Origin of the sequence: Bacillus sp. PS217, assembly GCF_037963535.1 — a bacterium.
Lineage (GTDB): Bacteria > Bacillota > Bacilli > Bacillales > Bacillaceae > Bacillus > Bacillus subtilis.
The window spans coordinates 2,754,899-3,130,000 of record NZ_CP150157.1 but is presented as its reverse complement, the minus strand read 5'-3'; the positions used below and the strand labels follow the sequence as shown (position 1 = coordinate 3,130,000).

The 375,102-nt window shown below is 44.1% G+C and carries 375 protein-coding genes, 11 tRNA genes, 3 pseudogenes, 2 riboswitches and 5 other annotated features (2 of these 396 only partly in view); of the genes and pseudogenes, 314 read left to right on the top strand and 75 right to left on the bottom strand.

Annotated features, from left to right (window positions below):
- The 15 genes from NSQ83_RS16305 to glgP form a co-directional block, all read left to right on the top strand.
- Positions 1–70 (top strand) — tRNA-Ser (locus NSQ83_RS16305) (it extends 23 nt beyond the left edge of the window).
- Between the two features lie 17 nt (positions 71–87).
- A tRNA-Met gene (locus tag NSQ83_RS16300) sits at positions 88–164 on the top strand.
- Positions 165–175: 11 nt separating this feature from the next.
- Positions 176–252 (top strand) — tRNA-Asp (locus NSQ83_RS16295).
- Positions 253–264: 12 nt separating this feature from the next.
- Positions 265–340: transfer RNA gene (locus NSQ83_RS16290), tRNA-Phe, on the top strand.
- 17 nt (positions 341–357) lie between these two features.
- Positions 358–433, top strand: a tRNA-His gene (locus NSQ83_RS16285).
- Between the two features lie 10 nt (positions 434–443).
- A tRNA-Gly gene (locus NSQ83_RS16280) sits at positions 444–517 on the top strand.
- 15 nt (positions 518–532) lie between these two features.
- Positions 533–609 (top strand) — tRNA-Ile (locus NSQ83_RS16275).
- Positions 610–619: 10 nt separating this feature from the next.
- Positions 620–694 (top strand) — tRNA-Asn (locus NSQ83_RS16270).
- Between the two features lie 3 nt (positions 695–697).
- Positions 698–788 (top strand) — tRNA-Ser (locus NSQ83_RS16265).
- A gap of 25 nt (positions 789–813) precedes the next feature.
- Positions 814–885, top strand: a tRNA-Glu gene (locus NSQ83_RS16260).
- A 231-nt stretch (positions 886–1,116) separates the two neighbouring features.
- Positions 1,117–3,000: a 1,4-alpha-glucan branching enzyme gene (glgB, locus tag NSQ83_RS16255; RefSeq protein ID WP_068947633.1), complete on the top strand. Its 1,884-nt coding sequence runs from the start codon at positions 1,117–1,119 to the stop codon at positions 2,998–3,000.
- Positions 2,997–4,139 carry a glucose-1-phosphate adenylyltransferase gene (locus NSQ83_RS16250; protein WP_153912378.1) on the top strand — a complete coding sequence of 381 codons (1,143 nt, stop codon included), beginning with the start codon at positions 2,997–2,999 and terminating at the stop codon, positions 4,137–4,139. Before glgB ends, NSQ83_RS16250 begins: the two co-directional genes overlap by 4 nt.
- A 23-nt stretch (positions 4,140–4,162) precedes the next feature.
- Complete coding sequence (gene glgD / locus NSQ83_RS16245; protein ID WP_015251371.1) at positions 4,163–5,194, top strand: glucose-1-phosphate adenylyltransferase subunit GlgD; 1,032 nt, start codon at positions 4,163–4,165, stop codon at positions 5,192–5,194.
- Positions 5,191–6,645, top strand: a complete 1,455-nt coding sequence (glgA, locus tag NSQ83_RS16240; protein ID WP_204551357.1) for a glycogen synthase GlgA — start codon at positions 5,191–5,193, stop codon at positions 6,643–6,645. The genes glgD and glgA overlap by 4 nt, the downstream gene beginning before the upstream one ends.
- Positions 6,632–9,028, top strand: coding sequence for a glycogen/starch/alpha-glucan phosphorylase (glgP, locus tag NSQ83_RS16235; RefSeq protein ID WP_204551356.1), 2,397 nt, complete (start codon positions 6,632–6,634; stop codon positions 9,026–9,028). Before glgA ends, glgP begins: the two co-directional genes overlap by 14 nt.
- A 30-nt stretch (positions 9,029–9,058) precedes the next feature.
- On the opposite strand, the gene NSQ83_RS16230 is transcribed toward glgP, so the two are convergent.
- Together NSQ83_RS16230 and cotI are read right to left on the bottom strand one after the other, a co-directional pair.
- Positions 9,059–9,526 (bottom strand): TspO/MBR family protein, encoded by a 468-nt coding sequence (locus tag NSQ83_RS16230; RefSeq protein ID WP_204551355.1) that lies wholly within the window; start codon positions 9,524–9,526, stop codon positions 9,059–9,061.
- Positions 9,527–9,605: 79 nt separating this feature from the next.
- The gene (gene cotI, locus NSQ83_RS16225) at positions 9,606–10,679 is read right to left on the bottom strand and encodes a spore coat kinase CotI (RefSeq protein ID WP_204551354.1); all 1,074 of its coding nucleotides are present in this window, start codon (positions 10,677–10,679) and stop codon (positions 9,606–9,608) included.
- A gap of 189 nt (positions 10,680–10,868) precedes the next feature.
- Between cotI and cotSA the strand changes: the two genes are divergently transcribed.
- The 3 genes from cotSA to NSQ83_RS16210 are packed head-to-tail and all read left to right on the top strand — an operon-like array spanning position 10,869 to position 13,505.
- Entirely contained in the window at positions 10,869–12,002 is a 1,134-nt protein-coding gene (gene cotSA, locus NSQ83_RS16220) for a spore coat protein CotSA (protein ID WP_003229028.1), read from the top strand.
- A 14-nt stretch (positions 12,003–12,016) separates the two neighbouring features.
- On the top strand, positions 12,017–13,072 hold the full coding sequence (gene cotS, locus NSQ83_RS16215) for a spore coat putative kinase CotS (protein WP_174223197.1): 1,056 nt from the start codon (positions 12,017–12,019) through the stop codon (positions 13,070–13,072).
- A 1-nt stretch (position 13,073) separates the two neighbouring features.
- Positions 13,074–13,505 carry a hypothetical protein gene (locus NSQ83_RS16210; RefSeq protein WP_033884542.1) on the top strand — a complete coding sequence of 144 codons (432 nt, stop codon included), beginning with the start codon at positions 13,074–13,076 and terminating at the stop codon, positions 13,503–13,505.
- A gap of 73 nt (positions 13,506–13,578) precedes the next feature.
- On the opposite strand, the gene NSQ83_RS16205 is transcribed toward NSQ83_RS16210, so the two are convergent.
- The 3 genes from NSQ83_RS16205 to NSQ83_RS16195 are packed head-to-tail and all read right to left on the bottom strand — an operon-like array spanning position 13,579 to position 17,038.
- On the bottom strand, positions 13,579–14,802 hold the full coding sequence (locus NSQ83_RS16205; RefSeq protein ID WP_204551353.1) for a glycosyltransferase family 4 protein: 1,224 nt from the start codon (positions 14,800–14,802) through the stop codon (positions 13,579–13,581).
- A 2-nt stretch (positions 14,803–14,804) separates the two neighbouring features.
- Positions 14,805–15,755: an NAD-dependent epimerase/dehydratase family protein gene (locus NSQ83_RS16200; RefSeq protein ID WP_153912376.1), complete on the bottom strand. Its 951-nt coding sequence runs from the start codon at positions 15,753–15,755 to the stop codon at positions 14,805–14,807.
- The gene (locus tag NSQ83_RS16195) at positions 15,752–17,038 is read right to left on the bottom strand and encodes a UDP-glucose/GDP-mannose dehydrogenase family protein (RefSeq protein ID WP_004398478.1); all 1,287 of its coding nucleotides are present in this window, start codon (positions 17,036–17,038) and stop codon (positions 15,752–15,754) included. The genes NSQ83_RS16200 and NSQ83_RS16195 overlap by 4 nt, the downstream gene beginning before the upstream one ends.
- Positions 17,039–17,209: 171 nt before the next feature.
- Here NSQ83_RS16195 and NSQ83_RS16190 point away from each other — a divergent pair, with 171 nt between their 5' ends.
- A complete protein-coding gene (locus tag NSQ83_RS16190; RefSeq protein ID WP_088467354.1) occupies positions 17,210–18,028 on the top strand; it encodes a UTP--glucose-1-phosphate uridylyltransferase in 819 nt (272 codons plus the stop codon).
- Positions 18,029–18,036: 8 nt separating this feature from the next.
- Here the strand turns inward: NSQ83_RS16190 and NSQ83_RS16185 are convergent, their stop codons facing one another.
- A complete protein-coding gene (locus tag NSQ83_RS16185; RefSeq protein ID WP_033884539.1) occupies positions 18,037–18,756 on the bottom strand; it encodes a yteA family sporulation protein in 720 nt (239 codons plus the stop codon).
- Between the two features lie 289 nt (positions 18,757–19,045).
- Here NSQ83_RS16185 and NSQ83_RS16180 point away from each other — a divergent pair, with 289 nt between their 5' ends.
- The 10 genes from NSQ83_RS16180 (at position 19,046) to mntD (ending at position 30,686) form a co-directional block, all read left to right on the top strand.
- On the top strand, positions 19,046–20,461 hold the full coding sequence (locus tag NSQ83_RS16180; RefSeq protein WP_088467352.1) for an isochorismate synthase MenF: 1,416 nt from the start codon (positions 19,046–19,048) through the stop codon (positions 20,459–20,461).
- Positions 20,458–22,200, top strand: a complete 1,743-nt coding sequence (gene menD / locus NSQ83_RS16175; RefSeq protein WP_003229050.1) for a 2-succinyl-5-enolpyruvyl-6-hydroxy-3-cyclohexene-1-carboxylic-acid synthase — start codon at positions 20,458–20,460, stop codon at positions 22,198–22,200. The genes NSQ83_RS16180 and menD overlap by 4 nt, the downstream gene beginning before the upstream one ends.
- Positions 22,188–23,012, top strand: coding sequence for a 2-succinyl-6-hydroxy-2,4-cyclohexadiene-1-carboxylate synthase (gene menH, locus NSQ83_RS16170; RefSeq protein ID WP_004398592.1), 825 nt, complete (start codon positions 22,188–22,190; stop codon positions 23,010–23,012). The genes menD and menH overlap by 13 nt, the downstream gene beginning before the upstream one ends.
- A 34-nt stretch (positions 23,013–23,046) precedes the next feature.
- Positions 23,047–23,862, top strand: a complete 816-nt coding sequence (gene menB / locus NSQ83_RS16165; RefSeq protein ID WP_003229054.1) for a 1,4-dihydroxy-2-naphthoyl-CoA synthase — start codon at positions 23,047–23,049, stop codon at positions 23,860–23,862.
- A gap of 90 nt (positions 23,863–23,952) precedes the next feature.
- Positions 23,953–25,413 (top strand): o-succinylbenzoate--CoA ligase, encoded by a 1,461-nt coding sequence (locus NSQ83_RS16160; protein ID WP_160221770.1) that lies wholly within the window; start codon positions 23,953–23,955, stop codon positions 25,411–25,413.
- Positions 25,410–26,525: an o-succinylbenzoate synthase gene (menC, locus tag NSQ83_RS16155; protein ID WP_072175879.1), complete on the top strand. Its 1,116-nt coding sequence runs from the start codon at positions 25,410–25,412 to the stop codon at positions 26,523–26,525. Before NSQ83_RS16160 ends, menC begins: the two co-directional genes overlap by 4 nt.
- A 279-nt stretch (positions 26,526–26,804) precedes the next feature.
- Positions 26,805–27,725 carry a manganese ABC transporter substrate-binding protein/adhesin MntA gene (gene mntA, locus NSQ83_RS16150; RefSeq protein WP_198878553.1) on the top strand — a complete coding sequence of 307 codons (921 nt, stop codon included), beginning with the start codon at positions 26,805–26,807 and terminating at the stop codon, positions 27,723–27,725.
- 18 nt (positions 27,726–27,743) lie between these two features.
- On the top strand, positions 27,744–28,496 hold the full coding sequence (mntB, locus tag NSQ83_RS16145; protein WP_088467349.1) for a manganese ABC transporter ATP-binding protein MntB: 753 nt from the start codon (positions 27,744–27,746) through the stop codon (positions 28,494–28,496).
- A 5-nt stretch (positions 28,497–28,501) separates the two neighbouring features.
- Positions 28,502–29,809: a manganese ABC transporter permease MntC gene (mntC, locus tag NSQ83_RS16140; RefSeq protein WP_088467348.1), complete on the top strand. Its 1,308-nt coding sequence runs from the start codon at positions 28,502–28,504 to the stop codon at positions 29,807–29,809.
- Positions 29,799–30,686 (top strand): manganese ABC transporter permease MntD, encoded by an 888-nt coding sequence (gene mntD, locus NSQ83_RS16135; protein WP_088467347.1) that lies wholly within the window; start codon positions 29,799–29,801, stop codon positions 30,684–30,686. The genes mntC and mntD overlap by 11 nt, the downstream gene beginning before the upstream one ends.
- A gap of 18 nt (positions 30,687–30,704) precedes the next feature.
- On the opposite strand, the gene NSQ83_RS16130 is transcribed toward mntD, so the two are convergent.
- Genes NSQ83_RS16130 through NSQ83_RS16120 form a run of 3 tightly spaced genes read right to left on the bottom strand, consistent with a single transcriptional unit; the run spans position 30,705 to position 33,332 of the window.
- Positions 30,705–30,863: a DUF1540 domain-containing protein gene (locus tag NSQ83_RS16130; RefSeq protein WP_003229069.1), complete on the bottom strand. Its 159-nt coding sequence runs from the start codon at positions 30,861–30,863 to the stop codon at positions 30,705–30,707.
- 53 nt (positions 30,864–30,916) lie between these two features.
- Positions 30,917–31,957 carry a cytochrome d ubiquinol oxidase subunit II gene (locus NSQ83_RS16125; RefSeq protein ID WP_046381291.1) on the bottom strand — a complete coding sequence of 347 codons (1,041 nt, stop codon included), beginning with the start codon at positions 31,955–31,957 and terminating at the stop codon, positions 30,917–30,919.
- A 43-nt stretch (positions 31,958–32,000) separates the two neighbouring features.
- Positions 32,001–33,332 (bottom strand): cytochrome ubiquinol oxidase subunit I, encoded by a 1,332-nt coding sequence (locus NSQ83_RS16120; RefSeq protein WP_003229073.1) that lies wholly within the window; start codon positions 33,330–33,332, stop codon positions 32,001–32,003.
- Between the two features lie 205 nt (positions 33,333–33,537).
- Here NSQ83_RS16120 and NSQ83_RS16115 point away from each other — a divergent pair, with 205 nt between their 5' ends.
- On the top strand, positions 33,538–33,786 hold the full coding sequence (locus tag NSQ83_RS16115) for a type B 50S ribosomal protein L31 (protein ID WP_003219346.1): 249 nt from the start codon (positions 33,538–33,540) through the stop codon (positions 33,784–33,786).
- A gap of 93 nt (positions 33,787–33,879) precedes the next feature.
- Entirely contained in the window at positions 33,880–34,443 is a 564-nt protein-coding gene (locus NSQ83_RS16110) for a carbonic anhydrase (RefSeq protein ID WP_003229074.1), read from the top strand.
- Here NSQ83_RS16110 and yidD read toward each other — a convergent pair.
- Positions 34,440–34,667: a membrane protein insertion efficiency factor YidD gene (gene yidD, locus NSQ83_RS16105; RefSeq protein WP_003229076.1), complete on the bottom strand. Its 228-nt coding sequence runs from the start codon at positions 34,665–34,667 to the stop codon at positions 34,440–34,442. The two genes, NSQ83_RS16110 and yidD, sit on opposite strands and share 4 nt — an antisense overlap.
- Positions 34,668–34,795: 128 nt before the next feature.
- Between yidD and NSQ83_RS16100 the strand changes: the two genes are divergently transcribed.
- Both NSQ83_RS16100 and NSQ83_RS16095 read left to right on the top strand, forming a co-directional pair.
- Positions 34,796–35,269 carry an S-ribosylhomocysteine lyase gene (locus NSQ83_RS16100; protein ID WP_003219361.1) on the top strand — a complete coding sequence of 158 codons (474 nt, stop codon included), beginning with the start codon at positions 34,796–34,798 and terminating at the stop codon, positions 35,267–35,269.
- A 119-nt stretch (positions 35,270–35,388) separates the two neighbouring features.
- On the top strand, positions 35,389–35,826 hold the full coding sequence (locus NSQ83_RS16095; protein ID WP_014480629.1) for a FixH family protein: 438 nt from the start codon (positions 35,389–35,391) through the stop codon (positions 35,824–35,826).
- On the opposite strand, the gene ytzI is transcribed toward NSQ83_RS16095, so the two are convergent.
- Complete coding sequence (ytzI, locus tag NSQ83_RS16090; protein WP_003229081.1) at positions 35,820–35,960, bottom strand: YtzI protein; 141 nt, start codon at positions 35,958–35,960, stop codon at positions 35,820–35,822. The genes NSQ83_RS16095 and ytzI overlap by 7 nt on opposite strands.
- A 128-nt stretch (positions 35,961–36,088) precedes the next feature.
- Between ytzI and NSQ83_RS16085 the strand changes: the two genes are divergently transcribed.
- From NSQ83_RS16085 to ytkD, 3 genes are all read left to right on the top strand, one after another.
- Positions 36,089–36,526, top strand: coding sequence for a Dps family protein (locus NSQ83_RS16085; RefSeq protein ID WP_003229083.1), 438 nt, complete (start codon positions 36,089–36,091; stop codon positions 36,524–36,526).
- 165 nt (positions 36,527–36,691) lie between these two features.
- Complete coding sequence (locus NSQ83_RS16080) at positions 36,692–37,096, top strand: holin family protein (protein ID WP_003229085.1); 405 nt, start codon at positions 36,692–36,694, stop codon at positions 37,094–37,096.
- Between the two features lie 206 nt (positions 37,097–37,302).
- A complete protein-coding gene (gene ytkD, locus NSQ83_RS16075; protein WP_003229087.1) occupies positions 37,303–37,779 on the top strand; it encodes an RNA deprotection pyrophosphohydrolase in 477 nt (158 codons plus the stop codon).
- Positions 37,780–37,805: 26 nt separating this feature from the next.
- Here ytkD and NSQ83_RS16070 read toward each other — a convergent pair whose 3' ends face one another.
- The 3 genes from NSQ83_RS16070 to NSQ83_RS16060 are packed head-to-tail and all read right to left on the bottom strand — an operon-like array spanning position 37,806 to position 40,392.
- Entirely contained in the window at positions 37,806–38,618 is an 813-nt protein-coding gene (locus tag NSQ83_RS16070) for an ABC transporter permease (RefSeq protein WP_014477740.1), read from the bottom strand.
- Positions 38,593–39,375, bottom strand: coding sequence for an ABC transporter ATP-binding protein (locus NSQ83_RS16065; protein ID WP_198878554.1), 783 nt, complete (start codon positions 39,373–39,375; stop codon positions 38,593–38,595). Before NSQ83_RS16065 ends, NSQ83_RS16070 begins: the two co-directional genes overlap by 26 nt.
- 12 nt (positions 39,376–39,387) lie before the next feature.
- Positions 39,388–40,392, bottom strand: coding sequence for an ABC transporter substrate-binding protein (locus tag NSQ83_RS16060; RefSeq protein WP_047183069.1), 1,005 nt, complete (start codon positions 40,390–40,392; stop codon positions 39,388–39,390).
- 150 nt (positions 40,393–40,542) lie between these two features.
- Between NSQ83_RS16060 and NSQ83_RS16055 the strand changes: the two genes are divergently transcribed.
- Both NSQ83_RS16055 and NSQ83_RS16050 read left to right on the top strand, forming a co-directional pair.
- The gene (locus NSQ83_RS16055; RefSeq protein WP_003246204.1) at positions 40,543–41,316 is read left to right on the top strand and encodes a prolyl oligopeptidase family serine peptidase; all 774 of its coding nucleotides are present in this window, start codon (positions 40,543–40,545) and stop codon (positions 41,314–41,316) included.
- A gap of 51 nt (positions 41,317–41,367) precedes the next feature.
- Positions 41,368–41,610, top strand: a complete 243-nt coding sequence (locus NSQ83_RS16050) for a DUF2584 domain-containing protein (RefSeq protein WP_004398611.1) — start codon at positions 41,368–41,370, stop codon at positions 41,608–41,610.
- A 38-nt stretch (positions 41,611–41,648) separates the two neighbouring features.
- Here the strand turns inward: NSQ83_RS16050 and pckA are convergent, their stop codons facing one another.
- On the bottom strand, positions 41,649–43,232 hold the full coding sequence (pckA, locus tag NSQ83_RS16045; RefSeq protein WP_185183610.1) for a phosphoenolpyruvate carboxykinase (ATP): 1,584 nt from the start codon (positions 43,230–43,232) through the stop codon (positions 41,649–41,651).
- Between the two features lie 196 nt (positions 43,233–43,428).
- Positions 43,429–43,567: riboswitch (SAM riboswitch) on the top strand.
- A 167-nt stretch (positions 43,568–43,734) separates the two neighbouring features.
- Here pckA and metK point away from each other — a divergent pair.
- From metK to alaP, 3 genes are all read left to right on the top strand, one after another.
- Complete coding sequence (metK, locus tag NSQ83_RS16040; RefSeq protein ID WP_003229102.1) at positions 43,735–44,937, top strand: methionine adenosyltransferase; 1,203 nt, start codon at positions 43,735–43,737, stop codon at positions 44,935–44,937.
- Positions 44,938–45,086: 149 nt separating this feature from the next.
- Positions 45,087–46,985: an asparagine synthase (glutamine-hydrolyzing) gene (gene asnB, locus NSQ83_RS16035; protein WP_003229103.1), complete on the top strand. Its 1,899-nt coding sequence runs from the start codon at positions 45,087–45,089 to the stop codon at positions 46,983–46,985.
- 135 nt (positions 46,986–47,120) lie between these two features.
- Positions 47,121–48,512, top strand: a complete 1,392-nt coding sequence (alaP, locus tag NSQ83_RS16030; protein ID WP_024571819.1) for an alanine permease AlaP — start codon at positions 47,121–47,123, stop codon at positions 48,510–48,512.
- Between the two features lie 245 nt (positions 48,513–48,757).
- Here the strand turns inward: alaP and NSQ83_RS16025 are convergent, their stop codons facing one another.
- Positions 48,758–49,273 (bottom strand): gamma carbonic anhydrase family protein, encoded by a 516-nt coding sequence (locus tag NSQ83_RS16025; RefSeq protein WP_032726461.1) that lies wholly within the window; start codon positions 49,271–49,273, stop codon positions 48,758–48,760.
- Between the two features lie 48 nt (positions 49,274–49,321).
- Between NSQ83_RS16025 and ytpA the strand changes: the two genes are divergently transcribed.
- A complete protein-coding gene (ytpA, locus tag NSQ83_RS16020; protein WP_003229109.1) occupies positions 49,322–50,101 on the top strand; it encodes a phospholipase YtpA in 780 nt (259 codons plus the stop codon).
- 20 nt (positions 50,102–50,121) lie between these two features.
- Complete coding sequence (tbcS, locus tag NSQ83_RS16015; protein ID WP_134991441.1) at positions 50,122–51,225, top strand: tetraprenyl-beta-curcumene synthase; 1,104 nt, start codon at positions 50,122–50,124, stop codon at positions 51,223–51,225.
- Here the strand turns inward: tbcS and NSQ83_RS16010 are convergent.
- Together NSQ83_RS16010 and NSQ83_RS16005 are read right to left on the bottom strand one after the other, a co-directional pair.
- Positions 51,215–51,799 carry a class I SAM-dependent methyltransferase gene (locus NSQ83_RS16010; RefSeq protein WP_198878555.1) on the bottom strand — a complete coding sequence of 195 codons (585 nt, stop codon included), beginning with the start codon at positions 51,797–51,799 and terminating at the stop codon, positions 51,215–51,217. The two genes, tbcS and NSQ83_RS16010, sit on opposite strands and share 11 nt — an antisense overlap.
- A complete protein-coding gene (locus tag NSQ83_RS16005) occupies positions 51,796–52,764 on the bottom strand; it encodes a TIGR01212 family radical SAM protein (protein WP_024572829.1) in 969 nt (322 codons plus the stop codon). The genes NSQ83_RS16010 and NSQ83_RS16005 overlap by 4 nt, the downstream gene beginning before the upstream one ends.
- A 161-nt stretch (positions 52,765–52,925) precedes the next feature.
- Here NSQ83_RS16005 and NSQ83_RS16000 point away from each other — a divergent pair, with 161 nt between their 5' ends.
- From NSQ83_RS16000 to bceB, 12 genes are all read left to right on the top strand, one after another.
- Positions 52,926–53,198: a YtzC family protein gene (locus NSQ83_RS16000; RefSeq protein ID WP_003229117.1), complete on the top strand. Its 273-nt coding sequence runs from the start codon at positions 52,926–52,928 to the stop codon at positions 53,196–53,198.
- A 157-nt stretch (positions 53,199–53,355) separates the two neighbouring features.
- A complete protein-coding gene (locus NSQ83_RS15995) occupies positions 53,356–53,493 on the top strand; it encodes a hypothetical protein (protein WP_003229119.1) in 138 nt (45 codons plus the stop codon).
- Positions 53,494–53,526: 33 nt separating this feature from the next.
- Positions 53,527–53,919: a GntR family transcriptional regulator YtrA gene (gene ytrA / locus NSQ83_RS15990; RefSeq protein ID WP_003229121.1), complete on the top strand. Its 393-nt coding sequence runs from the start codon at positions 53,527–53,529 to the stop codon at positions 53,917–53,919.
- Positions 53,912–54,790 (top strand): ABC transporter ATP-binding protein YtrB, encoded by an 879-nt coding sequence (gene ytrB / locus NSQ83_RS15985; RefSeq protein ID WP_003229123.1) that lies wholly within the window; start codon positions 53,912–53,914, stop codon positions 54,788–54,790. Before ytrA ends, ytrB begins: the two co-directional genes overlap by 8 nt.
- Entirely contained in the window at positions 54,784–55,770 is a 987-nt protein-coding gene (gene ytrC, locus NSQ83_RS15980; RefSeq protein ID WP_029726914.1) for an ABC transporter permease YtrC, read from the top strand. Before ytrB ends, ytrC begins: the two co-directional genes overlap by 7 nt.
- A gap of 29 nt (positions 55,771–55,799) precedes the next feature.
- Positions 55,800–56,777 carry an ABC transporter permease YtrD gene (gene ytrD / locus NSQ83_RS15975; protein ID WP_029726913.1) on the top strand — a complete coding sequence of 326 codons (978 nt, stop codon included), beginning with the start codon at positions 55,800–55,802 and terminating at the stop codon, positions 56,775–56,777.
- A 14-nt stretch (positions 56,778–56,791) separates the two neighbouring features.
- Positions 56,792–57,487 carry an ABC transporter ATP-binding protein YtrE gene (gene ytrE / locus NSQ83_RS15970; RefSeq protein ID WP_003229129.1) on the top strand — a complete coding sequence of 232 codons (696 nt, stop codon included), beginning with the start codon at positions 56,792–56,794 and terminating at the stop codon, positions 57,485–57,487.
- Positions 57,477–58,787, top strand: a complete 1,311-nt coding sequence (gene ytrF, locus NSQ83_RS15965; protein ID WP_198878556.1) for an ABC transporter permease YtrF — start codon at positions 57,477–57,479, stop codon at positions 58,785–58,787. The genes ytrE and ytrF overlap by 11 nt, the downstream gene beginning before the upstream one ends.
- Positions 58,788–58,883: 96 nt before the next feature.
- The gene (bceR, locus tag NSQ83_RS15960; protein ID WP_088326791.1) at positions 58,884–59,579 is read left to right on the top strand and encodes a two-component response regulator BceR; all 696 of its coding nucleotides are present in this window, start codon (positions 58,884–58,886) and stop codon (positions 59,577–59,579) included.
- A complete protein-coding gene (bceS, locus tag NSQ83_RS15955; protein ID WP_004398652.1) occupies positions 59,572–60,576 on the top strand; it encodes a two-component sensor histidine kinase BceS in 1,005 nt (334 codons plus the stop codon). The genes bceR and bceS overlap by 8 nt, the downstream gene beginning before the upstream one ends.
- A gap of 101 nt (positions 60,577–60,677) precedes the next feature.
- Positions 60,678–61,439, top strand: a complete 762-nt coding sequence (gene bceA, locus NSQ83_RS15950; protein WP_003229137.1) for a bacitracin ABC transporter ATP-binding protein BceA — start codon at positions 60,678–60,680, stop codon at positions 61,437–61,439.
- Complete coding sequence (bceB, locus tag NSQ83_RS15945) at positions 61,429–63,369, top strand: bacitracin ABC transporter permease BceB (protein ID WP_003229139.1); 1,941 nt, start codon at positions 61,429–61,431, stop codon at positions 63,367–63,369. The genes bceA and bceB overlap by 11 nt, the downstream gene beginning before the upstream one ends.
- Before the next feature lie 36 nt (positions 63,370–63,405).
- On the opposite strand, the gene NSQ83_RS15940 is transcribed toward bceB, so the two are convergent.
- A complete protein-coding gene (locus tag NSQ83_RS15940; RefSeq protein WP_014480618.1) occupies positions 63,406–64,152 on the bottom strand; it encodes an LMBR1 domain-containing protein in 747 nt (248 codons plus the stop codon).
- 188 nt (positions 64,153–64,340) lie between these two features.
- Between NSQ83_RS15940 and NSQ83_RS15935 the strand changes: the two genes are divergently transcribed.
- The gene (locus tag NSQ83_RS15935; protein ID WP_042977570.1) at positions 64,341–65,534 is read left to right on the top strand and encodes an MFS transporter; all 1,194 of its coding nucleotides are present in this window, start codon (positions 64,341–64,343) and stop codon (positions 65,532–65,534) included.
- 236 nt (positions 65,535–65,770) lie between these two features.
- Here the strand turns inward: NSQ83_RS15935 and NSQ83_RS15930 are convergent, their stop codons facing one another.
- Positions 65,771–66,556: a blue-light photoreceptor gene (locus tag NSQ83_RS15930; protein ID WP_033884846.1), complete on the bottom strand. Its 786-nt coding sequence runs from the start codon at positions 66,554–66,556 to the stop codon at positions 65,771–65,773.
- A gap of 404 nt (positions 66,557–66,960) precedes the next feature.
- Between NSQ83_RS15930 and NSQ83_RS15925 the strand changes: the two genes are divergently transcribed.
- The 3 genes from NSQ83_RS15925 (at position 66,961) to NSQ83_RS15915 (ending at position 70,562) form a co-directional block, all read left to right on the top strand.
- A complete protein-coding gene (locus NSQ83_RS15925; RefSeq protein ID WP_198878557.1) occupies positions 66,961–67,296 on the top strand; it encodes a DUF4257 domain-containing protein in 336 nt (111 codons plus the stop codon).
- 102 nt (positions 67,297–67,398) lie between these two features.
- Positions 67,399–67,613: a binding site (T-box leader), on the top strand.
- 107 nt (positions 67,614–67,720) lie between these two features.
- Entirely contained in the window at positions 67,721–70,135 is a 2,415-nt protein-coding gene (leuS, locus tag NSQ83_RS15920; RefSeq protein ID WP_003246072.1) for a leucine--tRNA ligase, read from the top strand.
- Between the two features lie 115 nt (positions 70,136–70,250).
- Positions 70,251–70,562: a rhodanese-like domain-containing protein gene (locus NSQ83_RS15915; RefSeq protein ID WP_004398993.1), complete on the top strand. Its 312-nt coding sequence runs from the start codon at positions 70,251–70,253 to the stop codon at positions 70,560–70,562.
- A gap of 21 nt (positions 70,563–70,583) precedes the next feature.
- Here NSQ83_RS15915 and melA read toward each other — a convergent pair whose 3' ends face one another.
- The 5 genes from melA to NSQ83_RS15890 are packed head-to-tail and all read right to left on the bottom strand — an operon-like array spanning position 70,584 to position 75,981.
- Entirely contained in the window at positions 70,584–71,882 is a 1,299-nt protein-coding gene (gene melA / locus NSQ83_RS15910; protein WP_003229179.1) for an alpha-galactosidase MelA, read from the bottom strand.
- Between the two features lie 19 nt (positions 71,883–71,901).
- On the bottom strand, positions 71,902–72,732 hold the full coding sequence (locus tag NSQ83_RS15905; protein ID WP_029318281.1) for a carbohydrate ABC transporter permease: 831 nt from the start codon (positions 72,730–72,732) through the stop codon (positions 71,902–71,904).
- Positions 72,729–73,640 carry a sugar ABC transporter permease gene (locus NSQ83_RS15900; protein ID WP_015251409.1) on the bottom strand — a complete coding sequence of 304 codons (912 nt, stop codon included), beginning with the start codon at positions 73,638–73,640 and terminating at the stop codon, positions 72,729–72,731. Before NSQ83_RS15900 ends, NSQ83_RS15905 begins: the two co-directional genes overlap by 4 nt.
- Entirely contained in the window at positions 73,633–74,913 is a 1,281-nt protein-coding gene (locus NSQ83_RS15895; protein ID WP_122895735.1) for an ABC transporter substrate-binding protein, read from the bottom strand. The genes NSQ83_RS15900 and NSQ83_RS15895 overlap by 8 nt, the downstream gene beginning before the upstream one ends.
- Positions 74,914–74,946: 33 nt before the next feature.
- Positions 74,947–75,981, bottom strand: coding sequence for a LacI family DNA-binding transcriptional regulator (locus tag NSQ83_RS15890; protein WP_033884841.1), 1,035 nt, complete (start codon positions 75,979–75,981; stop codon positions 74,947–74,949).
- Positions 75,982–76,198: 217 nt separating this feature from the next.
- On the opposite strand from NSQ83_RS15890, the gene NSQ83_RS15885 reads away from it, so the two are divergent.
- The 10 genes from NSQ83_RS15885 to NSQ83_RS15840 all read left to right on the top strand — a co-directional run bounded on the left by NSQ83_RS15885 (position 76,199) and on the right by NSQ83_RS15840 (position 86,964).
- Positions 76,199–77,098, top strand: coding sequence for an alpha/beta hydrolase (locus NSQ83_RS15885; RefSeq protein WP_153912370.1), 900 nt, complete (start codon positions 76,199–76,201; stop codon positions 77,096–77,098).
- Between the two features lie 209 nt (positions 77,099–77,307).
- Positions 77,308–78,084 (top strand): 6-carboxyhexanoate--CoA ligase, encoded by a 777-nt coding sequence (gene bioW / locus NSQ83_RS15880; RefSeq protein ID WP_038429488.1) that lies wholly within the window; start codon positions 77,308–77,310, stop codon positions 78,082–78,084.
- Entirely contained in the window at positions 78,074–79,420 is a 1,347-nt protein-coding gene (gene bioA, locus NSQ83_RS15875) for an adenosylmethionine--8-amino-7-oxononanoate transaminase (protein WP_038429487.1), read from the top strand. The genes bioW and bioA overlap by 11 nt, the downstream gene beginning before the upstream one ends.
- Positions 79,410–80,579, top strand: coding sequence for an 8-amino-7-oxononanoate synthase (gene bioF, locus NSQ83_RS15870; protein ID WP_038429486.1), 1,170 nt, complete (start codon positions 79,410–79,412; stop codon positions 80,577–80,579). Before bioA ends, bioF begins: the two co-directional genes overlap by 11 nt.
- Positions 80,576–81,271, top strand: a complete 696-nt coding sequence (gene bioD / locus NSQ83_RS15865) for a dethiobiotin synthase (RefSeq protein WP_015714549.1) — start codon at positions 80,576–80,578, stop codon at positions 81,269–81,271. Before bioF ends, bioD begins: the two co-directional genes overlap by 4 nt.
- A gap of 2 nt (positions 81,272–81,273) precedes the next feature.
- A complete protein-coding gene (gene bioB / locus NSQ83_RS15860; protein WP_017695470.1) occupies positions 81,274–82,281 on the top strand; it encodes a biotin synthase BioB in 1,008 nt (335 codons plus the stop codon).
- Between the two features lie 68 nt (positions 82,282–82,349).
- Positions 82,350–83,537 carry a biotin biosynthesis cytochrome P450 gene (bioI, locus tag NSQ83_RS15855; RefSeq protein ID WP_128471898.1) on the top strand — a complete coding sequence of 396 codons (1,188 nt, stop codon included), beginning with the start codon at positions 82,350–82,352 and terminating at the stop codon, positions 83,535–83,537.
- Between the two features lie 76 nt (positions 83,538–83,613).
- Positions 83,614–84,375 carry an NAD(P)-dependent oxidoreductase gene (locus tag NSQ83_RS15850; RefSeq protein WP_069703819.1) on the top strand — a complete coding sequence of 254 codons (762 nt, stop codon included), beginning with the start codon at positions 83,614–83,616 and terminating at the stop codon, positions 84,373–84,375.
- Between the two features lie 207 nt (positions 84,376–84,582).
- Complete coding sequence (locus NSQ83_RS15845; protein WP_010886597.1) at positions 84,583–85,443, top strand: carbohydrate ABC transporter permease; 861 nt, start codon at positions 84,583–84,585, stop codon at positions 85,441–85,443.
- 24 nt (positions 85,444–85,467) lie between these two features.
- Complete coding sequence (locus NSQ83_RS15840) at positions 85,468–86,964, top strand: extracellular solute-binding protein (RefSeq protein ID WP_198878558.1); 1,497 nt, start codon at positions 85,468–85,470, stop codon at positions 86,962–86,964.
- Between the two features lie 40 nt (positions 86,965–87,004).
- On the opposite strand, the gene NSQ83_RS15835 is transcribed toward NSQ83_RS15840, so the two are convergent.
- A complete protein-coding gene (locus tag NSQ83_RS15835; RefSeq protein ID WP_204551352.1) occupies positions 87,005–89,323 on the bottom strand; it encodes a helix-turn-helix domain-containing protein in 2,319 nt (772 codons plus the stop codon).
- A gap of 215 nt (positions 89,324–89,538) precedes the next feature.
- Between NSQ83_RS15835 and rmgP the strand changes: the two genes are divergently transcribed.
- From rmgP to NSQ83_RS15805, 6 genes are all read left to right on the top strand, one after another.
- A complete protein-coding gene (rmgP, locus tag NSQ83_RS15830; RefSeq protein WP_015251423.1) occupies positions 89,539–90,504 on the top strand; it encodes a polygalacturonan/rhamnogalacturonan ABC transporter permease in 966 nt (321 codons plus the stop codon).
- 7 nt (positions 90,505–90,511) lie between these two features.
- On the top strand, positions 90,512–91,633 hold the full coding sequence (gene rmgQ / locus NSQ83_RS15825) for a glycoside hydrolase family 105 protein (RefSeq protein WP_204551515.1): 1,122 nt from the start codon (positions 90,512–90,514) through the stop codon (positions 91,631–91,633).
- A complete protein-coding gene (gene rmgS, locus NSQ83_RS15820; protein WP_106073688.1) occupies positions 91,630–92,133 on the top strand; it encodes a rhamnogalaturonan transport/degradation protein RmgS in 504 nt (167 codons plus the stop codon). Before rmgQ ends, rmgS begins: the two co-directional genes overlap by 4 nt.
- A gap of 11 nt (positions 92,134–92,144) precedes the next feature.
- Positions 92,145–93,431, top strand: coding sequence for a Gfo/Idh/MocA family oxidoreductase (locus tag NSQ83_RS15815; protein WP_204551351.1), 1,287 nt, complete (start codon positions 92,145–92,147; stop codon positions 93,429–93,431).
- Between the two features lie 22 nt (positions 93,432–93,453).
- Positions 93,454–94,122 (top strand): YesL family protein, encoded by a 669-nt coding sequence (locus tag NSQ83_RS15810; RefSeq protein WP_103803272.1) that lies wholly within the window; start codon positions 93,454–93,456, stop codon positions 94,120–94,122.
- Between the two features lie 67 nt (positions 94,123–94,189).
- Positions 94,190–94,372, top strand: coding sequence for a sporulation protein Cse60 (locus NSQ83_RS15805; RefSeq protein ID WP_003223398.1), 183 nt, complete (start codon positions 94,190–94,192; stop codon positions 94,370–94,372).
- A gap of 36 nt (positions 94,373–94,408) precedes the next feature.
- On the opposite strand, the gene opuD is transcribed toward NSQ83_RS15805, so the two are convergent.
- Positions 94,409–95,947 (bottom strand): glycine betaine transporter OpuD, encoded by a 1,539-nt coding sequence (gene opuD / locus NSQ83_RS15800; RefSeq protein WP_015384403.1) that lies wholly within the window; start codon positions 95,945–95,947, stop codon positions 94,409–94,411.
- A gap of 187 nt (positions 95,948–96,134) precedes the next feature.
- Positions 96,135–97,397 carry an NAD(P)/FAD-dependent oxidoreductase gene (locus NSQ83_RS15795; RefSeq protein WP_204551514.1) on the bottom strand — a complete coding sequence of 421 codons (1,263 nt, stop codon included), beginning with the start codon at positions 97,395–97,397 and terminating at the stop codon, positions 96,135–96,137.
- 202 nt (positions 97,398–97,599) lie between these two features.
- On the opposite strand from NSQ83_RS15795, the gene murJ reads away from it, so the two are divergent.
- Together murJ and NSQ83_RS15785 are read left to right on the top strand one after the other, a co-directional pair.
- A complete protein-coding gene (murJ, locus tag NSQ83_RS15790; RefSeq protein WP_088467337.1) occupies positions 97,600–99,234 on the top strand; it encodes a lipid II flippase MurJ in 1,635 nt (544 codons plus the stop codon).
- Between the two features lie 68 nt (positions 99,235–99,302).
- On the top strand, positions 99,303–100,022 hold the full coding sequence (locus tag NSQ83_RS15785; RefSeq protein ID WP_017695479.1) for a pseudouridine synthase: 720 nt from the start codon (positions 99,303–99,305) through the stop codon (positions 100,020–100,022).
- A 121-nt stretch (positions 100,023–100,143) separates the two neighbouring features.
- On the opposite strand, the gene NSQ83_RS15780 is transcribed toward NSQ83_RS15785, so the two are convergent.
- Positions 100,144–100,365, bottom strand: coding sequence for a DeoR family transcriptional regulator (locus NSQ83_RS15780; RefSeq protein ID WP_003152337.1), 222 nt, complete (start codon positions 100,363–100,365; stop codon positions 100,144–100,146).
- Between the two features lie 289 nt (positions 100,366–100,654).
- On the opposite strand from NSQ83_RS15780, the gene NSQ83_RS15775 reads away from it, so the two are divergent.
- Positions 100,655–101,365, top strand: coding sequence for an ABC transporter ATP-binding protein (locus tag NSQ83_RS15775; protein WP_015714539.1), 711 nt, complete (start codon positions 100,655–100,657; stop codon positions 101,363–101,365).
- Positions 101,362–102,519: an ABC transporter permease gene (locus NSQ83_RS15770; protein WP_204551350.1), complete on the top strand. Its 1,158-nt coding sequence runs from the start codon at positions 101,362–101,364 to the stop codon at positions 102,517–102,519. Before NSQ83_RS15775 ends, NSQ83_RS15770 begins: the two co-directional genes overlap by 4 nt.
- A 39-nt stretch (positions 102,520–102,558) precedes the next feature.
- Here NSQ83_RS15770 and pbuO read toward each other — a convergent pair whose 3' ends face one another.
- Positions 102,559–103,857 (bottom strand): hypoxanthine/guanine permease PbuO, encoded by a 1,299-nt coding sequence (gene pbuO / locus NSQ83_RS15765; protein WP_003229234.1) that lies wholly within the window; start codon positions 103,855–103,857, stop codon positions 102,559–102,561.
- A gap of 96 nt (positions 103,858–103,953) precedes the next feature.
- Between pbuO and pepV the strand changes: the two genes are divergently transcribed.
- A complete protein-coding gene (gene pepV, locus NSQ83_RS15760) occupies positions 103,954–105,345 on the top strand; it encodes a dipeptidase PepV (RefSeq protein ID WP_004399126.1) in 1,392 nt (463 codons plus the stop codon).
- Between the two features lie 33 nt (positions 105,346–105,378).
- Here the strand turns inward: pepV and cysK are convergent, their stop codons facing one another.
- On the bottom strand, positions 105,379–106,314 hold the full coding sequence (cysK, locus tag NSQ83_RS15755) for a cysteine synthase A (protein ID WP_003229237.1): 936 nt from the start codon (positions 106,312–106,314) through the stop codon (positions 105,379–105,381).
- 148 nt (positions 106,315–106,462) lie between these two features.
- Between cysK and thpR the strand changes: the two genes are divergently transcribed.
- The 5 genes from thpR (at position 106,463) to NSQ83_RS15730 (ending at position 112,091) form a co-directional block, all read left to right on the top strand.
- Positions 106,463–107,014 (top strand): RNA 2',3'-cyclic phosphodiesterase, encoded by a 552-nt coding sequence (thpR, locus tag NSQ83_RS15750; protein ID WP_160245741.1) that lies wholly within the window; start codon positions 106,463–106,465, stop codon positions 107,012–107,014.
- Positions 107,015–107,039: 25 nt separating this feature from the next.
- Positions 107,040–107,954: a hypothetical protein gene (locus tag NSQ83_RS15745; protein ID WP_029726421.1), complete on the top strand. Its 915-nt coding sequence runs from the start codon at positions 107,040–107,042 to the stop codon at positions 107,952–107,954.
- 48 nt (positions 107,955–108,002) lie between these two features.
- On the top strand, positions 108,003–108,932 hold the full coding sequence (locus NSQ83_RS15740; protein ID WP_003229243.1) for a diacylglycerol kinase family lipid kinase: 930 nt from the start codon (positions 108,003–108,005) through the stop codon (positions 108,930–108,932).
- A gap of 25 nt (positions 108,933–108,957) precedes the next feature.
- Positions 108,958–111,114: a type I pullulanase gene (pulA, locus tag NSQ83_RS15735; RefSeq protein ID WP_339238657.1), complete on the top strand. Its 2,157-nt coding sequence runs from the start codon at positions 108,958–108,960 to the stop codon at positions 111,112–111,114.
- Between the two features lie 179 nt (positions 111,115–111,293).
- Entirely contained in the window at positions 111,294–112,091 is a 798-nt protein-coding gene (locus NSQ83_RS15730; RefSeq protein ID WP_009967993.1) for a phosphotransferase family protein, read from the top strand.
- Here the strand turns inward: NSQ83_RS15730 and NSQ83_RS15725 are convergent, their stop codons facing one another.
- Positions 112,092–112,370 carry a YtzH-like family protein gene (locus tag NSQ83_RS15725; RefSeq protein WP_003237926.1) on the bottom strand — a complete coding sequence of 93 codons (279 nt, stop codon included), beginning with the start codon at positions 112,368–112,370 and terminating at the stop codon, positions 112,092–112,094. It lies immediately after the preceding gene.
- A 206-nt stretch (positions 112,371–112,576) separates the two neighbouring features.
- Between NSQ83_RS15725 and trmB the strand changes: the two genes are divergently transcribed.
- From trmB to NSQ83_RS15710, 3 genes are all read left to right on the top strand, one after another.
- Complete coding sequence (gene trmB / locus NSQ83_RS15720; RefSeq protein WP_004398646.1) at positions 112,577–113,218, top strand: tRNA (guanosine(46)-N7)-methyltransferase TrmB; 642 nt, start codon at positions 112,577–112,579, stop codon at positions 113,216–113,218.
- Between the two features lie 70 nt (positions 113,219–113,288).
- Positions 113,289–114,134 carry an MBL fold metallo-hydrolase gene (locus tag NSQ83_RS15715; protein ID WP_038427838.1) on the top strand — a complete coding sequence of 282 codons (846 nt, stop codon included), beginning with the start codon at positions 113,289–113,291 and terminating at the stop codon, positions 114,132–114,134.
- An 82-nt stretch (positions 114,135–114,216) separates the two neighbouring features.
- Complete coding sequence (locus tag NSQ83_RS15710) at positions 114,217–115,917, top strand: NAD-dependent malic enzyme (protein WP_128471895.1); 1,701 nt, start codon at positions 114,217–114,219, stop codon at positions 115,915–115,917.
- 52 nt (positions 115,918–115,969) lie between these two features.
- Here NSQ83_RS15710 and NSQ83_RS15705 read toward each other — a convergent pair whose 3' ends face one another.
- Positions 115,970–116,287, bottom strand: a complete 318-nt coding sequence (locus NSQ83_RS15705; RefSeq protein ID WP_014480575.1) for a PepSY domain-containing protein — start codon at positions 116,285–116,287, stop codon at positions 115,970–115,972.
- A gap of 158 nt (positions 116,288–116,445) precedes the next feature.
- On the opposite strand from NSQ83_RS15705, the gene NSQ83_RS15700 reads away from it, so the two are divergent.
- Positions 116,446–117,519, top strand: coding sequence for a M42 family metallopeptidase (locus NSQ83_RS15700; protein ID WP_198878561.1), 1,074 nt, complete (start codon positions 116,446–116,448; stop codon positions 117,517–117,519).
- 54 nt (positions 117,520–117,573) lie between these two features.
- On the opposite strand, the gene NSQ83_RS15695 is transcribed toward NSQ83_RS15700, so the two are convergent.
- Complete coding sequence (locus NSQ83_RS15695; protein ID WP_198878562.1) at positions 117,574–118,020, bottom strand: YtoQ family protein; 447 nt, start codon at positions 118,018–118,020, stop codon at positions 117,574–117,576.
- Positions 118,021–118,098: 78 nt separating this feature from the next.
- Here NSQ83_RS15695 and NSQ83_RS15690 point away from each other — a divergent pair, with 78 nt between their 5' ends.
- The 13 genes from NSQ83_RS15690 (at position 118,099) to motS (ending at position 130,198) form a co-directional block, all read left to right on the top strand.
- Positions 118,099–118,215 (top strand): hypothetical protein, encoded by a 117-nt coding sequence (locus NSQ83_RS15690; RefSeq protein ID WP_004399150.1) that lies wholly within the window; start codon positions 118,099–118,101, stop codon positions 118,213–118,215.
- Positions 118,216–118,253: 38 nt separating this feature from the next.
- Positions 118,254–118,577 carry a thioredoxin family protein gene (locus NSQ83_RS15685; RefSeq protein WP_003229265.1) on the top strand — a complete coding sequence of 108 codons (324 nt, stop codon included), beginning with the start codon at positions 118,254–118,256 and terminating at the stop codon, positions 118,575–118,577.
- Between the two features lie 14 nt (positions 118,578–118,591).
- Positions 118,592–119,401, top strand: coding sequence for a DUF1444 domain-containing protein (locus NSQ83_RS15680; protein ID WP_009967991.1), 810 nt, complete (start codon positions 118,592–118,594; stop codon positions 119,399–119,401).
- 15 nt (positions 119,402–119,416) lie between these two features.
- Positions 119,417–120,022 carry a YtpR family tRNA-binding protein gene (gene ytpR, locus NSQ83_RS15675; protein WP_198878563.1) on the top strand — a complete coding sequence of 202 codons (606 nt, stop codon included), beginning with the start codon at positions 119,417–119,419 and terminating at the stop codon, positions 120,020–120,022.
- Between the two features lie 159 nt (positions 120,023–120,181).
- Positions 120,182–123,040, top strand: a complete 2,859-nt coding sequence (gene sftA / locus NSQ83_RS15670) for a DNA translocase SftA (RefSeq protein ID WP_198878564.1) — start codon at positions 120,182–120,184, stop codon at positions 123,038–123,040.
- 249 nt (positions 123,041–123,289) lie between these two features.
- Positions 123,290–124,588 carry a UDP-N-acetylmuramate--L-alanine ligase gene (gene murC, locus NSQ83_RS15665; protein WP_003229274.1) on the top strand — a complete coding sequence of 433 codons (1,299 nt, stop codon included), beginning with the start codon at positions 123,290–123,292 and terminating at the stop codon, positions 124,586–124,588.
- Positions 124,589–124,748: 160 nt separating this feature from the next.
- Positions 124,749–125,171: a DUF948 domain-containing protein gene (locus tag NSQ83_RS15660; protein WP_003229276.1), complete on the top strand. Its 423-nt coding sequence runs from the start codon at positions 124,749–124,751 to the stop codon at positions 125,169–125,171.
- Between the two features lie 30 nt (positions 125,172–125,201).
- Entirely contained in the window at positions 125,202–125,657 is a 456-nt protein-coding gene (locus NSQ83_RS15655; protein WP_004398549.1) for a YtxH domain-containing protein, read from the top strand.
- A gap of 23 nt (positions 125,658–125,680) precedes the next feature.
- On the top strand, positions 125,681–126,007 hold the full coding sequence (ytxJ, locus tag NSQ83_RS15650) for a bacillithiol system redox-active protein YtxJ (protein WP_015714529.1): 327 nt from the start codon (positions 125,681–125,683) through the stop codon (positions 126,005–126,007).
- 235 nt (positions 126,008–126,242) lie between these two features.
- On the top strand, positions 126,243–127,319 hold the full coding sequence (locus tag NSQ83_RS15645) for a bifunctional 3-deoxy-7-phosphoheptulonate synthase/chorismate mutase (protein WP_003223454.1): 1,077 nt from the start codon (positions 126,243–126,245) through the stop codon (positions 127,317–127,319).
- Between the two features lie 275 nt (positions 127,320–127,594).
- Complete coding sequence (gene ccpA, locus NSQ83_RS15640) at positions 127,595–128,599, top strand: catabolite control protein A (RefSeq protein ID WP_003229285.1); 1,005 nt, start codon at positions 127,595–127,597, stop codon at positions 128,597–128,599.
- A gap of 62 nt (positions 128,600–128,661) precedes the next feature.
- Positions 128,662–129,480: a flagellar motor protein MotP gene (motP, locus tag NSQ83_RS15635; RefSeq protein ID WP_014477672.1), complete on the top strand. Its 819-nt coding sequence runs from the start codon at positions 128,662–128,664 to the stop codon at positions 129,478–129,480.
- Positions 129,470–130,198, top strand: coding sequence for a flagellar motor protein MotS (gene motS, locus NSQ83_RS15630; RefSeq protein ID WP_003229290.1), 729 nt, complete (start codon positions 129,470–129,472; stop codon positions 130,196–130,198). The genes motP and motS overlap by 11 nt, the downstream gene beginning before the upstream one ends.
- Positions 130,199–130,208: 10 nt before the next feature.
- On the opposite strand, the gene NSQ83_RS15625 is transcribed toward motS, so the two are convergent.
- Genes NSQ83_RS15625 through acuA form a run of 3 tightly spaced genes read right to left on the bottom strand, consistent with a single transcriptional unit; the run spans position 130,209 to position 132,672 of the window.
- Entirely contained in the window at positions 130,209–131,372 is a 1,164-nt protein-coding gene (locus tag NSQ83_RS15625) for an acetoin utilization protein AcuC (RefSeq protein WP_015251447.1), read from the bottom strand.
- A complete protein-coding gene (locus tag NSQ83_RS15620; protein WP_003229294.1) occupies positions 131,369–132,013 on the bottom strand; it encodes an acetoin utilization AcuB family protein in 645 nt (214 codons plus the stop codon). Before NSQ83_RS15620 ends, NSQ83_RS15625 begins: the two co-directional genes overlap by 4 nt.
- A gap of 26 nt (positions 132,014–132,039) precedes the next feature.
- Entirely contained in the window at positions 132,040–132,672 is a 633-nt protein-coding gene (gene acuA / locus NSQ83_RS15615; protein WP_029726417.1) for an acetoin utilization protein acetyltransferase AcuA, read from the bottom strand.
- A 159-nt stretch (positions 132,673–132,831) separates the two neighbouring features.
- Between acuA and acsA the strand changes: the two genes are divergently transcribed.
- From acsA to NSQ83_RS15600, 3 genes are all read left to right on the top strand, one after another.
- The gene (gene acsA / locus NSQ83_RS15610) at positions 132,832–134,550 is read left to right on the top strand and encodes an acetate--CoA ligase (protein ID WP_195727746.1); all 1,719 of its coding nucleotides are present in this window, start codon (positions 132,832–132,834) and stop codon (positions 134,548–134,550) included.
- A 54-nt stretch (positions 134,551–134,604) separates the two neighbouring features.
- Positions 134,605–134,841, top strand: a binding site (T-box leader).
- 50 nt (positions 134,842–134,891) lie between these two features.
- Positions 134,892–136,160: a tyrosine--tRNA ligase gene (gene tyrS, locus NSQ83_RS15605; protein WP_014480566.1), complete on the top strand. Its 1,269-nt coding sequence runs from the start codon at positions 134,892–134,894 to the stop codon at positions 136,158–136,160.
- Positions 136,161–136,289: 129 nt separating this feature from the next.
- Positions 136,290–136,418 carry a hypothetical protein gene (locus tag NSQ83_RS15600; protein WP_256682934.1) on the top strand — a complete coding sequence of 43 codons (129 nt, stop codon included), beginning with the start codon at positions 136,290–136,292 and terminating at the stop codon, positions 136,416–136,418.
- Positions 136,419–136,533: 115 nt separating this feature from the next.
- On the opposite strand, the gene NSQ83_RS15595 is transcribed toward NSQ83_RS15600, so the two are convergent.
- The 3 genes from NSQ83_RS15595 to NSQ83_RS15585 all read right to left on the bottom strand — a co-directional run bounded on the left by NSQ83_RS15595 (position 136,534) and on the right by NSQ83_RS15585 (position 138,832).
- Positions 136,534–137,679 (bottom strand): tyrosine-type recombinase/integrase, encoded by a 1,146-nt coding sequence (locus NSQ83_RS15595; RefSeq protein ID WP_213383109.1) that lies wholly within the window; start codon positions 137,677–137,679, stop codon positions 136,534–136,536.
- A 68-nt stretch (positions 137,680–137,747) separates the two neighbouring features.
- On the bottom strand, positions 137,748–138,212 hold the full coding sequence (locus NSQ83_RS15590) for an ImmA/IrrE family metallo-endopeptidase (protein WP_213383107.1): 465 nt from the start codon (positions 138,210–138,212) through the stop codon (positions 137,748–137,750).
- A 14-nt stretch (positions 138,213–138,226) separates the two neighbouring features.
- Entirely contained in the window at positions 138,227–138,832 is a 606-nt protein-coding gene (locus NSQ83_RS15585; protein ID WP_339238650.1) for a helix-turn-helix transcriptional regulator, read from the bottom strand.
- 114 nt (positions 138,833–138,946) lie between these two features.
- On the opposite strand from NSQ83_RS15585, the gene NSQ83_RS15580 reads away from it, so the two are divergent.
- The 37 genes from NSQ83_RS15580 to NSQ83_RS15400 all read left to right on the top strand — a co-directional run bounded on the left by NSQ83_RS15580 (position 138,947) and on the right by NSQ83_RS15400 (position 168,796).
- Entirely contained in the window at positions 138,947–139,168 is a 222-nt protein-coding gene (locus NSQ83_RS15580) for a helix-turn-helix transcriptional regulator (RefSeq protein ID WP_213383103.1), read from the top strand.
- Between the two features lie 132 nt (positions 139,169–139,300).
- A complete protein-coding gene (locus tag NSQ83_RS15575) occupies positions 139,301–139,573 on the top strand; it encodes a hypothetical protein (protein WP_213383102.1) in 273 nt (90 codons plus the stop codon).
- Positions 139,574–139,642: 69 nt separating this feature from the next.
- Entirely contained in the window at positions 139,643–139,945 is a 303-nt protein-coding gene (locus NSQ83_RS15570; protein WP_327839358.1) for a hypothetical protein, read from the top strand.
- Complete coding sequence (locus tag NSQ83_RS15565; RefSeq protein WP_142396772.1) at positions 139,945–140,196, top strand: hypothetical protein; 252 nt, start codon at positions 139,945–139,947, stop codon at positions 140,194–140,196. Before NSQ83_RS15570 ends, NSQ83_RS15565 begins: the two co-directional genes overlap by 1 nt.
- A 216-nt stretch (positions 140,197–140,412) precedes the next feature.
- Positions 140,413–141,066, top strand: a complete 654-nt coding sequence (locus NSQ83_RS15560) for a Rha family transcriptional regulator (RefSeq protein ID WP_339238647.1) — start codon at positions 140,413–140,415, stop codon at positions 141,064–141,066.
- 12 nt (positions 141,067–141,078) lie between these two features.
- Positions 141,079–141,927 carry a hypothetical protein gene (locus NSQ83_RS15555; protein ID WP_327839356.1) on the top strand — a complete coding sequence of 283 codons (849 nt, stop codon included), beginning with the start codon at positions 141,079–141,081 and terminating at the stop codon, positions 141,925–141,927.
- 128 nt (positions 141,928–142,055) lie between these two features.
- Positions 142,056–142,460: a DUF6809 family protein gene (locus tag NSQ83_RS15550; RefSeq protein ID WP_327839355.1), complete on the top strand. Its 405-nt coding sequence runs from the start codon at positions 142,056–142,058 to the stop codon at positions 142,458–142,460.
- Positions 142,461–142,472: 12 nt separating this feature from the next.
- Entirely contained in the window at positions 142,473–143,246 is a 774-nt protein-coding gene (locus NSQ83_RS15545) for a Replication protein O (protein ID WP_327839354.1), read from the top strand.
- On the top strand, positions 143,239–143,595 hold the full coding sequence (locus NSQ83_RS15540) for a replicative helicase loader/inhibitor (protein WP_019712247.1): 357 nt from the start codon (positions 143,239–143,241) through the stop codon (positions 143,593–143,595). The genes NSQ83_RS15545 and NSQ83_RS15540 overlap by 8 nt, the downstream gene beginning before the upstream one ends.
- Positions 143,596–144,924 (top strand): replicative DNA helicase, encoded by a 1,329-nt coding sequence (dnaB, locus tag NSQ83_RS15535; RefSeq protein WP_327839353.1) that lies wholly within the window; start codon positions 143,596–143,598, stop codon positions 144,922–144,924. It abuts the gene before it with no gap.
- The gene (locus NSQ83_RS15530; protein WP_041345541.1) at positions 144,914–145,126 is read left to right on the top strand and encodes a hypothetical protein; all 213 of its coding nucleotides are present in this window, start codon (positions 144,914–144,916) and stop codon (positions 145,124–145,126) included. The genes dnaB (NSQ83_RS15535) and NSQ83_RS15530 overlap by 11 nt, the downstream gene beginning before the upstream one ends.
- Positions 145,123–145,323 carry an XtrA/YqaO family protein gene (locus tag NSQ83_RS15525; protein ID WP_014471604.1) on the top strand — a complete coding sequence of 67 codons (201 nt, stop codon included), beginning with the start codon at positions 145,123–145,125 and terminating at the stop codon, positions 145,321–145,323. The genes NSQ83_RS15530 and NSQ83_RS15525 overlap by 4 nt, the downstream gene beginning before the upstream one ends.
- A 98-nt stretch (positions 145,324–145,421) precedes the next feature.
- A complete protein-coding gene (locus NSQ83_RS15520; protein ID WP_327839352.1) occupies positions 145,422–145,880 on the top strand; it encodes an ArpU family phage packaging/lysis transcriptional regulator in 459 nt (152 codons plus the stop codon).
- 766 nt (positions 145,881–146,646) lie between these two features.
- Positions 146,647–147,381: a hypothetical protein gene (locus NSQ83_RS15515; RefSeq protein WP_327839351.1), complete on the top strand. Its 735-nt coding sequence runs from the start codon at positions 146,647–146,649 to the stop codon at positions 147,379–147,381.
- Positions 147,382–147,383: 2 nt separating this feature from the next.
- On the top strand, positions 147,384–147,611 hold the full coding sequence (locus tag NSQ83_RS15510) for a hypothetical protein (RefSeq protein WP_327839350.1): 228 nt from the start codon (positions 147,384–147,386) through the stop codon (positions 147,609–147,611).
- Positions 147,612–147,750: 139 nt separating this feature from the next.
- Complete coding sequence (locus NSQ83_RS15505) at positions 147,751–147,966, top strand: hypothetical protein (RefSeq protein ID WP_327839349.1); 216 nt, start codon at positions 147,751–147,753, stop codon at positions 147,964–147,966.
- The gene (locus NSQ83_RS15500) at positions 147,963–148,331 is read left to right on the top strand and encodes an HNH endonuclease signature motif containing protein (protein ID WP_327839348.1); all 369 of its coding nucleotides are present in this window, start codon (positions 147,963–147,965) and stop codon (positions 148,329–148,331) included. Before NSQ83_RS15505 ends, NSQ83_RS15500 begins: the two co-directional genes overlap by 4 nt.
- Positions 148,332–148,400: 69 nt before the next feature.
- A complete protein-coding gene (locus tag NSQ83_RS15495) occupies positions 148,401–148,814 on the top strand; it encodes a P27 family phage terminase small subunit (protein ID WP_017695862.1) in 414 nt (137 codons plus the stop codon).
- Entirely contained in the window at positions 148,811–150,544 is a 1,734-nt protein-coding gene (locus tag NSQ83_RS15490) for a terminase TerL endonuclease subunit (RefSeq protein WP_042975083.1), read from the top strand. Before NSQ83_RS15495 ends, NSQ83_RS15490 begins: the two co-directional genes overlap by 4 nt.
- 11 nt (positions 150,545–150,555) lie before the next feature.
- Complete coding sequence (locus tag NSQ83_RS15485) at positions 150,556–151,722, top strand: phage portal protein (RefSeq protein ID WP_017695864.1); 1,167 nt, start codon at positions 150,556–150,558, stop codon at positions 151,720–151,722.
- On the top strand, positions 151,712–152,305 hold the full coding sequence (locus NSQ83_RS15480; protein ID WP_026113656.1) for an HK97 family phage prohead protease: 594 nt from the start codon (positions 151,712–151,714) through the stop codon (positions 152,303–152,305). Before NSQ83_RS15485 ends, NSQ83_RS15480 begins: the two co-directional genes overlap by 11 nt.
- On the top strand, positions 152,302–153,597 hold the full coding sequence (locus NSQ83_RS15475) for a phage major capsid protein (protein ID WP_042975084.1): 1,296 nt from the start codon (positions 152,302–152,304) through the stop codon (positions 153,595–153,597). Before NSQ83_RS15480 ends, NSQ83_RS15475 begins: the two co-directional genes overlap by 4 nt.
- Complete coding sequence (locus tag NSQ83_RS15470; RefSeq protein WP_042975085.1) at positions 153,578–153,871, top strand: head-tail connector protein; 294 nt, start codon at positions 153,578–153,580, stop codon at positions 153,869–153,871. The genes NSQ83_RS15475 and NSQ83_RS15470 overlap by 20 nt, the downstream gene beginning before the upstream one ends.
- On the top strand, positions 153,834–154,178 hold the full coding sequence (locus NSQ83_RS15465; protein WP_063177491.1) for a phage head closure protein: 345 nt from the start codon (positions 153,834–153,836) through the stop codon (positions 154,176–154,178). Before NSQ83_RS15470 ends, NSQ83_RS15465 begins: the two co-directional genes overlap by 38 nt.
- Entirely contained in the window at positions 154,162–154,572 is a 411-nt protein-coding gene (locus tag NSQ83_RS15460) for an HK97-gp10 family putative phage morphogenesis protein (RefSeq protein ID WP_042975091.1), read from the top strand. The genes NSQ83_RS15465 and NSQ83_RS15460 overlap by 17 nt, the downstream gene beginning before the upstream one ends.
- 4 nt (positions 154,573–154,576) lie before the next feature.
- On the top strand, positions 154,577–154,960 hold the full coding sequence (locus NSQ83_RS15455) for a DUF3168 domain-containing protein (protein ID WP_042975092.1): 384 nt from the start codon (positions 154,577–154,579) through the stop codon (positions 154,958–154,960).
- Positions 154,957–155,586, top strand: coding sequence for a major tail protein (locus tag NSQ83_RS15450; protein WP_042975094.1), 630 nt, complete (start codon positions 154,957–154,959; stop codon positions 155,584–155,586). Before NSQ83_RS15455 ends, NSQ83_RS15450 begins: the two co-directional genes overlap by 4 nt.
- Positions 155,586–155,969: a hypothetical protein gene (locus NSQ83_RS15445; protein ID WP_042975096.1), complete on the top strand. Its 384-nt coding sequence runs from the start codon at positions 155,586–155,588 to the stop codon at positions 155,967–155,969. The genes NSQ83_RS15450 and NSQ83_RS15445 overlap by 1 nt, the downstream gene beginning before the upstream one ends.
- Positions 155,970–156,171: 202 nt before the next feature.
- Complete coding sequence (locus NSQ83_RS15440; protein WP_052476538.1) at positions 156,172–160,467, top strand: phage tail tape measure protein; 4,296 nt, start codon at positions 156,172–156,174, stop codon at positions 160,465–160,467.
- Between the two features lie 4 nt (positions 160,468–160,471).
- Positions 160,472–161,302 carry a phage tail domain-containing protein gene (locus NSQ83_RS15435; protein ID WP_327839347.1) on the top strand — a complete coding sequence of 277 codons (831 nt, stop codon included), beginning with the start codon at positions 160,472–160,474 and terminating at the stop codon, positions 161,300–161,302.
- Positions 161,303–161,323: 21 nt separating this feature from the next.
- Positions 161,324–163,201, top strand: coding sequence for a prophage endopeptidase tail family protein (locus NSQ83_RS15430; protein ID WP_327839367.1), 1,878 nt, complete (start codon positions 161,324–161,326; stop codon positions 163,199–163,201).
- A gap of 5 nt (positions 163,202–163,206) precedes the next feature.
- The gene (locus tag NSQ83_RS15425; RefSeq protein WP_052476539.1) at positions 163,207–165,102 is read left to right on the top strand and encodes a teichoic acid biosynthesis protein; all 1,896 of its coding nucleotides are present in this window, start codon (positions 163,207–163,209) and stop codon (positions 165,100–165,102) included.
- A gap of 11 nt (positions 165,103–165,113) precedes the next feature.
- The gene (locus tag NSQ83_RS15420; protein ID WP_327839346.1) at positions 165,114–166,886 is read left to right on the top strand and encodes a phage baseplate upper protein; all 1,773 of its coding nucleotides are present in this window, start codon (positions 165,114–165,116) and stop codon (positions 166,884–166,886) included.
- A gap of 11 nt (positions 166,887–166,897) precedes the next feature.
- Complete coding sequence (locus NSQ83_RS15415; protein ID WP_327839345.1) at positions 166,898–167,263, top strand: hypothetical protein; 366 nt, start codon at positions 166,898–166,900, stop codon at positions 167,261–167,263.
- Positions 167,264–167,449, top strand: a complete 186-nt coding sequence (locus NSQ83_RS15410; protein ID WP_041850135.1) for an XkdX family protein — start codon at positions 167,264–167,266, stop codon at positions 167,447–167,449.
- A 59-nt stretch (positions 167,450–167,508) separates the two neighbouring features.
- Positions 167,509–167,931 carry a holin family protein gene (locus NSQ83_RS15405; RefSeq protein WP_046663946.1) on the top strand — a complete coding sequence of 141 codons (423 nt, stop codon included), beginning with the start codon at positions 167,509–167,511 and terminating at the stop codon, positions 167,929–167,931.
- A gap of 43 nt (positions 167,932–167,974) precedes the next feature.
- Positions 167,975–168,796, top strand: coding sequence for an N-acetylmuramoyl-L-alanine amidase (locus NSQ83_RS15400; protein WP_327839344.1), 822 nt, complete (start codon positions 167,975–167,977; stop codon positions 168,794–168,796).
- A gap of 33 nt (positions 168,797–168,829) precedes the next feature.
- On the opposite strand, the gene NSQ83_RS15395 is transcribed toward NSQ83_RS15400, so the two are convergent.
- Both NSQ83_RS15395 and NSQ83_RS15390 read right to left on the bottom strand, forming a co-directional pair.
- Complete coding sequence (locus NSQ83_RS15395; RefSeq protein WP_043858636.1) at positions 168,830–169,246, bottom strand: immunity 70 family protein; 417 nt, start codon at positions 169,244–169,246, stop codon at positions 168,830–168,832.
- Positions 169,247–169,257: 11 nt separating this feature from the next.
- Positions 169,258–170,877, bottom strand: a complete 1,620-nt coding sequence (locus NSQ83_RS15390; RefSeq protein ID WP_327839343.1) for a T7SS effector LXG polymorphic toxin — start codon at positions 170,875–170,877, stop codon at positions 169,258–169,260.
- 338 nt (positions 170,878–171,215) lie between these two features.
- On the opposite strand from NSQ83_RS15390, the gene NSQ83_RS15385 reads away from it, so the two are divergent.
- The 3 genes from NSQ83_RS15385 (at position 171,216) to NSQ83_RS15375 (ending at position 173,115) form a co-directional block, all read left to right on the top strand.
- Positions 171,216–172,331, top strand: coding sequence for a Rap family tetratricopeptide repeat protein (locus tag NSQ83_RS15385; protein WP_327839342.1), 1,116 nt, complete (start codon positions 171,216–171,218; stop codon positions 172,329–172,331).
- Positions 172,328–172,480, top strand: coding sequence for a PhrK family phosphatase-inhibitory pheromone (locus NSQ83_RS15380; RefSeq protein WP_165882336.1), 153 nt, complete (start codon positions 172,328–172,330; stop codon positions 172,478–172,480). The genes NSQ83_RS15385 and NSQ83_RS15380 overlap by 4 nt, the downstream gene beginning before the upstream one ends.
- A gap of 188 nt (positions 172,481–172,668) precedes the next feature.
- The gene (locus NSQ83_RS15375; protein WP_192857960.1) at positions 172,669–173,115 is read left to right on the top strand and encodes a YfmQ family protein; all 447 of its coding nucleotides are present in this window, start codon (positions 172,669–172,671) and stop codon (positions 173,113–173,115) included.
- A gap of 249 nt (positions 173,116–173,364) precedes the next feature.
- On the opposite strand, the gene NSQ83_RS15370 is transcribed toward NSQ83_RS15375, so the two are convergent.
- Together NSQ83_RS15370 and rpsD are read right to left on the bottom strand one after the other, a co-directional pair.
- A complete protein-coding gene (locus NSQ83_RS15370; protein WP_181280876.1) occupies positions 173,365–173,517 on the bottom strand; it encodes a hypothetical protein in 153 nt (50 codons plus the stop codon).
- A 210-nt stretch (positions 173,518–173,727) separates the two neighbouring features.
- Positions 173,728–174,330, bottom strand: coding sequence for a 30S ribosomal protein S4 (gene rpsD, locus NSQ83_RS15365; RefSeq protein WP_003229304.1), 603 nt, complete (start codon positions 174,328–174,330; stop codon positions 173,728–173,730).
- A gap of 294 nt (positions 174,331–174,624) precedes the next feature.
- Between rpsD and NSQ83_RS15360 the strand changes: the two genes are divergently transcribed.
- The gene (locus tag NSQ83_RS15360; RefSeq protein WP_195727747.1) at positions 174,625–176,364 is read left to right on the top strand and encodes a diguanylate cyclase; all 1,740 of its coding nucleotides are present in this window, start codon (positions 174,625–174,627) and stop codon (positions 176,362–176,364) included.
- A gap of 37 nt (positions 176,365–176,401) precedes the next feature.
- Here NSQ83_RS15360 and NSQ83_RS15355 read toward each other — a convergent pair whose 3' ends face one another.
- Entirely contained in the window at positions 176,402–176,893 is a 492-nt protein-coding gene (locus NSQ83_RS15355; RefSeq protein ID WP_195727748.1) for a GAF domain-containing protein, read from the bottom strand.
- Positions 176,894–177,019: 126 nt separating this feature from the next.
- On the opposite strand from NSQ83_RS15355, the gene refZ reads away from it, so the two are divergent.
- Positions 177,020–177,643: a transcriptional regulator RefZ gene (gene refZ, locus NSQ83_RS15350; RefSeq protein ID WP_014477663.1), complete on the top strand. Its 624-nt coding sequence runs from the start codon at positions 177,020–177,022 to the stop codon at positions 177,641–177,643.
- Here the strand turns inward: refZ and hisJ are convergent.
- Positions 177,640–178,446, bottom strand: a complete 807-nt coding sequence (gene hisJ, locus NSQ83_RS15345) for a histidinol-phosphatase HisJ (protein WP_088467331.1) — start codon at positions 178,444–178,446, stop codon at positions 177,640–177,642. The genes refZ and hisJ overlap by 4 nt on opposite strands.
- A gap of 196 nt (positions 178,447–178,642) precedes the next feature.
- Between hisJ and ezrA the strand changes: the two genes are divergently transcribed.
- A complete protein-coding gene (ezrA, locus tag NSQ83_RS15340) occupies positions 178,643–180,331 on the top strand; it encodes a septation ring formation regulator EzrA (RefSeq protein WP_072173619.1) in 1,689 nt (562 codons plus the stop codon).
- Positions 180,332–180,426: 95 nt separating this feature from the next.
- Here the strand turns inward: ezrA and brnQ are convergent, their stop codons facing one another.
- On the bottom strand, positions 180,427–181,764 hold the full coding sequence (brnQ, locus tag NSQ83_RS15335) for a branched-chain amino acid transport system II carrier protein (RefSeq protein ID WP_003229322.1): 1,338 nt from the start codon (positions 181,762–181,764) through the stop codon (positions 180,427–180,429).
- A gap of 194 nt (positions 181,765–181,958) precedes the next feature.
- Here brnQ and NSQ83_RS15330 point away from each other — a divergent pair, with 194 nt between their 5' ends.
- The 5 genes from NSQ83_RS15330 (at position 181,959) to NSQ83_RS15310 (ending at position 187,993) form a co-directional block, all read left to right on the top strand.
- Positions 181,959–183,104 carry a cysteine desulfurase family protein gene (locus NSQ83_RS15330; RefSeq protein ID WP_017695727.1) on the top strand — a complete coding sequence of 382 codons (1,146 nt, stop codon included), beginning with the start codon at positions 181,959–181,961 and terminating at the stop codon, positions 183,102–183,104.
- Between the two features lie 3 nt (positions 183,105–183,107).
- Complete coding sequence (thiI, locus tag NSQ83_RS15325; protein ID WP_088467330.1) at positions 183,108–184,313, top strand: tRNA uracil 4-sulfurtransferase ThiI; 1,206 nt, start codon at positions 183,108–183,110, stop codon at positions 184,311–184,313.
- Between the two features lie 93 nt (positions 184,314–184,406).
- Positions 184,407–184,616 (top strand): alpha type acid-soluble spore protein SspA, encoded by a 210-nt coding sequence (gene sspA, locus NSQ83_RS15320; RefSeq protein ID WP_003223491.1) that lies wholly within the window; start codon positions 184,407–184,409, stop codon positions 184,614–184,616.
- Positions 184,617–184,794: 178 nt separating this feature from the next.
- A complete protein-coding gene (locus NSQ83_RS15315; protein ID WP_017695730.1) occupies positions 184,795–186,384 on the top strand; it encodes an acyl--CoA ligase in 1,590 nt (529 codons plus the stop codon).
- A 19-nt stretch (positions 186,385–186,403) separates the two neighbouring features.
- Positions 186,404–187,993, top strand: coding sequence for an amidohydrolase (locus NSQ83_RS15310; RefSeq protein WP_198878565.1), 1,590 nt, complete (start codon positions 186,404–186,406; stop codon positions 187,991–187,993).
- A 31-nt stretch (positions 187,994–188,024) separates the two neighbouring features.
- Here NSQ83_RS15310 and NSQ83_RS15305 read toward each other — a convergent pair whose 3' ends face one another.
- Entirely contained in the window at positions 188,025–188,828 is an 804-nt protein-coding gene (locus NSQ83_RS15305) for an NAD kinase (RefSeq protein WP_015714517.1), read from the bottom strand.
- A 185-nt stretch (positions 188,829–189,013) separates the two neighbouring features.
- Between NSQ83_RS15305 and sppA the strand changes: the two genes are divergently transcribed.
- The 14 genes from sppA to NSQ83_RS15235 all read left to right on the top strand — a co-directional run bounded on the left by sppA (position 189,014) and on the right by NSQ83_RS15235 (position 200,146).
- The gene (gene sppA / locus NSQ83_RS15300) at positions 189,014–190,021 is read left to right on the top strand and encodes a signal peptide peptidase SppA (protein ID WP_015714516.1); all 1,008 of its coding nucleotides are present in this window, start codon (positions 189,014–189,016) and stop codon (positions 190,019–190,021) included.
- 12 nt (positions 190,022–190,033) lie between these two features.
- The gene (locus NSQ83_RS15295) at positions 190,034–190,528 is read left to right on the top strand and encodes an RDD family protein (protein WP_014477652.1); all 495 of its coding nucleotides are present in this window, start codon (positions 190,034–190,036) and stop codon (positions 190,526–190,528) included.
- Between the two features lie 74 nt (positions 190,529–190,602).
- A complete protein-coding gene (locus NSQ83_RS15290; RefSeq protein ID WP_038427834.1) occupies positions 190,603–191,283 on the top strand; it encodes a DUF2953 domain-containing protein in 681 nt (226 codons plus the stop codon).
- Between the two features lie 13 nt (positions 191,284–191,296).
- Positions 191,297–191,752: a GerW family sporulation protein gene (gene ytfJ, locus NSQ83_RS15285; RefSeq protein ID WP_003223504.1), complete on the top strand. Its 456-nt coding sequence runs from the start codon at positions 191,297–191,299 to the stop codon at positions 191,750–191,752.
- A gap of 109 nt (positions 191,753–191,861) precedes the next feature.
- Positions 191,862–192,365, top strand: coding sequence for a thiol peroxidase (tpx, locus tag NSQ83_RS15280; RefSeq protein ID WP_003223506.1), 504 nt, complete (start codon positions 191,862–191,864; stop codon positions 192,363–192,365).
- 60 nt (positions 192,366–192,425) lie between these two features.
- The gene (locus NSQ83_RS15275; protein ID WP_003229346.1) at positions 192,426–193,415 is read left to right on the top strand and encodes an N-6 DNA methylase; all 990 of its coding nucleotides are present in this window, start codon (positions 192,426–192,428) and stop codon (positions 193,413–193,415) included.
- Positions 193,387–193,590: a hypothetical protein gene (locus NSQ83_RS15270; protein ID WP_123372909.1), complete on the top strand. Its 204-nt coding sequence runs from the start codon at positions 193,387–193,389 to the stop codon at positions 193,588–193,590. The genes NSQ83_RS15275 and NSQ83_RS15270 overlap by 29 nt, the downstream gene beginning before the upstream one ends.
- A gap of 172 nt (positions 193,591–193,762) precedes the next feature.
- Positions 193,763–194,950 carry an acetate kinase gene (locus NSQ83_RS15265; RefSeq protein WP_003223511.1) on the top strand — a complete coding sequence of 396 codons (1,188 nt, stop codon included), beginning with the start codon at positions 193,763–193,765 and terminating at the stop codon, positions 194,948–194,950.
- A gap of 84 nt (positions 194,951–195,034) precedes the next feature.
- Positions 195,035–195,547 (top strand): molybdenum cofactor biosynthesis protein B, encoded by a 513-nt coding sequence (locus NSQ83_RS15260; RefSeq protein WP_021480306.1) that lies wholly within the window; start codon positions 195,035–195,037, stop codon positions 195,545–195,547.
- A 169-nt stretch (positions 195,548–195,716) separates the two neighbouring features.
- The gene (locus tag NSQ83_RS15255; protein WP_003229357.1) at positions 195,717–196,928 is read left to right on the top strand and encodes an argininosuccinate synthase; all 1,212 of its coding nucleotides are present in this window, start codon (positions 195,717–195,719) and stop codon (positions 196,926–196,928) included.
- The gene (argH, locus tag NSQ83_RS15250; RefSeq protein WP_198878566.1) at positions 196,925–198,310 is read left to right on the top strand and encodes an argininosuccinate lyase; all 1,386 of its coding nucleotides are present in this window, start codon (positions 196,925–196,927) and stop codon (positions 198,308–198,310) included. The genes NSQ83_RS15255 and argH overlap by 4 nt, the downstream gene beginning before the upstream one ends.
- 61 nt (positions 198,311–198,371) lie before the next feature.
- On the top strand, positions 198,372–198,506 hold the full coding sequence (locus NSQ83_RS15245) for a hypothetical protein (RefSeq protein WP_004399018.1): 135 nt from the start codon (positions 198,372–198,374) through the stop codon (positions 198,504–198,506).
- A 126-nt stretch (positions 198,507–198,632) separates the two neighbouring features.
- Positions 198,633–199,400: an SDR family oxidoreductase gene (locus NSQ83_RS15240; protein ID WP_004398521.1), complete on the top strand. Its 768-nt coding sequence runs from the start codon at positions 198,633–198,635 to the stop codon at positions 199,398–199,400.
- A gap of 62 nt (positions 199,401–199,462) precedes the next feature.
- Complete coding sequence (locus tag NSQ83_RS15235; protein ID WP_038429463.1) at positions 199,463–200,146, top strand: metal-dependent hydrolase; 684 nt, start codon at positions 199,463–199,465, stop codon at positions 200,144–200,146.
- A gap of 50 nt (positions 200,147–200,196) precedes the next feature.
- On the opposite strand, the gene ytlI is transcribed toward NSQ83_RS15235, so the two are convergent.
- The gene (gene ytlI, locus NSQ83_RS15230; RefSeq protein ID WP_088467326.1) at positions 200,197–201,123 is read right to left on the bottom strand and encodes a LysR family transcriptional regulator YtlI; all 927 of its coding nucleotides are present in this window, start codon (positions 201,121–201,123) and stop codon (positions 200,197–200,199) included.
- A gap of 152 nt (positions 201,124–201,275) precedes the next feature.
- On the opposite strand from ytlI, the gene snaA reads away from it, so the two are divergent.
- The 13 genes from snaA (at position 201,276) to NSQ83_RS15165 (ending at position 212,759) form a co-directional block, all read left to right on the top strand.
- On the top strand, positions 201,276–201,812 hold the full coding sequence (gene snaA, locus NSQ83_RS15225; protein WP_088467325.1) for an N-acetyltransferase SnaA: 537 nt from the start codon (positions 201,276–201,278) through the stop codon (positions 201,810–201,812).
- A gap of 13 nt (positions 201,813–201,825) precedes the next feature.
- Positions 201,826–202,635: a sulfur-containing amino acid ABC transporter substrate-binding protein TcyJ gene (gene tcyJ / locus NSQ83_RS15220; RefSeq protein WP_088467324.1), complete on the top strand. Its 810-nt coding sequence runs from the start codon at positions 201,826–201,828 to the stop codon at positions 202,633–202,635.
- A 13-nt stretch (positions 202,636–202,648) separates the two neighbouring features.
- On the top strand, positions 202,649–203,461 hold the full coding sequence (gene tcyK, locus NSQ83_RS15215) for a sulfur-containing amino acid ABC transporter substrate-binding protein TcyK (RefSeq protein WP_088467323.1): 813 nt from the start codon (positions 202,649–202,651) through the stop codon (positions 203,459–203,461).
- A 21-nt stretch (positions 203,462–203,482) separates the two neighbouring features.
- Positions 203,483–204,202: a sulfur-containing amino acid ABC transporter permease TcyL gene (tcyL, locus tag NSQ83_RS15210; RefSeq protein WP_088467322.1), complete on the top strand. Its 720-nt coding sequence runs from the start codon at positions 203,483–203,485 to the stop codon at positions 204,200–204,202.
- A gap of 29 nt (positions 204,203–204,231) precedes the next feature.
- Positions 204,232–204,939: a sulfur-containing amino acid ABC transporter permease TcyM gene (gene tcyM / locus NSQ83_RS15205; RefSeq protein WP_088467321.1), complete on the top strand. Its 708-nt coding sequence runs from the start codon at positions 204,232–204,234 to the stop codon at positions 204,937–204,939.
- Complete coding sequence (gene tcyN, locus NSQ83_RS15200) at positions 204,936–205,715, top strand: sulfur-containing amino-acid ABC transporter ATP-binding protein TcyN (protein WP_003229383.1); 780 nt, start codon at positions 204,936–204,938, stop codon at positions 205,713–205,715. The genes tcyM and tcyN overlap by 4 nt, the downstream gene beginning before the upstream one ends.
- Positions 205,712–206,716: an LLM class flavin-dependent oxidoreductase gene (locus tag NSQ83_RS15195; protein ID WP_088326720.1), complete on the top strand. Its 1,005-nt coding sequence runs from the start codon at positions 205,712–205,714 to the stop codon at positions 206,714–206,716. Before tcyN ends, NSQ83_RS15195 begins: the two co-directional genes overlap by 4 nt.
- Positions 206,717–206,730: 14 nt before the next feature.
- A complete protein-coding gene (locus NSQ83_RS15190; protein WP_088467320.1) occupies positions 206,731–207,012 on the top strand; it encodes a glutaredoxin family protein in 282 nt (93 codons plus the stop codon).
- Positions 207,009–208,337, top strand: coding sequence for an LLM class flavin-dependent oxidoreductase (locus NSQ83_RS15185; protein ID WP_024572706.1), 1,329 nt, complete (start codon positions 207,009–207,011; stop codon positions 208,335–208,337). Before NSQ83_RS15190 ends, NSQ83_RS15185 begins: the two co-directional genes overlap by 4 nt.
- A gap of 46 nt (positions 208,338–208,383) precedes the next feature.
- A complete protein-coding gene (gene ribR / locus NSQ83_RS15180; protein ID WP_119899673.1) occupies positions 208,384–209,076 on the top strand; it encodes an RNA-binding riboflavin kinase RibR in 693 nt (230 codons plus the stop codon).
- A 17-nt stretch (positions 209,077–209,093) separates the two neighbouring features.
- Entirely contained in the window at positions 209,094–210,344 is a 1,251-nt protein-coding gene (gene sndA / locus NSQ83_RS15175) for an S-alkyl-N-acetyl-metabolite deacetylase SndA (RefSeq protein WP_088467318.1), read from the top strand.
- Positions 210,345–210,362: 18 nt separating this feature from the next.
- Positions 210,363–211,265, top strand: a complete 903-nt coding sequence (locus NSQ83_RS15170) for a sulfite exporter TauE/SafE family protein (RefSeq protein ID WP_033884130.1) — start codon at positions 210,363–210,365, stop codon at positions 211,263–211,265.
- 174 nt (positions 211,266–211,439) lie between these two features.
- Entirely contained in the window at positions 211,440–212,759 is a 1,320-nt protein-coding gene (locus NSQ83_RS15165) for a CBS domain-containing protein (protein ID WP_004398641.1), read from the top strand.
- 18 nt (positions 212,760–212,777) lie between these two features.
- Here NSQ83_RS15165 and NSQ83_RS15160 read toward each other — a convergent pair whose 3' ends face one another.
- A complete protein-coding gene (locus NSQ83_RS15160; protein ID WP_003229401.1) occupies positions 212,778–213,080 on the bottom strand; it encodes a YtpI family protein in 303 nt (100 codons plus the stop codon).
- 130 nt (positions 213,081–213,210) lie between these two features.
- Here NSQ83_RS15160 and nrnA point away from each other — a divergent pair, with 130 nt between their 5' ends.
- The gene (nrnA, locus tag NSQ83_RS15155) at positions 213,211–214,152 is read left to right on the top strand and encodes a bifunctional oligoribonuclease/PAP phosphatase NrnA (RefSeq protein WP_004398971.1); all 942 of its coding nucleotides are present in this window, start codon (positions 213,211–213,213) and stop codon (positions 214,150–214,152) included.
- Between the two features lie 17 nt (positions 214,153–214,169).
- Here nrnA and NSQ83_RS15150 read toward each other — a convergent pair whose 3' ends face one another.
- From NSQ83_RS15150 to ytrH, 3 genes are all read right to left on the bottom strand, one after another.
- A complete protein-coding gene (locus NSQ83_RS15150; RefSeq protein ID WP_003229407.1) occupies positions 214,170–214,361 on the bottom strand; it encodes a hypothetical protein in 192 nt (63 codons plus the stop codon).
- A 101-nt stretch (positions 214,362–214,462) separates the two neighbouring features.
- Positions 214,463–214,966: a sporulation membrane protein YtrI gene (ytrI, locus tag NSQ83_RS15145; protein WP_157678475.1), complete on the bottom strand. Its 504-nt coding sequence runs from the start codon at positions 214,964–214,966 to the stop codon at positions 214,463–214,465.
- A complete protein-coding gene (gene ytrH / locus NSQ83_RS15140; RefSeq protein WP_003229410.1) occupies positions 214,963–215,304 on the bottom strand; it encodes a sporulation membrane protein YtrH in 342 nt (113 codons plus the stop codon). The genes ytrI and ytrH overlap by 4 nt, the downstream gene beginning before the upstream one ends.
- Before the next feature lie 139 nt (positions 215,305–215,443).
- Here ytrH and dnaE point away from each other — a divergent pair, with 139 nt between their 5' ends.
- The 7 genes from dnaE (at position 215,444) to NSQ83_RS15105 (ending at position 225,748) form a co-directional block, all read left to right on the top strand.
- Positions 215,444–218,791, top strand: coding sequence for a DNA polymerase III subunit alpha (dnaE, locus tag NSQ83_RS15135; RefSeq protein ID WP_198878567.1), 3,348 nt, complete (start codon positions 215,444–215,446; stop codon positions 218,789–218,791).
- A gap of 136 nt (positions 218,792–218,927) precedes the next feature.
- A complete protein-coding gene (gene maeB / locus NSQ83_RS15130; protein WP_014664951.1) occupies positions 218,928–220,160 on the top strand; it encodes an NADP-dependent malic enzyme in 1,233 nt (410 codons plus the stop codon).
- Positions 220,161–220,494: 334 nt separating this feature from the next.
- Complete coding sequence (gene accD / locus NSQ83_RS15125) at positions 220,495–221,367, top strand: acetyl-CoA carboxylase, carboxyltransferase subunit beta (RefSeq protein WP_198878568.1); 873 nt, start codon at positions 220,495–220,497, stop codon at positions 221,365–221,367.
- Positions 221,352–222,329 (top strand): acetyl-CoA carboxylase carboxyl transferase subunit alpha, encoded by a 978-nt coding sequence (gene accA / locus NSQ83_RS15120; RefSeq protein WP_003229417.1) that lies wholly within the window; start codon positions 221,352–221,354, stop codon positions 222,327–222,329. Before accD ends, accA begins: the two co-directional genes overlap by 16 nt.
- Positions 222,330–222,512: 183 nt before the next feature.
- Positions 222,513–223,472, top strand: a complete 960-nt coding sequence (gene pfkA, locus NSQ83_RS15115) for a 6-phosphofructokinase (RefSeq protein WP_003229420.1) — start codon at positions 222,513–222,515, stop codon at positions 223,470–223,472.
- A gap of 42 nt (positions 223,473–223,514) precedes the next feature.
- Positions 223,515–225,272, top strand: a complete 1,758-nt coding sequence (pyk, locus tag NSQ83_RS15110) for a pyruvate kinase (RefSeq protein ID WP_004398560.1) — start codon at positions 223,515–223,517, stop codon at positions 225,270–225,272.
- Between the two features lie 92 nt (positions 225,273–225,364).
- Positions 225,365–225,748: an FxsA family protein gene (locus tag NSQ83_RS15105; protein WP_038429450.1), complete on the top strand. Its 384-nt coding sequence runs from the start codon at positions 225,365–225,367 to the stop codon at positions 225,746–225,748.
- 32 nt (positions 225,749–225,780) lie between these two features.
- On the opposite strand, the gene ytvI is transcribed toward NSQ83_RS15105, so the two are convergent.
- Complete coding sequence (gene ytvI, locus NSQ83_RS15100; protein ID WP_198878569.1) at positions 225,781–226,896, bottom strand: sporulation integral membrane protein YtvI; 1,116 nt, start codon at positions 226,894–226,896, stop codon at positions 225,781–225,783.
- A gap of 96 nt (positions 226,897–226,992) precedes the next feature.
- Here ytvI and NSQ83_RS15095 point away from each other — a divergent pair, with 96 nt between their 5' ends.
- The 10 genes and pseudogenes from NSQ83_RS15095 to coaE all read left to right on the top strand — a co-directional run bounded on the left by NSQ83_RS15095 (position 226,993) and on the right by coaE (position 239,141).
- Positions 226,993–227,457 (top strand): DUF441 domain-containing protein, encoded by a 465-nt coding sequence (locus NSQ83_RS15095; RefSeq protein ID WP_076458322.1) that lies wholly within the window; start codon positions 226,993–226,995, stop codon positions 227,455–227,457.
- A gap of 334 nt (positions 227,458–227,791) precedes the next feature.
- A complete protein-coding gene (gene citZ / locus NSQ83_RS15090; protein WP_004398810.1) occupies positions 227,792–228,910 on the top strand; it encodes a citrate synthase in 1,119 nt (372 codons plus the stop codon).
- A gap of 164 nt (positions 228,911–229,074) precedes the next feature.
- Positions 229,075–230,346 (top strand): NADP-dependent isocitrate dehydrogenase, encoded by a 1,272-nt coding sequence (gene icd / locus NSQ83_RS15085; RefSeq protein ID WP_003229433.1) that lies wholly within the window; start codon positions 229,075–229,077, stop codon positions 230,344–230,346.
- Positions 230,347–230,389: 43 nt separating this feature from the next.
- Positions 230,390–231,328, top strand: coding sequence for a malate dehydrogenase (mdh, locus tag NSQ83_RS15080; protein WP_003237775.1), 939 nt, complete (start codon positions 230,390–230,392; stop codon positions 231,326–231,328).
- A gap of 211 nt (positions 231,329–231,539) precedes the next feature.
- Positions 231,540–232,262 carry a two-component system response regulator PhoP gene (phoP, locus tag NSQ83_RS15075; protein ID WP_003229442.1) on the top strand — a complete coding sequence of 241 codons (723 nt, stop codon included), beginning with the start codon at positions 231,540–231,542 and terminating at the stop codon, positions 232,260–232,262.
- Positions 232,255–233,994 carry a sensory box histidine kinase PhoR gene (gene phoR / locus NSQ83_RS15070; protein WP_014480538.1) on the top strand — a complete coding sequence of 580 codons (1,740 nt, stop codon included), beginning with the start codon at positions 232,255–232,257 and terminating at the stop codon, positions 233,992–233,994. Before phoP ends, phoR begins: the two co-directional genes overlap by 8 nt.
- A gap of 243 nt (positions 233,995–234,237) precedes the next feature.
- Entirely contained in the window at positions 234,238–236,880 is a 2,643-nt protein-coding gene (gene polA / locus NSQ83_RS15065; RefSeq protein WP_038429446.1) for a DNA polymerase I, read from the top strand.
- A gap of 22 nt (positions 236,881–236,902) precedes the next feature.
- Positions 236,903–237,733 carry a DNA-formamidopyrimidine glycosylase gene (gene mutM / locus NSQ83_RS15060; protein WP_019712903.1) on the top strand — a complete coding sequence of 277 codons (831 nt, stop codon included), beginning with the start codon at positions 236,903–236,905 and terminating at the stop codon, positions 237,731–237,733.
- Between the two features lie 148 nt (positions 237,734–237,881).
- Positions 237,882–238,532: pseudogene (gene ytaF, locus NSQ83_RS15055) on the top strand (sporulation membrane protein YtaF); the annotation flags it as partial.
- A 15-nt stretch (positions 238,533–238,547) separates the two neighbouring features.
- Positions 238,548–239,141, top strand: a complete 594-nt coding sequence (coaE, locus tag NSQ83_RS15050; protein WP_004398928.1) for a dephospho-CoA kinase — start codon at positions 238,548–238,550, stop codon at positions 239,139–239,141.
- Positions 239,142–239,183: 42 nt separating this feature from the next.
- On the opposite strand, the gene ytbE is transcribed toward coaE, so the two are convergent.
- Both ytbE and NSQ83_RS15040 read right to left on the bottom strand, forming a co-directional pair.
- Positions 239,184–240,026 carry an aldo/keto reductase YtbE gene (ytbE, locus tag NSQ83_RS15045; RefSeq protein WP_003229455.1) on the bottom strand — a complete coding sequence of 281 codons (843 nt, stop codon included), beginning with the start codon at positions 240,024–240,026 and terminating at the stop codon, positions 239,184–239,186.
- Positions 240,027–240,049: 23 nt separating this feature from the next.
- Entirely contained in the window at positions 240,050–241,237 is a 1,188-nt protein-coding gene (locus NSQ83_RS15040) for an MFS transporter (RefSeq protein WP_198878571.1), read from the bottom strand.
- Between the two features lie 183 nt (positions 241,238–241,420).
- Here NSQ83_RS15040 and NSQ83_RS15035 point away from each other — a divergent pair, with 183 nt between their 5' ends.
- The 9 genes from NSQ83_RS15035 (at position 241,421) to thrS (ending at position 250,801) form a co-directional block, all read left to right on the top strand.
- Positions 241,421–241,801: a winged helix-turn-helix transcriptional regulator gene (locus tag NSQ83_RS15035; protein ID WP_003229458.1), complete on the top strand. Its 381-nt coding sequence runs from the start codon at positions 241,421–241,423 to the stop codon at positions 241,799–241,801.
- A 205-nt stretch (positions 241,802–242,006) separates the two neighbouring features.
- Positions 242,007–243,029 carry a glyceraldehyde-3-phosphate dehydrogenase gene (locus NSQ83_RS15030; protein WP_198878572.1) on the top strand — a complete coding sequence of 341 codons (1,023 nt, stop codon included), beginning with the start codon at positions 242,007–242,009 and terminating at the stop codon, positions 243,027–243,029.
- Positions 243,030–243,267: 238 nt separating this feature from the next.
- Entirely contained in the window at positions 243,268–243,648 is a 381-nt protein-coding gene (speD, locus tag NSQ83_RS15025; RefSeq protein ID WP_003223584.1) for an adenosylmethionine decarboxylase, read from the top strand.
- Between the two features lie 273 nt (positions 243,649–243,921).
- Positions 243,922–244,380, top strand: a complete 459-nt coding sequence (nrdR, locus tag NSQ83_RS15020; RefSeq protein WP_003223586.1) for a transcriptional regulator NrdR — start codon at positions 243,922–243,924, stop codon at positions 244,378–244,380.
- A gap of 114 nt (positions 244,381–244,494) precedes the next feature.
- The gene (dnaB, locus tag NSQ83_RS15015) at positions 244,495–245,913 is read left to right on the top strand and encodes a replication initiation membrane attachment protein DnaB (RefSeq protein ID WP_198878573.1); all 1,419 of its coding nucleotides are present in this window, start codon (positions 244,495–244,497) and stop codon (positions 245,911–245,913) included.
- A 27-nt stretch (positions 245,914–245,940) separates the two neighbouring features.
- Entirely contained in the window at positions 245,941–246,876 is a 936-nt protein-coding gene (gene dnaI, locus NSQ83_RS15010; protein WP_014480531.1) for a primosomal protein DnaI, read from the top strand.
- Positions 246,877–246,909: 33 nt separating this feature from the next.
- On the top strand, positions 246,910–247,551 hold the full coding sequence (locus NSQ83_RS15005) for a TVP38/TMEM64 family protein (protein ID WP_003229468.1): 642 nt from the start codon (positions 246,910–246,912) through the stop codon (positions 247,549–247,551).
- Positions 247,552–247,629: 78 nt separating this feature from the next.
- Positions 247,630–248,475: a putative sporulation protein YtxC gene (gene ytxC, locus NSQ83_RS15000; protein ID WP_198878574.1), complete on the top strand. Its 846-nt coding sequence runs from the start codon at positions 247,630–247,632 to the stop codon at positions 248,473–248,475.
- Between the two features lie 394 nt (positions 248,476–248,869).
- Complete coding sequence (gene thrS, locus NSQ83_RS14995; protein ID WP_198878575.1) at positions 248,870–250,801, top strand: threonine--tRNA ligase; 1,932 nt, start codon at positions 248,870–248,872, stop codon at positions 250,799–250,801.
- A gap of 39 nt (positions 250,802–250,840) precedes the next feature.
- Here the strand turns inward: thrS and NSQ83_RS14990 are convergent, their stop codons facing one another.
- Entirely contained in the window at positions 250,841–251,623 is a 783-nt protein-coding gene (locus tag NSQ83_RS14990) for an HAD family hydrolase (RefSeq protein ID WP_032726370.1), read from the bottom strand.
- 166 nt (positions 251,624–251,789) lie between these two features.
- On the opposite strand from NSQ83_RS14990, the gene lytS reads away from it, so the two are divergent.
- The 4 genes from lytS (at position 251,790) to lrgB (ending at position 255,565) form a co-directional block, all read left to right on the top strand.
- Positions 251,790–253,571 (top strand): two-component system sensor histidine kinase LytS, encoded by a 1,782-nt coding sequence (gene lytS, locus NSQ83_RS14985; protein WP_003229477.1) that lies wholly within the window; start codon positions 251,790–251,792, stop codon positions 253,569–253,571.
- On the top strand, positions 253,549–254,274 hold the full coding sequence (gene lytT / locus NSQ83_RS14980) for a two-component system response regulator LytT (protein ID WP_015251493.1): 726 nt from the start codon (positions 253,549–253,551) through the stop codon (positions 254,272–254,274). The genes lytS and lytT overlap by 23 nt, the downstream gene beginning before the upstream one ends.
- 133 nt (positions 254,275–254,407) lie before the next feature.
- A complete protein-coding gene (gene lrgA / locus NSQ83_RS14975; protein WP_014477620.1) occupies positions 254,408–254,848 on the top strand; it encodes an antiholin-like murein hydrolase modulator LrgA in 441 nt (146 codons plus the stop codon).
- A 21-nt stretch (positions 254,849–254,869) separates the two neighbouring features.
- Positions 254,870–255,565 (top strand): antiholin-like protein LrgB, encoded by a 696-nt coding sequence (gene lrgB, locus NSQ83_RS14970; RefSeq protein ID WP_003229482.1) that lies wholly within the window; start codon positions 254,870–254,872, stop codon positions 255,563–255,565.
- Positions 255,566–255,596: 31 nt separating this feature from the next.
- Here the strand turns inward: lrgB and NSQ83_RS14965 are convergent, their stop codons facing one another.
- A complete protein-coding gene (locus NSQ83_RS14965) occupies positions 255,597–256,259 on the bottom strand; it encodes a hypothetical protein (RefSeq protein ID WP_198878576.1) in 663 nt (220 codons plus the stop codon).
- Between the two features lie 256 nt (positions 256,260–256,515).
- Positions 256,516–256,646 (top strand) — a sequence feature (ribosomal protein L20 leader region).
- Between the two features lie 58 nt (positions 256,647–256,704).
- Here NSQ83_RS14965 and infC point away from each other — a divergent pair.
- The 4 genes from infC to NSQ83_RS14945 are packed head-to-tail and all read left to right on the top strand — an operon-like array spanning position 256,705 to position 258,156.
- Positions 256,705–257,226 (top strand): translation initiation factor IF-3, encoded by a 522-nt coding sequence (gene infC / locus NSQ83_RS14960; protein WP_010886591.1) that lies wholly within the window; start codon positions 256,705–256,707, stop codon positions 257,224–257,226.
- Positions 257,227–257,238: 12 nt separating this feature from the next.
- A complete protein-coding gene (gene rpmI / locus NSQ83_RS14955; protein WP_003222418.1) occupies positions 257,239–257,439 on the top strand; it encodes a 50S ribosomal protein L35 in 201 nt (66 codons plus the stop codon).
- A 31-nt stretch (positions 257,440–257,470) separates the two neighbouring features.
- Positions 257,471–257,830, top strand: a complete 360-nt coding sequence (gene rplT, locus NSQ83_RS14950; protein WP_003222420.1) for a 50S ribosomal protein L20 — start codon at positions 257,471–257,473, stop codon at positions 257,828–257,830.
- A gap of 56 nt (positions 257,831–257,886) precedes the next feature.
- Entirely contained in the window at positions 257,887–258,156 is a 270-nt protein-coding gene (locus tag NSQ83_RS14945; protein WP_003229490.1) for a DUF1294 domain-containing protein, read from the top strand.
- A 15-nt stretch (positions 258,157–258,171) separates the two neighbouring features.
- Here NSQ83_RS14945 and ysdB read toward each other — a convergent pair whose 3' ends face one another.
- Positions 258,172–258,564: a sigma W pathway protein YsdB gene (ysdB, locus tag NSQ83_RS14940; protein ID WP_003229493.1), complete on the bottom strand. Its 393-nt coding sequence runs from the start codon at positions 258,562–258,564 to the stop codon at positions 258,172–258,174.
- A gap of 183 nt (positions 258,565–258,747) precedes the next feature.
- Between ysdB and NSQ83_RS14935 the strand changes: the two genes are divergently transcribed.
- The 14 genes and pseudogenes from NSQ83_RS14935 to NSQ83_RS14870 all read left to right on the top strand — a co-directional run bounded on the left by NSQ83_RS14935 (position 258,748) and on the right by NSQ83_RS14870 (position 274,096).
- Positions 258,748–259,833: a M42 family metallopeptidase gene (locus NSQ83_RS14935; protein WP_048654952.1), complete on the top strand. Its 1,086-nt coding sequence runs from the start codon at positions 258,748–258,750 to the stop codon at positions 259,831–259,833.
- Between the two features lie 197 nt (positions 259,834–260,030).
- Entirely contained in the window at positions 260,031–261,002 is a 972-nt protein-coding gene (abnA, locus tag NSQ83_RS14930; protein ID WP_198878577.1) for an arabinan endo-1,5-alpha-L-arabinosidase AbnA, read from the top strand.
- Between the two features lie 177 nt (positions 261,003–261,179).
- Positions 261,180–262,670, top strand: coding sequence for an L-arabinose isomerase (gene araA, locus NSQ83_RS14925; RefSeq protein ID WP_014477615.1), 1,491 nt, complete (start codon positions 261,180–261,182; stop codon positions 262,668–262,670).
- A gap of 13 nt (positions 262,671–262,683) precedes the next feature.
- Positions 262,684–264,366: a ribulokinase gene (araB, locus tag NSQ83_RS14920; protein ID WP_076458241.1), complete on the top strand. Its 1,683-nt coding sequence runs from the start codon at positions 262,684–262,686 to the stop codon at positions 264,364–264,366.
- Between the two features lie 16 nt (positions 264,367–264,382).
- A complete protein-coding gene (gene araD, locus NSQ83_RS14915; RefSeq protein ID WP_015714493.1) occupies positions 264,383–265,072 on the top strand; it encodes an L-ribulose-5-phosphate 4-epimerase in 690 nt (229 codons plus the stop codon).
- A complete protein-coding gene (gene araL / locus NSQ83_RS14910) occupies positions 265,050–265,868 on the top strand; it encodes a sugar-phosphatase AraL (protein ID WP_015251501.1) in 819 nt (272 codons plus the stop codon). The genes araD and araL overlap by 23 nt, the downstream gene beginning before the upstream one ends.
- The gene (gene egsA / locus NSQ83_RS14905) at positions 265,865–267,049 is read left to right on the top strand and encodes a sn-glycerol-1-phosphate dehydrogenase (protein ID WP_198878578.1); all 1,185 of its coding nucleotides are present in this window, start codon (positions 265,865–265,867) and stop codon (positions 267,047–267,049) included. Before araL ends, egsA begins: the two co-directional genes overlap by 4 nt.
- Positions 267,050–267,079: 30 nt before the next feature.
- Positions 267,080–268,387 (top strand): ABC transporter substrate-binding protein, encoded by a 1,308-nt coding sequence (locus NSQ83_RS14900; RefSeq protein WP_198878579.1) that lies wholly within the window; start codon positions 267,080–267,082, stop codon positions 268,385–268,387.
- A 35-nt stretch (positions 268,388–268,422) separates the two neighbouring features.
- Positions 268,423–269,364 carry a sugar ABC transporter permease gene (locus NSQ83_RS14895; protein ID WP_014477609.1) on the top strand — a complete coding sequence of 314 codons (942 nt, stop codon included), beginning with the start codon at positions 268,423–268,425 and terminating at the stop codon, positions 269,362–269,364.
- Complete coding sequence (araQ, locus tag NSQ83_RS14890; protein WP_003229508.1) at positions 269,365–270,210, top strand: arabinose ABC transporter permease AraQ; 846 nt, start codon at positions 269,365–269,367, stop codon at positions 270,208–270,210.
- Positions 270,211–270,228: 18 nt separating this feature from the next.
- Positions 270,229–271,731, top strand: a complete 1,503-nt coding sequence (gene abfA / locus NSQ83_RS14885) for an alpha-L-arabinofuranosidase AbfA (protein ID WP_198878580.1) — start codon at positions 270,229–270,231, stop codon at positions 271,729–271,731.
- Positions 271,732–271,883: 152 nt separating this feature from the next.
- Positions 271,884–273,680, top strand: a complete 1,797-nt coding sequence (cstA, locus tag NSQ83_RS14880; RefSeq protein WP_014477607.1) for a carbon starvation protein CstA — start codon at positions 271,884–271,886, stop codon at positions 273,678–273,680.
- Positions 273,623–273,813 (top strand): annotated as a pseudogene (locus tag NSQ83_RS14875) (hypothetical protein). The gene cstA and the pseudogene NSQ83_RS14875 overlap by 58 nt, the downstream one beginning before the upstream one ends.
- Complete coding sequence (locus NSQ83_RS14870; RefSeq protein ID WP_250629431.1) at positions 273,728–274,096, top strand: VOC family protein; 369 nt, start codon at positions 273,728–273,730, stop codon at positions 274,094–274,096. The pseudogene NSQ83_RS14875 and the gene NSQ83_RS14870 overlap by 86 nt, the downstream one beginning before the upstream one ends.
- 38 nt (positions 274,097–274,134) lie before the next feature.
- On the opposite strand, the gene NSQ83_RS14865 is transcribed toward NSQ83_RS14870, so the two are convergent.
- The 4 genes from NSQ83_RS14865 to sspI all read right to left on the bottom strand — a co-directional run bounded on the left by NSQ83_RS14865 (position 274,135) and on the right by sspI (position 278,371).
- Entirely contained in the window at positions 274,135–275,469 is a 1,335-nt protein-coding gene (locus NSQ83_RS14865) for a (Fe-S)-binding protein (RefSeq protein ID WP_017696691.1), read from the bottom strand.
- A complete protein-coding gene (gene glcD / locus NSQ83_RS14860) occupies positions 275,466–276,878 on the bottom strand; it encodes a glycolate oxidase subunit GlcD (RefSeq protein WP_004398865.1) in 1,413 nt (470 codons plus the stop codon). The genes NSQ83_RS14865 and glcD overlap by 4 nt, the downstream gene beginning before the upstream one ends.
- Before the next feature lie 102 nt (positions 276,879–276,980).
- Positions 276,981–278,087, bottom strand: a complete 1,107-nt coding sequence (locus NSQ83_RS14855) for a CdaR family transcriptional regulator (protein ID WP_198878582.1) — start codon at positions 278,085–278,087, stop codon at positions 276,981–276,983.
- 68 nt (positions 278,088–278,155) lie between these two features.
- Positions 278,156–278,371: a small acid-soluble spore protein SspI gene (sspI, locus tag NSQ83_RS14850; RefSeq protein ID WP_021480275.1), complete on the bottom strand. Its 216-nt coding sequence runs from the start codon at positions 278,369–278,371 to the stop codon at positions 278,156–278,158.
- A gap of 118 nt (positions 278,372–278,489) precedes the next feature.
- Between sspI and NSQ83_RS14845 the strand changes: the two genes are divergently transcribed.
- A complete protein-coding gene (locus tag NSQ83_RS14845) occupies positions 278,490–279,236 on the top strand; it encodes an RNA methyltransferase (protein ID WP_198878583.1) in 747 nt (248 codons plus the stop codon).
- 66 nt (positions 279,237–279,302) lie between these two features.
- On the opposite strand, the gene NSQ83_RS14840 is transcribed toward NSQ83_RS14845, so the two are convergent.
- A complete protein-coding gene (locus tag NSQ83_RS14840) occupies positions 279,303–279,509 on the bottom strand; it encodes a hypothetical protein (protein WP_004398812.1) in 207 nt (68 codons plus the stop codon).
- Positions 279,510–279,590: 81 nt separating this feature from the next.
- Between NSQ83_RS14840 and pheS the strand changes: the two genes are divergently transcribed.
- Together pheS and pheT are read left to right on the top strand one after the other, a co-directional pair.
- Complete coding sequence (pheS, locus tag NSQ83_RS14835; protein WP_003229529.1) at positions 279,591–280,625, top strand: phenylalanine--tRNA ligase subunit alpha; 1,035 nt, start codon at positions 279,591–279,593, stop codon at positions 280,623–280,625.
- A 15-nt stretch (positions 280,626–280,640) separates the two neighbouring features.
- Complete coding sequence (pheT, locus tag NSQ83_RS14830) at positions 280,641–283,055, top strand: phenylalanine--tRNA ligase subunit beta (RefSeq protein ID WP_131227811.1); 2,415 nt, start codon at positions 280,641–280,643, stop codon at positions 283,053–283,055.
- A gap of 35 nt (positions 283,056–283,090) precedes the next feature.
- Here pheT and rnhC read toward each other — a convergent pair whose 3' ends face one another.
- Complete coding sequence (gene rnhC, locus NSQ83_RS14825; RefSeq protein WP_106073647.1) at positions 283,091–284,029, bottom strand: ribonuclease HIII; 939 nt, start codon at positions 284,027–284,029, stop codon at positions 283,091–283,093.
- Positions 284,030–284,162: 133 nt separating this feature from the next.
- Between rnhC and zapA the strand changes: the two genes are divergently transcribed.
- From zapA to NSQ83_RS14755, 14 genes are all read left to right on the top strand, one after another.
- Positions 284,163–284,420 (top strand): cell division protein ZapA, encoded by a 258-nt coding sequence (zapA, locus tag NSQ83_RS14820; protein ID WP_003229534.1) that lies wholly within the window; start codon positions 284,163–284,165, stop codon positions 284,418–284,420.
- A 6-nt stretch (positions 284,421–284,426) separates the two neighbouring features.
- Positions 284,427–284,960 carry a CvpA family protein gene (locus NSQ83_RS14815; RefSeq protein ID WP_014477597.1) on the top strand — a complete coding sequence of 178 codons (534 nt, stop codon included), beginning with the start codon at positions 284,427–284,429 and terminating at the stop codon, positions 284,958–284,960.
- A gap of 73 nt (positions 284,961–285,033) precedes the next feature.
- On the top strand, positions 285,034–286,746 hold the full coding sequence (gene polX / locus NSQ83_RS14810) for a DNA polymerase/3'-5' exonuclease PolX (RefSeq protein WP_106073646.1): 1,713 nt from the start codon (positions 285,034–285,036) through the stop codon (positions 286,744–286,746).
- Between the two features lie 20 nt (positions 286,747–286,766).
- Positions 286,767–289,124, top strand: coding sequence for an endonuclease MutS2 (locus tag NSQ83_RS14805; protein WP_021480271.1), 2,358 nt, complete (start codon positions 286,767–286,769; stop codon positions 289,122–289,124).
- 14 nt (positions 289,125–289,138) lie between these two features.
- Positions 289,139–289,543, top strand: coding sequence for a DUF350 domain-containing protein (locus tag NSQ83_RS14800; protein WP_003237674.1), 405 nt, complete (start codon positions 289,139–289,141; stop codon positions 289,541–289,543).
- Positions 289,544–289,731: 188 nt separating this feature from the next.
- Positions 289,732–291,414, top strand: a complete 1,683-nt coding sequence (gene lcfA / locus NSQ83_RS14795) for a long-chain-fatty-acid--CoA ligase LcfA (protein WP_046663878.1) — start codon at positions 289,732–289,734, stop codon at positions 291,412–291,414.
- A gap of 104 nt (positions 291,415–291,518) precedes the next feature.
- On the top strand, positions 291,519–292,103 hold the full coding sequence (gene fadR, locus NSQ83_RS14790; RefSeq protein WP_038429423.1) for a fatty acid metabolism transcriptional regulator FadR: 585 nt from the start codon (positions 291,519–291,521) through the stop codon (positions 292,101–292,103).
- A 14-nt stretch (positions 292,104–292,117) separates the two neighbouring features.
- Positions 292,118–292,894 carry an enoyl-CoA hydratase gene (locus NSQ83_RS14785; RefSeq protein WP_003229549.1) on the top strand — a complete coding sequence of 259 codons (777 nt, stop codon included), beginning with the start codon at positions 292,118–292,120 and terminating at the stop codon, positions 292,892–292,894.
- A 14-nt stretch (positions 292,895–292,908) separates the two neighbouring features.
- Positions 292,909–293,682, top strand: coding sequence for an electron transfer flavoprotein subunit beta (gene etfB / locus NSQ83_RS14780; RefSeq protein WP_014480500.1), 774 nt, complete (start codon positions 292,909–292,911; stop codon positions 293,680–293,682).
- Positions 293,683–293,717: 35 nt separating this feature from the next.
- Positions 293,718–294,695 (top strand): electron transfer flavoprotein subunit alpha, encoded by a 978-nt coding sequence (etfA, locus tag NSQ83_RS14775; protein WP_198878584.1) that lies wholly within the window; start codon positions 293,718–293,720, stop codon positions 294,693–294,695.
- A gap of 217 nt (positions 294,696–294,912) precedes the next feature.
- Positions 294,913–296,400 (top strand): alpha-L-arabinofuranosidase AbfB, encoded by a 1,488-nt coding sequence (gene abfB, locus NSQ83_RS14770; protein WP_088327483.1) that lies wholly within the window; start codon positions 294,913–294,915, stop codon positions 296,398–296,400.
- 322 nt (positions 296,401–296,722) lie between these two features.
- Complete coding sequence (trxA, locus tag NSQ83_RS14765; RefSeq protein WP_003222500.1) at positions 296,723–297,037, top strand: thioredoxin; 315 nt, start codon at positions 296,723–296,725, stop codon at positions 297,035–297,037.
- 135 nt (positions 297,038–297,172) lie between these two features.
- Positions 297,173–298,945: an excinuclease ABC subunit UvrC gene (uvrC, locus tag NSQ83_RS14760; RefSeq protein ID WP_123372947.1), complete on the top strand. Its 1,773-nt coding sequence runs from the start codon at positions 297,173–297,175 to the stop codon at positions 298,943–298,945.
- A gap of 64 nt (positions 298,946–299,009) precedes the next feature.
- A riboswitch (Lysine riboswitch) is annotated at positions 299,010–299,189 on the top strand.
- Positions 299,190–299,314: 125 nt separating this feature from the next.
- On the top strand, positions 299,315–300,541 hold the full coding sequence (locus NSQ83_RS14755; protein ID WP_198878585.1) for an aspartate kinase: 1,227 nt from the start codon (positions 299,315–299,317) through the stop codon (positions 300,539–300,541).
- A 43-nt stretch (positions 300,542–300,584) separates the two neighbouring features.
- Here the strand turns inward: NSQ83_RS14755 and NSQ83_RS14750 are convergent, their stop codons facing one another.
- Positions 300,585–301,031 carry a YslB family protein gene (locus NSQ83_RS14750; protein ID WP_003222508.1) on the bottom strand — a complete coding sequence of 149 codons (447 nt, stop codon included), beginning with the start codon at positions 301,029–301,031 and terminating at the stop codon, positions 300,585–300,587.
- 292 nt (positions 301,032–301,323) lie between these two features.
- Between NSQ83_RS14750 and sdhC the strand changes: the two genes are divergently transcribed.
- The 12 genes from sdhC (at position 301,324) to NSQ83_RS14690 (ending at position 310,246) form a co-directional block, all read left to right on the top strand.
- Complete coding sequence (sdhC, locus tag NSQ83_RS14745) at positions 301,324–301,932, top strand: succinate dehydrogenase cytochrome B558 (protein WP_003222512.1); 609 nt, start codon at positions 301,324–301,326, stop codon at positions 301,930–301,932.
- Between the two features lie 33 nt (positions 301,933–301,965).
- Entirely contained in the window at positions 301,966–303,726 is a 1,761-nt protein-coding gene (sdhA, locus tag NSQ83_RS14740; RefSeq protein WP_003229567.1) for a succinate dehydrogenase flavoprotein subunit, read from the top strand.
- 2 nt (positions 303,727–303,728) lie between these two features.
- On the top strand, positions 303,729–304,490 hold the full coding sequence (gene sdhB / locus NSQ83_RS14735; RefSeq protein ID WP_003229569.1) for a succinate dehydrogenase iron-sulfur subunit: 762 nt from the start codon (positions 303,729–303,731) through the stop codon (positions 304,488–304,490).
- 60 nt (positions 304,491–304,550) lie between these two features.
- Positions 304,551–304,994: a thioesterase family protein gene (locus NSQ83_RS14730; RefSeq protein ID WP_015251520.1), complete on the top strand. Its 444-nt coding sequence runs from the start codon at positions 304,551–304,553 to the stop codon at positions 304,992–304,994.
- Positions 304,995–305,109: 115 nt separating this feature from the next.
- Positions 305,110–305,334, top strand: coding sequence for a spore germination transcription factor GerE (gerE, locus tag NSQ83_RS14725; protein ID WP_003184172.1), 225 nt, complete (start codon positions 305,110–305,112; stop codon positions 305,332–305,334).
- Between the two features lie 243 nt (positions 305,335–305,577).
- Positions 305,578–306,018: a MarR family transcriptional regulator gene (locus NSQ83_RS14720; protein WP_003229573.1), complete on the top strand. Its 441-nt coding sequence runs from the start codon at positions 305,578–305,580 to the stop codon at positions 306,016–306,018.
- A 7-nt stretch (positions 306,019–306,025) separates the two neighbouring features.
- Positions 306,026–306,844, top strand: a complete 819-nt coding sequence (gene racE, locus NSQ83_RS14715) for a glutamate racemase (RefSeq protein ID WP_015251521.1) — start codon at positions 306,026–306,028, stop codon at positions 306,842–306,844.
- A 114-nt stretch (positions 306,845–306,958) separates the two neighbouring features.
- Positions 306,959–308,059, top strand: a complete 1,101-nt coding sequence (gene gerM / locus NSQ83_RS14710) for a spore germination protein GerM (protein ID WP_046160712.1) — start codon at positions 306,959–306,961, stop codon at positions 308,057–308,059.
- A 110-nt stretch (positions 308,060–308,169) separates the two neighbouring features.
- Positions 308,170–308,907: a ribonuclease PH gene (gene rph, locus NSQ83_RS14705; RefSeq protein ID WP_043856969.1), complete on the top strand. Its 738-nt coding sequence runs from the start codon at positions 308,170–308,172 to the stop codon at positions 308,905–308,907.
- A gap of 13 nt (positions 308,908–308,920) precedes the next feature.
- The gene (locus NSQ83_RS14700) at positions 308,921–309,517 is read left to right on the top strand and encodes an XTP/dITP diphosphatase (protein WP_015251523.1); all 597 of its coding nucleotides are present in this window, start codon (positions 308,921–308,923) and stop codon (positions 309,515–309,517) included.
- Between the two features lie 15 nt (positions 309,518–309,532).
- The gene (locus tag NSQ83_RS14695; protein ID WP_173614221.1) at positions 309,533–310,042 is read left to right on the top strand and encodes a metallophosphoesterase; all 510 of its coding nucleotides are present in this window, start codon (positions 309,533–309,535) and stop codon (positions 310,040–310,042) included.
- A 130-nt stretch (positions 310,043–310,172) separates the two neighbouring features.
- A tRNA-Arg gene (locus NSQ83_RS14690) sits at positions 310,173–310,246 on the top strand.
- Positions 310,247–310,309: 63 nt separating this feature from the next.
- On the opposite strand, the gene NSQ83_RS14685 is transcribed toward NSQ83_RS14690, so the two are convergent.
- From NSQ83_RS14685 to cotQ, 3 genes are all read right to left on the bottom strand, one after another.
- Positions 310,310–311,131 carry a YsnF/AvaK domain-containing protein gene (locus tag NSQ83_RS14685; protein WP_003229586.1) on the bottom strand — a complete coding sequence of 274 codons (822 nt, stop codon included), beginning with the start codon at positions 311,129–311,131 and terminating at the stop codon, positions 310,310–310,312.
- Positions 311,132–311,314: 183 nt separating this feature from the next.
- Complete coding sequence (locus NSQ83_RS14680) at positions 311,315–311,770, bottom strand: GNAT family N-acetyltransferase (protein ID WP_198878586.1); 456 nt, start codon at positions 311,768–311,770, stop codon at positions 311,315–311,317.
- Positions 311,771–311,933: 163 nt separating this feature from the next.
- Entirely contained in the window at positions 311,934–312,269 is a 336-nt protein-coding gene (gene cotQ, locus NSQ83_RS14675) for an inner spore coat protein CotQ (RefSeq protein ID WP_004398743.1), read from the bottom strand.
- A 447-nt stretch (positions 312,270–312,716) separates the two neighbouring features.
- Positions 312,717–312,963: a binding site (T-box leader), on the top strand.
- Between the two features lie 121 nt (positions 312,964–313,084).
- On the opposite strand from cotQ, the gene ilvB reads away from it, so the two are divergent.
- From ilvB to yihA, 13 genes are all read left to right on the top strand, one after another.
- Positions 313,085–314,809, top strand: coding sequence for an acetolactate synthase large subunit (gene ilvB, locus NSQ83_RS14670; protein WP_029726372.1), 1,725 nt, complete (start codon positions 313,085–313,087; stop codon positions 314,807–314,809).
- Positions 314,806–315,324: an acetolactate synthase small subunit gene (gene ilvN / locus NSQ83_RS14665; protein WP_004399096.1), complete on the top strand. Its 519-nt coding sequence runs from the start codon at positions 314,806–314,808 to the stop codon at positions 315,322–315,324. The genes ilvB and ilvN overlap by 4 nt, the downstream gene beginning before the upstream one ends.
- A 23-nt stretch (positions 315,325–315,347) precedes the next feature.
- Positions 315,348–316,376, top strand: coding sequence for a ketol-acid reductoisomerase (gene ilvC, locus NSQ83_RS14660; RefSeq protein ID WP_003222549.1), 1,029 nt, complete (start codon positions 315,348–315,350; stop codon positions 316,374–316,376).
- The gene (locus NSQ83_RS14655; RefSeq protein ID WP_009967929.1) at positions 316,363–317,919 is read left to right on the top strand and encodes a 2-isopropylmalate synthase; all 1,557 of its coding nucleotides are present in this window, start codon (positions 316,363–316,365) and stop codon (positions 317,917–317,919) included. The genes ilvC and NSQ83_RS14655 overlap by 14 nt, the downstream gene beginning before the upstream one ends.
- 20 nt (positions 317,920–317,939) lie before the next feature.
- Positions 317,940–319,037 carry a 3-isopropylmalate dehydrogenase gene (leuB, locus tag NSQ83_RS14650; RefSeq protein WP_015251530.1) on the top strand — a complete coding sequence of 366 codons (1,098 nt, stop codon included), beginning with the start codon at positions 317,940–317,942 and terminating at the stop codon, positions 319,035–319,037.
- A 49-nt stretch (positions 319,038–319,086) separates the two neighbouring features.
- Positions 319,087–320,505, top strand: coding sequence for a 3-isopropylmalate dehydratase large subunit (leuC, locus tag NSQ83_RS14645; protein ID WP_003229604.1), 1,419 nt, complete (start codon positions 319,087–319,089; stop codon positions 320,503–320,505).
- Between the two features lie 12 nt (positions 320,506–320,517).
- Positions 320,518–321,117 carry a 3-isopropylmalate dehydratase small subunit gene (leuD, locus tag NSQ83_RS14640; protein WP_038429409.1) on the top strand — a complete coding sequence of 200 codons (600 nt, stop codon included), beginning with the start codon at positions 320,518–320,520 and terminating at the stop codon, positions 321,115–321,117.
- Positions 321,118–321,235: 118 nt separating this feature from the next.
- Complete coding sequence (gene ddcA / locus NSQ83_RS14635; protein WP_003229609.1) at positions 321,236–322,240, top strand: DNA damage checkpoint antagonist DdcA; 1,005 nt, start codon at positions 321,236–321,238, stop codon at positions 322,238–322,240.
- Between the two features lie 227 nt (positions 322,241–322,467).
- The gene (tig, locus tag NSQ83_RS14630; protein ID WP_198878587.1) at positions 322,468–323,742 is read left to right on the top strand and encodes a trigger factor; all 1,275 of its coding nucleotides are present in this window, start codon (positions 322,468–322,470) and stop codon (positions 323,740–323,742) included.
- A 271-nt stretch (positions 323,743–324,013) separates the two neighbouring features.
- The gene (gene clpX, locus NSQ83_RS14625) at positions 324,014–325,276 is read left to right on the top strand and encodes an ATP-dependent protease ATP-binding subunit ClpX (RefSeq protein WP_003229613.1); all 1,263 of its coding nucleotides are present in this window, start codon (positions 324,014–324,016) and stop codon (positions 325,274–325,276) included.
- 151 nt (positions 325,277–325,427) lie between these two features.
- Positions 325,428–327,086, top strand: coding sequence for an ATP-dependent protease LonB (lonB, locus tag NSQ83_RS14620; RefSeq protein WP_131227799.1), 1,659 nt, complete (start codon positions 325,428–325,430; stop codon positions 327,084–327,086).
- A 180-nt stretch (positions 327,087–327,266) separates the two neighbouring features.
- A complete protein-coding gene (gene lon, locus NSQ83_RS14615; RefSeq protein WP_003229618.1) occupies positions 327,267–329,591 on the top strand; it encodes an endopeptidase La in 2,325 nt (774 codons plus the stop codon).
- Complete coding sequence (gene yihA, locus NSQ83_RS14610) at positions 329,588–330,175, top strand: ribosome biogenesis GTP-binding protein YihA/YsxC (RefSeq protein WP_014114673.1); 588 nt, start codon at positions 329,588–329,590, stop codon at positions 330,173–330,175. Before lon ends, yihA begins: the two co-directional genes overlap by 4 nt.
- A 21-nt stretch (positions 330,176–330,196) precedes the next feature.
- Here yihA and NSQ83_RS14605 read toward each other — a convergent pair whose 3' ends face one another.
- Positions 330,197–330,694 (bottom strand): hypothetical protein, encoded by a 498-nt coding sequence (locus NSQ83_RS14605; protein WP_003229624.1) that lies wholly within the window; start codon positions 330,692–330,694, stop codon positions 330,197–330,199.
- Positions 330,695–330,922: 228 nt separating this feature from the next.
- Here NSQ83_RS14605 and hemA point away from each other — a divergent pair, with 228 nt between their 5' ends.
- From hemA to cotN, 8 genes are all read left to right on the top strand, one after another.
- On the top strand, positions 330,923–332,290 hold the full coding sequence (gene hemA / locus NSQ83_RS14600; RefSeq protein WP_004399038.1) for a glutamyl-tRNA reductase: 1,368 nt from the start codon (positions 330,923–330,925) through the stop codon (positions 332,288–332,290).
- A gap of 7 nt (positions 332,291–332,297) precedes the next feature.
- Positions 332,298–333,128 (top strand): cytochrome c biogenesis protein, encoded by an 831-nt coding sequence (locus NSQ83_RS14595; protein ID WP_003222575.1) that lies wholly within the window; start codon positions 332,298–332,300, stop codon positions 333,126–333,128.
- 32 nt (positions 333,129–333,160) lie between these two features.
- Positions 333,161–334,105 (top strand): hydroxymethylbilane synthase, encoded by a 945-nt coding sequence (gene hemC / locus NSQ83_RS14590; protein ID WP_015251536.1) that lies wholly within the window; start codon positions 333,161–333,163, stop codon positions 334,103–334,105.
- On the top strand, positions 334,095–334,883 hold the full coding sequence (hemD, locus tag NSQ83_RS14585) for a uroporphyrinogen-III synthase (RefSeq protein ID WP_029727111.1): 789 nt from the start codon (positions 334,095–334,097) through the stop codon (positions 334,881–334,883). Before hemC ends, hemD begins: the two co-directional genes overlap by 11 nt.
- Positions 334,880–335,854, top strand: coding sequence for a porphobilinogen synthase (gene hemB, locus NSQ83_RS14580; RefSeq protein ID WP_198878588.1), 975 nt, complete (start codon positions 334,880–334,882; stop codon positions 335,852–335,854). The genes hemD and hemB overlap by 4 nt, the downstream gene beginning before the upstream one ends.
- A 29-nt stretch (positions 335,855–335,883) precedes the next feature.
- Entirely contained in the window at positions 335,884–337,176 is a 1,293-nt protein-coding gene (hemL, locus tag NSQ83_RS14575) for a glutamate-1-semialdehyde 2,1-aminomutase (RefSeq protein ID WP_198878589.1), read from the top strand.
- Between the two features lie 130 nt (positions 337,177–337,306).
- Entirely contained in the window at positions 337,307–339,034 is a 1,728-nt protein-coding gene (gene spoVID / locus NSQ83_RS14570; RefSeq protein ID WP_172480882.1) for a spore coat morphogenetic protein SpoVID, read from the top strand.
- Positions 339,035–339,066: 32 nt separating this feature from the next.
- Positions 339,067–340,092, top strand: a complete 1,026-nt coding sequence (gene cotN, locus NSQ83_RS14565; protein WP_088467306.1) for a spore coat protein CotN — start codon at positions 339,067–339,069, stop codon at positions 340,090–340,092.
- A gap of 18 nt (positions 340,093–340,110) precedes the next feature.
- On the opposite strand, the gene NSQ83_RS14560 is transcribed toward cotN, so the two are convergent.
- Positions 340,111–340,302: a hypothetical protein gene (locus NSQ83_RS14560; protein WP_003222590.1), complete on the bottom strand. Its 192-nt coding sequence runs from the start codon at positions 340,300–340,302 to the stop codon at positions 340,111–340,113.
- 165 nt (positions 340,303–340,467) lie between these two features.
- Positions 340,468–340,690: a binding site (T-box leader), on the top strand.
- A gap of 59 nt (positions 340,691–340,749) precedes the next feature.
- Between NSQ83_RS14560 and valS the strand changes: the two genes are divergently transcribed.
- The 6 genes and pseudogenes from valS to radC all read left to right on the top strand — a co-directional run.
- Entirely contained in the window at positions 340,750–343,392 is a 2,643-nt protein-coding gene (gene valS, locus NSQ83_RS14555; protein WP_085187377.1) for a valine--tRNA ligase, read from the top strand.
- Between the two features lie 59 nt (positions 343,393–343,451).
- On the top strand, positions 343,452–344,744 hold the full coding sequence (locus NSQ83_RS14550) for a folylpolyglutamate synthase/dihydrofolate synthase family protein (RefSeq protein WP_041339279.1): 1,293 nt from the start codon (positions 343,452–343,454) through the stop codon (positions 344,742–344,744).
- A gap of 139 nt (positions 344,745–344,883) precedes the next feature.
- Complete coding sequence (locus NSQ83_RS14545) at positions 344,884–345,630, top strand: A24 family peptidase (RefSeq protein ID WP_088467305.1); 747 nt, start codon at positions 344,884–344,886, stop codon at positions 345,628–345,630.
- A 133-nt stretch (positions 345,631–345,763) separates the two neighbouring features.
- Positions 345,764–346,762, top strand: coding sequence for a stage II sporulation protein SpoIIB (gene spoIIB, locus NSQ83_RS14540; protein ID WP_088467304.1), 999 nt, complete (start codon positions 345,764–345,766; stop codon positions 346,760–346,762).
- 152 nt (positions 346,763–346,914) lie between these two features.
- The gene (locus NSQ83_RS14535) at positions 346,915–347,484 is read left to right on the top strand and encodes a Maf family nucleotide pyrophosphatase (RefSeq protein ID WP_088467303.1); all 570 of its coding nucleotides are present in this window, start codon (positions 346,915–346,917) and stop codon (positions 347,482–347,484) included.
- Positions 347,485–347,520: 36 nt separating this feature from the next.
- A pseudogene (gene radC, locus NSQ83_RS14530) lies at positions 347,521–347,942 on the top strand (DNA repair protein RadC); the annotation flags it as partial.
- Here radC and NSQ83_RS14525 read toward each other — a convergent pair.
- The 3 genes from NSQ83_RS14525 to NSQ83_RS14515 are packed head-to-tail and all read right to left on the bottom strand — an operon-like array spanning position 347,941 to position 350,302.
- Complete coding sequence (locus NSQ83_RS14525; protein ID WP_213418944.1) at positions 347,941–349,359, bottom strand: recombinase family protein; 1,419 nt, start codon at positions 349,357–349,359, stop codon at positions 347,941–347,943. The pseudogene radC and the gene NSQ83_RS14525 sit on opposite strands and share 2 nt — an antisense overlap.
- Positions 349,360–349,407: 48 nt before the next feature.
- Complete coding sequence (locus NSQ83_RS14520; protein ID WP_041345305.1) at positions 349,408–349,854, bottom strand: ImmA/IrrE family metallo-endopeptidase; 447 nt, start codon at positions 349,852–349,854, stop codon at positions 349,408–349,410.
- A 13-nt stretch (positions 349,855–349,867) separates the two neighbouring features.
- A complete protein-coding gene (locus tag NSQ83_RS14515) occupies positions 349,868–350,302 on the bottom strand; it encodes a helix-turn-helix transcriptional regulator (protein ID WP_213418940.1) in 435 nt (144 codons plus the stop codon).
- Positions 350,303–350,568: 266 nt separating this feature from the next.
- Here NSQ83_RS14515 and NSQ83_RS14510 point away from each other — a divergent pair, with 266 nt between their 5' ends.
- The 14 genes from NSQ83_RS14510 to NSQ83_RS14445 all read left to right on the top strand — a co-directional run bounded on the left by NSQ83_RS14510 (position 350,569) and on the right by NSQ83_RS14445 (position 362,359).
- Complete coding sequence (locus NSQ83_RS14510) at positions 350,569–350,841, top strand: helix-turn-helix transcriptional regulator (RefSeq protein WP_042975064.1); 273 nt, start codon at positions 350,569–350,571, stop codon at positions 350,839–350,841.
- A gap of 68 nt (positions 350,842–350,909) precedes the next feature.
- Positions 350,910–351,062 carry a hypothetical protein gene (locus NSQ83_RS14505; RefSeq protein ID WP_162835497.1) on the top strand — a complete coding sequence of 51 codons (153 nt, stop codon included), beginning with the start codon at positions 350,910–350,912 and terminating at the stop codon, positions 351,060–351,062.
- A gap of 92 nt (positions 351,063–351,154) precedes the next feature.
- Entirely contained in the window at positions 351,155–351,556 is a 402-nt protein-coding gene (locus NSQ83_RS14500; protein ID WP_213418939.1) for a hypothetical protein, read from the top strand.
- A 12-nt stretch (positions 351,557–351,568) separates the two neighbouring features.
- A complete protein-coding gene (locus NSQ83_RS14495; protein ID WP_213418938.1) occupies positions 351,569–351,937 on the top strand; it encodes a hypothetical protein in 369 nt (122 codons plus the stop codon).
- Complete coding sequence (locus NSQ83_RS14490; protein ID WP_213418937.1) at positions 351,934–353,112, top strand: DUF2800 domain-containing protein; 1,179 nt, start codon at positions 351,934–351,936, stop codon at positions 353,110–353,112. Before NSQ83_RS14495 ends, NSQ83_RS14490 begins: the two co-directional genes overlap by 4 nt.
- Positions 353,113–353,141: 29 nt before the next feature.
- Entirely contained in the window at positions 353,142–353,708 is a 567-nt protein-coding gene (locus NSQ83_RS14485; protein WP_088613408.1) for a DUF2815 family protein, read from the top strand.
- A gap of 56 nt (positions 353,709–353,764) precedes the next feature.
- Entirely contained in the window at positions 353,765–354,307 is a 543-nt protein-coding gene (locus NSQ83_RS14480) for a hypothetical protein (protein ID WP_095374959.1), read from the top strand.
- Complete coding sequence (locus NSQ83_RS14475) at positions 354,304–356,250, top strand: DNA polymerase (RefSeq protein WP_095374960.1); 1,947 nt, start codon at positions 354,304–354,306, stop codon at positions 356,248–356,250. Before NSQ83_RS14480 ends, NSQ83_RS14475 begins: the two co-directional genes overlap by 4 nt.
- A 118-nt stretch (positions 356,251–356,368) precedes the next feature.
- A complete protein-coding gene (locus NSQ83_RS14470; protein ID WP_095374961.1) occupies positions 356,369–356,551 on the top strand; it encodes a hypothetical protein in 183 nt (60 codons plus the stop codon).
- Positions 356,552–356,570: 19 nt separating this feature from the next.
- Entirely contained in the window at positions 356,571–358,985 is a 2,415-nt protein-coding gene (locus NSQ83_RS14465; protein ID WP_213418943.1) for a virulence-associated E family protein, read from the top strand.
- A 281-nt stretch (positions 358,986–359,266) separates the two neighbouring features.
- Positions 359,267–359,599, top strand: a complete 333-nt coding sequence (locus NSQ83_RS14460) for a VRR-NUC domain-containing protein (protein ID WP_063124472.1) — start codon at positions 359,267–359,269, stop codon at positions 359,597–359,599.
- Entirely contained in the window at positions 359,541–360,896 is a 1,356-nt protein-coding gene (locus NSQ83_RS14455) for a DEAD/DEAH box helicase (protein ID WP_167568545.1), read from the top strand. Before NSQ83_RS14460 ends, NSQ83_RS14455 begins: the two co-directional genes overlap by 59 nt.
- A complete protein-coding gene (locus NSQ83_RS14450; RefSeq protein WP_167568547.1) occupies positions 360,893–361,273 on the top strand; it encodes an ArpU family phage packaging/lysis transcriptional regulator in 381 nt (126 codons plus the stop codon). Before NSQ83_RS14455 ends, NSQ83_RS14450 begins: the two co-directional genes overlap by 4 nt.
- A gap of 450 nt (positions 361,274–361,723) precedes the next feature.
- Entirely contained in the window at positions 361,724–362,359 is a 636-nt protein-coding gene (locus tag NSQ83_RS14445) for an SLATT domain-containing protein (protein WP_167568549.1), read from the top strand.
- 80 nt (positions 362,360–362,439) lie between these two features.
- Here the strand turns inward: NSQ83_RS14445 and NSQ83_RS14440 are convergent, their stop codons facing one another.
- On the bottom strand, positions 362,440–362,667 hold the full coding sequence (locus NSQ83_RS14440) for a hypothetical protein (RefSeq protein WP_167568551.1): 228 nt from the start codon (positions 362,665–362,667) through the stop codon (positions 362,440–362,442).
- Between the two features lie 801 nt (positions 362,668–363,468).
- On the opposite strand from NSQ83_RS14440, the gene NSQ83_RS14435 reads away from it, so the two are divergent.
- The 15 genes from NSQ83_RS14435 to NSQ83_RS14365 form a co-directional block, all read left to right on the top strand.
- A complete protein-coding gene (locus tag NSQ83_RS14435; RefSeq protein WP_043856938.1) occupies positions 363,469–363,963 on the top strand; it encodes a phage terminase small subunit P27 family in 495 nt (164 codons plus the stop codon).
- A gap of 82 nt (positions 363,964–364,045) precedes the next feature.
- Complete coding sequence (locus tag NSQ83_RS14430; RefSeq protein WP_250634741.1) at positions 364,046–365,662, top strand: terminase TerL endonuclease subunit; 1,617 nt, start codon at positions 364,046–364,048, stop codon at positions 365,660–365,662.
- 16 nt (positions 365,663–365,678) lie between these two features.
- Entirely contained in the window at positions 365,679–365,885 is a 207-nt protein-coding gene (locus tag NSQ83_RS14425; RefSeq protein ID WP_167568553.1) for a hypothetical protein, read from the top strand.
- A 4-nt stretch (positions 365,886–365,889) separates the two neighbouring features.
- Positions 365,890–367,116 carry a phage portal protein gene (locus tag NSQ83_RS14420; RefSeq protein WP_167568555.1) on the top strand — a complete coding sequence of 409 codons (1,227 nt, stop codon included), beginning with the start codon at positions 365,890–365,892 and terminating at the stop codon, positions 367,114–367,116.
- A complete protein-coding gene (locus tag NSQ83_RS14415; protein WP_069839638.1) occupies positions 367,109–367,705 on the top strand; it encodes an HK97 family phage prohead protease in 597 nt (198 codons plus the stop codon). Before NSQ83_RS14420 ends, NSQ83_RS14415 begins: the two co-directional genes overlap by 8 nt.
- 48 nt (positions 367,706–367,753) lie before the next feature.
- Positions 367,754–368,956, top strand: coding sequence for a phage major capsid protein (locus tag NSQ83_RS14410; RefSeq protein ID WP_167568557.1), 1,203 nt, complete (start codon positions 367,754–367,756; stop codon positions 368,954–368,956).
- A 26-nt stretch (positions 368,957–368,982) separates the two neighbouring features.
- A complete protein-coding gene (locus NSQ83_RS14405; RefSeq protein WP_095374967.1) occupies positions 368,983–369,375 on the top strand; it encodes a collagen-like protein in 393 nt (130 codons plus the stop codon).
- A gap of 54 nt (positions 369,376–369,429) precedes the next feature.
- Complete coding sequence (locus NSQ83_RS14400; protein ID WP_088326043.1) at positions 369,430–369,723, top strand: head-tail connector protein; 294 nt, start codon at positions 369,430–369,432, stop codon at positions 369,721–369,723.
- Positions 369,713–370,039, top strand: a complete 327-nt coding sequence (locus NSQ83_RS14395; protein ID WP_014479873.1) for a phage head closure protein — start codon at positions 369,713–369,715, stop codon at positions 370,037–370,039. The genes NSQ83_RS14400 and NSQ83_RS14395 overlap by 11 nt, the downstream gene beginning before the upstream one ends.
- Positions 370,039–370,431 carry an HK97-gp10 family putative phage morphogenesis protein gene (locus NSQ83_RS14390; RefSeq protein ID WP_031600548.1) on the top strand — a complete coding sequence of 131 codons (393 nt, stop codon included), beginning with the start codon at positions 370,039–370,041 and terminating at the stop codon, positions 370,429–370,431. Before NSQ83_RS14395 ends, NSQ83_RS14390 begins: the two co-directional genes overlap by 1 nt.
- Positions 370,428–370,847: a DUF3168 domain-containing protein gene (locus NSQ83_RS14385; RefSeq protein ID WP_046160692.1), complete on the top strand. Its 420-nt coding sequence runs from the start codon at positions 370,428–370,430 to the stop codon at positions 370,845–370,847. The genes NSQ83_RS14390 and NSQ83_RS14385 overlap by 4 nt, the downstream gene beginning before the upstream one ends.
- Positions 370,840–371,421: a major tail protein gene (locus NSQ83_RS14380; RefSeq protein ID WP_069839632.1), complete on the top strand. Its 582-nt coding sequence runs from the start codon at positions 370,840–370,842 to the stop codon at positions 371,419–371,421. Before NSQ83_RS14385 ends, NSQ83_RS14380 begins: the two co-directional genes overlap by 8 nt.
- A gap of 56 nt (positions 371,422–371,477) precedes the next feature.
- The gene (locus NSQ83_RS14375; protein ID WP_167568559.1) at positions 371,478–371,840 is read left to right on the top strand and encodes a hypothetical protein; all 363 of its coding nucleotides are present in this window, start codon (positions 371,478–371,480) and stop codon (positions 371,838–371,840) included.
- Positions 371,841–371,851: 11 nt separating this feature from the next.
- The gene (locus tag NSQ83_RS14370; protein ID WP_032731905.1) at positions 371,852–372,034 is read left to right on the top strand and encodes a hypothetical protein; all 183 of its coding nucleotides are present in this window, start codon (positions 371,852–371,854) and stop codon (positions 372,032–372,034) included.
- A 62-nt stretch (positions 372,035–372,096) separates the two neighbouring features.
- Positions 372,097–375,102, top strand: the 5' portion of a protein-coding gene (locus NSQ83_RS14365) for a phage tail tape measure protein (RefSeq protein ID WP_167568561.1). The gene runs 771 nt beyond the window's last position; 3,006 of the gene's 3,777 nt are visible here — the first part of the coding sequence; its start codon is at positions 372,097–372,099; its stop codon lies off the right edge, out of view.

The window sequence follows — 375,102 nt, the reverse complement described above, 5'->3', positions numbered from 1 at the left end:
AAGGGATCGGTCTTGAAAACCGACAGGGGTGTCAAAGCCCGCGGGGGTTCGAATCCCTCTTCCTCCGCCATACATATTCCTAATCATCGCGGGGTGGAGCAGTTCGGTAGCTCGTCGGGCTCATAACCCGAAGGTCGCAGGTTCAAATCCTGCCCCCGCAACCAAATTTTAAAATGGTCCGGTAGTTCAGTTGGTTAGAATGCCTGCCTGTCACGCAGGAGGTCGCGGGTTCGAGTCCCGTCCGGACCGCCATTTAAATACTTAGGCTCGGTAGCTCAGTTGGTAGAGCAACGGACTGAAAATCCGTGTGTCGGCGGTTCGATTCCGTCCCGAGCCACCATTTATCAATATATTTTGGCGGTTGTGGCGAAGTGGTTAACGCACCAGATTGTGGCTCTGGCATTCGTGGGTTCGATTCCCATCAATCGCCCCAAATAAAAATTGCGGGTGTAGTTTAGTGGTAAAACCTCAGCCTTCCAAGCTGATGTCGTGGGTTCGATTCCCATCACCCGCTCCATTTCTATATCGTCATGGGCCTGTAGCTCAGCTGGTTAGAGCGCACGCCTGATAAGCGTGAGGTCGATGGTTCGAGTCCATTCAGGCCCACCATGACTTTTGTTCCACAGTAGCTCAGTGGTAGAGCTATCGGCTGTTAACCGATCGGTCGCAGGTTCGAATCCTGCCTGTGGAGCCAAATGGAGAAGTACTCAAGTGGCTGAAGAGGCGCCCCTGCTAAGGGTGTAGGTCGTGTAAGCGGCGCGAGGGTTCAAATCCCTCCTTCTCCGCCATATGATTACAGATATAATAATTATCGGCCCGTTGGTCAAGCGGTTAAGACACCGCCCTTTCACGGCGGTAACACGGGTTCGAATCCCGTACGGGTCATCCAGAAGCCTTGCATATCCTGCAAGGTTTTTTTGTTTTCTAAATCATGATATGTCTTAGATTTTGTTCTTTATTTTAAAAACAGACTACAAAAATCTCCATATATTTCGTTTTTCTTCAGAAAATGAAGTTAATTGTCTATAAGTATAAGCGCTTTCAGGAAAGGGCTTTTTTTTATTTCTTCGAATAAATACTATAAATGAAAACTATGATGTCAGAAAGGATGATTACATGGCCGCTGCCAGCCCGACAGCACATGATGTTTATCTTTTTCACGAAGGCAGTCTGTTTAAAAGCTATCAGCTGTTTGGCTCGCATTACCGCGAGCTGAATGGCAAAAGCGGATATGAATTCTGTGTGTGGGCGCCTCATGCGTCGGAAGTACGAGTGGCTGGAGATTTTAACAGCTGGTCTGGAGAAGAGCATGTGATGCACAGAGTGAATGATAATGGCATTTGGACGTTATTTATTCCAGGTATAGGAGAAAAGGAACGATATAAATATGAAATCGTGACGAATAACGGTGAGATCAGGCTGAAGGCAGATCCATACGCTATTTATTCAGAAGTCAGACCAAACACAGCGTCACTTACTTACAATTTGGAAGGGTACAGCTGGCAAGATCAAAAATGGCAAAAGAAACAGAAGGCTAAGACGCTGTATGAAAAACCTGTTTTCATTTATGAACTGCATCTTGGGTCTTGGAAGAAGCATTCTGATGGCAGGCATTATTCCTATAAAGAATTAAGTCAGACGCTTATCCCTTATATCAAGGAGCATGGGTTTACCCATATTGAACTGCTTCCGGTGTATGAGCATCCATATGATCGTTCATGGGGGTACCAAGGAACGGGGTATTACAGTCCGACAAGCAGGTTTGGCCCGCCGCATGATCTGATGAAGTTTGTTGATGAATGTCATCAACAAAATATCGGAGTCATTTTGGATTGGGTCCCCGGACATTTTTGTAAAGATGCACATGGCCTTTATATGTTTGATGGAGAACCGCTTTATGAATACAAAGAAGAACGTGATCGGGAGAACTGGTTATGGGGCACGGCAAACTTTGACCTGGGGAAACCGGAAGTTCATAGTTTTTTAATTTCGAATGCGTTGTACTGGGCGGAATTCTATCATATAGATGGATTTAGGGTTGATGCAGTGGCTAATATCCTGTATTGGCCAAATCAGGATGAACGCCACACGAATCCATATGCTGTTGATTTTTTAAAAAAACTCAATCAAACCATGAGAGAGGCTTATCCACATGTGATGATGATTGCGGAAGATTCTACAGAATGGCCTCAAGTGACAGGTGCCGTTGAGGAAGGGGGGCTTGGTTTTCATTATAAATGGAATATGGGATGGATGAATGACGTACTGAAATACATGGAGACGCCGCCCGAAGAAAGGCGGCATTGTCATCAGCTTATCTCTTTTTCATTACTGTATGCGTTTAGTGAACATTTTGTATTGCCGTTTTCTCATGATGAAGTCGTATACGGAAAAAAATCACTTCTTAATAAAATGCCTGGCGACTACTGGCAGAAATTTGCCCAGTATCGGCTTTTGCTGGGCTATATGACAGTGCATCCCGGAAAGAAATTGATCTTTATGGGATCAGAGTTTGCCCAATTTGATGAATGGAAAGATACAGAACAGCTTGATTGGTTTTTGGACTCCTTCCCCATGCATCAGAAAGCCAGCGTTTTTACGCAAGATCTTCTCCGCTTTTACCAAAAAAGCAAAATCCTTTATGAGCATGACCATCGTGCACAATCGTTTGAATGGATTGATGTCCATAATGACGAACAATCAATCTTTTCTTTTATTCGTTATGGCAAAAAGCACGGTGAGGCGCTTGTCATCATTTGTAATTTTACACCCGTGGTCTATCATCAATATGATGTTGGAGTTCCTTTTTTTACTCAATACATTGAAGTGCTTAACAGTGACAGTGAAACATATGGAGGCTCAGGGCAAATCAACAAAAAGCCATTATCGGCCAAAAAGGGAGCACTTCATCATAAACCGTGTTATATCACGATGACCATCCCCCCTTACGGTATCTCGATTTTACGGGCGGTTAAAAAAAGAGGAGAGATAAAAAGATGAAAAAACAATGTGTAGCCATGCTCCTTGCCGGCGGGAAGGGCAGCCGTCTCAGCGGATTAACAAAAAATATGGCTAAACCGGCTGTATCTTTCGGGGGAAAATACAGGATTATTGATTTTACCCTAAGCAACTGTTCAAATTCAGGCATAGACACAGTCGGGATTTTAACGCAATATCAGCCGCTTGAGCTGAATTCCTATATTGGGATCGGCAGTGCATGGGACCTGGATAGATATAATGGCGGCGTGACGGTTTTACCCCCTTATGCCGAGTCATCAGAAGTCAAATGGTATAAAGGAACGGCAAGCGCCATTTATGAAAATCTCAATTATTTGAATCAGTATGATCCTGAGTATGTACTGATTTTATCAGGAGATCACATATACAAGATGGACTACGGCAAAATGCTTGATTATCACATTGAAAAGAAAGCAGATGTGACCATCTCTGTCATCGAAGTGGGCTGGGAGGAAGCAAGCCGGTTCGGCATCATGAAGGCCAATCCAGATGGGACGATCACACATTTTGATGAAAAGCCCAAATTCCCTAAGAGCAATCTTGCCTCAATGGGAATTTATATATTCAATTGGCCGCTTTTGAAACAGTATCTTGAGATGGACGATCAAAACCCTTATTCTAGCCACGACTTCGGCAAAGACATTATTCCTCTGCTTTTGGAAGAGAAAAAGAAGCTTTCTGCTTATCCGTTCAAGGGATATTGGAAGGATGTCGGAACGGTGCAGAGCTTGTGGGAAGCCAATATGGATTTGTTAAAAGAGGACTCGGAGCTGAAGCTATTTGAACGCAAATGGAAAATTTACTCCGTCAATCCAAATCAGCCTCCGCAATTTATTTCATCTGATGCGCAGGTTCAAGATTCGCTTGTGAACGAAGGTTGTGTTGTATATGGAAATGTGTCTCACTCCGTTCTTTTTCAAGGTGTGACTGTTGGTAAGCATACGACTGTTACATCATCCGTCATAATGCCGGATGTGACGATTGGGGAGCATGTAGTCATTGATAATGCCATCGTTCCTAATGGGATGGTGCTGCCGGATGGCGCAGTGATTCGCTCCGAAAAAGACATTGAAGAGGTGCTGCTCGTTTCAGAGGAATTTGTAGAAAAAGAATTGATTTAATTACTGAAGAGGGGGCAGAGTCAGTGTTCAATAATCAAATGTTAGGTGTTATAGATGAAACCACATATAAGCATTCTCTTCAGGATTTAACAGCACAGCGGTCGCTCGGGGCGATCCCTTTTGCCGGCAGGTACCGACTGATTGATTTTATGCTTTCCAACATGGTGAATGCGGATATTAGGAGTGTTGCAATTTTTCCGAAGTATCGTTACCGTTCGCTCATGGATCACCTTGGGGCGGGTAAGGAATGGGATTTGCACCGGAAAAAGGACGGCCTCTTTTTTTTCCCGTCTCCCCATCTTCATCACGAATACGATGAATTCGGTTCCTTTCGCCAGTTTTCGGACCATCTAGATTACTTCCACAGAAGCACTCAGCAGTATGCTGTAATCTCCAACAGCCATACCGTATGCAACATTCAATTTCAATATGTGCTGAAACGCCATCAGGAGGTTGGCTGCGACGTCACCGAGGTATTTCAGGACGGCCAGTCGCTGCAAATCTATATCATGTCAACAACGCTTTTAAAGGATCTGATCTACGGACATAGCGAAAAAGGCTATAAAACCATTCAGGAGGCTGTTGAAAAGGAATCTTCCGCCCTGACCATTTGCCCTTATGAATATTCAGGTTATGCCGCTGTCATTGATTCGGTGGAAAAATATTATACCCACAGTATGGAGCTCATTCAGCCTCGTTTTTGGCAGCAGGTGTTTTTGCCGCAGCAGCCGATCTATACAAAAGTGAAGGATGAGCCGCCTACGAAATACGGAAAGCACAGCACTGTCAAAAATTCTTTGGTGGCAAACGGCTGTGTGCTTGAAGGAGAGGTTGAAAACTGTATTTTGTTCAGGGCGGTCCATGTCGGAAAGGGAACGAAGCTGAAAAACTGTATTATTATGCAAAAAACGCAGATTGGAGAGGATTGTCTTCTTGAGCAGGTCATTTCGGATAAGGATGTTAAAATCGGCAAGGCGACGGAAGCTGTAGGAACAGCTGAGCAGCCGCTTGTATTAAGAAAAGGTTTGGTGCAAGGAGAGCTGATGAATTCTTGAAGATATTATTTGCTGTGTCAGAATGCACCCCATTTGTGAAATCAGGAGGTCTTGCTGATGTAGCAGGCGCTCTTCCGAAGACGCTTGCGCGATTAGGCAATGAAGTATATGTGATGCTGCCGAAGTACAGCCAAATACCTGAACCGTGGAAAAAGCGTATGAAAAAAAAGGCTGAGTGTACGGTAGCTGTCGGCTGGCGTCAGCAATATTGCGGAATTGAACATATGGCCGAAGACGATGTGAATTATTACTTCATCGACAATGAGTACTATTTCAACAGGGATTCGTTGTACGGGCATTATGATGACGGTGAGCGGTTTGCCTTTTTTTCAAGAGCTGTGCTGGAGGCTGCCAAAGTTGTGAATGTTCCAGCCGATATTGTTCATACTCACGATTGGCATACAGCGATGGTCAATTATTTGCTGAAAGAGGAGTACAGAAAACATCCTTTTTATGAACGGATGAAAAGCGTGCTCACGATCCACAACCTGCAGTTTCAAGGCATATTCCCTCCTGATGTCACACATGACTTGCTGGGTCTTGAGATGGATCATTTTCATTATGAAAGGTTAGAATGCAATGGTTTTGTTAATTTTATGAAGGCGGGCATCATTGCGGCTGATCATGTGACAACTGTGAGCCCCACTTACAGAAATGAAATATTGACTCCGTATTATGGTGAGCAGCTGGAACAGGTTTTGCAATATAGGGAAAATGATGTAACCGGCATATTAAATGGCATTGATGATACGTTCTATCAGCCGAAAAGCGATCCTTATATAGAGGCGCAATACGATTCAGGGGATCTTGCATGCAAGTTGGAAAACAAAACGAAGCTTCAGCGGCGAATGGGGCTTCCAGAGAAAAATGATATTCCGCTGATCAGTATGGTGACAAGGCTCACTAAACAAAAGGGGCTTGATCTTGTCCGCAGAATTATGCACGAACTTCTTGAGGAGCAAGACATACAGCTGGTTGTGCTGGGCACAGGAGAACGTGAATTTGAAGATTATTTCCGGTATGCAGAATTTGCTTTTCATGAGAAGTGCCGAGCTTATATCGGGTTTGATGAGCCGCTAGCCCATCGAATTTATGCGGGCTCTGATATGTTTTTGATGCCGTCGAAATTTGAGCCGTGCGGTTTGGGGCAGCTCATTGCTCTTCAATATGGCGCCATTCCGATTGTCAGGGAAACGGGCGGTCTTTACGACACTGTCCGTTCCTATCAGGAGGAAGAGGGAACGGGCAATGGTTTTACGTTTTCCGCCTTTAATGCGCATGATTTGAAATTTACGATTGAACGAGCGCTGGCGTTTTATCGCCAACAGGATGTATGGAAGAGCATCGTGAAGACCGCAATGAATGCAGATTACAGCTGGGGGAAGTCGGCTAAAGAGTATCAGCGTATTTTCGAGCAGGTGACAAGGAGTGGACGGGATGTTCTCGAGTAAAGAACGCTTTGCAGACTTATTTTTAAAGCGTCTGGAAATGACGTGCGGAAAAAGCTTTAAAGATTCTGCCAAGCTGGATCAATATAAAACGTTGGGCAATATGGTCAGAGAGTATATCAGCGCTGATTGGATCGAAACGAATGAAAAAAGCAGATCAAATTCCGGGAAGCAGATATATTATTTATCAATCGAATTTCTGCTCGGTCAGCTCCTTGAGCAAAACTTAATGAATCTTGGTGTTCGTGATGTTGTAGAAGCTGGTTTAAAGGAAATTGGCATCAATTTAGAGGAAATCCTTCAGATAGAGAACGATGCAGGTCTCGGCAACGGCGGGCTTGGCCGCTTGGCCGCTTGCTTTTTAGATTCTCTTGCTTCGTTGAACCTGCCGGGGCACGGGATGGGCATACGTTATAAGCATGGCTTGTTTGAGCAAAAAATTGTAGACGGACATCAGGTGGAGCTGCCTGAGCAATGGTTGAAAAACGGGAACGTATGGGAAGTAAGGAATGCAGATCAAGCAGTGGACGTGCCGTTTTGGGGCGAAGTCCATATGACAGAAAAAAGCGGGCGCCTGCATTTTCGCCACGAACAAGCGACAATTGTTACCGCTGTTCCTTATGATATCCCGATCATCGGCTATGAAACGGGCACTGTCAACACGTTAAGGCTTTGGAACGCCGAGCCCTATGCGCATTATCACGGCGGTAATATTTTGTCTTATAAGCGAGAAACAGAAGCGGTTTCTGAATTCTTATATCCCGATGACACCCATGATGAGGGGAAAATTTTACGGCTGAAGCAGCAGTATTTTTTAGTATGCGCAAGCTTAAAAAGCATTGTGAACAATTACCGAAAAACACATAAATCTTTATCCGGCCTGCATAAAAAAGTGAGCATTCATATTAATGACACTCACCCTGCGCTTGCGGTGCCTGAGCTGATGCGGATTTTGCTCGATGAAGAGAACATGAGCTGGGAAGAAGCTTGGCATATCACTGTACATACGATTTCTTATACAAATCATACAACATTGTCAGAAGCGCTCGAGAAATGGCCGATTCATTTGTTTAAGCCGCTGCTCCCGCGAATGTACATGATTATTGAAGAGATCAATGAGAGGTTTTGCCGCGCAGTTTGGGAAAAGTATCCGGGAGACTGGAAAAGGATAGAGGACATGGCGATTACAGCGCATGGTGTTGTCAAAATGGCTCATCTGGCCATAGTAGGCAGTTACAGTGTAAATGGCGTTGCAAAAATACATTCCGATATATTAATGGAAAGGGAGATGCGCGACTTTCACTTGCTGTTTCCGAATCGTTTTAACAATAAGACGAATGGAATTGCCCACAGGCGCTGGCTGTTAAAAGCGAATCCAGGCTTGTCTGCCATCATTACAGAGGCGATCGGCGATGAATGGGTCAAACAGCCGGAATCACTGATCCGTTTAGAACCGTACGCCACTGATCCTGCATTTATTGAACAGTTTCAAAACAACAAAAGCAAGAAAAAACAAGAGCTTGCCGATTTGATTTTTTGCACGGCCGGGGTGGTTGTGAACCCTGAGAGCATATTCGACGTACAGGTGAAACGGCTTCATGCATATAAACGGCAGCTGTTGAATGTTCTTCACATTATGTATCTGTATAACCGCCTCAAGGAGGATTCGGGGTTTTCAATCTACCCGCAAACCTTTATTTTCGGGGCAAAGGCTTCACCAAGCTATTATTATGCTAAGAAAATCATTAAGCTGATCCATTCTGTCGCAGAAAAAGTCAATTATGATCCGGCGGTCAAACAGCTGATCAAAGTTGTTTTTTTAGAAAATTATAGAGTTTCTATGGCTGAGCGAATTTTTCCGGCATCAGACGTAAGTGAGCAAATTTCAACTGCAAGCAAGGAAGCGTCTGGTACAGGAAATATGAAGTTTATGATGAACGGGGCTTTGACGATCGGCACGCATGACGGCGCAAATATCGAGATCTTTGAGCGGGTGGGCCCTGACTGTATTTACACGTTCGGCTTAAAGGCGGATGAGGTTCTATCGTATCAGGAAAACGGCGGCTATAGATCGAGGGAATATTATCAGCATGACAGGAGAATCAGGCAGGTAGCGGATCAGCTGATCAATGGTTTTTTTGAAGGAGAAGCAGATGAATTTGAATCGATCTTTGACTCGCTGCTTCCGCATAATGATGAGTATTTTGTGCTGAAGGATTTCAGCTCATATGCAGATGCGCAGGAGCGAATTCAAGCTGATTATCGAGAGCGAAGGAAATGGTCTGAGCGTTCGATTGTAAATATTGCTCATTCTGGATATTTCTCCAGCGACCGCACGATCCGGGAATATGCGAAGGACATTTGGGGCATCAAGCCGATGATGTGAAAAAGCCGCTGTATAAGCGGCTTTTTTTGTTCACAGATCCATTGAATTGATTGTAAAGGATAAGAACGTCGCAAATGCACTCCATAAAAAATAAGGCAAAAGAAGATAGCTTGCGGCTCTGCTGTATTTTTTGGCAATGATCAGTAATACGATTGCTGTGATGGCGACAAGCAGGCAGTCAAGCGATGCAGCCAGCAGATTTTTTTGCGTAAACTGGAAATAGCTGAAGGCTTGATTCAGCACGTAATTTATCAAAAGTGTAAACCAAAAGCTTTTCGCACCTTTAAATGAAAACGCAGCATATACAATGGCTGCTGAAAGGGAGATCAGGGCAAACAGGATGGCCCAAATGATGCCGATCGCAGTTCCGCTTGGCGTCCAGTCCGGTTTTTTCAATGAATTGTACCATTCTTGGTCCACAGGAAACAGGTAGCCTGCGGCTGAAAACAGCGCATATGTAATCACAAAAACGGCTAAAGCGCCGACAATCTTTTTCATATTTGCAACCTCCGCATGTATTTAATTACCCTTTATCTTATAAAGATCAAACCCCCGATATGCGGGGGAAATGATGGTCTTAAATAAGCTGCCGCAATGCGTTTGCTTTAATGCGTTCATATTCAAAAGCTGATTCTAATTCTTCCTTCGGTAAAGCAGACTTGCGGACGTATTTTTCGCGAATGACATCGTAAAGCTCGTAAGGAAACAGCATATCAATAAACATGACTTGTTTTTGTTCTTCAGTTAATGGGGCTCTGGATTCGTATGCGTTCAGCATGACATGAAATGTTTCTTCATCCCAAACGCCCGTCGTATCCAAAAGCGGAATAATCATTTTGCGCAAATCGCGAATAGGCAGATCAAATGAAACGGTATCTAAGTCAATGACCCAAATCTGTTCATTTTCCCCTAAGAGTGTATTTCCGGTTCCGTAATCCTGGTGGCAAAGGTTAGGGCTTTTTTTCAGCTGTTCAGTCCATGGAACATAGGTCGACTGCAAAAGCCGGTCTTTGATGCGCAGCCCGTCTTCAATAAAGCCATCTATCTCCTGAAGATAAAGCTGTGAGAAAGGATCTTCTTTTTCCGCCTCCGCCATCAGCTTCCACGTTTCCATCTGTTTGCATCGTTTCGTGTAGTGATTCGGCCAGCGACCTAATTTGGTAAATACGGGAACGCCATTTGGCGGCTGATATCCGACGGAAGCTGTATGAAAATCAGCAAGGCCTTTCATGATAAACTCCAAGTCCTGCTTTACAGTCAGCTCAAACGGCCTTCCTTCGATCCAGTCATATACGACAAATAGAAATGAGCCGTGCTTGGAATATAGGCTGCCTTTTTTGTTTGGGAGTATGCCAGGAACATTCATGCCTTTTTTTGCTAAATAGTCCTGCGCGAAAATGGAAAACAACGCTTTCTTTTCTGGCCTGTGTATTCGTTTTAGACAAACCGCGCCGGAGTCTGTGTGGACCTTCCAGACAAGCGCCATCTGGTTTCCCTGAATGACGTCTATTTTTTCAGCCTGCACATCCCATCCTTGAAGCACATTTTCAGCCAGTTCCGTTAATTTTTTTGCATCTTCTGCTGATAAAGGAAGCTCTGATGAATTCCCCTCCCCAATGACTTCATGGTTTTCTGCCATTAAAGGACACATCCTTACCTGTTTTACTCCTACCTTATGAATCAAAAGGAAAAAATGATTGAGTTATTTGACTATATTTAATAGATGAATCTGGTTGTTTACCCGTTTTGTTTTTAGGGCAGTCCCATTCCGCACAAGTTGGTTGTTCAGCCGTATCATGATTCTAACTAGTTAAAAATCATGCAGGAATGGAGGCTATGTATGAAAATAGCACTGATCGCCACAGAGAAGCTTCCTGTCCCATCGGTTCGAGGAGGCGCCATTCAAATCTACCTAGAAGCGGTTGCCCCTTTAATTGCCAAAAAACATGAGGTGACTGTGTTTTCTATTAAAGATCCGAATCTCGCTGATAGAGAGAAGGTAGACGGTGTCCATTATGTGCATTTGGATGAAGACCGTTATGAAGAAGCCGTTGGAGCAGAGCTGAAAAAGAGCCGTTTTGATCTTGTGCATGTTTGTAATCGCCCAAGCTGGGTTCCGAAATTGAAGAAACAGGCGCCGGATGCTGTTTTTATTTTAAGCGTTCACAATGAAATGTTCGCTTACGATAAAATCAGCCAGGCGGAAGGCGAGATTTGCATCGACTCCGTAGCGCAGATTGTTACGGTCAGCGATTATATCGGACAGACGATCACAAGCCGTTTTCCGTCAGCACGATCAAAAACAAAAACGGTGTATTCTGGTGTGGATTTAAAAACGTACCACCCTCGCTGGACGAATGAAGGGCAGCGGGCTCGCGAAGAGATGCGTAGCGAGCTGGGGCTTCACGGCAAAAAAATCGTCTTGTTTGTCGGCCGGCTTAGCAAAGTCAAAGGCCCGCACATATTATTGCAAGCTTTGCCGGACATCATTGAGGAGCACCCCGATGTCATGATGGTGTTTATCGGGTCAAAATGGTTCGGAGATAATGAATTAAATAACTATGTTAAACATCTTCATACCCTTGGTGCGATGCAAAAGGATCATGTCACATTTATTCAATTTGTGAAGCCAAAGGACATTCCGCGCCTTTATACCATGTCAGATGTATTTGTATGCTCTTCGCAATGGCAGGAGCCTTTAGCAAGGGTGCATTATGAAGCGATGGCTGCGGGACTTCCTATTATTACAAGCAATCGGGGAGGCAATCCAGAGGTCATAGAGGAAGGGAAAAACGGCTACATCATTCATGACTTTGAAAATCCTAAACAATATGCCGAACGTATCAATGATTTGCTGAGCAGCTCGGAAAAGCGGGAACGGCTTGGGAAATATAGCCGCCGTGAGGCAGAAAGCAATTTTGGTTGGCAGAGGGTGGCTGAAAATCTGCTCAGCGTCTATGAAAAGAACAGATAGAAGGGGTGAACAGAGTGTACCAAAAAGAGCATGAAGAACAGATTGTGTCCGAAATTCTCAGCTATTATCCGTTTCATATCGACCATGTGGCGCTGAAATCGAACAAAAGCGGGCGCAAAATCTGGGAAGTCGAAACTGATCATGGCCCAAAGCTGCTAAAAGAAGCGCAAATGAAACCGGAGCGGATGCTTTTTATCACTCAGGCACACGCCCATTTACAAGAGAAAGGGCTGCCGATAGCGCCGATTCATCAAACAAAAAATGGCGGGAGCTGCTTGGGCACGGATCAGGTTTCTTACAGCTTATATGACAAAGTGACAGGAAAAGAAATGATTTACTATGATGCAGAGCAAATGAAAAAAGTCATGTCATTTGCCGGCCATTTTCATCATGCCTCAAAAGGATATGTTTGCACAGATGAAAGCAAGAAGAGAAGCAGGCTGGGAAAATGGCACAAATTGTACCGATGGAAGCTGCAGGAACTTGAAGGGAATATGCAGATCGCGGCATCCTATGCTGATGACGTATTTTCGCAAACTTTCTTAAAACATGCTGATAAAATGCTGGCAAGAGGAAAAGAAGCTCTTCAGGCGCTTGATGACTCAGAATACGAAACCTGGACAAAAGAGACGCTCGAGCATGGCGGATTCTGTTTTCAGGATTTTACATTGGCACGTTTGACAGAGATCGAAGGGGAGCCTTTTTTAAAGGAGCTTCACTCGATTACCTACGATTTACCGTCAAGAGACCTTCGTATTCTGCTGAATAAAGTGATGGTTAAGCTTTCTGTATGGGATACTGATTTCATGGTTGCACTGCTTGCGTCCTACGACGCAGTGTATCCACTCACAGAAAAACAGTACGAGGTACTTTGGATTGATCTCGCGTTTCCGCATTTGTTCTGTGCAATCGGGCACAAATATTATTTGAAGCAAAAGAAAACGTGGTCAGATGAGAAATATAACTGGGCGCTGCAAAACATGATTTCTGTTGAAGAATCTAAAGATTCGTTTTTGGATAAACTGCCGGAACTGTATAAAAAGATAAAAGCGTATCGGGAGGCGAATTGACATGAGGTCATCGAGACAAAAAGCCTTTATTTCTAAACTAGATCTCGACCAATTCGTATTTACACCGCCTGGACCGATGGGATGGCAGGCTCATGACTCAATCTCAGCTGAGAAGGAAGAAGAGGAGAAGCATTTAGATGTGGGCAGCATTCGAGAGCTCCCTCACATCAATGCACCGAAAGAATATCAAGAAGAAACGAAGGAAAAGGAAACAGATCACAAAATCGTCGATGATGAAGAAGAAACGAAATTCGAAACCACTCTGGAGCCTGAGGAGGAGCGTGATTCGAAACGCTCAGTGTCCCCATATGAAGAAGAGGAGGAAGATGAAGAACCAGACTTAGCGGAAGAAGCTAAAGTGGAAATCATCATTCTTCCAAGTGAATCTAAACCAGCTCCATGGTTTTCTCAAACCGTAAAGCGCAAGGCATAAAGTCACATTTATGCCTTTTTTCATGTTTTCTGCAGCAAAAAAACAGCCCGTTTTGCAACACGAGCTGTAGGTTTTATGTTTTTGCTTTCACAAAAAGCTGATTGATAGATGATAAATCAAAATTTTGCGTCAGAAAAGGCGGCGGAAATTGTTTGTTTTTCGGGGTCAGAACGGATTGGTAAACAGTATTGAGCCTTTTGGCAGCATGGGTAAAGGTAAATAAAGCTTCTACATGCTTTCGGGCGTTTTTTGTCATTTTGCTCATTAATTCTTGATCTGTAAAGGCTCTGTCAATTGCTTTTGCAAATGAAGAAGGTTTGTTGTATCTGTCGATGACAAGGCCAGTGACTTCGTGTTTTACGACTTCACCGTTTCCGCCCCGGTTTGTGGTAATTAAGGGCGTGCCGGCCGCCATTGCTTCATAATTCACACGGGCGAGGGGTTCGTTCCACTGAGAGCTGCACACAAAAACATCTGCCATCAGAAATAGGTTTGGGATGTCGTCTGCGGGAATGAATTTTGTAAAGATTATGTGGTCTCTGTATGGCAGCGCCAGCGTGCGCAGATAGGTGACATATTGGTTTTCGCTGTCATCGCTGAACCACTTCCCGCCTGCTATGACCAGTACAGCATCAGGGTGCTGCTGCAAAATCCGTCTCATGCTGTGAATGAGAAGGTGAGGTCCTTTTGTCGGGCTTAAGCGGCCGGCGAATAAAATAACTTTTTTATCTTCAATACCGTATTTTTTCCGGTATGTTTTTCTGACAGCCGAGCCTTTCATCGTCCAGACGGGCGGATAAGAGTTTAAATCAACGCCGGAATACACAACTTTTGTGATGTCCTCGGCTTCAGGGAAACGTTCAATGACGGTTTGTTTAATAAATTCGCTCACAGTTGTGATCATGGAGACATTGTCGAGTACTTCTTTTCCTTGCGCGAAGGTCATCTTTTTTTCAGAAAACATTTCGTTATGCAGGCTCAGTACGATCTTGCTGTTTGGTGAGGCTTTTTTATATAAAGAGACATTTAAAGGTCTGTTGAACACATGAATGAGGTCAAATGAAGAGGCTCGCAGCTCTTCGGCTACCGCCTCGCGGTAATGTTCTTTTGGCAGATGGATATAATGTACGCCGTCTTTTGTTTCTCTTTTTGGGAGCGATGGATCTTCTATTGAAAAAATGGTCAGGTCGTACCTGCTGTTGAAATAGGGCGTGACACCGTCAATCATCATTTGAATAGCGCCGCCGCGTACTGCGGGCGCCGGCAGCTTTTCTGTACAGATAAAGGCAAGCTTCATTTTTATTCCCCCTGATACAGCGACGATAAATAGGTGATTTCGTTGGTCAAGCCATCCTTTAAGGATGTGGCGGGATTATAATGCAAGAGCTGTTTTGCTTTTGAAATATCCGCCCACGTGTTGCGCGGTTCCCCTGCTATTTTGTCCGAAAAGTGCAGTGTTGCTTTTCTCCCGGAAATATCCTCAATGAGGGAGACAACTTTTAAGACTGAGGCACGCTCTGCGCCGCCGATATTTACTGTTTCACCAATAAGGTGGGGTTTCCCAAGAACAGCGGTGATGCCTTTGACACAGTCGCTGATATAAGTGAAATCTCTTGACTGCTGCCCATCACCGAAGATGGTAAGCGGCTTTTGCTGAAGGTGCTGCTTAATGAGCCGGTGAAAAGCCATATCCGGCCGCTGTCTTGGCCCGTATACGGTAAAAAAACGGAGAATCACAATTGGAATGCCAAAGCTCTGTTTATACACATGGCAAAGCTTTTCTCCCGTAAGCTTTGTTACCCCGTACGGAGATAAAGGAGAAAGCGACGTGTTTTCGCTGACTTTTCCTTGTTTTTCGCCATAGACGGAAGAGGTGGATGCAAAGACGAACGTTTGAATAGAATGTTCCCGGCACGCCTCGAGGAGCCTTTGGAGCGCTTGGATATTATGTGCGGCATATGGGTGAAAATGATTGCCCCAGCTTGAGCGGACACCCGGTATGGCCGCCAAATGAAAGATGACGTCCACTCCTTCCAGTAAGGGAGCAAGATCGGCTGTCAGCAGATTTTCCTTTATGAACGTAAATCGCTTTTCCGGCAGCAGGTTTTTAAGGTTTTTTAATTTCAAGGAAAATGGAGTAGGACCGATAAAGTCATCGATTCCGATAACGTTATGTTTCTTATCTTTTAGTAATTCTTCGCAGAGGTGGGAGCCGATAAAGCCAGCTGCTCCTGTGACGAGTATTTTCATGGACGGCCAACTCCCGTACAGATCAGGCCGCAAGCCTCGATCAGTTCTTTTTTTAGTACGTTGCGTCCGTCAATCACAAGACGCCCTTTCATGATATCTGCAGCCTTTTTCCAATCAAACGCTAAAAACTCAGACCATTCTGTCGCCAAAAATAAAAAGTCACTCTCTTCGATCGCATCAAAAGCTTGAGAATGCTGAGTTACATGTTGCCGCAAATGTTCTGGAAGTACAGCTTCAGGATCATATGCATGAACATCACATCCCAGCTCCGCCAGCCTTTCCATCAGTCTGACAGCCTGAGAATTCCGGATGTCATCAGTATTCGGTTTGAAGGAAATGCCGAGTACAGCCGCTTTCTTGCCTTGAAGTGTTTCGAAGAATGACTGTATTTTTTTGATATACAGGCCAAGCTGGGTGTCATTAATGTGCTGCACGGCCCGGAGCAGGAAGGTCTCCGTGTTTTTTTCCTGGGCAGCAAATTGCAGCGCCTGCAGATCCTTTGGAAAACAAGAGCCTCCGTATCCGATGCCTGCCTGCAAAAAGTGCTTCCCGATCCTTGGGTCTAGACCGATAGCGCGGGAAATATCTGAGATATCTGATTGATAGGCTTCACATATGCGGGCCATTTCGTTAATAAACGAAATTTTGGCCGCTAAAAAGAAATTGTTGGCATATTTGATCAGCTCTGCTCCCGCTAAGCTTGTAACGATAAAAGGGGTATCAATGTGTTTGTAAATGGATTTGACGATGGCTGCCGATACGTGATCTTCTTCCTGAACACCGATGACTGTTTTGTCAGGATGCAGCATGTCATATAAGGCATTGCCTTCCCGCAGAAACTCCGGATTGGATACGATATTAAAGAGGTTTTTAGACACTCCGGAGGCAATCAGCTGTTTTGCTATGTTTTCATTTGTCCCGGGCGGAACAGTGCTTTTCGTAATAATGGTTTTATACGATCGGATTGCCTCGCTTAAATCACCGATGACGGACTGCAGGGCTTTCGTATCAGCTGATCCGTCCGAACGCGGCGGAGTTCCGACTGCGATAAAAATAACGGGACATTCCTCCATGCTCGATTTCACTTCAGAAGAAAACGAGAGATTGCCGCAACGAAGTATTGCATCTGAAAGCCCAGGCTCGTAAAAGGGAATGACTCCTTTTTTCAGCTGCCCGATTTTTTTGACGTCTTTGTCTGTGCATATCATGTCATGTCCGATGGATGCCAGTGCCGCTGATAGGGTTAAACCGACATACCCGGCGCCAACCACACAAATTTTCATCACCTGAGCTCCTTTACAAGATTACTGGTCATATATCAATATCCTATTAAAAAAGGGCTGGTTCGTGATTCCGCTTTCTGCCCAGTTGCTTCCGCCTAATTTCAGATGTACAAACATCGGGATGCGCTCTTGGAATATCATGTAATAAACATGAGCTGAGGGGAAAATACCATGATAAAAAAAGCGATTATTCCTGCAGGCGGATTCGGCACGAGAAATCTGCCGGTGACGAAGGTGATTCCGAAAGAAATGTTTCCGGTAGGATCTAAGCCTGTGATTCATTATCTTGTTGAAGAATTAAAGGAGTCAGGCATTGAGGACATTTTGATGGTTGTATCGAACCATAAAAATCTGATTGTCGACTATTTTGATTCCTCTTTGGCACTTGAGGCTTTTTTGGCCTCTAAGAATAAACTGCATTTGCTTAGTGAGCATCCCATTCCGAATATACGGATTCACTATGTGCGGCAGCCTTATGCAAAGGGTCTTGGCGACGCCATTTCTTTTGGAAAGCAATTTGCAGGCAAAGAGCCTTTTGCCGTCGTTTTGCCAGATGATCTGATTTTTTCCGCCAATCAGCCGGCTTTGGGGCAGCTGATTGAAGCGTATACGAAATATCAGTCCAGTGTGATCGGCTTAAAAGAAACAAAAACGGAGGATTTACATCATTACGGGGTGATAAAAGGGGAGCCTGTTGAAAAAGGGCTTTATCGCATACAGGATATTGTGGAAAAGCCTAAACAAAACCCTCCGTCTCATTTTGCCGCAGCAGGGCGTTATATTTTCACACCGGATATTTTTAATGAGCTGGAGGCATTAGAAGCTGATAGCGGAGGAGAAGTGCAGGTAACGGATGCGATAAAAGCTTCGCTCGGGGCATGTACCGTATACGGGAAATTGCTAGAGGGCGAGCGGTATGACATCGGCCTGCAAAAGGATTATCTGAAGCTGATTTACGATATGCTGAAAACGGAAAAGAACCCCCAATAATCGGGGGTTCAATCAGCGTGGAGATCGCCGAATGTGGTCATGATTCCCTCTTCGTCAAGTTCTTCTTCATAGCGCTCATGGGCTCTGCTTTGATAAACGGTAATTTCTTTTCCAGTGATATCTGTAGCGATGAAATTTTCGTAAGACTCCGTATTGCCGATATTCTCTTCGGCATTCATCGTCATATCATCATAGCTGAGCGGAGGGTTTTCCATATCCTGCGGCGTTTGTGAGTTCCCATATTTTTCGACATCCTGATAGGAATCCTCACTGTCATATGGCGCTCTGATTTCTTCATCATCATCAAATTCAAATTGCCCGAATGGTGTTTCTTCTTCAATCGGACGGTCTCTGGAAACCACGTCCTGTGACGAATACTCCGCGAGGGTTGTGGCAGTCGGAAGCGCTTCAAGTCGTTCGAAAGGGATTTCCTTTCCGCTGACTTCACAAATGCCATACGTACCGTTTTCTATCGCCTTTAATGAATGCTCAATGTCCCGAAGGTGCTCTCGCTCATGCAAGTCTAGAGCGATGTCTTTCTCACGCTCGTAAAGTTCTGTCGCCTGATCGCCGGGATGGTTGTCGTATGCCGAAAGCTCGCCCCACGAATCATAAGGAAAGGCTGAGTTAAGCTGAAAATGGTCATTGTCTTTGAAACGGTTTAAGATATCTTTTTTCGTTTGTTCCAGTTCATTTTTTAAATGCTGAAGCTGTTCTTTCGTAAGCAATGTGATCGCCTCGTTTCTCTGTGATGCATACCTTTAGTATGAACAGATCGCCTGAGAACTTTCATAAATGGCGGGTGGAGGAATATAGGAGGTTTTCCTTTTATGGTAAGCGGATACAACCTTTGCTATCAGTGGAGAAAGAAATTTAAGCTTTGTTTCTTTTTCATTTCTGCAATTAGGTTTATAATAGGTAAGGCAGGCCATTTGGACTGCATGATCTGTGTTTGACACAAAGGAGACACAGGTGTATGGTATTAAAAGCATTTTAAGGATTATGGAGGAATGTCTCATGGTGACAACGGTGCAGCGTACGTTCCGAAAGGAAGTTCTACATGCATTACATAAAGCCAAAGAAGTCAACCATGCTGTCTTAATAAGCTATTCGAGACAAATCGAGTCTCTTGACCCTCTATCATTTTTCAATTACGGAGCAAAAAAATATACAGGCAATCGATTTTTTTGGTCAGATCCTGAAAGTGAATTGACAATAGTCGGTCTTGGCAAAGAAGCGGTTTTCCAGACAAATCAAAAAAACAGCGAGCGGTATCGTGAGGTTTTTGAACAATGGGAGCGCTTTAAAAAGACGGCTTTTCATATTTATGAAGAAGAAAAGCTGCAGCATTCTGCAGTGGGACCTGTGTTATTCGGAGGATTTTCTTTTGACCCTTGCGAAGAAAGAGGTTCACAATGGGACCATTTCTCGGAAGGGGATTTCTTTGTGCCTGCGCTTATGCTGACGATGACTTCTGAAGGCCCGTTCTTAACAGTTAACAGATGGGTAAGCGGAGGAGAAGACGCAGAAGCTGTTTTAGAAGGTTTAAAAGCTTTTGCGGCGGAATTTATGGTTCCCGATTTCAAGCAAGAAGATCAGGCTGTGATTGCAGCAGCCGAAGAGCTGGATAAGGATGATTGGCTGAAAGCAATCGAAACGGCCACAAGCCAAATTAAAGAGAAACAATATGATAAGGTTGTTCTTGCCCGAGAGCTGCTGCTCACGTTTGACGGTCCAATCCAAATTGAACCGGTGCTTAAAACGCTTCTGGACGATCAGCAGACAAGCTATGTTTTTGCAATTGAACAAGAAGGCAAAACCTTTGTCGGCGCGTCTCCGGAAAGACTGATCAAAAGAGACGGCGGCACTGTCATGTCTTCCTGTCTGGCAGGCTCCATTAAACGAGGCGTGAATGAAGAAGACGACCGCCGGATAGGCCTTGAATTATTAAACGATGAGAAAAACCTGCTTGAGCATGATATTGTGGTAGGTATGATTCATAATGCTTTTGTATCAAGCTGTTCAGAGGTTGAAAAGCCTGATGGACCTGTTTTGTACAAAACAAAAAGCGTTCAGCACCTGTTTACGCCGATTGTCGGACAGCTGCGCGAGTCTGCATCGATTTTTGACTTAATTGAGAAGCTGCATCCCACTCCGGCGCTCGGGGGAGCACCTCAGGAAAAAGCTGTTGACGTGATCAGGGAGATTGAACCGATGTCTCGCGGCTGGTATGCGGCCCCTATCGGCTGGATTGACAGCCAGGATAACGGGGAATTCGCGGTCGCCATTCGTTCAGGGCTCATCGAAGGAAGCACAGCAAGGCTGTTTGCCGGGTGCGGTATTGTGGAAGACTCGGAACCAATCTCGGAATATGAAGAAACACAGATTAAATTGAAGCCGATGATCTCTGCATTAGGAGGTGAGAGGCGTTGACAGTCAACCCGATTACTCATTACATCGGAAGTTTTATTGATGAATTCGCCCTTTCCGGAATTACGGACGCCGTCGTTTGTCCGGGCTCAAGATCTACACCGCTGGCTGTTCTTTGTGCTGCGCATCCCGATATCAGCGTCCATGTCCAAATTGATGAAAGGTCTGCCGGATTTTTTGCATTAGGTTTGGCAAAAGCGAAGCAGCGTCCCGTACTATTGATCTGTACATCTGGAACAGCCGCGGCCAACTTTTATCCGGCTGTGGTTGAAGCCCATTATTCAAGGGTGCCTATTATTGTGTTAACTGCTGATCGGCCTCATGAGCTGCGCGAAGTAGGCGCACCGCAGGCTATTAATCAGCACTTCTTATTCGGTAACTTTGTTAAGTTTTTCACAGACTCTGCTCTTCCTGAAGAGTCTCCGCAAATGCTGAGATACATCCGAACGCTGGCAAGCCGCGCTGCCGGAGAAGCACAAAAGCGCCCGATGGGGCCTGTCCATGTGAATGTGCCGCTGCGCGAACCGCTGATGCCGGATCTTTCAGATGAGCCGTTTGGAAGAATGAGAACAGGCCGTCATGTGTCTGTGAAAACGGGTACGCAGTCTGTTGACCGAGAGTCCCTGTCTGATGTGGCTGAGATGCTCGCAGAGGCTGAAAAAGGAATGATCGTCTGCGGAGAGCTCCATAGTGATGCGGACAAGGAAAACATTATTGCGCTGTCAAAAGCGCTTCAGTATCCAATTTTAGCAGATCCGCTGTCTAATCTGCGGAATGGTGTTCATGATAAAAGCACTGTTATTGATGCGTATGATTCGTTTTTAAAAGATGATGAGCTGAAGCGGAAACTCCGTCCTGATGTTGTCATTCGGTTTGGACCGATGCCTGTTTCAAAACCGGTTTTCTTATGGCTTAAGGATGATCCGACGATTCAGCAAATCGTGATTGACGAGGATGGAGGGTGGAGAGACCCGACACAGGCAAGCGCGCATATGATTCATTGTAATGCGTCTGTTTTTGCTGAGGAGATCATGGCAGGCCTTACTGCTGCCACCAGATCCTCAGAGTGGCTGGAAAAGTGGCAGTTTGTCAATGGGCGGTTCCGCGAGCATCTGCAAACAATCAGCAGTGAAGATGTTTCGTTTGAAGGCAATCTCTATCGAATCCTTCAGCATCTTGTGCCTGAAAACAGCTCGCTGTTTGTGGGAAACAGCATGCCGATCAGGGATGTTGATACGTTTTTTGAAAAGCAGGACCGCCCTTTCCGGATTTATTCAAACCGGGGAGCAAACGGGATAGACGGTGTCGTCTCCTCTGCCATGGGGGTATGTGAAGGAACAAAAGCGCCTGTTACCCTTGTGATTGGAGATTTATCTTTTTATCATGATTTAAACGGCCTGCTGGCGGCCAAAAAGCTGGGTATTCCTCTTACTGTGATTCTTGTCAATAATGATGGAGGAGGGATTTTCTCCTTTTTGCCGCAGGCTTCTGAGAAGACACACTTTGAAGATTTGTTCGGCACACCGACAGGGCTCGATTTCAAGCATGCGGCTGCACTTTACGGCGGAACGTATTCATGCCCGGCTTCTTGGGATGAATTCAAAACAGCTTACGCGCCGCAGGCAGACAAGCCCGGACTCCATTTGATTGAAATCAAAACGGATCGCCAATCAAGAGTCCAGCTTCATCGCGATATGCTGAATGAGGCTGTGCGGGAAGTGAAAAAACAATGGGAACTGTAAACATAACGGTATCAGATGGTGTCCGATATGCAGTGGCAGACGAGGGACCGAATGCTTCCGAAGCCGTCGTCTGTCTGCATGGGTTTACCGGCAGCAAACAATCATGGACTTTTCTTGATGAAATGCTGCCTGATTCCCGTTTGATCAAAATTGATTGTTTAGGGCATGGGGAAACCGATGCCCCGCTGAATGGGAAAAGATACAGCACAACCCGGCAAGTTTCTGACCTTGCCGAGATTTTTGATCAATTAAAACTTCACAAAGTGAAATTGATTGGGTATTCTATGGGAGGAAGGCTTGCTTACTCTTTTGCGATGACATATCCCGAGCGGGTATCGGCACTTGTGCTTGAAAGCACGACGCCGGGGCTCAAAACACTTGGGGAACGGCGGGAACGAATCATGCGGGACCGGAAGCTTGCTGATTTTATTTTACGAGACGGGCTCGAAGCGTTTGTTGCGTATTGGGAGAATATCCCTTTGTTTTCATCTCAGCAGAGGCTGGCTGAAGATATTCGGTACAGGATACGATCGGGCCGTCTGCGGAACAATAAGATTGGGCTTGCGAACAGTTTAACCGGCATGGGCACCGGTTCACAGCCTTCCTTGTGGAGCCGTGTAGAGGAAATAGATGTTCCTGTGCTTCTGATCTGCGGGGAGTGGGACGAAAAATTTTGCGCCATCAATCAAGAGGTGCATAAGATGCTTCCTTCTAGTAGAATAGAGATTGTTCCAAAAGCAGGACATACGGTCCATGTGGAGCAGCCGCGATTGTTTGGTAAAATAGTGAGTGAGTTTTTGACAAGCATCTGACTCATTCACATAGAGAATAAAAGGAGGTCATCATATGGCTGAATGGAAAACAAAACGGACATACGATGAGATATTGTATGAAACGTATAATGGCATTGCAAAAATAACAATCAACCGACCTGAGGTACATAATGCGTTTACCCCTAAAACGGTTGCTGAAATGATTGATGCGTTTGCTGACGCAAGAGACGACCAAAACGTTGGGGTTATCGTGCTTGCCGGTGCAGGGGACAAAGCATTTTGTTCTGGCGGAGACCAAAAAGTGCGCGGCCACGGTGGATATGTAGGAGACGACCAGATCCCTCGTCTTAACGTATTGGATCTTCAGCGTTTAATCCGCGTCATCCCGAAACCGGTTGTTGCGATGGTGTCCGGCTATGCGATCGGCGGAGGCCATGTGCTTCACATCGTATGTGACTTGACAATTGCTGCGGACAACGCAATTTTCGGACAAACAGGCCCTAAAGTGGGAAGCTTCGATGCAGGTTACGGTTCTGGCTACCTGGCTCGAATTGTAGGACATAAAAAAGCACGTGAAATCTGGTACCTATGCCGTCAGTACAACGCACAGGAAGCACTGGACATGGGTCTTGTCAACACAGTCGTTCCTTTGGAACAGCTTGAAGAAGAAACGATTAAATGGTGTGAAGAAATGCTTGAAAAAAGCCCGACCGCACTGCGCTTTCTTAAAGCTGCGTTTAACGCGGACACAGACGGACTTGCTGGAATTCAGCAGTTTGCAGGGGATGCTACCCTTCTTTACTACACAACAGATGAAGCAAAAGAAGGCCGTGATTCCTTTAAGGAAAAACGCAAACCTGATTTCGGACAGTTCCCTCGTTTTCCGTGATCAGCAATACCTAGTAAACCAACAGCTTGAGACTTTGCGGTCCAAGCTGTTTTCTTTTCAATACAGACATTTTACCTCGGAGATGATGACATGCTGACAGAACAGCCCAACTGGCTCATGCAGCGGGCACAGCTGACACCTGAGAGAATCGCTCTCATCTATGAAGACCAAACCGTGACATTTGCAGAATTGTTTGCCGCGTCTAAGCGAATGGCGGAACAGCTTGCCGCTCATTCGGTTCGAAAAGGGGATACTGCGGCTATTTTGCTCCAAAACCGTGCGGAAATGGTATACGCCGTTCACGCTTGTTTTTTGCTTGGTGTTAAGGCGGTGCTTTTGAATACGAAGCTGTCAACACATGAAAGGCTGTTTCAGCTGGAGGATTCGGGATCCGGCTTTTTATTGACAGATTCAAGCTTTGAGAAGAAAGAATATGAACACATCGTTCAAACGATTGATGTGGATGAACTGATGAAAGAAGCAGCAGAGGAAATTGAGATCGAGGCTTATATGCAAATGGATGCAACGGCAACGCTGATGTATACGTCGGGTACGACAGGAAAGCCCAAGGGAGTTCAGCAAACGTTCGGAAACCATTATTTCAGTGCGGTGTCGTCCGCTCTTAATTTGGGTATAACAGAACAAGACCGCTGGCTTATCGCATTGCCGCTCTTTCATATCAGCGGATTGTCCGCATTATTTAAATCTGTGATCTATGGAATGACTGTCGTGCTTCACCAGCGTTTTTCCGTAAGCGATGTGCTGGATTCTATCAACAGGCATGAAGTGACAATGATATCTGCGGTGCAGACTATGCTGGCCAGTCTTTTGGAAGAAACAAACCGCTGCCCTGAATCCATCAGATGCATTCTTCTCGGCGGCGGTCCTGCACCGCTGCCATTGCTTGAGGAATGCCGTGAGAAAGGATTCCCTGTCTTTCAGTCATATGGAATGACAGAAACATGCTCGCAAATTGTTACCCTGTCGCCGGAATTCAGTATGGAAAAGCTCGGATCTGCGGGGAAACCGCTGTTTTCGTGTGAAATCAAAATAGAGCGGGACGGACAGGTATGTGAACCGTTTGAACACGGTGAAATCATGGTCAAAGGCCCGAATGTCATGAAAAGCTATTTTAACCGGGAGAGCGCAAACGTAGCCTCTTTTCAAAATGGCTGGCTGAAAACAGGTGATCTTGGTTATTTGGACAGCGAAGGCTTTTTATATGTATTAGACAGACGTTCAGATCTGATCATTTCTGGCGGAGAAAACATTTATCCGGCCGAAGTGGAGTCAGTGCTGCTTTCACACCCCGCTGTGGCCGAAGCCGGGGTTTCAGGGGCTGAAGACAAAAAATGGGGGAAAGTGCCTCATGCCTATCTTGTCCTTCACAAGCCTGTGAGCGCAGAAGAATTGACTGCCTACTGTAAAGAACGCTTGGCGAAGTATAAAATTCCGGCGAAATTCTTTGTGCTTGACCGCCTGCCGCGCAATGCGTCTAATAAGCTCTTGCGAAATCAGCTGAAGGATGCGCGTAAAGGAGAACTGCTATGATCGAAATAGAAAAAATCACGCTTTACCATTTGAGCATGAACTTAAAGAAACCGTTTAAAAACAGTATCGAAACGCTTCAAGAGCGTAAATTTCTGATCGTGGAAGCCATTGATACATCAGGTGTCACAGGCTGGGGAGAAGTTTCCGCTTTCTCTTCGCCTTGGTACACCGAGGAAACCATTGGAACATGTTTGCATATGCTAAAAGATTTTTTTATCCCAAATGTCGTCGGCCGTGAATTCAATCATCCTTCAGAAGTGCCGGACAGCCTGGCGCGTTATAAAGGAAACCGGATGGCAAAAGCGGGACTTGAATCGGCTGTATGGGATATCTATGCCAAAAAGAAGGGCGTATCCCTTGCTGAGGCATTGGGCGGAACAAGAGATAAAGTCCCTGCCGGCGTGGTAGTCGGACTGGCGCCTCTTGACGATATGCTGAAGGAAATAGAGAGCTATCAAAAAGAAGGTTATCAAAGAATAAAAATTAAAATTCAGCCTGGGCAGGATGTGGAATTGGTCAAGGCCATCCGCAGCCGATTCCCAAACATCCCGCTTATGGCCGATGCCAATTCCTCTTACGAACTGAAGGATATCAGCCGCTTAAAGGAGCTTGATGACTACCATTTAATGATGATTGAGCAGCCTCTTCAATCCGACGATATCGTTGACCACCGCCACCTGCAGAAACATTTGAAAACGGCCATTTGCCTTGATGAGAGCATTTGTTCAGTTGATGATGCGAGACGGGCGATTGAGCTAGGAAGCTGCAAAATTATTAATATAAAACCTTCTCGTGTCGGCGGCTTAACAGAAGCCTTAAAAATTCATGATTTATGCCAAGAGCATCATATGCAAGTTTGGTGCGGCGGAATGCTGGAAACAGGCATATCAAGAGCGCAGAACGTGGCGCTTGCTTCACTGCCTCAATTCACAATACCTGGCGATATATCTTCATCCTCACGCTATTGGGATGAAGATATTGTAACTCCTGATATTCGTATTGATAATGGATTTATTTCTGTGTCAAAACAGCCTGGTTTAGGAGTTGAGGTAAACCAAGACATTATGCGAAAATATGTGACCAAAATGGATGTTTTCACACAGCATGGTTAAGAAAAAAGCATTTTGCTATTTTGAATAAATGACACTGTGCTGTTACAGTAAAAGTGTTCGTTGAATACATCCCTTCTCGTTTGGACCGGCTGCTGACCCAGCCGGTTTTTTTATGTAAATTAGCTTGACAAAAATGGCCAAACGCGATAATTTTGCACAAGGGAAACTTTTTGTCCTGTGTAAATAAAACATGCTTTTGGCTAATTTAATGTCACATGTCTAAGAACTGACAACATAAGATAAAACAATCGGACATTGATGGCAAAGAGGAGGAGAAATATGAGACGAGGGCTGATGGCAGCAGTACTTTTTGTGACCTTTGCTTTAACGGGATGCGGAACGGATTCAGCCGGAAAAAGCGCTGATCAGCAATTACAAGTGACAGCGACAACATCTCAAATTGCCGATGCAGCAGAAAACATCGGAGGTAAGCATGTAAAAGTCACCTCTTTAATGGGACCGGGGGTTGATCCGCACCTTTACAAAGCTTCCCAAGGTGACACGAAAAAATTAATGTCTGCCGATGTTATTCTGTACAGCGGGTTGCATTTGGAAGGGAAAATGGAGGATGTCCTCCAAAAAATCGGCGAACAAAAACAATCGGCAGCAGTAGCTGAGGCCATTCCGAAAAATAAGCTTATTCCCGCGGGGGAAGGCAAGACGTTTGATCCCCACGTCTGGTTCAGCATTCCGTTATGGATCTATGCGGTGGATGAAATTGAAGCGCAATTCAGCAAAGCAATGCCTCAGCACGCAGATGCCTTTCGGAAAAATGCCAAAGAGTACAAAGAAGATTTGCAATATTTAGATAAGTGGTCGCGTAAGGAGATCGCACATATTCCGGAGAAAAGCCGTGTGCTTGTGACTGCTCATGATGCGTTTGCGTACTTTGGGAATGAGTATGGATTTAAGGTAAAAGGCCTGCAGGGACTCAGCACAGATTCGGACTATGGATTAAGGGATGTTCAGGAGCTGGTTGATCTTCTGACAGAAAAACAAATAAAAGCTGTGTTCGTAGAAAGCAGTGTATCTGAAAAATCAATCAATGCAGTGGTGGAAGGCGCTAAAGAAAAAGGCCATACAGTCACAATCGGCGGTCGGCTTTATTCGGATGCCATGGGTGAAAAGGGCACAAAAGAAGGCACATACGAAGGAATGTTCCGCCACAATATCAACACGATTACTAAAGCGCTTAAATAAAGAAAAGAGGTGGAGGATATGTTCCCTGTTGAGCTTGATAATGTGACGGTTGCTTATCATAAAAAGCCTGTACTGCAGGACATTTCGCTGCAGGTGCCTGAAGGAAAACTTATTGGCATTATCGGCCCAAACGGCGCGGGAAAATCAACCTTGATCAAAACGATTCTCGGTCTTGTGCCCCGAGCTTCCGGAGACATCTCTATTTACGGCAAAGACTATAAGGATCAGCGGACCAGAATCGGATATGTTCCGCAGCGCGGCTCGGTTGACTGGGATTTCCCCACAAGCGCGCTCGATGTCGTCCTAATGGGAAGATACGGGAGAATCGGTTTATTAAAGAGGACAAAGAAAGCGGATGTGGAGATGGCGAAGGCCGCATTAGCAAAAGTCGGGATGCTTGATTATGCGAAGAGGCAGATCAGCCACCTGTCAGGCGGCCAGCAGCAGCGGGTGTTTCTTGCCCGGGCACTCTGCCAGAACGCTGACATTTATTTTATGGATGAACCGTTTGCAGGTGTCGATGCAGCGACGGAGCGCGCGATTATGACGCTGTTGGCAGAACTCAAAGAAAAAGGAAAAACCGTGCTTGTCGTCCATCATGACCTGCAGACCGCCGAGGATTATTTCGATTGGATCTTACTGCTTCATTTAAGAAAAATCGCTTTCGGACCGGCGGAAAACGTTTTTACGATCGAAAACCTGCAAAAAACATATGGAGGAAGGCTTACGTTTTTAAAAGATAAAGTGCTGGCAGAAGGACATAAGGAGTGAGCGCGATGTTTGAAAGTTTGTGGCTGCAGCTCCAGCATCCGAATACACAGTGGGTGCTGGCCGGTACGCTTTTGCTCGGGATGGCAAGCGGTGTTTTGGGCAGCTTTGTGCTGCTGAGAAAGCAAAGTTTAATCGGCGATGCGATGGCCCATTCAGCTCTGCCGGGAGTGTGTCTCGCTTTTCTGTTCACCGGGCAAAAATCACTGCCTTTCTTTTTGCTGGGTGCGGCGCTCGCCGGACTGCTCGGAACGTTTTGTATTCAGCTGATTCCGCGGCTTTCAAAAACAAAGGAGGACTCGGCGATCGGGATTGTTCTTTCTGTGTTTTTTGGCGTCGGGATCATTCTGCTGACATATATTCAGCAACAGGGGGCGGGAAGCCAAAGCGGGCTTGACTCTTTTTTATTCGGCCAGGCTGCTTCATTGGTCAGGCAGGATATCATCCTTATTGCAGGAATATCCGCTGTTCTACTGCTCCTATGTATTGTTTTCTTTAAGGAATTTACATTGATTACTTTTGATCTCGCGTTTGCAAAGGGATTAGGAATCCCTGTACGTTTTTTAAACGGGCTTTTGGCTTGTCTGATTGTCTGTGCTGTCGTCATTGGGCTTCAGACTGTTGGTGTGATATTAATGGCGGCTATGCTGATTACACCTGCCATAGCTGCGAGATATTGGACCGAACGATTAACCGGGATGATCGTCATTGCCGGGATTACAGGCGGGGTCAGCGGCGCGGCCGGAACCCTGCTTAGCACCACGATGAAGGGAATGGCGACAGGGCCATTAATGATCTTATCTGCAACGCTGCTCTTTCTTGTTTCAATGATTTGCGCGCCTAAGCGGGGATTGGCTGCTAAAGCCATAAGGCTGATGAGGCTGCGGCGCAGAACAAGCAGGGAGCAAGTGCTTTTGGCGATTTATGAACAGTATGAAAAGAATAATCTTTGTGTAACTGTTGAAAGTGTAAGAAAGAAAAGACGCCTATCCCCTTCATTATGCCTTAAGGCATTAAATGACTTGGAACAAGAGAGTTGCATTGAGCGTATCGAAAATGGGATTTGGGAAATCACAAGCAAAGGGATAGAAAAAGGCTATCACACAGCTTTGAAGCAGCGAATGTATGAAGTGTATCTCATGCATGAAATGGAACTTGCCAATATAGAATCCGGTCAGGACTACTTTGACCCGGACCGTTTACCGAGAGAAACGAGAGAGCGGCTTTATTCACTCTTAAAGCTGTATGGACGGATGCCTGAGCGTCGAAAAGCGTCTCATGATGCCGAGAAGGGACAGATCGCAAATGAGTTTTGAAGCATGGATTATAGCTACCGGTGTATTAGTCGGTGTAAGCTGCGGATTGATCGGCACATTTCTTGTGCTGAGAAGCATGGCGATGCTGGCCGACGCAATCAGTCATACAGTGTTGCTTGGCATTGTCGGCGCTTTTCTAGTGACGGGAAGTCTCGATGGGATTTCTATGTTTATCGGCGCAGCCGCAACCGGTCTGTTAACGGCTTTCTTGGTTCAGCTTCTTCATAGCAAGGGGGTTCAATCAGATGCTGCCATAGGAGTTGTGTTTACATCTTTATTTGCAATCGGGGTTATTTTGCTTTCTGTCTATGGAGCGAATGTCCATCTCGATATTGAGCACTCGTTAATGGGAGAAATCGCTTTTGTGCCGTGGAATATGGTGACGGTATTCGGGGTTGATATTGGGCCGAAAGCGTTTTGGATGCTGGCATCTGTTCTGGTTTTAAACGTAGTGTTGATCAGTGTGTGCTATAAGGAGTTTAAAATCGCTTCGTTTGATCCTCAAATGGCTTTAGCCTTGGGAATACCGGTTTTGCTCATTCATTACGTGCAAATGGGCATGCTGTCCCTGACGACTGTTGCTTCCTTTGATTCGGTGGGTGCTGTATTGGTTGTGGCCATGCTGATTGTTCCGCCTGCTGCGGCACATTTGCTGACAGACCGGCTTCTTTATATGCTGATTCTCAGCGCGTTGATTGGCGGGCTGTCGGCGGTCATGGGCTATTTCTTCGCAACGTGGCTTAATGTTTCGATTTCAGGAGCGATGGCGGCCATGACAGGTGTATGTTATGCAAGCGCCTTTTTGTTTTCACCTGCAAACGGGGTCATGACTAAAAAGCTGAGAACACTCAACATGCAAAAAGAAAGAGCTGGCTGATGCAGCTCTTTCTTTTAATTATAAATCATGCGGCTTAAACGTTTTGCAGTCTGTTTCCCGGCTGTTTTCAGCCGTTTCACCAGTATGGCTGACAACATAAATGGCATCAGCGGTGCATTTGTTACCTTTGCCCCAATAAGAACAGTTGTTGACCTCACATAGAATTTTCTGCTCCATGCCATCCCCTCCTTATAAAGGTTCTGGATTAGTATAGCCGGCTGGCTTGCCCTCTATTCCTCCTGGCGGATATAGCGTTTATCTCGCATAAACATTTTCCAGAAGAAATAAAAGCCCGGAAATAGAATGATAAATGCAACGATATACGTTGCAAACAGCGCTCTGAACGTTGCTGGCTCTGTGAAGCCTGACATGACTGTCACATCGGGATAAATCATATACGGAAGATGCGCCCGCCCGTACGCGTAGCTTGCGAGAAAATACTGTATCCCAATCGCAACAAGTGCGAGACGCGGTTTTCCGATGTTTTGACCAAAGCTTTTGTTAGGCAGAAAAAGAGCGATTCCAGCAATGACAAATGTAATGAACGATGCAATAATCCAAGAAAAATCATTCATCATTCCGCTGTACAGCCAGTTTGCTTCATTCCGCATAGTTACCATAATGCATACAGCAAACAACAGTGAAATCGGGCCGGTAATCAGGGCGCTTTTTCTGTAGGCTCGGTACGCATCCTGTTCCTCTGCCACATTTGAAAAATCTGCAAGCAGCAGCGAGGACAAAAATAAGGTGCTTAAAATCGCAAACCCGATAAATGAATAGGCGTTGGGGCTTGAAAAGATTTTAGACATATTTAAGTTATAGATTCCATCCGTTTTTTCTATAAACCCTCCGTGTGTCACAGGAAGCACCAAAATTAAAATAGCAGGAATGATAAAGCCGGAGATGCCGGAAATATATCTTAGCGTTTTCCGCTCCTTTGCTGTATTTGAAAACACGAGAAATCCGCTTCGAATCGCTAAAAGCAGTAAAATCATGCTTCCGGGAATTAATAAAACGGTGCCGAGCACAAATGTCGCGCCGGGGAAAAAACTGAAAAGTGCCACGACGATGGCCACAATAAAGACGTTTGTGACCTCCCAAGTCGGGGACAAAAAGCGATTCGCAATATCGGTGGCCTTCATATGCTCCTTGTTTAAATAGATCATAGACCAAAATCCCGCTCCAAAATCCATTGTCGCCATGACGGCGTAAATAAACACAAAGCCCCAGATAATTGAGATGGCGATCAGAGCGTCAGTTGAAATCTCCATTTGTACGATCTTCCTTCCATTTGGTTTCCTGTTTGCGGAGCCATTACGACTCCGCTGTATTTAAATCTTCGTCAACCGGGTGCTTGCGGAAATAATACAGCAGCACGTAGACGACAGCTGCGCCTAACACGGCATAAACAAATGTGAAAAATAAGAACAGCACCCCGATCGAGCCAGTGGTTGTTACGACATCTGACGTTTTCAGCAAATGATAGATGACCCAAGGCTGCCTCCCCGTACATGCGAAAATCCAGCCGAATTCAATGCCGATGAGACTAAAAGGGCCTGCTGTCATGAAAATGACCAAAAGCCACGTTGGGAAACGGTCTTTCTTGAGCACCTTTCTCCAGACCACACCAATAATAGAATAAAGAATAAGCAGCATGCCTACACCGACCATCGCATTAAACAGCGTGTGAATGAAAAGCGGCGGCCATTCATCTCTCGGAAATGCATTTAATCCTTTTACAACAGTGTCAAAACGGTTCGCTGCCAAAAAGCTTAAAGCCCATGGAATCTCGATTGCCCATTTTACTTTTTCTTCATTCGGGTCGGTAAAACCGCCGATAGCGAGCGGGGCGTGGGATCTTGTTTCAAACAGGCCTTCCGCACCGGCTAATTTTTCGGGCTGGTATTCGTACAGCATCTGTGCAGATTCGTGTCCGTTCAAAGCGGTCAGCAATGAAAAAATACCGCCGATCGTCAGTGCGAGCAAAAGGGCTTTCCGGTGAAAGCGATAGACCTTTTCCTTTTTCCTCGTTCGGATCATTTTATACGCCGCAACAGAAGCCACGATAAACGCACCAGTCATAAACGCGGACAGCACGACATGGCCGGCAGTGATAAAAAAGCTAGGATTAAAAAACGCAGCCCACGGGTCAACATCTGTAATTTTTCCGTTTAAAATTTTAAAACCGGCGGGCGTACCTTCAAAAGCGTGAACATTCGTGATCAGAACAGCGGATGCTGCTGCCCCGACTAACACAAAGAAAACAGCAACAATCCTCATTGCAGGTGACAAACGGTCTGCAGCGTATACATAAATCGACATGAATAGGGCTTCAACAAAAAAAGCATAGATTTCAATTTGAAATGGCAGGGACATCACCCGGCCGATGACTTCCATAAATCCCGGCCATAAAAGCGCGAGCTGAGTGCCCGCGATCGTTCCGGTCGGTATGGCGACCCCCAGCAAAACGGCTTGTGCTTTCGTCCATCTTTTCGCCATGATCGCATAATGGTCATCTTTCGTTTTTTGATAGATCAATTCCGCCACTAAAATCATGAGCGGCAGACCGACTCCGAGTGTTGCGAAAATAATATGAAAGCCCATTGTCGTGCCAAAGAGGCTTCTGGCCAAAACTAAATCATCCACAATCGTAAACCACCTTTCTAAAAAGACGTTCTGTATGTATTTTGGGTTTATTATTTGCTTCCTCGGTTAGATTATTCTTCCTATTCTTAAATGCCATGAGGTTTACGATGCGAAAACAGAGGGAAGGATATAAGAAGATTGACAAAACGTTTGTAAGGTTATAAAATAAAACGTAATTATTACGATTTATTGAAAGGAGATTCACATGAAAGAAGGAATTCATCCGAAGAACCACAAAGTGATATTTCAGGATGTCAACAGCGGCTACCGTTTTCTCAGCACCTCTACGAAAACATCTAATGAAACAGCAGAGTGGGAAGACGGAAACACATATCCTGTCATTAAAGTAGAGGTAAGTTCTGACACGCATCCGTTTTATACAGGCCGCCAGAAATTCAATGAAAAAGGCGGACGAGTTGAGCAGTTCAAAAAACGCTATAACATGGGGAAATAAGGCAGGCCTGAGGGTTTGTCTTTTTTTATTATGACGAATAAACAAGGGTTGTGATATATTGAAGAGTAAAAAGAATAGAAAGGGACAACGAACATGAGTCTTCTAAATGATATTCTCGAATTTAACAAGACATTTACTGAACAAAGAGAGTATGAAAAGTATCAAACATCAAAATTTCCAGATAAAAAAATGGCGATTCTTTCTTGCATGGATACTCGTCTGGTTGAACTGCTGCCGCATGCGATGAATTTGCGAAACGGTGATGTGAAAATCATTAAAAGTGCCGGTGCGCTTGTGACACACCCATTCGGAAGCATCATGAGAAGTATACTCGTCGCAGTGTACGAGCTGAATGCAGATGAGGTGTGTGTGATCGGGCATCACGATTGCGGCATGAGCAAAATCAGCAGCAAAAGCATGCTTGAAAAAATCAAAGCAAGAGGGATTCCGGAAGAACGCATCGAAACAATAAAGTACTCCGGTGTAGACTTTGATCAATGGTTTAAAAGCTTTGATTCAGTGGAAGCGAGTGTGAAAGACAGCGTAGACGTTATTAAACATCACCCGCTGTTCCCGGAAAACGTTCCGGTCCATGGCTTAGTCATTGATCCTAAAACCGGAAAACTGGATCTTATCGTAAACGGTTATAACAATTAATGTTTTTGTTTCTTTTCAGGAACGGGATCGACTCCTCCCGGATGGAACGGGTGGCATTTCAAAATCCGTTTGATTGTCAGCCATCCGCCTTTTAAAGCGCCATGTGTTTTAATCGCTTCGATTCCATATTGGGAACAGGTCGGATAAAAGCGGCACGTTGGCGGTGTCAGGGGCGAGATGAATTTTTGATATCCTCTGATCAGAGCGATGAATAGGGTTTTCATGTTTCTTCAGCAACCTTTCTGATGCAAGTATAAGAAAAAAAACACAGATTGAAAAGTTAATCAATAATTCTTATCGGAAAAGTATGTTATAATGAAATTACATTTTTAAAAAAGGGGAGAGTGCCATTATGCCTTCAGTAGAAAGTTTTGAGCTTGATCATAATGCGGTTGTTGCTCCATATGTAAGACATTGCGGCGTGCATAAAGTGGGAACAGACGGCGTTGTAAATAAATTTGACATTCGTTTTTGCCAGCCAAATAAACAGGCGATGAAGCCTGACACCATTCACACACTCGAGCATTTGCTCGCGTTTACGATTCGTTCTCACGCTGAGAAATACGATCATTTTGATATCATTGATATTTCTCCAATGGGCTGCCAGACAGGCTATTATCTAGTTGTGAGCGGAGAGCCGACATCAGCGGAAATCGTTGATCTGCTTGAAGACACAATGAAGGAAGCGGTAGAGATTACAGAAATACCTGCTGCGAATGAAAAGCAGTGCGGCCAAGCGAAGCTTCATGATCTGGAAGGCGCTAAACGTTTAATGCGTTTCTGGCTTTCACAGGATAAAGAAGAATTGCTAAAAGTATTTGGCTAAAATAGAAAGGACCTTTTTGCGCATAAGCAAAAAGGTCTTTTTTGTGACGTCTCATATTTTGTGTACCATTTGCTGTAAGCGTTTGCTACTATTTAGGTAAACGATGAAAGGGTGATGGCATGAAAAAGATGTTGGTTGTTCTGCTTTTTTCTGCTTTTTTGCTTAACGGGTGCGGATCTGGTGAAAGCAAAGCAAATACAGCTGAGACGCCCGAGGTTTTGGATGTCAAGCTGACCGGGCCTGAAAAAGTAAATCCCGGAGAAAGCGCTGCTTATGAAGCAGCCGTATCATATGGTGATGAAGCTGTGACGGATGCCGATGAAGTAGAGTTTGAAGTATGGAAAGAAGGGGAAAAAGACGCAAGCCAAATGTTTAAGGCGAAACAAGAAAAAGGCGTATACCGATTGGAAACGACGTTTAAGGAAGATGGTGTATACACTGTCCAATCTCATGTCACAGCAAAAAAACAGCATAGCATGCCGACCTTAAAAGTCCAAGTCGGAGACGCCGATGCTGCCAGCAATCAGTCAGAAGAGGAGCATTCACATCATCATTGATTGTGTGAATCAGAGTGATTTTCTTGTGGTGGATCAATGGTATGCTTTACATTATAGGCTTTTACAGTCGTCCAAATGGTTACAAGCAAAACAGCCAGCACAATCAAAATACTTATCGTAATGAGAAGCGTCATGACATTCCACCTCCCGTTTTTTAACAATTGTAGCATAATAGAAGAAATCGTGACAGATAAGGGTAAAAAAGAGGTTTTAGCGTACGATATTAAGGGTATACATAGTCATATAACAAGGAGGAGATACCATGTCAGAACAATTGATTCAAGCAGTGAACAAACAAGTAGCCAACTGGACGGTCATGTATGTGAAACTACATAATTATCACTGGTATGTGAAAGGAAAAGATTTCTTCACTCTTCATGAAAAGTTTGAGGAGCTGTACAATGAAACGGCAACTTATATTGATGACTTAGCAGAACGTCTTTTGGCGCTGAACGGAAAACCGATTGCAACAATGAAGGAATCCTTAGAAACGGCTTCTGTCAAAGAAGCTGCTGGAAATGAAACAGCTGAACAAATGGTTCAAAGCGTATATGATGATTTCACAGTCATCGCGGAAGAGCTGAAAAACGGCATGGATTTAGCTGATGAAGTCGGTGACGAAACAACAGGGGACATGCTTCTTGCGATCCATCAAAATATTGAAAAACATAACTGGATGCTAAAAGCTTACCTAGGTTAAGTTCAAAAATAGAACGGCCGGATGTCTTAAAAAAGACGTCCGGCTTTTCTTTTTGTATCTTAAAAATAGGCGACAACCAGTCCATTTTTCTGAAAAATCCAATCCGTTCGGCTTGTTTACCATAGAATATTGTAAGGCCGTTTCTGTGAAAGGATGTTGGGATAAATGGATAGAGACTTTGGCATCTTTTCGTTTTTAGCAGTCAGCGTTTCAGCAGCGGGTTTTTTCTTTGGAGGTTTTCAGTATTCATTTCTGATTTTGCTCTCTCTTATGGCAATTGAATTTATCAGTACGACTTTGAAGGAAACGATTATTCACAAACTGTCATTTAAAAAGGTATTTGCCCGGCTTGTCAAAAAATTAGTCACGCTGGCTCTGATCTCTGTATGCCACTTTTTTGATCAGCTGCTGAATACACAGGGATCAATTCGTGACTTGGCTATTATGTTTTATATTCTTTATGAATCTGTGCAAATTGTTGTGACAGCCAGTTCTCTTGGCATACCGGTTCCTCAGATGCTTGTCGATCTTTTAGAAACGTTAAAAAATAAATTTAAGCGCAAACCGTAACTTTTCCCTGTTCGCGGGTCATAATAAAGCCCAGAGCGTCGGTCGCACTTTCCGGCAAAAGTATCGCAAAAAAACTGTACGAGCTAGTCTGCATGCAGAACCTGACGGCGTGCTGGGTCCCTTATTTTTTGATAAAAGGCTTCCGAAGAAACGTAACTGTGGTATGATGTATGGAAGATAGCTAGGAACGGATTTGAGGGATAAACATGTACGAGTTTAAAGATTATTATCAGAATACTGTTCAGCTTTCCTTTGACGATCAGCCTTTCTCGGACAGCCCGAAGCATGTCTGGGTGATTTGCCGTTTTGGCGGCAAATGGCTTTTAACAGAACATGAGGACAGAGGCTATGAGTTTCCAGGCGGGAAAGTAGAGCCGATGGAGTGCGCAGAAGAGGCTGCGCTCCGGGAAGTAAAGGAAGAGACGGGCGCGAGAGTCAAAAGCCTCAAGTATCTCGGACAGTATAAAGTTCTCGGAAAAGAAAAAGTGATTGTAAAAAATATATATTTTGCAGATATAGAAAAGCTTGAAAAGCAAGCTGATTACTTTGAAACGAAAGGCCCGGTTTTGTTTCACGAGCTTCCGGAGAACCTTTCCCGCAATAAAAAATTCAGCTTTATTATGAAGGATTCCGTACTTCCGATCAGTTTGAAAAAACTGAAAGAATCTGGATGGATTGAATAAAAAACCCGGCATATATGCCGGGTTTTTTATGTCCTCCCCTTCGTCCATTTCTTTTCCAGCAGCTCGACGCCCTGATACATCAGAGTGGCGAAGATGGCGATGATCAGCAGGCTTAAGAAGACGAGTGTAAAATTGAAGACTTGGAATCCGTAAATAATCATATATCCTAATCCGACCTTCGAAACGAGGAATTCCCCTACAATGACGCCAACCCATGATAAACCGACGTTCACTTTTAGTGTTGAAATAATCGCGGGGGAAGATGCAGGCAGTATGACTTCTTTAAAAATAACCCACTTTTTTGCGCCGAATGTTTTCATGACTTTCGTATAGTTTTCGTCGACCTCTTGGAAGGCGGTGTAGACAACGATGGTTGTGATAATGACGCTGATGATGGCTCCCATCGCAATGATGCTGATAAAACTGGGACCGAGCGCGACAATCAGGATCGGGCCTAGGGCCACTTTCGGCATTGCATTCAAAATCACAAGATACGGATCTAAAATTCTGGCAAGTCGGTTAGACCACCATAACAAAGCGGCGAGGCACGTGCCCATAAACGTCCCAAGCAAAAAGCCAAGCACCGTTTCAAATAAAGTGACGCCGATGTGTGACAGTAAAGAACCGTCACCAAGTTTCTCCAGCAATAATCGCCACACAGCTGAGGGAGAGCTGAAGATCAGCGGATCGATCCAGCCCTGCCTGCTGGAGGTTTCCCAGCCCGAGAAAAAGAGAATAAATATGGCAAGCTGAAAGGAATGAACCTTCCACTTTTCCTTTTTCTGTTTGAATTGATACTGCTCGTGAAGCAGATCAATGGTTTCTTTGCTGTTTCTCAAGAGAATTCAGCTCCTTCCATATCGTTTGAAACAGTGTCTGGAAGGAAGGTTCCTGACGGGCGTCAAAAGGCAACATCGCGGCCAATTCCTTAGGAATGGTAAAAATCTGATGGATGGTGCCCGGCTGATTTGAAAATAAAAAGATCTTATCGCTCATCGCTATCGCTTCCCCTATATCATGAGTGACAAGCACTGCTGTTTTTTGATATTCCTTTAATGTGCGGAATACCAGGTTTTCCAAAGACAGCTTTGTCTGAAAATCAAGCGCGGAAAATGGCTCATCCAGCAAAAGCAGACTAGGGTTAGGCGCAAGTGTTCTTGCAAGCGCAGCCCGCTGGCGCATCCCGCCTGACAGCTCTTTCGGATATTTTTTCTCCACATCTATGAGGCCGAACTCCGGCAATAGACCGAGTGCAGCGGCTTTGCTTTCTTCTGTCAGTGTGTCGGCGATTTTTAAACCGAGAAGCACATTTTCCTCGATAGATTTCCAGGGAAATAAGTAATCCTGCTGAAGCATATAGCCAATATTATGTTCTTTTTGATTCGGCTCACGGCCTTCAATCAGAACTCTGCCTTCTGATGGCTCAATCAAACCGGCAATAATGGAAAGCAGTGTTGTTTTTCCGCAGCCGCTTGGGCCGAGAAATGAGATGAAATCGCCTTTTTCGGCATCGAAATGAATATCCCGCACAGCCGTTGTTTTTTCTTTAATAGAAAAATAAGTATGGGTTACATGGTCGACATGTAAGAAAGACATAGATGGCGCCTCCTATTTCTCCGAGGTGACTTTTTCAGCAATTTCTTTATTTACAAGCTGATTGTATGGAATGTGCTTCGGCAGTTCTCCCGATTGATCCATAATGGTTTGGAGAAGCTCCCATTCTTTTTCGTTAAGCAGAGGGTCTGGCGAATATGAATGCTGTTTTTTATAGCGTTCAATGGATGTTTCGATGACGTCTGGGTCGGTATCATCAAATTCATCTTTAATGGCATCTGTGATGTCCTTCGCAGAATGATTTTCAACCCACTGCTGCGCCTTATAAATGGCCTTTGTAAACTTGACGGCTGTGTCTTCATTTTTCTTCAAATAGCTTTGTTTCGCCATAAAAGTCGTATAAGGAACCTCTCCTGATTCTTCTCCGAATGAAGCCACGATATGGCCGATGCCTTTTTTCTCAAAGAGAGAAGCCTGCGGTTCAAAGAGCTGTACATACTCACCGGTTCCAGAAGCAAACGCATTGGCAATATTGGCGAAGTCTATGTTCTGGATGAGGTCTATATCCTTATGCGGGTCAATCTTATGTTTGTTCAGTACATACTCGCCGACCATTTGCGGCATGCCGCCTTTTCGCTGACCGAGAAACGTTTTTCCTTTCAGCTGATCCCAGTCGAAGTGTTCAACATCTTCTCTCGCGACAAGAAACGTTCCGTCTGTCTGAGTCAGCTGGGCGAAATTAATGACGGGATCTTTAGCCCCTTGCGCTTCGACATAAATAGATGTTTCTGACCCGACAAGCGCGATGTCGGAGCCGTTGGAAAGAAGCGATGTCATCGTTTTATCTCCGCCCCAGGTCGTATTCACATCGACATCAAGCCCTTCTTCCTTAAAAAAACCTTTAGACTCAGCAACATATAAAGGTGCGTAAAAAATTGAATGGGTCACTTCAGCTACTTTGACTTTGGTGAGCGTTTCTTCCTGCTTGCAAGCCGCCAGGGCGAACATCAGAAAGATACTGCCGACACAGGCGAAGCCCAGCCTTAACCATCTGTTCACATAGACAACCTCCTTATTTCGCATCAAGTTAATATCCTTTTTTGCTTTACATATCGTATGATGGGTATAAAAATGTGTGAATGCCTAACCAGGTTCTCCGGATGTAATTTTGGAGTAAGGAAAGCATATAGAAAAAAGGAGGCGGCTGTTTTGATTGTAGAGAAAAGAAGATTTCCGTCGCCAAGCCAGCATGTGCGTTTGTATACGATCTGCTATCTGTCAAATGGATTACGGGTTAAGGGGCTTCTGGCTGAGCCGGCGGAACCGGGACAATATGACGGATTTTTATATTTGCGCGGCGGGATTAAAAGCGTGGGCATGGTTCGGCCGGGCCGGATTATCCAGTTTGCATCCCAAGGGTTTGTGGTGTTTGCTCCTTTTTACAGAGGCAATCAAGGAGGAGAAGGCAATGAGGATTTTGCCGGAGAAGACAGGGAGGATGCATTTTCTGCTTTTCGCCTGCTTCAGCAGCACCCAAATGTCAAGAAGGATAGAATCCATATCTTCGGTTTTTCCCGCGGCGGAATTATGGGAATGCTCACTGCGATCGAAATGGGCGGGCAGGCAGCTTCATTTGTTTCCTGGGGAGGCGTCAGTGATATGATTCTTACATACGAGGAGCGGCAGGATTTGCGGCGAATGATGAAAAGAGTCATCGGCGGAACACCGAAAAAGGTGCCTGAGGAATATCAATGGAGGACACCGTTTGACCAAGTAAACAAAATTCAGGCTCCCGTGCTGTTAATCCATGGAGAAAAAGACCAAAATGTTTCGATTCAGCATTCCTATTTATTAGAAGAGAAGCTAAAACAACTGCATAAGCCGGTGGAAACATGGTACTACAGTACATTCACACATTATTTCCCGCCAAAAGAAAACCGGCGTATCGTGCGGCAGCTCACACAATGGATGAAAAACCGCTGACAGTGAAATATGTTATGATAAAGAAAAAAGAGAACGAAAGGGGATTTCACTTTGGGAATGCCTGTTGAATTTAATACACTGATTGTGACAAAAGGAAAAGAAGTTCGCATAGATGAAAATATATTCACGTTAGAGAAGGACGGATACCGAGTATATCCGATGGAGATTCCAATGGATGTACGCAAAACAAAGTTTGGCGAAAAGTCAGGCACAGCTGAAGTGCAGAAGCTTCAATGGGAAGAAGGCCGGACCATCATTACATACAAGCTGACTTCTTTGCATTCCGTCAATTAAAACAAGCCAAGAGCATAATTGCTCTTGGCTTTTGTTTTTTATACGAGAGGGCCGCCTGCCTGGGCGATGGCATCGGTATGTGCGAACTTTTTAAAGTTCTCTTTGAATTCATTTGCAAGGTAGACTGCTTTTTCTTTGTATTCTTCCTTGTTGGCCCACGTGTTTTCAGGCTGAAGGATATGATCAGGAACGCCAGGAACATGGGCCGGAATGTGCAGGCCGAAAATATCGTCAGTTATCATTTCAGCATCCTCTAATTTACCTTCAATCGCTGCTTTGACCATTGCTCTAGTGTAAGAAAGCTTCATTCGTTCGCCTGTGCCGTAGCCGCCCCCGGTCCAGCCGGTATTGACTAAGAAAACGTCTGCGCCGTGTTCATCGATCTTTTTGCCGAGCATTTCAGCATAGACGTGAGCAGGAAGCGGCAGGAACGGTGAGCCGAAGCATGTAGAAAACGTCGTTTCAGGAGACGTGACACCACGTTCGGTTCCGGCAAGCTTACTCGTGTAACCGCTCAAGAAATGGTACATCGCCTGCTCCTTCGTTAGTTTGCTGATCGGCGGCAGGACTCCGAAGGCATCAGCCGTCAAAAATACAATTGCTGACGGATGGCCGGCCATGCTTGGAGTCACGATGTTGTCAATCATATGAATCGGGTAAGCTGCCCGTGTGTTTTCAGTATAGAAGGAATCATCATAATTGGCTTCGCGTGTATCTTCATCCACAACGACATTTTCGAGAACAGACCCGAAGCGGATCGCGTTAAAGATTTGCGGCTCCTTTTCCTCGCTTAAATGAATGCACTTAGCGTAGCACCCGCCTTCAATATTAAAGACGCCTGTATCAGACCAGCCATGTTCATCGTCACCGATCAGCTTGCGGTCAGCATCTGCCGACAGGGTGGTCTTGCCTGTTCCTGACAGTCCGAAGAAAAGGGCGACATCGCCTTTTTCACCGACATTGGCGGAGCAGTGCATAGATAAAATATCTCTTTCAGGCAGCAGGAAATTCATAATGGAGAAAATGGACTTCTTCATTTCACCGGCATACTCAGTTCCGCCGATTAAGATCGTCCGCTTTTCGAAAGAGACAATAATAAACGTTTCGGAATGAGTGCCGTCTGTTTTTGGATCCGCTTTGAAGTGCGGAGCAGAAAGAATGGTGAACGGCTGCTCAACTGTTTTCTTATCATTTCCTTCCGGACGGATAAACAGCTGCCGCGCAAATAAATTGTGCCATGCGAACTCATTTACGACAGTGATCGGCAGCCTGTATTTCTCGTCTGCTCCGGCAAATCCTTCGAAAACAAACAGTTCATCTCGCTCCTTTAAATAGCTGACAACTTTCGTGTACAGCCGCTCAAACGCTTCTTCTGAAATCGGCTGATTCACCGGGCCCCAATCGATCTTATTTTTCGTGCTTTCTTCCTCCACGATGAATTTATCTTTAGGTGAGCGTCCTGTGTAAGCGCCTGTTGTCGCGCGAACAGCACCTGTGGATGTTAAAATGCCTTCGTTTCGGGAGAGGACTTTTTCTGTTAGCTGTGCTGCAGATAAATTATGACGCACATTTGGACATGTTAATAAGGCTTGTAAATCAGCGGTCAAATCAACTGAGTTCATATGAAACCTTCCTTTATCGTTTTTTGTGTTTTGCTAATTGTGAATTAGTATAACATATATTTTCAAATAGTCTATACTATTTATTATTTTTTGTGTGTGCATTTCCATTGTTTTCCCTCAATATAGGTGCCTATTTCTTCTGAATCATATTGACATTGCAAACCCTTTTACGATAAGATATTTCATTGAGCGGATACTCTTATCCCGAGCTGGCGGAGGGACAGGCCCTATGAAGCCCAGCAACCGGTTTCTCTGTTATTTATTATGTTCAACTGAGTGAGACAACCAAGGTGCTAACCTGTTGCAAGGTTGTATGATTCCTTGAGCGATAAGAGTGAAAGGCACAAAGACCAAACCCTTTCCTCGATGGAAAAGGTTTTTTTATTTCATAAATATGCCAATTAACATTCTCTAATATAACTGTACATTGTATAAGAGGGAGCGAGTTCCGTATCATATATACAAGGTCTTTCGGGAGGCCTTGTGCAGGAGGAAGCAAATCATGAGTAAAAATCGTCGTTTATTTACATCAGAATCTGTTACGGAGGGGCATCCGGATAAAATCTGTGACCAGATTTCTGACAGCATTTTAGATGAAATTTTAAAGAAAGACCCTAACGCGCGTGTTGCTTGTGAAACATCTGTGACAACAGGTTTGGTTCTTGTAAGCGGAGAGATCACAACTTCTACGTATGTTGACATTCCGAAAACGGTTCGCCAAACCATTAAAGAAATCGGATACACACGTGCAAAATACGGATTTGATGCGGAAACTTGTGCGGTTTTAACATCAATTGATGAGCAGTCTGCTGATATCGCGATGGGCGTAGACCAAGCGCTTGAAGCCCGTGAAGGCACAATGAGCGACGAAGAAATTGAAGCGATTGGTGCGGGTGACCAAGGATTAATGTTCGGTTATGCGTGCAACGAAACGAAAGAGCTTATGCCTCTTCCAATTTCACTTGCCCATAAATTAGCCCGCCGCCTAAGTGAAGTCCGTAAAGAAGATATTCTTCCGTACCTTCGCCCTGACGGCAAAACACAGGTAACGGTTGAGTACGATGAAAATAACAAACCAGTCCGCATTGACGCGATTGTGATTTCAACTCAGCATCATCCTGAAATTACACTTGAGCAAATTCAGCGCAACATTAAAGAACATGTAATCAATCCGGTTGTTCCTGAAGAGCTGATTGATGAAGAAACAAAATATTTCATCAACCCTACAGGACGTTTCGTAATCGGAGGCCCTCAAGGGGATGCGGGACTTACAGGACGCAAAATCATCGTTGATACGTACGGCGGCTATGCACGCCACGGCGGAGGCGCGTTCTCAGGTAAGGACGCGACGAAGGTAGACCGTTCTGCAGCTTATGCGGCAAGATACGTTGCGAAAAACATCGTTGCGGCTGAGCTTGCTGATTCTTGCGAAGTACAGCTTGCTTACGCGATCGGTGTTGCACAGCCTGTGTCAATCTCAATCAACACATTCGGTTCAGGAAAAGCTTCTGAGGAAAAACTGATTGAAGTTGTTCGCAATAACTTTGATTTACGACCTGCCGGCATTATCAAAATGCTTGATTTGCGCCGTCCGATCTACAAACAAACTGCTGCGTACGGCCACTTTGGACGTCACGATGTTGACCTTCCATGGGAGCGCACAGACAAAGCGGAGCAGCTGCGTAAAGAAGCGTTAGGAGAATAATTTTATAGCCGCTTACTGGTTAAGCGGCTTTCCCTTTTTTATCGTTGTATTCATGTTTATTTTTTTACATAACTGTGAAACCAAATACTATTCACAGCGTCTATAAATAGGGGTTCAATGATGACAATTTTAATTATGGAGGCAATACTATGTGTGGATTTGTCGGGGTTTTTAACAAGCATCCGTTAGCTCAAACCGCTGATCAAGAAGAACTAATCAAACAAATGAACCAAATGATCGTTCACCGCGGTCCTGACAGTGATGGATATTTCCATGATGAGCACGTCGGCTTCGGATTCAGACGGCTCAGCATTATTGATGTAGAAAATGGCGGACAGCCTTTATCATATGAAGATGAAACATATTGGATTATCTTTAACGGAGAAATCTATAACTATATCGAACTGAGAGAAGAACTTGAAGCAAAGGGGTACACATTCAACACGGATTCGGACACAGAGGTTCTTCTTGCGACTTACCGTCACTATAAAGAAGAAGCGGCGTCCAAACTGCGCGGTATGTTTGCCTTTCTGATTTGGAATAAAAACGATCATGTGCTTTATGGGGCAAGAGATCCATTCGGCATTAAACCGTTGTACTACACAACGATCAATGATCAGGTTTATTTTGCCTCAGAGAGAAAAAGTTTAATGATTGCTCAGAATGATATTGAAATAGATAAAGAGGCATTGCAGCAGTACATGTCTTTCCAATTTGTTCCTGAACCAAGCACGCTTGATGCCCATGTGAAAAAAGTAGAGCCGGGTTCACAATTCACAATCCGCCCGGACGGCGATATCACATTCAAAACGTATTTCAAAGCGAACTTCAAGCCGGTTCAGACTGAAGAAGACAAGCTTGTGAAAGAAGTCCGAGACGCGATCTATGACTCTGTAAACGTTCATATGAGAAGTGACGTTCCTGTCGGTTCGTTCCTGTCTGGCGGGATTGATTCTTCCTTTATTGTGTCTGTTGCGAAGGAATTTCATCCAAGCTTAAAAACATTCTCTGTCGGCTTTGAACAGCAGGGCTTCAGTGAGGTTGATGTAGCGAAAGAAACGGCAGCGGCGCTGGGCATTGAAAATATCAGTAAAGTCATTTCGCCTGAGGAATACATGAATGAGCTTCCGAAGATCGTTTGGCATTTTGATGACCCGCTTGCTGATCCGGCAGCGATTCCGCTGTACTTTGTTGCAAAAGAAGCGAAAAAACATGTAACGGTTGCTTTATCAGGTGAAGGAGCGGATGAGCTCTTCGGCGGATATAACATTTACCGTGAACCGCTTTCGCTTAAACCGTTTGAACGGATTCCGTCCGGCTTGAAAAAGATGCTTCTGCACGTTGCTGCCGTTATGCCTGAAGGTATGAGAGGGAAGAGCCTGCTTGAGCGCGGCTGCACTCCGCTTCAGGATCGTTATATCGGTAACGCGAAAATCTTTGAAGAGTCTGTCAAAAAGCAGCTGTTGAAGCATTATAATCCGAACCTTTCATATCGCGATGTGACGAAGACTTACTTTACAGAAAGCAGCTCGTACAGCGATATCAACAAAATGCAGTATGTCGATATCCACACTTGGATGCGCGGCGACATTTTGTTAAAGGCGGATAAAATGACGATGGCGAATTCTTTGGAACTGCGTGTGCCGTTCTTGGATAAAGTCGTATTCGACGTCGCTTCAAAAATTCCTGATGAGCTGAAAACGAAGAACGGCACGACGAAGTATCTTCTTCGCAAAGCCGCTGAAGGAATTGTGCCTGAGCACGTATTAAACCGCAAAAAGCTTGGTTTCCCTGTACCGATCCGTCATTGGCTGAAAAACGAAATGAACGAATGGGTACGGAATATTATTCAAGAAAGCCAAACGGATGCTTATATCCATAAGGATTATGTCCTTCAGCTTCTTGAAGACCATTGTGCGGACAAGGCTGATAACAGCCGTAAAATTTGGACTGTGCTAATCTTTATGATCTGGCACAGCATCAATATTGAAAAACGGTATATGCCTGAAGAGCTGAGCCATCAGCCTAAAGAAGTCATCTTTGTGTAACAGACAACAAGGCTTTCGAGTAGTCGAAAGCCTTGTTGTTATCCTTTTATTTCTCCATCATCATTGATTTACCCAATCCGTACGGAATATTCAGAAAAATGATATAATGATATTTTTTTCTAGGGGAGAAGAAGCATGCAAAAACAAAAACAAGAGCTGCACCGCGGACTCGAAGAAAGGCATATTTCTTTAATGTCTTTAGGAGCTGCTATAGGAGTAGGGTTGTTCCTCGGCTCCGCATCAGCTATTCAATTAGCAGGGCCTGGTATTTTGGTAGCGTATGCCGCAAGCGGCCTGGTCATGTTTTTTATTATGAGAGCGCTTGGGGAAATGGCCATTCAAAAACCGGTCGCAGGCTCCTTCAGCAGGTATGCGCGTGACTATTTGGGACCGCTTGCAGGCTATTTAACAGGGTGGAACTACTGGTTTTTATGGGTTGTCACCTGTATGGCCGAAATTACTGCTGTCGGCATCTATATGGGGTTCTGGTTTCCTGACGTGCCAAACTGGATTTGGGCATTATCGGCGCTGGTCATTATGACGGGTGTTAATTTCCTGGCTGTCAAAGCTTACGGTGAGCTGGAATTTTGGTTCGCATTGATTAAAATTGTTGCGATCTTATCCATGATTGCTGTCGGTTTATTGATGATTATTGCAGGAGTCGGCAATGGGGGCATTGCAACTGGAATCAGCAATTTATGGAACAACGGTGGATTTTTCCCTCATGGAATAAAAGGGGTTTTATTGTCACTTCAAATGGTGATGTTCGCCTATTTAGGGATTGAAATGATCGGAGTGACGGCTGGCGAGGTGAAAAACCCGCAAAAATCGTTAGCCAAAGCAATTGATACAGTATTTTGGCGGATTTTGATTTTTTATGTAGGCGCTTTATTCGTCATTATGTCTATTTATCCGTGGCAGGAAATTGGCTCTCAGGGAAGCCCATTTGTTCTCACGTTCCAAAAAGTGGGCATTCCATCAGCTGCAGGCATCATTAACTTTGTCGTGTTGACAGCCGCGCTGTCTTCATGCAACAGCGGTATTTTCAGCACAGGGCGGATGCTGTTTAACTTGGCGGAACAGAAAGAGGCGCCACAAGCATATGGTCAGCTGACGAAAGGCGGCATCCCGGGTAAAGCTGTTCTGGCTTCAGCGGGGGCTTTATTAGTCGGAGTGCTCTTAAACTATGTTGTCCCTGCGAAGGTATTTACTTGGGTTACAAGTATTGCGACGTTCGGAGCGATTTGGACGTGGGCAATCATTTTGCTTTCTCAAATAAAATACAGGAAAAGTTTGAAGCCGGAAGAAAAGAAACAATTAAAGTACAAAATGCCTTTATTTCCGTTTACGTCTTATGTGTCATTGGCATTTCTAGCATTCGTCGTCATTCTTATGGCTTACAGCCCTGATACAAGAGTAGCCGTGATTATCGGGCCGATATGGTTTCTCATCTTGCTGGCTGTGTACTATGGAAAAGGGTTTCACAAAAAAAATGCGGCTGCTGCCAGCGAACGAAATATCAGCTGACAAAAAGAGCTCCCAGCGGGCTCTTTTTGTGTGTGCTCATAGAAAATAGAGAACAGGAAAGAATAGGTATGTGTGTTTGCAGAGGCTGTTTATAGTTTTGTGATAAGATAAAAGTCATACGTTTCATGCTATATGTGAACGTTTTATGGAAAAATTGAAACCCGAACTGTGATGACGTCCGGGTTAACGATGGTTATTGCTTTCAAATATAATTTGAAAAATGGTAAAGTAAGACGAAGCAGGTCTTATGTTTGTTGAAGAAATTTATAATATTGGCCCTTTTCTACATATTCTGACCGTATTCTTTGCATATCTTTTCGGTCTTCTTCCGTCAAAGGGCGGATGACTTTTGCAGGGCGGCCAAAGGCGAGATGGCCAGGCGGAATGGTTTTTCCAGGCGGGACAAGACTGCCGGCACCAATAAAAGCGCCTTCGCCAATTTCGGCTCCGTCTAAAATGATTGAGCCCATGCCGATTAAGGCGTTCTTGCGGATAACAGCGCTATGAAGTGTAACCTGATGGCCTATCGTGGCGTCATCTTCAATGAGCAGCGTCTGGTTCGGGCTTTGATGGAGGCAGCTTAAATCTTGGATATTGACTCTGTTTCCGATTCTGGTCGGCGCAACATCTCCCCTTATGACAACAGAAAACCAAATGCTGGACTGTTCTCCGATCACGACATCACCGGTAATTGTTGCATTATCAGCTATAAAGGCTGTTGGGTGGATATCTGGCTTGTGTTCCTTATAAGGGTAGATCATAAGATTCATCCTTCTTTCTCTATTTAAATTTCGTATGAGGTGAAGAGCATGTGGACCTGGAAAGCAGACAGACCTGTTGCCGTGATTGTAATTATTCACGGGGCAAGTGAATATCACGGACGATATAAATGGCTGATTGAAATGTGGCGGTCCTCGGGTTATCACGTTGTCATGGGCGATTTGCCTGGACAGGGAACAACGACAAGAGCGAGAGGGCATATTCGCTCGTTTCAAGAATACATTGATGAAGTAGATGCTTGGATAGATAAAGCGCGAACTTTTGATCTGCCGGTTTTTCTTCTAGGTCACAGCATGGGCGGTCTGGTCGCGATTGAATGGATTAAACAGCAAAGAAATCCCAAGATTACGGGAATTATTTTATCATCACCGTGTCTCGGACTGCAAATTAAAGTGAATAAAGCGCTTGATCTTGCATCAAAAGGCCTGAATGTCATCGCTCCGTCACTTAAGGTTGATTCGGGATTATCAATTGATATGGCGACGCGCAATGAGGACGTCATTGAGGCTGACCAAAATGATTCGTTATACGTCAGGAAAGTTTCTGTCAGATGGTACAGAGAGCTTTTAAAGACAATTGAATCGGCAATGGTGCCGACAGAGGCATTTTTGAAAGTTCCGCTTCTTGTGATGCAAGCCGGTGATGACAAGCTTGTTGACAAAACGATGGTCATCAAGTGGTTTAATGGTGTTGCTTCTCATAATAAAGCATACAGAGAGTGGGAAGGGCTTTACCATGAGATCTTCAATGAACCCGAGAGAGAAGATGTTTTTAAAGCAGCAAGAGCGTTTACTGATCAATATATTTGAACTAGTAGGGGGTGCATGTGTTGACAGTACCGGAACATCCTTTTGGATTGATGGCAAAGGTATATCGAGATATTTTTCCGCTCGTTCATCAAGAGCTGGACATATGGAAGCAAAAATCAGAATCGATTCATAACAGTGAATTGAAAGCACAGGCAACCGCAAGTATTCGGGACAAAACGTTTCACTGTGAAGGCGGCGGCATACTGGCCTTATTGTCAGGCAGCCAAAAACAGAAATGTGTCGAGTTTATCATCGCGTATCAAACGATTAGTGATTATTTGGACAATCTGTGTGACCGCAGCACCTCGCTGGACCCGCAGGATTTTCGGATGCTCCATGCCTCAATGCAGGATGCACTGACAGTTGGGGCGGAACTGCAAAACTATTATCAATTCAGGGAAGAACAGGATGACAGCGGATATCTGCACGAACTGGTCAAAACGTGCCAGCGTGTCCTTGGTTCCATTGAGCACTATGACATGATTAAACCTTATCTGCTTGAACTGTGCGGCTATTATTGCGATTTGCAGGTGCATAAGCACGTTATTGAGCATGAGCGTGTTCCGCGGCTTGAAAAGTGGTTTACTCAATATGAATCAGAGCTGCCTGAGATGGAATGGTATGAATTTTCAGCCTGTGCAGGCTCAACGTTAGGCATTTTCTGTCTGGTTGCGTATTCGTTCCAGCCTGATTTCACAGAAAGCACCGCTAAAAAAATCCGCGACAGTTATTTTCCTTACATACAGGGCCTTCATATTCTTCTTGATTATTTGATTGATCAAGAGGAGGACTTGCTGGAAGGAGACTTGAATTTCTGCTCGTATTATCAGTCTCATGAAGAGATGATGAATCGGCTTGAACACTTTATCTATAAAGCCGACGAGCATTTACAAGGCATTCCGCATGAAAACTTCCATCGTTTAATCAATCGCGGGTTGCTTGGTGTTTATTTGTCAGATGATAAAGTGGCAGGCCAAAAGGAAATGGGCCGGCTCGCAAAGAAGCTGATCAAAGCCAGCGGAAAAACCTCCCTTTTCTTTTATATCAACGGCAGAGCCTACCGGAAATTTCAAAAAATGTCCTGGATGAAAAACTCAAAGAAAAAAGCTCAAATCATTTGCTGATCTGAGCTTTTTTTTCGATGGCGACAATAAATGGCGGGTTATTTTGCTGATTGATAAATCCGTATGTTAATACACGGGCTGATTGCTGGTCCAAGTCCCGGCAAAACTCAAGCACGTCGTTTTTTTCAGCTTTGCCTTCCGGGTGGCCATGATAGACGACGAGAACAATCAGACCTTCGTCTTTCATGATGCTGAGAAGCTGTTCAATTGCTTTGATCGTAGAACTGCCGTTTGTCGTAATTGATTTGTCCCCGCCTGGCAAATAGCCGAGGTTAAATACCGCGGCCGCCACTTTGCCATGTGTTTCAGGCGGGAGGGATTCAGCGATTTTATCATGGCTTTTGTGAAATAACGTTGTTCGCGCTTGATACATGTCACCGAGCCGTTCCTTTGTATTGGCCACGGCTGATTCTTGGATGTCGAATGCGTATACATGGCCGTTTTCACCGACAAGCTCCGCTAAAAACTGTGTATCATGTCCGTTGCCCATTGTCGCATCTACGACAATATCTCCTTCTCCCGCGGCCATTTTCAGCAGTTCTTTGCTGTAAGGAAGAATTTTCTTCAAAATCATAGCGCTGATTCCTCCTCAAGGCGCTGAAAGAACTTTCCTTGATAGCTGCCTCGATTTTCTAGCTCTTTATTAATGGCGCCAAGCACTTCCCATTTGTTGACGCTCCACATTGGCCCGATCATCAACTCAATCGGTCCGTCACCTGTAATGCGGTGGACGATCATTTCAGGCGGAATGATCTCAAGCTGATCGCAGACGAGCTGCACATAATCATCTTGAGAAAGAAATTCCAGCTTTCCCTTTTCATATTGCTTGACCATCGGCGTGCCTTTCAGTAGGTGAAGCAGATGGATTTTAATGCCCTGGACGTCCAAATCTGCGACGGCCTTTGCCGTTTCCATCATCATGTCCCGGTCTTCCAAAGGCAGCCCGTTGATAATATGCGAGCAGACACGTATGCCGTGTTTTCTTAATTTATTGACGCCTTCCACATAGCAGTTAAAATCATGTGCGCGGTTGATCAGAAGTGCAGTCCGTTCATGAACTGTTTGAAGCCCAAGCTCCACCCACAAATACGTACGTTCATTCAGCTCTGCCAAGTAATCAACGACATCATCAGGCAGACAGTCCGGGCGTGTGGCGATCGAAATGCCGACCACATCATCTAAGGCGAGGACGGATTCGAATTTCTCACGAAGCACCTCAACCGGGGCGTGAGTGTTTGTGAAAGCCTGGAAATAAGCGATGTACTTACCGTCCTTCCATTTTTCGTGCATGCGGTTTTTGATGTCATGGAATTGCGTAATTAAATCATCGGCCCGGTTCCCGGCAAAATCGCCGGAGCCTGCTGCGCTGCAAAACGTACAGCCTCCGTGGGCTACGGTGCCGTCCCGATTCGGACAGTCAAAACCGCCGTCAAGCGCCACTTTAAACACCTTATGGCCGAAATGTTCTCTGAGATGATAATTCAATGTATGATAGCGTTTTTCCGTATTTGAATAAGGAAAAGGATTGTTCTGCATCACAATTCATGTGCCTCCTTGCGTACGATTGCATCCTAAAATTGTAGCACGCATTTCACAAGAGAACAAATGAATATCGACCATAAATTACTTTATTGAACAAAGTCAGATGAGGCTACAATATGAATGATGGATGATTTCCATTACCAAGAGGAGGGGTTACTGTGGCAACAAGACAATCAGTAGATGAACATCTCCAGCAATGTATGCAGGCCTATGATTATGCTGAAGAACAGCTGAAAATCGCTTCTAAACAAGAGCATTATAACGATCAAGAATATAGTGATGCACAAATGCAGCTAGAAGATGCGGTAAATGCCTTGAATAAACTATGGCTGTCGTCAAATGATCAGCAGAGAGAACAGCTGTACAGAATGAGGCTTCAGCTTCAATCTTTGCAAAATAATATGATCCTGCAGCACCCTCTTGATGTGTAGGAAAACGGACCCTTTTAAAAGGGTCCGTTTTTTTTTTGTAAAAAAAGGATTGACTTTGTGAGTCAAAGTATTTATTGTATTAAGTGTACTAATTGAAGTAATACACTATAGACACTGATATAAAATCATTTATATATTGACATTAAGGGAGGCAGTTATGAAACATAAAAAACGAAACAAACGTAACGTGCCAATGCTGATTGCGGCATCTGTGATCGCTTGTTCTTTTTTTCTTGTTCTTGTGATGATCGGTTTTGAATGGCAAAAAAGTATAATTGATCATTTTTATCTATAAAAGGTTCAGATCGTATAGAAAGTAGGGAAGTAAATGATTCAAATCGATCCAAGAAGCTCAACACCCATTTACGAACAAATTATTCAGCAAATGAAAGAGCTTTGTTTGAAAGGGATCATGAAGCCTGGTGATAAGCTTCCTTCTGTCAGAGAATTGGCAACGATCATTATTGCGAATCCGAACACTGTCAGCAAAGCGTATAAAGAACTTGAGCGAGAGGGGATTATTGAAACGCTGCGGGGCAGAGGGACCTATATATCGGAGAATGCAAAAACGACACTGGTTGAAGGGAAGATGACGATGATTAAAGAGCAACTCAAACAGCTCATCATCGATGCACACTATGCAGGGGTTGAGCTGGAAAAACTGCACGAATGGATAAAGGAAATCAGCGCTGATGTGAAGGGAGGCAAAAAAAATGATTGAACTACGGCAGCTGTCAAAAGCGATTGACGGCAATCAAGTATTAAAAGATGTTTCATTAACAATCGAAAAAGGAGAAATCTTTGGATTGCTTGGACGCAACGGATCAGGGAAAACGACGATGCTTCGCTTAATCCAGCAAATCATTTTCGCTGACAGCGGAACGATTTTATTTGACGGCGTAGAAATCAAAAAGCACCCGAAGGTCAAACAAAATATCATCTACATGCCTGTTCAAAATCCTTTTTACGACAAGTATACATACAAGCAGCTTGTTGATATCCTGAGAAGAATATATCCGAAATTTGATGTCACGTACGCGAATGAACTGATGAACAGATACGAAATTCCAGAAACGAAAAAATACCGTGAGCTGTCGACAGGCTTGAAAAAACAGCTGTCGCTCGTTCTGTCGTTTGCGGCGAGACCGGCGCTGATCCTCCTTGATGAGCCGACGGATGGTATTGATGCGGTAACTAGACATGATGTGCTGCAGCTGATGGTCGATGAAGTGGCAGAGCGTGATACGAGTATCCTGATTACGTCCCACCGGCTTGAAGACATAGAGCGGATGTGCAACCGAATTGGCTTTCTTGAAGATAACAGGCTGACCAACGTCATGGATCTTGATGAATTAAAAGAAGAATACATCAAAATACAAATGGCGTTTGACACAGATGTCAATCTGGCCATCAGAGAGCAAAACATTCCGATGCTCGATCAGGCTGGCGTGTTTTACACAGTGCTGATACCGAAAAGCGATGAGGAGAAAAAGAGCTTTTTGAGAGAGCTGAAGCCAAAAGTATGGAATGAGCTTCCTGTCAACCTGGAAGAAGTGTTCATTGCGAAGTTTGGAGGGAAGCGGAGATGGTAGACCGAGGTCTCCTCTATCGAGAGTGGAAGCAGAATCAAGTGGTGATTTTGTTAAGTATCGCGTTTTTAGTATTGGCAAATCCGCTTTCTATCGTTAATACGTATTTGTCTTATCAAGGGTGTCTGGCTCATCAAGATCCGCAATATTGTGAATTTATTGTGAATTATCATAGGAGCAATCTAATAGATATCAACTGGGTGCCGGGTGTCATTTTGGCGGTCTGCTTCCTCGGAATGGAGCGTTCGAAAGGCACGATGGATTTTATATTAAGCCTCCCATATAACAGAAGCCAAATTTTTCAGACGAAATTTTGGTTAGGCGGTTTTGTGATTGTGCTGTCGCAATTAATTGGCTTTTTATTTGCGTGGCTGCTGATTCTTGTCTATAACCCTGAACACGTCTACTTTTTTGAGCACAGCAGCGTTGGAGTAATTGTGATTAGTTTTATGGCTTATTGTTTGTTGATGGCTGCTGGTGCATTAACGGGGAATGTTTTTGCCCAGTTATTAACGGCATTTGCTGCTGCGGTATTGCCGTATTTAATTGTTGCATTGCCGGTTGGAAACTTTGAAGTTGTTTTTGGTGTGAATATATGGGAAATGTTCCCTTCCCCTGAGGCGTATTTCTCTCTGACGAGCAATTTATTATATCTTGTGCCCATTGGTTATGTTGCAAGTGACTGGCTTATCGATAGTAAATATATTTTAATGATTCCAGCTGCCATGAGCATTCTGTTTTACTTGATTGGTTTGATAAGCTTCAAAAAGCTTCCAAGTGAACGAAACGGACACTTTTTCTTATGGAACAGATTAGACCGTCCGGTGCAAATTCTGATTATGGCTTTTGGTATTCTTGGATTTGGTTTGTTTGGATACTCTGCCGGACAATCAATGATTGGTTATATTTTAGGAATGATCATTGGGGCAGTTGTTGGATTCTTTGTGAGCTACTTCGCTATTAATAAGAAAATGAAACATTAAGGAATACTTTCGGTTTGGAGGGAAGTGGTGTGCCAGATTCCGGGCTATTTTATAAAGAGTGGAAGCAAAATAAAGCTCTGCTAACCACGGTTTTTTTCGTACTTATGCTTAGCAATCCTTTTACCGTTTTAAATACGTACATCTCATATCAAGGCTGCGTTGATCATCAGAACGAGTGGGTCGGAAACTGCGTATTTTCGATTAACTATTTAAACGGTACATTTATCTCAGTGTTCTGGATTTGGGGTGTCGTTTTAGCGGTCAGCCAGCTAGGGATTGAACGAAGCAAGGGCTTTTTTGATTTTACATTAAGCCTTCCGTATACAAGAGGGCAGATATTTCATGCGAAGTTCCTTACTGGCGGAATGGTGATTGTGGTGCCGCAGCTCATCGGTTATGTTTTGTCTGTTTTGCTGATCATGCTTTTGAAGCCAGATCAGGCCGTTTATTTTCACAATTACAGCCTTGGGATGATCATTGTTAGCATGCTGGCTTATTCTTTGGTTATGGCCGGAGGAGCTTTGACAGGCAATAGTTTCGCACAGCTTCTAGTCTCATTTACCGTGGCCATTTCGCCATTTTTGCTCATCAGCCTGCCTGCAATCAACCTGGAGATCCTTTTTGGCGGATCAATAGATTTTATCCATGGTCCAGTACCTAAATGGGTGCAGTATTTCATTCCGATAATTTATGTAGACTCGAAATGGGCTGAGAATTCACCATATTATTTAGTCATTCCGGCTATCATGACTATCATTTTTTACATCATCGGCTATATTAGCTTTGTTAAAATGTCTAATGAAAGAAACGGATATTTCTTCTTATGGAAGCCGCTTAACCGCCCGGTGCAGATCATCGTTATTATCATAGGAATCATGGGCTTCGGCTATTTTGGATTTACTGCAAGCGAGAGCTTTGCCGGTTATCTCATTGGCATGGGTACAGGTGCGGTAATCGGTTTCTTGATTAGTTATTTTGCGATTTATAAAAAAATGAAACTTTTGTAAGGGAGAGAGAACATATGATTGATGTTCAGCATATCGACCATTCTTTCACGATCGGAAAAAAGGGCCGTGAGAATGAAGTTCCAGTATTGAAGGATGTTTCATTGAGCGTGGCGAAAGGGGAAATCGCCTGTATTGTCGGACGAAGCGGCTCAGGTAAATCAACGCTTTTGAATTTAATTTCCGGCTACATATCGCCGACAAAAGGGCGGATTGTTATTAATGGCACTGATGTTACGGGGTTTAATGAAAAGGAATGGGCGCAATTTCGGCTTGACCATTTCGGGTTTATTTTCCAGAGCTTTCAGCTCATCCCGGGTTTAACGACGTATGAGAATGTGGAAATGCCGCTGGCGTTAAAAGGGATCAAGCCCTCTGAGCGGAAGCAAAAGGTGCAGGACATGCTGAAACGCGTCGGTCTGGAAAACCACGCCGCTCATTATCCGAATGAACTGTCAGGCGGCCAGCAGCAGCGTGTCAGTATTGCTCGAGCATTGATTTTAAATCCTTCGATTATCTTAGCGGATGAGCCGACGGGAAGCCTTGATTCAGAAACGGAACATGAAGTGCTGGAATTGATCCAGCAGCTGAATCGTGAGCGTGGCATTACATTTGTGATCATTACTCACGATGATGAAGTCGCTTCTATCGGACATTCAAAATTTCAGCTTCATGATGGTGTGCTAAAAGGAGGAATTACCGTTGAGGTTTAAGGATCAGGTTCATTTTATCAGAAGAAATATGAAGAAAAACAGACTTCGCGTCTTTATGACGATTCTTGCAACAACGATGGCGTGTGCGTTTTTGGTTGTGCTGTCGTCCGTTGGATTTGGGATTCAAAAGACGATTACAGATATGACAATGAGCCAGCAGATTGTAACGAAAGTCAGCGTAATGGGCAAGGAAGGAGACAAGCCGATTAAAAAAGCTGATTTAGAGAAGTATGATCACGTAAGGTCAGTTGTAGAAAGAACGCAAGTGTATGAACCAAACAAAGCTACTTTAGGCAATCGTACAAATGAAAGCTCAAATCTCATTTTTACTAATATGAATGATGAATTAAAGGCCAATATGGAATTGGAAAAGGGAAGAGTCGCAAAGTCGGAAAATGAAATCGTAGTAGGATACGACTTCGCAAAGAGATTATTAACGAAAAAAGAATCGGAAGATTATAACAAAAAAATCGAGGAAGCAAAAGGAAATCCAGAAGATATAAAAGAACCAAAGGGCTATACGAAAGATATTCTAAATAAAACAATTGAACTAAGTGTATCGAAGACAGATTCTAAAACAGGGGATGTTACAAAAACAAAAACATATGACTTTAAAATTGTCGGTATTACAAAAAAACCATCTCAAGACTGGATGGAGGACTCAAACATTTTTATCAGTGATCAATTCAAAAAAGATTTTTCGGAATTCTTAGATTTCAAAGGCGGAAATGTTGAAACGAACATTGGTGTTTTTGCTGATAAGTTTGAGAATGTGGAACAGCTGACAAATGATCTAACAGATGACGGGTACTATGTCACATCAGTGACTACCGAACTTGAGGGAGCCAATACCTTCTTCATGGTCTTCAAAATCGGACTTATCTTTGTCGGATGTATCGCAGTTATCATTTCAGCGATCGGCATTTTTAACACGATGACGATGGCGGTGACAGAGAGAACGCAAGAGATCGGCATTATGAAAGCGATTGGGGCGAGCCCGTCAATCATTCGCCGAATGTTCTTGATGGAAAGCGCGTATATCGGGATTTTAGGCTGTGTGATTGGAATTATCATTTCCTACGGCGTGAGCTACCTTGTCAACCTGGCCGTTCCGATGATTCTTGCGGCGACAAGCGGTGGCGATGCGGGCGATTTGAATTACACATTCTCCTACATCCCGGCGAGCCTTGTGATCATTGCCGTTGTGATTTGCGGAGGGGTCGCAGTCATTTCCGGAATGAACCCGGCGAGAAAAGCAACAAAAACCAACGTGCTGACAGCGTTGAGAAGAGAACTATAATGTGAACGAGCCGGCTGAGACAGCCGGCTTTTTCTATAGCACATGCTGGCGTTTTGCTATACACTTGATAAAAAAGGAAAAAGTGCGGTGAATTGATTGTTTAAACTTTTGCTGATTGAAGATGATGAATCGCTGTTTCATGAAATCAAGGATCGTTTAACGGGATGGTCCTATGATGTATACGGCATTCAGGATTTCAGTCAGGTGCTGCAGGAATTTGCGGCGGTTAATCCTGATTGTGTCATTATTGATGTACAGCTGCCTAAATTTGACGGCTTTCATTGGTGCCGGCAGATCCGCTCCCGGTCAAATGTTCCGATTCTCTTTTTATCCTCCCGGGATCATCCTGCTGATATGGTGATGTCCATGCAGCTCGGGGCAGATGACTTTATCCAAAAGCCATTTCATTTTGATGTGCTGATTGCGAAAATCCAAGCGATGTTCCGGCGTGTGCACCATTATAATACGGAGCCGAGTACGATTAAAACGTGGTGCGGCGCTGCTGTAGACGCGGAGCAGAACCTCGTCAGCAATGACAAAGGATCTGTTGAACTGACCAAAAATGAGATGTTCATTCTTAAACAACTAATAGAGCAAAAAAACAAGATCGTCAGCCGGGAAGAGCTGATCAGAAGCTTGTGGAACGATGAGCGTTTTGTTAGTGATAATACGCTGACCGTCAATGTCAATCGCCTGCGAAAAAAACTGGACGCCCTGCAGCTTGGTGCATATATCGAGACAAAGGTGGGCCAGGGCTACATCGCGAAGGAAGAGGACAAGTTCTATGATTAAAGCATTCCTTATCGAAAGGCGGAGCTGGATTGCCGCGTTTTTGTTTCAGCAGGCTTTGATGCTGTTCATTGCTTTTGTCGATCCTTCCATATCATTTGGGAATGTACTTTATATGGTGTATTTGTGCATCTTGTTTTTTATCATATTCCTTTGGTTCCGCTATCGGAAAGAAACAGCGTTTTATAAAAGCTTGAAAACATGGGAGAACAATCTCGATGTGACAGCCATAAATGAACCGGAAACGCCGTTTGAAGCAATGGTTGAAAGAAGCATTGCCGGGCAAACAGAACACTTGAAGCAGACCGCAGCACGGCATCGCTTAGCATTGGAAAATGAAAAAGATGAGCTGATGGCATGGATCCATGAGGTCAAAACCCCATTAACAGCGATGCATTTAATCATTGATAGAATGGAAGAAAAAGCACTGAAATCCCAGCTGTCATATGAATGGCTGCGTATTCACCTGCTTCTTGATCAGCAGCTTCATCAAAAACGCATTTCATTTATTGAAAACGACCTGTCAGTAGAATTCATTCAGCTTCAGCCTTTGATCTTTAAAGAAATCAAAGATTTACAATCGTGGTGTATCCAAAAAGGGATCGGTTTTGACATACAGCTCGAGGCCAAAGAAGTGCTGAGCGATGCAAAATGGCTGGCGTTTATCATCAGGCAGCTGCTGACAAACGCGGTGAAATACAGCGAAGCCTCTGAAATCGAGATCAAAAGCTTTCAAAAAGGGGAACAGACGCAGCTCCAAGTGAAAGATTGTGGCAGGGGCATTGATCCAAAAGATGTACCGCGTATTTTTGATAAAGGGTTTACATCCACAACGGATCACCATGATCAAGCGTCAACTGGCATGGGGCTGTACTTGGCAAAAAAAGCAGCGGCGCCGTTATTGATCCATATTGATGTTGAGTCGGAGTTTGGTGCGGGAACAGTTTTTACATTAACCTTTCCAATACGGAATCAATTTGAACATGTCATAAGCGTGTGACGAAAATGTCACATGCTTTTCTTTTTTGTTCGCCGTATCGAAGGAAAAGCCCGGCATTCCTTTTTATAATGAGATTATCCAATATAAAGGAGACTGCGTAAATGGTGATTTTAGAAGCGAATAAAATTCGAAAAAGTTATGGAAACAAGCTGAATAAACAGGAAGTGCTGAAGGGCATCGATATTCACATTGAAAAGGGCGAATTCGTCAGTATTATGGGTGCTTCCGGGTCGGGAAAAACCACTTTGCTCAACGTTCTGTCCTCAATCGATCAGGTCAGTCACGGAACCATTCATATTAATGGAAATGACATGACGGCTATGAAGGAAAAGCAGCTGGCTGAATTTAGAAAACAGCATTTAGGTTTTATCTTTCAGGATTACAATTTGTTAGACACATTGACAGTGAAAGAGAATATCCTTCTGCCTTTATCGATCACGAAACTATCAAAAAAGGAAGCCAATCGCAAGTTTGAGGAAGTTGCCAAGGAACTGGGAATATATGAATTGCGGGATAAATACCCGAATGAAATTTCCGGCGGCCAGAAGCAGAGAACATCCGCTGGAAGAGCGTTTATTCATGACCCGAGCATTATTTTCGCTGATGAACCGACCGGCGCGCTCGATTCGAAATCGGCCTCCGATCTATTAAATAAGCTGAGCCAGCTCAATCAAAAACGCAACGCGACGATTATTATGGTTACCCATGATCCCGTCGCTGCCAGCTACTGCGGCAGAGTCATTTTTATTAAGGACGGGCAAATGTATACACAGCTGAATAAAGGGGGCCAGGACAGGCAAACGTTTTTCCAGGATATTATGAAAACGCAAGGCGTGTTAGGCGGGGTGCAGCATGAACATTAATCAGCTCATCCTGCGAAATTTGAAAAAGAATCTCCGGAATTACTATTTGTATGTGTTTGCGCTCATCTTTAGCGTGGCGCTTTATTTCGCCTTTGTCACGCTGCAGTATGATCCAGCAATTAACGAAGTGAAGGCTTCAATCAAGGGAGCCGCGGCTATTAAAACCGCTTCGATTTTGCTTGTGGCTGTAGTGGCGATCTTCATTTTATATGCCAATACGATTTTTATTAAGAGACGGAGTAAAGAAATCGGGCTGTTTCAATTAATTGGAATGACGAAGCATAAAATTTTTCGCATCTTAAGTGCAGAAAATGTCATGCTGTATTTCGGTTCATTAGCGATCGGGGTAGCGGCCGGGTTTTCGATATCGAAGCTTGTCTTGATGATTCTGTTCAAAATTGTCGATGTCAAAGCGGATGCGAAACTGCATTTTTCTGAGCAGGCCTTGGTCCAAACGGTCATTGTGTTCTGCGGCATTTACCTTTTGATCATGATCATGAATTATACGTTTATCAAAAAACAGAGTATTTTATCTTTGTTTAAAGTAACGTCCTCCACTGAAGACAAAGTGAAGAAAATATCATTTTTCCAAATGCTGATCGGCGCTTTAGGCATCGTGTTGATTTTGACAGGATACTATGTGTCTTCTGAGCTGTTTGGCGGAAAATTTAAGACCATTAATGAACTGTTTGTTGCGATGAGCTTCATTCTGGGGAGCGTCATTATCGGGACGTTTTTGTTTTATAAAGGATCAGTTACGTTTATCTCGAATATCATTCGAAAAAGCAAGGGCGGCTACTTAAATATTTCTGAGGTTCTGTCACTGTCATCGATCATGTTCAGAATGAAATCGAATGCGCTGCTGCTGACGATTATTACAACCGTTTCAGCGCTCGCCATCGGGCTGTTATCTCTTGCTTACATCTCGTATTACTCGTCGGAAAAGACCGCTGAACAAAATGTAGCGGCTGATTTTTCATTCATGAATGAGAAAGATGCCAAGTTATTTGAAAACAAATTGAGGGAAAGCAACATCTCGTTTGTAAAAAAGGCAACACCTGTCCTGCAAGCAAATGTTGACATTGCAAATATTATGGATGGAACTCCGAAAGAGATGCAGGGCGATCCCGGCAATATGCAGCTTGCTGTTGTTAGCGACAAAGATGTAAAAGGAGTCGATGTGGCGGCTGGAGAAGCCGTTTTCTCAGGATACACCGACTTGCTGCAAAAAATAATGGTTTTCAAGGACTCTGGTGTTATTAAAGTAAAAAGCAAGCACGAGACGCAGCCATTAAAATATAAAGGATTAAGAGAAGAGTTTCTTGTATCCTACACGTTTACAAGCGGGGGCATGCCCGCTGTCATTGTGGATGACAGTCTGTTTAAACAGCTGGACAAGGATAAAGACCCCCGCATTCAGCTGGCGCAATCTACATTTATCGGCGTCAATGTGAAACATGACGATCAAATGGAAAAAGCAAATGAGCTTTTTCAACAGGTGAACAAGAAAAACGAGCATTTATCAAGACTAGATACAAGCGCTGCGCAAAAATCACTGTTTGGTATGGTGATGTTCATCGTCGGCTTCTTAGGGTTAACGTTCCTGATTACATCAGGTTGTATCCTTTATTTTAAACAAATGGGTGAAAGTGAAGATGAAAAACCGAGCTATACAATTTTAAGAAAACTCGGCTTTACGCAGGGCGACCTGATAAAGGGGATACGCATCAAACAAATGTACAACTTCGGCATTCCGCTCGTTGTCGGCCTCTTCCACAGTTACTTTGCCGTCCAATCCGGCTGGTTCTTATTCGGATCAGAGGTATGGGCGCCTATGATTATGGTGATGGTGTTATATACTGCGCTCTACTCCATTTTTGGTTTTCTGTCAGTTCTTTATTATAAGAAGGTCATTAAATCGTCGTTGTGAAACAGAAAAAGCTCCAGACATTCTGGAGCTTTTTGTTTATCGTTTTGGCGCCCGATAACCGGCGGCTTCAGCTTCTTCAACTGAGCAAAACATTTCAGCCGGATCGGTTGTCCGGTCGTAGTATGTACTGCCTGGCGTGTGGTAGATGCCGTTTTTGCTTCCTTTGATATTACAGCCTTCTGCTTTGTCAGCTGTTTTGGTTTCATCACTTTTACTCGTATTGTTTGAAGAACTTCCAGTGTCTTCATGAGAACTGGCAGTTTGGCTTTCCGTCTCTTTTAATTGATTTTCAAGCTTTGTTTTATCTTGTCGGAGTGTTTCATTTTCAGCCTTTGCCGTTTTTGCATCTTCTTTGAGCTGCTTTTGATTTTCTTGAAGCTCTTTAATCTCAGCTTTTAATGATTTCTGAGTCTTTTTTAGATCGCTATTTTCGTTTTTAAGCTTTTCAAGCTTGTCTTGATCTTCTTTGTTGTCTTTTAATTTCTTTGCTTCGGAGCTGACAGATTTATATTCTTTCTCAAGTTCTTCGTGCTCTTTTGTGAGGTTTTTATATTCGGCGTTTAGCGCTGAATATTTTTTCTCGGCATTTGCTGCGGCAGTGTCAGGTTCTGCCAATGCTGCCCCGGTAAAGAGCAGCACAAGGCCTCCAATGAAAAGCGGCCAAAAAAGTCTCTTGGAGAAACGTTTTTCCTTTTTCAGTACATATCTGACAAGGTGATATAATCCATAGCCTAGTGCAATGAGACATGCCAGAAAACCTAAGAATGCTAATACCATTTCCATAATATGACCCCTTTTTCTATTTATTTTACATTTTTCAAACAATATTTGTTAGATTTTTTCACGCTCATCAGTTGAAAAATGTGAGAGAGACAGATAGAATGAATGTGCTATGATAACTGGATTCGTACGGAGCCGTTTTAGGTTTCGTTTTTTTCATGAGCTTTTTTAGGTAAGAAAGGGGGATGAGTATGCCGCGTGCTCTTAAAATTTTAGTCATTGGAATGTTTATCAATGTGACGGGTGCTTCTTTTTTATGGCCGCTGAATACGATTTATATCCATAATCATTTAGGAAAGTCGTTAACAGTAGCCGGACTTGTCCTGATGCTGAATTCCGGCGCCAGTGTGGCTGGCAATTTATGCGGAGGTTTTTTGTTTGATAAAATCGGCGGTTTTAAATCGATTATGCTTGGGATAGCCATTACGTTAGCAAGCCTGATGGGTCTTGTCTTTTTTCATGATTGGCCAGCCTATATTGTGCTGCTGACGATTGTGGGCTTTGGCTCCGGTGTTGTTTTTCCGGCCAGCTACGCAATGGCGGGATCGGTATGGCCTGAAGGGGGAAGGAAGGCATTTAATGCGATATATGTCGCGCAAAACGCGGGTGTGGCCGTCGGTTCAGCGCTTGGCGGTGTCGTGGCGTCTTTCTCGTTTTCATATGTATTTTTGGCGAATGCCGCGCTGTATCTGGTCTTTTTCTTTATTGTATATTTCGGATTTCGAAATATTCAGACGGGAGATGCCTCCCAAACGTCTGTGCTTGATTACGATGCTGTGAACAGCAAAGCAAAATTTGCCGCACTGATCATTTTAAGCGGAGGCTATGTACTCGGATGGCTGGCTTATTCTCAGTGGTCAACCACAATTGCTTCGTACACACAAAGCATTGGAATATCTCTTTCCTTATACAGCGTGCTGTGGACGGTTAACGGAATTCTCATTGTGCTCGGCCAGCCGCTCGTCAGTTTTGTGGTGAAAAAATGGGCCGAGTCGCTAAAAGCGCAAATGGTCATCGGCTTTATCATTTTTATTGTGTCTTTCAGCATGCTGCTGACTGCAAAGCAATTTCCGATGTTTCTCGCTGCGATGGTGATCCTGACTATTGGAGAAATGCTTGTTTGGCCTGCTGTGCCGACAATTGCCAATCAGCTTGCCCCTAAAGGGAAAGAAGGCTTTTATCAAGGCTTTGTCAACAGCGCGGCTACAGGCGGCAGAATGATTGGCCCTCTGTTCGGAGGAGTGCTTGTCGACCATTACGGCATTAAGGCTCTTGTTTTATCATTATTGGTATTGCTGCTGATCAGTATTGCCACAACGCTTCTATATGACAAACGGCTAAAATCAGCTAAAGAAACAAATAAGCAGGCATCAATCTCTTCATAATAAAAGATCCCGCCGGATGAGCGGGATCTTTCAGCGTGTCGACAAACCCTCGCATTCGTTGTCAGGCCTGCGCTTCGGTGCTCACGAATGAGAACATTCGCTCCGCTCCTATGCTCGTCCTTCCTAGACTTCAAGGGTTTTCAATCACGCTGAAAAGATGACAAAATCCTAAAATGAAATCCATTTTAGGATTTTGTCAACAATCTGAAAGATCCCGCCGGATGAGCGGGATCTTTTTACATAATCGGAAGCACTTTAACAGCATCCTTTACATTTGAATATGTTTTCAGCGACGAAAAATTGGCATCCAGTTTATTCATTTTCATGGCCAATTCAGGCTTAATGCCGGTAATGATTAACTCAGTTCCGGTCAATTTCAGCAAATGGCTCAGCTTGAAAATTTGGTCGGCCGTTTGTTCGTTCACTTGGGCCAATCCGGATAAATCAATGATCAAATAATCATCTTTGGATGTTGATAAGATATTCGTCAATGTGCAAACAATGGAATTAAATCGCTCCTCTGTCAGGTTTCCGACTAGCGGAAGAGCCGAAATGCCATTGCGAATCGGGACAATAGGAGTTGAAAGTGCAGTAATTTCCGTGAGGGAATCCTCGAGAAGCTTTTCATACTCTTTTTGCTTGGTGATGTCTTTCTGAATTCCGACAAAATACGTTTTATCCTCTATTTCCATTGGATCAATATTTAATTCATTCCAGAACATCGTTCCGTCTTTTTTGTAGTTTTGAATCTGAACGGTGACCGGTTCTTTATTTTGTAAAGCGGTTCTGATGTTGTCCACTTCTGCAGGATCTGTGTGTTTCCCCTGTAAGAAGCGGCAGTTCTTTCCTAAAATTTCCTCGGTTTCGTAGCCGGTCATTTGAACAAAGCCTTGATTGACGTAGACAATAGGATTATCTTCAAGTGCGGGATCTGTAATTACCACACCGACTCGCACGTGATCAAGCGCTTTTTTGATGACTTCCAGCTGTCCTGGTATCCCAAATGATTGAAAACTAGCCATATAAATCCCCCTTAGGCCGTCAGCTTGCTATGCGAAAGTCTGATATTCCCCTTTTTTAAAATGAATTCTACAGTAACCGTAGCACAACACATGTTCTGATTCAAGCAAGTGCAGTTTGTTGTTTGTCATTAGGGCTTGTCCTCGTATACACTAAAAATAAGAACAGAATTTGAACATATGAACGGAAAGGTTTTTTACATGCTAAATAGGTGACTAGGTCAATGTCACTGGGTGAAAAATGAATCCAATGCATCAAGCTTACCGATCATGTGTTCACATATAATGGAAGAAACAAGCTTTTTACAGATTTGCCGGTATGTAGATATCGAAAATCATCGGAATCGTTTAAGGGGGCTGGATGGCCTGAAGTCGCTTTACGAAATAAGGGCTTTAGGAAGGTGATGATGAAGATGCTGCATCAGGTACTCATTGCTTGTGTAATTGGAGGAATCATGGGGATTCTCGGTCATGTGAAAAAGAGAGGCAGGCTGGAGAAGCCCAGAATGACGAAGCGGTTTATCTACCTTGGATTTTTGGAAGATTGGTTTATCGGCATGACGGCTTCCATTTTACTTGTATTCTCCGCTGACCCCGATTCAGGAATTCAACTTGTCATCTTATCCATTATCTCAGGCTACGGCGGTGAAGCTGTTCTCAGAAGTTTTGACTTTGTGAGAGAACTGAACAGCGGCGGCGAACCGGCCGAGTCCAAACGTCAAACCAAAACTCCACCCGAATAATTGTCCTCAATCTCCGCCCGTTCAGGGTACATTCCCATTGTATACAAACCTGCTTGCACTTATGAACAGAATTCTATAAAATACAGTTAGATTACGGTTGCGATAAGAACAATGAAGAGGAGCAGTAAGAAACAGATATTGTTGCAGAGAGTTGACGGCTGGTGAAAGTCAATCAAGTTTGTTTCCGAACTCACCTCAGAGTTGCAGCGGTGAAAAGCCGCTGACGCATAACTGCGTTAAAAGTATCAAGTGAGTGCGGCGTATGCCGCGCTAACGAGGGTGGTACCGCGGGAAAACGAAAGTCTCTCGTCCCTTTTTGGGATGAGGGAGTTTTTTTTAGTTTGGGAATATTCTGAATAATCCTCTCCTTCCCGTCAATACTTGAACCATACACGCCGTATTCAATCAGAAGGAGGTTTTCACTTTGAGTTTTCAGCACAAAGAGATAGAAAAGAAATGGCAAACATATTGGCTTGAAAACAAAACATTTGCCACTCTTGATAATAATGAAAAACAAAAATTCTACGCGCTGGACATGTTTCCTTATCCGTCTGGAGCTGGGTTGCACGTCGGCCATCCTGAAGGATACACAGCTACGGATATTCTGTCCCGCATGAAGCGCATGCAGGGCTATGATGTCCTTCATCCAATGGGCTGGGACGCATTCGGCCTGCCAGCTGAACAATACGCGCTTGACACAGGGAACGACCCCGCTGTGTTTACGAAGCAGAATATTGATAACTTCCGCCGCCAAATTCAAGCGCTTGGCTTCTCATATGACTGGGATCGCGAAATCAATACGACTGACCCTGAATACTATAAATGGACGCAATGGATTTTCTTAAAGCTATACGAAAAAGGCCTTGCTTACGTTGACGAAGTGCCTGTAAACTGGTGCCCTGCGCTCGGTACTGTTCTTGCCAACGAAGAAGTCATTGACGGCAAGAGCGAACGCGGCGGCCATCCGGTAGAGAGACGCCCAATGAAGCAGTGGATGCTGAAAATCACCGCTTATGCGGACAGGCTCCTTGAGGACTTGGAAGAGCTTGATTGGCCGGAAAGCATTAAAGATATGCAGCGCAACTGGATCGGCCGTTCGGAAGGCGCTCACGTTCATTTTGCTATAGATGGACATGATGATTCCTTCACGGTGTTTACAACAAGACCAGATACGCTGTTTGGCGCTACATACACTGTTCTTGCCCCGGAACACGCATTGGTGGAAAACATCACAACGGCTGAGCAAAAAGAAGCTGTTGAAGCTTATATCAAAGAAATTCAATCAAAGAGTGACCTTGAACGCACAGATCTTGCGAAAACAAAGACAGGCGTATTCACAGGAGCGTATGCGATCAATCCTGTAAACGGAGAAAAACTGCCGATTTGGATTGCGGATTATGTTCTTGCATCATACGGAACAGGTGCTGTCATGGCAGTTCCAGGCCACGACGAGCGTGATTTTGAATTCGCCAAAACATTTGGCCTTCCGGTGAAGGAAGTCGTAAAAGGCGGGAACGTTGAGGAAGCAGCTTATACTGGCGACGGCGAGCACGTGAACTCTGATTTCCTGAACGGCCTTCACAAACAGGAAGCGATTGAGAAAGTGATCGCTTGGCTGGAAGAAACGAAAAACGGTGAGAAGAAAGTGACGTACCGTCTTCGTGACTGGCTCTTCAGCCGCCAGCGTTATTGGGGCGAGCCGATTCCGGTCATTCATTGGGAAGACGGAACGTCAACAGCTGTCCCTGAAGAGGAGCTGCCGCTGATTTTGCCGAAAACGGATGAAATCAAACCGAGCGGAACGGGCGAATCACCGCTTGCGAACATTAAAGAGTGGGTGGAAGTCACAGACCCTGAGACAGGGAAAAAAGGAAGAAGAGAAACGAATACAATGCCGCAATGGGCGGGAAGCTGCTGGTATTTCTTGCGCTATATTGATCCGCACAATCCGGATCAGCTGGCATCACCAGAAAAATTGGAAAAATGGCTTCCGGTCGATATGTATATCGGCGGTGCAGAGCATGCCGTGCTTCACCTTCTGTATGCCCGCTTCTGGCATAAGTTCCTTTATGATATCGGCGTAGTGCCGACGAAAGAACCGTTCCAAAAGCTGTACAACCAAGGAATGATTCTCGGTGAAAATAACGAAAAAATGAGTAAATCTAAAGGGAACGTTGTCAACCCTGACGAAATCGTGGCCTCTCACGGTGCTGATACGCTGAGATTGTACGAAATGTTCATGGGGCCTCTTGATGCTTCAATCGCCTGGTCTGAATCAGGATTAGACGGTGCGCGCCGTTTCCTTGACCGTGTATGGCGCCTATTTATTGAAGACAGCGGTGAGCTTAATGGAAAAATCGTTGAAGGCGCGGGTGAAACATTGGAGCGCGTCTATCATGAAACGGTCATGAAAGTCACAGACCATTATGAAGGCCTTCGTTTCAACACGGGTATTTCCCAGCTGATGGTCTTTATTAATGAAGCTTATAAAGCAACAGAACTGCCGAAAGAATATATGGAAGGCTTCGTGAAGCTTCTTTCTCCTGTCGCGCCACACTTAGCGGAAGAGCTATGGGAGAAGCTTGGCCATTCTGGCACAATTGCCTACGAAGCTTGGCCTGTATATGATGAAACAAAACTTGTGGATGATGAAGTTGAAATCGTTGTTCAGCTGAACGGAAAAGTAAAAGCGAAATTACAGGTTCCTGCCGATGCAACAAAAGAACAGCTGGAACAGCTTGCTCAAGCAGATGAAAAGGTCAAAGAGCAGCTTGAAGGCAAAACGATTCGGAAAATCATCGCGGTGCCTGGGAAGCTTGTCAATATTGTGGCAAACTAAGCCTAGAAAAAATCCCCTTTGCCAAAAGGGGATTTTTTTCATCAGTCTCAGAATAGCAATCGTTCAGCTGACTTTGATATACTGAACATGATCACTGTGAATAGGAGTGTTTTCTTTGGAAATAAAAGAAATCAGCACAGCCGCTTTGAAAGAAAAAATTGAGGCGGACGAAGAATTATATTTAATTGATGTCAGAGAAGATGAAGAGGTAGCGGAAGGCATGATCCCGCAAGCCGTTCATATTCGCATGGGGGATATTCCTGAAAAAATGGAAACCCTTGATAAAGACAAAGAGTACGTATTTATCTGCCGCTCAGGAATGCGCAGCATGAACGTCTGCAAGTACCTGGATGAGCAAGGCTTTAAAACAGTCAATGTTGAAGGCGGCATGATGGCCTGGGAAGGCGAAACAAAACCAAAAAACTAGGGGAGAGCAGTCCCCTAGTTTTTATTTGTATTCCGGAAGCCAATCGCCGTGTGCTGCAAATAAATCGTCGCACATGGAGATGATGTCCTTCATGGAAAGCTCCGCGCTTGTATGCGGATCAAGCATTGCAGCTTGGTAAACCGCTTCTTTTTTCCGTGTGACAGCCGCTTCGATTGTCATCAGCTGTGTATTAATATTCGTCCGGTTTAAGGCGGCAAGCTGCTCAGGCAGTTCTCCGGCGAAGCACGGTGTAATTTTTTTTCTGTCGGCGACGCATGTCACTTCCACAACCGCTTTTGAAGGAAGGTTGGTGATCAGCCCTGTATTCAAGACGTTTCCTCCGAAGGTGAATGGTTCGTTTGTTTCCATTGCTTCTATAATTCTTGAACCATATTCCTTTGAGCGTTCGTGCGTAAGGTTTTTATTATTGACGATATCATCCCGCATTTTCTCCCAATTTTCAATCTGCTTGACGCACCTTCTCGGATATTCGTCGAGCGGGATTTGCAGCTCGCTGATCAATTCAGGGTAATTCCGTTTAATAAAGTATGGGTGATACTCTGCGTTATGTTCGGACGATTCCGTGACATAATAGCCGAACTTATCCATTAATTCAAACCGCACCATATCATGATGCTTTGTTTTTTGTTTTTCTTTCGCTCTCCTTTTGATTTCTGGATATAAATCTGTGCCGTCTTTTTTGACTTCCAAAAGCCAAGCCATATGATTGATTCCTGCGATGCGTTCCTCAATTCCGTCATGCTCCATTCCGAGAGCTTTAAATAAATCCTTCGTGCACACTTGAACACTGTGGCAGAGCCCGATTGTTTTGATATTGGTATAGCGGAGCATGGCGCCTGTAAGAGTGGCCATTGGATTTGTATAGTTTAAGAACCATGCGTCAGGGCACATTTCCTCCATATCTTTTGCGATATCAATTAAGACCGGGATTGTTCTGAGAGATCTGAATATCCCGCCGATGCCGACTGTATCGGCGATCGTCTGGCGCAGCCCATACCGTTTAGGAATCTCGAAATCGATGACTGTGCTCGGTTTGTATCCTCCAACCTGAATCGCATTGATGACATAGCCTGCGTTTTGCAAGGCGAGTTTTCTGTCATCATAGCTGTTGATGGCCACACTTGGGTTATAACGGTCTCTTAGATTTTCGAGCATGAGCTGGGATTCCTGCAGGCGTTTGGGATCAATGTCGTAAAGAGCGAACTCAAATCCATTCAGTGCCTCTGTTAACAGGCAGTCTCCCAAAACATTTTTGGCGAAAATCGTGCTCCCTGCACCGATAAATGTAATCTTTTTCATATTGCTTCCTCCTTTAATGTTAACCCTTTACCGCTCCGGAAGACAGGCCGGCAATAAAGTATTTTTGCAGCGCCAAAAACAGAACAACCATCGGCAGCATTGCCATAAGTGCCGCTGCGGCAACTAAATGAAGGTTGTTTGCGTTTTCTCCGAAAAAACCTGCCATGGCTACTGTTAATGTCTGAACCTTTTGATCTTGTAAAAAGAAAATGGCAAATTGATAGTCGTTCCAAATAAAGACACAAGAAATGATACAGATGGTCGCAGTGATCGGCTTCAGCAGAGGAAACACAATCGTAAAAAAGATTTTCAGCATGCCTGCGCCGTCAATTCTTGCGGCTTCTTCAAGCTCTTTTGGAATGGTCGATCGGATAAAGCCTGAATATAAGAATACGGTTAACGGCATGTAAGCCGCTGTATTGATGAAAATGGCGATTGCGTGTGTATTGACCATTCCGGCGTCCACGACCATTCGGTACAAAGGAACCATGGACGTTAACGGAGGGATGATCATAATGGAAATCAACAAGACAAAAACAGCTTTATTCAGTTTCGTTTCCCGCCGGGCAAGCGGGTAGGCGGCGAGTGAGCCGAATATAATTAATAACAAGGCAGAAAAACCTGTGATGATCATGGTGTTTATAAAAGAGTTTCCTAGCGAAGCGCGCTCCCACGCCTCTGAAAAATTATGAAAGGAGATGTCGGATGGAAATATCCATTTCGAACTGTAGTCTCCTTTTGCTTTCAATGAAGTGGTCAGCAGGATATAAAAAGGAATAAAATGCGCACAGGCCACAATGGCTGCAAGAAGTGTAATGATCCGCATGCTTTTTGTACGGGCGGCTCTCATGACATTTCCGTCTCCTTTCTTTTAAAGTACGCAAGCGCGCAAAAGCTGATGATCAAAATGACAAATGCCATAAATATGCCTTGCGTTGCGGCATAGCCGGCATCCTGCCGTTTGAAATACAAATCATACATAAATGTGGACATGGATTGTGACGCATTTCCGGGGCCGCCTGCGGTGAGTGCAATGATGACGTCAAACAGCTTTAAGCCTCCGATAATGTTGATGACCATATTAATGGTAATGGAGGGCATTAACAGCGGCAGCGTGATGGTAAAAAACTGCTGGCCTTGTTTCGCGCCATCCATTTGCGCCGCTTCATAGTAGTCTTTCGGAATGCTTTGCAGACCGGCTAAGTAGACAACCATAGCGATCCCGACATATTGATAGGTGTTAATCATGACAATGATCCATGGATTGAGCGAGGGACTGGCGAGCGCATTAATAGGGCTGATGCCGAAGACCCCGAGCAAATCGTTGAGCGCACCTCCGTCATAGGAGAAGAAAAAGTACCAAATGTAGCCCATAATGAGCGGGCTGATCATCACCGGCAAATACACAATTGTTCTTGTTACCGCTTTCGTTTTAATGCTTTGATTTAAGAGCAGAGCGTACAGAAGCCCGACCACATTTTGAAAAAAGGTGCTGCCAAGTCCGTAAAGCAGAGTGTTTTTTAAGATATGCCAAGTGTCAGGATCAGAAAACAGCCTTTCATATTGCGCGAATCCAACCCATTGGTAAACTTGTGAAAAGCCGTTCCAGTTTGTAAAGGTAATCAATGTGCCTTTCACAAACGGATAAATCATAAAGACCAGAACGGAGAGCAAAGCAGGAATGTACATCCACCAAAGTGAGGACTGCTTTTTTGGCTTAACCTGTTTCACATGAACGTCCCTTGCGATCTCACTCATTGTTTTCAGCTCCCTGTGTTTCCGATTGCTCCCGGAGTCGTTTATATTCTCTTCCCAGCTTCTGCGAAATGTCTTGAGGCGCCAAAATGTCAGCCGCCAGCTCCTGCCCGACCGTGCCCAGGACATCCCACATTCCGTTTGGCAAGTATAAACGGTCGAAGTAAGGCTCGACTTTGATATCTTGATAATGCTCATAATCGTTTGCGTAGAAAATATCAGCTTTCACATTCGTCAGCCCTGAAGGAAGCGATGTGGCTTCAGCCATTTGTTTGGCATTGGCCGGGCGGGCCATAAATGCGATAAATTCTTTTGCCTCTTTTAATTGAGGCGAATCTTTCCATGCTGCAAGCGTGTAGCGTTCACCGCCGATCCATATCGGGTCATCACCGGGATGGATGGCAGGTGTCGGGATAATGCCGACCTTGACATTCGGATTGATCTGGGCAACGTCTTGGCCGAGTGTGCCGCCTTGCATTGTAAAGGCGATTTTGTTTTGGGCCATTAATTCAATGAGCTGTGATTTTTTTGCCGTGACGGCGTCGATATTGATCAATTTTTCTTTCTGCATTTGTTTGAGGATTTCTGATAAATAAGTGAATTTACTCCATTGAAAAGTGCCGTTGATGAGCTGTTTTTTTTCATTATGGGCAGGGTCTGTGATGAGAAGAGGTGTAGCGAATTGGTCGTAATATTGAGCGAATGAGCTTTTGTCATAGCCGGCAAACCAGAAGGGAACAATGCTTCCCTTGCTCTTTTCTTTAATCGTTCTCAGTGCTTTGATAAAGTCATCCATGGTTTCCGGCGGAGCAATGCCGTAACGGTCTAAAATATTGCGGTTATACGCCAGACCGTCTTTTGCCTGATTGATTGGATAGGCATACACCTTTCCGCTTTTATTTTTGAGGATGCTGTTTAAATTGGGATCAAGATCTTGAGTCCATTCCATATCCCGGAGATCCGCTGTATATTCTCCGTACCTGATTTTCCCCCAGCCATGTGTATCGAATAGATCTGGCAAATCATTGGCCGCCATTCTGACACGCATCATATTTTCATAGTCATTGCCTGGGAAATGAAGGCTGACATGTATGTCACTGTGTTCCTTTTCGAATGCTGCCGCCAGTTTTCTGAACGTATCTCTTTCACTGTCGGTTGACATTGTAGAATAAATGGTTAACGTCTTTTTTGCGGTATCTGCTGAGCTTTTCTCTGCTGAACACCCGGGCAGAACAAGCAGTATAAGAGAGAGAAATAAAACAAAAGTGTGTTTCATCTTTTCCTCCTTATCATCGTGATGAATCTTTGCTTATGTCACCTCCTTTGCTGTACATCCGCAGCTTTGTCTTACGATTAATGTTGTAGGCAGGGTGACATGGTGAGGAAGCGTTCGGCCATTGAGACGGTCAAGCAGCAGTTTTACGCCTGTCCGGCCCATTTCCTCTGTGTATACCTTCACCGTCGTTAAAGGCGTGCTGGCAAATTCAGCTTCCTCAATGCCGTTAAAGCTGACGATTGCGGTATCCCGCGGCACTTGCAGTCCGGCTTCCTGCAACGCTTTTAATGCGCCGATCGCCATAGAATCGCTGGCAATAAAGAATGCTTCCGGCAGATGGCCTTGATCGATTGCTTTCTTCATCAGGCGATAGCCCTCACGCATGCTGTATTCTCCGATCAGCACATGCTCAGGCTGGGGGGCGGCTGACTCCAAAAAAGCGGTCAGGCGTTTATCTTCAATCGTTCTGCGAATGCTTTGGCCGTCCTTCAGCGTATGCTCTTTTTCTTGTCCGCCAATGTAGCCTAACCGTTTGTAGCCTAAGTCGAAAAGGTGATCAATCGCTTGGCGTGAAGCCGATTCAAAATCGATTCCAATCGAATCGTATGCTTGCGGATCTGGTGAATGATTGATAAATACAGCATGCTCCAACCTTCCGCTGATATGCTTAACCGCTTCATCATGAACACGGCCGATGACAATGACACCATCCAATTCCCGAAAGATATGTTCCTGAAAGGAGCCGAGATGAATTGAATTTGTAATGAAAATTTCCTGTTCAAAGCATTCCTTTTCAATCCCTTTCCGAATGGAAGAAAAATAAGGGTCCTGCCTTTCCTGATCAGGGGACAGACAGCTCAGCACACCGATCAGCGGCTGGGCCCGCTGTTTTTGCCCGCGGGCTTTTCGGCGTTTGGCAACGGTTTGATAACCAAGCTCTTCAGCGATGTTGATGACTCTTTGTCTCGTTTCGCCCGCAACAGAAAGCGACTCATCTTCATTTAAAATTCTGGACACAGTTGCGCTGGAAACTTTAGCTTTCAAGGCGATATCTTTAATACGAACCATGGGTATCCCTCTCATCTATTTAGTAAAATATTAACTCATCTGTTTTTGATAAATTGATACTATCATATAAAAGTAAGCGGTTACAATAATTGTTTTCGAAATATTTCATAATATTTACTAAATATTTAGTAAATGATGTGATTTATGTTGGAAAAATAAAGGGGAACCCAGATCTGTCTCGTAAATGTGAAGTAAGCGAATAAGGAAGGGTGATGGGATGAGAGCCGAAAAAAGAAAGCAACTGTTTCGTTTGCTTGGTGATTTGCCTGATCGGAGGCCAATCAGTGTTGAGACATTACGTATTGAAGAAAGAGAAGAAAATATCGTTGAAACGCTCCTGCTCGATTTAAATGGACATGAAAAGGCGCCCGCTTATTTTGTGAAGCCGAAGAAAACAGAAGGACCGTGCCCAGCCGTATTGTTTCAGCATTCGCATGGGGGCCAGTATGATAGGGGAAAAAGTGAGCTGATTGAGGGAGCGGATTATTTGAGAACCCCTTCTTTTTCTGATGAGCTTACTTCACTCGGATACGGCGTTCTTGCAATTGATCATTGGGGATTTGGAGATCGGCGGGGAAAAGCGGAAAGCGAGATATTTAAAGAAATGCTTCTCACCGGAAAAGTGATGTGGGGGATGATGATTTATGACAGTTTAAGTGCGTTGGACTATATGCAGTCACGCTCTGATGTTCAGCCTGACAGGATCGGAACCATCGGCATGTCTATGGGAGGTTTGCTGGCGTGGTGGACAGCGGCGCTCGATGACCGGATTAAGGTGTGTGTGGATTTGTGCAGCCAGGTGGATCATCACGTGCTGATCAAAACACAGAATCTTGACAGGCACGGCTTTTATTATTACGTCCCATCGCTTGCAAAGCATTTTTCCGCATCGGAGATCCAACGCCTGATCGCGCCGCGCCCGCACCTTAGTCTTGTTGGTGTACACGACCGGTTAACGCCGGCCGAGGGCGTGGACAAAATCGAAAAAGAATTGACAGCTGTCTATGCTGGACAGGGAGCTGCTGATTGCTACCGAGTGGTCCGTTCTGCTTCGGGACATTTCGAAACAGCAGTTATGAGGCATGAAGCTGTCCGGTTTTTGCAAAAGTGGCTGTGACTGTTAAAAGAAATCGAAAAAGACCGTTTTATGTGAAAACGGTCTTTTTGTTTCCTTTTAACCAACTGCCATAAATCGATGCTTTCTTCTATTGACAGAAACAGGAGAGAATAATATATTCTAATTGTTAACCTTAAAATATAATTGGTTAACAATTAAGGTGAGAAGCACTACACGTTCTTCAGTTATCAGTGAAAGGGCGAGAAATGATGCAAGAAGAAACTTTTTATAGTGTCAGAATGAGGGCTTCTATGAATGGATCTCATGAAGACGGCGGAAAGCATATATCCGGCGGAGAACGGCTTATACCTTTCCATGAGATGAAGCATACAGTCAATGCTTTATTAGAAAAAGGGTTATCCCATTCAAGAGGAAAACCTGATTTTATGCAAATTCAATTTGAAGAGGTATATGAAACGATAAAAACCATTCAGCCATTGCCTGTGCATACGAATGAAGTGAGCTGCCCGGAAGAAGGGCAAAAGCTGGCCCGATTGTTATTGGAAAAAGAAGGCGTTTCACGAGACGTGATTGAAAAAGCATATGAACAAATCCCTGAATGGTCAGATATCAGGGGTGCGGTGTTGTTTGATATTCATACAGGAAAGCGAATGGATCAAACAAAAGAAAAAGGGGTGCGGGTCTCCAGAATGGATTGGCCGGACGCTAATTTTGAAAAATGGGCGCTTCACAGTCACGTGCCGGCTCATTCAAGAATAAAAGAGGCCCTTGCGCTCGCTTCAAAGGTAAGCTGGCACCCGGCAGCCGTTGCAGAATTATGCTGGTCGGACGATCCGGATTACATAACAGGCTATGTTGCGGGTAAGAAAATGGGCTATCAGCGTATTACAGCAATGAAAGAATACGGGACTGAAGAGGGCTGCCGAGTCTTTTTTATTGATGGATCCAATGATGTAAACACGTACATACATGATCTGGAGAAGCAGCCTATTTTAATAGAGTGGGAGGAAGATCATGACTCATGATTTGATAGAAAAAAGTAAAAAGCACCTCTGGCTGCCATTTACCCAAATGAAAGATTATGATGAAAACCCCTTAATCATCGAAAGCGGGACTGGAATCAAAGTCAAAGACATAAATGGCAAGGAATACTATGACGGTTTTTCATCAGTTTGGCTTAATGTCCACGGACACCGCAAAAAAGAACTAGATAATGCCATAAAAAAACAGCTCGGAAAAATTGCGCACTCCACGTTATTGGGCATGACCAATGTTCCAGCAACCCAGCTTGCCGAAACATTAATCGACATCAGCCCAAAAAAGCTCACGCGGGTCTTTTATTCAGACAGCGGCGCAGAGGCGATGGAAATAGCCCTAAAAATGGCGTTTCAGTATTGGAAGAACATCGGGAAGCCCGAGAAACAAAAATTTATCGCAATGAAAAACGGGTATCACGGTGATACGATTGGCGCCGTCAGTGTCGGTTCAATTGAGCTTTTTCACCACGTATACGGCCCGTTGATGTTCGAGAGTTACAAGGCCCCGATTCCTTATGTGTATCGTTCTGAAAGCGGTGATCCTGATGAGTGCCGTGATCAGTGCCTCCGAGAGCTTGCACAGCTGCTTGAGGAACATCATGAGGAAATTGCCGCGCTTTCCATTGAATCAATGGTACAAGGCGCGTCCGGTATGATCGTGATGCCGGAAGGATATTTGGCAGGCGTGCGCGAGCTATGTACAACATACGATGTCTTAATGATCGTTGATGAAGTCGCTACAGGCTTTGGCCGTACAGGAAAAATGTTTGCGTGCGAGCACGAGAATGTCCAGCCGGATCTGATGGCTGCCGGTAAAGGCATTACAGGAGGCTATTTGCCAATTGCCGTTACGTTTGCCACTGAAGACATCTATAAGGCATTCTATGATGATTATGAAAACCTAAAAACCTTTTTCCATGGCCATTCCTATACAGGCAATCAGCTTGGCTGTGCGGTTGCGCTTGAAAATCTGGCATTATTTGAATCTGAAAACATTGTGGAACAAGTAGCGGAAAAAAGTAAAAAGCTCCATTTTCTTCTTCAAGATCTGCACGCTCTTCCTCATGTTGGGGATATTCGGCAGCTTGGCTTTATGTGCGGTGCAGAGCTTGTACGATCAAAGGAAACTAAAGAACCTTACCCGGCTGATCGGCGGATTGGATATAAAGTTTCCTTAAAAATGAGAGAGTTAGGAATGCTGACAAGGCCGCTTGGGGACGTGATTGCATTTCTGCCTCCTCTTGCCAGCACAGCTGAAGAGCTCTCGGAAATGGTTGCCATTATGAAACAAGCGATCCATGAGGTTACGAGCCTTGAAGATTGATTCCTGGTTAAACGAGCGGTTAGACAGAATGAAAGAAGCCGGCGTACATCGTAACCTGCGGTCAATGGATGGAGCACCGGTTCCAGAGAGGAATATTGATGGCGAAAATCAAACGGTCTGGTCCTCAAACAATTATTTAGGGCTCGCAAGCGATAGACGTTTGATCGATGCAGCCCAAACAGCATTGCAGCAATTCGGGACAGGAAGCAGCGGTTCACGTTTAACGACAGGCAATTCGGTCTGGCATGAAAAGCTAGAAAAGAAGATTGCCAGCTTTAAACGGACAGAAGCGGCCCTGCTGTTTTCGAGCGGTTACTTGGCCAATGTCGGTGTCCTTTCATCCTTGCCAGAAAAGGAAGATGTCATTTTAAGTGACCAGCTCAATCATGCAAGTATGATCGACGGCTGCCGACTTTCTAAGGCTGATACAGTTGTTTATCGGCATATTGATATGAATGATCTTGAAAACAAGCTGAATGAAACACAGCGTTATCAGCGCCGTTTTATCGTAACAGACGGGGTATTCAGCATGGATGGCACAATCGCCCCTCTTGATCAGATCATCTCACTTGCGAAACGCTATCATGCCTTCGTGGTCGTTGATGATGCCCACGCAACAGGAGTTTTGGGTGATTCGGGACGAGGAACGAGTGAATACTTTGGTGTTTATCCTGACATTGTGATCGGCACCTTAAGCAAAGCTGTTGGTACGGAAGGAGGTTTTGCGGCAGGATCAGCGGTCTTCATCGACTTTTTGCTGAACCATGCCAGAACATTTATCTTTCAAACCGCTATTCCGCCAGCCAGCTGTGCGGCTGCTCATGAGGCTTTCAACATCATTGAAGCCAGCAGGGAAAAACGACAGCTTTTATTTTCTTATATCAGTATGATCAGAACCAGTCTGATGAATATGGGGTATGTGGTGAAAGGAGATCACACACCGATTATTCCTGTAGTCATTGGCGATGCCCATAAAACGGTCATATTTGCTGAAAAACTGCAGGGCAAGGGAATTTATGCTCCTGCCATTCGGCCGCCGACCGTTGCGCCGGGTGAAAGCCGTATTCGAATTACAATCACGTCTGACCACAGTATGGGTGATATTGATCATTTGCTGCAAACATTTCATTCAATCGGAAAGGAGCTGCACATCATTTGAGGGGTTTTTTTGTGACAGGAACTGATACAGAAGTGGGGAAAACGGTTATATCCAGCGGTCTTGCTGCCTTATTGAAAGAACATAATAGAGATGTCGGGGTGTATAAACCATTTTTAAGCGGGATATCGCGCCATCATCCAGATAGTGATACTAGTCTGCTGAAAGACATGTCGCAAACCGGTCTTTCTCATGAAGACATTACGCCTTTTGCCTTCAAAGCGCCGCTTGCACCATACGTTGCAGGGAAACTTGAGGGAAAGACTGTCACTATGGAAGAGGTTTTAAGCCATTGGGAGCGGATTAGAGAAAAACATGAATGCTTCATCGTAGAAGGTGCGGGCGGTATTTCTGTGCCATTGGGAGAGGACTATTTGGTCAGTCATGTCATAAAAGCGTTGCAGCTTCCCATGATTATTGTGGCACGTCCTCACCTTGGAACCATTAATCATACCTTTTTAACTGTCAAATATGCAGAAAGCATGGGGCTTCCAATTGCCGGAATTATCATCAATGGAATCAGTGACTCTCCTGATGAAGATGAAAAAACCAATCCTGAGATGATTGAGCGCTTATGCGGTGTTCCGATTTTAGGGGTTACGCCAAAGCTTGCCAACGTTACGAAAGAAACGGTTCTACATATGGTAAAAGACCATATCAATCTATCATTACTGATGAATCAAGTGGGGGTATGAGAATGAATCAATGGATGGAACTCGCAGACCGGGTGCTGGCTGGAGCAGAAGTGACTGACGAAGAGGCGCTTTCAATATTACATTGTCCTGATGAAGATATTTTGCTATTAATGCATGGAGCTTTTCATATCAGAAAACACTTTTATGGAAAAAAAGTAAAGCTCAATATGATTATGAATGCGAAATCCGGGCTCTGCCCGGAAAACTGCGGCTATTGTTCACAGTCTGCGATTTCGAAAGCGCCGATTGAGTCTTACCGGATGGTGAATAAGGAAACGCTGCTTGAAGGCGCGAAGCGGGCGCACGATCTGAATATCGGCACATATTGTATCGTGGCAAGCGGCAGAGGGCCGTCTAACAGAGAAGTGGATCAGGTCGTAGATGCGGTTCAGGAAATTAAAGAGACGTATGGACTGAAGATTTGTGCATGTCTTGGACTGTTGAAGCCAGAGCAGGCGAAGCGGCTCAAAGATGCCGGAGTAGACCGCTATAATCATAATTTGAATACGTCACAGAGAAACCATTCAAACATCACGACCTCACATACATACGATGACAGAGTCAATACGGTTGAAATCGCAAAAGAATCGGGGCTGTCTCCGTGTTCAGGCGCCATTATCGGGATGAAGGAGACGAAACAGGATGTCATTGACATTGCCAAAAGCTTGAAGGCTCTTGACGCGGATTCCATTCCGGTGAATTTTTTGCATGCAATTGATGGCACGCCGTTAGAAGGCGTCAACGAATTAAACCCGCTGTATTGTTTAAAAGTGCTGGCACTGTTCCGTTTTATCAATCCATCAAAAGAAATTCGCATTTCCGGAGGAAGAGAGGTCAATCTCCGCTCATTGCAGCCATTAGGGCTTTACGCCGCAAACTCCATTTTTGTCGGAGACTACTTAACAACTGCCGGGCAAGAGGAGACGGAGGATCATAAAATGCTGAGTGATTTAGGCTTTGAAGTTGAATCAGTCGAAGAAATGAAGGCCAGTTTAAGTGCGAAAAGCTGAAAGAATCAATAAAAGCAATCGGTATGATGTCGATTGCTTTTATTTTTGAACAGAAAGGAGAAAATCACGTGACAATTGCATCGTCAACTGCATCTTATGAGTTTTTGAAAAACCCATATTCTTTTTACGACACATTGCGAGCTGTTCATCCTATCTATAAAGGGAGTTTCTTAAAATATCCGGGCTGGTATGTCACAGGATATGAAGAAACGGCTGCTATTTTGAAAGATGCGAGATTCAAAGTCCGCACCCCGCTGCCTGAGAGCTCAACCAAATATCAGGACCTTTCACATGTGCAAAATCAAATGATGCTGTTTCAGAACCGGCCTGATCATAGACGATTGCGGACGCTTGCCAGCGGAGCGTTTACGCCGAGAACGACAGAGAGTTATCAGCCGTATATCATTGAAACTGTCCATCATTTGCTTGATCAAGTGCAAGGTAAAAAAAAGATGGAGGTCATTTCGGACTTTGCTTTTCCTTTAGCAAGTTTTGTCATAGCTAACATTATAGGTGTACCGGAGGAAGATAGGGAGCAATTAAAGGAGTGGGCTGCGAGTCTCATTCAAACGATTGATTTTACCCGCTCAAGAAAGGCATTAACAGAGGGCAATATTATGGCTGTGCAGGCTATGGCATATTTCAAAGAGCTGATTCAAAAGAGAAAACGCCACCCTCAACAGGATATGATCAGCATGCTCTTGAAGGGGAGAGAAAAGGATAAGCTGACGGAAGAGGAGGCGGCATCTACGTGCATATTGCTGGCGATCGCCGGACATGAGACAACGGTCAATCTCATCAGCAATTCAGTCCTTTGTCTGCTGCAGCATCCAGAACAGCTTTTGAAACTGAGAGAAAATCCAGATCTTATTGGTACCGCAGTCGAGGAATGTTTACGCTATGAAAGCCCCACGCAAATGACAGCCAGAGTTGCGTCAGAGGATATTGACATCTGCGGGGTGACGATCCGTCAAGGAGAACAAGTCTATCTTTTGTTAGGAGCGGCTAATCGAGACCCTAGCATATTCACGAACCCCGATGTCTTCGATATTACGAGAAGTCCTAATCCGCACCTTTCATTCGGTCATGGCCATCATGTTTGCTTAGGGTCCTCGCTGGCGCGATTAGAAGCGCAAATTGCGATTAACATTCTTCTGCAGCGGATGCCCAGCCTTAAGCTCGCGGATTTTGAATGGCGGTATCGGCCGCTTTTTGGATTTCGGGCGCTTGAGGAGCTGCCGGTGACTTTTGAATAAGCCTAAGAATGTGAGTGCCAAAAAAGTGTCAGCCCCGCCGAAAATGGGCAATCTATAAAAAAGGGGAGTGAACATCGTGAAAAAAGTGCTGATTGCCGGCGGAAATGGTGTGATTGGGAGACTGCTTGCTGAAGGGCTTATTTCAGACTATGAAGTGACAGTGCTTGATAAAGATCATTTCGATGGCAAAGCCTCTTCCATTCAGGCTGACGCGGCAAATTATGAGGAGCTGTTGAAGAAGATTCCAAAAGATACCGATGCCATCTTGAATTTACTCGCTGTTAAAATCAAATACGATATTATGGACATCGCTGAGTTTGAAAAAATGACGGATGTTTTCTATAGGGCAAGCTATTATCTGTGCCGTGCGGCAGCGGAGCTCGGCATTCAAAAGCTCGTGTTCGCCAGCAGCAATCATGTCACAGATGTATATGAAAAAGACGGGCGCTCGCTCTTAGGACGGGAAATCACAACAAGCGATTATCCGCTGTCAAAAAACTTGTACGGTGTATTAAAGCTGACCTCTGAACAGATCGGCCATTTGTTTTATTTGGAAAATAAGCTATCAGTAATCAACCTGCGAATCGGAACAGTCGTCACAGATGAAATGGATACGCTGCATGAAAAAGAACGGACGAAAAAGACACTGCTTTCTCACCCCGATCTGCTGTCGATTTTCAAAGCCGCTATTGAGACCAATATCCGGTACGGCACTTATTACGCCGTCTCTGATAATCCGGGCCGGCCATGGTCCATTGAACCTGCCGTGAATGAACTTGGGTTTTCGCCACAAATCAATACGGCCGAACTTCTGAACGAGGAGGAGAACGGAGCATAATCATTTTCTAAGATTATGCTCTTTTTCTTTTGTTATCGGTCTCAATTCGCGGCAGCCCCCGCCCCGGCCGGGGACTCTGTTCAAATGATTATAGACATGGCAATCACAGATTTGCTACATTTTAGACACGATATCGTCACATGCTGAGCTCGGTTTTTAAAAATATGATAACGCTTACAAAGAGAGGTGGGAGCTATCGCTCATTCACTGAAAAACCGTCTGTTTGATATGTTGATTTATGGTTTCTTGCTGATGTTCGCTTTAATATGCGTACTTCCGTTCATTCATGTCATCGCAGCATCCTTTGCCACAGTAGAAGAAGTCGTGTCGAAAAAATTTATTTTAATTCCGACCACTTTTTCGCTAGATGCTTATCGCTACATTTTTTCAACAGATATTATTTATAAGAGTTTGCTTGTTTCTGTGTTTGTGACAGTGATAGGCACTGCGGTCAGCATGTTTCTTTCTTCACTGATGGCTTACGGGTTATCCCGCCGTGATTTAATCGGCCGGCAGCCGCTCATGTTTCTCGTCGTATTTACGATGCTGTTTAGCGGCGGCATGATTCCGACTTTCCTTGTGGTCAAATCGCTTGGATTGCTCGATTCTTACTGGGCGCTTATTTTGCCGACAGCCATTAATGCCTTTAACCTGATCATTCTGAAAAACTTCTTTCAAAATATCCCGTCAAGCTTGGAAGAGTCCGCGAAAATTGACGGGTGCAATGATCTGGGCATATTCTTTAAAATTGTGCTGCCGCTGTCTCTTCCTGCGATCGCAACGATTTCACTATTTTATGCGGTCACGTATTGGAACACGTATATGACAGCGATCTTGTACTTAAATGATTCAGCAAAATGGCCGATTCAGGTGCTTCTGCGCCAAATCGTCATTGTATCAAGCGGTATGCAGGGGGATATGTCTGAAATGGGGTCGGGCAGCCCGCCGCCTGAGCAAACCATTAAAATGGCGGTCATAGTGGTGGCGACCATCCCGGTTCTGCTTGTCTATCCGTTTATACAAAAGCATTTTGCAAAAGGAGCTTTGCTGGGATCTGTCAAAGGATAAAGAAATATGAAACGGAGGGGTACGATGGGAAACAAATGGAGGGTGCTTTTGATTGTGCTTGTACTGGCACTCGGCGGAGTGCTGGCGGGCTGTAAAGGGGCTGATCAGTCTTCGGCTGAAGGCAAAGCTGGCCCGGATTCAAAGGTAAAGCTGTCTTGGATGGCGATTTTGTATCACCAGCAGCCGCCGAAAGACAGGGCGATTAAAGAAATTGAAAAGCTGACAAATACAGAACTCGACATCACCTGGGTTCCAGACGCGGTGAAAGAAGACAGGCTGAATGCGGCGCTTGCAGCGGGCAATCTTCCGCAAATCGTGACGATCCAGGATATTAAAAATTCTTCCGTCATGAATGCCTTCCGGTCAGGAATGTTCTGGGAAATCGGTGATTATATCAAGGATTATCCCAACTTAAACAAAATGAACAAACTCATTAATAAAAATGTGACAATTGACGGCAAGCTCTACGGGATATACAGAGAGCGCCCGCTTTCCAGACAGGGGATTGTCATTCGGAAGGACTGGCTGGACAATTTAAATCTGAAAACCCCGAAAACGTTGGATGAGCTTTATGAAGTGGCCAAAGCATTTACGGAGGACGACCCGGACAAAGATGGGAAAGATGATACATTCGGGCTGGCAGACCGTAATGACTTGATTTACGGCGCGTTTAAAACGATTGGCTCGTATGAAGGCATGCCTACAGATTGGAAGGAATCAGGCGGCAAATTCACGCCTGATTTCATGACACAGGAATACAAAGACACAATGAACTATATGAAGAAGCTGCGTGATAACGGGTATATGAATAAGGATTTTCCCGTCACAAGCAAAACCCAGCAGCAGGAGCTGTTTTCTCAAGGAAAAGCCGGAATTTATATTGGCAATATGGTAGATGCGGTCAATCTGCGCGACCATGCCTCTGATAAATCGATGAAGCTCGAGATCATTAACCGCATAAAAGGCCCAGATGGGAAAGAGCGGGTATGGGCATCAGGAGGCCATAACGGCGTGTTTGCTTTCCCGAAAACGAGTGTGAAAACGGAAGCTGAGCTTAAACGGATCTTGGCGTTTTTTGACCGAATTGCCGAAGAAGATGTCTATAGCCTGATGACTTATGGCATTGACGGCGTTCATTACAACAAAGGTGAGGACAAAACGTTCACACGCAAAGAAAGCCAGGTAAAAGACTGGCAGACTGATATTCAGCCGCTGTCCGCCTTAATTGCCATTGATAAAGCCTACTTAAAAAACACTGGAGATCCGCTTCGGACGGCGTACGAGGAGCTGACCGAGGACAATGAAAAGATTATCGTCTCAAACCCGGCTGAAAGCCTGTATTCCGCATCGGAGTCGGAACGGGGTGATGAACTGAAGAAAATCATTGATGACGCGACTTATAAATATATGATTGGAGACATCACAGAAAGCCAGTTCGATAAAGAAGTGGAAAAATGGGAGTCAAGCGGAGGAAAACAAATTATTCAGGAATACGAAGAAGCGTTTAAACAAGCAAAATAACATTGGAAAAACCCAAAACGCGCAAGCGGTTTTGGGTTTTTTACATGCTTCTTTTTTGCTGGCGGTAGTTTCCCGGTGTAATCCCCTCCAGCTTTTTAAAAGACCTGATAAAATTTTGCGAGTTTTTATATTTCAGCTTTTCGGCAATGTCCTTGACCGCCATGTCTGTTTCGGCAAGCCAGCTTTTCGCCATATGGTGTCGGTAGCTTGAGACATACTCGCTGAATGAAATTCCCATTTCTTTTTTGAAAATGCTGCTTAAATAATTTGGGTTGTAATGCAGCCTGCGCGCGATTTCGTCCAGTGTCAATTCGGATTCAAACTCATGATGGATGATATGAATGATGTTGTCGGAAATATTTTTGTACTGGGCATCCGCGCGGGTGTTCACTTTGTCTGTCATCGGATCAATAAACTCATTCTTTAGCCAGTTTTCGGTATCCTCGAACGTTTTCAGCTCAAAAATTTGGTCATACAGCATTTTGTTTTCTTCAAGCTCAAACAATTCGATCCCGAGCACATGCATCAGCTCAATCACATGGTTCAAAAAACGGGCGATGGCGATTTGAAATTGATACGGGTTGGTGTTCTGGGTGAAGATGGCTTGCAAAATCGCGTGCAGGCATTTATCCGCTTTCTCCTTGTCTCCTGCTTTAACGGCATCGAACAGCTCATGCTGAAGCTGCTTTGGAAAATGGGTTTTGAAGGTTTTTTTCTGGTCAAGGTCTTCGTAAAAGATGATCGACTTGTTTTCCGCTTTAAGCCGGTATTTCAACGCTTCTGAGCCTTCCGCATAGGCTGTTTTCGCTTTTGTCAGCACATCAAACGGCTGGCTGATGCCGATGCTGACAGACAGCTGCAGCTCAGCTTCCGCTTTTTCCTGAATCATCCTTGCAGTCTCATTCAGCTCAGCCATGAATTCTTCCTTTGTCCCGCTTTGGTTGATCAAAATCGTCGCCTGCTGTTTGTCAACTACGGCGGGGGCAAGATGTTTGTCCGTCGGGATGCTGCGCTCAATCAGGCTGTTGACGGCAAACAAAAGCAGATCCATATCTTTTTTCTCATAAGGCGTATGATTCAGTGTGTCAATTTGGAGCACAAGCAGGGCAAGGTGCCGCCAATTTTGCTTTAAGCCGAGGCTTTCAAAGCGGTTATCGACCTCCTCATCCGTCAGTTTTCCAAGCATAAGCCTGACCATAAAATATTGCTGCAGATGAGTGGCCTGCTGCTTCATCGTTTCCTCAAGGTCGTCATTTCGGTCCTTCAGCTGTTTAAAGCTCTGTTCAATTAACTCAAATTCATTTTGAGGAGTCTGTTGTTTCTCTTGTATGGCTCCATGTCTTGCGAATGATTCGTAAAGCACCCTGATCGGCTTGTAAAAATGGCGGGAGCCCAGCCAAGAGAACAATAATGAAAGCGTTAACAAAATAAGGCATACTGCAAAAGTGATCCAGCCGATTGATTTGGCTTCTTTTTTTAACTCAGGCAGGGAAACGAGAGAAAAATAAGTCCATGCATTATAGTCAGATTTTTGATAGGTGACTTTATAATGAATCCGGTCAATAACTGTTTCAAACTGTCCGCTATTGGCCGTTTGCGCCAGCACTTTTTGGACAAAGCCGTCGTTATGAAGAGATTCACCAACGTCAGACATATTGTTATGAAGGATGATGAGGCCTTTTTCATCGATGATAAACAGGTTGTTGGCGTTTGAATAGCCGGGCATATTTTTGACAAGCGAACAGCTCGGGATGCTTGCGGCGGCCAATCCCTTTGTATTTGTGCTGTTCAAAGGAAGCTGCTTAATTAAATTGATATTGTAGCGGCAGTTTTCTGCTGTGCCTTCTTTGGTTGAAATCAAATGATTGTTTTCCTCAAGCGTCCAATAGGAGCGGCTCGCTTTTTGTTTCGTGTACGCTGAGGCTGCTTCATGAAGAGTGTCTGTATTCAAACGGTACAAACCGGAATTGTTCATGTACCATTTTTTCGTATAACTGACTAACGTCATGTTGGACAGATCGGTATCAAAGCTTTGCAGATAATTGAGCTCTTGGTTCACTTGGTTATAGATTTGAAATTGGTCTGAGTGCAAAGGCTCGGACAATGTGCGAAGGAGAGGCGGCGAACTCACATAGTGGGTTAAAGAGTGATCGACGGTTTTCAATATATGCTCGATGCTTTGCTGGGTCTGCTGGAGTGTGTCGAATTTTTCCTCCGAAACGTTGGAAATAGCCGTTTTCTGAGAGTGCTCGTACGAAAATAATCCGACCAAAATAACCGGAATGGTGCTGAGCAGGCAGAAAAACGTGATCAGTTTGTAGTAAAACTTGTATTGGCTTCTTTTCATAAAACCCCCCATTTCATAACATCCACTTCACCTTAATACAATTAATCCAAAGATTGATAGATATTGTCAATAATCATTTTCTAATATCAGTGTCTTTTTTTCAGGTGGACCTGCTGAACCCTTGATTATAAAGGGATAAAACAGGATGTGATCATATGATTGTAGACGGACTTTTGCCTGCTGCGCTACAGTGAATGCAAGAACCCGTGAAAGGAGGCTAGGAAAAAATGAAAACAGCAGAAGCGCAAGCGCCGGCTGTTGATACAGTCATTTTTAAAAAAGAAAAAAGAAAGCGCTTACTAAGTAAGCTGATTCAGCAAAAATATTTGTACTTGATGATTTTGCCGGGGTGTATTTATTTTTTGCTTTTTAAGTATGTCCCGATGTGGGGAATTGTGATTGCGTTTCAGGATTATCAGCCGTTCCTCGGCATTTTGGGCAGTGAGTGGGTGGGGCTGAAGCATTTTATCAGGCTGTTTACTGAGCCTACATTTTTTCTCTTGTTAAAAAACACGCTCGTGTTATTTGCTTTGAACCTGGCCATATTTTTCCCGGTGCCGATACTGCTGGCGCTTCTATTGAACGAAGTGCGGATTGCTCTCTTTAAAAAATTTGTTCAGACGCTGATTTATATCCCGCATTTTATGTCTTGGGTCATTGTTGTATCGCTTTCGTTTGTGCTTTTAACGGTAGACGGAGGCTTGATTAATGAACTGATTGTGTTTTTTGGCGGTGAAAAAATCAATTTTCTGCTGAACGAAGAATGGTTCCGGCCCCTGTATATTCTTCAGGTTATCTGGAGGGAAGCGGGCTGGTCGACGATCATTTATCTGGCGGCTATTACAGCGGTTGACCCCCAGCTGTATGAAGCGGCGAAAATGGACGGAGCGGGACGGCTGCGGCAAATGTGGCATATTACGCTGCCCGCCATTAAAAGCGTTATTGTCGTTTTGCTGATTTTGAAAATCGGAGACACGCTGGAGCTTGGCTTCGAGCATGTGTATTTGCTGTTAAATGCGACAAACAGGGAAGTGGCGGAAATTTTTGATACGTACGTTTATACTGCAGGGCTGAAACAGGGCCAATTCAGCTACAGTACAGCAGTCGGCGTATTTAAAGCGGCGGTCGGGCTGATTTTGGTCATGCTTGCGAATCGTTTGGCGAAGAAATTTGGCGAGGAAGGAATTTATTAAGAAAGGGATGGGTTCAATGGATCAATCAATCGCTGTAAAATCGCCTCTTACGTACGCGGAGGCATTGGCAAAAACCATTATGAATACGTACGCAGTCGAGGAGCTGCCTCCTGCAAACCGCTGGCACTACCACCAGGGTGTTTTCTTATGCGGTGTATTGCGGCTGTGGGAAGCAACCGGGGAAAAGCGGTATTTTGAGTATGCGAAGGCTTATGCAGATCTCTTAATCGATGATTATGGCAATCTATTATTTAAAAGAGATGAACTGGATGCCATTCAAGCGGGTCTCATTCTTTTTCCATTATACGAGCAGACGAAGGATGAACGGTATCTCAAAGCGGCAAAAAGGCTGCGCGGCTTATATGGAACACTGAACCGGACGTCTGCGGGCGGTTTTTGGCACAAAGACGGTTATCCTTACCAAATGTGGCTTGATGGCTTATACATGGGGGGGCCGTTCGCACTGAAATATGCCAATCTGAAGCAGGAGCCGGAGCTGTTTGATCAGGTCGTGCTGCAGGAGTCATTGATGAGAAAGCATACGAAGGATGCAAAAACCGGACTCTTTTATCACGCCTGGGATGAAGCGAAAAAAATGCCTTGGGCCAATGAAGAGACAGGCTGTTCACCGGAATTTTGGGCACGTTCCATCGGCTGGTACGTCATGTCTCTTGCTGACATGATTGAAGAGCTGCCGAAGAAGCATCCAAACCGTCATGTGTGGAAAAACACGCTGCAGGACATGATGGAAAGCATCTGCCGCTATCAAGACAAGGAGACCGGGTTATGGTATCAGATCGTTGATAAGGGAGACAGGTCTGATAACTGGCTGGAAAGCTCAGGATCCTGCCTGTACATGTACGCATTTGCGAAGGGAATCAATAAAGGCTATTTAGACAGAGCTTACGAAACAACACTGCTAAAAGCGTATCAAGGCTTGATTCAGCATAAAACCGAAACATCAGAAGACGGAGCGTTTCTCGTCAAAGACATATGTGTCGGAACGTCAGCCGGTTTCTATGACTATTATGTCAGCCGCGAAAGAAGCACAAACGACCTGCACGGAGCCGGCGCGTTTATTTTAGCTATGACAGAGCTGGAGCCTCTTTTTAGGTCAGCGGGGAAATGACAAAAAAGATACGTACGGCTTTGTGTGTGATCGTCTCAGTGCTCTTTTTGGCATCATGCTCAAGCAGGACGGACGGAATGCATGTCATTCTCTTTTCTGATATGCAGGCTGGCGTACAGGAAAAAATAAAAAAGGCCGCCGAGCAGAATGCTGGGAAGGTCGATATCTTTCCAGCTTTTCAGGAAAAACTGCTGACTGAAATTACCGCCCATGAAGGAGATGTTTTCATCGTGCCTGAAGACATGTTTCAAGCTTACGATGATCCGGAAAATTTTCAGCCGTTAAACGGATTGCCTCCTGAAAAAACATCTCCTTATACAACTGTTAATAATAAAACAGGAGAAAAAACGATCTATGCCGTTCAGATCGAAAAAGGGAAAAAACAGCTGAACGGCTATTCTTTTCGATTGAATCGCGATATGGCGGCGTTTATCCCTGTGTATGCTGAAAAAACAGAGGAAGCGCTGCAGCTGATTTCTCAACTAACTGAAGCCCGATAGAGGTGAGGATATTGAAGAACATCGTCTTTTGCGGATTGAGCAGCAGAGCATTCAGTATGTTTATCAAACCGCTGTTGGAGCGGTTTTCAACTCATTATGAGATTACGGGATTGCTGGATGCCGATCCGAAACGTTTTGCCGTTTGCAAGAAGAAATTTCCCGAGCTGGCCCACGTGCCCGAGTTTAGCGAAGATGCTTTTGACGAGATGATGCGCGTCTCAAAGCCTGATATCGTCATTGTGGCAGGCAGGGACGATACGCATGTCACATATATTGTAAAAAGCCTTCAGTGGGATACAGATGTAATTACTGAAAAACCAATGGTGACAACAGTGCAGGATGCGAATCGGGTGCTTGAAGCGGAGGCCAAAAGCGAAGGAAAAGTCACCGTCGCGTTTAACTATCGCTACAGCCCGTTTCATCGGAAAATAAAAGAAATGATTCTGGACGGAAAAATAGGCAGGGTCACCTCCGTTGATTTAAATTGGTATATTGATACGTATCATGGCGCCAGCTATTTTAAACGCTGGAACAGGTCGAGACAGTTTTCCGGGGGCCTTTCTGTCCATAAATCAACACATCACTTTGATCTCGTCAATTGGTGGCTCGGGCAAAATCCGGAAGAGGTATTTGCTTATGGCGCCTTGAATTACTATGGGCCGGACAGTGAGTGGAACCCCTTGCCGGAAGAAGACGGGCGTTTTTGCAGGACGTGCCGGGTCAAAGAAAAATGCCACTACTATTCAAGGTGGCATCCCCGTTCCTCTAAAGCTTCTATAAAGGATGATCATCTCGAAGCAGGAGACCAGTCCAGCTTATATACGGCATACAGGCCTGACGCGTGTATTTTTGACGAGGAAGTTGACATAGAGGATACGTACGTTGCGGCAGTCAAATATGATGGCGGCGCACTGTTAAGCTACTCGATTATTTTTTCGGCCCCGTATGAAGGCTACCGGCTGACGATCAACGGCACAAAAGGGCGTATTGAATCAAATGAATTTCACGAACCTTCCAGAATTCCGTTTGCTTTTCCTGAGCAGACAATCGAATACTATCCGCTTTTTGAATCAAAGCAGACGATACAAGTAGTCAAAAATGAAGGGGGGCATGGCGGAGGTGATCCGCTTTTGCTTGAGGATCTTTTTTTAGGAAAAGACCCGCTGCGCCGCTATGATATTTTAGCCGGGGCTGAAGCTGGAGCCTACTCCATCGCGGTTGGTGAGGGAATGTGGCGCTCGGTTGCCGAAAAGAAGCCGATCGGCATGAAAGAGCTTTTTCAGATGCAGAATGTATAATGCAAAAAAAGGAGGGGGCACCATGGAACATGATGGCTCACTGGGACGGATGCTGCGTTTTTGCGAATGGATCATGAGATTTGCGTATACAAACTTGCTGTGGCTGTTTTTTACGTTGCTCGGTCTCGGTGTGTTTGGCATCATGCCCGCGACCGCGGCTTTATTCGCTGTCATGCGGAAGTGGATTCAGGGGCAGGACAACGTTCCGGTGCTCAAAACGTTTTGGCAGGAATACAAGGGTGAATTTTTTCGTTCAAATCTGCTCGGAGCTGTACTGGCGCTCATCGGAGTGATCATTTATATTGATTTGGCCTTCATTTATCCAAGTCATTTCCTTCTGCACATCCTGCGCTTCGCCATTATGATATTTGGCTTTTTGTTCGTATCCATGCTTTTTTATGTGTTTCCGCTGCTTGTCCATTTTGACTGGAAAAAACGTCTGTATGTGAAATTTTCGCTCTTGCTCAGTGTGGCGTATTTGCAATATACGCTTACTATGCTTGCGCTGACTGTTGCTCTCTTTTTCTTGCTTGCGTACCTGCCCGGCATTGTCCCTTTTTTCAGCGTCAGCCTGATCAGCTACTGCCATATGCGGATTGTTTATGCCTTGCTGCTGAAAGTGGAGCAGCAAGGCGGCGAGCCACAGAGGGAATCCCATATACGGAAAGCTTTTTATCCGGAAACGAGATAATCATCATTTCTCTATCATAAGGCTGTTCCAAACGGAATAGATTGATAGAGAAAGGAGAGCGGATAAAATGCTGAAGGTAGCGGTATTTGATGAAGAGCATGAAAAAGACTTACAGACGGAAATCAATTCATTTTTAAAAGGGATATCGGAGGAGCAGCTGATTGATATCAAATATACGGTTTCGGCCGCGTGCGACCCAGACGGCGAGCAGCTTTACTGTTTTTCCGCCCTTATTTTATATCGCAAATAAAAAGATCTTTCCGCAGGCGCGGAAAGATCTTTTTTGTTAATATGCTTTTTTCACTCTAGGACTTCTCGGTTTATCGAGTTTCTCCGCTTTTTTGATCTCTCTTCTTTCTTTTGAGAGCGATTGATAGAGAGAGGCAATCATCAGCAGGATAACGATAGAAAACGGCAGCGCTGCCAGAATCGCTGTGTTCTGCAAAGCGGCAAGCCCTCCGGAATATAGGAGCACAGCCGCCATGGCGGACTGAATGATACCCCAGCTGAGTTTCACAGAATTTGCCGGATTTAAAGAACCGTACGATGTCTGCATGCCCAGCACGAATGTAGCTGAATCAGCAGACGTGATAAAGAATACTGCGATCAGAATCAATGCAAGGATCGATGTCACCATTGTCAGCGGATAGTGATCAAGTGTTCCGAACAGCATCGTTTCAGTGGACAGCTTTGCTACATTGAACGTGCCTTTTTGCTGGAGATCCATGGCTGATACGCCGAAAATGGAGAACCATAGAAATGTCAAAATACAAGGTGTCACCAAGACGCCGATTAAAAATTCGCGGATCGTCCGGCCTCTGGATACACGGGCGATGAAAATGCCGACAAATGGAGACCAGGAAATCCACCATGCCCAATAGAAAATCGTCCAGCTATTAATCCATTCGCGTTTTTCAGGATCATTCGGTGTCAGTCTGAAGCTCATTTGAACGATATTTTGAATGTATTGTCCGATAGAATCTGTAAATGAATTCATGATCAGCACTGTAGGCCCGACAACGAGCATAAACAACATTAACAATCCGGCCAATACCATGTTTGTGTTGCTTAAATACTTAATTCCTTTTCCGAGTCCGCTCCACGCAGAAAGTAAAAAGAGCACTGTCACAATAATGATTAAAACCAATTGGACGATAAACGCATTCGGAATGCCGAACAGGTAATTCAAACCGCCGTTAATTTGGGTTGCGCCAAGACCAAGACTTGTTGACACCCCGACAACAGTGGCGAAAACTGCAATACAGTCAATGGCCTTTCCGATCGGTCCGTTTACTTTATCCCCGAGAATCGGTGACAGTGTGCTGCTGATTAACCCGGGCGCGCCTTTGCGGAATTGGAAATAGGCAATGCATAATGCCACAATGGCATAAATGGCCCAAGCGTGCAAACCCCAGTGGAAAAACGTATAGCGGAGTGCATCTCTGAAGGCTTGGGGGGTTTCTGTTTCACCTGATGGAGAGCTAATTGCGTAATGGCTGATCGGTTCAGCCGCACCGTAGAATACTAAGCCGATTCCCATGCCTGCGCTGAACAGCATGGCAAACCATGATAATAACCCGAATTCCGGTTTTTCATCAGGCTTTCCGAGTTTGATTTTTCCGATCGGGCTGAAAATCAAAAAGAGACAAAACCCGACAAACAAAGAGACAACTAAAAGATAATACCAACCAAATGAATCGGTAATAAATGCTTGTGCCGATTGAGACACATTTTGCAGGCTGTCAGGAGAAATAACACCCCATAATACAGCTGCAGCTGTGATTGCAATCACAATCCAAAATACACTAGATATATGTTTCAACATTTCTCACCCTCTAATTTTTTGTGTACGCCTATATCTTGCTCGCAGGCTTAGTATGGTCGTACGATGGCAGCTCATTCCTCTCTTAAAATTACCCCGCAATCAGGTGAAACAAAACAAGTCTCACCCTACATGAATGCGGGGAATGTTCAAATGTGAGTTTGGCGGCAAGAGATTTAAAGAGTAATGATTAAGAACGGGCGTATTGCCCGGCATTTAGCCCTGCAAGCCTGCCTGTGACAAGGGCGGAGGTAATATTGTATCCGCCTGTGTAGCCGTGGATATCCAGAATTTCACCGCAAAAATAAAGCCCCTCCATTTTTTTAGAAGCCATCTTTTTCGGGTCAATTTCTTTTACAGATACCCCGCCTCCCGTGACAAATGCCTTATCAAGCGACAGTGTGCCATTTGCGAGGACAGTAAACTGCTTGCAGTCCCTTACAAATTGTCTGAAAGGATCCTTCGGCAGCTCAGAAAACGATACGTTCGGAGAGATGCCGTTTTTTTCGAGCAGGAATAGGAGATAGCGCTCCTGCATCCAAGGCTTCAGCACGTTTTTAATGGTTTTTTTCGGTGCTTCCTTCAGTTCTTTATACATCTTTTGGAAAAGCGTTTCTTTATTGATATCCGGATACAAGTCGATTCTGATCGGCACTTGAGGCTGTTTTTTCAGCTCTTTTACGACAAATTGGCTGCATCTGAGAATGGCAGGTCCTGAGAGGCCGAAATGGGTAAACAGCATGTCCATTTTATGTGTGATAATCGGTTTGCCTTTTTTATTTAACACACTGACGGCTACATCTCTTAGTGATAAGCCCTGGAGTGTTTTTTGCTTAATGAACGGTTCGCCAGAAGTGACGGGAACCTCTGTCGGAAACAGCTCTGTTATGGTATGACCCGCGGCTTCAGCCCATTCATAGCCGTCTCCCGTGCTTCCGGTATGAGGCACGCTTTTACCGCCGACAGCGATAATGACTGCCTGGCTATGGATCATTTCGCCATTATTCGTCATAATCCCTGCTGCCTGTCCATCTTCATATAAAACAGATTTAATTTTCTCGTTCGTTCTGATTGTCACGCGGAGCTGCTTCAGCCTGTTTAACAGCGCGTCAACGACACTTTGGGCTTTGTCGGTCACAGGAAACATCCGGCCGTGATCCTCTTCCTTCAATTGAATGCCGAGGTTTTCAAAAAACTTGATAATGTCTTCATTATTAAATTCAGAAAACGCGCTGTATAAAAAACGCCCGTTGCCGGGGATGTGCTTGATAATTTCTTCCACAGGAAGGCGGTTCGTCACATTACAGCGGCCGCCCCCGGAAATCGCGAGTTTCCGTCCTAATTTATTTCCTCTATCTATCAGCAACACGCCAGCACCCTGTTCTCCTGCTGCAATCGCAGCCATCAAGCCTGAAGGGCCTCCGCCGATTACGATTACGTCATATTGTTTCATCTTTATCATCAACTTTCTTTTCATTTCGTGTGCGGACACCCCGTCCGCAGTACTATTATAGCGAAAGAAAGCCGCTCCTTAAACGTCTTTTGCCGCGGACATGAATGTTCACAGGATTGCTTTTGTATTTATTACCGTCTAAATGCCCAGTTGTGGTAAAATAGAAAAGTTGAATCTTCGTAGAAAATGGTGATGAAGAAACATGTCAAGCAAACTGTTAAGAGGCACGTTTGTATTAACGCTCGGTACATATATATCGCGGATTCTGGGGATGGTCTATTTAATTCCCTTCAGCATTATGGTCGGGGCGACAGGCGGTGCATTATTTCAATACGGATACAACCAATACACTTTATTTTTGAATATTGCTACGATGGGCTTTCCGGCCGCTGTTTCTAAATTTGTTTCCAAATATAATTCAAAAGGGGATTATGAGACAAGCAGGAAAATGCTCAAGGCGGGCATGTCGGTTATGCTCGTCACAGGAATGATAGCCTTTTTCATTCTGTATCTATCGGCTCCGATGTTTGCGGAAATATCGCTGGGAGGCAAGGATAATAACGGCTTGACAATTGATCATGTCGTTTATGTCATCCGCATGGTCAGCTTAGCGCTTTTGGTCGTACCGATTATGAGCCTTGTCCGCGGATTCTTTCAAGGGCACCAAATGATGGGGCCGACAGCTGTTTCCCAAGTCGTTGAACAGATTGTCCGCATCATCTTTCTATTGAGTGCGACATTCTTGATTTTGAAGGTTTTCAACGGCGGCCTTGTCATCGCTGTGGGCTATGCAACCTTCGCAGCGCTGATCGGTGCCTTCGGAGGGCTGGTCGTGCTTTATATTTATTGGAACAAACGGAAGGGCAGCCTGCTGGCGATGATGCCGAATACGGGTCCGACAGCAAACCTAAGCTACAAGAAAATGTTTTTCGAGCTGTTCAGCTATGCTGCTCCGTACGTTTTTGTCGGACTAGCCATCCCTTTGTATAACTATATTGATACAAATACGTTTAACAAAGCGATGATTGAAGCCGGTCATCAAGCCATCAGCCAAGACATGCTTGCGATTCTAACCCTGTATGTTCAGAAGCTCGTGATGATCCCGGTTTCCCTAGCAACTGCTTTCGGACTGACATTAATTCCAACGATTACTGAATCGTTTACAAGCGGAAACTATAAGCTGTTAAATCAGCAGATTAATCAAACGATGCAGACGATCCTGTTTTTAATTATTCCGGCTGTTGTTGGGATCTCTCTATTGTCAGGACCGACGTATACGTTCTTTTACGGGTCAGAGAGCCTTCACCCTGAACTGGGGGCAAACATTTTGCTATGGTATTCGCCAGTCGCGATTTTGTTCTCTTTGTTTACAGTCAACGCAGCTATTCTGCAGGGCATCAATAAGCAAAAATTTGCGGTTGTCAGCCTTGTGATCGGCGTCGTGATCAAGCTTGTGCTGAATGTTCCGCTGATCAAGCTGATGCAGGCTGACGGAGCGATTTTAGCGACGGCGCTTGGATATATCGCTTCCCTTTTATATGGGTTTATCATGATTAAGCGCCATGCAGGCTATTCGTATAAGATACTAGTTAAACGAACTGTTTTGATGTTTGTCTTATCAGCCATTATGGGTATTGCCGTGAAAATCGTGCAGTGGGTATTAGGCTTCTTTATTTCCTATCAGGATGGCCAGCTGCAAGCTGCGATTGTTGTGGTGATCGCGGCCGCTGTTGGCGGAGCTGTCTACCTGTATTGCGGCTACCGATTAGGATTTTTACAGAAAATTTTAGGCCGCCGTTTGCCAGGTTTCTTAAGGAAAGGCAGACATGCAGGCTGATGAACTAGATATGATGAAACTGAGGGCTCGCATGCTGCGGGCTTTCTTTTATAAAGGAGAGATTGGGAATGAGACTTGATAAGCTGCTTGCCAACAGCGGGTATGGTTCCAGAAAAGAAGTCAAAGCCGTTGTGAAGGCTGGAGCCGTGATGATCGACGGCAAACCTGCCAAAGATGTAAAGGCGCACGTTGATCCTGATACGCAGGAGGTGACCGTATACGGGGAACCGGTTGATTATCGAGAGTTCATTTATCTTATGATGAATAAACCGCAGGGCGTGCTGTCGGCGACTGAGGACAGCCGGCAGCAAACAGTGGTCGATCTGCTGACGCCGGAGGAGATGAGATTTGAGCCATTTCCAGCCGGCAGGCTTGATAAAGATACAGAGGGCTTTTTGCTGCTCACAAATGATGGCCAGCTCGCACATCGGCTCCTTTCTCCTAAAAAGCATGTTCCAAAAACGTATGAAGTCCATTTAAAATCACAGATTTCTCGGGAAGACATCTCCGATTTGGAAACGGGTGTCTACATAGAGGGCGGCTATAAAACAAAGCCGGCAAAAGCGGAAATCAAAACAAACGACAGTGGCAATACCGTGATATACCTGACAATTACAGAAGGAAAATACCATCAGGTCAAGCAAATGGCAAAGGCAGTCGGCAATGAAGTGGTTTATCTGAAGCGGCTTTCGATGGGACGCGTTTCCCTAGATCCCGCTCTGGCACCCGGAGAATACCGTGAGCTGACAGAGGAAGAGCTTCATTTGCTCAATGAGCCGCAAGCATGACAAAAACCCCGCATACCGAATGCGGGGTTTTATTTATAAGCACACAAAAACAAGGCTCAGTAGTTTCTTCGCCCTATTATCTATCGGGCCGCTCTCAGGCGGCCCTATGTAATTTTTCAATTTATGAGGTAATCTTTACTTTCTTTCTCGTTGTCTCCCACTTGCCACGGCTTGGACTATGAACAAGATCATTATATGCCAACACATTTAAGTCTCTTTGAATCGTTCTAGGTGTAATGCCGAATTCGTCAACCAGTTCCTGTGTTGTCACAAGACCTTTTTCTTGGATAAACATGTAAACTGATTTGATTCGAGTTAGCATACGGTTTGTTGAAGGTTTCAAAAAACCACTCCCTATCATAAGATCGGATGGACTTGACTAACCACAACTCACGACTATCAACTGCGTACGAAATAGCAACAAAGGCAGACATCTGTAACTGTTAAAATAATTCGCCCTCATTATACACGATATTGCAGTGATGAATCTAGGGATAACTCCTATTAATTTTTTCCAATTCGCGTTGGGCAGCCATCCTTGTTGGATTACTATGTATTTCGGCTCAATATTATTATGGTTAAAGAAACTTTTTTTATTCTGTTTCGTAGTAAATTTTGGAGGTGGGTGAGTTTTGACAAATTTGCTTGAAGCTTCAATAGAACAGGCCGGGTATACAAGCCGAAAAAAAGTGCTCACCGATGTTTTTCTGGAAGTCAGAAAAGGGGAGCTGGTTGGACTGATCGGAGCTAACGGCGCCGGAAAAAGCACCGCAATCAAGGCGATACTCGGCCTTTCAGAAGATTTTAAAGGGCATATTGCCTGGAACGACTGTTCATTTGCATATATTCCGGAGCATCCGTCCTTCTACGAAGAACTGACGCTGTGGGAGCATTTGGATCTGATCAGCACACTTCACGGCATTGAAGAGAGGGAATTTGCGCACCGGGCCCAAAGCCTGCTGCAGACGTTTTCGCTTGATCATGTCAAACATGAGCTGCCTGTCACCTTTTCGAAGGGCATGCAGCAAAAACTAATGCTTATCCAGGCCTTTCTCTCTAAGCCGGATATGTATGTGATTGATGAACCGTTTATCGGCCTTGATCCGATATCGACGAAACGCTTTGTGGACATGCTTAAGGCTGAAAAAGAACGTGGAGCCGGAATTCTTATGTGCACGCATGTACTCGATACCGCGGAAAAAATCTGTGACCGGTTTTATATGATTGAGAAAGGTTCATTATTTCTCCAAGGCACGTTAAAAGATATTCAGGACAAGACCGGATTAGAGGGGCAGTCATTGCTTGACTGTTTTTATAAGGCAGTTCAAGGTGATCGGCCATGAACGGGCGTACGCTCTTTTTTCGAAGGCTGTTTGACTATTACAAATATCAGTTTAAAGTATTGCATGCGGTCATTGACTGGACAGTCGCTCTCTATATCGTTTTGCCGGCGATTGCTTTTGTCATCTATCAGTATATTGATTTGATGAATGGAAGAGGCCTTCTTTATGAGTGGTCTGAAGTGGCGGAGTGGAGATGGCTGTACGCTGTGTGTGGGCTGATCATGTTTACAGGCTCGATTCGTACATTTTTAATGGAAGCGGACAAAGTGTTTTTGCTGCAAAAGAAGGAAATCATCTATCAGCTCAAACTGTACGCGCTTTTGTATTCTTTTCTGGTCACGCTGGCTAAATGGCTGCTTCTCTTTTTCATTGTCCTTCCCTTGATCAGTCATTCTGTTCTCATCACATTCGCAGAAAGCACTGCTCTATTGTGTTATTTGTTTGGCCTTCATATATTCTTTTTATCCTTAAAGCAAGACAGGATCAGAAAGCCGCGCTCCATTTCGAGATGGATTGGCGATACCCTTGTCAGAGCTATTCTTTTTGCTGGTTCTGCTATCCTGATTGTTTTTACTGAGCGGCACTTGCTTGCGCTTTTTGGCATTTTATTTTTGTTTTTCTCAGTTATCCGCAGTTTGAAAAAGACAGCCTCGTTCACGGCTTTTGAAGCTGAGGTGACTGAAGAGAAAAAAAGCAGGCTTGCCCTTGCAGGACTTGTGATGATGATGAGTCAGGAGGCGGGAATGCCAAAAGTAAAAGACAGGATGAGAAGAAAACCATTATTATACCGAAATTCAAAAAGGATATTTAAAAGACGAACGATCTGCACAGGCTATAAGGAGTTGTTTTTTAAAGTTATGCTGAGGAATGGCGAGTATGCAAGGCAGATGTACATGCTACTGTCAGCTTTCACTGTTCTCATATTTGTTTCCCCAATTTGGCTGAAGGTGATTGCGCTGCTGGTATACACAGGGGTTTGCCGTTATATCCTGACGCTTATTTTTGACAAGGTCATGGATGCCCCTTTTTTAATTGGCACCGATAAGGAAAGTGATGAATATTATCGGGCCAGAAAAAGCTGTATCAACATCCTGCACTATGCGTTTGCCGCCTGTTGTTTTTTAGCGGCCGCTGTCTCTTTATTGTTTACATAAAAAACCCAAACGGCGACGTTTGGGTTTTTTGGTCTATCCTTATAAAATAAACAGCTGGATGAAAAACAGAATGGCGAAAACGATGACGAGCGGATGAATCTCTCTCCATTTTCCCCGCGCCGCTTTTACAATTGGGTACGAAATAAAGCCAAGCGCGATTCCTGTAGAAATGCTCGAGGTCAAAGGCATGGCTAGAATGACGAGAAACGCAGGAAATGCCTCGTCCATCTCTTTCCAGTTCATATTGGAAACTGAGCCCATCATCAGGCTGCCGACGATAATCAAAGCAGGCGAGGTGATGGCGGCTATACCTGACAAGGCGCTGACAAGCGGACTGAAAAACATTGAAGCCGCAAACATCACCGCGACAGTCAAAGCCGTAAGCCCCGTTCTTCCCCCGGCTGCGACACCGGCGGAAGACTCGATAAATGCAGTCGTCGGACTTGTGCCGAAAACAGCTCCTACTGTCGTCGCGGTTGAATCAGCAAGCAGCGCTTTTCGCACGTTCGGCAGCTTGTTGTTTTTCATCAGCCCGGCTTGCTCGGCAACTCCGATCATCGTGCCTGTCGTATCAAAAATGGTGACTAATAGAAAAGAAAAGACGACAGCGTACAGGCCGTGATGAATGACATCGCCAAAAGCGGTAAATGGATTTGAGATCATCAATCCTTCCGGCAAATGAGGAAGCGACATAAATCCCTTTGAAAAATGGAGCTGACCGGTGAAAAAGGCGATCAAAGCGGTAGCTGCCATTCCGATAAATAAAGCGCCGCTTACATTCAGCACCATCAGGACCACGCTGATCAAAAGGCCGACCAGCGTTAAGATAACACCAGGTGAATGCAGATTGCCGAGAGTGACCAGGTTTGACTCATCAGCTGCCACAATTCCCGCTTGACGCAAACCGATAAAAGCAATAAACAGCCCGATCCCTGTTGTGATCCCGTATTTTAAATTGTTTGGAATCGCTTCTATAAGTTGTTTTCTTAAAGGCGTTAACGATAGAATAATGAAGAGAACCCCTGCTGTAAATACTGCGCTGAAAGCTGTTGCGTACGTGATGCCGCCATCGCTTGCGCTTACGACATGAAAGGCTAAATAAGCGTTCAAGCCCATGCCGGGCGCAATAGCAATCGGATAATTTGCTGCCAGGGCCATCCACAGCGTTCCGACAATGGAGGCAATAATCGTTGCGGTGAACACCTGGTCGAAAGGAACCCCGGCGTTAGCCAGAATGACCGGATTGACCACGACGATATAGACCATTGTGAAAAAGGTCGTCAGCCCTGCTATGATTTCTTGCTTTATGGATGTTTGCTGCTCTTTTAGATGAAACATAGTATCCTCCAATTACGAACGTTTTAACAAAACACCATTAATATTATTCGTTTTATTTGGTTTTTGCAAGTCATTTCTTGCGGAAAGGGGATCATTATGAACTGGGAAGTTGAAGTGATCAGAAAAAAAGAGGATTTAATTCGTGATACACAGGAATTTTTGAGAATCAACAGTGTCATGGACGAAACAACCGCCGGACCCGGTAAACCGTTTGGAGAAGGGGTAAATGCCAGCCTGACTTCATTGCTGGAGCTTGGAGAAAAAGAAGGCTTTACAACAAAAAATCTTGACGGCTTCGCAGGTCATATTGAATGGGGGGAGGGCGATGACATTATCGGCGTACTTTGCCATGTTGACGTCGTGCCGCCGGGAGATGGGTGGACGAGTGATCCATTTTCAGCTGAAATCCGCAACGGACGGATTTATGCAAGGGGCGCCATTGATGACAAAGGCCCGACAATGGCGGCATTCTACGCGCTGAAAATCGTGAAAGACATGAATTTGCCCCTGTCCAAGCGAGTCAGAATGATTATCGGAACAGATGAAGAAAGTGATTGGAGATGCGTAGAGCATTATTTCAAGCATGAAGAAATGCCAACAATGGGCTTTGCGCCTGACGCCGATTTTCCGATCATTAATGCGGAAAAAGGGATCATCGATGCTTCTTTACTTATTCCGCACCGCCCAAATCAAGCTGAACCAAAGGCAGTGCTTGTCTCGTTTCAATCAGGCCTTCGCTTAAACATGGTGCCCGACGCTGCGGAAGCTGTCATTGAAGGGCCGAAAAATGAAGAGATTCTGTCTTCATTTAAAGACATGCTCCGCACGACGGACCAAAAAGGGGAAGCTGCAATAGAGAACGGACAGCTCATTTTGCGTATGTACGGTCTTTCCTGCCATGCGATGGAACCGAACAATGGGATCAATGCCGGCATTTTATTGTGCGAATTTCTCCAGCAGACTGAGCTTGACGATGCAGGAAAGCGGTTTGTGCAAGTTGTGACAGATAAGTTCTCAGGTGATACAAGAGGAAAAAAACTGGACATCGACTGTGAGGATGAAATCAGCGGAGAGCTGACATTAAATGTCGGAACACTGCGCTATAAAGAAGGGCAAGGAGGCGAGCTCGGGATCAATATCCGCTATCCTGTGACAGCAGAAAGCAAAGTGATCCGCGATACATTCGAAAGCGCATCTGAATTTGAGCTGGGAGAATTCAAAGACAGCAAGCCGCATCACGTGTCCGCAGATCATCCGTTAGTCAAAACCCTGCAAAAGGTTTATGAAGGCCAGCTGGGTAAAAAAGCTGATTTAATCTCAATCGGCGGGGGGACTTATGCGAGATCCTTAAAAGCCGGTGTCGCGTTCGGCCCGCTGTTCCCCGGACGCCCTGACAGCGCACACCAAAAGGATGAATATATCGAAATTGATGACCTGCTGAGATCGACAGCGTTATATGCTCAGGCCATTTACGAGCTTGCAAAATAAAAGGACCGGCTTCTGCTGAAGCCAGTCCTTTTTTTAAATAAATGACCATAAATCAGTTGATAAGTACCGTTCTCCTGTATCAGCTGTCATGCAGACCACAACTTTGTCAGGAGAGAGGCGTTTCGCTGTTTCGATTGCCGCGAAGCAGGCAGCGCCTGATGAAGGACCGACAAGAATTCCTTCTTCAGCAGCAAGCCGTCTTGTCGTCGTATACGCGTCTTCATCAGAGATTTTGATAATTTCATCATAAACGTCTTCATTTAAAATCGGCGGTATAAAGCCTGGGCTCGTTCCTACAAGTTTATGAGCGCCAGGTTTTCCGCCGGATAATACAGGCGAACCCGCTGGCTCAACAACATGGACCGTGATATCCGGAAAAAGCTCTTTGAGCGCCTCACCTGTTCCGGTAATGGTTCCGCCCGTTCCAGAGGAGGCTACAAAAGCGCCGAGCGGTTTTCCGATTTCCTCTATTGCCCGGGCGATTTCAGGCGCTGTTGTTTTCCGGTGCGCATCAGGATTGGCAGTGTTATCGAACTGCATTGGAATATAGCTGTTCGGAATTTGTTCGGCAAGCTCCTTCGCTTTTTTGATGCTGCCCGGCATTCTTTCCTCTCCGGGAGTTAATACAACCTCTGCGCCGTAAGCTTTAAGCAGGTTGATCCGTTCCTTCGTCATTGTATCAGGCATAACTAAAATTGCTTTATATCCGCGTGCTGCCGCATTCATGGCGAGCCCGATGCCGGTATTTCCGCTTGTCGGCTCTATAATAACTGATCCCGGCTTGAGTAAACCGTTTTGTTCAGCTTCTATGATCATTTGATAAGCGGCTCTGTCTTTCACACTGCCGCTCGGATTGAAAAATTCAAGCTTTAAATAGACTTGTGCCGCATTTTCCGGCTGAAGCCGATTCAATCTCACTAGCGGTGTATCTCCTATCAGATCAGCTGTGTTTGCAACGATTTTCAACATTGTCATTCCTTTCTGAATAAAACAAGTGTCATATAATATCCTAACATAATAAACGTTTGTGCGAGAGTGTTTTCATACACTATTCCTCTATCCGCACAGCCTCTTTATTGATAAAATAATAGCTGTCAAAGAAGGGAGTGTCAGACGGATGCCAGATATACGGCCTCATTATTTCATCGGCGTTCCCATACCTGAGGGAATTGCAAATCCGATCTACCAGGCTGCGAAAAACGAACCGGTATTGGCGTTTCAAAAATGGGTGCACCCGCTTGACTATCATATCACGTTAATTTTTCTCGGAGCGGCGGATGAGACACAAATAAAGAAGCTTGAAGGTTCGCTAGCAGAGATTGCTTCAGAAATTGACCCATTTTCAATTGAGTTTGGCAAGATAGATGTATTCGGCGACCGCAGAAGGCCGCGCGTTTTACATCTGGAGCCAAAGAAAAACAAAACGCTTGATAGACTGCGGGAACATACGAAGCAGGCTGTCCTTCAGGCCGGCTTTCAAGTGGAAAAAAGACCGTATCATCCTCATATGACGCTGGCAAGAAAATGGACAGGCGAAGAAGGATTTCCAGCTCATGTTCCGTTTGAAAGCGGCGAGGTTTCGATGATGGCTGAGCGGTTTTCGCTCTTTCAAATACACTTGAACCAATCACCAAAATACGAGGAAATATTCAAATTTCAATTATCTTAATTCATTGCGGAGTGGAGAAACAAACATGGCACAAATCATCAAAATTCATGATTATATATCAAGATATGAGCTTGATCCGTACCATTATATCAACCAGTTTGTACGTCTGAAAAAAGAGCGCTGGCTTTCACTAGTAGAAGCAGCGGAACGCCAGCATGAAGAAAGGCAAGCCAGAGCTGAAGAACCGGAACCGGTGCAGAAACGAAAAAAATTTTCATTGAAAAGAAGAAAAGAAGAGATAAAAGCCGATATACAAGAAGAGAGACACCAATGGTTTGAGGACGAAGAAGATATTCATGTAAGGCTCCCGAAGAGCAGGGTGGCGCTTGCTTCTTTTTATAAAAGGCATTTATATGATTTTCAGCTCAAATGGGCAAGCTCTACTCTTTCAGAAATATCTCAACTCTCAAACCAGGTGAAGCAGGACCGCATTTTGCGTTATCTGACCCAGCAGCTGCCTGATTCTTATTTTATTATGTATAAGCCTGTGCTGAAAATTCAGCAGGCGGCGGTTGAATTAAGCATTGTGATTATTTCTCCTCTGGAAATTTATTGCGTTTCTTTTTTAGAGGCTGAGGAAGACAGTGTCTACATAGGGTCTAAAAATCGTTTTTGGGACAAGAAAACAGCCTCTCAGACTGCATCAGTGTTAAATCCAGGGCTTAGCCTGTTTCGTACGGACTCGGTTGTGTCAAAGATCGTAAAGGAAAAACAGGCTGAGATCCCGGTTCGAAAATTGCTTCTGAGCAGAACGTCGTACATCGATTACCCGGAGCCGCCATACGGCTTAGAAATAGCGGATAAGCGGAGCGCGGAAGAATGGATTGAGCGGCAGAAGAAAAACACTGCTCCGATCAAACATCATCAGGTAAAGGCTGCAAAGGCTCTATTGTCTTACTGCATGTCTGACTCCTATCGCAGACAGGAGTGGCTGGAGTAAAAGAGAACGATTTGAGCGGTTTTCTCATAACATAAGCAGGTGAGAAAGATGAGCCATTGGTTTTTTATTATTAATCCGACAGCAGGACATCGAAACGGCCTGCGTGTTTGGAAGTCCATTCAAAAAGAATTGATCAAACGAAAGGTTGAGCACCGTTCATTTTTAACTGAACATCCGGGACACGCAGAGGTGCTCGCCAGACAGATTTCAACGATACAGGAATATAAGCTGAAGCGCCTGATCGTCATTGGCGGAGACGGAACCATGCATGAAGTTGTCAACGGGCTGAAAGATGTTGACGATATTGAGCTGAGCTTTGTGCCGGCGGGCGCGTATAATGATTTTTCGCGAGGGTTCTCTATTAAAAAAATCGATCTGATACAGGAAATCAAGAAGGTAAAGCGCCCGTTAACAAGAACCTTTCATTTAGGGAGCGTCAATTTCCTTCAGGATAAATCACAGATTCTTTATTTTATGAATCATATCGGGATCGGGTTTGACGCATATGTCAATAAAAAGGCGATGGAATTTCCGTTGAGACGGGTTTTTCTTTTTCTCCGCCTTCGATTTCTTGTGTATCCGCTTTCTCATTTGCACGCTTCGGCAACCTTTAAGCCGTTTACGTTAGCTTGTACGACGGAAGACGAGACGCGCGAATTTCATGATGTCTGGTTTGCCGTTGTATCCAACCATCCGTTTTACGGGGGAGGCATGAAGGCGGCGCCCTTAGCAAATCCGCGCGAGAAGACATTTGATATCGTAATCGTTGAAAACCAGCCGTTTTTGAAAAAATATTGGCTTTTATGTCTCATGGCATTTGGAAAACATACAAAGATGGATGGCGTTACGATGTTTAAAGCGAAGGACATTACATTTTACACGAAGGACAAAATCCCGTTCCATGCTGACGGTGAAATCATGGGCACTACCCCGTTTCGTCTGGCATCTAGTCCTTCCCCCCTAAGAATCAAAACATAAACGTGTTTGGAGGAGAGAGCTTCCGATGGTCAGCATCCGCCGCAGCTTCGAAGCGTATGTCGATGACATGAATATCATTACTGTTCTGATTCCTGCTGAACAAAAGGAAATCATGACACCGCCGTTTCGGCTTGAGACAGAAATAACAGATTTTCCTCTGGCTGTCAGGGAGGAATACTCCCTTGAAGCAAAATACAAGTACGTCTGCGTATCCGACCATCCTGTGACATTTGGAAAAATCCATTGCGTCAGAGCATCCAGCGGCCACAAAACGGATCTCCAAATTGGCGCGGTCATCCGGACGGCAGCGTTTGATGACGAATTTTATTATGACGGAGAGCTGGGCGCCGTTTATACCGCGGATCATACCGTATTTAAAGTATGGGCGCCTGCTGCAACCTCAGCTGCTGTCAAGCTTTCACACCCCAATAAAAGCGGGCGCACATTCCAAATGACTCGGTTGGAAAAAGGCGTCTATGCCGTTACGGTCACAGGTGACCTTCACGGATATGAGTATTTGTTTTGCATCTGCAACAATTCAGAATGGATGGAAACAGTTGACCCGTATGCCAAGGCTGTGACTGTAAATGGAGAGAAGGGCGTCGTCTTGCGCCCGGATCAAATGAAATGGACTGCTCCTCTTAAACCATTCTCACACCCTGTGGATGCCGTCATCTATGAGACGCATCTTCGCGACTTCTCCATCCATGAAAACAGCGGCATGATAAACAAGGGAAAATACTTAGCGCTGACGGAAACTGATACACAAACCGCAAATGGCAGTTCTTCGGGATTAGCGTATGTAAAAGAGCTTGGTGTGACACATGTGGAGCTTCTGCCGGTGAATGATTTTGCCGGAGTTGATGAAGAGAAGCCGCTTGATGCATACAATTGGGGATATAACCCGCTTCATTTCTTTGCCCCGGAGGGAAGCTATGCCTCAAATCCTCATGATCCTCAAACGAGAAAAACAGAGCTGAAACAAATGATCAATACCCTGCATCAGCACGGTCTGCGAGTCATTCTGGATGTTGTTTTTAACCATGTGTATAAGAGGGAGAATTCCCCCTTTGAAAAGACAGTGCCAGGTTATTTTTTCCGGCACGACGAATGTGGGATGCCATCAAACGGCACCGGCGTTGGCAATGATATTGCATCAGAAAGAAGGATGGCAAGAAAATTCATTGCGGATTGCGTGGTCTATTGGCTTGAAGAATACAATGTTGACGGCTTCCGCTTTGATCTCCTCGGGATTTTAGATATTGACACCGTGCTTTATATGAAAGAGAAAGCAACTAAGGCAAAGCCCGGAATCCTGCTTTTTGGAGAAGGTTGGGATCTGGCTACACCGCTGCCGCATGAACAGAAAGCTGCTTTGGCGAACGCGCCAAGAATGCCGGGCATCGGCTTTTTTAATGATATGTTTCGTGACGCTGTAAAAGGGAACACCTTTCACCTTAAGGCAGCAGGGTTTGCGCTCGGCAGCAGTGAATCAGCACAAGCTGTGATGCATGGAATTGCCGGGTCTTCCGGATGGAAGGCATTAGCACCGATTGTTCCGGAACCAAGCCAGTCCATCAATTATGTCGAATCACACGACAATCACACCTTTTGGGATAAAATGAGCTTCGCGCTTCCTCAAGAAAATGACAGCCGAAAGCGAAGCAGGCAAAGGCTTGCAGCCGCGATTATTTTGCTTGCCCAAGGGGTGCCGTTTATTCACAGCGGCCAGGAATTTTTCCGGACGAAGCAGGGAGTGGAAAACAGCTATCAATCCAGTGACAGCATCAACCAGCTCGACTGGGATCGCCGTGGAACGTTCAAAGAAGATGTTCATTATATCTGCAAGCTGATCTCGCTGAGAAAAGCGCATCCTGCATTCCGTCTTAGGTCCGCTGCAGACATCCGGCGCCATCTTGAATGCTTGACGCTAGAAGAACACCTTATCGCATACAGGCTTTATGATCTTGACGAGGTTGACGAATGGAAAGATATCATTGTTATCCATCACGCGAGTCCAGACTCCGTCGAGTGGAGGCTGCCAAACGACATACCTTATCGGCTTTTAAGTGATACATCAGGATTTCAGAAAGACCCGGCAGAAATCAAGAAAACGGTTGCAGTAAACGGCATCGGAACGGTTATCTTATATTTAGCATCAGATCTTAAGAGTTTTGCTTGACGAAGTTTGTGCTATAGCGCTAAAATTTAAAGGACGGCTATTGATTAGCATATGAGACTCTCAATAGCTGTCTTTTTTATTTTTATACGATTCGTACGAAAAAGGCATTCGCTGGATAGACTAGAAACGATTAGCCTTAATTCTAAAATATTTTAAGAAATGATGGGTTGAACATTGATATGAACTGGTTGGGACAATTACTAGGTAGCGATTGGGAGATCTTCCCCGCCGGAGGAGCTACAGGAGATGCATATTATGCGAAACATAACGGGCAGCAGCTTTTTTTAAAACGTAATAGCTCACCTTTTTTAGCTGTTTTATCCGCCGAAGGCATTGTTCCGAAGCTGGTTTGGACAAAACGGATGGAAAATGGGGACGTCATTACGGCCCAGCACTGGATGACCGGCAGAGAGCTGAAGCCTAAAGACATGAGCGGACGGCCCGTTGCTGAATTGCTTCGTAAAATACACACATCAAAAGCCTTGCTGGACATGCTGAAGAGACTTGGAAAAGAACCGCTGAACCCGGGGGCTCTTTTGTCTCAGCTGAAGCAGGCTGTATTTGCTGTGCAGCAATCTTCGCCGCTGATTCAAGAAGGGATCAAGTATTTGGAAGAACACCTGCATGAAGTGCATTTCGGTGAGAAAGTCGTTTGCCATTGTGATGTCAATCATAATAACTGGCTATTGTCTGAAGACAACCAGCTGTATTTAATTGACTGGGACGGCGCCATGATCGCTGATCCGGCGATGGACCTCGGGCCTTTGCTGTACCACTACGTCGAAAAGCCAGCTTGGGAGAGCTGGCTGAGCATGTACGGCATAGAGCTGACAGAAAGCCTTCGGTTGCGAATGGCTTGGTATGTGTTATCTGAAACAATTACTTTCATTGCCTGGCATAAAGCAAAAGGCAATGATAAGGAATTTCATGATGCAATGGAAGAGCTGCATATCCTCATGAAACGAATTGTTGATTAATCAGGAATACGAATCCATTTGCTCTACCCATTGAGACAGGCTGTTCTGATGCTCTTGTATGTGTGAGTCGATGGATTTGGACGATATTCCTGATTGGCTGTAGCGGTAAACATCTTCAAGCACGTTTTTGAAATTTGAATCAAGCTCGGTGTTTGCCATCAGTGATTTAATCACACGCTCAAGCTGCTCGTACTCTGCGACTGTTCCGCAGCAGTCCAATTGATGGTCAGTCAATATATCCTTCAATAAATGAACTTGATGCTCATAATGTAAACCCATAACGGTACACATCCCTTCAGTATCATACGGGTTAAATTGTTCAAAACAGAGCGTTTTTATACATGTGAAAGGAGTGTTCCAGCAGACGGGACCCTCTTTTTTTATGCGCTCGGTCTTAAGAGAGATACACTGGAAAAACGAGCTTGCGGGTCTTTTTAATTCATGGTATGTTGTTAGTCGAAATAATAGATAGAGGTGTCAATCATATGAGAATGCGCCACAAGCCGTGGGCTGATGACTTTTTGGCTGAAAACGCAGATATTGCCATCAGCAATCCTGCTGATTATAAAGGGAAATGGAACACAGTGTTTGGCAACGACAATCCGATCCATATCGAGGTTGGTACAGGAAAAGGCCAATTTATTTCTGGTATGGCCAAACAAAATCCCGACATCAATTATATTGGTATTGAGTTATTTAAAAGCGTCATCGTGACAGCCGTCCAAAAAGTAAAAGACAGCGAAGCGCAGAATGTAAAGCTTCTGAATATAGATGCGGACACGCTGACGGATGTGTTTGAGCCGGGGGAAGTGAAACGGGTCTACTTGAACTTTTCTGATCCTTGGCCGAAGAAACGGCATGAAAAACGCCGCCTGACATATTCCCACTTCCTCAAAAAATATGAAGAAGTAATGGGCAAAGGCGGATCGATTCATTTTAAAACGGACAACCGAGGTTTATTTGAGTACTCTTTGAAGAGCTTCTCTGAGTACGGCCTCCTGCTGACATACGTCAGTCTCGATTTGCATAACAGCAATCTGGAAGGCAATATTATGACAGAATATGAAGAAAAATTCTCTGCACTCGGCCAGCCGATCTATCGGGCTGAGGTTGAATGGAGAACGTAAAGACAGACTCTGACAGGAGTCTGTTTTTTTTATGGGCCGTTTGCTACCATGATGACAGGGGGGGATGAAAATGGAAACAATGAAAATTGGAAACATCACGTTGACCTGGCTTGACGGAGGCGTGACGCATATGGACGGAGGCGCCATGTTCGGCGTTGTGCCAAAGCCGCTTTGGTCTAAAAAATATCCAGTCAATGAAAAAAACCAGATTGAACTAAGAACAGACCCTATTTTGATTCAAAAGGATGGGCTCAATATCATCGTTGACGCCGGAATTGGGTACGGCAAGCTGACTGATAAACAAAAACGAAACTATGGCGTGACACAAGAGTCGAATGTGAAACCCTCATTAGCTGCACTCGGATTAACGGTTGCCGATATAGATGTGATCGCAATGACACACCTTCATTTTGATCATGCATGCGGTTTAACGGAATATGAAGGTGAACGGCTCGTCTCTGTCTTTCCGAATGCAGTGATTTATACATCTGCTGTTGAATGGGACGAAATGCGCCATCCGAATATCAGGTCGAAAAATACGTATTGGAAAGAAAATTGGGAGGCTGTAGCTGGCCAAGTCAAAACCTTTGAAGACACCTTAACGATCACAGAGGGTATTACAATGCATCACACCGGAGGCCATAGCGACGGACACAGTGTCCTGATATGCGAGGATGCGGGTGAAACTGCCGTACATATGGCAGATCTGATGCCGACACATGCCCACCGCAATCCGCTATGGGTGCTGGCTTACGATGATTATCCGATGACCTCTATCCCGCAAAAGCAGAAATGGCAGGCGTTCGCAGCAGAAAAAGATGCTTGGTTTATTTTTTACCATGATGCCGAGTATCGCGCCCTTCAATGGGAGGAGGACGGAAGTATCAAAAAGTCAGTTAAGCGAATGAAGCGATAGCATATTTTTATGTTTACCCTGCATGTTTTCCGGCTAATAATGCAAACCTAGTACTAATTATGCTCAGAAAGGAAGAGGCAGGGTGAAACAATTCAGAGTAACAAACGAAGGAGACATTCAAACAACATTAAGAGGCCTTGAAGTGCTCTCTGTTCCTTTTTTGAACAAAGGTGTTGCTTTTACTGAGGAAGAAAGAAAAGAACTTGGTTTAAAAGGCTTTCTGCCGCCCAAGGTATTAACAATTGATGATCAGGCGAAAAGAGCGTATGAACAATATTCCGCACAGCCTGACGATTTGAGCAAAAATGTCTATTTAACGGCGCTGCACGATCGGAATGAAACGCTGTTTTACCGCCTGTTAAATGACCATTTAGGGGAAATGCTCCCGATTGTCTACACACCGACAGTCGGAACGGCAATTCAGAGATACAGCCATGAATACAGAAAACCACGAGGGCTCTATCTGTCAATCGATGACCCGGACGGTATGAAAGAAGCTTTTAAACAGTATAAAGATCAAAGCGATACGATCGATTTAATTGTTGCAACTGATGCGGAAGGAATTTTAGGAATCGGTGACTGGGGCGTCGGAGGAATCGCAATTTCTATTGGCAAGCTGGCGGTTTATACAGCGGCTGCGGGCATTGATCCGAGCAGAGTGCTGGCTGTTGTTTTAGATGCGGGGACAAATCAGGAGAGCCTCTTGAACGATCCGCTTTATGTCGGCAACCAGCATTCTAGAGTGCGCGGAGAACGCTATGACCAATTTATTGACGACTACGTTGCGCTTGCGAGAGAAACATTTCCGAATGCATTGCTGCATTGGGAGGATTTCGGGGCGAAAAACGCGCGAAGCATTTTGAAACGCTATAAAGATAAAGTGTGTACCTTCAATGATGATATCCAAGGAACTGGCGCTGTTTCTTTGGCCGCAGTCTTATCCTGTGCAAAAGCGTCTAAAGTTCCGCTGAGAGATCACAGAGTTGTTATATTCGGAGCGGGAACGGCAGGAATCGGAATTGCCGAACAGCTGCGGGAAGCATTGGTGCGCGAGGGACTGAGTGAAGAAGAATCATACAAGCGCTTCTGGTGCATAGACAGAAACGGACTGTTAACAGATGATATGGATCAGCTTCTTGATTTCCAAAAGCCGTATGCTCGTTCGGCTGATGAAGTGAAGGAATATCAGCGGAACGGAGACGGCGGAGGCATTGATCTTCTTGAAGTGGTCCGGCAGGCGAAACCAACGATCCTGATCGGCACATCTACGGTTTCCGGCGCTTTCACTGAAGAAATTGTAAAAGAAATGGCGTCACATGTGAAACGGCCGGCGATTTTGCCAATGTCAAATCCGACAACTCTTTCTGAAGCAAAACCGGAGGATTTAATCGAATGGACAGAAGGCCGTGCGCTGATCACGACAGGAAGCCCGTTCCCGCCAGTTGAATATAACGGAGTTACGTATCATATCGGGCAGGCAAACAACGCGCTTGTCTTCCCTGGTCTCGGTCTTGGAACGATTGTTACCAAATCAAAATTAATTACCGACGGCATGTTTGAAGCATGTGCCCGGGCAATCGCAGGTATGGTCAATGTCGGGGTGCCTGGCGCGCCGATGCTTCCAAAAGTTGAAGATTTGCGCACTGTTTCGGCAACCGTTGCTGTTGAAGTTGCAAAAACCGCAATGAAGGAAGGCGTCGCTACGGAAGAGCCTGAAGACATTATACAGGCAGTGCAGGATGCGATGTGGTATCCGGTATACAAACCAATTCGCGCGATATAATAAAAAAGAGCCGCTGCGTGGGCAGCGGCTTCTATTTTTTGCTTGTCCGGTGTTAAGAGGCGATTGTATCAATGACATCAACAATTTCTCCCGTTTTGGCATCCACCATCACTTCATACTGTTCTAATTCTCCGAAAGCTGATCGTGTAATGCCGGTTTTGTATACCTGTACCGTTTCTCCGTTAATATTGTAAGGCTCCGGCTGGGTGTAAATCCATGATCCGTCAATCGGGCCCCGCTGCTTAAAAGCAGACTTTACAATTCGAAGCGCTTTTTCTGAAGAAATATAAGGCTTCATCACATATTGTTTCACAACGACAGCCGCACAAATTCCAAGTCCTGCACCTAAAAGAAGATGACGCAATTTCAAAATAAAGCACCTCCTGGTTGATCGTACTTTTCATTATACAGAAACAGCCAAATCCTGTTAAGCAATACGCGGCTGATCGAGCAGATTCGGTCAGGGTGCTTGGAAAACTTCATTGTTTCTAATAAAATAAAAGGACTACATAGAAATGAGGGGAAAACATGAATCAAGAAACGAAAGCGCTTTTCCAAACACTGACGCAGCTTCCCGGCGCGCCGGGCAATGAGCATCAGGTTCGTGCTTTTATGAAGCAGGAGCTAGCCAAATATGCCGATGACATCGTTCAGGACAGACTGGGAAGTGTTTTCGGAGTCAGACGAGGCGCAGAGGACGCACCGAGAATTATGATAGCCGGGCACATGGACGAAGTCGGCTTCATGGTGACATCCATTACAGACAACGGGCTGCTCAGATTCCAGACGCTCGGAGGCTGGTGGAGCCAGGTTTTGCTTGCGCAGCGGGTTGAAATTCAAACAGATAACGGGCCGGTTCCGGGTGTGATTTCAAGCATACCGCCGCATTTATTGACAGATGCGCAGCGAAACCGACCGATGGATATCAAAAACATGATGATCGACATTGGAGCGGATGATAAGGAAGACGCCATCAAAATCGGCATTAGACCGGGACAGCAGATCGTGCCTGTTTGTCCGTTTACGACGATGGCGAATGAAAAGAAAATTTTATCAAAAGCATGGGATAACAGATATGGATGCGGCTTAAGCATTGAACTTCTGAAGGAATTACACGGTAAAGAGCTTCCGAATACACTCTATGCGGGTGCAACGGTTCAGGAAGAAGTAGGGCTAAGGGGCGCGCAGACGGCTTCTCATATGATTAAACCGGACTTGTTTTTCGCCCTTGACGCCAGCCCGGCAAACGATATGAGCGGAGACAAAAATGAATTCGGCCAGCTTGGAAAAGGCTTTTTGCTGCGCATTCTTGACAGAACGACAGTCATGCATCGCGGAATGAGGGAATTCGTTCTTGATATGGCTGAAACGCATGATATTCCATATCAATATTTTGTATCCGGCGGGGGAACAGACGCAGGCAAGGTTCATATTTCGAACAGCGGTGTGCCGTCAGCGGTTATCGGAATATGTTCCCGCTATATTCATACAAACGCTTCTATCATTCATATTGATGATTATGCTGCTGCTAAAGAAATGCTCATCAAACTTGTAACAGCCTGCGATAAGCAGACGGTGGATGCGATTAAAGAAAATATGTAGGTTTCATAAAAGCTTGTTGAACGAGCAGTAAGCCCGGATCGACAAGCTTTTTTCTTATTCTGTTTCAAATAGATAGGAAAGGGCCTTAATGGCTTGGTTAACGGTTTCAACCGTAATATTCGCTTTATTGGAAAGCTCTTTTAAAGGATGGTGGAGCGATTCCGGCCGGATGATAATCAGGGGTTTTCCTTTTGCGTTCGCATATGATGCATCCATTGCCGTGTTCCACTGTTTGTACTTTTCGCCAAACAGGGCGATCACAAAGTCTGCTTTATTCATCAGGACGGCGGTTCTGAAGTTGTTGATGTCAGAGGCTTTGTCATCCTTTAAAACGGCATTTGGCTGTACGCCCATAATTTCTTCACCAATATTGTCTGAGCGGTCATGATTCTCCATCGGGCCAACAAACGTAATCGGGAGCTTCAGTGATTTTGTTTTCTCTTTAATTTCCTCGCGCCAATTGCTGTGGATTTCTCCTGCTAAATAGACGATAAACTCCATATAAAAATCCCTCCTTATGTATGTCCATCTGTAAATTTTACCCTCATGTACACGATGTTAAACGAAACGAGCTTGATAATGCAAATAAAATATGATAATGATAATGGGAAAGCCAATCTTACATATTCATTCGTTGCATATAAGTGGTTTTGCCTCAAGCAGTTTGGTATGATCCAAATGGACGAGTATCGATAAAAAACATGTAAGAACATAAACAACTGGAGGGATATGAAATGAAAAAAATTGAATCAACTCAAGAGCTGGAAAAAGCGGTAAAGGATGATTGGTCTGTATTTATGTTTTCAGCCGATTGGTGCCCGGATTGCCGTTTTGTAGAGCCTTTCCTGCCTGAATTGGAAGCGAATTTCCCTGAATTCACCTACTACTACGTAGACCGTGACAAATTCATTGATACATGTGCAGAGTGGGAAATTTACGGAATCCCAAGCTTTGTGGTGTTTAATGAAGGAAAAGAAGTAAATCGTTTTGTGAGCAAAGACCGCAAAACAAAAGAAGAAATTGAACAGTTTTTAACAGACTCTCTCGCTAAAGCGTAAAGGAGGACATCGGTTTGAAAATGACCTCAAGGAAGCTGTCAGATATACTGAAGCAGCGCCTTCAGCACGAGAATCGCTCCTTTCTGTTTGACAGAGAAAAAGACACCCTCCGTGTTGAGGATCAAACGACTAAAAAAGGGATTACACTCGATTTGCCGCCGATTATTGCAAAATGGGAACTGAAAAAAGACGAAGCCATTGATGAGATCGTGTACTATGTCTCCGAAGCGATGACGGCAATGGAAGGGAAGGCTCAGGAAATGACCGGGAAAGAAACTCGCATTTATCCGGTCATCCGCTCGACTTCCTTCCCGGACAAGTCCAGCGAAGATATCCCGCTCATTTATGACGATCATACCGCAGAGACAAGAATTTATTACGCGCTAGATCTCGGGAAAACCTACCGTTTAATTGACCAGCGCATGCTTGAGAAAGAAAACTGGACAAAAGAGCGGATCAGAGAGACGGCCGCATTTAATCTCCGTTCCCTGCCGACGGTTGTCAAAGAGGATACGGTTGCCGGCAATTACTTTTATTTCTTCAGGGCAAACGACGGATACGATGCAAGCCGGATTTTGAACGAAGCGATCTTAAATGAGTATAAGCAGCATGCAGAAGGGGAGCTGGCGATCTCTGTTCCTCATCAGGACGTTTTGATTCTTGCTGACATCCGGAATGAATCGGGGTATGATATTCTAGGACAAATGTCGATGAGCTTCTTTGCAGGCGGCACCGTCCCGATTACCGCCCTTTCATTTTTGTACAATGAAGGAAAGCTGGAACCGGTGTTTATCCTGGCGAAAAGCCGTCCGAAAAAGGATTAGAAAGGATTTTTACTTATGAACGCTTTTTATAATAAAGAAGGTGTGGGAGACACGCTCTTGATCTCTCTTCAAGATGTGACACGCGAACAATTAGGCTATGAAAAACACGGCAACGTCGTCAAAATTTTCAATAACGAAACAAAAGAAACAACGGGCTTCAACATTTTCAACGCGTCTTCTTACTTGACCATTGATGAAAACGGCCCTGTTGCGCTCTCAGAAACATTCGTGCAAGATGTGAATGAGATTTTAAACAGAAACGGCGTTGAAGAAACATTAGTCGTTGATTTATCTCCGAAGTTTGTTGTGGGGTATGTAGAATCAAAAGAAAAACATCCGAATGCGGATAAATTAAGCGTATGTAAAGTCAACGTAGGAGAAGAAACGCTTCAGATCGTCTGCGGCGCGCCTAACGTTGACCAAGGCCAAAAAGTTGTCGTTGCCAAAGTCGGTGCTGTGATGCCTAGCGGACTTGTCATTAAGGATGCAGAGCTTCGCGGCGTTCCGTCAAGCGGGATGATCTGCTCAGCGAAAGAGCTTGATTTGCCGGATGCCCCTGCTGAAAAAGGAATCCTTGTGTTAGAAGGAGACTATGAGGCAGGAGACGCATTTCAGTTTTAGACTCCCATAAATCCGCCAAAAAAAACGAATCATGTGAAAAGCCGCTAAGCCCTTGTTTAGCGGCTTTGTTTCTGCTGATAGCTTAATCTTTTCTGGGCCGACCAGCAGTGGTATACTAAAAACCGTCCCAGAAAACTATAAGGGAGTTAGAGATAAATTATGAGTTGGCTTCATAAATTTTTTGATTTGTTTTTAGGCGAAAGCGAAGAGGATGCTGAACGGGAGACAAAACCCGCTCAAATTCCGCAGCAACAAGAAGTACCTCATCCTGAAGGACAATTAAAAAGATTGGAAGATCCTAAAATATATTATGAATATCCAAAAGGCAAATTCCGTTTTCCAGTCGTGCCTGACGGATACAAAAATCATGACCTGAGAAGGCGCCGCACACCATCGGACGAACCGAAATCCGCGCCTCGTCCAAGTGCTGCACCTTACAGAGAGCGTCCCAGAAATGAAGAAGAGCAGCATACATATCAAGCAGCAGAGCCGGCGAAGAAACCGTTTAAACCGACAAATATCCCTTCGCCTGTCTATGGATTTAATCAAAAACCATCCGTTAAAAAGGATGTGCCGAAAAAGCCTTCTGAAACATTGAACGAACTGGATAAATCGGTAAAAGAGAAGGTAACACTGCTGTCAGAAGAGATCGAACGTGAACGCGGCTATCCTGCTTCAGACACACAGGCGCATTCCAAAAAAGAAAGTCCTTTCTTCCTGGATACCCAATTTGAAAAACAGCCTTCTGGCGTTTTAAACAGAAAGGATACGGAGCATGATGAGGCGCTGGCGAAACGGCCAGCCGAGCCGTCAGGTAACAAAGTGCCATTTGAGTCAGGCGTTCAACAGCCGGAAAAAGAGGAGCCTTCCTTCCCAGCTGAACATGCCGAAGAGCAAACACCGCCTGAGATGCTCACAGATACGGCGGCTGAAGGGCTTTCAGACAGTGAAGTAGGCCGCGAAGAGCCTGCAACGGCTAAGGAAGAACAAAGGGAGCAGCAGTCAGAGAAATTTGAAGAGCCTGTTTTCTCCGCTGAACTTGATGAAGAGCAAACAGCTCCTGAATCTCAGACAGCGGCAGTATCTGAGGATGAAAAAGCAAAAGAGCCGTCAGACAGCCCAGTATACAATCATCATGAAAACGCGGCAGAAGGTGCTGAGTCCCCGTTCGTTCAAGAAGAACAAATGGACATTCGTCAGGAAGAGCCTTTATTGACTGATCATGAGTATTCATCAGAGGCTCTGGCTCAAGCAGAAACTGTGGCAAAAGAATCAGAAGAGCCATCAGAAAGCATAATAAATAATCATTATGACATCCTGGGAGAGGCTCAGGAAACGAAGATAGATGTTCAGCCAGACAGCCATACAGAGCTTGAGAAAACTGAACACATGGAGAAGGGTTCCAAATCGTCTACTGCACCTCTTGAAAATCGGCAGGGAATTCGCGCAGACAAACCTCGCGAAGCTTCAGAAGAGCCGAAAAAAAGGCCTGGTGTACAGGAGAAAAGGACTGAACAAAGCGCATCTTCTCAAAAAGGGCCATCCGTTCCTTTTAATGTGATGATGCTGAAAAGAGATACGCATAAACAGCAAAAAGCAGAGGAGCGCCGCGGCAGCTATGTATTTCCGAATGTTGCACTGCTTGATGTCCCGCCAGCGCAGGTTCAAGATGATACTGCGTGGATCGAAGAACAGCGTCAGCTTCTTGATTTAACCTTGAAAAACTTCAATGTCCGCGCCAATGTGGTCCATGTAACCCAGGGTCCGTCTGTCACGAGATTTGAAGTGCATCCTGAACCGGGTGTAAAGGTGAATAAAATCACCAACTTGTCCGATGATATTAAACTCAGTCTCTCAGCGAGAGATATTCGGATTGAAGCGCCGATTCCGGGGAAAAACACGATCGGAATTGAAGTGCCGAACCGCACGAGCAAGGTGGTTGATTTGCGCCAAATGATTCGCAGCTCAGCTTTCAGGACAAGCAAGTCACCGCTCACAGCTGCGCTGGGATTAGATATTTCAGGAAATCCTGTTGTTATCGACTTGAAGAAAATGCCGCATGGCTTGATTGCCGGCGCTACAGGCTCCGGAAAAAGCGTATGCATCAATACAATATTAGTCAGCCTGCTTTATAAAGCTGACCCGAGTGAGGTAAAGGTGCTGCTGATTGATCCGAAAATGGTAGAGCTGGCCCCTTACAATAAAATTCCTCACCTCGTCAGCCCGGTCATTACTGATGCTAAAGCGGCTACAGCTGCTTTGAAATGGGTCGTTGAGGAAATGGAGCGCCGCTATGAGCTTTTTGCCCATTCAGGTGTCCGCGACATTGACCGCTTTAATCAATTAACCGCTGAACACCAAATGGGTGAAAAGCTGCCATATTTAGTTGTCATTATTGATGAGCTTGCAGATTTGATGATGGTGGCTCCAAACGATGTGGAAGAAAGCATTGCGCGGATCGCCCAAAAAGCCAGAGCGTGCGGTATCCATCTTCTCGTCGCAACTCAGCGTCCGTCAGTCGATGTCATTACAGGTCTGATAAAGGCGAATATCCCAACGAGAATCGCCTTTTCTGTTTCAAGCCAGGTTGATTCCCGAACAATTATCGACATAGCCGGTGCAGAAAAGCTTCTCGGAAAAGGGGATATGCTCTTTTTGGAAAACGGCTCGGGAAAACCGGTTCGTCTGCAAGGTAACTTTGTGTCAGACCGGGAAATCAACCGCGTCGTTTCCCACGTCAGAAGCCAAATGCCGCCGACCTATTTATTTGAACAAGAAGAGCTCGTAAGACAAGGATCAGCCCTGAAAGAAGAGGACGAACTGTTTTACGAAGCGTGTGAGTTTGTTGTAGAGCAAAACAGTGCGAGCACTTCAAGCCTGCAAAGAAGATTCAGAATCGGTTACAATCGTGCGGCAAGGCTGATCGACATGATGGAAGCGGAAGGCATGATCTCTGAGGCAAAAGGAAGCAAGCCTCGGGAGGTGCTGATCACAGCAAGTGATTTAATAAACGAATAATATGGGTTCATTTTCACACCAAACATGGTATGATAGTGTTTAGAGCATTTAACAGCTATGCCGCTTTACAGCAGCTGTGCATAGACAAATCTTGATATCTGGGTTTAATCGGAAAGAAATAACCTGATACTAAACATAACAAAACATATAAAATACGCCGCTAAGGGAGGCTTTTCAGCCGCCGCGGTCGCAAATTGAAATGAGCGTCATATACTGGGGAACAGATAGACGTTTGTTGGAGGTACAATTATGACTGTTTATCATTTTGTTGGAATAAAAGGGACCGGTATGAGTCCGCTTGCCCAAATACTTCATGATAATGGATATACTGTCCAAGGATCGGATATCGAAAAATTTATTTTTACGCAAACAGCGCTTGAAAAAAGAAATATTACGATTCTTCCTTTTAGCGCGGAAAATATTAAACCCGGCATGACAGTCATCGCCGGAAACGCATTCCCAGACACGCATCCTGAAATAGAAAAAGCGATGTCTGAGGGAATTCCGGTGATACGTTATCATAAGTTTTTAGGCGACTACATGAAAAAATTCACGAGTGTTGCCGTTACGGGCGCACACGGCAAAACGTCGACTACGGGTCTGCTGGCTCACGTGATCCAAAACGCAAAACCGACGTCTTTCTTAATCGGAGACGGAACAGGCCAGGGAAATGAAAACAGCGAATACTTTGTGTTTGAAGCGTGCGAATACCGCCGCCATTTCTTAAGCTATCAGCCGGATTACGCGATTATGACGAATATTGATTTTGATCACCCTGATTACTTCTCAAGCATTGACGATGTATTTGACGCTTTCCAAGAGATGGCTCTTCAAGTCAACAAAGGCATTATTGCCTGCGGAGACGATGAGCATCTGCCGAAAATCCATGCAAACGTCCCGGTTGTGTATTACGGCACGGGGGAAGAAAATGATTTTCAAGCCAGAAACATCGTAAAAAGCACGGAAGGGACAACTTTTGATGTCTTTGTCCGCAATACGTTCTATGATACGTTTTATATTCCTGCGTACGGCCACCACAATGTATTAAACTCATTGGCGGTCATTGCGTTATGCCATTATGAAGAAATTGATTCCAGCATCATTAAGCATGCTCTCAAATCCTTTGGGGGCGTCAAACGCAGATTCAATGAGAAGCAGCTTGGGGATCAAGTGCTGATCGATGACTATGCTCATCATCCGACAGAAATAAAAGTGACAATCGAGGCGGCAAGACAGAAATATCCTGATCGGGAAATTGTCGCGGTATTCCAGCCTCATACATTTACACGGACGCAGCAGTTCCTTGACGAATTTGCAGAAAGCCTGAGCGGCGCCGACTGTGTGTATTTATGCGATATTTTCGGCTCAGCCCGTGAGAATGCCGGAAAGCTGACGATCGGCGATCTCCAGGGAAAAATTCATAATGCCAAGCTGATTGAAGAAGATGACACATCTGTTTTAAAAGCTCATGATAAAGCCGTTCTCATCTTCATGGGAGCAGGAGATATCCAAAAATATATGAGAGCCTACGAAAACGTCATGGCATAATAAAAAGCAGTGATCTCACTGCTTTTTATTTATCTGATGGAAAGCTTATTAAAGGATTTTCTTACATAACGGAGAATAGTATGTATACAGCCCAGTACACATGTTTATGATTGAAGAAAACGGGTAAACAGCAGTATATCCTGCAGCAAGGAGGTTTGAGATGATTATTATTCTTTATTTGAGCGTTGCACTCATCGCAGTTGCATTTCTCGTATTAGTGATCTACTTGTCTAAAACACTGAAGTCATTGCAGCTGACACTAAAAAACGTCGCATCCACTCTTGAAGGGCTGGAGGGACAAATGAAGGGCATCACAACTGAAACAGCCGAGCTTTTACATAAGACCAACCGCCTGGCTGAAGATATTCAGGAAAAATCAGAAAAGCTGAACACGGTCGTTCATGCTGTTCAAGGAGTGGGAGCTTCTGTACAGCAGTTCAATACATCCATGAAACAAGCGGCAGGGTCTGTATCGGCATCAGTTAGAGAAAATCAAGATAAGATCAATCAAGTTGTCACTTGGAGTCAAGCAGCAATGGAAATTTGGGAGAAATGGAAGCAAAAGAAAAAATCAGCCCTGTAAGAGAAAAAAATACTAAGAGGAGGAATAATGATGAGCAAAGATGGAATTAATAGTAAAGATTTTTTAATCGGAACTTTAATCGGGGGAATCATCGGTGCCACTACAGCTCTTTTTCTAGCACCTAAATCAGGCAAAGAACTTCGCGACGATCTCGGCAGCCAGGCTGTTGCCTTACGGGACAAAACTGATAAAATGACGGCAGATGCGAAGGAAAAAGGCACGCAATATGTCAGCATCGCAAAAGACAAAACTTCCAACATCACACAGCTTGTAGCCGATCAGTCTGGACAGATCATGAACAAGGTAAAGGATTTGAGAGACCGTTCCAAATCTGACAAAACGGATTCATCGACTGCAATGCAAGATATGAGGGAAGAAGCGATGCAGGCGGCTGATGAAACAAAAGATCAAGTCCTCCAGACGAAAGAAGATGTAAAAGACGAACTGAAAGATGCACAAAAACAGGCTGAGCAGTTGAATCGCTGAGCAGGGAAGGAAGAGCTTGAGTCATGGCTAAACAGCTTATTCAATCTGAGGAAGAATTTAAACGGATTGCAGAACAGGAAGGCGTTTTCGTCTTCTTTAAACACAGCACCACATGCCCAATCAGCCAGGCAGCATTTCATGAGTTTGATGCCTTTGCAAATCAGCATGAGGATGTGCCGGCTTACTATCTTCAAGTACAAGAAGCCCGGCCGCTGTCCAATTTCATTGCAGAAACATATGGGGTCAAGCATGAAAGCCCTCAGGTATTCATCATCCAGAACGGTGAAGTGAAATGGCATACCTCACATTCACAAATTACAGAAGCCGCTATTGAGCAGCATTTGTCATAGAAAAAAGCGTCCAGATATCATCTGGCGCTTTTTTTTGTAAAAAACCCTTGAACATTGCCCTCACATCATGTAGGATAGCTTCATAGATTACTTTATCACTTAAAAGCGTTTGGGTAATAAAGTAGAGTTTTTATAAAATTTTTTGTATTTCAGTATTTCCATTTGGAATTACTTATAGTAAGATGCATGATAACTACAAAATAAAAAATGAATGTGCAGGGAAAGGATGAAAAAAATGAGCAACACAGAGTTAGAGCTTTTAAGGCAGAAAGCAGACGAATTAAACCTACAAATTTTAAAACTAATCAACGAACGCGGAAATGTTGTAAAAGAGATCGGTAAAGCGAAGGAAGCACAGGGCGTCAACCGATTTGACCCTGTCAGAGAACGCACAATGTTAAACAATATCATTGAAAACAATGACGGGCCGTTCGAAAATTCAACCATCCAGCACATTTTTAAAGAGATATTCAAAGCCGGTTTAGAGCTTCAGGAAGAAGATCACAGCAAAGCGCTGCTTGTCTCCCGCAAGAAAAAACCTGAAGATACAATTGTTGATATCAAAGGCGAAAAAATCGGAGACGGCCAGCAAAGATTCATTGTCGGCCCATGTGCAGTAGAGAGCTATGAGCAGGTAGCTGAAGTCGCTGCAGCTGCGAAAAAACAAGGGATTAAAATTTTGCGCGGTGGAGCCTTTAAGCCTCGTACGAGCCCATACGATTTCCAAGGGCTTGGTGTTGAAGGCCTTCAAATTTTAAAACGTGTAGCGGATGAATTTGATCTGGCGGTTATCAGTGAAATCGTAACTCCGGCTCATATCGAAGAAGCGCTGGACTACATTGATGTCATTCAAATCGGAGCGCGCAACATGCAAAACTTCGAATTGCTGAAAGCGGCCGGCGCAGTGAAAAAGCCAGTGCTTCTGAAGCGCGGTCTTGCTGCAACGATCTCTGAATTTATCAATGCTGCTGAATACATCATGTCACAAGGAAATGACCAAATTATCCTTTGTGAGCGCGGAATCAGAACATATGAAACAGCAACGAGAAACACGCTGGATATTTCAGCTGTGCCGATTTTGAAACAAGAAACGCATTTGCCAGTCTTTGTTGATGTTACGCATTCAACAGGCCGCCGTGACCTCTTGCTTCCGACAGCTAAAGCCGCTTTAGCGATCGGTGCTGATGGCGTAATGGCTGAGGTTCACCCTGATCCGTCAGTCGCACTTTCTGACTCTGCTCAGCAAATGGCGATTCCTGAATTCGAAAAATGGCTGAATGAACTGAAGCCAATGGTGAAAGTCAACGCTTAATTGAACAATCCAAAAGGCCGCGCCTGCGGCCTTTTTTTATGCTTTCTCGTTTATTTAGTTATAAAAACCAAGTATACGTTTTCATCATCTATAAAAACGTGTATAATTTCATGAGAAGTAATTAAATTTGATGAATAATGAAAAATAATGTACACTACTGACTTACGCTTACAAATCATAAACGACATAAATTCGGACATTATGACATTTCTCTACATAAAGTGTTTATGCTATAGATAAGGATAAGTGTATCCAGTAAAAGGAGTGGTTTTAGGATGAGCAATATTACGATCTACGATGTAGCGAGAGAAGCTAATGTAAGCATGGCAACCGTTTCCCGTGTCGTGAACGGCAACCCGAATGTAAAACCGACAACGAGGAAAAAAGTCTTGGAAGCCATTGAACGTCTCGGTTACCGTCCAAACGCGGTGGCAAGAGGACTGGCAAGTAAAAAAACAACAACTGTAGGTGTCATCATTCCCGATATCTCAAGCATTTTCTATTCAGAGCTTGCACGCGGAATTGAAGATATCGCGACAATGTATAAATACAATATTATTTTGAGCAACTCTGACCAAAACATGGAGAAAGAGCTGCACTTGTTAAACACAATGCTCGGCAAACAAGTGGACGGCATCGTGTTTATGGGCGGAAACATTACGGACGAGCATGTGGCGGAATTTAAGCGTTCTCCAGTGCCGATTGTACTTGCCGCTTCTGTAGAAGAGCAGGAGGAAACACCGTCAGTCGCTATCGATTACGAACAGGCGATTTATGATGCCGTGAAGCTTTTGGTTGATAAAGGACATACAGACATCGCGTTCGTTTCCGGACCAATGGCAGAACCGATCAACCGTTCGAAAAAACTCCAAGGCTACAAACGTGCGCTTGAAGAAGCGAACCTTCCGTTTAATGAACAATTTGTAGCTGAAGGGGATTACACATATGATTCCGGACTCGAAGCACTGCAGCATCTGATGAGCCTGGATAAAAAACCGACAGCCATTCTTTCTGCAACTGATGAAATGGCACTCGGCATTATCCATGCCGCTCAGGATCAGGGCTTATCCATTCCGGAGGATCTCGACATTATCGGCTTTGATAATACAAGATTAAGCCTCATGGTTCGTCCTCAGCTTTCAACAGTTGTTCAGCCGACATATGATATCGGCGCCGTTGCGATGAGACTGCTGACGAAGCTCATGAATAAAGAGCCGGTTGAAGAGCATATCGTCGAACTGCCGCACCGTATAGAGCTTAGAAAGTCAACCAAGTCATAAGAAAAACAAAGAGCAAGCTTCACCTTTATGGTGAATTCTTGCTTTTTTCATGGGGAGAAATGATGAAACGTTTTGATTATCTTACACCTGTTGGATTTGTGTTAGGAACGATTATTATTGTTATCGGGATTATTTCAGGATCGGGAGTAAGCGGTTTCCGCTCTTTTCTTGATCTGACCTCTTTCTTCATCGTAACAGGGGGACTTTGCGCCGCTGTTTTTATCAGTTTTCCGCCAAGAGAGCTGAAAAAAGCGCCCTCTGTGTTAAAGCAGGCATTCATCCGCCAGGAAGACAATGTGAAAGATCTTGTGAAAACCTTTGTTTCCCTTTCCGATCACGCGCGAAAACACGGGCTTTTATCATTGGATGATCAGGCTCGGGAAATCAAAGATCCATTCTTGAAAAAAGGGCTGCTTTTAGCGATTGACGGCTGGGATGAAGAAACGATTCGGCTCGTCATGGATTCAGAAATCGCAGCAATGGAGGAACGGCACCGAAAAGGGCGGCGAGTTTTTGAAAAAGCGGGAGAATTCGCTCCGGCATGGGGAATGATCGGAACACTCGTCGGGCTTGTGCTGATGCTCAAAAACTTAAACGACCCGCATATGCTCGGACCAAACATGGCCATTGCGCTTCTGACGACTTTATATGGTTCATTACTGGCAAATATGGTCTTCAACCCGATCGCGGCTAAGCTTGAAGAGAAAACAGAAAGTGAAATTTTCATCAAGCAGGTAATGGTGGAAGGGATTATCGGTGTTCAATCCGGAAAAAACCCGCGCAACCTTGAAAGCCAGCTGGTCGTTTTCAGCTCACGGGAAGAATGGCAGAAGCAGCCAAAACAAGTAAAAACAAAAAAGGGATCTGTACATGAAGCTTAGAAGAGAACGTTTTGAAAGAAGGAATGGAAGCGGAAAAAACAGTCAATCTTCATCCAGCTGGATGGTAACCTTTACAGATTTGATCACCTTGATCCTTGTGTTCTTTATTTTACTCTTTTCGATGTCCCAAATCGATCTGCAAAAATTTAAAGCGGCAGTGGACTCGATCCAGAAGGAAGGCAACGGGCTTCAGCCGGACCAAACATCCATAGAAAAAAAGAATACATCCCCATCTGATACGAAGAAGCAAGAGGATCAGCAGGATCAGCTTCTCAAGAAAGTAAATACATATATAAAAGACAATCATTTGAAGGCCCAAATGACAGCCAAACGGGATGAACGCGGTGTCGTGCTCGTTCTTCAGGAGGCTGTGCTGTTTGATACAGGTGAGGCAAAGGTGCTGAAAAATGCCGAAACACTTCTTCACCAAATTGCCGTTCTTCTTCAAACAATTCCAAATGACATTCAGGTGGAGGGGCATACAGACAGCCGAAACATTTCGACATACCGATACCCGTCGAACTGGGAGCTATCAGCAGCACGGGCAAGTGGAGTGATTCAATACTTCACGTCTAAAGAGAAGCTTCCCTCCAAGCGCTTTATTGCTGTCGGTTATGCGGATACAAAGCCGGTGAAGGATAACAAGACAAATGAACACATGAAGGAAAATCGGCGTGTGGAAATAGTGATAAAAAAATCAAAAACGACCTCTTCGTAAAGGTCGTTTTTTACTTTGTTCTTTGCTGTTCAGAACGTATCGCATATAATGCTTTGCTGACAGTTTGGGCATTTTTTTCTGTGATTTCAGGCTTGCGGGGAATCGGAGGATATAAATCAGCCGGATCGCTCCAGCTCGACGGAAGGGCCACGGGGCATTGTTTTTGCCATTTAGCAATCCATTCCGGCGGGATCTCGTGTCCCGGGTCAATTCCCTTCATTTCAAGCCATATTCTGGCCCAGGCGCGAGGCACGACACGCCAAATATCATATCCTCCGCCTCCGACTGCAATCCATTTCCCTCCGCAATATTGATGAGCCAAAGTGTGTGCAAGACGGGGGATTTCTTCGTATATATTGATTGTTGCTGATAAATGCGTCAGCGGGTCGTAGTAATGGGCATCGGCGCCGTTTTGGCTGATAATGACATCAGGCTCGAAATACGCGGCGACTTCTGAAGCTGCTGTCCGGTAAGCCTCAAGAAAAGAATCATCCTCTGTAAAAGCGTCAAGCGGGATATTAAAGGAATAGCCATATCCTTTTCCGCTGCCTTTTTCTTGGATCTGACCGGTTCCAGGGAATAAATACCTTCCTGTTTCATGAATGGACAGCGTGCATACGTCAGGATTATCGTAAAATGTAAATTGCACACCGTCCCCGTGGTGGGCGTCCGTATCAATATAAAGCACTCTGGCGCTATATTTTTTCTGGATATATTGAATCGCCACAGCGCTGTCGTTGTATATGCAGAACCCTGATGCTCTCCCGCGAAAGCCATGATGAAGCCCTCCGCCAAGGTTTGCCGCATGCAGGGCTTGTCCTGACATGACCCAGTCTGCGGCCGTTAAAGTGCCGCCGACCAAGAGTGATGCCGCTTCGTGCATGCCGGCAAAGACGGGTGTGTCTTCAGTGCCGAGCCCGTAGCTTTCTCCTTCTTCAGCGGGAAGCTTTCCGGCGCCCGCAAGCTTTACGGCCTGAATATAATCGTCCGTGTGGACAAGGGAAAGCTCCTCTTCTGAAGCGAGTCTGGGGGTGACAATGTCTCCATCATCAAAGGCATTGATCGTCTTAAGCAAATCATATGTTAACAGAACCCGCTGCTGATTAAAGGGATGCTCCTGATGAAACATATAGGTTTGGTAGGATGGAGAATAAATAAATACACTGTCTCTCATAGCAGGTCCCTTTGCTCTGACGGCCATACGACGTGGTGTCCATTTCTTTGTAATGCCTGCAAAAACGGCAGCGGATTCATCGTTTTTACACGGAAGACAAGGACTTTTACACCGGGATCGTCATGCGGATAAACAAGCACGCTTAATATTTTCACTTGAAGGTCTTGGCAAAGACTGCTGATCTCAGCGAGGCTTTTGGTGATGTCGTTTACTTTTATCTCAATTTGCGATCCCGGCTGGTCAGCGCCTGTCAATTTGACAAACGTCCGCAGCAAATCGGTTTTTGTTAAAATGCCTATTAATTTTTGATGGTGCACCACTGGAAGGCAGCCGATGCCATGCTCGTAGAACACGGCTGATATTTCTTCGACAAAATCTAACGGGTGGGCGCAGACAACATCCTTTTTCATAATTGAATCTACGCTTCGTGTGAGAAATAGGCTTCGTTTGTTTTCTTCAAAAATACTCGGGCTGGCCTGTTTCATGTCTCTGTCTGTAATCATGCCGATCACGTGTCGTTCTTCATCTACAACAGGCAGATGTCTGATATGGAATTCCTTCAGTTTGCATATGGCTGTTTCAAGCGTATCTGTCTTCGTTAATGTAATGACATCTCTTTTCATGATTTGCTCAACAATCATTATTTTTTCCCCTTTGCCAGTGTCAGTTAATACATATAACGATGATAAAAACGGAGCCTGTCAAATTGCTCAATTGATTCTTGGCTGACGTTTTTTCCAATGCGGGCCATCAGACAGTTTGCAGGGTGGGAGCTGATCTCCGGCTCATCCGTTGCAAACCAGACCAATCCGCCTGCATTCATCATCTTTTCCATGATCTTTCTGTATTCCCACACATCTTTGTTCATCCCTTTTAAATCCCAATGCCAGTAATATTCTGTCGTCATCACAATGTAGTTTTCCATTTGTTCATCCATCATGCTGACGGTCAGGAGCGTCTTTCCGACAGCGCATCCCCGATAGTCCGGCGCTACTTCGATGGCTCCGAGCTCAATCAAATCCTCCATATTTCCTTCAGACCATCTTTCGAGCGGGTCAGGATATAAATACGTGACATAGCCGACAATGGTTCGGCCGTCTCTGGCAATAATAATGCGCCCTTCGGGAAGGCCTGCAATGTCGACTAGCGCTTCATGCTGCTCGCGAGGCGGGCGAAATGCGGTTAAATCTTTATGAAACTCATAACCTGCCAAATCCTCTGGAGAGACAGGCCCTTCTATCAGTATAGAGCCGGTTGCTGTTTTGATGTTTGCTGAATGGTATGTTTTATGATGTTCCACTAATTCACCGTCCCATCAATTCTTATAAAAATACATGCCTTCTTTAAGAATACCAAATTATAAAGCGTTTTCAAAATGGTTTATATTTTAAAAATTGAGAAGAATATGAATATATACTATAATAATTGTGACAACTTCAGCAAAGGGGGATGTTTGGGCATGAATTTGAAAGCGTTACCAGCAATAGAGGGGGATCATAACTTAAAAAACTATGAAGAAACGTACCGGCATTTTGATTGGGCCGAGGCGGAGAAACATTTCTCTTGGCATGAGACAGGGAAACTGAATGCGGCGTATGAAGCGATTGACCGCCATGCCGAATCGTTTCGAAAAAACAAAGTAGCGCTTTATTATAAAGACGCAAAAAGGGATGAAAAATACACGTTTAAAGAAATGAAGGAAGAATCAAACAGAGCCGGGAATGTGCTGAGACGGTATGGAAATGTGGAAAAAGGGGACCGCGTTTTTATTTTTATGCCGAGATCACCCGAGCTTTATTTTATTATGCTTGGCGCAATCAAAATTGGCGCCATCGCCGGGCCGCTGTTCGAAGCATTTATGGAGGGAGCGGTGAAAGACCGGCTTGAAAACAGTGAGGCAAAGGTTGTTGTCACAACACCTGAGCTGCTGGAGAGAATACCGGTAGACAAACTGCCTCACTTGCAGCATGTCTTCGTAGTCGGGGGAGAGGCTGAGAGCGGCACGAATATCATCAATTATGATGAAGCAGCGAAACAGGAAAGCACAAGACTGGATATCGAATGGATGGATAAAAAAGACGGCTTTCTGCTTCACTATACATCAGGTTCCACTGGTACGCCAAAGGGCGTGCTGCATGTCCATGAAGCGATGATTCAGCAATATCAAACAGGAAAGTGGGTCCTTGATTTAAAGGAAGAAGACATTTATTGGTGCACGGCTGATCCAGGCTGGGTGACAGGTACGGTATACGGCATTTTTGCACCGTGGCTGAACGGAGCGACAAATGTCATCGTCGGCGGACGTTTCAGCCCGGAAAGCTGGTATGGAACGATTGAACAGCTTGGCGTCAATGTCTGGTACAGCGCGCCGACAGCTTTTCGGATGCTGATGGGAGCGGGAGATGAAATGGCTGCGAAATATGATCTAACTTCACTCCGGCATGTGCTCAGTGTCGGTGAGCCGCTAAATCCGGAAGTCATCAGATGGGGACATAAAGTTTTTAACAAACGAATCCATGATACCTGGTGGATGACCGAAACGGGCAGTCAGCTCATCTGCAACTATCCTTGCATGGATATTAAACCGGGTTCAATGGGTAAGCCGATTCCAGGAGTGGAGGTAGCGATCGTTGACAATCAAGGCAACGAGCTTCCCCCGTACCGAATGGGCAATCTCGCCATCAAAAAGGGCTGGCCTTCCATGATGCATACCATTTGGAATAACCCTGAAAAGTATGAATCGTATTTCATGCCGGGCGGCTGGTATGTGTCTGGGGATTCTGCTTACATGGATGAAGAGGGATACTTTTGGTTCCAAGGCAGAGTTGATGACGTCATCATGACCTCCGGTGAGCGCGTCGGCCCATTTGAAGTGGAAAGCAAGCTTGTCGAACATCCGGCTATTGCAGAAGCAGGCGTAATCGGAAAGCCTGACCCGGTGCGTGGAGAAATCATTAAAGCCTTTATTGCACTCAGGGAAGGATTTGAGCCGTCTGATAAACTGAAAGAAGAGATCCGCCTATTTGTAAAGCAGGGTCTTGCAGCCCATGCGGCTCCGCGTGAGATCGAATTTAAAGATAAACTTCCGAAAACCCGAAGCGGAAAGATCATGAGGCGCGTGCTGAAGGCATGGGAGCTTAATCTGCCGGCTGGAGATCTGTCAACAATGGAGGATTAAAAGGCGGCGTTGACACAGGATTTTATTTATGTTAAAAATGATATAGCTTCATATGAAAAGGTAAAGATTGAGACAAGTAGAATATCCTTACGTTCCAGAGAGCTGATGGCCGGTGAAAATCAGCACAGACGGATATATCGAATACACTCATGAACCGCTTTTGCAAACAAAGCCGCCCAGGCTTTCAGTAGTGAAAGAACGGACCTGATCCGTTATCAGGCAAAGTGATAAGACGAATGTTTGCATTCTCTTATTAGTAGGGTGGTACCGCGATAATCAATCGTCCCTTCGTGTAAACGAAGGGGCGTTTTTTATTTTAATCAAAAAAGGAGCTTTATCTTATGACAAACTTACTTGAAGACTTATCCTTCCGCGGATTGATTCAGCAAATGACAGATGAAGAAGGGTTAAATAAACAGCTGAATGAAGAAAAAATACGCTTGTACTCAGGCTTTGACCCGACAGCAGACAGCTTGCATATCGGACACCTGCTGCCTATTTTAACACTTCGACGTTTTCAGCTTGCAGGGCATCATCCGATTGCGCTTGTGGGCGGCGCGACGGGCCTCATCGGTGATCCAAGCGGAAAAAAAGCAGAGCGTACATTAAACACCGCTGACATCGTATCCGAATGGTCCCAAAAAATCAAAAACCAGCTGTCCAGATTTCTAGATTTTGAAGCAGCAGAAAACCCAGCTGTCATCGCGAACAACTTTGACTGGATCGGCAAAATGAATGTGATCGATTTCCTTCGTGACGTTGGTAAAAATTTCGGCATCAATTACATGCTGGCAAAAGATACGGTCAGCTCAAGAATTGAATCCGGCATCTCGTACACGGAATTCAGCTACATGATTCTTCAATCTTATGATTTCTTAAATCTTTACAGAGACAAAAACTGTAAACTGCAAATCGGCGGAAGCGATCAGTGGGGCAATATCACAGCGGGTCTTGAACTGATTAGAAAATCAGAAGAAGAAGGAGCAAAAGCGTTCGGCCTAACGATTCCGCTTGTCACAAAAGCAGACGGCACGAAGTTCGGAAAAACGGAAGGCGGCGCGATCTGGCTTGATAAAGAAAAAACATCGCCATATGAATTCTATCAATTCTGGATCAACACAGACGACCGTGACGTTGTCAAATACTTGAAATACTTTACGTTCCTTTCAAAAGAGGAAATTGAAGCATACGCTGAAAAAACAGAAACGGCGCCAGAAAAACGTGAAGCACAAAAACGCCTGGCAGAAGAAGTGACATCACTTGTTCACGGACGCGAGGCGCTAGAGCAAGCCATCAACATCTCCCAAGCGCTGTTCAGCGGCAATATTAAAGAGCTTTCCGCTCAAGACGTAAAAGTAGGCTTTAAAGATGTTCCTTCTATGGAAGTTGACAGCACCCAAGAGCTTTCACTTGTAGATGTGTTGGTGCAATCTAAATTATCTCCTTCTAAACGCCAAGCGCGTGAAGACATCCAAAACGGAGCTGTTTACATTAACGGCGAACGCCAGACGGAAATAAATTATACCCTATCAGCAGAAGACCGTATTGAAAATCAATTTACTGTTCTGCGCCGCGGAAAGAAAAAATATTTCCTTGTGACGTATAAATAAGAAAAAGATCCTTTGCCACTGAAGGCAAAGGATCTTTTTGTTTACCGCATAGGAATGAAAGGAAAAGAGTATATTAGATAGGGCAAACACGACCAATCACCACCTTTTAAATGAAAGGAGCGCTAAAGTGTGAATCTCATGTGTACGATTGCAAAAGAACGGCTGCAGCGGGATTATTGGGATCAGCAGGCGCAAGATAGTGTTGGCCAGCAAGAGGCGAATGACGAAACAGACGATAAAAAAACCCCGACCGCATAGCGGCAGGGGTTTTTAAAACGATTAACGAGAGTAGAACTCAATAACGTTATAAACCCTAGTATTAATAGGTTTTAAAGGGCTTTTTTTAAAAACCTCCCCCAAAACCTCCCCCAATTTAAAAATTGAGTGCCTGGTCGAAAGCTAGTACAGATTGTTCCTCCAAGTCTTTGAAAGAATGTCCGTATATATCTAAAATCATTTGCGGAGTATTTCCAAGCCGATCCGCTATGACTTTTACAGGCGTTCGTTTACTAATTAATATTGTCGCGTGAGAATGTCTTAATCCATGCGGAGTTATCTTTTTTAAACCAGTTTCCTTTGAGAGACGTCGCATAGAATACATGATTGTATTATCAGTTACAGGTAGCCCGCTTTGAAAAGAGATGAAAATAAAATCCTCATCTGATAAATATAACCCGTAAGTGAACTTTATCTCTTTACACCATTTGCGGTATAATTTTAGCTGTTCAATCAGTTCCTCAGCAATTAAAATAGTGCGGTAGCTACGTTTAGTTTTTGGGGAACGAACTCCTTTATTATCTCTGGTCCTGTTAACGGTGAGAGTCTTATTATCAAAATCTAAATCCTCCCACTTTAAGCCTAATGCTTCACCTTTTCTCATGCCGGTATATGACAGCAAGAAAATGAGTGTATAATTAGTTATATTTTCATATTGCTTTGCAGCAGATAGAAACTGTTTCAATTCCGCGGCTGTGTAAAAGTTATCACTAACCTCATCACTTTCGATTGTTATTTTATTAAACCGATTCCGCGTTAAAATCTCATCATCTACTGCTGCATTTATTGCTACTTTAAAGAGCCGATGGAACAACAGGACCGTGCTAGGCTTGTATCTTTTTAACAGCTCATTAATGTAAACTCTTTTGTAAGTGCTCTTATCTAAATCAGCAAGTTTATATCTGCCTAACAAGGGTTTCATTTGATATTTAATTGCGTTCTGTCTTTGTAGCTGCGTTGTGATTTTCCACTGGTTTTTATAGGAATCAAACCAAGTATCAAGCCATTCAGCAACAGTTAAATTTGAGTTTTCAACTTTTTTTGTTTCACCTGATATGATCCCTGTCTTAACTTCTAATAAAGCTCTGTATGCTTCATTTTCCGTTTTAAAACCTTGCCGCGACTTTTCCTTACGCTTATTGTTTTTGTCATAATACCGGTGTCTATAACACCAACGTTTTTCTTTCTTTGCATTAAAGTAGTAAAATAATTCGTTATCTTTTTTTGACTTATATAATTTCATATTCTCGCCCTTCTTTTTGCGTGGACAGACGCTCATTTTGGGGCTGTTGAATAAAGATCATCACCTCCTTAAAATTCTTCAAACATTTCTATAACGCCAAGAGGTTGAAAACAGATTGTTAATCCGTCCACCTTTTTATATAACCCGTATTCTTCTTCATATCTCTTCAAGGCCTCTTCTAAAAAAGTCTCAGTTACATTTAAAAACTCGGCCAATTCATAACGGCTTTTTATTCCCGCTTTTTGAGCTTCAATAATTTTAGTCAGAGGGACTAATTTTTTATATGCCCAATTTCTGGCCCGCTTTTCTTGTTTGCGGTTTTCCAACTTACTCTGATCCAAAATATCTCCATAAGAGGTGAAATGATGTCCTAATTCTTCGGCAAGAGTGCAACCTTTTTCAATTCTCGATTGTTTTCTGTTAATCCAAACAATGCCGCTATTATAAAGGCCCTTTAATCTAGATGGCATAAATCGTTCAATAACTTCTATTTTGTGGCGGGAAGCCTCTAACAATAGATGATCATAAAGCAATACAAATACACCTCTTATTTGTTCTTTCTTTTTAAGCGTACGAATTCTTTAAATCGTTCTATTTCTTCTAGTTCTTCTTCCGTCCAGTCTTCACCATCATGGTGAGCTGCTATCGTGTAATTTTCTTTATGCTCGTTCACCAAGGTATCTTGTGGCCTGAAATTATATTCTGAATTGCTAATCTGAGGATTATATTTTTCTTTTATTTCAGACCAACTAACTGCTCCAAAAACATGTGCGATCTTATCAAGTAGTTCAGGATTAGCCGAGGACTCACGTTCGCATTTTGAAATTGTTCTTTGACTTACCTCAACTAATTCAGCTAGTTGACCTTGCGTCATGTTTCTTTTGTGTCTTTCCTTCTTAATGATTTGACCATCTAAATAATAGGGTCTTTTAAATTCTTCAGAAATATCTCTCCCGAGTAGATAATCAGTTGTCACCTCAAAAGCATCAGCTATTTGCATTAATATATCCCCCGGGGGCATAATTCTCCCGGCTTCATAATTCGCAATGCTAGACCTATTTAGGTTGAGTTTTTCAGCTAAATCAACTTGGGATAATTTATGCTTCTGCCTTAGTTCTCGTAATCGAGTACCTAGTGTTTGTCTATTAAACATAATTCAAAGTCCGCCTTTCTAACAAAAAAATATTATTTCTCTTGACGTTCTCTAAAATAACGTTTACTATAAGAACATAAAGTTATCTAAAATAACGAAAAGGAGTTTTGATTCATGTCTGTAGTAATTGAGAGACGTGAACAATTTCGTGAGCTTCGCAGGCAGATGAAATTGTCTCAACGTAAAGTTTCAATTGATTTAGGTATTAGTGAGAGCCATTTCCGCAATATAGAAAGTGGCCGTGGTAATCCTGATGCGGTTTTGCTATTCAAGCTTTCTAATTATTTTAAAACAAAACCGGAGGTGTTATTCCCGGATCTTGCTAGATCAGAATAATTGAAAAAAACACTGTTCTAATACCATAACCACATTATAAAGTGTTATTTTAACAAACGCAATAGAAAATAACGTTTTTATAATAAAATTGGTTAAAATTGTGCTTTTAGAAAAAGGGAAGGGGGTTAATATGTGCAAATAGCAGATGTAACAGTAAATGTTAACCAATCTGAGATAAGAAGCTATATCAATCAACAATTAGATCAGGCCATAACGGAGTCACTTTTCGTTTGGGATATTGAAACAATGTCTAAAAGAACGTGTATGAGTAAGTCGTTCTTAGAAAATGAATTCTTGCGTGACCCGAGAATGAAACTACTTGAGCGCCGAAAGGAAAAAGGCAAACGTTTTTGGTTCTACGAGGAATCTAAACAAGTTATGAAAGAAATTATGGATGAATGGTAAAAAAAAGCGTGGACAGACGCACACAATACATTGCAGTTTGTATGACTATAAATTGAAAGGGGTCAAACGATGAATCTCAATAAGATTAAAATAATAAATCCGGAACCGGACTTAGATATTGAAGCATCTTACAATTTCATTGATTTTTTGTTCAATAGTGGACCGCTTTTCGCGTTTTCAAAAAATCCAAGTGATAATTCAGGTTTGAAGTTTGAGGTGACAAAAAAGACACAGCCTGTAAAAGGCCGTGTGATGCTTGAGTTTGCCAGCGCAGGTAAAGAATACTGCGTACATATGTGTGAGGCGGAGGAACAAGAAATAATTGAAGTCCGACGCAGGGAATTAGAAAGAATGGGAGGAGGAAAGAAATAGTGAGAATTATGATAGGGAATCTCCATATTTTTGTAGATGAAAAAAGCTCTGACTGCTGTAAATTGGAAATAGCCAACAGCCAGAGTAGAAAGAAAATCGGCACGTTAACTTTAGAGGAAAAAGCACCAGGAGTGTTTATTTCAACAAACCATCAATTTTTTGAACGATCCGAATCTGATATTCTCCATCTTTTAGAACTCCTTCAAGAGAAAGAGAATAATCGCGGTAATCAGGAAAATCATACGACTTAAATATCGCTGTATGTCTCTTTTCCTTATGGAAGGAGTAGCAGCGATGAAAAAACCATTTAGTATCCGTTTCAAGCTCATTTTCTATAAATGACTCCATTTTAAATGCACAGGGACAATAATAATGGAAATCTTCTTCTGTTTTATAAATGTCTTTACTCAGCATAGTTTCACCCCCCTGTCTTATACAGGGACATTATACCAATAGGAGGATACAACATGAATAACACTTTAAATTTAATCGAATCAAACGGACAATTTCTTGCTGACAGTCGAGAAATAGCTGAATTGACTGGTAAACGACACTCTGATTTGATTAGAACGATTAAAAGTTATATTGATACGATAACAACCAACGCAAAATTGCGTTCGTTAGATTTCTTCATACCTTCAACTTATGAAGATGGAAAAGGAGAATTGAGACCACATTATTTATTAACAAAAAGAGGCTGTGAAATGGTTGCAAATAAAATGACAGGTGAAAAGGGTGTGTTATTCACAGCTGAATACGTTACAAGATTTAATGAAATGGAGCGCCACTTACAAACGGACTATTCACAGTTAAGCCCACAGCTTCAACATATGATCCGTCTTGAGCAAAAACAGAACGAACAAGACAAACGTTTAGGCAAACTTGAAAACAATTTGAGTATCGACTCCTTTCAACAAAATGTTATCCAAAAGCAAATTAAAAAGCGTGTGTATGAAATACGTGATAGATACGATGACAGCCCAGAGGGGACACGTCGCCTATTTTCAAGTATTTACCGAAATTTTAGAGACGCTTTCGCAGTGCCTTCATACAGGGATTTAAGAAAGTTAGATTTTGAGGATGCTAAGGCATGGATTAAAACATGGCGGCCGTTAATTTAGGAGGATGAGAATATGAATAAATTTGAGTTTTATAGTCGTGTAAAAGCTTTAAAAGTAGAAGTGGATCATGTAACGAAGGAATTTCATGCTTTCATCAATGACACATACAAAGCCTTTTGGCGTGGTGTTGATCGTATCGCGGAATCTAATTTGATGTATTTGTTTGTTGGCATGACTGAGGCGGATATTCCTGAAAAAGTGAGTGAAGACCTACGCAAATTTTTCAACGTAGATAAAATTATATCCGTTTCAAAATATAGTCCGTATAACAGCTTGGTGTGGATCAAACGATTACAGCGGGAAATGAATCGTGGAGAAATCACCGCTTCTAAATATCGCCAGCGGTTGCTGTCCATTTTAGCCGAGATTGAGGATTTAGAGGCAGCGAATGAATCTACAGGGAAAATGGGCGGAAATTCCATTGTTGATATTAAGCAAGAAATTGAAAAAGCAGTTAATTTAAGTCCCTCTTATCCGGAAAACCTTGAGAAGCATTTAGTCTTGTCAATGGATTTCTTGAAAATGAAAAAGAATGATTTTTTATCTCTTCTGTCTATAGATCATAGCAAAGAAAGAGCGGCTGAAATGAGAAGCACAATTGATAATATGCCAGATGAAATAGATTTTAATAGGTTCATGCTTGAGGTATTTGTGAAAAATATTGAGTCGCCAGATGATGATGTTTTCTTTGATATTTTCTATAGAGGTGTAATGGATCGAATCATAAGCGGGGAGATTGATACTTCAAAAATATTACATGAGGTTATTAAAGAACCGATTCAAGTGTATAAAGCTGAAAAAGACGAATATGGCCGCATCACCTCAATAGAGAAGGATCGGCCAAATCTCACATTACTCTAAGATGTAAGAGTCAAACATACGGTCAAGAAAGAGTGTTGCCGCACTTTTTCTTGATTTATTCAGATAGACAATACCACGACTTAACGAAAATATCAATCTAATAAATCAAATGCGAGGAGAGTTCAATTATGAAATTAATGGGTACGCCTACTAAAATAGCTGCTATTGGTGAACAGATCGGTGCGGATATAAATAACACGACTGTATGCGGTAAGTATTACGACGCCGGCATGGTTACTATGCTCAAATTGATAGCAACCAAGTCTCTGCATGAGAGGTTAGACAGTGATTTCGAAAAAATCGAATTGTCCCAAAAAACATGTAAGTCAAATGAACGAATGAATGAGCTTTATGCATTGTTAAGCGAGAAGCTGCCTACAGATTTAAAGCCGCTTTTGCAGGACTTTGACGAGGCTTATTCAACAAAAGCAGCATATGAAAGCGAGGATGCTTTTATTTCAGGATTTATAGCCGGTTTCCGTTATCTCATGGGAGAAGTGGCTTATAGCGATGAATTGAATTTTTACAAGTAAAAGGTGATTTTAATGATTGGTTGGATAAAGCTTCATAGAAAAATACAAGATCACTGGATTTATCAGGAGAAAAGAAAGTTCTCAAGATATGAGGCTTGGCTCGATCTCCTGATGTTGGCCAACCATAAAGACAATAAAGTCCTTTTGGGTAATGAGCTGTTGCTTGTTGAAAAAGGCAGTTTCATCACTTCGGAACTCAAATTGATGGAGCGTTGGTCCTGGGGAAAAGGGAAGCTGAGAAGTTTTTTAGAAATGCTAGAATCGGACGGAATGATTATTAGAAAAACGGACCGCAAAAAAACCACCATAACCATATGTAATTACAGCGTTTATCACGATTCCGAAGAAACAAACAGACCACAAGCGGACCACGAACGGACTATGAACGGACTGTCAGCGGACACAAACAAGAATGATAAGAATGTAAAGAATGAAAAGAATATAAATACTTCTCGTCTCAAATATGAAATTTGCGACATGGAGAATGCGGAATTTTTATTTAAAGAAATTCTTAAAAATAATCCTGAAGCTAAAAAGCCCAATCTGGAAAAGTGGGCTAATGAATTTAGGTTAATTCGAGAAAGAGACAAGCGGACAGATGATCAAATTAAATACTTAATCAAGTGGTCACAACAGGACAGCTTTTGGAAAACCAATATCCTAAGTCCATCCAGTCTTCGAAAACAGTTTGATAGACTTGTGACCAAGATTAAGAGCGATAAAGAACAGGAGACATCAAAGAGAACTGTTATACCTAAAGGAGAGGAGTTTAATTTGGATGATTAAAAAACAAACCTTCGAAATTATGTCTCTTATCAAGCAATACTTTGAACATTTTGAGATTACGCAAGACAAAATTGATTCTTGGCATGAGCTTTTGCAAGAAGCTGAATACGAGGAAGTACGCCGCAATCTAATCAACTTTTGCCGCTTGAATAAGTTTCCGCCGAAGGTTGCGGACTTGTTGAATGCAAAGCCTGCAACAGTTGACCGGATGAATGCAATTCCGTCTGTAGAGGAAACAAAAGAGTATCTTGCGAAAATGGCTGCTCCTAACGAGCTAACAGATCAAGAGCGGGCATCCATAGAAAAATCAAAAGCAGAAATCAGACGAATGCTTGGGATTGGTGATTAAATGGACACGAACCAATTTTTATACAACATAGATGCGGAGCAGTCCTTTCTAGGGGCGCTCCTTTTAGAGCCTGAACTAATAAAAGACAGTCGGATTAAGCCGCTACATTTATCACAGTTCAAACATAGAAATCTATTAGCTGCGATGATTGAACTAGATTCTAAAGGTATCCCGATAGATTTGGTTGCAATCGTGGAGCAAGTAGGACGTGACAACATCGGCAGCGTTGGCGGACACAAATATTTATCCGACTTAACCGAGTCTGTGCCGACTACCGCCAATATTTCTTTTTACGAAAAGCTTATATTTGAGTATTGGCAAAAAAGAGAAATGAGCAAGATTGCGGAAGAAATTAAGCAAAATGCCGCTCATGAAGATGTGTCCGCAACTATTCAAACTAGCATATCCAATTTAATGCGTTTAGAAGACGCCACAGGCGATGAAGAGGACGGGGCAATACAAAATGACCTATTAGACATTTACGAGGAGCTAGCGACCCCAAAAGGGGAAATTACCGGTATGCGAAGCGGCTTTGCAGAGCTTGACCGAATGACGTCAGGTTTTCAAAAGCAAGAATTGGTCATCATTGCCGCTCGGCCATCTGTCGGGAAAACTGCTTTTTGCTTAAACGTTGCGGCGAATTTTATGGGGAGTTCATTAAATCAATATAGCGGCGGCGCAGTAGGTATTTTCTCTCTTGAAATGTCACGTAAGCAGCTCTTAAAAAGAATGGCGTCCATTCTCGGAAATATCAATGCAGATGCAATGAGAACAGGAAATTTGACGGCTAATGATTGGAACAAGCTTTCACAAGCAAATGGTATTCTCGGTTCCGCTGATCTAAAAATATTTGACCGCCCGGGCGTCACAGTAAATGAGATATGGTCAAAGGCAAGGAAAATGAAACGGGAGTATGCCGGCAAAGATATCTTGATCATTATTGATTATTTGCAGCTGATTACAGGATCAGCAAAACATAGGGGGAACAGAACACAGGAAATAGGCGAAATAAGCCGCATGCTCAAGCATATGGCACGAGAGTTAGACATTTGTGTGATTGCTCTTAGTCAGCTTTCAAGGGGCGTTGAACAGCGGCAGGATAAGCGCCCAATGATGTCTGATATTAGGGAATCAGGGCAAATCGAACAGGACGCGGATGTCATTGGGTTTCTTTATCGGGACGATTATTATGACAAGGAAAGCGAAAGTAAAAACATAATTGAAATCATTATTGCAAAACAGAGAAACGGTCCTGTTGGTACTGTCTCACTGGCGTTCATTAAAGAATACGGCTTGTTCTTAAATTTGGAGCGCAGATTTGACAGTTAGAGATTGGTATCGAGAAGCGCTGCGGCATAATTATTATTCTCTCATTCTGCTGATAGAGTTTTTGGTTTATGAGAAGAAAACCATAAAACTGCAGGATCCGGAACAGGCGCTTAATTTTTATTTGCAGGAAAGATTTAAGGATAAAATGAACGCTTATTTGTTGGCATACGAGCAGCGGGTTAAAAGGAGTGAAACAGTTTGAGATTAATCAATTTAGATCATATAATTGAAAGAGATAAACTTGTAATAGACACGAAACAGCATGATTGTTTTGCGGTTATTCTATCCAATGGAGCTGCGAGGATGGTCCCGCTCCCCACATATGGGGAAACAAAGATCATTACAAATCAAGGCAAGGTTACCCGCGTTAAATGGGATGAGGGTGAGTTGTTTAATTGAATAAATGTCCAAGACGGAAAGCCTGCGGACACTGAACCTACAGCAATAGCGCTGTTTGTTCGGTGTCCTTTTTTATTTTGAATAATCAGGAGGTAAATATGAATCAAATGACATTAAACCTGCCTCAGATTGACGAAGAAGCCACTAAAGCAAAAGCAGAGCAGCTGCTTGATCAATACCGGTTATATCTCTTACAGGTGCCAGATGATTTTTTACCAAAGGTTACACCAACTTATAGTATTGTTCCTCCGAGTATTACGAATGAATTTCATTCATCGACAGAAGATGCAGCATTAAAACGCCTTGATTGGGAGATTCAGCGTGACAAATTCTTGAAAAGGATTCAAAGGGCTGTTAACCGGCTTACTCAAAGAGAACGGCAAATCATTGTCATGCTCTATATGCAGCCGGAAGAACTGTGTGATTATGAAGTTTATACGGAAATGAATATGAGTCATCGGAACTATTACCGAGTGAAGGCAAAAGCTTTCTACAGACTAGCGTTTGCTCTACGAGAAGAAGTGTACAAGAAGAGGCAGGAAAGTGCTTCTATTTGATAGAAATGAATGTTAGAAAATGGAGAAAATGATATTATCGTGTTACAGGAGGTGATCCGAATGAGTAGAGGTGCTGGATCAAAGAAAGAACAAAAAGGTATGGTTTGATGACTTTTACAATCACGTATTAGGAGGTGAACAGTTATGAGCAGAGGTGCAACAGGTTCACGTTTAGATCAAAAAGGCATGTATTGAGATTTGTAAAAAGGATGGTGTTTCTTTTGAGCAGAGGAATGACAGTAAAATAACTTTGGCACAAATTTGGCACTTTAACGGCACATCATTTTGTTTTAAATAAGGTATTATGGTAACAGGTAATAAAATAAAAGCACCCGCCCTGTTGGGAGAGTGCTTTTATTTTTTGATATGAGTTAAGCCTCCTAATGTTAACAGAGGATCAACATAGAGGGAGGCTTAATCTCAGTGGATTAGGTAGGTATTAAGCAGCGATATTTCTGCTTACATATAAGTATACACTCAAAATATGGTTTGAATCAATTTATAATCTGCACAATACAGAATAAATAAAGCCTCACGTTTGATGACAAGGGTCGGATGAACTCTCTCGAAACGTGAGGCTTTAACAAGAGCGAATGGATCAACGGTGGGTGCATTCACTCGTAGAAGGATTATTTCCATGAAAAGAAGGTTTTATTCATCTTGTAGAGTGCTTTTTTTAAGTGCGGTGGCGGTTTAGAAAGAATGTATCCAAGCGCTTTCCCAATCGGGAGGGCGTTTTTATTTTGCGGAAAGGGAGCGATATTGGATGGAATTGAAATTAGCGAACAGAAGTATTTTTGATTCACTTGAAGAAGCGCTATCAAAAAGAGAGCTGATTGTTACAAACAAAAGGCAAAGAAAGATTGGAAAAACAACAGCGTTAATGCTATTTGCTGAAAGAAAACGGCTGCCTGTAATTGTCCGGCAAATGCTCAAACGAGATTACTCAAAGAAATACCCAAATGTACAGATATTCGGGCATAAAGAGGTTGTTGATCGTGACGGACTACCTCTTACGGTTTTGTGTGATGAAGGAGTACCAAAAAAAACTATTGATTTCTTAAGGAGTAGGTGGATTGAGGTTTCAGGGTTTTTAAATGAATCATTCACAGAAGAAAAGTCTTTTTCTCCTGTTGAATGCGTTAGGGAAGCAGTTGAATATATTGGTGGCAAATATGCAACGCCTGTGATTGGCATTGGTACTGCTATTCCAGCAGGAGATGTCGAAAGCCTAGAACCACAGCCTTTAAAATCGGCAAAGAAAGCGCCTTTGCTGCAAATTGAGCTTGAGGATATTGATTCGGTACCGCGTGTTTTCTACAAAGGTGAGAAGATTACCAATCGTATTGCAATAGATTTCGAGTGGCGAACAAGGGGAGACGATAAGGCTGGTTCTACCTATATTCGTATCAAGCATGGCAACGATTCCGATAAGGGAATAGCAGTTGAGACGAAGGAACTGGCGGTTGGTGAAAAAGCTTTAGAAAAATGGGAGGAATAGAGATGAAATTATTATTAGTTCAAGCTGATGCTAGAAATTTAACAAAGGAAGCAAAAGAAGAAATAAAAAGCGAATTGGAAGAAGGTATCGCACAAGGTTTTTACGTTTATGATAAGAGCCTTGATATTTCTGTTGCTGAAATAGAGGATGTAGCGATTGGAAAGATTGAAGCACCGGATTCTGGTCTTTTCGAGGTTGGAAAACAAATGTATTGTCATGGTTCTCATTAACGGGCCGGTTGGGAGGAATTGAAGCATTGAAGCAGTCTACGAACACCCGTTTATGACAACGTGGTTTATATTCTGGTTTTTCTTATGTCTTGATGGAATAACAACCAAAATTAAAAAGGTGAATTGAGGAGGAATAACAATGACTAAACAAATTATCAACAAAACAGCTCACGGCGTAATGGTGTGGGATACCGAGGAAAAACGTTCATACCTGATGACAAACGATGAAGCAGCCAAGCTTGAGAAGGAGCAAGGCACAACGGAAGAACCTGCAGCAGATAAGGCAAAGGAAAAGCCAAAGCAGAAGAATACCAAAACAGAAACTAAGAAAGAAGAAACGACTGACGGCGAATGAGGTACTGCATTTCTAACGGCTGCACCTCGTTAGTCGAGGAAGGCACATACTATTGCGCTGACCATAAGCCAAGGAAAAGAAGGCGTGACGGTTTTCAGTCTGCTAATAAATCATTTTATAGAACAGATGAATGGAAAGACATGAGATCATATGTCTATCAACGTGATAAAGGCGTGTGTCAGTGTTGTGGCAAATTCGTATTTGGTCGAGATGCTCACGTTCATCACATTGAACCAATTTCAGAGCGTCCAGACTTAAAGCTAGATGAAGAGAATTTGATTCTGTATTGTCCGAAGTGTCACGCCGAAGAAGAAAACAAAATTAAAAAGAAATCCCCCCCTACCATTTTCCAAAAATACTTTTAGTTTGGGGATAGGATAGGGGGAGTCACGCGTGTATTCAAATGAAATTTTAAAGGGGGGTGCATAGGAAAAATGGAAAAAATGACAAAACAGCAGCGTGCAGCACATACCAGAAAATTGAATAAAATTCGCAAAGAAGAAGAGGAAAAAATCATTGGTTGGTTGAAAGAAATCGGCACCTATTCCCATACCTTAACACCCCTCATTGAAACATATTTAGATGCTCACCTTGTCTATACGGTAATGTATGAAGAATGGCGGAATGAAGGCTTTCCAGCTACTAAAGTTCATGTGAATAAAGCCAAAGCTAAAAACGAAATGAAGCATCCATTAGCGCAACAAGTCGCTGACTGGAATACCAAAATAAGCAAGCTTTTAGAGCAGCTGGGCCTGACGCCTAAAGTCGTAAAATTATTAGGCGGGGAGTCAAATAAAACAAGTGACGCTTTCCAGAAATTGCGCGATAAATGGAATGATGACAAGTGATAGAGAAGGGGAAGAACTACGCTCAAGAGTATGCAGAGAAGGTGCTGAAAAACAAAAAACTGCACTGTAAAACGGAAATAAAAGCGGTGGAGCGCTATCTTCGCTTGAAAAAGAAAAAGGGAATTCGGTTGGATGTTGATAGCGCAAATTGGGCTATGGATTTTATTGAAACTTTCTGCAGATATAAAGAGGGTGAGGTTGCCGGTCAAAACATCCGGCTCACAGATTGGGAAAAATTCAATCTTACTTGTATTTTCGGTTTTCTTAAAAAGAATCGATTTAATAAAGAGGTTCGATTGATTAGAACATCTTATATTCAGATTCCAAGGAAAAATGATAAAACCACGCTTGCGGGCGGCGTCGGCAATTATATGCTATTCGGTGACGGAGAGTTAGGAGCGGAATGTTTCTGTGCAGCTACTGAACGGGCACAAGCCGACATTGCAGCCTCCAAAATTATCTCGTCAATAGAAAACAGCCCAGATTTAAAAAGTCGGGCCACAATCTATAAGAATACAAATAAGGTGGTCTATTCTTATACAGTTGATGGCAAAAAGTTTGAGAATACATTTAAGCCTCTGTCGAAGAATACAACTGGCTTAGATGGATTTAACCCTCATTTTGTTTTGCTTGACGAAGTACATGCTCATGGAAATGCTGATATTTATGATGTATTAAAATCCGGAATGGGTTCAAGAGCGCAGCCTCTAATGTTCATAATCAGTACAGCTGGAAAAGGGACAACCTCTGTCGGACTGCAAATCTATGAATACGCAAAGCAGGTTTTAAGTGGGGCGCACGATGATGATTCATGGTGGGTTTATATTACCGAACCAGACAAAGGAGACAAGTGGGATGATCCTGCTGTTTGGAAAAAGGTAAACGTCAATTATAACGTTTCTGTTGATGCTGACTATTTGCATGAGCGTTTTAAAGAGGCGCAGCTGTCCGCAGAACGTAAAGACGAATTTATGGCCAAACATTTGAACGTTTTCGTTCGCAGCACCGGAACCTACTTTGACAAAGACATTGTTCAAAAAATGATTGAAGATGAAAACGGTGATCTTATAAAAGATTTAGGTGACTTATCAGGGGAACAGGCTATTATTGGTCTTGACCTTTCACGGACAACCGACCTGACTTGTGTGTCTATCAACATTCTTTCTCATAACGAGGAAGGGAAATCCATGCTAAAAGTTAAACAAATGTATTTCATTCCTGACCACAATCTTGAGGGCAGGGAGAAATTAGAGAACGTCCCTTATCGGCATATGGCTGAAAAGGGCTTTTTGACGTTGTGCCCCGGTAAAACAATAGACCATGACATGGTTGTCGACTATATTGTGGAATGCTCACGAATCTATAGCGTAGAACAAGTGAATTATGATCCGGCTTTGTCTCAGAAAGTAATAGAGGCGCTTGAGGCTGAGGGTTTTAACTGTGTAGAAGTCAAACAATATTCAAATGTGCTTAACGCTCCGTTCGATGATGCAGAGGTTTTAATGTTTGAAGAGCGGATCAAAACGGATAATCCCCTTTTTGTTTATTGCACTGAGAACGTTGTGGCAGATAAAAACTTTCAGGGATTGAAGCGGCCTTCGAAAAAGCAAAGTAAAGCAAAAATTGACGGCTTTGTAGCGTTCTTGAATGCTCATAAGGAATCTATGATGATGCTTGTTGACTATGATGGGGACGAATACGACGCAATGCTTGAAGAATTGTACAGGTAGGGGGTGAAAAAGTGGGGGTTATTCGGAGTGTTCTGGATTGGATGAGCAAACGGAGCTTTAATTGGGTAGGCAGTTCTTATTTTAATTATGGTTCATACCTAAATGATGAAAATATACTGAAATCAAGCGACACTTACAACTTGATGAAGCTGATCAGTGATCAAGTTGCCTTGGCAGAATTTGATGTTGAGGACATAGTGACGGGAAAGAAATCTAAAGACCCGCGGGCTGCTCATGCTTTGCGGGTTTTATCATGCCCAAATGATTATTTGACTAGCTTCGAATTCAAAAAGCTGCTCACAAACGTTTATTTGCTTCGTGGTGATGTTTACCCGTTTTATGACGGGAGCCAGCTGCACATTTTAAATAATGCTTATTCAGAGTTAACAAATTCAGGAGTAGAAAAAATTACAGTTGCCGGCGAAGTAGTGCCGGGGTACATGGTCAGGCATATAAAAAACATCGGGCTCAGCCATATAGAAGGCGTGGGCCTTTTAGAATTGGCGAGGGAAACGCTAGAAGGCGTGATGAACGCTGAAAAAGCGTTAACCGAAAAGTATAAAAAAGGCGGGCTCATGGCTTTCCTCCTTAAATTAGATGCTCACTTGTCACCAACAAACACAACTCAAAACAAAACAGTCAAAGCCATTTTGAAACAACTTGAAGATATTAAGGATTCAGGGAAAACAAAAATGATTCCTCTAGGTAAGGGATACAGCATAGAGGCTCTTGAATCACCCGTCGATGATGAGAAAACGCTCAAATACCTGAGCATCTATAAAAAGGATTTAGGGAAGTTTTTCGGGCTTGATAAGGACTTGCTGGACAAGCTCGAAGAGAAAGACATGGAACAAGCCATGATGAAACTTTATACAAGTTGCCTAAATCCTATCTTTCGCAATATAGAAGAACATTTGACCATCCTGCTGTTTGGCAAAAACAGCGGGCTGCGTCTCAAGCTGCGTCACAATCTTTTAGACTATGTCGGAATGAAAACGAAAACCGATATTGCTTACAACTTGGTTCGAACCTCTATTGCTGCTCCTGATGATGCTCGGGAAATGCTGGGCTTCAAACGGTTGGATACAGAAGAATCAAGCAAGCTTTATATCAGTAAGGACCTCGTTGGGCTTGATCGTCTTGGTGACAGCTTGAAAGGTGGTGAGGATGATGGATAAGGAGCAACGGACGTTTCATATTAGCGGGTTGGAAATCAGAAGTCTTGATGAACAGAAGGAAACACCACAAATAACAGGTTACGGTGCGGTATTCAATAGTCCGGCAAACATCGGAGGGATGTTTACTGAGGTTATTGCGCCGGGTGCCTTTTCAAGAGCCCTTGCAAATCAGTCAGATGTAAGGGCTTTGTTTAATCACAATTGGGATTATGTACTCGGTCGGACACGCAGCGGCACCTTAACGTTAGAAGAGGATGACAAGGGGCTTAAATTCACGGTTACGCCTCCCGCAACGTCATGGGCCAGCGATTTACGCAGCAGCATGGAACGCGGTGACATTAATCAGTGTTCTTTCGGTTTCAACGTCATTAAGGACGAATGGAACTATGAAACTGAGCCGGTGACACGGACGATTCAAGAGGTTGAGCTTTTTGAAATTAGCGTAGTGGCGTTCCCGGCTTATGAGGAAACTGAGGCGGTTCTCCGTTCCGGTGACATTTATAAACGAGCGAAAAAAGAACACGAATTACGGATGAAGAAACAGCAGATCATTAATAAAATTCAGGAGGCTACAAAAAAATGAAAAAGATTCTTATGAGACGTAAAGCGGCAATCGAAGCACGAATGAAAGAAATCCGGGCCGATTTGGAAGGCGATAAAACAGAAGCTTCAGCGGTGGAACAGCTACAAAAGGAAGTTGATGATTTAGCTGCAGAATTAGAAGAAATCAAAAAAGCGTTAGAGAATCCAGATGAAGACGAAGATCCGGAAGATGACCCGGCAAATGATCCAGCTGCAACAACTGGCGGCGGAGAAGGTCGAACGGCGAATGATCCTGACCCAAATGAGAATCGCAGTAGCATTGATCCAGAGAAAAGAAATGCTATTGTGAATAATATTATGCGTTCATTGTCATCTGAAAGCCGTACAAAGGCGAAAGAAGGTGAGCAGCGTAAAGCCTTTGCAAACTTACTTGTCGGCCGCATCAGCGAATCTGAAGCGCGTGCAATGGGTGTTGAAACATCAAACGGAAAAGTATTGATTCCAGAAACGCTGTCAAAGGAAATTATCACTTATGCGCAAGAAGAAAACTTGCTGCGTAAATATGGCTCTGTGGTAAAAACAAAAGGTACACAGGGGTATCCTATTCTTGTTAAAAAGGCTAAAGCGCAGCGAATTAAAACAGAAAGAACACAAGACAATCCTATTACTCAAACTGATATTGATTTTGATGAAGTGTTCTTGAACCCTTCTGAGGTCGATGCTCTTGTACTCGTTACGAAAAAATTACTTGCTATGACTGATATGCCTGTAGAACAAGCAGTCATTGAAGAACTAAAGAAATCTTATGTTGATGAAGAAGCGAACTATTTCTTTAATTCTACAGACAACCCGGGTTCTCTGATTCAAAAAGCCGTTGCATTTACACATTCTGATACAGACGTTTATAACAAACTTGTACGCTTGAAAAATACAGTACCAACATCAAAGCTGAAAAATGCACGCTGGATGATGAATAGATCAGCACTTACGGCAATTGAAACGTTGAAAGATAAAAACGGAAATCCACTTTTACGTGAATCCTATATTGAAGGATCGTTCGGATACAAAATCCTCAACTTTCCTGTGGATGTTACTGATTATGTAGACGCTGGCACGCCGGATGTACCACGTTTGTATTTTGGTGATTTTAGCTCATTCCACATTCAAGACGTTATTAATTCTATGGAAGTCAGCAAGCTTCTTGAAAAATACAGCGATACAAACCATGTGGGCTTTAAAATCTGGCATTTGAATGATGGTCAATTGGTCTATGGACCGTATGAGCCGACTGTATTCAAATTGGAGTTAACAGATGGCGCTACATCGGCTTAACGACAGGTTAATAGAGCACTTGAAACTAGATGACAGCGAAGAAGAGTCTTTGCTGTCTTTTTATTTGGAGTCGGCCACGAATTATATCAAAGCTGCTACAGGGTACGAGAATGATCATCTGATTATTTTGCTTGCCGGTATTTTTTATGAATACAGGGTGACAGAGAAAAGTATGGCCCTTGCTGTCGATGCTTTAACGCCGTTAATAATATCGGCGGAAATGAGAGGTGAGGACGGTGGGAGTGAATCCGGGGAATCTGAAACATCGAATTAGAATTGAGAAACGGGAGCCCGGGCAAGACCCGGTTACTCGAAAGCCGAAACATCTCTGGACTCTATTTGCAAAATCATGGGCTGAGATTATGCAGCCAAAGGATCGTTGGATCATCCAAGCAGCTGCAGAGCATCAAGAAAAAACAGTCTGGTTCCGGATAAGGCACCGAGAAGGCATAGAAGCTGGAGAAATGCGTGTCGTTTATAAAGGGCAGCCTTACAAAATAAAAGAAGTGATTCCGGATTTACAAAATAAAGGACTCATGACGCTCCAATGTGAGGGGTGGGACAATGAGAGTATCACTTGATATTGAGGGTTTAGACGATATGATCAGTCAGTTGGAGAGAAAGGGAAAGGACATGCAGAAAGTAACGCCCAAAGCCCTGAGAGCCGGCGGACGTGTCCTTGCTCAAGGCATGAAAGACGAGGTTCCTGTCTCAGACATTGATCATGTGCATATAAGGGATGACATTAAAGTCAGGCAGACGCCTAAAAAAGACCGGCCGATGCCTGATGTCATCACCTTTGATATTGGACCCGGTAAGGAAACAGCGTGGAGAGCGCGGTTTGTTCATGACGGATTCGTGGCTGCTAACGGCCGATTCGTCAGGGGTAATCCGTTTGCCGTCCGCGCTTTTCGTATTAAGAAAGAACAAATAGTGCAAGCCATTGCGCGAGAGTATCAAAAGGCAATGAGGTGATACCATGATCAACTATGAGCCGATCATTGCAACTGAACTATATGAAGATGAAACAATTAATCAATTAACGGGCGGCCGGGTATATGCGGGGGAGTTTCCGAGCGAATTTTCCAGTCAGTATCCTCACATTCTCGTTGCCGAAATGGACAACGTTGATGTGAGTTATACAGACAATAAGGCCCGAGCGTCAGAGATAGACATTCAGGTGAATATCTGGATTAAGGCTGACGATAACATTGGCCCATTACAAACGGCAGTTGATAACAAAATGAAGTCTCTTAATTGTAAGCGAATCACAGTTTCCTCTTTCAATGAGAGCGAAAGAGATGCGTTTAGAAAGGCTTTTTTATATAGAACCATAGTTAAATTAGAGGAGGAAAACAAATGAGCGTCATCGTGGGTTTAGAAAATGCAGTTTATGCAAAATTGATTAAAGACGAAAAAGGAAATATTCAATACGGTGAGGTCAAACCGTTTGCTCCGGCCATTCAGGCAGATGTAGATACAAGTTCCGAAAACACAACAGTTCACGCTGACAACGGACCTGTAATTGTCCTGTCTAATATTGGTGAAACGAAATTGAAATTCGGAACTACTGAGATTCCACAAGATGTTTTAGCTGATATTACAGGTCAAAAGCTTGTTAAGGGTGTCATTGTGTGGCGGCAAGATGCTGTCCCACCATATGTGGCATTCGGGTTTACGGGTACAAAAGAGGACGGAAATGTGCGGCATGTTTGGCTGACAAAAGGAAGATTCGGCATCCCGTCAACAAACTATAAGACAAAAGAAGATAAAGCAGACGCACAAACTGAAGAGATCGAAGGAACGTTTGTACAACGTGCGGATAAAGTTTTTAAAATTACTGGAGACAGCAGCGTGGAAGGTTTTGAAGAATATAGAGATACGTTCTTCAATGAAGTGTTCGACGTTAGCCAGTTAGATGAAACAGGAACATCTGCAACACTTGAAAAAACAGATGCGACTGCGGAAAATGCGGAGGTGGCTGAATAATGAGCAAGCCCTTAAAGATTAAACTTAGAATAGACGGCGAATTTCAAACATTTGTTCAGGAGTTTGTTCCTTTCAAGATAAAGAGAAAAGCGCTGGAAATTGAAAAGTACATCCAAGAAGAGAAACCAGATATTGAAGAAATCGAAAAAAGGCATCTTAATCTGATTGTTGAAATTTTCGATAGGAAGTTTACTCTAAAGCAGCTTGAAAACGGCTTGAATGCTATCGGCCATCAAGATGTCATTTATGACATTATTGGCGTTGGTATTTTGGGTTATAAATCACGAGAAGAGATTGAAAAAGAAAAAGAGGACCTTGACTTGGGAAAGCTTCTGGAAAAAATAATGGAGGAAAACCAAGAGTCACCCTCGACGAAGCAATAGCTCAACTTAAGGACACATATCTCGATCTATTAAAGCTAGGATGGACGCTGAATGAAATTGACAATAGCGACTATCCTTTTTATTTTGAGCTGCTTGAGCATCAGGCGAAGCAACAAAATGATCCAGTGGAGAAAAGAAAAGCAGAACGAAGAAAGAAAAAAGTTGTACCGATTGACCATGTATTCTAACGGGAGGTGAGGGAATGGCTACCGAAAATCTAGGAAATATGATTATGCGTCTCGGTGTCGATGATAACGGCGTATCGAGCAGCATGGAAAATATCACTGAGAAAATGAAGCTCGTACGAAGTGAAATGAAAGCCTCCGCCTCCCAATTTGGTCAGTTAGGTGATGCTTCTGATAAGTTACGTCAGAAACAAGACGGGCTTTCAAAACTGTATCAATTACAGGGTTCAAAGATTGAGCAACTCAAGAAAAAATATGATCAACTGGCGGCTGAGAAGGGTGATAACTCAAAAGCAGCCCTTGATCTTGCTGAGAAAATCAACAAAGAAGTCGCTAATTACAATCGACTTGGACAAGCCTTAGAGCGTACTACGGTTGAAATCAATACACAAAACTCTGCTTGGACAAAAGCCGGAAAGACTTTAAAGGAATACGGCGAGGATTTAGAAAAACAGGCCAATAGAATGAAAACTATCGGGACCGTTGGTTTTGCCGGAATTACGGCACCAATGGGGGCGCTGGGACTTATGGCAATTAAGTCAGCTTCAGACGTAAAAAAGGCGCAGGGATCAATTCAAGCGCAAATGGGGCTCACAAAACAAGAAGCTGAGGAAGCCACAAAAGCAGCAACAAATCTATGGAAAGAGGGTTTCGGCGAGGACGTTGGCGACGTTACAAACGTAATTAGCATCGTCCGCAGAAACATTGAATCATTGGGTGATGCATCGAGCGAGACTGTTCAAAGAGTGACGAAAGACACGATGACAATTGCTGAGTCGTTTGATCAGGAGGGCAATGACATCACAAAGTCAGTCAATGCCATGCAAAACTCTTTTGATAATCTGTCCGTTGATAAATCTATGGACCTGATTACCTCCGGTTTCCAGAAGGGCTTGAACTATTCTGACGAATTTCTAGATTCTATCAATGAATACTCGAATCAATTCTCATCTGCAGGCTTTTCAGTTGAGCAGATGTTTTCTATTTTCGAGGCTGGGGCAGAGTCAGGAGCATTTCAGCTAGATAAGGTTGGCGATTTAATCAAGGAAATGAATATTCGTTTGTCCGATGGGACGGCGGATGACGCCATGGGGAAACTGTCCAAACGCACACAAGAGTTGTACGCCGAATTTAAAAAGACCGGAAAAGGCGGCAATGAGGTTTTTTCTGCTGTTATGAAAGACATTGACGGCATGAAAAACAAAAGCGAAGCCTATGTGATCGGTCAGTCCATTATGGGTACTCAATTTGAGGACTTAGGACAAAAAGGCGTCTCTGCGCTTGCGAATGTAAAGAACAGTTTCGACAACGTAGACGGAGCCACGAAAAAGGCCAGTCAGTCATTAAAAGACAACTTCGGTGACCGTGTGACAAAGGACATGCGGGAGCTACAAACGAATTTGATTCCAGTTGGTGAGATTCTGCTGGATAAAATTGAACCGGCTTTGCAAAAGACCGGTGAAATGATTAGTGATTTTACTGAGTGGTTTCAAAATCTTTCACCTTCCATGCAAAACACCGTTGTTATAGCCGGTCTGGTGGCTGCGGCATTCCCTCCGGTTGTCATTGCATTAGGCGCGGTTGTTTCAAGCGTAAGCACCCTTGTAGGCGCTATGGGGCGGGGTGCGTCTGCGTTTGGCCGTTATCGTGCAGAGGCGGCATTAACACGTACTTCTACAGCTCAACTGGCAGCGGCAAACACTGCGGCCTCTGTGAGCTTGGCAAAAGGTAACGCTGCGGTTACCCGGACCACTCGGGGCATGAGAGGAATGAATACCGCGACTGTGGCGGCTTCCGGGGCTATGTCTGCATACGGCGGGAAATGGGGCAATGTCCTCGGCATCGCTACTATGTTTCTCCCTGAGATTTTAAAGGGCGGAAAAGGACTTCTTGGCTTCGGGAAAAACGCTGCCTCTGCTGGAACAGGGCTTCTCGGCTTTGGAGGAAAAGCAAAGACAGCGAGCACCGCGGCTACCACATTAAGTACCGGGGCAGCACAAACAACCGGGAAACTGGCCGGATTAGGCGGCAAAGCGTTAGGCCTTGTGAAAAGCTTCGGAAGTGTTGCCCGTGTTGCCGGCGTTGCGCGCCTTGGTTTCAGTGCTTTGGGCGGTCCTGTGGGCTTGACTATCACGGGGGTTTCCTTGCTTGCAGAAGGCGGATATAAGCTCTATAAGCATATGAAAGAGGAAACAATCCCGACGCTTGATAGTTTCGGGGATAGCGTCTCAAAATCCACGACAAAAGCTGTTTTGGGTTATAAAAACTTAAACGATAAGGCAACTGCTCAATTGAATCAGCTGAATTGGTCAGGGCAAAAGGTTTCGAAAGAAGCTGCGGACAATATCAGCAAGAATTTTAGTCAGATGGGCGATAAAATCAAAACGACTATCCAGACGAAAGGAAATGAGAGCTATCAATCCCTTAGCAAATTCCTTTCCAGCAGTAAGACGTTGAGCAATAAAGAGCAGCAAGCCATTCTTGATAACGTGAAGAAAAAGCAGGATGACCAAACAAAAAAGGTTAACGATGCACAAAACCAGATCAAAGCCATTTTGACCAAGGCCAGCACTGAAAAACGGTCTTTGACGAAGTCAGAACAAGAAAAAATCAATTCTATTCAAAAGACCATGATGAATACGGCTGTTAAAACAATGAGTAAGAACGAAGCTGAACAAAAAATGATTCTCGGCCGGCTCAAAAACGAGTCATCCAATATCACAGCGCGGCAAGCTGCAGACACAATTAAAAACAGCATAAAAGCCCGTGACGGCTCTGTCAAAGAAGCGAAAAAGAAATACAAAGAAACGAAAAAGGCAATCGAATATGAACGGGATGTTACCGGCTCTATCAGTGCAGAGCAAGCAGACAAGATGATCAAAGAGGCAAAGCGCCAGAAAACTGATTCGATTGATGCTGCAGAGAAAATGCACAAAAAAGTTGTCAAGGAAGCCAAGGCGCAAGCTGGGGAGCACGCTGACGAGATCGACACAGAAACGGGCGATGTAAAAAACGGCTGGGACAAGATGATGGACAAAGTTGACAGCGCTTGGAGCTGGATCAAAGGTCTGTTCTCAGGTGACGATAAGAAATCAAAGCCAAAAGAATCCAAGAAAAAGTCAGCACCAAAAACTGCCGGCCGGTCATTAGGTGGTAACCAAGTTGGAGCATATGCCAAAGGAACGTCAGCCTCCGGGCACCCGGGCGGCCTTGCTATTACAAGTGAAAAAGGGCGCGAGTTGATTCATGAGCCGGGTGTCGGTACTTATCTTTCAGGCAATAACGGGCCGGAATTGCGGAACCTTCGCCCGGGTTCTTCTGTTCTTCCGAATAAACATACGGAACGACTCTTGAAAAATTACGGTTTTCCGGGGTATGAGGGCGGTATCGGTAAATATTTTGACTGGATCATGAAAGGCTCGGAATATTTATGGGACAAAGCTTCTGGCATGTTCGGCATTGCAGACAAGTTAATTCCCAGCTGGTTCACCAAAAACAGCGGTAGCCCATTAAAAGCCATTGGCAAGCTTGCGCGTATCGGTGTTGATAACCTTATGGGCTCCATTGGTTCATTCTTTACAGGCGGCGGGGGCGGCTCTGCTGCCGTTAAAAAGTGGGTTGCGGAGGCTCTATCTATAAAAGGACTTGGACCTCAATATGCTTCGGCATTAGAGACAATTGCGATGAAAGAATCAGGGGGGAACCCGAATGTCGTAAATACATGGGATTCTAACTGGAAGGCAGGGCACCCATCACAGGGGCTTATGCAATTCATCCCGAGTACCTTCAACGCTTATAAGGAGCCGGGGCACGGAAATATCAAAAATCCGGTGGATCAGGTGTTGGCTTCAATCAACTATCTGAATAGAAGATACGGCGGCATCTTTAACCATCCCGGACTTGTTTCTATGTCAAAGGGCGGTCCATATGTCGGCTATGCTATGGGCGGCACGTCCCCGGGAGTCGGCGGCACGAAGCTTGCTGCATTGAATGAGCGAGGTTATGACGAGCATATTATCACGACTGATCCTAAATATCGTGAGCGCGGTATCGGAATTTGGGCGAGAGCCGGGGCGGAGCTTGGCGTTTTATCACAAACTGTTCCGGAAATCCCTTCAATTGAACCGATTACGCAGCGCCAAGACGCTCAAATTGCATTACTGCAGGAGCAAAACAGTTTCCTCAAGACCATTGTAAACTCGGTAGAAGGCGGGATTACAGCCGTTGTCGATGTAAATACGTTGGGGGATGCAATTGGGATGAGATCGGAAAGAATTGCGAATCAGAAAATCCTTTTGCGAGGAGCATTGTAAGACAATGAAAGAACTAGACTTAATATTGCCAGATGGAACATATATAAGTGAGCGCCTTCCGGGTGTCTCACTTCTTTCATTTAAGCCGGAATCAGCGAGATTCGAAAGAAACACGTCTAACACCCATCCGTTACGGAATGGGATTTTGATGCCGAGAAAAGGCAATAAGGGGCGATATGTTGAGCGTAAAGTTGTCGTGAAACTGCTTATCAATGCCCGTAACTCACAGCATTTTCATTTGATCAGGGATGATCTGTCCAGACTTTTCACAAGCGAAGACCCTTTTTATATCGGTTACACGTATCAGCCTAACAAAAGATGGCTTGTAACGGGTGATGACGGCTTTTCTTTGGAACAAGACTCTAACAAAACGTGGAAAGAGCAAGACATTACACTTACTGATATTCAAGGGCTTGCAGAATCGCTTTATGATACCTCAGTACCTTTTAAAATTGGCAAATGGAGCCTTGGAATGAATATGGGGAAAGTTGAAAACCCTGTTTACTCTTTCAAAAATACAAATCGTTTTGAAGTCTATAACTTGGGAGATGCGGAAGTGTCCCCGATTGATCATAAGTATGACGTCGAGATGTATTTTGAAGGCAAAGACATTGAGATTTTGAACGAAACGACCGGGAAAAGCTATACATTGGTAGGCAGCCAGTCGAAAGAAAACAAGCTGAATTTGCGTAAGCATTATACAGTGAACGGATCAACGATTGTCACAACAAAAGGTGCCTGTTTCCCGCCTTTGGCGCCCGGTAAGAATAAATTCAAGATCATTAATGCGACATACAGCGAAATTAAGTTCCTGACACACTTTTATTATAAATAGGGGGTGATCCTTTTGAGTGTTATGTATGTTTTGGACAAGATGAACAATACACCGTACCTAATTCCTGATGTAGATGCGGTATTGACGGATAGTATCGACGGTACAAAGGACCTGTCGTTTTCTATCACTCTTACTCAAAACAATGTGATTCCATTCAATGCATTGGTGGGGAGAAACTTTATACTCGTTGATGAAATCAAGCATAAGAGCCAGCGGTACTTTATTAATTCTCCGACTATCAGACAGGAAGGCGAACAGCTGGCAAAGGATATAACAGCAACCCATATCTTTGCCTTTATGCTGGGGAAGCATTACAGAAGCGGATCGATTAGCGGTACAAAGTCGCTTGATGATGCTTTTAAATTTGCTTTGAGCGGCAGTGGGTTCACCTATGTCATTATGAAAGATGCAAAAAACATTTCTCCTCAAAAACTTGAGGGCTTTGGAAATAAATACGCATTGGAACTGATGAACGATATTATATCAACTTATTCAGTTGAATTAGATGTTGATAACACAACGATTTACGTATATTCAAGAATCGGCAAGAAATTAAAGAAAAAGCTGCATTCAGGTGTCAATCTGACGTCCTTACAAATCACAACCTCAGAGGATAACACCTATACCCGAATAAAAGGCTACGGCAAGAAGAAAGATGAAAAAGACATTCTTAGTGATCAGTCCATTTCCTACGATTCAAAAACGGGCGAGTGGTCTTATGATTCATCTTTGAAAGCCGATTTCACGAAGAAAATAGGGGCTACATTTACTTTTTCGTTTACAGGGACAGGATTCAAATTCAAGACGCTTGTCTCTAAACTCGGAGGTAAATGGGAATTTAAAATAGATGACCAAACTAAGACAATCTCGGCCTATAGCGATTCTGATCCTAAAGAAAAAACATTCGATGTTATTCGCGGTTTAGATAGCAAGACTCATAAAGTCGTAGCGACGTTCAAAGGGAAAGACAGTAACAACCCTAACACTAAGGGAACTAAAGGCGCAGCGCCGGTCATGTACCTGTTACGAGGGGATATTCTAACAATCTATCGTTCATTCAAGAATGAAAATGAGGAATACGTTTTCCCTCCGGTTGTTTACATTCACCCGGATGAAAAAAAGTATTTGATCGAGGGAAAGCCTTCGTGGGCTCCTGATTACACAGATGATTCCATCACAAAAGAATCGGACATGATCAAGGTTTTGAAAACAAAGGTGAATCCTTACGCTGAAACAAGCTATTCAGTTAATTACCACGAGGTTTTTGAGCTTCTTGAAATTGAGGAGCCAGTAGAAAAAGGCGATACAATAGAGGTTTTTGCTGAGACTGCTTTGAACGGTGTTACCTTTGAAGATTCAATAAGAATTACAGGCATATCGTACGATCCGAACGATTTAACAAAACCACCAAGCCTGACGATTAACGGCGGGAGAAAAACCCCCGAGGATCGAATTGCAGAAGAGAGACAGCGCGCTAAGGAGACAGAACGGTCATTGCGGGCCATTAAAAATGAATATGCTGCACAGATTTCAGCCATGAAAAATGAGTTGCAGCAAGCAATTATAAACAGCCAGCAAAGTGATTACCCTCAAACTTTCCCTTACACGCTTCAATACGTGAGTGGGATATGGTCTGTACCGTCTGGCGGTGGGTTTAGTACCACATTAGAAAAAGAGATTGTGCTCAATACGGATAATGAAATCAATATCAAATATGTGTCGTCTGAACCTTCTTCGCTATTGAAACAAAACGGAATCGCCGTGGCCGTGGATTATGACGGGAGAACGGCGGATCAATTTATCGTGACTTTTTATCAAAATGGAAAGCAAATCAATCCGGATACATTACCCGAAAACTCTAAAGTAACGGTTTTGATTAACGGATTCATGGAGGAGTGAGATGAGTGGCGATTTATTTAGATAAAAATCATACATTAGACCCCGCCTCCGGCCTAGTGGATACCCTTAATGAAAATGCGAGGCTTTCAGAGTTAGCAATCAATGAAAATTACAGCAGACTCAATGCACATAAAAACGCCCTGACCGCCCATAAATCAAGTCAAATTGATCATGGCGGTCTTTCTGTTTCTACAGAGATAGAAACATTAAAGACGCGCTGGGATAACATGATGACAGAGTCTGACGGCACTAATATTAAAGAAGTTTTGGACATGAGGGTGAATCACAAAGGGAAGCTTTTTGGATCGGCAAACGCCCGGCTAGTGGAGGATGAAAAGGCCATTGATCAGTTGAGCGCAGCCATTCAAAAAGAATATGAGTTTGATTATACGACTGTCCCAGCTGTCTATCATACAAGTTTAAATCTTGCTGATAGGACCGTGCTGCAGTGCTTTGTAATTGATGAGGAGACGGGCGAGATATACGCGACACAGGTTGCTACCGGAACCGCAGATGCGAGTGAAAGCTATATCATTACCAGAATGAATAAAAATGGTGTAATGCTTGATAGCATGAAATTAATTCATGGCGGGCACGGTACCACAATTGGGCTTGAGAGAGAAAACGGTCAGGTTTATATATGGTCTAATTATAATGTGGTGGATGCGAACGGCAGCACCATTGGGAACGACCTTGTCAGATTCCCATATACAGCCGGTGCGACATTAAACGGCGGTAACGGTGGAATTACGCGTTACAGTAAATTCACAGATGCTTATGTGACTCCTGTAATTGATCAGAAAAACGGTTTGATTGCTTTTCGTATTAAAGGCAGCAACGATGACAGCGTTGTTGAGCTGCGGAAATTGTCAGAAGTAAAACGGGGCGTCAATAACGTTCTCGGGACTGTGGAAATACCGCATGACCTCAACTATCTCCAAGGATTCACAATAGATAATTACGACTTGTATTGGTACACAGGAGACACAAACAGCGTTACCTATCCGGCTGAATTGTCTTTATTCAGTTTTAAAGACGGAAAGCTCAAAAAGCGTATTACGTGTGACTTTGGCCGGGGACCTGACGGGAAATACGAGGGTGATTTTCGCGAACCGGAATCTGTCTTTCTTTATACGGACCCAGTTACCGGGAAGAAATCGCTATTTGCAGCCATTGCGACCGGTACAGTAGGCAAACGTCTTGCGAAAGTTTACGCCTATCACTCAAAAGATAACGCGGCCACATTTGCAGCAGACTTATCACAAGGATTCCAAGGCTATTCTTTGACCAAAAACAACGGCTCTGCAAAAAGCCTGCCTGATGGACTAACAAAGCTCAAAGACTATCGAAAAGTTGGCTATTATTACATGAAAACAGCGGAATCAAACAAGATGACGGATCATCCGGATGGCGGCGACGCGGGTTGGTGGCTGCAAAATGCACCGGCTGACGGCTCCGGGTCTGTTATCCAAACTCTCACACGAAACTCAACGGGCCGGTCAATTAAAATCTTTACTCGTGTTGTTACTGGTGAGGGTGTTGCCGGGGAATGGACCGAGCTAATGTCGAGCCAACAAAAGGAATGGATAGACCTTCCCCTTAAAAACGGGGCGTCCAATCCGGACACAAGCAATAAATTGCAGTATGCCATAAATGGCGGGCTTGTCCATATCCGGGGAAGAGTGAACATCCCGGAAAAAGACGGCGTCGTGTTTGCCATTCTGCCGGCAGGAGCAAGACCTCTTAAAAGCTGGTTTGAAGGTTGTCAGGTTGGGGGAACGACGGGCGATAGAAAAATAACTGTTCGAAGCAATGGAGAAGTGGCGGCATTGGGGTTTATGGTCCACAGTGTCGACAACGTCACTTACACTTACGTCAATATTAACTTCCCATTAAATTAAGGAGGGAAAACATGATCTATAAAGATGCTGCGATTAGTGCCAATGTTGGCACTAGCACCGGAGCTTTCAGAATTACAAACATTAATTTCAGCACACAAGATATAGGGACGGCCAAATTGAGCTTTCATCTGTTCAAAAATGGCGTCCCTTTACCTTTGTCCGCAGTTACCGGAAAGCTTGTCATGTTAATGGCGGACGGGAGTAAGTTTATCAAAAATATAACGATTGTCGATAAGCAAAACGGCAAGGCTGAATACGTTTTGACAAGTGATGAGATTAAGCATTACGGCAGGGTTCAGGCGTCTCTCAATCTCTATTACAACAATAAACAATCGCTGGGAATCATTAAGTTTACTTTTGAAATTAACAAGGATTTAATCGATTCAGATATTGCGCCAAGTGCTGAGTATTATATCGAAGACTTTGAGGACTTAAAGCAGTCAGTTGAGACAATCGTTGCTGACCTTCAGGAGAAATTTAAAGACTTGGATAATGTTGAGACGAAGACGGGTGCGCAGGAAAAGGCCGATGCTGTCCAGTCAAATTTAGACACTCATACAAGCGACAAGGCCAACCCTCACGGTGTTACAAAAAGTCAAGTAGGGTTGGGGAATGTAGACAATGTGCAGCAAGCTCCTAAACAAGATTTTGACCTGCATGTATCGGATGCAACCAAACATATCTCTTCTAGTGAGAGAACAAAGTGGAATAACGGTCAAAATTTCAGAATAACGGCAGAGAACGGGACACAGAAATATAACCTCACAGAAGGCTCTTTTTATGATTCCCTTAAAGATGTCGGGACCGTCTCTTTTTATGGGACAAATGCTGTTACTGATAACCCGTCATCATCAAGCTTGCGTGGTCTGCAGTTGGTAGGGCAGCCGGGGATCGGCATTGGCTATGCCGTGGACGTGAACGGTAATGCTTGGTGGTTCTATTACAATTCGAATCATACGAAGATCAATTGGTTTCCTGCAGAGTCTATCACGGGTGCTCAGTCGAAGGTAGATGCTCACGCCAATAGAAAAGACAACCCACATGCCGTAACAAAAGCGCAAGTAGGCTTAGACAAAGTCGATAATGTCCAGCAGGCGCCTTTAACGGAGTTTAACGCCCATAATTACAATTCTATTCGTCACATTACACAAATTGAAAGAGATAAATGGAACGGCGGCCAGCTGGCAAAGCTGACAAAGGATGACGGGAAACGGACCCAATTAGCTGATGGGGCTGATATTCTTACGCTAAGCTCTGGGTTTTATTTTGCTTCCGGAAATCTAGTGAAAAACAACCCCGTTTCAAATGATAGCTCATGGTTCAATTATGACGTTATAGATGGGGATTCCGGGAGAAAATCAATCCTCGCTTGGAGGAGTTACGATAACACTATGTGGCACGCTACAGTCCACACTAACGGCGTTTTTAAAGGATGGAAAAAGCTTATAACAGACGCCGATTACGAGGGTATTTCTTGGCAAAACGTCACACTGAAAAACGGAGCAGCTAATGGAGACAGGCCCTTCCAGTATGCTAAGTGGGGGATCTGGCTTTTGTTTAGAGGACAGATTACAGCACCGCGGGAAGTGGTAATTGGTTCAATACCTTCCTCTGTGGTTCCGAGTAACGGTGCGGTTGTTCTCGCGTCAACGACCGGAATAACTGGTATTTGTAAACTCATTGTTTTCGGCTCGGGAGATTTAAAATTGACTGGTTTAATGTCCAATGATAACAACGCAGTAACTGGCTATTATATGGATGTTAACCCGATTCCGTTAGATTAAGGAGGATAAGAATGTTACAGGTTTATAGATATGATGAGAATTTAGAATATGTTGAGCCGGTATTAGTTACAGAATTGGACGAGTCGGGCAATTATGTTATCCCAGCTGACTGCACGACCGTTGCTCTGCCTGATTCTCCTTCCTTGTTCAAACCAAAGTTTGATCCTGAGAATCAGGAATGGACAGAAACAGCCACACAGGAAGAGATTGACGAGATTTTAAGCATTGGAGCAACAGATGTGTCGCCGGTAAGTCAATTAAAAGAACAAAACGCGTTGCTGCTCATGCAGCTGGCGGAAACGCAAAAACAATCGCAAGAGCAAGCCGAAACAATAGCGAGTCTATTAATGTCTTTGACTGAAAAAGGAGTGTTGTAAATGGAATGGTTCAAATGTATTCAATACTGCTACAGCTGGAAAGCTTACAACGATGAAGATGTTGCTAAATACGTAGAATTAGGCAAGATCACAGATATTCAATACAAAGAAATCACCGGAAAGGATTACCCGACTCCCAGCGACGCCCCTTTTGGGGAAACTAGCGAACCTGCTGGGGCTGAATAAAGAAGTATAACGCTTAATAGGCGTTTTTATTTTTGCCTCTAAGGAGGTGATAACAAGAAATGGAGGAGACAACGGTGTTTATTAATTTTGAAACATTGGATTTAGCGAGAGTTTATCTGTTTGGGGGTGTGAAATATCTTGATTTAATGCTGGTGCTAAACATCATTGATATCCTTACCGGTGTGGTGAAAGCGTGGAAGTTTAAGGAGCTCCGCAGCCGTAGCGCATGGTTCGGTTATGTGCGTAAGATGCTCAGTTTTCTGGTGGTCATTGTGGCAAATATCGTAGATACAATCCTCAATCTGAACGGTGTCCTGACATTTGGAACCGTTCTTTTTTATATCGCCAATGAGGGGCTTTCCATTACGGAGAACCTTGCACAGATTGGCGTTAAGATTCCGGCTGCCATTACTGACCGACTTCACGTAATCGAAAATGACAACGAACAAACAAACGAAAAGGATGAACAGGCTGCTGGATAACCCGGCGGCTTTTTCTATATCGAAAATAAAGGAGAGAACACTTATGACAATCACAGTGAAAAAGAATCTTGTATCTGAGGCTAAATACGCTTTGAAATGCCCTAATGCCATGAACGCGGAATACATCACAATCCATAATACGGCAAACGATGCGTCAGCTGCCAATGAGATCAGTTATATGATCGGAAATACTAGCTCGACAAGCTTTCATTTTGCAGTCGATGACAAAGAGGTTATTCAAGGGCTGCCGTTAAATCGTAACGCATGGCATACAGGAGACGGCACAAATGGCACCGGGAACCGTAAGTCGATTGGTGTCGAAATTTGTTATAGCAAGTCAGGAGGCGCTAGATACTACGCTGCTGAAAAATTGGCAATCAAGTTTGTGGCGCAGCTCCTTAAAGAGCGCGGTTGGGGTATTGATCGTGTGCGGAAGCATCAAGACTGGAGCGGAAAGTATTGCCCGCACCGTATTTTGTCAGAGGGAAGATGGGATGAGGTTAAGGCTGCCATTGAAAAAGAATTGAAGGCGTTGGGCGGCGGGAAAACAAGCTCAAGCAAAACAAGTCCAGCCAAAAAGAAAACAACAGGATCAAGCAGCAAGAAAACGTCATATGCGCTGCCTTCTGGCATCTATAAAGTGACAAGCCCGATGCGTAAAGGAGACGATGTAAGACAGATTCAGAAAGCGTTGTCTGCTCTTTATTTCTATCCGAACAAAGGGGCAAAGAATAACGGCATTGACGGCGTGTATGGTCCAAAAACAGCAAACGCAGTCAAACGGTTCCAGCTGATGCACGGGCTTTCAGCAGATGGTATCTACGGACCGAAAACAAAAGCAAAATTGGCAGCTCTGTTAAATTAACAAAGGAAGCCCTCTATTAAAAGGGCTTCTCTTTTATACATTTCGAATAGTCATATCACATTTATCTTCCTCTGAAGCATCCATAGCCTTATATAGCACCTCAAAGAAAGTTTGTCCGTCGTTTGTCGCGAAATAGTTTGATAGATTGGTTACTTTTTGACTTATGTTATCACCCCAAGGAGGATTTTTTGATAAGTCTTCAATATCCCAAATAACCTTTTCAGGAGGGAGTTTAGAAAGTTCTGCTTCAATTTCTTTTAAATTCTCTCTAGCAGTTGGAACGTCGCTCCACTCTAATTTATCATGGTATAAGTTATTCATTAATAAAGGATATTTTGTTCCCCATCCATCTTTTTCTAAATGATATGAGATTGTAGAAAAAAATGAATGAACAAAGTCGCCGTGTCCCGCCTCATAGAAAAAGCAGTCAACCATAAAACCTACTGCCATATTAGACACCCCTAATCCATTTTAAATATTATTTCTGCTTTATTATCCGTTCTTTCATCTATTTTTCTTTTGACATCTCTTAATATATCTCTCGATACTGTCTGACCACGTACGTCTATTATAACAGTTTGTTTTGTTCCTTCTGGTAAGTCTTTTATCCTTTTGTTAAATTGATTGGATACAATTCTAACAAGATTACTTCTTCCTGACGATGTGGTCAACTTATAATTTTTTACCTCAATGCTATGCCCTGTATTATAAAAATCAGGGCGGGAGCTGTCCTTAGTTCCGTGTTTTACCTCGATTCTCTCTTTAAAGGATACTTGGTCTTTGTATCCGGGATAATCCTTTCCAACGTCAACTTCTGACTGGCGCCAAGATGGTCTTTTAGAGCCAGTTGGTTTTTTGGCATTTAGTTTAGTATTAACTCCACGTAAGCCGAATCCACCAAGCACTGATAACGCATGATTAAGGCTGTTTTGACGTTGCTCATCAGAAATCTTATTTCCAAACATATCCCGGCCAGTTATTGCTTCGCTAAAACCGTTTGCAGATGCGAGACCGTAAAGTCCTTTGCTGGAGTTTTGAAGAGCGTGAAATGACTTAGGTGTTTTATAGACATCAAGCGCTTTGTCTGCTTTGTAGATCGCTTTGCTAGTTGAATACACAGCTTTTACACCTTTGCCTAATTTACCCGCCCATCCCACAATGGGCACATAACCTGCTGCAGCCATTGCGCCAGCTGCTACACGTTGGCCCTCTGTCAACTTTTCACCGGTTACAGGATCAACTCCATCAGCAGCTCTCTTATAATCATAATATCCGGAGACTTCCCCTGTAAAATTACAAACAACATCCCACGTTTTTTCGTACCATGGCTTATTTGCAAGCTCTTCCTGTTCTTTTGCTATCTTTCTTTGTTCGGCCTGTTGATCTTTAAAGGAGATATACTCAGTCGATTGTTTTTTTACATCCTCAGTCATCTTGTGGACTTCACTGTCCCTATAAGCCTTGGCATTATAGTGGATGGGAGAGGGACTCTTGCCTTTTGCAGTTGCGTTTATGAGTGCTTGGTAATCAGCCTGAATCATTTGTTCATTTGCTTCTGATAGGGCGTATTCTGACGTCAGATTCTCATCGACTTCACTTATTTTCTCGACTGCATTTTTGCGCTCTTTCTCAGCAGAGGATAACTCATTTTTAAAATCTTCTGTCGAAAAAACATCTAAAGGAAGGACATCGTGTATTTCATTTAAGATGTCTTTGATGGCCTTTTTCTGTTCTGAGATGATGGATTTTGATTTAGAATTAGCATTGGTCAACTCATGCTCTAGGAAGGATTCTTCTATGTAGGCATCTGATAAGCTGGCGTCTTCTAAGATACCAGGAATACTCGTTAAAAAAGATATTTTCATCTCAATTAGATCAATCCACTGGTCAGCAATGCCGGCCTGATCTTCATAAAATGATTTGATGTTATCTGCACCTTTACCTGAAAACTCGCTATCATCTAAATCAGCGACAGCTTTAAATGCTTTCTTTAATTTGGCCATTTTACTTTTTAAATCTTTGTATTCTTTTGCACGGTTTTCAGCTTCGGAAAGCAGTGTTTTGGCTTCAAATACCTTCATGATCATATCCTTTCATATGGAATTTAACACAGGGATTTTACCATAGTTTAGGAGGGAGAAGCTGATAATAAATATGTCGTTACAAGAATGATTCGAATTACATAGGTACTATTAACTTGGTTGAATTCTGGCCGCATAGTATTAAGTTCGACAGACTCATTTTTTAATGAGTTCTTCATGCTTAAAAAATAGTAAAAATTACCCTAAAGAAAATTTGCGCCATAACGAAAAATAAATTGCGCTATGTCGAAAATTATTTCTATATATGACATAAAATGTTAAACGTGTGTTAATATTTGTTTGAGTATTTAGAATTTTGACAGAAAGAGGGGTTTATTATGAGTAAACTTGCTTCTGAGTATGTTGCTAATATCTTAAATGAGTGGTATATCGCCATAAAACAGCAAAATGTAGAGGATGCCGAGAAATACTTTAAAGAGGTTAAAGCTCTGTTTGATGAAATGGTGGAAGATCAAGAGGTATTGATGTATTACTCTTTGCTTGAAGAGAGACATAAAATGATGTTGTACCAAGTAAAAGGATCAGATTTCCCCAAACATTCATATTTCAATAAAAAACACGCAAAAGAAATACAAAAAACTGATCACATGATAGAGTATTACTTTTTTTTATTTGAAGCGTTATACGAGTCATATAATCGAAACTTTGAGAATGCCATAAGCCTTTTTAAAATCGCAGAGAAAAAGTTATCTGTCATTCCGGATGAAATTGAAGCTGCTGAATTTTATTCTAAAGTGGCGTCAATGTATATGATGCTACGGCAAAGTATCGTTTCATTAAATTATATAAACAACGCACTCAATAATTATAAAGGGGATGAAAACTACAAAAGAAAGTTTGCAACTGCACTGATGGTTGTTGGAACTAACTATACTGATCTAGGACAATTTGATAAAGCTGAAGAAGCCTATTTCCAAGCGATTAGAATTTCAAAAGAGCTTGATGATAAATTTTTCGAAGCGCAAATCCATCACAATTTAAGTATTACGTACTCAGCAGCAAATAGATCCCAAGACTGTCTTAATGCACTAAGAAAAGCAATCCGAAACAAAGAATGGAGACAATCAGTTTATTACATTAACTCTCTTTACATGGTCACAAAAGAGTTATTCCTCATGGGCCAAAAGGATAAGGCTGTATATTATTACAAAAAAGGACAGGAAAATTTGAACCAAAAAGAGAATAAAGTGTATGAGGCTAAAATAAACATCATTTATAAACTTCTTCAAGATAATCAAAACGAAACGATTGAGCATTGTTTGAGTTATATTCATTTCCTTCAAGAAAAGAATGACTTAGACAGTGTTCTTGATCTATCCTTGATTATCTCTCGGTACTGCGAGGAGAAAGAATGTTATAAGGATGCTCTTGAATTTTCTAAACGAGCTATTTTAGCCGAAAAGAAAATGAGGCAGTTGGAGGGAATAGGATGAAAAGATTAATACTTCGTGTGTCTGTTACAGCTATTATCTTAAGTGGATTAGCTGTTGGCACTAGTTTGATTACTCAATCTGACTTTCATTTTAGTGAAAAACCAGTTGGAACAGAAATACAAATTGCAGAAAGACCTGTTGGCACTTAATACAAGAACCCTGAAAAGGGTTTTTTTTGTGGAAAAAAGGCCTAACATACTAAAGCCTTGTACTTACATGCAGATTTTGACTTCACGAACACGAAGTTCTTCTTATATAACTGTCACATAAAGTATAAAATTTAATACAAGTTTTTATGTTAGAATAATTACAAGGAAATTAACGGAGATGATGAAGTATGACTTGGGCAATCTTGTTGTTGATCCTCATGAGTTTGGTGAAAATTGTATTAACTTGTCTTCCGTCCGGTGTTATAGAGTGGCTCCTCGGTAAATTTGCGGTCCATTCTAAGTTGAACGCAGAAGATGCTGTTATCTCTTTCGATGGAAAACGTTTGGAGGATAATAGAAAAAAACAAGTGGTTGATCAATTTAATAAAGCTGTTTTTATGGAGAAATATTATATTTATCCAGGCGACGAAGAGCGCTATTTAAATCCAGAAAACGGCGGTAAACCGCTGGTAATAGATACGAAACAAGGCAAAAAAGATGTGAAGTTGTTTGTGTACAGATATGACGATCATATTGATGTAGTAAAACAGTATAGAAAGAAAGTTATTGCATATCGCCTGCTATCTGAAAGCCTTCAAAACGAGTTTAACTCAGTATCAGGGAGCTTGGCTTAAGGAGTAGTTAAAAAACCGGCCACATACAAGCCCTAAAAAAGAATTAAGAACATTGGAAGAAATACCATCCATATGATGAAAAAAGGCTCTCTCATACGAGAAGGGCCTTTTTTATTTATGCGCCTACTATTATTTCACGACCTAAACACATTCCGATCGCTTGGTCGTGATGCGTGCCTACAGGTGGATCAATTTGAAAGGTTCCTTATCGGTAACTTACGTGTGATCTTCATTTTTTCTAAATCCCTTTTATTTGAACAAATTTTTCAATAATTTATTTGTTGCTTTTCCGGCTGCACGTCGAGCTACTCTTTTTCCAAGTGTGCCGTTTTTGGCTGCTTGAACATCACCAAGGATACGCGCAATCTTATACAGTAAACCCCTTGTTTTGTTTATGTTCATATGTAGCTCCTTTTTCAGAGTGTATCATTCAAAGAGAGGGAGCGTCTGTCCATCATTTTTAATCCCCCCAAAACCTCCCCCAATCCCCCCCCAAATAAATAAGGGGAAATACAAGATTCTACATAGCAGAATCCAAAAGAAAAACCCTAGAAATGTTGATATAACAACGTTTCTAGGGTTTAATCCAATGCTCTTTAAAGAGCATTTTAATTAACGAGAGTAGAACTCAACGATAAGCGCTTCGTTAATTTCCGGAGCAAGTTCAGAACGCTCAGGAAGACGAGTGAAAGTACCTTCAAGCTTTTCAGCGTCGAAAGTAAGGTATTCAGGAACGAAGTTGTTCACTTCAACAGATTCTTTGATGATAGAAAGGTTTCTTGATTTTTCGCGAACACCGATTGTTTGACCAGGTTTCACTAGGTAAGACGGGATGTCAACGCGGCTTCCGTCTACAAGAATGTGACCGTGGTTAACCAATTGGCGAGCTTGACGGCGAGTACGTGCTAAACCTAGCTTGTACACAACGTTATCAAGACGAGAATCTAAAAGAATCATGAAGTTTTCACCGTGTTTACCAGCTAGTTTGCCAGCTTTGTCAAACAAAGTGCGGAATTGACGTTCGTTTACACCGTACATGTGACGAAGCTTTTGCTTTTCTTGCAATTGCAAACCGTATTCTGATAATTTTTTACGTTGTCCTGGGCCGTGTGGACCTGGAGCGTAAGGGCGTTTTTCTAATTCTTTTCCTGTACCGCTAAGAGAGATTCCTAGACGGCGGGACAGTTTCCAAGATGGACCTGTATAGCGAGCCATAATGTGACTCCTCCTTTGGTTTTATTTTTGTGGAAAATAAAAACCGTCTGCTCTATTCGACCATGCACATTTTGTTTTCATGTATCCTCGCTCCAGCAGCAGAGAGTTACACGATACACCTTATTGATAAGGAACAAAATGAAAACATAGAAGCTGAACAAAAAGGCTGCAATATTTCACACAAAGGTCATTATATAATTTATTTGTTTTGAAGTCAACCATTCCTCCATTATTGCTTCACCGTTTATGATATAATAAACAAAAATTAGTGGTAAACTTTTAGGTGATAAAAACATGGTAGAACAAACTAAAGATCAATTATCCGCCTTTCATTATCATATGCTCGATTTTTTATTAACCAAATCTGAAAAAGTCACATTCACCGACTCTTTCATATGGCTGATTTCTGCTATTCAAACCTATTTTTCAACCCTTTGTGTTTCGCTTACACCGTCATCATCAGACTTTGTGACAAAACTGGCAGATGGTGAAGCGCATTTTTCCGCTTCAAAAATAAACGCATCATGTTATCTAATTGAGGACGGCTCCGGCAGGTGTTTCCATCTTGCGTGCAGGCAGGATGAAGAGATTCCTGAAGGGCTTCCGGAGGTGGTTGCTTCATTTTTAAACCAGTCGATGAAACAGGAAAGACTCTATAACAAAACGATCTACCAAAAAAAGATATACAAAATGACAGAGCTGTTCCATTCACTGCTTGATCAGACAGATGTGCTGAAGCAGCTTTTAGAAAGCTTGACCAGCACATTTTCTCTTTTTGAGTTTTCTTTATTTATATCGCACGATCAAGACCAATGTTTAGGGATTCCTGCAAAAGAGCTGTATATGGAAGGGGAAAAATCCGATTCCTTTGCGCTCAAAGTGTATTTGTCCGGAGACATTTTGCGGAAAAATGAATCTGCCGCTTATATTCCGATCAAAGGACAGCAGGGCACATACGGGGTGTTGAAGGCTGAAGGAACGGGAGACGGCTTTCTTACTGATGCCTGCCTTGATGAAATGTCGCTGTTAGCAAACGCCGCGGGAAAAGCGTTTGAAAATGCCCAGCTCTACGAACAATCCAAAGCAAGCATCGCAAATTTGGAATTGATTAATGAAACATCACGACGCCTGAATCAGCGGCTGACATTGACTGATACAATGAATGATCTGGCTGTGAGAATGGCAGAATCGTTTCAGGCAGAAGAAGTGGGATTTTTTCATATAGACCATTTTGAAAATCTAAAATTGCTTCCAGGCGGCACAGCATTTTTTAAAGAAGCGAAACCGTCAGATTTTTATAATGAGCTGAAAGAAAAGCTGTATGAAGGTGAAAAAGGGGTTTTCATCGGGAATGGCCAGTCTGTTTTTGGGAAGGCGGGGTACGGCTCGCTGATGGCTGCTCCGATGATTCAAAACGACCGGCTTTTAGGCTTTGCGGTTTTATTGAAACAGGAGCTGTACGCTTTTACATTTGAAATGTACAAGCTGTTTCAGGCGCTGATTCATCACGCGACACTGGCTGTAACCAATTCAATGCTTCGCGACCGCCTTGAGCATCTCGTGAAAACAGATCAGCTGACTGAACTGTATTCACGAGCGTATTTAGATGAAAAAATTCAATACAGCATGAAAATCCATCAAAAGGGTGTTTTTATTCTTGTTGATATTGATAATTTTAAAAATGTAAATGATACGTACGGCCATCAGACTGGGGACGAGATTTTAATTCAAGTCGCTTCAGTGATTAAAAGCAACATCCGAAAGCATGATGTCGGTGCCCGCTGGGGAGGAGAGGAGCTGGCGATTTATTTGCCAAATGTGCCGGTTGCAGTGGGGAAACGGATTACTGAGCGACTGGTTTACGCGGTCAGAAAAAATACGAAACCCGAGGTAACCATTTCCTGCGGTATCTCCTGCTGGACGACAGAAACAAAAAAGTCGCTGAAAGAGCTTGTGCATGAGGCAGACGAAGCGCTCTACAGCGCGAAACGGAGCGGGAAAAACCGCTTGATGGTTCATGACTCAATAAAATAAAAAAAGCCCAAAACGATATCAGTTTTGGGCTTTTATATTACTGCGCTAACGCTTTTTCTAGCGTTTCGGCAAATTGAGTTAAGTATTTTTCATCAATTTCGTCGAAACGGTTTTTCACTGGGCTGTCGATGTCCAAGACGCCGACAATTTTTCCGTCTACACGAATCGGAAGCACAATTTCTGATTGAGACGCTGCATCGCAGGCGATATGTCCCGGAAACGAGTTTACATCCTCAACACGTTCCACTTTTCCGTTTGCGTACGCTGTGCCACAAACCCCTCTGCCGAAAGGAATCCGAACACATGCCGGCAGGCCTTGGAACGGACCTAACACAAGCTGTCCATCCTCTTCTTTGGCAAAATAGAAACCCGCCCAGTTGACTTCAGGCAGCGAATGATACAGCAGTGCTGAGGCATTTGCATAGTTAGCTATTTGGTCTGTTTCGTCTTCGGTCATGGCTTCGAGCTGTTTTAGCAGAAGCTGATAGTCTTTTTCTTTATCTCCAGATTGTTTTTCGACATGGAACATGGAAAACCCTCACTTTTTCTATAATATAAAACAAAGTTCCGGCTTTTCTGCCGGCATTTGTCGATAAGTTCTTACAGGAACAGCGGCTTTCTGCTTGAATAGTATCAAGAGGAAGGAGTGAGCCGTATGAAAGTAAGCACCAAAGACAAAATTATTGAATCTGCTGTCATGCTTTTTAACCAAAAAGGATTTTCTGGCACGTCTGTCCGTGAAATCGCAAAGTCAGCTGATGTAAATGTTGCGCACATCTCCTACTATTTTAAAGGCAAAGGAGGCTTGATGGAACACTTAGTTTCAGAGTTTTACGAGGGCTACAGCAAAACGCTTGAAACAGCGGCAAGCAATATCTCTTCTCAAAGCACTCAGGAACAGCTTCTTCAATTGGTTTTCGATATTTTATCCTATCAGCATAATCATCGTCAATTAACTCGTTTTGTCTACCGGGAAGTCACAATTGACTCCACATTAATCAGGGAAATTATGTCGACATATCTAATGAAGGAAAAGTATATCTTCCAGCTGATCATTGAGGAAGGAGAAAAACAGCGTGAATATTTAACGCTGCCGCTGCCTCATTTTATTCTCCAATTAAAATCTCTCTTGATGATGCCCTATCTCCAGCCTCAATATATTTCAGAAGTACTCTACATGCAGCCGCACGAGCCGTATTTTTATAAAATGTATTTTGAAGAAATCAAGATTTGGATCAGAAGCGTCTTCCGGACAGGAGACGTGGCGCTCACCAACTAGCACCGTTCCAAAAACGCCTCATACGCATATCCGACATCTCCCGCTTGATGGGCATCTGACCCAAACACAAGCGGGATCTTCTTTTGCTTCGCTTCATTCAGCATCCAATCCTCGATATAAATACCGCCAGCGTAAGTTTTTCTTAAGCCGGAAGTATTGAAGTCGAGCTCCATTCCGTTTTCTTCAATGGCATTCAGGCACAGGGAAACGAGGCCGCGAATATGTTCTGACATGCTGTATGGAAACAGCTTGATGAATTTTTGGACGAGTGTGATGTGACCGACTCTTTTTGGCTTATAAACGCCGAGAGATGCTACAATGGAAGAATAGATACTCCGGTAATATTGTTCATATACCGCTTCAATGCTTCCGCAGGCTGAAATCAGCTCTTTGAAGGTATGCTCGTCATAATCAAGGCATAGATAGGAAGAGTCTGTGAGCAAAAAATGAACGGATAAGATGCTGTCATCTAAATATGGCCCGTATGTGTCCAGAAATAATGTAATTTCGTCTTCAAATTCAGCGATATAATCGACTTCAAGACCTGTCCGTATGCTAAGCTGTCCGCGATATTCTTTTTTTAATCCGGAAATTTCATGAATATAGCGTTCCAAAGAAGCTTGCGCCATCGCGCTGTCTTTCAGCGGCGTGGGATCGGTAAAAGAGGGCGGCAATGGGGCGTGTTCGGTAAAAGTAATCGATTCGAACCCTTTTTTTAAGGCTTCTTCTGCATATTGTCTGAGTGTGTCATTGGAGCCGTGAGGGCAAAATGGTGTGTGAATATGTCCGTCTCGCTTTTGCATTGATGTCACCCCATGAAAAAATAGTCAAATCCTGCCGATTTTGCACAAAAAGTTTTTGATTTCTGGTCAAAAAATGTTTGTTACATGGTATCATAATAACAATGAAAACGACAGTTTTTCTCAATACATATCCTGAAATCTTTCTGAATAAATAAAACACCCTGACAGATTAAGGTAAACAGCAAGGGGGCTCATTATGGAGTTTGTCATTGGATTATTAATTGTACTGCTTGCGCTGTTTGCGGCAGGCTACTTTTTCAGGAAAAAAATCTACGCCGAAATCGACCGGCTGGAATCGTGGAAGATTGAAATTCTGAATCGGTCGATCGTGGAAGAAATGTCTAAAATAAAACATTTAAAAATGACGGGTCAGACAGAAGAGTTCTTTGAGAAGTGGCGTGAAGAATGGGACGAGATTGTCACAGCCCACATGCCGAAAGTTGAAGAGCTCCTTTATGATGCCGAGGAAAATGCAGACAAATACCGGTTTAAAAAGGCCAATCAAGTGCTCGTTCATATCGACGACCTGCTGACAGCGGCTGAATCAAGCATTGAAAAGATTCTTCGGGAAATCAGCGATCTTGTCACAAGTGAGGAAAAGAGCCGTGAAGAGATTGAACAGGTGAGGGAGCGCTATTCGAAATCTCGAAAAAACCTGCTGGCTTACAGCCACCTTTACGGGGAGCTTTATGACAGCCTTGAAAAGGATCTGGACGAAATTTGGAGCGGCATCAAACAATTTGAAGAAGAAACAGAAGGCGGAAACTATATTACTGCACGAAAAGTACTGCTTGAGCAGGACCGCAATCTTGAACGGCTTCAGTCATACATAGATGACGTGCCGAAGCTGTTAGCTGACTGTAAACAGACGGTGCCCGGACAGATTGCAAAGCTCAAGGATGGCTATGGCGAAATGAAAGAAAAAGGGTACAAGCTTGAGCATATCCAGCTTGATAAGGAATTAGAAAATCTGTCAAACCAGCTGAAACGAGCGGAACATGTCCTGATGACTGAGCTGGATATTGATGAAGCATCCGCAATCCTGCAGCTCATTGACGAAAATATTCAATCTGTTTATCAGCAGCTGGAGGGCGAAGTTGAAGCCGGTCAATCCGTACTAAGCAAAATGCCTGAATTGATTATTGCTTACGACAAGCTTAAAGAAGAGAAAGAGCATACGAAAGCGGAAACTGAGCTGGTGAAGGAAAGCTACAGGCTGACAGCCGGTGAGCTCGGCAAACAGCAGGCTTTTGAAAAGCGCCTTGATGAAATTGGGAAGCTGCTATCATCCGTTAAAGATAAGCTCGATGCAGAGCATGTTGCCTACTCACTTTTAGTGGAAGAAGTTGCTTCAATAGAGAAGCAAATTGAAGAAGTGAAAAAAGAGCATGACGAGTATCGTGAAAATCTGCAAGCGCTGAGAAAAGAAGAGCTTCAGGCGAGGGAGACGCTCAGCAATTTGAAAAAAACAATTTCTGAGACAGCAAGACTGCTGAAGACTAGCAACATTCCAGGCATTCCGAGCCATATTCAAGAGATGCTGGAGAACGCGCATCATCATATTCAAGAAACGGTCAATCAACTAAACGAACTTCCATTAAATATGGAAGAAGCCGGAGCCCATTTGAAACAAGCAGAAGATATCGTCAACAGGGCAAGCCGGGAATCAGAGGAACTTGTCGAGCAGGTCATCCTCATTGAAAAAATCATTCAGTTCGGAAACCGGTTCAGAAGCCAGAATCATATTTTATCTGAACAGCTGAAAGAAGCGGAAAGACGTTTTTATGCTTTTGATTATGACGACTCTTATGAAATTGCCGCTGCCGCTGTAGAAAAGGCTGCGCCAGGTGCAGTTGAAAAAATCAAAGCTGACATATCCGCTTAGATAATCACGACCATGAAAAAGAGCCCGCAGTGTAATGAGCAGGCTCTTTTTTTCATTACAAAACGCCTGCGCAATAACGCAGGCGTTCTGTGACATTAACTTATTTCATTAAGCTGTTTGGATGGTCCGATGAATAAGGTCAGCACATAGCCGATAACCGCTCCGACGATTCCTGGAAGCACCCAGCCGATGCCGAGGCTGTAAAGAGGAAGATTCGCATTTAGAAACACATCTAAAGATCCAAGTGAGAAACCGGCTGCTTTGATACCGTCTAAAATACTGAAAAGTCCTGTACCGATCAAGCATGCGATGTACACTTCGCGTCTTTCTTTAAAGATCTTATCGATGAAGGAAAGAACGATAATGACAATGGCAAGCGGATAGATAGCTGATAAAATAGGAACAGAAAACGCGATAATTTGCGCGAGTCCGAAATTCGCAATGATCAAGCTGAATAACGTGACAATCGTAACGACAATTTTATATGATAATGCCGGAATAAGTTTTGAAAAATATTGGCCGCAAGATGTGACAAGGCCGATGCTTGTTGTTAAACATGCGACTGTAATCGCTGCTCCGAGTACGATGTTGCCTAATGAACCGAATAAATAATGGGAAGACGCAGATAAAATTTTAGCTCCTTCACCAACAGGACCGATGGCATTTGTGCTTGTTGCACCTAAATAAGCAAGGGATACATAAATGAAAGTCAGCCCTAAAGCGGCAATCACACCTGCTTTAATGCAGGCTGCAGCAAGAGCTTTAGACTGTGTAACGCCTTTGCTTTTTACAGCATTTACAACGACAACGCCAAATACAATTGAAGCAAGTGCGTCCATTGTTTTATAGCCTTCTAAAAATCCTTTAAAAACCGGTGTTCCTTTATATGCTTCTGTCACGGCGCCCAATCCGCCCATCGGCGTGAAGATGGCTTTGAGAACAATGATTAAAATAATTGTGAATTTGATGGGAGTCAGAATTTTTCCGACTCGATCGACAACCTTGGATGGGTTTAACGCTAAATAGTACGTAACGCCGAAAAAGATAAGTGTAAATATTAATAAAGAAAGTCTTTCTGGTACGCCAGTCAAAAACGGAACAGCGCCAATTTCATATGAAACAGTTCCTGTTCTCGGGATGGCGAATAATGGTCCGATTGATAAATAAAGCACCACAGTAAAGATTGTGCCGAAAACAGGGTGCGCTTTGTCAGCAAGGCCTTTAGCGTCCTTACCGGTTAATGCGATGGCGATAATGCCGAGAAGCGGCAGGCCTACCCCTGTCAGTAAAAATCCGCCGATGGCCTTCCAGACGTTGTGTCCGGCTGCTTGTCCAAGTTCCGGCGGATAAATCATATTTCCTGCTCCAAAGAATAACGCAAATAGCATGAAACCAATAATAATGGTATCTTTGACAGGCAGTGAGTGTTTCATGAAAAAAATCCTCCTAATAATTATGTTAAAATATTCTGTCAATTAATTGTCAGATAATATGACGAAACGAACAAATCTTATTATATGGTAAAAAAATTAGAAGTCAATACTAGTTTTTCGTAATTTTCTATTAAATTTTGTTATGGTAACATAAATATCATACCTTGTACCGCTTTCATAAAGGAGTAAAAAAGATGATATATTTAGATAATAGTTCAACGACGAAGCCTTACGATGAAGTCTTGAACGTATATGAACAGACAAGCAGCCGATACTTTGGCAATCCTTCATCTTTGCACCGATATGGAGCCGAAACGGAACAGCTGCTTCAAGCAGCCAAAAATCAAATCAAAAGGTCCTTAGGCCTAAAAAAATATGATATTGTATTTACGTCAGGCGCCACAGAAGCCAATAATGCGGCTTTAAAAGGAGCGGCTTTGTCAAAGATAAAAACAGGCAAACATATCATTGCCACTTCTATTGAACATCCATCCGTTACGGAATCGTTAGAACAGCTGAAAGAGTTGTTCGGGTTTGATATCACTTATCTTTCTGTGAATGAAGACGGATTTGTTTCTATTGAAGATCTAAAAGCAGCCATCCGTCCCGATACCGTGCTTGTCAGCATGATGCATGTGAACAATGAAGTCGGTTCCGTGCAGCCGATTGAAGCGGCAGGAGAAGTGCTGAAAGAGCATTCGAACATTTTGTTTCACGTCGATTATGTGCAGGGCATCTATAAAGTGCCCTTGGCAATTGAAAAGGCCGGCATTGATCTATGTTCAATTTCGGGGCATAAATTTCACGGCCTAAAGGGGACAGGCGCACTTATTGTAAAAGAAGGAACACGCCTTATTCCGCTCATAACGGGAGGCTCTCAGCAAAAAGGCATACGGGCCGGAACAGAACATACTGCTGGTGCGGTTTCGCTTGCCAAGGCCATTAATCTGGCCTCTGCTGATTTTGACACACGGCTTGACACGATGACTGCCGCAAAGGAATTGTTTATGAAAAGGCTGAGTGAAATTGAGGGCGTCGTTATCAACACGCCTCAAATGAATAGCGCGCCGCACATTATTAATTTCTCTGTACCGGGGATTAAAGCGGAAGTGCTTTTACACATGCTTGAGGAACAGGATATTTTCGTCTCCACAACATCGGCTTGCTCGGCAAAAGAACATAAACCCAGCAAGGTTCTCTTAGAGATGGGCAAAGGAGAGCAGATTGCCGGAAGCAGCATCAGAATCAGTTTAAATTACAGCCAGACAAGCGATGTGGCAGAACCGTTTATGAACGCGCTTCGTCCTGGCATCAAAAAATTAAGGGAAATGATGAGGTAGAACATGAATTACGATCATATATTAATTCGTTTTGGGGAAATTTCGACCAAAGGCAAAAACAGAAAAAGCTTTATTGAGCGCTTAAAACAAAACATCAGACTCGTTTTGAAAGACTATCCGAATTTAAAATACTTTTCCAACAGGGATCGTATGACGATTACATTAAATGGAGAGGATCCTGAGGCTCTTTTTCCTCATTTAAAGCAAGTGTTTGGGATTCAAAGCTTCAGCCTGGCAATTAAGTGTGACAGCCGCCTTGATGATATTAAGGCAACCGCACTAAAGGCTATCAAAGATCAGTATAAACCAGGTGATACGTTTAAAGTCGCGACAAAGAGAGCGTATAAGCAATTTGAATTAGATACAAACCAGATGAACGCTGAAATCGGCGGCCATATTTTGCGAAATACAGAAGGATTGACGGTCGATGTTCGCAACCCAGACATCCCGCTCAGAATCGAAATCAGGGAAGAAGCAACATTTTTGACAATTCGTGATGAAAAAGGTGCAGGCGGGCTGCCAGTTGGTTCAGCAGGAAAAGCGATGCTGATGCTTTCTGGCGGTTTTGATAGCCCTGTGGCCGGTTTTTATGCGATGAAACGGGGATTGTCGGTAGAAGCTGTTCATTTCTTCAGCCCGCCATACACAAGCGAGCGCGCAAAGCAAAAGGTAATGGATCTGGCGAAATGTCTGTCCCGTTTTGGGGGAAGCATGACACTTCATATTGTTCCATTTACAAAAACGCAAGAGCTCATCCAAAAACAAATTCCTGAAAATTACACAATGACGGCAACCCGCCGCCTCATGCTTCAGATCGCCGACAGAATAAGAGAAAAGAGAAACGGGCTTGCCATTATTACGGGAGAAAGCCTCGGTCAGGTAGCGAGCCAAACGCTTGAAAGCATGTATGCAATTAATGCGGTGACGTCAACACCGATTTTGCGTCCGCTAATCGCCATGGACAAAACAGAAATCATCGAAAAATCACGGGAAATTGGCACATATGAGACAAGCATTCAGCCGTTTGAAGACTGCTGCACGATCTTTACACCGCCAAGCCCGAAAACACGCCCTAAAAAAGAGAAAATTGAACACTTTGAAAGCTTTGTTGATTTCGAGCCGTATATTCAAGAAGCGGTAGATAACATTGAGACAATAACCCTTTATAGCGAACAAGAAGCTAACGATAAATTCGCTGAACTCTTTTAAATCAATTTTCAGCTCCTGTATACAATTACCAAAGTTTTTCTGAATGAAGCCATGTGTTTTGACACATTCTATACTCACAAGGAGGTGAGACACATGGCTAACAATAACTCAGGTAACAGCAACAACCTTTTAGTACCAGGAGCTGCTCAAGCGATCGACCAAATGAAATTAGAAATCGCTTCTGAATTCGGTGTAAACCTTGGAGCAGACACAACTTCTCGCGCTAACGGTTCTGTTGGAGGAGAGATCACAAAACGTCTTGTATCTTTTGCTCAACAAAACATGGGCGGAGGACAATTCTAATTTACAATTTCACATAATGGCTTAGGAGTGGGGGTATCCCCACTCCTTTTCATTTTTTACATATAAAAAAGGACCAGCGGCCTATAAAATCTATGTTTACAGAGGTTGCTTTTAGGCATATCCTTACGGAAAGAGCCTGTATTTATGTATAATGGGTGGAGAAAGTGAGGAGTTGTTCGTGTTAAAACGTGAAGATTTAATTGCCCCTGTGCAATATAATTTAGTGAATGAAATGGAAAAGTTCAGTGCCGCTGGACAAAAAACCGCTCTTCTGTGGGAGGACGAGTCGGGCAAGCAAGAATCTTGGTCGTATGAAAAGCTGATGGAAGAAACAAATAAAATCGGAGCGGCCTTAGCTGATCTTGGATTTAAAAAGGGAGACAAGCTGATTGTAATGGTTCCGCGAGTGCTGGAAGCCTATGCTGTGTATTTGGCTATCCTGAAATCAGGAATGGTTGTCATTCCGTGCTCCGAAATGCTTCGCGCGAAAGATCTTGAATACCGGATTGAACATGCAGAGGTAAAAGGCGCCATCGTCTACTCAGAATTTATTGGCGCTTTCCGTGATGTCAGTACGGCTGACAAACTGATTACACTGTCTATTGGTGAAAATGATGCCGGCTGGAAAAACCTCTTATCAATTGAAGCGGACGGAAGCCAATTTAAAACAGCTGACACAACAAGAGATGATATGGCTTTCTTATCTTATACATCCGGGACAACAGGTCAGCCGAAAGGTGTTGTACATACACATGGATGGGCATTTGCTCATTTAAAAACTTCTGCCGGCGCTTGGCTTGATATTTCTGAAAAGGATATCGTCTGGGCAACTGCTGCCCCTGGCTGGCAAAAGTGGGTATGGAGTCCGTTTTTAGCGGTGCTTGGCAGCGGAGCAACCGGTTTTGTGTACCACGGCAGATTCAAAGCAGAAAAATATCTAGAGCTTTTAAATCGCTACAAAATCAATGTTTTCTGCTGTACGCCGACAGAATACCGCTTAATGGCGAAGGTCGAGGGCTTGGACCGCTTTGATCTTTCTGCCCTGCACAGCGCTGTTTCCGCAGGTGAGCCGCTCAACCGTGAAGTCATTGATGTTTTCCAAAAGCACTTTGGCATTAAGGTACGGGACGGATATGGCCAAACAGAAAGCACGCTTTTGGTTGGTGTTTTGAAAGATACGCCTATTAAACCGGGAAGCATGGGAAAACCGACACCGGGAAACCAGGTGGAGATCATAAATGAAGACGGTGAAATCTGCAAACCTGGTGAGGTTGGCGATATCGCTGTTCACCTCAGTACGCCTGCGCTCTTTAAAGAGTATTTTAAAGATCCGGAAAGAATGAAAACACAAATTCGCGGCGATTATTTCCTAACGGGAGACAGAGCAAGAAAAGATGAGGAAGGTTACTTCTGGTTTGAAAGCCGAAATGACGATATTATTATCAGCTCCGGCTATACGATCGGGCCTTTCGAGGTGGAAGACGCGCTTGTTAAGCACCCAGAAGTAAAAGAATGTGCTGTTGTCGCAAGTCCTGATGAAATCAGAGGCTCCATCGTAAAGGCATATGTTGTCCTGCAAAATCATGAAAAACGCAGTGATGAGCTTGTCAAAATGCTGCAAAACCATGTGAAGACGATTACCGCTCCATACAAATATCCTAGAGAAATTGAATTTGTGGAAAGCCTGCCGAAAACGGCTTCTGCAAAAATCAGACGAGTGGAATTAAGAAAACGTGAAGAACAGCTCAAAGCCAATAAAAAGGCGTAAAGAAAGAGAGTGAACGTGAATGAAGGCGATATGGCACGGCGGTTTCATTTATACGATGCTCAAAGAAGGTGATCGGACTGAGGCAGTTTATGTTGAGGATGGTGTCATAAAAGGCACCGGCAGCTATGAACGTTTGAAGGAAAAGTACGGGTCGCCGGAAACAGAAGAAATCAGCCTGAACGGAGCAGTGATGTTCCCCGGTTTTGTTGACAGCCATCTACATTTGATCGGCCACGGTGAGAAACAGCTTCAGCTCGATCTGTCCGCACTGACGTCGAAAGGTGCAATTTTACAGGCTGCGAAGGAAAGAGAGCGGCAGCTTCCTAAAAACGATTGGCTCATTGGAGAGGGCTGGAATGAAAATCAGTTTGAGACACCTGACTACTTGACTAAGCATGATCTTGATCGCCTGTTTCCTGACAGGCCTGTCTTGCTCAAGCGTATATGCCGGCATGCAATAGCTGTCAATTCTGCGGCTCTTCAAGCAGCGGGAATTTCAAGAAATACTCCTGATCCTGACGGCGGAGTCATCGTAAAAGATGCAAATGGCGAGCCGACCGGACTCCTGTTTGATAAGGCGCAGGATTTGATTCTGAACGCTGTCCCGCCAGTCTCCCAGCACTACGTTGATGAGGCATTAACGGCTGCAATAAAGGATTGCTGGACAAAAGGCCTGACGGGAGGTCATTCGGAAGACTTGTCCTATTATGGTGATGTTTCGGTGCCGTTGAAAGCTTATGAGAAAGCTGTCGATGGCGGAAAGTATCCGTTCCGCTGCCATTTGCTCGTTCATCATGAAGCGGTCGATCGATGGGAGCAGCTGGATAAGCCGTCCGGCCCTTATGTGGAGTTTGGTGCGATGAAAATCTTTGCGGACGGGGCGCTTGGCGGGAGAACGGCTTTGTTGAAAGAACCATATCAGGATGATCCATCAACAAATGGTGTTCAGGTTCACGATGACGAAACCCTTTGCCGGCTCATTCGCAAAGCGAGAGAAAAAGGGATGGAGGTTGCTGTTCATGCAATCGGCGATCTTGCTTTTGAAAAAGTGCTGAACGCAATTGAAAAGCATCCGCCCAAAAACGGCCGGCATGATCGGCTTATTCATGCCCAAGTGCTTGATAACGAATTAATCGAGAGAGCAGCACGCATGCCGATCGCGCTTGATCTTCAGCCGCATTTCGTTGCAAGCGACTTTCCGTGGGTCATTGACCGTCTCGGAAAAGACCGGATGAAGACTGCATTTGCCTGGAAAACCCTCATATCTAAAGGCATTTTATGCGCGGGCGGTTCAGACGCCCCGATTGAGCCTGTTGACCCGCTTCTAGGGATCCAGTCCGCAGTCCTCAGGAAAAGCAGTCATGAGCAAAACGGGCCAAGCTATAATGAAAGTGAATGTTTACCTGTATATGAAGCGATAAAGCTTTATACAGAAGGTAGCGCCGGTATCATTTATAAAGAGAAGTCACGCGGAAAAATTGCGGAAGGCTATGACGCGGATTTTACAGTTCTCAGTGGTGATCCGTTTGCCATTGACCCCGCACAGCTTCATCTTTTAGAGATTAAAAAAACCGTGATTAACGGCCAGATTGTATATGAGAAATCGTAAAAGGACAGGCAGCAGCCGGTCCTTTTATTTTCTATAAAAAAGTACGCTTCACTTTTTCCCAAAATGAATTGTCCTTTAGTTTGACTGTTTTGATTTTCTTATTAGACAGTTTGATTTCGATCGTTTTCACATTTCTCGTGCTGAGTGCTTCATTGTCCAAGCCGATGATTGGGTGTTCGTTGCCGTCCTGCACCACACGAAGGGTCAGCTTTCGGTCAGAGCTGAGGACAAATGGCGAGCCGAGTGTCCGGTAGGTATTATTGTTAAGGGATGCAAGCTCTGATACCTGCATGCATGGAAGCAGCGGATCAACAACCGCTCCTGCAACAGACTTGTTATAGGCGGTACTCCCTGTAGGCGTTGAGATAATCATTCCGTCACCTCTAAACGTTTCAAAGTGCAGATCGTCAATCAGCACGTCCATCACAAAGGTTTTGATGATGCTTGAGCGAATGGATACCTCGTTTAAGCAGTGAAAAGGACTGGCTTGATCCACTGTCACTTCAATCAGCGGGTATTTTCTCACTTCAATTTGTTCAAACGTCATTGCATCGACCATTTTTTCTCGCTCATCACTATGAAAGTCGCAATATAAATGAGCTTTCCCCTTTTTGGTAATGCCGACGTACAAGCAGTCGTCACGAAAATTCGTCTTTCTGACTGCCTGCAAAAATGTGCCGTCCCCGCCAATGCTAGCGATAATATTGGCGTCTGATTGCTGGTTCACAACGGTAAATCCATGCTCTTCCGCCAATTGTGTTAACGAGCGGGCTTGTTCGTTCGTTTCCTGATCCTGTTTGTGAAAAAAATAAACATTACGGCGTTGATCGGTCATATCCCATTTCCCCTTTGCTGTCATATTTAAGTTTTTCTGCCATCCAGTATTTGTGATAAAATACCTTTGGCCATAAGTGTACCACGTTTGCCGGCAGCCCGTTAAGCCGGAGCTTTCTCATGAAGTGAAACATTTTTCATATTGAATCGTATAATGAGAGAGTTTAGGAAAAAGGAGGAGAAAAAATGAATGCAAAAAGATGGATTGCATTAGTGATTGCTCTGGGGATTTTCGGCGTGTCTATTATCGTCAGCATCTCTATGAGTTTCTTTGAAAGCGTCAAAGGCGCTCAAACGGATCTCACATCACTGACGGATGAATCGCAGGAAAAGACGCTGGAAAACGGCAGTCTCTCAAGTAAAATTGCCGTATTAGAGGTCAGCGGCACCATTCAGGATAATGGGGACTCAAGCAGTCTGCTTGGTGCAGACGGATATAACCACAGAACGTTCTTAAAAAACCTTGAGCGCGCAAAAGATGACAAGACGGTCAAAGGTATCGTTCTGAAGGTGAATTCTCCGGGTGGCGGAGTGTATGAAAGTGCTGAAATACATAAGAAACTGGAAGAAATCAAGAAAGAAACGAAAAAACCGATTTACGTATCAATGGGTTCGATGGCAGCATCAGGAGGCTATTACATCTCAACAGCGGCTGATAAGATTTTTGCGACACCGGAAACCCTGACCGGGTCACTCGGCGTCATTATGGAAAGCGTCAATTATTCAAAGCTTGCCGATAAGCTTGGCATTTCTTTTGAAACGATTAAGAGCGGGGCCCATAAGGACATTATGTCTCCTTCCCGTGAGATGACGAAAGAAGAAAAAAACATCATGCAATCGATGGTTGATAATTCGTATGAAGGCTTTGTTGATGTCATTTCAAAAGGGCGCGGCATGTCGAAAGCAGAGGTAAAGAAAATTGCGGACGGCCGCGTGTATGACGGACGGCAGGCGAAAAAACTGAACCTCGTTGATGAGCTTGGTTTTTATGACGATACCATTACGGCCATGAAAAAGGATCACAAGGATTTGAAAAACGCCTCTGTCATTTCTTATGAGGAAAGCTTCGGATTAGGCTCACTGTTTTCCATGGGCGCGAACAAAATGTTTAAAAGTGAAATTGATTTTTTGAATATGAGAGAAATTCTATCGCAATCCGGTTCGCCGAGAATGATGTATCTCTATGCGAAGTAGGAGGGAACAATAATGGACGCGACATATGAAGAGTTAGAGCGCAATGACATCAAAGGCCCGCAAGAAGCGGAGCAGCTGACACATGCCTATGCTGGCTTTTGGGTTCGTTTCTGGGCTTTCCTGCTTGATTGGCTCGTGATATGGGGATTAAACCATTTGCTCGTTTCTCCCCTCTTTACCGTATTGGATCTGCCGAAAACATCCGGCATGTTTACCTTCTCGGCCTACAGTGTGACAACGCTTATTGTGTATCTTGCCTATTTCGCACTCATGACAAAATACTTCAGGCAGACGCTTGGTAAAATGGTGTTCGGCCTCAAAGTGGTTTCTGTGAAGCAAGATAGCAAGCTGACATGGAGTACAGTGATTTTTCGTGAAGTGGTTGGACGATATATTGATAAGATTTGGATTTTATATATCGTTGTTGCTTTTTCACCTACAAAACAAGGGATTCATGATTACATCGCGGATACCACCGTGGTGCATGAAAAATTATACCGCAAATAACCGAAAACCCGGACCTCCGTCCGGGTTTATTTTTTTAGGAATTGGCGATAATGCTCCTAGAGGAAGTGAAGAATATGGTGTATGTACTGACAGCCATTCTTATTCTCATAGGGATCGTACTGCTTCTCAGAATGAAAATCCATGTCGCGCTGGAGTATCTTCATGCCGATGATAATGACAAATTGACCTTGAAGATTACGGCGCTGTTTGGCCTTATAAGGATCAAAAAAACAATCCCGGCGATTAAGGTGAACAAAGAAGACGGAACAGTGGATATCAAACAAAAAACTGAATCCAAAATGAAAAAAAGCAGCGGAAAGAAAAAAATAACACAAAACGATGTGCAGCATAGCATTAATAAAATCGAAATGCTTTTGCATCAGGTCACCAGACTACGGAAAATCAGCGCGTCTTTTCTCGCGCATTTACATATCACAAAACTAGAATGGGTTACAGTAATCGGAATTCAGGACGCGGCAGTGACAGGTGTGTTAACAGGTGCTGTATGGGGTGTGAAGGGCGGTATCGCAGCAATGCTCTACGACCACCTGGACTTTGTGAATAAACCTGTCTATGAGGTGATCCCGTCGTTTCAAGTCCCTGTTTCCAAGACCCATTTTCAGTGTATATTCTTTTTTCGCTTTGGACATGCTATGCTTGCAGCTTTCAAATTCGTCAAATACGGACGGGAGCTATCCGTATTAAAGAAGAATCCGTCGGCTAGAATGACTTCAAAGAATGATTCATCAGTTTAAGGAGGAAGCGTATATGGCAGACCATCCCATCCAAGGTTTAATGAAAACCGCAATGGAAAACTTGAAGGAAATGATTGATGTTAACACCATCATCGGAGATCCAGTAGAAACGCCTGATGGAAGTGTGATTTTAACTGTTTCTAAAGTTGGATTTGGATTCGCCGCAGGCGGAAGCGAGTTTGGCGGAAAGCCGGCCGAAAAGAAATCGGAAGACGATGAGACAAGAGAACAGAAACTTCCTTTCGGAGGCGGAAGCGGGGGCGGTGTGTCCATTACGCCGATCGCGTTTTTAATTGTCGGATCGACAGGCATCAGAATGCTTCATTTAGATGAAAATACCCATTTAATAGAGAAAATTTTAGACGCAGCCCCTCAAACACTCGAACGCATCCAGCAAATGTTCAAGAAAAATAACAAGAACCAAGGCCAGGGCCAAAATCAAAACCAAATGAACAATATGAATTATTAAAAAAAGGTTAACTGCGCTGGCCGCAGTTAACTTTTTTTTGGCATAAACTTTGCAGTTTGCAGGAAACTTTACTATGATAGAGACATACATACAAAAGGGAGGAATTATAATGGCTGAAATTACATTCAAAGGCGGTCCGGTTACACTTGTCGGACAAGAAGTGAAGGTAGGAGATCAAGCTCCTGATTTCACAGTGCTGACTAACAGCCTTGAAGAAAAATCGTTAGCTGACATGAAAGGAAAGGTAACGATTATTTCTGTTATCCCTTCAATTGATACAGGTGTTTGTGATGCACAAACACGCCGTTTTAACGAAGAAGCTGCAAAGCTTGGAGATGTCAACGTCTACACAATCAGTGCAGACCTTCCATTCGCGCAAGCGCGCTGGTGCGGCGCTAACGGAATTGACAAAGTGGAAACACTGTCTGACCACAGAGATATGTCATTTGGCGAAGCGTTCGGTGTGTATATTAAAGAACTTCGTCTGCTTGCGCGTTCCGTATTTGTCCTTGATGAGAACGGAAAAGTCGTTTACGCTGAATATGTAAGCGAAGCAACAAACCACCCGAACTATGAAAAGCCAATTGAGGCTGCTAAGGCATTAGTAAAGTAAGCAGGGAAAAAAGCTCCAGGCTGCCGCCGGAGCTTTTTTCATGGCAAGGAGGAACACAATATGCAAAAAGACCATGTAGGTGCGGTGTATGAGCTGTTAAACGAAGCCGCGATTATGATAAAGAATGAATTGCAGATTTCATATATAGAGGCGCTGGCCGAAGCAGGAGAAATGTATTTTCTTGAAAAAACGGATCAGCTGAAACTGCCTGCTGATCAGAAAACCAAACAACTTCAGGCTCTGCTTGAAAAAGCGGAATTCGGCACGTATGAGCATGAGTGGGTACGCAAGGCTTTTCAGCTTGCCGTCCTTAAAGGAATGAAAGATATCTCCCATCCAAACAGACAAATGACGCCGGATACGATCGGGCTTTTCATCAGCTATTTGGTGAATAAGTTTATGGCGGACAAAAAGGAATTGACCATTCTTGATCCAGCCTTGGGAACCGGGAACCTTCTGTTTACCGTGCTGAACCAGCTGTCTGAAAAAACGGCAAACAGCTTTGGCATTGAAATTGATGATGTGCTCTTGAAGATCGCCTATGCCCAAGCGAACCTTCTGAAAAAAGAGCTTGAGCTTTTCCACCAGGACAGCCTTGAGCCGTTGTTTATCGATCCAGTTGACACGGTCATTTGTGATCTGCCAGTCGGCTATTATCCGAATGACGAAGGAGCAGAAGCGTTTGAGCTTAAAGCTGACGAAGGCCATTCCTTCGCTCATCATCTGTTTATTGAACAGAGCGTCAAGCATACCAAACCGGGCGGCTACTTATTTTTTATGATTCCGAATCATTTGTTTGAGAGCTCCCAAAGCGGCAAGCTGAAACAGTTTTTCAAAGATAAGGTTCATATCAACGCACTGTTGCAGCTGCCAAAATCTATTTTTAAAGACGAAGCTCATGCCAAAAGCATCCTTGTGCTTCAGAAACAAGGAGAGAATACGAAAGCGCCGGGGCAAATTCTGCTTGCGAATCTTCCGTCTTTCTCCAATCAAAAGGCGATGCTTGATATGATGGCTCAATTTGATGAATGGTTTAAAAAAGAAAAGTAAGTGTTTTAAAAGCAGCTTAGGCAGCCGTATGAGGTCGATGCCTAAGCTGCTTTTATTTATGCTTTTGAAGACCGGACTTGACGAATTGAATCCAGCTTTGAAACACAAAATACAGAGGGAAAAACCGCAAATTGTAAGCGTTCATCAATACAAAACCTATAGGGAATGTGTCTGAAAATAACGACTTCTTGTTGTAAGCGTTATCAATACGCAAGTTGACTTGAAAAGCCGACATGACAATGTTTAAATGGAAAAGTCAGATATTTTTCGGAGAAGATGTTGATATTCACCGGGAAAAAAGTACGAAAAACGAAGTTGTTGATACAGAGTATAAAGGAGCGTCAATCATGTCCAAAATTATTGCAATTAACGCAGGAAGCTCGTCTTTGAAATTTCAGCTTTTCGAAATGCCTTCAGAAACCGTTTTAACGAAGGGTTTAGTTGAACGAATCGGTATCGCCGACAGCGTATTCACAATTTCTGTGAACGGCGAAAAAAATACAGAAGTAACTGATATTCCGGATCATGCGGTAGCTGTTAAAATGCTGCTGAATAAGTTAACGGAATTCGGCATTATTAAAGACTTGAATGAAATTGACGGAATTGGCCATCGTGTCGTTCACGGCGGAGAAAAATTCAGCGATTCTGTTTTATTAACGGATGAAACCATTAAGGAAATCGAAGATATTTCTGAATTGGCACCGCTTCACAATCCGGCAAATATCGTTGGAATTAAAGCGTTCAAAGAAGTGCTTCCAAATGTTCCTGCGGTAGCTGTATTTGATACGGCATTCCACCAAACAATGCCTGAGCAGTCTTACCTGTACAGCTTGCCGTATGAATACTATGAAAAATTCGGCATCCGTAAATACGGCTTCCACGGCACTTCACATAAATATGTAACTGAGCGTGCGGCAGAGCTTCTCGGCCGTCCGTTAAAAGACTTGCGCCTGATTTCCTGCCACCTTGGAAACGGAGCAAGTATTGCGGCTGTTGAAGGCGGAAAATCAATTGACACATCCATGGGCTTTACGCCGCTTGCCGGTGTAGCAATGGGTACACGTTCTGGAAACATCGACCCTGCCCTGATTCCATACATCATGGAGAAAACAGGCCAAACGGCTGACGAAGTATTGAATACACTAAACAAAAAAAGCGGACTGCTCGGCATTTCCGGTTTCTCAAGCGATCTTCGTGACATCGTTGAAGCAACGAAAGAAGGAAATGAGCGCGCGGAAACGGCTCTTGAAGTATTCGCAAGCAGAATCCACAAATACATCGGTTCTTATGCTGCAAGAATGAGCGGTGTAGATGCGATCATCTTTACTGCCGGTATCGGTGAAAACAGTGTGGAAGTCAGAGAACGCGTTCTTCGCGGTTTAGAATTCATGGGCGTATACTGGGATCCTGCGCTTAATAACGTGCGCGGCGAGGAAGCTTTCATCAGCTATCCGCATTCTCCAGTAAAAGTCATGATCATTCCGACTGATGAAGAAGTCATGATTGCGCGCGACGTTGTTCGTTTAGCAAAATAAATCGCATGAAAGCACATTCTCTTGAATGTGCTTTTTTGTTGATGCATGATAGTGACAGACAGAAAACATAAAAGAGGTGGGCCAATGAGCGTTCAAGAGCATAAACAAGAAGCTCCCGATATCGTTCGGTGCAAAGTGATTACTGTCAGTGACACGAGGACAGAGGAAACCGATAAAAGCGGCAAGCTGATGATCTCATTTTTAGAAGAAGCCGGTCATCATATTGCTGCATATGAAATTGTAAAAGACGAAAAGGATGCTTTGCAGCGGTCAGTGCTTGCAGGCTGCATGGATGAACAGACAGACGCGGTACTCTTAAACGGAGGGACAGGCATAGCAGATCGGGATGTCACTATTGAAGCCATAACGCCGTTGTTTTCGAAAGAGCTGCCCGGCTTTGGAGAAATATTCAGGATGCTGAGTTATACAGAGGATATCGGCCCTGCCGCAATCATGTCGAGAGCAACTGCCGGCGTCATTCAGCATACCGCTGTTTTCTCAACGCCAGGCTCAAGCGGCGCGGTAAAGCTGGCAATGAATAAGCTGATTATTCCCGAACTTGCACATGTGGTCAGAGAAATCAGAAAAGACAAGTAAATGAATAAATACTATGAAACTTCACCTGAAATTTAGGTGAAGTTTTTTTTATAAAAGGCTTGAAAAAACGAAACGTACTTGTTAAAGTGTATACATACAAAATGTATTTTTATTAAATATAATTTATTTTTATACAAAATAGAAACACGGTTGAGAGGGGATTTTTATCATGTCAGAACAGAAAAAAGTCGTATTAGCATACTCAGGAGGTCTTGATACTTCCGTCGCAATAAAATGGCTTCAGGAGCAAGGATATAATGTTATCGCCTGCTGCCTGGATGTCGGTGAGGGCAAAGATTTGGCATTTGTTCAGCAGAAAGCGCTTGAAGTCGGCGCGACAAACTCCTACGTGATCGATGCAAAAGAAGAATTTGCACAGGATTACGCGCTTATCTCTTTGCAGGCCCACACAATGTATGAAGGAAAATACCCGCTTGTTTCGGCATTATCTCGACCGCTGATCGCGAAAAAACTGGTTGAAATTGCGGAAAAAGAAGATGCACAGGCGATTGCCCACGGATGCACAGGGAAAGGAAATGACCAGGTTCGTTTCGAAGTCTCCATTAAATCATTAAACCCTGACCTTGAAGTCATCGCGCCGGTTCGCGAATGGCAGTGGTCACGTGAAGAAGAAATTGAATATGCGGCTAGCCGCGGCATTCCGATTCCGATCAATCTTGACAGCCCGTATTCTATCGACCAAAACCTCTGGGGACGCGCCAATGAGTGCGGCATTTTAGAAGATCCATGGGCGGCGCCGCCAGAAGGTGCATACGATTTAACAGCTCCGCTGGAAAAAACGCCGGACACGCCGGAAGTGATTGAAATTGCATTTGAACAAGGCGTGCCTGTCTCCATTGACGGTGTTTCCTACTCGCTTTCTGAGCTGATCTTGAAGCTGAATGAAATGGCGGGCGCGCACGGTGTCGGACGTATCGACCACGTGGAAAACCGCCTCGTCGGCATTAAATCCCGGGAAGTATACGAATGCCCTGGTGCGATGACACTGATCAAAGCGCATAAAGAATTAGAAGATTTGACACTGGTGAAAGAGGTAGCCCACTTTAAACCGATCATCGAGCAAAAAATGTCAGAAATCATTTACAACGGCTTATGGTTCTCACCGTTAAAAGACGCGCTGCACGCTTTCTTGAAAGAAACGCAAAAGCATGTCACAGGCATTGTCCGCGTGAAGCTGTTTAAAGGCCATGCAATTGTAGAAGGACGTAAATCGGAATACTCTCTATATGATGAAAAACTTGCAACATATACAAAAGACGATGCATTTGATCACCATGCAGCAATCGGATTTATCGAGCTTTGGGGACTTCCGACAAAAGTGAACAGCATCGTGAAAAAGAAGGAGCAGATTAAAGCATGAAGAAGCTTTGGGGAGGCCGATTTCAAAAAACACCGGAAAAATGGGTCGACGAGTTCGGCGCGTCCATATCATTTGACCAACATTTAGTTGCTGAAGACATTACAGGGTCTCTCGCGCATGCTGCCATGCTGAAAAAATGCGGTATTCTGACAGCAGAAGAAGAGCTGAAAATCCGAGAGGGCCTGAATACCCTTTTGCAAAAAGCAGAGGAGGGAACATTGGAATTCTCAGTCGATTATGAGGATATTCATTTGAACATTGAGAAAATGCTCATTGACGAAATCGGTCCTCTTGGCGGCAAGCTGCATACCGGCAGAAGCCGGAATGACCAGGTGGCGACTGACATGCATTTATATTTGAAGAATCATGTCGGCCACATCATCGAGCTGATTGAGGCATTCCAAAGTGCGCTGATTGAAAAGGCGGAAGCGAACGTTGAAACGATTCTGCCGGGCTACACACATCTGCAGCGCGCCCAGCCGATTTCATTCGCTCACCATCTGCTTGCGTATTTCTGGATGCTTGAGCGCGACAAGGAGCGTTTTCAGGATTCAATGAAGCGGATTAACAAATCTCCGCTCGGCTGCGGGGCGCTCGCGGGAACAACCTTCCCAATTGACCGTGATTATTCAGCGGAACTGCTCGGCTTTGATGCCATTTATGAAAACAGCTTGGACGGCGTCAGCGACAGAGACTTCATTTTGGAGTTTTTAAGCAACAGCAGTATGCTGATGATGCACCTCTCCCGTTTCTCTGAAGAAATCATTTTATGGTGCTCGCAGGAGTTTAAATTCATCGAGCTTGACGATACGTACGCAACAGGAAGCAGCATGATGCCGCAAAAGAAAAATCCTGATATGGCGGAGCTGATCCGCGGCAAAACAGGACGCGTATACGGCGATATGATGGGGCTGTTTACGATCATGAAAGGACTTCCGCTCGCTTACAACAAAGATCTGCAGGAAGACAAAGAGGGCATGTTTGACACGGTGAAAACGGTGGAGGGCAGCCTGCAAATCTTCACAGGCATGATCCAAACAATGACTGTAAACAAAGACGTCATGAAGCAAGCAACAAAACAAGACTTTTCAAATGCGACGGAACTGGCGGATTATTTAGCTAAAAAGGGGATGCCGTTCAGAGAAGCGCATGAAGTGGTCGGGAAACTTGTGTACACATGCATCGAAAGAGGGATCTATTTAAGCGATATGCCGTTTGGCGAGTTTCAGCAGGCGAGCACACTATTCGAAGAAGATATTTACATTGTGTTAGACCCTTACTACGCAGTTGAAAAAAGAATGAGCGCCGGGGGCACCGGATTCAACCAGGTAAAGCAGGCGCTTGAAAAAGCGAAAGCTTGCGTGGCAGCAGGAGTTTGTTAAAATTTCCTTCATAAAATCCCGTCATTATAGCCAACCTACCTCTATAATGATGGGAGGCAGAATGATGAAAAAAGAACCGGAACGCTATATTTATGATGAACAAGAAAGCCAGGAGACAACAAGGCTCATTTCAGAAGCATATCAAAGCGGTTATGTCGATATGCCTGATCAGGAGTCTTCATCTCCTGCAGAATAAGCTGTCTGTACAGACAGCTTTTTTTGTATGCCAAAGTGTAAAAAGTGATATTGCAAGCCTTTTATAGTAAAGTAGAAGAAGAAACACTTTATTGAAAGCGGCGACGTTGCTTTGGGAGGTATTCATGTGCGACATGCTTTAATTACTGCCGGTTCGAAGGGTTTAGGCCGCAAAGTGACTGAAACGTTGCTTGCAAAGGGGTATTCAGTAACAGTCAATTACAGACAGGATGAGGAGGCAGTCAGCCGCCTGAAGGAAGCCTGTCCCGATTGTCTTGACCGGCTGCAATTTGTAAAAGGTGATGTCACCAAAAAAGAAGATCTGCTGCGTATTGCAGAGGCTGCCTTAAACCGCTTCGGAAGGATCGACTTTTTGATTAACAACGCTGGACCATACATATTTGAACGTAAAAAGTTAGCCGATTATACTGATGATGAATGGTATGGCATGCTGGAAGGAAATTTAAGCGCCGTCTTTCATTTATTCAAAGCGGTTATTCCTATTATGAGAAAACAGCAATTTGGACGCATTATTACGTACGGATTCCAAGGTGCGGCTCACGCGCCCGGCTGGCTTCACCGATCGGCATTTGGCGCTGCGAAAGTGGGCTTGGCTTCTTTGACGAAGACAATTGCCATTGAAGAAGCCGAATTCGGCATAACCGCCAACATGGTTTGCCCGGGAGACATTGTCGGCGACATGAAAGAAGCATCGATAGAGGAAGCCAGAATGCGAATCGGCAAAGAAAAAACGCCGATAGGAAGATCCGGTACAGGCGAGGATATCGCCCGGATTATCGCTTTCTTGTGTGAGGAGAACTCAGACCTTGTGACAGGGACTGTCATTGAAGCCACCGGAGGCCTCAATGTCATTAACAAGAATCAAACAACATAAGTTTTTCAGCTTTTTAAAAAGGGAAAATAAAAAAATCAAAATCATGTGACGAGGTGAAAGAAATGAAAGTGACATATCACGGACATTCTGTAATCACAGTGGAAACGAAGGACCATCATATTATTTTTGATCCGTTTTTAACAGGGAATTCATTAACGGATATAAAGCCGGAGGATGTAAAAGCGGATGTCATCTTACTAACGCACGGCCACAATGACCATGTCGGTGATACTGAACAAATCGCCAAGCAAAATAACGCGCTGGTTATAGCACCGAACGAGCTCGCTGTGTACTTAGGCTGGAAAGGCTTGAATGTTCATCCAATGCACATCGGCGGCTCCCGCCAGTTCGATTTTGGAAAAGTGAAGCTCACACAGGCCTTTCATGGATCAGCAGTCACAGATGAAGAAAACAAAACGATCACTTACACAGGCATGCCTGCCGGTATTTTGCTGACTGTAGAAGATAAAACGATTTTCCACGCGGGCGATACGGCTCTTTTCTCTGATATGAAACTCATTGGCGAATTGAATCATATCGACCTTGCTTTCCTTCCGATTGGCGATAACTTTACGATGGGGCCTGAAGACGCCAAGCTTGCTGCTGAATGGCTGCGCGCAAAACAGGTCGTGCCGGTGCATTACAATACATTCCCGGTCATCGAACAAGACCCAGAAGCATTCGCTGACAGCCTGCCGGGCGGAGTCGGCAAAGTCATGTCGGTCGGTGAGACGATCGAGCTTTAAACCGTGAAACCATCTCCTGATGAATCAGGAGGTGGTTTTTATTTTTTCAGTTATCCTGTAATGGTCTTATCAGAGGTTCCTTCCAATTCTTTGCTACGCTGCTGAAAACGTTTGGTTATCCGGGCGATCAAGTCCTTCGTGGCGCGGTCAAAATGAACTTCTTTTTGATTTGTCAACAGCCCTATGGGCGGGGTGATATCCAGGTTCAGAATTGGAATAACTTTAGTGCCGTTGAACGGTTTAGAATGTGCGGTGCTGGTAAAGATTGAAATTCCGATGTTTTCACGTACGTAATATTCATGTGACATGCTGCTTGTGAGCTCCATTTTTTTGTAGCGATTCCCGAGTTCTCTATGTAAGTGCTGTTCAATTTGTAAGCGAATGGGGCAATTGGCGGGCGTAAATATGAAGCGCTCCTCTGCTAAATCAGACAAATGGACAGCCTTCTTCTCAGCGAGCGGATGTTGATCAGATACAATCACATTTAATGTGTCATAAAAAAATGGATGGTAGTAATTTTCAAGAATCAGCTCCGGCTCGCCGCAGACTGCAAAATCAATCGTCCCGTCTAAGAGCTTTTGACTGCAGGTATTGGCGTCATCAACCTTGATATTAACCGTTATCTTTGGGTAATCCATTAAGAAATCCTTTAAAATCTCGGGGAATATCAGACTGGCGGTTGGCTCTGAAATCCCTATGTTGATAATGCCTGCCTCTTCTTCCTTTAAGTCGGAGAGGTTGTGTTTAAGCGCCTCGTATTGCATCAAAAGATCTCCTGTTCGTTCATAAAAAAGTTTCCCTGCTTTTGTCAACTGCAGGCTTTTTCCTCTTTCAAACAGCAGTACGCCTAAATCCTGCTCCAATTGCTTCATACGCATCGATATCGTCGGCTGCGAGTAGTTGAGTATTTCTGCAGCTTTATAGAAGCTTCCAAATTTTACAATCGTATGAAACGTTTTGATTGAGCGTAACTCCAATGTGCTCCCTCCTGTTTTTCATCATTAAAAATACTGAAGTGAAGGTTTACTTTTTTTGATTAGTCAAAGATCAGAGTATGCTTTATAGTATAAACAATAAAAGCTTAGTAAACAAATAGGAATTATATATTTTGTGAAGAGGAGTGACAAAAATGAGTGAGGATATTTTTCGACTGGCAACTGTTGAAGATGCACCGGAGCTGTTGAAACTGGTTAACAGCGCATTTCAGCCCATTCGGCAGCTGGATATTGATTGGCCATCCACGAGAGCTGATATCAAAATGGTATCAGAAAATATTGAACATTATTCAGCGATTGTGCTGGAGCGGGATGGGAAGCTGATTTCAACGATTACAATCAGGTTCCCGTGGGAGAGTGAGACGCCTCCTTCAAAATATCCGTTTGTATGGTGGTTTGCGACACTGCCGGAATATAAAGGGCAAGGCGCCGGAAGTAAGCTGCTTACGTATGTTGAAGAAAAAGTGCTTCGAGATATGCTGAAGGCTCCTGCGCTGACACTCGGCACATCGGCGCGCAAGCATCCTTGGCTTGCTGACATGTACAGAAGGAGAGGGTATGAAGTGTATTTTGAGCAGGAAAAAGACGGGGACATAGGTGTGATGATGCACAAGGTTCTGATTCCGGAACGATTTAACCCAACGCTTTTAGGTGCGCCCAGCTGGGCATGATGTGAGGCAGCCTATGAATAAGCGTAAAGGATTGGTTTTGCTGCTGTCAGTGTTTGCATTACTTGGCGGGGGATGTTCGCAAACAAATAACAAAACAGATCGTCAGGCTCAAACAGTCATAATCGGCACTGGAACAGATTTTCCGAATATTGCGTTTTTAAATGAAAAAGGCGATTTGACCGGGTATGACATTGAAGTGATGAAAGCCATCGATAAGGAGTTGCCTCAATATACATTTGAATTTAAAACGATGGATTTCTCAAATTTGCTGACGAGTCTCGGAAATAAAAAAATTGATGTGATTGCGCACAATATGGCCAAAAATAAAGAACGAGAAAAGCGTTTTTTGTATCATAAAGTCCCATATAACTACTCGCCGATGTACATCACGGTGAAAGAGGATAATCACAAGATTCATACATTAAAAGACTTACACGGAAAAACAGTCATAGTTGGCGCCACGTCAAATGCGGCAGATTATATTACAAATTACAACAAAACGCACGGCAGCCCGATTCATTTGAGATATGCGGGACAGGGAAGCAATGACACCGCCAATCAAATTGAAACCGGGCGCGCAGATGCAACGATAGCTACACCGTTTGCCGTCGATTTTCAGAATAAAACGCACGCCTTCCGCCAAAAGACAGTCGGTGACGCGTTATTAGATACCGAGGTGTACTTTATGTTTAATAAAGGCAGCCAAACCTTGGCGGATGACACGGATCAAGCGATTAAAAAGCTGGAGAAAAACGGAACGCTAAAAAAACTAAGCCGAAAATGGCTCGGGGCAGATTATTCAAAATCAAGTTTTGAAAAATAAATGGGGCGATGAGATGAAAACGAAAACAGCATTCATGGCAATATTATTTTCGCTTATAACAGTTCTGTCAGCTTGCGGTGCAGGCAGTCAAACGACGGGAGCCGGGCAAAAGAAGGTACAGACGATCACGGTCGGAACTGGAACCCAATTTCCGAATATTTGCTTTATCGATGAAAAAGGCGATTTAACCGGTTATGATGTCGAACTGATCAAAGAGCTTGATAAGCGCCTGCCACATTATAAATTCACATTTAAAACGATGGAATTTTCCAACCTGCTTGTCAGCCTCGGACAGCATAAAGTCGATATCGTGGCACATCAAATGGAGAAAAGCAAAGAGCGTGAGAAAAAATTTCTGTTTAACAAGGTTGCTTACAACCATTTTCCTTTAAAAATTACTGTGCTTCAAAATAACGATACGATCCGTGGAATTGAAGACTTAAAAGGAAAACGGGTGATTACGAGTGCAACCTCCAACGGAGCGCTTGTACTGAAAAAATGGAATGAGGATAATGGATGGCCGTTTGAGATTGCCTATGAGGGCCAAGGCGCAAATGAGACTGCGAATCAGTTGAAATCGGGGCGTGCGGACGCAACGATCTCAACGCCTTTTGCAGTAGACTTTCAAAACAAGACGAGCGCTATTAAAGAAAAAACCGTCGGTAATGTGCTTTCAAATGCCAAAGTGTATTTTATGTTTAACAAAAATGAACAAACGTTAAGTGACGATATTGATAAAGCCTTACAGGAAATCATTGATGACGGAACGCTGAAAAGGCTCAGTTTGAAATGGCTTGGTGACGACTATTCCAAAGAGCAGTATTAGGTAAAAAGAGAGGGAGCAGTGATGGAAAAAGCGTTTGATATGAACATGATTGGAGATTTTGTGCCGACGTTAACCGTTTATTTACCGGTTACATTATACATTTTAACACTGTCCTTGCTTTCCGGTTTTGTATTAGGACTCTTTCTGGCACTGCCCCGCATCTATAATATTCCAATTGTAAATCAATTGGCAAAAGTGTATATCTCGTTTTTCAGGGGAACGCCTATCATGGTGCAGCTTTTCATCGTGTTTTACGGGATCCCGGCGCTTACGGGGCTTATCGGGATTGATACATCAAAAATGGACCCGTTTTATGCTGCTGTCGCAACCTACGCGTTAAGCAATGCAGCGGCAGCCGCAGAAATCATTCGAGCGGGGGTGGGCAGTGTAGATAAAGGCCAAACGGAAGCGGCGTACAGTATTGGCTTAAGCGGTAGTCAGGCCTTCAGGCGAATCGTTCTGCCCCAGGCACTTGTCCAGGCGTTTCCGAATATGGGAAACATGGTGATCAGTTCTTTAAAAGATACGTCTCTAGCCTTTTCAATAGGTGTTATGGATATGTCCGGAAGGGGCCAAACACTGATTACCTCAAGCAACCATTCTCTTGAAGTTTACATTGCGCTATCGATTGTTTATTATGCTGTAGCGGTTTTATTCGAATGGTTCTTTCGAGTGGCAGAAAAACGAATCAAGAAGAATCAAACAAGGATTGTTACTGTTTTTGACATGAACATACATTGATATATTTCTTCGGATGAGGGGGGAGAAGATTGCAATTTGACTTTCCATTTATCGTTTCCGCCATGAAAGAAATGGTAAAGAGCATTCCTCTGACATTGATGATGGCTGTTTTGCCGATTGTGTTTGGATTTCTCGTGGCTCTTGGAAATATAATTGTTAGAATTTTTAGAATTAAGGGCTTGGTGGCTTGCTCAAGGTTTTATGTGTCTTTCTTTCGAAGTACACCTGCAATCCTTCACATTATGTTGATTTATTTAGGGATACCGCCTGTTGCAGATCAAGTCAGCAGTTTTTTTCATCTCGGCTGGTCCGCCAATGAGATACCGGTCTCCATGTTTGTCATCATGGCCTTGTCTTTAACTGCCGGAGCTTATCTGACAGAAATCATCCGGTCAGGCATTCTGGCGATGGATACCGGACAGGTCGAAGCGGCTTATTCAATCGGCTTGACACACAGCCAAACCTTTCGGCGTGTAATATTGCCGCAGGCGCTGATGGTTTCCATCCCAAACTTCACAAATTTGGGTATCGGCTTTTTGCATACCACCTCTATCGCGGCTATAGTGGCTGTCCCAGAGATTACAGGGACGGCGACTATCGTTGCTTCTGATAATTATGCATTTTTAGAAGCGTTTATCGGAGCAGCGATTATCTATTGGGTGCTGACTCTAATCCTAGAATCCGTAAATGGAGTATTAGAGAGAAAGGCAGCCAGATTTCAAGGAGGCACTTTATGATTGAGATTAAAAATATCCATAAACAGTTTGGCATCCACCATGTATTAAAAGGGATAAATCTCACGGTACGCAAGGGAGAAGTTGTGACGATTATCGGGCCGAGCGGATCAGGGAAAACCACCTTTTTACGGTGCCTGAATTTATTAGAACGTCCAGACGAAGGGATCATTTCTATACATGACAAAGTGATTAATTGCAGCTTTCCGTCGAAAAAAGAGGTTCACTGGCTCAGAAAACAGACGGCAATGGTATTTCAGCAATACCACCTGTTTGCTCACAAAACGGTAATTGAAAATGTCATGGAGGGCTTGACGATTGCCCGGAAAATGAGAAAGCAAGACGCGTATGCCGTAGCGGAAAATGAACTGAGAAAGGTCGGGCTTCAAGATAAATTGAACGCTTATCCGAGTCAGTTATCGGGAGGACAAAAGCAAAGGGTTGGGATAGCAAGGGCGCTTGCCATTCATCCTGATGTGCTGCTGTTCGATGAGCCGACGGCAGCGCTTGACCCGGAGCTGGTCGGTGAAGTGCTTGAGGTAATGCTGGAAATCGTGAAAACCGGAGCCACCATGATTGTTGTTACACATGAAATGGAGTTTGCAAGAAGGGTCTCTGATCAAGTTGTTTTTATGGATGAAGGAGTCATTGTTGAACAAGGAACCCCGGAGGAAGTCTTCCGCCATACCAAAAAAGACAGAACGAGGCAGTTTCTCCGCCGTGTTTCGCCGGAATATTTATTTGAACCAAAAGAACACATAAAGGAGCCGGTGATATGATCCGCTTAAGTATTTTAGACCAAAGCTTGATTGGTGAAGGGGAGACAGCAGCTGATACATTACAGCATACAGTGAAATTGGCACAAATGGCTGAAGAATGTGGATATCACCGATTTTGGGTGGCCGAACATCACAACAATGATGAGATTGCAGGGTCTGCACCCGAGGTTCTTTTAGGCTATCTTGCTGCAAGCACAAGAAAAATTCGTTTAGCATCAGGCGGAGTGATGCTGCAGCATTACAGCTCTTATAAAGTAGCGGAGCAATTCCATCTTCTATCAGCGTTAGCTCCCGGCCGTATAGATCTTGGAGTGGGCAAAGCGCCCGGCGGGTTTCAGCTGTCCACAGACGCACTGCAGGCCGAATATAAAAAACCGGTGCGTCAGTTTGATGAAAAACTGGAGGAGCTTACTCATTTCGTTCGGGATGATTTTCCTGATACCCACCGCTATGCCGCATTGCGTCCTAGGCCGCAGGTTGATCGGAAGCCGGGTATTTTTCTATTGGGAGGAAGCGCAGAGAGTGCCATTTCGGCTGCAAAACTGGGAATCTCTTTTGTCTTTGCTTACTTTATTAACGGTGAAGAGGAAGTGCTGAAGGAAGCCCGCCGAGCATTTGACGCGCATATCCCGCCAGGATCTGAGGCTGAATTTCATCTTGCCCCGGCTGTTTTTGCGGCACATACAAAAGAAGAAGCGGAAAAACATATTGTGTCGCGTGAATCGATAAAAGTGGTTTTGAAAGACGGGCGTAAGGTCAACGTCGGTTCCCGCGAACAGGCTGAGGCCTATCTGGAAAACGTCACAGAGCCCTATGACATCATCGTGCAAAAAACCGGGATTATTGCCGGAACAAAGGAAGAAGTGGCAGAAGAATTAACACGTTTATCAGGCACATACAAAATCAATGATTTTGTAATTTTTACGCCGATCAAAAATGCTGAAGAAAAACAGCTGTCTTATCAGCTGCTGAGCGATGCAGTTTTAGCTGCAAAACGTTAAGGAGGGACAGAAGAATGAGTGATGTTTTGAACATTGTGGTTTGGAGTAAAAAAGGCTGTTCGTATTGTGAGGAAGTCAAGAATTATTTGAATGAAAAAGGGTTCCCGTTCCAAAATATCGATGTTTCAGAGAAAGAAAAGCTTCGGGATATTTTACAGGCGAAATATGGGGTACGCCATGTGCCTGTGGTCGAAATCGGGCGCGGCAATCACTATCAAGGGATAACTGAAATCGGCATTGAACACCTTGATCTTGCACTTGCGAATCATGCACAGATAAAGGAGGCAAAAAGATGACACGTTCAGATTTTATTCAGTTTGGAGCCATGATTCACGGTGTCGGGGGAACAACTGACGGCTGGCGTCATCCCGATGTTGATCCCTCGGCCAGCACGAATATTGAATTTTACATGAAAAAGGCGCAAACAGCCGAAAAAGGTTTGTTTAGTTTTATTTTCATTGCAGACGGCTTATTTATTTCTGAAAAATCGATTCCTCATTTTTTAAACCGTTTTGAACCGATCACCATTTTATCTGCGCTGGCATCGGTTACCAAAAATATTGGTTTAGTAGGGACGTTCTCTACATCTTTTACTGAGCCATTCACTATCTCCAGACAATTGATGTCGCTGGACCATATCAGCGGGGGCAGGGCTGGCTGGAATCTTGTTACTTCTCCACAGGAAGGAGCGGCGCGCAACCATAGTAAGTCTAATTTGCCAGAACACACTGAACGTTACGAGATCGCACAAGAGCATTTGGATGTTGTGCGCGGGCTGTGGAATTCCTGGGAGCATGACGCATTTATACACAATAAGAAAACAGGGCAGTTTTTCGATCCGGCGAAGCTTCATCGCCTGAATCATAAAGGAAAGTATTTTCAAGTAGAGGGGCCCTTGAATATCGGGCGCTCTAAGCAGGGAGAGCCTGTAGTGTTTCAAGCGGGTTCATCAGAAACAGGCCGGCAGTTTGCTGCTAAAAATGCGGATGCGATTTTTACCCATTCCAATTCATTAGAAGAGACAAAAGCGTTTTATGCGGATGTGAAAAGGCGAGCTGCTGATGAAGGGCGTGATCCTTCAAGTGTGCGGATTTTTCCAGGGATCAGCCCGATTGTGGCAGATACGGAAGAAGAGGCGGAAAAGAAGTATCGTGAATTTGCAGAATTGATACCGATTGAAAATGCTGTTACTTATTTGGCCCGTTTTTTTGATGATTATGATCTGAGTGTTTACCCGTTGGATGAGCCATTTCCTGATATTGGCGATGTGGGAAAGAATGCGTTTCAAAGCACAACAGACCGGATTAAGAGAGAAGCAAAAGCCAGAAATCTGACATTGCGGGAGGTAGCACAGGAAATGGCTTTTCCACGGACTCTATTCATCGGAACACCAGAGCGTGTCGCATCCTTAATTGAAACTTGGTTCAACGCTGAGGCGGCGGATGGGTTTATCATTGGGTCGGATATACCGGGAACACTTGATGCTTTTGTAGAAAAGGTGATTCCGATTCTTCAAGAAAGAGGGCTTTATCGTCAAGATTATCGCGGCGGGACATTGCGGGAAAATCTCGGTCTTGGCATTCCGCAGCATCAATCCGTTTTACATTCATCACATCATTAGGTTTCGTCTGATCGAATGCGGAAGCTGAGAGGGGAGGCTGACTTTTTTGACGATCATTGCCGGTACGGTTGTGAAAGGAAAACAATTAGGCAGAAAGCTTGGATTCCCCACGGCAAATGTAGATGCAAAAATGCATGGGCTGCGTAATGGAGTTTATGGGGTTCTGGCGACAGTCAATCACCAATTTCATTTAGGGGTTATGAATATCGGTGTGAAACCGACGGTGGGCTCTAACCTTAAAAGGACATTGGAGATTTTTTTGTTTGACTTTCATAGAGACATCTATGGAGAAAAAATCGAATGCAGCATTCTCTTTAAAATTAGAGAAGAAAGAAGGTTTGATTCTTTGGAGTCTTTAACAAAGCAAATTAAAAAGGATATTTCGTGCATTGCAAAACGCTTTGAGCTGATTGGGATTATGGCACCGAACAAAAAAGAAAGCCTGCTTTCCCATCAGGAGTTAAATCTTCCGGATCTCTGCTTTTACAAGAAATGTAACAACCTATATGGCGTCAACCGAGGCGTATACAATGTCATTGATAACTGGTTTTTTGAGTACGGAATTACACAAGTAGCTTACAGGCGCATTTATATTTTATCTTTTTTAAGCTTTTTGAAAGAAGATAATCCGAAAGTTTCCAGCAAGTATATAAGATTTGGGGCGGGCGGTCTTGCTGATAAATTGAACCGATTTATTTCATCTTATGTTGAAGAGTCTGAAGAAAATATATTGGGATAGGGAAAGGAGCGGTACATATGTCTTTGGATTATTGGAGAAATATAGAAGGCTCCTATCCATATCAGACTACAGGAAATGACATCCTGACGTTGAAAGAGGAGTCTAATCCCGTAAATCTCTCAACGCTAGAAAAGCAGCTCATCGGCATTCGCCGGCACCTGCACCAATATCCTGAACTGTCAAAAGAAGAATTTGAAACAACTGCTTTTATAAAAAAATGCCTTAAAGAAAAGGGGATACAGATTCGCCCTACTGCTCTAAAAACGGGTGTGTTCGCAGACATAGCAGGGGAGTCAGAAGGTCCGGCGATTGCTTTGAGGGCTGATATTGACGCCTTGCCAATTGAAGAAAAAACAGGATTGCCTTATGCGTCTAAACATAAAGGGATCATGCATGCGTGCGGTCATGATTTTCATACGGCAGCGCTTCTTGGTGCGGCCTTTTTATTGAAGGAAAATCAAGACAGTCTGAAAGGAAAGGTTCGTTTATTATTTCAGCCGGCAGAGGAAGCGGGTGCAGGCGCTGCAAAAGTGATAGAGGACGGCCAACTGGATGGCATTGATGCGGTTATTGGACTTCACAATAAACCGGGTATCGCGGTTGGGACTGTAGGGTTAAAAACAGGCCCGCTTATGGCTGCTGTTGACCGATTTAAAGTAGAGATAGAAGGGAAAGGAGCTCATGCAGCATTGCCGCATAATGGTTTTGATCCAATTGTCGGCGCCTCTCAGCTTATCGTCGCCCTGCAAACGATTGTAAGCAGAAATGTAAACCCGCTGCAAAGCGCGATTTTAACCGTAGGGAAAATCAACGGCGGCAGCACTTGGAATGTCATTCCGGATACAGTTGTCATTGAGGGCACTGTTCGTACATTTGATTCAGAGGTTCGTAATCAAGTGAAACAGCGTTTTTTTGCAGTCACAGAACAGATTTCTGCCGCTTTCTCGTTAAAGGCAAATGTGAAGTGGCATTCCGGACCGCCGCCGCTTTGTAATGATGAGGCAATAACGGGGCTGGTGCGAGACGCTGCGCATAAAGCGAAACTTCAAGTCATTGATCCCGACCCATCAACCGCGGGGGAAGATTTTGCTTATTATCTTGAGCATATTCCGGGATCCTTTGCGTTTTTTGGAACAGACGGTGATCATGATTGGCACCACCCTGCATTTACAATTGATGAAACTGCCATTATCAAAGCCTCTTATTTTTTATATGAAAGCGCCAAGAGATTGTTAGATTTGAATGAAGAGTCAAAAATATCTGATTGATATAGATGGGGTGTTCTGATGAAGAAATTAATCGTTTTTGCATTTATTGGTTTATTGTCGCAGTTAATAGACGGTTCGTTAGGTATGGCTTATGGGGTTACCTCAACTTCTTTGTTATTGGCGTTTGGCATCACACCTGCTGTGGCTTCGGCTTCTGTCCATTTAGCGGAAGTCGTAACGACTGCCGCATCGGGAGTGTCGCATATTAAATTTGGCAATGTTGACAAACAAACCGTTTATCAGCTTGTCATTCCCGGCTCTATAGGCGCTTTTTTAGGCGCGGCATTCCTTAGCCAATTACCTGGAGATGTGGCGAAACCCTATATTTCTTTGTTTTTGCTCCTTCTGGGCGGATATGTATTGATCAGGTTTTTATTTCAATATAAGCCGGCTCTTGAGAAGAAGCATGTGCCGTTAAACCGAAAACAATCCATCCCATTGGGCGTGATCGCTGGTTTTGCAGATGCCACAGGTGGAGGCGGCTGGGGACCGGTGACCACGCCGATTTTATTATCCCGCAAAGGCTTGAGCCCGAGGAAAGTTGTCGGGACTGTAGACACAAGTGAATTTGCCATCGCGGTATCTGCAACTGCCGGTTTTCTTATTTCATTAGGATGGGAGGACGTCAATTGGTTATGGGTGTTTTCACTAATGGCCGGCGGAATTATCGCTGCCCCTATCGCAGCATGGCTGGTGCAGAAGTTTCATCCGCAATTGATGGGTGTGCTTGTAGGAGGGTTTATTATTCTGGTAAATGCCAGAACATTAATAAATGAATGGATCGCAAACACAGCTGTTTATCCATTGATCTATACGGTCATAGGGGCGATATGGCTATTCGCAGTTTTATTTGTTTTATCTAAAATAGGGAATCGAAATATTGTTAAGACAGCGGTTGATGTCCATTTAAAAGAAAAATAAAGGTTTTTCCGCTTTGCGATGTAAAAGGAGCCACGGGGTCCTTGCGCTTGACTGGAACGAAATCAACGCTGTAGAAGCCGGTCGGGCTTCTTTTTTATTTTCCAGCCTCATTGCGTATAAATCCTTTGAAACCTTATAATAAAAACAAGAAGACTGTCCTTAGAGGTGAAAGGCTTGGCAACGAAGCATGAACAAATTTTAACGTATATCGATTCACTGCCTGTCGGTGAAAAAATTTCTGTCCGAAGAATTGCAAAGGAAATGAAAGTAAGCGAAGGAACCGCGTACAGAGCGATCAAGGAAGCAGAGAATAAAGGGTTTGTCAGCACGATTGAACGTGTGGGCACAATCAGAATTGAACAAAAGAAAAAAGAGAACATTGAAAAGCTTACCTATGCAGAGGTTGTAAATGTTATAGACGGACAAGTGCTCGGAGGCAGGGCAGGGCTCCATAAGACATTGAATAAATTCGTCATCGGCGCAATGGAGCTTGACGCGATGATGCGTTACACCGCAGCGGGGAATCTTTTGATTGTCGGAAACAGAATCAATGCACATAGGCAGGCGCTTGAAGCGGGCGCGGCCGTATTGGTGACCGGGGGCTTTAACACGGATGACAGCATTGTGCAGCTGGCAGATGAGCTTGAACTGCCGATTTTATCCACGAGCTATGACACCTTTACAGTTGCCGCGATGATTAACCGGGCAATTTATGACCAGCTGATCAAAAAAGAAATTGTTTTGGTGGAGGACATCCTAACACCTGCTGACCGCACGGTATATCTTTCGCCTAAGGATAAACTTGAAAAATGGTATGAGAAAAATTTTGAAACGGGGCACGGCCGCTTCCCGGTTGTCGACGATCAAATGAAAATCCATGGCATTCTGACATCAAAAGATATTGCTGGCCATGACCGAAATGCATCTATAGAAAAAGTTATGACCAAAAATCCCGTCACGGTTATTGGGAAAACATCTGTCGCTTCAGCTGCGCAAATGATGGTATGGGAAGGGATCGAAGTGCTTCCCGTCACTGACGGCCACCAAAAACTCATCGGCATGATCAGCCGCCAAGACGTATTGAAAGCTCTTCAAATGATTCAAAAGCAGCCGCAGGTCGGGGAGAAGCTTGATGATATCGTTTCAAGGGGGTTTAAAGATGAGGGTGATGATAAAGAAGATCAAACGGTTTACGAGTATGAAGTCACGCCGCAAATGACAAATCAGCTTGGAACCATTTCTTATGGCGTATTTACGACCATTTTGACGCAAGCGGCAAACCGATTTTTGCGCTCGAAAAAACGCGGCGAACTCGTCATAGAGAGCATCACCATTTTCTTTTTGAAGCCTGTGCAGATGGAATCAGTCATCGAAGTCAAACCTCGCATCTTGGAGGCCGGCAGAAAGTTTGGGAAAATGGAAGTGGAAGTGCACAGCCAAGGTCATATCGTGTCTAAAGCGATGCTGATGGTTCAGCTGATGGAAAGAAGCTAAGGGACGTTCAGGCGCCCCTTACGCGTGATCTCTTTCAGCTTCTTTGGCGTGAAGGGGATTGTAATGCCTGAAGGCTTTATAACCTGCCCAAGCGCTTCCTGCTCCTATGACGATAAAGATACCGCCGATTACTAACGTTAATACTGAATGGAATAATATCATTTGGTTGAGCCCGTAGAACAGGACTAGTGACCCTAAGGCCATGCTTGATTTTGCTGAACATATTTCTTTTGCCAAAGATGGCTTTGCCCGTACGCCTTTTACTTTATAGTACACATAAAAGCAGGCGGAAAGCCCAATCAAAAAAACAAGAACCAGCATAAATGAAATCCTCCATCGTAAAAGTTTACAAACCCATTTTATACAAAAACGGGCTTGGTTTTGACGTTATTTTTCTTTTCCGTCGGCAGAGAATGTGATTTAATGAATAAAAACAATAAAGGAGTATCAAATGAAAACAGAATTGATCAGAACCATATCATTATATGACACGATTATCTTACATAGACATGTGCGTCCTGATCCGGATGCCTACGGATCACAGTGCGGGCTTACGGAAATCCTGCGTGAAACATATCCTGAAAAAAATATTTTTGCGGTCGGCACGCCTGAACCGTCCCTCTCTTTCTTATATTCCCTTGATGAGGTGGACAATGAAACATATGAAGGCGCACTTGTCATTGTCTGCGATACGGCAAATCAGGAAAGAATCGACGATCAGCGTTATCCTTCAGGCGCCAAACTAATGAAAATCGACCACCATCCGAACGAAGATCCATACGGTGACCTTCTCTGGGTCGATACAAGCGCCAGCTCAGTAAGTGAAATGATTTACGAGCTGTATTTAGAAGGAAAAGAGCACGGCTGGAAGCTGAATACGAAAGCGGCAGAGCTGATCTACGCCGGCATTGTTGGAGATACCGGACGCTTTTTATTTCCGAATACCACGGAAAAAACATTAAAATATGCAGGCGAGCTCATTCAGTATCCATTCTCTTCCTCAGAGTTATTTAATCAATTGTATGAAACAAAACTGAATGTGGTGAAGCTTAACGGCTTTATCTTTCAAAATGTGTCTTTGTCCGAAAACGGGGCTGCTTCTGTTTTCATCAAAAAGGATACGCTTGAAAAATTCGGCACAACGGCTTCTGAAGCGTCACAGCTTGTCGGGACGCTTGGCAATATCTCAGGTATTCGCGCCTGGGTGTTTTTCGTAGAAGAAGACGATCAAATCAGAGTCAGATTCCGTTCGAAGGGGCCTGTCATTAACGGACTTGCCCGGAAATATAACGGCGGAGGGCATCCGTTAGCTTCAGGCGCCTCTATTTACAGCTGGGATGAAGCTGATCGTATTTTAGCTGATCTGGAAACATTATGTAAAGAACACGAGTAGAGGGGAGACCCTCTCTCTTAGTGTTCATCTGTGACGGGGATGAACCAGCAGCCGAAATCAGTAAGGTCCTCGTAGACTTGGAGATTGTGTGATTGAAGTTCTTTTTTGATGAGGGAAGCGAGTGAGTTTGTTTCGGCATATGCAGAAAAACCTTGTCTGAGACGGGCTGCTTGATCTTTTGCTAACTGACGGTCACTGTAAACCTCCATTTCCCTTCCTCCTTCCTTTCGCCATTAAGCCTCACATATAGTTTATAAAAAAGAATGGGAAAAAGCGACAGAAGTTTGGAGAATTTGAAAAAAATCCATAATTATGTGGCGAAAGATATTTCAAGTTCCACTGTCAGCCTCGTATAAATAATCAATTCTCTGACGGTTGCCTCGTATTTTTTTTCATTGATCATATAGACTTTATTTTCAATTGTCCGCTTCAAGAGATCCTTTGTTTGATAGACGCTCTCTATGTCTTTTGTAATCACCTCTGAAATATCATCCTTTACATGCTCCTCGAATTTCGTTTTATCCGGCTGTGATATTTTATATTTATCCCCATTCAGCAATTTGACGCTGACGCTTTGAATCAGCAGTTTTCTTTTATTATCTTCATTCAGTTTATGGAGGTCTTCCTGATAGATCGAAATTTGATTGTTCAAGTCTTTTACATGCTCATTTTGCTTTTCGATGAGGCTGACCTGCTCCTCTTGGAATGTTCCGTAGGTAAACAGGAAAAAGAACCAGCTGATTACGGCCCCGCACATCATTCCCGCGAAAAAACGCTGCCATCCCGGTTTTTTGTAATGCTGGGGGACCCTCATGAAGAAAGATGCTCCTGGGTCAGCCATGATATAATAAGCCAGCCGCTTTGCGCGCCCCCCATGGCCGAAATAATTAAAAGAAGCTGTTTAAAGATATCTCTCGTATTGCCTTCGAGTATGCCGCGTTCAAAGCTGTATACCGCATCAAAGGTGCCTCCGATAGCTGCGACAAGCGCCCATATTTTTAACCGGTTGGCAAGCTTTGTAATGGCTGTAAGCGGGGGTTCGCCTGCCAAATATGCTCCGAGCCCTCCAATGAGTGCGCCCCCGATCAGCACCCCTAACGCAATGAAGTAGCTATTGATAAAATTCACCATAAATCCTGCTTCCTGATCCATCTTTATCACCTCACCTTTTATATCATATTGAGCTTTCAGGACAAGTATGATGATGAGTCAAAAAAGAACATTTGTTTCTTTTGGAAACCGGCCTTATAATGAGGGAAGAAATGAATCGTAATGAGAAAGAGGTGATAGCATGTCTTTTGTTCACCTGCAAGTGCATAGCGGGTATAGCCTGCTAAACAGCGCCGCGGCTGTGGAAGAGCTCGTCAGTGAAGCTGACAGGCTCGGATATGCGTCTTTGGCGCTGACAGATGATCATGTCATGTACGGAGCTATTCAATTTTATAAAGCTTGCAAGGCGAGAGGGATCAACCCAATAATCGGTTTGACGGCTTCTGTTTTTATAGATGACAGCGAGCTTGAAGCATACCCGCTCGTCCTGCTGGCAAAATCAAATACAGGCTATCAAAACCTGCTGAAAATCAGCAGCGTTCTGCAATCTAAATCAAAAGGCGGACTGAAGCCGAAATGGCTTCACAGTTATCGAGAAGGGATTATCGCAATAACGCCCGGCGAAAAAGGATATATTGAAACGCTTCTTGAAGGAGGACTGTTCGAACAGGCTGCTCAAGCCTCGCTGGAATTTCAGTCTATATTCGGAAAGGGAGCTTTTTATTTCTCCTATCAGCCTTTTAAAGGGAATCAAGTCTTGTCTGAGCAGATTCTAAAGCTATCAGAAGAAACGGGTATCCCTTTTACGGCCACAGGCGATGTGCATTACATAAGGAAGGAAGATAAGGCTGCCTACCGTTGTTTGAAAGCGATTAAAGCGGGGGGAAAACTGACGGATGCACCCGCTGAAGATTTGCCTGATCTCGATTTGAAACCACTCGAAGAAATGCAAAACATTTATCGAGAGCATCCCGAGGCACTGCAAGCTTCTGTAGAGATCGCGGAACAATGCCGGGTTGACGTCAGTCTCGGGCAGACCCGTCTACCGTCTTTTCCGACCCCAGACGGATCGTCCGCTGATGATTATTTAACGGATATCTGTATGGAGGGACTCCGCAGCCGTTTCGGCAAGCCTGATGAACGATACCTTCGCCGTCTTCAATATGAGCTTGATGTCATCAAGCGGATGAAGTTCAGCGATTACTTTCTGATCGTGTGGGATTTTATGAAGCACGCCCATGAAAAAGGGATTGTTACAGGACCGGGAAGGGGTTCTGCGGCGGGTTCTCTTGTGGCATATGTGCTGTATATCACAGATGTTGACCCGATTAAGCATCACCTTCTGTTTGAAAGATTTTTAAATCCCGAACGCGTCAGCATGCCGGATATTGATATTGACTTTCCCGATACTAGAAGGGATGAAGTCATTCAATATGTTCAGCAGAAATACGGTGCGATGCACGTCGCACAGATTATCACCTTTGGAACACTTGCGGCAAAGGCGGCGCTCCGGGACGTCGGCAGAGTATTCGGCGTCAGCCCGAAGGAGGCAGATCAGCTTGCAAAACTCATTCCTTCAAGACCGGGAATGACGCTGGATGAAGCGAGACAGCAGTCACCGCAGCTGGATAAGCGGCTTCGGGAGTCAAGCCTGCTTCAGCAAGTCTATTCAATTGCCCGGAAAATAGAAGGGCTGCCAAGGCATGCATCAACCCACGCAGCGGGCGTTGTCCTGAGTGAAGAACCGTTAACAGATGTTGTTCCGCTTCAAGAAGGGCATGAAGGGATCTATTTAACGCAATACGCGATGGACCATCTTGAAGACTTGGGCCTTTTAAAAATGGATTTCTTAGGTTTGAGGAATCTGACACTTATTGAATCCATCACTTCAATGATTGAAAAAGAAGAAAATAATAAAATAGATCTTTCAAGTATTTCCTACAGCGATGACAAAACGTTCTCCTTGCTGTCAAAAGGGGATACGACAGGCATTTTCCAGCTTGAATCTGCAGGGATGAGAAGCGTCTTGAAACGGCTGAAACCTTCGGGCCTAGAAGATATTGTGGCGGTCAATGCACTGTACCGGCCGGGTCCGATGGAAAATATTCCGTTATTTATCGACCGTAAACACGGCCGGGCGCCTGTTCACTATCCTCATGAAGATTTAAGGAGCATTTTGGAAGATACATATGGCGTCATTGTGTATCAGGAACAAATTATGATGATTGCTTCCCGTATGGCGGGGTTTTCTTTAGGCGAAGCGGACCTATTGAGAAGGGCGGTCAGCAAAAAGAAAAAAGAAATCCTGGACAGAGAGCGAAGCCATTTTGTTGAAGGGTGCTTAAAAAAGGAGTATTCTGTAGACACTGCAAATGAGGTCTACGATTTAATCGTCAAATTCGCAAACTATGGCTTTAACAGAAGCCATGCGGTGGCATACAGCATGATCGGGTGCCAGCTTGCGTATTTGAAAGCTCATTATCCGTTATATTTTATGTGCGGATTGCTGACAAGCGTCATTGGCAATGAGGATAAAATCTCTCAATATCTTTACGAAGCAAAGGGGAGCGGGATTCGTATCCTTCCTCCGTCAGTGAATAAAAGCAGTTTTCCGTTTACAGTTGAAAACGGATCTGTCAGATACAGCCTCCGCGCGATAAAAAGTGTAGGCGTCTCAGCAGTCAAAGATATATATAAAGCAAGAAAAGAGAAACCATTTGAAGATCTTTTCGATTTCTGCTTTCGCGTGCCGTCAAAAAGCGTAAATCGCAAAATGCTTGAAGCACTTATCTTTTCTGGTGCGATGGACGAATTCGGCCAAAACCGGGCCACGCTGCTCGCATCCATTGATGTTGCTTTGGAACATGCTGAGCTATTCGCCGCGGACGATGACCAAATGGGATTGTTTTTAGATGAATCGTTTTCAATTAAGCCGAAGTATGTGGAGACGGAGGAGCTTCCTCTGGTGGATTTACTTGCGTTTGAAAAGGAAACGCTTGGCATTTATTTTTCAAATCATCCCCTCTCCGCCTTCCGAAAACAGCTCACTGCGCAAGGAGCAGTCTCCATTCTGCAGGCTCAGCGGGCAGTCAAAAGGCAGCTTTCACTAGGCGTTCTGCTGTCGAAGATCAAAACGATTCGGACGAAAACAGGTCAAAACATGGCGTTTTTAACGCTCAGTGATGAAACCGGCGAGATGGAAGCCGTAGTCTTCCCTGAACAATTCAGACAGCTTTCTCCCGTTTTAAGAGAAGGCGCTCTTTTGTTCACTGCGGGGAAATGTGAAGTTAGACAAGATAAGATCCAATTCATCATGTCCCGGGCAGAATTATTAGAAAATATGGATGCAGAAAAAGCGCCATCGGTTTATATAAAAATAGAAAGCAGTCAGCACAGCCAGGAGATCCTGGCAAAGATTAAGCGCATTTTGCTGGAGCATAAAGGGGAAACAGGCGTTTATCTCTATTATGAAAGGCAAAAACAGACGATTAAGCTACCTGAGTCGTTCCATATCAATGCAGATCACCAGGTGTTATATCGCTTAAAAGAGCTGTTGGGTCAAAAAAACGTCGTTTTAAAACAGTGGTAACGATTCGCTTTTTGTTATACAATTGGAGCAATTATGTGATCCTGTTTAAATATTCAGATAGATTTACTCCGCAGAATGCAGCAATCAACGCAGCAGTATACGAATCAAAAAATATCCATAAGGAGTGTTTAGGAGAATGTCATTAAGAGAAGAAGCATTACACCTGCATAAAGTCAACCAGGGGAAACTGGAGTCTAAATCAAAAGTAGAGGTCAGAAATGCGAAAGATCTAAGCCTCGCGTATTCTCCGGGTGTTGCAGAACCGTGTAAGGATATTCATGAAGACATTAACAAAGTATATGATTATACAATGAAGGGGAACATGGTAGCAGTTGTAACTGACGGTACAGCTGTACTTGGCCTTGGAAACATCGGCCCTGAAGCGGCGCTTCCTGTTATGGAAGGGAAAGCAGTTCTTTTCAAAAGCTTTGCGGGCGTAGATGCGTTCCCGATTGCTTTAAACACAAACGATGTTGATAAAATCGTTGAAACTGTAAAATTGCTGGAACCGACATTTGGCGGCGTCAACCTTGAAGATATTGCAGCGCCAAATTGCTTTATCATTGAAGAGCGCCTCAAAAAAGAAACAAACATCCCGGTTTTCCATGATGATCAGCACGGTACTGCCATTGTAACCGTAGCAGGTCTTGTGAACGCGCTGAAACTGTCTGGAAAATCCATGTCATCCATTAAAGTTGTCGCAAACGGCGCGGGTGCGGCTGGCATTGCGATTATCAAGCTTCTTCATCATTATGGCGTTCGCGACATTGTGATGTGCGATTCCAAAGGGGCCATTTATGAAGGGCGCCCGAACGGCATGAACGATGTCAAAAATGAAGTGGCGAAGTTCACGAACCAAGATCGCAAAGACGGTTCTCTGAAAGATGTCATCGTTGATGCTGACGTATTTATCGGTGTCTCTGTAGCAGGCGCGTTAACAAAAGAAATGGTTCAAAGCATGGCAAAAGATCCGATTATCTTTGCAATGGCAAATCCAAATCCGGAAATCATGCCGGAAGATGCGCGTGAAGCCGGAGCAAGCGTTATCGGAACTGGCCGTTCTGACTTCCCGAACCAAGTAAACAATGTTCTTGCATTCCCTGGTATTTTCCGCGGAGCACTTGATGTGCGTGCCACTCATATTAACGAGGAAATGAAAATCGCAGCGGTTGAAGCCATTGCTTCACTGGTTTCAGAAGATGAGCTTAGCGCAGACTATGTCATCCCTGCACCGTTTGATAAACGTGTTGCGCCTGCTGTTGCGAAGGCTGTGGCAAAAGCTGCGATGGAAACAGGTGTTGCAAGAATCACTGTTGACCCTGAGGAAGTCGCAGAAAAAACAAGAAAACTTACGATTATTGGTGAATAATTTTAATTTATTCCAAAAATGGCAGCGCGTTGGCGGAGACCGACGCGCTGTTCTCAAGTTAAACTGACGGCTGAAATTTTTTTAGGGGGTTAGCCTTAAAAAAATTTCAGCCGGGTTTAACATTATTATTGAATACGCTGTCAACCTTGTCGTTTCAACACCTTATCTGATTTCATACAAGCCTTTCCGAGCACGTCATCGAATAAAAAGTTGTCGAATTGAGGATGACAGCGTTTGACAAAAAAAGTACAATAGTTTCGGTAAAGTTATTAGCAAGTCTATCTGTTTGATGACATGCGGTGAAGAGAACCCTTCACAAAAGGGAGGTAATCATTTGTTAAAGGATATATTCACGAAAAAGAAAAAGTATGCTTCCGTACCATCTGATCAAGCGAAGCACGATGTTCCGGAAGGCATTATGACAAAATGTCCTAAGTGTAAAAAAATCATGCTCACTAAAGAGTTGGATAAAAATATGCGGGTATGCATGAACTGCGATTATCATTTCCCAATGAACGCAAAACAGCGTATCGAAAGCTTGATGGATGAACAATCCTTTGAGGAATTTAATCAGGGAATGCTCTCGGAAAATCCGCTTGGTTTCCCGGGATATCTGGAAAAGCTTGAAAAAGATCGCGAGAAAACATCCTTAAACGAGGCTGTTGTGACAGGCAAGGGCACCATCGGCGGACACCCGGCTGTTGTCGCCGTCATGGACTCTTCATTCAGAATGGGCAGCATGGGTTCAGTCGTCGGTGAAAAAATCACGCTTGCGATTGAAAAAGCAAAAGCTGATAAAATTCCGTTTATTATTTTTACGGCTTCAGGCGGTGCTAGAATGCAGGAAGGCGTATTAAGTTTGATGCAGATGGCAAAGACAAGCTCTGCGTTAAAACTGTTCAGTGAAGAACAGGGTCTTATTATTTCAGTAATGACGCATCCGACTACCGGGGGCGTATCAGCAAGCTTTGCATCCCTTGGCGATTACAATTTCGCTGAGCCTGGCGCGCTGATCGGTTTTGCTGGAAGACGGATTATTGAACAGACAATAGGAGAAAAACTGCCTGAGGACTTCCAAACGGCTGAGTTTTTATTAAAACATGGACAGCTTGATGCGGTTATTCATCGTGACGATATGAAAAAAACGTTAGAAAATCTGCTGGATATGCATCAAACAGGAGGTGACATTGAGTGGCTCCAAGATTAGAATTTGAAAAACCGGTGATTGAACTGCAAACCAAAATCGCCGAACTAAAAAAATTCACCCAAGATTCCGATATGGATCTAAGTGCGGAAATCGAACGGCTCGAAGACCGTCTCGCTAAGCTTCAGGATGATATTTACAAAAATTTGAAGCCGTGGGACCGGGTTCAAATCGCGCGTCTGGCGGACCGTCCGACAACTCTTGATTATATCGAACACCTGTTTACCGACTTTTTTGAATGTCACGGAGACAGAGCGTACGGGGACGATGAAGCCATTGTCGGCGGGATTGCGAAGTTCCACGGCCTCCCTGTAACGGTAATCGGGCATCAGCGCGGCAAAGACACGAAGGAAAACCTAGTCCGCAATTTTGGGATGCCGCATCCTGAAGGCTACAGAAAAGCGCTTCGTCTGATGAAACAGGCTGACAAATTTAACAGGCCAATTATCTGTTTTATTGATACGAAGGGGGCATACCCTGGACGAGCAGCTGAAGAAAGAGGACAAAGTGAAGCTATTGCCAAAAACCTGTTTGAGATGGCCGGCCTTCGAGTGCCTGTTATCTGCATCGTCATCGGTGAAGGTGGAAGCGGCGGAGCCCTTGGTCTGGGTGTAGGCAATCACTTGCATATGCTGGAAAACTCTACTTATTCTGTTATTTCTCCGGAAGGTGCCGCGGCACTTTTATGGAAGGACTCCAGTCTTGCTAAAAAAGCAGCAGAAACAATGAAAATCACTGCGCCGGATTTAAAAGAATTAGGTATTATAGATCATATGATTAAAGAAGTAAAAGGCGGAGCGCACCATGATGTGAAGCTGCAGGCAAGCTATATGGACGAAACCCTTAAACAATCGTTAAAAACTTTGCTGAAGCTGAGCGAAGAAGAATTAGTTCAGCAGCGCTATGAAAAATATAAAGCAATTGGCAAAGTCTCGGTTGAAGATCAATATATCGGGGTAAACTAAATAAACGTGAAGCCTTTGGCTCACGTTTATTTTTTGTGACATTCCTTAAATTTTATTTAAAAACAATTTATTTAATTGTATAATAGGTAAGGTTTCATAGGGAGGATGGAGATCCCTTTTCATTGTTTTTAGGGCAATGATCATGTTATGTTTAATCATATATGTTGCTGAGGTGAATGGAGAATGAAACGAATAGGGGTATTAACGAGCGGCGGGGATTCCCCGGGAATGAACGCAGCAGTTCGCGCAGTAGTCAGAAAAGCGATCTATCATGACGTTGAAGTTTACGGTATTTACAACGGATACGCGGGATTGATCAGCGGAAAGATTGAAAAGCTTGAACTCGGATCAGTAGGCGATATTATACATCGTGGAGGAACTAAGCTTTATACGGCAAGATGTCCTGAATTCAAAACAGTTGAAGGCCGTGAAAAAGGGATAGCAAACTTGAAGAAGCTTGGTATTGAAGGCCTTGTTGTTATCGGCGGAGACGGTTCATATATGGGTGCGAAAAAATTAACGGAACACGGGTTTCCATGTGTAGGTGTACCGGGTACAATTGATAATGACATTCCGGGCACTGATTTTACAATCGGTTTCGATACAGCTTTAAATACAGTAATTGACGCAATTGATAAGATTCGCGATACAGCGACTTCTCATGAACGTACATATGTAATCGAAGTAATGGGCCGTCATGCCGGCGATATCGCATTGTGGGCCGGTCTTGCAGGGGGAGCGGAATCGATCTTAATCCCTGAGGCAGACTATGACATGCACGAAATCATTGCCCGCTTAAAACGCGGCCACGAACGCGGCAAGAAGCACAGTATTATTATTGTTGCCGAAGGTGTAGGCAGCGGTGTTGAATTCGGGAAACGCATTGAAGAAGAAACAAATCTTGAAACTAGGGTATCTGTATTGGGCCATATCCAGCGCGGAGGTTCTCCGAGTGCTGCTGACCGTGTGTTAGCAAGCCGTCTCGGCGCATATGCAGTTGAACTGCTGCTTGAAGGAAAAGGCGGACGCTGTGTAGGTATACAAAACAATAAGCTTGTAGACCATGATATTATAGAAATACTTGAGACAAAACACACAGTTGAGCAAAACATGTATCAGCTTTCAAAAGAACTGTCTATCTAATGTACAGCTGAAGGCTGAAGATTTCAGAAGGAAGTGAACCAAATGAGAAAAACTAAAATTGTTTGTACCATCGGTCCGGCAAGTGAAAGTATTGAAATGCTTACGAAATTAATGGAGTCAGGAATGAACGTGGCTCGATTAAACTTTTCTCACGGAGATTTTGAGGAGCACGGTGCAAGAATTAAAAATATCCGCGAAGCAAGCAAAAAACTTGGCAAGAACGTTGGAATTCTGCTTGATACAAAAGGTCCTGAAATCCGCACACATACAATGGAAAACGGCGGTATTGAGCTTGAAACAGGTAAAGAGCTCATTATTTCAATGGACGAGGTTGTAGGAACAACAGATAAAATTTCAGTGACATATGAAGGTTTAGTCCATGACGTTGAACAAGGTTCAACGATTCTGTTAGATGACGGCCTTATCGGTCTTGAGGTACTTGATGTAGATGCCGCTAAACGCGAAATTAAAACAAAAGTATTAAACAACGGAACACTCAAAAATAAAAAAGGTGTTAACGTACCGGGCGTAAGTGTCAATCTTCCGGGGATTACTGAAAAGGATGCGCGAGACATCGTTTTCGGTATTGAGCAAGGAGTAGACTTCATCGCACCATCTTTCATTCGACGTTCCACGGATGTGCTCGAAATCCGTGAGCTTCTTGAAGAGCACAACGCTCAGGATATTCAAATCATCCCTAAAATCGAAAACCAAGAGGGCGTTGACAACATCGATGCGATTCTCGAAGTGTCTGACGGCTTAATGGTTGCGCGCGGAGACTTAGGTGTGGAAATTCCAGCTGAAGAAGTGCCGCTTGTGCAAAAAGAACTGATCAAAAAATGCAACGCGCTGGGCAAACCTGTTATTACAGCGACACAAATGCTTGACAGCATGCAGCGCAACCCGCGTCCGACTCGTGCGGAAGCAAGTGACGTTGCAAACGCGATCTTCGACGGAACAGATGCGATCATGCTTTCTGGTGAAACTGCTGCCGGAAGCTATCCGGTTGAAGCAGTTCAAACAATGCATAACATCGCGTCCCGTTCTGAAGAAGCATTAAATTATAAAGAAATTCTCTCAAAACGCAGAGACCAAGTGGGCATGACAATTACAGACGCAATTGGACAATCTGTCGCGCATACGGCGATTAACCTGAATGCTGCTGCGATCGTGACGCCGACAGAAAGCGGCCATACAGCACGCATGATTGCAAAATACCGTCCGCAGGCTCCGATTGTTGCGGTTACTGTAAATGACTCTATTTCCAGAAAGCTTGCCCTCGTATCTGGCGTATTCGCGGAAAGCGGCCAAAATGCGAGCTCAACAGATGAGATGCTTGAGGATGCTGTCCAAAAATCATTGAACAGCGGAATTGTAAAACACGGCGATCTTATCGTTATTACAGCAGGCACTGTCGGTGAGTCCGGCACTACGAACTTAATGAAGGTTCATACTGTCGGCGATATCATCGCTAAAGGCCAAGGCATTGGACGCAAATCAGCTTACGGTCCGGTTGTCGTTGCACAAAATGCAAAAGAAGCTGAGCAAAAAATGACTGACGGTGCGGTACTTGTTACCAAAAGCACTGACCGTGATATGATTGCATCCCTTGAAAAAGCGTCTGCTCTTATTACAGAAGAAGGCGGCTTGACTAGCCATGCTGCGGTAGTCGGATTAAGCCTTGGCATCCCGGTTATCGTGGGTCTGGAAAATGCGACATCTATTTTGACAGATGGCCAGGATATTACAGTTGACGCTTCCAGAGGCGCAGTCTATCAAGGCCGTGCGAGCGTTCTTTAATTACAGGTGAAAACGGAAGGGGAATCCCTTCCTTTTCTCTTTATCATGCCTTTTGTTGAACAGAACGTGTTACACGTGTGGGGGGCTTGGATATGAGATTTTTGTTTTTGCTTTTTATTGTGTTTCCGGCAATAGAAATCGGCATATTCCTATTTTTAGGCAAGCTGATTGGCATTTTACCGACAGTTCTATTCATGATTATGACTGGCATTATCGGCGCAGCAGCTGCAAAAAAACAAGGAACCGAAGTGTATTATAAGGTTCAGCGTGATCTTCAATATGGCAAAATGCCGGGAGAAGCGATTGCTGACGGTCTGTGCATTTTCATTGGCGGTCTATTGCTGATGCTTCCGGGCTTTTTATCAGATTTGGCCGGCGCCTGTCTTCTTATCCCGTTTACCCGCGGCTGGTGTAAGCCGATTCTGTTCAAATGGCTGAGAGGTATGTCGAAGAATAAGCGGATCATCATCAAATAAAAAACGGCAGCCATGAAAAAACGGCTGCCGTTTTATTTTTGCTGAACGGTGATATAGGACCATATTTCTTTTAATGCGCCTGTTGTGATGAAAGCTTGGATGATGACGAGTACAGCCGGTCCCGCAATCAGTCCTAAAAACCCGAATAATTTAAAGCCGGCAAACAGGGCGATGAGTGTTGCCAGCGGATCGATCCCGATAGATTTACTTAGTATCTTGGGCTCTGTCAGCTGCCGCTGAATAAGAACGACGAGGTACAGGATACCAATTCCGATCGCTTGGGGCAGCTGGCCCGTAATCGATAAATACAAAATCCAAGGCACAAATACGGAGCCGGCACCTAAGTAAGGGAGAAGATCTACAAGCCCGATTAAAAAAGCAATTGTTGCGGCGTGTTCAACCTTTAAGAGAGAAAGGCCGATAAATACAATCACCATGGTGATGAAAACGAGGACGGCTTGTGCTTTGATAAAACCAGTCATTGCTTTTTTTAATTCGCTGCTGATTGCTTTGCTGTTAGCTGTCACACGATCCGGCAGAATTAAAACAAGCATGGCTTTCAGCTTATGCCAATCCTTTGTCATAAAAAAGGTTGCCAGAAGAGAAAAAATCAGAACCGCCGCCGTATTGGGAAGAAGAGCGAAAAATCTCGGGATCATCTCTAGAATGTGGGACAGCAGAAGTCCGGCATTTTTAGCGGCCGAATCACCGAGTGTCTGGATATGAGTGACGATGGAAGCCTGCTGGTTCGTTTCCAATTCTTGAAACAAAAGAGTTAACTCGTTATAGAGCGGCTGAATATGAGTTGTAAACAATTTTTCGCAATATGAAATAAACGTGCTGATATGCGGAGGCAGCGTTTTTGCTAGATAGGCTGTTCCCGTTACGATTTCGGCTACCAGAAGGGTGAGCACACCGAAGGCTGCGAGCAGAAAAAAAGCAAGAACGCCCAGAACATTTATCGTTCGGGGGAATCCTGTAACTTTGTCCAAATAATCGACAACAGGATGAATCACCGATGAAAGAATAAGGGCGATCAGGAACGGATAAGTTAACGGAAACGAATAATAGGCCGCAGCTATCGACCCTGCGGTCATTGATATGACAAAGAGGGTTCTGAAAAAAATAGTGATATAAGATTGATTCACGAAAACGGTCCTCCTCTCGTCAGCATGTCCTATTTTTTATATGTATTCACGCTGTTGCTGAATATGAATACATTCATCTTAAAGGAGGGATGGCATGTGTTTACACAAGCGAATTTATTTTTAATTTTACTCTTGGCTATCGCACTTATCGCAAAAAACCAATCATTGCTCTTTGCTGTATCCGTCCTTTTGATCATCAAAATCCTAGGGCTTGATCAGAAATTATTTCCGACCATCCAGTCAAAAGGCATTAACTGGGGTGTGACCATTATTACCATCGCCGTTCTTGTCCCGATTGCCACGGGAGAAATCGGATTTAAGCAGCTTGGAGAAGCAATGCGGTCTTCCTACGCATGGATCGCTCTTGGAGCGGGGATCGCAGTGGCCCTGATTGCAAAAAACGGCCTGACCCTGCTTGAAAATGATCCGCATATTACAACTGCTCTCGTGATCGGGACCATTCTTGCAGTCGCGCTTTTTGGAGGAGTTGCGGTGGGACCGCTGATCGGAGCGGGGATTGCTTATTTAGCCATGCAGATCGTAAAACTGTTCACTTCATAAAAAAAAGCGGCCTTAAAGCCGCTTTTTTTTGTATGCAAAAACCCGCAAATAAAGGCGTTTTTTCGGGGAAATCACAGAATGAAAAAAAAAATTATAGGTAAACATTTAACAAATGTCTGATTATTGTTTATAATGAGAATAGGCTTAAACTTAAATAAGCTTATAAGAATTTGTTATGTTCTTTCATAAGCAAAGGGTTTTAGTACCAGCAGCCAGTAAAATGTAAGCATTTTCTTTTTGGGGGAGAGAAATACTTGCATCGTGCTTTTTAAGTAAGCCTCATGTTTTTACAACACTCTTAAAGGGGAAATTTATTGAAAAGGAGATGTTATATATGACAGCGACACGCGGTCTTGAAGGGGTTGTAGCAACAACATCATCTGTTAGTTCTATTATTGATGATACCCTTACATATGTGGGGTATGATATCGATGATTTGACAGAGAATGCAAGTTTTGAAGAAATCATCTACTTGCTTTGGCATCTAAGGCTGCCAAACAAAAAAGAGCTTGAAGAGTTAAAGCAGCAGCTTGCAAAGGAAGCTGCCGTTCCGCAAGAAATTATTGAGCACTTCAAATCTTATTCCCTCGAAAATGTTCATCCCATGGCTGCTCTTCGGACAGCAATTTCATTACTAGGCCTGCTTGACAGCGAGGCTGATACCATGAACCCGGAAGCTAACTACAGAAAGGCGATCCGCCTTCAGGCAAAGGTGCCTGGCCTGGTTGCAGCGTTTTCCAGAATTCGCAAGGGTCTTGAGCCTGTTGAACCGAGAGAAGATTACGGTATTGCGGAGAATTTTCTTTACACATTAAACGGTGAAGAGCCTTCACCAATTGAAGTTGAAGCCTTCAACAAAGCATTGATTTTACATGCTGACCATGAGCTGAACGCGTCAACGTTCACAGCGAGGGTCTGCGTCGCAACACTTTCTGACATCTATTCAGGCATTACTGCAGCAATCGGCGCGCTGAAAGGGCCTCTTCACGGCGGAGCGAATGAAGGCGTTATGAAAATGCTGACAGAAATCGGTGAAGTGGAAAACGCTGAGCCGTACATCCGCGCTAAACTTGAAAAGAAAGAAAAAATCATGGGATTCGGCCACCGTGTGTATAAGCATGGTGATCCGCGCGCGAAGCATCTGAAAGAAATGAGCAAGCGCCTGACCAACCTGACAGGCGAAAGCAAATGGTATGAGATGTCGATTCGTATAGAAGACATCGTCACATCAGAGAAAAAGCTTCCGCCTAACGTTGATTTCTATTCGGCTTCTGTATATCACAGCCTCGGTATTGACCATGATTTGTTTACACCGATTTTTGCTGTAAGCAGAATGTCCGGCTGGCTCGCTCATATTCTTGAGCAGTATGACAACAACCGTCTGATCCGCCCGCGGGCAGATTACACAGGCCCTGACAAACAAAAATTCGTTCCGATTGAAGAAAGAGCCTAAAGAACCATTGGAGGCTGGCTTGCGTCAATGAGGTTAGCCTCTTGTTCAGAACATCAAAATTGGGTTACACTTTAAATTGAATGTTGGGAAAAATCATTTTGTTTTCTATATAAGAAAAATAAAATGTTTTCTAAATATGAATTACATACTGGGAGGTTTTTATTGTGGCACAAGGTGAAAAAATTACAGTCTCTAACGGAGTATTAAACGTACCAAACAACCCGATTATCCCATTTATCGAAGGAGACGGAACCGGTCCTGATATTTGGAACGCGGCTTCGAAGGTTTTGGAAGCAGCAGTAGAAAAAGCATACAAAGGCGAAAAGAAAATTACATGGAAAGAAGTTTACGCCGGAGAAAAGGCTTATAATAAAACAGGTGAGTGGCTCCCTGCTGAAACATTAGATGTGATCCGCGAATATTTCATCGCGATTAAAGGCCCGTTAACGACACCTGTCGGCGGCGGTATCCGTTCTTTGAACGTAGCGCTCAGACAAGAGCTTGACCTATTCGTCTGCTTAAGACCTGTAAGATACTTTACTGGAGTGCCGTCACCGGTAAAACGCCCTGAAGATACTGATATGGTCATCTTCCGTGAAAATACAGAAGATATTTACGCAGGCATCGAGTATGCAAAAGGCTCTGAAGAAGTGCAAAAGCTTATCAGCTTCCTTCAAAATGAGTTAAACGTCAACAAAATCCGTTTCCCTGAGACATCAGGTATCGGCATTAAGCCTGTTTCAGAAGAAGGAACAAGCCGCTTGGTCAGAGCTGCCATTGATTATGCGATCGAGCATGGCCGCAAATCTGTAACACTTGTTCACAAAGGAAACATCATGAAGTTCACAGAAGGCGCCTTCAAAAATTGGGGCTATGAACTTGCTGAAAAAGAATACGGAGATAAAGTCTTTACATGGGCTCAATATGACCGCATTGCTGAAGAACAAGGAAAAGATGCTGCCAACAAAGCGCAAAGCGAAGCGGAAGCAGCAGGAAAAATCATTATCAAAGACAGCATTGCTGACATTTTCCTTCAGCAGATCTTAACGCGTCCAAACGAGTTTGATGTCGTTGCGACAATGAACTTGAACGGAGATTACATTTCAGATGCTCTTGCTGCGCAAGTCGGCGGAATCGGCATTGCTCCTGGAGCGAACATCAACTACGAAACAGGACATGCGATTTTCGAAGCGACGCACGGAACGGCTCCTAAATATGCAGGCCTTGATAAAGTAAACCCATCTTCAGTTATTCTTTCAGGCGTTCTGCTTCTTGAGCATTTAGGATGGAACGAAGCGGCTGATTTGGTTATCAAATCTATGGAAAAAACAATCGCTTCTAAAGTCGTAACTTACGATTTTGCCAGATTAATGGACGGCGCGACTGAAGTGAAATGTTCAGAGTTCGGAGAAGAACTGATCAAAAACATGGACTAAGCAAGGAAAAAGCCTAAAACTAGCCATAAAGGAGAAGAGAGACATGGGAAATACTCGTAAAAAAGTTTCTGTTATCGGAGCAGGTTTTACCGGAGCTACAACTGCATTTTTAATCGCTCAAAAAGAGCTGGCAGACGTTGTTCTTGTTGACATTCCGCAATTGGAGAACCCGACAAAGGGAAAAGCGCTTGATATGCTTGAAGCAAGCCCGGTTCAAGGCTTTGACGCAAAAATTACGGGAACATCCAATTACGAGGATACAGCTGGCTCTGACATTGTTGTTATTACAGCCGGTATCGCAAGAAAACCTGGTATGAGCAGAGATGATCTGGTCTCTACAAACGAAAAGATTATGAGAAGCGTTACGCGGGAAATCGTGAAATATTCTCCTGACTCTATTATTGTGGTGCTGACAAATCCTGTTGATGCAATGACATACGCGGTGTACAAAGAATCAGGCTTCCCTAAAGAGCGTGTAATCGGCCAGTCCGGTGTGCTTGATACGGCAAGATTCAGAACATTTGTGGCAGAGGAATTAAACCTGTCAGTGAAAGATGTGACTGGTTTCGTACTCGGCGGACACGGTGACGATATGGTGCCGCTTGTGCGTTATTCTTATGCTGGCGGTATCCCGCTTGAAACTCTTATTCCGAAAGAACGGATTGACGCAATTGTGGAGCGCACTAGAAAAGGCGGAGGCGAAATCGTGAATCTTCTTGGAAACGGAAGCGCGTATTATGCGCCTGCGGCTTCTCTGACAGAAATGGTCGAAGCGATCTTGAAAGATCAGCGCCGCGTTCTTCCTACAATTGCTTATCTTGAAGGGGAATACGGCTATGAAGGCATCTACCTTGGTGTTCCTACAATTGTAGGCGGCAACGGTCTTGAGCAAATCATTGAACTTGAACTGACAGACTATGAAAGAGCGCAGCTGAATAAATCAGTTGAATCTGTCAAAAATGTCATGAAAGTATTATCCTAATAAAAAGAGAGAAAGGCTTGCTTAATACAGCCTTTCTCTTTTTACTATAAATGAAAGCGTTATCATACACATCTTTATTTCTTTTAAAAATGATGTAAAAGGCGAATTGTCGGAATGTCCTGATTTCGCTAAAATAAAATCATGAAACATGTTAAGATGACATAAAATAGAGAAATAGGATGTCGGGGAATTATAATACTGGAGGCACAGCATGAACAAGAAAATTTTAGTTGTGGATGATGAAGAATCTATTGTTACTCTTTTACAGTACAATTTGGAACGGTCAGGCTATGATGTCATTACCGCCTCGGATGGGGAAGAAGCACTCAAAAAAGCGGAAACAGAGAAGCCTGATTTGATTGTGCTTGATGTGATGCTTCCAAAATTGGACGGAATCGAAGTATGCAAGCAGCTGAGACAGCAAAAACTGATGTTTCCCATTTTAATGCTGACAGCGAAGGATGAGGAATTCGACAAAGTATTAGGGCTGGAGCTCGGTGCTGATGATTATATGACCAAGCCGTTCAGTCCAAGGGAAGTAAATGCGAGAGTCAAAGCGATTTTAAGGCGTTCGGAAATAGCTGCGCCCTCTAGTGAGATGAAGAATGATGAAATGGAAGGCCAGATCGTAATCGGCGATCTGAAAATCCTGCCTGATCATTATGAAGCGTACTTTAAAGAAAGTCAGCTTGAATTGACACCGAAAGAATTCGAACTGTTGCTCTATTTAGGCAGACATAAAGGCAGAGTTCTGACAAGAGACCTGCTGCTGAGCGCAGTCTGGAATTATGATTTTGCCGGAGATACGAGAATTGTTGATGTGCACATCAGCCATCTTCGCGACAAAATTGAAAACAATACCAAAAAACCGATCTACATTAAAACGATTAGGGGATTGGGGTATAAACTGGAGGAGCCAAAAATGAATGAATAAATACCGTGTGCGCCTTTTTTCTGTATTCGTTGTCTGTATGATTCTGGTGTTTTGTGTTCTCGGGCTGTTTTTACAGCAGCTTTTTGAAACATCTGATCAAAGGAAAGCAGAGGAACACATTGAAAAAGAAGCAAAATACTTGGCTTCGCTTCTTGATGCCGGCAATCTGAATAATCAAGCAAATGAGAAAATCATTAAAGATGCAGGCGGCGCGCTTGATGTGAGCGCATCCGTTATCGATACAGACGGTAAGGTGCTGTATGGGTCAAACGGGAGATCGGCTGATTCCCAAAAGGTGCAGGCGCTTGTTTCTGGCCATGAGGGTATTCTGTCAACAACAGATAACAAGCTTTATTACGGACTTTCACTTAGAAGCGAAGGTGAAAAAACAGGATATGTGCTGCTTTCCGCCTCTGAAAAAAGCGACGGCTTAAAAGGCGAATTGTGGGGGATGCTGACGGCCAGTCTTTGTACCGCATTTATCGTCATTGTTTATTTTTATTCCAGCATGACCTCACGTTATAAAAGATCAATTGAGTCAGCGACAAATGTAGCCACAGAACTCTCTAAGGGCAACTACGATGCACGGACGTACGGCGGCTATATTAGGCGTTCTGATAAGCTAGGACATGCGATGAACAGCCTTGCCATTGATCTGATGGAAATGACGCGAACGCAGGAAATGCAGCGGGATCGGCTGCTGACAGTCATTGAAAACATTGGCTCCGGGCTGATTATGATCGACGGAAGAGGCTTTATTAATCTCGTAAACAGGTCTTACGCCAAGCAGTTTCATATCAATCCGAATCATATGCTGCGCCGTCTTTATCACGATGCATTTGAACATGAAGAAGTGATCCAGCTTGTCGAAGACATTTTTATGACGGAGACAAAGAAATGCAAGCTGTTAAGACTACCGATCAAAATAGAACGGCGTTATTTTGAAGTGGACGGTGTTCCGATTATGGGGCCGGACGATGAATGGAAAGGAATTGTGCTTGTTTTCCATGACATGACGGAAACAAAGAAATTAGAGCAGATGAGGAAGGATTTTGTGGCCAATGTTTCTCATGAGCTGAAAACGCCGATTACGTCCATAAAAGGGTTTACGGAGACGTTATTGGACGGGGCGATGGAGGATAAAGAGGCGCTTTCTGAATTTCTCTCTATTATTCTTAAGGAAAGCGAAAGGCTTCAGTCTTTGGTTCAGGATTTGCTCGATCTCTCAAAAATCGAGCAGCAAAATTTCACGCTCAGTATCGAAACGTTTGAGCCGGCCAAAATGCTTGTTGAGATTGAAACGCTTCTGAAGCATAAGGCGGATGAGAAAGGCATCTCCTTGCACCTGAATGTCCCGAAAGACCCTCAATATGTATCTGGTGACCCGTACAGGCTGAAACAGGTATTTCTTAATCTCGTAAACAATGCGTTAACCTACACGCCTGAGGGGGGCTCCGTGGCTATCAATGTAAAGCCCAGAGAAAAAGACATTCAGATTGAGGTTGCCGATTCTGGAATCGGAATTCAGAAAGAAGAAATTCCGCGCATCTTTGAACGCTTTTACCGCGTAGATAAAGACAGAAGCAGGAATTCGGGCGGAACCGGGCTGGGCCTTGCGATTGTCAAGCATTTAATAGAGGCTCATGAAGGGAAAATTGATGTCACAAGCGAGCCTGGACGGGGAACTGTCTTTACCGTGACGCTGAAACGGGCCGCTGAAAAGTCCGCCTAATGTTTACAAAGGTTTAACAATATCTTCATGCACTGTTAAACCTATGCTGGTAGGATGTAGTAGAACCCCTTCATCCAAGGAGCCAATTTTGACGGCGGGAACCTATTTGTGTTCCCGTCCTTTTTTGTGTCTTCTCTTATAGTTCACGTATTTTCCTTTCAAATTGAACTTTGTTAAAATAAGAGGAGCTAATGACTATGTAAGAGATGAATGGAAGCCTGAGGCTTCTTAGGAGGAAATTGAATGACGGAACGAAAAAAATTAGTGCTTGTAGACGGAAACAGTCTGGCTTACCGGGCGTTTTTTGCATTGCCGCTGTTAAGCAATGATAAAGGTGTTCATACAAATGCTGTATACGGCTTTGCGATGATTTTGATGAAAATGCTTGAGGATGAAAAACCGACGCACATGCTGGTTGCGTTTGATGCCGGGAAAACAACATTTCGTCACGGCACATTTAAAGAATATAAAGGCGGCAGACAGAAAACCCCGCCTGAGCTTTCCGAACAAATGCCGTTTATCCGCGAGCTGCTGGATGCCTACCAGATCAGCCGCTATGAACTGGAACAATATGAAGCGGATGATATTATCGGCACACTGGCCAAATCGGCTGAAAAAGACGGATTTGAAGTTAAGGTTTTCTCAGGAGATAAGGATTTAACCCAGCTGGCAACGGACAAAACGACAGTTGCCATTACGAGAAAGGGAATTACCGATGTTGAATTTTACACACCGGAGCATGTCAAAGAGAAATATGGGCTTACGCCTGAACAAATCATTGACATGAAGGGTCTGATGGGCGATTCCTCAGATAATATTCCGGGTGTGCCCGGCGTCGGAGAAAAGACTGCGATTAAGCTTTTAAAACAATTTGATTCCGTTGAAAAGCTGCTGGAGTCCATTGACGAGGTGAGCGGAAAGAAATTGAAGGAAAAGCTTGAGGAGTTTAAGGATCAGGCATTGATGAGCAAGGAGCTTGCGACAATTATGACGGATGCTCCGATTGAGGTATCTGTTTCCGGCCTGGAATATCAAGGCTTTAATCGTGAACAGGTCATTGCCATCTTTAAAGATCTTGGCTTCAACACGCTTCTTGAACGGCTTGGAGAAGACAGTGCAGAAGCAGAACAGGATCAATCGTTGGAAGACATTAATGTCAAAACAGTAACAGACGTGACAAGCGATATATTGGTGTCTCCATCCGCATTTGTCGTTGAACAGATTGGCGATAATTATCATGAAGAGCCGATCCTCGGATTTTCGATCGTAAATGAAACGGGAGCTTATTTCATTCCAAAAGACATTGCCGTTGAGTCTGAGGTGTTTAAAGAATGGGTGGAAAATGACGAGCAGAAGAAATGGGTCTTCGACAGCAAGCGGGCTGTTGTCGCTTTGCGCTGGCAGGGCATTGAGCTGAAAGGAGCCGAGTTTGATACGCTCCTTGCGGCTTATATCATCAACCCGGGCAATTCATATGACGACGTTGCGAGTGTGGCTAAGGATTACGGCCTGCATATCGTTTCAAGTGATGAATCAGTTTATGGAAAAGGAGCAAAACGGGCAGTGCCGTCAGAAGACGTACTGTCTGAGCACCTTGGCCGAAAAGCGTTAGCGATTCAAAGCCTTCGGGAAAAGCTCGTTCGGGAGCTGGAAAACAACGACCAGCTTGAACTGTTTGAAGAGCTGGAAATGCCTCTTGCGCTTATTCTCGGCGAAATGGAATCAACTGGCGTCAAGGTCGATGTTGACCGTTTAAAACGGATGGGTGAAGAACTGGGTGCGAAGCTGAAGGAATATGAAGAAAAAATCCATGAGATTGCGGGAGAGCCGTTTAACATCAATTCTCCGAAACAGCTAGGTGTCATCTTATTTGAAAAGATCGGCCTTCCTGTCGTAAAGAAAACGAAAACAGGCTATTCTACGTCTGCCGATGTGCTTGAAAAGCTGGCTGACAAGCATGATATTGTCGACTATATTTTACAGTACAGACAAATTGGCAAGCTTCAATCAACATATATCGAAGGGCTTTTAAAGGTGACGAGACCGGATTCGCATAAAGTGCACACGCGATTTAACCAGGCCTTAACGCAAACTGGCCGTCTCAGCTCGACTGATCCGAACCTGCAAAACATTCCGATCAGGCTTGAGGAAGGGCGGAAAATTCGCCAAGCTTTTGTGCCGTCTGAAAAAGACTGGCTCATTTTTGCAGCCGATTATTCACAAATCGAGCTGCGGGTGCTTGCCCATATTTCAAAGGATGAAAATCTGATCGAAGCTTTTACAAATGATATGGATATTCACACGAAAACGGCAATGGATGTGTTCCATGTCGCTAAGGATGAAGTGACATCTGCGATGAGACGCCAGGCGAAAGCGGTCAACTTTGGCATTGTATACGGGATCAGCGATTACGGTCTGTCACAGAACCTCGGCATTACCCGGAAGGAAGCGGGAGCATTTATCGACCGCTATCTGGAAAGCTTCCAAGGCGTAAAAGCGTACATGGAAGATTCAGTACAGGAAGCGAAGCAAAAAGGATACGTAACAACGCTTATGCATCGCCGCCGCTACATCCCTGAGCTGACGAGCCGGAACTTTAATATCCGAAGTTTTGCAGAGCGGACGGCCATGAATACGCCGATTCAAGGAAGCGCCGCTGATATTATCAAAAAAGCCATGATTGACATGGCTGCCAAGCTGAAAGAAAAAAAGTTGAAAGCAAGGCTTCTGCTTCAAGTACACGATGAATTGATTTTTGAGGCGCCAAAGGAAGAAATTGAAATTCTTGAAAAGCTTGTTCCTGAAGTGATGGAGCATGCGCTTGCATTAGATGTGCCGTTAAAGGTGGACTTTGCATCAGGCCCATCTTGGTACGATGCGAAATAAACAGAGATAGGAAGTGATGGATGTGCCGGAATTACCAGAGGTTGAGACGGTCCGGCGCACTCTGACCGGGCTTGTAAAGGGAAAAACAATCAAATCGGTAGAGATCAGATGGCCGAATATCATCAAACGGCCTGCCGAACCGGAGGAATTTGCGCGAAAACTAGCAGGAGAAACGATACAGTCCATCGGAAGACGGGGAAAGTTTTTACTGTTTCATTTAGATCATTATGTTATGGTTTCTCACCTTCGAATGGAAGGAAAATACGGTCTTCATCAAGCCGAGGAGCCTGACGATAAACACGTGCATGTCATATTCACGATGACGGATGGAACCCAGCTCCGGTACAGGGATGTGCGGAAATTTGGAACCATGCACTTATTTAAACCGGGAGAAGAAGCGGGCGAGCTCCCGCTTTCTCAGTTAGGTCCGGAGCCGGATGCAGAAGAATTTACGAGTGCGTATTTAAAAGAACGGCTTGCGAAAACAAACCGCGCTGTCAAAACTGCCCTACTGGATCAAAAAACGGTAGTTGGACTAGGAAATATTTATGTGGATGAGGCTCTTTTCAGAGCGGGTGTTCATCCCGAGATAAAAGCAAATCAATTATCAGATAAAACAATCAAAACCCTTCACGCTGAAATCAAAAACACTCTGCAGGAGGCGATTGATGCGGGCGGAAGCACAGTCCGTTCATATATCAACTCCCAAGGGGAAATCGGAATGTTCCAGCTGCAGCATTTTGTGTACGGAAAAAAAGACGAGCCATGCAAAAATTGCGGAACGATGATTTCGAAAATTGTCGTTGGAGGAAGAGGCACGCATTTTTGCGCAAAGTGCCAGAAAAAAAAGTAGCATAATGCTTCATCGTCCAAGCTGTCGGTGCATATATCAGTAACTCTGTAATGGAGGATGCCATTTTCGAAACACGGATTTTTCACTTTCCCATATATATGATTGTGATGAATCCCGGGCATTTCACATCTGATACAAGAGCACCAACAGAAAGGAAGAAACGGATATGCAAATGGTTTCTATACTGCTGCTGGCGTTGGCTGTCAGCTTGGACAGTTTTTCAGTCGGATTTACGTACGGATTGAGAAAAATGAAAATACCGTTTAAAGCGATTTTGGTTATCGCCTGCTGTTCCGGTGCTGTCATGTTTATATCCATGCTGATCGGAAGCTTTCTCACGAAGTTTTTTCCTGTATATGTGACGGAGAAGCTTGGCGGTTTGATATTGGTTGGAATCGGTGCGTGGGTTCTGTATCAATTTTTCAAACCGGCAAAAGATAAAGAATACCTATTGCATGAAAAAACACTGCTTAATTTAGAGGTTCGGTCATTAGGAATTGTGATTCATATTTTGAGAAAACCCATGAGTGCGGATATCGACAAATCGGGTGTGATCAATGGAATTGAGGCGGTCTTATTGGGATTTGCCTTATCGATTGATGCCTTTGGAGCAGGTATAGGCGCAGCCATTCTCGGTTTTTCGCCGATTGTGATGAGCATCGCCGTGGCAATCATGAGCTCGCTGTTTGTATCAATTGGAATCAATGCCGGCCATTTTCTGTCTAAGTGGAAATGGATCGATAAAATGGCGTTTTTGCCGGGGCTTCTATTAATCACGATTGGGCTCTGGAAATTGTAAAAAGGAGTGGATCTCTTGACCTTAGTCATTGGTTTAACGGGAGGAATAGCTAGCGGCAAAAGCACGGTAGCCAATATGCTGATTGAAAAAGGAATAACAGTTATAGATGCAGATATCATTGCAAAACAAGCGGTAGAAAAAGGGATGCCGGCCTACCGGCAAATCATTGACGAATTCGGTGAAGACATACTGCTCTCAAATGGCGATATAGATAGAAAAAAGCTTGGAGCGCTGGTATTTACAAATGAACAAAAACGTCTCGCTTTAAATGCAATTGTTCATCCCGCAGTCAGGCAGGAAATGCTCAATCGCCGTGATGAAGCCGTTGCAAATCGGGAGGCATTTGTTGTATTGGATATCCCGCTATTGTTCGAAAGCAAATTGGAATCATTGGTTGATAAAATTATCGTGGTCAGTGTGACAAAAGAGCTTCAACTGGAACGTCTGATGAAGCGCAATCAGCTGACGGAAGAAGAAGCAGTCAGCCGTATCCGCTCTCAAATGCCCTTAGAGGAAAAAACAGCAAGAGCAGATCAAGTCATCGATAACAGCGGCACGCTTGAAGAGACCAAAAGGCAGCTTGATGAAATCATGAACAGCTGGGCATAATTCAAAAAACACCGTTCATATTGAACGGTGTTTTTTTTGCCATTAAAAATCAAAGTTGTCCGGATCAGGACCGACGCGCAAGTTTTCATTCAGTGCATCGATTCGGTTCATGTCATCCTGCGTTAATTCAAAGTCAAATACGCTTGCATTTTCTTTAATGCGGTGTTCCTTCGTTGATTTAGGAATCGTAATGATGCCATGCTGCAGATCCCAGCGCAAGATAATTTGTGCGACAGATTTGTTATATGTTTGAGCGATGTCAGCCAATACAGGATGATCCAGCAGCTGCCCCTGCATTAAAGGTGACCAAGCCTCCATCTGGATGCCCTGATTTTGGCAGTATCTTATCAACTCTTTTTGTGTGAGGCGCGGGTGAAATTCCACTTGGTTAATCATAGGCTTAATTTCAGCTGCTGTCATCAGATCTTCAAGATGGTGAATTTGGAAGTTGCTTACGCCAATCGCTTTGATACGGCCTTCTTTATACAGCGTTTCAAGCGCTCTCCAAGCTTCTTTATACTTTCCTTCTACAGGCCAGTGGATGAGGTATAGATCCAAATAATCCAGACCGAGTTTGGACAGACTTGTTTCAAACGCGGCGAGTGTTTCTTCGTAGCCTAAATCCGCATTCCATACTTTTGATGTGATAAACAGATCCTCTCTTGAAATGCCTGCTTCTTCAATGCCTTCCCGAATCCCTTCTCCGACTCCAGCTTCATTTCCATAGATTGCTGCAGTATCAATACTGCGGTACCCGTGAACAATGGCAGTTTTAACTGCGTTTACCAGTTCAGATCCTTCTTCCACTTGGAACACGCCGAGGCCGAACCAAGGCATTTCCACCCCATTATGAAGTGTTGCTTTTGCTTGTAAATGTGTTGTCATGTTCATTTCCTCCTTTAAAATTGTCAGGCTTCCTGCCGATCTCGTTTTTCCATTAAGCGGCTCCAGCCTGTTAAAATGACTGCACCGACCACCATTAATCCGCCTATCCAAGCGGTATGAATCAATCCGATTGAATCGGTGATCACACCGCCAAGGTATGACCCAAGCGCGATCCCTGCATTAAAAGCAGCGATATTCATCGCGGATGCGACGTCAACTGCACTCGGGACAAAACGCTCAGCCAGCATGACGACATACACCTGAAGGCCGGGCACGTTCATAAAGGCTAGCAATCCCATACAGAGAATGGTAATGAGCCCAGCTGTTTGATACGGGGCTGTAAATGTCAGTACGAATAGAACAATTGCTTGTACGATAAACATATAGAATAAAGCGGCAATCGGATTTCGGTTTGACAGCTTTCCGCCAATCATATTGCCGATAGCAATAGCTATTCCGTATCCGAGCAGAATCACTGCAACAGTCCCGGCTTTGAAGCCTGTTACTTCCTGAAGCAGGGGAGACAGATACGTGAACACAACGAATGTTCCTCCGTATCCAAGCGCTGTAATGACAAATAAAAGCAATAACCGGCTGTTTGTCACAAGCTTCAATTGATCCCGCATCGTTGTTTTCGTACCTTTTCGTAATTTGGACGGTACAAGAATGCCATTTGTAATGAAAGCAATGATTCCGACGGCGATAATGACCATAAAGGCGAAACGCCAGCCGAACTGCTGGCCGATAAATGTCCCAAAAGGAACTCCGGTTACAGTTGCCACCGTGAGGCCGGTAAACATAATTGAAATCGCGCTAGCCCTTTTATCTTCCGGGACAATATCCGCTGCGATTGTCGAACCGATCGACATAAACACACCGTGCGAAAATGCCGATATCACACGTGCTGCTAGTAAAATCCCGATGCTTGAAGCGGTTGCTGCCATCGTATTACTGGCAATAAAAATAAACATGATCCAAAGCAATAGTGTCTTACGCGACATGCTTGAGGTCAATGAAGTTAATATAGGTGCCCCAAATGTAACGCCGAGCGCATAAAGGGAAACGGTTAATCCTGCTGTCGTGACTGGAATATGCAGGTCATCAGCAATGAGCGGCAAAAGGCCGACACTGATAAATTCAGTTGTCCCTATTGCGAATGCACTTACGGCCAAAGCCAGTAGTGCAGGAATACTGCTTTTGGCTGAAGTCATGATGTTCCTCCTTTGTAAGATGTGTTGTATGATTGAAATTCTGCCGAGTAAGCTATATAAATAAAAAAGAGCAGATTCAAATCAGCCGGCAAATGTGATTATGAAACATATCGTTAAGAAATAAAAGTACGTACTTTGAAGTGCTATAGTCACTTTTTGGTGCCTGTGAGGAGAATGGATTGTATGGAGAAGAAAAAATATAACATTTCTGTTGAAGCGACTCTTGAAGTGATTGGAGGGAAATGGAAATGCGTCATTTTATGCCATTTGACGCACGGAAAAAAACGCACAAGCGAATTAAAACGCCTAATGCCCAATATCACGCAAAAAATGCTGACTCAGCAGCTGCGCGAGCTGGAAGCGGACGGTGTCATTAACCGAATCGTATATAATCAAGTTCCTCCCAAAGTGGAATATGAGCTCAGCGAATACGGCCGCAGCTTAGAAGGGATTTTAGATATGCTGTGTGCTTGGGGAGCGAATCATATTAACAGAGTGTACGGGGATACATTTTCTGTGCTAGAAGAAAGTGTGCTCAATGATAAGTTAAAACAGGAATCATAAAGCATGAGGGCAGTCAGTGCGGAGCGCTGGCTGCTTTTTGGTTCTTACGCCTGATATTCTGTGCAAGAAAACATAAGATGCATCATAAATTAGCGTTATAATCGTTGATTTTTATCAATATGTACTGGCGAATTTGCTTTAATGTGTTATACTAATTTTAGATAGTAACAAATTAGGATGGCATAATTGATAAGGGGTGTCCAACATGAAGGTAAAAGTAGCGATCAACGGGTTTGGAAGAATCGGAAGAATGGTTTTTAGAAAAGCGATGTTAGACGATCAAATTCAAGTAGTGGCCATTAACGCCAGCTATTCCGCAGAAACGCTGGCTCATTTAATAAAGTATGACACAATTCACGGCAGATACGACAAAGAGGTTGTGGCTTGTGAAGACAGCCTGATCGTAAATGGAAAGAAAGTGCTTTTGTTAAACAGCCGTGATCCAAAACAGCTGCCTTGGCGGGAATATGATATTGACATAGTCGTCGAAGCAACAGGGAAGTTTAATGCTAAAGATAAAGCGATGGGCCATATAGAAGCAGGTGCAAAAAAAGTGATTTTGACCGCTCCGGGAAAAAATGAAGACGTTACCATTGTGATGGGCGTAAATGAGGACCAATTTGACGCTGAGCGCCACGTCATTATTTCAAATGCGTCATGCACGACAAACTGCCTTGCGCCTGTTGTAAAAGTGCTGGATGAAGAGTTTGGCATTGAGAGCGGTCTGATGACTACAGTTCATGCGTATACGAATGACCAAAAAAATATTGATAACCCGCACAAAGATTTGCGCCGGGCGCGGGCTTGCGGTGAATCCATCATTCCGACGACAACAGGAGCGGCAAAGGCGCTTTCACTTGTGCTGCCGCATTTGAAAGGAAAACTTCACGGCCTCGCCTTGCGTGTTCCTGTTCCGAACGTCTCATTGGTTGATCTCGTTGTTGATCTGAAAACGGATGTTACGGCTGAAGAAGTAAACGAGGCATTTAAATGCGCTGCCAAAACGTCGATGTACGGTGTACTTGATTACTCAGATGAACCGCTCGTTTCGACTGATTATAATACGAATCCTCATTCAGCGGTCATTGACGGGCTTACAACAATGGTAATGGAAGACAGGAAAGTAAAGGTGCTGGCGTGGTATGACAACGAATGGGGCTACTCCTGCAGAGTTGTTGATCTGATCCGCCATGTAGCGGCACGAATGAAACATCCTTCTGCTGTATAAAATAAGGTCATGGACACATTTTAAAGAAAAAACCCTTAACAGCATATTTCTGAAAAAACGCACCTTGCAAATTAGACTTAAACACAGTATACTATTTTTCGTGAACTTCTTGCTTGAGACTGTTTCGGAATTACTTAAAGGGTTAGGACCTCTCCGGACTAACTTTCCCCCGTGGTAAATGGCCGACCCAGTTGTTGGAATTTCACTTTTTAATTCTTGTTAAGGGGGGTCCATGACTATGGAAACAATGGGGCGTCACGTTATCTCCGAGCTATGGGGATGCGATTTTGATAAGCTGAATGACATGGATTTTATTGAAAAAACGTTTGTAAATGCTGCTCTAAAATCAGGTGCTGAGGTGCGCGAGGTTGCATTTCACAAATTTGCACCGCAAGGCGTAAGCGGAGTTGTGATTATTTCTGAATCACACTTAACGATTCACAGTTTTCCTGAGCACGGATATGCGAGCATTGATGTTTATACTTGTGGAGACTTAGATCCTAATGTCGCTGCTGATTACATTGCAGAGGCATTACATGCTGATACAAGAGAAAACATTGAAATACCAAGAGGAATGGGGCCTGTGCAAATTAAACAGGCGCAAGCGAAAGTACTATAAAGTAAATTGCGAACACAAAGGGAGCTGAAGCTAGAAAGCCATTATGAGCTTTTTAGCTTATGCTCCTTTTATTTTTATAAAGAAACGAGAGTGTCAGCTTTTTCTTTTTTCATTTTTTTTGTAAAATAAGAAGGAGATTTTCACAAACCACCTAATGCTATAGAAACAAATTTAACAACGGCTCTCCCGACAGATGCTGTCACATCTATTTTTAAAAGGCGGAGGCTGCCGAAAATACATTGCAGGGAACGATATAGTTGGGAGCTGATTTTATTGAAATGTCCTTCATGCCAGCATAACGGAACACGAGTCCTTGATTCACGGCCTGTGGATGACGGAAAGTCGATTCGCCGAAGACGCGAGTGCGAATCCTGCCACTACCGGTTTACGACCTTTGAGAAAGTGGAGGAAACCCCGCTCATCGTTGTGAAAAAAGAAGGTGTGCGTGAGGAATTCAGCAGAGAAAAAATGCTGCGCGGCCTCATAAAAGCATGTGAAAAAAGGCCTGTTTCACTCAAAACGCTTGAAGACATGTGCTTTGATATTGAAAAAGAGCTTCGCAATCAAGGCTGCTCCGAGGTGAAGAGTGAGCTCGTCGGAGAAATGGTCATGGACCGGCTGGCTAAGATTGACGAAGTCGCATATGTGCGGTTCGCGTCCGTCTATCGGCAGTTTAAAGATATAAACGTCTTTATCGACGAATTAAAAGACTTAATAAAGAAAGAGCGTTAAAAGAGCTAAGAGGATTCTTCTAGCTCTTTTCTCATGTGCAAAATTGGCATTTGATAGATATAAGAAACGGTGTAAAATGAAAGGTAGAAACAAATTCGGAAGGTTTGAGAATGTATGGCTGACTATTGGAAAGATGTACTGCCTGTAGACCCGTATGTGGTTAAAAGCAGATCGATGCTGCAGGATATTGACAGACAAATTATTACACAACTGTACCAGCCCTTAATCGGCCCTGTTGCATTCTCTCTTTATATGACATTGTGGGGAGAGCTTGAACAAAACCGTCTGTGGGGCGGAGAGTCCACACATAGACAGCTGATGGGGATGACACAGTCCAACTTAAAAACGATCCATCAGGAACAGGGGAAGCTCGAGGGCATCGGATTGCTGAAAGTATATATGAAAGAATCCGAGCGGCAGGAGCGCCTCTTTATATATGAACTCCTTCCGCCGCTCAGACCGAATGAATTTTTTGAAGACGGAATGCTGAATGTTTTTCTGTATAATAGAGTCGGAAAAACGAAATATCAGCAATTAAAACAATTTTTTACGCACCCGGCCATTTCAGAAGATGCGAAGGACATTACGCGTCCGTTTAATCATGCGTTTGAATCGCTGCAGCCGAGTGAATGGAAGCTCACATCCGATATGGAGGAAACGGTAAGGCTTGCCGAGGGGTCCGAGTATACTTCTGTCGGACAGTCTCCGTCCTACACCATAACGGAGGATGTGTTTGATTTTGATTTGTTTTTAGCGGGACTTTCTGAGACGATGATACCGAGAAAAGCGATGACCCAGCAGGTGCGGGACACAATCAAAAAGCTTTCTTACCTGTACGGAATTGACCCTTTGCAAATGCAAAACGTTGTGATGAGCGCAATTGATGAGCGTGACGTCATTACGACGGAGGCATTAAGAAAAGCGGCGAGCGACTGGTATCAAATTGAAAGAAACGGACAGCTGCCCGATTTGGTGGAAAAAACACAGCCGGTGCATCTGCGTGAAGGCGAAAAACCGGCAGAAGAGGATTCTCTGGATGGGAAGCTGATTGCATTGCTGGAGGCGATTTCCCCGAAGAAGCTTCTGCAGGACATTGCTGACGGAACAGAGCCGTCAAAAGCTGATCTGAAGATCATAGAAGAAATTATGTTCGAACAGAAGCTCGAGCCAGGCGTCACAAATGTGTTAATTTATTATGTCATGCTGAAAACCGACATGAAGCTGTCGAAAAACTATATCCAAAAAATCGCTTCGCATTGGGCACGCAAAAAGGTAAAAACGGTCAGGGAAGCGATGAAGCTCGCAATAGAAGAAAACCGCCAGTACCTTGAATGGGCTGAAGGAAAAACAAAGTCTTCGAAACGAAACCAAAAAGTGATTCGTGAAGAAAAGCTTCCTGATTGGATGACAGAAAAGGAAACAGCGCCCGAATCAGAATCCGGACAGCAGAAGCTGCATCCGCAGGATTTGGAAGAACAGAAGAAAAAGATGATGGAAGAAATGCAAAAACTGAAAAAATACTCTGCCTATTAAAGACAGAGATGCGGGGTGAAGGAATAGATGGAACCAATCGGCCGTTCCCTGCAGGGCGTAACCGGCAGGCCGGATTTCCAAAAACGTCTTGAACAAATGAAGGAAAAAGTCATGAAAGATCAAGATGTTCAAGCATTTTTGAAGGAAAACGAAGAAGTGATTGACCAAAAAATGATCGAAAAGAGCTTAAATAAGCTTTATGAATATATCGAACAAAGCAAGAATTGCTCCTATTGTTCGGAAGATGAAAACTGCAACAATTTGTTGGAGGGATACCATCCAAAGCTTGTTGTCAATGGACGGTCTATTGATATCGAGTATTATGAATGTCCAGTCAAACGGAAGCTTGACCAGCAGAAGAAACAAAAGTCTCTTATGAAAAGCATGTATATCCAGCAGGATCTTCTTGGAGCGACGTTCCAGCAAGTTGATATCAGTGACCCGAGCAGGCTCGCGATGTTTCAGCATGTTACAGACTTCCTGAAAAGCTATAATGAGACGGGAAAAGGGAAAGGATTATATTTATACGGGAAATTTGGGGTAGGAAAAACGTTTATGCTCGCTGCAATTGCCAATGAGCTGGCGGAAAAAGAGTATTCCTCCATGATTGTCTATGTGCCTGAATTTGTGAGAGAGCTTAAGAATTCGCTGCAAGACCAGACATTGGAAGAGAAGCTCAATATGGTAAAGACCACACCCGTATTGATGCTTGATGACATCGGAGCAGAATCAATGACAAGCTGGGTAAGGGATGAAGTCATCGGAACGGTGCTTCAGCACAGAATGTCCCAGCAGCTGCCAACGTTCTTTTCTTCTAATTTCTCACCTGACGAGCTGAAGCATCATTTTACGTATTCGCAGAGGGGAGAAAAAGAAGAAGTAAAAGCGGCAAGATTAATGGAGCGGATATTATATTTGGCTGCTCCGATCCGCCTTGACGGAGAAAACCGCCGACATCCATAATTGCTGTGGTTCAAAGGGGAAGGAACTGAGGGTATGAAACGAAAAACGGCTGTCAAATGGCTGGCAGTGCTTGCAGGTGCTGGTTTACTCTATTGGGGAAATAAAACGTATTTGAATGTATCGCCGAAAGAAATCAGGGTATGGGTATTGTCGTTCGGAGTCTTTGCACCTCTGATGTTTATCGGGATATCCATCGTCAGGCCACTTGTTTTATTTCCGGTGTCTGTTATTTCAATAGCTGGCGGACTTGCGTTTGGCCCGCTTCTCGGCACGCTTTATACGTTATTCGGTTCGATGTGTGCTTCAGCTGTTTCGTTTTTTGCGGCCGGTTTGTTTTCGGCGAAAAAGAACGGGCATTACGAAAGGCTTGAAGCCATACAGAAGCAAATGGAGGATAACGGATTTTTCTATATCTTTCTTTTGAGAATCCTGCCGATCAATTTTGATTTCGTCAGCTATGCGGCAGGCCTTTCCAATGTCAAAGCGCTGCCGTATTTTGCCGCAACGGCTGTGGGAATCATCCCTGGGACGATTGCGCTTAATGTGCTGGGTGCGAGCTTTTTGGCTGGCAATCTGCCCGCTTTCTTTATGGTGCTCGCTTTGTATATCGTGTTTATCTCATTGCCGTTCATCTTCAGAAAGAAAATGCAAAACTTGTTCCAAGAATCAAATTAAGATTTGCCAATGACCTTTACGTCTATTTTAAAAACATCCCCCATATACTTGTAACAGATGCCGTAAGGGGGGACAAACATGCTTGAAATAATCTTTGAAGATGACCATGATGCAGCCGCTTTTTTACATCTCATTCAGCATTCGGACGATCGGAACAATATCATTGTCCGTGAAGGCATACGAAAAATCGGGATTGAAAAAGCGAATCCGGCTTTTCCTATTCAGCGTTTTATGGAGCCGATTCTGGTCAAATTTTTTTTGGAATGCAAAGAAGACGAGCATATGCTGTCATTGATTGAGGAAACGTATTGTTTCACGGACCAGGATGAACAGCAGCAAATCCTTCAGCTCGCACACAGTATTATTGAAGGTGAAGCAGCCGATCTTCCGTTTGAGCCGCTGAAGCTTTCACGGAAACAATCTATTTTGGATGAACTCCAAACGATCTGTTTAGAGGAAGGAGTATTTTACATTCGCTCCTTTCAGACCTTCCGACTTGGATCATACTATAAGCAGCTGAGAGATATTACAGAAGCAGCGATTGATGAATATAAGATGGAACAGGAATATCAAAACTTTATTCAAACACTCAGAGACTATGTGGACGCCAAACAGCCGCGAATCAAAAAAGTGCATATTGTCCATGATGGTTCCTTTACATTATGGGAGCTGCGCTATGTGCCGGAACGGGAAAAAATGAAATACATAGACAGAAGATTTGTCCGGGATCATCCTATGTATATTGATTCTCATTTGCTCGCGCCGCTGATTTCCATTGCGCCTGATGAAGTCGTGCTTTATACCGACCAGCCCGAGCACATGATGGCAAGGACCATTCAAAACGTATTTCAAGAGAGAGTGGAAATGCTCCCGCTGCATGCTTTTACAGATGCAGAAATACCGGTGAAGCACTCGGAAGGATGAGGGCCGGCAGCCTGTCTATATAAGGCTGTCGGTTTAAAAAAAGGAAACGCGATCGTGTTGATTTTTTGGATTGAACAATTTATAATACATAGGAGATTAAGAAAGACACACGTATTGATAAGGACACGAAGGAATGATACCGGCTCAAAGAGAGGGAAGCCCTGGCTGCAAGCTTCCCAGCTAAGGACCATTCGCTTTACCGCCTTTGAACTTCAGCTGTGAACCTCTTGAAAAGGAACAGTAATGGCTGACGGGAACTCCCGTTACAGAGCTTAGAGCCGCAGGTGCCGTATTGGCTTTGCGGAAAAAAGGGTGGAACCACGATTCCGTTTATTCAACCTCGTCCCTTTCATAGGGGGCGGGGTTTTTATATGCAAAAAAAGGAGTGACAAAGATGTCAGATATGGTAAAAATCACATTTCCTGATGGAGCAGTCAAGGAGTTTGCGAAAGGAACAACAACAGTAGATATCGCGGCATCCATCAGTCCGGGATTAAAGAAAAAATCATTAGCCGGAAAACTGAACGGAAAAGAAATCGATTTGAGAACGCCGATCAATGAAGACGGTACAGTGGAAATCATTACAGAAGGCTCAGAAGAAGGTCTTCAAATTATGCGCCACAGTACGGCTCACTTGCTGGCTCAAGCGATTAAACGCATCTACAAGGATGTTAAATTCGGCGTCGGTCCGGTTATCGAAAACGGGTTTTACTACGATGTAGAAATGGACGAAGCGATTACACCGGAGGATCTGCCGAAAATCGAGAAAGAAATGAAAAAAATCGTTAATGCGAACCTTCCGATCGTTCGAAAAGAAGTCAGCCGTGAAGAAGCGAAAGCCCGTTTTGCGGAAATCGGCGACGATCTGAAGCTTGAACTATTGGATGCGATTCCTGAAGGAGAAACCGTTTCGATCTATGAGCAAGGCGAATTCTTTGACCTGTGCCGCGGCGTCCATGTTCCTTCAACCGGAAAAATCAAAGAATTTAAGCTGTTAAGCCTTGCAGGCGCATACTGGCGCGGCGACAGCAAAAACCAAATGCTTCAGCGCGTATATGGTACAGCTTTCTTCAAAAAAGCTGATCTTGAAGAGCATCTTCGTATGCTAGAAGAAGCGAAAGAACGCGACCACAGAAAGCTCGGCAAAGAATTAAAGCTGTTTGCAAACTCTCAAAAAGTCGGACAAGGCCTGCCGCTTTGGCTGCCAAAAGGCGCGACAATCCGCCGCGTCATCGAGCGTTACATTGTCGATAAAGAAATCAGCCTCGGCTATGAGCACGTATACACACCTGTGCTTGGCAGCAAAGAGCTGTATGAAACATCAGGGCATTGGGACCATTATCAGGAAGGCATGTTCCCTCCGATGGAAATGGACAATGAAACACTTGTATTGCGTCCGATGAACTGTCCGCACCATATGATGATTTACAAACAAGACATTCACAGTTACCGCGAGCTTCCGATTCGTATTGCGGAGCTTGGAACGATGCACCGCTATGAAATGTCAGGTGCGCTGTCAGGGCTTCAACGCGTACGTGGGATGACGTTAAATGATGCACACATCTTTGTGCGCCCGGATCAAATTAAGGATGAGTTTATCCGCACAGTCCGTTTAATCCAGGATGTATATGAAGACTTCGGTTTAAGTGATTACACATTCCGTCTGTCTTACCGCGATCCGGAAGATACAGAGAAATATTTTGATGACGATGAAATGTGGAACAAAGCGCAATCCATGCTGAAAGAGGCAATGGACGAAATCGGCCACGACTATTACGAAGCAGAAGGTGAAGCGGCATTCTACGGCCCTAAACTTGATGTTCAGGTGAAAACTGCGATCGGAAAAGAAGAAACACTGTCTACGGTACAGCTTGATTTCTTATTGCCGGAACGTTTCGACCTGACATACATCGGTGAGGACGGCAAGCAGCACCGTCCGGTTGTCATTCACAGAGGTGTCGTTTCAACAATGGAACGCTTTGTTGCCTTCTTAATCGAAGAACACAAAGGCGCCCTGCCGACATGGCTTGCACCGGTTCAGTTCCAAGTCATCCCGGTTTCTCCGGCTGTGCATTTAGACTACGCGAAAAAAGTGCAGGAACGCCTGCAGCGTGAAGGCCTGCGTGTTGAAGTCGACAGCCGCGATGAAAAAATCGGCTACAAAATCCGTGAAGCGCAAATGCAAAAAATCCCGTACATGCTGGTGGTCGGTGACCAAGAAGCAGAAAACGGAGCGGTAAACGTGCGTAAATACGGAGAACAGAACTCTGAAACGATTTCTCTTGATGAGTTTGTGAAAAAGGCAGTAGCTGAAGCGAAAAAATAAAATAAAAAAGCATGATCTCATTGAAGAGATCATGCTTTTTTATTTCTCTAATATAGGAAACAAATCATGAAGGCTGCTGATGATGTAATCAGGCGTTACGTCAGTTTCGTTTTTCTTATCCGTCCGGTTGATCCAAACGGTTTTGATTCCGGCTCTTGAAGCGCCTAAAATATCAGTATTCAAATTATCGCCGACCATGATGGCATCGTCTTTTTCAATATTCATCAGCTTAAGGCAGTGTTCAAAAATTGAAACATCCGGCTTGCCCTTGCCGAATGCGCCCGAGATGACGATTTCATTGAAGTAAGGAGCGAGCTCAGGTACGCCGGCAAGCTTCTCCTTTTGCAGACTCGGATCGCCATTTGTCAAAAGCAATAATTCATACTTGCCTTTTAATTGATCGAGTACAGCAAATGTTTCATCATATACAAACGGGCGCTTTCTGCGCTCTGCCGCAAAAAACTCTCCCAAGTATTCGCCATATGCAGGATCATCGATCCCAAGCGCTTTCAGTCCGTTTGTCCATGCATTTCTTCTGTACTCCGGCACAATCTTGTTCAGCTTTTGAAAGCCTTCACTGATTGGCTCTGAGAAATTGGACCACAGTCCTTCAAACGGGTTAATGCCGATCATCACTGTATATGGATACGTCTCATATGACATGTACAATTCTCTCGCTGCTTCGCGAACAGCTGCTTCGAATTCCTCAGGGTCAAGGCCATATTTTTTCTCCGCCTGTAAGCAAGTTTCTGCAAATGTTGTTCTGACGCTTTTTTCGTCCCAAAGTAGTGTATCATCTAAATCAAAAAATACGGCTTTCATGATCTTCTCCTCTGCTTCAGATTCAAATCTTTCTGCCAAAAGGCTCATATTTTATTTTACAATAGATAAAAGCCTTGTGAAATATGTTTTCAGACGATTTTAAAAAAACAGTCAGCCGTAAAACGAAAACATGCTAGAATGAAAACGGAAAGAACAGGTGACATGAATGATTCATTTAATGATTATGATGCTGGAGAGAGTGGGGATTATTGTTATATTAGGGTTCATTCTCGCCCATACGAAACTTTTCAGACAAGCTCTTCAGAATCAGGACGGCTATAAAGGAAAAGCGATTTTAATTTCTATTTTTTCTCTTTTCAGCATCATCAGCAATTATACAGGCATCGAAATTCAAAGAAATATGATTGTAAACAATGACTGGGTGTTTACGATAGATCCATCGGGCTCTATCGCGAATACCCGTATTTTGGGCGTGGAAATCGGGGGCCTTCTCGGAGGTCCGTTTGTAGGGGCAGGGATCGGCATACTGGCGGGCCTGCATCGTTTTTCACTCGGCGGCAGCACGGCTTTAAGCTGTGCCGTATCATCTATTTTAGCGGGTGTTCTTGCAGGCTTGATCGGCAGGTATTTTACGAAGCGATATCGAATGCCGACACCGCGCATCGCCGCTCTTGTGGGAATCGGCATGGAGTCACTGCAAATGATCATTATTTTGCTGATGGCAAAGCCGTTCAGTGACGCTTGGGAGCTTGTCAGCATGATCGGAATTCCGATGATACTCATCAATGGAACAGGCAGTTTTATTTTTCTGTCTATTATTCAAGCGATCATTCGCAAGGAAGAACAGGCAAGGGCTCTCGAAACGCATCGAGTGCTGACGATTGCTGATCAGACACTTCCATTTTTTCGCCAAGGATTAAATGAAAACTCCTGTAAAAGTGTAGCGGCTATTATCCATAAGCTGACAGGAACAGATGCGGTGTCTCTCACTGACAAAGAAAAGATCCTTGCTCATGTCGGTGCGGGAATGGATCACCACATCCCATCGAAAAGCTTGATCACCGGCCTGTCCAAAAAGGTGATTAAAACAGGGCATATTATGAAGGCGATTTCGCAGGAAGAGATTGAATGCACGCATGCTGAATGCCCTTTGCACGCTGCAATTGTTCTGCCGCTGACATCGAACGGCAATACAATCGGCACCTTAAAAATGTACTTTAAAAGCCCGGCAGGCCTGAGTCAGGTAGAGGAGGAACTTGCCGAGGGGCTGGCCATGCTGTTTTCGACACAGCTTGAGCTTGGGGAAGCAGAGCTGCAAAGCAAACTTCTCAAGGATGCTGAAATTAAAGCGCTTCAAGCACAGGTGAATCCGCATTTTTTATTTAATGCGATCAACACGATTTCTGCGCTATGCCGTACAGATGTTGAAAAAACCCGTAAGCTCCTATTGCAGCTCAGTGTTTATTTTCGTTCAAACCTTCAAGGAGCGAGACAGCTGCTGATTCCGCTCTCAAAGGAGCTGAACCATCTTAACGCCTATTTGTCATTAGAACAGGCGCGTTTTCCCGGGAAATATAAAATTGAGCTTAATATCGACAGCAGACTGGAGCAGATTGAAATCCCTCCGTTTGTTTTGCAGGTGCTTGTCGAGAACGCGCTTCGGCACGCGTTTCCGAAAAAACAAGACATATGCAAGGTTACAGTCTGTGTCTTATCTGATGATGCATCCGTCTATATGAAGGTGGCGGATAACGGACGCGGAATTCCGCCGGACGTCTTGCCGGAACTGGGAAAGAAACCGTTTCCGTCTAAGGAGGGAACCGGTACAGCGCTTTATAACCTAAATCAGCGGCTGATCGGTTTATTCGGACAGCAGGCTGCACTGCATATCAGCAGTGAGGTTCATAAAGGGACAGAGGTTTCCTTTCAAGTGCCAATGCAACAGATGAAAGAGGGAGAAGAACATGCTCAGGGTGTTAATAGTTGATGATGAGATGCTGGCAAGGGATGAACTGGCTTACTTGCTTAAGCGGACCAATGAGGAAATGGAAATCAATGAAGCGGAAAATATCGAATCCGCTTTTGACCAAATGATGGATCAAAAACCTGATTTGCTGTTTTTAGACGTTGATTTATCCGGAGAAAACGGTTTTGATATCGCAAAGCGATTGAAGAAAATGAAGCATCCTCCTGCTGTTGTGTTTGCGACAGCGTATGACCAGTATGCGCTCAAAGCGTTTGAGGTGGACGCTCTTGATTATTTAACCAAGCCTTTCGATGAAGAAAGAATTCAGCAAACGCTGAAAAAATATAAAAAAGTCAATCGGGATATTGTAGAAACAGAGCAAAACAGCCATGCCGGCCAGCACAAGCTCGCGCTATCTGTGGGGGAATCGATTGTGATTGTGGATACGAAGGACATTATCTATGCCGGAACAGAAGATGGTCATGTCAATGTAAAAACCTTCGATCATTCTTATACGGTCAGCGATACACTCGTTGTGATTGAGAAAAAGCTGCCGGATTCTGATTTTATCCGCGTCCATCGGAGCTTTGTCGTGAATACCGAATATATTAAAGAAATTCAGCCATGGTTTAATTCAACGTATAATCTGATCATGAAAGACGGATCGAAAATACCGGTCAGCCGGACATATGCGAAGGAATTGAAAAAGCTGCTCCATATTTGATGGGCGGCTTTTTGCATTTCAGCCATTTGATTCTGCAACTCAGACCCGCTATACGGCATGTTATCTTGTAAGCGCTTTATAACAGGGGATTCTTATTTATAATGAGGGTACCAAAGAGAAAGAGGTGAAGAAAATGAGTGCTAAAAAAGTGTACGGGTTTTTAACACAAGCATTTATTTTTGCCGTCATTATGCTGGTTTCAAATATGATTGCCGCTATTGTCCCAATACCTATCCCGGCATCGGTTGTAGGGTTGGTCTTATTATTTCTCCTATTATGTTTGAAAGTCATTAAACTGGAACAAGTGGAAACGCTCGGAACGTCTTTAACCTCTCTGATCGGATTTTTATTTGTTCCGTCAGGTATATCTGTTATGAATTCGCTTGGTGTGATGCAGCAATACGGCCTGCAAATTGTTCTTGTCATTCTGCTCGCAACGATTATTTTGCTGGGGGCTACGGGATTGTTTTCTCAGCTGATTCTGTCGCTGAGCGGAAAACGCAAAACCGCAGCGGACATGAAAACAAAAACAGTGCAAAGCCCGCAGAACAATAACGAACTCGTTCACCATTAAGGGAAACAGGAGGTTCTTCACATGGAAAGCACAATGAGTCCTTATTTTGGGATTGTCGTATCACTTGCTGCATTCGGCATCGGCACCTTTTTATTTAAGAAAACGAAAGGCTTCTTCCTTTTCACTCCTTTGTTTGTTGCCATGGTGCTGGGGATCGCATTTTTAAAAATCGGCGGTTTTTCCTACGCGGATTATAATAACGGGGGAGAGATCATTAAGTTTTTCCTTGAACCGGCAACGATCGCATTTGCAATTCCTTTGTACAAACAAAGAGATAAGCTTAAAAAATACTGGTGGCAAATCATGGCCTCCATTATTGCCGGCTCTATCTGCTCTGTCACGATTGTTTATCTGCTCGCTAAAGGCATTCATCTCGATTCGGCCGTAATGAAAAGCATGCTTCCGCAGGCGGCTACAACGGCAATTGCGCTTCCTTTATCAAAAGGCATCGGGGGCATCAGCGACATCACAGCCTTTGCGGTCATCTTTAACGCTGTCATCGTATATGCGCTCGGAGCATTGTTCTTGAAGGTGTTTAAAGTGAAAAATCCGATTTCTAAAGGATTGGCTCTTGGAACATCCGGACATGCACTTGGTGTAGCGGTCGGGATTGAGATGGGAGAAGTTGAAGCTGCGATGGCAAGTATTGCTGTTGTCGTAGTAGGAGTGGTAACGGTTCTGGTCATCCCTGTGTTCGTGCAGCTGATCGGAGGATAAGCCAAGGCTGAATGCCTTGGCTTTTTTTATTTTATGGTGCGTCTTCGGGATCGATATACCCTTGTTTAATGCCCCATTCTACTTGATCGTCATGCCACTTTTTTCGTTCTTCATAACCATAACCATCGTCATCAGGAAGCTCTGAAGCTGGCTGTTGAATGGTTTTATCTGTCTGACTCGAGGGAGATGGTGGATTTTTACTATTAGATGAGGGTGCCTCGGTCTGCTGCCGTTGTGTCTGTGATTGCCGCTTTTTCTCAGCGTTCGCTTTCTGCTCTTTTTGGATTGCTGCCTGCCGCTGTCTTTCAAGTTCAGCTTGTCTTTTTGCTTCCGCTAATCGCTGATTCTCCGCCGCCTGCTGCTCTGCTAATCGCTGTCTCTCCGCTTTTTCCTCCTGCTGTTTCTTTCGTTTCGCCTCCCGTTCTTTTTCAAGCTTTTTCTCTGCGGCGATTTGTCTTTGCTTTTCAGCTTCTTCTTTTGCCTTCCGCTTTCCTAACTCAGTAGCAAGTGGACTCTCGAACTTCATGTCCAATGAAACGGGTTTTAGTTTTTTTAGCTCTTTCTCCAGCCCCTTTTGAGGAAATGCTGCAGTTGTCTTAACAGTTTCGACTTTTGATTCGGAAGATGTGCTGCTATTTGAGCATCCGGTTAATATCAATGTGAAAAATAAAGCAAGCTGTATCAGTTTGTTCATGTGTCAGGCTCCCTTCTGCTTCTTATATCGGTCAGAGATTAACTTTGTTTTACATTTCTTCCTGTCAGTGGTTTTGTTGTAAATTGCGAAATAAGGGGGGAATTGTTGGTTCTTTACATCTTGGTGAGGCTGAAAGATTTTCTTTTTCTCTCTTGCGCTCATAGAAAACCCATGTTACAATGTAAAAGTTGTTCCGGATAAGTCGTCCTTGACTAAAGATCCGGTATTGTGTAGAATAGTTATTGAATTGAATATAAATCACAAGCAGAAGCACCCGCTTCTCACCTGATTGACACATGCATGTAGTTGGCAGGTTGACCGTACATTTTTATTGATACAGATGTTCGTAGTGTGGGTGTTTTATAATGCCCACACTTTTTGTTTGCCTGCAAAATGCATTCAAAATGAGTTGTGAATCAATTCGAAGAAACTATGGAGGTGGCTCATTATTAGCAAAGATCAATTGGTTAATGAGGGTATCCGTGCACGTGAGGTCCGTTTAATCGGACAAAATGGCGACCAGCTTGGAATCAAGTCCCGTCAGGAAGCACTTGAAATCGCCGGCCGCGCAAATCTTGACCTTGTGTTAGTTGCAGCGAATGCAAAACCGCCTGTCTGCCGAATCATGGACTACGGTAAGTTCCGATTTGAGCAGCAGAAAAAGGAAAAAGAAGCACGCAAGAATCAAAAAATCATTAACTTAAAAGAAGTTCGGTTAAGTCCGACAATCGATGAGCATGACTTTAACACGAAATTGCGCAATGCGATTAAATTCCTTGAAAAAGGCGATAAAGTGAAAGCTTCTATCCGCTTTAAAGGACGCGCAATCACTCATAAAGAAATCGGTCAGCGTGTGTTAGACCGTTTCTCCGAAGCATGTGCTGAGGTTGCGACAGTCGAAACAAAACCAAAAATGGACGGCCGCAGCATGTTCTTAATGCTCGCACCGAAAAACGAAAAGCAATAAGGAGGAAATCCCATGCCAAAAATGAAAACTCACCGCGGATCTGCTAAACGTTTTAAAAAGACAGGTTCTGGGAAGTTAAAACGTTCTCACGCGTACACAAGTCACTTATTCGCCAACAAATCTCAAAAGCAAAAGCGTAAGCTTCGCAAGAGTGCTGTTGTAAGCGCAGGAGACTTCAAACGTATCAAACAAATGCTTGCTAACATCAAGTAATCGGATAAGGAACAATTAGGAGGGAAATTCAATGCCAAGAGTAAAAGGCGGAACTGTTACACGTAAGCGTCGTAAAAAGGTTCTTAAATTAGCAAAAGGTTATTTCGGTTCAAAACATACATTATACAAAGTAGCTAACCAGCAGGTCATGAAATCTGGAAACTATGCTTTCCGTGACCGTCGTCAGAAAAAACGTGATTTCCGTAAACTTTGGATCACTCGTATCAACGCAGCTGCTCGCATGAACGGCCTTTCTTACAGCCGTTTAATGCACGGTCTTAAGCTTTCTGGTATCGAAGTAAACCGTAAAATGCTTGCTGATCTTGCTGTAAACGATCTTACTGCATTCAATCAGCTTGCTGATGCTGCTAAAGCTCAATTAAACAAGTAATCATATAGAGCCGCTCTCCAGCAGAGCGGCTTTTTCTATATAAAGGATGAGGCAACATGATTATTGCAGCTTATTTGGTGTTGATTAATCTGTGCGGTTTTTGGGTGATGGGCATTGACAAACGCAAAGCGCAGCAGCACAAGTGGAGAATTTCTGAAGACCGGCTGTGGCTGATAGCCATCGTATTTGGAGCGCTCGGTGTCTGGCTTGGCATGCAAACCTTCAGACATAAAACGAAACACGCTTCTTTTAAGTATGGAGTACCGCTTCTTCTGGTAATTGAAGCGATTCTCATCGCTATTTACTACAGCCCGTTTGATTTATAAAAAGCAGAAAAGCGTTTAACGCTCTTCTGCTTTTTTTGCGAGTTTAATGGGCTGGTCCCAGTCAATCTTACAATTTGGATATCGTTCCAGCACTTTTTCTTCAATGTTCTCAAAATCTTTTGCAGAGAAATGTTTCAGCTTCTCAGGAGATTCTGTCCAGACAAAGATCGTGTGAATAAATAGCGGATGATCCTTGGAAGGAATATGCTTTTCTCCCTCAAAAAGCACGCCTTTATACGTCAGCTGAAAATTCTTCCGGGTATTGTTTTGTTCATCAATAATATAAAAATGTTCTTTTGATTGGGCCAGCTTAAGCCTTCTCTTAGGATTCGCGACATATTTGACCACGGCATAAATACAATAAGCAAAAAGTGCAAGCAAAATAATCCTTAGAACCATGACAAACATTGTGTGAAGGCACCTCCCTTATGGTGATGATCTGATGTAATACGAAAAGCATAGAAAAAGGTTTCACTTTTTCTAAAAGAAAGCTGTAAAAACATATACCCGATTTTCAAGTGAAATAGTCGTATGGTTAGCGCCATGTTTTGTATAATAAGAATGCAGGACTGATGAAGGAGGGTTTGGAACATGGCAAAATTAGATGAAACATTGACCATGCTGAAAGATTTAACAGATGCAAAAGGCATACCGGGCAATGAAAGAGAAGTAAGGCAAGTGATGAAATCATACATAGAACCATTTGCTGATGAGGTGACAACAGATCGCCTGGGCAGTTTAATTGCCAAAAAAACTGGTGCAGAAAACGGCCCGAAAATTATGATCGCCGGACATTTGGATGAAGTCGGCTTTATGGTGACACAAATCACAGATAAAGGCTTTATCCGTTTTCAAACCGTTGGCGGCTGGTGGGCTCAGGTTATGCTTGCCCAGCGCGTCACCGTTGTCACAAAAAAAGGAGAAATCACTGGGGTTATCGGCTCTAAGCCGCCGCATATTTTATCTCCTGAAGCAAGAAAAAAATCAGTGGAAATAAAAGACATGTTTATTGATATTGGAGCTTCAAGCCGGGAAGAAGCCTTGGAGTGGGGTGTACTCCCGGGAGATATGATCGTTCCGCATTTTGAATTTACGGTCATGAACAATGAAAAATTCCTACTCGCAAAGGCGTGGGACAACCGCATTGGCTGTGCGATTGCAATTGATGTGTTAAGAAACTTACAAAACACAGACCATCCAAATATAGTGTATGGCGTCGGAACCGTGCAGGAGGAAGTCGGGCTGAGGGGAGCGAAAACGGCTGCACACACCATTCAGCCTGATATTGCGTTTGGTGTTGATGTAGGGATAGCAGGAGACACGCCTGGCATTTCCGAGAAGGAAGCGCAGAGCAAAATGGGCAAAGGTCCGCAGATTATCGTTTACGATGCATCCATGGTCTCTCACAAAGGTTTGCGCGATGCAGTTGTAGCCACTGCGGAGGAAGCCGGCATTCCGTACCAATTTGATGCCATTGCCGGCGGCGGAACTGATTCGGGTGCCATCCATTTGACGGCAAATGGCGTTCCTGCGCTGTCCATTACCATTGCAACCCGCTACATTCATACGCACGCGGCCATGCTGCATCGTGATGATTATGAAAACGCGGTAAAGTTAATTACAGAAGTCATTAAGAAGTTAGACCGAAAAACGGTTGACGAAATTACGTACCAATAAAGATACGGAAGAATCCGCCTATTGAGGCGGATTCTATTTTTTTGTCTGTACAAATTACAGCATAGTGACTACAATAAAGGGGATACCGAAAATTTCCTGAACATAACGATATACGATACGCAGCTCGATTTGACAGGAAGGGAGGATAAACAATCTAATTTGTAAGCGCTTTCTAATATAAAGGAGGTTAAACAAAATTGAAAAAGAAAAAAACATGGAAACGCTTCTTACACTTTTCGAGTGCAGCTCTGGCTGCAGGTTTGATATTCACTTCTGCTGCTCCCGCAGAGGCAGCGTTTTGGGGTGCATCCAATGAGCTGCTTCATGACCCGACTATGATTAAAGAGGGGAACTCATGGTATGCGCTTGGAACAGGGCTTACTGAAGAACGGGGACTGCGGGTTTTGAAGTCTTCAGACGCTAAAAATTGGACCGTACAAAAATCCATTTTCACTACACCGCTATCGTGGTGGTCCAATTATGTGCCGAATTATGGTCAAAACCAGTGGGCGCCGGACATCCAATACTATAACGGCAAGTACTGGCTATATTATTCCGTTTCTTCTTTTGGAAGCAATACATCTGCCATTGGCCTGGCATCTTCAACAAGCATCAGTTCGGGGAGCTGGAAGGACGAGGGCTTGGTGATCCGTTCGACAAGCTCAAATAATTATAACGCCATTGACCCGGAGCTGACATTCGACAAGGATGGCAATCCGTGGCTTGCATTCGGCTCGTTTTGGAGCGGCATTAAGCTGACTAAGCTCGATAAGAGTACGATGAAGCCTACAGGCTCGCTCTATTCGATTGCAGCTAGACCGAATAATGGGGGTGCCTTAGAAGCTCCTACTCTTACGTATCAAAATGGCTATTACTATTTAATGGTTTCATTTGATAAATGCTGTGACGGGGTAAACAGTACGTACAAAATTGCTTACGGAAGATCCAAAAACATTACAGGCCCTTATCTTGATAAAAGCGGAAAAAGCATGCTTGAAGGCGGAGGCACCATTTTGGATTCGGGCAATGACCAATGGAAAGGACCTGGAGGCCAGGATATTGTGAACGGAAACATTCTTGTTCGCCATGCCTATGATGCCAATGACAACGGCATTCCAAAGCTTCTCATCAATGATTTGAATTGGAGCTCGGGCTGGCCGTCCTATTGAATCAAAAAGCCGGGCTCTGCCCCCGGCTTTTTTTAAAAGAAAAGATTGACAGTATAATAGTCAATTACTATAATAAAATTGTTCGTACAAATATTTATTTATAGGTTTATTTTCTATCATTAGTACGTATCTTTTGTATTTGAAAGCGTTTTATTTTATGAGAAAGGGGCAGTTTACATGCTTCAGACAAAGGATTATGAATTCTGGTTTGTGACAGGAAGCCAGCACCTATATGGGGAAGAGACGCTGGAACTCGTAGATCAGCATGCTAAAAGCATTTGTGAGGGGCTCAGCGGGGTTTCTTCCAGATATAAAATCACTCATAAGCCCGTCGTCACTTCACCGGAAACCATTAGAGAGCTGTTAAGAGAAGCGGAGTACAGTGAGACATGTGCTGGCATCATTACATGGATGCACACATTTTCCCCTGCAAAAATGTGGATAGAAGGCCTTTCCTCTTATCAAAAACCGCTTATGCATTTGCATACCCAATATAATCGCGATATCCCGTGGGGTACGATTGACATGGATTTTATGAACAGCAACCAATCCGCGCATGGCGATCGAGAGTACGGTTACATCAACTCGAGAATGGGGCTTAGCCGAAAAGTCATTGCCGGCTATTGGGATGATGAAGAAGTGAAAAAAGAAATGTCCCAGTGGATGGATACGGCGGCTGCATTAAATGAAAGCAGACATATTAAGGTTGCCAGATTTGGAGATAACATGCGTCATGTCGCGGTAACGGACGGAGACAAGGTGGGAGCGCATATTCAATTTGGCTGGCAGGTTGACGGATATGGCATCGGGGATCTCGTTGAAGTGATGGATCGCATTACGGACGACGAGGTTGACACGCTTTATGCCGAGTATGACAGACTATATGTGATCAGTGAGGAAACAAAACGTGACGAAGCAAAGGTAGCGTCCATTAAAGAACAGGCGAAAATTGAACTTGGCTTAACCGCTTTTCTTGAGCAAGGCGGATACACAGCGTTTACGACATCGTTTGAAGTGCTGCACGGAATGAAACAGCTGCCGGGACTTGCCGTTCAGCGACTGATGGAGAAAGGCTACGGGTTTGCCGGTGAAGGAGATTGGAAGACAGCGGCCCTTGTACGGATGATGAAAATCATGGCTAAAGGAAAAAGAACTTCCTTCATGGAAGATTACACGTACCATTTTGAACCGGGAAATGAAATGATTCTGGGCTCTCACATGCTTGAAGTGTGTCCGACTGTCGCTTTGGATCAGCCGAAAATCGAGGTTCATCCGCTTTCGATTGGCGGCAAAGAGGACCCTGCGCGTTTTGTATTTAACGGCATCAGCGGTTCTGCCATTCAAGCTAGCATTGTTGATATTGGCGGGCGTTTCCGCCTTGTGCTGAATGAAGTCAACGGCCAGGAAATTGAAAAAGACATGCCGAATTTACCGGTTGCCCGTGTTCTCTGGAAGCCGGAGCCGTCATTGAAAACAGCAGCGGAGGCATGGATTTTAGCCGGCGGTGCACACCATACCTGCCTGTCTTATGAACTGACAGCGGAGCAAATGCTTGATTGGGCGGAAATGGCGGGGATCGAAAGTGTTCTCATTTCCCGTGATACGACAATTCATAAACTGAAACACGAGTTAAAATGGAACGAGGCGCTTTACCGGCTTCAAAAGTAGAGGGGGATGTCACATGGCTTACACAATAGGGGTTGATTTTGGAACTTTATCAGGAAGAGCGGTGCTCGTTCATGTCCAAACAGGGGAGGAACTTGCGGCTGCTGTAAAAGAATACAGGCATGCTGTCATTGATACCGTCCTTCCAAAAACGGGTCAAAAGCTGCCGCGTGACTGGGCGCTGCAGCATCCTGCTGATTACCTCGAAGTCTTGGAAACAACCATTCCGTCTTTACTCGAACAGACGGGCGTTGACCCGAAAGACATTATCGGGATTGGAATTGATTTCACGGCATGTACGATCCTTCCTATTGACAGCAGCGGGCAGCCGTTATGCATGCTGCCTGAATATGAAGAGGAGCCGCACAGCTATGTGAAGCTCTGGAAGCATCATGCGGCCCAAAAACATGCTGATCGGCTCAATCAAATCGCTGAAGAAGAAGGAGAGGCTTTTTTACAGCGGTACGGAGGAAAAATTTCATCAGAATGGATGATCCCAAAGGTCATGCAAATTGCCGAGGAAGCGCCTCACATTTATGAAGCGGCTGACCGGATCATCGAGGCTGCAGACTGGATCGTGTACCAGCTGTGCGGCTCGCTCAAGCGAAGCAATTGTACCGCAGGGTATAAAGCGATGTGGAGTGAAAAAGCGGGGTATCCGTCAGATGATTTCTTTGAGAAATTAAATCCTTCAATGAAAACGATTACAAAGGACAAATTGTCAGGTTCTATTCATTCAGTAGGAGAAAAAGCCGGCAGTCTGACTGAAAAAATGGCAAAGCTGACAGGGCTTCTCCCGGGAACGGCTGTTGCGGTTGCCAATGTGGACGCTCATGTTTCGGTACCGGCGGTCGGCATTACAGAGCCAGGGAAAATGCTGATGATTATGGGAACCTCGACGTGCCATGTTCTACTTGGTGAAGAGGTGCATATCGTTCCAGGAATGTGCGGCGTTGTGGACAACGGAATTCTCCCGGGCTATGCGGGATATGAAGCCGGGCAGTCCTGTGTCGGCGATCATTTTGACTGGTTTGTGAAAACATGTGTCCCGCCAGCTTATCAAGAGGAAGCAAAGGAAAAAAACATTGGCGTTCATGAGCTGCTGAGTGAGAAAGCAAACCATCAAGCGCCTGGTGAAAGCGGCTTGCTTGCTTTAGATTGGTGGAATGGAAACCGTTCAACTCTTGTTGATGCAGATTTAACAGGGATGCTGCTTGGCATGACACTGCTGACGAAGCCTGAAGAGATTTATAGAGCGTTAGTTGAAGCGACAGCTTACGGAACCCGGATGATTATCGAAACATTCAAAGAAAGCGGTGTTCCGATTGAGGAACTGTTCGCAGCCGGCGGAATAGCTGAGAAAAACCCGTTTGTCATGCAGATTTATGCGGATGTGACAAACATGGACATTAAAATCTCTGGTTCACCGCAAGCACCAGCCTTAGGATCTGCCATTTTCGGCGCGCTTGCAGCAGGCAAAGAAAAAGGCGGCTACGATGACATCAAAGAGGCAGCGGCGAACATGGGAAAACTGAAAGATATAACTTATACGCCAAATGCCGAAAACGCCGCGGTTTATGAAAAATTGTACGCTGAATATAAAGAGCTGGTTCATTATTTCGGAAAAGAAAACCATGTCATGAAGCGTCTGAAAACGATCAAAAATCTTCAATTTTCATCTGCCGCCAAAAAGAATTGAAAAAGGGTGATGGAGCATGCTTGAAACATTAAAAAAAGAAGTGCTGGCTGCCAACCTGAAGCTTCAAGAGCATCAGCTGGTAACCTTTACGTGGGGAAATGTCAGCGGCATTGACCGTGAAAAAGAAAGAATTGTCATCAAACCTAGCGGAGTCGAATACAGCGATCTGACAGCAGATGACTTGGTTGTTTTGAACCTTGATGGAGAGGTCGTCGAAGGCTCGCTTAAGCCTTCTTCAGATACACCTACCCATGTTTATTTATATAAAGCCTTTCCGAATATCGGGGGAATTGTCCATACCCATTCTCAATGGGCGACAAGCTGGGCACAATCGGGCAGAGACATCCCTCCGTTAGGCACGACCCATGCTGATTATTTTGACAGTGCGATTCCATGTACTCGTGAAATGTACGATGAAGAAATCATTCATGACTACGAACTGAATACAGGAAAAGTCATAGCGGAAACCTTTCAGCATCATAACTACGAACAGGTGCCGGGTGTGCTTGTGAATAATCACGGACCGTTCTGCTGGGGCACTGACGCCTTAAATGCCATTCATAACGCAGTTGTATTAGAAACGGTTGCCGAAATGGCCTATCACTCCATTGTGCTAAACAAGGATGTAACCCCAATCAATACAGTCCTGCATGAAAAGCATTTTTATCGAAAACACGGAGCAAATGCGTATTATGGCCAGTCATGATACGCCTGTGTCACCGGCTGGCATTCTGATTGACTTGGACGGTACTGTATTCAGAGGAAATGAGTTGATCGAAGGAGCAAGAGAAGCGATCAAAACGCTTAGGAGAATGGGAAAGAAAATCGTCTTTTTAAGCAACCGGGGGAATATCTCCCGTGCCATGTGCAGAAAAAAACTTCTTGGCGCGGGGATTGAAACGGACGTAAACGACATTGTTCTGTCATCAAGCGTGACAGCGGCTTTTCTGAAAAAACATTATCGTTTTTCAAAGGTATGGGTGCTTGGGGAACAAGGCTTGGTTGACGAGCTGAGGCTGGCCGGTGTGCAGAACGCGAGCGAACCGAAGGAAGCGGATTGGCTCGTGATCTCCCTTCATGAAACGCTCACGTACGACGATTTAAATCAAGCCTTTCAAGCGGCTGCCGGCGGCGCTCGTATTATCGCTACAAACAAAGACCGCTCTTTTCCGAACGAAGACGGAAATGCCATTGATGTGGCTGGAATGATTGGGGCGATAGAGGCTTCCGCACAAGCGAAGACTGAACTTGTTGTCGGAAAACCGTCATGGCTGATGGCGGAGGCTGCCTGTACAGCAATGGGGCTGTCCGCACATGAATGCATGATTATAGGAGACAGCATTGAATCTGACATTGCGATGGGGAAGCTTTATGGCATGAAAAGCGCCTTAGTGCTAACTGGTTCTGCGAAACAGGGTGAACAGCGTTTGTACACGCCGGATTATGTGCTGGATTCTATTAAGGATGTAACCAAATTGGCTGAGGAGGGGATTCTGATATGAATCGTATCGCAGCTGACGTTCAGCGTGCTTTTGAAAACGCCGGAGAAAAGACGTTGCCTATAAAAGTTGAAGAAATTGTTCTCGGTAAACAAGCAGCTGATTCGCTTTTGGATTATGTAAAACGAAAAAACAATAAACATATTGTCCTTGTCTGCGACGCGAATACACACCGCATTGCAGGAATTGATCTGGAAAATCAGCTGAATCAAGCAGGATTTCAGGCCGAGTGCCTGATCATTCCAGAAAATGAAGCTGGAGATGTGACAGCTGATGAACGATCGCTCATTCATGTGCTGATCCATACGAAACAAACAACGGATGTCATGATCGCAGTCGGTTCGGGCACGATTCATGATATCGTCCGCTTTGCAGCGTTTCAAAGAGATTTGCCGTTTATTTCTTATCCGACTGCTCCATCTGTAGACGGTTTTACATCAGCAGGGGCGCCGATTATTTTATACGGTACGAAAACAACCATTCAAACGAAGGCCCCGTCTGCACTGTTCGCTGATCTGGATCTATTAAAAGCGGCACCGCAGTCAATGGTGGCGGCTGGATTTGGTGACATGCTCGGTAAAATAACGTCTTTAGCAGATTGGGAAATATCCCGGAATCTTGCCGGTGAGCCTTATTCGCCTGCAGGAGCTAAGATCGTTCAGGAGGCGCTTGCTGCCTGCATTGAACACACAGAAGACATTGCGATGAAAACGGAAACAGGCATACGGGTTTTGATGGAGTCTTTACTTGTATCGGGGCTTGTCATGCTGGCATTAGATCATTCCCGCCCGGCATCAGGCGGAGAGCATCACATTTCACATTGGATTGAGATGGAATTAATGGAGAAAAAACGGCCACAGATTCTTCATGGGGCAAAGGTGGGCTGTGCAGCTGTTTTATTAACTGACACATACAGAAAGCTCGCTCAGGATGACGGGCTGAACGAATTTTCACCAAGCCGCCGGGAAGCCATCCAATCGGCTTATCAAACTCTCCCGGAAGGAGAAGTGCTGGCTGATTGGCTGAGATCAGCCGGAGGCCCTGCGTATTTTGACGAAATCGGTGTCGGGCAGGATTCCGTCAAGAATGCCTTCAGACATGCGCACACCTTAAGAGACCGCTGCACCGGATTAAGAATCATCAATGAAAACAAAACGCTGATCAACCATGGTCTATATGAATAGCCCGCACCTCGAATGGAAGGGGTAACGCAGATGAAAAAAATGACTGTCTGTTTTCTTGTGCTCATGATGTTGCTGACATTGACATTACTCATTGCCGGGTGTTCAGCAGAAAAATCATCCGGCAAATCGGGTGAAACTGAGCTGACCTTTTGGACATTTAACGGGCTTCATGAGCAGTTCTATGTGGAAATGGTGAAGGAATGGAACAAAAAATATCCTGACCGCAAAATTAAGCTGAATACGGTCGTTTATCCATATGGACAAATGCACGATAACTTATCTATCTCCCTAATAGCGGGAGAAGGCGTTCCTGATATTGCAGATGTCGAATTGGCCCGTTTTTCAAACTTTTTGAAGGGCTCTGACATACCGCTTGCCGACTTGACTCCGCTGATTGAAAAGGACCGCGATAAATTCGTTGAGGCGCGGCTGACATTGTACAGCAAAAACGGCAAGCTTTACGGACTCGATACACATGTAGGGACAACGGTCATGTTTTATAACATGGATGTTATGAAAAAAGCCGGCGTCAATCCTGACGATATTAAAACATGGGATGATTACCATAAAGCCGGACAGAAAGTGCGCAAAGTGACCGGGAAGCCGATGGGAACGGTGGAAACAAATGATTCCGCAACGTTCTTATCTATGATTTCACAGCAAAACTCAGGCTATTTTGATAAAAACGGCAAGCTGATCCTCAATAATGACACCAACGTAAAAACACTTCAATATTTAAAAGACATGATCAATGATAAAACGATGATTCCTGCGCCGGGCGGCGGGCATCACAGTGAAGAATACTACGGTTTTATGAACCAAGGAGGAGCTGCTTCAGTCCTCATGCCGATTTGGTATATGGGAAGATTTATAGATTATATGCCTGATCTGAAAGGGAAGATTGCCATCAGGCCGCTCCCGGCATGGAAAGAGGGAGGCGACCGCTCGGCAGGTTTGGGCGGTACGGCAACCGTTGTGCCGAAGCAAGCCAAGCATGTTGAGTTAGCAAAAGAGTTTTTGGCCTTTGCGAAGGGCTCTGAAGAAGGAAATAAAAAACTTTGGAGCGTACTCGGCTTTGACCCGCTTCGCTGGGATGTTTGGAGCTCCAAGGAATTGAAAGAGAAAAACAAATACACGGATTACTTCCAAAACGGAACAGGCATTTTTTCCATGCTGCTCGATATCAAGGATGAAATCAATCCGATTTATTTACATGAGGATTTTGCCAAGGCTTCAGACCTTGTCAACAGAAGCGTGTTGTTCGATGCACTTAAATCTCAGCAAAAAACGCCTAAACAGGCCTTGGACAGAGCGGCAGGTGAACTGAAACAGAAATAGAATCCCATTCAAAAAGTGAAAGCGGGGAGGTTCTCATGAAACCTGTGAAAACAGGAACGGTTCATCCCGTTCCTTCAGCTGCGAAACAATCAGGCTGGCGAGATCTATTTTATTCAAAAAAAGCGGCGCCCTATCTGTTTACAGCGCCATTTGTTCTATCCTTTCTCGTATTTTTTCTATACCCCATCATTAGTGTCTTCATCATGAGCTTCCAAAGAATTTTGCCGGGAGAGGTGTCCTTTGTCGGATTGTCTAATTATACAGCGCTAAACAACCCGACGTTCTATACCGCCCTTTGGAATACGCTGGAATACACCTTTTGGACGCTGATCGTGCTGATTCCTGTTCCATTGCTTCTGGCCATATTCCTGAATTCAAAGCTGGTCAAATTTAGAAATATATTTAAATCAGCATTATTCATCCCGGCATTGACCTCCACCATTGTCGCGGGGATCATTTTTCGGCTGATCTTCGGAGAAATGGAAACGTCTCTGGCCAATTCCATCCTACTCAAACTCGGCTTTTCACCTCAGAACTGGATGAACAATGAACATACCGGCATGTTTTTGATGGTGCTGCTTGCTTCATGGAGATGGATGGGAATCAACATCCTTTACTTTTTAGCCGGTTTGCAAAATGTGCCGAAAGAGCTGTACGAAGCCGCTGATATAGACGGTGCGAATACAATGAAAAAATTTATGCACATCACGCTGCCGTTTCTCAAGCCTGTAACCGTATATGTGCTGACCATCAGCATCATCGGCGGCTTCAGGATGTTTGAGGAAAGCTACGTGCTTTGGCAGAATAATTCCCCGGGTAATATTGGTCTGACGCTTGTCGGATATTTGTATCAGCAGGGGCTTGCCTACAACGAAATGGGGTATGGAGCGGCCATCGGCATCGTGCTTTTGATTGTGATCCTTGTTGTCAGCCTGATTTCATTAAAGCTGTCAGGCTCGTTTAAGGGGGAGGGATAAATGTTGCGGCACAGTCCTCAGTTTAGCGTTTATAGAATTGCGCTTACCCTGTTTTTTATGATGCTGAGCCTATTGTATCTTTTTCCGATTTTCTGTTTGCTTTTAGGATCATTAAAGCCGTCATCTGAGCTTTTGCGTGTGGGGCTGAATCTTGATATTGATCCAAAAGTGATGAGTTTTGATAACTACACATTTCTGTTTAATGGCGGCAGCATTTATTTCAAATGGTTTTTTAACAGTCTTGTACTCGGACTTTTTACGACCGTGCTCACTCTGTTTTTTTCTTCGATGATCGGGTACGGGCTTGCGGTTTATGATTTTAAGGGCAGAAATATCATCTTTGTTCTTGTGTTGATTATCATGATGGTTCCGCTGGAAGTGATGATGCTTCCTCTGTTTAAGCTTACCGTCGGACTGCACTTGATCGATTCATATACGGGTGTCATATTGCCGTTTATCGTTTCACCTGTTGCCGTTTTCTTTTTCAGGCAATATGCCCTTGGCCTTCCAAGAGATCTGCTGGACTCTGCAAGGATGGACGGCTGTACGGAATTCGGCATCTTTTTCAGGATTATGGCACCGCTGATGAAACCGGCTTTCGGCGCGATGATTATCCTCCAGTCCTTAAACAGCTGGAACAACTTCTTATGGCCGCTGATTGTGCTTCGGTCGAAAGAAATGTTTACGCTTCCAATAGGGCTGTCCAGCTTGCTGAGCCCTTATGGAAATAATTACGACATGCTTATATCCGGCTCAGTATTTGCGATTTTGCCGGTGATTATCATTTTCTTGTTTTTCCAAAAGTACTTTATCTCCGGCCTGACGGTAGGGGGAGTCAAAGGTTAATGAAGGAGGAAACGTGTGATGAAAAAAGCGCGAATGATTGTAGACAAAGAATATAAAATCGGTGAAGTAGATAAACGGATTTATGGCTCGTTTATCGAACATATGGGTCGTGCGGTATATGAAGGCATATACGAGCCTGATCACCCTGACGCGGATGAAGATGGATTTAGAAAAGATGTCCAGTCGCTGATCAAAGAATTACAGGTTCCCATCATCCGCTATCCGGGCGGAAACTTTTTATCCGGATACAACTGGGAGGATGGTGTCGGACCAGTCGAAAACCGCCCGAGACGGCTTGACTTGGCATGGCAAACGACAGAAACCAATGAAGTGGGAACAAATGAATTTTTATCTTGGGCAAAAAAGGTGAACACTGAGGTCAATATGGCCGTCAACCTTGGCACAAGAGGCATAGATGCCGCCCGTAATCTCGTTGAATATTGCAACCATCCGAAAGGCTCTTACTGGAGTGATTTAAGAAGATCGCATGGCTATGAACAGCCATATGGCATCAAAACATGGTGCTTAGGAAACGAAATGGATGGACCGTGGCAGATCGGCCACAAAACAGCTGATGAATACGGACGGCTTGCTGCAGAGACAGCAAAGGTCATGAAGTGGGTTGACCCATCAATTGAACTCGTTGCCTGCGGCAGCTCAAACAGCGGTATGCCGACCTTTATCGATTGGGAAGCGAAGGTGCTTGAGCATACGTATGAGCATGTCGACTATATCTCTCTTCACACTTACTACGGAAACCGGGATAACAATCTGCCAAACTACTTGGCACGTTCTATGGATTTGGATCATTTTATCAAATCAGTCGCTGCGACCTGTGACTATGTAAAAGCAAAAACACGCAGCAAGAAAACTATCAATCTCTCTCTGGATGAATGGAACGTATGGTACCACTCAAATGAGGCTGATAAAAAAGTCGAGCCGTGGATCACTGCGCGTCCGATTTTAGAGGATATTTACAATTTTGAAGATGCCTTATTAGTCGGCTCTCTGCTTATTACGATGCTGCAGCACGCAGACCGTGTGAAAATTGCGTGTCTTGCACAGCTTGTCAATGTCATCGCGCCGATCATGACGGAAAAAGGCGGAGAAGCATGGAGACAGCCGATTTTCTATCCATACATGCATGCTTCTGTTTACGGAAGGGGCGAGTCACTGAAACCGCTTATTTCTTCTCCTAAGTACGATTGTTCTGATTTCACTGATGTGCCATATGTTGATGCTGCTGTTGTGTACTCTGAAGAGGAAGAAACACTCACTATTTTTGCGGTAAACAAGGCTGAGGATCAGATGGAGACGGAGATTTCGCTCAGAGGCTTTGAATCCTACCAAATCGCAGAGCACATCGTACTTGAGCATCAGGATATCAAAGCAACAAACCAGTATAACAGAAAAAATGTCGTTCCGCATTCCAACGGATCATCGTCTGTCAGCGAAAACGGCTTAACTGCTCATTTCACGCCGCTTTCCTGGAATGTGATCCGCCTGAAAAAACAGTCATAAGAATAAGCAAAGCCGGAGAGAAATCTCCGGCTTGTCTTTCAACTGCCACGAGCCGGCCCGTTCAAGCCGGCTTTTTGTATAGGAAAAAATGACCGCTTTTCACCATAAAATTATGATATATTTATGAAAAACAGCAAAGGGGATGGGAGAAAATGAATGCGGTTACAATTGTGATAGCATCAATGTGTATTTTGGCTATTGCCTATCGTTTATACGGAACATTTATGATGGTGAAGGTGCTCAAAGTGAATGATGACAAGCCAACACCTGCTCATGCGCTTGAGGATGGGAAAGACTATGTGCCTACAAATAAATGGGTTTCGTTCGGCCACCACTTTGCCGCGATCGCAGCGGCCGGGCCGCTGGTCGGACCCATTCTGGCGGCGCAGTTTGGCTATTTGCCGGGATTATTGTGGCTGTTAATCGGGGCGGTAATTGGGGGAGCCGTCCATGATATTGTGGTGTTGTTTGCATCGATGCGCAAAAACGGAAAATCGCTGTCGGAAGTGGCGAAGGATGAGCTTGGCCCTGTTGCAGGATTTTGTACAGGACTGTCCATGCTGTTTATCATCACGATCACAATGGCGGGCCTGTCGATGGTTGTCTTGCATGCGCTTGAACGTAATCCATGGGGAACATTTGCGGTAGGGATTACGATTCCGATTGCGATGGGTGTGGGCTTATTTTATAAGAAAACGGGAAATTTAAAGCTCGCTTCAACGGTCGGCTTTCTCTTTTTAATGGCAGGAGTCTTTATCGGTCCATGGGTACAGACTACCGCGCTCGGTGACTTTTTAACGCTAGATACGAAAACGCTTGCAATCGCGCTTCCTGTTTACGCGTTTTTTGCGGCTGCGCTTCCCGTTTGGCTGCTTCTGGCTCCGCGTGATTATTTAAGCAGCTTTATGAAAATCGGTGTTTTTATCGCTTTGATTGTTGGTGTGTTTGTCGTCAATCCGTCCATTCCGTTCCCTGCGTTTACAGAATTCGTAAAAGGCGGCGGGCCGGTGCTGGCAGGACCTGTCTGGCCGTTCATCTCAATAACCATCGCCTGCGGGGCGATCTCTGGGTTCCATGCCTTTGTCGGTTCAGGAACGACACCGAAAATGCTGAATAAATGGAGTGATATGAAGCCGGTTGCGTTTGGCGCAATGCTTGTTGAGTGTCTTGTCGGCATCATGGCGCTGATTGCAGCGACCGCTTTACAGCCTGCTGATTACTTTGCGATTAACAGCACGCCTGAGGTTTTCCGTACGCTTGGCATGAATGTCGTACATTTGCCTGAATTGAGCAGGGAAATCGGTTTGGACTTAGAAGGAAGAACAGGGGGAGCCGTCACGCTTGCGGTGGGGATGACTTATATTTTTACCGGAATGCCGTTTTTCAGCCATTTGGCCTCATACTTTTTCCAATTTGTCATTATGTTTGAAGCGGTCTTTATTTTAACAGCGATTGACGCCGGCACACGTGTCGCCCGTTATTTGATTCAGGACTTCTTCGGGGAGGTGTATAAGCCGCTGAAGAAAACAGACTGGATTCCGGGATCTGTATTTGCCAGCGCGCTTGCCTGTTTGATGTGGGGGTACTTGCTGTATTCAGGAGATATCGGTTCCATTTGGGCGCTGTTCGGCGTTTCTAATCAGCTGATGGCTTCAGTGGGGCTGATTATCGGAGCGACGATCGTGCTGAAAATCGCCGATAAACGCCGGTACATTCTGACCTGTCTTATCCCGCTTGCCTATTTATATGTCACTGTCAATTATGCGGGCTATTGGATGGTGCGCAATGTGTATCTCAATCCTGAAGCAGCAGGATATAGTGTATTGAATGGCGTATTATCTATCATCATGCTGGTGTTAGGCTTCATCATTATTGTGGCGGCTGTGAAAAAATGGGCGCAGATGTGGAAAGATCCGAGCTTAAGGATGGAAGCATCTATACCGGGCTAGAAGGACTATTGAAAATGCTGAGGGGGGGGTTGGCAATGAATCTATCAATGAAATATCTTATTCTATACGTATCGGACAGCCAGCGGGCTATTCATTTTTACCGGGATATTTTAGGACTGCCGATTCGTGCTGAACACGGCACGTATGTCGAATTTGAAACAGGGTCTACGATATTGGCGCTTAATACGCGGGAAAGCGCCAGAGACATCACGGCGCTGGACATTCCGGATTCATCTGCTTCAAACACATTTGAAATCGGGTTTGTTACTGAAAATGTAGAAGCGGTCATCAAAAGGATGAGAGAACAAGGCGTATCGATTATCGGGGAGCCGAAAGTGAAACCATGGGGGCAGACGGTCGCCTATATCGCTGATCCGGATGGACATTATATCGAAATTTGCAGTCCGATGGAATAACGCACAAAAGCCCAAAACAATATCTGTTTTGGGCTTTCTCATGATGTTTTGTGCCCGGCTGCTTCCAATAGCAAATCAGCCAGGTGAACGGCTCTGACTTTACCGCTTAGTCCTTCGCGTTCAATGCCGAGCTTCATCTGCAGCAGGCAGCCGGGATTTGCTGTTACAATGAGGATCGCTTCGGTTGCTTTAACGGCAGCCATTTTGCTGTCCAGTATTCTCATAGACATTTCAGCTTCGACGATGTTGTAAATTCCCGCTGACCCGCAGCAGCTGTCTGCTTTCTCCATTTCTTTGAATTCCGCCCCTTTGATGCTTTTAAGAAGCTGGCGGGGCTCAAGCGACGTATGCATTACATTTCTTAGGTGGCATGAATCTTGGTAGGTAACGACCTGAGGCGTCTCGAGCGCTAAGTCCATTTGATGGAAATCGAGTTCAACCAAAACAGAAGAAAAATCCTTCAGCTTTTGAACAAAAGCGGCGGCCCGCTCCGACCATTCCGGGTCATCCTTCAGCAAATGATCATATTCGGTCAGAAAGGCTCCGCATCCTCCTGCGTTTGTAATGACTGCATCCACGTCTAATGCTTCGAAAGCAGCGATATTTTGTTTCGCGAGCTCTTTCCCTGTGTTTTTTTCACCGCTGTGTCCATGCAGCGCCCCGCAGCAAGCCTGTTCAGGCGGAATGACAATGTCGCAGCCTGCCAGCTGTAAAAGCTTCAATGTGGCATTGTTAGTCGGTAAAAACATCGTATCCATTAAGCAGCCCGAAAAAAAGGCGACCCGTTTTTTCATGGGGCCAATGGACGGCAGGAAACGCGGCCGATGTTTCATGTCTTTGCTTTTTGGAACATCAGGAAGAACAGCTTCCATCGTCCGCAAATGCTCAGGCAGGACCCGAAGCATGCCTGATTTTCGCACAGCGGTTTGCAGTCCTGAACGCTGATACAAACCGATAAGGCTTACAGCTGAGCGCATGCGGTTTTGATGCGGAAACAGCTCGTGAAAAGCCGTCTTTCGCATGACACGTTCACCAAGCGAGTGTTTTTTATTTTGGTGGATAATATCTCTGGCTTCCTCAAGCAGCTGCCCGTATTTCACGCCAGACGGGCATACAGGCTCACAGGCGCGGCAGCCGAGGCAAAGTGACAGCGACCGTTCGACATCTTCATCCGGTTCAATCATACCGTCGGCTACGGCTTTCATTAAGGCGATACGCCCGCGCGGAGAGTGTGTTTCCTGAAATCCCGATTCGATATAGGTCGGACAGGAAGGAAGACAGAAACCGCAGCGCATACAATTTAATAACTCGCCTTCATCCATACGCTCTTTAAATTCATTTTGGATCTGTTTCATTTCTTTTTCTGTTGTCATCTTTCCGCCACCACACGTTTTCTGGCATCTTTCGCAAACATTTTGCCGGGATTTAATATGTTCCGGGGGTCAAATGCCGCTTTCAACGCTTTCATCGCATCAATGCCTTCTTTTTTCAGCTTCATTTCCAAGTAAGGCGCTTTCATTTCCCCGACTCCGTGCTCTCCGGTTATCGTCCCGCCAAGTTCAATCGCTTTCTCAAAAATCTCGGCAAAAGCCTGTTCGACACGTTCCATTTCATCCTTATTTCTTATGTCTGTCGTGCATGTCGGGTGAAGGTTCCCGTCTCCCGCATGGCCAAAGGTGCAGATGGAAATATCATATTTAGCAGCAATATCATTAATCGCTTTAACCATATTGGCGATTTCTGAGCGAGGAACGGTCGCATCCTCTAAAATCGTCGTCGGTTTGAGGCGGGCTAGGGCAGAAAGTGCAGAACGCCGGGCTTCAGTCAGGGCAAACGCTTCCTCCTCTGTTTGTGCGGTCTGAACGGAAACGGCGTCGCCTTTTTTGCAGATCGCCTCAATCTTTTCCATATCCCGTTCAACAGTTTCAAATGGCCCGTCTTGTTCAATTAACAGAACTGCTTTTGCGCTTGTCGGAAGTCCGATTTTGGCATAATCCTCAATCACCAAAAGTGTAGGCTGGTCGAGAAATTCAAGCGTAGCGGGTATAATTTTTGCGGCAATAATGTCCGATACCGTTTGAGCAGCGGCATCGATGTTTTCATAAAGGGCAAGCAGCGTCTTCTTTGTTTCCGGCTTTGGAACAAGTTTGACGATGGCTTCTGTCACAATGCCGAGTGTTCCTTCTGAGCCGACAAAAAGACGTGTGAGATCGTATCCGGCAACATCCTTTGCGAGTTTTCCGCCGGTGCGGATGATGTCACCATTTGCGAGCACAACCTCCAGTCCAATAACATAGTCGCGGGTGACGCCGTATTTTAATCCGCGGAGCCCGCCGGAATTTTCATTGATATTGCCGCCGATAGTTGATATTTTCATAGAACTCGGGTCAGGCGGATAAAACAAGCCTTTGCTTTCAACCGCGCGGATCATATCCAGCGTAATGACGCCCGGCTGAACTGTGGCAGTTAAATTTTCTTCATCAATTTCAAGAATCTGGTTCATGTGCTTAAAGAGAAGCACAAGTCCGCCTTCAGTCGGGCACGTGCCGCCGCACAGGTTTGTCCCTGATCCTCTTGGAACGATCGGCACTCGATGTTCGCTGCAAATTGTTAAAATGCGTGATATTTCATCAGTATTCCTCGGAGCAATCACGGCATCAGGCATAGACTGATACTGAGGCGTCGCATCATATGAATAGACGAGACGGCCGGCATTCGAGTCATCAAAGTTTTCTGGTCCGGAGACCTGAATCAGCTGCTCCTTTACATCCTTGGTGATCATTTCACCCATCCCCCTGTCAAAAAACGCTTTCAATCTATTGTAAAAGAAAAAAAGCAAAGCCTTCCATGGAGAAACATACAAAAAATGAAACTGAAACTCTCTCTATTTTGTATCTTGATCTAAAAAATAGAGTGCGACGTACATCGTGACGACGTCCTCGGTACGGTCAAAACGTAAACCCGTCAGCTGTTCGGCCTTAGCCAGACGATAACGCAATGTATTGATATGAATATGCATATCTTCAGCGGTTTGTTTCAAAGACAAATCGTGATGAAAGAAAGTCCGTATCGTATTCATAAGTTCCTGATGCTCTAGCGCCTCTCCTAATACTCTTTGCGGAAATTCGTTTCGGGTTCCCGGGCTGATCTCCGTCAGACACATATCAAGCTTCAGATCCTCTTCAAATATGGGCGTTTTTCGCTTAAGGCTGACAGCCAGCGCTTTTTCCGCTTGCTCGTATGAATCTGTCAGGCTGGAGCTTGCGACAGCCCTTCCGGCGCCAGCTGCTGTATATTGGCTGCTTGCGGTATTGGCAAACGAACAAATGTGAAGGATTTTCCGTAAAAGCCGATCCCTTTGTTCATGCTGCGGCACTTCATGATTAATCAAAATCCGTTCATTTCCCCACCTGATGAACAAATCCGCAGGGTACAAGGATTTCCAGCTGCGTGCCATTTGTTCAATATCATGACGTGACCACTCATACCCCTGAATAAGAATCATTTGGCGCCGGGAGGAAAGGTCAACACCAAGAAGCTGAGCTTTCTCAAGAAAACTGGGAGACCACTCCTTTAGTTGCAGCCAATCGATCATAAAGGACTCCAGCATTCTCTCACGCCACTGGGATTGCTCTAAGTGCCGCGATTCCTTAATGAACAGCTCTGTCATTTTTCGAAGCAGTTCTCCGAATGGCTGAATCTCTGCAGGCTCACCTGTCAGCCCGAAGACGGCGATCACATCATGGTCAAAAAATACAGGGAGGTTTATGCCTGCTTTCACTCCTTTTAACCTTGTTTCATCTTCTTTTGTAATAATCACGCTGCGTCTTTCTTTTGCGCAGATAAGCGCTCCCTCATGAAATTGTCCGACACGCTCATCGTTTGTGCCTGCCATAATAAGACCGTCCGTGTTTACAATAATGACTTCACGTTCGTACATTTTTTTAACTTCAGCAATAATTTTTTTCGCTAATAACGGCTGTAAAAACATGGCGTTCCCCCTCATCATGTTTTTATTATATAAGAAAAAAACCGGGCGCTGTCACCCGGTTTCATGTCTTATTCGGCGGGTTTTAATCCGCCTTCAAGCGTTTTCAGCATTTCGTTTTTCTCACTTTCGGATGCGTGCTGCCAAATGACTTCGAATAAAACGCCGAGCCCTGGAAGCATTTTTTCTTCACCGCTTTGAATCGCATCTACGATTGTATGCTCAAGCTGCTCCTGATTATTACCGGTGACATTGGAGATGACGGCATGACGTAAATTAAGATCCATGTAAAACGCTCCTTTTTCTAAAATGTAATACGTATATTCTAACCCTGCACCTGGTTTATTATGTGCTGTTCTTGCGATATAATAACATCATGTTAAAAAAAGGAGCGCCACATAGACAGTGAAACAAATAGAATCGGCAAAAAACCAAAAAGTGAAGGATTGGAAAAAGCTTCACACAAAAAAAGAACGAACAAAAACAAATACATTTCTGATAGAGGGAGAACACCTCGTTGAAGAGGCGTTGAAAAGCCCGGGCATTGTGAAAGAAATCCTTGTAAAGGATGAAACGAAGATTCCTTCAGATCTTGAGACTGGTATCCAGTGCTATATGCTGAGTGAAGATGCGTTTTCAGCTGTGACTGAAACCGAAACGCCGCAGCAGATTGCCGCTGTGTGCCATATGCCTGAAGAAAAGCTGGCAACGGCACGCAAGGTGCTGCTGATTGACGCTGTTCAAGATCCGGGAAACCTTGGCACAATGATTCGAACGGCTGATGCGGCCGGTTTGGATGCGGTTGTACTCGGTGACGGCACGGCGGACGCCTTTAATGGAAAAGCACTGCGATCTGCTCAAGGATCTCACTTCCATATTCCTGTTGTGAGAAGAAACCTGCCTTCATATGTGGACGAATTGAAGGCAGAGGGCGTAAAAGTATACGGCACGGCGCTGCAAAACGGAGCGCCTTACCAGGAGATCCCTCAGTCTGAATCCTTTGCGCTCATTGTAGGAAATGAAGGTGCAGGGGTGGATGCTGCATTGCTGGAAAAAACGGATTTGAACCTGTACGTGCCGCTTTACGGACAGGCTGAATCACTAAACGTTGCGGTTGCGGCTGCCATCCTCGTGTATCACTTGCGAGGATAGTGTTGCGCCAAGCGTTGGATTTCTCTATAATAGAACATAATATTTCAAAAACCGTGACAGAGGACCTCAATTTCTGATCAACTGCTTTCCAGGGAGAAAATGCCGCTGACTGAGAGCATTTTTAACGCAGCCGGAAATTGGCTTCACCTCTTGAGTTGTCGCCGGGACCGCGTACACTGCGCGTAAAGGTGAACCGGAATCTGATTCCGTTATGTCAATGAAGCTGACGACAGCATCAGTCTGTCTGAAATAAGGGTGGTACCGCGGCCACAACTCGTCCCTTGTACAAGGGACGGGTTTTTTTTATTTTCCAAAGACATATGACGGTTTGTTTACATAAAAGGAGGATGCAAAATGGAAGAAAAGCTAAAACAGCTGGAACAAGAAGCTTTAGAACAAGTAGAAGCGGCAAGCTCATTGAAGGTTGTCAATGATATTCGGGTGCAATATCTCGGAAAAAAAGGGCCGATTACAGAAGTGCTGCGCGGAATGGGCAAGCTTTCTGCTGAGGAACGTCCAAAAATGGGGGCGCTCGCGAACGAAGTAAGGGAGCGTATTGCCAATGCGATTGCTGACAAAAACGAGAAGCTTGAAGAAGAGGAAATGAAGCAGAAGCTTGCAGGACAGACAATTGACGTCACGCTGCCGGGGAACCCTGTTGCAGTCGGCGGCCGCCATCCGCTCACTGTTGTCATTGAAGAAATTGAAGATTTATTTATCGGTATGGGCTACACAGTCGAGGAAGGGCCAGAGGTTGAAACGGATTACTACAACTTCGAATCGCTCAATCTTCCGAAAGAACACCCTGCGCGCGATATGCAGGACAGCTTTTACATCACAGAGGAAACTTTGATGAGAACGCAAACTTCTCCTGTCCAAACACGGACGATGGAAAAGCATAAAGGCAAAGGTCCCGTTAAAATCATTTGCCCGGGTAAAGTATATCGCCGTGATAACGATGATGCGACGCACTCTCACCAATTTATGCAAATTGAAGGGCTTGTCGTTGACAAAAACATCAGCATGAGTGATTTAAAAGGAACGCTTGAACTCGTTGCGAAAAAAATGTTCGGGCAAGACCGCGAAATCAGACTCCGTCCAAGCTTCTTCCCGTTTACTGAGCCTTCAGTAGAAGTGGATGTGACATGCTTTAAATGTGGTGGGAACGGCTGCTCAGTATGTAAAGGAACAGGCTGGATTGAAATCCTCGGTGCCGGAATGGTTCACCCGAACGTGCTTAAAATGGCTGGCTTTGATCCGAAGGAATATCAGGGCTTCGCATTCGGAATGGGTGTTGAGCGCATCGCGATGCTGAAATACGGCATTGATGATATCCGCCACTTCTATACAAACGATGTCAGATTTATTTCGCAGTTTAAACAGGCGTAAGAGGAGGATGCAAGGATGTTTGTTTCTTATAAATGGTTAGAGGATTATGTTGATTTAAAAGGCATGGACCCGGCTGTTCTTGCTGAAAAAATTACAAGAGCCGGTATTGAGGTTGAAGGAATTGAATACAAAGGAGAAGGCATCAAAGGCGTTGTCATCGGCCATGTGCTGGAGCGCGAGCAGCACCCGAATGCTGATAAGCTGAATAAGTGCCTTGTGGATATCGGAGCTGAAGCCCCTGTACAAATCATTTGCGGTGCGCCGAATGTGGATAAGGGACAAAAAGTCGCAGTTGCAACAGTCGGAGCGGTGCTGCCGGGCAATTTCAAAATCAAAAAAGCTAAGCTTCGCGGTGAAGAATCAAACGGCATGATCTGTTCCTTACAGGAGCTTGGTATTGAAAGCAAACTTGTGGCGAAGGAGTATGCAGAAGGCATTTTCGTATTCCCGAATGACGTTGAAACAGGAAGCGATGCCTTAGCGGCTTTACAGCTTGACGATGCGATTCTTGAGCTGGGTTTAACGCCAAACCGCGCGGATGCCATGAACATGCTTGGTGTTGCTTACGAGGTTGCCGCGATTTTAGATACTGAAGTAAAGCTTCCGCAAACGGATTACCCGGCTGCTTCAGAACAAGCGTCTGATTACATTTCAGTCAAAATTGAAGATCAAGAAGCGAACCCGCTGTACACTGCAAAAATCATTAAAAATGTCACGATTGCTCCGTCACCGCTTTGGATGCAGACAAAGCTGATGAATGCAGGCATTCGTCCGCACAACAACGTCGTTGACATCACAAATTTTGTTCTGTTGGAATACGGACAGCCGCTTCATGCGTTTGATTATGACAGATTTGGCTCTAAGGAAGTCGTAGTAAGAAAAGCAGCTGAGAATGAAATGATCGTCACTCTTGATGATCAAGAACGTAAGCTGTCCGCCGATCACCTTGTCATTACAAACGGAATGAAAGCGCAGGCCGTTGCGGGTGTCATGGGAGGAGCAGAGTCAGAGGTTCAGGAAGATACGAAAACGATTTTGCTTGAGGCTGCGTATTTCAACGGGCAGACGGTTCGCAAGGCTTCCAAAGACCTTGGTTTGAGAAGTGAATCAAGCGTAAGATTTGAAAAAGGAATTGATCCGGCGCGCGTACGTCTTGCAGCAGAACGGGCTGCGCAGCTGATCCATCTGTATGCCGGCGGTGAGGTGCTTGCAGGAACAGTTGAGGAAGATCACCTGACAATCGAAGCAAACAACATTCACGTATCTGCTGACAAAGTGAGCAGCGTTCTAGGCCTGACGATCAGTAAAGAAGAACTGATCAGCATTTATAAACGTCTCGGTTTTACGGTCGGTGAAGCGGGTGAACTTCTCGTTGTGACCGTCCCATCACGCCGCGGCGACATTACAATAGAAGAGGATTTAATCGAAGAAGCGGCAAGACTGTACGGCTACGATAACATTCCGTCTACGCTTCCTGAGACAGCGGGAACTACAGGCGGATTAACGCCATACCAGGCAAAACGCCGTAAAGTCAGACGCTTCCTTGAAGGCGCAGGCTTATCACAAGCCATCACTTACTCGTTGACAAACGAGAAGAAAGCGGCAGCGTTTGCGATTGAAAAATCACTGAATACTGTGCTTGCGCTTCCAATGAGTGAAGAAAGAAGCATTCTCAGACACAGTCTTGTTCCGAATCTGCTTGATTCTGTTTCTTACAACCTCGCGAGGCAGACTGACTCAGTTGCACTGTACGAAGTTGGCTCCGTTTTCCTAACGAAGGAAGAGGACACAAAACCTGTTGAAACAGAACGCGTAGCAGGAGCTGTTACCGGATTATGGCGCAAGCAGCTATGGCAGGGTGAAAAGAAACCAGTTGATTTCTTTGTTGTCAAAGGAATTGTGGAAGGGCTGTTAGACAAACTCAACGTCCTAGACAGCATTGAATTTGTACAGTCTGAACGCAAACAGCTGCATCCGGGCAGAACAGCGAACATTTTATTGAATGGTTCTCTGATCGGCTTCATCGGCCAAGTCCACCCTTCATTGGAAAAAGAACTGGATATAAAGGAAACATACGTATTTGAGCTCGATCTTCATGCGTTGCTCGCAGCAGAAACAGCACCGCTTGTTTACACGGCGATTCCAAAATATCCGTCTGTGACACGTGATATCGCTCTTGTAACAGATAAAACCGTCACAAGCGGACAGCTCGAGAGCGTCATTAAAGAGGCCGGGGGCAAGCTTCTGAAAGAGGTAACCGTATTTGACGTATACGAAGGAGAGCATATGGAGGAAGGCAAGAAGTCAGTCGCTTTCTCACTCCAGTATGTCAATCCTGAACAAACACTGACTGAAGAAGAAGTGACAAAGGCGCACAGCAAAGTGCTGAAAGCGTTAGAAGACACATATCAAGCTGTTTTAAGAGGCTGATAAAAAAGCTTGCAGAGAAATCTGCAAGCTTTTTTCTATGAACGTTTTTTATCAGCAAGGCGCTGCGCTTTTTGCGTATTGGCGAAATGGAGTTTTGTAAAGGTTCTGAGTGCAGATGCCCCTTTTTTGAGGATCAGCTTGGCGGCCGCTTCATCGACGTGCGGACCGGCCCCTTTTGGAAGCGTCATTCCTGCCGCGCGTGATAGTTTATCCATTTCCATTAAAAATGAATATCTTGCAATGATTGAAGCAGCGGCGACAGCCAGGTGAATACCTTCAGCTTTTGTGCTAAAATAGGTCCGCTCCTTCACAATGTCTCTGCCCTTTAAATGATTGAAGTAGACGCCTGGCTCAGCGAATTGGTCAATCAAAATGGCTTCAGGCTTTACTCCATCCAATTTTCTTAATAAATGTGTGATCGCCTGATTGTGCAGCAAAGCTTTCATTTTCCCTTGGCTCATGCCTTTTTCCTGCATGCTGTTATACTTTTCATTCTTTAACACCAGCAGGCTGTACGGAATGGTTTTAATCAGGTTTCGGGCAATCTCGATGATTTGCGGATCTTTTAAATCTTTAGAATCCTTAACACCGAGTTCCTTCATTAAAGGAAGCATGGTTTTGTCGACGTACGCGCATACAACCGTCATTGGGCCAAAGTAATCTCCGGTTCCGACTTCGTCAGAACCGATAACAGACATTCCGGCGATATCTGCCGGAGGGGCATAGCGGGGATCAGCCGGCTTTTTGGTCATTTTCTTCTTTTCCGGCTCTGCTGTTCCCCAGCGCGCGGATTCTGCCGCTGCGTTTTTGCCTTGAAACAAGACCTTGCCGGATTGATATGCTGTAATGGTACAGCCGGGCGGTTTCGCCTGAAAAACGGCTCCCTGCGGAACAGAGGCTGTAAGCGAACCGCTGTATGTCATTTTCATTTGGTCAATAGCAGACAACGATACTTTTATCACTGAATGGGACACGTAATAATCTCCTTTTTTTACACTTTTCGCTGTATATACCAGTGTATCATAACAGCGGGAGGCTCGTCTTTCCATTCGTTTAATAAACGTGTTATGATAAGAACTAGGATTCTCGCGGAATGGAGGAGAAACGTTGTCTGACGGCAAAAAAACAAAAACAACCGTTGACATTTACGGCCAGCACTTCACGATTGTCGGTGAAGAAAGCAGAGCCCATATGAGGTATGTCGCCGGAATTGTTGATGATAAAATGAGAGAAATCAATGAAAAAAATCCATACCTTGATATAAATAAACTTGCAGTGCTGACAGCGGTAAATGTGGTGCACGATTATGTCAAATTACAAGAGAAATGTGAAAAACTGGAGCGTCAGCTTAAAGAAAAGGATTGAACAACTATGCTAGATATCATCATCTTAATCTTGCTCCTGATGGGGACTTTACTAGGGTTAAAACGCGGTTTTATCCTGCAGTTTATCCGCTTGACGAGCTTTATTTTATCAATTGCCTTTGCGGCTTTATTCTATAAAAACGTGGCACCGCATTTACATTGGATTCCCGCACCCGATTTTTCAGCGGGACAGCCGGCTCTTTCTTTTTTTACGGGGAATTTGGAAGCAGCGTACTATAATGCGATTGCGTTTATCGTTTTATTTATCATTGCTAAAATCTTACTGAGAATCATCGGCTCGTTCCTGAGTATTGTAGCCGGCATTCCGGTGATTAAACAAATCAACCAGATGCTGGGCGCCGTTCTCGGTTTTCTAGAAGTCTATTTATTTACATTTGTGCTGCTGTATGTCGCATCCGTTCTTCCGATAGATGCACTGCAGCAAATGATGGGGCAATCGTCTCTCGCAAATGTGATCATTAACCATACACCATACTTGTCAGGGCTCCTACAAGAGCTGTGGACACAGTACGGGGCATAAAAAAACTTCTCTTGTCCGGAGAAGTTTTTTTCAAGTATGATGGAAACATATGTGAACGTCTGGGGGTTATGATATGCATAAAAAAGATATTATCCGGCTGCTTGAAACCATTGCAGTCTATATGGAACTCAAAGGGGACAACCCGTTTAAAGTATCCGCCTTCCGAAAAGCGGCGGCAGCTCTGGAACAGGACGACCGAAGCTTATCAGAAATGGACGATATGATGTCGCTGTCCGGCATTGGAAAAGGAACGTACAGCGTCATTAAAGAGTATATAGATGAAGGAAAGTCAAGCACGCTCGAATCGCTGCAGAAAGAAGTGCCGGAAGGACTCGTGCCTTTATTGAAGCTGCCGGGGCTCGGCGGCAAAAAAATCGCAAAGCTGTATAAAGAGCTCGGCGTACACGATGCAGAATCTCTGAAGGAAGCCTGTGAGCAGCAAAAGGTCCAGGGTCTTGCGGGCTTCGGCAAAAAATCGGAAGAAAAAATATTACAGGCGCTCGGGGAAGCCGGAAAACAGCCTGAACGGTTCCCGATCGGATACGCCCTCCGGATCGCGCGGGAAATTGAGGAGCATCTTTCTCAATTTACGCATATCATCAAATTTTCTCGTGCCGGAAGTCTCCGCAGAGCGCGGGAAACGGTGAAGGATCTGGATTATATCATTGCTACAGATCATCCGGCTGAAGTAAGAGAGCAGCTTCTTGAGCTGCCAAACATCAAAAGCGTGATCGCAAGCGGAGATACGAAGGTGTCCGTCATCCTTTCCTTTGAATATGAAACAAACGTCGATTTCCGTCTTGTGACGGAAGAGCAGTTTCCGACAACACTCCATCATTTTACGGGATCAAAGGATCACAATATTAAGATGCGCCAAATCGCCAAAGAACGCGGCGAGCGGATCAGTGAATACGGCGTTGAGACAGTTGAAACCGGAGAGATCAAAACATTTCCGAGTGAACGTGAATTTTATGCGCACTTCGGCCTGCCGCTGATTCCGCCGGAAATTCGTGAAAGCGGACAGGAAGTGGAAACCTACAGCGACAGCATTGAACTGATAGAACCCGGGCAAATCAAAGGTGATCTCCACATGCACTCAACGTGGAGCGATGGTGCATTTTCGATCAGAGAGATGGCTGAAGCCTGCATCAAAAAAGGCTATCAATACATGGCGATCACCGATCACTCACAATATTTAAAGGTCGCCAACGGCCTTACTGCAGAAAGACTTAAGCAGCAGGCAAAAGAAATTGACGCACTGAATGCAGAGTTTGAAAACTTCCGTATTTTGAAAGGCGTTGAGATGGATATCCTGCCTGACGGTACGCTCGATTATGATGACGATGTGCTTGCGGAAATGGATATCGTTATTGCATCGATTCATTCCAGTTTTAATCAGCCGGAACACGTGATTATGAAACGGCTTGAGACGGCACTGACAAACAAGCATGTTGACATTATCGCACACCCGACCGGGCGCCTTATCGGCAGACGGGCCGGTTACGAAATCGATATTGATCAGCTGATTGAGCTTGCGAGGAAAACAAATACGGCGCTTGAACTCAACGCCAACCCTGCGCGCCTTGATCTGCGCACAGAGCATTTAATGAAAGCAAACGAACAAGGGGTTACATTGGTGATTAATACTGATGCCCATAATATTGAGATGTTAGACGATATGAAAACTGGCGTTACTGCCGCGCGCAAAGGATGGACGGAAACGAAAAACGTTCTGAATGCCCGGTCGCTTAAAGACGTAGAGGCATTTCTGAAGCGCAACGATTAAGTAAGGAGGCTCACACAATCGTGCAGCAAAAAGTATTATCAGCTCTTGAATTTCATAAAGTGAAAGAACAGGTTATTGGGCATGCCGCTTCATCGCTCGGAAAAGAAATGCTTCTCGAGCTTAAGCCTTCTGCTTCTATAGACGAAATCAAAAAACAGCTGGATGAAGTAGACGAAGCTTCTGACATTATCCGGCTGAGAGGCCAAGCGCCATTTGGCGGCCTTGTAGATATCAGAGGAGCGTTAAGACGGGCGGAAATCGGCAGCGTTCTCAGTCCTTCTGAATTCACTGAAATCTCAGGCCTGCTTTATGCAGTTAAACAAATGAAACATTTTATCACGCAAATGGCTGAAGACGGTGTCGACATTCCGCTGATCCATCAGCATGCTGAACAGCTTATCACGCTGTCCGATTTAGAGCGGGACATTAATTCCTGCATTGATGATCACGGAGAAGTGCTTGATCATGCATCGGAAACATTAAGAGGAATCCGCACACAGCTCAGAACACTCGAATCAAGAGTCAGAGACCGGTTAGAGTCGATGCTGCGTTCCTCTTCCGCATCGAAAATGCTGTCTGATACGATTGTTACGATTCGGAATGACCGCTTTGTGATCCCGGTCAAACAGGAGTACAGATCCAGCTATGGAGGAATTGTGCACGACACCTCATCCTCTGGTGCGACACTATTCATTGAACCGCAGGCGATTGTAGATATGAACAATTCCCTTCAGCAGGCGAAAGTGAAAGAAAAGCAAGAAATTGAACGGATTTTGCGTGTGCTGACAGAGAAAACGGCAGAGTATACAGAGGAGCTATTTCTAGATTTGCAAGTGCTGCAGACGCTTGACTTTATTTTTGCAAAAGCTAGATATGCAAAAGCGGTTAAAGCGACAAAACCGATTATGAACGACACCGGCTTTATCCGTTTGAAAAAAGCCCGCCATCCATTGCTTCCGCCTGATCAGGTTGTTGCCAATGACATCGAGCTTGGCCGCGATTTTTCAACCATTGTCATCACAGGGCCAAACACCGGGGGGAAAACAGTCACCCTTAAAACGTTAGGCCTGCTAACCTTAATGGCGCAGTCAGGTCTTCATATCCCGGCAGATGAAGGGTCAGAAGCGGCAGTATTTGAGCACGTATTCGCTGATATCGGTGATGAACAGTCGATTGAGCAAAGTTTAAGTACGTTCTCATCCCATATGGTGAATATTGTCGGCATTTTAGAACAGGTCAATGAAAACAGCCTTGTGCTTTTCGATGAACTTGGTGCAGGGACAGATCCGCAGGAGGGGGCGGCCCTCGCCATGAGCATCTTGGATGACGTGCATCGCACCAATGCACGAGTGTTAGCTACGACGCATTATCCGGAATTGAAGGCGTACGGCTATAACAGAGAAGGCGTCATGAATGCCAGCGTTGAATTTGACATCGAAACGCTGTCACCGACCTATAAACTTTTAATTGGTGTGCCGGGTCGAAGCAATGCTTTCGAAATTTCAAAACGCCTCGGGCTTCCGGACCATATCATCGGGCAGGCGAAGTCAGAAATGACGGCCGAGCATAACGAAGTCGATACGATGATTGCGTCGCTGGAACAAAGCAAAAAACGTGCGGAAGAAGAGCTTTCTGAGACAGAATCAATCAGAAAAGAAGCGGAAAAACTGCATAAAGAGCTGCAGCAGCAAATCATCGAGCTTAACAGCAAAAAAGACAAAATGCTTGAAGAGGCAGAACAGCAGGCTGCTGAAAAAGTAAAAGCGGCAATGAAAGAAGCCGAGGACATTATTCATGAATTGCGCTCCATAAAAGAAGAACACAAATCCTTCAAGGATCACGAGCTGATTAACGCGAAGAAACGGTTAGAAGGCGCTATGCCGGCTTTTGAAAAGTCCAAGAAACCGGAAAAGCCGAAAGCGCAAAAACGCGACTTTAAGCCTGGCGACGAGGTGAAAGTCCTCACTTTCGGGCAAAAAGGAACATTGCTCGAAAAAACAGGCGGCAATGAATGGAATGTTCAAATCGGTATTTTAAAGATGAAAGTAAAAGAAAAAGATCTGGAGTTTATCAAATCAGCTCCGGAGCCAAAAAAAGAAAAAATCATTACAGCGGTCAAGGGAAAGGACTATCACGTATCGCTTGAACTTGATCTCCGCGGCGAACGCTATGAAAATGCCCTAAGCCGGGTTGAAAAATACTTGGATGATGCGGTGTTAGCCGGATATCCAAGAGTGTCAATCATCCACGGAAAAGGAACCGGCGCTTTAAGAAAAGGCGTACAGGATCTTCTGAAAAACCATCGCAGCGTCAAAAGTTCCCGTTTCGGTGAAGCAGGTGAGGGAGGATCAGGCGTTACGGTTGTTGAACTAAAATAAAAGGGAGTATGGCCATGAGTGATTTTTGGGAAAACGAGCTTGTGGAAATCGCGGCATATTACAGTGTCGCGGTTCTCTGCCTCGTCCTCTTTTTGACTGTGTTTGAGCTGGTGACGGCTTATAAAAACTGGGAAGAGATTCAAAAAGGAAATCTTGCGGTGGCAATGGCGACCGGCGGAAAAATTTTGGGGATCGCAAACGTATTTCAGCATTCCATCTCCCAGCATAATTCGCTGCTGCAAATGATCGGCTGGGGCGTTTACGGGTTTGTTATGCTTCTGATCAGCTACTTTATTTTTGAGTTTTTGACTCCGCGGTTTAAAATTGATCAGGAAATCGAAAATGATAACCGGGCTGTCGGCTTTATTTCATTTGTCATTTCTGTCGGGCTTTCTTTTGTGGTGGCAGCCGGAATATAAGGGGACGGAGAATAGATGGAAAAGCTTGCTAAAATACTGCTCGCCGCAGCGGGAATCTTTTTGTTAATTGGTCTTATATATCTGTTCATATTATGAGAAAAAGAAAGATTTACCTTTCTTTTTCTTTTTTTTGCCGTCCATCTGCTATAATGATAAGGTGGATCTCTAAAATCGAAAGGGGAGGTTTTATGCAGTCTCAAAAGCCGTGGCTTGCCGAGTATCCCAACGATATCCCGCATGAGCTTCCGTTGCCGAATAAAACCCTGCAATCCATCCTGACAGACTCCGCCGCACGATTCCCTGATAAAACCGCAATATCGTTTTATGGAAAAAAACTCACCTTTCATGACATTCTGACGGATGCTCTTAAACTTGCAGCTTTTTTGCAGTGCAATGGCCTGCAAAAAGGAGACAGAGTGGCTGTTATGCTGCCCAATTGCCCGCAAACAGTGATTTCTTATTATGGCGTCTTGTTTGCCGGTGGCATCGTGGTGCAGACGAATCCGCTTTATACCGAGCATGAGCTTGAATACCAGCTTAGAGATGCTCAGGTAAGTGTGATCATCACCTTAGATTTACTTTTCCCGAAGGCAATAAAAATGAAAACGTTATCAATAGTCGACCAGATTTTGATAACCAGCGTAAAAGACTATTTGCCTTTTCCGAAGAATATTCTTTACCCGCTGACGCAAAAACAAAAAGTGCATATCGACTTTGACAAAACAGCTGACATTCACACGTTCGCTTCCAGTATGAAGCAGGAAAAAACTGAACTCCTGACAATCCCGAAGATCGATCCTGAGCATGATATCGCTGTCCTCCAGTATACCGGAGGAACAACCGGAGCTCCAAAAGGGGTCATGCTCACGCACCAAAATATTTTGGCAAATACTGAAATGTGCGCCGCTTGGATGTATGACGTGAAAGAAGGCGCTGAAAAAGTGCTGGGCATCGTTCCATTTTTTCATGTCTACGGACTGACGGCAGTCATGAACTATTCGATTAAACTAGGCTTCGAAATGATTCTTCTTCCTAAGTTTGATCCGCTCGAAACACTGAAAATCATCGACAAACACAAACCGACGCTCTTTCCTGGCGCACCGACAATTTACATTGGCCTTTTGCATCACCCCGAATTGCAGCATTATGATCTGTCATCCATTAAAAGCTGTCTTAGCGGATCAGCCGCGCTCCCCGTGGAGGTAAAGCAGAAATTTGAAAAGGTGACTGGCGGAAAGCTTGTGGAAGGCTATGGTTTGTCTGAGGCATCCCCAGTGACGCACGCCAACTTTATCTGGGGAAAAAACAAGCCGGGCAGTATCGGCTGTCCTTGGCCGAGTACGGACGCTGCGATCTATTCTGAAGAGACGGGTGAGCTTGCCGCTCCGTATGAGCATGGAGAAATCATTGTAAAAGGTCCGCAAGTCATGAAAGGATACTGGAATAAACCAGAGGAAACCGCCGCAGTGCTGAGAGATGGCTGGCTGTTCACCGGGGACATGGGCTATATGGATGAAGAAGGCTTTTTCTATATTGCTGACAGGAAGAAGGATATCATCATTGCCGGCGGTTACAATATTTACCCGCGTGAGGTAGAAGAAGCGCTTTATGAACATGAAGCCATCCAGGAAATTGTTGTCGCAGGCGTTCCCGATTCCTACAGGGGAGAAACAGTAAAAGCATTTGTCGTATTAAAGAAAGGCGCAAAAGCCGATGCAGAAGTACTGGACGCTTTTGCGAGATCACGTCTAGCTCCCTATAAGGTGCCCAAAGCCTATGAGTTCAGAAAGGAGCTGCCGAAAACGGCGGTGGGAAAAATTTTAAGAAGGCGTTTACTTGAAGAAGAAACCGAAAATCATCATATCAAATAAAAAAAGAGAACGCCTATGAATAAACTTGACAAACATGAAAATCCTTCTTATCATGAAATTATGAATGAATAGTCATTCATTTCTATAGGAAGGAACGATGAACATTGAAGCAAAAACGGCCAAAGTATATGCAGATTATTGATGCAGCAGTAGAAGTCATTGCAGAAAACGGCTACCACCAGTCACAGGTATCCAAAATTGCCAAACAAGCCGGAGTAGCGGACGGCACCATCTATCTCTATTTTAAAAACAAAGAAGATATTTTAATTTCTCTTTTCAAAGAAAAAATGGGTCAATTTATTGAGCGGATGGAAGAGGACATTAAAGAAAAAGCAACAGCGAAAGAGAAATTGGCGCTTGTGATTTCAAAGCATTTTTCCCTTTTAGCGGGTGACCATAATCTCGCGATTGTCACGCAGCTTGAGCTCCGCCAATCCAACTTGGAGCTGCGCCAAAAAATCAACGAAATATTAAAAGGCTACTTAAATATTTTGGATGGCATTTTGACGGAAGGCATACAATCAGGCGAATTAAAAGAAGGCCTCGACGTCCGCCTCGCCCGGCAGATGATTTTTGGAACGATTGACGAAACTGTGACAACTTGGGTGATGAATGACCAAAAGTACGATCTCGTTGCGCTTTCAAACAGCGTTTTAGAATTATTGGTGTCCGGAATTCATAATAAGTAAAGGAGTTCTGTCCTATGAATGCAATTTCACTTGCGGTTGATCAATTTGTGGCAGTCTTGACGATTCACAATCCGCCGGCAAACGCGCTTTCAAGCCGGATATTAGAAGAGCTGTCTTCCTGTCTTGATCAATGTGAGACAGATGCAGGCGTACGAAGCATTATCATTCACGGCGAGGGAAGATTTTTCTCAGCCGGCGCTGATATTAAAGAATTTACATCGCTTAAAGGCAATGAGGATTCCTCATTGCTCGCTGAGCGCGGCCAGCAGTTAATGGAGAGAATCGAAAGTTTTCCAAAACCGATTATCGCAGCGATTCACGGCGCTGCTCTCGGAGGCGGGCTGGAGCTTGCAATGGCCTGTCACATCAGAATCGCGGCAGAAGATGCTAAGCTGGGGCTCCCGGAGCTTAATCTCGGTATCATTCCAGGTTTTGCGGGGACACAGCGCCTTCCGAGATATGTCGGTACAGCCAAAGCACTGGAGCTCATCGGATCAGGAGAACCGATATCCGGAAAAGAAGCGCTTGATCTCGGACTTGTCTCAATTGGAGCGAAAGATGAGGCAGAAGTGATTGAAAAAGCAAAAGCACTTGCCGCTAAGTTTGCAGAGAAAAGCCCGCAAACGCTGGCATCTTTGCTTGAACTTCTTTATTCCAACAAGGTGTATTCCTATGAAGGCAGCTTAAAGCTTGAAGCAAAGCGATTTGGGGAAGCATTTGAGTCAGAGGACGCCAAGGAAGGCATCCAGGCATTTCTCGAAAAAAGAAAGCCTCAGTTCAAAGGCGAATAAAAGGGGATATGATCATGAATCTATTTGTACTGATGAAACGGACGTTTGACACAGAAGAAAAAATCGTCATTGAAACAGGAAAGATTCAGGATGACGGAGCGGAATGGATCATTAATCCATATGATGAGTACGCGATAGAAGAAGCCATCCAGCTGAAGGAAAAGCATGGCGGCACGATCACCGCTGTCACAGTCGGCGGTGAAGAAGCGGAGAAAGAATTGCGTACGGCGCTTGCCATGGGTTGTGACCAAGCTGTTTTAATCAACATAGAAGATGATCTTGAAGAACCCGACCAATATTCCATTTCTCAAGTTTTATACCACTATATGAAGGATCAGGAGTTTGATTTGATTCTCGGCGGAAATGTTGCCATTGACGGAGGATCAGGACAAGTGGCGCCTCGGCTTGCCGAGCTACTGGACATTCCGTGTATCACTACGATCACCAAACTCGAAATCAACGGCACTGATGCAGAAGCAGAAAGGGACGTCGAAGGGGATGTTGAAAAAATCAAAACGACGCTCCCATTGCTTGTCACAGCTCAGCAGGGCTTAAACGAGCCGCGCTATCCATCGCTTCCGGGAATTATGAAGGCTAAGAAAAAGCCGCTTGAAGAGCTTGAACTTGATGATCTTGACCTGGACGAAGAGGATGCTGAACCAAAGCTGAAAACCATTGAACGTTTTCTGCCGCCGAAAAAAGAAGCCGGGAAGCTTCTCCAAGGTGAGCCTGCCGAACAGGCAAAAGAGCTTGTCTCATTGCTCCGCAGCGAAGCTAAAGTCATTTAAAGCTTGGACATTCAAAGAAACAGGGGGATGTTAGAATGGGAAAAAAAGTGATCGTGCTTGGAGAAATACGCGATGGGGAATTGCGGAATGTCACCTTTGAAGCAATAGCTGCAGGAAGAACCATTTCAGGAGATGGAGAAGTCATCGGTGTTCTCATCGGTGAAAATGTACAAAACATTGCACAAGAGCTTATTCATTACGGAGCAGATAAAGTTCTTACCGCTGAGGACCCGAAGCTGAAAACATACACGGCAGACGGGTACAGCCAGATCATGAGAGGTGTTATCGAGCAAGAAAATCCTGATTCAGTCATCTTCGGGCATACGGCAATGGGCAAGGATCTTTCACCGAAGCTTGCTGCCCGTCTGCAAACAGGCTTAATTTCTGATGCTATAGATGTAAGCGTTACCGGAGGGAATGTTGTGTTCACACGGCCGATTTACTCGGGGAAAGCTTTTGAACGCGTCATTTCAACCGATCCGATGATCTTTGCAACAATTCGCCCCAATAACATTCAAGCTTCAGAAAAAGACACCAGCAGATCGGGGAGCATCGAAAGCATTGATGTTTCTCTTACTGACCTCCGCACTGTTATCCAAGAGGTCGTGAAAAAAACGGCGGACGGTGTTGATCTCTCCGAAGCGAAAATTATCGTTGCGGGCGGCCGAGGAGTCAAAAGCAAGGAAGGATTTCAGCCGCTGCAGGAGCTTGCAGAGGTGCTAGGGGCCGCAGTCGGGGCTTCTCGCGGGGCATGTGACGCTGATTATTGCGATTATGCTCTCCAAATCGGGCAGACCGGGAAAGTCGTTACTCCGGATTTGTACATTGCATGCGGCATTTCCGGCGCCATCCAGCATTTGGCCGGCATGTCAAACAGCAAGGTGATCGTCGCCATCAATAAAGACCCCGAAGCCGATATCTTTAAAATAGCGGATTACGGCATCGTCGGTGATTTATTTGAAGTTGTCCCGTTATTAACTGAGGAATTCAAACAATTGAATATACACTCATAAAGGAAATCCCGGACTTTAAAAGTTCGGGATTTTTTCATATTTATAAATACATACGTACAAATGTAAAAACAATAGAAAATGTCGTTGACATGTACGAACATATATAATATGGTTACTTTAAAAGCGCTTACATTCATGCTGACTCCTCAGGCAAAAGACAGATCACATATTTGACTGTGGTGCTTTTCATATCCGTATGAAAGGAATGATCAGAGGCATGTCTGAACATCAAGCAGTGATTCAAACAGATATCGTAAAAGGAACCATTAACAAAAATATATACGGTCATTTTGCTGAGCATTTAGGAAGAGGGATTTATGAGGGGATCTGGGTTGGAACGGACTCAGACATCCCCAATATCAACGGGATACGAAAGGACGTGCTGGAGGCGCTCAAACAGCTGCACATTCCTGTCCTCAGGTGGCCGGGCGGGTGTTTTGCGGACGAATACCATTGGGCAAACGGTGTCGGTGACCGTAAGACAATGCTGAACACTCACTGGGGCGGTACAATTGAATCAAATGAATTCGGAACGCATGAATTTATGATGCTTTGCGAGCTGCTTGAATGCGAGCCATATATTTGCGGCAATGTCGGAAGCGGAACCGTTCAGGAAATGTCGGAGTGGATTGAGTATATGACATTTGAAGAAGGCACGCCGATGTCAGACTGGAGAAAGCAAAATGGAAGAGAAGAGCCTTGGAAGCTGAAATATTTCGGCGTGGGCAATGAAAACTGGGGCTGCGGCGGCAACATGCATCCCGAATACTACGCAGATCTGTACCGGCGTTTTCAGACTTATGTCCGCAATTACAGCGGGAATGACATTTATAAAATTGCAGGCGGCGCAAATGTGGATGATTTTAATTGGACGGACGTGCTTATGAAAAAAGCTGCTGGCCTGATGGACGGGTTGAGTCTTCATTATTACACGATTCCGGGGGATTTCTGGAAGGGCAAAGGATCAGCCACAGAATTCACGGAAGATGAATGGTTTATTACGATGAAAAAAGCCAAATACATCGATGAATTGATTCAAAAACACGGCACGATTATGGACCGGTACGATCCGGAGCAGCGGGTCGGGCTGATTATTGATGAATGGGGCACGTGGTTTGATCCCGAGCCAGGCACGAATCCCGGTTTCTTATATCAGCAAAACACCATTCGTGATGCACTGGTGGCGGCTTCTCATTTCCACATTTTCCATCAGCATTGCCGCCGGGTGCAAATGGCCAACATCGCCCAAACAGTAAATGTTCTTCAAGCGATGATTTTGACTGAGGGAGAGCGGATGCTTTTGACACCGACGTACCATGTATTCAATATGTTTAAGGTGCACCAGGACGCTTCTCTTTTAGCCACAGAGACAATGTCTGCCGACTATGAATGGAACGGTGAAACGCTTCCGCAAATCAGCATTTCAGCGTCGAAACAAGCTGAAGGCGATATCAATATCACAATTTGCAACATCGATCACCAAAACAAAGCAGAGGCGGAAATCGAGCTGAGGGGCCTACACAAGGCAGCGGACCATTCCGGAGTCATTCTTACGGCAGAAAAAATGAATGCGCATAACACGTTTGACGATCCTCATCATGTCAAACCGGAATCCTTCAGACAATACACGCTCAGCAAAAACAAACTGAAAGTAAAACTCCCGCCAATGTCAGTCGTCTTACTTACGCTGCGTGCTGATTCTTAATCGCGCAAGAGCGCCGGAGCTTCATGCCGGCGCTCTTTTTCAGGTTTTAAAACAGCTCCGGCAGGGCATGGTAAAGTACATGACAGTGAAGAGGAGATGTGATCTTATGCTTCGTACCATTTTAATGATTATTGGGGCAATTGTAGTGATCGGGGCCATTATCAGATTTGTGTTTTAAAAAAAGAGCATATCCCATTCAACCATATAAAAATGAGTAAACCGGCTGTGATCAGGAAAAAATAATTTGTAAGCATTAAAATAGCGTGAACGAATGGGAGATGCTATACTAAAAATCATCATTTCACATTGGAGGAATTCAATAATGGCTATCGTAAAAGCAACTGATCAATCTTTCTCAGCTGAAACAAGCGAAGGCGTCGTACTGGCAGACTTCTGGGCTCCTTGGTGCGGACCTTGTAAAATGATTGCACCTGTTCTTGAAGAATTGGATCAAGAAATGGGAGACAAACTGAAAATCGTAAAAATTGATGTAGACGAAAACCAAGAAACTGCCGGAAAATACGGCGTTATGAGCATCCCGACTCTTCTTGTGTTAAAAGACGGCGAAGTAGTTGAAACTTCAGTCGGCTTCAAACCAAAAGAAGCGCTTCAAGAGCTTGTAAACAAACATCTTTAATTTTCCGCTGCTTACATGCCAGAGCGATTCCGATTGAGGGATCGCTTTTTTTATTCGCCAATTGTGAACCATAGAGAAAAACAAACGTTCGTGTTAAACTGGAAATAAAGGATTAAACATAAGGAAGGGTAACATATGAACAAACAACTGAAAGAAAAACTCGCCCTCCTTCCTGATCAACCGGGTTGTTATCTCATGAAGGACCGGCAGCAGACTGTGATCTACGTAGGGAAAGCAAAAGTGCTGAAAAACAGAGTGCGCTCCTACTTCACCGGTTCTCACGACGCGAAAACCCAAAGGCTTGTGACGGAAATCGAGGATTTTGAATATATCGTGACGTCCTCCAATCTTGAAGCGCTTATTTTAGAAATGAATCTGATCAAAAAGCATGATCCGAAATACAACGTCATGCTCAAAGACGACAAAACCTATCCTTTCATAAAACTCACCCATGAACGCCACCCAAGGCTGATTGTCACACGCAATGTCAAAAAAGACAAAGGGCGCTATTTCGGGCCGTATCCGAATGTACAGGCAGCAAGGGAAACAAAAAAACTGCTCGACCGTCTGTATCCTCTCAGAAAATGCTCCAAGCTCCCGGACAGAGTGTGCCTTTACTATCATCTGGGCCAATGCCTCGCTCCGTGTGTAAAGGATATTTCCGAAGAGACGAACAGAGAGCTGGTTGAAAGCATTACACGTTTCTTAAGGGGCGGCTATAATGAGGTCAAAAAAGAGCTTGAAGAGAAAATGCATGAAGCTGCTGAGAATCTTGAGTTTGAACGAGCTAAAGAGCTTCGTGACCAAATTGCCCATATTGAATCAACGATGGAAAAACAAAAAATGACGATGAACGATCTAGTCGACCGTGATGTATTCGCGTACGCGTACGATAAGGGCTGGATGTGCGTGCAGGTCTTTTTCATCCGCCAAGGGAAGCTCATTGAACGCGATGTCAGCATGTTCCCGCTTTATCAGGAAGCAGATGAAGAGTTCCTCACGTTCATCGGGCAGTTCTATTCAAAAAACAACCACTTCCTTCCGAAGGAGATTTTAGTTCCGGACAGCGTAGATCAATCCATGATCGAGCAGCTGCTGGAAACAAACGTTCACCAGCCGAAGAAAGGCCCGAAAAAAGAACTGCTCATGCTTGCCCATAAAAATGCGAAAATCGCATTGAAAGAAAAATTCTCTTTAATCGAACGGGACGAGGAGCGTTCAATCGGGGCAGTGCAGAAACTAGGTGAGGCATTAAATATTTATACGCCGCACAGAATTGAAGCGTTTGATAACTCAAACATACAGGGGACAAACCCGGTTTCCGCGATGATTGTGTTTATCGATGGCAAACCATACAAAAAGGAATACCGCAAATATAAAATCAAAACTGTTACAGGGCCGGATGATTACGGTTCTATGAGAGAGGTTGTCAGAAGACGCTATACGAGAGTGCTTCGTGAGAATCTGCCGCTGCCCGATCTGATTATCATTGACGGAGGAAAAGGGCAGATCAACGCAGCAAGGGATGTCATTGAAAATGAACTCGGCTTGGATATCCCGATCGCCGGTTTAGCGAAAGATGAAAAACACAGAACCTCAAATTTACTGATCGGTGAGCCGCTGGAGGTAGTGTATCTGGAACGAAACAGCCAGGAATTTTACCTCCTGCAGCGCATTCAAGACGAGGTGCATCGTTTTGCAATCAGTTTTCACAGGCAAATCCGCGGAAAAAGCGCGTTTCAATCCGTTTTGGACGACATCCCGGGTATCGGAGAGAAAAGAAAGAAAATGCTGTTAAAGCATTTCGGTTCCGTTAAAAAAATGAAGGAAGCAAGCCTTGAGGACATCAAAAAAGCCGGTGTTCCCACAGCGGCGGCTCAGCTCCTTTACGACAAATTGCAAAAATAATGTTGTCCTTTTAAATAAGATCTGATAAAATGTGAACTAATTTCATAGTTAGATCGTGTTATATGGTGAAGATAGAGGTGCGAACTTCAAGAGTATGCCTTTGGAGAAAGATGGATTCTGTGAAAAAGGCTGAAAGGGGAGCGTCGCCGAAGCAAGTAAAACCCCATCGGTATTATTTGCTGGCCGTGCATTGAATAAATGTAAGGCTGTCAAGAAATCATTTTCTTGGAGGGCTATCTCGTTGTTCATAATCATTTATGATGATTAATTGATAAGCAATGAGAGTATTCCTCTCATTGCTTTTTTTATTGTGGACAAAGCGCTCTTTCTCCTCACCCGCACGAACCAAAATGTAAAGGGTGGTAATACATGGGTCTTATTGTACAAAAATTCGGAGGCACTTCCGTCGGCTCAGTCGAAAAAATTCAAAATGCGGCAAACCGCGCAATTGCAGAAAAACAGAAAGGCCATCAAGTCGTTGTCGTCGTTTCAGCAATGGGAAAATCCACTGACGAATTGGTCAGCCTTGCAAAAGCTATTTCTGACCAGCCGAGCAAACGCGAAATGGATATGCTGCTGGCGACAGGCGAGCAGGTCACGATTTCACTCCTTTCAATGGCATTGCAGGAAAAAGGCTATGACGCTGTGTCTTATACTGGCTGGCAGGCGGGAATCCGTACGGAGGCCATTCACGGAAACGCCAGAATTACAGATATCGGCACTTCGGTTTTAGCAGACCAGCTTGAAAAAGGAAAAATTGTCATTGTTGCAGGATTCCAAGGCATGACAGAGGATTGTGAAATTACGACATTGGGCCGGGGCGGTTCAGATACAACAGCAGTTGCTTTGGCTGCCGCTTTAAAAGCTGATAAATGTGACATATACACAGACGTGCCAGGCGTGTTTACAACCGATCCGCGCTATGTGAAATCAGCGAGAAAACTTGCGGGCATCTCATACGATGAAATGCTTGAGCTTGCCAATTTAGGCGCCGGCGTTCTTCATCCAAGAGCAGTTGAGTTCGCGAAAAATTACCAAGTGCCGTTAGAAGTGCGTTCAAGTACAGAAACCGAAGCGGGAACATTAATTGAGGAGGAATCATCCATGGAACAGAATTCAATTGTCAGAGGCATTGCATTTGAAGATCAAATCACAAGAGTAACCATTTACGGGCTGACTAGCGGCCTGACAACTTTGTCTACTATTTTTACGACACTTGCCAAAAGAAACATAAACGTGGATATCATTATCCAAACGCAGGCCGAGGACAAGACTGGAATTTCCTTCTCTGTCAAAACAGAAGATGCAGACCAAACCGTTGCGGTGCTTGAAGAGTATAAAGACGCGCTGGAATTTGAGAAAATCGAGACAGAAAGCAAATTGGCTAAAGTATCCATTGTTGGATCCGGCATGGTCTCAAATCCTGGTGTAGCGGCTGAAATGTTTGCTGTACTAGCGCAAAAAAACATTTTAATCAAAATGGTCAGCACTTCTGAAATCAAAGTGTCAACAGTCGTAAGCGAAAATGACATGGTGAAAGCAGTCGAGTCGCTTCACGATGCATTTGAGCTTTCAAAACACCCTTCAGCTGTGTAATGACAATCAAAAAGGCGGGACTATGCAGTCACCGCCTTTTTGATTACACTGGGTCTTTCATATCCCATTTCACAGTCAGAACCACTTTATCGGCTCTCTTTTTCACTTGTTCATATGATTCGGCAATCTGATCATTCATCAATTGAATTTGTTCAGCGATAAAACCAGCCTCCAGCTGAAAGCAAGGTTCTTTCTGATGTTTAAGCCGGTTGGAAATGATCGGCCCTTCAAGTTCAAATTCAAGCTCCTGTTTTTTAGCGCTTACGTTGGTGAGGGTTCCCCAGCCCGCTTCTTCAAAGAAGGCCGGAAATTCCTCCCATGATTCAAGAGGAAACTTACGGGCGAGATGTTTTCCTGCCCAATACATCATGGAAGAGTAATCTTGGCCAAGCATATCTGGGAGAACGATCTCTCGTATTAGTTCGTAGGCATAGGCGTTCATTTCAATTTCTTTTAGGTTGTCAATAGATGCTTCAAATTTAGACTTCATATCTGTCTCCCCTCTCTCCTGCGTATATTATAGCTCAAACAGGGGGGAGGATTACAGAATGATCCTGTAATTCTTATGAAAAATTAAGCAAGAAATATATATTGATAAAATAAAATTTTTCAATCAACTAATCAATTCGGAAAATTATAATTTATGTACGCGTTTTCTTGACGCCCTTTTGAGGGAGGAGTAAAATGAAATTGTCAATAAATCTTAATAAAGTGCTTACAATTGAAAGAAGTGGGGGAAGAGATTTAGCACATTTCGCACTTATCAAACAGGGGGTAAAGTAATGTCTGGGAACAGAGAGTTTTATTTTCGAAGATTGCATTCCTTGCTTGGCGTCATACCGGTCGGCATCTTTCTTATTCAGCATTTAGTCGTCAACCAGTTTGCCGCAAGGGGCGCTGAAGCATTCAATAGCGCTGCTCATTTTATGGATAGCCTGCCTTTCAGGTATGCCTTGGAAATTTTTATTATCTTCTTACCATTAATTTATCATGCAGTTTATGGTGTGTACATAGCGTTTACTGCGAAAAATAACGCAGGTCAATACAGCTACATGAGAAACTGGCTATTCGTCCTGCAGCGTGTAACCGGTATCATCACCCTCATTTTCGTCAGCTGGCACGTGTGGGAAACCCGCATTGCCGCACAAATGGGTGCTGAGGTCAATTTCGACATGATGGCGAATATTTTGAGCTCTCCGGCTATGCTTGGTTTTTACATTGTCGGTGTTTTATCAACAATTTTCCACTTCTCGAACGGTTTATGGTCTTTCGCTGTTACATGGGGCATCACGGTAACGCCTCGTTCTCAAAGAATTTCGACATACGTTACGCTGATTATTTTTGTTGCACTGTCATACGTAGGCTTAAAAGCGATTTTTGCATTTGTTTAAGAGTACTAGATTACTAGAGGGAGAGGGGCTATCATGAGTCAATCAAGCATTATCGTAGTCGGCGGGGGTCTTGCCGGCCTCATGGCGACAATTAAAGCAGCGGAATCAGGAATGGCGGTTAAATTGTTTTCCATCGTTCCTGTCAAACGTTCTCATTCAGTTTGTGCGCAAGGCGGCATAAACGGAGCGGTCAATACAAAAGGGGAAGGTGACTCTCCGTGGGAACATTTTGATGACACGGTATACGGGGGAGACTTTCTTGCCAACCAGCCGCCGGTCAAGGCGATGTGTGAAGCGGCGCCTTCGATCATCCACTTATTAGACCGGATGGGCGTCATGTTTAACCGGACGCCTGAAGGCCTGCTTGATTTCCGCCGATTCGGGGGTACACAGCACCACAGAACTGCTTATGCTGGTGCGACGACGGGACAGCAGCTGCTTTACGCACTGGACGAGCAAGTGCGCAGATACGAAGTTGCGGGTCTGGTCACAAAATACGAAGGCTGGGAATTCCTTGGCGCTGTTTTAGATGATGACAGAACCTGCCGTGGAATTGTTGCACAAAACCTGACAAACATGCAAATTGAATCCTTCCGTTCAGACGCTGTCATTATGGCGACGGGCGGACCGGGAATCATCTTTGGAAAATCAACGAACTCCATGATTAATACAGGATCTGCTGCATCAATCGTTTATCAGCAGGGAGCGTATTATGCAAACGGAGAATTCATTCAAATCCACCCGACAGCCATACCGGGCGATGACAAACTAAGACTGATGAGTGAATCAGCGCGTGGTGAAGGCGGGCGCGTGTGGACATATAAAGACGGCAAACCATGGTATTTCCTGGAGGAAAAATATCCGGCATACGGAAACCTGGTGCCGCGTGATATTGCGACACGCGAAATATTTGATGTGTGTGTGAACCAGAAGCTCGGCATTAACGGTGAAAACATGGTATATCTCGATCTGTCTCATAAAGATCCGAAAGAGCTTGATATTAAGCTTGGCGGCATCATTGAGATTTATGAGAAATTCATGGGAGACGACCCGCGTAAGCTTCCAATGAAAATCTTCCCGGCGGTCCATTATTCTATGGGCGGTTTATGGGTGGATTACGATCAAATGACAAATATCCCTGGACTGTTTGCGGCTGGGGAATGTGATTATTCTATGCACGGCGGCAACCGCTTGGGAGCGAACTCCCTGCTGTCTGCGATTTACGGAGGCATGGTGGCCGGTCCGAATGCTGTGAAATATGTAAACGGCTTAGAATCTTCAGCGGAAGACATGTCTTCATCTTTATTCGACGCTCACGTTAAGAAAGAAGAAGAAAAATGGGCTGATATTATGAGTATGGACGGAACCGAAAATGCCTATGTTCTTCACAAAGAGCTCGGTGAGTGGATGACGGCGAACGTAACGGTTGTCCGCCATAATGACAAGCTTTTGAAAACGGATGACAAAATTCAGGAGTTAATGGAGCGCTTCAAAAAGATCAACATCAATGACACGACAAAATGGAGCAACCAGGGAGCGATGTTCACACGCCAGTTCTCAAACATGCTTCAGCTTGCGAGGGTGATTACCCTTGGCGCATACAACCGTAATGAAAGCCGGGGGGCCCATTATAAACCGGATTATCCTGAACGTAATGATGATGAATGGCTCAAAACAACAATGGCTAAACATGTAAGCCCGTATGAAGCGCCGGAATTTGAGTATCAGGATGTCGATGTATCACTGATAACGCCTCGGAAACGGGATTACTCGAAGAAGAAGGTGGCGAAATAATCATGAGTGAACAAAAAACCATACGATTTATTATCACACGTCAAGATACAGCTGACAGCACGCCTTATGATGAAGAATTTGAGATTCCATACCGCCCGAATCTGAACGTCATTTCCGCTCTGATGGAAATCCGCCGGAATCCGGTTAATGTCAAAGGTGAGAAGACAACCCCTGTCACATGGGATATGAACTGCCTTGAGGAAGTATGCGGCGCATGTTCAATGGTCATAAACGGAAAGCCCCGCCAGTCTTGTACGGCGCTTATTGACCAGCTTGAACAGCCGATCCGTTTAAAACCAATGAAAACATTCCCAGTCGTTCGTGATTTGCAGGTTGATCGCAGCAGAATGTTTGATTCATTGAAAAAAGTTAAAGCATGGATACCGATTGACGGTACGTACGATTTAGGACCGGGGCCGAGAATGCCGGAAAAACGCCGTCAATGGGCATATGAATTATCAAAATGCATGACATGCGGCGTCTGCCTCGAAGCTTGCCCGAATGTGAACAGCAAATCGAAGTTCATGGGGCCTGCACCGATGTCGCAAGTCCGCCTGTTTAACGCGCATCCGACAGGCGCCATGAATAAATCTGAACGATTAGAAGCATTAATGGATGAAGGCGGCCTTGCAGATTGCGGCAACTCGCAAAACTGTGTTCAATCCTGTCCGAAGGGGATTCCGCTTACCACTTCGATTGCAGCCTTGAATAGAGATACAAACTTACAAGCGTTCCGCAATTTCTTCGGAAGCGACAGAGTATAAGAAGAAAAAACCTCTTCCGCATGGGAGAGGTTTTTTTAAACAATAAGGAGATGAAAAAAGGTGAAGCTTCCCGCTTATATTGATATGCCGTTTCAAGAATGGAAAACATCCTTTTCTTTTTTCAATGAGGTATCCGTAAGATTTTCGGAGACAGACATGTTTGGGCATATGAATAATGTAACCCCTTTTATATATTTTGAGGAGGCGCGGATTTCTTATTTTAAAAAGCTGAATATGATGAGTGAAAACAAACAGACCATGACAGTCGTGGCAAGCCAGCAATGCGATTATTTGCGCCAAGTCATGCCTTATGAAGAGTTGCGCATCTATGTGAAAACAAGCGCAGTCGGCAGTTCATCTCTTACCTTGCACTATCTCGGAGAGAACCTCGAAGGCGAACCCTGCTTCACCGGGGCAGTCGTGATGGTTCAAGTCTCAAAGGAAAGCGGCAAGGCTGTCAGCTGGACGGATGAGGAGAAAGAAACGCTTCTTCATACACGATAAACTAATTATCTTGTAAACGTCACCTCCTGCGCCCTTCTTACATATGATATCTCGACTATATCAAAACCCATTCGTTTCTGATTCGCTCTCACCTTAGCAAGGAGGGTTACAATACTTGAAGGAGAAAGAATTTCAATCGAAGCCGCTGCTAACGAAAAGAGAAAGAGAAGTGTTCGAATTGCTCGTTCAAGATAAGACAACAAAGGAGATTGCAAGCGAGCTATTTATCAGTGAGAAAACCGTTCGAAACCATATTTCAAATGCCATGCAGAAATTGGGTGTGAAAGGGCGTTCGCAAGCCGTTGTTGAGCTTCTTAGAATGGGTGAGCTAGAGCTTTAATCCTTGCCGGTATTCCTTCTTTTGGAAGGAGCCGGTTATTGCTGTTTGTTTGGAACATTCGAAACCATATTTGGAATGCTGTGCAAAACGTAGGCAAGTCATAAATTAAATTTTATTTCTTGATGTTGTTTGACTAAAGTCCTCTATTTCTCTCCTGCGAGTCTTGCATTTTCTTCAAAAAAGAAGGAAAATAGACACGGAACGCTTTTGTGCGTAAGAGATCCTTGAGTGAGGGATGGACAAATGACATCAAAACCTTTGGAGCATGTTGCGGATATTGAAAAGTCACTCCGCCACATTGCCGCGATCATTAAGCAAAAAGGACGAGAAATCCTTAACCAATATGCGATTACGCCGCCGCAATTTGTCGGCTTGCAATGGCTTTATGAATTAGGAGATATGACAATCGGTGAATTATCGGGCAAAATGTATCTGGCATGCAGCACGACAACGGACTTAATCGACCGCATGCAAAAAAATGAGCTTGTTGAGCGGGTCAAGGACCCGGCGGACAGACGTGTTGTCCGGATACATCTGCTGCCTGAAGGAGAACGGATTATCCAAGAGGTCATTACAAAAAGACAGGAATATCTGCGTGATATGTTCGAATCGTTTACAGATGAAGAAATAGCCATCTTCGAAAAATCTTTGATGAAACTGCAGCATGAAATGAAGAGAAAATGAGGCGATTTTGTTGGAACAACCAATAGGAGTCATTGATTCCGGGGTTGGCGGTTTAACCGTTGCGAAGGAAATCATGAGACAGCTACCTAAAGAAAATATTATCTACGTCGGGGATACGAAACGGTGTCCTTATGGGCCGCGCCCTGAAGAAGAGGTGCTTCAATATACGTGGGAGCTGACGAATTATTTACTCGAAAACCACCACATCAAAATGCTCGTGATCGCCTGTAATACAGCAACAGCGATCGCATTGGATGACATCCAGCGAAGCGTCGGTATACCGGTGGTCGGAGTGATCCAGCCTGGTGCGAGAGCAGCGATAAAAGTGACGGATAATCAGCATATCGGTGTCATCGGCACAGAGAATACGATTAAGAGCAATGCATACGAAGAGGCGCTTTTGGCATTAAATCCTGATCTGAAGGTTGAAAACCTTGCCTGCCCGCTGCTTGTGCCTTTTGTGGAAAGCGGGAAGTTTCTTGACAAAACAGCAGACGAGATTGTCAAAACCTCGCTGTATCCGTTAAAAGATACATCGATTGATTCGCTGATTTTAGGCTGCACCCACTATCCCATTTTAAAAGAAGCCATTCAAAGATATATGGGAGAACACGTTAACATTATTTCGTCCGGCGATGAAACAGCCCGGGAAGTCAGCACGATTCTTTCGTATAAAGGGCTGCTGAACCAGTCTGCGAATGCCCCGGATCATCAGTTCTTGACAACAGGAGCGCGTGATCAGTTTGCGAAAATCGCAGACGATTGGTTTGGGCATGAGGTAGGCCATGTGGAATGCATCTCACTGCAAGAACCGATTAGAAGATAGTTTTCCCCGCAACGGTATGTTGCGGGTTTTTTTCTGTTTTGCCGGAATTCTTCGGTCTATTTCCTAAAGAGGCTCGTATACATAATAGTACAAACATCCTTAGGAGGGAAAAGTATGCTGAAAAAAGGACCTGCAGTCATTGGTGCCACTTGTCTCACCTCTGCCTTGCTTTTATCCGGATGCGGTTTGTTTCAATCTGATAAGGCAGCCGAGGAAATTGATCCGCCTCAAGACGTTACATTCGTGAACGATGAAGCGGGTGCCAATTCAAATACAACAGCAGCCAAAAAAACAGAAAGCGAAAAAAGCGATACAGCAAAAGCGGATCAAGCCTCATCTACTGTTATGAGGGAGCTTTATCTCATTGATAAAAACGGGTATGTTGTTGCGCAAACGCTGCCTCTCCCTAAAAGTGAGAGCACGGCTAAGCAGGCGCTTGAATACCTCGTACAGGGCGGGCCTGTGTCTGAAATTCTTCCGAATGGCTTCAGAGCTGTATTGCCGGCTGACACCACCGTTAACGTTGACATCAAAAAAGATGGAACCGCGATAGCTGATTTCTCTAATGAGTTCAAAAATTATAAGAAAGAAGACGAACAGAAAATCGTTCAATCTGTGACGTGGACGCTGACGCAATTTAGTTCGATAGATAAAGTGAAGCTGAGAATAAACGGGCATGAACTGAAGGAGATGCCTGTAGGAGGGACGCCGATCTCAGATGATTTAAGCCGCAAAGACGGCATTAATTTGGAGACAGCCGGTGTAAATGATCTCACTGCTACCCATCCGCTGACAGTCTACTACTTGGCGGAAAACGAAGACAGTGAATACTACGTGCCGGTGACCAAACGAATCGACAATTCGGAAAAAGACGACGTTACGGCAGCTATCAATGAATTGGCTAAAGGGCCGAGCAAGGTGAGCGGGCTGTTAACAGACTTCAGTGAAGATGTAAAGCTTGTCAGCAAACCGAAAATCAAAGACGGGCGCGTGACGTTGGATTTCAATCAATCTATATTCGGCAGCGCCGATGAGAAGACGAAAATGATTTCTTCAGAAGTGCTGAACAGCATTGTGCTGACGTTAACGGAGCAGCCGGATGTAAAAAGCGTCTCTGTTAAAGTGAACGGAAAATCAGAGCTTGTAAATGAAAAAGGCGAAAAGCTCACAGAACCGGTCTCCAGACCTTCTCAAGTGAATACGGGTAGTTTTTAAATTGGGATTTTTGATATACTAGAAAGAAAGAGGTTAGCGTTCCGGCTGCCTCTTTCTTTATTCAATTCCGGGACAAAAATGGTTTATGTACATACAATCGGAGGTAAAACATGAGACATGACGGAAGACAACATGATGAGCTGCGCCCAATCACATTCGATTTGGATTTTATCAGCCATCCGGAAGGTTCTGTTCTAATAACAGCGGGAAATACAAAAGTAATCTGCAATGCGTCCGTTGAGGATCGCGTGCCGCCGTTTTTGCGGGGCGGGGGAAAAGGCTGGATTACTGCTGAATACAGCATGCTGCCGCGGGCAACAAACCAAAGAACAATCAGAGAATCTTCTAAGGGGAAAATTTCCGGCAGAACAATGGAGATCCAACGCCTGATCGGCCGAGCGCTTCGAGCTGTTGTAGATCTGGAAAAGCTCGGTGAACGGACGATTTGGATTGACTGTGATGTCATTCAAGCTGATGGAGGAACTAGAACAGCTTCCATTACAGGCGCATTTCTTGCTATGGCGATTGCGATTGGCAAGCTGATCAAAGCAGGAACAATCAAGACAAATCCGATCACTGATTTTCTTGCTGCGATCTCTGTTGGAATTGATAAGGAACAGGGAATTTTGTTAGATTTAAATTATGAAGAAGATTCCTCCGCTGAAGTTGACATGAATGTCATCATGACAGGCAGCGGCCATTTTGTGGAACTGCAGGGAACCGGGGAAGAGGCGACTTTTTCTAGAGAGGATCTGAACGGTCTTCTGGGTCTTGCGGAAAAAGGAATCCAAGAGCTGATTGACAAGCAAAAAGAAGTGCTGGGTGATTCTCTGCCAGAACTGAAATAAAGACAAGAAAGGCTTGATCATCATGAAAGAAGCAATTATTGCGACACATAATCCGGGAAAAGTGAAGGAATTCAAAGAAATTCTTGAGCCAAGAGGCTATGATGTCAAATCTTTAGCTGAAATTGGATTCACTGAAGAAATTGAAGAAACAGGCCATACATTTGAAGAAAATGCCATTCTGAAAGCGGAAGCTGTTGCCAAAGCAGTGAACAAAATGGTGATTGCGGACGACTCCGGTCTATCCATCGATAATCTTGGCGGCAGACCCGGGGTTTATTCAGCCCGCTATGCAGGGGAACAGAAAGACGACCAGGCAAATATCGAAAAAGTGCTCAGCGAGCTGAAAGGTATCGAAAAAGAACAGCGCACCGCCCGTTTCCGCTGCGCACTGGCCGTGAGTATTCCCGGAGAGGAAACAAAAACAGTCGAAGGCCATGTTGAAGGGTATATTGCCGAAGAACCGAGAGGAGAATATGGCTTTGGCTATGACCCAATCTTTATCGTGAAAGATAAAGATAAGACAATGGCTGAACTGACAAGTGATGAAAAAAATAAAATCAGCCATAGGGCTGACGCGCTTAAAAAGCTGTCTAAGCTTTTGGAGGCATAAGGAGGAAGCTTGTACATGAACGTGCTGATTATCAGTGACAGCCATGGGCTTGAAGAAGAACTCCAAACCATTGCGAAACGGCATGAGGCAGAAGTTGATCTCATGATTCATTGCGGGGACTCTGAGCTTGAAACGAAGCATCCTGCATTGGAGCCTTATGCGGTTGTAAAAGGCAATTGCGATTTTGCCGGCGATTTTAAGGACGAGCTTCTACTGACTGCCGGTTCAAGAAAAATACTGGTCACACACGGCCACCTTCACGGTATAAAACAGACCTTGTTAAACGTATACTATCGTGCAGAGGAGCTCGGAGCGGATGTTATCTGCTTCGGGCATTCGCACATCGCGGGAAGCGAAGTGCTGCACGGAAAACTGATGATTAACCCAGGCAGCATCCGGCTTCCGAGGGTGCGCAGGACAGAAAGCTATGCTATACTGACATTAGAAAATGATGCTGCGACAGTCCGTTTTTACGACCAAGCAGGCAATGAAATTGAGGATCTGCAAAATCGAGTCACACTATGAAAATGTCATGAGGAAGAAAATTTTCTTCCTCATGAAAAAAATTCTAAAAAACCGTTGACTTATTATTGCATCCCATATATAATAAATCTTGTCGCTGATAGTTAAAGCGAAAAACAAAAAAACAAAACGTGTCCCAGTAGCTCAGCTGGATAGAGCAACGGCCTTCTAAGCCGTCGGTCGGGAGTTCGAATCTCTCCTGGGACGTACCAAAAGAAAAACCTCAAATCCATTTAGGATTTGAGGTTTTTTGTTGTCGGTCTATGATTTTCATTTGTTATTTAACGGATCATCATCCAAGCCGTCAACTTTTCCTTCTTTATTCAGACGAGGTTCTTCTTTTTTCACAGTTTCAGAAATATGTTCATTTTCTTCAACAGTGCGTTTGCCGACAACCACTTCATCAGTAACAACCGGTTTTTTAGTCACTTCCAGCTTTTCCTCAACGATTGGAACTCTGATCTCTTCCGAATCGTTGACGGGAGCAGCGTCCGTTTTATTTTCATCCACTGGACGGCGTTCGACATAAATTTCATCATGTCTCACCGGAATGTCCATATCTCTTTTTTCTGTTTTCACTTCTTTTCCTATTTCTACTTCGCCGGTTTGAACGTCTTCCTTATCGACCTTCAGCTGTTCTTCCCGGAGCGGCATCGTTTTTTCTTCTTTCGTTGTATAATCCAATTCATTTGTGCTTGAAAAGCCGCCTGAAAGGGCATTGCCGTTATCAATAGGAGCAATTACATCTGCATCTGTATCGACGGCTACCAGAAGTTTTCCGTCATCCAAATCTTCTTGATACTTGTCTATTTCATCAGTTTTAATATCCAAGTCGGATAATGCTTTGCTGTGTGTAGCAGTATCATCCATTGTGAAATAATCTTTCAGTTTATCGAAAAAAGATTCAGATTCGTCCTGATGTGCATCGATAGCTTGATTGACTTCTGTTCCTGTACGTGACTCCAAATAATCTGTATCTCGCCGGCTTGTCACAACAGAAATGTCATCAGAATCATAGCCTTTTGTAAGTAAGCCTTCAATCGCTGCGATGGTTTCCTGCGGAGTTTCATATACACCAACTATGCTTTTCATATCAATCTCCTCCTTTATGAATTTGCATGATATCGTTCATGTCGTTTGTAATTCCCGCTGTTCTTTGAATTAAACAAAATTGAAAACATTGGCGTGTATCATAAAGGTGAAAAATGTGTGAATATAAAAAAAGATAGATAAGACAGACCTTCCCCTGCACTTATCTATCCTTATAAAGCCGTCTCACAATTTCTTCCTCATAAACACACTGTTTGGATCTTCACCGTAGTCTGCAAACGGTTCACAATACTGGAAACCGAAGCTTTCATACAATTTTCTTGCCGGCTCAAATGAAGCCATTGAACCCGTTTCTAAGCTTAACCGCTCATAGCCTCGCTTCTCGGCTTCTTCAATGATATGCTGGAGAACTTGTTTGGCAACGCCTTTTCTTAAATGTGATGCAGCTGTTCGCATTGATTTGATTTCTCCGTGCCGGCTGTCTAGTTCTTTTAGCGCTCCGCAGCCAGCTAGTTCATCACCCTCCCATGCACTCCAAAATGTTATTCCAGGGCCTCTTAGTTTCTCTAAACCTAAGGCATGGATGCTTTCCGGCGGGGACATAAGCGTCATGCTATGTAAATGCTCATTCACCAGTGAAACCACCTGATGACCAGTTAAATCATCTAGTTTTATATACATTTTATTCCTCCTCAAACATTCATCTTAATCATATTCGATCCTGTTTCCAACTATAAAGACAGATAATCTGACAGTATTGAAGCCTTTTTGGAATGTATGAGTTGCAAAAGATCTTGAAAGCAAAAAAGAGGCCGAAATCGTTGTTCGGCCCTTGAGATTTTCTTTAATATCTAAAGCCTCCGTGTACGCCTGGCGCCCCGCTGAATCCGCCGGCATGTATCGCTGGAGCACTTAAGCTGCCGCCATGGCCGCTAAAGCCTGCACCTGAAAATTGCTGTCCGTAAAATCCTGAAGCGTATGGGAATGAGGAGTACATTCCAGAGGGAGTGGTTAACGGGCTGTATGCCTGACTGAACGGCTGTCCGTATCCGTAGCCTCCAAATGGCTGCTGGCTTTGCTGGTAAAAGGGAGGGACAGCAGGATAGTACTGCTGCGGAAAGTTGGGGAAGCTTGGAAAGCCCGCAGGAAATCCTTGCATGTCTGCAAATGATTTATTCATCGTATCACCTTTTCTTTGCAAGATATCATTAATGTATGCCGAGGGAACAAGAGAAGTGCCTATCCGAAATTGAAATGGATTGCAAGATGATCTGTCAGACTCAATCCATATACGAACCATATCGTGTTATAAAATCTTACATGTTTATATAAAATTAAATAATTCTGGTTTATTCTTGATAGATTAATAAAAAAATTATAAAAACTTTTAACATTTGCAATTCCTTTTGTACCAATAATGAAAGCGTATACAATATAGTTTGATTAATCGAAATTGTCTAATAATTTTAAAAAATGCTGTTGACACTGCGTCCAAAGCGGCGTAATATGAGTTCAACAAAAGATAAACGCAAGCTTCACAAGCGAAAATCATCGCAGTATGATTCTAAAAAAGTGAAAAACAAACGACCTTCTTGAACAGCTGGAAAGCCGTTCCGAAGGCTGAATATGAAAAGCGCAGATGAGGATAAGTAGCCTTGAAAAAGCTTTCCACAGAGAACCGGGTTAGCTGAGAACCGGCGAAGCTTTACAAGGTGAACTCGCCTCAGAGTGCCAGTCTGAAATGACAGTAGGACTTGGCCGGGTGAACTTGATTCACTCGTTACTAAAGCGGATAGAAATATCCATGAGACGGCCGATTAACAGGCCGTAAACAAGGGTGGTACCGCGGAAAGAAAAGCCTTTTCGCCCCTTTTAGCTATCGCAGTTACTGCGCGGCTGATTGTGGGCGGAAGGGCTTTTTTTATTGAATAATCAGCTATATAGCTAATGAAAAGATGATCTTTAAAGGATGAAAATCCAAAAGGAGGAACTAAAATGGGGACTAATGTACAGGTGGATTCAGCATCTGCCGAATGTACACAGACGATGAGCGGAGCATTAATGCTGATTGAATCATTAAAAAAAGAGAAAGTAGAAATGATCTTCGGTTATCCGGGCGGGGCTGTGCTTCCGATTTACGATAAGCTATACAATTCAGGGTTGGTACATATCCTTCCCCGTCACGAACAAGGAGCAATTCATGCAGCGGAGGGATACGCAAGGGTCTCCGGAAAACCGGGTGTCGTCATTGCCACGTCAGGGCCGGGAGCGACAAACCTTGTTACAGGCCTTGCTGATGCCATGATTGATTCATTGCCGTTAGTCGTCTTTACAGGGCAGGTAGCAACCTCTGTAATCGGGAGCGATGCATTTCAGGAAGCAGACATTTTAGGGATTACGATGCCAGTAACAAAACACAGCTACCAGGTTCGCCAGCCGGAAGATCTGCCGCGCATCATTAAAGAAGCGTTCCATATTGCAACAACTGGAAGACCCGGACCTGTATTGATTGATATTCCGAAAGATGTAGCAACAATTGAAGGAGAATTCAGCTACGATCATGAGATGAATCTCCCGGGATACCAGCCGACAACAGAGCCGAATTATTTGCAGATCCGCAAGCTTGTGGAAGCCGTGAGCAGTGCGAAAAAACCGGTGATCCTGGCGGGTGCGGGCGTACTGCACGGAAAAGCGTCAGAAGAATTAAAAAATTATGCTGAACAGCAGCAAATCCCTGTGGTACACACCCTTTTGGGGCTCGGAGGCTTCCCGGCTGACCATCCGCTTTTCCTGGGGATGGCGGGAATGCACGGTACTTATACAGCCAATATGGCCCTTCATGAATGTGATCTATTAATCAGTATCGGCGCCCGTTTTGATGACCGTGTCACAGGAAACCTGAAACACTTTGCCAGAAACGCAAAGATTGCTCACATCGATATTGATCCAGCTGAAATCGGAAAAATCATGAAAACACAGATTCCTGTAGTCGGAGACAGCAAAATTGTCCTGCAGGAGCTGATCAAACAAGACGGCAAACAAAGCGATTCAAGCGAATGGAAAAAACAGCTCGCCGAATGGAAAGAAGAGTATCCGCTCTGGTATGTAGATAATGAAGAAGAAGGTTTTAAACCTCAGAAATTGATTGAATATATTCATCAATTTACAAAAGGAGAGGCCATTGTCGCAACGGATGTAGGCCAGCATCAAATGTGGTCAGCGCAATTTTATCCGTTCCAAAAAGCAGATAAATGGGTCACGTCAGGCGGACTTGGAACGATGGGATTCGGTCTTCCGGCGGCGATCGGCGCACAGCTGGCCGAAAAAGATGCTACTGTTGTCGCGGTTGTCGGAGACGGCGGATTCCAAATGACGCTTCAAGAACTCGATGTTATTCGCGAATTAAATCTTCCGGTCAAGGTAGTGATTTTAAATAACGCTTGTCTCGGAATGGTCAGACAGTGGCAGGAAATTTTCTATGAAGAACGTTATTCAGAATCTAAATTCGCTTCTCAGCCTGACTTCGTCAAATTGTCCGAAGCATACGGCATTAAAGGCATCAGAATTTCATCAGAAGCGGAAGCAAAGGAAAAGCTGGAAGAGGCATTAACATCAAGAGAACCTGTTGTCATTGACGTGCGGGTTGCCAGCGAAGAAAAAGTATTCCCGATGGTGGCTCCGGGGAAAGGGCTGCATGAAATGGTGGGGGTGAAACCTTGAAAAGAATTATCACATTGACTGTGGTGAACCGCTCCGGGGTGTTAAACCGGATCACCGGTCTATTCACAAAAAGGCATTACAACATTGAAAGCATTACAGTTGGGCACACAGAAACAGCCGGCGTTTCCAGAATCACCTTCGTCGTTCACGTTGAAGGAGAAAATGATGTTGAACAGTTAACGAAACAGCTCAACAAACAGATTGATGTGCTGAAAGTCACAGACATCACAAATCAATCGATTGTCCAGAGGGAGCTGGCCTTAATCAAGGTTGTCTCCGCACCTTCAACGAGAACAGAGATTAATGGAATCATAGAACCGTTTAGAGCCTCTGTCGTTGATGTCAGCAGAGACAGCATCGTTGTTCAGGTGACGGGTGAATCTAACAAAATTGAAGCGCTTATTGAGTTATTAAAACCTTATGGCATTAAAGAAATCGCGAGAACAGGTACAACGGCTTTTGCGAGGGGAACCCAGCAAAAGGCGTCATCCAATAAAACAATATCTATTGTATAAAACATAACAAGGGAGAGATTAAAATGGTAAAAGTATATTATAACGGTGATATCAAAGAGAACGTATTGGCTGGAAAAACAGTAGCGGTTATCGGGTACGGTTCGCAAGGCCACGCACATGCCCTGAACCTTAAAGAAAGCGGAGTAGACGTGATCGTCGGTGTTAGACAAGGAAAATCTTTCACTCAAGCCCAAGAAGACGGACATAAAGTATTTTCAGTAAAAGAAGCGGCAGCCCAAGCCGAAATCATCATGGTTCTGCTTCCGGATGAGCAGCAGCAAAAAGTCTACGAAGCTGAAATCAAAGATGAATTGACAGCAGGAAAATCATTAGTATTCGCTCATGGATTTAACGTGCATTTCCATCAAATTGTTCCTCCAGCGGATGTAGATGTATTCTTAGTGGCCCCTAAAGGCCCGGGACACTTGGTAAGAAGAACATATGAGCAAGGAGCTGGCGTACCTGCATTGTTCGCAATCTATCAAGATGTGACTGGAGAAGCAAGAGACAAAGCCCTCGCTTATGCTAAAGGAATCGGCGGCGCAAGAGCGGGCGTATTAGAAACGACATTTAAAGAAGAAACAGAAACAGATTTGTTCGGTGAGCAAGCAGTTCTTTGCGGCGGATTAAGCGCGCTTGTCAAAGCCGGATTTGAAACCTTAACTGAAGCAGGTTATCAGCCTGAACTTGCATACTTCGAGTGTCTTCATGAGCTGAAATTAATCGTAGACCTTATGTACGAAGAAGGACTTGCAGGAATGAGATATTCAATCTCTGACACAGCACAGTGGGGAGATTTCGTATCAGGCCCTCGCGTTGTGGACGCTAAAGTAAAAGAATCTATGAAAGAAGTATTAAAAGATATCCAAAACGGTACATTCGCAAAAGAGTGGATCGTCGAAAACCAAGTAAACCGTCCTCGTTTCAACGCTATCAATGCAAGCGAGAACGAACATCAAATCGAAGTAGTGGGAAGAAAGCTTCGTGAAATGATGCCGTTTGTGAAACAAGGCAAGAAGAAGGAAGCGGTGGTCTCCGTTGCGCAAAATTAATTTTTTCGATACGACGCTTCGTGATGGTGAACAGTCCCCTGGAGTGAACTTGAATACACAGGAGAAACTTGCCATAGCTAAGCAGCTCGAAAGACTCGGGGCAGACATCATTGAAGCGGGATTTCCCGCTTCGTCCCGAGGTGACTTTTTAGCTGTTCAGGAAATCGCAAGAACCATTAAAAATTGTTCAGTAACTGGTCTGGCCCGTTGTGTAAAAGGTGATATTGATGCTGCTTGGGAAGCGTTAAAGGATGGCGCTCAACCAAGAATTCATGTATTTATCGCCACATCGGACATTCATTTGAAGCACAAGCTGAAAATGACACGTGAACAAGTCATTGAAAGAGCAGTTGGAATGGTGAAATACGCAAAAGAACGTTTTCCGATTGTGCAATGGTCAGCTGAAGATGCCTGCCGCACTGAACTGCCGTTTCTAGCAGAAATCGTCGAGAAAGTGATTGACGCAGGCGCCAGTGTTATCAATCTTCCGGACACTGTCGGCTACCTGGCCCCGGCGGAATACGGAAATATCTTTAAATATATGAAAGAAAACGTTCCGAACATTCACAAAGCAAAGCTTTCAGCCCACTGTCATGATGATTTGGGAATGGCAGTCGCAAACTCTCTTGCTGCGATTGAAAATGGCGCTGATCAAATCGAATGCGCTGTGAACGGGATCGGTGAAAGAGCCGGAAACGCGGCATTAGAGGAAATTGCCGTAGCCCTCCATACCAGAAAAGATTTCTACCAAGTCGAAACAGGTATTACGCTGAACGAGATTAAGAGAACAAGTGATTTAGTAAGCAAACTGACAGGCATGGCTGTCCCGCGCAACAAAGCGGTTGTTGGAGATAATGCATTTGCTCATGAATCAGGCATCCATCAGGACGGCTTTTTAAAGGAAAAATCGACTTATGAAATTATTTCACCGGAGCTTGTCGGCGTAACCGCAGATGCGCTTGTCCTAGGTAAACATTCCGGACGCCACGCATTTAAAGACCGGCTGACTGCTTTAGGATTCCAATTTGACAGTGAAGAGATTAATAAATTCTTTACGATGTTCAAAGAGTTGACTGAGAAGAAAAAAGAAATCACTGATGAGGATCTTGTTTCTCTTATTTTAGAAGAAAAAGTAACAGATCGCAAGATTGGGTATGAATTTCTTTCTCTGCAAGTACATTACGGAACAAGTCAGGTCCCTACGGCTACTCTATCTTTGAAAAATCAAGAAAACGCACAGCTTATTCAGGAAGCTGCAACTGGAGCTGGAAGCGTGGAAGCAATCTACAATACGCTTGAGCGCTGCATCGATAAGGATGTGGAGCTCTTAGACTACCGCATTCAGTCTAATAGAAAAGGCGAAGATGCATTTGCCCAGGTGTATGTAAGAGTTTTGGTGAACGGAAAAGAATCAGCAGGGCGGGGCATAGCGCAAGACGTATTAGAAGCATCAGCGAAAGCCTATTTGAACGCAGTAAACCGTCAATTGGTTTTCCAGTCGAATATGAGCGGATTGAAAAACCACACAGCTGTCGGATCATAAAAGAAAGGAGAACGGTTAACTTGAAGAAACGTATTGCTCTATTGCCCGGAGACGGGATCGGCCCTGAAGTATTAGAATCAGCGACAGACGTACTGAAAAGTGTTGCCGAACGCTTTAACCATGAATTTGAATTTGAATATGGCCTGATTGGAGGGGCGGCTATTGATGAACATCATAACCCCCTCCCGGAGGAAACCGTTGCTGCTTGTAAAAATGCAGACGCGATATTGCTTGGTGCTGTCGGCGGACCGAAATGGGATCAAAATCCTTCGGAACTGAGACCGGAAAAAGGGCTGCTCAGCATCAGAAAACAGCTTGATTTGTTTGCGAATTTGCGGCCTGTGAAGGTATTTGAAAGCCTTTCTGACGCTTCGCCTTTGAAAAAAGAATATATAGATAATGTTGATTTCGTTATCGTTCGTGAGCTCACAGGCGGCTTGTATTTCGGCCAGCCGAGCAAACGTTATGTAAACACTGAAGGTGAGCAGGAAGCAGTAGATACACTGTTTTATAAGCGAACGGAAATTGAACGAGTGATCAGAGAGGGCTTCAAAATGGCGGCAGCCAGAAAAGGCAAAGTGACCTCTGTAGATAAAGCGAATGTTCTTGAATCAAGCCGGCTGTGGCGTGAAGTGGCTGAGGACGTTGCACAAGAGTTTCCTGATGTGAAGCTTGAGCACATGCTTGTGGATAACGCGGCCATGCAGCTAATTTATGCACCGAATCAATTTGATGTCGTGGTGACTGAAAATATGTTCGGTGATATTTTAAGCGATGAAGCGTCCATGCTTACAGGCTCGCTCGGAATGCTCCCGTCAGCCAGCCTATCAAGCTCTGGTCTTCATCTGTTTGAACCTGTTCATGGCTCCGCGCCTGATATTGCTGGTAAAGGGATGGCAAATCCGTTCGCAGCCATATTGTCAGCGGCAATGCTTTTGAGAACATCTTTCGGGCTTGAAGAGGAAGCGAAAGCTGTAGAAGATGCGGTAAACAAAGTCTTGGCTTCCGGAAAAAGAACAAGAGACTTGGCACGGGGTGAAGAGTTCAGCAGCACTCAGGCCATTACAGAGGAAGTTAAGGCAGCAATCATGAGTGAAAATACAATTTCTAATGTGTGACAGCTTACGTTAAGCGGTCTTAGCTCTAGGTAGAGGGAGGAAATAAAAGATGATGCCTCGAACAATCATCGAAAAGATTTGGGATCAGCATATTGTAAAACATGGTGAGGGAAAGCCGGATCTTCTCTATATTGATTTGCACCTCATTCATGAGGTGACGTCTCCTCAGGCATTTGAAGGCTTGAGACAAAAGGGAAGAAAGGTCAGAAGACCCCAAAACACATTTGCGACAATGGACCACAACATCCCGACTGTCAATCGTTTTGAGATAAAGGATGAAGTTGCGAAACGCCAGGTAACGGCGCTTGAAAGAAACTGTGAGGAATTTGGCGTGCGCCTTGCCGATCTTCACAGCGTGGATCAAGGGATTGTCCATGTCGTCGGCCCTGAACTGGGCTTAACGCTTCCAGGGAAAACGATTGTGTGCGGTGACAGTCATACATCAACACATGGCGCTTTCGGCGCTCTTGCATTTGGAATCGGGACGAGTGAAGTTGAACATGTCCTTTCCACACAGACACTTTGGCAGCAGCGCCCAAAAACACTTGAAGTGCGCGTAGATGGAACGTTGCAAAAAGGGGTAACGGCAAAGGATGTCATCCTTGCTGTCATCGGCAAATACGGTGTGAAATTCGGCACGGGCTACGTCATTGAATACACTGGGGAAGTATTCAGAAATATGACGATGGATGAACGAATGACTGTTTGTAACATGTCAATTGAAGCAGGAGCAAGAGCTGGTTTGATTGCACCTGACGAGGTGACGTTTGAATATTGCAAAAATCGCAAGTATACGCCAAAAGGCGAAGAATTTGACAAGGCCGTAGAGGAATGGAAGGCGCTGCGCACAGACCCGGGCGCTGTTTATGATAAATCTATCGTCCTTGACGGCAACAAAATTTCCCCTATGGTGACATGGGGCATTAACCCGGGAATGGTTCTTCCTGTCGATTCTGAAGTTCCTGCGCCGGAAAGCTTTTCTGCAGAAGATGATAAAAAAGAAGCGATTCGCGCTTATGAATATATGGGACTGACTCCTCATCAGAAAATTGAAGACATTAAAGTGGAGCACGTATTTATCGGTTCCTGCACGAATTCCCGCATGACTGACCTTCGACAGGCTGCTGATATGATCAAAGGGAAAAAGGTAGCTGACAGCGTAAGGGCCATCGTCGTGCCCGGATCCCAAAGCGTGAAGCTTCAGGCTGAAAAAGAAGGGCTTGACCAGATTTTCTTGGAAGCTGGATTTGAATGGAGAGAGTCAGGCTGCAGCATGTGTTTGAGTATGAATAATGATGTTGTTCCTGAGGGAGAGCGCTGTGCATCAACCTCTAACCGCAACTTTGAGGGCAGACAAGGAAAAGGTGCAAGAACACATCTCGTCAGCCCGGCAATGGCTGCGATGGCTGCCATTCACGGACACTTCGTTGATGTCAGAAAGTTTTATCAGGAAAAAACAGTTGTGTAAGGAGTGCGCGAGATGGAACCTTTGAAATCACATACGGGGAAAGCGGCCGTATTAAATCGGATCAATGTGGATACAGACCAGATTATTCCTAAGCAATTTTTGAAGAGGATTGAAAGAACAGGCTACGGGCGTTTTGCATTCTTTGACTGGAGATATGATGCGAATGGTGAACCGAACCCTGAATTTGAATTAAACCAGCCTGTTTATCAAGGAGCTTCCATTTTAATAGCAGGAGAAAACTTCGGCTGCGGGTCATCGCGTGAACACGCTCCGTGGGCACTTGATGATTATGGGTTTAAAATTATCATTGCGCCGTCATTTGCTGATATTTTTCATCAGAACTGCTTTAAAAACGGCATGCTTCCGATCCGCATGCCATATGACAATTGGAAACAGCTTGTCGGCCAGTATGAAAACAAGTCATTGCAAATGACTGTTGACCTTGAAAATCAGCTGATTCATGACAGTGAAGGCAATCAAATTTCATTTGAAGTTGACCCGCATTGGAAAGAGATGCTGATCAACGGATATGATGAAATTTCATTAACGCTGCTGCTGGAAGATGAAATCAAGCAATTTGAATCACAAAGAAGCTCTTGGCTTCAAGACTGAAAAAGCGGCCGGTATTTGTCCGGCGGCTTTTTTTGCCTGGTGAAACCTTTCATTTCTTGTGTTTGTTCACAGGTGTTGATACACTTGAACAAAATAAATGCCTGAAAGGAATATAGGTATGACGCATGACAAGAAAAACGCAAAAATTATTCCTTTTCCTCATCTGAAAGACCGCCTTGTGGAAAAAGGGATGTCATCACTCAAGGAAAAAAAGTATCAAGAAGCGCTTGAACTGTTTTCAGAAGCGATGAAATATGATGATACTGAATCCGATCTTCACTTAGGGATGGCCATCTGCTTTTTAGAGTTGGGCGAGCTGGAAGAGGCAGAAAGCGTGTGCGAGAAGATGCTCAAAGAAGGTTATGGCCATTATTTTACGGTTTTGCAGGTGTACATGACCATCTTAATTCAGCTCAAAAAGTACGAAGAAGTCAAAAGCACCATTGAAGCCGTTTTGGAAGAAAATCAGCTGCCGGCAGAAAGCGCCGAGCAATTTTATAAGCTGCTGGATTTCAGCCGGAAAATGACCGATCCGGATCGTGAGGACGAGGCTTGGGCCGAAGAATATGAGGATACAATTGACACCGAGAAAGTGCTGGCAAGCCCTGAGGAGCAAATGAATCTCATTCATTCCTTAAAAGACCGTAACGTAGCAAAGTATACAGGATTGCTCAAAACAATCCTCCAAGACCCCTCAGCCCATCCGATTATCAAAACGATGATTGTCATGCTGTTGGCTGAGCATGAGTACAGTAAACCTGTACACATTAGCAAATTTGGCGAGTCGTTGACAATTGAACCGTCTGAGATTGTTCCGCCTGATGCCGCCCCGATTCTGCACCGTGTTCTCAGGGTGCTGGATGAGACACTTGGAAATGAAAATCCAACCTTATATGCGGCAGTAGAAGAATTGTGGAGAAGACATTTGTACGTTTTATATCCGTTCCAGCCGAAATTGCTGTCGGCTGACCTTTGGGCGGCTGCCCTTCATAAAGTCGGTTACGAGATGCACGGGATTGAAATTGAAAGCGAAGAACTTCATATGATGTATGAATTTACCGACAGAGAACTCGATGAAGCTTGCACAATGTTAAAAGATATTGAAGAAATTTCTTATTTGTAAATCGCGCCATATAGTTGAAAGCGCTATGTGTTATGTTATAATATAGTGGTTGTATTTGTGTATAACGGGTTATAAGAAATACGGTTGGACAGGCTTTGCAGTTCATTATTAACATCTATACATAATGATTCTGATCTTTGGCAGCTTTGTTTTTGTTGGACGAAGCCGAATGATTGCTTTAGAATGGAAGACCGACACAACCTGAATAGATTTTTGGAGGGAAACACATGTCTGTAAAATGGGAAAAACAAGAAGGCAACGAAGGCGTTTTAACGGTTGAAGTTGATGCTGAAACGTTTAAAACAGCACTTGATGATGCATTTAAAAAAGTAGTAAAACAAGTTTCAATTCCTGGATTCCGTAAAGGTAAAATTCCTCGCGGATTATTCGAACAGCGCTTTGGCGTAGAAGCTCTTTACCAAGATGCTTTGGATATTCTTCTTCCTGTAGAATACCCTAAAGCGGTTGAAGAAGCTGGAATCGAGCCTGTAGACCGTCCTGAAATCGATGTTGAAAAAATCGAAAAAGGTGAAAGCTTAATCTTCACTGCGAAAGTAACAGTAAAACCTGAAGTGAAGCTTGGCGACTACAAAGGCTTAGGCATTGAAAAAGACGACACAACTGTAACTGACGAAGATGTTCAAAACGAACTAAAAGCGCTTCAAGAGCGTCAAGCTGAGCTTGTTGTAAAAGAAGAAGGCGCTGTTGAAGAAGGAAACACAGTTGTTCTTGATTTCGAAGGATTCGTTGACGGCGAAGCATTCGAAGGCGGAAAAGCTGAAAACTACTCTCTAGAAGTAGGTTCTGGTTCATTCATCCCTGGCTTCGAAGATCAATTAGTTGGTCTTGAAGCAGGCGCTGAAAAGGATGTTGAAGTGACATTCCCAGAAGAGTACCACGCTGAAGAGCTTGCAGGCAAACCAGCTGTGTTTAAAGTGAAAATTCACGAAATCAAAGCGAAAGAGCTTCCTGAGCTTGACGATGAATTCGCAAAAGATATCGATGAAGAAGTGGAAACACTTGCTGAATTAACTGAAAAAACAAAGAAACGTTTAGAAGAAGCAAAAGAAAACGAAGCTGACGCTAAATTGCGTGAAGAGCTTGTTCTGAAAGCTTCTGAAAATGCTGAAATCGATGTTCCGCAAGCAATGGTCGACACTGAGCTTGACCGCATGCTGAAAGAATTCGAACAGCGTCTGCAAATGCAAGGCATGAACCTTGAGCTTTACACTCAATTCTCAGGCCAAGATGAAGCTGCGCTTAAAGAGCAAATGAAAGAAGATGCTGAAAAACGCGTAAAATCTAACCTGACTCTTGAGGCGATTGCGAAAGCGGAAAACCTTGAAGTATCAGATGAGGAAGTTGATGCTGAGCTTACTAAAATGGCTGAAGCATACAACATGCCTGTTGAAAATATTAAACAAGCCATCGGTTCTACTGACGCGATGAAAGAAGATTTAAAAGTTCGCAAAGCAATTGATTTTCTTGTAGAAAACCGTTAATATGGTGCATAATAATAGTACTAATAAAACAGGGCGCGAATCATTCGTGCCTTGTTTTGTACAATTATGAGTTATCTCTTTTTCTTGGGGCAATATAGTTAATGCAGGGCTGTTTTTTGTCATACATATAGAATGTGCAAGTCAGAAACACATTGTTACCGTCTTTTTGGAAAGTATGGTAAAATGCAATACATACTCGTTCGTTTCAAGAATCATTTTCTTTTGCTCTGCCGGTAAAAGAAAAAGTGAGACAAGATTAAGGGGTGAAAGAATGTTTAAATTTAACGAGGAAAAAGGACAATTAAAATGCTCGTTCTGTGGAAAAACACAAGATCAGGTTCGTAAGCTTGTAGCTGGACCTGGTGTATATATATGTGACGAATGTATCGAACTCTGCACTGAAATTGTAGAGGAAGAACTCGGAACAGAAGAAGAAGTAGAATTTAAAGACGTACCAAAGCCTCAGGAAATTCGTGAAATTTTGAATGAATATGTCATCGGCCAAGATCAAGCGAAGAAATCACTTGCTGTTGCTGTGTATAACCACTATAAGCGCATTAACTCTAACAGCAAAGTTGATGATGTTGAGCTTTCAAAAAGTAATATTTCATTAATCGGCCCTACGGGAAGCGGTAAAACCCTTCTGGCGCAAACATTGGCTCGCATTTTAAATGTGCCGTTTGCGATTGCAGACGCTACATCTTTGACTGAAGCTGGATACGTGGGTGAAGATGTAGAGAATATTCTCTTGAAGCTCATCCAAGCTGCTGATTATGATGTGGAAAAAGCCGAAAAAGGCATTATCTATATTGATGAAATCGATAAAGTGGCTAGAAAATCTGAAAACCCGTCTATCACACGTGATGTGTCAGGTGAGGGTGTACAGCAGGCATTGCTTAAAATTCTTGAGGGTACAGTGGCAAGCGTGCCGCCTCAAGGTGGACGTAAGCATCCTCATCAAGAATTCATTCAAATTGACACAACAAATATTTTGTTCATTTGCGGCGGAGCTTTCGATGGTATCGAACAAATCATCAAACGCCGTTTAGGCCAAAAAGTGATTGGATTCGGTGCCGACAATAAAGCCGCTGATCTTGAGAAAGAAGATCTTCTTTCAAAAGTGCTTCCTGAAGATTTGCTCCGTTTCGGGTTAATTCCTGAATTTATCGGACGTCTTCCGGTTATTGCAAGCCTTGAAAAGCTTGACGAAGAAGCATTGGTTGCGATCTTAACAAAACCGAAAAACGCTCTAGTTAAGCAATTCAAGAAAATGCTTGAGCTTGACAACGTTGAGCTTGAGTTTGAAGAAGAAGCGCTTTCTGAAATTGCTAAAAAAGCAATTGAACGCAAGACTGGAGCACGCGGACTCCGTTCCATCATTGAAGGCATCATGCTTGATGTGATGTTTGAGCTGCCTTCTCGTGATGACATTGAAAAATGTGTAATTACCGGGGCAACTGTGACACACGGAGAGCCTCCTCGCCTCTTATTGAAAGACGGCACTGAGGTAAGCCAAGATAAAACATCTGCATAAAGATAAGCACAAACCTCCTGAGTGGTAACACTCAGGAGGTTTTTTTGCATGCAACTCTTCCGGAAAAACGTTTATTCCCGTCTTTTATGGGAGATACTAGCAATCAGAGGAATGAATTGGATACATAAATTGTTTTTCAGGAGGGACCACCATGAGTTGGACAGGGATCGCGTTATTTATTCAGCTGTTTTTTGGGATCATCATCGGTTTGTATTTTTGGAATTTGCTTAAAAATCAAAGGACACAAAAGATCACGATAGATAAAGAATCAAAGAAGGAAATGGAGCAGCTTCGGAAAATGCGCGCTATCAGCTTGTCCGAGCCATTATCTGAGAAGGTCCGCCCCAAAAGCTTTCAAGATATCGTCGGACAGGAAGACGGCATTAAAGCATTAAAGGCGGCTTTATGCGGGCCAAATCCTCAGCATGTGATTGTCTATGGGCCACCGGGAGTTGGGAAAACGGCTGCTGCGCGGCTTGTGTTGGAAGAAGCAAAAAAACATAAACAATCACCGTTTAAAGAGCAGGCTGTTTTTGTGGAACTCGATGCGACAACAGCCCGTTTTGATGAAAGAGGAATTGCCGATCCGCTCATCGGCTCTGTTCATGACCCGATATACCAAGGGGCCGGAGCGATGGGACAGGCTGGGATTCCGCAGCCGAAGCAGGGAGCTGTCACCCATGCCCATGGCGGTGTGCTGTTTATTGATGAAATAGGGGAGCTGCATCCTATTCAAATGAATAAAATGCTGAAGGTGCTTGAGGACAGAAAAGTCTTTTTAGATAGTGCGTATTACAGTGAGGAAAATACACAAATTCCGAATCATATTCATGATATTTTTCAAAATGGGCTGCCGGCTGATTTTCGCTTGATTGGCGCGACCACGAGAATGCCAAACGAAATTCCGCCAGCTATCAGGTCCCGCTGTTTGGAGGTTTTTTTCCGCGAGCTTGAAAAGGACGAGCTGAAAACGGTTGCCAAAACAGCAGCGGATAAAATTGAAAAAAATATCTCCGAAGAAGGACTGGATCTTTTGACCAGCTACACGCGGAACGGGCGGGAAGCCGTCAATATGATTCAAATCGCAGCGGGGATGGCTGTAACGGAGAATCGAAAGGACATTACGATTGAGGATATTGAATGGGTCATTCACTCCAGCCAGCTTACTCCAAAGCACGAGCAAAAAATCGGTGTTGAACCACAGGTTGGCATTGTAAATGGGCTTGCAGTCTATGGGCCTAACAGCGGATCGCTTCTGGAAATCGAAGTAAGTGTAACCGCGGCTCAAGATAAAGGATCAATTAACATCACAGGAATAGCTGAAGAAGAAAGCATCGGCAGCCAATCAAAATCGATCAGGCGAAAAAGCATGGCGAAGGGTTCGGTTGAAAATGTATTAACCGTGCTCCGGACAATGGGAATGAAGCCTTCTGATTATGATATTCACATCAATTTCCCAGGAGGGATTCCGATTGATGGGCCGTCAGCAGGCATTGCGATGGCGGCGGGGATTTTCTCGGCGATACACAAAATTCCTATTGACAATACCGTTGCGATGACGGGCGAAATCAGCCTGAACGGTCTTGTGAAACCCATCGGAGGCGTCATTCCGAAAATAAAAGCGGCCAAGCAGTCCGGTGCGAAAAAGGTGATTATCCCATATGAAAATCAGCAGGCGATCTTAAAGCAGATTGACGGGATCGAGATTATTGCAGTGAAGACGTTCCAAGAAGTGCTTGATGAAATTTTGGTGAATCCGCCAACGGAACAAAAACCGTTTCATATCGAAATCAATAAAGAATCCGTTTAAACCCTATTTTGATAATAGGGTTTTTTTCATGAAGGACATCTTTTCCTTTTTCATATCAGAAAGAAAGGGTATACTACGAGGAGACTGTTTTATAGAAAATGGAACCATGCCGTTTATTGTACAAGGATGAAAAAGTTGTATTATAATGGTTCATACTAAAGTCACGGAGGTGTCAGTCACATGGCAGAAGAATTAAAACGCAGCATCCCGCTCCTCCCTTTAAGAGGTTTATTAGTGTACCCGACGATGGTTTTGCATTTAGATGTAGGACGTGACAAGTCGGTTCAGGCTCTTGAACAGGCAATGATGCATGATCATATGATATTTTTAGCCACTCAGCAGGATATTTCGATAGACGAACCTGGTGAAGACGAGATTTTCACTGTCGGCACCTATACAAAAATTAAGCAAATGCTGAAGCTTCCGAACGGTACGATTCGTGTGTTGGTGGAGGGCCTCAAGCGCGCCCATATCGTCAAATACAATGAACACGAGGATTACACGTCGGTCGACATTCAACTTATTCATGAAGATGATTCAAAAGATACAGAAGACGAAGCATTGATGCGGACTTTGCTAGACCACTTTGATCAGTACATAAAAATTTCTAAAAAAATCTCGGCCGAAACGTACGCCGCGGTTACTGATATCGAAGAGCCGGGGAGAATGGCAGACATCGTTGCTTCTCACCTGCCCCTTAAACTAAAGGATAAGCAGGATATTTTAGAAACGGCTGATGTCAAAGACAGGCTGAACAAGGTCATTGATTTTATTAATAATGAAAAAGAAGTGCTGGAGATTGAGAAAAAAATCGGCCAGCGCGTCAAACGTTCGATGGAGCGTACGCAGAAGGAATACTACTTACGGGAACAAATGAAGGCGATCCAAAAAGAGCTTGGCGATAAAGAAGGCAAAACTGGCGAAGTTCAGACGCTGACGGAAAAAATCGAAGAAGCAGGCATGCCTGATCATGTGAAGGAAACAGCGCTTAAAGAATTAAACAGATATGAAAAAATTCCGTCAAGTTCTGCGGAAAGCTCCGTGATCCGCAACTATATCGACTGGCTGGTTGCTCTTCCGTGGACGGATGAAACAGATGATAAGCTTGATTTGAAAGAAGCAGGACGTCTCTTGGACGAAGAGCACCACGGGCTTGAAAAAGTAAAAGAACGTATTTTAGAATATTTGGCTGTCCAGAAGCTGACCAAATCCCTGAAAGGCCCGATTCTCTGTTTGGCAGGACCTCCAGGTGTCGGAAAAACGTCTTTAGCCAAATCAATTGCAAAAAGCTTGGGACGCAAATTCGTCAGAATCTCACTCGGAGGAGTTCGGGACGAATCAGAGATACGCGGACACAGACGGACCTATGTCGGAGCAATGCCTGGACGTATTATTCAAGGGATGAAAAAAGCGGGCAAGCTGAATCCGGTCTTCTTATTAGACGAAATTGACAAAATGTCATCTGATTTTAGAGGAGACCCATCATCCGCTATGCTTGAAGTGCTTGATCCAGAGCAAAACAGCAGCTTCAGTGATCACTATATTGAAGAAACCTTTGATTTATCCAAAGTGCTGTTTATCGCAACGGCGAACAATTTGGCCACAATCCCGGGCCCGCTCAGAGACAGAATGGAAATTATTAATATCGCAGGCTACACAGAAATAGAAAAACTTGAAATCGTAAAGGATCACTTGCTTCCAAAGCAAATCAAAGAACACGGGCTGAAGAAAAGCAACCTGCAGCTGCGTGATCAGGCGATTCTTGATATTATCCGCTACTATACGAGAGAAGCTGGTGTGAGAAGCCTTGAACGCCAGCTTGCCGCGATTTGCCGTAAAGCTGCAAAAGCCATTGTTGCTGAAGAGCGAAAACGGATTACGGTTACTGAGAAGAACCTTCAAGACTTTATCGGAAAACGTATTTTCAGATATGGACAAGCTGAAACAGAGGATCAGGTTGGTGTAGTGACAGGGCTTGCTTATACAACCGTTGGCGGAGATACGCTGTCGATTGAAGTATCGCTTTCTCCGGGGAAAGGGAAATTAATCCTGACAGGAAAGCTCGGAGATGTTATGAGAGAGTCTGCTCAGGCTGCATTCAGCTATGTGCGATCCAAAACAGAAGAACTTGGCATTGAACCTGACTTTCATGAGAAGTATGATATTCATATACATGTACCAGAGGGTGCGGTGCCAAAAGATGGTCCGTCAGCCGGTATTACGATGGCAACAGCGCTTGTTTCTGCTTTAACGGGACGGGCGGTTTCGCGTGAAGTCGGCATGACTGGGGAAATCACGCTTCGCGGGCGCGTGCTGCCGATCGGCGGCTTAAAGGAAAAAGCGCTTGGCGCACATAGAGCGGGATTAACGACCATTATTGCGCCTAAAGATAATGAAAAAGATATAGAGGATATTCCGGAAAGCGTCAGGGAGGGGCTGACATTTATATTGGCGTCCCACTTAGACGAGGTTTTGGAACATGCCTTAGTAGGAGAGAAGAAATGAAAGTCACAAAGTCAGAAATCGTGATCAGTGCAGTAAAACCGGAACAGTACCCTGAAGGGGGGCTTCCGGAAATCGCATTGGCCGGAAGATCGAACGTAGGAAAATCGTCTTTTATCAATTCATTAATCAATCGCAAAAATCTTGCGAGAACGTCATCAAAGCCGGGAAAAACACAAACGCTTAATTTCTACATTATCAATGATGAACTGCATTTTGTGGATGTGCCGGGGTACGGTTTTGCCAAAGTGTCAAAGTCTGAGCGTGAAGCTTGGGGCAGAATGATTGAAACCTATATCACGACACGTGAGGAATTAAAAGCAGTGGTACAGATCGTTGATTTGCGGCATGCGCCATCCAATGATGATGTGCAGATGTATGAATTCTTAAAGTATTACGGCATTCCTGTTATTATTATCGCTACAAAGGCGGATAAGATCCCGAAAGGAAAATGGGACAAACACGCGAAGGTTGTCCGACAAACATTAAATATTGATCCGGAAGACGAGCTGATTCTCTTTTCTTCAGAAACGAAAAAGGGGAAAGACGAAGCTTGGGGAGCGATCAAAAAAATGATAAACCGGTAGAGAATCCTCTACCGGTTTTATTTATCGTATAGATTTTTTCCGTTTTATCAATAATAACAATAAACTGATTCCAATAAAGACAAACGGCCAATACTCCTTCAGAAGTGCTGTTGGAATATGCGCAGACTCAAGCCATGCCATTATTTGTTTGAAAAAGTACAAAAACAGGGAAAAACAAATCATCGACACAGCTTCATATACATATTCTTTTTTTTGAACGGTTGAAACGAGAAGTGAGAAGCCGATCATAAAGAGGAGCATTTCAAAATCATCCGGCCACCATACCCATTTCGGCTTGGCAAAAAAGTGTAAACCGATCCCGAAGAGAAGCAAACCGATAAAAAAATGGGGTGTGACGGCTTCTTTTTTTCCTTGATATACAAAGGCTGCGCCTAACAGCATGAGGAGAACAGGCCATTGATCCTGCCCTGAAAACAGTTCGGCTTGGCCGCTTTCTAGCCATGCATATACAGAAGCGGCAAGCAGCAGACAAGGGAATAAAATTGATTTTTGTTTCATGATATCACCTTCTTGTTTTTTAGAGCTGATGTGTAGTAAATTTCTGCTGTTTTTGGTATTGTCAATAGGAATGCTTCTTTTCCCTGAAGCTTTTTCTAATATAGCATAAGAATTTTAAAATCTGTTCACATTTTGTGAAAGAAACTATGTTATAATTATTATAAATAATGAGTTCTATGTTAGAATGATTATAAATTAAGATTGGGTGTTGGGGGTGTAATTAGAGCGATGCATATACTTGTTGTGGGAGTAGATTATAAATCCGCCCCTATTGAGATACGTGAAAAAGTAAGTTTTCAGCCGAATGAGCTGGCAGAAGCAATGGTGCAGCTGAAAGAAGAGAAAAGCATTCTTGAAAACATCATTGTCTCAACCTGCAACCGCACTGAAATTTATGCGGTAGTCGACCAGCTCCATACCGGCCGTTATTATATAAAAAAGTTTTTAGCTGATTGGTTTCAATTAAGCAAAGAAGAGCTGTCACCGTTCTTAACGTTTTATGAGAGCGATGCCGCTGTTGAGCATTTATTCCGTGTAGCCTGCGGACTTGACTCTATGGTGATTGGCGAAACGCAGATTCTCGGACAGGTACGCGACAGCTTTAAAACAGCTCAGCAAGAAAAAACGATCGGGACTATTTTTAATGAGCTGTTTAAGCAGGCAGTTACAGTGGGCAAACGGACTCACGCCGAAACAGACATTGGCTCAAATGCGGTGTCAGTAAGCTATGCTGCAGTTGAACTTGCCAAAAAAATCTTCGGAAATCTTTCAAGCAAGCACATATTGATTCTCGGTGCGGGAAAAATGGGCGAGCTTGCTGCGGAAAACCTGCACGGACAGGGAATCGGCAAGGTCACTGTCATTAACCGAACATACTTGAAAGCGAAGGAGCTTGCAGACCGTTTCTCAGGTGAAGCGAGAAGCTTGAATCAGCTTGAAAGCGCGCTTGCGGAGGCTGATATTTTAATCAGTTCAACCGGTGCAAGTGAATTTGTCGTGTCCAAAGAGATGATGGAAAACGCGAATAAGCTTCGCAAGGGACGTCCGCTGTTTATGGTCGACATTGCCGTGCCTAGAGATCTTGATCCGGCGCTGAATGATCTTGAAGGTGTTTTTCTTTATGATATCGACGATCTGGAAGGCATTGTAGAAGCGAACATGAAAGAGCGGAGAGAAACAGCTGAAAAAGTTGAACTGTTAATTGAAGAAACCATTGTGGAATTTAAACAATGGATGAATACACTTGGTGTTGTGCCGGTTATTTCTGCATTGCGCGAAAAGGCGCTTGCTATCCAGTCAGAAACGATGGACAGCATTGAGCGTAAGCTGCCTCACTTAAGCACAAGAGAGAAAAAACTGTTGAACAAACACACCAAAAGTATTATTAACCAAATGCTTCGTGATCCGATTTTAAAGGTGAAAGAGCTTGCGGCAGATGCTGATTCGGAAGAAAAGCTCGCGTTGTTTATGCAGATTTTTGATATTGAAGAAGCTGCGGGCCGTCAAATGATGAAAACCGTTGAAAGCAGCCAAAAGGTCCACTCTTTTAAGAAGGCTGAATCAAAAGCGGGCTTTAGCCCACTTGTAAGTGAGTGAAAGCTGAATGATTGATACTGCAATGGCAAGACTTAATGAGGGGACAATCGTCATTTACGCGTTAAGTGTACTCTTTTATTTTATAGATTTTCTTCAACACAACCGGAAGGCTGGAAAAATGGCCTTCTGGTTGCTTTCTATTGTCTGGACTCTGCAAACCGTGTATTTGGCCTATTTTATGTGGGTGACGGGGCGGTTTCCGGTATTAAATGTGACAGAGGCGCTTTATTTTTATGCCTGGGTGCTTGTCACGCTGTCACTTGTACTGACAAAGCTTTTACGTGTTGACTTTATCGTGTTTTTTACAAATGTTATAGGATTTTCTATGATCGCCATTCACACATTTTCACCGACAGAGCAGCAGTCAGCTGCTTTTTCCGGGCAGCTTGTATCCGAGCTTTTGGTGATTCATATTACAATGGCGATTCTTTCATACGGCGCTTTTTCCCTTTCTTTCGTTTTTTCTGTGCTATATATGTTTCAATATCATCTGCTGAAAAAGAAAAAGTGGGGAAAATGGCTGTTGAGAATAGAAGATTTATCTAAGCTTGATTATATGGCGTATGTTTTAAATGTCATCGGGGTTCCGATGCTGCTGCTGAGTTTGATTCTCGGCGTCATATGGGCATATGTCTCACTAGAAACGCTGTATTGGTTTGACGCCAAAGTGCTTGGTTCGTTTGTCGTCCTGCTGCTGTACAGCTATTATCTTTATATCAGGCTGATTAAAGAGCTGCAAGGAAAGGTCGCTGCACTGTGGAATACGGCTTGTTTTCTGGTGCTGATGATCAATTATTTCCTGCTTGGAAGCCTGTCGCAATTCCATTGGTTCAGTTAAACGATGTCCCAAGCAGATTCGGGAGGAAAGAAATGATGAGAACGATTAAAGTAGGTTCCAGACGAAGCAAACTCGCTATGACTCAAACAAAATGGGTTATTCAAAAACTGAAGGAAATCAATCCTTCGTTTGCTTTTGAAATTAAAGAGATCGTGACAAAGGGCGACCGGATTGTCGATGTTACACTCTCAAAAGTGGGTGGAAAAGGGCTGTTTGTCAAAGAAATTGAACAGGCGCTTTTAAACGAAGAGATTGATATGGCTGTGCACAGCATGAAGGACATGCCTGCTGTTTTGCCTGAAGGCCTTGTGATCGGCTGTATTCCTGAACGGGAGGACCCGCGTGATGCCCTTATTTCAAAGAATCGCGTAAAGCTTTCAGAAATGAAGGAAGGTGCTGTCATTGGCACAAGCAGTTTAAGAAGAAGCGCGCAGCTTTTGATTGAGCGCCCTGACCTTACAATTAAATGGATTAGAGGTAATATAGATACAAGACTTCAAAAGCTGGAAACAGAGGATTATGACGCGATTATTTTAGCGGCTGCCGGACTTTCTAGAATGGGGTGGAAGCAAGATGTCGTAACCGAATTCCTTGAGCCTGAGCGCTGTTTGCCTGCTGTGGGGCAGGGAGCACTGGCGATTGAGTGCCGAGAATCGGATGAAGAGCTGTTGGCGTTGTTTTCTCAGTTTACAGATGAATATACAAAACGGACTGTCTTAGCGGAACGTGCTTTTTTAAACGCGATGGAGGGCGGCTGCCAGGTTCCGATCGCAGGCTACTCCGTGTTAAATGGACAGGATGAAATTGAAATGACAGGTCTTGTCGCTTCACCTGACGGCAAAATCATTTTTAAAGAAACCGTCACCGGAAACGATCCGGAGGAAGTAGGAAAGCGCTGTGCCGCTCTTATGGCTGACAAAGGAGCAAAAGATTTAATTGATCGTGTAAAACGGGAGCTTGATGAGGATGGAAAATGATTTTCCGTTGAAAGGAAAAACAGTGCTTGTCACTCGGAATAAGGCACAGGCAACATCATTTCAGCAAAAAGTGGAGGCGCTTGGCGGTAAAGCGGTTTTAACCTCTTTGATTACGTTTCGCCGCGCTTTGCCGAATGATGTTGCGGAACAGGTAAGGGAGGATCTAACCGCGCCAGGCTGGCTTGTTTTTACAAGTGTGAACGGGGCAGACTTCTTTTTTTCTTATCTGAAGGAAAATCAGCTTATTCTCCCTGCGCATAAAAAAATTGCAGCCGTCGGTGAAAAAACCGCCCGCCGTTTAAAAACGCATAACGTATCGGTTGATGTGATGCCACAGGAGTATATTGCTGAACAATTGGCTGACGCTCTTAAGCAGCATGCTGAACCGGGGGAGCCCATTACCGTGATGAAAGGGAATTTGTCACGTGATGTGATAAAACAAGAGCTTGTCCCGCTCGGTTTTGAAGTAAAGGAATGGGTTCTCTACGAAACGATTCCGGATGAAGAAGGCATTGAGGCACTGAAAGACGCTGCGGGTCAATATTCCTTTGACTATGTAACATTTACGAGTTCATCAACCGTACATACGTTTATGCATGTCTTGGGAGAAGAATTAAAAAAGTGGAAGGCGAATGGGACGGCCTGTATCAGCATTGGACCTTTAACAAATGATGCCCTTCTGACGTACGGCATCACATCGCATACGCCTGATACATTTACAATAGATGGCATGCTTGAGTTAATGTGCAGCATGTCAAGAGAGGAAGAGAGAATATGAGTCAATCATTTAATAGACACCGCCGCCTGCGGACATCAAAAGCAATGAGAGAAATGGTAAAGGAAACACGTTTGCATCCATCAGATTTTATTTATCCGATTTTTGTCGTTGAAGGGCTGGAAGGCAAAAAAGCTGTTCCGTCAATGCCTGATGTTTACCATGTATCATTAGATTTATTGAAGGATGAAGTAGCGGAGCTGGTCAAACTGGGCATTCAATCTGTTATCGTCTTCGGCATCCCAGAAGAAAAAGATGATTGCGGAACACAAGCGTACCATGATCACGGAATTGTCCAAAAAGCCATCATAGAAATTAAAAAACACTTCCCTGAAATGGTTGTTGTCGCTGACACGTGCCTGTGCGAATATACAGACCACGGCCATTGCGGACTTGTCAAAGACGGGGTCATCCTCAATGATGAATCGCTGGAGCTTTTGGCGCAGACAGCTGTCAGCCAAGCGAAAGCAGGTGCGGATATCATTGCGCCATCAAACATGATGGACGGATTTGTTACAGTGATCAGAGAAGCGCTTGATAAAGAAGGATTCGTCAATATTCCAATCATGTCTTACGCTGTGAAATATTCTAGTGAGTTTTACGGTCCGTTCCGTGATGCAGCAAACAGCACACCGCAATTCGGAGACCGCAAAACATATCAGATGGACCCTGCCAACCGTATGGAGGCACTCCGCGAAGCACAATCAGATGTCGAGGAAGGCGCGGACTTTTTGATTGTCAAACCTTCGCTTTCTTATATGGATATCATGCGTGACGTAAAAAATGAGTTTACTTTGCCGCTCGTCGCTTATAATGTAAGCGGAGAGTATTCAATGGTGAAGGCTGCAGCGCAGAACGGCTGGATCAAAGAAAAAGAAATTGTGTTGGAAATTTTGACAAGCATGAAGCGCGCGGGTGCCGACCTGATTATTACGTATCATGCGAAAGACGCAGCGAAATGGCTTGCGGAGTAATTTTATTCAGTTGACAGGAGTTGAGGCAGATGAGAAGCTATGAAAAATCAAAAACGGCTTTTAAAGAAGCGCAAAAACTCATGCCGGGCGGTGTGAACAGTCCCGTTCGCGCATTTAAATCGGTAGACATGGACCCGATTTTTATGGAGCGTGGAAAAGGCTCGAAAATCTTTGATATTGACGGGAATGAATATATTGACTACGTCTTGTCATGGGGGCCTTTAATTTTAGGGCATACAAATGACCGCGTCGTAGAAAGCCTCAAAAAAGTGGCTGAATACGGGACAAGCTTCGGTGCTCCGACTGAAGTAGAAAATGAACTGGCTAAGCTCGTCATTGATCGTGTGCCATCTGTAGAAATTGTACGAATGGTAAGCTCCGGAACAGAGGCTACAATGAGTGCCCTCCGTTTGGCAAGGGGCTATACGGGCCGCAACAAGATTTTAAAATTTGAGGGCTGCTACCACGGACACGGCGATTCTCTCTTGATTAAAGCTGGTTCAGGTGTTGCCACTCTCGGTCTGCCTGACAGCCCGGGGGTGCCTGAAGGCATTGCGAAAAACACCATCACCGTTCCGTACAATGATTTAGAAAGTGTAAAGCTTGCTTTCCAGCAATTCGGTGAAGACATTGCGGGAGTCATTGTAGAGCCAGTTGCCGGAAATATGGGTGTTGTTCCGCCGCAAGAAGGTTTCCTGCAGGGTCTGCGTGATATCACTGAGCAGTACGGCTCCCTGCTGATTTTTGATGAAGTGATGACTGGCTTCCGGGTCGATTATAACTGCGCTCAAGGCTACTTCGGCGTAACGCCTGATCTGACTTGTTTAGGAAAAGTAATCGGGGGCGGACTTCCTGTCGGCGCTTATGGCGGAAAGGCAGAAATCATGGAGCAGATCGCTCCAAGCGGCCCGATCTATCAAGCTGGTACATTGTCAGGCAACCCGCTTGCGATGACGGCTGGCTTAGAGACATTGAAACAGCTGACACCTGATTCCTACAAGAATTTCATCAAAAAAGGCGACAGACTGGAAGAAGGAATTTCAAAAGCCGCCGAGGTTCATGGCATTCCGCATACCTTTAACCGTGCAGGTTCGATGATCGGTTTCTTCTTTACAAACGAACCAGTCATCAATTATGAAACAGCCAAAGCATCTGATTTGAAGCTGTTCGCAAGCTATTATAAAGGGATGGCAAATGAAGGGGTATTCCTTCCGCCATCACAATTCGAAGGTCTTTTCCTCTCAACGGCCCATACTGATGAAGATATTGAAAACACAATCCAGGCAGCTGAGAAAGTATTTGCTGAGATCAGCCGCAGATAAGAGTGAAAACCGGTATCAAGGACTCCTTGTGCCGGTTTTTTCGTGCTCTCCCACTCATATTTTCTCCAGTTCATACATACACCTTTAGTGACATCTAATTTTAAGGATTAGATGAAAGGAGGATATGAACTTGCCGCAAAATCATCGATTGCAATTTTCTGTAGAAGAATCGATCTGTTTCCAAAAAGGACAGGAAGTTTCTGAACTGCTTTCTATTTCATTAGATCCTGATATTAGGGTTCAGGAAGTAAATGATTATGTATCAATCATAGGATCGCTTGAACTTACAGGTGAGTACAACATAGATCAAAACAAACATACCGAAGAGATTTATACAGATAAGCGGTTTGTTGAACAAGTCAGAAAGAGAGAGGATGGAAGTGCGGAACTGACTCACTGTTTTCCTGTGGATATTACCATTCCGAAAAATAAAGTGAGCCATTTACAGGATGTCTTTGTCTTTATTGACGCATTTGACTATCAATTGACGGATTCGCGCATTTTAACAATTCAAGCTGATTTAGCGATCGAAGGGCTTTTGGACGATACGCAAGACAAAGAGCCGGAGATACCTTTATATGAAGCTCCTGCGGCATTCAGGGAGGAAGAGCTTTCAGAGCCGCCAGCACATAGTGTAGTAGAAGAACCGGGTGCATCATCGGCAGAGGAAGCAGTTCTTCAGCATGAACCGCCAGCCGAACCGCCAGAACTTTTTATCTCGAAAGCGGGGCTCCGTGAAGAACTGGAGACAGAAAAAGCAGAATCTGAGCCGCCTGAATCGGTTGCTTCAGATCCAGAGGCCAGAGAAGATGTGAAAGAGGAAGAAGAGTCAGAAGAGCTTGCTGTGCCGGAAAAGGAGGTTCGTGCTGAATCGGAAACAGAAGAATCTGAGCCAGAACCTGATCCTTCAGAAATAGAGATTCAAGAGATCGTTAAAGCAAAAAAAGAAACGGCTGAGTCGGCAGCTGCAATAGCGGATGTTCGTGAAGAAGCAGACTCTGCAGCGGAGACTGAGCTTCGTGAACACGCTGGAGCAGAAGAATCGCCTGCTTTGGAAGCTGAGCTTCATTCAGAGACTGTGATTGCAGAGGAAAAAGCGGAAACAACAGTGTCTCCTAATCATGAATATGCGCTGCGCCAAGAGGCTCAAAAGGAAGAAGCGGCTCAATCGGATCAGGCTGATCCTGCGCTTTGCCAAGAAGAGGCGGAACCGGATGAAGCTTTGGAGAGTGTATCAGAGGCCGCTCTCTCCATAGAAGATAGCAGAGAAACAGCTTCAGCTGTATATATGGAGAATGACAATGCCGATTTACATTTCCATTTCAATCAAAAAACAAGCTCGGAGGAGGCATCTCAAGAAGAATTGCCTGAACCGGCATACCGTACCTTCCTGCCTGAACAAGAAGAGGAGGATTCTTTTTATTCAGCGCCTAAGCTGCTGGAGGAGGAAGAACAAGAGGAAGAGAGCTTCGAAATTGAAGTGAGAAAAACACCATCAGCTGAAGAGCCTAAGGAAGAAACACCTTTTCAATCCTTCCAGCTGCCTGAATCTTCTGAGACTGAAAGGAAGGAAACGGATGCTGTTCCTAGGGTTGCTCCTGCTCCTGAAACGAAGGAACCTCAAACAAAGGAAAGTGATAATTCTCTTTATTTAACAAAACTCTTTACAAAAGAAGCGGATGAGTTTTCGAGAATGAAAATTTGTATTGTGCAGCAGGAAGATACGATCGAGCGTTTATGCGAACGGTATGAAATTACATCCCAGCAGCTGATCAGGATGAATTCTTTAGCCTTGGATGATGAATTAAAAGCAGGACAGATTCTCTATATTCCTCAATATAAAAATAGCCATGCGTAAACCGTAAGCGATCGGAAAATGTGGTGAATGAAATGGAAGATACCCAATCGGTTCTTCGGGAATACGGACTGACTGCTCAATTTATTGAGCCTGTCAGTCCTCTTGTTTGGAAAGTGTATACAGACTACGGTGTATTTGCCCTGAAAAAATTGAAAGAGGGTCGCGGCAAGCATTTTACAGATCATATGGTGGCGATTGAGGAAAAAGGCTTTCGTTCATTCGTTCCCGTTTACAGAACAAATAGCGGTGAGTTTTTCTCAGCAGGCATACAATACGGAGATACCTACTATTTAATGCCTTGGCTCCAATTTGACCAAGAGGAAGAACGGGATCAGAAACATGCTTATTTATTTAGAGAAACAGCCCGTCTTCACGAGAGAACCGAGCAGGAACTAAAGGTTAGACGTGATGAGATTGAACGTTATTACGGGCAAATGAAAAAAAAGTGGGAACAAGATAAAATTTTCTATGAGCAGTTTGTGGATAGAGCGGAGAAGGAATGGTACCTTTCTCCTTTTGAACTCCAGGCCATAACCTATTTTTCAGAAACCATTTCGGCGGTGAATTTTGCGCTGGAACGGCTGGAGGACTGGTATGAGTCGGCAAAGGAAAAGGACGTTTCAAGGGTTGTAATGAACCACGGCAGCCTGTCTATACACCATTTTCTGTATAATGATGCCGGGACCGGATATTTTACAAACTTCGAAAGAGCATCTGTCGGTCCGCCGCAAAACGACCTGCTCGGCTTTTATACAAAAATGTTCAGAGGCTTTCCGAAAGCTTGTCCGGAATGCGTCGAATGGTTTTATGGATATACGAAATCATTCCCTTTGCGTGAAGCGGAAGTCAGCCTTTTCCTCAGCTATATGGCATATCCGGCAGCCATGTACAAGGTGCTGAACGGTTATCAAACTGGGAAACGACAGCATGAAAAAGAGGAATGTACACAATTATTAAAGGCTTATTGGCAAATGAAAAATATAGAGCCGTTTGTGATGAAAATTCATCAGATTGAACAAGAGAAAAAATTTCAGGCTGAAAACGAGTCCACGTCTTAATGGCGCGGACTTGTTTGTTTATATCCATTCTAAATGAAGGGCGCAAGCTAAAAAGATTAGGATTGCGAGCAGCAAAACATCAAAGGTTGTCGGAAAGAAAATGGTTCTGATTCCTTGAAAAATCGTAATGGGAATAATCACTTGTGCGGATACAAGCCGAATTTGCCTTACCCATGGCGGCAGTGAATAAGAGCTGAAACGTTTCTTCACGGTGCATCCTCCTCTACGCATTTACAAGCATCATATGTAAACTTGGGCAATAGGTGCCTGCCCATCTGTATAGAAAGCGGTGTTTTTGGAAAAGATGATTGACGAATCAAAAACACTTTTACTATAATAAAGAACATAAATAATGTATACAATGAGCTGATAAATACACCTGCTTAGAACGGGAAGAGTACAAAAAAGGCGCATGCAGAGAGAGAAGCCGTTTGCTGAAAGGCTTCTTATGCTGTCTGATTGGAAGGTCGCCCGGGAGCATAATTTCTTGAAAGAAGAGTAGAGAAATTCGGGAAACACCCGTTATCCGTTATAAGTGCATGAACTGATAGAGTTCATGAAAAAAGGTGGTACCGCGAAAGAGCTTTTCGTCCTTTTACAGGGATGAAGAGCTCTTTTTTCGTTCTCAGCCATTTTTAAACATGCTGGAGGGTTATGATGGAAACGAATGAACAAACAATGCCGACGAAATATGATCCGGCAGCGGTTGAAAAAGACCGATATGATTTTTGGCTAAAAGGCAAATTTTTTGAAGCGGGCAGTGACCAGACAAAAGAGCCATACTCTGTTGTCATCCCGCCGCCAAACGTAACAGGAAGACTTCACCTTGGCCACGCATGGGACACAACGCTGCAAGACATTGTAACAAGAATGAAACGCATGCAGGGCTATGATGTGCTGTGGCTTCCTGGCATGGACCACGCCGGCATCGCGACACAGGCTAAAGTAGAGGCGAAACTTCGTGAAGAAGGCAAATCCCGCTACGATTTAGGCCGTGAAAAATTCCTCGAAGAAACGTGGAAGTGGAAGGAAGAATATGCTGACTTTATTCGCAGCCAGTGGGCGAAATTAGGTCTTGGCCTAGATTATTCCCGTGAACGTTTTACGCTGGATGAAGGCTTGAGCAAAGCGGTAAGAGAAGTATTCGTTAAGCTTTATGAAAAAGGCCTGATCTACAGAGGCGAATATATTATTAACTGGGACCCAGCGACAAAAACAGCCCTATCCGACATTGAGGTGATTTACAAGGATGTTCAAGGCGCATTCTATCATATGAGCTATCCGCTTGCTGACGGTTCAGGCTCAATTGAAATTGCGACGACACGTCCTGAAACAATGCTCGGTGATACAGCTGTTGCCGTTCACCCTGAAGACGAGCGCTATAAACACCTTATCGGAAAAACGGTGATCCTGCCGATTGTAAATCGTGAAATTCCGATTGTCGGTGATGACTATGTTGATATGGAATTTGGTTCAGGTGCCGTGAAAATTACGCCTGCTCATGATCCGAACGACTTCGAGCTTGGCAACCGCCACAATTTAGAACGCATTCTTGTCATGAATGAAGATGGCACGATGAATGAAAATGCTCTGCAATATCAAGGCATGGATCGTTTTGAATGCCGCAAAAAGCTCGTGAAAGATTTACAGGAGGCGGGAGTTCTCTTCAAGATCGAGGATCATATGCACTCTGTCGGCCATAGTGAACGAAGCGGGGCTGTTGTGGAGCCTTATCTTTCTACACAATGGTTTGTGCGCATGCAGCCGCTTGCTGATGCAGCGATTGAGCTGCAAAAGAAAGAAGAAAAGGTCAACTTTGTGCCTGACCGTTTCGAAAAAACGTATTTACACTGGATGGAAAACATCCGCGACTGGTGTATCTCCCGTCAATTGTGGTGGGGCCATCGTATTCCTGCCTGGTATCATAAAGAAACAGGCGAGCTATATGTCGGGCTTGAAGCGCCGGAAGACAGCGAAAATTGGGAACAGGATACAGACGTACTGGATACATGGTTCAGTTCTGCGCTATGGCCTTTCTCCACAATGGGCTGGCCTGATGTAACGGCTGAAGACTTTAAACGCTACTATCCGACAGATGTTCTCGTGACAGGGTACGATATCATTTTCTTCTGGGTATCACGCATGATTTTCCAAGGTATTGAATTTACAGGCGAGCGCCCGTTCAAAGATGTTTTAATCCACGGCTTAATCCGTGACGAGCAAGGCCGGAAAATGAGTAAATCTCTTGGCAACGGTGTCGACCCGATGGATGTGATTGACAAGTACGGAGCCGATTCTCTGCGTTATTTCCTTGCGACTGGAAGCTCTCCTGGCCAGGATCTGCGCTTCAGCTATGAAAAAGTGGAATCGACCTGGAATTTTGCCAATAAAATTTGGAACGCCTCCCGTTTTGCATTAATGAATATGGATGGCATGACGTACGATGAGCTTGATCTGTCAGGCGAAAAATCAGTCGCTGACAAGTGGATTTTAACGCGATTAAATGAAACGATCGAGCACGTGACCCAGCTTGCTGATCGATATGAATTTGGTGAAGTAGGACGCCATTTATATAACTTTATTTGGGATGATTTCTGTGATTGGTATATTGAAATGGCGAAGCTTCCGCTTTATGGAGAAGACGAAGCGGCTAAGAAAACTACCCGTTCCATCCTTGCTTACGTACTTGATCAAACGATGCGTCTGCTCCATCCGTTTATGCCATTCTTAACGGAGGAAATTTGGCAGCACCTTCCTCACCAAGGGGACTCGATTACAGTAAGTCAATGGCCTGTAGTAGTGCCGGAGCATACCGATACTGAAGCGGCAGCTGACATGAAGCTTCTTGTTGAGCTGATCCGTTCTGTGCGCAATATCCGCAGTGAAGTCAATACGCCAATGAGCAAGCAGGTTGAACTGTACATTAAAACAAGCACAGACGAAATAGCAGCCCGCCTCGAAGCAAACCGTTCATATGTTGAACGCTTTACGAATCCGAGTGTGCTTAAAATTGGCACCGATATTGAGGCTGTTGATAAGGCGATGACGGCCGTTGTCTCAGGAGCAGAGGTTATTCTTCCGCTTGAAGGCTTAATCAATATTGATGAAGAAATTGCCCGTCTGCAAAAAGAATTTGATAAACTGACAAAAGAAGTTGAGCGTGTCCAAAAGAAACTTGGAAATGAAGGATTTATGAAAAAAGCGCCTGCACACGTAATTGATGAAGAACGTGAAAAAGAAAAAGATTATGTGGCGAAGCGTGACGCTGTTCAAAAACGAATGGCTGAGCTGAAGGGTTAATGAAAAGCCGGGGCGGTTTCTAGAGAAACCGCCTTGTCTTATAAAAGAGGGGATTATCATTGTTTACTGCATATCAAGATGCGCGCAGCTGGATTCACGGGAGGCTAAAATTCGGGGTGAAGCCCGGACTTGGTCGAATGAAACAGCTGATGGCGCGGTTAGGACATCCTGAAAAAAAAATCCGAGCGTTCCACGTCGCAGGAACAAACGGTAAAGGATCAACTGTGGCTTTTATCCGTTCTATGCTGCAGGAAGCCGGATATACGGTTGGAACATTTACATCGCCTTATATTATTACGTTTAATGAACGGATCAGCGTAAACGGGATACCGATTTCAGATGAGGAATGGACAGCACTCGTCAATCAAATGAAACCGCACGTTGAAGCCCTTGATCAAACGGAATACGGACAGCCGACAGAATTTGAAATTATGACAGCTTGTGCGTTTTTATATTTTGCAGAGTTTCATAAGGTCGATTTTGTTATTTTTGAAACAGGTCTGGGCGGTAGATTCGATTCTACTAATGTGGTTGAACCGCTCTTAACTGTGATTACAAGCATTGGACACGATCATATGAATATTTTGGGAAACACCATTGAAGAAATTGCAGGAGAAAAGGCCGGTATTATTAAAGAAGGTATTCCAATCGTTACAGCAGTTACCCAGCCGGAAGCTTTACAGGTCATCCGCCATGAAGCTCAACGGCATGCTGCGCCGTTCCAGTCATTGCATGATGCATGTGTTATTTTCAATGAAGAGGCTCTGCCTGCAGGAGAACAGTTTTCATTCAAAACGGAAGAGAAATGCTATGAAGATATTCGGACATCTCTGATTGGCACCCATCAAAGACAAAATGCTGCTTTGTCCATTTTGGCTGCGGAGTGGCTCAATAAGGAGAATATCGCCCATATCAGTGACGAAGCGTTAAGGAGCGGGCTTGTGAAGGCTGCTTGGCCGGGACGGTTAGAGCTTGTTCAGGAACATCCTCCGGTATATTTAGACGGTGCGCATAACGAAGAAGGTGTTGAAAAGCTGGCGGAAACGATGAAGCAGCGTTTCGCCAATTCACGCATTTCTGTGGTGTTTAGCGCGTTAAAGGACAAACCGTATCAGAACATGATTAAAAGACTGGAAACCATTGCTCATGCGATTCATTTTGCTTCTTTTGATTTCCCGCGTGCTTCTCTTGCAAAAGATCTCTATGATGCAAGTGAAATCAGCAATAAAAGCTGGAGTGAAGATCCAGACGATGTGATCAAATTCATAGAAAGCAAAAAGGGCTCAAATGAAATTGTGCTGATTACCGGATCTCTTTACTTTATTTCTGACATTCGAAAAAGGTTGAAATAAAAGTATCCGGCTCCGGCAGAATCAAAAAAAAGATTCTGCCGTTTTTTTATGTGTAAAATTGAATATTTCCAATTGGAGCTCAGGATGTCCATTTTGCTACAATCCATACCAGAACTCAATGAGTAAAGGTGTGTTGTCTATGCTATCCATTCTTTTTATCTTCGGACTTATCCTTGGTTCTTTTTACTATACGGCCGGGTGCCGTATCCCCTTACATCTATCTATTATTGCGCCCCGTTCATCATGCCCGTTTTGCCGGCGGACATTAACTCCTGCAGAATTAATTCCCATCCTGTCATTCCTATTTCAAAAAGGTAAATGTAAAAGCTGCGGGCATAGGATTTCTTTTATGTATCCCGCAGCAGAGCTTGTGACAGCGTGTTTATTTGCTGCCGCAGGAATACGCTTTGGCACATCGCTGGAACTGTTTCCCGCTGTGGTGTTTATCTCTCTTCTCATTATTGTTGCAGTGACAGATATTCATTTTATGCTGATTCCAAATCGAATATTGATTTTCTTTCTTCCCTTTTTGGCGGCCGCGAGATTGATTTCTCCACTTGATTCCTGGTATGCAGGCCTGCTAGGTGCGGCAGCCGGATTTCTATTTCTGGCTGTAATTGCCGCAATCACCCATGGGGGAGTAGGGGGAGGAGATATTAAATTATTTGCGGTGATTGGCTTTATGCTTGGTGTGAAAATGCTGGCAGCTGCCTTTTTCTTTTCAGTTTTGATAGGTGCATTATATGGAGCGGCAGCTGTTCTGACTGGTAGACTCGCTAAAAGGCAGCCGCTTCCCTTCGCCCCCGCTATAGCCGCAGGGAGCATTTTAGCCTATTTATACGGTGACTCTATCATTTCTTTTTATATCAAAATGGCATTGGGCTGACTGCTGAAAAATTTGACGAACGTTTTTTGGACAAGGCGACAAAAGTCTTGTTCTTTTTTTCTTTGCCTGTGCTAAAGTGTGTAGCATGAAAAGCCGACAAGAACGGTCAAGCAAATGAAGGGAGGAAGCGGAATTGAAAAAAAGAAAGAATAAAAAAAACAGTAAAGCCGCAGAAAAAGCCCTCAAGGTGACGATTAATGGAAAAGAAGAGACGGTTTACGAACAAGAGACGCCTGAGACAGAGGCGGATAAAAGCATGACATTTTCAAATTGGGAGGAAAAAAGACAGGCAGAACAAGAGGTTGCGGCATCCCAGGAACATCCTGATGAAGATGAATTCAATTGGGATTCAGAGGAAGACAAGGTGTTTAAAGAGGATCCTAAAGTTGTTCCTCCTTATCAAAAGAAAAAAACAAAGTCTTATGCAAAAGGAAAGACCGGGACTGCCAAACCAGTAAAAAGAGTGGCTGCGACGATTGCCTTCGCGGCTGTCATTGGCACTGGATTAGGGCTATTCGCGTTAAGCATATCGGGGAATAAAGAAGCGTCAGCACCGGCCTCTTTAGAGGATTCTCTAGGCAGCCAAACGGCAAAAGCAGGGGATACTTCAACTGATAAACAAACTTCAGGCACAGAAAAACAAGCGGCGCAAACTGAAGGTACATATAAAACATACGCTGTACAAGCCGGAAAATTTTCAAATGAAAAGGGTGCCGAAACGTTAACAGAACAATTGACCGAAAAAGGATATTCCGCCGTGTCACTGTCAAAGGATGACGGGTATACGTATGTCATCGCGGGCTTAGCCAGTGATAAGGATGTCTCACAGCAGTTAGGACAGGTTTTAATCGACAGTGATTTTGAAGCCTGGGGAGGCAAGGAGCTTTCCTTATCAATAGAGTCAGATATGACAGATTCTTTTAAGGAAACAGCGGAGCTTGCAGCAAAGGCGATTCTCGGCGAAGACATTACAAAAGCGAGTGTAGAGAAAATAGAAAAGTCTCTTGGTGAAATAAAAGCGTCAGAAACAGGAGAGAAAAAAGCGATTTTGCAGGCTTTAAAGGAATTAGAGGATCCAAGTGCTGAAGCCGGGTGGAAGGCTCAGCAGGAGCTGTTAGCCGTCGTAAAATAAGAGATAGTGCCCTGAGCCTTCGTCCTTTAGTGACAGGCTTTTTTTATTTTGTCATGAAAAAGTTATTTTTCTGAAATTGTGACAAGCCTCGTGATTTGGTAGGATAAACGAGTATCTTTTTTTCTTAAGCAAACCCTGAAAGGATGACGAACATGACAAAACCGCTAATACTTGCATCCCAATCTCCGCGCAGGAAAGAACTCCTCGATCTTCTCCAGCTGCCCTACTCCATTATTGTCAGTGAAGTAGAAGAAAAATTAAATCGAAACTTTTCACCAGAAGAAAACGTCCAATGGTTGGCAAAACAAAAAGCTAAGGCTGTAGCTGATCTCCACCCGCATGCAATCGTTATCGGTGCTGATACAATGGTATGCCTTGACGGCGAATGCCTTGGCAAACCGCAGGGTCAAGAAGAAGCTGCTTCTATGCTGCGGAGGCTTTCAGGCCGAAGCCACTCAGTAATAACCGCGGTCAGCATTCAAGCTGAAAATCACAGCGAGACTTTTTATGATAAGACAGAGGTTGCGTTTTGGTCCCTCAGTGAAGAAGAGATTTGGACATATATTGAAACAAAAGAGCCGATGGATAAAGCAGGTGCATACGGCATCCAAGGAAGAGGCGCGCTTTTTGTAAAGAAAATAGACGGAGATTATTATTCAGTCATGGGCCTTCCTATATCAAAAACAATGAGAGCTCTTCGCCATTTTGATATAAGGGCATGACGGTTCTATAAACGGGAAGGGAAAGAAAAGGAGTGCTTGGTCATACACGATCTGCCATTAAAACTCAAAGATTTCCCAATCAAAGAAAAGCCAAGAGAACGGCTCCTGAAAGTCGGAGCCGAGAACTTAGCGAATCATGAACTTTTGGCTATATTATTGCGGACAGGGACTAAACACGAATCTGTTTTGGACCTGTCAAACCGGCTGCTGCGCTCATTTGACGGGCTGCGCCTGCTCAAGGAAGCATCGGTTGAAGAGCTGTCGAGCATCCCGGGAATCGGTATGGTAAAAGCGATTCAAATACTGGCTGCAGTTGAGCTTGGAAGCCGGATTCATAAATTAGCCAACGAAGAACATTTCGTTATTCGCTCCCCGGAAGACGGCGCTAATCTTGTCATGGAGGATATGCGCTTTTTAACCCAGGAGCATTTTGTCTGCTCATACTTTACATAAACACTAATAAAATTGAATGTCTAAAACCTTGATTTTACCGTCTTTCTTCTCGAATTCAATTTGTTTTATCATTTCTTGGACAAATTGTCTTTTCTCTTCACTAGTAAGGACAGACCAGTTTTCTTTAAACATCCTTACTAGCTCTTTAGCTCGTTCAATATCAATAGGCTTTTTAGGGGGATGGGAAATCTGCTCTTTTTCGAGTTCAGCAGTTGCTTTTTGTAAAGCTTCTTTAGTTTCTGACATCAACTGTTCGAACTCTTGGTCTGTCATTAAATCCATAGACCAAGCTTTTTGATATTTTTTTCTTTGTTTTTCAATACTGATTATTCTTTGATGAAGCTTTTCATAGTCCTGTTGTTTCTCTTCCGGTATTTTCGGTACACGCTTAAGTTTTAAATTTTGCATATACTCAATTAAAGCTTTTTCAAATTTTTTTTCACTGCCCCCAATAGTGGGGCGTTTATTCAAAAGACAAGCTTGGCACCTATAATGATTACTTTCAACGTGTTTATTGTCTCTTTTCCTGAAATACTTAGAGCGCTCACTTGTAAGCCGATTTCCGCAATTTGGGCAGATTATTTTTGTTTGGAATATGAAAATTGAGTAGGTTTCTCTTTTCTTAAAATTTTGCCGGTCGTGTAATATTTTTTGTAGCTGATCAAATTCCTCTTTAGAGATATAGCCCTCAAAAGCATCTTCAATTATTTCATCACCCCACCGAAAAGCGCCGTACAGTACCGGATTTTTCAACATTACGAGTATAGATGCTATATGCCATTTATATCCCCTTCTAGGCATAGCATCAGATTCGTCGAGATAGTCTGCCAATTCTCTAAGTGAATAACCTTTTTTGATCTTATCAATCATATCTAAGAGTATTTTACCCTCTTGAGGATTCTTGACCAGGTACTCACCTTCTTTTGTGAAACCAAAAGGGGCAGGAGCACTATATTGTCCCTGTCGAGCCTTTTCGACTTGGCCCATTTTTACCCGTTCCCCTAAATTCTCTCTTTCCCATTGAGCCATGGCAGCAACTAACGTGATAAAAAGACGGCCAGTTGCTGACCCCGTATCATAGACCTCAGTGGCGGACCTGAAAACGGCATTGTACTTGTCAAAGTAGTCTAAAAGAGAGTAGAGGTCACGAACAGACCGAGTCAGCCTGTCGAGCCTATAGACTAGAACTGTGTTAATTATGCCTTGTTCTATATGTCTGAGCATTAATTCCAGTGACGGTCTATGTATATCTTTAGCTGATTTTCCTTCGTCTATATAAAATTTATAGTTTGCCCATCCCTGGGAAACGCAATAGGCTTTTAGTTTTTCCTTTTGGGCAGCTATTGAATAGCCTTCCTTTGCTTGCTCTTCTGTCGAAACCCTAACGTATATCCCGACACTCTTTTGGTTGCTTTCCTCCATTAGATTCAAGTGAAGCTCCTTTCTGGAAACATATGTTCTGTTTTGAGGTTAAAAATTTTTAAACTCGGATAAATCCTTTAAATGCGCTAGCTCTGCAGGCACCCCATTCATCACAGCGACATCTTTTAGGGTGAAATTCGTATTTTTGTACTGGCTTATAACCCAATCTGGTAGAAGAAGTTCAACGGCAAAAGTGTTTGCCTCAACTTCCACCTTATCAACTGAGAAAAGAGTATGCTCTTTCATGAATGGGGTATTAGCGCGAGGGTGTAATTGTGCGTGCCCAAGTTCATGACCGCAGACAAATGTTTTTTTACCCTGGCTTAAGTTTGAATTGATAACGATGTATTTGTTTCTTTTGTCGTATTTATAAAACCCCATTATTTCATGGTGTAAGTCCCATTGAATGACATTAATATTTAGATATGATGCAAGTTCATAAGGATTACTGGTTTTATACTTTTTAATTAGTTTTTGCACAGCTGCTTTTATCAAAGTATAAGGCCCCCTATTCTTGATCGTCTTTTCTGTATTTCTTTGGTGTGTATTTCTTATTGATTCTTTGTGTTTGACGAACGATGTGCTCCATTGCTTCCATGAGAGACTCAACGGCTTCGGGACTCATAGGCTCACCAGAGAAGCTTAGTCCGTCCGAGTTCTCTAAGTCCCTTCTTATTTCCTCCATACGCTTTGCAATGTCTTTTTCTTCTTTAGCGTTATATTCTGCAGGCTCTTCTTTTATAAGGTTTTCTTCACTAACAATTGCAGAGACCTGCACACCAAGTGCCCCTGCTACAGATTCCAAAGTGGAAAGGCTTGGGTTGTATCTATCTCTCTCAATATCTGCAAGGTATGAACGAGAAAGATTTGCCTTGTCAGCCAGTTGTACTTGAGTTAACTTCCGTTCCTTCCTAATAGCTTTAATTCTCTGCCCTACAGTCATGATTTTATCTCCTTTACAACACAGCAAGGCCTAAAAAGCTCCCATTGTGTCGCGTGTCGTTTAGTATGACACAATTATAGTACCCAAATGTCGGAAATACAATGCTAAAAATGACGGAAATACAAGTATTTTTTAGCAAAATGACGGAAATACAAGCTAAATACTCTCTAAATCTTTAAAATGCTTGAATTTCGTCATATTTCGACTTTTACAAAATGTCGTGAATACCGTACAATTTAGCCATACCTTAACGGGAGGTGATAAACATGCTGGATGGGAAAAAGCTTGGAGCTTTAATCAAGCATAAAAGGAAAGAAAGGCACTTGAAGCAGACAGAAATGGCGCAGGCACTGGGCCTGTCTAGGACTTACCTTTCTGACATCGAAAACGGAAGATATCTGCCGAGCACAAAGACACTTTCCAGAATAGCAATTTTTATAAATCTGGATTTAAATGTGTTAAAAATGACGGAAATACAAGTAGTTAAGGAGGGTGGATATGAAAGAGCTTCCGGCACATGTAGAAGACAAGCTTTATGAGTTTTTTATGAAGCTATCAGTTCCAAGGTTGCTTGAAAAAGAAGCCTTGGAGAAAGGAGGGGGTTCAAATGCAGAGGGAAAAGGCAATTGAACTTGCAGCCTTCTTCGCTGAATTTGAGCAGAAGATGCGAAAAATGAATAGATCCAAAATTGCGGATTTTTCTCACAACCAAATGCTTAAATACTGCAGGGCTTATCTTGTAGCAAGACCTACAGTGTAAAAAAGCCGCCTTTGCCGAGGCGACCCATTGTAAAACAAATAACGCCGCAATTATATCATGCGGACCAAAAATATGAAACCGGAGGTTTTACCATGTCAGCCATTAGCTCAGTTTCTCAAGCGAACGCGTTTTTCCAAGACCTTAACCAGGCAAAGAAAGACCGTTCGGCATTAGCTTCAAGTATTAACGCTCGGACAGCTCGTTTGGTCGCTTTCTTAAGACAGAACGGTCCTGTACTTGTTTACCGTGATGACAAGGCGACGATAATCGAAGCCGTCAAAAAAGTCTCTACTAAATTCGATAAGGCAAAGCTTGGAAACATCGTAGGCCTGCCAGTGTCAAAGTTAAATCCTATCACGATTGCTGAACTCGTTGAAAAGGGCAAAGTCACTGCGGCCCAGGTCGAAGACTGCCAATACGAGGAAGAGGATTACAAATTAAAAATTCGCAAAGCAAAAAAGAAAGAAATTGCGGCTTTCCGCAATCAAAAATAGGAGGTTGTACTTATGAATATCACTTTAAAAATTGAAGCGCCAGAGCTTGCTAAATCGCTCCAAGCATTAGCAGACGCCCTTTCTGCGAGCCCTCTGTCCGTAAATAAGGCTGCTGAGGTTAAGGCCGAAAAGGAAAAGCCTGCAGAGAAAAAGCCAGTTGAAGTTAAAAAGGAGCCTGAGACCGAAGCAAACCAGAAAGCAGCCCAGGAGGACGCGCAGGGAATTGATATTAAAGTCGTTCGCCAAAAGTTGGCTGAAAAATCCCAGGAAGGCAAACAAGCCGAGATAAAGCAGCTATTCGCGAAATACGGCGCTAAAAAGCTGACCGAGGTTCCAAAAGAGCATTATGCGGAATTACTTGAACTGGCGGAGCAGCTATGACGCAGGGGCACGCCGATAGAGCCCACGCGAAGTTATCTGCGTCAGGCTCAAAACGCTGGCTCACCTGTACGCCAAGCGCGCGTTTAGAAGATCAGTTTGAAGAAACGACAAGTGAGTTTGCAGAAGAAGGGACCCTGGCACACGAAGTGTCAGAGGTGCTGCTTCAATATCACATTGGGCAAATTTCTAAAGCTACACGGACGCGACGACTAAACAAGCTAAAAAAGCATGAGTTGTATTCTGATTCAATGCTGGAATATGTCACGACCTATTCAGATTTAGTGATTGAAAAATTTAATGCTCTTGAGGCTGACAAAGGTGACGCGACTATCTTACTTGAACAGCGCTTAGATTTCAGCGAGTGGGTTCCCGAAGGCTTTGGGACCGGTGACGCTTTGATCATAGCTGATGAAGTTATGGAAGTGATAGACCTGAAATATGGGAAAGGCGTACCCGTGGAAGCAGAACAAAACACTCAAATGATGCTCTATGCATTAGGGGCACTAAATCAATTTGGCGCTCTATATGACATCGAATTTGTTCGCATGACGATTGTACAGCCGCGACTAGATAGCGTATCTACATATGAGCTATCAGTACCTGAGCTTATGGCATGGGCCAATGAATTTGTTAAACCCCGGGCGCAAATGGCCTGGAAGGGTGAGGGTGACTTTGAAGCCGGTGAACACTGCAGATTCTGCAGGGCAAAAGCGACCTGTGCAGCAAGGGCTAAGAAAAATCTAGAGTTAGCGCGGTTTGATTTTCAAAAGCCTGAGCTTCTATCAAAGGAGGACCTAGGGGCAATTCTCTACGAAGCAGAAGAGCTCAAAAGGTGGGTTAAGGATGTACAAGATTATTCCCTCGCACAAGCCGAACACCACGGGGAGAAGATACCAGGATGGAAGCTTGTTGAGGGCAGAAGTAACCGGAAATACGCGGACAAAGATGCAGTGAAAAATACTCTCTTGGCCGAAGGTTACGAACCAGAACAAGTGCTTACAAAACCGGAGGTTCTGGGAGTGTCAGCCTTAGAAAAAAGTATCGGCAAAAAAGCATTTAATGAATTACTGCAAGACCTGGTTATAAAACCGGCAGGGAAGCCAACTCTTGTTCCTGAATCGGACAAACGGCCTGAATTAAATTCAACTGAATCAGCAATAGCTGATTTCAAATAAAAAACTCAAATCAAAAGGAGACATGCAAAATGGCAGTTAACAAAAACACAAACACAAAGGTAGTAACAGGAAAGGTACGCTTTTCATATCTTCACGCTTTTCAACCTCATGCAATCGAGGACGGCCAAGAGCCAAAATACAGCACTGCAATTCTTATCCCGAAAACTGATAAGGAAACACTAAGAAAAATCAAGGCCGCAATTGAAGCAGCTAAACAAGCTGGCGCCAGCAAATGGGGCGGTAAAATCCCAGCAAACCTCAAAACACCTTTGCGCGATGGGGATGAAGAAAGACCAGACCAGGAGGAATATGCAGGCTGCTATTTCTTGAATGCCTCAAGCAAGACTAAACCAGGCATTGTAGATAGACATCTAAATGACATTATTGATTCAGAAGAACTTTACAGTGGTTGCTACGGCCGCGTTTCAATTAACTTCTACGCGTTCAACACAGCCGGAAACAAAGGGATTGCTTGCGGTTTAAATAACATCCAAAAACTTGAGGATGGGGACTACCTGGGTGGTCGCTCACGAGCTCAAGATGACTTTGATGCAGTTGATGACTTTGAAGACGATGAAGAAAGCTTTTTAGATTAAAAGAACTATGAGGGGAGACGAGAGTTTCCCCTTTTTAATAGATTGGGAGTGAAAACATGTTTAATCCATCAGACTGGTATATCACACCTCAAGAATACGAACGGGCAGCTAAAAACGGTATTGACAAAATACGCCTTGAAAGAAGAATACGTTTCTCAGGATGGGATAAAGAAAGGGCCATAACAACACCAGTAAAAAAACGCAAGCCAAAGTCAAAATGGGCTGATGTTGCAGTATCAAACGGAATTCACCGAAACTTATTTTTTGCCCGTGTGAATAGGCTGGGCTGGGATGAAGAAAAGGCCGCGACAACCCCGGCATCTGACGTGAGGGAGAACATGAAAAAAGTACAAAAGCATTCGTCTCGTAATAAACACTATCGTCATTCCCCTGAGTTGATAGCTCTTGCTGAGTCGAACGGCATTAAATACCTGACCTATATTAACCGGGTCAATAACTGCGGAATGGACCCTTACGAAGCTGCAGTTACACCCCTTAGATCACGTCAAGAGGTTGCCCAACTCGGCCGTAAAGCTTTCCAAGAAAAATACGGGGATGTAAATGGGCTATTTTTTCAAAAAAGGCGGGCTTCTAATTGAAAACTTTATCAATTGATATAGAAACATTCTCAAGCGTTGATCTTTTAAAAGCAGGCGTTTACGCGTACACAGAAGCCCCTGACTTTGAAATTTTGTTGTTTGCTTATGCTTTCGATGATGATCCTGTAAAAATAATTGATCTGGCTCAGGGGGATACGCTACCGCATGAGGTGCTTGTGGCGCTGACAAGTTCGAAGGTAATCAAGACGGCATATAACGCTAACTTTGAAAGAACGTGTATTGCAAAGCATTTTAATTTAATGCTGCTTCCGGCGCAGTGGAGGTGTACAGCTGTCCACGCTACTACTTTAGGGCTTCCTGGGAATCTTGACGGAGTGGCTAAAGCGTTAAAGCTATCAGCGCAGAAGGATAAAGCAGGTAAAGCCCTTATTCGTTACTTTTCAGTACCGTGTAAACCAACCAAGGCGAATGGGCAAAGGGTTAGGAATCTACCCGAGCACGACCCGGAGAAATGGGAGAAATTCAAAGTCTATTGTATCCAGGATGTTGAAGTAGAACGTGCAATCAAAAACCGCATTTCCAAGTTTGAACCTTTGGAGTCTGAACATAAATTATGGGCGTTAGATCAGGAAATAAATGATAGGGGTGTTCGGATAGATGTGGACCTAGTCAAGCATGCAATAGCCTGTGATGAACAATATCAGGCCGGCTTAATAGCAGAGGCTAAGAAGTTGACCGGTCTGCCCAATCCCAACAGTACGGCGCAATTAAAAAAATGGCTTGAAGAGAAGGGGCTTACTGTTTCCAGTCTAGCTAAAGACAAAATAGAGGAACTTATTGAAAACACAAACGATGAAACTGTTCACAGGGTTTTGAGATTAAGGCAAGAAATGGCGAAAACCTCAGTTAAAAAGTATCTGGCAATGGAGAAAGCTCTTTGCCCTGATAATCGTGTTCGCGGCTTACTTCAATTTTACGGTGCCAGCCGTACTGGCAGATGGGCCGGACGTTTGGTTCAAGTTCAGAATTTGCCACAAAACAAGATAGAGGACCTGGACACAGCCAGGAACTTATTGAAGGGCGGACACTATGAAGCGATCGAATTGCTTTATGGCCAAGTTCCTTTTGTACTGTCTCAGCTTGTTAGAACAGCTTTTATCCCGTCAGAAGGTAATGAGTTTTATGTCTCTGACTTCTCGGCCATCGAGGCCCGTGTAATTGCTTGGCTTGCAGGAGAAGAATGGCGTTTGGAAGTGTTCAACACTCACGGGAAGATTTACGAGGCTTCGGCAGCGCAAATGTTCAAGGTTCCGGTTGAGTCAATCACTAAAGGCAGCCCATTAAGACAAAAAGGTAAAGTTGCCGAGTTAGCTTTGGGCTACCAGGGCGGAAAAGGTGCACTTATTCAGATGGGTGCCCTAAACATGGGCTTAGCAGAGGGTGAACTTCCTGAGCTTGTAAAAGCTTGGCGGACAGCAAACAAAAAGATAGTTAAGTTTTGGTATGACGTAGAAGCCGCAGCAATTAAAGCAGTTAAAGAGAGAAAGCCAGTCAAGCTTCAGCACGGACTAACCTTCTTATGTGAATCTGGCATTTTGTTTGTACAGCTACCGTCAGGCAGACGCCTAGCATATGCTAAGCCAAAACTTGAACTGGATGAGCGCTTCGGTAAAGAAGCACTTACGTATGAGGGGAAACTTGAGTCTGGTAAGTGGGGGCGATTGAACACATACGGCGGCAAGCTTGTCGAGAATATCGTTCAGGCAACTGCACGGGATTGTCTGGCTATTACACTTATGCGTTTAGACAATGCTGGCTATAAAACTGTCATGCACGTTCATGATGAAGCTGTCCTGGATGTTCCCCGAGGGAAAAATGAATTGGATAAAGTAGAGGCCATTATGGGAGAGCCTATTTCTTGGGCTAAGGGTCTACCCTTGACCGCGGACGGCTTTGTTACAGATTACTATAAAAAAGATTAATAGTAGGGGCTGAGATTATGAGTTTTATAAGAAGTCTAATAGCCGTGTTCGGGCTTTTATTCTCAGTGAGGAAAAAGGAAGTCGAATATTACGAATGGATAGAAAGGGATGGTAAGTGATGGCTATTATTAAAAATTATTCACTTGGGGATTTTGGCTGCATTGGGACCGAAACCGAGTTTATTTTGATCATCAAAAATAAAATTTATGGGCCCTGGGGTAATGAGCGCTTTGAATCAGTTTTAAATATTTTAGAAGGCGTACTTGAACAGCCTCGAAAATTAGTACCTTTAGCGGAATGAAAAGGGGGAGTGTCCGGTGATGGAAACAGCTTTAAAAAATCGAGTGCAGCATGACGGGTCTATCACCATAGCAATTGGGCGCAACCGTTGGGATAAGGCTTGGAAAAATAAAGATATGCTATGGTCCGATCTGCTGAAAAAATTATCAACACCAAATTACACGAATGAAACCTATGCAGAATATAAAAAAATGTCCAAGTCACAGCAGGACCAAATAAAAGATGTTGGCGGGTTTGTTGGGGGCTCTTTAAAAGGTGGCCGCCGGAAAACAGATACAGTAGCCTGGCGTCAAATTGTCACCCTAGACGCCGATTTCATAAAAGGCGATCTCTGGGCGTCAGTAGAAATGATGTACGACTTTGCATGTGCAGCCTATTCAACACATAAGCACAGCAAAGAAACGCCACGCTTGAGACTAGTGATTCCGTTAAGGCGGGCCGTTACACCTGATGAATACCAGGCAGTATCGCGCAAACTAGCAGCTGATATTGGTATTGATTTTTTCGATGATACGACTTATCAGCCTCACCGGTTGATGTACTGGCCGTCAACGTCTAAAGACGGCGAATACGTTTTTAAATTACAAGATGAAGCCTGGCTTGACCCCGATGAAGTTCTAGCCAGCTATGAAGACTGGACCGACCCATCATATTGGCCGGAATCATCCAGGATTCAAAAGAGCCGGCAAAAGCTTGCAGATAAACAAGGTGATCCTCATGAGAAAAACGGAATGGTCGGAGCCTTCTGCCGAACCTATTCGATTCCGGAAGTAATTGAAACGTTTTTATCTGATGTTTATGAAGAAGCTGGGCCAGGGCGTTTCACTTATAAAGAAGGGTCCACTAATGGCGGTTTAATTCTCTACGACGACGAAAAATTTGCATATTCCCATCACGGGACGGACCCGGTCGGAGGTCTTTTAGTCAATGCTTTCGATTTAGTTAGAATCCATAAGTTTGGTATGCGTGATGAAGAAGCTGACCCAAATACGCCGGTTGTTCGTCTGCCATCATTCACGGCTATGTCGGATTTTGCTTTAAATGATAAAAATGTAAAACGCACAATCGGGCAAGAAAAGCTGGCCCAGGCGAGTGAAGAGTTTGGGGTTGTTGACGATTCGGACATGGATTGGTTAGAGCATCTGGACGTAAAGAAAAACGGCGATGTTCTTTCGACGGCCAAAAACATTATCTTGATTCTGCAGAATGACCCCCGGCTTGCTGGGAAAATCGCGTGGAATGACTTTTCACATAGGGCTGCCGTTTTGGGTGATCTGCCTTGGCGTAAACTATCGGAGGGAGATTACTGGACGGACAGGGACGATGCCTCTTTAAGAAACTACTTAGAGACAATCTATAAAATTTCCGGACAAGGCAAGGTTCATGATGCCTTAATGGAGGTTCAAGGGAAAAATAAATTTCATCCGGTACAAGATTATTTAAACAGCTTAGAATGGGACGGGCTGCCCCGTCTTGACACGCTTTTTATTGAATACCTGGGCGCAGAGGATACGGAGTATGTCCGGGCCGTTACTCGAAAGATTTTCACTGCAGCCGTTGGACGCGTTCTTAAGCCAGGCGTGAAATTTGATAACGTTTTGGTCATGGTAGGGCCCCAGGGTGTGGGGAAAAGCTTCATCATTAAAAAACTTGGAATGGGTTGGCATTCTGACTCAATTACAACAGTTCAAGGGAAAGAAGCCTATGAACAATTGCAAGGTGCCTGGCTGATAGAGCTGGCCGAATTGTCTGCGACCCGAAAAGCAGAAGCTGAGGCAGTAAAGCACTTTATTTCCAAGCAGGAGGACAGCTATAGGGTTGCATACGGCCGACAAATATCTGTTTTCCCGAGACAGTGCGTTTTCTTTGGCTCCACCAACGATGTGACTTTCTTGAAAGACAGAACAGGGAACCGACGCTTTTGGCCCGTTGTTGTGGCAGCACAGGAAAGAACAAAAAGCATTTGGAAAGACCTTAACCAATATGAGATTGATCAGATATGGGCTGAGGCCGTTGATTGTTGGCACGAAAAAGAGCCCCTTTATCTCACAGGCGAGTTAGAAGAGGCCGCCAAAGAAGCCCAAGAGCTTCACACCGAAGACAGTGCAAAAGCTGGCTTGATTGAGGAATATTTAAACACTCTTCTTCCCGAAGATTGGGACAAAAAAGACATTAGCGAAAGAAGGAATTTTCTACAAGGTTACGACTTCAATGGAGAGACGAAAGGGACCGTTAAGCGTGAAAGAGTTTGTGCCATGGAGGTGTGGGTTGAACTATTTGGGGGCGACCCTAAGCAAATGACCCCTATTCAGGCTCGTGAGATAAACGATATTTTGCGAAGGCTTCCTGGCTGGGCGCCATACACTGAGAGCCGTGGCAGGATGAAATTTGGGCGTTTGTATGGTGTACAAAGAGCTTTTATAAGAGTGAATTAACGGTATCCATACTAATTTAGGTAAATCTAAATCCGGTATCCATGGTATCCATACTAGTATCCATAATTTAAGAGTATGGATACCGTAATAAATCCAGCAGTATCAAGGGCCCAGCCTATATTGGTATCCATGGTATCCATATTATCTATGTAAATATAAAAATAAAAGAATATAGCGTACACACGTAAGAAAATCCCTATAATCTCTTTATTTCATGAACATAGATAGGCTATGGCAATTATGGCAACTATGGATACCGGTTAAAAGGAGTGAAGGCAGTTTTGAAGGAAAGTCAATTAGAGCGACTTCTCAAACGGGAGGTTGAAAGGTATGGAGGCAAGGCGATGAAATTCGTATCCCCTGGTTTATCTGGGGTGCCTGATAGGCTTGTGCTTTTACCTGGGGGAAGGGCTGTTTTTGCGGAAATGAAAGCGCCGGGAGAAAAGTTGAGGCCTTTACAAGTGAAACGAAAAAAGGATTTAGAAGCCTTGGGCTTTGAGGTTCGAGTATTAGATTCTACAGATACAGTAAAAGCTTTTGTTAGGAGGGCATTTCATGGAGTTCAAACCACATCAATATCAAGAGCATGCGATCAAACACATTATAGAAACTGAGGCAGCAGGTCTTTTTCTTGATATGGGGATGGGGAAAACCGTAAGTACATTAACAGCAGTATCGGACCTCCTGTATGATTATTTTGATGTATCAAAGGTCTTGGTAATCGCGCCTTTAAGGGTGGCAGAAGATACTTGGTCAAGAGAGACAGAAAAATGGGACCACACTTCCCATTTAAAAGTATCGAAGGTGTTGGGCCCTGAATCATCCAGAATTATGGCCCTAGATACTAAAGCTGACGTATACGTTATTAACCGTGAAAATATTGAATGGCTTGTTAATTTTTATGGCAAAGAATGGCCCTTTGACATGGTGGTGATAGATGAGCTTTCCAGCTTTAAATCATCTAAGGCAAAACGGTTCCGGGCCTTGAAGAAAGTTAGGCCTTTTATAAAAAGAATTGTGGGCCTGACAGGAACACCCGCCCCAAACAGTTTGATTGATTTATGGCCGCAAATGTATTTGTTAGATCAGGGAGAGCGATTGGGTAAAACCGTCACCAGTTATAGAGAGAAATACTTTCAGCCTGATCAAAGAAATAGAACTGTTATATACAGCTGGAAGCTTAGAGAAGGAGCCGAAGAGGCCATTCATAAAAAAGTGTCTGATATTTGCATTAGTATGCAGGCCAGAGATTGGCTTGAACTGCCTGAGCGAATCGATAATGTTGTGAAAGTACGAATGCCTGAGAAAATTAAAGCGAAATACAAACAACTTGAAAAGGATTTGCTTCTTCCATTTTTAGATGGCGATGTTGTGGCTGATACTGCAGCAGTTCTTTCAAACAAACTATTGCAGCTGGCGAACGGTGCCGTATATGACGAAAATGGAGAAATTCAAAAACTTCATGATGAAAAACTAAATGCATTAGAGGACATAGTGGAAGCAGCCAACGGCAAGCCTATTCTTGTCTTTTATTCATACAAGCACGATCTTGAACGCATTCAGCAAAAATTTAAGAAGGCAAAGACGTTAGACAGCAGCAAAGAGATAGCTGACTGGAACAAAGGGGAAATTGAAATGCTTCTAGCACATCCAGCATCTACAGGGCACGGACTAAATTTACAGGATGGAGGCCATATCATTGTATGGTTTGGAATGACTTGGAGTCTTGAACTGTATCAGCAAGCAAATGCAAGACTTGACCGTCAAGGGCAAAAACATAGTGTAATCGTGAACCATCTAGTCACAGAGGGCACTGTGGATGAAGATGTTATGCGGGCTTTAAAGAGTAAAGCCGTCGGGCAAAATGCTTTATTGGAGGCAGTCAAAGCAAGATTGGAGAAATTAACATGACAGCAGAACAGCTTTCATTTATGAGTCCAGTGGATGCAAGAGCCGTAAGAAAAATAGTTATCAAAGAGCTAAAAGATTATAGAGCCTTAAAAGTACAAATTGAAAACAAGAGAGAATGCGAAAGCGCGGGCATGAGTCTTTTTCCTTCTCTTAGGGATTCGCATAACATCAATGAGCTAAAGGTGAAGCAAATGGAACGAGCGTTACAAAATAGCCTGGATGATTTAGAACGTTTGATCATTGAAAAGAAATATCTAACGGCAACCGCAGTCAAAGACATAAGTATATATATGGATTTAGGTATCAAGAAAAACACTTATTACGAATTGAAAAAAAGGGCGATATACCGCCTTGCTACAGCACTTGGAATCATCTGAGTGCTTTTTCTTTTGGACAAAAAACGGACTTTTAAGGATACAAAAAGGGGCCCAAAAAAGGAGACTATTTATGTTTGAAATCCCGATAAACTTTACCTATCAACGAAATACGATAAATAAAACTTATCGAAATATACGGGAGATGCGTCTTTCCCTTATCAAGACGAATTCGGATACGGAACAAAGGTGTTGAGGAATGAAGCCAAAACGAGAGGAACATTCTGAGCCTGGATAGCAGCTAGTCTGAGGCGTCCGTATCGGGAGGATAGTAATATCGTATTTCATTGATCGGTCTTACTATACTTGGCGTCCTCTCGAAGTATTTGTAAGATCAATTAGCTTAAGCAACTAGCATAAGGGGGGCATTAAACTTTTTTTCGACAAATTTTGCAAATTGTTCCTTTGTCCTTTACTTTCACCGATAATAAGGTGGGGGGGGGGATCTACAAAATGTGTAACTTAGACAAAGAAGAGAAGTTGGAAAAAACAAATTTTGATGTATTTGAAGACTTGAAAAGAAGAGTTAGATTTACTCGCAAGGCTAGAATACAAGCATCAAAAAGATTGCGAGAACGGCATGAGTTTTTTGAGAAGGTCTCCTATTTTTATTCTCTATTGGTATTGATTTTCTCTGTATGGTTTTTAAATATGGGCAATGACAAAGAAAACCTTGTAGCAACTAAAATACTCTTAATATTTTCTCTTTCTTTAACTTTTTTTACGATGTTTCTTAATATTAAAAATTATAAAGAAAGAGCAAGTAGCTTCGAATTGAATTATCAAAACTTAGATATTTTATTAAATAAAATTGAGAGAAGAGAGTGCGATCCAGAGTCAATAACTGATGAAGAAATCAAAGGCTTGCATAGAGAATATGAGAAATTATTACTTGAAAAAGAGAATCATTTAGATATTGATTACTACGTGAGTAATAAAAAAACTAGAGAAAAATACGCCTCTAAAATAAATCAATATGTTTGGCGAGATCGTGTTGTTAAATTTCTTGTCGCGATTTATCCGATTATAATTATTTTTGCAATTGTCTTATACACATGGCTTAATTCACTGTTAGCAATACATTTATAAAAAAAGCACCCTATTAGGTGCTTTTTTTATATTCTCTGTAAATGCTACTTTGCAGCTACAAAAGAGATAGGTGGTGCGAGTTATCTTCTTGTAATTTTACTTCTGATTTCTTCGGGAAGAAAACCTAATAATTCTACATAGCTTTTATTTTTCAATGTGACAGCTAATGTGTAATATCTTGCATAAAGATCAGCTATTTCCTTTTCATCAGCTATTGAAAATTCCTTTAAATGTAACTGAGTTAATTCAGTTGCAACATCCAATGAATTACGCTGAATAGGGGTTGGTTTAGTTGTAATATCAGCCATATTTATCACCTCCTGGTTAAATTATATCGTATTTGGGAATTGAAGTGTTATATTTTTCTAGTTGATAAAAGGAAAGGAAGTGATAATCCTGCCGTTAAAAAGATGTAATGCGCCAGCCTGCCGAAACTATGTGGACTGGACACAGCGTTTTTGTGAGAAGCACAAGGGCTATGCTGACAAGCAGTACAACAAAGATGTGAGGTACAACAGGGAGAACAATAGACGCTATTCCTATTACCATTCGAGAGAGTGGAAGCTTCTTCGTGAACAGAAGCTTAGAGAAAGTAACTATCATTGTGCCGTCTGTGCCTCACAGGGACGTTTGAATAAGTCTCATAGGTTAGTAGTTCATCACAAGTTCAAAGAGCTTAGAGACGTTCTAAACAACATTCAGGCACGTACTGACTTAAATAATCTTGAGGTGTTATGTCAGTATCATCATAACCAAATCACGTTTGGGAAAGGAGAAGGTAATTAGATGAGCAACAGAACGTTTCATTTGATCGGAATTATTGCGAGTGGTATCAGCGTCATTATTTCCACTACAGCATTAATTTTGTCGCTTTAAGTCCCCCCGAACTTTAACCGGGTACCAAAAAAAATTTCCTGGGCATCGGCGCCCCCTCTTCTTCGTAAAATTTGTTGAAATGAAATTTTGATTTTTACTATTTTGAGCCGTTTTTGAATATGAGTTCTTTGCGCTTGATCCCTTATCCAGCATAAGTTGATCGGCGTTTTTATTATGCGTTCATTTGTTGAAAATCAGTAGTGCGGAAATTCGCTGAAAGGTGGTGGTTTTTATTGGCGAGAAGAAAACAAATGACGGAAACACTAAAAGGACAAATATCTAAAGATGAATTGCAGAAACGGCAGCAGCAGGAAGAAAAATTAAAAGGTTTTACGCCATTGCAAGAGAAACCACCCTACTGGCTTTCGACAATGGCGAAAAATGAATGGGAAAGAATATACCCTTATCTCAGCGAGCTGCCAATATCAGAATTAGACAGGACGCTCTTTGCTCTGTTTTGTAACAGCTACGCACAGTACAGGATAGCGCTAAATGACATTAACCAAAACGGTCAAACGATCGAAGAAATAAACAGCAAAGGCTTTCCTGTCAAAAAGAAAAACCCGTCCGTTGATATCATGAATAGCATGTCAAAAGAGATACGCGGAATAGCAGGTCAGTTAGGGCTTTCATTAGACTCAAGGCTGCGTCTTGTTGGCTTGGGTGATGATGAGGGCGAAGAGGACCCAATCACAAAATTCATGAAAAGCCGTGGTAAGAATGGTTGATCATGTAAAGGCATATGCCCAAGCGGTTATAAGCGGCGAGATTGTTGCGGGTGAGTATATCATTCTTGCTTGCAAAAGGCATATGGAGGATTTGGAAAGATCGAAACTTGCACCTTTCAACTATTATTTTGATGTGGAAGAGGCAAACGCAAGAATTGACTTTACTGAAATATTGCCAAACCCTGAGACTGGTGAACCGGTAGAATTGTTGTCATATCAAAAATGGATTATTGGAAGTATCTTTGGTTGGAAAAGAAAAGATAATGGCAACCGACGATTTAAAAGAGCACTAATAACAAAGGCCCGGCGTAATGGGAAAACGTTTTTAGTCTCGACGATGGGAACGAATGAGTTTTTCCTCTGCGAAACACCAAAACGCAACAGGAAAATTGTATTTGCCTCCAATGCCTTAAAACAGGCGAGAATCGGCTTTGAGTATATGAAAGACCAAATAAGAACATTGACAAATGGTTCAAAAGCCATGAAAAAGAGAGTCAAAATTTTAGACGCTGAAATAAAAGACTTGTATTCAGGCAGCACGGCATATCCCATTTCCTCTGATACGTCTACGGGAGACGGATTTGCGGCAACAGTCGCAATCATAGACGAATGGCACGAAAGTCAAGATTTGAAAATGTACAACCTTTTAAAATCGGGTCAGATCGCTTTAAAAAATAGCTTGCTTGCAATTATCAGCACAGCAGGATTAAACCCAAACGTCCCAATGTATAGGGAAGTTCAAATGCTGAAAAAGGTTTTAAGAAAAGAGCGGTCTATGGATGACTATTTCATAGCTATTTATGAACAGGACGACGTTGAAAAAGAGGCGGAGCTCCCAGAAACATGGATAAAGTCAAACCCTATCTTGGAGCATCCAGAGATTGGCGAAACCGTCATGGAGTCATTAAAGATGGACTTGATAGCCGCAAAAGAGCAGCGGAACCTAAATGCTTTATACGTGAAAAACTTTAATGTGTGGCGGCAAGTGAGTGAAGAAAGTTTTATCTCTATTGACGATTGGAACGCCTGTGCCGTGGACGAAGCGCCGGACCTTGTCGGTCGAGAGGTTTATATTGGGCTGGACATGTCAAGGTCAGACGATCTAACGGCTGCGTCCTGGATTTATCCACTTGATGACGAGGCAAGAAGGTATTACGTTGACAGTCATTCATTTGTTGCGACAAAGGGCGGCCTAGACCAAAAAATAAGCCGGGACAAAATTGACTATAGGGAGATGGCTGACCGGGGTTACTGCACCATTACTGATAAAGAAACCGGGATAATCAATCAGCAGCAGGTCATCGACTACATTAAGCATAGAATTAAGTCGCAAAAGCTTAAGGTTAAAGGCATTCTTTATGACCCTCATGCTATTTCCTTGGTGTTGAATGAGCTGGAAGAATACCCGTTAATTGAAGTGGGGCAGGGGGCGAAGCGACTTTCCCCACCAGCAAAAGACTTCCGGCTATGTGTTTATGATAAGCGCATCATTCACACTGACAATCCTTTACTGACAATTGCCGTAAACAATGCAATAGTCAAAGAGTTTAATGATTTAATCAGGATTGATAAAGATAAGAACCGTGAGAAAATTGACCCGATCGCGGCAATGATCACGGCTCACTATGAAGCGATGCACTATTACACAGATGAATTTGATTGGAACTCTTATTACGAAAGCGAAGAATTCACTCTTTAGGAAAAGGAGGGGCGCCATGAAAATCGGAAAAATAAATACATTTTTGTTGGGAGTATGTCAGTTTATTAAGTTGAACTTGCATACTCTTTTATTTTTGGCCGGCTTGTTTGTTATCGACTATGGGGTTTTCTATCTTCATCCAGTAGCCGGCTTTATTGTGGCGGGTCTTTTTCTCGTTCTTATTGCCTTCTTGCTGAATCCAAAAGAAGAGGAAGGGAGGTGATTGAGTGGCATTCTTTCGATCGTTAGATAAGCAGAGCCCAGGAGCACGAGAGTTCAATGAAATCATTCTCGGCTTGGACGGGCTGTCTTACACGTCCGTCAGTGCGATTAAAAACAGCGATGTATTCACGGCGGTTCTCACTCTTTCCTCTGATATTGCAGCGTCACCAATTATGGTTCACCAAAATGGTGTTGAGGAAAAGGATTCCGATCTGTTCAGGTTACTGAATGAGAAGCCTAATGATTATTATTCAGGGTACTTTTTTAAATTCATTCTTGTGGCTAACGCACTAATGAATGGCCAGTCTTACGCGGAAATAGTCCGGGACAAAGAGGGAACGCCTTTAGAGCTGATTCACTTATTGAACAGTGAAGTCTATGCCGAGCAGCTGCAGGACCGGAATGAAATACTGTACCGGTATTATCCGTCTGGCGGCAAAGAAAGAGTCTTGAAGCCGGAAAATGTACTGCACATTAAATTTTTCAGCATGGACGGAATAACGGGCATGAGTCCTCTTTCTAGTCTTAAGCATGAAATTGAAAGCCAGGAGGCTGGGAAACGCCTTGTTACAGACTTTTTCAGAAGAGGCGTCAACTTAAGCGGTATTGTAAACATGAAAAAAGGTCATTTATCTCCTGAGGCAAAGGACAAAATCCGTAATGAATTTGAAAAAGCAAACTCTGGCATTAAGAATCAGCAACGGGTTGTTGTACTTGATGAAAATATGGAGTTTAGCCAGTTAGAAATCAATACAAAAGTGCTTGAGGTCGTGAATAACTACACGCATTCAACGAAACAGATAGCCAAAGTGTTCGGGCTGCCGGCGCACAAGCTGGGCATTGAGCAGGTAAACACCTCACTAGAACAAGCGAACCTGGACTATCTGACAAATACACTTTCAAACTATTTTGCGGCCATCGCCTCAGAGCTTAATTTCAAAATGCTGCCGTACCCTTTAAACCTGCAGCGGAAATTTCAATTCGACACACGGCGATTTAGAGAAACGGACGCGAAAACAAAGCGCGAGAATGTTATTGCCCTGCTGCAAAACGGTATTTTCTCTCTAAACAATGCCCTGGCTGAGTATGGTTACGAGCCAATACCAAACGGGGATAAGCGTTACATGAGTTTGAACTATGTAAACATTGATTCGATGGACGAGATTCAGAAAGCAAAAGCAAAGAGCCTGCCTATCTCGTCAGCAGGTGAAGGAGGTGAGGGGAATGTCTAAGGAAGTAGAGATTAGAACGTCGCAGGAAGGGGCCTTAAAAGCTCATTCAGACGATGACGGCCCAAAAGTGATAAGTGGTTATGCTTTGAAATTCGGCACCCGCAGCCACAATTTGGGCGGTTTCATTGAAATGATTGATAAAAGGGCCCTTGATCAGACAGACATGAGCGATGTACGGGCATTGATTGATCATGACCCATCCAAGATTCTCGGCCGTACGTCTGCCGGCACGCTTAAGCTTGAAGTTGATGACATCGGCTTAAGATTCGACGTTACTTTGCCGAATACACAGTACGCATCGGATTTATACGAAAATCTGCGGGTTGGCAATATCTCAAATTGTTCTTTCGGCTTCATGCTGGGGAAGGATGGAGACAGTTTTACTCGTGACCAGGAAACTGGCCTGCCGTTGCGGAGCTTGAGAAACATTTCAAAGCTTACAGATGTGTCAGTCGTTACTTATCCGGCTTATGAAGACACTGACGTGACAATTGCAAAACGGAATTTACAGCAGTACGAGGAAAGAAACCGGAATCCGGAAAAAGAAAAGCTGCTGCTGCAGCTGGATTTATTAAAAATGGGATTGTAAAAGCACTCGAAAACCGGGTGCTTATTTTATTTGAAAAGGAGCAAACACATGTTATCTGAAAAAATTAAGGAACTAAGATCACAGATTACTAAAAAACAAACGGCTATTAATACAAAAATCACAGAAGCCCATAAACGAGCAGAGGAAGACAAGCTGGATGAAGCAACTGCTTTGAAAGGTGAAATCACTTCCATGAAAGAAGAGCTTGACACCCTGCAAAAAAAGCTTGCGGAGTATGAGGAGTTAGCAGGACTCAAGCCAGAGAACCCAGCACCAGCTGGCGGTAAAGAAGACGACGAGGAGAAAAGATCAATGCATGGCGGAGGCTTCCGTACAATCATCAAACCAGGTAAGACAGAAGAGGTAAGAGCTTTTGAAGAGTTTTTGCGATCAAAAGGGGAGAAACGCGACGGGTTGAAATCTGATGGCGCTGAGGCGATTATTCCAATTGATGTAATCACCAAACCCCAACAGGAACCAGAAGATGTTGTGGACCTTGCCGCAATTGTTAATAACGTGAATGTGACCACTGCTTCCGGTAGTTATCCGGTTCTAGCAAACGCTGATACAGGTCTAGTCTCTGTGGCGGAATTAGAGAAAAACCCTGAATTGGCGAAACCTAAGTTCAATAAAGTACCTTGGGCCGTAGAAACATATCGCGGTCATCTGCCTATTTCTCAGGAGGCTATTGATGATTCGGGTGTGGATTTGACTGCCATCGTGGCAAATCATCTGCAGCAGGTTAAACGTATCACAAAAAATACAAAAGTGGCGGAGGTTCTTCGGTCATTCCCAGCCAAATCAGTGACAGGTACAGACGAAATCAAACGCATCTTAAATGTTGATTTAAAGCAAGCATACGCCAGAAATATTGTTGCGACTGCATCAGCGTTTCAATTCCTTGATACGTTGAAAGATAAAAACGGCCAGTACATTTTACGTCAGGACATTTCTACACCAACAGGAAAGATGCTGCTTGGTAGCCAGGTCAATGTTGTGGACGATACTGTTCTAGGTGAGAAAGCTGGCGACGCGGTTATGTTTATCGGAGACTTGAAAAAAGCCGTCTTCTTCGCAAACCGTGTGGAGGCTACGGCGAAATGGGTTGAGAATGACGTTTACGGTCAGGTCCTTTCTCTGGCAGTTCGTTTTGACGTGAAAAAAGCTGATGAGAAAGCCGGTTACTTTGTCACTATTAATCAAACAACAACTAGCACAGAAGATCAGTCAGCGGTAGACGTGGGCCAATAAAAAATAATTGAAAAGGATGATTGAACATGGCAGAAGAATTTCTAAATAAAAGTGGAAACGTATGGACTGCATCGGAAATGGACACGGACGGAAAACCGATTACCCGAGTTTATCTTGGCGGAAACAGTGAAGAAAACCCCCTATTTATCAAGGGGATGCAGGGAGAACAAGGACCTCAAGGCCCAGCAGGTCCGCAGGGTCCTAAAGGCGACCCTGGCGAGCAGGGACCGAAAGGAGACACGGGCCCACAAGGTCCTCAAGGAAAGACAGGCGCCCAGGGTCCTCAGGGTGAAGCTGGCCCGCAAGGTCCTAAAGGAGACAAGGGCGACCCTGGTAAAGACGGCTTTGGGACGGAAGAGCAATACAATGAACTTGTTAAACGTATTGAAGCCTTGGAACAAGCAGCACAAGCAAAATAATGACGTAATGGGACGCATACCGGCGTCCCTTTTTGTTTGTAAAGGAGTGTTTGAATGACGCTGGAAGAATTAAAGCTTGCGATGAGGATAGATCACAACTTTGATGATGGGTTCATCGAGCAGCTGAAAGATACTGCGGAAGATTATATAAAAGATGCCGTAACGCTTTCGCCAAACAGGGACGCTTTCTTTCAAAACAACCCTAAATTTGATACAGCTGTCATGTTCCTGGTCGGCGCCTGGTATGAACAGCGCGTATCCTCAATGGACAAAGCGTTGCAAGAAATACCTTTCGGCGTAACAAACTTTATTCAGCAATTCAGAGGGGCGTATACAGATGGAATTTAGCCGGCTCAATACACGCATCACTTTTGTTACACGAAAGAACGGGAAGGACCCGGAAACCAGGGAGAATATTGAGGTAAATGAGCCCTTGTTTTCTTGCTGGGCTGAGATAAGAGAACAGAAGTTAAGAGAAAAGCTCACGACAGCTGGCACCTTCTTAGAGAACAGCATTACGTTCATTATTCGCTATCAGCAAGTTAAGAAAGCGACAAATAACATGCATGTTCTTCATGATGACGAGCTTTATGAAATAAAAGACATTCTCCCAAACTCTCAGGACAAAAACCTGATCAATGTGTTTGCGGAGAAGGTGAGCTGATGGCGCGGCAAGATGACGGTATCGGCGGTATAGAAAAAGAGCTTGATAAGCTTGCAAGAAAAAATACCAGGGCAGCCAAAGCAGCCGTCCAGGCAGGCGCACAGGTTTTTGCTGAGGCGCTGGAACGTAATACGCCCCGAGGCAGAGAAAGCGACCACGATCCCCACAAAGTACACATGAAAGATAATGTGGTGTACTCAAAGGCCAAGGAAGACGGGGAGATATATGCAAGTGTGGGTTATGGGAAAGAAACAGCCTCCCGCCTGCACTTCTCTAACTTTGGAACGATCAAGCAGCCCCCGCAGCACTTCATTGAGAGGACATCAAACGAAATGGAGCAAACGGTTTTGCAGATCGTACAGCAAGTATACATGAGGGAGCTGGGACTATGATGCTTCCCATTCAGGAAGTTGAAAAGCTTTTAAGTGAAAACGAAACCCTTACTTCTCTTGTGGACAGTGACCGGATATTCCTGGTCTTTGTTCCAGAAGAAGATCAGGACATAGAAAAGGCCCCGATGATTCGCATTAACGAGCTTGAGAGCCACAGAAAAGACTATGCGGACGATAGGGCCCTAACATTTGAGGTTGATATTCAAATAGATTTATGGACTAAAACCATAAAGGACGCCCAGGCTATACAGCCTGTGATTGATCAGATCATGGCAGAGAACGACTACAAGCAATATGCGTCAGCCTTTGACCGTGACCCAGATATTGCTCTATACCGGTACGCCCGGAGATACAGAGCGACCAAATTAATTGATATTCAAAAAATAAACATAGAAAAGGATGATATGAATGGCTAAGACGGGACTAAGCGGCATTAAATATGCCGAGCTTGTTGATGAAAAAGCCTCTGCTATCGTAGATATGCCTGGGGCAATTGAAGCGAAGCTGGATGTTTCTTCTGAACTATCACCTCTTTATGCAGATGACGGCATTTTTGCGGTGAAAAGTACAGGAGTCAGTGAAACAAAACTTGAGTTAAATGTCGCAGACCTTACTACCGAAATGAAAAGAACTCTTTTAGGTGTGAAGGTTGTTGATGGTATTGAAGAGTACCACAAAGATATGGAGCCGCCTTACGTGTGCATTACATGGCGTCAAAAACACCATGAGAAAGGCTATGTGTATTACGCTCTGTTAAAAGGGAAATTTGGCATCCCTTCTGTGGAGGGGAAAACGAAAGAAGATAAAGTTGACTATCAAACAGATACGATCGAAGGGCAATTCTTGCCGCGTAAATCGGACGGGCTTGTGTTCCTGATTGGTTACGATCAAAACGATGGATTCACATTAGAAAAATTCTATGAACGTGCTTATGGGATGCTGCCAGACGGCATGACAACAGAAGAAGTAAGTGCAGACTTAGGAAAATAAACTGGCAGCCGGACAGCGGCTGCTTTTTCTATAAAAATTAAAAGGTGGGTTTCACAATGGTTAAAGCAGTTTTAAGAGATTATGCCCTAGCTGAAGTAGATGAAAACGGCGAAATTGTATCTGTTCCAGAAAAAACATTTGTTCAGCCAATTGTTACAGCAAGATATACGTATAGAGCTTTAGAAATACATGCAAATGCAATGGATGAAGAATCGGGAATGACAGAGCATGATGTAATGGATGACATGATCACTCTTGTTTTGGACATATTCAAAAATCAATTTACATTTGATGATATTCTAGACGGTGTTCAATCTGATGATTTATTTGACTGGCTCAGAGATATTATTGATCAGGTTATGGTTAAAGATAAAAAAAAGGCTCAATTGAAGAAGAAGGCCGTGGAGTCTCAAAAATAACAGGGAAGCCAATGACCTACAGGGACTATCTTAACAGGATGAAGCAAATGTATCTTGACTTGATGGAAAATGGTTACAAGCTTCATGAAATAGATGACATGGATGTACAACGCTTTTTTGATCTTGCAACTTACAAGCATGAGGAAGAAAACAAACTTGTCCCTGCTTATCAAATATTCGGTGCAACTTTGTAAAAGGGTGTCTGTAAAGGCGCTCTTTTTGTATTTCTAAAAAACGATAGAAGGGAGGTAACTATTTGGCGACAGAAGGCAGACCAATAGGAAATTTAGTCATTAACACCACGCTAAACGATGCCGGCGTAAACAGAGGGATAACCGGTCTTAGAAATAACCTCAAAACAGCACGGACAGCCACAAAAGCGACTGTTCAAGAGTTTAAAGCGATGGGTGATGAACTCACGGCCAGCAAAAAGCAGGTTGAAGGTTTATCAAATGAGCTTTCCATTCAAGAGAGGATTGTGGAAGAATACCGGAAATCTTACGAGAAACAGGTTGAGCTATACGGCGAAGGCTCACAGCAGGCCCAGAAATACGCCCAGCGGCTCAATACGCAGATTCAATCGTATCATTCTCTGGAAGGGTCTCTGCGGCGCGCACAGATGCAATACCAAAGGCTAGAACAAGCCCAAAGCCAAGCAAGTGAAAGCGCAGATGAGTTGACGGACAGCCAAAGAGAGATCGGTGATGCAAGTGGTGACGCCGGCGGGAAAGTATCCAAATTCAGTTCTTTTATAAAAGTCGGCCTGGTCGGTGCGTTGACTGCAGGCGTTGCCAGTGTCGGTGCCCTAACAGCTGCAATCGGCGGGCTTGGTGCCAAAATGGCACTGGATACGCAGGCGGCCCAGGGAGAAATTCGGGCTCAATTAGGGCTTACGGAAAAAGAGGCTCAGAAGGTTGCAAGTTCAGCAAAAAGCTTGTGGGCTGATGGTTTCGGTGACAGCGTTGGGGAGGCTAAAAACGCACTCGTCAACGTAAAACAAAACGTGAAATCGCTAAAAGGTGCAACCGATGACACGGTAAAAGAAGTCACGAAGGGCACCATGACCATCGCTAAAGCTTTTGACCAAGACGGGAATGACATTACAAAGTCAATCAACGCAATGCAAAATTCATTTGATGGACTTTCCACTGATGCAGCAATGGACATGATCACCAGTGGTTTTCAGAAGGGCCTTGATTATTCCGGAGAGTTCTTAGATTCGATTAACGAATATTCCAATCAGTTTGCAGCTGCAGGATTCTCCACACAAAGAATGTTTTCAGTCTTTCAGGCGGGTGCTGAATCAGGAGCGTTCCAGCTGGATAAGGTTGGCGATCTGATCAAAGAAATGAACATTCGTTTATCAGACGGAACAGCAGACGAAGCCATGCAGTCACTATCAAAACACACCCAAGATTTATACGCTCAGTTTAAAAAGACTGGGAAGGGCGGCGACCTGGTTTTCTCGGCCGTTATGAAAGATATTGACGGCATGAAAAACAAAAGCGATGCCTATAAGATAGGGCAGCAAATTATGGGTACGCAGTTCGAGGATTTAGGACAAAAAGGCGTCTCTGCCCTGGCTAACATAGAGAATAGCTTTTCAAATACAAGTGGAGCAACCAAAAAAGCAGGCCAGGCCCTACAAGATAATTTTGGGACAAGGCTTAAAAAAATTGGCCGTTCTGCCTTGGCGTCGTTAGAGCCTATTGGAAATGGGGTCCTAAGCTTACTTGAACCGGTCATGGCTGGCTTAGAGTCTGGCATGAAAAGCCTTGAACCGACTTTTAACAATATCGCGAATGCCGGAAAGAATCTAAAGACTATTTTCTCTGGCATTATGGACGTTTTCAATGGTGATACGTCAAAAGGTGCCGATAAACTGATGGACTTTTTCCCGGTGTTAACGGTCCAAACCATTATCGACGGGATAAACAATATCAAGACAGCTTTTTCGGGCTTTAAGCAGCAGGCACAGCCCATCATATCCAACATGAAGGCAAGTTTTGACGCCATGAAGCCGACCTTTTCGGCTCTCGGCACTATTGCATCCCAAGTTTTTGGAACTCTTGGTCCTCTGGTCAAACAGGCACTAGGCGGCGTGATGTCGTTTATTGGTCAACTCACTGGACAATGGAAGTCTTTCTGGGAGCAAAACGGTTCCGTGATCTCTCAAGCCCTCCAAAATGTGTGGTCCGTTGTCCAATTTGTCATGCCGGCTGTACTTGCGATCATACGTTCTGTTTGGGGGAATATAAAGGGCGTCATCACTGGCGCTATTTCAATTATCCAGGGCGTTATCCTCGTTTTTTCTGGGTTACTAACCGGGAATTTTTCAAAAATGTGGGAAGGAATTAAGAAAATATTTTCTGGCGCGATAAAAGTTGTCTGGAATGCAATCCAACTTTCATTTTTCGGCAAGATTCTCGGCGGTGCCAAGGCTCTCGGCGCTGGCTTAAAGGGCATTTTTCCAAAAATGTGGGGGTGGATCAAAAGTTTATTTAAAGATGGAGCCTCAAATGCGGGAAAAATGTTCACATACCTTAAAGACAAAGCGTTTAAAATTGTCGGTGATATGAAAGACGGCATTGTTAAGAAATTCTGGGATATTGTCGATGCTGCCAAGTCATTGCCTAAAAAAATGGGTGACGGAATTAAGAGCATGGCAGGCAAAGCCTGGGACGGAATAAAAGCGTTTGGAAACAGAACGCTCCGGGGATTCGGTAAAATCATCAACGGCTTTACTCAGCAGGGTATCAACTGGATTTTAGGAAAAATCGGGGTTGATACTAAAATCCCTAAATGGGAAGTTCCGCAGTATGCAAATGGTACTGGTGGGCATCCAGGAGGCCCGGCAATTCTCGGTGATGGTAGAGGTTCAAATGCAGGACCAGAGGCTTTTATCACCCCTTCGGGTCACATGGGACTCAGTCCGGCGACTGATACACTTATGAACCTTCCCAAAGGAACACAAGTCTTGTCAGCAATTGACACGAGAGCTTTTCTTTCTGGAATTCCAGCTTATGCGAACGGAACAAAGAAGAAAGAAGGTTTCATTTCTAAAATGTGGAATGGAGCAAAGGCGGCCGTTGGAAAAGTGAAGGACCTTGCCTTAGATGTATTTGACTATATCAGCAACCCATCAAAACTTATCAAAAAGGTTATTGAAAAGCTGGGGTTAAAACTGCCTAAAGTAAATGGCATTACCGGCGATGTCCTAAAGGGTTCTTTCTCCCTTATCAAAAAGAATTTTGTTAATTTC

What these genes read in the sequence shown, in the direction of transcription:
- NSQ83_RS15385 (WP_327839342.1), top strand. Translation starts at nt 171,216, where the DNA reads ATGAGTAAACTTGCTTCTGAGTATGTTGCTAATATCTTAAATGAGTGG.
- NSQ83_RS15935 (WP_042977570.1), top strand. Translation starts at nt 64,341, where the DNA reads ATGCCGCGTGCTCTTAAAATTTTAGTCATTGGAATGTTTATCAATGTG.
- NSQ83_RS15620 (WP_003229294.1), bottom strand. Translation starts at nt 132,013, where the DNA reads ATGATTGTTGAGCAAATCATGAAAAGAGATGTCATTACATTAACGAAG.
- ytbE (WP_003229455.1), bottom strand. Translation starts at nt 240,026, where the DNA reads ATGACAACACATTTACAAGCAAAAGCAACACTTCATAATGGGGTGGAA.
- rmgP (WP_015251423.1), top strand. Translation starts at nt 89,539, where the DNA reads ATGAAAACAGCAGAAGCGCAAGCGCCGGCTGTTGATACAGTCATTTTT.
- NSQ83_RS14410 (WP_167568557.1), top strand. Translation starts at nt 367,754, where the DNA reads ATGTTATCTGAAAAAATTAAGGAACTAAGATCACAGATTACTAAAAAA.
- NSQ83_RS15625 (WP_015251447.1), bottom strand. Translation starts at nt 131,372, where the DNA reads ATGAGAGACAGTGTATTTATTTATTCTCCATCCTACCAAACCTATATG.
- speD (WP_003223584.1), top strand. Translation starts at nt 243,268, where the DNA reads ATGGAAACAATGGGGCGTCACGTTATCTCCGAGCTATGGGGATGCGAT.
- mntB (WP_088467349.1), top strand. Translation starts at nt 27,744, where the DNA reads ATGTTCCCTGTTGAGCTTGATAATGTGACGGTTGCTTATCATAAAAAG.
- NSQ83_RS14595 (WP_003222575.1), top strand. Translation starts at nt 332,298, where the DNA reads ATGATTGATACTGCAATGGCAAGACTTAATGAGGGGACAATCGTCATT.
- NSQ83_RS14605 (WP_003229624.1), bottom strand. Translation starts at nt 330,694, where the DNA reads ATGAAACAAAAATCAATTTTATTCCCTTGTCTGCTGCTTGCCGCTTCT.
- cotQ (WP_004398743.1), bottom strand. Translation starts at nt 312,269, where the DNA reads ATGAATAAATCATTTGCAGACATGCAAGGATTTCCTGCGGGCTTTCCA.
- trxA (WP_003222500.1), top strand. Translation starts at nt 296,723, where the DNA reads ATGGCTATCGTAAAAGCAACTGATCAATCTTTCTCAGCTGAAACAAGC.
- abfB (WP_088327483.1), top strand. Translation starts at nt 294,913, where the DNA reads ATGTCTGAACATCAAGCAGTGATTCAAACAGATATCGTAAAAGGAACC.
- pheS (WP_003229529.1), top strand. Translation starts at nt 279,591, where the DNA reads ATGGAAGAAAAGCTAAAACAGCTGGAACAAGAAGCTTTAGAACAAGTA.
- araL (WP_015251501.1), top strand. Translation starts at nt 265,050, where the DNA reads ATGCGTATTATGGCCAGTCATGATACGCCTGTGTCACCGGCTGGCATT.
- NSQ83_RS14380 (WP_069839632.1), top strand. Translation starts at nt 370,840, where the DNA reads ATGGCTAAGACGGGACTAAGCGGCATTAAATATGCCGAGCTTGTTGAT.
- NSQ83_RS16190 (WP_088467354.1), top strand. Translation starts at nt 17,210, where the DNA reads ATGATAAAAAAAGCGATTATTCCTGCAGGCGGATTCGGCACGAGAAAT.
- ytpA (WP_003229109.1), top strand. Translation starts at nt 49,322, where the DNA reads ATGTGGACCTGGAAAGCAGACAGACCTGTTGCCGTGATTGTAATTATT.
- NSQ83_RS14685 (WP_003229586.1), bottom strand. Translation starts at nt 311,131, where the DNA reads ATGAAAAGCATAGTTGGTGTATATGAAACTCCGCAGGAAACCATCGCA.
- NSQ83_RS16200 (WP_153912376.1), bottom strand. Translation starts at nt 15,755, where the DNA reads ATGAAAATACTCGTCACAGGAGCAGCTGGCTTTATCGGCTCCCACCTC.
- NSQ83_RS16160 (WP_160221770.1), top strand. Translation starts at nt 23,953, where the DNA reads ATGCTGACAGAACAGCCCAACTGGCTCATGCAGCGGGCACAGCTGACA.
- NSQ83_RS14405 (WP_095374967.1), top strand. Translation starts at nt 368,983, where the DNA reads ATGGCAGAAGAATTTCTAAATAAAAGTGGAAACGTATGGACTGCATCG.
- clpX (WP_003229613.1), top strand. Translation starts at nt 324,014, where the DNA reads ATGTTTAAATTTAACGAGGAAAAAGGACAATTAAAATGCTCGTTCTGT.
- NSQ83_RS15190 (WP_088467320.1), top strand. Translation starts at nt 206,731, where the DNA reads ATGAGTGATGTTTTGAACATTGTGGTTTGGAGTAAAAAAGGCTGTTCG.
- ilvB (WP_029726372.1), top strand. Translation starts at nt 313,085, where the DNA reads ATGGGGACTAATGTACAGGTGGATTCAGCATCTGCCGAATGTACACAG.
- ytrB (WP_003229123.1), top strand. Translation starts at nt 53,912, where the DNA reads ATGATTGAACTACGGCAGCTGTCAAAAGCGATTGACGGCAATCAAGTA.
- NSQ83_RS15040 (WP_198878571.1), bottom strand. Translation starts at nt 241,237, where the DNA reads ATGACTTCAGCCAAAAGCAGTATTCCTGCACTACTGGCTTTGGCCGTA.
- nrnA (WP_004398971.1), top strand. Translation starts at nt 213,211, where the DNA reads ATGAAAACAGAATTGATCAGAACCATATCATTATATGACACGATTATC.
- NSQ83_RS14485 (WP_088613408.1), top strand. Translation starts at nt 353,142, where the DNA reads ATGGCAGTTAACAAAAACACAAACACAAAGGTAGTAACAGGAAAGGTA.
- NSQ83_RS14800 (WP_003237674.1), top strand. Translation starts at nt 289,139, where the DNA reads ATGAGTGATTTTTGGGAAAACGAGCTTGTGGAAATCGCGGCATATTAC.
- pckA (WP_185183610.1), bottom strand. Translation starts at nt 43,232, where the DNA reads ATGAACTCAGTTGATTTGACCGCTGATTTACAAGCCTTATTAACATGT.
- NSQ83_RS15595 (WP_213383109.1), bottom strand. Translation starts at nt 137,679, where the DNA reads ATGAAATTATATAAGTCAAAAAAAGATAACGAATTATTTTACTACTTT.
- NSQ83_RS15725 (WP_003237926.1), bottom strand. Translation starts at nt 112,370, where the DNA reads ATGGGTTTACATTATGAGCATCAAGTTCATTTATTGAAGGATATATTG.
- NSQ83_RS14695 (WP_173614221.1), top strand. Translation starts at nt 309,533, where the DNA reads ATGAACGTGCTGATTATCAGTGACAGCCATGGGCTTGAAGAAGAACTC.
- metK (WP_003229102.1), top strand. Translation starts at nt 43,735, where the DNA reads ATGAGTAAAAATCGTCGTTTATTTACATCAGAATCTGTTACGGAGGGG.
- NSQ83_RS15005 (WP_003229468.1), top strand. Translation starts at nt 246,910, where the DNA reads ATGAAACGAAAAACGGCTGTCAAATGGCTGGCAGTGCTTGCAGGTGCT.
- polX (WP_106073646.1), top strand. Translation starts at nt 285,034, where the DNA reads ATGCATAAAAAAGATATTATCCGGCTGCTTGAAACCATTGCAGTCTAT.
- NSQ83_RS14505 (WP_162835497.1), top strand. Translation starts at nt 350,910, where the DNA reads ATGCAGAGGGAAAAGGCAATTGAACTTGCAGCCTTCTTCGCTGAATTT.
- NSQ83_RS14545 (WP_088467305.1), top strand. Translation starts at nt 344,884, where the DNA reads ATGCTATCCATTCTTTTTATCTTCGGACTTATCCTTGGTTCTTTTTAC.
- NSQ83_RS15840 (WP_198878558.1), top strand. Translation starts at nt 85,468, where the DNA reads ATGGGAAACAAATGGAGGGTGCTTTTGATTGTGCTTGTACTGGCACTC.
- rmgQ (WP_204551515.1), top strand. Translation starts at nt 90,512, where the DNA reads ATGGGTTCAATGGATCAATCAATCGCTGTAAAATCGCCTCTTACGTAC.
- NSQ83_RS15445 (WP_042975096.1), top strand. Translation starts at nt 155,586, where the DNA reads ATGAGCAAGCCCTTAAAGATTAAACTTAGAATAGACGGCGAATTTCAA.
- tyrS (WP_014480566.1), top strand. Translation starts at nt 134,892, where the DNA reads ATGACAAACTTACTTGAAGACTTATCCTTCCGCGGATTGATTCAGCAA.
- ddcA (WP_003229609.1), top strand. Translation starts at nt 321,236, where the DNA reads ATGACGCATGACAAGAAAAACGCAAAAATTATTCCTTTTCCTCATCTG.
- NSQ83_RS14895 (WP_014477609.1), top strand. Translation starts at nt 268,423, where the DNA reads ATGAAACCTGTGAAAACAGGAACGGTTCATCCCGTTCCTTCAGCTGCG.
- NSQ83_RS15655 (WP_004398549.1), top strand. Translation starts at nt 125,202, where the DNA reads ATGAGCAAAGATGGAATTAATAGTAAAGATTTTTTAATCGGAACTTTA.
- citZ (WP_004398810.1), top strand. Translation starts at nt 227,792, where the DNA reads ATGACAGCGACACGCGGTCTTGAAGGGGTTGTAGCAACAACATCATCT.
- motP (WP_014477672.1), top strand. Translation starts at nt 128,662, where the DNA reads ATGAAACGTTTTGATTATCTTACACCTGTTGGATTTGTGTTAGGAACG.
- NSQ83_RS14525 (WP_213418944.1), bottom strand. Translation starts at nt 349,359, where the DNA reads ATGGAGGAAAGCAACCAAAAGAGTGTCGGGATATACGTTAGGGTTTCG.
- NSQ83_RS15695 (WP_198878562.1), bottom strand. Translation starts at nt 118,020, where the DNA reads ATGGAGTTTATCGTCTATTTAGCAGGAGAAATCCACAGCAATTGGCGC.
- NSQ83_RS16230 (WP_204551355.1), bottom strand. Translation starts at nt 9,526, where the DNA reads ATGAAAAAGATTGTCGGCGCTTTAGCCGTTTTTGTGATTACATATGCG.
- NSQ83_RS15580 (WP_213383103.1), top strand. Translation starts at nt 138,947, where the DNA reads ATGTCTGTAGTAATTGAGAGACGTGAACAATTTCGTGAGCTTCGCAGG.
- hemA (WP_004399038.1), top strand. Translation starts at nt 330,923, where the DNA reads ATGCATATACTTGTTGTGGGAGTAGATTATAAATCCGCCCCTATTGAG.
- sppA (WP_015714516.1), top strand. Translation starts at nt 189,014, where the DNA reads ATGAATGCAAAAAGATGGATTGCATTAGTGATTGCTCTGGGGATTTTC.
- NSQ83_RS16025 (WP_032726461.1), bottom strand. Translation starts at nt 49,273, where the DNA reads ATGATCTACCCTTATAAGGAACACAAGCCAGATATCCACCCAACAGCC.
- NSQ83_RS14465 (WP_213418943.1), top strand. Translation starts at nt 356,571, where the DNA reads ATGGAAACAGCTTTAAAAAATCGAGTGCAGCATGACGGGTCTATCACC.
- NSQ83_RS15890 (WP_033884841.1), bottom strand. Translation starts at nt 75,981, where the DNA reads ATGGTTCGTATTAAAGATATCGCCTTGAAAGCTAAAGTTTCCAGCGCA.
- NSQ83_RS15030 (WP_198878572.1), top strand. Translation starts at nt 242,007, where the DNA reads ATGAAGGTAAAAGTAGCGATCAACGGGTTTGGAAGAATCGGAAGAATG.
- NSQ83_RS15500 (WP_327839348.1), top strand. Translation starts at nt 147,963, where the DNA reads ATGAGGTACTGCATTTCTAACGGCTGCACCTCGTTAGTCGAGGAAGGC.
- dnaI (WP_014480531.1), top strand. Translation starts at nt 245,941, where the DNA reads ATGGAACCAATCGGCCGTTCCCTGCAGGGCGTAACCGGCAGGCCGGAT.
- NSQ83_RS15355 (WP_195727748.1), bottom strand. Translation starts at nt 176,893, where the DNA reads ATGTTCCATGTCGAAAAACAATCTGGAGATAAAGAAAAAGACTATCAG.
- NSQ83_RS15420 (WP_327839346.1), top strand. Translation starts at nt 165,114, where the DNA reads ATGATCTATAAAGATGCTGCGATTAGTGCCAATGTTGGCACTAGCACC.
- NSQ83_RS15460 (WP_042975091.1), top strand. Translation starts at nt 154,162, where the DNA reads ATGAGAGTATCACTTGATATTGAGGGTTTAGACGATATGATCAGTCAG.
- trmB (WP_004398646.1), top strand. Translation starts at nt 112,577, where the DNA reads ATGAGAATGCGCCACAAGCCGTGGGCTGATGACTTTTTGGCTGAAAAC.
- bioA (WP_038429487.1), top strand. Translation starts at nt 78,074, where the DNA reads ATGACTCATGATTTGATAGAAAAAAGTAAAAAGCACCTCTGGCTGCCA.
- alaP (WP_024571819.1), top strand. Translation starts at nt 47,121, where the DNA reads ATGCAAAAACAAAAACAAGAGCTGCACCGCGGACTCGAAGAAAGGCAT.
- yidD (WP_003229076.1), bottom strand. Translation starts at nt 34,667, where the DNA reads ATGAAAACCCTATTCATCGCTCTGATCAGAGGATATCAAAAATTCATC.
- cstA (WP_014477607.1), top strand. Translation starts at nt 271,884, where the DNA reads ATGAATGCGGTTACAATTGTGATAGCATCAATGTGTATTTTGGCTATT.
- NSQ83_RS16065 (WP_198878554.1), bottom strand. Translation starts at nt 39,375, where the DNA reads ATGTCTTTCTTACATGTCGACCATGTAACCCATACTTATTTTTCTATT.
- pulA (WP_339238657.1), top strand. Translation starts at nt 108,958, where the DNA reads ATGGTCAGCATCCGCCGCAGCTTCGAAGCGTATGTCGATGACATGAAT.
- NSQ83_RS15660 (WP_003229276.1), top strand. Translation starts at nt 124,749, where the DNA reads ATGATTATTATTCTTTATTTGAGCGTTGCACTCATCGCAGTTGCATTT.
- NSQ83_RS16205 (WP_204551353.1), bottom strand. Translation starts at nt 14,802, where the DNA reads ATGAAGCTTGCCTTTATCTGTACAGAAAAGCTGCCGGCGCCCGCAGTA.
- NSQ83_RS14385 (WP_046160692.1), top strand. Translation starts at nt 370,428, where the DNA reads ATGATGCTTCCCATTCAGGAAGTTGAAAAGCTTTTAAGTGAAAACGAA.
- NSQ83_RS15495 (WP_017695862.1), top strand. Translation starts at nt 148,401, where the DNA reads ATGGAAAAAATGACAAAACAGCAGCGTGCAGCACATACCAGAAAATTG.
- NSQ83_RS15545 (WP_327839354.1), top strand. Translation starts at nt 142,473, where the DNA reads ATGATTGGTTGGATAAAGCTTCATAGAAAAATACAAGATCACTGGATT.
- NSQ83_RS14535 (WP_088467303.1), top strand. Translation starts at nt 346,915, where the DNA reads ATGACAAAACCGCTAATACTTGCATCCCAATCTCCGCGCAGGAAAGAA.
- snaA (WP_088467325.1), top strand. Translation starts at nt 201,276, where the DNA reads ATGAGTGAGGATATTTTTCGACTGGCAACTGTTGAAGATGCACCGGAG.
- lytT (WP_015251493.1), top strand. Translation starts at nt 253,549, where the DNA reads ATGCTCAGGGTGTTAATAGTTGATGATGAGATGCTGGCAAGGGATGAA.
- NSQ83_RS14720 (WP_003229573.1), top strand. Translation starts at nt 305,578, where the DNA reads ATGACATCAAAACCTTTGGAGCATGTTGCGGATATTGAAAAGTCACTC.
- opuD (WP_015384403.1), bottom strand. Translation starts at nt 95,947, where the DNA reads ATGTTGAAACATATATCTAGTGTATTTTGGATTGTGATTGCAATCACA.
- ytfJ (WP_003223504.1), top strand. Translation starts at nt 191,297, where the DNA reads ATGGCAGACCATCCCATCCAAGGTTTAATGAAAACCGCAATGGAAAAC.
- NSQ83_RS16180 (WP_088467352.1), top strand. Translation starts at nt 19,046, where the DNA reads ATGGTGACAACGGTGCAGCGTACGTTCCGAAAGGAAGTTCTACATGCA.
- NSQ83_RS15275 (WP_003229346.1), top strand. Translation starts at nt 192,426, where the DNA reads ATGCAAAAAGACCATGTAGGTGCGGTGTATGAGCTGTTAAACGAAGCC.
- sftA (WP_198878564.1), top strand. Translation starts at nt 120,182, where the DNA reads ATGAGTTGGCTTCATAAATTTTTTGATTTGTTTTTAGGCGAAAGCGAA.
- murJ (WP_088467337.1), top strand. Translation starts at nt 97,600, where the DNA reads ATGTCAAGCAAACTGTTAAGAGGCACGTTTGTATTAACGCTCGGTACA.
- NSQ83_RS14455 (WP_167568545.1), top strand. Translation starts at nt 359,541, where the DNA reads ATGGAGTTCAAACCACATCAATATCAAGAGCATGCGATCAAACACATT.
- bioB (WP_017695470.1), top strand. Translation starts at nt 81,274, where the DNA reads ATGAATCAATGGATGGAACTCGCAGACCGGGTGCTGGCTGGAGCAGAA.
- valS (WP_085187377.1), top strand. Translation starts at nt 340,750, where the DNA reads ATGGAAACGAATGAACAAACAATGCCGACGAAATATGATCCGGCAGCG.
- ytrC (WP_029726914.1), top strand. Translation starts at nt 54,784, where the DNA reads ATGGTAGACCGAGGTCTCCTCTATCGAGAGTGGAAGCAGAATCAAGTG.
- motS (WP_003229290.1), top strand. Translation starts at nt 129,470, where the DNA reads ATGAAGCTTAGAAGAGAACGTTTTGAAAGAAGGAATGGAAGCGGAAAA.
- menB (WP_003229054.1), top strand. Translation starts at nt 23,047, where the DNA reads ATGGCTGAATGGAAAACAAAACGGACATACGATGAGATATTGTATGAA.
- lon (WP_003229618.1), top strand. Translation starts at nt 327,267, where the DNA reads ATGGCAGAAGAATTAAAACGCAGCATCCCGCTCCTCCCTTTAAGAGGT.
- ysdB (WP_003229493.1), bottom strand. Translation starts at nt 258,564, where the DNA reads ATGTTTGTCATGGTTCTAAGGATTATTTTGCTTGCACTTTTTGCTTAT.
- NSQ83_RS14755 (WP_198878585.1), top strand. Translation starts at nt 299,315, where the DNA reads ATGGGTCTTATTGTACAAAAATTCGGAGGCACTTCCGTCGGCTCAGTC.
- NSQ83_RS15905 (WP_029318281.1), bottom strand. Translation starts at nt 72,732, where the DNA reads ATGAGAGCCGCCCGTACAAAAAGCATGCGGATCATTACACTTCTTGCA.
- lrgA (WP_014477620.1), top strand. Translation starts at nt 254,408, where the DNA reads ATGAGTGCTAAAAAAGTGTACGGGTTTTTAACACAAGCATTTATTTTT.
- ytkD (WP_003229087.1), top strand. Translation starts at nt 37,303, where the DNA reads ATGTACGAGTTTAAAGATTATTATCAGAATACTGTTCAGCTTTCCTTT.
- NSQ83_RS14445 (WP_167568549.1), top strand. Translation starts at nt 361,724, where the DNA reads ATGTGTAACTTAGACAAAGAAGAGAAGTTGGAAAAAACAAATTTTGAT.
- cotN (WP_088467306.1), top strand. Translation starts at nt 339,067, where the DNA reads ATGGAAGATACCCAATCGGTTCTTCGGGAATACGGACTGACTGCTCAA.
- NSQ83_RS15395 (WP_043858636.1), bottom strand. Translation starts at nt 169,246, where the DNA reads ATGGCAGTAGGTTTTATGGTTGACTGCTTTTTCTATGAGGCGGGACAC.
- NSQ83_RS15415 (WP_327839345.1), top strand. Translation starts at nt 166,898, where the DNA reads ATGTTACAGGTTTATAGATATGATGAGAATTTAGAATATGTTGAGCCG.
- ytrE (WP_003229129.1), top strand. Translation starts at nt 56,792, where the DNA reads ATGATTGATGTTCAGCATATCGACCATTCTTTCACGATCGGAAAAAAG.
- NSQ83_RS15235 (WP_038429463.1), top strand. Translation starts at nt 199,463, where the DNA reads ATGAAAGTGACATATCACGGACATTCTGTAATCACAGTGGAAACGAAG.
- NSQ83_RS15290 (WP_038427834.1), top strand. Translation starts at nt 190,603, where the DNA reads ATGGTGTATGTACTGACAGCCATTCTTATTCTCATAGGGATCGTACTG.
- ytrH (WP_003229410.1), bottom strand. Translation starts at nt 215,304, where the DNA reads ATGGATCAGGAAGCAGGATTTATGGTGAATTTTATCAATAGCTACTTC.
- etfA (WP_198878584.1), top strand. Translation starts at nt 293,718, where the DNA reads ATGGGAAAAAAAGTGATCGTGCTTGGAGAAATACGCGATGGGGAATTG.
- NSQ83_RS15540 (WP_019712247.1), top strand. Translation starts at nt 143,239, where the DNA reads ATGATTAAAAAACAAACCTTCGAAATTATGTCTCTTATCAAGCAATAC.
- NSQ83_RS15195 (WP_088326720.1), top strand. Translation starts at nt 205,712, where the DNA reads ATGATCCGCTTAAGTATTTTAGACCAAAGCTTGATTGGTGAAGGGGAG.
- NSQ83_RS15555 (WP_327839356.1), top strand. Translation starts at nt 141,079, where the DNA reads ATGAATAAATTTGAGTTTTATAGTCGTGTAAAAGCTTTAAAAGTAGAA.
- cotSA (WP_003229028.1), top strand. Translation starts at nt 10,869, where the DNA reads ATGAAAATAGCACTGATCGCCACAGAGAAGCTTCCTGTCCCATCGGTT.
- asnB (WP_003229103.1), top strand. Translation starts at nt 45,087, where the DNA reads ATGTGTGGATTTGTCGGGGTTTTTAACAAGCATCCGTTAGCTCAAACC.
- NSQ83_RS15690 (WP_004399150.1), top strand. Translation starts at nt 118,099, where the DNA reads ATGCAAATAAAATATGATAATGATAATGGGAAAGCCAATCTTACATAT.
- bioW (WP_038429488.1), top strand. Translation starts at nt 77,308, where the DNA reads ATGCAAGAAGAAACTTTTTATAGTGTCAGAATGAGGGCTTCTATGAAT.
- NSQ83_RS14865 (WP_017696691.1), bottom strand. Translation starts at nt 275,469, where the DNA reads ATGACAACAGAAAAAGAAATGAAACAGATCCAAAATGAATTTAAAGAG.
- polA (WP_038429446.1), top strand. Translation starts at nt 234,238, where the DNA reads ATGACGGAACGAAAAAAATTAGTGCTTGTAGACGGAAACAGTCTGGCT.
- NSQ83_RS15105 (WP_038429450.1), top strand. Translation starts at nt 225,365, where the DNA reads ATGAGATTTTTGTTTTTGCTTTTTATTGTGTTTCCGGCAATAGAAATC.
- NSQ83_RS15940 (WP_014480618.1), bottom strand. Translation starts at nt 64,152, where the DNA reads ATGGAAATGGTATTAGCATTCTTAGGTTTTCTGGCATGTCTCATTGCA.
- NSQ83_RS14990 (WP_032726370.1), bottom strand. Translation starts at nt 251,623, where the DNA reads ATGAAAGCCGTATTTTTTGATTTAGATGATACACTACTTTGGGACGAA.
- ytzI (WP_003229081.1), bottom strand. Translation starts at nt 35,960, where the DNA reads ATGACGCTTCTCATTACGATAAGTATTTTGATTGTGCTGGCTGTTTTG.
- sdhB (WP_003229569.1), top strand. Translation starts at nt 303,729, where the DNA reads ATGAGTGAACAAAAAACCATACGATTTATTATCACACGTCAAGATACA.
- NSQ83_RS15360 (WP_195727747.1), top strand. Translation starts at nt 174,625, where the DNA reads ATGGTAGAACAAACTAAAGATCAATTATCCGCCTTTCATTATCATATG.
- NSQ83_RS15770 (WP_204551350.1), top strand. Translation starts at nt 101,362, where the DNA reads ATGAACGGGCGTACGCTCTTTTTTCGAAGGCTGTTTGACTATTACAAA.
- NSQ83_RS14515 (WP_213418940.1), bottom strand. Translation starts at nt 350,302, where the DNA reads ATGACTGTAGGGCAGAGAATTAAAGCTATTAGGAAGGAACGGAAGTTA.
- menC (WP_072175879.1), top strand. Translation starts at nt 25,410, where the DNA reads ATGATCGAAATAGAAAAAATCACGCTTTACCATTTGAGCATGAACTTA.
- NSQ83_RS16250 (WP_153912378.1), top strand. Translation starts at nt 2,997, where the DNA reads ATGAAAAAACAATGTGTAGCCATGCTCCTTGCCGGCGGGAAGGGCAGC.
- NSQ83_RS14680 (WP_198878586.1), bottom strand. Translation starts at nt 311,770, where the DNA reads ATGTATATAAAACTAGATGATTTAACTGGTCATCAGGTGGTTTCACTG.
- pfkA (WP_003229420.1), top strand. Translation starts at nt 222,513, where the DNA reads ATGAAACGAATAGGGGTATTAACGAGCGGCGGGGATTCCCCGGGAATG.
- tig (WP_198878587.1), top strand. Translation starts at nt 322,468, where the DNA reads ATGTCTGTAAAATGGGAAAAACAAGAAGGCAACGAAGGCGTTTTAACG.
- NSQ83_RS14480 (WP_095374959.1), top strand. Translation starts at nt 353,765, where the DNA reads ATGTTTAATCCATCAGACTGGTATATCACACCTCAAGAATACGAACGG.
- NSQ83_RS15505 (WP_327839349.1), top strand. Translation starts at nt 147,751, where the DNA reads ATGACTAAACAAATTATCAACAAAACAGCTCACGGCGTAATGGTGTGG.
- pyk (WP_004398560.1), top strand. Translation starts at nt 223,515, where the DNA reads ATGAGAAAAACTAAAATTGTTTGTACCATCGGTCCGGCAAGTGAAAGT.
- araB (WP_076458241.1), top strand. Translation starts at nt 262,684, where the DNA reads ATGGCTTACACAATAGGGGTTGATTTTGGAACTTTATCAGGAAGAGCG.
- ytrI (WP_157678475.1), bottom strand. Translation starts at nt 214,966, where the DNA reads ATGAGGGTCCCCCAGCATTACAAAAAACCGGGATGGCAGCGTTTTTTC.
- ytpR (WP_198878563.1), top strand. Translation starts at nt 119,417, where the DNA reads ATGAACGCTTTTTATAATAAAGAAGGTGTGGGAGACACGCTCTTGATC.
- dnaB (WP_327839353.1), top strand. Translation starts at nt 143,596, where the DNA reads ATGGACACGAACCAATTTTTATACAACATAGATGCGGAGCAGTCCTTT.
- thpR (WP_160245741.1), top strand. Translation starts at nt 106,463, where the DNA reads ATGCCAGATATACGGCCTCATTATTTCATCGGCGTTCCCATACCTGAG.
- glcD (WP_004398865.1), bottom strand. Translation starts at nt 276,878, where the DNA reads ATGATCACCAAGGATGTAAAGGAGCAGCTGATTCAGGTCTCCGGACCA.
- tcyJ (WP_088467324.1), top strand. Translation starts at nt 201,826, where the DNA reads ATGAATAAGCGTAAAGGATTGGTTTTGCTGCTGTCAGTGTTTGCATTA.
- tcyL (WP_088467322.1), top strand. Translation starts at nt 203,483, where the DNA reads ATGGAAAAAGCGTTTGATATGAACATGATTGGAGATTTTGTGCCGACG.
- NSQ83_RS16195 (WP_004398478.1), bottom strand. Translation starts at nt 17,038, where the DNA reads ATGAAAATTTGTGTGGTTGGCGCCGGGTATGTCGGTTTAACCCTATCA.
- NSQ83_RS14785 (WP_003229549.1), top strand. Translation starts at nt 292,118, where the DNA reads ATGAATGCAATTTCACTTGCGGTTGATCAATTTGTGGCAGTCTTGACG.
- ytxJ (WP_015714529.1), top strand. Translation starts at nt 125,681, where the DNA reads ATGGCTAAACAGCTTATTCAATCTGAGGAAGAATTTAAACGGATTGCA.
- NSQ83_RS14495 (WP_213418938.1), top strand. Translation starts at nt 351,569, where the DNA reads ATGAATATCACTTTAAAAATTGAAGCGCCAGAGCTTGCTAAATCGCTC.
- brnQ (WP_003229322.1), bottom strand. Translation starts at nt 181,764, where the DNA reads ATGAAACACTCACTGCCTGTCAAAGATACCATTATTATTGGTTTCATG.
- NSQ83_RS15265 (WP_003223511.1), top strand. Translation starts at nt 193,763, where the DNA reads ATGTCCAAAATTATTGCAATTAACGCAGGAAGCTCGTCTTTGAAATTT.
- NSQ83_RS15745 (WP_029726421.1), top strand. Translation starts at nt 107,040, where the DNA reads ATGGCACAAATCATCAAAATTCATGATTATATATCAAGATATGAGCTT.
- NSQ83_RS16095 (WP_014480629.1), top strand. Translation starts at nt 35,389, where the DNA reads ATGAAAAAGATGTTGGTTGTTCTGCTTTTTTCTGCTTTTTTGCTTAAC.
- NSQ83_RS15260 (WP_021480306.1), top strand. Translation starts at nt 195,035, where the DNA reads ATGAGCGTTCAAGAGCATAAACAAGAAGCTCCCGATATCGTTCGGTGC.
- NSQ83_RS14500 (WP_213418939.1), top strand. Translation starts at nt 351,155, where the DNA reads ATGTCAGCCATTAGCTCAGTTTCTCAAGCGAACGCGTTTTTCCAAGAC.
- ytrA (WP_003229121.1), top strand. Translation starts at nt 53,527, where the DNA reads ATGATTCAAATCGATCCAAGAAGCTCAACACCCATTTACGAACAAATT.
- NSQ83_RS14395 (WP_014479873.1), top strand. Translation starts at nt 369,713, where the DNA reads ATGGAATTTAGCCGGCTCAATACACGCATCACTTTTGTTACACGAAAG.
- NSQ83_RS14430 (WP_250634741.1), top strand. Translation starts at nt 364,046, where the DNA reads ATGGAGGATTTGGAAAGATCGAAACTTGCACCTTTCAACTATTATTTT.
- mdh (WP_003237775.1), top strand. Translation starts at nt 230,390, where the DNA reads ATGGGAAATACTCGTAAAAAAGTTTCTGTTATCGGAGCAGGTTTTACC.
- NSQ83_RS15795 (WP_204551514.1), bottom strand. Translation starts at nt 97,397, where the DNA reads ATGAAACAATATGACGTAATCGTAATCGGCGGAGGCCCTTCAGGCTTG.
- NSQ83_RS16085 (WP_003229083.1), top strand. Translation starts at nt 36,089, where the DNA reads ATGTCAGAACAATTGATTCAAGCAGTGAACAAACAAGTAGCCAACTGG.
- NSQ83_RS15805 (WP_003223398.1), top strand. Translation starts at nt 94,190, where the DNA reads ATGCTGAAGGTAGCGGTATTTGATGAAGAGCATGAAAAAGACTTACAG.
- araQ (WP_003229508.1), top strand. Translation starts at nt 269,365, where the DNA reads ATGTTGCGGCACAGTCCTCAGTTTAGCGTTTATAGAATTGCGCTTACC.
- bceS (WP_004398652.1), top strand. Translation starts at nt 59,572, where the DNA reads ATGATTAAAGCATTCCTTATCGAAAGGCGGAGCTGGATTGCCGCGTTT.
- rplT (WP_003222420.1), top strand. Translation starts at nt 257,471, where the DNA reads ATGCCAAGAGTAAAAGGCGGAACTGTTACACGTAAGCGTCGTAAAAAG.
- NSQ83_RS16110 (WP_003229074.1), top strand. Translation starts at nt 33,880, where the DNA reads ATGAGTCTTCTAAATGATATTCTCGAATTTAACAAGACATTTACTGAA.
- araA (WP_014477615.1), top strand. Translation starts at nt 261,180, where the DNA reads ATGCTTCAGACAAAGGATTATGAATTCTGGTTTGTGACAGGAAGCCAG.
- NSQ83_RS14750 (WP_003222508.1), bottom strand. Translation starts at nt 301,031, where the DNA reads ATGAAGTCTAAATTTGAAGCATCTATTGACAACCTAAAAGAAATTGAA.
- thrS (WP_198878575.1), top strand. Translation starts at nt 248,870, where the DNA reads ATGTCAGATATGGTAAAAATCACATTTCCTGATGGAGCAGTCAAGGAG.
- sspI (WP_021480275.1), bottom strand. Translation starts at nt 278,371, where the DNA reads ATGGATCTTAATTTACGTCATGCCGTCATCTCCAATGTCACCGGTAAT.
- NSQ83_RS14815 (WP_014477597.1), top strand. Translation starts at nt 284,427, where the DNA reads ATGCTAGATATCATCATCTTAATCTTGCTCCTGATGGGGACTTTACTA.
- NSQ83_RS15700 (WP_198878561.1), top strand. Translation starts at nt 116,446, where the DNA reads ATGAATCAAGAAACGAAAGCGCTTTTCCAAACACTGACGCAGCTTCCC.
- NSQ83_RS15455 (WP_042975092.1), top strand. Translation starts at nt 154,577, where the DNA reads ATGATCAACTATGAGCCGATCATTGCAACTGAACTATATGAAGATGAA.
- NSQ83_RS15995 (WP_003229119.1), top strand. Translation starts at nt 53,356, where the DNA reads ATGAAACATAAAAAACGAAACAAACGTAACGTGCCAATGCTGATTGCG.
- NSQ83_RS15740 (WP_003229243.1), top strand. Translation starts at nt 108,003, where the DNA reads ATGAGCCATTGGTTTTTTATTATTAATCCGACAGCAGGACATCGAAAC.
- gerM (WP_046160712.1), top strand. Translation starts at nt 306,959, where the DNA reads ATGCTGAAAAAAGGACCTGCAGTCATTGGTGCCACTTGTCTCACCTCT.
- NSQ83_RS14390 (WP_031600548.1), top strand. Translation starts at nt 370,039, where the DNA reads ATGGCGCGGCAAGATGACGGTATCGGCGGTATAGAAAAAGAGCTTGAT.
- NSQ83_RS15400 (WP_327839344.1), top strand. Translation starts at nt 167,975, where the DNA reads ATGACAATCACAGTGAAAAAGAATCTTGTATCTGAGGCTAAATACGCT.
- phoP (WP_003229442.1), top strand. Translation starts at nt 231,540, where the DNA reads ATGAACAAGAAAATTTTAGTTGTGGATGATGAAGAATCTATTGTTACT.
- NSQ83_RS15255 (WP_003229357.1), top strand. Translation starts at nt 195,717, where the DNA reads ATGTCAGAACAGAAAAAAGTCGTATTAGCATACTCAGGAGGTCTTGAT.
- NSQ83_RS14400 (WP_088326043.1), top strand. Translation starts at nt 369,430, where the DNA reads ATGACGCTGGAAGAATTAAAGCTTGCGATGAGGATAGATCACAACTTT.
- tpx (WP_003223506.1), top strand. Translation starts at nt 191,862, where the DNA reads ATGGCTGAAATTACATTCAAAGGCGGTCCGGTTACACTTGTCGGACAA.
- cotI (WP_204551354.1), bottom strand. Translation starts at nt 10,679, where the DNA reads ATGTGTCCTTTAATGGCAGAAAACCATGAAGTCATTGGGGAGGGGAAT.
- NSQ83_RS15885 (WP_153912370.1), top strand. Translation starts at nt 76,199, where the DNA reads ATGAGAGCCGAAAAAAGAAAGCAACTGTTTCGTTTGCTTGGTGATTTG.
- pepV (WP_004399126.1), top strand. Translation starts at nt 103,954, where the DNA reads ATGAACTGGGAAGTTGAAGTGATCAGAAAAAAAGAGGATTTAATTCGT.
- sdhC (WP_003222512.1), top strand. Translation starts at nt 301,324, where the DNA reads ATGTCTGGGAACAGAGAGTTTTATTTTCGAAGATTGCATTCCTTGCTT.
- NSQ83_RS15310 (WP_198878565.1), top strand. Translation starts at nt 186,404, where the DNA reads ATGAAGGCGATATGGCACGGCGGTTTCATTTATACGATGCTCAAAGAA.
- araD (WP_015714493.1), top strand. Translation starts at nt 264,383, where the DNA reads ATGCTTGAAACATTAAAAAAAGAAGTGCTGGCTGCCAACCTGAAGCTT.
- NSQ83_RS14935 (WP_048654952.1), top strand. Translation starts at nt 258,748, where the DNA reads ATGGCAAAATTAGATGAAACATTGACCATGCTGAAAGATTTAACAGAT.
- NSQ83_RS15570 (WP_327839358.1), top strand. Translation starts at nt 139,643, where the DNA reads ATGAATCTCAATAAGATTAAAATAATAAATCCGGAACCGGACTTAGAT.
- NSQ83_RS14375 (WP_167568559.1), top strand. Translation starts at nt 371,478, where the DNA reads ATGGTTAAAGCAGTTTTAAGAGATTATGCCCTAGCTGAAGTAGATGAA.
- pbuO (WP_003229234.1), bottom strand. Translation starts at nt 103,857, where the DNA reads ATGTTTCATCTAAAAGAGCAGCAAACATCCATAAAGCAAGAAATCATA.
- NSQ83_RS15035 (WP_003229458.1), top strand. Translation starts at nt 241,421, where the DNA reads ATGGAGAAGAAAAAATATAACATTTCTGTTGAAGCGACTCTTGAAGTG.
- menH (WP_004398592.1), top strand. Translation starts at nt 22,188, where the DNA reads ATGGGAACTGTAAACATAACGGTATCAGATGGTGTCCGATATGCAGTG.
- NSQ83_RS15405 (WP_046663946.1), top strand. Translation starts at nt 167,509, where the DNA reads ATGGAGGAGACAACGGTGTTTATTAATTTTGAAACATTGGATTTAGCG.
- NSQ83_RS14450 (WP_167568547.1), top strand. Translation starts at nt 360,893, where the DNA reads ATGACAGCAGAACAGCTTTCATTTATGAGTCCAGTGGATGCAAGAGCC.
- NSQ83_RS15810 (WP_103803272.1), top strand. Translation starts at nt 93,454, where the DNA reads ATGGAACATGATGGCTCACTGGGACGGATGCTGCGTTTTTGCGAATGG.
- ezrA (WP_072173619.1), top strand. Translation starts at nt 178,643, where the DNA reads ATGGAGTTTGTCATTGGATTATTAATTGTACTGCTTGCGCTGTTTGCG.
- NSQ83_RS15435 (WP_327839347.1), top strand. Translation starts at nt 160,472, where the DNA reads ATGAAAGAACTAGACTTAATATTGCCAGATGGAACATATATAAGTGAG.
- maeB (WP_014664951.1), top strand. Translation starts at nt 218,928, where the DNA reads ATGTCATTAAGAGAAGAAGCATTACACCTGCATAAAGTCAACCAGGGG.
- NSQ83_RS15160 (WP_003229401.1), bottom strand. Translation starts at nt 213,080, where the DNA reads ATGCTGGTTCTTGTTTTTTTGATTGGGCTTTCCGCCTGCTTTTATGTG.
- NSQ83_RS16115 (WP_003219346.1), top strand. Translation starts at nt 33,538, where the DNA reads ATGAAAGAAGGAATTCATCCGAAGAACCACAAAGTGATATTTCAGGAT.
- hemL (WP_198878589.1), top strand. Translation starts at nt 335,884, where the DNA reads ATGAGAAGCTATGAAAAATCAAAAACGGCTTTTAAAGAAGCGCAAAAA.
- rmgS (WP_106073688.1), top strand. Translation starts at nt 91,630, where the DNA reads ATGACAAAAAAGATACGTACGGCTTTGTGTGTGATCGTCTCAGTGCTC.
- ilvC (WP_003222549.1), top strand. Translation starts at nt 315,348, where the DNA reads ATGGTAAAAGTATATTATAACGGTGATATCAAAGAGAACGTATTGGCT.
- leuC (WP_003229604.1), top strand. Translation starts at nt 319,087, where the DNA reads ATGATGCCTCGAACAATCATCGAAAAGATTTGGGATCAGCATATTGTA.
- uvrC (WP_123372947.1), top strand. Translation starts at nt 297,173, where the DNA reads ATGAACAAACAACTGAAAGAAAAACTCGCCCTCCTTCCTGATCAACCG.
- NSQ83_RS15475 (WP_042975084.1), top strand. Translation starts at nt 152,302, where the DNA reads ATGAAAAAGATTCTTATGAGACGTAAAGCGGCAATCGAAGCACGAATG.
- murC (WP_003229274.1), top strand. Translation starts at nt 123,290, where the DNA reads ATGACTGTTTATCATTTTGTTGGAATAAAAGGGACCGGTATGAGTCCG.
- refZ (WP_014477663.1), top strand. Translation starts at nt 177,020, where the DNA reads ATGAAAGTAAGCACCAAAGACAAAATTATTGAATCTGCTGTCATGCTT.
- NSQ83_RS14370 (WP_032731905.1), top strand. Translation starts at nt 371,852, where the DNA reads ATGACCTACAGGGACTATCTTAACAGGATGAAGCAAATGTATCTTGAC.
- NSQ83_RS15450 (WP_042975094.1), top strand. Translation starts at nt 154,957, where the DNA reads ATGAGCGTCATCGTGGGTTTAGAAAATGCAGTTTATGCAAAATTGATT.
- NSQ83_RS15470 (WP_042975085.1), top strand. Translation starts at nt 153,578, where the DNA reads ATGGCGCTACATCGGCTTAACGACAGGTTAATAGAGCACTTGAAACTA.
- NSQ83_RS15370 (WP_181280876.1), bottom strand. Translation starts at nt 173,517, where the DNA reads ATGAACATAAACAAAACAAGGGGTTTACTGTATAAGATTGCGCGTATC.
- egsA (WP_198878578.1), top strand. Translation starts at nt 265,865, where the DNA reads ATGAATCGTATCGCAGCTGACGTTCAGCGTGCTTTTGAAAACGCCGGA.
- NSQ83_RS15295 (WP_014477652.1), top strand. Translation starts at nt 190,034, where the DNA reads ATGGACGCGACATATGAAGAGTTAGAGCGCAATGACATCAAAGGCCCG.
- NSQ83_RS16080 (WP_003229085.1), top strand. Translation starts at nt 36,692, where the DNA reads ATGGATAGAGACTTTGGCATCTTTTCGTTTTTAGCAGTCAGCGTTTCA.
- pheT (WP_131227811.1), top strand. Translation starts at nt 280,641, where the DNA reads ATGTTTGTTTCTTATAAATGGTTAGAGGATTATGTTGATTTAAAAGGC.
- NSQ83_RS14510 (WP_042975064.1), top strand. Translation starts at nt 350,569, where the DNA reads ATGCTGGATGGGAAAAAGCTTGGAGCTTTAATCAAGCATAAAAGGAAA.
- NSQ83_RS15510 (WP_327839350.1), top strand. Translation starts at nt 147,384, where the DNA reads ATGAAATTATTATTAGTTCAAGCTGATGCTAGAAATTTAACAAAGGAA.
- NSQ83_RS14870 (WP_250629431.1), top strand. Translation starts at nt 273,728, where the DNA reads ATGAAATATCTTATTCTATACGTATCGGACAGCCAGCGGGCTATTCAT.
- NSQ83_RS15685 (WP_003229265.1), top strand. Translation starts at nt 118,254, where the DNA reads ATGAAAAAAATTGAATCAACTCAAGAGCTGGAAAAAGCGGTAAAGGAT.
- NSQ83_RS14415 (WP_069839638.1), top strand. Translation starts at nt 367,109, where the DNA reads ATGTCTAAGGAAGTAGAGATTAGAACGTCGCAGGAAGGGGCCTTAAAA.
- sspA (WP_003223491.1), top strand. Translation starts at nt 184,407, where the DNA reads ATGGCTAACAATAACTCAGGTAACAGCAACAACCTTTTAGTACCAGGA.
- mntD (WP_088467347.1), top strand. Translation starts at nt 29,799, where the DNA reads ATGAGTTTTGAAGCATGGATTATAGCTACCGGTGTATTAGTCGGTGTA.
- NSQ83_RS15550 (WP_327839355.1), top strand. Translation starts at nt 142,056, where the DNA reads ATGAAATTAATGGGTACGCCTACTAAAATAGCTGCTATTGGTGAACAG.
- sndA (WP_088467318.1), top strand. Translation starts at nt 209,094, where the DNA reads ATGTCTTTGGATTATTGGAGAAATATAGAAGGCTCCTATCCATATCAG.
- NSQ83_RS14855 (WP_198878582.1), bottom strand. Translation starts at nt 278,087, where the DNA reads ATGTTTTTACAGCCGTTATTAGCGAAAAAAATTATTGCTGAAGTTAAA.
- NSQ83_RS15645 (WP_003223454.1), top strand. Translation starts at nt 126,243, where the DNA reads ATGAGCAACACAGAGTTAGAGCTTTTAAGGCAGAAAGCAGACGAATTA.
- NSQ83_RS16100 (WP_003219361.1), top strand. Translation starts at nt 34,796, where the DNA reads ATGCCTTCAGTAGAAAGTTTTGAGCTTGATCATAATGCGGTTGTTGCT.
- NSQ83_RS15170 (WP_033884130.1), top strand. Translation starts at nt 210,363, where the DNA reads ATGAAGAAATTAATCGTTTTTGCATTTATTGGTTTATTGTCGCAGTTA.
- bceA (WP_003229137.1), top strand. Translation starts at nt 60,678, where the DNA reads ATGGTGATTTTAGAAGCGAATAAAATTCGAAAAAGTTATGGAAACAAG.
- lcfA (WP_046663878.1), top strand. Translation starts at nt 289,732, where the DNA reads ATGCAGTCTCAAAAGCCGTGGCTTGCCGAGTATCCCAACGATATCCCG.
- NSQ83_RS15410 (WP_041850135.1), top strand. Translation starts at nt 167,264, where the DNA reads ATGGAATGGTTCAAATGTATTCAATACTGCTACAGCTGGAAAGCTTAC.
- NSQ83_RS14440 (WP_167568551.1), bottom strand. Translation starts at nt 362,667, where the DNA reads ATGGCTGATATTACAACTAAACCAACCCCTATTCAGCGTAATTCATTG.
- NSQ83_RS15715 (WP_038427838.1), top strand. Translation starts at nt 113,289, where the DNA reads ATGGAAACAATGAAAATTGGAAACATCACGTTGACCTGGCTTGACGGA.
- NSQ83_RS15730 (WP_009967993.1), top strand. Translation starts at nt 111,294, where the DNA reads ATGAACTGGTTGGGACAATTACTAGGTAGCGATTGGGAGATCTTCCCC.
- NSQ83_RS15305 (WP_015714517.1), bottom strand. Translation starts at nt 188,828, where the DNA reads ATGACCGATCAACGCCGTAATGTTTATTTTTTTCACAAACAGGATCAG.
- NSQ83_RS14470 (WP_095374961.1), top strand. Translation starts at nt 356,369, where the DNA reads ATGGCTATTATTAAAAATTATTCACTTGGGGATTTTGGCTGCATTGGG.
- hemC (WP_015251536.1), top strand. Translation starts at nt 333,161, where the DNA reads ATGATGAGAACGATTAAAGTAGGTTCCAGACGAAGCAAACTCGCTATG.
- NSQ83_RS15900 (WP_015251409.1), bottom strand. Translation starts at nt 73,640, where the DNA reads ATGAGTGAGATCGCAAGGGACGTTCATGTGAAACAGGTTAAGCCAAAA.
- NSQ83_RS15895 (WP_122895735.1), bottom strand. Translation starts at nt 74,913, where the DNA reads ATGAAACACACTTTTGTTTTATTTCTCTCTCTTATACTGCTTGTTCTG.
- abfA (WP_198878580.1), top strand. Translation starts at nt 270,229, where the DNA reads ATGAAAAAAGCGCGAATGATTGTAGACAAAGAATATAAAATCGGTGAA.
- acsA (WP_195727746.1), top strand. Translation starts at nt 132,832, where the DNA reads ATGAATTTGAAAGCGTTACCAGCAATAGAGGGGGATCATAACTTAAAA.
- mntC (WP_088467348.1), top strand. Translation starts at nt 28,502, where the DNA reads ATGTTTGAAAGTTTGTGGCTGCAGCTCCAGCATCCGAATACACAGTGG.
- tcyK (WP_088467323.1), top strand. Translation starts at nt 202,649, where the DNA reads ATGAAAACGAAAACAGCATTCATGGCAATATTATTTTCGCTTATAACA.
- phoR (WP_014480538.1), top strand. Translation starts at nt 232,255, where the DNA reads ATGAATAAATACCGTGTGCGCCTTTTTTCTGTATTCGTTGTCTGTATG.
- lonB (WP_131227799.1), top strand. Translation starts at nt 325,428, where the DNA reads ATGAGTTGGACAGGGATCGCGTTATTTATTCAGCTGTTTTTTGGGATC.
- ytxC (WP_198878574.1), top strand. Translation starts at nt 247,630, where the DNA reads ATGCTTGAAATAATCTTTGAAGATGACCATGATGCAGCCGCTTTTTTA.
- NSQ83_RS14900 (WP_198878579.1), top strand. Translation starts at nt 267,080, where the DNA reads ATGAAAAAAATGACTGTCTGTTTTCTTGTGCTCATGATGTTGCTGACA.
- NSQ83_RS15375 (WP_192857960.1), top strand. Translation starts at nt 172,669, where the DNA reads ATGACTTGGGCAATCTTGTTGTTGATCCTCATGAGTTTGGTGAAAATT.
- hisJ (WP_088467331.1), bottom strand. Translation starts at nt 178,446, where the DNA reads ATGCAAAAGCGAGACGGACATATTCACACACCATTTTGCCCTCACGGC.
- glgB (WP_068947633.1), top strand. Translation starts at nt 1,117, where the DNA reads ATGGCCGCTGCCAGCCCGACAGCACATGATGTTTATCTTTTTCACGAA.
- dnaE (WP_198878567.1), top strand. Translation starts at nt 215,444, where the DNA reads ATGTCTTTTGTTCACCTGCAAGTGCATAGCGGGTATAGCCTGCTAAAC.
- NSQ83_RS15515 (WP_327839351.1), top strand. Translation starts at nt 146,647, where the DNA reads ATGGAATTGAAATTAGCGAACAGAAGTATTTTTGATTCACTTGAAGAA.
- NSQ83_RS16125 (WP_046381291.1), bottom strand. Translation starts at nt 31,957, where the DNA reads ATGGAGATTTCAACTGACGCTCTGATCGCCATCTCAATTATCTGGGGC.
- rpsD (WP_003229304.1), bottom strand. Translation starts at nt 174,330, where the DNA reads ATGGCTCGCTATACAGGTCCATCTTGGAAACTGTCCCGCCGTCTAGGA.
- mntA (WP_198878553.1), top strand. Translation starts at nt 26,805, where the DNA reads ATGAGACGAGGGCTGATGGCAGCAGTACTTTTTGTGACCTTTGCTTTA.
- NSQ83_RS16010 (WP_198878555.1), bottom strand. Translation starts at nt 51,799, where the DNA reads ATGATTTTGAAGAAAATTCTTCCTTACAGCAAAGAACTGCTGAAAATG.
- NSQ83_RS14965 (WP_198878576.1), bottom strand. Translation starts at nt 256,259, where the DNA reads ATGAACAAACTGATACAGCTTGCTTTATTTTTCACATTGATATTAACC.
- yihA (WP_014114673.1), top strand. Translation starts at nt 329,588, where the DNA reads ATGAAAGTCACAAAGTCAGAAATCGTGATCAGTGCAGTAAAACCGGAA.
- thiI (WP_088467330.1), top strand. Translation starts at nt 183,108, where the DNA reads ATGAATTACGATCATATATTAATTCGTTTTGGGGAAATTTCGACCAAA.
- NSQ83_RS14490 (WP_213418937.1), top strand. Translation starts at nt 351,934, where the DNA reads ATGACGCAGGGGCACGCCGATAGAGCCCACGCGAAGTTATCTGCGTCA.
- NSQ83_RS15925 (WP_198878557.1), top strand. Translation starts at nt 66,961, where the DNA reads ATGAAGATGCTGCATCAGGTACTCATTGCTTGTGTAATTGGAGGAATC.
- hemD (WP_029727111.1), top strand. Translation starts at nt 334,095, where the DNA reads ATGGAAAATGATTTTCCGTTGAAAGGAAAAACAGTGCTTGTCACTCGG.
- etfB (WP_014480500.1), top strand. Translation starts at nt 292,909, where the DNA reads ATGAATCTATTTGTACTGATGAAACGGACGTTTGACACAGAAGAAAAA.
- cysK (WP_003229237.1), bottom strand. Translation starts at nt 106,314, where the DNA reads ATGTTGAAAATCGTTGCAAACACAGCTGATCTGATAGGAGATACACCG.
- rph (WP_043856969.1), top strand. Translation starts at nt 308,170, where the DNA reads ATGAGACATGACGGAAGACAACATGATGAGCTGCGCCCAATCACATTC.
- NSQ83_RS14425 (WP_167568553.1), top strand. Translation starts at nt 365,679, where the DNA reads ATGAAAATCGGAAAAATAAATACATTTTTGTTGGGAGTATGTCAGTTT.
- NSQ83_RS15930 (WP_033884846.1), bottom strand. Translation starts at nt 66,556, where the DNA reads ATGGCTAGTTTTCAATCATTTGGGATACCAGGACAGCTGGAAGTCATC.
- NSQ83_RS15835 (WP_204551352.1), bottom strand. Translation starts at nt 89,323, where the DNA reads ATGGGGGGTTTTATGAAAAGAAGCCAATACAAGTTTTACTACAAACTG.
- NSQ83_RS15785 (WP_017695479.1), top strand. Translation starts at nt 99,303, where the DNA reads ATGAGACTTGATAAGCTGCTTGCCAACAGCGGGTATGGTTCCAGAAAA.
- hemB (WP_198878588.1), top strand. Translation starts at nt 334,880, where the DNA reads ATGAGTCAATCATTTAATAGACACCGCCGCCTGCGGACATCAAAAGCA.
- argH (WP_198878566.1), top strand. Translation starts at nt 196,925, where the DNA reads ATGAAGAAGCTTTGGGGAGGCCGATTTCAAAAAACACCGGAAAAATGG.
- lrgB (WP_003229482.1), top strand. Translation starts at nt 254,870, where the DNA reads ATGGAAAGCACAATGAGTCCTTATTTTGGGATTGTCGTATCACTTGCT.
- NSQ83_RS15480 (WP_026113656.1), top strand. Translation starts at nt 151,712, where the DNA reads ATGATGGATAAGGAGCAACGGACGTTTCATATTAGCGGGTTGGAAATC.
- NSQ83_RS15440 (WP_052476538.1), top strand. Translation starts at nt 156,172, where the DNA reads ATGGCTACCGAAAATCTAGGAAATATGATTATGCGTCTCGGTGTCGAT.
- lytS (WP_003229477.1), top strand. Translation starts at nt 251,790, where the DNA reads ATGATTCATTTAATGATTATGATGCTGGAGAGAGTGGGGATTATTGTT.
- NSQ83_RS15560 (WP_339238647.1), top strand. Translation starts at nt 140,413, where the DNA reads ATGAATAACACTTTAAATTTAATCGAATCAAACGGACAATTTCTTGCT.
- melA (WP_003229179.1), bottom strand. Translation starts at nt 71,882, where the DNA reads ATGAAAAAGATTACATTTATCGGTGCAGGGAGCACGATTTTCGCCAAA.
- NSQ83_RS15520 (WP_327839352.1), top strand. Translation starts at nt 145,422, where the DNA reads ATGAATCAAATGACATTAAACCTGCCTCAGATTGACGAAGAAGCCACT.
- leuD (WP_038429409.1), top strand. Translation starts at nt 320,518, where the DNA reads ATGGAACCTTTGAAATCACATACGGGGAAAGCGGCCGTATTAAATCGG.
- NSQ83_RS15430 (WP_327839367.1), top strand. Translation starts at nt 161,324, where the DNA reads ATGTATGTTTTGGACAAGATGAACAATACACCGTACCTAATTCCTGAT.
- NSQ83_RS14945 (WP_003229490.1), top strand. Translation starts at nt 257,887, where the DNA reads ATGATTATTGCAGCTTATTTGGTGTTGATTAATCTGTGCGGTTTTTGG.
- bceB (WP_003229139.1), top strand. Translation starts at nt 61,429, where the DNA reads ATGAACATTAATCAGCTCATCCTGCGAAATTTGAAAAAGAATCTCCGG.
- NSQ83_RS15380 (WP_165882336.1), top strand. Translation starts at nt 172,328, where the DNA reads ATGAAAAGATTAATACTTCGTGTGTCTGTTACAGCTATTATCTTAAGT.
- NSQ83_RS15390 (WP_327839343.1), bottom strand. Translation starts at nt 170,877, where the DNA reads ATGAAGGTATTTGAAGCCAAAACACTGCTTTCCGAAGCTGAAAACCGT.
- NSQ83_RS15245 (WP_004399018.1), top strand. Translation starts at nt 198,372, where the DNA reads ATGATGAAAAAAGAACCGGAACGCTATATTTATGATGAACAAGAAAGC.
- NSQ83_RS15330 (WP_017695727.1), top strand. Translation starts at nt 181,959, where the DNA reads ATGATATATTTAGATAATAGTTCAACGACGAAGCCTTACGATGAAGTC.
- ccpA (WP_003229285.1), top strand. Translation starts at nt 127,595, where the DNA reads ATGAGCAATATTACGATCTACGATGTAGCGAGAGAAGCTAATGTAAGC.
- glgP (WP_204551356.1), top strand. Translation starts at nt 6,632, where the DNA reads ATGTTCTCGAGTAAAGAACGCTTTGCAGACTTATTTTTAAAGCGTCTG.
- tcyN (WP_003229383.1), top strand. Translation starts at nt 204,936, where the DNA reads ATGATTGAGATTAAAAATATCCATAAACAGTTTGGCATCCACCATGTA.
- NSQ83_RS15150 (WP_003229407.1), bottom strand. Translation starts at nt 214,361, where the DNA reads ATGGAGGTTTACAGTGACCGTCAGTTAGCAAAAGATCAAGCAGCCCGT.
- dnaB (WP_198878573.1), top strand. Translation starts at nt 244,495, where the DNA reads ATGGCTGACTATTGGAAAGATGTACTGCCTGTAGACCCGTATGTGGTT.
- rpmI (WP_003222418.1), top strand. Translation starts at nt 257,239, where the DNA reads ATGCCAAAAATGAAAACTCACCGCGGATCTGCTAAACGTTTTAAAAAG.
- sdhA (WP_003229567.1), top strand. Translation starts at nt 301,966, where the DNA reads ATGAGTCAATCAAGCATTATCGTAGTCGGCGGGGGTCTTGCCGGCCTC.
- NSQ83_RS16210 (WP_033884542.1), top strand. Translation starts at nt 13,074, where the DNA reads ATGAGGTCATCGAGACAAAAAGCCTTTATTTCTAAACTAGATCTCGAC.
- NSQ83_RS15585 (WP_339238650.1), bottom strand. Translation starts at nt 138,832, where the DNA reads ATGTTTAATAGACAAACACTAGGTACTCGATTACGAGAACTAAGGCAG.
- NSQ83_RS16130 (WP_003229069.1), bottom strand. Translation starts at nt 30,863, where the DNA reads ATGGAGCAGAAAATTCTATGTGAGGTCAACAACTGTTCTTATTGGGGC.
- NSQ83_RS15185 (WP_024572706.1), top strand. Translation starts at nt 207,009, where the DNA reads ATGACACGTTCAGATTTTATTCAGTTTGGAGCCATGATTCACGGTGTC.